General features: G+C 58.7%; 375 protein-coding genes, 7 pseudogenes and 3 riboswitches (2 of these 385 only partly in view). Of the genes and pseudogenes, 185 read left to right on the top strand and 197 right to left on the bottom strand.

The window, feature by feature from the left end:
• The 8 genes and pseudogenes from ACP7BE_RS02885 to ACP7BE_RS02920 form a co-directional block, all read left to right on the top strand.
• On the top strand, positions 1–612 hold the 3' portion of the coding sequence (locus ACP7BE_RS02885) for an HpcH/HpaI aldolase family protein (RefSeq protein ID WP_426104649.1). The gene continues 99 nt to the left of window position 1, outside the view; only the last 612 of its 711 coding nucleotides appear in the window; the start codon falls outside the window, past its left edge; it ends in the stop codon at positions 610–612.
• 17 nt (positions 613–629) lie between these two features.
• Positions 630–2,717 carry a TonB-dependent receptor family protein gene (locus tag ACP7BE_RS02890; protein ID WP_426104651.1) on the top strand — a complete coding sequence of 696 codons (2,088 nt, stop codon included), beginning with the start codon at positions 630–632 and terminating at the stop codon, positions 2,715–2,717.
• Positions 2,718–2,791: 74 nt separating this feature from the next.
• Positions 2,792–3,991, top strand: coding sequence for an ATP-grasp domain-containing protein (locus tag ACP7BE_RS02895; protein WP_095000462.1), 1,200 nt, complete (start codon positions 2,792–2,794; stop codon positions 3,989–3,991).
• Entirely contained in the window at positions 3,988–5,769 is a 1,782-nt protein-coding gene (locus tag ACP7BE_RS02900) for an IucA/IucC family protein (RefSeq protein ID WP_426104653.1), read from the top strand. Before ACP7BE_RS02895 ends, ACP7BE_RS02900 begins: the two co-directional genes overlap by 4 nt.
• On the top strand, positions 5,754–6,896 hold the full coding sequence (locus ACP7BE_RS02905) for an MFS transporter (protein ID WP_426104655.1): 1,143 nt from the start codon (positions 5,754–5,756) through the stop codon (positions 6,894–6,896). The genes ACP7BE_RS02900 and ACP7BE_RS02905 overlap by 16 nt, the downstream gene beginning before the upstream one ends.
• On the top strand, positions 6,893–8,653 hold the full coding sequence (locus ACP7BE_RS02910) for an IucA/IucC family protein (RefSeq protein WP_426104657.1): 1,761 nt from the start codon (positions 6,893–6,895) through the stop codon (positions 8,651–8,653). The genes ACP7BE_RS02905 and ACP7BE_RS02910 overlap by 4 nt, the downstream gene beginning before the upstream one ends.
• Positions 8,650–9,834, top strand: a complete 1,185-nt coding sequence (locus tag ACP7BE_RS02915; RefSeq protein WP_426104659.1) for a type III PLP-dependent enzyme — start codon at positions 8,650–8,652, stop codon at positions 9,832–9,834. The genes ACP7BE_RS02910 and ACP7BE_RS02915 overlap by 4 nt, the downstream gene beginning before the upstream one ends.
• A gap of 95 nt (positions 9,835–9,929) precedes the next feature.
• Positions 9,930–10,037 (top strand): annotated as a pseudogene (locus ACP7BE_RS02920) (GNAT family N-acetyltransferase); the annotation flags it as partial.
• Positions 10,038–10,095: 58 nt separating this feature from the next.
• Here the strand turns inward: ACP7BE_RS02920 and ACP7BE_RS02925 are convergent.
• The 3 genes from ACP7BE_RS02925 to aroE all read right to left on the bottom strand — a co-directional run bounded on the left by ACP7BE_RS02925 (position 10,096) and on the right by aroE (position 13,049).
• Entirely contained in the window at positions 10,096–10,473 is a 378-nt protein-coding gene (locus tag ACP7BE_RS02925; protein WP_095000458.1) for a DUF1640 domain-containing protein, read from the bottom strand.
• Between the two features lie 257 nt (positions 10,474–10,730).
• Positions 10,731–12,173, bottom strand: coding sequence for an MFS transporter (locus ACP7BE_RS02930; RefSeq protein ID WP_426104661.1), 1,443 nt, complete (start codon positions 12,171–12,173; stop codon positions 10,731–10,733).
• Between the two features lie 60 nt (positions 12,174–12,233).
• Positions 12,234–13,049, bottom strand: a complete 816-nt coding sequence (gene aroE / locus ACP7BE_RS02935) for a shikimate dehydrogenase (protein WP_095000456.1) — start codon at positions 13,047–13,049, stop codon at positions 12,234–12,236.
• A 204-nt stretch (positions 13,050–13,253) separates the two neighbouring features.
• Here aroE and ACP7BE_RS02940 point away from each other — a divergent pair, with 204 nt between their 5' ends.
• Positions 13,254–13,943, top strand: coding sequence for an HAD-IA family hydrolase (locus ACP7BE_RS02940; protein WP_095000455.1), 690 nt, complete (start codon positions 13,254–13,256; stop codon positions 13,941–13,943).
• 26 nt (positions 13,944–13,969) lie between these two features.
• Here the strand turns inward: ACP7BE_RS02940 and ACP7BE_RS02945 are convergent, their stop codons facing one another.
• The gene (locus ACP7BE_RS02945; protein WP_095000454.1) at positions 13,970–14,440 is read right to left on the bottom strand and encodes an FAD/FMN-containing dehydrogenase; all 471 of its coding nucleotides are present in this window, start codon (positions 14,438–14,440) and stop codon (positions 13,970–13,972) included.
• A gap of 150 nt (positions 14,441–14,590) precedes the next feature.
• On the opposite strand from ACP7BE_RS02945, the gene yghX reads away from it, so the two are divergent.
• Positions 14,591–15,475 carry a YghX family hydrolase gene (gene yghX, locus ACP7BE_RS02950; RefSeq protein WP_095000453.1) on the top strand — a complete coding sequence of 295 codons (885 nt, stop codon included), beginning with the start codon at positions 14,591–14,593 and terminating at the stop codon, positions 15,473–15,475.
• Positions 15,476–15,480: 5 nt separating this feature from the next.
• Here yghX and ACP7BE_RS02955 read toward each other — a convergent pair whose 3' ends face one another.
• Positions 15,481–15,663, bottom strand: coding sequence for a DUF1289 domain-containing protein (locus tag ACP7BE_RS02955; protein ID WP_095018063.1), 183 nt, complete (start codon positions 15,661–15,663; stop codon positions 15,481–15,483).
• A 3-nt stretch (positions 15,664–15,666) separates the two neighbouring features.
• The gene (locus ACP7BE_RS02960; RefSeq protein WP_095000451.1) at positions 15,667–16,038 is read right to left on the bottom strand and encodes a hypothetical protein; all 372 of its coding nucleotides are present in this window, start codon (positions 16,036–16,038) and stop codon (positions 15,667–15,669) included.
• Positions 16,039–16,449: 411 nt separating this feature from the next.
• Between ACP7BE_RS02960 and mqo the strand changes: the two genes are divergently transcribed.
• Complete coding sequence (gene mqo / locus ACP7BE_RS02965; RefSeq protein WP_095000450.1) at positions 16,450–18,096, top strand: malate dehydrogenase (quinone); 1,647 nt, start codon at positions 16,450–16,452, stop codon at positions 18,094–18,096.
• An 80-nt stretch (positions 18,097–18,176) separates the two neighbouring features.
• Here mqo and ACP7BE_RS02970 read toward each other — a convergent pair whose 3' ends face one another.
• From ACP7BE_RS02970 to ACP7BE_RS03000, 7 genes are all read right to left on the bottom strand, one after another.
• Entirely contained in the window at positions 18,177–19,028 is an 852-nt protein-coding gene (locus tag ACP7BE_RS02970) for a CAP domain-containing protein (protein ID WP_153326132.1), read from the bottom strand.
• 49 nt (positions 19,029–19,077) lie between these two features.
• Positions 19,078–19,758, bottom strand: coding sequence for a GNAT family N-acetyltransferase (locus tag ACP7BE_RS02975; RefSeq protein WP_426104666.1), 681 nt, complete (start codon positions 19,756–19,758; stop codon positions 19,078–19,080).
• A gap of 191 nt (positions 19,759–19,949) precedes the next feature.
• On the bottom strand, positions 19,950–20,504 hold the full coding sequence (locus ACP7BE_RS02980) for a UPF0149 family protein (RefSeq protein ID WP_095000447.1): 555 nt from the start codon (positions 20,502–20,504) through the stop codon (positions 19,950–19,952).
• Between the two features lie 47 nt (positions 20,505–20,551).
• Entirely contained in the window at positions 20,552–20,896 is a 345-nt protein-coding gene (locus ACP7BE_RS02985; RefSeq protein ID WP_095000446.1) for a hypothetical protein, read from the bottom strand.
• Between the two features lie 126 nt (positions 20,897–21,022).
• Complete coding sequence (locus tag ACP7BE_RS02990) at positions 21,023–21,424, bottom strand: hypothetical protein (protein ID WP_095000642.1); 402 nt, start codon at positions 21,422–21,424, stop codon at positions 21,023–21,025.
• A 26-nt stretch (positions 21,425–21,450) separates the two neighbouring features.
• Complete coding sequence (locus ACP7BE_RS02995) at positions 21,451–21,906, bottom strand: GNAT family N-acetyltransferase (protein WP_095018058.1); 456 nt, start codon at positions 21,904–21,906, stop codon at positions 21,451–21,453.
• Positions 21,907–21,921: 15 nt separating this feature from the next.
• Positions 21,922–22,887, bottom strand: coding sequence for a threonine dehydratase (locus ACP7BE_RS03000; protein WP_095000444.1), 966 nt, complete (start codon positions 22,885–22,887; stop codon positions 21,922–21,924).
• An 85-nt stretch (positions 22,888–22,972) separates the two neighbouring features.
• Between ACP7BE_RS03000 and ACP7BE_RS03005 the strand changes: the two genes are divergently transcribed.
• Together ACP7BE_RS03005 and ACP7BE_RS03010 are read left to right on the top strand one after the other, a co-directional pair.
• Positions 22,973–24,346: a PLP-dependent aminotransferase family protein gene (locus ACP7BE_RS03005; protein ID WP_426104670.1), complete on the top strand. Its 1,374-nt coding sequence runs from the start codon at positions 22,973–22,975 to the stop codon at positions 24,344–24,346.
• An 80-nt stretch (positions 24,347–24,426) separates the two neighbouring features.
• Positions 24,427–24,651 carry a hypothetical protein gene (locus ACP7BE_RS03010; protein ID WP_133144524.1) on the top strand — a complete coding sequence of 75 codons (225 nt, stop codon included), beginning with the start codon at positions 24,427–24,429 and terminating at the stop codon, positions 24,649–24,651.
• Positions 24,652–24,805: 154 nt separating this feature from the next.
• Here ACP7BE_RS03010 and ACP7BE_RS03015 read toward each other — a convergent pair whose 3' ends face one another.
• Together ACP7BE_RS03015 and ACP7BE_RS03020 are read right to left on the bottom strand one after the other, a co-directional pair.
• Positions 24,806–25,483, bottom strand: a complete 678-nt coding sequence (locus tag ACP7BE_RS03015) for an RES family NAD+ phosphorylase (RefSeq protein WP_323165693.1) — start codon at positions 25,481–25,483, stop codon at positions 24,806–24,808.
• Entirely contained in the window at positions 25,483–25,884 is a 402-nt protein-coding gene (locus ACP7BE_RS03020) for an MbcA/ParS/Xre antitoxin family protein (RefSeq protein WP_095000440.1), read from the bottom strand. The genes ACP7BE_RS03015 and ACP7BE_RS03020 overlap by 1 nt, the downstream gene beginning before the upstream one ends.
• Before the next feature lie 245 nt (positions 25,885–26,129).
• On the opposite strand from ACP7BE_RS03020, the gene ACP7BE_RS03025 reads away from it, so the two are divergent.
• The 4 genes from ACP7BE_RS03025 to ACP7BE_RS03040 all read left to right on the top strand — a co-directional run bounded on the left by ACP7BE_RS03025 (position 26,130) and on the right by ACP7BE_RS03040 (position 31,634).
• The gene (locus ACP7BE_RS03025) at positions 26,130–27,908 is read left to right on the top strand and encodes a type I secretion system permease/ATPase (RefSeq protein WP_095024756.1); all 1,779 of its coding nucleotides are present in this window, start codon (positions 26,130–26,132) and stop codon (positions 27,906–27,908) included.
• Positions 27,877–29,202 (top strand): HlyD family type I secretion periplasmic adaptor subunit, encoded by a 1,326-nt coding sequence (locus ACP7BE_RS03030; RefSeq protein WP_095000438.1) that lies wholly within the window; start codon positions 27,877–27,879, stop codon positions 29,200–29,202. The genes ACP7BE_RS03025 and ACP7BE_RS03030 overlap by 32 nt, the downstream gene beginning before the upstream one ends.
• Before the next feature lie 2 nt (positions 29,203–29,204).
• The gene (locus tag ACP7BE_RS03035; protein WP_426104674.1) at positions 29,205–30,587 is read left to right on the top strand and encodes a TolC family outer membrane protein; all 1,383 of its coding nucleotides are present in this window, start codon (positions 29,205–29,207) and stop codon (positions 30,585–30,587) included.
• A gap of 363 nt (positions 30,588–30,950) precedes the next feature.
• Entirely contained in the window at positions 30,951–31,634 is a 684-nt protein-coding gene (locus ACP7BE_RS03040; RefSeq protein ID WP_426104676.1) for a response regulator transcription factor, read from the top strand.
• A gap of 61 nt (positions 31,635–31,695) precedes the next feature.
• On the opposite strand, the gene ACP7BE_RS03045 is transcribed toward ACP7BE_RS03040, so the two are convergent.
• Positions 31,696–37,338, bottom strand: coding sequence for a beta strand repeat-containing protein (locus ACP7BE_RS03045; RefSeq protein ID WP_426104678.1), 5,643 nt, complete (start codon positions 37,336–37,338; stop codon positions 31,696–31,698).
• 226 nt (positions 37,339–37,564) lie between these two features.
• On the opposite strand from ACP7BE_RS03045, the gene ACP7BE_RS03050 reads away from it, so the two are divergent.
• Together ACP7BE_RS03050 and ACP7BE_RS03055 are read left to right on the top strand one after the other, a co-directional pair.
• Positions 37,565–38,578, top strand: coding sequence for a GlxA family transcriptional regulator (locus ACP7BE_RS03050; protein WP_176465188.1), 1,014 nt, complete (start codon positions 37,565–37,567; stop codon positions 38,576–38,578).
• A gap of 81 nt (positions 38,579–38,659) precedes the next feature.
• The gene (locus tag ACP7BE_RS03055; RefSeq protein ID WP_095000434.1) at positions 38,660–39,334 is read left to right on the top strand and encodes an MgtC/SapB family protein; all 675 of its coding nucleotides are present in this window, start codon (positions 38,660–38,662) and stop codon (positions 39,332–39,334) included.
• Position 39,335: 1 nt separating this feature from the next.
• Here ACP7BE_RS03055 and ACP7BE_RS03060 read toward each other — a convergent pair whose 3' ends face one another.
• Positions 39,336–39,632: an addiction module antidote protein gene (locus ACP7BE_RS03060; RefSeq protein WP_095000433.1), complete on the bottom strand. Its 297-nt coding sequence runs from the start codon at positions 39,630–39,632 to the stop codon at positions 39,336–39,338.
• A 1-nt stretch (position 39,633) separates the two neighbouring features.
• Positions 39,634–39,927: a type II toxin-antitoxin system RelE/ParE family toxin gene (locus ACP7BE_RS03065; protein WP_095000432.1), complete on the bottom strand. Its 294-nt coding sequence runs from the start codon at positions 39,925–39,927 to the stop codon at positions 39,634–39,636.
• Between the two features lie 157 nt (positions 39,928–40,084).
• Here ACP7BE_RS03065 and ACP7BE_RS03070 point away from each other — a divergent pair, with 157 nt between their 5' ends.
• Positions 40,085–40,327 carry a hypothetical protein gene (locus ACP7BE_RS03070; protein ID WP_426104681.1) on the top strand — a complete coding sequence of 81 codons (243 nt, stop codon included), beginning with the start codon at positions 40,085–40,087 and terminating at the stop codon, positions 40,325–40,327.
• Positions 40,328–40,503: 176 nt separating this feature from the next.
• Here ACP7BE_RS03070 and ACP7BE_RS03075 read toward each other — a convergent pair whose 3' ends face one another.
• Both ACP7BE_RS03075 and ACP7BE_RS03080 read right to left on the bottom strand, forming a co-directional pair.
• Positions 40,504–41,160 carry a CoA transferase subunit B gene (locus ACP7BE_RS03075; protein ID WP_095000431.1) on the bottom strand — a complete coding sequence of 219 codons (657 nt, stop codon included), beginning with the start codon at positions 41,158–41,160 and terminating at the stop codon, positions 40,504–40,506.
• Between the two features lie 51 nt (positions 41,161–41,211).
• Entirely contained in the window at positions 41,212–41,910 is a 699-nt protein-coding gene (locus ACP7BE_RS03080; RefSeq protein WP_426104684.1) for a CoA transferase subunit A, read from the bottom strand.
• Between the two features lie 133 nt (positions 41,911–42,043).
• On the opposite strand from ACP7BE_RS03080, the gene ACP7BE_RS03085 reads away from it, so the two are divergent.
• Entirely contained in the window at positions 42,044–42,925 is an 882-nt protein-coding gene (locus ACP7BE_RS03085; protein WP_095000429.1) for a LysR family transcriptional regulator, read from the top strand.
• Between the two features lie 103 nt (positions 42,926–43,028).
• Here ACP7BE_RS03085 and ACP7BE_RS03090 read toward each other — a convergent pair whose 3' ends face one another.
• From ACP7BE_RS03090 to ACP7BE_RS03100, 3 genes are all read right to left on the bottom strand, one after another.
• On the bottom strand, positions 43,029–45,158 hold the full coding sequence (locus ACP7BE_RS03090) for an FAD-dependent oxidoreductase (RefSeq protein WP_426104686.1): 2,130 nt from the start codon (positions 45,156–45,158) through the stop codon (positions 43,029–43,031).
• Between the two features lie 76 nt (positions 45,159–45,234).
• Complete coding sequence (locus ACP7BE_RS03095; RefSeq protein ID WP_426104688.1) at positions 45,235–46,062, bottom strand: alpha/beta fold hydrolase; 828 nt, start codon at positions 46,060–46,062, stop codon at positions 45,235–45,237.
• Between the two features lie 17 nt (positions 46,063–46,079).
• Positions 46,080–47,411, bottom strand: coding sequence for a spinster family MFS transporter (locus ACP7BE_RS03100; protein ID WP_095020041.1), 1,332 nt, complete (start codon positions 47,409–47,411; stop codon positions 46,080–46,082).
• 379 nt (positions 47,412–47,790) lie between these two features.
• Here ACP7BE_RS03100 and ACP7BE_RS03105 point away from each other — a divergent pair, with 379 nt between their 5' ends.
• The 15 genes from ACP7BE_RS03105 to ACP7BE_RS03175 all read left to right on the top strand — a co-directional run bounded on the left by ACP7BE_RS03105 (position 47,791) and on the right by ACP7BE_RS03175 (position 65,922).
• Positions 47,791–48,525, top strand: a complete 735-nt coding sequence (locus ACP7BE_RS03105; RefSeq protein ID WP_095000425.1) for an SDR family NAD(P)-dependent oxidoreductase — start codon at positions 47,791–47,793, stop codon at positions 48,523–48,525.
• A gap of 30 nt (positions 48,526–48,555) precedes the next feature.
• Positions 48,556–49,329 carry an SDR family NAD(P)-dependent oxidoreductase gene (locus ACP7BE_RS03110; protein ID WP_095020040.1) on the top strand — a complete coding sequence of 258 codons (774 nt, stop codon included), beginning with the start codon at positions 48,556–48,558 and terminating at the stop codon, positions 49,327–49,329.
• Positions 49,330–49,339: 10 nt separating this feature from the next.
• Positions 49,340–49,969, top strand: a complete 630-nt coding sequence (locus ACP7BE_RS03115; RefSeq protein WP_095000423.1) for a nuclear transport factor 2 family protein — start codon at positions 49,340–49,342, stop codon at positions 49,967–49,969.
• 9 nt (positions 49,970–49,978) lie between these two features.
• Positions 49,979–51,052 (top strand): alkene reductase, encoded by a 1,074-nt coding sequence (locus ACP7BE_RS03120; RefSeq protein ID WP_426104691.1) that lies wholly within the window; start codon positions 49,979–49,981, stop codon positions 51,050–51,052.
• Entirely contained in the window at positions 51,049–52,911 is a 1,863-nt protein-coding gene (locus tag ACP7BE_RS03125) for a long-chain-acyl-CoA synthetase (RefSeq protein ID WP_426104693.1), read from the top strand. Before ACP7BE_RS03120 ends, ACP7BE_RS03125 begins: the two co-directional genes overlap by 4 nt.
• Positions 52,904–53,989, top strand: a complete 1,086-nt coding sequence (locus ACP7BE_RS03130; RefSeq protein ID WP_426104695.1) for an MBL fold metallo-hydrolase — start codon at positions 52,904–52,906, stop codon at positions 53,987–53,989. Before ACP7BE_RS03125 ends, ACP7BE_RS03130 begins: the two co-directional genes overlap by 8 nt.
• Before the next feature lie 64 nt (positions 53,990–54,053).
• Positions 54,054–55,721, top strand: coding sequence for a DUF1302 domain-containing protein (locus tag ACP7BE_RS03135; RefSeq protein ID WP_095023571.1), 1,668 nt, complete (start codon positions 54,054–54,056; stop codon positions 55,719–55,721).
• A 140-nt stretch (positions 55,722–55,861) separates the two neighbouring features.
• Positions 55,862–57,073 (top strand): thiolase family protein, encoded by a 1,212-nt coding sequence (locus ACP7BE_RS03140; RefSeq protein WP_095000418.1) that lies wholly within the window; start codon positions 55,862–55,864, stop codon positions 57,071–57,073.
• A 5-nt stretch (positions 57,074–57,078) separates the two neighbouring features.
• The gene (locus tag ACP7BE_RS03145; RefSeq protein WP_095020036.1) at positions 57,079–58,017 is read left to right on the top strand and encodes an OB-fold domain-containing protein; all 939 of its coding nucleotides are present in this window, start codon (positions 57,079–57,081) and stop codon (positions 58,015–58,017) included.
• A 202-nt stretch (positions 58,018–58,219) separates the two neighbouring features.
• Positions 58,220–59,110, top strand: a complete 891-nt coding sequence (locus ACP7BE_RS03150; RefSeq protein ID WP_426104698.1) for a VOC family protein — start codon at positions 58,220–58,222, stop codon at positions 59,108–59,110.
• Between the two features lie 10 nt (positions 59,111–59,120).
• Positions 59,121–59,996, top strand: a complete 876-nt coding sequence (locus tag ACP7BE_RS03155) for a CoA transferase subunit A (protein ID WP_095000415.1) — start codon at positions 59,121–59,123, stop codon at positions 59,994–59,996.
• Between the two features lie 11 nt (positions 59,997–60,007).
• On the top strand, positions 60,008–60,805 hold the full coding sequence (locus ACP7BE_RS03160) for a CoA-transferase subunit beta (protein WP_426104700.1): 798 nt from the start codon (positions 60,008–60,010) through the stop codon (positions 60,803–60,805).
• Between the two features lie 15 nt (positions 60,806–60,820).
• Positions 60,821–61,726 (top strand): enoyl-CoA hydratase, encoded by a 906-nt coding sequence (locus ACP7BE_RS03165; protein WP_095000413.1) that lies wholly within the window; start codon positions 60,821–60,823, stop codon positions 61,724–61,726.
• The gene (locus tag ACP7BE_RS03170) at positions 61,723–62,829 is read left to right on the top strand and encodes an NAD(P)H-dependent flavin oxidoreductase (RefSeq protein ID WP_095000412.1); all 1,107 of its coding nucleotides are present in this window, start codon (positions 61,723–61,725) and stop codon (positions 62,827–62,829) included. Before ACP7BE_RS03165 ends, ACP7BE_RS03170 begins: the two co-directional genes overlap by 4 nt.
• 120 nt (positions 62,830–62,949) lie before the next feature.
• A complete protein-coding gene (locus ACP7BE_RS03175) occupies positions 62,950–65,922 on the top strand; it encodes an RHS repeat-associated core domain-containing protein (RefSeq protein ID WP_095000411.1) in 2,973 nt (990 codons plus the stop codon).
• A gap of 140 nt (positions 65,923–66,062) precedes the next feature.
• On the opposite strand, the gene ACP7BE_RS03180 is transcribed toward ACP7BE_RS03175, so the two are convergent.
• The 4 genes from ACP7BE_RS03180 to ACP7BE_RS03195 form a co-directional block, all read right to left on the bottom strand.
• On the bottom strand, positions 66,063–66,830 hold the full coding sequence (locus ACP7BE_RS03180; RefSeq protein WP_095000410.1) for an SDR family oxidoreductase: 768 nt from the start codon (positions 66,828–66,830) through the stop codon (positions 66,063–66,065).
• A gap of 23 nt (positions 66,831–66,853) precedes the next feature.
• The gene (locus tag ACP7BE_RS03185) at positions 66,854–67,921 is read right to left on the bottom strand and encodes a phosphotransferase family protein (RefSeq protein ID WP_426104703.1); all 1,068 of its coding nucleotides are present in this window, start codon (positions 67,919–67,921) and stop codon (positions 66,854–66,856) included.
• A 201-nt stretch (positions 67,922–68,122) separates the two neighbouring features.
• The gene (locus tag ACP7BE_RS03190; RefSeq protein WP_095000408.1) at positions 68,123–68,437 is read right to left on the bottom strand and encodes an SCP2 sterol-binding domain-containing protein; all 315 of its coding nucleotides are present in this window, start codon (positions 68,435–68,437) and stop codon (positions 68,123–68,125) included.
• A gap of 57 nt (positions 68,438–68,494) precedes the next feature.
• Positions 68,495–69,205 carry a histidine phosphatase family protein gene (locus ACP7BE_RS03195; protein ID WP_095000407.1) on the bottom strand — a complete coding sequence of 237 codons (711 nt, stop codon included), beginning with the start codon at positions 69,203–69,205 and terminating at the stop codon, positions 68,495–68,497.
• 207 nt (positions 69,206–69,412) lie between these two features.
• Between ACP7BE_RS03195 and sohB the strand changes: the two genes are divergently transcribed.
• Both sohB and ACP7BE_RS03205 read left to right on the top strand, forming a co-directional pair.
• Positions 69,413–70,432 (top strand): protease SohB, encoded by a 1,020-nt coding sequence (gene sohB, locus ACP7BE_RS03200; RefSeq protein ID WP_095000406.1) that lies wholly within the window; start codon positions 69,413–69,415, stop codon positions 70,430–70,432.
• A 179-nt stretch (positions 70,433–70,611) separates the two neighbouring features.
• Entirely contained in the window at positions 70,612–75,708 is a 5,097-nt protein-coding gene (locus ACP7BE_RS03205; protein WP_426104706.1) for an NEL-type E3 ubiquitin ligase domain-containing protein, read from the top strand.
• Positions 75,709–75,763: 55 nt separating this feature from the next.
• On the opposite strand, the gene ACP7BE_RS03210 is transcribed toward ACP7BE_RS03205, so the two are convergent.
• The 3 genes from ACP7BE_RS03210 to ACP7BE_RS03220 form a co-directional block, all read right to left on the bottom strand.
• The gene (locus tag ACP7BE_RS03210) at positions 75,764–76,258 is read right to left on the bottom strand and encodes a DUF934 domain-containing protein (protein WP_095000404.1); all 495 of its coding nucleotides are present in this window, start codon (positions 76,256–76,258) and stop codon (positions 75,764–75,766) included.
• Positions 76,242–77,900, bottom strand: a complete 1,659-nt coding sequence (locus ACP7BE_RS03215; RefSeq protein ID WP_016781107.1) for a nitrite/sulfite reductase — start codon at positions 77,898–77,900, stop codon at positions 76,242–76,244. The genes ACP7BE_RS03210 and ACP7BE_RS03215 overlap by 17 nt, the downstream gene beginning before the upstream one ends.
• 527 nt (positions 77,901–78,427) lie before the next feature.
• Positions 78,428–78,646 carry a DUF2970 domain-containing protein gene (locus ACP7BE_RS03220; protein ID WP_095000403.1) on the bottom strand — a complete coding sequence of 73 codons (219 nt, stop codon included), beginning with the start codon at positions 78,644–78,646 and terminating at the stop codon, positions 78,428–78,430.
• 145 nt (positions 78,647–78,791) lie between these two features.
• Here ACP7BE_RS03220 and ACP7BE_RS03225 point away from each other — a divergent pair, with 145 nt between their 5' ends.
• On the top strand, positions 78,792–85,313 hold the full coding sequence (locus ACP7BE_RS03225) for an NEL-type E3 ubiquitin ligase domain-containing protein (protein WP_426104710.1): 6,522 nt from the start codon (positions 78,792–78,794) through the stop codon (positions 85,311–85,313).
• A gap of 95 nt (positions 85,314–85,408) precedes the next feature.
• Here the strand turns inward: ACP7BE_RS03225 and metH are convergent, their stop codons facing one another.
• The gene (metH, locus tag ACP7BE_RS03230; RefSeq protein ID WP_095020030.1) at positions 85,409–89,119 is read right to left on the bottom strand and encodes a methionine synthase; all 3,711 of its coding nucleotides are present in this window, start codon (positions 89,117–89,119) and stop codon (positions 85,409–85,411) included.
• 154 nt (positions 89,120–89,273) lie between these two features.
• On the opposite strand from metH, the gene ACP7BE_RS03235 reads away from it, so the two are divergent.
• Entirely contained in the window at positions 89,274–91,571 is a 2,298-nt protein-coding gene (locus tag ACP7BE_RS03235) for a fatty acid cis/trans isomerase (RefSeq protein ID WP_095023580.1), read from the top strand.
• Between the two features lie 112 nt (positions 91,572–91,683).
• The gene (gene nfuA / locus ACP7BE_RS03240) at positions 91,684–92,268 is read left to right on the top strand and encodes a Fe-S biogenesis protein NfuA (RefSeq protein ID WP_016781101.1); all 585 of its coding nucleotides are present in this window, start codon (positions 91,684–91,686) and stop codon (positions 92,266–92,268) included.
• Between the two features lie 86 nt (positions 92,269–92,354).
• Here the strand turns inward: nfuA and cobM are convergent, their stop codons facing one another.
• The 5 genes from cobM to ACP7BE_RS03265 all read right to left on the bottom strand — a co-directional run bounded on the left by cobM (position 92,355) and on the right by ACP7BE_RS03265 (position 95,308).
• Positions 92,355–93,101, bottom strand: a complete 747-nt coding sequence (gene cobM, locus ACP7BE_RS03245; RefSeq protein ID WP_095000399.1) for a precorrin-4 C(11)-methyltransferase — start codon at positions 93,099–93,101, stop codon at positions 92,355–92,357.
• Between the two features lie 76 nt (positions 93,102–93,177).
• Positions 93,178–93,591 (bottom strand): cobalamin biosynthesis protein, encoded by a 414-nt coding sequence (locus tag ACP7BE_RS03250; protein ID WP_095039093.1) that lies wholly within the window; start codon positions 93,589–93,591, stop codon positions 93,178–93,180.
• Entirely contained in the window at positions 93,588–94,289 is a 702-nt protein-coding gene (locus tag ACP7BE_RS03255; RefSeq protein ID WP_150629004.1) for a CbtA family protein, read from the bottom strand. The genes ACP7BE_RS03250 and ACP7BE_RS03255 overlap by 4 nt, the downstream gene beginning before the upstream one ends.
• An 11-nt stretch (positions 94,290–94,300) precedes the next feature.
• Complete coding sequence (locus ACP7BE_RS03260) at positions 94,301–94,489, bottom strand: CbtB domain-containing protein (protein ID WP_095000396.1); 189 nt, start codon at positions 94,487–94,489, stop codon at positions 94,301–94,303.
• A gap of 96 nt (positions 94,490–94,585) precedes the next feature.
• Positions 94,586–94,795, bottom strand: a riboswitch (cobalamin riboswitch).
• A 147-nt stretch (positions 94,796–94,942) separates the two neighbouring features.
• Entirely contained in the window at positions 94,943–95,308 is a 366-nt protein-coding gene (locus tag ACP7BE_RS03265) for a response regulator (RefSeq protein ID WP_095024740.1), read from the bottom strand.
• Between the two features lie 164 nt (positions 95,309–95,472).
• Between ACP7BE_RS03265 and ACP7BE_RS03270 the strand changes: the two genes are divergently transcribed.
• The 5 genes from ACP7BE_RS03270 to ACP7BE_RS03290 all read left to right on the top strand — a co-directional run bounded on the left by ACP7BE_RS03270 (position 95,473) and on the right by ACP7BE_RS03290 (position 102,001).
• Positions 95,473–98,949, top strand: coding sequence for a response regulator (locus ACP7BE_RS03270; protein ID WP_095000640.1), 3,477 nt, complete (start codon positions 95,473–95,475; stop codon positions 98,947–98,949).
• Positions 98,950–99,765, top strand: a complete 816-nt coding sequence (locus tag ACP7BE_RS03275) for a CheR family methyltransferase (RefSeq protein ID WP_095000394.1) — start codon at positions 98,950–98,952, stop codon at positions 99,763–99,765.
• A gap of 17 nt (positions 99,766–99,782) precedes the next feature.
• A complete protein-coding gene (locus ACP7BE_RS03280) occupies positions 99,783–100,370 on the top strand; it encodes a chemotaxis protein CheB (RefSeq protein ID WP_095000639.1) in 588 nt (195 codons plus the stop codon).
• On the top strand, positions 100,364–101,557 hold the full coding sequence (locus ACP7BE_RS03285; protein ID WP_095000638.1) for a hybrid sensor histidine kinase/response regulator: 1,194 nt from the start codon (positions 100,364–100,366) through the stop codon (positions 101,555–101,557). Before ACP7BE_RS03280 ends, ACP7BE_RS03285 begins: the two co-directional genes overlap by 7 nt.
• Before the next feature lie 66 nt (positions 101,558–101,623).
• Positions 101,624–102,001, top strand: coding sequence for a response regulator (locus ACP7BE_RS03290; RefSeq protein ID WP_095000393.1), 378 nt, complete (start codon positions 101,624–101,626; stop codon positions 101,999–102,001).
• A gap of 120 nt (positions 102,002–102,121) precedes the next feature.
• Here ACP7BE_RS03290 and ACP7BE_RS03295 read toward each other — a convergent pair whose 3' ends face one another.
• From ACP7BE_RS03295 to ACP7BE_RS03305, 3 genes are all read right to left on the bottom strand, one after another.
• Positions 102,122–103,177 (bottom strand): tetratricopeptide repeat protein, encoded by a 1,056-nt coding sequence (locus ACP7BE_RS03295; protein ID WP_095023583.1) that lies wholly within the window; start codon positions 103,175–103,177, stop codon positions 102,122–102,124.
• 106 nt (positions 103,178–103,283) lie between these two features.
• Positions 103,284–105,179, bottom strand: a complete 1,896-nt coding sequence (mrdA, locus tag ACP7BE_RS03300; RefSeq protein ID WP_095000391.1) for a penicillin-binding protein 2 — start codon at positions 105,177–105,179, stop codon at positions 103,284–103,286.
• A 274-nt stretch (positions 105,180–105,453) separates the two neighbouring features.
• Positions 105,454–107,385: a M60 family metallopeptidase gene (locus tag ACP7BE_RS03305; RefSeq protein WP_176464262.1), complete on the bottom strand. Its 1,932-nt coding sequence runs from the start codon at positions 107,383–107,385 to the stop codon at positions 105,454–105,456.
• Between the two features lie 250 nt (positions 107,386–107,635).
• Here ACP7BE_RS03305 and ACP7BE_RS03310 point away from each other — a divergent pair, with 250 nt between their 5' ends.
• The gene (locus ACP7BE_RS03310) at positions 107,636–108,559 is read left to right on the top strand and encodes a 1-aminocyclopropane-1-carboxylate deaminase/D-cysteine desulfhydrase (RefSeq protein WP_426104717.1); all 924 of its coding nucleotides are present in this window, start codon (positions 107,636–107,638) and stop codon (positions 108,557–108,559) included.
• Here ACP7BE_RS03310 and ACP7BE_RS03315 read toward each other — a convergent pair.
• Both ACP7BE_RS03315 and ACP7BE_RS03320 read right to left on the bottom strand, forming a co-directional pair.
• Complete coding sequence (locus ACP7BE_RS03315) at positions 108,556–109,104, bottom strand: cytochrome b (RefSeq protein WP_095000388.1); 549 nt, start codon at positions 109,102–109,104, stop codon at positions 108,556–108,558. The genes ACP7BE_RS03310 and ACP7BE_RS03315 overlap by 4 nt on opposite strands.
• Positions 109,105–109,198: 94 nt before the next feature.
• Positions 109,199–110,155, bottom strand: coding sequence for a DUF1853 family protein (locus ACP7BE_RS03320; RefSeq protein ID WP_095000387.1), 957 nt, complete (start codon positions 110,153–110,155; stop codon positions 109,199–109,201).
• 101 nt (positions 110,156–110,256) lie between these two features.
• Here ACP7BE_RS03320 and ACP7BE_RS03325 point away from each other — a divergent pair, with 101 nt between their 5' ends.
• The 6 genes from ACP7BE_RS03325 to pepN all read left to right on the top strand — a co-directional run bounded on the left by ACP7BE_RS03325 (position 110,257) and on the right by pepN (position 116,889).
• Complete coding sequence (locus ACP7BE_RS03325) at positions 110,257–111,147, top strand: NAD(+) kinase (protein WP_095000386.1); 891 nt, start codon at positions 110,257–110,259, stop codon at positions 111,145–111,147.
• Complete coding sequence (locus tag ACP7BE_RS03330; RefSeq protein ID WP_095000385.1) at positions 111,147–112,118, top strand: metallophosphoesterase; 972 nt, start codon at positions 111,147–111,149, stop codon at positions 112,116–112,118. Before ACP7BE_RS03325 ends, ACP7BE_RS03330 begins: the two co-directional genes overlap by 1 nt.
• The gene (locus ACP7BE_RS03335) at positions 112,115–112,987 is read left to right on the top strand and encodes a rhomboid family intramembrane serine protease (protein WP_095018023.1); all 873 of its coding nucleotides are present in this window, start codon (positions 112,115–112,117) and stop codon (positions 112,985–112,987) included. Before ACP7BE_RS03330 ends, ACP7BE_RS03335 begins: the two co-directional genes overlap by 4 nt.
• 144 nt (positions 112,988–113,131) lie before the next feature.
• Positions 113,132–113,392, top strand: coding sequence for a YeaC family protein (locus ACP7BE_RS03340; protein ID WP_016780738.1), 261 nt, complete (start codon positions 113,132–113,134; stop codon positions 113,390–113,392).
• On the top strand, positions 113,389–114,219 hold the full coding sequence (locus tag ACP7BE_RS03345) for a DUF2797 domain-containing protein (RefSeq protein ID WP_095000383.1): 831 nt from the start codon (positions 113,389–113,391) through the stop codon (positions 114,217–114,219). The genes ACP7BE_RS03340 and ACP7BE_RS03345 overlap by 4 nt, the downstream gene beginning before the upstream one ends.
• A gap of 12 nt (positions 114,220–114,231) precedes the next feature.
• Positions 114,232–116,889, top strand: a complete 2,658-nt coding sequence (gene pepN, locus ACP7BE_RS03350) for an aminopeptidase N (RefSeq protein WP_095018021.1) — start codon at positions 114,232–114,234, stop codon at positions 116,887–116,889.
• A 50-nt stretch (positions 116,890–116,939) separates the two neighbouring features.
• Here the strand turns inward: pepN and ACP7BE_RS03355 are convergent, their stop codons facing one another.
• Both ACP7BE_RS03355 and ACP7BE_RS03360 read right to left on the bottom strand, forming a co-directional pair.
• Positions 116,940–118,175, bottom strand: coding sequence for an alkaline phosphatase family protein (locus ACP7BE_RS03355; RefSeq protein ID WP_138738037.1), 1,236 nt, complete (start codon positions 118,173–118,175; stop codon positions 116,940–116,942).
• A gap of 156 nt (positions 118,176–118,331) precedes the next feature.
• Positions 118,332–120,446: a TonB-dependent siderophore receptor gene (locus ACP7BE_RS03360; protein WP_095018019.1), complete on the bottom strand. Its 2,115-nt coding sequence runs from the start codon at positions 120,444–120,446 to the stop codon at positions 118,332–118,334.
• Between the two features lie 290 nt (positions 120,447–120,736).
• Here ACP7BE_RS03360 and ACP7BE_RS03365 point away from each other — a divergent pair, with 290 nt between their 5' ends.
• The gene (locus tag ACP7BE_RS03365; RefSeq protein ID WP_095000379.1) at positions 120,737–121,921 is read left to right on the top strand and encodes a sugar transporter; all 1,185 of its coding nucleotides are present in this window, start codon (positions 120,737–120,739) and stop codon (positions 121,919–121,921) included.
• 235 nt (positions 121,922–122,156) lie between these two features.
• Here ACP7BE_RS03365 and mhpT read toward each other — a convergent pair whose 3' ends face one another.
• Positions 122,157–123,371, bottom strand: coding sequence for a 3-(3-hydroxy-phenyl)propionate transporter MhpT (mhpT, locus tag ACP7BE_RS03370; protein WP_095000378.1), 1,215 nt, complete (start codon positions 123,369–123,371; stop codon positions 122,157–122,159).
• Between the two features lie 297 nt (positions 123,372–123,668).
• Here mhpT and ACP7BE_RS03375 point away from each other — a divergent pair, with 297 nt between their 5' ends.
• Complete coding sequence (locus ACP7BE_RS03375; protein WP_426104723.1) at positions 123,669–124,952, top strand: OprD family porin; 1,284 nt, start codon at positions 123,669–123,671, stop codon at positions 124,950–124,952.
• 245 nt (positions 124,953–125,197) lie between these two features.
• Here the strand turns inward: ACP7BE_RS03375 and ACP7BE_RS03380 are convergent, their stop codons facing one another.
• Positions 125,198–125,686: a MarR family winged helix-turn-helix transcriptional regulator gene (locus ACP7BE_RS03380; protein WP_095000376.1), complete on the bottom strand. Its 489-nt coding sequence runs from the start codon at positions 125,684–125,686 to the stop codon at positions 125,198–125,200.
• 201 nt (positions 125,687–125,887) lie between these two features.
• Here ACP7BE_RS03380 and ACP7BE_RS03385 point away from each other — a divergent pair, with 201 nt between their 5' ends.
• The 8 genes from ACP7BE_RS03385 (at position 125,888) to ACP7BE_RS03420 (ending at position 137,297) form a co-directional block, all read left to right on the top strand.
• Entirely contained in the window at positions 125,888–126,718 is an 831-nt protein-coding gene (locus ACP7BE_RS03385) for a p-hydroxycinnamoyl CoA hydratase/lyase (RefSeq protein ID WP_426104726.1), read from the top strand.
• A 72-nt stretch (positions 126,719–126,790) separates the two neighbouring features.
• On the top strand, positions 126,791–128,239 hold the full coding sequence (locus ACP7BE_RS03390; RefSeq protein ID WP_426104728.1) for an aldehyde dehydrogenase: 1,449 nt from the start codon (positions 126,791–126,793) through the stop codon (positions 128,237–128,239).
• Positions 128,240–128,336: 97 nt separating this feature from the next.
• On the top strand, positions 128,337–130,220 hold the full coding sequence (locus ACP7BE_RS03395) for a feruloyl-CoA synthase (protein ID WP_095000374.1): 1,884 nt from the start codon (positions 128,337–128,339) through the stop codon (positions 130,218–130,220).
• On the top strand, positions 130,217–131,458 hold the full coding sequence (locus tag ACP7BE_RS03400; RefSeq protein WP_095000373.1) for a thiolase family protein: 1,242 nt from the start codon (positions 130,217–130,219) through the stop codon (positions 131,456–131,458). Before ACP7BE_RS03395 ends, ACP7BE_RS03400 begins: the two co-directional genes overlap by 4 nt.
• A 9-nt stretch (positions 131,459–131,467) precedes the next feature.
• On the top strand, positions 131,468–133,225 hold the full coding sequence (locus ACP7BE_RS03405) for an acyl-CoA dehydrogenase (protein WP_095000372.1): 1,758 nt from the start codon (positions 131,468–131,470) through the stop codon (positions 133,223–133,225).
• A gap of 443 nt (positions 133,226–133,668) precedes the next feature.
• A complete protein-coding gene (locus ACP7BE_RS03410; RefSeq protein WP_095000637.1) occupies positions 133,669–135,000 on the top strand; it encodes an MFS transporter in 1,332 nt (443 codons plus the stop codon).
• 119 nt (positions 135,001–135,119) lie between these two features.
• Complete coding sequence (locus tag ACP7BE_RS03415) at positions 135,120–136,346, top strand: OprD family porin (protein WP_426104731.1); 1,227 nt, start codon at positions 135,120–135,122, stop codon at positions 136,344–136,346.
• 237 nt (positions 136,347–136,583) lie between these two features.
• Entirely contained in the window at positions 136,584–137,297 is a 714-nt protein-coding gene (locus ACP7BE_RS03420; protein ID WP_095000370.1) for a GntR family transcriptional regulator, read from the top strand.
• Positions 137,298–137,300: 3 nt separating this feature from the next.
• Here ACP7BE_RS03420 and ACP7BE_RS03425 read toward each other — a convergent pair whose 3' ends face one another.
• The 3 genes from ACP7BE_RS03425 to ACP7BE_RS03435 form a co-directional block, all read right to left on the bottom strand.
• Positions 137,301–138,251 carry a PDR/VanB family oxidoreductase gene (locus ACP7BE_RS03425; protein WP_426104734.1) on the bottom strand — a complete coding sequence of 317 codons (951 nt, stop codon included), beginning with the start codon at positions 138,249–138,251 and terminating at the stop codon, positions 137,301–137,303.
• 64 nt (positions 138,252–138,315) lie between these two features.
• Complete coding sequence (locus ACP7BE_RS03430; protein ID WP_150629359.1) at positions 138,316–139,374, bottom strand: aromatic ring-hydroxylating oxygenase subunit alpha; 1,059 nt, start codon at positions 139,372–139,374, stop codon at positions 138,316–138,318.
• A gap of 378 nt (positions 139,375–139,752) precedes the next feature.
• Positions 139,753–140,190, bottom strand: coding sequence for a hypothetical protein (locus ACP7BE_RS03435; protein WP_095000367.1), 438 nt, complete (start codon positions 140,188–140,190; stop codon positions 139,753–139,755).
• 265 nt (positions 140,191–140,455) lie between these two features.
• On the opposite strand from ACP7BE_RS03435, the gene ACP7BE_RS03440 reads away from it, so the two are divergent.
• The 4 genes from ACP7BE_RS03440 to ACP7BE_RS03455 are packed head-to-tail and all read left to right on the top strand — an operon-like array spanning position 140,456 to position 144,142.
• On the top strand, positions 140,456–141,352 hold the full coding sequence (locus ACP7BE_RS03440) for a TauD/TfdA dioxygenase family protein (protein WP_095000366.1): 897 nt from the start codon (positions 140,456–140,458) through the stop codon (positions 141,350–141,352).
• A gap of 25 nt (positions 141,353–141,377) precedes the next feature.
• Positions 141,378–142,391 carry an ABC transporter substrate-binding protein gene (locus ACP7BE_RS03445; RefSeq protein ID WP_426104737.1) on the top strand — a complete coding sequence of 338 codons (1,014 nt, stop codon included), beginning with the start codon at positions 141,378–141,380 and terminating at the stop codon, positions 142,389–142,391.
• Between the two features lie 5 nt (positions 142,392–142,396).
• Entirely contained in the window at positions 142,397–143,257 is an 861-nt protein-coding gene (locus ACP7BE_RS03450; protein WP_095000364.1) for an ABC transporter ATP-binding protein, read from the top strand.
• Positions 143,258–143,275: 18 nt separating this feature from the next.
• Positions 143,276–144,142: an ABC transporter permease gene (locus ACP7BE_RS03455; protein ID WP_095000363.1), complete on the top strand. Its 867-nt coding sequence runs from the start codon at positions 143,276–143,278 to the stop codon at positions 144,140–144,142.
• Between the two features lie 56 nt (positions 144,143–144,198).
• On the opposite strand, the gene ACP7BE_RS03460 is transcribed toward ACP7BE_RS03455, so the two are convergent.
• The 9 genes from ACP7BE_RS03460 to ACP7BE_RS03500 form a co-directional block, all read right to left on the bottom strand.
• Positions 144,199–144,819, bottom strand: a complete 621-nt coding sequence (locus tag ACP7BE_RS03460) for a TetR/AcrR family transcriptional regulator (RefSeq protein WP_315263281.1) — start codon at positions 144,817–144,819, stop codon at positions 144,199–144,201.
• 55 nt (positions 144,820–144,874) lie between these two features.
• Positions 144,875–145,972 carry an endonuclease/exonuclease/phosphatase family protein gene (locus ACP7BE_RS03465; protein ID WP_426104740.1) on the bottom strand — a complete coding sequence of 366 codons (1,098 nt, stop codon included), beginning with the start codon at positions 145,970–145,972 and terminating at the stop codon, positions 144,875–144,877.
• Between the two features lie 64 nt (positions 145,973–146,036).
• Positions 146,037–147,296, bottom strand: coding sequence for a NupC/NupG family nucleoside CNT transporter (locus tag ACP7BE_RS03470; protein WP_150629218.1), 1,260 nt, complete (start codon positions 147,294–147,296; stop codon positions 146,037–146,039).
• 41 nt (positions 147,297–147,337) lie between these two features.
• The gene (locus tag ACP7BE_RS03475; protein ID WP_426104742.1) at positions 147,338–147,754 is read right to left on the bottom strand and encodes a cytidine deaminase; all 417 of its coding nucleotides are present in this window, start codon (positions 147,752–147,754) and stop codon (positions 147,338–147,340) included.
• Entirely contained in the window at positions 147,751–149,484 is a 1,734-nt protein-coding gene (locus ACP7BE_RS03480) for a bifunctional metallophosphatase/5'-nucleotidase (RefSeq protein ID WP_153400467.1), read from the bottom strand. The genes ACP7BE_RS03475 and ACP7BE_RS03480 overlap by 4 nt, the downstream gene beginning before the upstream one ends.
• 19 nt (positions 149,485–149,503) lie before the next feature.
• Positions 149,504–150,151, bottom strand: a complete 648-nt coding sequence (locus ACP7BE_RS03485) for a MotA/TolQ/ExbB proton channel family protein (protein WP_426104745.1) — start codon at positions 150,149–150,151, stop codon at positions 149,504–149,506.
• Between the two features lie 65 nt (positions 150,152–150,216).
• Complete coding sequence (locus ACP7BE_RS03490; protein WP_426104747.1) at positions 150,217–152,457, bottom strand: TonB-dependent receptor family protein; 2,241 nt, start codon at positions 152,455–152,457, stop codon at positions 150,217–150,219.
• A 44-nt stretch (positions 152,458–152,501) separates the two neighbouring features.
• Complete coding sequence (locus tag ACP7BE_RS03495; RefSeq protein ID WP_426104749.1) at positions 152,502–153,260, bottom strand: energy transducer TonB family protein; 759 nt, start codon at positions 153,258–153,260, stop codon at positions 152,502–152,504.
• Between the two features lie 3 nt (positions 153,261–153,263).
• A complete protein-coding gene (locus ACP7BE_RS03500; protein WP_095000354.1) occupies positions 153,264–153,671 on the bottom strand; it encodes an ExbD/TolR family protein in 408 nt (135 codons plus the stop codon).
• Between the two features lie 480 nt (positions 153,672–154,151).
• Between ACP7BE_RS03500 and ACP7BE_RS03505 the strand changes: the two genes are divergently transcribed.
• Entirely contained in the window at positions 154,152–155,138 is a 987-nt protein-coding gene (locus ACP7BE_RS03505; RefSeq protein WP_095018007.1) for a hypothetical protein, read from the top strand.
• 18 nt (positions 155,139–155,156) lie between these two features.
• On the opposite strand, the gene ACP7BE_RS03510 is transcribed toward ACP7BE_RS03505, so the two are convergent.
• The 5 genes from ACP7BE_RS03510 to ACP7BE_RS03530 all read right to left on the bottom strand — a co-directional run bounded on the left by ACP7BE_RS03510 (position 155,157) and on the right by ACP7BE_RS03530 (position 161,097).
• Positions 155,157–155,594 (bottom strand): YqaA family protein, encoded by a 438-nt coding sequence (locus ACP7BE_RS03510; RefSeq protein ID WP_095031618.1) that lies wholly within the window; start codon positions 155,592–155,594, stop codon positions 155,157–155,159.
• Between the two features lie 147 nt (positions 155,595–155,741).
• Positions 155,742–156,623, bottom strand: a complete 882-nt coding sequence (locus tag ACP7BE_RS03515; RefSeq protein ID WP_150629221.1) for an alpha/beta hydrolase — start codon at positions 156,621–156,623, stop codon at positions 155,742–155,744.
• 19 nt (positions 156,624–156,642) lie between these two features.
• Positions 156,643–158,865, bottom strand: a complete 2,223-nt coding sequence (locus tag ACP7BE_RS03520) for a TonB-dependent siderophore receptor (protein WP_426104752.1) — start codon at positions 158,863–158,865, stop codon at positions 156,643–156,645.
• A gap of 187 nt (positions 158,866–159,052) precedes the next feature.
• Entirely contained in the window at positions 159,053–160,399 is a 1,347-nt protein-coding gene (locus tag ACP7BE_RS03525; protein WP_095000349.1) for a HAMP domain-containing sensor histidine kinase, read from the bottom strand.
• The gene (locus tag ACP7BE_RS03530) at positions 160,399–161,097 is read right to left on the bottom strand and encodes a response regulator transcription factor (protein WP_095000348.1); all 699 of its coding nucleotides are present in this window, start codon (positions 161,095–161,097) and stop codon (positions 160,399–160,401) included. Before ACP7BE_RS03530 ends, ACP7BE_RS03525 begins: the two co-directional genes overlap by 1 nt.
• A 217-nt stretch (positions 161,098–161,314) precedes the next feature.
• Between ACP7BE_RS03530 and ACP7BE_RS03535 the strand changes: the two genes are divergently transcribed.
• Positions 161,315–162,526, top strand: coding sequence for a M24 family metallopeptidase (locus ACP7BE_RS03535; RefSeq protein ID WP_095000347.1), 1,212 nt, complete (start codon positions 161,315–161,317; stop codon positions 162,524–162,526).
• A 362-nt stretch (positions 162,527–162,888) separates the two neighbouring features.
• Positions 162,889–164,130 (top strand): MFS transporter, encoded by a 1,242-nt coding sequence (locus ACP7BE_RS03540; RefSeq protein WP_370688607.1) that lies wholly within the window; start codon positions 162,889–162,891, stop codon positions 164,128–164,130.
• A gap of 61 nt (positions 164,131–164,191) precedes the next feature.
• Here the strand turns inward: ACP7BE_RS03540 and ACP7BE_RS03545 are convergent, their stop codons facing one another.
• Together ACP7BE_RS03545 and tauA are read right to left on the bottom strand one after the other, a co-directional pair.
• A complete protein-coding gene (locus ACP7BE_RS03545) occupies positions 164,192–165,187 on the bottom strand; it encodes a GlxA family transcriptional regulator (protein WP_095000345.1) in 996 nt (331 codons plus the stop codon).
• 144 nt (positions 165,188–165,331) lie between these two features.
• Positions 165,332–166,306 (bottom strand): taurine ABC transporter substrate-binding protein, encoded by a 975-nt coding sequence (gene tauA / locus ACP7BE_RS03550; RefSeq protein WP_095000344.1) that lies wholly within the window; start codon positions 166,304–166,306, stop codon positions 165,332–165,334.
• Positions 166,307–166,574: 268 nt separating this feature from the next.
• Here tauA and ACP7BE_RS03555 point away from each other — a divergent pair, with 268 nt between their 5' ends.
• Positions 166,575–168,617 carry a c-type cytochrome gene (locus tag ACP7BE_RS03555; protein ID WP_095000343.1) on the top strand — a complete coding sequence of 681 codons (2,043 nt, stop codon included), beginning with the start codon at positions 166,575–166,577 and terminating at the stop codon, positions 168,615–168,617.
• Positions 168,618–168,757: 140 nt separating this feature from the next.
• Here the strand turns inward: ACP7BE_RS03555 and ACP7BE_RS03560 are convergent, their stop codons facing one another.
• The 7 genes from ACP7BE_RS03560 to ACP7BE_RS03590 all read right to left on the bottom strand — a co-directional run bounded on the left by ACP7BE_RS03560 (position 168,758) and on the right by ACP7BE_RS03590 (position 189,382).
• Entirely contained in the window at positions 168,758–170,167 is a 1,410-nt protein-coding gene (locus ACP7BE_RS03560) for an efflux transporter outer membrane subunit (protein ID WP_095000342.1), read from the bottom strand.
• Positions 170,164–173,343 (bottom strand): efflux RND transporter permease subunit, encoded by a 3,180-nt coding sequence (locus ACP7BE_RS03565; protein ID WP_095000341.1) that lies wholly within the window; start codon positions 173,341–173,343, stop codon positions 170,164–170,166. The genes ACP7BE_RS03560 and ACP7BE_RS03565 overlap by 4 nt, the downstream gene beginning before the upstream one ends.
• Positions 173,344–173,358: 15 nt before the next feature.
• Positions 173,359–174,603 carry a multidrug efflux RND transporter periplasmic adaptor subunit MexE gene (gene mexE / locus ACP7BE_RS03570; RefSeq protein WP_426104757.1) on the bottom strand — a complete coding sequence of 415 codons (1,245 nt, stop codon included), beginning with the start codon at positions 174,601–174,603 and terminating at the stop codon, positions 173,359–173,361.
• Between the two features lie 542 nt (positions 174,604–175,145).
• Positions 175,146–179,609, bottom strand: a complete 4,464-nt coding sequence (locus tag ACP7BE_RS03575) for a SpvB/TcaC N-terminal domain-containing protein (RefSeq protein WP_426104759.1) — start codon at positions 179,607–179,609, stop codon at positions 175,146–175,148.
• Complete coding sequence (locus ACP7BE_RS03580) at positions 179,606–184,339, bottom strand: neuraminidase-like domain-containing protein (protein WP_095000338.1); 4,734 nt, start codon at positions 184,337–184,339, stop codon at positions 179,606–179,608. Before ACP7BE_RS03580 ends, ACP7BE_RS03575 begins: the two co-directional genes overlap by 4 nt.
• Before the next feature lie 34 nt (positions 184,340–184,373).
• Positions 184,374–186,995, bottom strand: coding sequence for a Tc toxin subunit A (locus tag ACP7BE_RS03585; protein ID WP_426104761.1), 2,622 nt, complete (start codon positions 186,993–186,995; stop codon positions 184,374–184,376).
• Between the two features lie 203 nt (positions 186,996–187,198).
• Entirely contained in the window at positions 187,199–189,382 is a 2,184-nt protein-coding gene (locus ACP7BE_RS03590; RefSeq protein ID WP_426104763.1) for a TonB-dependent siderophore receptor, read from the bottom strand.
• 613 nt (positions 189,383–189,995) lie between these two features.
• On the opposite strand from ACP7BE_RS03590, the gene mtlD reads away from it, so the two are divergent.
• Together mtlD and ACP7BE_RS03600 are read left to right on the top strand one after the other, a co-directional pair.
• The gene (gene mtlD / locus ACP7BE_RS03595) at positions 189,996–192,122 is read left to right on the top strand and encodes a bifunctional mannitol-1-phosphate dehydrogenase/phosphatase (protein WP_095000335.1); all 2,127 of its coding nucleotides are present in this window, start codon (positions 189,996–189,998) and stop codon (positions 192,120–192,122) included.
• Positions 192,123–192,183: 61 nt separating this feature from the next.
• The gene (locus ACP7BE_RS03600; RefSeq protein WP_095000334.1) at positions 192,184–193,194 is read left to right on the top strand and encodes an Ldh family oxidoreductase; all 1,011 of its coding nucleotides are present in this window, start codon (positions 192,184–192,186) and stop codon (positions 193,192–193,194) included.
• A 90-nt stretch (positions 193,195–193,284) separates the two neighbouring features.
• Here the strand turns inward: ACP7BE_RS03600 and ACP7BE_RS03605 are convergent, their stop codons facing one another.
• The 7 genes from ACP7BE_RS03605 to ACP7BE_RS03635 all read right to left on the bottom strand — a co-directional run bounded on the left by ACP7BE_RS03605 (position 193,285) and on the right by ACP7BE_RS03635 (position 200,093).
• Positions 193,285–194,202 carry a dihydrodipicolinate synthase family protein gene (locus ACP7BE_RS03605; protein WP_240881167.1) on the bottom strand — a complete coding sequence of 306 codons (918 nt, stop codon included), beginning with the start codon at positions 194,200–194,202 and terminating at the stop codon, positions 193,285–193,287.
• Between the two features lie 218 nt (positions 194,203–194,420).
• The gene (locus tag ACP7BE_RS03610; protein WP_095000332.1) at positions 194,421–195,452 is read right to left on the bottom strand and encodes a trans-3-hydroxy-L-proline dehydratase; all 1,032 of its coding nucleotides are present in this window, start codon (positions 195,450–195,452) and stop codon (positions 194,421–194,423) included.
• Between the two features lie 9 nt (positions 195,453–195,461).
• Positions 195,462–196,184: an amino acid ABC transporter ATP-binding protein gene (locus ACP7BE_RS03615; RefSeq protein WP_095017989.1), complete on the bottom strand. Its 723-nt coding sequence runs from the start codon at positions 196,182–196,184 to the stop codon at positions 195,462–195,464.
• The gene (locus tag ACP7BE_RS03620; protein WP_095000330.1) at positions 196,177–196,827 is read right to left on the bottom strand and encodes an amino acid ABC transporter permease; all 651 of its coding nucleotides are present in this window, start codon (positions 196,825–196,827) and stop codon (positions 196,177–196,179) included. The genes ACP7BE_RS03615 and ACP7BE_RS03620 overlap by 8 nt, the downstream gene beginning before the upstream one ends.
• Positions 196,828–196,836: 9 nt before the next feature.
• On the bottom strand, positions 196,837–197,502 hold the full coding sequence (locus ACP7BE_RS03625; protein ID WP_095000329.1) for an amino acid ABC transporter permease: 666 nt from the start codon (positions 197,500–197,502) through the stop codon (positions 196,837–196,839).
• Complete coding sequence (locus ACP7BE_RS03630) at positions 197,495–199,264, bottom strand: aconitase family protein (RefSeq protein ID WP_271350634.1); 1,770 nt, start codon at positions 199,262–199,264, stop codon at positions 197,495–197,497. The genes ACP7BE_RS03625 and ACP7BE_RS03630 overlap by 8 nt, the downstream gene beginning before the upstream one ends.
• A 10-nt stretch (positions 199,265–199,274) precedes the next feature.
• Complete coding sequence (locus tag ACP7BE_RS03635; RefSeq protein ID WP_095026449.1) at positions 199,275–200,093, bottom strand: transporter substrate-binding domain-containing protein; 819 nt, start codon at positions 200,091–200,093, stop codon at positions 199,275–199,277.
• 310 nt (positions 200,094–200,403) lie between these two features.
• Here ACP7BE_RS03635 and ACP7BE_RS03640 point away from each other — a divergent pair, with 310 nt between their 5' ends.
• Positions 200,404–200,829, top strand: a complete 426-nt coding sequence (locus ACP7BE_RS03640) for a hypothetical protein (RefSeq protein WP_426104768.1) — start codon at positions 200,404–200,406, stop codon at positions 200,827–200,829.
• Positions 200,830–201,029: 200 nt separating this feature from the next.
• On the opposite strand, the gene ACP7BE_RS03645 is transcribed toward ACP7BE_RS03640, so the two are convergent.
• On the bottom strand, positions 201,030–201,701 hold the full coding sequence (locus ACP7BE_RS03645) for a GntR family transcriptional regulator (RefSeq protein WP_231386332.1): 672 nt from the start codon (positions 201,699–201,701) through the stop codon (positions 201,030–201,032).
• 379 nt (positions 201,702–202,080) lie between these two features.
• Here ACP7BE_RS03645 and ACP7BE_RS03650 point away from each other — a divergent pair, with 379 nt between their 5' ends.
• The 6 genes and pseudogenes from ACP7BE_RS03650 (at position 202,081) to ACP7BE_RS03675 (ending at position 209,495) form a co-directional block, all read left to right on the top strand.
• Complete coding sequence (locus tag ACP7BE_RS03650) at positions 202,081–203,373, top strand: MFS transporter (protein WP_095000326.1); 1,293 nt, start codon at positions 202,081–202,083, stop codon at positions 203,371–203,373.
• 13 nt (positions 203,374–203,386) lie between these two features.
• Entirely contained in the window at positions 203,387–204,862 is a 1,476-nt protein-coding gene (locus ACP7BE_RS03655; protein WP_095000325.1) for a glycoside hydrolase family 32 protein, read from the top strand.
• Positions 204,863–204,962: 100 nt separating this feature from the next.
• Positions 204,963–205,961: a LacI family DNA-binding transcriptional regulator gene (locus ACP7BE_RS03660; protein WP_095000324.1), complete on the top strand. Its 999-nt coding sequence runs from the start codon at positions 204,963–204,965 to the stop codon at positions 205,959–205,961.
• 162 nt (positions 205,962–206,123) lie between these two features.
• Positions 206,124–207,133, top strand: a pseudogene (locus ACP7BE_RS03665) (zinc-binding alcohol dehydrogenase family protein).
• A gap of 29 nt (positions 207,134–207,162) precedes the next feature.
• Entirely contained in the window at positions 207,163–208,692 is a 1,530-nt protein-coding gene (locus ACP7BE_RS03670) for a UxaA family hydrolase (RefSeq protein ID WP_426104770.1), read from the top strand.
• 92 nt (positions 208,693–208,784) lie between these two features.
• The gene (locus tag ACP7BE_RS03675; protein ID WP_150628443.1) at positions 208,785–209,495 is read left to right on the top strand and encodes a FadR/GntR family transcriptional regulator; all 711 of its coding nucleotides are present in this window, start codon (positions 208,785–208,787) and stop codon (positions 209,493–209,495) included.
• An 80-nt stretch (positions 209,496–209,575) separates the two neighbouring features.
• Here ACP7BE_RS03675 and ACP7BE_RS03680 read toward each other — a convergent pair whose 3' ends face one another.
• Positions 209,576–209,731, bottom strand: coding sequence for a hypothetical protein (locus tag ACP7BE_RS03680; RefSeq protein ID WP_153326233.1), 156 nt, complete (start codon positions 209,729–209,731; stop codon positions 209,576–209,578).
• A gap of 234 nt (positions 209,732–209,965) precedes the next feature.
• Between ACP7BE_RS03680 and ACP7BE_RS03685 the strand changes: the two genes are divergently transcribed.
• Positions 209,966–211,330, top strand: coding sequence for an MFS transporter (locus ACP7BE_RS03685; protein ID WP_413051987.1), 1,365 nt, complete (start codon positions 209,966–209,968; stop codon positions 211,328–211,330).
• 65 nt (positions 211,331–211,395) lie between these two features.
• Here ACP7BE_RS03685 and ACP7BE_RS03690 read toward each other — a convergent pair.
• From ACP7BE_RS03690 to ACP7BE_RS03700, 3 genes and pseudogenes are all read right to left on the bottom strand, one after another.
• A pseudogene (locus ACP7BE_RS03690) lies at positions 211,396–211,888 on the bottom strand (GNAT family N-acetyltransferase).
• Between the two features lie 9 nt (positions 211,889–211,897).
• Positions 211,898–212,059, bottom strand: a complete 162-nt coding sequence (locus tag ACP7BE_RS03695; protein ID WP_095031598.1) for a DUF2986 domain-containing protein — start codon at positions 212,057–212,059, stop codon at positions 211,898–211,900.
• A gap of 259 nt (positions 212,060–212,318) precedes the next feature.
• Positions 212,319–212,909 (bottom strand): flavin reductase family protein, encoded by a 591-nt coding sequence (locus ACP7BE_RS03700; RefSeq protein WP_426104774.1) that lies wholly within the window; start codon positions 212,907–212,909, stop codon positions 212,319–212,321.
• A 116-nt stretch (positions 212,910–213,025) separates the two neighbouring features.
• On the opposite strand from ACP7BE_RS03700, the gene ACP7BE_RS03705 reads away from it, so the two are divergent.
• Complete coding sequence (locus ACP7BE_RS03705; RefSeq protein ID WP_133144573.1) at positions 213,026–214,237, top strand: MFS transporter; 1,212 nt, start codon at positions 213,026–213,028, stop codon at positions 214,235–214,237.
• Positions 214,238–214,266: 29 nt separating this feature from the next.
• Here ACP7BE_RS03705 and ACP7BE_RS03710 read toward each other — a convergent pair whose 3' ends face one another.
• On the bottom strand, positions 214,267–215,181 hold the full coding sequence (locus ACP7BE_RS03710) for a LysR family transcriptional regulator (protein ID WP_095000309.1): 915 nt from the start codon (positions 215,179–215,181) through the stop codon (positions 214,267–214,269).
• Between the two features lie 278 nt (positions 215,182–215,459).
• Between ACP7BE_RS03710 and ACP7BE_RS03715 the strand changes: the two genes are divergently transcribed.
• The 4 genes from ACP7BE_RS03715 to ACP7BE_RS03730 all read left to right on the top strand — a co-directional run bounded on the left by ACP7BE_RS03715 (position 215,460) and on the right by ACP7BE_RS03730 (position 222,303).
• The gene (locus ACP7BE_RS03715; protein WP_095017976.1) at positions 215,460–216,482 is read left to right on the top strand and encodes a zinc-dependent alcohol dehydrogenase family protein; all 1,023 of its coding nucleotides are present in this window, start codon (positions 215,460–215,462) and stop codon (positions 216,480–216,482) included.
• A 330-nt stretch (positions 216,483–216,812) separates the two neighbouring features.
• Positions 216,813–218,252, top strand: coding sequence for a hypothetical protein (locus tag ACP7BE_RS03720; protein ID WP_232527587.1), 1,440 nt, complete (start codon positions 216,813–216,815; stop codon positions 218,250–218,252).
• A 152-nt stretch (positions 218,253–218,404) separates the two neighbouring features.
• On the top strand, positions 218,405–220,054 hold the full coding sequence (locus ACP7BE_RS03725) for a VRR-NUC domain-containing protein (RefSeq protein ID WP_095019974.1): 1,650 nt from the start codon (positions 218,405–218,407) through the stop codon (positions 220,052–220,054).
• On the top strand, positions 220,051–222,303 hold the full coding sequence (locus ACP7BE_RS03730) for an ATP-dependent DNA helicase (protein ID WP_426104778.1): 2,253 nt from the start codon (positions 220,051–220,053) through the stop codon (positions 222,301–222,303). Before ACP7BE_RS03725 ends, ACP7BE_RS03730 begins: the two co-directional genes overlap by 4 nt.
• 61 nt (positions 222,304–222,364) lie before the next feature.
• Here ACP7BE_RS03730 and ACP7BE_RS03735 read toward each other — a convergent pair whose 3' ends face one another.
• Both ACP7BE_RS03735 and ACP7BE_RS03740 read right to left on the bottom strand, forming a co-directional pair.
• Positions 222,365–222,640: a peptidylprolyl isomerase gene (locus tag ACP7BE_RS03735; protein WP_083369510.1), complete on the bottom strand. Its 276-nt coding sequence runs from the start codon at positions 222,638–222,640 to the stop codon at positions 222,365–222,367.
• Between the two features lie 72 nt (positions 222,641–222,712).
• Positions 222,713–223,564: pseudogene (locus tag ACP7BE_RS03740) on the bottom strand (sensor histidine kinase); the annotation flags it as partial.
• Positions 223,565–223,846: 282 nt separating this feature from the next.
• On the opposite strand from ACP7BE_RS03740, the gene ACP7BE_RS03745 reads away from it, so the two are divergent.
• On the top strand, positions 223,847–225,148 hold the full coding sequence (locus ACP7BE_RS03745) for an OprD family porin (RefSeq protein ID WP_426104780.1): 1,302 nt from the start codon (positions 223,847–223,849) through the stop codon (positions 225,146–225,148).
• A 118-nt stretch (positions 225,149–225,266) separates the two neighbouring features.
• Here ACP7BE_RS03745 and ACP7BE_RS03750 read toward each other — a convergent pair whose 3' ends face one another.
• The 8 genes from ACP7BE_RS03750 to ACP7BE_RS03785 all read right to left on the bottom strand — a co-directional run bounded on the left by ACP7BE_RS03750 (position 225,267) and on the right by ACP7BE_RS03785 (position 234,722).
• On the bottom strand, positions 225,267–226,205 hold the full coding sequence (locus ACP7BE_RS03750; RefSeq protein WP_426104782.1) for a carbohydrate kinase family protein: 939 nt from the start codon (positions 226,203–226,205) through the stop codon (positions 225,267–225,269).
• Between the two features lie 5 nt (positions 226,206–226,210).
• Entirely contained in the window at positions 226,211–227,704 is a 1,494-nt protein-coding gene (gene xylB / locus ACP7BE_RS03755) for a xylulokinase (protein ID WP_095017970.1), read from the bottom strand.
• 133 nt (positions 227,705–227,837) lie between these two features.
• Positions 227,838–229,313: a mannitol dehydrogenase family protein gene (locus tag ACP7BE_RS03760; protein ID WP_095038829.1), complete on the bottom strand. Its 1,476-nt coding sequence runs from the start codon at positions 229,311–229,313 to the stop codon at positions 227,838–227,840.
• 17 nt (positions 229,314–229,330) lie between these two features.
• Complete coding sequence (locus ACP7BE_RS03765; RefSeq protein ID WP_095000299.1) at positions 229,331–230,434, bottom strand: ABC transporter ATP-binding protein; 1,104 nt, start codon at positions 230,432–230,434, stop codon at positions 229,331–229,333.
• 22 nt (positions 230,435–230,456) lie between these two features.
• Positions 230,457–231,290: a carbohydrate ABC transporter permease gene (locus ACP7BE_RS03770; protein ID WP_426104785.1), complete on the bottom strand. Its 834-nt coding sequence runs from the start codon at positions 231,288–231,290 to the stop codon at positions 230,457–230,459.
• 7 nt (positions 231,291–231,297) lie between these two features.
• Positions 231,298–232,224, bottom strand: coding sequence for a carbohydrate ABC transporter permease (locus ACP7BE_RS03775; RefSeq protein ID WP_095000297.1), 927 nt, complete (start codon positions 232,222–232,224; stop codon positions 231,298–231,300).
• A 111-nt stretch (positions 232,225–232,335) separates the two neighbouring features.
• Positions 232,336–233,646, bottom strand: a complete 1,311-nt coding sequence (locus ACP7BE_RS03780; RefSeq protein ID WP_095019968.1) for an ABC transporter substrate-binding protein — start codon at positions 233,644–233,646, stop codon at positions 232,336–232,338.
• Positions 233,647–233,786: 140 nt separating this feature from the next.
• Positions 233,787–234,722, bottom strand: coding sequence for an AraC family transcriptional regulator (locus tag ACP7BE_RS03785; RefSeq protein ID WP_095000296.1), 936 nt, complete (start codon positions 234,720–234,722; stop codon positions 233,787–233,789).
• Between the two features lie 85 nt (positions 234,723–234,807).
• On the opposite strand from ACP7BE_RS03785, the gene cobF reads away from it, so the two are divergent.
• Complete coding sequence (cobF, locus tag ACP7BE_RS03790; RefSeq protein WP_426104788.1) at positions 234,808–235,569, top strand: precorrin-6A synthase (deacetylating); 762 nt, start codon at positions 234,808–234,810, stop codon at positions 235,567–235,569.
• Positions 235,570–235,761: 192 nt separating this feature from the next.
• On the top strand, positions 235,762–238,023 hold the full coding sequence (locus ACP7BE_RS03795) for a glycoside hydrolase (protein WP_426104790.1): 2,262 nt from the start codon (positions 235,762–235,764) through the stop codon (positions 238,021–238,023).
• On the opposite strand, the gene ACP7BE_RS03800 is transcribed toward ACP7BE_RS03795, so the two are convergent.
• Complete coding sequence (locus tag ACP7BE_RS03800; protein ID WP_095019210.1) at positions 238,024–239,316, bottom strand: glycosyltransferase; 1,293 nt, start codon at positions 239,314–239,316, stop codon at positions 238,024–238,026.
• 219 nt (positions 239,317–239,535) lie between these two features.
• Positions 239,536–239,716: riboswitch (cobalamin riboswitch) on the top strand.
• Positions 239,717–239,810: 94 nt separating this feature from the next.
• Between ACP7BE_RS03800 and cobW the strand changes: the two genes are divergently transcribed.
• The 4 genes from cobW (at position 239,811) to ACP7BE_RS03820 (ending at position 246,484) form a co-directional block, all read left to right on the top strand.
• Positions 239,811–240,881: a cobalamin biosynthesis protein CobW gene (gene cobW, locus ACP7BE_RS03805; RefSeq protein ID WP_426105347.1), complete on the top strand. Its 1,071-nt coding sequence runs from the start codon at positions 239,811–239,813 to the stop codon at positions 240,879–240,881.
• A 3-nt stretch (positions 240,882–240,884) separates the two neighbouring features.
• Complete coding sequence (gene cobN / locus ACP7BE_RS03810; RefSeq protein WP_095000293.1) at positions 240,885–244,655, top strand: cobaltochelatase subunit CobN; 3,771 nt, start codon at positions 240,885–240,887, stop codon at positions 244,653–244,655.
• Between the two features lie 171 nt (positions 244,656–244,826).
• A complete protein-coding gene (locus ACP7BE_RS03815; protein WP_095000292.1) occupies positions 244,827–245,831 on the top strand; it encodes an ATP-binding protein in 1,005 nt (334 codons plus the stop codon).
• A gap of 98 nt (positions 245,832–245,929) precedes the next feature.
• Positions 245,930–246,484 (top strand): vWA domain-containing protein, encoded by a 555-nt coding sequence (locus tag ACP7BE_RS03820; RefSeq protein WP_426104793.1) that lies wholly within the window; start codon positions 245,930–245,932, stop codon positions 246,482–246,484.
• 48 nt (positions 246,485–246,532) lie between these two features.
• On the opposite strand, the gene ACP7BE_RS03825 is transcribed toward ACP7BE_RS03820, so the two are convergent.
• A complete protein-coding gene (locus ACP7BE_RS03825) occupies positions 246,533–246,799 on the bottom strand; it encodes a hypothetical protein (RefSeq protein ID WP_095000290.1) in 267 nt (88 codons plus the stop codon).
• Positions 246,800–247,132: 333 nt separating this feature from the next.
• On the opposite strand from ACP7BE_RS03825, the gene ACP7BE_RS03830 reads away from it, so the two are divergent.
• Complete coding sequence (locus ACP7BE_RS03830; RefSeq protein ID WP_426104796.1) at positions 247,133–248,458, top strand: sigma 54-interacting transcriptional regulator; 1,326 nt, start codon at positions 247,133–247,135, stop codon at positions 248,456–248,458.
• A 48-nt stretch (positions 248,459–248,506) separates the two neighbouring features.
• On the opposite strand, the gene ACP7BE_RS03835 is transcribed toward ACP7BE_RS03830, so the two are convergent.
• The 21 genes from ACP7BE_RS03835 to ACP7BE_RS03935 all read right to left on the bottom strand — a co-directional run bounded on the left by ACP7BE_RS03835 (position 248,507) and on the right by ACP7BE_RS03935 (position 270,023).
• Entirely contained in the window at positions 248,507–249,796 is a 1,290-nt protein-coding gene (locus tag ACP7BE_RS03835) for a transporter (RefSeq protein ID WP_095000288.1), read from the bottom strand.
• A 46-nt stretch (positions 249,797–249,842) separates the two neighbouring features.
• The gene (locus ACP7BE_RS03840) at positions 249,843–250,580 is read right to left on the bottom strand and encodes a hypothetical protein (protein ID WP_095019960.1); all 738 of its coding nucleotides are present in this window, start codon (positions 250,578–250,580) and stop codon (positions 249,843–249,845) included.
• Positions 250,581–250,626: 46 nt separating this feature from the next.
• A complete protein-coding gene (locus ACP7BE_RS03845) occupies positions 250,627–251,307 on the bottom strand; it encodes a C39 family peptidase (protein ID WP_095000286.1) in 681 nt (226 codons plus the stop codon).
• A gap of 62 nt (positions 251,308–251,369) precedes the next feature.
• Positions 251,370–252,170: a hypothetical protein gene (locus tag ACP7BE_RS03850; RefSeq protein WP_095000285.1), complete on the bottom strand. Its 801-nt coding sequence runs from the start codon at positions 252,168–252,170 to the stop codon at positions 251,370–251,372.
• A gap of 70 nt (positions 252,171–252,240) precedes the next feature.
• Positions 252,241–252,816, bottom strand: coding sequence for an adhesin (locus ACP7BE_RS03855; protein WP_170943695.1), 576 nt, complete (start codon positions 252,814–252,816; stop codon positions 252,241–252,243).
• 1 nt (position 252,817) lies between these two features.
• The gene (locus ACP7BE_RS03860) at positions 252,818–253,258 is read right to left on the bottom strand and encodes a hypothetical protein (protein ID WP_426104800.1); all 441 of its coding nucleotides are present in this window, start codon (positions 253,256–253,258) and stop codon (positions 252,818–252,820) included.
• 362 nt (positions 253,259–253,620) lie between these two features.
• On the bottom strand, positions 253,621–254,175 hold the full coding sequence (locus ACP7BE_RS03865; protein ID WP_095019956.1) for an AAA family ATPase: 555 nt from the start codon (positions 254,173–254,175) through the stop codon (positions 253,621–253,623).
• Positions 254,172–254,735 carry a nicotinamide riboside transporter PnuC gene (pnuC, locus tag ACP7BE_RS03870; RefSeq protein WP_095000282.1) on the bottom strand — a complete coding sequence of 188 codons (564 nt, stop codon included), beginning with the start codon at positions 254,733–254,735 and terminating at the stop codon, positions 254,172–254,174. Before pnuC ends, ACP7BE_RS03865 begins: the two co-directional genes overlap by 4 nt.
• Positions 254,736–254,844: 109 nt before the next feature.
• Complete coding sequence (locus tag ACP7BE_RS03875; RefSeq protein ID WP_426104802.1) at positions 254,845–256,452, bottom strand: ArnT family glycosyltransferase; 1,608 nt, start codon at positions 256,450–256,452, stop codon at positions 254,845–254,847.
• A 75-nt stretch (positions 256,453–256,527) separates the two neighbouring features.
• On the bottom strand, positions 256,528–257,886 hold the full coding sequence (locus tag ACP7BE_RS03880) for a UDP-glucose dehydrogenase family protein (RefSeq protein ID WP_095000280.1): 1,359 nt from the start codon (positions 257,884–257,886) through the stop codon (positions 256,528–256,530).
• Positions 257,883–258,284 (bottom strand): 4-amino-4-deoxy-L-arabinose-phosphoundecaprenol flippase subunit ArnF, encoded by a 402-nt coding sequence (gene arnF / locus ACP7BE_RS03885; RefSeq protein WP_095000279.1) that lies wholly within the window; start codon positions 258,282–258,284, stop codon positions 257,883–257,885. Before arnF ends, ACP7BE_RS03880 begins: the two co-directional genes overlap by 4 nt.
• Positions 258,281–258,625 (bottom strand): 4-amino-4-deoxy-L-arabinose-phosphoundecaprenol flippase subunit ArnE, encoded by a 345-nt coding sequence (arnE, locus tag ACP7BE_RS03890; protein WP_095000278.1) that lies wholly within the window; start codon positions 258,623–258,625, stop codon positions 258,281–258,283. The genes arnF and arnE overlap by 4 nt, the downstream gene beginning before the upstream one ends.
• On the bottom strand, positions 258,622–260,271 hold the full coding sequence (gene arnT / locus ACP7BE_RS03895; RefSeq protein ID WP_095000277.1) for a lipid IV(A) 4-amino-4-deoxy-L-arabinosyltransferase: 1,650 nt from the start codon (positions 260,269–260,271) through the stop codon (positions 258,622–258,624). Before arnT ends, arnE begins: the two co-directional genes overlap by 4 nt.
• Positions 260,268–261,152, bottom strand: a complete 885-nt coding sequence (arnD, locus tag ACP7BE_RS03900) for a 4-deoxy-4-formamido-L-arabinose-phosphoundecaprenol deformylase (RefSeq protein WP_095000276.1) — start codon at positions 261,150–261,152, stop codon at positions 260,268–260,270. The genes arnT and arnD overlap by 4 nt, the downstream gene beginning before the upstream one ends.
• The gene (gene arnA / locus ACP7BE_RS03905; RefSeq protein ID WP_095000275.1) at positions 261,152–263,143 is read right to left on the bottom strand and encodes a bifunctional UDP-4-amino-4-deoxy-L-arabinose formyltransferase/UDP-glucuronic acid oxidase ArnA; all 1,992 of its coding nucleotides are present in this window, start codon (positions 263,141–263,143) and stop codon (positions 261,152–261,154) included. Before arnA ends, arnD begins: the two co-directional genes overlap by 1 nt.
• Entirely contained in the window at positions 263,140–264,153 is a 1,014-nt protein-coding gene (gene arnC / locus ACP7BE_RS03910) for an undecaprenyl-phosphate 4-deoxy-4-formamido-L-arabinose transferase (RefSeq protein WP_095000274.1), read from the bottom strand. The genes arnA and arnC overlap by 4 nt, the downstream gene beginning before the upstream one ends.
• A gap of 478 nt (positions 264,154–264,631) precedes the next feature.
• Positions 264,632–265,456: an iron uptake system protein EfeO gene (gene efeO / locus ACP7BE_RS03915; protein ID WP_095000273.1), complete on the bottom strand. Its 825-nt coding sequence runs from the start codon at positions 265,454–265,456 to the stop codon at positions 264,632–264,634.
• Between the two features lie 25 nt (positions 265,457–265,481).
• Positions 265,482–266,792: an iron uptake transporter deferrochelatase/peroxidase subunit gene (efeB, locus tag ACP7BE_RS03920; protein ID WP_323165871.1), complete on the bottom strand. Its 1,311-nt coding sequence runs from the start codon at positions 266,790–266,792 to the stop codon at positions 265,482–265,484.
• Between the two features lie 17 nt (positions 266,793–266,809).
• A complete protein-coding gene (gene efeO, locus ACP7BE_RS03925) occupies positions 266,810–268,003 on the bottom strand; it encodes an iron uptake system protein EfeO (protein ID WP_095019195.1) in 1,194 nt (397 codons plus the stop codon).
• Between the two features lie 8 nt (positions 268,004–268,011).
• Entirely contained in the window at positions 268,012–268,854 is an 843-nt protein-coding gene (gene efeU / locus ACP7BE_RS03930; RefSeq protein ID WP_426104808.1) for an iron uptake transporter permease EfeU, read from the bottom strand.
• A gap of 161 nt (positions 268,855–269,015) precedes the next feature.
• On the bottom strand, positions 269,016–270,023 hold the full coding sequence (locus ACP7BE_RS03935; protein WP_426104810.1) for a DNA-binding protein: 1,008 nt from the start codon (positions 270,021–270,023) through the stop codon (positions 269,016–269,018).
• A gap of 178 nt (positions 270,024–270,201) precedes the next feature.
• On the opposite strand from ACP7BE_RS03935, the gene ACP7BE_RS03940 reads away from it, so the two are divergent.
• The 3 genes from ACP7BE_RS03940 (at position 270,202) to ahpF (ending at position 273,566) form a co-directional block, all read left to right on the top strand.
• Positions 270,202–271,140: a site-specific integrase gene (locus ACP7BE_RS03940; protein WP_095000268.1), complete on the top strand. Its 939-nt coding sequence runs from the start codon at positions 270,202–270,204 to the stop codon at positions 271,138–271,140.
• 172 nt (positions 271,141–271,312) lie between these two features.
• Complete coding sequence (gene ahpC, locus ACP7BE_RS03945) at positions 271,313–271,876, top strand: alkyl hydroperoxide reductase subunit C (RefSeq protein ID WP_016780891.1); 564 nt, start codon at positions 271,313–271,315, stop codon at positions 271,874–271,876.
• Between the two features lie 127 nt (positions 271,877–272,003).
• Positions 272,004–273,566, top strand: a complete 1,563-nt coding sequence (gene ahpF, locus ACP7BE_RS03950) for an alkyl hydroperoxide reductase subunit F (protein ID WP_095032323.1) — start codon at positions 272,004–272,006, stop codon at positions 273,564–273,566.
• A 56-nt stretch (positions 273,567–273,622) separates the two neighbouring features.
• Here the strand turns inward: ahpF and gloA are convergent, their stop codons facing one another.
• From gloA to ACP7BE_RS03965, 3 genes are all read right to left on the bottom strand, one after another.
• Positions 273,623–274,144 carry a lactoylglutathione lyase gene (gene gloA / locus ACP7BE_RS03955; protein ID WP_095019190.1) on the bottom strand — a complete coding sequence of 174 codons (522 nt, stop codon included), beginning with the start codon at positions 274,142–274,144 and terminating at the stop codon, positions 273,623–273,625.
• A gap of 541 nt (positions 274,145–274,685) precedes the next feature.
• Positions 274,686–275,045, bottom strand: a complete 360-nt coding sequence (locus tag ACP7BE_RS03960; RefSeq protein WP_095019215.1) for a histone-like nucleoid-structuring protein, MvaT/MvaU family — start codon at positions 275,043–275,045, stop codon at positions 274,686–274,688.
• Between the two features lie 243 nt (positions 275,046–275,288).
• Entirely contained in the window at positions 275,289–276,836 is a 1,548-nt protein-coding gene (locus ACP7BE_RS03965) for an EAL domain-containing protein (protein WP_095000265.1), read from the bottom strand.
• Between the two features lie 337 nt (positions 276,837–277,173).
• Between ACP7BE_RS03965 and hppD the strand changes: the two genes are divergently transcribed.
• The gene (gene hppD / locus ACP7BE_RS03970) at positions 277,174–278,250 is read left to right on the top strand and encodes a 4-hydroxyphenylpyruvate dioxygenase (protein WP_095000264.1); all 1,077 of its coding nucleotides are present in this window, start codon (positions 277,174–277,176) and stop codon (positions 278,248–278,250) included.
• 57 nt (positions 278,251–278,307) lie between these two features.
• Here the strand turns inward: hppD and ACP7BE_RS03975 are convergent, their stop codons facing one another.
• From ACP7BE_RS03975 to ACP7BE_RS03985, 3 genes are read right to left on the bottom strand one after another with little or no spacing between them, the layout of a single operon-like run.
• The gene (locus ACP7BE_RS03975; protein ID WP_095000263.1) at positions 278,308–278,943 is read right to left on the bottom strand and encodes a DUF1345 domain-containing protein; all 636 of its coding nucleotides are present in this window, start codon (positions 278,941–278,943) and stop codon (positions 278,308–278,310) included.
• Positions 278,944–278,995: 52 nt separating this feature from the next.
• A complete protein-coding gene (locus ACP7BE_RS03980; RefSeq protein WP_095000262.1) occupies positions 278,996–282,097 on the bottom strand; it encodes an efflux RND transporter permease subunit in 3,102 nt (1,033 codons plus the stop codon).
• 2 nt (positions 282,098–282,099) lie between these two features.
• Positions 282,100–283,254: an efflux RND transporter periplasmic adaptor subunit gene (locus ACP7BE_RS03985; protein ID WP_095000261.1), complete on the bottom strand. Its 1,155-nt coding sequence runs from the start codon at positions 283,252–283,254 to the stop codon at positions 282,100–282,102.
• A gap of 170 nt (positions 283,255–283,424) precedes the next feature.
• Here ACP7BE_RS03985 and ACP7BE_RS03990 point away from each other — a divergent pair, with 170 nt between their 5' ends.
• Together ACP7BE_RS03990 and ACP7BE_RS03995 are read left to right on the top strand one after the other, a co-directional pair.
• Positions 283,425–284,126, top strand: coding sequence for a response regulator transcription factor (locus ACP7BE_RS03990; protein ID WP_095000260.1), 702 nt, complete (start codon positions 283,425–283,427; stop codon positions 284,124–284,126).
• A gap of 4 nt (positions 284,127–284,130) precedes the next feature.
• Positions 284,131–285,426 (top strand): ATP-binding protein, encoded by a 1,296-nt coding sequence (locus ACP7BE_RS03995; RefSeq protein WP_095019187.1) that lies wholly within the window; start codon positions 284,131–284,133, stop codon positions 285,424–285,426.
• A 16-nt stretch (positions 285,427–285,442) separates the two neighbouring features.
• Here the strand turns inward: ACP7BE_RS03995 and rarD (ACP7BE_RS04000) are convergent, their stop codons facing one another.
• From rarD (ACP7BE_RS04000) to ACP7BE_RS04010, 3 genes are all read right to left on the bottom strand, one after another.
• Positions 285,443–286,324 (bottom strand): EamA family transporter RarD, encoded by an 882-nt coding sequence (gene rarD, locus ACP7BE_RS04000; protein WP_095019186.1) that lies wholly within the window; start codon positions 286,322–286,324, stop codon positions 285,443–285,445.
• 320 nt (positions 286,325–286,644) lie between these two features.
• Complete coding sequence (gene rarD, locus ACP7BE_RS04005; protein ID WP_095000257.1) at positions 286,645–287,529, bottom strand: EamA family transporter RarD; 885 nt, start codon at positions 287,527–287,529, stop codon at positions 286,645–286,647.
• A gap of 203 nt (positions 287,530–287,732) precedes the next feature.
• Positions 287,733–289,046: an MFS transporter gene (locus ACP7BE_RS04010; protein WP_095000256.1), complete on the bottom strand. Its 1,314-nt coding sequence runs from the start codon at positions 289,044–289,046 to the stop codon at positions 287,733–287,735.
• A gap of 158 nt (positions 289,047–289,204) precedes the next feature.
• On the opposite strand from ACP7BE_RS04010, the gene ACP7BE_RS04015 reads away from it, so the two are divergent.
• The 3 genes from ACP7BE_RS04015 to pssA all read left to right on the top strand — a co-directional run bounded on the left by ACP7BE_RS04015 (position 289,205) and on the right by pssA (position 293,056).
• Entirely contained in the window at positions 289,205–290,302 is a 1,098-nt protein-coding gene (locus ACP7BE_RS04015) for a sugar diacid recognition domain-containing protein (protein ID WP_426104818.1), read from the top strand.
• Positions 290,303–290,410: 108 nt separating this feature from the next.
• Complete coding sequence (locus ACP7BE_RS04020; RefSeq protein ID WP_218723481.1) at positions 290,411–291,547, top strand: glycerate kinase; 1,137 nt, start codon at positions 290,411–290,413, stop codon at positions 291,545–291,547.
• Positions 291,548–291,712: 165 nt separating this feature from the next.
• Entirely contained in the window at positions 291,713–293,056 is a 1,344-nt protein-coding gene (pssA, locus tag ACP7BE_RS04025) for a CDP-diacylglycerol--serine O-phosphatidyltransferase (RefSeq protein WP_426104820.1), read from the top strand.
• A gap of 246 nt (positions 293,057–293,302) precedes the next feature.
• Here the strand turns inward: pssA and ACP7BE_RS04030 are convergent, their stop codons facing one another.
• A complete protein-coding gene (locus ACP7BE_RS04030) occupies positions 293,303–293,962 on the bottom strand; it encodes a helix-turn-helix transcriptional regulator (RefSeq protein ID WP_095023901.1) in 660 nt (219 codons plus the stop codon).
• A gap of 123 nt (positions 293,963–294,085) precedes the next feature.
• On the opposite strand from ACP7BE_RS04030, the gene ACP7BE_RS04035 reads away from it, so the two are divergent.
• From ACP7BE_RS04035 to ACP7BE_RS04045, 3 genes are all read left to right on the top strand, one after another.
• Positions 294,086–295,489: an MFS transporter gene (locus ACP7BE_RS04035; RefSeq protein ID WP_426104823.1), complete on the top strand. Its 1,404-nt coding sequence runs from the start codon at positions 294,086–294,088 to the stop codon at positions 295,487–295,489.
• A gap of 278 nt (positions 295,490–295,767) precedes the next feature.
• Positions 295,768–296,373, top strand: a complete 606-nt coding sequence (locus tag ACP7BE_RS04040) for an SCO family protein (protein ID WP_016780913.1) — start codon at positions 295,768–295,770, stop codon at positions 296,371–296,373.
• A gap of 29 nt (positions 296,374–296,402) precedes the next feature.
• Entirely contained in the window at positions 296,403–296,867 is a 465-nt protein-coding gene (locus tag ACP7BE_RS04045; RefSeq protein WP_095019180.1) for a copper chaperone PCu(A)C, read from the top strand.
• A 61-nt stretch (positions 296,868–296,928) separates the two neighbouring features.
• Here the strand turns inward: ACP7BE_RS04045 and ACP7BE_RS04050 are convergent, their stop codons facing one another.
• The 8 genes from ACP7BE_RS04050 to ACP7BE_RS04085 form a co-directional block, all read right to left on the bottom strand.
• A complete protein-coding gene (locus tag ACP7BE_RS04050) occupies positions 296,929–298,272 on the bottom strand; it encodes an OprD family porin (protein ID WP_095000248.1) in 1,344 nt (447 codons plus the stop codon).
• Positions 298,269–298,709 (bottom strand): pseudoazurin, encoded by a 441-nt coding sequence (locus ACP7BE_RS04055; RefSeq protein ID WP_095038811.1) that lies wholly within the window; start codon positions 298,707–298,709, stop codon positions 298,269–298,271. Before ACP7BE_RS04055 ends, ACP7BE_RS04050 begins: the two co-directional genes overlap by 4 nt.
• A 22-nt stretch (positions 298,710–298,731) precedes the next feature.
• Positions 298,732–299,493 (bottom strand): ABC transporter ATP-binding protein, encoded by a 762-nt coding sequence (locus ACP7BE_RS04060; protein ID WP_095000246.1) that lies wholly within the window; start codon positions 299,491–299,493, stop codon positions 298,732–298,734.
• Entirely contained in the window at positions 299,490–300,506 is a 1,017-nt protein-coding gene (locus tag ACP7BE_RS04065; protein ID WP_095019937.1) for a FecCD family ABC transporter permease, read from the bottom strand. Before ACP7BE_RS04065 ends, ACP7BE_RS04060 begins: the two co-directional genes overlap by 4 nt.
• Positions 300,503–301,516 carry an ABC transporter substrate-binding protein gene (locus ACP7BE_RS04070; protein WP_095024681.1) on the bottom strand — a complete coding sequence of 338 codons (1,014 nt, stop codon included), beginning with the start codon at positions 301,514–301,516 and terminating at the stop codon, positions 300,503–300,505. Before ACP7BE_RS04070 ends, ACP7BE_RS04065 begins: the two co-directional genes overlap by 4 nt.
• Before the next feature lie 116 nt (positions 301,517–301,632).
• Positions 301,633–301,830: riboswitch (cobalamin riboswitch) on the bottom strand.
• A gap of 33 nt (positions 301,831–301,863) precedes the next feature.
• Positions 301,864–303,021: a DUF1624 domain-containing protein gene (locus ACP7BE_RS04075; RefSeq protein WP_426104827.1), complete on the bottom strand. Its 1,158-nt coding sequence runs from the start codon at positions 303,019–303,021 to the stop codon at positions 301,864–301,866.
• A 102-nt stretch (positions 303,022–303,123) separates the two neighbouring features.
• Positions 303,124–304,422: an MFS transporter gene (locus ACP7BE_RS04080; protein WP_426104829.1), complete on the bottom strand. Its 1,299-nt coding sequence runs from the start codon at positions 304,420–304,422 to the stop codon at positions 303,124–303,126.
• Between the two features lie 34 nt (positions 304,423–304,456).
• Positions 304,457–305,230, bottom strand: coding sequence for an SDR family NAD(P)-dependent oxidoreductase (locus ACP7BE_RS04085; RefSeq protein WP_426104831.1), 774 nt, complete (start codon positions 305,228–305,230; stop codon positions 304,457–304,459).
• 182 nt (positions 305,231–305,412) lie between these two features.
• On the opposite strand from ACP7BE_RS04085, the gene ACP7BE_RS04090 reads away from it, so the two are divergent.
• Positions 305,413–305,748, top strand: coding sequence for an RcnB family protein (locus ACP7BE_RS04090; protein ID WP_095000240.1), 336 nt, complete (start codon positions 305,413–305,415; stop codon positions 305,746–305,748).
• A 95-nt stretch (positions 305,749–305,843) separates the two neighbouring features.
• Here ACP7BE_RS04090 and ACP7BE_RS04095 read toward each other — a convergent pair whose 3' ends face one another.
• From ACP7BE_RS04095 to ACP7BE_RS04125, 7 genes are all read right to left on the bottom strand, one after another.
• A complete protein-coding gene (locus tag ACP7BE_RS04095; RefSeq protein ID WP_426104833.1) occupies positions 305,844–306,347 on the bottom strand; it encodes a PaaI family thioesterase in 504 nt (167 codons plus the stop codon).
• A 77-nt stretch (positions 306,348–306,424) separates the two neighbouring features.
• Entirely contained in the window at positions 306,425–306,871 is a 447-nt protein-coding gene (locus tag ACP7BE_RS04100) for a MaoC family dehydratase (protein ID WP_095023906.1), read from the bottom strand.
• Complete coding sequence (locus tag ACP7BE_RS04105) at positions 306,868–308,505, bottom strand: AMP-binding protein (protein ID WP_426104836.1); 1,638 nt, start codon at positions 308,503–308,505, stop codon at positions 306,868–306,870. Before ACP7BE_RS04105 ends, ACP7BE_RS04100 begins: the two co-directional genes overlap by 4 nt.
• 29 nt (positions 308,506–308,534) lie before the next feature.
• The gene (locus ACP7BE_RS04110) at positions 308,535–309,920 is read right to left on the bottom strand and encodes a GntP family permease (protein ID WP_095000237.1); all 1,386 of its coding nucleotides are present in this window, start codon (positions 309,918–309,920) and stop codon (positions 308,535–308,537) included.
• Between the two features lie 105 nt (positions 309,921–310,025).
• Complete coding sequence (locus ACP7BE_RS04115) at positions 310,026–313,085, bottom strand: efflux RND transporter permease subunit (RefSeq protein WP_426104838.1); 3,060 nt, start codon at positions 313,083–313,085, stop codon at positions 310,026–310,028.
• 9 nt (positions 313,086–313,094) lie between these two features.
• Positions 313,095–314,207 (bottom strand): efflux RND transporter periplasmic adaptor subunit, encoded by a 1,113-nt coding sequence (locus ACP7BE_RS04120; protein WP_179292895.1) that lies wholly within the window; start codon positions 314,205–314,207, stop codon positions 313,095–313,097.
• An 89-nt stretch (positions 314,208–314,296) separates the two neighbouring features.
• Positions 314,297–315,844, bottom strand: a complete 1,548-nt coding sequence (locus ACP7BE_RS04125) for an efflux transporter outer membrane subunit (protein ID WP_426104840.1) — start codon at positions 315,842–315,844, stop codon at positions 314,297–314,299.
• Positions 315,845–316,085: 241 nt separating this feature from the next.
• Here ACP7BE_RS04125 and ACP7BE_RS04130 point away from each other — a divergent pair, with 241 nt between their 5' ends.
• From ACP7BE_RS04130 to ACP7BE_RS04160, 7 genes and pseudogenes are all read left to right on the top strand, one after another.
• Positions 316,086–317,522, top strand: coding sequence for a coniferyl aldehyde dehydrogenase (locus ACP7BE_RS04130; protein WP_426104842.1), 1,437 nt, complete (start codon positions 316,086–316,088; stop codon positions 317,520–317,522).
• Positions 317,523–317,634: 112 nt separating this feature from the next.
• A complete protein-coding gene (locus ACP7BE_RS04135) occupies positions 317,635–318,804 on the top strand; it encodes an acyl-CoA dehydrogenase family protein (protein ID WP_426104844.1) in 1,170 nt (389 codons plus the stop codon).
• A 32-nt stretch (positions 318,805–318,836) separates the two neighbouring features.
• Complete coding sequence (locus tag ACP7BE_RS04140) at positions 318,837–320,699, top strand: long-chain-acyl-CoA synthetase (protein ID WP_426104846.1); 1,863 nt, start codon at positions 318,837–318,839, stop codon at positions 320,697–320,699.
• 136 nt (positions 320,700–320,835) lie between these two features.
• Positions 320,836–322,077, top strand: a pseudogene (locus ACP7BE_RS04145) (helix-turn-helix transcriptional regulator).
• Positions 322,078–322,178: 101 nt separating this feature from the next.
• The gene (locus ACP7BE_RS04150) at positions 322,179–323,216 is read left to right on the top strand and encodes a Rieske 2Fe-2S domain-containing protein (protein ID WP_095000229.1); all 1,038 of its coding nucleotides are present in this window, start codon (positions 322,179–322,181) and stop codon (positions 323,214–323,216) included.
• Between the two features lie 23 nt (positions 323,217–323,239).
• Positions 323,240–324,430 carry an MFS transporter gene (locus ACP7BE_RS04155; RefSeq protein ID WP_095000228.1) on the top strand — a complete coding sequence of 397 codons (1,191 nt, stop codon included), beginning with the start codon at positions 323,240–323,242 and terminating at the stop codon, positions 324,428–324,430.
• A 119-nt stretch (positions 324,431–324,549) separates the two neighbouring features.
• Entirely contained in the window at positions 324,550–325,161 is a 612-nt protein-coding gene (locus ACP7BE_RS04160) for a dTMP kinase (protein WP_095000227.1), read from the top strand.
• Positions 325,162–325,182: 21 nt separating this feature from the next.
• On the opposite strand, the gene ACP7BE_RS04165 is transcribed toward ACP7BE_RS04160, so the two are convergent.
• Both ACP7BE_RS04165 and ACP7BE_RS04170 read right to left on the bottom strand, forming a co-directional pair.
• Positions 325,183–326,148, bottom strand: a complete 966-nt coding sequence (locus ACP7BE_RS04165; RefSeq protein WP_426104849.1) for an endonuclease — start codon at positions 326,146–326,148, stop codon at positions 325,183–325,185.
• 118 nt (positions 326,149–326,266) lie between these two features.
• On the bottom strand, positions 326,267–328,090 hold the full coding sequence (locus tag ACP7BE_RS04170) for an NAD(P)/FAD-dependent oxidoreductase (protein ID WP_133144619.1): 1,824 nt from the start codon (positions 328,088–328,090) through the stop codon (positions 326,267–326,269).
• A 243-nt stretch (positions 328,091–328,333) separates the two neighbouring features.
• On the opposite strand from ACP7BE_RS04170, the gene ACP7BE_RS04175 reads away from it, so the two are divergent.
• The 3 genes from ACP7BE_RS04175 to ACP7BE_RS04185 all read left to right on the top strand — a co-directional run bounded on the left by ACP7BE_RS04175 (position 328,334) and on the right by ACP7BE_RS04185 (position 332,521).
• Positions 328,334–330,229 (top strand): sigma-54-dependent Fis family transcriptional regulator, encoded by a 1,896-nt coding sequence (locus ACP7BE_RS04175; protein WP_426104851.1) that lies wholly within the window; start codon positions 328,334–328,336, stop codon positions 330,227–330,229.
• 146 nt (positions 330,230–330,375) lie between these two features.
• Entirely contained in the window at positions 330,376–331,863 is a 1,488-nt protein-coding gene (locus tag ACP7BE_RS04180; RefSeq protein ID WP_426104853.1) for an amidohydrolase family protein, read from the top strand.
• Positions 331,864–331,891: 28 nt separating this feature from the next.
• Complete coding sequence (locus ACP7BE_RS04185) at positions 331,892–332,521, top strand: glutathione S-transferase family protein (RefSeq protein ID WP_095000222.1); 630 nt, start codon at positions 331,892–331,894, stop codon at positions 332,519–332,521.
• 135 nt (positions 332,522–332,656) lie between these two features.
• Here ACP7BE_RS04185 and ACP7BE_RS04190 read toward each other — a convergent pair whose 3' ends face one another.
• Genes ACP7BE_RS04190 through ACP7BE_RS04200 form a run of 3 tightly spaced genes read right to left on the bottom strand, consistent with a single transcriptional unit; the run spans position 332,657 to position 336,584 of the window.
• Positions 332,657–334,240 carry an aldehyde dehydrogenase (NADP(+)) gene (locus ACP7BE_RS04190; RefSeq protein WP_426104855.1) on the bottom strand — a complete coding sequence of 528 codons (1,584 nt, stop codon included), beginning with the start codon at positions 334,238–334,240 and terminating at the stop codon, positions 332,657–332,659.
• A 12-nt stretch (positions 334,241–334,252) separates the two neighbouring features.
• Positions 334,253–335,245 (bottom strand): AraD1 family protein, encoded by a 993-nt coding sequence (gene araD1, locus ACP7BE_RS04195; RefSeq protein WP_095038797.1) that lies wholly within the window; start codon positions 335,243–335,245, stop codon positions 334,253–334,255.
• A gap of 16 nt (positions 335,246–335,261) precedes the next feature.
• The gene (locus ACP7BE_RS04200) at positions 335,262–336,584 is read right to left on the bottom strand and encodes an MFS transporter (protein ID WP_095019922.1); all 1,323 of its coding nucleotides are present in this window, start codon (positions 336,582–336,584) and stop codon (positions 335,262–335,264) included.
• Between the two features lie 190 nt (positions 336,585–336,774).
• On the opposite strand from ACP7BE_RS04200, the gene ACP7BE_RS04205 reads away from it, so the two are divergent.
• The 3 genes from ACP7BE_RS04205 to ACP7BE_RS04215 all read left to right on the top strand — a co-directional run bounded on the left by ACP7BE_RS04205 (position 336,775) and on the right by ACP7BE_RS04215 (position 341,239).
• On the top strand, positions 336,775–338,511 hold the full coding sequence (locus ACP7BE_RS04205; RefSeq protein ID WP_426104858.1) for an IlvD/Edd family dehydratase: 1,737 nt from the start codon (positions 336,775–336,777) through the stop codon (positions 338,509–338,511).
• Positions 338,512–338,617: 106 nt separating this feature from the next.
• Entirely contained in the window at positions 338,618–339,331 is a 714-nt protein-coding gene (locus ACP7BE_RS04210) for a FadR/GntR family transcriptional regulator (RefSeq protein ID WP_095019920.1), read from the top strand.
• A 420-nt stretch (positions 339,332–339,751) separates the two neighbouring features.
• Positions 339,752–341,239, top strand: coding sequence for an MFS transporter (locus tag ACP7BE_RS04215; protein WP_426104860.1), 1,488 nt, complete (start codon positions 339,752–339,754; stop codon positions 341,237–341,239).
• 263 nt (positions 341,240–341,502) lie between these two features.
• On the opposite strand, the pseudogene ACP7BE_RS04220 reads toward ACP7BE_RS04215, so the two are convergent.
• A pseudogene (locus ACP7BE_RS04220) lies at positions 341,503–341,616 on the bottom strand (helix-turn-helix domain-containing protein); the annotation flags it as partial.
• A 610-nt stretch (positions 341,617–342,226) separates the two neighbouring features.
• Between ACP7BE_RS04220 and ACP7BE_RS04225 the strand changes: the two are divergent.
• The 7 genes from ACP7BE_RS04225 to ACP7BE_RS04255 all read left to right on the top strand — a co-directional run bounded on the left by ACP7BE_RS04225 (position 342,227) and on the right by ACP7BE_RS04255 (position 347,342).
• Positions 342,227–342,373: a hypothetical protein gene (locus ACP7BE_RS04225; RefSeq protein WP_426104862.1), complete on the top strand. Its 147-nt coding sequence runs from the start codon at positions 342,227–342,229 to the stop codon at positions 342,371–342,373.
• 163 nt (positions 342,374–342,536) lie between these two features.
• The gene (locus ACP7BE_RS04230; RefSeq protein ID WP_426104864.1) at positions 342,537–343,925 is read left to right on the top strand and encodes a radical SAM protein; all 1,389 of its coding nucleotides are present in this window, start codon (positions 342,537–342,539) and stop codon (positions 343,923–343,925) included.
• 13 nt (positions 343,926–343,938) lie between these two features.
• Positions 343,939–344,685, top strand: coding sequence for a 2OG-Fe dioxygenase family protein (locus tag ACP7BE_RS04235; RefSeq protein WP_426104866.1), 747 nt, complete (start codon positions 343,939–343,941; stop codon positions 344,683–344,685).
• The gene (locus tag ACP7BE_RS04240; RefSeq protein WP_426104868.1) at positions 344,682–345,398 is read left to right on the top strand and encodes an AzlC family ABC transporter permease; all 717 of its coding nucleotides are present in this window, start codon (positions 344,682–344,684) and stop codon (positions 345,396–345,398) included. Before ACP7BE_RS04235 ends, ACP7BE_RS04240 begins: the two co-directional genes overlap by 4 nt.
• On the top strand, positions 345,388–345,696 hold the full coding sequence (locus ACP7BE_RS04245) for a hypothetical protein (RefSeq protein ID WP_095000217.1): 309 nt from the start codon (positions 345,388–345,390) through the stop codon (positions 345,694–345,696). Before ACP7BE_RS04240 ends, ACP7BE_RS04245 begins: the two co-directional genes overlap by 11 nt.
• Before the next feature lie 16 nt (positions 345,697–345,712).
• Positions 345,713–346,654 carry a TauD/TfdA family dioxygenase gene (locus ACP7BE_RS04250; protein ID WP_095000216.1) on the top strand — a complete coding sequence of 314 codons (942 nt, stop codon included), beginning with the start codon at positions 345,713–345,715 and terminating at the stop codon, positions 346,652–346,654.
• Positions 346,655–347,066: 412 nt separating this feature from the next.
• Positions 347,067–347,342 carry a hypothetical protein gene (locus ACP7BE_RS04255; protein ID WP_170943692.1) on the top strand — a complete coding sequence of 92 codons (276 nt, stop codon included), beginning with the start codon at positions 347,067–347,069 and terminating at the stop codon, positions 347,340–347,342.
• A gap of 399 nt (positions 347,343–347,741) precedes the next feature.
• Here the strand turns inward: ACP7BE_RS04255 and ACP7BE_RS04260 are convergent, their stop codons facing one another.
• Entirely contained in the window at positions 347,742–347,984 is a 243-nt protein-coding gene (locus tag ACP7BE_RS04260; protein ID WP_426104871.1) for a hypothetical protein, read from the bottom strand.
• A 20-nt stretch (positions 347,985–348,004) separates the two neighbouring features.
• Here ACP7BE_RS04260 and ACP7BE_RS04265 point away from each other — a divergent pair, with 20 nt between their 5' ends.
• Both ACP7BE_RS04265 and ACP7BE_RS04270 read left to right on the top strand, forming a co-directional pair.
• Complete coding sequence (locus tag ACP7BE_RS04265; protein ID WP_095000214.1) at positions 348,005–348,208, top strand: hypothetical protein; 204 nt, start codon at positions 348,005–348,007, stop codon at positions 348,206–348,208.
• 6 nt (positions 348,209–348,214) lie between these two features.
• Positions 348,215–348,496, top strand: coding sequence for an XRE family transcriptional regulator (locus ACP7BE_RS04270; RefSeq protein WP_095000213.1), 282 nt, complete (start codon positions 348,215–348,217; stop codon positions 348,494–348,496).
• Positions 348,497–348,828: 332 nt separating this feature from the next.
• On the opposite strand, the gene ACP7BE_RS04275 is transcribed toward ACP7BE_RS04270, so the two are convergent.
• A complete protein-coding gene (locus ACP7BE_RS04275; protein ID WP_426104874.1) occupies positions 348,829–350,394 on the bottom strand; it encodes an alkaline phosphatase D family protein in 1,566 nt (521 codons plus the stop codon).
• A gap of 182 nt (positions 350,395–350,576) precedes the next feature.
• On the opposite strand from ACP7BE_RS04275, the gene ACP7BE_RS04280 reads away from it, so the two are divergent.
• The gene (locus ACP7BE_RS04280; RefSeq protein WP_426104876.1) at positions 350,577–351,059 is read left to right on the top strand and encodes a cupin domain-containing protein; all 483 of its coding nucleotides are present in this window, start codon (positions 350,577–350,579) and stop codon (positions 351,057–351,059) included.
• A 276-nt stretch (positions 351,060–351,335) separates the two neighbouring features.
• Positions 351,336–353,756 carry a glucose/quinate/shikimate family membrane-bound PQQ-dependent dehydrogenase gene (locus tag ACP7BE_RS04285; protein WP_426104878.1) on the top strand — a complete coding sequence of 807 codons (2,421 nt, stop codon included), beginning with the start codon at positions 351,336–351,338 and terminating at the stop codon, positions 353,754–353,756.
• Positions 353,757–354,303: 547 nt separating this feature from the next.
• On the opposite strand, the gene ACP7BE_RS04290 is transcribed toward ACP7BE_RS04285, so the two are convergent.
• Positions 354,304–355,869, bottom strand: a complete 1,566-nt coding sequence (locus ACP7BE_RS04290) for a TerC family protein (RefSeq protein WP_095019147.1) — start codon at positions 355,867–355,869, stop codon at positions 354,304–354,306.
• A gap of 261 nt (positions 355,870–356,130) precedes the next feature.
• Positions 356,131–357,027 carry a LysR substrate-binding domain-containing protein gene (locus ACP7BE_RS04295; RefSeq protein ID WP_095019914.1) on the bottom strand — a complete coding sequence of 299 codons (897 nt, stop codon included), beginning with the start codon at positions 357,025–357,027 and terminating at the stop codon, positions 356,131–356,133.
• A gap of 156 nt (positions 357,028–357,183) precedes the next feature.
• Here ACP7BE_RS04295 and ACP7BE_RS04300 point away from each other — a divergent pair, with 156 nt between their 5' ends.
• Both ACP7BE_RS04300 and ACP7BE_RS04305 read left to right on the top strand, forming a co-directional pair.
• Positions 357,184–358,485: an NAD(P)/FAD-dependent oxidoreductase gene (locus ACP7BE_RS04300; RefSeq protein ID WP_426104881.1), complete on the top strand. Its 1,302-nt coding sequence runs from the start codon at positions 357,184–357,186 to the stop codon at positions 358,483–358,485.
• A 50-nt stretch (positions 358,486–358,535) separates the two neighbouring features.
• The gene (locus ACP7BE_RS04305; protein ID WP_426104883.1) at positions 358,536–359,624 is read left to right on the top strand and encodes a polyamine ABC transporter substrate-binding protein; all 1,089 of its coding nucleotides are present in this window, start codon (positions 358,536–358,538) and stop codon (positions 359,622–359,624) included.
• 3 nt (positions 359,625–359,627) lie between these two features.
• Here ACP7BE_RS04305 and ACP7BE_RS04310 read toward each other — a convergent pair whose 3' ends face one another.
• Positions 359,628–359,825 (bottom strand): PLDc N-terminal domain-containing protein, encoded by a 198-nt coding sequence (locus ACP7BE_RS04310; protein ID WP_095000205.1) that lies wholly within the window; start codon positions 359,823–359,825, stop codon positions 359,628–359,630.
• Positions 359,826–359,908: 83 nt separating this feature from the next.
• On the bottom strand, positions 359,909–360,754 hold the full coding sequence (locus ACP7BE_RS04315) for a site-specific integrase (protein WP_426105350.1): 846 nt from the start codon (positions 360,752–360,754) through the stop codon (positions 359,909–359,911).
• A gap of 392 nt (positions 360,755–361,146) precedes the next feature.
• On the opposite strand from ACP7BE_RS04315, the gene ACP7BE_RS04320 reads away from it, so the two are divergent.
• Positions 361,147–361,623 (top strand): hemerythrin domain-containing protein, encoded by a 477-nt coding sequence (locus tag ACP7BE_RS04320; RefSeq protein ID WP_086797162.1) that lies wholly within the window; start codon positions 361,147–361,149, stop codon positions 361,621–361,623.
• A gap of 21 nt (positions 361,624–361,644) precedes the next feature.
• Here ACP7BE_RS04320 and ACP7BE_RS04325 read toward each other — a convergent pair whose 3' ends face one another.
• On the bottom strand, positions 361,645–362,283 hold the full coding sequence (locus ACP7BE_RS04325) for a LysE family translocator (protein ID WP_095000204.1): 639 nt from the start codon (positions 362,281–362,283) through the stop codon (positions 361,645–361,647).
• A 129-nt stretch (positions 362,284–362,412) separates the two neighbouring features.
• On the opposite strand from ACP7BE_RS04325, the gene ACP7BE_RS04330 reads away from it, so the two are divergent.
• A complete protein-coding gene (locus ACP7BE_RS04330) occupies positions 362,413–363,816 on the top strand; it encodes a PLP-dependent aminotransferase family protein (RefSeq protein WP_426104886.1) in 1,404 nt (467 codons plus the stop codon).
• Here ACP7BE_RS04330 and ACP7BE_RS04335 read toward each other — a convergent pair.
• Both ACP7BE_RS04335 and ACP7BE_RS04340 read right to left on the bottom strand, forming a co-directional pair.
• Positions 363,803–364,438, bottom strand: coding sequence for a response regulator transcription factor (locus ACP7BE_RS04335; RefSeq protein WP_095000202.1), 636 nt, complete (start codon positions 364,436–364,438; stop codon positions 363,803–363,805). The two genes, ACP7BE_RS04330 and ACP7BE_RS04335, sit on opposite strands and share 14 nt — an antisense overlap.
• Positions 364,439–364,440: 2 nt before the next feature.
• Complete coding sequence (locus tag ACP7BE_RS04340; protein WP_426104888.1) at positions 364,441–366,246, bottom strand: PAS domain-containing sensor histidine kinase; 1,806 nt, start codon at positions 366,244–366,246, stop codon at positions 364,441–364,443.
• 180 nt (positions 366,247–366,426) lie between these two features.
• Here ACP7BE_RS04340 and ACP7BE_RS04345 point away from each other — a divergent pair, with 180 nt between their 5' ends.
• Together ACP7BE_RS04345 and ACP7BE_RS04350 are read left to right on the top strand one after the other, a co-directional pair.
• A complete protein-coding gene (locus ACP7BE_RS04345) occupies positions 366,427–368,049 on the top strand; it encodes an acyl-CoA synthetase (protein WP_095000200.1) in 1,623 nt (540 codons plus the stop codon).
• A 139-nt stretch (positions 368,050–368,188) separates the two neighbouring features.
• The gene (locus ACP7BE_RS04350) at positions 368,189–369,961 is read left to right on the top strand and encodes an acyl-CoA dehydrogenase C-terminal domain-containing protein (RefSeq protein ID WP_426104890.1); all 1,773 of its coding nucleotides are present in this window, start codon (positions 368,189–368,191) and stop codon (positions 369,959–369,961) included.
• A 66-nt stretch (positions 369,962–370,027) separates the two neighbouring features.
• On the opposite strand, the gene ACP7BE_RS04355 is transcribed toward ACP7BE_RS04350, so the two are convergent.
• Both ACP7BE_RS04355 and ACP7BE_RS04360 read right to left on the bottom strand, forming a co-directional pair.
• Positions 370,028–370,324 carry a putative quinol monooxygenase gene (locus ACP7BE_RS04355; protein WP_095000198.1) on the bottom strand — a complete coding sequence of 99 codons (297 nt, stop codon included), beginning with the start codon at positions 370,322–370,324 and terminating at the stop codon, positions 370,028–370,030.
• 26 nt (positions 370,325–370,350) lie between these two features.
• Positions 370,351–370,587 carry a YdcH family protein gene (locus ACP7BE_RS04360; RefSeq protein ID WP_095000197.1) on the bottom strand — a complete coding sequence of 79 codons (237 nt, stop codon included), beginning with the start codon at positions 370,585–370,587 and terminating at the stop codon, positions 370,351–370,353.
• Between the two features lie 517 nt (positions 370,588–371,104).
• On the opposite strand from ACP7BE_RS04360, the gene bcsE reads away from it, so the two are divergent.
• From bcsE to bcsC, 9 genes are read left to right on the top strand one after another with little or no spacing between them, the layout of a single operon-like run.
• On the top strand, positions 371,105–372,652 hold the full coding sequence (gene bcsE, locus ACP7BE_RS04365; protein WP_095019137.1) for a cellulose biosynthesis protein BcsE: 1,548 nt from the start codon (positions 371,105–371,107) through the stop codon (positions 372,650–372,652).
• Positions 372,649–372,849: a cellulose biosynthesis protein BcsF gene (gene bcsF, locus ACP7BE_RS04370; protein WP_095000196.1), complete on the top strand. Its 201-nt coding sequence runs from the start codon at positions 372,649–372,651 to the stop codon at positions 372,847–372,849. Before bcsE ends, bcsF begins: the two co-directional genes overlap by 4 nt.
• The gene (gene bcsG, locus ACP7BE_RS04375) at positions 372,836–374,482 is read left to right on the top strand and encodes a cellulose biosynthesis protein BcsG (protein WP_095023378.1); all 1,647 of its coding nucleotides are present in this window, start codon (positions 372,836–372,838) and stop codon (positions 374,480–374,482) included. The genes bcsF and bcsG overlap by 14 nt, the downstream gene beginning before the upstream one ends.
• The gene (gene bcsR, locus ACP7BE_RS04380; protein ID WP_095000194.1) at positions 374,452–374,688 is read left to right on the top strand and encodes a cellulose biosynthesis protein BcsR; all 237 of its coding nucleotides are present in this window, start codon (positions 374,452–374,454) and stop codon (positions 374,686–374,688) included. The genes bcsG and bcsR overlap by 31 nt, the downstream gene beginning before the upstream one ends.
• Complete coding sequence (bcsQ, locus tag ACP7BE_RS04385; RefSeq protein ID WP_095000193.1) at positions 374,685–375,407, top strand: cellulose biosynthesis protein BcsQ; 723 nt, start codon at positions 374,685–374,687, stop codon at positions 375,405–375,407. Before bcsR ends, bcsQ begins: the two co-directional genes overlap by 4 nt.
• Positions 375,404–378,004: a UDP-forming cellulose synthase catalytic subunit gene (gene bcsA, locus ACP7BE_RS04390; RefSeq protein ID WP_095000192.1), complete on the top strand. Its 2,601-nt coding sequence runs from the start codon at positions 375,404–375,406 to the stop codon at positions 378,002–378,004. The genes bcsQ and bcsA overlap by 4 nt, the downstream gene beginning before the upstream one ends.
• A complete protein-coding gene (gene bcsB, locus ACP7BE_RS04395) occupies positions 378,001–380,328 on the top strand; it encodes a cellulose biosynthesis cyclic di-GMP-binding regulatory protein BcsB (protein WP_426104895.1) in 2,328 nt (775 codons plus the stop codon). The genes bcsA and bcsB overlap by 4 nt, the downstream gene beginning before the upstream one ends.
• A 4-nt stretch (positions 380,329–380,332) precedes the next feature.
• On the top strand, positions 380,333–381,445 hold the full coding sequence (gene bcsZ / locus ACP7BE_RS04400) for a cellulose synthase complex periplasmic endoglucanase BcsZ (RefSeq protein WP_426105352.1): 1,113 nt from the start codon (positions 380,333–380,335) through the stop codon (positions 381,443–381,445).
• Positions 381,433–384,963: a cellulose synthase complex outer membrane protein BcsC gene (gene bcsC / locus ACP7BE_RS04405; RefSeq protein ID WP_426104897.1), complete on the top strand. Its 3,531-nt coding sequence runs from the start codon at positions 381,433–381,435 to the stop codon at positions 384,961–384,963. Before bcsZ ends, bcsC begins: the two co-directional genes overlap by 13 nt.
• Before the next feature lie 106 nt (positions 384,964–385,069).
• Here the strand turns inward: bcsC and gorA are convergent, their stop codons facing one another.
• Positions 385,070–386,428, bottom strand: a complete 1,359-nt coding sequence (gene gorA, locus ACP7BE_RS04410) for a glutathione-disulfide reductase (RefSeq protein WP_095000188.1) — start codon at positions 386,426–386,428, stop codon at positions 385,070–385,072.
• A gap of 134 nt (positions 386,429–386,562) precedes the next feature.
• A complete protein-coding gene (gene galU, locus ACP7BE_RS04415; protein WP_016780941.1) occupies positions 386,563–387,402 on the bottom strand; it encodes a UTP--glucose-1-phosphate uridylyltransferase GalU in 840 nt (279 codons plus the stop codon).
• Positions 387,403–387,627: 225 nt separating this feature from the next.
• Here galU and ACP7BE_RS04420 point away from each other — a divergent pair, with 225 nt between their 5' ends.
• Together ACP7BE_RS04420 and ACP7BE_RS04425 are read left to right on the top strand one after the other, a co-directional pair.
• Positions 387,628–387,810 (top strand): hypothetical protein, encoded by a 183-nt coding sequence (locus tag ACP7BE_RS04420; protein ID WP_095000187.1) that lies wholly within the window; start codon positions 387,628–387,630, stop codon positions 387,808–387,810.
• A gap of 31 nt (positions 387,811–387,841) precedes the next feature.
• The gene (locus ACP7BE_RS04425) at positions 387,842–388,123 is read left to right on the top strand and encodes a hypothetical protein (protein WP_095000186.1); all 282 of its coding nucleotides are present in this window, start codon (positions 387,842–387,844) and stop codon (positions 388,121–388,123) included.
• 40 nt (positions 388,124–388,163) lie between these two features.
• Here ACP7BE_RS04425 and ACP7BE_RS04430 read toward each other — a convergent pair whose 3' ends face one another.
• The 3 genes from ACP7BE_RS04430 to ACP7BE_RS04440 all read right to left on the bottom strand — a co-directional run bounded on the left by ACP7BE_RS04430 (position 388,164) and on the right by ACP7BE_RS04440 (position 390,270).
• Complete coding sequence (locus ACP7BE_RS04430) at positions 388,164–389,087, bottom strand: c-type cytochrome (protein ID WP_095000185.1); 924 nt, start codon at positions 389,085–389,087, stop codon at positions 388,164–388,166.
• Positions 389,084–389,734 (bottom strand): c-type cytochrome, encoded by a 651-nt coding sequence (locus ACP7BE_RS04435; protein ID WP_426104901.1) that lies wholly within the window; start codon positions 389,732–389,734, stop codon positions 389,084–389,086. The genes ACP7BE_RS04430 and ACP7BE_RS04435 overlap by 4 nt, the downstream gene beginning before the upstream one ends.
• A gap of 182 nt (positions 389,735–389,916) precedes the next feature.
• Positions 389,917–390,270: a hypothetical protein gene (locus tag ACP7BE_RS04440; protein ID WP_426104903.1), complete on the bottom strand. Its 354-nt coding sequence runs from the start codon at positions 390,268–390,270 to the stop codon at positions 389,917–389,919.
• 209 nt (positions 390,271–390,479) lie between these two features.
• Between ACP7BE_RS04440 and ACP7BE_RS04445 the strand changes: the two genes are divergently transcribed.
• From ACP7BE_RS04445 to modC, 6 genes are all read left to right on the top strand, one after another.
• A complete protein-coding gene (locus tag ACP7BE_RS04445) occupies positions 390,480–390,782 on the top strand; it encodes a DUF1883 domain-containing protein (protein WP_048379727.1) in 303 nt (100 codons plus the stop codon).
• A 19-nt stretch (positions 390,783–390,801) separates the two neighbouring features.
• On the top strand, positions 390,802–390,969 hold the full coding sequence (locus ACP7BE_RS04450) for a hypothetical protein (protein WP_095000182.1): 168 nt from the start codon (positions 390,802–390,804) through the stop codon (positions 390,967–390,969).
• Positions 390,970–390,972: 3 nt separating this feature from the next.
• A complete protein-coding gene (gene alkB / locus ACP7BE_RS04455; RefSeq protein WP_426104906.1) occupies positions 390,973–391,623 on the top strand; it encodes a DNA oxidative demethylase AlkB in 651 nt (216 codons plus the stop codon).
• 124 nt (positions 391,624–391,747) lie between these two features.
• Complete coding sequence (gene modA, locus ACP7BE_RS04460) at positions 391,748–392,515, top strand: molybdate ABC transporter substrate-binding protein (RefSeq protein ID WP_095000180.1); 768 nt, start codon at positions 391,748–391,750, stop codon at positions 392,513–392,515.
• A complete protein-coding gene (modB, locus tag ACP7BE_RS04465) occupies positions 392,516–393,196 on the top strand; it encodes a molybdate ABC transporter permease subunit (protein WP_095000179.1) in 681 nt (226 codons plus the stop codon).
• A gap of 2 nt (positions 393,197–393,198) precedes the next feature.
• Entirely contained in the window at positions 393,199–394,287 is a 1,089-nt protein-coding gene (gene modC, locus ACP7BE_RS04470) for a molybdenum ABC transporter ATP-binding protein (RefSeq protein WP_150628334.1), read from the top strand.
• Here modC and ACP7BE_RS04475 read toward each other — a convergent pair.
• A complete protein-coding gene (locus tag ACP7BE_RS04475) occupies positions 394,262–395,560 on the bottom strand; it encodes a GNVR domain-containing protein (RefSeq protein WP_426104909.1) in 1,299 nt (432 codons plus the stop codon). The genes modC and ACP7BE_RS04475 overlap by 26 nt on opposite strands.
• 349 nt (positions 395,561–395,909) lie before the next feature.
• Here ACP7BE_RS04475 and ACP7BE_RS04480 point away from each other — a divergent pair, with 349 nt between their 5' ends.
• Positions 395,910–396,845 carry a LysR family transcriptional regulator gene (locus ACP7BE_RS04480; RefSeq protein ID WP_095000176.1) on the top strand — a complete coding sequence of 312 codons (936 nt, stop codon included), beginning with the start codon at positions 395,910–395,912 and terminating at the stop codon, positions 396,843–396,845.
• Here the strand turns inward: ACP7BE_RS04480 and surE are convergent.
• Together surE and hemB are read right to left on the bottom strand one after the other, a co-directional pair.
• Positions 396,842–397,618, bottom strand: a complete 777-nt coding sequence (surE, locus tag ACP7BE_RS04485) for a 5'/3'-nucleotidase SurE (protein WP_426104911.1) — start codon at positions 397,616–397,618, stop codon at positions 396,842–396,844. The genes ACP7BE_RS04480 and surE overlap by 4 nt on opposite strands.
• 81 nt (positions 397,619–397,699) lie before the next feature.
• Positions 397,700–398,674: a porphobilinogen synthase gene (gene hemB, locus ACP7BE_RS04490; protein WP_095000174.1), complete on the bottom strand. Its 975-nt coding sequence runs from the start codon at positions 398,672–398,674 to the stop codon at positions 397,700–397,702.
• Between the two features lie 250 nt (positions 398,675–398,924).
• On the opposite strand from hemB, the gene ACP7BE_RS04495 reads away from it, so the two are divergent.
• The 4 genes from ACP7BE_RS04495 to ACP7BE_RS04510 all read left to right on the top strand — a co-directional run bounded on the left by ACP7BE_RS04495 (position 398,925) and on the right by ACP7BE_RS04510 (position 402,885).
• On the top strand, positions 398,925–399,221 hold the full coding sequence (locus ACP7BE_RS04495; RefSeq protein WP_019822791.1) for an ArsR/SmtB family transcription factor: 297 nt from the start codon (positions 398,925–398,927) through the stop codon (positions 399,219–399,221).
• A 54-nt stretch (positions 399,222–399,275) separates the two neighbouring features.
• Positions 399,276–400,286: a zinc-dependent alcohol dehydrogenase family protein gene (locus ACP7BE_RS04500; protein ID WP_095032132.1), complete on the top strand. Its 1,011-nt coding sequence runs from the start codon at positions 399,276–399,278 to the stop codon at positions 400,284–400,286.
• Positions 400,287–400,366: 80 nt separating this feature from the next.
• Positions 400,367–400,840, top strand: a complete 474-nt coding sequence (locus ACP7BE_RS04505) for a YbaK/EbsC family protein (RefSeq protein WP_095000172.1) — start codon at positions 400,367–400,369, stop codon at positions 400,838–400,840.
• A 173-nt stretch (positions 400,841–401,013) separates the two neighbouring features.
• Positions 401,014–402,885: a DUF3857 domain-containing transglutaminase family protein gene (locus tag ACP7BE_RS04510; protein ID WP_095000171.1), complete on the top strand. Its 1,872-nt coding sequence runs from the start codon at positions 401,014–401,016 to the stop codon at positions 402,883–402,885.
• A gap of 61 nt (positions 402,886–402,946) precedes the next feature.
• On the opposite strand, the gene pgm is transcribed toward ACP7BE_RS04510, so the two are convergent.
• Positions 402,947–404,587: a phosphoglucomutase (alpha-D-glucose-1,6-bisphosphate-dependent) gene (gene pgm / locus ACP7BE_RS04515; RefSeq protein WP_095000170.1), complete on the bottom strand. Its 1,641-nt coding sequence runs from the start codon at positions 404,585–404,587 to the stop codon at positions 402,947–402,949.
• A gap of 197 nt (positions 404,588–404,784) precedes the next feature.
• Here pgm and eco point away from each other — a divergent pair, with 197 nt between their 5' ends.
• Positions 404,785–405,267, top strand: a complete 483-nt coding sequence (gene eco / locus ACP7BE_RS04520) for a serine protease inhibitor ecotin (RefSeq protein ID WP_095000169.1) — start codon at positions 404,785–404,787, stop codon at positions 405,265–405,267.
• Between the two features lie 114 nt (positions 405,268–405,381).
• On the opposite strand, the gene ACP7BE_RS04525 is transcribed toward eco, so the two are convergent.
• The 6 genes from ACP7BE_RS04525 to ACP7BE_RS04550 all read right to left on the bottom strand — a co-directional run bounded on the left by ACP7BE_RS04525 (position 405,382) and on the right by ACP7BE_RS04550 (position 409,540).
• On the bottom strand, positions 405,382–406,479 hold the full coding sequence (locus ACP7BE_RS04525) for a PQQ-dependent sugar dehydrogenase (RefSeq protein ID WP_370688636.1): 1,098 nt from the start codon (positions 406,477–406,479) through the stop codon (positions 405,382–405,384).
• 69 nt (positions 406,480–406,548) lie between these two features.
• Positions 406,549–406,902: a hypothetical protein gene (locus ACP7BE_RS04530; RefSeq protein ID WP_426104915.1), complete on the bottom strand. Its 354-nt coding sequence runs from the start codon at positions 406,900–406,902 to the stop codon at positions 406,549–406,551.
• 81 nt (positions 406,903–406,983) lie between these two features.
• Positions 406,984–407,442 (bottom strand): hypothetical protein, encoded by a 459-nt coding sequence (locus tag ACP7BE_RS04535; RefSeq protein ID WP_232527584.1) that lies wholly within the window; start codon positions 407,440–407,442, stop codon positions 406,984–406,986.
• Positions 407,443–407,688: 246 nt separating this feature from the next.
• Positions 407,689–408,003, bottom strand: a complete 315-nt coding sequence (gene hdeA / locus ACP7BE_RS04540) for an acid-activated periplasmic chaperone HdeA (protein WP_095000165.1) — start codon at positions 408,001–408,003, stop codon at positions 407,689–407,691.
• Between the two features lie 78 nt (positions 408,004–408,081).
• Complete coding sequence (locus ACP7BE_RS04545; protein WP_095000164.1) at positions 408,082–409,122, bottom strand: zinc-dependent alcohol dehydrogenase family protein; 1,041 nt, start codon at positions 409,120–409,122, stop codon at positions 408,082–408,084.
• Positions 409,123–409,264: 142 nt separating this feature from the next.
• Positions 409,265–409,540, bottom strand: coding sequence for a DUF2798 domain-containing protein (locus ACP7BE_RS04550; protein WP_095000163.1), 276 nt, complete (start codon positions 409,538–409,540; stop codon positions 409,265–409,267).
• Between the two features lie 126 nt (positions 409,541–409,666).
• Between ACP7BE_RS04550 and ACP7BE_RS04555 the strand changes: the two genes are divergently transcribed.
• The 6 genes and pseudogenes from ACP7BE_RS04555 to ACP7BE_RS04580 all read left to right on the top strand — a co-directional run bounded on the left by ACP7BE_RS04555 (position 409,667) and on the right by ACP7BE_RS04580 (position 415,236).
• On the top strand, positions 409,667–410,638 hold the full coding sequence (locus ACP7BE_RS04555) for a LysR family transcriptional regulator (RefSeq protein ID WP_095000162.1): 972 nt from the start codon (positions 409,667–409,669) through the stop codon (positions 410,636–410,638).
• 178 nt (positions 410,639–410,816) lie between these two features.
• The gene (locus ACP7BE_RS04560; protein WP_170943691.1) at positions 410,817–410,984 is read left to right on the top strand and encodes a hypothetical protein; all 168 of its coding nucleotides are present in this window, start codon (positions 410,817–410,819) and stop codon (positions 410,982–410,984) included.
• 470 nt (positions 410,985–411,454) lie between these two features.
• Positions 411,455–411,673: pseudogene (locus ACP7BE_RS04565) on the top strand (hypothetical protein); the annotation flags it as partial.
• Positions 411,674–411,693: 20 nt separating this feature from the next.
• Entirely contained in the window at positions 411,694–413,280 is a 1,587-nt protein-coding gene (locus ACP7BE_RS04570) for an ABC-F family ATPase (protein WP_029611422.1), read from the top strand.
• A gap of 231 nt (positions 413,281–413,511) precedes the next feature.
• Complete coding sequence (locus ACP7BE_RS04575) at positions 413,512–414,699, top strand: MFS transporter (protein WP_095000161.1); 1,188 nt, start codon at positions 413,512–413,514, stop codon at positions 414,697–414,699.
• A gap of 147 nt (positions 414,700–414,846) precedes the next feature.
• Entirely contained in the window at positions 414,847–415,236 is a 390-nt protein-coding gene (locus ACP7BE_RS04580) for a tail fiber domain-containing protein (RefSeq protein WP_095000160.1), read from the top strand.
• 2 nt (positions 415,237–415,238) lie between these two features.
• Here the strand turns inward: ACP7BE_RS04580 and ACP7BE_RS04585 are convergent, their stop codons facing one another.
• Entirely contained in the window at positions 415,239–416,309 is a 1,071-nt protein-coding gene (locus tag ACP7BE_RS04585) for an alpha/beta hydrolase family protein (RefSeq protein ID WP_426104920.1), read from the bottom strand.
• 138 nt (positions 416,310–416,447) lie between these two features.
• Positions 416,448–417,059: an FMN-dependent NADH-azoreductase gene (locus ACP7BE_RS04590; RefSeq protein ID WP_095000158.1), complete on the bottom strand. Its 612-nt coding sequence runs from the start codon at positions 417,057–417,059 to the stop codon at positions 416,448–416,450.
• A gap of 126 nt (positions 417,060–417,185) precedes the next feature.
• Between ACP7BE_RS04590 and ACP7BE_RS04595 the strand changes: the two genes are divergently transcribed.
• Positions 417,186–418,094: a LysR substrate-binding domain-containing protein gene (locus ACP7BE_RS04595; protein ID WP_095000157.1), complete on the top strand. Its 909-nt coding sequence runs from the start codon at positions 417,186–417,188 to the stop codon at positions 418,092–418,094.
• A 5-nt stretch (positions 418,095–418,099) separates the two neighbouring features.
• Positions 418,100–418,444, top strand: a complete 345-nt coding sequence (locus tag ACP7BE_RS04600; protein WP_095018561.1) for an MmcQ/YjbR family DNA-binding protein — start codon at positions 418,100–418,102, stop codon at positions 418,442–418,444.
• Here ACP7BE_RS04600 and ACP7BE_RS04605 read toward each other — a convergent pair.
• Positions 418,433–418,849 carry a DUF1294 domain-containing protein gene (locus ACP7BE_RS04605; RefSeq protein WP_095000156.1) on the bottom strand — a complete coding sequence of 139 codons (417 nt, stop codon included), beginning with the start codon at positions 418,847–418,849 and terminating at the stop codon, positions 418,433–418,435. The two genes, ACP7BE_RS04600 and ACP7BE_RS04605, sit on opposite strands and share 12 nt — an antisense overlap.
• Positions 418,846–419,676: an undecaprenyl-diphosphate phosphatase gene (locus ACP7BE_RS04610; protein ID WP_095000155.1), complete on the bottom strand. Its 831-nt coding sequence runs from the start codon at positions 419,674–419,676 to the stop codon at positions 418,846–418,848. Before ACP7BE_RS04610 ends, ACP7BE_RS04605 begins: the two co-directional genes overlap by 4 nt.
• Positions 419,677–419,959: 283 nt before the next feature.
• On the opposite strand from ACP7BE_RS04610, the gene ACP7BE_RS04615 reads away from it, so the two are divergent.
• Complete coding sequence (locus ACP7BE_RS04615; protein WP_095000154.1) at positions 419,960–421,594, top strand: methyl-accepting chemotaxis protein; 1,635 nt, start codon at positions 419,960–419,962, stop codon at positions 421,592–421,594.
• Between the two features lie 62 nt (positions 421,595–421,656).
• On the opposite strand, the gene ACP7BE_RS04620 is transcribed toward ACP7BE_RS04615, so the two are convergent.
• The 6 genes from ACP7BE_RS04620 to ACP7BE_RS04645 form a co-directional block, all read right to left on the bottom strand.
• Positions 421,657–423,507, bottom strand: coding sequence for a polyurethane esterase (locus ACP7BE_RS04620; RefSeq protein ID WP_426105356.1), 1,851 nt, complete (start codon positions 423,505–423,507; stop codon positions 421,657–421,659).
• 25 nt (positions 423,508–423,532) lie between these two features.
• Entirely contained in the window at positions 423,533–424,888 is a 1,356-nt protein-coding gene (locus tag ACP7BE_RS04625) for a TolC family outer membrane protein (RefSeq protein WP_426104924.1), read from the bottom strand.
• Between the two features lie 13 nt (positions 424,889–424,901).
• Entirely contained in the window at positions 424,902–426,212 is a 1,311-nt protein-coding gene (locus tag ACP7BE_RS04630; RefSeq protein WP_222931184.1) for an HlyD family type I secretion periplasmic adaptor subunit, read from the bottom strand.
• Between the two features lie 17 nt (positions 426,213–426,229).
• Entirely contained in the window at positions 426,230–427,972 is a 1,743-nt protein-coding gene (locus ACP7BE_RS04635; RefSeq protein WP_138737961.1) for a type I secretion system permease/ATPase, read from the bottom strand.
• A gap of 121 nt (positions 427,973–428,093) precedes the next feature.
• Positions 428,094–428,483, bottom strand: a complete 390-nt coding sequence (locus ACP7BE_RS04640; RefSeq protein ID WP_095000151.1) for an AprI/Inh family metalloprotease inhibitor — start codon at positions 428,481–428,483, stop codon at positions 428,094–428,096.
• Between the two features lie 57 nt (positions 428,484–428,540).
• The gene (locus ACP7BE_RS04645) at positions 428,541–429,983 is read right to left on the bottom strand and encodes a serralysin family metalloprotease (RefSeq protein ID WP_426104927.1); all 1,443 of its coding nucleotides are present in this window, start codon (positions 429,981–429,983) and stop codon (positions 428,541–428,543) included.
• Between the two features lie 658 nt (positions 429,984–430,641).
• On the opposite strand from ACP7BE_RS04645, the gene ACP7BE_RS04650 reads away from it, so the two are divergent.
• The 5 genes from ACP7BE_RS04650 (at position 430,642) to ACP7BE_RS04670 (ending at position 435,839) form a co-directional block, all read left to right on the top strand.
• A complete protein-coding gene (locus ACP7BE_RS04650) occupies positions 430,642–431,670 on the top strand; it encodes a LacI family DNA-binding transcriptional regulator (protein WP_095018558.1) in 1,029 nt (342 codons plus the stop codon).
• A gap of 83 nt (positions 431,671–431,753) precedes the next feature.
• On the top strand, positions 431,754–432,536 hold the full coding sequence (locus ACP7BE_RS04655) for a sugar phosphate isomerase/epimerase family protein (RefSeq protein ID WP_095000149.1): 783 nt from the start codon (positions 431,754–431,756) through the stop codon (positions 432,534–432,536).
• Complete coding sequence (locus tag ACP7BE_RS04660) at positions 432,529–433,500, top strand: sugar kinase (protein ID WP_095026224.1); 972 nt, start codon at positions 432,529–432,531, stop codon at positions 433,498–433,500. The genes ACP7BE_RS04655 and ACP7BE_RS04660 overlap by 8 nt, the downstream gene beginning before the upstream one ends.
• Positions 433,501–433,548: 48 nt before the next feature.
• Positions 433,549–434,844: an MFS transporter gene (locus ACP7BE_RS04665; RefSeq protein ID WP_426104930.1), complete on the top strand. Its 1,296-nt coding sequence runs from the start codon at positions 433,549–433,551 to the stop codon at positions 434,842–434,844.
• Between the two features lie 20 nt (positions 434,845–434,864).
• Positions 434,865–435,839, top strand: coding sequence for a 2-hydroxyacid dehydrogenase (locus ACP7BE_RS04670; protein ID WP_426104932.1), 975 nt, complete (start codon positions 434,865–434,867; stop codon positions 435,837–435,839).
• On the opposite strand, the gene ACP7BE_RS04675 is transcribed toward ACP7BE_RS04670, so the two are convergent.
• The 4 genes from ACP7BE_RS04675 to ACP7BE_RS04690 are packed head-to-tail and all read right to left on the bottom strand — an operon-like array spanning position 435,840 to position 439,620.
• The gene (locus ACP7BE_RS04675; protein ID WP_095000146.1) at positions 435,840–436,919 is read right to left on the bottom strand and encodes a polyamine ABC transporter substrate-binding protein; all 1,080 of its coding nucleotides are present in this window, start codon (positions 436,917–436,919) and stop codon (positions 435,840–435,842) included.
• A 54-nt stretch (positions 436,920–436,973) separates the two neighbouring features.
• Entirely contained in the window at positions 436,974–437,315 is a 342-nt protein-coding gene (locus tag ACP7BE_RS04680; protein WP_095000145.1) for a cupin domain-containing protein, read from the bottom strand.
• Positions 437,316–437,346: 31 nt separating this feature from the next.
• Positions 437,347–438,753, bottom strand: coding sequence for an NAD(P)/FAD-dependent oxidoreductase (locus ACP7BE_RS04685; protein WP_426104935.1), 1,407 nt, complete (start codon positions 438,751–438,753; stop codon positions 437,347–437,349).
• Positions 438,754–438,801: 48 nt separating this feature from the next.
• Positions 438,802–439,620, bottom strand: a complete 819-nt coding sequence (locus ACP7BE_RS04690) for a helix-turn-helix domain-containing protein (RefSeq protein ID WP_095000619.1) — start codon at positions 439,618–439,620, stop codon at positions 438,802–438,804.
• Between the two features lie 241 nt (positions 439,621–439,861).
• Here ACP7BE_RS04690 and ACP7BE_RS04695 point away from each other — a divergent pair, with 241 nt between their 5' ends.
• On the top strand, positions 439,862–440,140 hold the full coding sequence (locus ACP7BE_RS04695) for a DUF1652 domain-containing protein (protein ID WP_176464278.1): 279 nt from the start codon (positions 439,862–439,864) through the stop codon (positions 440,138–440,140).
• An 86-nt stretch (positions 440,141–440,226) separates the two neighbouring features.
• On the opposite strand, the gene ggt is transcribed toward ACP7BE_RS04695, so the two are convergent.
• Together ggt and ACP7BE_RS04705 are read right to left on the bottom strand one after the other, a co-directional pair.
• On the bottom strand, positions 440,227–442,002 hold the full coding sequence (gene ggt / locus ACP7BE_RS04700; RefSeq protein WP_426105358.1) for a gamma-glutamyltransferase: 1,776 nt from the start codon (positions 442,000–442,002) through the stop codon (positions 440,227–440,229).
• A 68-nt stretch (positions 442,003–442,070) separates the two neighbouring features.
• Complete coding sequence (locus tag ACP7BE_RS04705) at positions 442,071–444,542, bottom strand: UvrD-helicase domain-containing protein (protein ID WP_301448757.1); 2,472 nt, start codon at positions 444,540–444,542, stop codon at positions 442,071–442,073.
• Between the two features lie 257 nt (positions 444,543–444,799).
• On the opposite strand from ACP7BE_RS04705, the gene ACP7BE_RS04710 reads away from it, so the two are divergent.
• The 4 genes from ACP7BE_RS04710 to ACP7BE_RS04725 all read left to right on the top strand — a co-directional run bounded on the left by ACP7BE_RS04710 (position 444,800) and on the right by ACP7BE_RS04725 (position 447,986).
• Positions 444,800–445,495, top strand: coding sequence for a pirin family protein (locus ACP7BE_RS04710; protein ID WP_426104938.1), 696 nt, complete (start codon positions 444,800–444,802; stop codon positions 445,493–445,495).
• 464 nt (positions 445,496–445,959) lie between these two features.
• Complete coding sequence (locus tag ACP7BE_RS04715) at positions 445,960–446,307, top strand: DUF6124 family protein (RefSeq protein ID WP_095023364.1); 348 nt, start codon at positions 445,960–445,962, stop codon at positions 446,305–446,307.
• A 272-nt stretch (positions 446,308–446,579) separates the two neighbouring features.
• Positions 446,580–447,326, top strand: coding sequence for an outer membrane beta-barrel protein (locus ACP7BE_RS04720; protein ID WP_095000140.1), 747 nt, complete (start codon positions 446,580–446,582; stop codon positions 447,324–447,326).
• 243 nt (positions 447,327–447,569) lie between these two features.
• The gene (locus ACP7BE_RS04725; protein WP_095000139.1) at positions 447,570–447,986 is read left to right on the top strand and encodes a hypothetical protein; all 417 of its coding nucleotides are present in this window, start codon (positions 447,570–447,572) and stop codon (positions 447,984–447,986) included.
• Positions 447,987–448,058: 72 nt separating this feature from the next.
• Here the strand turns inward: ACP7BE_RS04725 and ACP7BE_RS04730 are convergent, their stop codons facing one another.
• The 7 genes from ACP7BE_RS04730 to ACP7BE_RS04760 all read right to left on the bottom strand — a co-directional run bounded on the left by ACP7BE_RS04730 (position 448,059) and on the right by ACP7BE_RS04760 (position 457,584).
• Entirely contained in the window at positions 448,059–450,272 is a 2,214-nt protein-coding gene (locus tag ACP7BE_RS04730) for a TonB-dependent receptor (protein WP_426104941.1), read from the bottom strand.
• 114 nt (positions 450,273–450,386) lie between these two features.
• A complete protein-coding gene (locus ACP7BE_RS04735) occupies positions 450,387–451,382 on the bottom strand; it encodes a siderophore ABC transporter substrate-binding protein (RefSeq protein WP_426104943.1) in 996 nt (331 codons plus the stop codon).
• Complete coding sequence (locus ACP7BE_RS04740) at positions 451,379–452,158, bottom strand: ABC transporter ATP-binding protein (protein ID WP_095018525.1); 780 nt, start codon at positions 452,156–452,158, stop codon at positions 451,379–451,381. Before ACP7BE_RS04740 ends, ACP7BE_RS04735 begins: the two co-directional genes overlap by 4 nt.
• Positions 452,155–453,105 carry an iron chelate uptake ABC transporter family permease subunit gene (locus tag ACP7BE_RS04745; RefSeq protein ID WP_426104946.1) on the bottom strand — a complete coding sequence of 317 codons (951 nt, stop codon included), beginning with the start codon at positions 453,103–453,105 and terminating at the stop codon, positions 452,155–452,157. The genes ACP7BE_RS04740 and ACP7BE_RS04745 overlap by 4 nt, the downstream gene beginning before the upstream one ends.
• Complete coding sequence (locus tag ACP7BE_RS04750; protein ID WP_095032134.1) at positions 453,102–454,043, bottom strand: ABC transporter permease; 942 nt, start codon at positions 454,041–454,043, stop codon at positions 453,102–453,104. The genes ACP7BE_RS04745 and ACP7BE_RS04750 overlap by 4 nt, the downstream gene beginning before the upstream one ends.
• Complete coding sequence (locus ACP7BE_RS04755; RefSeq protein ID WP_426104948.1) at positions 454,043–455,803, bottom strand: ABC transporter ATP-binding protein; 1,761 nt, start codon at positions 455,801–455,803, stop codon at positions 454,043–454,045. The genes ACP7BE_RS04750 and ACP7BE_RS04755 overlap by 1 nt, the downstream gene beginning before the upstream one ends.
• Complete coding sequence (locus tag ACP7BE_RS04760; RefSeq protein WP_095000133.1) at positions 455,797–457,584, bottom strand: ABC transporter ATP-binding protein; 1,788 nt, start codon at positions 457,582–457,584, stop codon at positions 455,797–455,799. Before ACP7BE_RS04760 ends, ACP7BE_RS04755 begins: the two co-directional genes overlap by 7 nt.
• Positions 457,585–457,777: 193 nt before the next feature.
• Here ACP7BE_RS04760 and ACP7BE_RS04765 point away from each other — a divergent pair, with 193 nt between their 5' ends.
• The 6 genes from ACP7BE_RS04765 to glcE form a co-directional block, all read left to right on the top strand.
• Positions 457,778–458,401, top strand: coding sequence for a TetR/AcrR family transcriptional regulator (locus ACP7BE_RS04765; RefSeq protein WP_095023357.1), 624 nt, complete (start codon positions 457,778–457,780; stop codon positions 458,399–458,401).
• Between the two features lie 151 nt (positions 458,402–458,552).
• Entirely contained in the window at positions 458,553–458,720 is a 168-nt protein-coding gene (locus ACP7BE_RS04770) for a hypothetical protein (protein WP_165446467.1), read from the top strand.
• A 33-nt stretch (positions 458,721–458,753) separates the two neighbouring features.
• Positions 458,754–458,963, top strand: coding sequence for a hypothetical protein (locus tag ACP7BE_RS04775; RefSeq protein WP_095000131.1), 210 nt, complete (start codon positions 458,754–458,756; stop codon positions 458,961–458,963).
• A gap of 90 nt (positions 458,964–459,053) precedes the next feature.
• Complete coding sequence (locus ACP7BE_RS04780) at positions 459,054–459,599, top strand: DUF4410 domain-containing protein (protein ID WP_095000130.1); 546 nt, start codon at positions 459,054–459,056, stop codon at positions 459,597–459,599.
• Between the two features lie 181 nt (positions 459,600–459,780).
• Positions 459,781–461,280, top strand: coding sequence for a glycolate oxidase subunit GlcD (glcD, locus tag ACP7BE_RS04785; protein WP_095026212.1), 1,500 nt, complete (start codon positions 459,781–459,783; stop codon positions 461,278–461,280).
• A protein-coding gene (gene glcE, locus ACP7BE_RS04790) for a glycolate oxidase subunit GlcE (protein ID WP_150628853.1) crosses the window boundary here: on the top strand, positions 461,280–461,373 show its 5' end (the start). The gene runs 968 nt beyond the window's last position; the window shows 94 of its 1,062 coding nt (coding positions 1–94); its start codon is at positions 461,280–461,282; its stop codon lies beyond the right edge, outside the window. Before glcD ends, glcE begins: the two co-directional genes overlap by 1 nt.

A 461,373-nucleotide genomic window follows, 5' to 3' on the forward strand; every position in this document is an offset into this window, starting at 1 on the left:
GAAGACATCATGCATTGCGTTCGGGCGTGTGAGGCCGCAGGTATTTCGCCCTGGCTGCGCATGGCGCAAGTGGACGAGAAACTGATCGGCAGGGCGCTGGACGCCGGTATCGAAGCCATCGTGCTGTCACGCACTGAAAGCGTCGCCCAGGTCCGGCGCGCCATTGAGGCGGCCTTTTTTCCGCCCCTGGGCAAGCGCGGCATGACCGGTGGGCGCATCACCGGCTTCGGTCGCCTGCCACTGCCCGAATACATCGATCTGGCCAACCGCCAGACCCCCATTATTCCCATGATCGAAAGCCGCGCCGGTGTTGACGCGCTGGGCGACATCCTGCAACTGGACGGGGTCGGCATGATCATGGAAGGCGCCCTGGACCTGGCCCTCGATCTTGGCCTGGGGCCTGATCCTCTCAATCCTCGGGTCTGGCAAACCCTGCAAGGCATGGCCGACGCCTGTCTTGGCGACGGCGTCGCTTTTTGCGCCAACCCCCGCACCGTCGAACAGAACGCGCTATGGCGCGCCCGCGGCGTGCGCAGTTTTCTGGCCGGTGAAGACCGTGGCTTGCTGCATAACGCACTCAAAGCCCGCCTGCATTCTCTCCAACAGCAATAATGAGTCGACGTAGTCCAATGAAAACAATATCCCTACACTTTTCACTGAGCCTCATGACACTGGGTATTTGCCAGGCTGCCATGGCCGCCGATCAACAAACCCCCGGCCACAGCGTTGAGCTGGCGCCCATGACGATTGAGGGCGATGTACTGGGTGCCGCCAGCGATCAGGAAGTGCGTACCTATGCCGGGAGTCGCAGCGTCATCGATTCCAGCGACCTGAAAAAAGCCAGCACCCGTGGCCTGGATGATGCGCTGCAACGGGTTCCGGGTATCAAGATTTTCGACGAGACCGGCACCGGTGCGCTGCCCCAGATTTCGGTACGCGGCCTGTACGAGAGCCGCAGCGGACGCATCCAGGCCTTGTCGGATGGCATCCCGCTCGCGTTGGCACCCTACGGCCAGACCGGCCTGTCGCTGTTCCCAATGACCATGGCCACGGTCGACCGGGTTGATATCGTGCGCGGGGGCGCAGCGGTGCAATACGGACCAAACAACGTCGGCGGGGTGATCAACTTCATCAGCAAGCCGATTCCCCGCGAATGGGAAACCACCCTGCAGGAGAAAACCACGTTCAATGCTGGCGGGCGCCAGTTGTGGGATACCTATCTGGGCACCGGCGGTTACCTGACCGACAACTTCGGGCTGCAACTGGACATCAATACCCTGAGCGGCGAATACGGGCGCGAACACTCTGATACCGATGTGCAGAACTACCGCCTGCGCGGCCAATGGAACATCGATGATGACCGGGATCTGAGTTTCGGCGTTCAGCATTACAAGGCCGACATGGACCTGGCCGGAGCCCTCAGCGTCAAGGACTACAAGGACGACCCGCGCCAGTCAACGCGCCCGCTGGACCGCTTCGAGGGTGACACGGATCGTGTGTGGGGCACTTACACCCAGCGTCTTGGCGCCATGGGGCCGTTCGATTCGGTGGAGTTCAGCTGGACCAACTTTGCCCACAACAGCTACCGCAATTTCGTCGTAGGCCTGCCGTTCACTCCGGACGGTACGGCCGTGACCAAGCAGGACGGCCCGCGTGACTTCAAGGTTTGGGGTTCGGAGCCGCGCATCAGCGCCACCATCGATGGCGACACCGTCGGCCAGACCTGGCTACTCGGTGCCCGCTATGTCAGCGAAGACATCAGTTACAAGGTCAACCGGCAGAGTCTGGCTACGGGTGTGACTGCACCGTTTCGCGACTGGAAATTCGATGACAGCGCCCGTGCCTTCTACATCAGCAACGCCATCAGCCTGCTTGATCATCGCCTGACCATCACCCCCGGCGCGCGCTATGAAAACGCGCGCATGAACTACAGCGATGGCATCACCGGGTTCGAGCGCGAGAACAAGTCTGAAGAATGGCTGCCGGGCCTGACCGTGGGTTACCAGGCCAACGACGCCTGGTATGTCTATGCCAACGCGCAGAAGTCCCTGCGTCCACCTCAGGTTACGCAGATCGTCAAGGAAGGCGCGGTCGGTGCCGAGCTGGCCTGGAACTACGAGACCGGTGTGCGTTACACCCCGTGGGAGGGCATGCGTGTCGACTTCAACCTGTACCGCATCGACTTTGATGACCAGATTGTCTACAACGCTACCACCGACCGTTTCGACAACCTTGGCAGCACACGTCATCAGGGTTTCGAGACCGATATTTTCTGGACCCCGCAGGCCATGCGTGATCTGGACCTGCATGCCGGTTATGCCTACCTCGATGCCAAACAACGCAACGGCACTTACAAAGACAACGAAGTGCCGTACTCCTCGCGAAACCAGTTTATGGTGGATGCCCGCTACCGTTTTGCCGAGCACTGGACCTACAACCTCGACGGTCTTTACATCAGCAAGGCCTACACCGACGCTGCCAATACCCGCGAAGAAAACGCCTCTGCCAGCGTGGGTGAACTGCCTTCTTACTGGGTGTGGAACACGGCTATCGAACGTGAGTTCCCGCTGGCCGACAAGAGCATTCTGACCGCCTCGGCGGGCATCAGTAACCTGTTCAACCGCGAATACTATTTCCGAGGTATCGACACCAGCCCTTGGGGTCGTCAACCCGCGCCAGAGCGTTCGCTCACCTTAGGCGTCAATTACCGCTTCTAAACCGCGCACACGCGCTTTTGTAAATCAGTTGCCCATCCTGCGGGACGGGCAACTGTTGCCCCCAGGAAAGTGCCATGCAACGTCCATTCGTCATCCTTGCTCACGTCGCACACCCAGCCATTCTCGAGGGCTTTATGCCAGCCGCGCAGCAGCGCGGGCTGCCAATTGTGCTGATCACCGATCATGCTCAGGAACATCGTCGCCTGCTTGCCGGCTCGTCTCTTTCGCCGGACCGGCTGCAGGTGATCGAATGTGATGTATTCAACCCGCTGGCGGTCATCGAAACCCTCAATGGCCAGGGTTTGCGCCCGGTTGCCGTATTTTCCAACAGCGATCACCTGCAAACCGCGACAGCAGTCGTGGCGGAGGCGTTCGAGTGCCCCGGCAAGAACTGGCGGTTGTGCCATGCCGCCAAGAACAAGGCCGCCATGCGTGAGCGCATGCAGCGTCTGGGTCTGCCCGGGCCGTGGTTCCAGGTGCTTGCCTCGGGCTGCGCGTTGCCTGCTGATGCGCCATGGCCAGTGGTGGCCAAGCCCCGTGAAGGGGTGGCCAGCCTGGACGTGCGCTTGTGTCACAACGCCGCTGAACTGAGTGCTTACTGTGAACGGTTCTGGGAGCAGCAACCGGACCGTGCACTGCTGCTGGAGGCTTACCTGGAAGGGCCACTGTTCACCCTTGAGACCCTCGGTGACGGTCGTAGCCTGCAAGCCATTGGCGGCTTTGACGTAAGCCTTTCTGCGCCGCCCCATTTTGTCGAACTCGCTGCCCGCTGGAATGGCCCGCTAAGCAGCGCACAGCGTACCGCGGCGCTGGCGCAAGTGGCGGCATTCGGGGTCAATTTTGGCGTTTGTCACAGCGAATTCATCCTCACCGCACAAGGCCCGGTGCTGGTCGAGATCAACTATCGCAGTATCGGTGACGGCCGCGAGTTTTTGCTGGACCGGCTGCTGCCACAGGGCTGGTTTGACCGAATCGTTGCCCTGCATCTGGGGCAGGCGCTGGTCGACGCACAACCGGCTCGGGCCCAGGCAACCGTGCACTATCTGGTGGCCGAGCGTTCGGGGCGGCTGGATCAGGCCAGTGCCAGTTTCAATGTCGAATCCGCAGACCACTGGTGCGATTACCGGGCGCTGCAACATCCCGGCGACACGGTGACCATCAGCCACTCCAACAAGGACTACGTCGGTGTATTGCGCCTGATTGCCCCGGATGACGTGAGCCTGGATGCGCAATTGCATTCGACCCTCAACGACCTGAAATGGGTGGTGGCATGAACCTGCAACCAGAAGCTGCCGATCAGGCCTACATCACCCGCCGCATCATCGATTGCTGCCTGCGTGAAGATATCCGCGGAGTTGTCAGTCAGGGCCGGATCTGTCCGCTGCCCGAGGCGTTGCATCAGCTGCTTGCGCATCAATCCAGCGGCATCTGGCTGCGGATCACCGATCTGGCGGCTGACGAGTTGTGGCTGCCAGTGGTCAAGGCGTATCCGTTGCAGGATTGGAGTGTTACCGGCGATGCCTGGATCCGGGTATCGCGACAGCACCCGCCTGAGGTCCAGCGTGGCTACTCGCTCTGGCTTGGCCACCTGAGCCAGGGGCTCGACGCTGAAAGCCTGGGGTTGTTCGAGGCGTATCTGAAAGAGGCCGATTGCGCCACGCAACACCGGACCCTGTGCAAGCAGGCCGGTCAACGCAATGCCGCCGCGCTCGGCGATGTGATCGGGCTCCAGCACTGGTCGCAGCGCCTGTTGAAGATTGATCAGCTGGCCAGCTATCTGGACCACCCGTACTACCCGACTGCACGGGCCAAAAGCGGCTTCGATGACGCAGCCCTTGAACGCTATGCGCCGGAGTTTGCACCGCGTTTCAAACTCAACTGGCTGGCGATCCCCAAGCAGGCCATGACCCTCACCAGTGTGCAGCCGCCGCACTGGCCGGGTTTCGAGGAGGTAGGCTTGCCAGGCACTTTGCACAACAGCCACTCACTGCTGCCGGTGCATCCGTTGACCTGGGCTGTGCTTGAACAGTATGGCTTGCCTGAGGGCGCACTCAAGGCGCCACACACGGCCATGCAGGTTGAGCCGACGCTGTCCGTGCGTACGGTGGTGTGCATTGATCAGCCCCATTGGCATATCAAATTACCGTTGCTGGTCACTACCCTGGGGGCGCGCAATCTGCGTCTGATCAAACCGACCACCCTGTACGACGGCCACTGGTTTGAAACCACCTTGCAGGCGCTCGCCAGGCGAGATCCGGAGTTGGGATCACGCTATTTGCACGTAGATGAACAACACGGCGGTCATGTCGCCCAAAGCCGTCATCTGGCCTATATCGTGCGCCGCTATCCGGCGGGGCTGGAGCACACCACACTGGTGCCGGTGGCTGCACTGGCCAGCCCTCTTGCGGGTGGGCGCCTGTTCCTCGAACAGCTGGTCGAGGGTTTTTATGCCGGCTCCCTGCAACACTGGCTCGACGACTACCTTGACCTGTTACTGCAGGTTCATCTACGGCTGTGGCTGCGATACGGCATCGCGCTTGAGGCCAACCAGCAGAACGCCGTGCTGATATTCGAACACGGCCGGCCAATGCGCCTGTTGATGAAGGACAACGACGCCGCGCGCCTTTGGCCGCAACGTTTCGCTGCAGCTTGTGCGGATCTGGCCGGGCTGCCAGCCGCCTTGCAGGATGAGCGCATTCGTGTCAACAGCAGTCAGCCTTTGGCCGAGATGTTCTGCACCATCACCCTGCAACTGAATATCGTCGCTATTTTGCAGGCCATTGCGGCAGCGGGGCTGGCGCCTCAAGCCAGCCTGTACGACACACTGCGCCGGGGCTTGAGCGGTTGTCTGCAGCAACTCGAAGCCGAAGGCATCAACTGTGACGACGCACGCCGCTGGTTGCTCGACAGCCCAAGGTTGCCGGTCAAGTACCTGCTCAGCGCCGGCAGCCTGTTCAGCAAGGCGCATTCCGGTGCCAGTGATATCAACAAGTTCTATGGCTACAGCGCGGCGAATTTCCTGCTGGAGGAGGTGCCATGCAGCGCCGTTTAATCGCCAGCGTCTTGTTGGGGCATTACCTGTCGGCCTTTACGGCGCTGGGGATTCCGCTCTATCTACCGCGCATCCTGGGCGACCTCGCGCCCGGCACGCCGGGATGGGCCATCGGCGTGCTGTTTGTCCTGCCAACCCTGTGCACCGCCCTGGCCGCGCCAGTATGGGGGCGCTGGGCCGATCGCAACGGTTGTCGTCTGTCGTTGCTGCGCGCCCATGCCGGGTTGTTCGCGGGTTTTCTGCTGGCAGGCTTGAGCCCCAATCTGACCGTGTTCGTGCTGGCATTGGTTATCCAGGGCACCTTCGGCGGAGCAATGGCGGCCTCCAACGCCTACCTGTCGACCCAGCTCAAGGGCTCCGGGCTGTCCCGCGCCCTGAACTGGACTCAGTATTCGGCACGGCTGGCAATGATCAGCGGCCCGATCCTGCTGGGGCTGCTGACCTCCCGGGGCTTGGGCATCAACCTTTACAGCTGGCTGGCGTGGTTGCCGCTGCTGGCTTTTGTTCTGGTGTTGGCACTGCCCAACGACAAGCCCGGGCATGCCCTGGACAGCAAACAAAAACCGCCGCCAGGCCAACTGCCAGCCGACATGGCGCGCCTGCTGGCGGTGCAGTTTCTGTTCAGCTTCGCCATGGTGGTCACCTTTCCCTACTTCATGCCATACGGTGAACAATTGGGGATAGGTAACGACACCTTGATCGGTGTGCTCTACAGCCTGCCGCATTTGGTTTATCTGCTGGCCTTGCCCTGGGTCCACAAGTATCAGGGCAACGTCCTGTTGCCGGGGCTGGCGCTGCTGGCGATCAGCAATGCGCTGCAATTCTGGAGCGTGCAGGCAGAGCCGTTGTTCGCCCTGCGTCTGCTCAGTGGCGCGGGCATGCTGCTCAGCTTTGTCGGGCTGCACCGCTGCCTTAGTCAGCGCAGCCGGCAAGGCAGTGCAGGGCGCCTGTTCGGCTGGTTTGACTCCAGCGGCAAATGGGCCGGTACCGCTGCCGGTGTTACGGCTGCTCTGGTCACTCAGACCTGCGGTATTGCATCCCCCTTTCTGGTTGCCTGCCTGGCTGCCATGGCCGCCATGATGATGGCGCGCCCTCTAATGATCACTTCCCGGGAGATTCCGGCATGACGTTCGTTCCCAATACCTTGTCCCTGAATGACCATGCCCTTGATGGTGAAGCCCAGCGCCATGCCATCGAGTGCCTGCTCAATTGCTATTTGCGCGAATATGCATTGCCGCGCAACGAAGCCGATCTGAACTACCAGGCACAGGATGTGCCGATGAGCCTGCGTCAGGCCGGCGCTCGTTGCATCAGCATCAGCCTGCCGGGCGGCCGTTTGGTGGTGCGCATCGACAGCGCCAGCCTGCTGGGCCGCTGTCATTACATCGGCGCGCCTTATTTCAAGGGCAACCAGCAGGGCTGGCGGCCACTGGAGGCCCGGGAACTGGCCAGCCTTCTGTGTACGCCACTGAGCGGTGCCGGGCGTGTCGGCGAGATGCTGCAACAGTTCGCCAACAGCCTGCAGATCACCCGGGCCTTCCTGCGTCATTCTCGTCCGGCCAACGAAGCTGCCGACAGCCTGCTGGCATCCGAGCAGCATCAGCTCTGGGGGCATGCCCTGCACCCGACACCGAAAAGCCGCGAGGGTATTTCCCAGAACGATTTGCTGGCCTGCTCGCCTGAGGTCGGGGCGTGTTTTCAGTTGCACTGGTTCAAGATCGACCCGGCGCTGTTTCGCCATCAGGGTGAGGACCCGCGCAGTACCCTGCAGCAACTGTCGGGGCGCGACGACGCCTATCCGTGTCACCCCTGGGAAGTCGCCCGCATACTGGCCGATCCGCTGGTGCAGCGGGCGCAACAGCAGGGTCTGATCGAATACCTCGGCCCTCTGGGTCAGGCCATGTTCCCGACCTCGTCGGTGCGCACGCTCTACCACCCGCAACTGGCTTATTTCATGAAGTTCTCGATGCATGTGCGGCTGACCAACTGCGTACGCAAGAATGCCTGGTATGAGCTGGACAGTGCCGTGGCCCTGACTCATCTGCTCCGGCCGGTCATGAGCGAGCTGGCAATCCGGCAGCCGGGCTTTTTGCTGATGCCCGAGCCCGCAGCCTCCAGCCTTGATCTCGGTGCTTTGGGTACGCTGGAGCAGGCCCGCGAAGTCACCGAATGCTTCGGTATCGTTTACCGGGAAAACCTGTCCATGGCCGATCGCGGGGCGTATCAGCCGCAGGTGGCAATGGCGCTGTTTACCTGGGACTTGCAAGGTCGCAGTGTCTGTCGTCACCAGGTTCGACGTTATGCCGACATCACCGGCCTGGGCATTGAGCAGGCCACGCTCAACTGGCTGGATGCCTATGCCGCGAAAATGCTCGGCGGCGTGCTGCACTGCCTGTTCCGTCAGGGGGTGGCGCTGGAGCCGCATTTACAAAACACGGTTGTCGGCTTTGCTCAGGACGGCTTGCCGAACCGGGTGTGGATCCGCGATCTGGAGGGCACCAAGCTGGTTCCTGAAATCTGGCCGGCAGAGCGCTTGAGCGCGCTCGACGAGCGTACCCGCAACTCGGTGTACTACAGCGCGCAAAAGGCCTGGCAGCGGGTGGCTTACTGTGCGCTGGTGAATAATCTGGGCGAGGCGATTTTTCATCTGGCCAATGGTAGCGATGCTCTGGAACAACAGTTGTGGACGCGCACCGGCGAGCTGTTGCACGAACAGTGCGCGCTTCTTGGCCATCCGCAGCAGCTGCGCGAGTTGTGCGCCGGTGCGCCATTCCCCGGCAAGGAAAACTTTATGACCCGTCTGATGATGCGCGCCGATCGCGAAGCAGGTTACACCCAGCTGCCCAGCCCGTTGGCGTTTATTGCAAAGAGTAAGTGCGCATGACTCTTCCTGTCGCTGTCACCCGCTGTATCGATCAGCTCAAGGCTGAGCACGAGGGGCCATTGTGTGCCTATGTCTACGACTTGCCTGCCCTTGAACAGCATATAAAGGTAATGCGCGAGGTGCTGCCCGATAACTGCGAATTGTTCTATGCCGCCAAGGCCAACCCGGAGGCGCGGGTGTTGAAAACCCTTGCACCGTGGGTAGACGGTTTCGAAGCGGCCTCGGGCGGGGAGCTGACCTGGCTGCATGAGCAGTGCCCCGACGAGCCACTGATCTTTGGCGGCCCGGGCAAGCTTGATCGTGAACTGGATATCGCCATGCAGTACAGCATCTCGGCGTTTCATGTAGAGAGCGTGACCGAGCTTCGCAGTCTGGCGCGCATCGCTCGCCAGCGTGGCGTGAGGGCTGCGCTGATGTTGCGCTTGAACCTCAAGCTGACGCAGGCACCGCAGAGCAGGCTGGTCATGGGCGGCAAGCCCACGCCGTTCGGGCTGGACGAGCAGGGGCTGGCAAGTGCACTGCAATTGTTGCGCGAAGAGCCGTCTCTGGAGCTCAAGGGGCTGCACTTTCATATGCTGTCACACCAGCTGGATGTCGATGCGCACCTTGAGTTGATACGCAGCTACTTCCTGACTTTCCGCCAGTTGTGTGTCGACCACGACCTGCAACTGCCCGTGCTGAATGTCGGAGGCGGCATGGGCATCAACTACCAGAACCCGGCGCAGTCGTTCGACTGGCCAAGGTTTTGTCAGGGGCTCAAGGGGCTGGTTGATGAGTTCGGCATGGGCGCGACCCGAATCCGCTTCGAAATTGGTCGCTTTATCAGCGCAGCCTGCGGCTATTACGTCATGCAGGTGCTGGATATCAAAAGCAGCCACGGCGAGTTTTTTGCCATTGGTCGAGGCGGCACTCATCATTTCCGCACGCCTGCAGCGCAAGACCATAACCATCCGTTCACGGTTATGCGGGGCACAAATCCCCCGCAGATAAGCGGTCAGGACGTCACCTTGGTAGGCCAGTTGTGCACGCCCAAGGATGTGCTGGCCAGGCAGCAGCCTGTTGCGCAACTGGCGATTGGTGACCTGCTGGTGTTTAGCCTGGCGGGTGCCTATGCCTGGAATATCTCGCACCAGAACTTCCTGATGCACGAACCGCCTCTGAAGGTGTTTATCGACGGGTGATGCCATGGAGTTGCCAGCCAGGGTGCCGGCAACTCCATCCTTGGCAATCAGCCATCCACGCTGGATGCTGGCTGACACGCTGATTCCTGGTATGCATCGAACTCTATAAAGAGCTCGGTTATCAGGAAACCCACAGGGCCACGCAATACGGCTTTGCCCGGGTTTTCATGCGCAAGCTGCTTCAAGCCCAAGCCGGATACTGAACAGCCCATAATGATGCAGGCTGTTCAGTTGAAGTCATCACCCAGGTCGGCCAGGGCTTTACTCCCCCAGTAAAGCCCTGTTGAGAAAGTCATATCCCAATTTGATCGATGGCACGCTGATGCAAATGAAGATGATGCCGAACTGCCAGTGAACAATCTTGCCCTGGGCCTCCAGCGCAGTAATTGACGAGCGCAGTTCGAGGCCTTGTTCCTTGACGGATGACCTGAGCTCTACACCTTGCTCCCTTATCAGAACGCGCAGTTCAGCGCCCAATTCTGAAATGGAGGCTTTCAGGTGCCGTTCGGTTTGCCCCAGGTCTGATTTGGAGGCGAGATCTTTCACTTCATTCTCCCAGGCTTCGACAACGGCTTTAGTTTTACCTGAAGGCATACTGATGGATGTCAGCGCGTCGTAAAGGGTAATGGATGATTTCATATTGTCTCCTGCGATTGGCAAGTGACGTCGGGCCGCCATCTGACGCCTGACTCCTGTCACTGTGAGGGCGATTCACTCCTTGCCTGAGATTCTACTTTTATCCCGAATCAATACAGTCAGACCTTTCTTAGCGTTGCGTCAGTCGCGGTGGTATTTCTGGTGACCGATTATGATTACGAGTAGAGCAGCATCGTGCTGGCGCAAAAAAGCCTGCAGTCAGCAGGCTCTTTGCATGAGTCAGGTTGCAGCACGCAGCATCAGCGTGGCGTCGGTTGCACCACCGGCTGTGGCGTCATCTGCGGAGCGTTGTGAGCAGGCAGCATTTCCCAGGCATCACGGGGCTCGTCCAGATCTCGGTTGAGGGTTTCCGGGGTCTTGAAGGTGGTGTACAGGGTGATCAGCGTCAGCAGCGACAGGTAGCAGGCAATCGGCAACCAGGCGCCGATACCGGCGCTGGCATCGCCATCGTGGCTGGCCACGACCAGAGCGATCAGCCCGGCGCCAATCAAGGGCGCAATACCGGCAGCAATCACCGCCGAGGCTTCCCGGGCAATGGATACGCCCATATAGCGGTGGCGCGAGCCGAACAGTTCAGGCATCAGCGCCGCCTGGGTGCCGAACATGCCCCAGGTGCCGATGCCCAGCGCGATAGAGATAGCAATAATGCTCGCGATCACATTGCCCTGGCTCAGTATCCACCATACCGGGAACGCCAGTGCCAGTTGCAGCAACGCAAAGGCCCGGTACACCACTACACGGCCAAAACGGTCGCTGAGTTTACCGGCAATCGGCACGGTCAGAGCACCCAGGCTGGCGGCGCAGATCAAGGTGAGCACGCCCACCGGCCCTTGCAGGCCGACCACACCAACGATGTAACTCACCGCCAGGGCCTGATAAATCGAAGACCCGCCGTTTTCTCCCAGGCGTAGGCCAATGCCCAGCAGCAGCGTCGGTTTTGAGTGTTTCATCGCACTTTTTAGCGGATTGTCGCAGACCCGCTTGAGGGCCTTGAGGCGGATAAAGGTCGGCGACTCCTTGAGCGACAGGCGCATGTAAAGGCCCAGGGCGACGATCACCACGCTGCTGAAGAACGGTATGCGCCACAACCCGCTTTCGAGCACGTTGTCACTGCTGCTGATAACCATGAAGTACACCAGAGCGGCAAGGATGGTGCCCAGTTGAATGCCAAGGAAGGGCAGGGCAGCGTAAAAACCGCGTCGACCCGGGGGTGCATACTCGGTCATCATCACTGCCGCGCCGGCCTGTTCGGCACCTGCACCGAGGCCCTGGAGCAAACGCAGCACCACCAGCAGCACCGGGGCCAGGTAGCCGACTTGATCAAACGTGGGCAGGGCACCGATCAGGGTGCTGGAAATACCCATCAGCAACACCGTGGACGTGAGCACGAACTTGCGTCCCACGCGGTCGCCGATCATGCCGAACAGCACACCACCCAATGGCCTTATCGCGAAGCCCAGGAAGTAGGTGCCGAAGCTGGCAATCAGGCTCATGGTGCGGGTTTGTTCAGGAAAGAACAGCGGCCCGAAAATCAGCGCCGCTGCCAGGGTGTAGAGGGCAAAGTCGTAGTATTCCAGCGCGCTGCCTAGGGAGCAGGCCCAGGCAGCGCGGTGCAGGTCTTTTTTGTGTTCCGGGCTTTCGGGGACCAATTCAATATCAGATGAAGCATGATCGTGAGTCATGTTGGTACCTTCTGGTAGGCGCCTTTACGGCATCTTGTTATCGATAGGCAGCAGGATTTCTTACAATTTCAACCTCTGGATTTCGTCGAGCATGGCCTGCTCCATGATGTCGATGGGGGCCTCCATGCCGGTGTACAACTCGATTTGCCGGCAGGCCTGCTGCACCAGCATGCGTGTGCCGGACACGGTGCGGCAGCCCAGCGCGGCGGCTTGCAGAAGCAAGGCGGTACGCACGGGCATAAAGGCTACATCCATGACGATCAGATGGCTGGCAAGCAGCCCGTCCAGCGGGTTGCTGTCGGGCTGCTTGAAGCCCACGCTGGTGGCATTGATCACGATGTCGAAATCCCGGGCTGCGAAGGCCCCGACACTGCCGCCCCAGTGCGCGCCCAGGTCTGTGCTCAGGGCCTTACCCCGTTCGCTGCTGCGGTTAAACACCGTGACCTGGGCTGCTGCTTGCAGGCAGCCAAAGACCACGGCCCGCGCTGCGCCTCCGGCGCCAATTACAGCAATGCGCTGGTTGTTGAGTTCGCAGACTTCCTGCAGGGCGCGTACTGCACCGAGGTAGTCGGTGTTGTAGCCGGTGAGAACGCCGTCGATGTTATTGATGGTGTTGACCGCGCCAATGACCAGCGCGGATTCATCGATCGCGTCCAGATGCTCCATCACGACGGTTTTGTAGGGCATGGACACGTTCATGCCGCGCACACCCAATGTGCGGATGGCCGCGACGCCCGCCACCGGGTCCTCGATGCCGAAGCAGACGAAGGTGTAGTCCAGGCCCAGGGCCGCGTAGGCCGCATTGTGGATTTTCGCAGAGAGAGAAAAGGGCGAGCCCATGATCGAACCGCACAGGGTTGGCAGGGACTGGGGCATGCGTGCCTCCTAGTATTGGATTTATGAGTGGGGCAATAAGCCCACTTTCAACCCCTGCAGCGCAGTGTGCCAATCGTATATGGTGATGCCGTGATCACGGATGCTGATCACCAGCTGAGACTTGATGATTGGCGATGACTGCAGCACATTGTGCTTCTCCCGGTGTTATGGTGCTGAATCCTTCCTGCCAACGGATTTGTTGTGATGACTACACCGCGTGCTGCTGTCGGCCCGATCAAGGCCGTGATTTTCGATATGGACGGGTTATTGCTGGATACTGAGGGTATTTACACCGAAGTCACGCAGATCATCGCCGAACGCTACGGTCGCACCTATGACTGGAGCATCAAGCAGCACATCATCGGCCGTGGCGCCCTGGACCTGGCAGAATTTCTGGTCAAGGCGCTGGAATTGCCGATCACCGCGCAGGAATTTCTGGTTGTCCGCGAGCCGTTGCTAAAAGAACGCTTCCCCAAAGCCACGGGCATGCCGGGTGCCGAGGCGCTGGTGCGCCATCTCAAGGCCCACAAGGTGCCAATTGCCGTGGGCACCAGTTCATCGCAACATTCCTTTGCCCACAAAACCACCTTGCATGGTGAGTGGTTTGAGCTGTTCGACACCATTGTCACCGCTGACGACCCTGAAGTGGGGGCAGCCAAGCCTGCACCGGATATCTTCCTGACGGCGGCACGGCGCCTGGGTGTTGCGCCCGAGCACTGCCTGGTATTCGAAGATTCGCCTTTCGGAGTAACGGCTGCCAAAGCCGCCAACATGACTGCGATTGCCGTACCTGATGTAGCCATGGCCGACAGCAAGTACACGCATGCCGACCTGATCATCCGCCAGCTGGCCGACTTTGATCTGGCGGCTTATGGTTTGCCGCCGATGCGATAAGTGCTAGCCAGATCCCTTACACGCGATTATTGCACCGGCAGTTTTTCCAGTGCCGCACGCAATTCGTCGGCGCTGGAAAACTCTTGCTGTGACATTAGTTTGCCACTCTCCAGTTGCAGCCACAGTACCTTGTCTTCGGCACCGGGGTACTGGGCGGCAACAGTCCCGTCGCGGTCAAGCACAACACGGTAGCTGTAGTCACGCATGGCCGGGATGGCGATAAATTTGCCGATCAGCGAGGGCATGCGCTGCACATCGGCGAGAAACACCACATTGCGTGCTTCCAGGTAGCCCTTGGCCTGGTTTTCCAGCGCAGCCTTGACCAGCTTGGAGCCGTCCATGTTGCGCGCTACCAGCAGCACCTGGGTTTTTTCGTCCAGCGTGTAGGGTTGGTCATGCTGGTCGTTCAGGGTCCATGGCGTCAGGCGCTCACCGATATTCGCGGCCTGGGCCAGCATGGAAAACGCGCTCAACAACAGCACAAGTGCAATTCTCACCGTTTGATACCCCTTCAGTTAATGGTTCTGGCCTGACAGGTTTCAGGCATGGCCGGTATGGTATCCCACAGCACAAGGTAAAAGGTCTGAGACGCATTTAGCTACAAATTGCTCTATGGTTAAGCGCTACCGGCCCAAGGAAACGCCAAGATGACGCGTCTGACAGCGAAAGACTTTGCCCCTGAATTGCTTGAGCTTTATGACTACTACGCCCACGGCAAGATCAACCGTCGCGAGTTTCTTGACCGTGCTGCTGTATTCGCCCTGGGCACCACTGCGTTATCGGTGCTGACGGCGTTGAGCCCAGACTACGCACTCGCCGAGCAGGTCTCCTTTACCGACCCGGATATTATTGCCGAGTACATCATGTACCCATCGCCCAGGGGCAACGGCCAGGTGCGCGGTTATCTGGTGCGGCCAGCCAAGGCAGCGGGCAAGCTGCCGGCCGTGGTGGTGGTGCATGAGAACCGCGGGCTGAATCCTTACATCGAAGATGTTGCCCGGCGCCTGGGCAAGGCGGGATATATCGCTCTGGCACCCGATGGCCTGACGTCAGTGGGCGGATATCCCGGCAATGATGAGCAAGGCCTGGCGTTGCAGCAAAAAGTCGACCCTGCCAGGCTGATGAATGACTTCTTCGCGGCGGTGGAGTGGTTGATGCAGCATGATGCCAGTACCGGCAAAGTTGGGATTACCGGGTTCTGCTATGGCGGCGGGGTGGCCAATGCGGCGGCAGTGGCCTACCCGGAGCTGGGAGCTGCAGTGTCGTTTTACGGGCGCCAGCCCGGTGCAGACGAGGTCGCCCGTATCCAGGCACCGTTGATGCTGCACTACGCCGGGCTGGATACACGGATCAATGACGGCTGGCCAGCTTTTGAGCAGGCGTTGAACAGCAACGGTAAAGTCCATGAAGCGCATATCTACCCGGGAGTGAATCACGGCTTTCATAACGACTCGACGCCTCGCTACGATGAAACCGCGGCTACTCTGGCCTGGAACAGGACCCTGGGCTGGTTCGGCAAGTATCTGGCGTAGCGGGCTTAGCCGTTCTTCTTGCGCAGGCTCTTGAGGCGAGCGCTGGCGCGCTGCACGGCGGCCATTTTTTCCGGGCGCTTCATGCCCCGCCACTTGCGGATATCTTCCCGGGTTCGACCGCAGCTCACGCATAGCTCACCACTTAACTGGCAAACTGCAATGCACGGGTTTTCAATGTCTTTTGCCACGGTTCAACTGCGTCCGGTCTGTTTTTGCGCCAGGCGCTTGGGCCAGTTGCCGCCACAACTGCGCTGGCACTCTTCTTCTGAATCGAAGAATACATGGGCCGAGCCGTTACGCACCTTTACGCCGGCATCCGCCAGCGCCTGGGCCGTCAGCTCACCCATATAGCGCGCCTCGCCATCGGCCAGGGCGAAGTCTTTGCTGGCTTGCGTATCGAACACCCAGACCACCTTCAGGCTGGCCGGGAAGGCCTCGTAGTCAACAACATGGGTCAACCAGGCAAACCCCGGGATCTGTGATTTGGCCGTTTCACAGGCCTCGGTCAGGGAGGTGATCAGGCGACGTTCGATCTGTGCCTGGGTGCGTTTGCTTAAAGACATGGGTGAATCCTGTTGATAGGCGGGGCAAAGACACGATTATACCTGAGCGCGGGGCTTGGCTACTGCTGCTTCGCCCAGAGTGCCACCTGAGGTAGAATGTCGCGGTAAGTCGGCTGGCCGCCCTGGAGCGTCATGCCCACGCAGGTTCCCCGGAAGGAGCCGCGAGCAGGCCGGACATCAAGGGAGTCACATCCGCTGTACCCAAAATGTTACCCAAGTAGCTGAAGCCAAGACCAACAAGAGATCAGCGCCCAAGGTACATGAAGTGAGGTCTGTAACGTGCACAGGCCTTATATGTCTGCCCGTTCGGGGCTTGAAGCTGGCTCGATTGCAGGTGACCGTCTGTAGTGGGTCAGGCAAATTCAGGCACTGAGTGCCGGGCAGATGGCGTTTTATCTTAGGTACTACAACATGTTAAAAAAAATGAACAAGGGGCTACTGGGCCTGGCGCTGACCATGGGGATTACCTCCGTGCATGCGGCAGAACCTAAACACGTGGATGTACTGCTGATCGGCGGCGGCATCATGAGCGCTACTCTGGGTGTATGGCTCAACGAGCTGGAACCCGGCATGTCCATGGAGATGATTGAACGTCTCGATGGCGTTGCCCTGGAAAGCTCCAACGGCTGGAACAACGCAGGTACCGGTCACTCCGCCCTGGCTGAGCTGAACTACACGCCGGAAGACAAGAACGGCAACGTTGAAATCCCGAAGGCCATTGAAATCAATGAGGCTTTCCAGGTATCGCGTCAGTTCTGGTCGTGGCAGGTCAAGAACGGCGTACTGAAAGATCCGCGCTCGTTTATCAACTCCACGCCGCACATGAGTTTTGTGTGGGGCGATGACAACATCAAGTTCTTGAAAAAGCGCTATGAAGCCCTGCAGGCCAGCCCTCTGTTCGCGGGCATGCAGTACTCCGAAGACCCGGTGCAGATCAAGAAGTGGGTTCCGCTGATGATGGAAGGGCGCGATCCCAACCAGAAAGTCGCGGCCACCTGGTCTCCGATCGGTACTGACGTGAACTTCGGCGAAATCACACGCCAGTTCGCGGCTTACCTGCAAACCAAGCCTAACTTCTCGCTGAAACTGTCGAGCGAAGTTGAAGACATCAAGCGCAATGAAGATGGTTCGTGGCGCGTGGTGTACAAAAACCTGAAAGATGGCAGCAAAACCGAAACTGACGCCAAGTTCGTCTTTATCGGCGCTGGCGGCGGTGCCCTGCACCTGCTGCAGAAGTCCGGCATTCCTGAAGCCAAGGAATACGCAGGCTTCCCGGTTGGCGGCTCGTTCCTGGTAACCGATAACCCGACTGTTGCCGAGCAGCATCTGGCCAAGGCCTACGGCAAGGCTTCGGTTGGTGCGCCACCGATGTCGGTTCCGCACCTGGACACCCGCGTGCTGGATGGCAAGCGCGTTATCCTGTTTGGCCCGTTCGCGACTTTCTCGACCAAGTTCCTGAAAGAAGGTTCGTACTTCGACCTGCTGACCAGCACCACCCCGCACAACATCTGGCCAATGACCAAAGTGGGTATCGAACAGTACCCACTGGTTGAATACCTGGCCGGCCAGCTGATGCTGTCGGACGAAGACCGCTTCAATGCGTTGAAAGAGTACTTCCCGAACGCCAAGTCCGAAGACTGGCGCCTGTGGCAGGCCGGTCAGCGCGTGCAGATCATCAAGCGTGACGAAGAGAAGGGCGGCGTGCTGAAACTCGGTACCGAGATTGTCAGCGCCAAAGATGGCAGCATCGCCGGTCTGCTGGGCGCATCCCCGGGTGCCTCCACGGCTGCACCGATCATGCTGACCGTGCTTGAAACCGTGTTCAAGGACAAGGTTGCAACACCGGAGTGGCAAGCGAAGCTGCACCAGATCGTGCCGAGCTATGGCACCAAGCTGAACGGCGATCCTGATCGCGTTGCCCAAGAGTGGGCCTACACGGCTGAAGTCCTGCAATTGACTCCACCACCGGCAATCCCGGCGGCAACTCACACTGCAACGCCTGCTACGGAGCCGGCAAAGCCTGCTCCAAGCAACCCAGCGGCTGACATGGCGCTGTAAAAAAACGGCCCCACCCGACGCTGCTCGGGTGGGGCTGCTTTATCTCGCGTTACCGCCTCGCTCAACCCCTTCGCTATACCTCACTGCGTCCCGAACAGGGCCGTCCAGTAAATCCCTGCATCACTTTTTGGGTCTACCGCGTAGGCTGCGCCCAGCTCGCGAAACCCGGGATTCATCACGTTGGCGCAATGACCAGGGCTGGCCAGCCAGCCGTCGACCAGCTTGCGCGTGGTGTCCTGCCCGGCGGCGATATTTTCACCGATCTGCTGCGCGATATAGCCCGCCAGTTCAGCGCGATCCCCCGGGGTGCTGCCATCGCGGCCCTTGTGATCGAAGTAGTTATTGTTGGCCATGTCCCGTGAATGACTCTCGGCAGCGCTAGCCAGGGTGGTGTTCCAGGTCAGGGGCGCGGCAGGGCCGAAGGCCTGGGTGCCGCATTGGCGGGGTTGGTTACGGGCGCTGTTGAGCATCTCGAGGACTTTCTGGCCTTCGGCCTGCCAGTCTCCCAGGCGTGCCGCCAGCAGCGGACGGGCCAGAACGATGCGCCAGTCACGCTGGTCGTGGCTGACGCCGATATCGACAAATTGCGGGTCCAGCACCACGCGGCAAAAGCTTTCCTGCACGGCTTTCATGGCGGCCTGGGCGTCACGGGGGCCGGACAGGTTGATCGCCTGTACGTTGACCATCGGGTATGCCGCCTGTGCCAGGGCTTGCTGCAAATCGCCAAAACTGCTGGCCGGCAGCACCAGGCGGGTGTCGGCCGACAGTGGCGGCAACTCTTGCGAGGCCTGCCCTGCGCACAATTGAATCTGGCTGCGGTAAGCATTGATCGAGTCGATCAGTTGCGATTCTTCGCTGGCCACGGTGCCAGCGCTGAACACCAGACTCAGTGTCAAGGCGCCGAGACGGGGCAGGGTGAAGTGAGCGCGCATACGGGTTCCCTCTTAACGGAGTGCAACCATGATGCGTTATTTCGCCCCTTTAGTCTTTTGCCAGGGCCACAAAGGCTTTGGCCCGGGCGGTCAGTTGATCGATCTGGCGATCACGTTTCTTCTCGGCGTCGAGCATGGCCTTTTTGCCGTTGCGTTGCAGCAGGTAGGTATGGATCTGGCGCACTTCGGTGGACTGGTAGATCGCGGCGACGTCGAGCACGGCCATCAGGCCGTCGCTGCTATGGTCACGGGTGTTCATCAGCACTTGCGGGCCGCGGGTACCGATGACTTGCAGCCCCATTGCCTCGAATTCCGCAACCTTGGTCACACTGCAAGTCAGCTCGGTGTGAGGGTAGCGGCGCACGACTTCCTCGAGCATCGAACGGCTCACCCCCAGATGGCGGTGGCTGGCCAGCTCGGCCATATAGGCAATGCCGCAGGCCTGGGGGTCGTCCTTGAAAGGCAGGTACAAGGCGAAGCCCGTTACTTTTCCCGGGTCCTGGGCATCTGTGGCGATAATCAGCTCGACCGCAATGCCTTTGGTGCCGTCGAGTGCCTGCAGGTACAGATGCACTTCAAAGCCGATGGCGTACTGATAAATGCTGTACAGCAGATTGCTCGGGGCGATTTCCATCGCACTGATATCGCTCAGGTGATCGACCACGAGCTGCAGGATCTGGCTGTTGATCGGTTCGCTGACCGGGGAATCGAAATGGCTGAGGGTGGTCATGGGGATGGTTTCTATAGTGTGCCGCAGCACAATTCGTAGCAGCTGCCGAAGGCTGCGTCCGATTGCGAAGCGATCGTAAATGCGCAGTGCAAGGTTTATCTGGATAATCGCGGTGGCTGATTTTACGACGGCTTCGCCGCCGGACGCAGCCTTCGGCAGCTGCTACAAAATCAAAATCAGCTTCGCCGAGCTCAGCGCTGGCTCAACCAGAAGTCATGCAGCGCCCGGGCCGCAGGGGCAATGGCGGCAACGCTTTGCTGGTGGGCGGCAACGTCGAGGTCGTCGGGCAGTTCGAAGTTGTCCTGCTCGGCGCAGTCGGCGATGGCCTGGAGCAAGCGTGCTTGCGGCGCCGGAAGTGCTGGCCAGTTGCTGATGGCCACCGCACGGGTGTAACCAAAACACCATTCTTCCGCCAGGGTTACATCCTGGCCCAGATGTTCGGTCTGCTCGAAACGCGGAACAAATGCGCTGCTGTCCTCAGCCAGTTGCCGGGCCAGGGTATTGATATGGCGAACGCTCAGTTCGATGAACTGTTTGGCTTCCTCAGGGTTTTCCCAGGCCGGGTTCTGACCGCCCCAGATTGCCGGGAACCAGTCGGCGATATCGACCTGAGTCGGGCTTGAAACCAGTGCGGTGAAATAACCGTCGAGCTCCGAAGGGTTGAGCACGGAGTGATCGTCGCCGTATTTGAGCAGCGTGTTTTCGATCACGTCAAAGTCGCTGGCGTTCAGGGGTTGCGATTGCATGTTCGGGCTCCTTGGTGTGGCGGCAAAACGGGTGGTCTGCGGCAGACTCAGTCCACCGAAACAATAGACTCGAGTTCAAAGTATTTAAAGCCAGCCTTGGCCAGGGCTTTTTTCGCCTCTTGCTCGGCGTTGAATCGGCTCAAATCCTTGGAGTCATGGACAAACAGGCTTTCATCGCCGTCAAACACCTTGGTCACCCGCATGGTGACGCGCAGGACAGGCCCGCTGCGCTTTTTCGGCACAGGTGATGGCGCTTTGGCAGGTGCCGCAGCTTTTTTCGGAGCAGGGATGGTTTTGGCAGGAGCCGGTTCAACTTCAGGTTGAACCGGGGCAGCAGGCAGATCAAGGCCGAGCGCTCTGCGCATGTCGTCCTCGGTGAATCCGGCACTCATTGGTATGACTCAGTTAATTTAAAAGACGCGCTTATAGGGCAGAGATTCGGGTTATGGCAAGCGAATTTGTTCATATGCCGCAAAATATGACCTTTTCCGGGGTTAAAGCCCTTGTTCAGAGCCGATTCAGGGGTCGCTAAACAAGCCGTGACCATCCAGCAGTTTCCAGGCAATTTCAGGTCGTTTCTCCAGCGCCCGGCGGATGGCGGCCGGGATTGCCTGTCGGGTTTTTCGGCACAGGCCCGGTTGCTCGGCGAGGTGTATCGCAATGCCTCGCATGGTACGCACTTCTGTGACGCCGGGGTCGATCAGCACTTCAATGCCCAGTTGCTCGTGCATGCGGCGCTGCATATGTTCAAGATCGTCGAAGCTTTTCAGGTTTTCCAGCCGCTCGATCAGCACTTTCTCGGCCTGACGCGTGAGGTTGAGGATGCGCAGGTCGGTGCCAGGTGTCGCCAACAGTTGCTCCCGCTCGCAGATGCAGGCGCCGGGTGGGCAGGGTGAGCGCAGCGACGCAGAAGAAGTCATCAGGCTCAGCATAGCTGCCCCGGGATTTAGTCGTCCAGACGCAGGGCCATGATCACGGTGCGCTCGTCCCCATGGAACTCGTCGCGTACTTTCGCAAAGCCCAGTTGCGCGTAGAAGGACTCGGCCGTAAGCGAGGAGGGTACCCGCAGCTCTTGAATCTGCGCAACAATGGCCGCCTCCTTGATGCGTGCCATCAATTGCTGGCCTATGCCTCGGCCCTGATGGCCCGGATTGACGAACACACTGCGCACCACCGCGTGATCCAGGCTGGCAGTTCCCACTACATGGTGTTCGTGTACGGCCACGTACATCTGGCGCTGCTGCATCAACTTCAGAATCGAGGCCGGGCAGAAGTTCTGCCCGATCCGGGTGATCACCTCGGGGGAATAGTCCCGGGCATTGGATTCGCGCAAGGCGGCAATCACCACCTTGCTGATGGCCTGGGCATCGCCCGGTGTGGCGCGGCGAATCAGGTACTGCATACACACTCCTTTAGGTCATGCGTCAGCGCTGTTGGCCAGAATGGCGGCATACAGCAGGCGGTCAATGTTGGCGCCGCTCAGGATCAGTGCAACCCGGCGCCCTTTTTGCCTTGAGCGCTCGCTGATCAGGCCGGCCAGCGCGGCGGCGCCTGCGCCTTCAGCGGTGTTATGGGTGGTTTCATGGTAGACCCGAATCGCATGGGCGATCTGCTGGTCGGACACCCGAATCACCCGCGCCGCGCCCTTGGCAATAATTTCCAGCGCCTCGGGCAGCGGTTGGCGACAAGCCAGCCCGTCAGCAAACGTGTGGGCCGACTCGGTGCAGACCACACGGCCCTGCTCGACACTTTGCGCATAAGCATCGGCGTGCGCAGACACCACACCGACAATCTCGGTCTTCAGGCCCAGCAAGTCGCGGGCCTGGATCAGCCCGCAAATGCCCGAGCCCATGCCGATGGGGACATACACTGTGTCCAGTTCTTCCACTGCTTCTAGCAACTCCAGCGCATAAGTGGCCACGCCGCGAATCAGGTCGGGATGGAAGGCGGGGACCAGGTGCAATTTATAAGTGTGCGCCAGCACCGCCGCATGGGTGCGGGCCTCGTCAAAATCCTTGCCGCATTCAATCACGGTAGCGCCGAGGGCACGCATGGCGGCATTCTTTTCCACCGAGTTGCCTTCCGGCACCACGATCCGGATTGGAAGGCCTACGCTGCGCGCTGCCAGTGCGAGGCTCTGGCCGTGATTGCCGCGTGTGGCTGTGACCAGGCCTTTGGTGCCCGGTTCGCGTGCCAGCAAACCCTGCACATACAACAGGCCGCCGCGCACTTTGAAGGCACCGGTGGGCGTGTGGTTTTCATGCTTGACCCATACCGTGCAACCCATGCGTTCGGTCAGCAAAGGCCAGGCCAGTTGCGGTGTGGGCGCCAGGGTCTGGTGCACGGTATGGGCTGCAAGGCGAAGGGCATTCAAATCAAACATGGCACACCGTCATCGAGGGATTTGACTCGATTCTAGGCACGACGCATTGTATGGGCCGACCCTTATATTGCATGGCCAACAATAAATGTGGATGCCAACCCTCAATGACACAGACCAGCCGCGCTATCTTGCACTGGTCGATGCAATCACCCGGGCCATCGCCTGCGGCGAACTGCAACCCGGTGCACGTTTGCCACCCCAGCGGCGTCTGGCCTGGGCGCTGGGCTGGAACCCCAGTACCACGATGCAGGCTTATCGCGAGGCGGCCAGGCGGCATCTGGTTTCGGGTGAGGTAGGGCGTGGTACCTATGTACTGGCCAGCAGCCAGGAGGCGACGCTGTTCAGGCTGCAACTCGCCGATGAGCAGACACCCCGTATCGACCTGCGAACCAACCTGCCCGCCATTGACCATCTTGGCGAAGAGGATGGGTTGGCCTTGTCCTGGTTGCTCGACAGTAACCAGGCGATCCGCTTGCAGGGTTATTTGAGCGCTGCGGATCTGTTGCAGGCACGGGCACAGGGCGCGGCCTGGCTCAAGGGCCGCGGGCTGGACTTGAGCGTGGACAACATCATGCTCTGCACCGGCGCCCAGCAAGGGCTGTTTACGGTGCTGCTGTCGTTATGCCAGGCAGGCGATGCGGTACTGGTTGAAGCCTTTACTGCGCCGGGAATCAAGGCTGCCTGCGCACAGTTGCGTTTGCCCATGCATGGCGTCGCGATGGATCGGGAAGGGATCCTGGCGCAGGACTTTGACCGGATGATCCGCGCCACGGGTGCGCGGGTTGCCATACTGACCCCGACCCTGCAAAACCCGACTTCGGCGGTGATGAGCGTTGAGCGCAGGCTGGCGATTGCCGATATTGCCCGACGCCATGGTGTGCAGGTGATTGAAGACGATGTCTATGGTGCGCTGACCGACAGCCCGCCGTTGTACCGTTTTTTGCCCGAGCTCGCTGTGCTGGTCACCAGTTTGTCCAAGACCGTTGCGGCGGGAGTGCGCCTGGGCTGGATTGTTGCTAACCCACAGCTGCTGGCGCGTATTGATCCCTATGCGCAGTCGGCGCACTGGGGGGTATCGCCGCTGTGCCAGGCCATCGCCTGCCAATGGATCAGTGATGGCACAGCACAAGCGCGGCTGGAGTGGCAAACCCTGGAAGTGAGCCGGCGCTGGCGCCTGGCAAAAAAGTTTTTGGGGGCTGCGATGTATCAGACAGACACGCCATCACCGCATATCTGGGTGACTGTGGAAGACGGCGCCGAGGCCTGTCGCGCCGTTGGCGTTGAGGTGGTGCCGGCGGATGTATTTGCGGTGAAGTCCAGCGCTGGCCATGCGGTGCGCATCAGCCTGACGGCGGCTGCCAGTGTCCAGGCTTTGAAAGTGGCGCTGGAAAGGATTGCGGGTTTGCAGCCCTCTGCAGGAGGGAGAGGGAACAGGCCGCAACCAGAAAACAAACTTTAGCGTCTCCCAATCAAGTCCCCTCTCCCTGCCGCAGCGCGTTAGGGTGAGGGGCATTTCATCTGGCTAACCAAGGAACCCCTATGCGCAGAGAAATCGGCTACTGGCACCGCGAAGGTCGCGAATTGTTCTACTACCTGGAATTCAAACCTGAAACCGCCGAGTTCTACCTGACCTGCGAACACACGCCCGGCGAAGGCGAGGGCAGTGTGCGCTCGGTATTGCTCAGTGAGGCTCGCGGCGAGCGCTACTACGAAGATGCGCTGTTGATCATCAAAGAGGAACTGTTCAAGCAATACACCCTCTGAAGGTTGCTGGCAAAACCTGCCACGCGCTGGTCACGCCGAGCATGGGCTTGTGCAAAGCACGGTTTTCCCTGCGGTTCACAGCCTGAAGTCCAGGGACTTCAAAGGCTGGGCTGAAGAAATCGATCAGGTGACCCGTTCGCCGGAATCCCTGGCCTTATCTTGGCACTTCGCTGAGCTGCAGGACCCATGTAATCGCCTGCGCCTTGTCATCCCATACATATCTCAAATGCTGGCCCTGAACCGGTAGTGAAAGTGCTGGAGGGCGAAACGCAGCCACGCATTCGTGGCCGGTCAGGCGCACGCTGTTGTACAGCAGGCCCCAGGCGCCATCTGCCCGCAATGGCCGGGCGAAGGCCTGGGGCAGGCCATATCGGGCAGGTGAAGGATCGTGCAGTCGGGCAACGCCACGTATATCGATCATCGGCTTTACCACGCGATTGATATAGGTGCGCAGGGTGATTTCAATACTGGCTTCCCGGGTGGCCCGCCAGAATTGTTCCTGATGAAAGCAGGTCTCAGCAATGGCGGCCTCGAGGCTGTTGGCACAGTAGTACACACCATAAGTGCCATCGGTAAAACGACTGGCCCGGCCAATATGGGTAAAGGCGGCCATTATCGGCGTCGAGCCTTCGCCGCACAGACGGTCTTCTGGCGTTACCCGTTGCAGCACGCCTGCCTGGTCACGCAGGCGGTCATTGGTCAGGCTTTCGAGGGCGAAGGCGATTTCAAGATCTGCTGGATCCAGGGTGTCTTCAAATACCGAGATGGGCGGGAAGGCGCTATTGATGATGCGGTAAGCCTTGATCCATTCAGGCAGCACTGCATCTGGCATCAGCCGCGTACTCCATCCAGATAACGACGCACGTCTGCCAGATCGACCACCTGACCGGCGAGCATGTAGCCCAGGGCGCTCTGGCCATTAAAGGGCGCTGCGGTGTTGGGTTTGTGTACCCATTCGTAGGCCCGCTCAGGCTTGTTGCTGAACAGGATGCGCAGAGCTTTGTGTACGCCCATCAAGTACGAAATGCGTTCCAGAGTGTCGTGGGGCAAGCGCACGTTTGGCAGTTTTTTGTATTTGAAGTAGGTGGTATTACCAATGGCGCCGAGCAGGGTGCACTGTTGATCCTTGGTGCAACCCCAGTGCTCCATCAGGCTGAAGAAAAAGGTCAGGGCAACACGACCTGCATCGCCGCTGGTGATGTCGGGCTCAGGATTTTGGGCGACTAGATGCATGACTGCCTCCGATACAGGTATAAATCCAGCCTACTCCGGATATGAATAAATTCAAGACGACTGTTCGTAACTGAATGTTTGCCCCAGTGGCCCGGCAGTGAGTTTTTGCCCCGTGGGGGATTGCCTGTGTGTTGGTCTGTCAGACTTTGTCTGTCAGTGAAGTTTTCGTGCCGCGCCACGCTAAGCACACCGCCCGGGCATGATCTACGCTTTACTAATGAAGGCTTTCAAAGCTGGAATTTTCAATGCGTAGCCCATCTGAAAACAGCCTGCACACTGCGTTGAAAGCCTGCCGGGAAAGCTTTCTCTCCGTTGGTTTTTTCAGCTTCTTTATCAATGCGTTAATGCTGGTTCCCACGTTCTATATGTTGCAGGTCTATGGGCGCGTGATCACCAGCGGCAGCCTGACCACCCTCAGCATGTTGACGCTGATCATGACCGGTCTGGTGATCACCCTCGGCTGCCTTGAGTGGACCCGATCACGGATCATGGTCCGGGTCAGCAACCGCCTGGACATGCTGCTCAGCCGCCAGGTCTACAAGGCCAGTTTCAAGCGGGCCCTGGAAAGCGGCGGGATGGACGCCTCGGCCCAACCGCTGAATGACTTGACCGGCTTGCGTCAGTTTCTCTCCGGTAACGGCTTGTTTGCCTTTTTTGATGCCCCCTGGCTACCCATCTATATCGCCGTGATGTTTATGTTTCACCCCTGGTTTGGCTGGGTGGCGACGGGCAGTGCGCTGTTGTTGCTGTTGCTTGCGTTTGTTAATGAAAGATTGACCGGGCCGACGCTGGCCCAGGCCAACAAGGAGCATATTGGCGCTTCGCTCTACACCACGAAAAACCTGCGCAATGCCGAAGTCATCGAATCCATGGGCATGCTTGAAACCTTGATGGACCGTTGGTGGACCCGGCAAAAAAATGTGCTGTTGCTGCAATCCCGGGCCAGCGATAAAGGGGCCATGATCAGCACCCTGTCCAGGTCGTTCCGGATTCTGGTGCAATCGCTGATTCTCGGACTGGGGGCCTATCTGGCCGTTGATCATCAGGTGGGGGCAGGGCTGGTGTTTGCCGGGTCGGTGCTGCTGGGCCGGGCACTAGCACCCATTGATCTGATTATCGGCAGCTGGAAAGGCTTTATTGCGGCGCGCTCGCAGTACGCCCGGCTTAACGCGATCCTGGCCAGCCAACAGGCTCAGCCCGAGCGCATGTCATTACCGGCGCCCAAGGGGGACGTGCAGGTTGAGAACCTGACCGTTGCGGCTCCCGGCTCGAATATTGCCATCATCAAGAACATCAGTTTCAGTGTGCCGGCCGGTTGCGTGGTCGGCATTATCGGCCCCAGTGCGGCGGGCAAGTCTACCCTCGCCAGGGCGCTGCTGGGCATCTGGGCGCCGCTGCAAGGTGTGGTGCGCCTGGATGGCGCGGATATCAGCGCCTGGGATAAACATGAACTGGGGCCCCATATCGGCTACTTGCCCCAGGACATCGAGCTGTTCGAAGGCAGCGTCAGCGACAACATTGCCCGTTTTACCCGGGTCGATTCCGAGAAAGTCATTCTTGCGGCCACCACGGCCGGTGTTCACGACATGATCCTGTTGTTGCCCGATGGCTACGACACCGTGATTGGTGGTGACGGCGTGGTACTTTCCGGCGGGCAGCGCCAGCGCATAGGGCTGGCTCGCGCCCTGTACGGCAGCCCGCGGCTGATCATCCTCGATGAGCCCAATTCCAATCTCGACGAAGTCGGTGACCGAGCCCTGATAGCTGCCCTTCACAGGATCAGGCTGTCAGGTGCCACCCTGTTTGTGATTACCCATCGCACCAATATTGTGTCCCAGCTTGACCGGCTCATGGTGATGAGCAACGGCGGCCTCAGTCTGTTCGGGCCGCGTGAGCTCGTGCTGACGGAGCTCAACGCACAGCAGGCGCCAAAACAGACCATGCAGGCTGAAACCGCCATGGCTGCGGTGGCTAACGGCAAGGACGGTTCCGATGAACCCCATGATCCCAATTCCATCAACTGACAACTTTGCCGAACTGACCACTAGCGATCGAAAAATCCGACGCCTGGGTTTTGTCATTGTGGTGCTGACTTTCGGCGTGTTCGGCACCTGGGCTGCGTTCGCGCCGCTTGATGGCGCGGCCTATGCACCGGGTGTGGTGACCGTGCAGGCGTATCGCAAAACGGTACAGCACCTTGAAGGCGGCATCGTCAAAGAGGTGCTGGTACATGACGGTGATACCGTCAAACAGGATGACCCGCTGATCATTCTCGACGATACGCCGCTGCGCTTCGAATACCAGATGACCCGTGGGCAACTGATTGCCGCCAAAGCCATGGAAGCCCGGCTTGTGGCAGAGCGCGACAATCTGCCCGAGATTGCTTTTGCTCCGCTGGCCACAGCCGACATCCAGCGGGGCGGCGAAGCGCGCCAGGGCGAAATCCGGGTATTCAACGCCCAGCGAGGCTCGCGCCTGGGGCAGATTGCCGTGCTGCAAGAGCGCATTGACCAGTTGAATGAACAGATCAATGGCACCCAGGCGATTATCGGCGCCAAGGGGCATCTGGACAGGTCCTACAGTGGTGAAATTGTCGAATTGACCGACCTGCTGGCCCAGGGCTTTGTCGACAAACAGCGTCTGCTCGAGCAGGAACGCAAGCGCCAACTGCTCAGGTCGGAAGTGATCGAGCACCGTTCCGCAATCACCACCAGCCGCTTGCAGATCAATGAAACCCGGCTGCAGATCCTGCAGATCGACAAGGACTTCAATGCCGAAGTGGTCAAGCAACTGGCAGAGGTCCAGAGCAAAATTTACGACCTGCAGGAGCGCGCCAGCGCCCTGGAAGACCGCCTGGGCCATATCGTGATTCGCGCCCCCGAAGCGGGCATGGTGATCGGCATGACCGTGCATACGATTGGCGGCGTGGTGCGCCCGGCGACCCCGTTGCTGGACATCGTACCGTCAGTGTCGGGGCTGGTTATAGAGGCCCAGGTGGCGCCGGTGGACATTGATCGTGTTGCCATCGGCAGGCGTGCCGATATTCGTTTTGGCGCGTTCAACAGCGCCACCACACCGGTGATCGAAGGCGAGGTCAGCAGTGTTTCGGCAGACCGGCTGATCAATGAAAAAACCGGGGCCGGTTATTACCTCGCCCGGGTCAAGGTGACCAAAGCCGGTGAGCACACCCTGGGGGAACGCAAGTTGCTGCCGGGCATGCCGGCGGACGTGTTGATCATCACCGGGCAGCGCACTCTGCTGCACTACCTGATGCAACCGGCGCGCAATGCCCTCTCACAATCGATGATTGAGGAGTGATCATGCAAGTGACTGCACGCGTGCTGGGTGGTTTGTTCGGGCTTGCCGCGGGGGTTGCCCTTGCGCAAGGCGCAGTGCCGGCGGCGCAAGGGGTCAGCGCATCGACATTCACCACTGACCTGATGCAGTTGTATCGCGAGGCCCGTTTGCAGGACCCGCGAAAATTGGCCTCCCGTGCGCGGGCGCAAGCAGGGCTGGAGTACCAGCGTGAAGCCATGGGCACCCTGTTGCCGCAGGTATCGCTCAACGCCGGGGTCAACCGGATTCACCAGGAAAACGAGCTGGTGCAGCAGAGTTTCGACAGTGAAGTCTACAGTCTGGTATTGCGTCAGTATCTGTACAACAAGTCCACCTGGGAGAATTACCAGAAGTTCAAAAGCATGGCCAAACAGTCCGATTCCGAAGCCCTGGAGGCTCAGTCCGAGGCCACGGTGGAGCTGGCCCGGCGGTACTTCACGGTATTGGCCGCCGAAGATGAACTCGAACTGATTCAGGCCGAGCTGCGTACCACGCAAAAAAGCCTGGACCGGGTCAACGCGCTGTACGCCAAACAGCTGGCCTTGATTACCGATCAGCTGGACCTCAAGGCCCGTGTCGACGGCCTGGCAGCGCAGGTCCTGGATGCCCGTAACCAGATCAGCGTCAGTCGCGCAGCGCTGGCCGAGATCGTCGGACGGCCGGTCAAGGAGAAGCTCAGTCGCGTGCGCGACGATGTGCAGTTACGGGTTTCGACGCAGAACCTGGAAAGCTGGGTGCGCGAAGGGGTTGCGCAAAACCCGGCACTCAAAGCCAATGAAAGCGGGGTAGAGGTGGCTGGCGCGGCCTTGCGTAGCGGCAAGGGCGGGCACTATCCGACTCTGAGCCTGACCCTCAGCGCGCAGCAGTCCAACGAAGGCTATAACAATGCCCTGGTGCCGCGCACCGACAGTTATGTGGCCGGGATCGGCCTGCAGGTACCGATATACAGCGGCGGCTCGACCTCGGCACGGGTGCGCGGGCTGTATCAGGATCAGATCGCGGCCGAGCAACAGCTGGAGTCGGTACAGCGGCGAGTGGTCAAGGAAATCACCAGCGCCTACCTGACGGCCGATACCAGCGCAGAGAAGATCAGCGCCAGTCGCCATGCCCTGGCTTCGGCACAGCTGTCCAGAGCCGCCGCAGAAAAAGCGTTCGGTTACGGGATGGTGAATGCCGTCGATGTGCTGACCAGTGTGCGTAACGAATACCGGGCTCATCGGGATTTGCTCAAGACCCAGTACGACTTCGTCACCAATGTCATTACGCTCAATCGCTGGGCGGGCAAGCCACCTGGTGAAAGTGTCGCAAGCGTGAATCTGTGGCTGAATCCGGGCAGTCCGGCGGCGGACATTGCGGATCCACGATAACGCCATTTAATTGACTTTGTGCTTATCTGTTAACCTGGCGTTACACCATCTGTCTGTTTTTTTGACACGCATGATGCCTGTCATACATGTCGCGTCCCCCCTGCAGCACGCCTAAGGCCTTGATTTGCGTGGTCTGCTGGCCGCATGCAGGAATAAACACGAGGTGTCTGATAAAAAAACTCATTGCCCGATTGCCGTTCTGGCAGGCGGGGCAGCACGCAGGTCTGTCCTAGACTTACCTGACAGCCCGAGGAAGAACATCAACAGGCGCAAGCTATTGATAAGTACTCCTGATTGTTTTTGCTTCTACTCGAACGGGCAGCGGGTAGAGGTGATTGATGGTTCAAGGGAGTCAGGAAGGTAATGCCCCCCCTCAGAAAACCCATACGTGTGATGCTGATCGACTGTCGCCCGCTTGTTCTCAGAGGTCTTCACGACTTGATCAATGCCAGGAAGCCTCAAATGGAAGTGAGTGGCCAGGCCACCACCTATACCCATGCGCTTGACCTTGCCGATCAGTTACGACCCCATGTCATATTTTTTAGCTTCTTTCCGGACGCGCTGAACCCGCTGGCGGTCATCACCCAACTCACCCGCGGTACCGGGATTAAAGTGCTGGTGCTCAAAGGGCTGTACGAGGTCATACCCGCAACCCAGGCAATGGAAGCGGGTGCTCGTGGCATCGTACTGGCGGAAGACCCGACCGAGTCGATCATCCTTGCCATCATCAAGGTCCACCATCGAGACACCGGGCTCAACAGGGCCTGGACCGGCGGCCTGTGCGACTATGCTGCGAGCGGGCATACGGCCTTGAAACACAATCTGGAACTGGAGAAACAATCGCGTCTGACCTTGCGCGAGCGAGAGCTTATTCGCGCCATCGTGGGTGAGCCCTCGGCCAAGTACATGAGCATCGCCGGAAGCCTGGGCATCAGCGAGCACACCGTGCATAACCATCTGAGCAACATTTACCAGAAGCTTGACCTGATCAACCGTACGGACTTGCTGATGTACGCAATCAAGCACGGGTTGTTTGACAGCAAATAAAGGCCCGACAAAAAAGGCCTGGCTCCTTGTGGGAGCCAGGCCTTTTTACCTGCTGCGACATTTACACAATGTCAGTCGGGGCGATATCCGTCACACCCACCAACTTGATAATGCCGGTGATCCCCGTGCCGTCACCGTCGTATGCCAGATAGCCGTCGCCTCCAACGACGCCAAAGTAGTAGTTGGTGGTGCCATTGAGCGCCGTATCGGCGGCGGTGATAAAGGCTGCCACGTTGGCCGCGGGGGCCGCCACTTCCATATAGTTCGCCCCTGTGCCTGCGGTCGGGAAGTTCAGCGTGTCCACCCCGGAAGTGAAGCCGGAGGAGATCACTGTCGTTGCCGCAGTCAGTGAGCTATCGGTATCCAGGCCGCTGAAGTTGAAGGTGTCGGCCCCCACACCACCGGTGAAGGTTTTGTCCCCTTCGATGGTCACATTCAGGGTCTGGGCTGCGGTTGAATCGGCATCCGCATCCGTCACCACGACGTTGAAGGCCAGATGGGCATCCGGGGTGGTCGAGGTGACAAAACCCAGGTCAGTGATCTTGATCACATCGCCATCCCAGGTTCCCGCTTCACCGGCTTCTACAGGGTTGCTTTTACTGCCCTCGCCGGACTCGTTGCTGAAGGTCAAGGTGTTGCCAGTACTGGCCCCGCTGACGCCCACATTGCCATTGAGGTTGTAGCCGCTACCGCTGACACCCTCGGTGGAATCCAGCACCTGCAGGCCCTGGATCAGGTAGTTCTCGCTGCCGAAGTTGTAGTCGTTGCTCTCGATAATCACCGCACCGTCGTTCTGATCCAGGGTGATCCCGTAGGCTGCGGGGTTGGCAATCGGATGGAAGTTATTGGGTGAAGTCGAGGCGTTTTTTATGATGATGTCTTCGCTGTCGACAATGATCGCCCGGGTGATCTGGCTGTTGTCGTCAGGATCGATAAGCTTGAGCACCAGTACCAGGTCCTCGCTGCCGATGCCGTCGAACTTGACGTAGATCCCTTTGCTGGTGGCTGTGGGCGCTGCGGCTGTATCACCGAACGGGCTGGCGGTGAAGAAGTCCAGGTCCATTACCTCGCCTTGCTGGATGGTGTCACCGGCCACGCCGGCGGCGGTCCCGGAAACACTGACCCAGGAGGTTGCGGCAGAGAACAGCTCACCGGGGACGAAGGCGCTGTTGCCACCGGCCATGATGTTATTGGCACCGGTGCCTGAACCCTGTTCAGCGAAACCGCTGAACTGCACAAAGAAGTCGTCGGCCAGCTTGGCCACCGACACCGGCGGTTGCTGGTTGATTGGCGTTGTGCCGCCAATGTTGTAGCCGGTGAAGCCTTGTGCTGCGGAGGTTTTCAGGATGCTGAAGCTGTCGATATCGTCCGTCAGGCTCAGCGTGTAGGTGTCTGCCACCTTGTCAAAGGTCATGGTGCCGGTTGCGTTGGTCAGCGCGCCCAGCGTCGGGTTGTTGGAAACATAGGTGAAGGAGAGGTTGAACACCGCACTGGTGTCTGACTCCGAGGCCCATGTCACCACTTTGTTGCTGATGGCGGTGATGCCCACCGTGCTGTCTCCCATGCTCACGGACAGGTCGCTGTTTGCAGAGCTGTAGACCGTTCCCAGGCGCTCATCCGCGCCGATGTCATAGGCAAATACGCCAGTGCCGCCAGGAGTCGGGTTGCTGGCGTTGGCATAGACCACATTGGACTTGGCGGTGACCACGGGCGAGTCGTCATCCACGGTAATCAGCAGGCCGTTGGCGGCGGCCGTGATGCTGTCGCCGTCATAGTCCGTGGCATTGATTGCAGTGCCCAGAGCGATGTTCAGATCGTTCTCGTTCAGGCCGGCGGCATGGTCGAGTTGATCGAGCAGCATAAAGGCATAGGCCCCTGTCGCCGCTTGCACGCTGAAGGTGAACACCGAATTGCCGGCCCCGGCAGAAGCGGTCAGCAACCAGGTGTTACTGCCCGCGTCATAGGCAGTGGCATAGGTCACCGTGACCCCGCCGCTTTTCAGGCCCAGGGCTGACAGGCCATTGGTGGTCAGGGAGTAACTCAGCGGCTCGTCCGCACCGGACTGGAACAGGGCGCTGACATTGCCGCTGGCCAATACGATTTCCCCGGCCACGTCCCCGGTACCGCCCGGGATACCATCACCGGGGCCAGAGTCGGCCGCGCCTTCAAGTACACCGTCTTCGTCCACCGTGCCGGTGAGCAGATTGATCGATGCGAGTGGCGTGTCGTCATCCACCGTGATCACCAGGCCATCGGCCGCTGCCGTCACGCTGTCGCCGTCAAAGTCGGTGGCGTTGAGGGTCGTGCCGAGGGCGATGGTCAGATCATTCTCGTTCAGGCCGGCGGCATGGTCGAGTTGATCCACCAGAGTAAAGGCATAAGCGCCGGTTGCAGCGTGCAGGCTGAAGGTGAACACCGTATTGCCTGCTCCGGCCGAGGCCGTGAGCAGCCAGGTGCTGCTGCCTGCGTCAAAGGCGACCGCGTAAGTGACGGCCACGCCGCCGCTCATCAGGCCCAGTGCTGCCATGCCGGTGGTGGTCAGCGAATAGCTCAGGGCTTCGTCTGCACCCGACTGGAACAGGGTACTGACATTGCCGCTGGCCAATACGATTTCCCCGGCCACATCCCCGCTACCACCGGCGATGCCATCGCCGGGGCCGGCGTTAGCCGTGCCTTCCACCACACCGTCTTCGTCCACCGTACCGGTGAGCTGATTGATGGAAGCGATCGGTGAATCGTCGTTCACCGTAATCACCAGGCCATTGGCCGCTGCGGTCACGCTGTCACCGTCAAAATCAGTGGCGTTGAGGGTCGTGCCGAGGGCGATGGTCAGATCATTCTCGTTCAGGCCGGCGGCATGATCGAGTTGATCCACCAGGGTAAAGGCATAGGCGCCGGTTGCGGCGTGCAGGCTGAACGTGAACACCGTATTGCCTGCTCCGGCCGAGGCCGTGAGCTGCCAGGTGTTGCTGCCTGCGTCAAAGGCGACCGCATAGCTGACAGCCACGCCGCCGCTTTGCAGACCCAGGGCCGCCATGCCATTGGTGGTCAGCGAGTAGCTCAGCGCTTCGTCCGCGCCGGACTGGAACAGGGTGCTGACGTTGCCGCTGGCCAATACGATTTCCCCGGCCACATCCCCGGTACCACCGGCGATACCATCGCCGGGGCCGGCGTTAGCCGTGCCTTCCACCACACCGTCCTCGTCCACGCTGCCGGTGAGCTGATTGACCGTGGCGACAGGGGTATCATCGTTCACCGTGATCACCAGGCCGTTGGCGGCTGCCGTTACCGTGTCGCCATCAAAGTCGGTAGCGTTGATGGCGGTGCCAAGGGCGATGGTCAGATCGTTCTCGTTCAGGCCGGCGGCATGATCGAGTTGATCCACCAGGGTAAAGGCATAGGCGCCAGTGCTTGTGTGCAGACTGAAAGTGAACACCGTATTGCCTGCTCCGGCTGATGCAGTGAGCAGCCAGGTGCTGCTGATGGCATCAAAGGCGACCGCATAGGTCACGGTAACCCCGGCGCTTTTCAGCCCCAGGGCTGACAGGCCATTGGTGGTCAGCGAATAGCTCAGTGGCTCGTCCGCACCGGAGGCAAACAGGGTACTGACATTGCCGCTGGCAAGCACGATTTCCCCGGCCACATCACCTGTGCCGCCTGCGATACCATCACCGGGACCAGCGTTAGCCGCACCTTCGAGCACACCGTCTTCGTCCACCGTCCCCGTGAGCGGGTTCAGTGTGGCGATCGGGGTGTCGTCATCCACGGTGATTACCAGTTTTTGCGCCGTAGCGGTGACCGAGTCACCATCCTTGTCGGTGACCTTGAACACCGAACCCAACTGCAGCAGCAGTTCGTTTTCGCTGTTGTCGCCACCCACCGTATCCGGGTGGTCGAGTTGATCGAGAAGGGTGAAGGTATAGCTGCCGTCAGAGGTATTGGTCAGCTCCAGCTTGAACACCGCGCGGTCAGTGGCGGCGACGTATTCAGCAGCGGCACCGACATAGCCCCACAGGGTGTTGCCGATCACGTCATATTTAACCGCCTCGCCCTTGGAGGCCAGCGCCACCGCAGTCGCGGCGCTGTCAACTACTTGCACGGCGGAAGTGTCGTTGGACAAGGAGTAGCTTGCCGGCGCATCAGTACCGGATGTGAATACAGTGGCCACAGTGCCTGAGGCCGATGCCGGAACCAGCAGGCCCGCGTCGCCGACACCGCCGTCGATACCACCGGCCAGGCTGTCTTCATCCACCAGTGCCGTTACCGGCAGCCCCGCGGCGGCAGGGCCGTCGTCTTCAAAGTTAAACAGGCTGCCGACTTCCTGAGGCACGGCCACCACATTGGGCAGATGGAAACCGCCGATATCGAACGTGGAGTTGCCGGTGCCGCTGTTTTCAATTACCACGCGATTGTGGGTGCCATCAACGGTGTATTGCAGGGAGAAGTTGGCTTCGAAGCCGACAATCGTTGCGGTGCGGTCAAGGCCGCCATTGCTTGTGTTGAAGGTCACACTGATGCTGCCGAGCGTGGTGTTGGTCGTGACCCCGGTCAGACCGGCGATGGCAACACCATTGGCACCGATCACCGTGATACTGGCGATATAGCCAAGATTGTCTGCCCCGTTTACCGCATGGCCATTACCGTCAAGCAGGCCGTCATAGTAAGCCGATCCGACCTCCAGGCCGGTGGTGAAGGCGCTGATAGTGGCCGCACAGGTTTTCGGGGGGGTGGCCTGGGCGATGACAATGGTTGCGCCGCTTGCCGCGAAGAGCCCGCCAAACAGGATGTTGCTTTCGTTGGTCGCCTCACCATGGGTCAGGTCTGGCACGGTGTAACGCGCGTCCGGGTTGCTCACAAAACTGAAGATCATGCCTTCGCCAGCCTTGATCCCCTGGCTGTTGGTGCCGATGGTGGTAGGGCCGGCACCCTGACTGGTATTGACTGTGTCAGCCTGATTGGCGGGTACCTGATCCGGATCCATGCCGGTAACGATCAGGCCTGTGGTGCTGCCACCTGCCTTGAACATCAGAAAGCCGTTTTGCCCGGAGGGCAAACCGGCGAAATCAAAAGCCAGGTCCTGGCTGGCGGTTACCCAGAGGTGGTTGGTCATGTCGACCACATCATCGGGGTTGGCGGTGTCCGGGTGCAGCAGCGGTTCTTGCTGCACCATCCAGACCTTGGCCCCGGTTGCGGTTTCCTCCAGATAGGCAGCAAAAATAAGGGTACCGCCCGGATCTGCCAGGTCGTCCTCGGGTGCGGGTGTCGCCCCTTCAGTGCCAGCACGGCCCAGCACGATATTGTTGGCCGTGTCCGTATAAAGAAAGATTCTGGTGCCATCGAGGGTATACAGGCCGCTCCAGTCCGAGCCGCTGTTGGCGTTGGTCGGGTCGCCCAGCGCCTTGCCCTGGGCATCGGTAAAGGCCAGGTCCGCGTAGGTGCCGGTGATGGTGATCAGGTCGGCACCGCTGTTGCCGGCGGCGCCGGTATAGCCACTCAGCGCCGCATTCTTGACCGGTGTGGCGCCCAGCAGAGTGAACAGGCGGGACTCGAATGCGAAGGGCAGGTCGCCGGTATCATCGGTACCATTGATGGCCGCGACGGTAATGTCGTTATCGTTGATATCTTCGATATCGGTGGAGGTGGCGGCGTTCTGCAAACCGCTCGTTTCATCGACCGTGATACTGCTGTTCAAGATGATAGCCATGACGCTCTCCTGGCTGATTCCGGTCACAGAGCTGACCGCTGGGGATTTATTGCGACAGATCTCAACTATGGGTTTGTGCGTCAGGTTGCGCATCGGCCGATACTCCCAGGCGGTCTGGGAGTATCGGCCTATCAGGGAGGGGAAGCAGGAGAGCTGAGGCAGGAGCTTTTTCACCTGCCTACGGTTAGCATTGCGCCTTATAAATACACAAGAAACGGATCGAATCTTGACCGAACGACGTCAATTCAGCACCGGCATGAAGGGCAAGAACCTTCGCTACCTCAAAGACAGTGCCATAGAGCCAGGGCCCATGGTGCGTACCGGTTTTGTGTTGCTGGAGCATTTTTCGCTGCCGGCCTTCACCCAGGCGCTGGACACCATCATTACTGCCAACCTGCTGCGTGCCGGTTTGTTTTCTTCGCGCACCTATGGCTTGAGCGACGGTGAGGTGGTCAGCGATCTGGGCCTGGTGATCCGTCCCGATGCCTGTATTGATCCGGCGATGATCCATGAACTGGACCTGCTGGTGATTTGCGGGGGTTACCGGACCGAGTTGAAGCTCAACGATGAGTTGAGCAGCCTGCTCAGGACGGCTGCGCGTGCGGGTATCACGCTGGGCGGGTTATGGAACGGCGCCTGGTTTCTCGCCAGTGCCGGGGTGCTGGACGGTTATCGTTGCGCAATCCACCCAGAGCATCGCCCGGCACTGACCGAAGTGGCCAAAGCAGCGCAAGTCACCAGTGAACCCTATGTTATCGATCGTGACCGGATGACCGCCTCCAGTCCTGCCGGAGCCTTCCAGATGGCTCTGGGCTGGATCAAGAGCCTGCATGACAAGGCACTGGTGGAAGGCATCGAGGATATTCTGGCGTTCGAGGAGTCACGCTACCGACGGATCAAGCCGGCGGAAAATATCTGCGTCAGTGCGCCTTTGCGCGAAGTGGTCAAGCTGATGGACGCCAACCTCGAGGATCCCCTGGAGCTTGAGCAACTTGCGATTTATGTCGGCCGTTCCCGACGTCAGCTCGAGCGCCTGTTCAAGGAGCAACTGGGTACCACACCGCAACGCTATTACCTGGAATTGCGCATCACCGAAGCGCGGCGGTTGCTGCAGCACACCGAGCTGTCTCAAGTCGATGTCCTGGTGGCCTGCGGTTTTGTCTCGCCGAGCCATTTCAGCAAGTGCTACAGCGCCTATTTCGGCTATCGACCATCCAAGGAAGTGCGCCTGGTCAAATAACTCAGCCCGGCACAGTGCCGATCCTTGACTATGCTGTGGGCACTGACTGCGCAGGCAGATGCTCTGGTTCGAGGGGTTGGGATGATTTCAGAATGGGAAATGATTGGCCGTTTGCTGCTGGCAGCGGTGCTCGGCAGCTTGATTGGCTTGCAGCGCGAGCATCAATTCTGGACAGCAGGTTTGCGGACGCACATGTTGGTGGCGACCGGAGCATGCTTGTTTATGACCGTGTCGGCATTTGGTTTCCAACAGGCGCTGACCCAGCCGGGCACGCAACTGGATCCTTCGCGGATTGCTGCGCAAATTGTCACCGGCATCGGCTTTCTCGGGGCCGGGTCGATCATGATGCGCGGCGAAGTAATCAAGGGGCTGAACACGGCGGCTAGCCTGTGGGCAGTGGCGGCCATCGGCATGTCCATTGGCGGCGGCATGTATGTGCTGGGCGTAGCTGCGACCGTGTTGATTCTGGCCATTTTGATTGCCATCGGGCCTATCGAGCACCGCTATCGCGATTATATAAAGGTCCATGTGATCAAGCTGGTGGCCCCTCTTGGGGTGGTGAATCGCCAGAGCCTTGAGGAGTTTCTCGGTGAGGATGCTGCGCGACTCAAGCAGGTGGTGGTTGAGCAGGGGCCGGACATGGGGACCGAGAGCATCACGGTGGAGTTCAAAAGAACCAGCCGGGTTGAGACGGCAGAGCTGTTGAAGCGAATTCTGACCATTCCGGATGTCAGGGAAGAGCAGGCGCCGCATTAATTCAAGGCCTGTTGCCCTGGGTTGTAGCCTGCAGATCAATACCCAGGGAGTGCATCACTTTGATCACGGTTTCAAAGCGGGGCTTGGCACCCGCAGCGAAAGCCTTGTACAAACTGGCACGACCAAGCCCGGTGGCATTGGCTATTTGCCCCATGCCACGAGCTTTTGCAACGTAGCCAACGGCACGGATCAGTTCGTCAGTGTCACCGTCGGCAAGCACTTGAGTCAGGTATTCGCTGATGGCCTCATCGCTGTTCAGCAGCTGTGCCATGTCGAAGGGCAGTAGCGTAGTGGTCATGTTAAATCTCCTTTGCCATTTTATGCGCCTGGCGGATATCGCCAGGCTGTGTGGACTTGTCACCCCCAGCCAGCAAAATCACGATCGAGACCTCGCGCAGGGTGAAATACACCCGATAGCCTGCGCCGATATCAATGCGCAGCTCAGATACGCCATTGCCCACGGATTTGAAGTCACCCAAGTTGCCGGTTGATACCCGGTCAATTCTTCGGGCGATGGCGATCCGTGCACGCATGTCTCTTAAATTCAGCAGCCAATCAGCAAAAATTATGGTTTGCCGTATCTCGTGATTCATCAATGATTGTCTCCATTTGGAGACGATTTGCAAGCCTTGTTGTATGTCAGCATGATTTGCTCCGATGAGTGGTTGCGGCTTGGGTGGTGGTCTTGAAAAAGACTAGCCACCGGCCTTCATCACAGCAGGACAAATATGTGAGCGGCCATGACAAATCATGCCCTTGATGCAGGTGACTACGCGGGCAGGGCCATGGCTGGTGTTTGACGCACCGTCACAGCCCACGCAGTTGGTGGACACCGCCACCGATCAGCCGCTGGCCTTGATGCAACCGGTGGCTGCGGATGGTCGGGTGATTGGGCCCGGGCAAATCCGGGTAAAAAAATCGAGGTGTGAAGTCTTGAGTCCTGCAGCCGCTGCGGCTTCAGAGTTCACACTCGGATCACGCTTGCACCTGTAGATACTCTGTTGCAGGTAAAGTCCTATTGTGGGAGCGAGCCTGCTCGCGAACGACCTTCGCGAGCAGGCTCGCTCCCACAGTTGCAGTGTTTCTGTAGTCGCTGCTGAGGAACGAAGGCCGCGAGTCAGCTGTTACAGAGCCCTTGACCGGTAACAGAGTAGCTACAGGAATTTCGGTTAAAACTGCATCTCGGGCACATGCTCGGGGACGATCAGTTTGCCGGCGGTTTTGCTGACGATTTCTTCAACACTGACACCCGGGGCGCGCTCCTTGAGGATGAAGGCGCCGTTGTCGATTTCCAGATAGGCCAGGTCGGTCAGCACGCGCTTGATGCATCCGGCGCCGGTCAGTGGCAGGCTGCAACGCGCCAGCAGTTTGGACTCGCCGTCCTTGGACGCATGGGTCATGGTGACGATGATGTTCTCGGCACCGGCTACCAGGTCCATCGCTCCGCCCATGCCCTTGACCAGTTTACCGGGGATCATCCAGGAGGCGATATTGCCCTGTACATCGACTTCAAATGCGCCGAGCACGGTCAGATCAATATGGCCACCCCGGATCATTGCGAAGGATTCTGCCGAGGAAAAAATCGACGCCCCGGTGCGCGCAGTCACAGTCTGCTTGCCGGCGTTGATCATGTCGGCGTCGGCTTCACCGACGCGGGGGAAGGCACCCATGCCGAGCAGGCCGTTTTCCGATTGCAGCATGACTTCCATGCCTTCGGGGATGTAGTTGGCAACCAGGGTCGGAATACCGATACCCAGGTTGACGTAGAAACCGTCCTGCATTTCACGGGCGACGCGCTGTGCCATTTGTTCGCGGGTAAGAGCCATTTTTGTTCTCCGTGCTCAGGTTCAAAAGCTTGGGGCAGGGTGGGCAGAGGATCAGTCGCGCTCGGTGAGCTGTTCGATGCGTTTTTCAAACGTGCCGCAAATGATCCGGTCGACGTAGATGCCCGGGGTGTGGATCTGCGTCGGATCCAGCTCGCCGGGTTCGACGATTTCTTCGACTTCAACCACGGTGATCCTGCCCGCCGTAGCGGCCAGCGGGTTGAAATTCTGCGCGGTGTGGCGATAAATCACATTGCCGAAGTGATCGGCTTTCCAGCCTTTGACAATGGCAAAATCGCCGGTGATGGACTCTTCCATCAGGTAGGCACGGCCCTTGAATTCACGTGTTTCCTTGCCGTCTGCCACGGGTGTACCCACTCCGGTCGCGGTGAAAAACGCCGGGATACCGGCACCGCCGGCACGCATTTTTTCCGCGAGCGTACCTTGCGGGGTTAGCTCCACTTCAATTTCGCCGCTGAGCAACTGTTTTTCGAACAGGGCGTTTTCACCGACGTACGAGGCAATGACCTTGCGGATCTGACGGTCTTGCAGCAGTACGCCAAGGCCGAAACCGTCGACTCCGCAGTTGTTGGATACCACGGTCAGGTCACGGATGCCCTGGCGCTTGATCTGGTTGATCAGGTTCTCCGGGATGCCGCACAGGCCAAAGCCGCCAGAGATCACGGTCATGCCATCCTTGAGCCCGGCCAGGGCTTCTTCATAGGACGCCACACGCTTGTCGAAACCTGCCATATGCACCTCTTTTATTGTTCGCCGGCTGTGCTCAGCCATTGGTGATGAGTGTTACTGCGTATCATTGATTTGATAAGTTGATTTTTGCGTCGGATTAATAGATAAAACAAATCAATAAGCCTGAGGCCTGGCCATGACCGTAAAACAAATCCGTGCCTTTCTTGCGGTGGCCCAAAGCCTGAGTTTTGCCGTGGCCTGCGAACGTCTGCATTTGTCGCAGTCGGCCCTGAGCCTGACCATCAAGGCGCTGGAACAGGGCCTGGGCGGGCGATTGTTCAGTCGCACCACGCGCAATGTCGCCCTGACCCCGGAGGGCGAGTCGCTGTTGCCGCTGGCCCGGCGTTTGATTGCTGACTGGGACAATGTCGAAGACCAAATGCGCCAGCGCTTCACCCTGCAGCGCGGGCGCGTCACCCTGGCCGCCATCCCGTCGTTTTCGGGCAACTTGCTGCCGGCCATTGTGAAAAATTTTCGCGCGCGGCATCCCAAGGTCAACGTCACGGTCAACGATGTGATCAACGAGCAGGTACTGGAGATGGTGCGTGACCGGGAGGTGGAGCTGGGTGTGGCCTTCGAGCCGGCAGGCGCTTCGTCGCTGACGTTCACCCCGCTGTATCTGGACCGTTTTGTCGCCGTGGTGCCCCGTGACTCGGCACTGGCCGGGCTTGACTTGATCGACTGGCAGACCCTGCTGGAACAGCCCTTTATCACTCTGCAACGACCGTCTGCGGTGAGGGTGCTGCTGGAAGAACACTTGCAGGCGCGGCAGATGAAATTGCCGGTTGAATTTGAAAGCCATCAGTTGGCCACGGTGGGCCGCATGGTCGCCAGCGGGCTGGGCGTGAGCGTGGTGCCGGCCCTATGTGCCGAACAGATGCGTGAGCTGGGAGCCTGCTGCATCACCTTGCATGAGCCGGTGGTGGAGCGGGCCATTGGCGTTTTGACCAAGCCAGGCCATGAGCTTTCGTCGGCGGCCCAGGCGATGTTCGACAGCTTGTTGGAAAGAACCTGGTAATCGCGGTTGTGGGAGCGGGCTTGCTCGCGATGGCATCGACGCGGTTCAACCGCTATACCGCGCCGCCTGCATCGCGAGCAAGCCCGCTCCCACAGATGAACCGCTAGGCCTCGCGTCCGGCTTTGTGCCCGGCGCTGATTGCGCCTTCGATATAGCCGATACTGTGGCAGTCGCCGATGCTGCTGGCGCTCAACCCCGCTCGGGTCAGTTCGTCGAGCAGTCCGGTATCGGGCTGGGCGCCGATGGCAAGTACCACGGAGTCGGCGTCACTCTGCGCCGAAGTGCCATCGGCCAGTTGATAGCGCACGCTGTGGCCGTCGATCGCCGTAACGCTGGCCCCGGTGATCAACTCGCCGCCATGCACACGAATTTCATGCAGCACCCGCCAGCGCCGCACAATGGCCAGCTCCCGGCCCAGGTGAGTACCGCTTTCCAGCACGGTGACCTGACGTCCGCGGGCAATCAAAAATTCCGCCAGCTCCAGGCCTACCAGGCCGCCACCGATAATGGTCACGCGCTTGCCCAGCGGCATCCACACCCGCGACAGTTTTTCCATGGCTTCACGGCTGTCAGTAACGCCAGTCAGGCTGCCGGCCTTCATCAGTGCACGCTGGGTGAAGGACAGTTTGCGTTTGGCTATTTCTTCAGCACGGTCACCCGTCATCAAACGGCGCAGTTCGTCGCCACTCCAGACATGGTCCTGATCGGCGCCGGGGATGGCCGGTGCCGCACGTTCGGCACCTACGGCCACCAGCACCTGATCGGCACCCAGGTCGCGCAGCAGGGCAGGGCTGGCCAGGGTGTTGAGGCGGATATCAATCGCCGACTGCTGCACCTGCACCTTGAGATTTTCCAGCAGGCGGGCGTTTTCGGCATAGGCGAGGCCGGCGAAAAACAACGTGCCACCGAGGCGGTCGCTGCGCTCGAGCAGGGTCACGCGATGGCCGCGTAACGCGGCGATGCGTGCGGCTTCCATCCCGGCAGGCCCGGCTCCCACCACCACCAGATGCTTGGGTGTGGCAGTGGGGCCGATGACGTATTCGAACTCATGGCCGGTCATGGGGTTGACCGCGCATTTGACCCGCTCGTTGATAAAAATCTGGCTCACGCACACGTAGCAGTAAATGCACGGGCGGATACTCGCTTCCTGGTCGTTGAGCAATTTGTTGGGCAGGTCCGGATCGGCGAGGAACTTGCGGGCCATGGCAATGAAGTCGCAGTCGCCGCGCTTGAGGGCGGCTTCACCGACCTCCGGCTCGATCCGCCCCACGGCAATCACCGGGACTTGCACGCTACGCTTGAGCGCAGCGGTCCATTCCAGATACCCCCCGGGCTTGTGCACCAGTGGTGCCTCGGTAAACACCACGCCGCTGGTGATGCGCGCAGTGGCCGATACGCTGACCGCATCTACACCTGCCGCCTCGGCCATGCGTGCCACGGCGATGGCATCTTCAAGATTGATGCCGCCGGGGGTGTGCAGTTCTTCAGCATCCAGGCGCAGCCATACGGCAAATTCATGGCCGACTTTGGCCCGTATTGCAGCGATGATTTGCAGCAGCAGCCGGGCACGGTTCTCCAGCGAACCGCCGTACTCGTCTTCACGCTGGTTGTAATAGCCGGAGAGGAAACCGGCGATGATGTAGCCGTGGGCCGCATGGATTTCCACACCGTCGAAACCCGCTCGCCTGGCGCGGTCGGCGGCACTGGCAAACCACTCGATCATCTGCGCGATATCGGCGCTGTCCATTACACGGATCGGTGAGCCTTCGGCGCGACGCTTCATGGAGCTGACAAAGTTGGCCAGTTCTTCGGGCGTCAGCGCGGCCATCATGTCGCTTTGCAGCACCGGCGGCACCGAGGGCACCCATAGTTGCCGGCCTTCGGCCATGTCGCGCACTGCCGTCTTGCCGGCGTGCTGCAACTGCATGGCAATTTTTGCGCCGTGCTGGTGGACGCGCTCGGCGAGTCGGCTCAAACCGGGGATAAACTCATCGCTGGAAACGCCGACCTGGAATGGCTCGGCGGTCCCGGCCGGAAACGCCACCGAGCACACCCCCATGATCAATAGCCCGGCGCCGCCACGGGCGCGGGCTTCGTAATAGGCCTGAATGCGCTCGCCACACTGGCCATTGGCCTCGGCGAAGTTGGAGCCCATGGGCGCCATGATGATGCGGTTGCGCAGTTCAAGAGAACCTATGCGACCGGATGCCAGTAACTGAGGGTATTTTGTCATTGTTATTTCAGCCCGAGCGGGTGTCTGGAAGGGCTACGGCCGCCCGCAGGCAGCCGCAGGTCATGCAGGTATACGGTTAGCCGCGCAGGAACTCCAGGCACGCCTTGTTGAACATGTCGCGGTGTTCGACCTGTACCCAGTGGCCGCACTGATTGAGCATGATAAAACGCGCATTGGGAGCGTGGGTCAGCACTTTAAGCGCGCCGGATGCGGGGTTGAAATTGTCGTCGGTGCCCCAGAACCCGAGGATCGGTGCCTGCAGCTCTTCAAGGCGCTCGGTCATGTTGGGCACCATCATGGTGCTGAACAGATTGCGCGGCTGATGCACGGCCACGGCCACGCGCTCGGCCAGCAGGTTGTCGTCCAGTAGCGCGGTGTCGAACAGTTGCAGGCTCATGATCCGGCGCATTTGCTCGATGCCCAGCGGGCCTGCGTTATAGAGCTCGACCATGCGCTGGATGCCGATCATCTTGAAGTAGGTTTCGCGCTCTTCAACACCGCCGGGCGCCATGAGAATCAGTTTTTCGACGCGCTCCGGCTCAGCCAGCGCCAGGCCCAGGGCAATCGCACCGCCCAGGGAATTGCCGAGCAAGGTGGCGCGCTTGACCCCCACTGCCTTGAGAAAGCCCGACATGGCGCTAACGAAGAACGCCAGGTCATAGTTCACATCTTCCGGCTTGTCGGAGCGGCCGAAGCCCGGCAAATCCACCACCAGATTGCGAAAGCCGTTAGCCACAAACTGCGGATAGTTGCCCTTGAAGTTGCTGTAGCCACTGGCGCCCGGGCCACTGCCGTGCAACCACAATACGACCGGGCCGCTGCCCTCGTCGAGAAAGTGCAGGCGCAGGCCGCTGTCCAGTGTCACAAAGTGGCCGATGGGCAGGGGAAGGTCTTGTTCGATCATCACTCAATCTCCAGTTGTCAGGCAGTGGCCGCGTCAGCCAGCGGTGCTGGGGTCGGGGTCTTGTTCATCAGGTGGTTGCGGTAGCGCGGCAAGGCCATGGCCAGAAACACCGAGGCCAGAACCAGCAGCGAGATACAGGAAGCCAGGGCATAGCGCAGGCCTTCGTTGCCCAGGGTATGGGCAAAGCCGTCACTGAGCATGCCGATCAGCAGCGGCCCGACACCGACCCCGAGCAGGGTCATGGCCATTACAAAAATTGCAGTGGCCTGGGCCAGGCGGGTGGCTGGAAACAGATGGGAGATGGCGCCCAGGCAGGGCGTTGCCCACCAGGTGCCAAAAAAGCTGAATACGCAATAAAACAGAAACGCGGTCGGCATGGGTGTGCTGCCCATATAAAATGCAGTGCCCACTGGCCAGAGGAAATACGCCAGACCGAACGGGATGCTGATCAGCGTGCCCAGCAGCGGCACCCCGATTTGCCAGCCCTTGTCGCGACGCACCAGGCGATCACACAAAATGCCGCAGGTCAGGGTGCCGATGGTTGCCCCGGCACCGCCTGCGACCCCGGCCAGCAGGCCCGCGTCCTGCAGGCTCAGGCCGTGGGAGCGGATCAGGAAGCTCGGGCTCCAGGTACCGATTGCATAACCGGCAATGGCAGCCGAGCCGCCGGTGCACACCAGCCAGAGAAAGGACGGTGTCTGGAACAATTCGCGAACCGTGACCAGCCAGTGGTCTTGCGCGACCAGATTGGGGCTGACCAGCATCGCCGGCTTGGGTGCCCGCACGGTAAACAGCAGGATCAACCCGAGCAAAATCCCCGGTGCGCCGATCACCACAAAAGCGAAACGCCAGCCGTAATGCTGGGCAATCCAGCCGCCCAGACCGAGGCCGAAAATCGCCCCCAGACTTGAGCCCAGCATCAATACCGACAGGGCGGTCGAGCGGCGGTCGGGCGGGTAGAGGTCCGAGACCATGGCCATTGACGGCGCGGTGCCCCCGGCTTCGCCGATAGCGACCCCGATCCGGGCGATCACCAGCATGGTGAAGCTGGCGGCAAAGCCGCAGAAAATGGTCATGACGCTCCAGGCAATACAGCTGAAGGCGATGACTTTTTTGCGCCCGATCCGATCGGACAGGCGCCCCAGCGGAAAGCCGAAAAGGGTGTAGAACACGGCAAAGGTCACACCTGAAAGCAGACCTATACCGGTATCGGAAATGCCGAACTCGGCCTTTACCGGTTCGATCAAAATGGCCATCAGCAGCCGGTCTATGTAGTTGAAGATATAGATGGCTGCCAATACGCCCAGTGCGTAATGGGTTCGCCAGGTGGGGCGCAAGGGTATGGACACGACGGGTCTCCCGGTTTTTGTTCTAGTGAGTGAGTTATTCCACGAACCGGCTGGAGGAACATCGTCCATTTAGACCAGCCGGTCATGCACAGAATCTCTCTGGGGATGAAAGCTGTAGATACTCTGTTGCAGGTCAAGCCCTATTGTGGGAGCGAGCCTGCTCGCGAACGACCTTCGCGAGCAGGCTCGCTCCCACAGTTGCAGTGTTTCTGCAGCTGCCGTAGGAACGAGGCTGCTCGTCAGCTGCTACGGTCGTCATCCGCTCTTGAGCTGCTTAGTCCCATCGGACGATGTTCAGCTTTTGGCCGCAGTCAATGATTGCTCCCATACACCGTCCGGGCTTACCGGCGGGCCGACTTCGGGCAGGTGGGAGAACAGGATGAAATTGCTTAACAAAGTGGCGTTTGTAACCGGTGCAGGCCAGGGCATGGGACGAGCGATTGTTCGTCACTTTGCCGAGCAGGGGGCCAAGGTTGTCGCCGCCGACATCAACCTCGATGCCGCGCGTCAAAGCATTGAAGGGCTGGGCGAAAAGGCCCTGGCAGTGTCCTGCAACGTCGCTGACAGCGACTCGGTCGCCACCGCGATGGCTGCCGTGCATGCACATTTCGGCAGCCTCGATGTGCTGGTCAATAATGCCGGTATCGGCTCCATCGATGCCTTCGCACAAACCCCGGACGAACACTGGCAACGAGTGATCGGGGTCAACCTGACCGGGCCGTTTTTCTGCAGTCGTGAAGCGGTAAAACTGATGCTCGCCGCTGCCACGCCCGGCGTGATTATCAATATCTCCAGCACCGCCGCCCTGACCGGCGAAGGTCCGAGCCATTACTGTGCAGCCAAGGCCGGGGTAATGGGCCTGACCCGCAGTATGGCGCGCGAACTTGCAGGCAACGGCATACGGGTCAACACCATCGTTCCCGGCCCGACCAACACGCCGATGATGGCTGACATCCCGGACGACTGGATGCAAAGCATGCTCAAGGCCATCCCCCTGGGTCGCATGGGTGAAACCGATGAAATCGCTCGCGTCGCGGCCTTTCTGGCCAGTGATGACGCAGCGTTCATCACCGGTCAGAACCTCGCGGTCAACGGCGGCATGGCGTTTATCTGAGTGCCGCGCACAGCAATGGGAGAGCAGATCATGGGTACTCGTTTACAAGACAAAATTGCCTTTATCAGCGGCGCCGGTTCAGGCATCGGCGCGGCCACGGCGTTGCGCTTTGCCGAAGAAGGCGCGCTGGTGGTGTTGTGCGGGCGACGCATCGAGCCGCTGCAAGCCGTAGCGGCACAGATCCGTGACAGCGGCGGCCGCGCCGAATGCGCGGTGGCCGATGTCAGCAATGAAGCCGCTTATGTCGGCGCCATCAGCGAGGCGGCACAGCGCCACGGCCGTCTGGATATTCTGGTCAACAACGCCATGGCCTACAGCTGGGGCGCGATTGACAGCACCTCGACCGCTGACTGGCATTCGAACTTCGCCACCACGGTGGACGGCACCTTTTGGGGCACACGCACGGCCATGGGCCTGATGCGCGCCCAGGGCAGCGGTTCGATCATCAACCTGGCCTCGATCTGCGGGCAGTTCGGTACGCCGTGGATGGCCGGTTACTCGGCGGCCAAGGCCGCGGTGATCAACTTCAGCCGCGCTGCGGCCAGTGAAGGTGCCAGCCACAACATCCGTTGCAACGTGGTCAGCCCGGGTGTGGTCGAGACACCGGCCACGGCAGGCATGCTCACCGATGACAAGACGCGCACCAATACCGAAAAACTGATCCCGCTCAAGCGCGTCGGCCAGCCGGTGGAAGTGGCCAACGCCATTCTGTTCCTGGCCAGTGACGAAGCTTCATACATCACCGGTGCTTGCCTGCCGGTGGATGGCGGACGCAGCAGTGAGCTGTACACGGTATTGGAATAAGGACCCTTTTATGGAACAGAGCGCTTTGTTAGCCCGTCTCGATCGGCTGGAATCGATTGATGAGATCCGCCAGCTGGCTGGTAAATATTCGTTGTCGCTGGACATGCGTGACCTCGATGCCCACGTCAATCTGTTTGCCGAAGACATTCGCGTAGGCCGCGAAAAAACCGGGCGTGCGCACCTCAAGGCCTGGGTCGACGACACGTTACGCGACCAGTTTCATGGCACTTCCCATCACCTGGGCCAGCACCTGATCGAGTTCACCGACCCGGACCATGCCGTGGGCGTGGTGTATTCCAAGAACGAGCACGAGACCGGCCCCGAGTGGGTGACCATGCAAATGCTCTATTGGGATGACTATGAGCGCATGCAGGGGCGCTGGTATTTCCGCCGTCGCCTGCCGTGCTACTGGTACGCCAGTGACCTCAACAAACCGCCGATCGGCACGCAAAAAATGCGCTGGCCGGGGCGCGAACCCTACGCCGGTACGTTCCACGATCTGTTCCCGTCGTGGACCGAGTTCTGGGCCAGCCGCCCGGACAAGGAGCAACTGCCGCAAGTGGCGACAGCGGCTCCGCTCGAGCACTTTCTTGCCACCCTGCGCCGTGGGGCTGGCGCACCGAAAATCCGCGTGCGCTGAGGAAATACCATGAGCATTCTGTTTGAACCCGTGCGCCTGGGTGAGCTTGAACTGGCCAACCGTATCGTCATGGCGCCCATGACCCGCAGCCGCGCCGATCAACACGGGGTGCCGACGGCCGAGATGGTGGAGTATTACCGTCAGCGCGCTTCTGCCGGGTTGATTGTCGCCGAAGGCACGGCGCCCTCGGCCAGTGGCCTGGGCTACTGTCGCACCCCGGCGATTTACTCCCCGGCACAAATTGCCGCCTGGAAAGCCGTGACCGATGCAGTGCATGCCGAAGGTGGCCTGATTGTGCTGCAACTGATGCATGTGGGGCGTGCAGCCAGCGCCCACAACAAACCGGCAGGCGCCGCCACGGTAGCGCCGTCGGCCTTGCGCGCCCGCACCCAGCTGTTTACCGACACTGCCGGGATGGTCGATACCGACGAGCCGCAGGCCTTGTCGCCGCACGACATCGAACAGGTCATCGAAGATTACCGCCAGGCCGCACTCAATGCACGCCAGGCCGGTTTTGATGGCGTCGAGCTGCACTGCACCAGCGGTTATCTGCCGATGCAATTCATGGCCTCGGGCAGCAACCGGCGTGAAGACCAGTACGGTGGCAGTGTTGAAAATCGCGTGCGCTTCCCGCAGCAGGTGCTGGAAGCGATGGCTTCGGCTATTGGCCCCGGGCGTGTCGCCTTGCGCCTGTGCCCGGGCAATCCGTTCAACGATATCGATGACGAAGACCCGCTGGCCACCGCAGTTGCCCTGTGCAAGGCCGCCGAGCCGATGGGCCTGGCTTATGTGCATATCATGCGCTCACCGCTGGCGGAACTGGATGCCTTTGCCCTGGCCCAGCGTCATTGCAGCAACGGCCTGATCCTCAATGACGGTTTTGACGGCGAATCGGCACAAGCCGCGCTGCAGGCCGGGCAGGGCGATGCGGTGTCGTTTGCCCGGCACTTTATTGCCAACCCGGACCTGGTCGAGCGCTTGCGCAAGGGCTTGCCCCTTGCCCGCTTCGACCGCAAGACCCTGTACTCACCTGGCCCGGAAGGCTACAGCGATTACCCGCTGGCCGAGGCGGTGGCGCCATGAACGACATGTCCCGCATCAGCACCCTGACGGCAGTCAGACAACAGCCCGTGCCCCGTGATCAGACCCAGGCACTGCTGGATTTGCGTTCTGCGGCCAGCGGCCAGATCAAACCGGCGGACCTGTATACCCTGGCCGACCGTCTTGAAGGGCAGGCCCGTGCATTCCCCGATCGGCCTTTTTTGATCGACGGCGAGCAGCGTGTCACCTACGCCGCCGTGGAAGCCCAGGCCAATCGCATGGCCCATGTGTTTTACGCCAAGGGCCTGCGCCCCGGGGATGTTTGCGCGATTGCCATGGAGAACCGTCCGCAGTTCTTCTACAGCTGGTTCGGACTGGTCAAGCTCGGTGTGGTGGTGGCGTTTATCAACACCCAGGTCAGTGGCAAGCCACTGGTGCATGCCTTGCAATCCACGGCGGCCAGGGCGGTGGTGGTGGGCGAAGAATGCCTGGCCAATCTGCTGGGCACTCAAGGTTTGCCCGATGTGCCGCTGTGGCTGGTCAACGATGCACTGAACCCCTTTGACGGCGAGCTGCCGGCCTTTGTCGATAATGACTTTGAACAGCACGTTACCGCTGCCCCGGCCACGGTTTTCGCCCGTGACGTGCGTGCGGCGATTACGGCCGAAACCACCACGCTGCTGATTTTCACCTCGGGCACTACCGGCCTGCCCAAGGCGGCACGCTATAGCCATATGCGCTGGTTGTCCTCGGGTGACGTGATGGAAGTCACCCTGGGGGCCACCTGTGACGACGTATTTTACTGCTGCCTGCCGCTGTACCACGGCGCGGCGGCCACTTCGGTGACGTCCACGGCACTGTGCGCGGGCGCAAGCATTGTGCTGCGGCGCAAGTTCAGCGTGCGCGAGTTCTGGCCGGATGTGCGCCGCAACCGCATCACCGTGTTTCAGTACATTGGAGAAATCTGTCGCTACCTGCTCAACCAGCCAGTGGTGACCGGTGAGCGCGAGCACAGTTTGCGCCATATGCTCGGTGCCGGGCTCACGCCTGAATCCTGGCAGCGCTGGCTGGAGCGTTTTGGCCCGATCCAGGTGTTCGAGGGCTGGGGTGCCACCGAAGCCAACGCCAACCTGATCAATGTCGACAACTATGTGGGCTCCTGTGGTCGCGTGCCGGACTGGAGCCGCACCAATCTGCGCCTGGTGCGTTACGACGTGGAAAGCGACAGCCATCCGCGGGATGCAAACGGTTTTTACCAGTTGTGCCAACCGGGAGAAATCGGCGAGGCAATGGGCTTTATCGTTGATCACCCGCAGATAGGCGGTGGGCGTTTCGAGGGGTACACCAGTACTGCGGCCAGCGAGAGCAAGATCCGCCGCGATGTGTTTCAACGTGGTGATGCCTACTGGAGTTCGGGCGATCTGCTGCGTTATGACGACGACGGCTATTTCTATTTTGTCGACCGCATCGGCGACACCTTCCGCTGGAAAAGCGAGAACGTCTCGACCCTGGAAGTGGCCGACACCCTGAGTGATATGCCGGGGCTTGAACTGATCAACGTGTACGGCGTGCAGGTACCTGAACACGAAGGCCGTGCGGGGATGGCGGCGATCTTGATGCAGCCCGGGCATAGCTTTGACCCGCAGGCTTTTTATGAGCTGACGCAAACCCGTTTGCCGCGTTATGCCGCGCCGGTGTTTGTACGGGTAACACTGGCGGCGGACCTGACCAGCACCTTCAAGCTGCGCAAGGTTGATTTGCAGCGTCAGGGTTACGCGCCGCAGTTGTTTGCCGATCCGCTGTTTGTGCGCGATGAAAGTAGCCGCACCTATCAGCCGTACTCCCTGCAAGTGCTGGCCCGTAACGGTCTGCTGCCGTTTGCAGGTGCCGGCCATGAGTGAACTCGACGCTCAAGGCCATCAATGGCGTGACGGCCTGCGCTACCCCTGGCCACAGGCCCCGGCCAGCGGCCAGGTGCAGGAAGTGGCCGACGGCGTGCTCTGGCTGCGCATGCCGCTGCCGTTTGGCCTCGATCACATCAACCTGTATCTGCTGCGTCACGGTGACGGCTGGGTGGCGGTGGATACCGGGCTGAACAGCGATCAATGTCGCGCCGTGTGGGAGCAGGTGTTTGTCGAAGCCATGGCTGGCTTGCCCCTCAAAGCGGTCATTTGCACCCATTTTCACAGTGACCACACCGGTGTGGTGGGCTGGCTGGCCGAGCGATTTCGTTGCCCGGTGCTGATGACCCATGGCGAGTTCGAAGCGCTGCACCATGGCCCGCCGCGAGCGACGGCACCGGACTGGGCGTTTCTGGATTTTTATCAAAAGGCCGGCTTCAGCGCCGAGCGCGCGACGGCGTTGCTGCCGCTGATCCAGGGCGAGCACTTTCGCCCGCAACTGGTGGCGGGGTTTACCCGGTTGAACCAGGGCAGCCAGTTGACCATCGGCGGGCGGCGCTGGGAGGTGGTGATCGGGAACGGTCATTCACCGGAACACGCCTGTCTGTATGCGCCGGACGATGGTTTGCTGATCTCCGGCGACCAGGTGTTGCCGCGCATCACTTCCACCATTGCCGTGTATGTCAGCGAGCCTCAGGCCAACCCTTTGCGGGACTGGCTGGACTCGATCGAACGGTTGCGCACGATCCCCGACCACGTACTGGTGCTGCCGGCCCATGAACGGCCGTTTTACAACCTGCATCTGCGCCTGGACCAGTTGCGCGACCACCATCGCCAGCACTTGCAGCAGTTGCTGGCAGCGTGCGAACAACCGCGCACCGGGCTGGAAATGATGGCGGTGCTGTTCAAGAAACTGTCAGGCCGTTTCGACGAGCTGATGGCGCTAGGCGAGACGTTGGCGCATGCCAATTACCTTATGGCCGAGGGGGCGCTCGTTCGTGAGGAAGAAGGAGGGCTGCATCGTTATCGACAGGCCCCGACAGGAGTCGTGAAGTTCGACCCGCTTGAGTTGCTTTGAACACAACGCAATGACGCTTGAACCCATCGAAGCGGCCACCGAGTCGCTAATCAGGAGAGGCAGAGTGATCAATAAAAATAACAATAATTGTTCAGGGCAGCGCCCGCACAACTTCCAGGCCAGTGGCCTGGCCGTTGCCGTGGCGCTGGTCTGCAGCCCGCTGTGGGCAGGGGACACCATCGAGTTCGATGACGGCACCACGATTGATTGGTCGGTCACCACCAGCTATGGCATCGGTACGCGGCTGGGCAATCCCAGCGGCCGGTTGATGGGGGTCAACGTCGATGATCCGAACCGCAACTTTGATCAGCACAGCCTCACCACCAACCGGGTGGGCGCGCTGGGCGAAATGATCCTGCGCAAAGACAACTACGGTGCGGTGGTGCGCGCCAGTACCTTTTACGACGATGTGTATCACCGCAAGAATGACAACGATTCACCGGCCACCGTCAACAAATACGGCGACAACGACGAGTTCACCAGTGACACCCGCTACTACAGCGGTGGCCGCACGCGCCTGCTCGACGCTTATGTGTTTGGCGGCTGGCGTTTTGAAAACGACACCATGCTCGACGTAAAAGCGGGTCGGCATATCGAGTCATGGGGCGAGAGCCTTTACTACCCTGGCGTCAACGGCGTGCAGAACCCGTCCGATGCGGTCAAGGCCGCGCAGCCGGGGGTTGAGGTCAAAGAGGTGCTGCTGCCGGTGGGGCAGTTCTCGGCGTCTTACCGGATCAACCCGCAAATTACCCTGGGCGGTTATGTGCAGTACGAGTGGAAGGGCACCGAACTGCCGCCGGTGGGCAGCTTTTTGTCGACTTCCGATGTGATCGGCCCGGGCCGCGAATTTTTGTACATGGGCGCCAACAAGGTGCCTTACCTGGGCACCGACGAGCCGCGCGACAGCGGCCAGTGGGGTGCTCAGGTCCGCTACCGGCCGATTACCGACCTGGAAGTTTCACTCTTCCATGTCGTGTACCACGACAAAAACCCGGCCACTGCGCTGGTGGGCTGGGACCCGATACCGGCAGGCCCCGGTGGCCTGGCTTACAAGGCCAACGGCTACCGGGTCAAATATTTTGAAGACATCAAACTCACCGGTATCAGTGCCACCACCAAGCTTGGCGAGTACCAGCTTGGTGCGGAGTGGTCGTACCGCGACGGTGCTCCGGTGATGGTCAATACCGGTCTGGGCCCGGTGCCGGCCAAGGGTAAGGGCCAACAGTTCCAGTTGTCGGCCATGCGCATCCTGGGGGACCGCCCCTGGGCCAGCCAGACCACCCTGACCGGTGAGTTTGTCACGGTGCGTGCCGACCACGCCGACGAAACCTCTGCCGCGCCGAACCTTGAAGGTGTGGGCCTGTTGCCGTCGCTGGTGCCGTCCGTGCAACCGTCCGATCAGTACACCTACAAAACGGCCACGGCCTGGCGTACCCGCTCTTCGAGCGCTTACACCGTGGGCGCCTCGTTCAGTTACCCGGGCGTATTCCAGGGCTGGGACCTTGAAGTGCCGTTCACCTTCTCCAACGTATTCAGCGGTGCGGCACCGATGTCGGGAACCATTGCCGGGGTGGCGGGGGACAGGCGCCTGAGTGCGGGTACCACCTTCAAATACCTGGGCAACCTGGAAGTATCCCTCAGGTATATCGGGTACCTGGGCTCCCCCGACCCGATCTACCGCCCGCTGGCAGACCGTGACTACGCCACGTTCTCGATGAAATACACGTTCTGACGACTTGCCTGCCCCTGTGTGGGAGCGGGCTTGCTCGCGATACAGGCACTGAGGTTTTGCAGCAGAACCGCGTCGGTGCCAGCGCGAGCAAGCCCGCTCCCACGGAACGGCCTGATTTGCACTTTTAAAGAGAGAAAACCATGGGTCTTAAAGGTCATGCCGCCATTGTTGGCAGCGCTCAGTACAAACCGGAGAAATACGCCACGGCCCCGCGCATGTTCCATCTGGAACAAGTGGCTGACCTGGCGGCCCGGGCGTTACAGGATGCCGGCTTGCAGGCATCGGATCTCGACGGGCTGGTGATCAATGGCCCGCATTTTCATGAAGCCTCAGTGTTCGTCCCGGCCATGGCCGCCGAGTACCTGGGCTTGCGCCTGAATTTTGCCGAAGTGGTCGACCTTGGCGGCTGTACCTCGGTGGGCATGGTCTGGCGCGCTGCCGCTGCGATTGAGCTGGGTTTGTGCCAGGCGGTGCTGTGTGTGCTGCCCGCACGCATGGCGCCCATGGGCCCGGATGAAGACGCCAGCTGGATGGCCCGGGCCATGCGCTTTGGCGGCCACAGCACGGCATTCGGTGCACCTGAAGCCGAGTTCGACTTGCCGTATGGGCATATGGGCCAGAACACCGGCTACGCGATGATCGCCCAGCGCTATGCCGCGCAATATGGTTATGACCCGCGGGCACTGGCAAAAATCGCGGTCGATCAGCGCACCAATGCGCAGTACAACCCCGAAGCGATGTTTTACGGCCAGCCGCTGACCATCGAGCAAGTGCTGGCCAGTAAAAAAGTTGCCGACCCGCTGCATGTACTGGAAATCGTCATGCCGGTGGCCGGTGGCGCCGCGATGATTATCGCCTCCAAAGAGGTGGCAGCACGGGCGCGCAAGCGGCCGTCGTGGATCACCGGCTTCGGCGAGCACCTGGCGTTCAAGTCGCCGTCCTATGCCCAGGACATGCTGCACACACCTATCGGGCCTGCCTCGCAGCGCGCATTCGCAATGGCCGGGCTCAAACCGGCCGATGTGGATGCGGCACAAATTTACGACTGCTACACCATCACCGCCTTGCTGACCCTGGAAGACGCCGGTTTTTGCGCCAAGGGCGAAGGCATGAACTTTGTCCGTGAACACGACCTGACCTGGCGCGGCGATTTCCCGATGAACACCCACGGCGGCCAGCTCAGCTTTGGCCAGGCCGGCGCGGCGGGGGGGATGAGTCAGGTGATCGAGGCGGTGACGCAAATTGCCGGTGAAGCGGGCGAGCGCCAGCTCAAACGCTGCGACACGGTATATGTCTCAGGCACCGGTGGGGTGATGAGTGAGCAGGGCGCATTGATACTTCAGGGAGCATAAATCCGATGTCGAACAACAAACCAATGCCGGTTCCGACCGAGATTTCTGCACCGTTCTGGGAAGGCCTGAAGGCCGAGCGCCTGCTGATTCAGCAATGTGAACGATGCAGCCACTGGGTGTTTTACCCGCGCAGGCACTGCCCGGCGTGCTTTACCCATGCCCTGACCTGGCGTGAAGTCAGTGGTGGCGCGACGCTGTACAGCTTTACCGTGACCCGCATCGCGACCCTGCCGGACTTTGCTGATGAAATGCCGCAGATACTGGCGGTGGTCGAGCTGGATCAGGGTGTGCGCATCAATACCAATCTGGTCGGGCTGGACGAGTCTGAAGTGAAAGTGGGCATGCGCCTGCAACCGGTATTTGCCGAGGTCGATGCCAAGGGCAACCGGCTGCTGCGTTTTACCGGGCTGGACAAGGATGCCGAGGCGTTGAAGACGCTGCGTACGGTTGAGCAACCGGTGCCAGAAACCGCAGTGCCAGTGCGCCAGATTGCCCTGGATGACGAAGAGGGCCTGCAGGCGCTGGTCAGCGACGAGTTCAGCCCGTGGAGCAACCAGGTGGTGGTCGATCAGGGCCTGATTGACAGCTTTGCCCAGTTATCCGGGGATGATTACTGGATCCACACCGACCCGGAACGTGCGCGCAAGCAAAGCCCGTTTGGCGGCACCATCGCCCACGGTGCGCTGGTGCAGATCCTGCAGTCACGGATGAAACTCAACCTGGGTTACGAGATCACCGGGTTCACCAATATGGTCAACTATGGTTCGGATCGCCTGCGCTTCCCGGCACCGGTGCCGGCGGGCTCGACCATCCATGCGCGGGCCCGGGTCAAGCGGGTAGAGCGGGTCAGAAGCGGTACTCAGCTGACCCTGGAACTCAATACCCATGTGCTGGGCAGCGAGCGGCCGTCGGTGATCAATGAGCTGGTGATTTTGTATATGTGATGCCCTGTGGGGGCGGGCGTGCCCGCGATGCTATCGATGCGGTTTTAATGACACGCCGCGCCGCCTGCATCGCCGGCAAGCCCGCTCCCACCGGTTTAAGGCGCCCCACCTGAGCGCTTTAGTCTCAACGGACGATGAACCCCACCCCCATCCTTCCCATACTCCTCCAAGCCAATAAATACAGGCATTGAGGAGCAGGCACATGATCGACATTCGTGGTTTGAGCTACTTCGTTGCAGAGTCTGCAGATCCCGTTAAATGGCAGCGTTACGCCGAAGACGTGCTCGGGATGATGGTCAGCGAAGCACCCGCCGGCGGCTTGTACGTGAAGATGGATGAGCGTCCGTATCGCATGCTTATCGTGCCGGGCGGTGAGTCGCGGTATCTGGCTTCCGGTTGGGAGCTGGCCGGCGAAAAGGCTTTCAACGCCGCGATCGAAGTGCTGGATCAGGCCGACGTCAACTGGCGTCTGGGCAGCGCCGAACAGTGCGATCAGCGCGGTGTGCAAGCACTGCTGCACGTTACCGACCCTTCAGGTAACCGCCATGAATTGAGCTGGGGCCATCGCTCCGATTGCCAGCCCTTTGTCTCGCCCCAGGGAGTGCCGGGTTTTGTCACCGGTGATATGGGCCTGGGCCACACCGTACTGCCCGCGCCAAATTTCGATGCCACCCTGGCGTTTGCCAAGGATGTGCTGGGCTTTGAACTGTCGGATATTTTCAACTTCCGTCCCGACCCTTCGGCACCACCGATCCGCATCCATTTTCTGCATTGCAAAAACAGCCGTCACCACAGCCTGGCCCTGGCCGAGTACCCGGTGCCGTCCGGCTGCGTGCATGTGATGGTCGAGGTCGAGTCGATGACTGAAGTGGGCCGCGCCCATGACCGGCGCATCGCGCATGACGTACAGCTGTCGGCCACCCTCGGCCAGCATCTGAATGACCGCATGACCTCTTTCTATATGAAAACCCCTTCAGGTTTTGACCTGGAGTATGGCTATGGCGGCTTGCTGGTGGATTGGCAGGACCACAGCGCTTTTGAATTCACCCGGGTAAGCCTGTGGGGCCATGACTTCTCTGCAGGACAGTCGTAAGGAGCACTACATGAACAAGCAAATGACAGCGGCAGACGTGGTCGGCCAACTGCGCGACGGCATGACCATCGGCTTCGGCGGCTGGGGCCCGCGGCGCAAGCCCATGGCGATCGTGCGCGAGATCCTGCGTTCTGACGTCAAGGATCTCACCGTGGTCGCCTATGGCGGTCCCGAGGTCGGCATGCTCTGCGCTGCCGGCAAGGTCAAAAAACTGATTTTCGGCTTTGCCACCCTCGATGCCATCCCGCTCGAAGCCTACTTTCGCAAGGCTCGCGAGGCCGGAGAACTGGAGCTGATGGAACTGGACGAGGGCATGCTGCAATGGGGCCTGCGGGCCGCCGGCATGCGTCTGCCGTTCTTGCCGACCCGTTGTGGCCTGGCCACCGATGTCAGCCGCCTGAACCCCGGGATCAAGCAGGTGCAGTCGCCCTATGCGGATGGCGAGGTGTTGCTGGCCATGCCGGCGCTGAATCTGGATATCGCCTTTTTGCACGTCAACGTTGCCGACCGCCTGGGCAATACCCTGGTAACGGGCCCCGATCCTTATTTCGATCATTTGTATGCCCGTGCCGCCAAACAGTGCTTTGTCTCCTGTGAGCGGATCGAGGAGCGCTTGAACCTGGATGCCGCCCAGGCCCGCTTCAACACCTTCGAACGTTATCTGGTCAGCGGCGTGGTGCATGCACCCTTTGGTGCGCATCCGACAGCCTGCCCCTCCGATTACGGCTGGGACCTTAGCCACTTGAAACGCTACAGCGCCAGCGCTGCCGAAGAAGGTGGCTGGGAAGGTTATGTAGCCGAGTTTGTGACCCCGGGCGAAAGCGCCTACCAGGCCAGCAATGGCGGGGTCGATCGATTGAGCGCTTTGCCGCTGCCCGTGTTTTGAGGAGTGTGGACATGACTGCTACTAGCGAATTTACCCTGGCTGAACTGTTGATCGTGGCCGCCTGTGAAGCCTGGCGCGGTAACGGCGAAGTGATTGCTTCGGGCCTGGGGGTAATCCCGCGCCTGGGCGCGAGCCTGGCCAAACTGACCCATAGCCCGGAACTGTTGATGACCGACAGCGAGGCATTTCTGGTGGAAGAGCCTATACCCCTGGGGCCGCGTGGAGATTTTGTACCGCGTTATTCGGGCTATCTGTCGTTCGAGCGGGTGTTCGAGTGCGTGTGGGGCGGGCGTCGCCACGCCATGATCGGTCCGACCCAGATCGACCGCTGGGGCCAGACCAACCTGTCGTGCATTGGCGACTACCAAAAGCCCAAGGTGGCAATGCTCGGGGTGCGCGGTTTGCCGGGCAACAGCATCAACCATATCAACTCGTTCTTCGTGCCGTCGCACAACACCCGGGCGTTTGTCGCCGGGGAAGTGGACATGGTCTCGGGTGTCGGCTTCAAGCCCGAGGGCTGGGAAGAGGGCATGCGCAGCGACCTGATGGACATCCGCCTGATCGTCACCGACCTGTGTGTGATGGACTTCGGCGGACCGGACCGGGCCGTGCAGGTGCGTTCCCTGCATCCGGGCGTGAGCTTTGAAGAGGTACAGGAGAAAACCGGTTTCCCGCTGCTCAAGGCCGCCGACCTCAAGCAGACCGTGGCGCCGACGCCGGAGCAACTGGCGCTGATCCGCCGCCTCGATCCCCATGACTATCGCGCCTCTGCGCTCAAGGGCAACCCGCCCGGCATTCGTCAGGCCTGATGGCCAGGAGTTCATATGAGCAGCGACAGCGAATTTGTGCAGCGGGCTGACACCGCTGTGTATGAAACCGAGGACCCGGTGCTTTATGGGGTGGCCGATGGTATCGCCACGCTGACCATGAACCGGCCGACCGTCAATAACGCGCAAAACTCACAGATGACCTACGCCCTGGACGACGCCTTGCGCCGTGCCGTCAATGACGATGCGGTGAAGGTCATTGTGCTGCGCGGCAATGGCAAGCATTTTTCCGCAGGGCACGATATCGGTACGCCGGGGCGCGATATCAACAAGGAATTTGAGCGCGCCAGCCTGTGGTGGGACCACACCAACAAGCCGGGCGGCGAGTACCTCTATGCCCGCGAGCAAGAGGTGTACCTGGGCATGTGCCGGCGCTGGCGCGAACTGCCCAAGCCGACCATTGCCATGGTGCAGGGGGCGTGCATTGCCGGCGGGCTGATGCTGGCCTGGGTCTGTGATTTGATCGTGGCCAGTGACGATGCTTTTTTTCAGGATCCGGTGGTACGCATGGGCATTCCGGGGGTTGAGTATTTTGCCCACCCCTATGAACTGAACCCGCGCATTGCCAAGGAGTTTCTGTTTACTGGCGATCGCATGAGCGCCGAACGCGCCTACCAGATGGGCATGGTCAATCGCCTGTTTACCCGCGAAGGGCTGGAGGCCGGTACCTATGCGCTGGCAGCGGCCATCGCCAAACAGCCGCGCATGGGCCTGGCCCTGACCAAGCAGGCGATCAATCACGTCGAGGACTTGCAGGGCAAGCGTACGGCGATGGACGCGGTGTTTGCCTGGCATCACTTCGCCCATAGCCATAACGAGCTGCTGTCCGGGGACAAGCTGGGCGGCTATGACGCCAAGGCCATGATTGAAGCGAACAAGAGTGCTGCGGGAGAGCGTGGATGAGTGACTATCTGCAAACGGCATTGACCGATGCCCTGGGCTGCCGTTACCCCATAGTGCAAACCGCGATGGGCTGGGTAGCGGACGCCAATCTGGTGATCGCCAGTACCCGTGCGGGGGCCTTCGGTTTTCTGGCCGGAGCGACCATTGCGGCGGATCAGCTGGAGGGCCAAATCCTGCGGGTGATCGAGGCCACGGGGGGGAGTAATTTCGGCCTCAATTTCCATATGTTCCAGGAAAACGCCGCGCAGTGCGTGGACCTGGCCATCAAGTACCGCCTGCGAGCCGTCAGCTATGGCCGCGGCCCCGACCGCCAGACCATCGGGCGTTTCAAAAAGGCCGGGGTGTTGTGCATTCCCACCGTGGGTGCGCTTAAACACGCACTCAAGGCCGTGGAACTGGGCGCAGACATGGTCACCGTACAGGGCGGCGAGGGTGGCGGGCATACCGGGGGCGTGCCGAGCACCATTTTACTGCCGCAGGTGCTGGATGCGGTGCGGGTGCCGGTGATTGCCGCGGGGGGCTATTCCACCGGGCGCGGGCTGGCCGGGGCGCTGGCCACAGGTGCGGCCGGGGTGGCCATGGGCACGCGGTTCCTGATGACCCAGGAGTCGCCAACACCGATCGCGACGCTGGAGCGCTACGTGAAAGTGACCGACCCACAGCAGATTCGCGTGACGACGGCAGTGGATGGCATGCGCCACCGCATGATCGAAAACGCTTTTATCAATCGCCTGGAAAAAGCCGGTGCCTTTGGCCGTCTGCGCATTGCCCTGGGCAGCGCTTGGCACTGGAAGCAACACACCGGCATGAGCCTTGGGCATATGCTCGGTGTATTTGCCAAATCAATAAAAGAAGACCCTGCTGCGTTGTCGCAGACGGTGATGGCGGCCAATCAGCCGGTGCTGTTGCAGCGCTCGATGGTAGATGGCGTGCCGGATGAGGGGATTTTGTCCAGCGGGCAGGTGGCCGCTGCCATTGGCGAACTGAAAAGTTGCCAGAGCCTGATCGACGAGATGGTGCAAGAGGCCGAGCGCTGCCTGATAGCGGTGAATGCACGTCATCAGGCAGCGCGCTGTAAGGCGGGGGAAGCGGCAGCCATCTGAAACGGCTGGCTCTGCTGTAATTTAACTTATCTGGATACAAAGCCTGTCCGCTCTGGCCCGTGGGGCAAGCATTCTGATCACTACACTTTTTAATTATTGTGCAGTTCAGGAAGCTGATTTATGCCCCAAGCCTTGCATCGCCATACTCCCTTGCTAACCGCTTATGACCCTCGCGGGCTGGCCATCTGCACGGTGGCCTGTCATCGGCGCACTGCGGCGCAGGAACCTGAAGCGCGGATCAGCCGCCAGGTGTTTGGCCCCAGCGGTTTTTTGACCGAACAGTGGGATCCGCGTCTGGTGGCATTGCGCCGTAAAAATCCGACTACGGTGCCCAATCAGCGCAATCGATCTTCGCTGTCGGGGCGCCTGCTGCGCAGCGACAGTGTTGACCGCGGCGTGCGTATCAGCCTGGCAGGGGCGGGCGGGCAACTGCGCTTTAGTTGGGATGCCCGGGGTACCCGCAGCATCTGGGAATACGATGAACTGCTGCGCTTGAACGCCGTATTCGAACAGGGCGCCGGAACTGAGGGTGCGCATTGTGTCGAGCGTCTGACCTATGCCGACAACAGCGCTGTGCATGCGCGCCAAAATGGCTGCGCCCGGCTGATCCGTCATGACGACCCTGCCGGCACGCTGTGGTTTGAGGGCTATGACCTGCTGGGGCAGGTGACGAGTCAGTCACGGCGATTCGTACGTGACGCATCCCAAGCGCCCAACTGGTCGCCGCAGGCCGGGTTGCGTGATCAGCACCTTGAATCCCGAAGCTGGCGCACTCAATGGCGCCGTGATGCTGTGGGCCAGTTGGTTGAGCAAATCGATGCTCAGGGCAATCGGCAGCGTATGCGCCATGATGTGGACGGTCTGCTGGCTGCGGTGATGGTCAATCTCGGCAGCGGTCGCCAGCACAGTGTGGTGCAGCAAAGATCCTATAACGCGAGCGGCCAGATAGAAGTTGAACGGTCGGGCAACGGGGTAGTGAGTGCCCTGGCCTACAGCCCGTTGGATGACCGCCTGCAGCAACTGAAAACATGGCGCACCCGTAATCCGGGTGAAGCCTTGCAGGACTTGAACTATGTCTATGACCGGGTTGGCAATGTGCTGAATATCCGTGATGCAGCGCAACCTGTGCTGTGGTCTGATAATACCCGGCTGCAAGCATTGAGCACTTATACCTACGACTCGCTCTACCAGCTGATAGAAGCCACGGGTCGTGAAAACGCCAGCAATCTCAATGGCCCGCAGCTGCCCGTTGCTGCGGGCCTGGGTGCGGCCAACGGTCAGCGTATGCGTAACTACCGACAGTCGTATACCTACGATGCAGGCGGCAATCTTGCCCGGCTGCAACACATGCCCAGCCACGGTTCTGGCTATACGCGGCAGATGAACGTGGCTGACCACAGCAATCACGGCCTTGAACAAAAGTCGGGGCTGCCCGCCCGCCCCGGGCTGGCAAGCGGCTTTGACGCGAATGGCAACCAGCAGGTACTAGAACCGGGGCAGTGGCTGAGCTGGACCCTGCGCAATCAATTGCAGCGAGTTACCCGTGTCACACGCCAGGACGGTGCCAACGATGATGAGGCCTATGTCTACGACAGCAGCGGGGCAAGGGCGCTTAAAATCAGACAGTCCCATGGCCATCGTCAGCCCCGTCGTGAAGAGGTGTATTACTTGCCCGGTCTCGAAGTCCGGCGCAACAGCGCCACGGGCGAATGGTTGAATGTGCTGACGGTGGCCGGTGATCTCAATAGCGCGAGCATATTGCAGTGGGAGAAGGGGCGCCCCGAAAGCATCGATAACGAGCACATGCGTTTGAGCCTCTCGGACCATCTGGGCTGCAGCATGCTGGAGCTGGATGGCTCTGGGCGGTTACTCAGTCAGGAAAGCTACTACCCCTATGGAGCCACTGCCTGGTGGGCGACGAAAAATACCCTTGAAGCCCGTTATAAATTTATTCGCTATTCGGGCAAGGAGCGCGATGCCAGCGGGCTTTACTATTACGGCATGCGGTATTACGCACCGTGGCTGGCGCGCTGGATCAGCGCCGATCCGGGCGATGATATTGATGGCATGAACCTGTACGCGATGGCGCTGGGCAATCCCGTCGGCAGGGTCGATGAACAGGGCCTGCTGAGTTCGGAGGCGGCTATTGGCCGGTTTGCCGGATTGCACTCGGCCATCTCCGGGCTGTCCAGGCAGATCAGGTCGCGGTGGCAGGCTTCGAGTGCCGCCGCGATTCGTGATGGGCTGGCAACCTGGATCAGTAATGTTGTCGGGGTGGGGGTCGACCTGGCCCTGTTTGAGGGTCGTCAACCGACTCACAGGCTCAATGTTGCCTTGCGAAGTACGGTAAATGCCATTGATGCACTGGCCGTCATGCACATGGGGACCGGGCTTTTTGCAAACTTGACTCACTGGAGCCCCTTTATCGGATTTATTGCCGCAAACGTTACGCACAGGGGCTTTGAAATGCGAGGTGCCAGCGAGGGGGCGGGTTCTGATGAGGTGTGGGATCCAGTGGCTCGAGTGAGGCTGGCGGGGCATGTGCGCTCACTTACACGTGAAGTCCTGCAGCAGGCCTTGAGAGGTTACGGTGACAGCGTGTCCTGGGGGCAGACCCCGGTAAGTTCCAGAATCATGCGAACGATGATGAGTGCAGGTGCCTATGGCCTGGCTACTGTTCCCAACGCGGTCTATGGTCAGTTTGTGCCAGGGCCACTGCAGCCGAATATAGCGCCTGTGATCGAGGCTTATGACGGGGCGGCGGGGACGTACATTCGCGCGGGCCATCAATCTGCTCAGCTGGATCGTCACGTGAATACGCTGCAGATCCCGCCAGGGATGGCCACGTTTCATGGAGGCATGAGCAGGATGTTCAATCAGACGTGGGTTTACTGGGCCGGGGTCGGGATCGAGGCCATCGCCGCGTATGTCACAGGTTCGCCGATAGCGCAGCAAAGTTCACGGGCCAGGGCCTGGGTGGGGGCTGCCAAAGGGGCGGTATCGGCACTGACCGAGGTGCGTGGGCTTTTGCTGCAAACGGCCAGAAGTGGTTACAACAGTCTGTTCAAACGTTGGAGACCGGTCAAGCACTGATGATGGATAACCTGCGGCGGCGGGCCTGTTCGCGATGATAGTGCTCCGGTTTGGTGTGATACGCCACGCTGCCTGCACCGCAGGCATTGTGCTGCCCACGCTGTCTGAGGCTTGCCAGATCATCGTGGCAGCGCTTGGCATCAGGACAGAAATCCGCCATCTACATTCAGCGAGATACCCGTGGTGTAGCTCGATGCATCGCTTGCCAGATACAGCACAGCCCCGGCCATCTCGCCGGGGGCGGCGACGCGTTTGAGCGGGATGTGTTGCAGGGCGGTCTTGAGAATGGCGTCGTTGCTGACCAGCGCCGAGGCAAACTTGGTGTCGGTCAGCCCCGGTAGTAACGCATTGCAACGAATGCCGAACCCTGCACATTCCTTGGCAAACACCTTGGTCATATTGATCACCGCTGCCTTGGTCATCGAATACACACCCTGGAACACTCCCGGCGATACGCCGTTGATCGAGGCTACGTTAATGATGCTGCCGCCGCCGTGCTCACGCATCAGCTTCCCTGCCTCCACGGACATAAAGAAATAGCCGCGAATATTTACATCGACGGTTTTCTGGAAAGCGCCAAGGTCGGTGTCCAGTACGTTGCAGAACTGCGGATTGGTCGCGGCGTTGTTGACCAGAATATCGATGCGCCCAAAGTCTGCGCGTATGCGCGCAAAGGTCTTAGTGATCTGTTCCATTTCGCCAATATGGCAGGCGATGGCAGTGGCCTTGCCGCCCTCGGCGATGATTGCATCGGCCACTGGCTGGCAGCCTTCGAGTTTGCGGCTGGAGACAATGACGTGGGCACCTTGTTGGGCCAGCAGCCTGGCAATGGCTTCACCGATGCCGCGGCTGGCACCGGAAACAAAAGCGATTTTGCCATCAAGGTCGAACAGTTGAGTCCTGGACATGTTGATTCCCTGTTATCTGGGGCTTAGAGGCTGGAGCGGCGAATGACGTTGAGGCTAATCTGCTCCAGCAGCGCGTTCATTTGTATGAACTGGGCAAAACGTTTGTCTGCGGTCTGGCCGTGGTAGTAGCGGTAGTAGATCTGTTGAACGATACCCGCCAGACGAAACAGGCCGTAGGTGTAGTAGAAATCGTAGTTGTCTATCTGAATCCCGGAACGCTCTGCGTAGTAATCCACAAATTCGCGGCGGGTCAACATACCCGGAGCGTTGCTCGGCTGGCGCCGCATCAGTTGCACCGGTGCTGGGTCATCCGCCTCGATCCAGTAGGCGAGGGTGTTGCCCAGGTCCATCAGCGGATCACCCAGCGTAGTCAGCTCCCAGTCCAGCACGCCGATGATCTGCATCGGGTTGGCGGGATCTAGGATCACATTATCAAAGCGGTAGTCGTTGTGAACGATAGCCGGGGTCGGGTAGTCGGCTGGCATTTTGGCGTGCAGCCAGTCTTTTACTGCGTGCCAATGGGGTGCATCCGGGGTCAGGGCCTTTTCGTAGCGCTCGCTCCAGCCGCTGATCTGGCGCTGCACGTAGCCTTGCGGCTTACCCAGATCGGCCAGGCCGCAAGCGTTGTAGTCAACGCGATGCAACTCGACCAGTTTGTCGATAAAGCTCTTGCACAGGGTTCTGCTGGCGTCGGCGCCCAATGCCAGTTCCTGCGGCAGATCCGAGCGCAGGATGATGCCCCTGACCCGTTCCATGACATAGAACTCGGAGCCGATCAGACTTTCGTCGGAGCAGTGGGCGTAGGCCCTGGGGCAGTAGGGGAAGGCGTCCTTGAGCTGATTGAGGATGCGAAACTCGCGGCCCATGTCGTGCGCCGATTTGGCCTTTTGGCCAAAAGGCGGGCGGCGCAGCACCAGCTCTCGACCCGGGTATTCAATCAGGTAGGTCAGGTTCGAGGCGCCGCCGGGGAACTGGCTGATCGCAGGTTCCCCCACAAGGCCAGGAATATTTGCCTTGAGGTAAGGGTCAATGCGGCTGGCGTCGAGTTCTTCGCCGGTGCGGATGCGGGTGGACGAGTCGGTAAGCGCCATGTTTATCTCTTCTGTTTATAGTTGAGGCCTGACAACATTCGCTAATCTAATGGGCGGCCCGGGTCTCGACAAGTCGGCTGCTGCCTTAATAGGCAGGGCTGTTAGCAGGGGATCAGCGTCTTTGATGGCCACTGCCTCAATAAACCGCAGGGCAAAAAAAACCGAAGCGCGTGGGCTTCGGTTTTCGGTGCTGCGTGTGGCTTAGGCCGGGAACAGTTCGCTCAGCTTCATGGCCAGCATCATGTCGCCTTCAGCGCGCAGTTTGCCGCCCATAAATGCCTGCATGCCATCGGTTTCGCCGCTAACGATGCCTTCCAGGGTCTCGCCGTCCATCACCAGGGTGACCTGGGCGTCAGGGTTTTCACCTTCTTTGAGTTCACAAGTGCTGTCTTTGACGATCAGCGAGAAGTGTTTGTCTTCATCGATGCGGAAACCAAAAACCAGGTCCAGGCCTGCAGCAGCGGCTGGGTTGAATTTGGCTTTCATTGCTTGAACGGCATCAGCTACAGAAGTCATGGTTCGATCCTTATATAGGGTGGAGTACGGCGGCCCGAAGGCCACGGTTGCCGACGCTCAACGATAGGTGATGAGTGACGGCGTCTTCAACAGTTGCAAATGCACATGACTGTTGAAGGAAGCCAGGGTGACCTCGCGGCCATGAAACTTGAGCTGGCTGAGCGAGGTATTGACGATTTGCCAGCCGAGCTTGAAGGCATCGGTGGCCGGAATTCGGGTCAATAGGTGGACCAGGGCCGTAATGGTGCCTGCAGAAGTGAACACGACAATGTTCTGCTGGCCCTTGGCAAGGTCGAGCAGGCGGTTCAGTCCGCCCTGCACCCGTTCGACAAAGCCCAGCCAGGTTTCCAGGCCGGGGGTGTCCCAGGTGCCACTGAGCCAGCGCTCGATGATCAGTTCGAAAATGCGCTGGAACTCGGCCGGATTGTGGGCGGCATTGTTCATCGCCGTCAGGGCCTCTGGCTCGTCCGGCAGCAAGCCGGGAAGCAGGGCATCAAGGATGGCGTAAGCATCGAATTCGTTGAAGGCAGCGTCTGTTTCCAGTGTAGGGGCGGGCAGCCCGGCGGCGTGCAGTTGTGCCAGGGCATGGCGTGCGGTGTCTTGCTGACGTGTCAGATCACCAGCCAGGCAACGGTCAAAGCGCAAATCCAGTTCGGCCAGATGCTTACCGGCAATTTGCGCCTGGTGCACGCCCAGTGGTGACAACTTGTCGTAGTCATCTGCACCAAAGGAGGCCTGGCCATGTCTGATCAAATAGATGCTGCCCACGTGCGCGTCATTCCTGAGCACTGAAAGTCAGGCGAGGTTAGGAGGATGGCAAGTGGCTGTCAATGAAAAAACATACGCTTGTTTGAATTGCTGCCAATGCCCCTGATCAAGGTGTTTCACGGCTGGCAGGCCCCGGTTGGCGTCGGTATGCTGGTTGTCATTGCGCGGCCCTGACCCTCGGGCTGCAATCGTTTTCAAGGAGAGGCTGTGGAATTTCTTGCCGAGTACGCCAGTTTTCTGGCTAAAACCGTGACTCTGGTGGTCGCCATTGTGGTGGTGCTGGTGACTGTTGCTGCATTGCGTGGCAAAGGGCGCCGTTCTACCGGGCAATTGCAGGTCACCAAGCTCAATGATTTCTACAAGGGCCTGCGTGAACGCCTGGAGCAATCGCTGCTGTCCAAAGACCAGTTCAAGGCACTGCGCAAGCAGACTGCCAAGGCCGACAAAAAACTGAAAAAACAGCCAGAAACCAAGGCAAATGTCTTCGTGCTGGATTTTCACGGTGATATCAAGGCCTCGGCGACAGAAAGCCTGCGCCATGAAATTACTGCCTTGCTGACCCTGGCCAGACCGACTGACGAAGTGGTGCTGCGTCTGGAAAGTGGTGGTGGCATGGTGCACAGCTATGGCCTTGCGTCGTCGCAATTGGCACGTATCCGTCAGGCAGGCATTCCGCTGACCATCTGCATCGATAAAGTTGCTGCCAGCGGTGGCTACATGATGGCTTGTATCGGCCAGAAGATTATCAGTGCACCGTTTGCAATTCTGGGTTCCATCGGTGTGGTGGCGCAGTTGCCCAACGTCAATCGCCTGCTCAAAAAGCACGACATTGATTATGAAGTGCTGACGGCGGGCGAGTACAAGCGAACGCTTACGGTATTTGGCGAAAACACTGAAAAAGGTCGTGAAAAGTTCCAGCAGGACCTGGATATCACCCATCAGCTGTTCAAGAACTTCGTGTCCAAGTACCGCCCGCAGCTGGCGATTGATGAAGTGGCGACCGGCGAAGTGTGGCTGGGCGTTGCTGCGGTCGATAAACAGCTGGTCGACGAATTGAAAACCAGCGATGAGTATTTGTCCGAGCGGGCCGCGAATGCACAGCTGTATCACCTGCACTATGCCCAGCGCAAAAGTTTGCAGGAGCGTGTGGGTCTGGCTGCCAGCAGTTCGGCGGAACATGTTGTTGACTCATTGTGGAGTCGTTTGACCCAATCACGTTTCTGGTGATTAGTCAGGCGCTGTTGTAAGTGTTACAACAGCGCCTGCGTCTGTGTCTGGTGCGGTAGTTAATTATCGTTTAAAGCATGTTTTTTAATAAATAACCTGATTCTTTATCAAGTATTCAGCCGACTATTTTTTAGTGTTGTCTATAAGCTGAAGGCACGAATCCCTATCGAGCCTTTACCATGACCGATGCTATTAGTTATTCGTTATCAGAGTCTGAACGATCCGTTGTCGACTATGCCCGTCGATTGGCGAATGTGCCGGTTGAAAACCAGCATGAAACCTATATTGCGGGGTTGCTTGCACCCTGGTTTAAATATGCGTCGCCGACGTTGCGCGAAAGATTACTTAACAGTTTCAAATTAGGGCAAATGGCTCAGCGCGAGGTCGCGCGCGTGCTGGCCCAAATCAAGCCGATAGAGTCGTTCGCCGAGCCGTTGCTCAAGGAGGCGCTGAAGGCACGTGGCTGGACAGATGCTGACCCCAAGAGGTATGGCATAAAACAGGTTCGCTTGTTGAGTAATCTGTTGCTGTTTTTTGCTCGGCAACAATTCAGGCTAGTTGATTCTCTGATCCAGCTTGCCTTGCCCGAGAAGTTCACACCTGAGTCATTGGAGCTGAACCTGGTATCGAGCGTCAGTCATCACAGCCTGCTGCAAGCTGCGTTGCAGAACTATGAGGCTTTTGAGGCTGTTGAAGGCGGCTTCGACCAGGGGTCGTGCATTTATGCACTCAGAGGTACGCAGCAGATTGAACAGGCCGAATTAAAGCCCGAAGGTTTTGCGCAGATCTGCCGCGACCTGAACCTGGGTATGCAATATCAATGGCATTTGACGCGTGTGTTTGAACCGGCGGATGATAATTGGCCTGCCGACAATGCCAATTCAAAGGCGTATAAGTTGCAAGCTGTATTTGTGCAGAATCTGCGCCAGGAATTTGCCTGCGCCTTGCATGTGGCCTATATGAAGGCGGAGGTCACGACACAATCATATAACTATATATTGAATTTTTTGATTCCGCCTGGTGCTCTCTTTTCGTATATTCACTCAGGTCATAGCACGCTTCAAATCATGGGCTTTGAAGTTCCCGGAGTTATTGTTTTTTGGCCGCAGAGAAAACCGGCCGAAGAGGCGCAGCCCTGCGTGCTGTATTTGCCGAACAGTTCCGGCACGGCGTTTCACGAATTCGAGTCGTTTGATTTATTAAAGGCGACGCTGCGCGAGTGGTTAAAAAATAGCGTCTTTGCCACGTATTTCTTTCACTTGGTTCCCTTGCGTTACCGCGCCGAGTTTATGCGGCGCACGGACTTGAAAAATATAACCTGGGATTCGTTGTTGTTACGCCGCCCACCGATCATCAATGAGCCTGCATTGATGTCCGAAACCCGGCATCTGCCCAAGTTTGACGATCCATTTTTGATTGCCTGGGGGCTGCAGCTGGCCAAGATTAAAGATGATGCCAGGTTGCTGATCGTCCCCACGGAAGATGAAGACTCTAAAAGTCGTTTGGCACGTCAGGCCTCTTTCTTGAATCTGGGGGTGAGCTTGTTGATGGTTGCGTTGGGTTTTGTCCCGGTTCTGGGTGAGATCTTGCTGGTAACCAGTGTCATGCAACTGGGGGTTGAGGTGTATGACGGTATCAAGGCGTGGCAGCGGGGAGACCGGGCAGCCGCGCTGGAGTACTTGTTCGATGTTGCCGAGAATTTTGCGCTGGCTGCCAGCAGCACTGCAGCGGCAAAAGCACTCAGGCCATCGCCGGTCGTGGATGCACTGGTTGCAGTCACGTCAGTTAAAGGTCAAAAACGATTGTGGCGGCCGGATCTCAGGCCCTACCAATACCCAAACCTTGCGCTGGGTGATGCCGAGCCCGATGCGCGAGGGCTCTATAGCATGGGTAACAAGCAGTTTATCAAGCTGGAAGACAAGGTGTATCAGGTCAAAATCGATACTGCGACACAAAGGTGTCATATCCAGCACCCAACCGAGCCGTACACCTACACACCACGCGTCAGGCATAACGGCAGCGGTGCGTGGGTGCATGAACTCGATGATCCGATGCAAATGTCGCGTATGCAGTTGTTCCGTCGGTTGGGCCCTGCGGCCCAAGGGTTATCGGACGCTATGGTCGAGCGTGTGCTGGCTGCATCCAATACCAGTGATGATGCGTTGCGCAGGCTGCACATGGATAACCTGCCGCCACCTCCTGCGTTGGCAGACAGCATGAGGCGCGTGCAGTTGAGTCAAATGATCGAACGTTTCATCGTACTAATGCAGCAGGGGGGCAAAGTGTCTACCGATACTGCGCAATTGCAACTGGAGCTGTTGACTCGTCTTGATGGTTGGCCTGCGGACAGAGTTTTACGCGTGGTGAACATGCGCGGGTCCATGGTCATGGAGTACGGGCCTGAAGTGGAGTCTTTGCATCCCCGCCTGCAAGTTACCGAAGCCCAGATCAAGAACGCTGAATTGCTCAAGACCACGCTGGAGTCTTTCTCCTCGGCGCAAATCGAGGTTTTGTTGGGGCAATCTGTCGATGGCCTTGAGCAACAGGAACAGGCATTGGCGCGCCAGTTGGGTCGCTTTGCCCAGGCTACAAAGTCTGATTTGTTCTCGCATCTTTATAAACGGGGCGAGGTGGTGACAGCCCGGATGGAACTGTTGCAAAAACAGTTTCCGAGTTTGCCGGCAAGTGTGATGGGCGAGTTAATGAATCAACTGGCCCCGGCCGAAATGGCAACAGTGCAGAGCACCGGGCGCCTGCCGCTGCATATCCTGGAAGAGGCGCGCAGCTACACGCAGGTATTGCGTTTGAACCGGGCACTGGAGGGACTCTATTTCGAGGCTCTAAGTAACGTTGATAGCAATACATTGGCATGGCAAACCCTTACCCACTTGCCTGATTGGCCACCCAGTCAGCGCTTGCTATTGCGCGACAGAGCCACAGGTCAAGTACTGAGCTCCGTAGGTAATCCGTTGTCCAGATACAGCCAGGAGATTTTTAAAAGCGCGGGTGAGTACCATTTTTTGGGCCTCGCGACAGATGATATATACAGCAGCCCCTATCTTTGCAGATGTGTGGCCAAAGCCTTGCCGTCTTCCGCGCGTATGTCGCTTGGGCTTCCCGACACTGACCCGGGGGTGTTTTTAAGCTGGAAAATTGCATCCCATGCGGCCAGTCATCGCGCGCAAAGTGCCAATGCGCTGGGGATGCAGCAGGTTAAACCCTGGTTCAAATCGCCCATGCGCCTGGCCGATGGGCGGGCAGGCTACAGGCTCAGCGGTCGCTCAGGCCATGCCGCGCAAGCGAGCAGGCCATTGGTGATAAAGGATCTTGTGATGGATCTTTTTCCGTTAATGAGTGAGGAAACGGTCAGCCAGTTTTTATACCATCTTGAACTTTCACCTGCGTCGACCACCCGGGTACTGGCCAGGTTCAAGGCCGAACTTCAAACCTTGCGTAGCGATCTTGAGCGCTGGGTGGACTCGCCGGTCTGGAGTCAGCGGCGCAATGGCCCGCGGGTACTGGTGACGACCCAGGACAAGCGTGCAATCAGCCAGGCTTTGCTCCATGTCTGGCGCCGACAGACCGCAACCGTGAGCGTGGGTGAGCACACCGGATATGTGCTGAACCTCAATAGTTGGCCAGTTGATTGCTTGCCTGAGATATCGGCAGATTTTTCCCATGTCAGTGCACTGCACTTGAGCAACTCACCCAATGGAAAGTTTCCCGGTTCATTTTTGGAAAAGTTTCCTAACTTACGCATCCTGTCCCTGAAAAGTAACCAGCTCAGTGAGTTGCCCGTGGAAATTGCCGGTATGTCCGAATTGGTGAACTTGAACTTGCAGGACAATCATATTGTATTGAGCGGGCGAACCGCTTCGGCTCTGGCGGGACTGACCCGGTTGAAATCTTTGAATTTAACGGGAAATCCCTTGGGCAGGCGTATTTCGGTGACTCGCATGGTTGACCTTGAGCGTTTGTATCTACGCTACAGTGGTCTGCTGACTTGGCCTGAAGGGGTTGAGTCGCTCAGCCACCTGCAGACCCTGGATATGCGTGACAACAATATTAGTCGCATTCCACTGGAGGTTTTGTCACCTGGCAGAACAGCGATCAATAGTGTTACTCACCTGCATGACAATCCTTTGAGTGCCGACTCGTTACGCCGCCTTGATAATTATCGGCGAGAGTACGGCATCAGTTTTGGTATTGCTCCGCGACGTCGGCATGTTGACCAGGTACGCGGCATCTTTCACTGGGCGTCCCGGCCAACGTTCTCAGAGACGCGTGTATGGAACAGCTTGAGGGATATCGCCGGGTCGAGTGATTTTTTTCGCGTGCTGGAAGACCTCAGTGCGTCCTCCCAGTATTTGCATGGACGTGAAAGTTTAAGCCAACGGGTCTGGCAAGTTCTCAATGCCATGCACGATTTCAGCGAATTACGTAACCAGCTGTTTGAGGTTTCAGCCAATCCCAATACCTGCGCCGATGGGATTCCGATGATTTTTTCGGATCTTGAACTTCGTTACCGGATCTTTATTGCGCAAAGCTCGGTCAATGCCGAAGCAGAGCTGCTGCAACTGGCACAAGGACTTCTGCGGATCGAACTGCTGGATAAACATGTACAGGGGGTTGTTGAGGCGCGAATTGCTGCAGTCCATGCCGAGCAATCAGAGTACGTGCGCCAATTGCAGGGCTTGATCGATGAGGTCAGCCCGGATTTTGCATCTGAGCCCTTGGCGAACATGACGGCGGAGGAACAGCAGGGAGTGGCTTATCGTTTGGGTTCGGCACAAGCGCTACGTCTGGCGCAGAGGCTCAGCCCGGCTGATTTGCAGGCGCGAATTGCAAAGGTTGATCCGCTGGAGATACAGATGTTTTATCAGGTCAAACTGGCTGCTGACCTTGGCTTGCCGGCGCGGCCCAAGAGCATGATTTTTGAAAGAGTCGCCAATGTCACGCTCGAGCAGCTTGAAGCCGCCAAGCTGTATGTTTTGACTGAGGATACAGCGCAAGCGAGGATTGCTTACATTGAAAAGCAGGGGTTCTGGGAGCGCTTTCTGGAGAAGAAATACCCCGAGCATTTTCAGTCGGTTGACTCACCGCTGCATGAACGCATGCAGGGGCTTTACCTGGCTAGGGAGAGGCTGTCCAGTCAGGAGTATGTGTCGAAAACCCAAGCTGTAGGGGAAAGTCGTTTGCTGGCCAGGCAAGAACTGATCAGCCAGTTGACCCGTGAAGAAGTTGAAAAACACCCTTTCGAGCAGGAGCAATCTTGACCCTGCGCAGGGTTATGCAGGCGCTGGCCCTGGGTAACCAGGGCCAGCCACAGCATCAGCGACGACGGAACAGCGGCATCGGCTCGTCGGTTGAAGACTGGTAGGTCACCGAGAAGTCCTTGAGGCCTTCCAGCGCTTCGTAAGGGTCTTTATCGGCACGGATGGCGAATGCGTCAAAGCCACAGCGATGCAGATAGAACAACTGGTCGCGCAGAACATCGCCAATGGCGCGAAGTTCGCCTTTATAACCATAGCGGTCACGCAGCAAACGGGCGTTGGAATAACTGCGGCCATCAGTGAAAGCCGGGAAGTTCAGGGCAATAACCTGAAAGTTCGCCACGTCCTCGCCCAGCTCTTCAGCTTCTTCGTCGCTGTCCAGCCACACGCCCAGGCCGCCGTCGCGGGCCTTGAGTGCGTGGCCGTGTTCGCGCCACATCACCAAAGGCACGATCAGGTCGTCGCAATTGGAGATTTCGTCAAAGCTGGTTTCCTTGGGCAGCAAGTGCCAGGTTTCATCGATGACCTGGTTGTTCTTAATTATTCGCTGCATAGACGCGCTCCTTGAAAGGGTCAATGCCGATACGCTGGTAGGTATCGATAAAACGTTCGTCTTCGGTACGTTTTTCAACATAGACGTCGATCAGCTTTTCAATCACATCCGGCATGGCGTCCTGGGCAAAGGACGGGCCCAGAATCTTGCCGAGACTGGCATCACGGCTGGCACTGCCACCCAGGGATACCTGATAGAACTCGGCGCCTTTTTTATCTACGCCGAGAATCCCGATATGCCCGACGTGGTGGTGACCACAGGCGTTCATGCAACCGGAAATGTTCAGGTCCAGTTCGCCAATGTCGAACAGGTAGTCCAGGTTTTCAAAGCGGCGCTGGATCGATTCGGCAATCGGGATCGACTTGGCGTTGGCCAGGGAGCAGAAGTCACCACCAGGGCAGCAGATCATGTCGGTCAGCAAACCGATGTTGGGCGTGGCGAACCCATTTTCGCGCAACTCGCCCCACATGGTGAACAGCTGGCTCTCTTCGACATCGGCCAGGATAATGTTCTGCTCGTGGGAAGTACGCAGTTGGCCAAAGCTGTAACGGTCGGCCATGTCGGCGATGGCATCCCACTGCTTGTCGGTCACATCGCCCGGGGCTACACCTGTAGGTTTGAGCGACAAAGTAACGGCGACATAGCCCGGTTTTTTGTGGGCCAACGTGTTGCGTACGCGCCAACGGGCAAAACCCGGGTGCTGCTTGTCGAGTTCGGCCAGTTCGGCGCCGAAGTCGGGCAGGGCTTTGTAGTCAGGATCGACGAAGTGCTTGGCGATACGCTGCACTTCGGCTTCGGTCAGGGTGTTCGAACCGCCGCGCAAGTGAACCATTTCGGCCTCAACACGCTCGGCGAACACTTCAGGCGTCAGCGCCTTGACCAGAATCTTGATCCGCGCCTTGTACTTGTTGTCACGACGGCCATAGCGGTTGTAGACACGCAGGATGGCCTCGAGGTAGCTCAACAGGTCTTGCCACGGCAAGAACTCATTGATGAAGGCACCGATTACCGGGGTACGGCCCAGGCCGCCACCTACCAGTACACGGAAGCCCACTTCGCCGGCGTCGTTGAGTACCGGCTCCAGGCCGATGTCATGCACTTCAATGGCTGCACGGTCAGATGTCGAACCGTTGATTGCAATTTTGAATTTGCGTGGCAGGTAGGCGAATTCCGGGTGGAAAGTCGTCCACTGACGCACGATTTCGCACCAAGGGCGCGAATCGATCAGCTCATCCGCAGCAACACCGGCGAACTGGTCGGTGGTGACGTTGCGCAGGCAGTTGCCGCTGGTCTGAATGGCGTGCATCTGCACGGTGGCCAGTTCTTCCAGGATGTCCGGGATGTCTTCCAGCGCAGGCCAGTTGAATTGCACGTTCTGGCGGGTACTGATGTGGGCATAGCCCTTGTCATAGTCACGAGCGATTTTGGCCATCATTCGCGCCTGACGCGAAGTCAACTGGCCATAAGGCACAGCGACCCGCAGCATTGGGGCAAAGCGTTGAACATAAAGGCCATTTTGCAGGCGCAGGGGGCGGAACTCTTCTTCGCTCAGCTCACCTGCCAGATAGCGTCGGGTCTGATCCCGGAACTGCTTGACGCGGTCCTCGATGATCTGCTGATCGTACTCGTCATATACGTACATATAGGTCCTGTTCTCAGGCTGCTAACAGCTTATCTGCGCGCACGGCCGCGCACTCCCCAAGGAGCGGGGCACGATACCAGTTTGTAGTTATGCGCAAAAGTGATGTTTAAGCATATGCAAAGAACCAAAACGACTATAAGCGTTTGATTCTCAATCCCTTACTTGTGGGAAGGGCATTGCTGGACTTAACTGTTTTAAGGACTTCAAGCAATCACCCATAAAACCGAAAAAAGGCGATGCGATGAGTACTCCAGTCAAAGCGCGTAAAAGCGACAGCAAGGTCGATGCATGGGCCATTTTCTTTCTGATCATTCTGGTGGTTTCTACTGCCGTGTACTGGGTCAGCCACCAGTAGCAAGCGTGCAAGGTCGAGGCTGATCAGGCGGATGTAGCCGCTAAAGAGCTTGTCGACATTACCTGGTGCCGCCCTCGCTGCCGTTGGCATGCTCAACAATGCCAACGTTGTGCATGGCCCCCCCAGGCCTTTGCGTGCCCGGCACTCAGGTACGCGCTGCCAATTTGCGTCCCTAAACCCCCGCCAGATGAACCACCAGCGTGACGATCCCGTACAGGGTCAAGGCAAACACCAAGGTAAATAGCAGCCCCATGATAAGGAAGTGGGAGGCTTTTCCGTGGGAAAAATCCCGAGTCCTGTTTTTTCCGCTTTGCACGCCAAAGGCAGCGGCCATGACGCTGTGCAGCATTTGCCAGAAGCTCGGCGGCTTGTTGTCGGCAGGATCGTTCATAGATGCCTCGGCTGTCTGAGGTTGGAACGGTTACATCCCATAGCGTAGTCAACTTCAAGGCCCATTAACTATCTACCACCCATGCCCGGGCACTGTCGGTTGTACTGAGGCGCTCATTCACACGCGTTTCAGGAAGAAGCCGGTCATGGAAAGTTCGTACATTGTCTCGGGGCCGGGGCCCCACGCAGCCTTCATAAAATCCAGAATACCCGCCTGGGTCAAACACAGCGCTGTGGCAGATATCAAACGCCTCAAGCCGGGATTGTTTCCGGCGCATGCTTCAGAGGCTGGAGCAGCCGATGGGCTCGGCCGCGCACCACGGTGGCTGCGTCAGGCCCTGCTCGACAGCCAGGCTCGCAGCCGGGCTGCCAATCAGGCCTTGGCCAGGGCACTGAAAGGCCTGCAGGGGATCACCCAGTTTGCCGAGCCCCGCTTGCAGGAGGCATTGCACAGTCACCTTGGCCAAGGCCGGGCAATGGACGTCAACACGGACCGGCTGTTTTACCTGCGCCGCAATCAGCCCGTGCGCCAACACAGCCTGTTACAGGCTGCCTTGCTCAACTTTGACGCCAGTGAAGATTTTTCCCAAAGGGTCGCAGGACAACTTAGCGCGTTGGCGCCGCAGGGCGCTTTACCTGTCGAACGGTTCCAGCCAGACAAGGGCCCTGATCAACTGGCCATTGTGTCGGACACCCTGGTGCATGGTTCTGGGGTTGTGGCACACAGATTCCGACAGGAGTGGGAAAGTCTTCGGCCGGTTCCCGGTTTTGCTTACCGCGAAACATTACCCATGTCACCCGAAGTGTTCTCACAGCTGTGCAGATCCCTGGATTTGGGGCAGCAGTACCAGGCCCATCTGCAGGCGGTTTTTGCCCCGCCAGCGGTGCGCGCCCTGATGATCCGGGCGCAAAAAGCACTGCTGGCCGTACGCTTGCATCGGGCACTGCTGCAACGGCATATCACTGACTCTGGTTTTGCCATGATCAGTGCGTTGCTGGAGGAGCAACCGCGCGTGTCGTTATATGCAAAACCTGTAGTGTTCAGCCAGCTCCAGCTCTATGGCCAGGTCTTGGACGAGGTGTTGATTATCGGCCCCGATCGTTCCAGGTGGCCGGTTCTGGAATGGGAGCGCACCGGATTGAGCGGTGTGCCGCTGATGAAAAAACCTGAGGTTGAACCCGTGGTGGTCTATATCCCGGGGGCACCGTTCTCGGCACTCAAAGAATACCCCTCGCTGGAAGCATTTCAGTATGAGCTGGGTCTGAATTTGCGTCTGCCTGCGTATCAGCAGCTGTTTGCCAGTCTGGTCCCCCAAGGGAACGCCGCACTTTTTATGCAGCGATTGAATCATCAGTTGTACAAGACCATGCCTGATCCGAGAGGTATCGAGCCAGCAGATTATGTTGATGAGGTGGACCTGAAGCTGGAGCTGGTAAGCATCGAAACGTCATCAGCAGGGCTGTTCACGGCCCTCAATACCCTTCATCTGGACAGGCTCAAAGCCAATGCCCGGGCACTTGCAGTGCCCACAGCCGATGCCGACAGCAAGCGCTTGCAGCAGCGTCTTGATGACTACCTTGGCCTTGGTCTTGATGTGTTGAACGTGGCAGCGTTTTTAATCCCCGGTGCAGGGGAGGTCATGATGGCAGTGATGGCTCTACAGATGAGTATGGACATCTACCAAGGCATTGAGTCGTGGCAGGCAGGCGATGTCGAGGATGCCTGGTCGCATGTGGAGTCCGTTGCGCTGAATATCGTGCTGAGTGGTGCAACTGGGGTTGCAGGCCACGTAGCCAGTGGCAGGTTGGCGACTGACCCCGCCGGGATCGACAGGTTCAGGCAAATCGTCCTGCCCAACGGTGAAACCCGTCTGTGGCGGCCCGAAATCGAGGCCTATCAATGCCAGTTGCCGCTCAATACCCGGCTTGAGCCCAATGCTCTGGGCCAGTATCGGGCAGACGGCAAAACCTGGGTCCAGGTGGGCCGACAGTTCTACGAGCAGGCCTTCGATCAGCAGCTTAATGCCTGGAGGATAAAGCATCCGAGCGACGAAAATGCTTATCAGCCAATCCTCATGCATAACCATGAAGGAGCCTGGCGTCTCGAGCATGAACAGCCCTTGCAATGGGAGCGCCCGACCTTGCTGCGTCGACTGGGGCACGTGACCCGCATGTTCGATGATGAAGAACTGGGGCAGATCGGCGACATCAGTGGGGTCAGTGACGAAACCTTGCGCAGGGTGCATGTGGACTGCCTGCCCGTGCCTGCTTTGTTGAGGGACACATTGCAACAATGGCGGGTTGAGCGGGAGCTGGGCATGCTGGTCGATGGCACAAGAGCGGGCAAGCACGCACTGCTTGCCCGTCTGACCGGCACAGGCCGGACGGCTCAAGCGAATGTCGAATTAGTACGTCGACGATTTCCCATGCTGTCTGAGTCTGCGGCTCAGGAAGTGCTTGAGCTTGCCGGTGAGAATGATGTGGCACGCCTGCGCCGGACAGGTCGGGGGTCGAGGCGGCTGGACCGGCTGGCGCGTGAGTACGCGCAACAGGGCCGTTTGAACCGGGCGCTGGCCGGCCTGTATGTGCCGGGGCTGGCGAATCTCGACAGTGAGCGTCTGGCCATTGAGGCAATGTTGCACCTGAGCGCCAGTCAAAACGTCGTCAGCCCGGCTGCAGTGGCTCGCTACGCCACTTCGCATCGCAGGGAAATGGCCCGCATGCTGAAATTGCATCCTGTGGCTGCAAGACCCGCCTTGCAGAGAATCAATGGTCGGATCGGCTATGCCTTGTCTGGCAAAGGGGCAGCTTTTGACGTGAGTCCGTCGTTGATAAGCCGTGTACGCGATATTTGCCCGCAAATCAGCGACGAACAGGCCGAGGCCTATGTGCGCAAGCGCATCGACGATGGAGAGTCTGCCCAGCATATCTTCGATTTTCTAGCCCGTCGCCAACGTGAGCTGGACACATTGCGTAGCACACTGGAACTGTGGTCGAGCACAGCCAGCGGGCCCTTTAACCAACGGATGCGGCGCTTGACGGCTGACCGGCTGGTAGGTTGTTGGCGGGAGGGTGTACTGAGTCGTATTGAACCTTTTGCTTATCTGGATCTTGAATTTGACCTTAGCTGGGCGAGTGAATTTCCTGTACTGGACGCTGACTTTTCCCATGTGCGGACATTGCGGCTGAGCGCCGACCTGATGGTGAGCGAGCCCGATGCCGGATTTGTCAAGCGCTTCCCCAGCGTGGAGCGCCTGGAAATAAGCCTTCAGCGATCACAGATGATGCCCGTTGCCGATGCATTGGCGCAGTTGCCCACGGTCAGCGAGCTGTCACTGGAAGCCGACTGGCAGGGCTTGACCCGTGAGTTCATGGACCGGCTGACAACCCTTGGGCAGATCGAATGCCTGTCTGTGCAGGGGGCACTGGAAACGCTGGATGTCAGTGGCTGGCCGCGGCTGCGGCAATTGCAGGTCAAAGGACGACTTGTTCAGTGGCCAGCAGGCCTGTTCGATCTTACTGATCTTGAAACCCTGGACCTGTTTGGAACCTCGATAACAACGTTGCCCGATGAGCTGTTCACCGGACATCAGCAGTTATGGGCGGGCTTGCTTCTGGATTGGTCAGGCATTGAGCCGTCAACGGCCATAAGAGCCTACGAGCGCCTGCGTACCCATCCTGTGCGAACGGTGGATCTGGAGAGATGGACAATCGCTTACTGCACAGGTTGCCTGACCCGTTTCATGCCCCATGACCGACTGTTTGCCAGTACGGTAATTACGCGGTGGTCCCTTGGCGAACAAGCCGTGGCTGAGCTGATGCGGCGCGTTAACGGCTTGCATGAAGAGCACTACAGGTTTGCCGAGGCTCTGGAGGCCTGGGTGTCTCAGGATCCTGAGACGACGCAAACGCTGTTGCGCAGGCAAGCGGCTGACAAGATTCAGCGCTGCTGGCGTGCTGGAATTTCACCCCGACTGGGGTTGGAGGATGCTGGCGCCGGGCCTTCCTGGCGGGTCAGTACTGTAAATCAGGAGCTGGATCTGGCAGACGAAATAATCAGTTCTCTGCCACCTGTGCCGGGGGGGCAGGCGTTTGCCCATGTCCATCGTCTTAACTTGAGCGAGCTGGAGGTGGCTGTCGAGGAAATGGATCGGTTTCTGCAGGCGTTCGGCCAGCTCCGGGAGTTGGACCTGAGCCGCAACGGCCTGGATTTGCTGCCGAATGCTCTGGGTAATTTGCGCCAGCTTACAGACCTCAACCTGGCGCACAACGAGTTGGTGATGAGCCCCTCGTTGCAGATGCAGTTGAGTGGCCTGCGTGGGCTCGTGCGCTTGAATCTGCAGGGCAACCGGGTGACAGCGCTGGATATCGGGGCGCTGACCAAGCTGGAGTCGCTTGATCTCAGTCATACAGCCATTCGCAGCTGGCCTGCCGGGGTTTTTGATCTACCCAGGTTGCGGTTTCTGGATATGAGCAACAGCGCAATCAGGACGGTCCCTGCGACGGCTCTCGTGGGTCATGAGGCACTGATGCAGGGGGTGAAGTTAAATGGTTGCCAGCTGGATGCGCAAAGCTGTGCCGATTTGCTGGCTTATGCCCAGCGTTCGGGACGCGACACGGCAGCCAATATAGCGATCGGATTACTGGCAGCACGCAGGACCGGGGGAACGCCCGAGTTTTTCCCTGCCATTGTCGCTGACAGGCCTGACCTGTTGTTGGCGGCCGCTCCAGTATTGAAGACGGATGAAGTCTTGTTGAGCCCCGCACCGATATTTCAGCCCGGTGCCCCGGAATTGAACCGCACCACCCTGCTGCAAAGGATCCATCCCGATCTGAGCCTGCATGATGCAGTGCAATACCTTGAACAGATGCAGGCCCGTGGCATGGGTGTGCTGGAAATCGACGCCCGGCTTGCCGAGTGGAATCACCAATACGACGCTCTGGTCCAGCGCCTGAATGGCTGGATCAATATTCCGGGCCACAGGGAAAGCGGACGCTGGGTCAGTGCCGTCGATCGCAGGCGTGCGGCTGACAGGATCATGCAGGCCTGGCGCGATGGGCTGGAGACCGTCACAACGGCGCAGCCCGAGTCTGTGCATACCCTGGACTTCTCGGACCTGTGCCTGGGGGATATACCGCCGCTGAATGTGTTCCAGACGCATATCACCACACTGAACCTCAGCGGTGTACGCATTACTGCCGGGGGCTCGCAAGGGTTTATCCGCGAATTTCCCGGCTTGCGTACCTTGCACCTCAATAATAATGAGCTGACCCGTTTGCCGGAGGGAATCGGCTCGCTTGAAAACCTCACCCGGCTGGAGGCTGCCCACAACCGCTTGCAGGACGAGGAGGGCTTGAGTCGTCAGTTGCAATCACTGGCGCACCTGGAATGGCTGGATCTGAGCTACAACAGGCTCGACACATTTGACCTTACTGGCATGAGCGAATTGCAAACCCTGAACCTGAGGGGGAACAGGCTGATGCGCTGGCCGACCCGGGTACTCACAACCCCGACCCTCAGAACCCTCAACCTGAGCAACAACCAGATCGATACGATCCCTGTTGAGCTGTTTGAGGGCGATAACGACGCATTGATGGCTCATACTGATTTGTCCCATAACCTGCTCTCCACATCAGGCTATGCAACCTTAAGAGACTACAGGAGCTTTTCGGGCAATGACCTCGGATGCTCCCTTGAGGACATTGAAGACGGCCTGGCCTTCTCCGATAACGCTTCGCTCAGCAGTGATGAGCCTGAGTACGGGGCCGCTGGTGTCGACGAAAACCTCGATCATCTGGAGCACCTGACACCCGAGCAACTGGCCGAGCAAAAGGCCCGCTGGTGTGTGGGGGAGCCGCAAGGCTCGCCGAGGCCAGTGATCTGGGACGACCTGCTGGCGCAAAAGGAGAGCAGGGGGCTGTTCTATTTGCTGGATCAGCTGCAATTCACCCAGGACTATATCCAGGACAGACCGGGCCTGACCCGGCGGGTCTGGAATGTACTGCAGGCAGCTGCATCCGATAGCCAGTTACGCGACGAGCTATTTATCATCGGTCATTCCGATGTGACCTGTGGCGATGGTCGAATCCTGCTGTTCAGCGATCTGGAAGTGAAGGTGTTTGAGTTCAATGCCCTGCGCTCAGTGGTGGCTGGCCAGGAAGGGCCTGCGTTGCTCGGGCTGGGCCGGCGCCTGTTTCGCTTGGGGCAAGTGGAGGAGGTCGCGCAATTTGCCTATCAATCACGCCGTGGAGCGGACGCTGCGGAGGTTCGACTGGCCTATCGCATTAGCCTGAGCGAGCGCCTCGACCTGCCTGCGCAGCCCAGGGGCATGCAATACAGCCATGCGGCGAAAGTCACTGAGCAAGAGATTGAAAGTGCTTATTTGAAAATAAAGGCAGCCGAAAATTCGCCGGCCTTTATGGAGCAGTTGATCCTGCAGGGCTACTGGATCAATTACCTCAAGCGCCAGTATCCAGAGGAATTCCTGGCCCTGGAGGAACGTTTTGAAGTGGAGCATAAAGCGCTGGAAGACCGACATGCCGATCTCGGGGAGGTGTATCAACAGGAGCTTGGCGCTCTGGATGAGCGCAAGCGCAGCGAAGAGCAACTTTTGCGTGAACGTCTCTCGGGAGAGGTTCTCGCAACGCTGTCCACGCAGCCTGATTAACCCATAGTGACTGTCGTCGTTGCCGGACATTGCGATCGATTGGTCATCGATCGCATCCGGCAGCGACTGCAGGGTGTCGGGAGCGTTGCTACCTGTTAGTTGTCATACCCCAGGTTTGGCGCCAGCCAGCGCTCGGTCACGCTCAAATCTTGCCCTTTGCGCGCCGTGTAGCTTTCGATCTGGTCCTTGTCGACCTTGCCCACCGCAAAGTACTGCGCTTGCGGATGTGCGAAGTACCAGCCGCTAACCGCTGCCGCCGGGAACATGGCGTAGTGCTCGGTCAGGAACACGCCGCTTTTGCCCGCACGCATCTCTTCGGCCTCCGGATCCAGCAGCTTGAACAGGGTGGCTTTCTCGGTGTGGTCCGGGCAAGCCGGGTAGCCGGGAGCAGGGCGGATACCGCTGTATTGCTCCTTGATCAGCTCTTCATTGGCCAACTGCTCATCCTTGGCGTAGCCCCAGTAGTGGGTCCGCACCTGCTGGTGCAGCCACTCTGCGCAGGCCTCGGCGAGACGATCGGCCAGGGCCTTGACCATGATCGAGTTGTAGTCGTCCCCCGCGTCCTGATACGCCTTGGCCACTTCTTCGGCACCGATGCCTGCGGTAGTGATAAAACCGCCCACGTAGTCGGTCACGCCGCTGTCCTTGGGCGCGACAAAGTCGGCCAGGGAGAAGTTCGGCTTGCCGTCGGTCTTGATGATCTGCTGGCGCAAGTGATGCAGTTTGGCCAATGGCTGGCCATCGTCACCGTACAGTTCCAGGTCGTCATCGTTAACCTGATTGGCCGGCCAGAAACCGAACACTGCCCGGGCGCTGATCAGCTTCTCGTCGATCAGTTTTTTGAGCATTTCCTGGGCATCGGCATACAGCGCCGTGGCCGCTTCGCCGACGACTTCGTCGGTGAGGATGCGCGGGAATTTTCCAGCCAGGTCCCAGGAAATAAAGAACGGCGTCCAGTCGATGTACTCGGCCAGTACCTTGAGGTCGATATTGTCCAGTACCTTGGCGCCGGTGAAGGTCGGTTTGACCGGCTGGTAGCCGGCCCAGTCGAACTGCGGTTTTTTGGCGATCGATGCCGGGTAGCTCAGGCGCTCGGTGCGGGCACTACGATTGGCGGTGCGTTCGCGGACCTCAACGTACTCTTCGCGGGTTTTCTGAACAAAGGCCGGTTTCAGTTCCTTGGACAGCAATTGCGTGGCCACGCCCACGGCGCGAGAAGCGTCGGTGACATAGATCACGGCATCGTTCTGATACTTGGGTTCGATCTTGACTGCGGTGTGCGCCTTGGATGTAGTCGCACCGCCGATCATCAGTGGCAGGTGGAAGTTCTGACGCTGCATCTCGCGGGCAACATGCACCATTTCATCCAGCGACGGCGTGATCAGGCCGGAAAGGCCGATAATGTCGCACTTCTGCTCTTTGGCTACCTGCAGGATTTTCTCTGCCGGCACCATCACGCCCAGGTCAACGATGTCGTAGCCGTTACAGCCAAGCACCACGCCGACAATGTTCTTGCCGATGTCATGCACGTCGCCCTTGACCGTGGCCATCAGGATCTTGCCCTTGGCTTCCGGTTTGTCGCCTTTTTCCAGTTCGATAAACGGGATCAAGTGGGCCACGGCCTGTTTCATCACGCGGGCAGACTTGACCACCTGGGGCAGGAACATTTTGCCCGCACCGAACAGGTCGCCGACAATGTTCATGCCCGACATCAGCGGGCCTTCGATCACTTCGATCGGGCGCTTGAACGACAGGCGCGACTCTTCGGTGTCTTCAACGATATGGGTAGTAATGCCCTTGACCAGTGCATGTTCCAGACGCTTGTTGACGTCCCAGCTGCGCCACTCTTCGGTTTCGGCTTCCTTGACGCTGCCATCGCCCTTGTACTTGTCGGCAATTGCCAGCAGGTTGTCGGTGGCATCGGGGGTGCGGTTGAGCACCACGTCTTCCACGGCATCGCGCAACTCGGCCGGGATCTGGTCATAGATTTCCAGCTGGCCGGCGTTGACGATACCCATGGTCAGGCCGTTGCGGATCGCATACAGCAGGAACACCGAGTGGATCGCCTCACGAACCGGGTTGTTGCCACGGAACGAGAACGACACGTTGGATACACCGCCCGAGGTCAGGGCATAGGGCAGTTCGTCGCGGATATAGGCACAGGCATTGATGAAGTCCACAGCGTAGTTGTTGTGTTCTTCAATGCCGGTGGCCACGGCAAAGATGTTCGGGTCGAAAATGATGTCTTCCGGCGGGAAGCCCACTTCGTTGACCAGAATGTCGTAGGAGCGTTTGCAGATTTCTTTTTTGCGCGCCTCGGTGTCGGCCTGGCCGGCTTCGTCGAAAGCCATCACCACCACGGCGGCACCATAGCGCTTGCACAGTTTGGCGTGATGAATGAACTGCTCGACGCCTTCTTTCATGCTGATCGAGTTGACGATGCCCTTGCCCTGGATGCACTTGAGGCCCGCTTCGATCACTTCCCACTTGGAGGAGTCGATCATGATCGGTACGCGGCTGATATCCGGCTCGCCGGCGATCAGGTTGAGGAAGGTCACCATGGCCTTCTTCGAGTCCAGCATGCCCTCGTCCATGTTGATGTCGATGATCTGCGCACCGGCTTCAACCTGTTGCAGGGCCACTTCCAGGGCTTCGGTGTAGTTGTCTTCGCGAATCAGCCGGGCGAAGCGGGCAGAACCGGTGATGTTGGTTCGCTCGCCGACGTTGACGAACAACGAGCTGCGATCGATGGTGAACGGTTCAAGCCCGGAGAGACGGCAGGCCTTTGGAATGTCCGGGATCGGGCGCGGAGCATAACCGGCTACGGCGTTGGCGATGGCCTGGATATGCCCCGGCGTGGTGCCGCAGCAACCGCCGACAATGTTGAGGAAACCGCTCTGGGCGAACTCTTCAATGACCTTGGCGGTTTCCGCCGGCAGTTCGTCGTACTCGCCGAATTCGTTGGGCAGGCCGGCGTTGGGGTGCGCCGAGACGTAGGTGCTGGCCTTGTTCGACAGCTCTTCGAGGTACGGACGCAGTTCGCTGGCACCCAGGGCGCAGTTCAAACCCACGGAAATCGGTTTGGCGTGGGCCACCGAGTTCCAGAATGCTTCGGTGGTCTGGCCCGACAGGGTACGCCCGGAGGCGTCGGTAATGGTGCCGGAAATCATGATCGGCAACTCGACACCCAGCTCTTCGAAAACGCCCTGTACGGCGAAAATCGCGGCCTTGGCATTGAGGGTGTCGAAGATGGTCTCGATCAGGATCAGGTCGGCGCCGCCTTCGATCAGGCCTTTGGTGGCTTCGGTGTAGTTCTCCACCAGTTCATCGAAAGTCACGTTGCGGTAGCCGGGGTTGTTTACGTCCGGGGACAGCGAGCAGGTGCGGCTGGTCGGGCCCAGTACACCGGCAACAAAGCGTGGTTTGTCCGGGGTTTCCAGCGTTTTGGCATCAGCCACCTTGCGCGCCAGGCGGGCGCCTTCTACGTTTAGCTCGTAGGCCAGTGCCTGCATGCCGTAGTCGGCCTGGGAAACCTGGGTAGCATTGAAGGTGTTGGTTTCGAGAATATCGGCACCGGCATCCAGATAGGCCTTTTCAATCGAGCCGATCACGTCGGGGCGGGTGAGCACCAGAAGGTCGTTGTTACCCTTGACGTCGCTCGGCCAGTCGGCGAAGCGTGTGCCACGATAGTCGTGTTCCTCTAGACGGTAGCTTTGGATCATAGTGCCCATGCCGCCATCGAGAATCAGAATGCGCTCTTTGAGGGCTTGCTGAAGTGCTTGGAGACGAGCGCTGCGGTCAGACATAGGACTACCTGTTAGAGCCATGCAAAAGATGCGAAATCATAACAAACCTGCGTGGGATTTGAGCGTCTGCTGTTTTACATGAATTTGATTCATGTTCCGACGTTTGTTCGACAGGTAGAATCGCGACATATTTTTGATATCAGGACAATGGCACATGTTTTTTCGCCTACTCACCAGCGCCGTGACGCTGGTGGTGTGCAGTACAGCGTTGGCACAGGCCCCGTTGGTCAGCCCGGCTATTTCCTATACGCGGGATATCCAGCCGATCCTCACCGAAAAATGCGTTGCCTGCCACGCTTGCAATGATGCGGCCTGCCAGCTCAACCTCGGCAGTGCAGAGGGCGCGACCCGCGGTGCGAGCAAGGTACCGGTCTACAAGGGCGACCGGGTGGATGCCGTGGCACCAACGCGGATTTTCTACGATGCCAGCGGCCCCAATGAATGGCGCAACAAGGGCTTTTACTCGGTACTCGACGCCCAGGGCGCTCAAGCAGCCCTGATGGCCCGCATGCTGGAGCTGGGGCATAGCACGCCGTTGACCCCGAATGCCAAATTGCCCGAAGACATCGTCCTGGGCCTGAACCGCGAAAACGTCTGCCCCGCGCCCGGTGAGTTCAATGCCTATGCCCAGAGCCATCCCAGGGAGGGTATGCCGCTGGCCGTTACCGGCCTGACCGACCAGCAATACAGCACCGTGCAGACCTGGCTGGCGCAGGGCGCTAAAGTTGATCAGCAGGCCATCAAGCCCACAGCGGTCGAGGCTGCGCAAATTGCCGAGTGGGAAGAGCTGTTCAACCGTCCGGGTTCCACCGAAGCACTGGTGGCGCGCTGGTTGTACGAGCATCTGTTTCTTGCCCATACCTATTTTGACAACGGTGTGCCGGGGCATTATTTCCAATGGGTGCGCTCGCGCACGCCCAGCGGGCAACCTGTCGACCTGATCGCCACCCGTCGCCCCAACGATGACCCGGGCACGGCGTTTTACTATCGCTTGCAGCCGGTGCAGGGCGTGATCGTGCACAAGACCCATATCACCTACCCGATGGGGGCGCATAAGCTGGCGCGGGTCAAGCAGCTGTTCTACAGCGGCGACTGGCATGCCACCAAACTGCCGGGTTACGGGCCACGCGGGCGTGCCAATCCGTTTGAAACTTTTGAGGCTATCCCGGCAGTCGCGCGCTATCAATTTATGCTCGATAACGCTGAATACTTTGTGCGCACCTTTATCCGCGGGCCGGTATGCCGTGGTCAAATTGCCACCGATGTAATCCGCGACAACTTCTGGACCGTGTTTCAGGAGCCTGCCCGCGACCGTTATGTCACCGACGCGGTGTATCGCGGTCTGGCAACGCCCTTGCTGGCAATGCCCGGGCAGATCGACGACGTTGGCAGCGTTATTTCGCTGTGGCACAACTACCGCGACAAGCGTAACGACTATGAAAAGCTGCGGCAAAAGGCCTATGCCGATATGCCGCCTCCAAGCTGGTCGACCCTGTGGGCGGGCAACGACAACGCTTTGCTGACGGTATTCCGCCACTTTGACAGCGCCAGTGTCAGCAAGGGCCTGATCGGCGAGATCCCGCAAACCATGTGGCTGTTCGACTACCCGTTGCTGGAGCGCACCTACTACCAGTTGGCAGTCAACTTCGACGTATTCGGCAATGTCTCGCACCAGGCTCAGACCCGTCTGTACTTTGACTTGATCCGCAACGGTGCCGAAGTCAACTTCCTGCGCCTGATGCCCGCCGATTCCAGAGCGTCGATCCTCAGCGACTGGTATCAGAACAGCGGCAAGCTGAAGATGTGGATGGACTACCAGAAAATTGACACAGACACCCCGACCGGCATGAAGCTCGACCCGGCCGACCCCAAGCGTGACTTCGCCCTCAAGCTGATTGAGCGCACCGGCACCCTGAATGCGCGCCCCGACCCGATCAACCGCTGCTCGGGTGCATACTGCTCACGGCCCAATATTGCGCAGGAATTCAAATACGCCGAGCAAGCGCTCAGCCGTTTGACCTCGCGGCCTGCTGCCGGGCTGGACGTGATCAATCAATTGCCTGAAGCCACCATGCTGCGTATCGAAGCTGCAGACGGCAAGCGCGAGATGTACAGCATGTTGCGCAACCGTGCTCACACCAACGTGGCCTTTATGCTGGGCGAGGAATACCGCCTGGAGCCGGGGCTGGACACCTTGACCATCTACCCGGGAGTGCTGAGCAGCTACCCCAATTTCATGTTCAACATCCCTGCGGATCAGGTCGAAGCCTTTGTCGAGGCCATGGAGCAATGCAAGGATCAGGCAACGTTCGACACCATCGTCGAGCGTTGGGGCATCCGCCGCAGCCACCCGCAGTTTTGGCAGTACTTCCATGATATAGGCCAGTACATCAATGAAACCGACCCGGTTGAAGCGGGCGTACTGGACATGAACCGCTACGAAAACCTGTAAAGGGGCGGTTGAAATTGAACGAATGGGACGCAGCTTTCCTGACAAAAATACTAGGACTTTGTCAGGCGCGCCGATTGGCGTAAACTGCGTCCCATGTCTGCGAGGAGATTCCATGAGCGCCATAACGATTACCGACGCTGCCCACGATTACCTGGCTGATCTGCTGTCCAAGCAGAACACCCCGGGTATCGGTATCCGCGTTTTTATCACCCAACCCGGTACTCAGTACGCTGAAACCTGCATTGCCTACTGCAAGCCGGCTGAAGTCAAACCTGAAGACACCGCCATTGGCCTGAAAAGCTTCACGGCCTGGATCGATTCTTTCAGTGAACCGTTCCTGGACGATGCCGTGGTGGACTACGCAACGGACCGTATGGGTGGTCAGCTGACCATCAAGGCGCCAAACGCCAAAGTGCCGATGGTCAACGCCGACAGCCCGATCAACGAGCGTATCAACTACTACCTGCAAACCGAGATCAATCCCGGTTTGGCCAGCCACGGTGGTCAGGTCAGCCTGATCGAAGTGGTTGAAGACGGTATCGCGGTGCTCAAGTTCGGTGGCGGTTGCCAGGGCTGCGGCCAGGCGGACGTGACCTTGCGTGAAGGCATCGAGCGCACCTTGCTGGAGCGTGTGCCGGAGCTCAAAGGCGTACGTGACGTGACCGACCACTCGCAGAAAGAAAACGCCTACTACTAACAGGGCGTTCGCTGCGAAGCTGAAGAAAAAACGGTGCCCCGTGAGCACCGTTTTTTTATGGTTGTTTAAAAGCCCTCAGGCTGCACTCAAGGTCGATACAAGTGTGCATGCCCCGCCCGGTACAGCGACGACTCGGCGAAACTGTCATTGGCCAGCACCCGGCCCACCAGAATCAGCGCGGTACGCCGGAAGCCCTTGGCCTGAACCTTGGCCGCAATATCCGCCAGCGTACCTTGCACCCAGTCCTGATCTGGCCAACTGGCACGGTGAATCACGGCAATAGGGCAGTCGCTACCGTAGTGCGGGATCAGCTCGGCAACGATTTTGTCCAGATTCTTGACCCCCAGATGAATCGCCATGGTTGCCTTGTGCTGTGCCAGGCTGGCCAGTTCTTCGCCGGCGGGCATCACGGTTTTCTCCGCATAGCGGGTCAGGATCACGGTCTGGGAAATATCAGGCAGGGTCAGTTCCGCTCCCAAAATGGCTGCGCAGGCCGCCGTGGCTGTCACTCCCGGAATGATTTCAAAAGCGATGCCCAGCTCGCGCAGGCAGCGTATCTGTTCACCAATCGCGCCATACAGGCTCGGGTCGCCGGAGTGTACGCGGGCCACATCCTGGCCTTTGGCGTCGGCCACCTTGATCAGCTCGATGATCTGTTCAAGGTGCAGCTCGGCGCTATTGATCACTTGCTCGGCCTGGTGGCCTGTCAGGACCGCTTGCGGCACCAGTGAACCTGCATAAATGATCAGCGGGCAGCTGCGAATCAGGCGCTGGCCCTTGACAGTAATCAGCTCTGGATCGCCGGGCCCGGCGCCGATGAAATAAACGGTCATGGCAGTCTCTTGAAAAGGTCGAGATAGAGCTGTTCGTGAACAACGCTCATAGTGAGGCGGGCGATTATCGCGGGTTTTACCGGGCGCAGGCTAACGCAAAGGTCGCCATGGAGGTTTTTTTACGTGTGATCAACAAAGCCGCCGGTGCCCCGGCCAGCTGTGTGGCCAGGGCCAGGGCAGCACTTTCGGCAATGCCAAAACAACCGGTTTGTGCGAACGCGGTAGCCGAGCGATGGCTGAGCCGGGGTGAAAACTCGGCCATTTGCGCGGCGCTGAACAGTTCCAGCTCGAGGTTTAGCTCTGTTGCCAGTTGCAGCAGCCCGGGCTCGTGGCGCTTGAGGTCAATACTGGCCAAGGCACGGATCGCACTCAGTGCAATGCCGGCCTGGCTCAGGCTGTCTTCGATCAACGCCAAAAGCGCTTGTGCGCTGCAACCCCGGCGACAACCCAGGCCAATCACCAGGCTTGGCGCTGCGCCGGTCGCTGTCATGCCGAGTACTGACCTGCAGGATTGCGCCGGAACAGCCAGGCGCTGATCACGCCCAGTGCCAGCCAGAAAGCCAGGTTGGTCAGTTGTGCGGCAAGCTTGAACTGCGACTCCAGTGCCTCAGGTGCCAGGCTTGAATGCACCAGCGGCTGCGGCGCGCCAAAGAGATGCGGCACCAGCACAATCGCCACCCCCAGCACTTTGAGTGCCCAATGCTTGCCAAATACCAGCAGGGCAATGGCCACGGCCGTCGAGGCTGCAGTGCTGACCCACCAGAGCTGGCGTTGCAACAGATCCGCCGCGGCAGTGCCCGGCAGTTCAGGCGGCAAGCCCATGGTCGGCGCCAGGCAGAACACGGCATAGCCGGCCAGGCCCCAGAGCAGGCCCTGGGATGTGCGGGCGGGTGCGCGCAGGGTGTACAGGCCCGCCAGCATCAGGGCAAAACCCACCGCGACCACCAGGTTGCCACCGGTGGTGGACAGCACGCGCTGCCAGCCATCTTCCGGCTCCCAGGCCTCGGCGTCATGCTCATGTGCAGGCATGGCCATGTCGGCATGTTCGTGCACTTCGCTAGCAGCGGGTTTTTCGTAGGTTTCGGCCTGCAGAATCAGCGGGGCAACCCAAAAGCTTTGCAGCAGGGTCAGCAGCAGGGCGGCCAGCAGGCCGGTAAAGCCTGCCGTTCGAGCGATACGCGTGATCATGGCAGGCAGTCTCAATGGCACGGAAAGGCGGAGCTGTGACGGGTGTCATGAGCTGCGTTGTGCACGGCATCGATATGCGAAAAACCGGCGAAGTAAACCAGGAAAGCGCCCAGTACGGCAGCGCCGACAGCGGCCACGATACGTTGGCTTTGGGTGGTGCTACTCGCAGCGGAGTGGGTACGGCTGGTGCTGATGGACATGGCGCTTGCCTCGGGTCGGACGACGGGCAGCAAAGCGCAAGAAAACCCCGCGAACGAAGCTCGCAGGGTTTAACAGCGCCCGCCCACCGCGGGTTTGTTATTCGAAATAATCAGGCCGGTCTCCGGGCTTGCGAGGGGCTCATGGGCTGAACCTGCAAACATCTCCTTCCCATGCCAGTGGCACAGTGGACGTGATGTTTCTCTCGCTTACCGTTGCGGGGGCAGCGCCGGACTTGTCAGGCAAAAGCCTGACGCACCGGTTTCCCGTTTCACCCTGTGAAGGGCACCTGATACAAGATGTGTAGGAAACCACAGCGCTGTGGGGCCGTCAATTGCAGAGGTATGCCTGGCTTTTGATTTTCATGTGTGTGGCTTGCCTGCGATGCGGGTAACGCGGTCTTTCAGGGGCACCGCAGTGACGCGATCGCGAGCAAGCCCGCTCCCACAGACTTCTCATGCATTGATCAGCATGCTTTTGACTTTTGCGCGCAGTTGGTCAATGGAGAAAGGCTTGCCGATCACCGCCATGCCTTCTGCAATCTCCAGGGTCTCGGCGTAGCCGCTGGCAAACAGCACTGGCAATGTCTGGCGCAGTTCGCGGGCCTTGGCAGCCAGTGTGCGGCCGTCCATTCCCGGCAGGCCAACGTCGGTCATCAGCAGGTCAATGTTACGGGCTGTGTCCTCAAGCAGTTCCAGAGCGCGCTCGCTGCCATCGGCTTCAAGCACGCTGAACTCCAGTTCTTGCAGTACATCAACGATCAGCATGCGAACAATGGCGTCGTCTTCGACCACAAGGATGGTGGAGGGTGTTGCGGACATAATCATGATCTCGATAAAAATTTAAGCGCAGTTGCCACAGCGAGTAAGCATAGCCTTCACCTGCCTCCCTATGTGTGTAAAAACGTATTTAAAGGTAAGAAATTAGAACTATTGCTCGATAATCCGGCAAACTCCAGTTTTTTATGACTGTCACGGGCCTGAAAATGAACGCACCTGCATCAATCGACGAGCGAAGCTTTCGCAAGCTCCTGAGTCGCAACGTCGGTTTGCCTTTGGCCGTCGGTGTGCTCAGTGCTGCATTGTTTGTGGTTATGGTCAGCTATTTGCTGTCGGTGATCAGGTGGGTCGAGCACAGTGATCGGGTCATCAGCAATGCCAATGACGCGGTGCGCCTGACGGTCGACCTCGAAACCGGCATGCGCGGTTTTCTCATCACCGGTGATGAGCATTTCCTCGACCCCTATGCCGTCGCCAAGCCGCAAATCAATGTGCAATTAAAAGGTTTGCAGGAGCTGGTCAGCGATAACCCCCAGCAGATTGACCGCCTCAAGCGTCTTGAAGCGTTGCAGGATGAGTGGAATGTCTACGCACAGTCGATGGTCGACCTGCGCCGCCAGGACGGTGACTACCGTTCGGCAGTGCAGGCCGGACGCGGCAAGCGCCTGAGTGATGAAATCCGTAAGGAATATGACGATTTTATTCAAATGGAGCAGCAGCTGCGCATGGCGCGCAGTGAAGACGTCAGCCGTACCACGATTATCTGTATCGCCCTGTACCTGTGTTTTGTACTGGGCTTGAGCGGCTTTCTGGCCTATGTAGGACGTCGAGATTTAATAGAGCTTTCAAATAGTTATAACAATGTCTTCGAGTCGCAGATCAAGACTGCGCAGCGCCTGGAGCAGCAGGCGTGGTTACGCAACGGTCAGACTGAACTGGCCGAACAGGTGCTGGGGCGTCTGACCCTGAATATGCTGGGGCGCAATATCCTGCAATTCTGCGCCCAGTATCTGGGGTCGGTGGTGGCGGCGGTTTACGTGCGTGAAGATCATGGCGGCCTGAAGCGTGTAGCCAGCTACGGTTTTTCCCGTGAGCAAGAGGTACAGGACCAGCTGATTCACAACGACGAAGGCATCGTCGGGCAGGCCGCGCAGCAGGACAAGCTGATTCGTCTGGACAATGTGCCTGCCGACTACAGCCTCAAAGTAACCTCCGGGCTGGGCCAGGGCAGCCCGCACAGTGTGCTGGTGGTACCGACCAGTGATGATGACCGGGTCAACGGGGTGATTGAGCTGGGGTTTCTGCGCCCGCTGAGCGCGCGCGATATCGAGCTGTTCGAACTGATTGCCGACAATATCGGCACTTCGATCGAAGCTGCCCGCTATCGTCAGCGCCTGCAGGAAGTGCTGGCCGAAACCCAGCAGCTCAACGAGGAGCTGCAAGTCCAGCAGGAAGAATTGAAAACCGCCAACGAAGAACTCGAAGAGCAGTCGCGCATCCTCAAAGAGTCGCAAACCAGCCTCGAAACCCAGCAGGCCGAACTTGAGCAGACCAACGAAGAGCTGGCTGGCCAGCGTGACGCGATGGATCGCAAGAACACCGAGCTGAATCGGGTCCAGATCCAGCTTGAAGACCGCGCGGATGAGTTGCAGCGCTCCAGCAAGTACAAGTCGGAGTTCCTCGCCAACATGTCCCATGAGCTGCGCACGCCGTTGAACAGCTCGCTGATTCTGGCCAAGCTGCTGTCCGAGAACCCGCAGCAAAACCTTAGCGCAGAGCAGGTGAAGTTTGCCGAGTCGATTTACTCGGCGGGCAATGACCTGCTCAACCTGATCAACGACATTCTGGATATTTCCAAGGTCGAAGCCGGCAAGCTTGAAGTGCGCCCCGAGAACACCAGCGTCGGGCGTGTGGTTGAAGGCTTGCGCGGGATGTTTCAGCCACTGGCAGGTGAAAAATCCCTGGGCTTTGACGTGCAAGTTCAACCCGGCACGCCGCCGATGATCTACACCGACAGTCAGCGTCTGGAGCAAATCCTGAAAAACCTGCTGTCCAATGCGGTCAAATTCACCGAGAAAGGCCAGGTCAGCCTGGTCGTGTCCCGTGAGCCGGGAGAAGGAGTGGCCTTTGCTGTGACCGATTCGGGCATAGGCATCGCCGCGGATCAGCAGGAAAGCATTTTCGAAGCCTTCCGCCAGGCTGATGGCACCAGCAACCGCCGCTACGGCGGAACTGGCCTGGGCCTGTCGATCTCCCGCGACCTGGCGACCTTGCTCGGTGGTTCGATCACGGTCAGCAGCGAGCCGGGGCAGGGCAGCACCTTTACCCTGGTGCTGCCGGAGCAATATGTGGAGTCGGCCGAGGAGTTGGCGCAACTGTCCGCCACTGCCGCGCCACGGCCAGCACCCGCGGCCCTCAGGTCTCAGCCGTTACCCGTCGTTGTGCCACCGGTAGAGATTGCGCGCTTTATGGATGATCGCGAGCAGGCGCCGTTTGCCACGCGTTGCATCCTGGTGATTGAAGATGAGCCCAACTTTGCGCATATCCTCTTCGATCTTGCTCATGAACTCGGCTATCGTTGCCTGGTCGCCCACGGTGCCGACGAAGGTTTCAGCCTGGCCGCACAGTTTATTCCCGATGCCATCCTGCTGGACATGCGCCTGCCGGACCACTCGGGGCTCACCGTGTTGCAGCGCCTCAAGGCCCTTGCGCCGACCCGGCATATACCGGTGCATGTGATTTCCGTCGAGGATCGGGTCGAGGCCGCGATGCATATGGGCGCGGTGGGCTACGCGGTCAAGCCGACCACCCGTGAAGAGCTGAAAAACGTCTTCGCCCGCCTGGAAGCCAAGCTGACCCAGAAGGTCAAGCGCGTGCTGCTGGTAGAGGACGACGATCTGCAGCGTGACAGCATTGCCCGCCTGATCGGCGACGATGACATTGAAATCACCGCCGTAGGTTTTGCCCAGGAGGCACTGGACCTGCTGCGCGACACGATCTACGACTGCATGATCATCGACCTCAAACTGCCGGACATGCTCGGCAACGACTTGCTCAAGCGCATGTCCACCGAGGAAATCTGCTCGTTCCCGCCGGTTATTGTTTATACGGGGCGTAACCTGACCCGCGATGAAGAGGCTGAACTGCGCAAGTATTCGCGCTCGATCATCATCAAGGGCGCCCGCTCACCGGAGCGCTTGCTCGATGAAGTGACATTATTTCTGCACAAAGTTGAATCTCAGTTGTCCCATGAGCGGCAAACAATGCTCAAGACCGCCCGCAGTCGCGACAAGGTGTTCGAAGGGCGCAAGATTCTGTTGGTGGATGACGATGTACGCAATATCTTTGCCCTGACCAGTGCACTGGAACAAAAAGGCGCCATTGTGGTGATCGGCCGTAATGGCCGCGAAGCCATCGAACGCCTGGATGAAGTTGAAGACATCGACCTGGTGTTGATGGACGTGATGATGCCGGAAATGGATGGCTACGAGGCCACCGTCGAAATTCGCAAGAACCCGCGCTGGCGCAAGCTGCCAATCATTGCGGTGACGGCCAAGGCGATGAAGGACGATCAGGAGCGTTGCCTGCAGGCAGGCGCCAATGATTACCTGGCCAAACCTATCGATCTGGATCGACTGTTTTCGTTGATCCGGGTCTGGCTACCGAAAATGGAACGACTCTAAGTGCAACGAAACACCGATATCGAGTTACGGTTGCTGATTGAAGCGATCTATCTCAAATACAGTTACGACTTTCGCGATTACTCCGGCGCTTCGATCAAGCGCCGGGTCAATCATGCATTGCGTCAGTTCGATTGCCAGACCATTTCGGCCTTGCAGGAGCGCATCCTGCATGACCCTACGGCCTTTATGCAGTTATTGCAGTTCCTGACCATTCCAGTGAGCGAGATGTTTCGCGATCCGGAACACTTCCTGGCCATTCGCCAGGAGGTGGTGCCCATCCTCAAGACCTACCCGTCGCTGAAAATCTGGATTGCGGGGTGCAGCACCGGTGAGGAGGTTTACTCCATGGCCATCCTGTTGCGCGAAGAAGGCTTGCTGGATCGCACTATCATTTACGCCACTGATATCAACCCGCGGTCTCTGGAAAAAGCCAAGCAGGGGATTTTTTCCCTGGAGAACATTCGCGCCTATACCCACAACTACCAGAAGGCCGGTGGTCAGCGTTCGTTTGCCGATTACTACACCGCCGCCTACGACTACGCGATTTTTGACAAGACGTTGCGTGAGAACGTGACCTTTGCCGACCACAGTCTGGCAACGGACAGCGTGTTTTCAGAAACCAATTTAATTTCATGCCGTAACGTATTGATTTACTTCAATAAAGATTTACAAAACAGAGCCTTTGGCCTGTTTCATGAATCGCTCTGCCACCGTGGCTTTCTGATGCTGGGCAGCAAGGAAACCCTGGATTTTTCGAACTACAGCAAACAGTTCACCCCGGTGCTCAAGCAAGAACGGATCTACCGCAAGCTATGACAGCCCGGCACAGCCTGATGGCTGCACACAGACCAGTAGAAGCCGTGGTGATCGGTGCCTCGGCGGGCGGGGTCGAAGCCTTGCTGGCCCTGCTGGGCGATTTGCGACCTGGCTATTGTCTGCCGATCATCGTGGTGTTGCACTTGCCCGACGAGCGCCGCAGCCAGCTGGCGGAAGTGTTTGCCAAGCGCGTGGCCCTGCCGGTGCGGGAGGTTCAGGACAAGCAGCCGATCGAGCCGGGTACCTTGTATTTTGCCGCGCCCGGCTACCATGTCTCGGTGGAGCAGGATCAGAGTTTTTCCCTGAGCCAGGAGGAGAGGGTGCATTTTTCGCGACCTGCGATTGATTACCTTTTTGAGTCTGCGGCCGACGTGTATCAACAACGCCTGGCCGCGATATTGCTCACAGGTGCCAATCGCGATGGTGCGCTGGGGCTGAGCCAGGTCAAGCAGGCGGGCGGCCTGACCATTATCCAGGACCCGGACGAAGCCCATGTATCGACCATGCCCCGCGCAGCCCTGGAGCTTTTTCAACCGGACTGCATCCTTCCCTTGCGCGGCATTGGCCGTCTGCTTGTCGAGCTGGAACATATCCAATGCTGCTAAATGATATTCAAGCCAAACTGCTGATCGTCGATGATCTGCCGGAAAACCTGCTGGCCCTTGAAGCGCTGATCAAGCGTGAGGATCGCCTCGTCTACAAGGCCCTGTCTGCCGACGAGGCGTTGTCGCTGCTGTTGCAGCACGAGTTCGCAATGGCCATTCTGGATGTGCAGATGCCCGGGATGAACGGTTTTGAACTGGCCGAGATGATGCGTGGTACGGCCAAGACCAAAAACATCCCCATCGTGTTTGTCAGTGCCGCCGGCCGTGAGATGAACTATGCCTTCAAGGGCTACGAAAGCGGTGCGGTAGACTTTCTGCACAAGCCGCTGGATATCCATGCGGTCAAAAGCAAGGTCAGCGTGTTCGTTGAGCTGTATCGTCAGAGCAAGGCCATGAAGCAGCAGGTCGAAGCGCTGGAGCAGAGCCGCCGCGAGCAGGAGACCCTGCTGGCGCAGCTCCAGTTGACCCAGGTGGAGCTGGAGCATGCTGTGCGAATGCGTGATGACTTTATGTCGATCGTCTCCCATGAGGTGCGAACGCCGCTCAACGGGCTGATTCTCGAGACCCAGCTGCGCAAGATGCACCTGGCCCGCGACAACGCCGCGGCATTTACCCTGGACAAAATGCAGGCCATGGTCGAGCGTGACGAACGCCAGATCCAGAGCCTGATTCGCTTGATTGAAGACATGCTCGATGTGTCGCGTATTCGCACCGGCAAGCTGTCTATCCGCCCTGCGCCGGTTGATTTGGCCCAGGTCGTTGCACAGTTGCTGGAGAGCTTCTCCGCACAGATCAGCGCAGCGCAATCAAGCGTCAACTTCACGGCGGTGCAGCCGGTGGTGGGGCAGTGGGATGAGTTCCGGATCGAGCAGGTAATCAGCAACCTGCTAACTAATGCCCTACGTTATGGTGCGAAAAAGCCCATTGAGGTATCTGTTTACATTGACGACGATCAAGCCGTGGTCGATGTGCGCGATCAGGGCATCGGTATCAGCGAAGCAAACCAGCAGCGGGTTTTTCAGCAATTCGAACGGGTTTCAGCCAGCCATGTCACTGCAGGTCTAGGCCTGGGGCTGTTTATCTCGGAGCAGATTGTGGCTGCGCACAGCGGCACCATCAGCGTGCAGAGTACATTGGGTGAGGGGGCATTATTCAGGGTTTGCCTGCCGTTGGTACAAAAGACATAAATTGGGCGCAACCTATGACCGCGCCTGGGGTCATACTGGCAGCGATGGCATGAATTAAGGTTTCCTATGAGTGAAGATGCGCAAGATGTTGTTTTGATTGTCGAAGACGATCCTTCAATCCTGATGGTCCTGAGCGCCTATCTGTCGGGCGAGGGCTACAGGGTCTTGCAGGCCGAAAACGGCGAACAGGCGTTCGAGATCCTGGCGAGCAAGCCGCATCTGGACCTTATGGTTACCGACTTCCGTTTGCCGGGGGGGATTTCCGGGGTACAGATCGCCGAGCCTGCGCTCAAGCTGCGCCCGGACCTGAAAGTCATTTTTATCAGCGGTTACCCGGCCGAGATCCGCGACACGGGCAGCCCCATTACCCTGACGGCGCCGATCCTGGCCAAGCCGTTCGACCTCGATACCTTGCAGGCGCAGATCCAGAAGCTGCTGGCCTGAGCATCTGATTCATGCCGAAACCTGTGGGAGCGGGCTTGCTCGCGATGGCATCACCCGCGCCCCTCAGACAGGCCGGCTTGCCTGCATTGCGAGCAAGCCCGCCACTGCAGGTTCAGTGCTTCACAAGCCCTGCTGCAACGCCGGGTCATCCGGGTTTTGCTGCTCCAGTTGCGCGAGCAGCACCTGCACATTCTGCAATTGCCCGGCCTCCTTCCAGTAGCGAATCAACAACACGCGTGCCTTGCGATTGGCAGGCTGGCGTTGCAGCAGCTCTTCGAGCTGACGTTGCGCGGCTTCCAGTTGGTCGAGGTCGTGCAGGGCTGTGGCCAGTTTGTAACGGTAATCACTGTTGTCGGGCTCCAGCTCCACGGCCCTGGCAAGGCCAAGCAGGGCGTACTCGGTCTGGCCGTGATTGAGCAGCCAGATGCCCAGGGCATGCTGCAGATAGGCTGAGTCAGGATGGGCTTGAAGTTGTCTGGCCAGCAATTGCCGGGCCTGGTCGGCTTTGCCGCGCTTGTCCAGCAGTTCGATTTGCGCGACGACAGCCTTGAGGTTGTCGGGGTCCAGGCGGGTGACTTGTTCCAGTGCAGCCTGGGCGTCGTCCAGCTGGCCTTCATGCAGGTACAGCCGGGCAAGTTGGCCTTGAGCCTGCGGATCATCGGGGCGGGTCTTGAGATCGCGTTCGAATTCGTCGACCACTTGCTGCAAGGGGCCGAAGTACAGCCCCTGTTCATCTGGCGACAGACCAAGCAGGGCATTGGCAGCCGCAAAACGCACACTCTGTTCGCTGTCATCGAGCAATGGTCCCAGCAATAGCGTGCGCTGGGCGTTGGGCACCAGCCCGACTATGCTCTGGATCGCGGCTTTGCGTACCAGGGGTGAAGGATTATGCAAATCGGCGTCGGCCAGCTTGAGCGCTTGCGGGCTCGGGTAGTTGGGCAGTTCGGCATGCAGGCCCGCGCGGCGGGTATCGGTCAAGTCGGTGCGAGCCAGTTGCTGGTAAAGCACGCGGGCTGCACCGGGTTTGCCGTTATGGGCCATATCCAGTGCGATGGAGTAGCGCTGGTTTACCGAAGGAGTAGGGGCGGCAGGATCAGGGCGCATCGAATACCAGAGGCCGCCGGCAACAAGTGCTGACACAAGGCTGATTACGAGGTAACGGCGGGGCTGGGTCATCCAATATCCAGAAACAGGCATGCATATGGGGTGCAAGAGTGGGTGACTCGCGAGCTTGAGTCAAATCGCCATGGCCACCCTCACCCTGAGGGCGAGGGTGCGGCTTTCAAACATGCGGCGTGGCATGGCCCTTGACCTGCGGGCTGGCGTACTGCGGCTTGAGCAGGCCCTGGTTGTCCAGCAACCAGGCATCCATCACCTTGCGCACCACCGGGCCGGCCACCCGGCCACCGGCTTCGCCGTTCTCGATCATCACCGAAATCACGATCTGCGGATCTTCCGCCGGGGCAAAGCCAACAAACAGGGCGTTGTCCCGATTGCGCTCGGCGGTCTTGAGGCGGTTGTAACGCTCGCCCTGCTTGATTGCCACCACCTGCGCCGTACCGCTTTTGCCGGCAATCCGGTATTGCACGCCCTGGGCTGCTGCCCGGGCAATACCGCGCGGGTCGTGCATCACCAACTGCATGGCGTGATTGACCTGATCCCAGTCCCGCGGATCACGCAGCACCAGATTGGGGATCGGGTGTTCATCCACCGGCGGCGTACCGTCCACGGTCCTGGCCAGGTGCGGACGGTTCCATACGCCCTTGTTGGCAATCAGCGCGGTGGCCTGGGCCAGTTGCAGCGGGGTAACCTGCATATAACCCTGGCCGATGCCCAGGATCACTGTTTCGCCAGGGAACCATGCTTGACGGCGGGTGCTGCGCTTCCACTCGCGGGACGGCATCAGGCCAGATGACTCTTCAAACATGTCCAGCGAGACTTTTTGCCCCAGCCCGAATTCGGCCATGTAATCGTGCATGCGGTCAATGCCCAGCTTGGATGCCAGGTCGTAAAAGTAGGTGTCGTTGGAGCGCATGATCGCCGCGTTCAAATCCACCCAGCCGTCACCACTGTGGTTCCAGTTGCGGTATTTGTGGTCGACATTGGGCAACTGGAAATAGCCGGGGTCAAACACCCGGGTCGAGGCGGAAATTACGCCGCTGTCCAGCCCTGCAATCGCCACCTCGGGCTTGATGGTCGATCCCGGTGCATACAGCCCGCGCAGGGCCCGGTTGAACAGCGGTTTGTCGATGGAATCGCGCAAGCCCGAGTAGTCCCTGGAGCTGATACCGGTCACGAACAGGTTGGGGTCGAAACTCGGTTTGCTGACCATCGCCAGCACCTCGCCGGTTTTCGGGTCCAGGGCAATGATCGAGCCACGGCGGTCGCCCAGGGCATCCTCAGCGGCTTCCTGCAATTTGATATCCAGGCTCAGCACGATGTTCTTGCCCGCCACCGCATCGGTGTGGCGCAGCACGCGCATGACCCGGCCCTGTGCATTGGTTTCGACTTCTTCAAAACCGACCTGACCGTGCAGTTCGTTCTCATAGAAGCGTTCGATGCCGGTTTTGCCGATCGATTGGGTGCCACGGTATTGAGTGGCATTCAGCTGCTTGGCTTCTTTCTCGTTGATGCGCCCGACATAACCGACTGAGTGGGCAAAGTGATCGCCCTGCGGATAGTGGCGTACAAATTGCGCCTCGACATCGATACCCGGCAGGCGGAACTGGTTGACGGCCAGCAGGGCGATCTGATCTTCCGTCAGCTCGTACAGCAGGGTTGAAGGGTCAAACGGATGGCGCGCCTGTTTCATCGCCTTGGCAAATACGGCGCGATCTTCTTCGGGCAAGTGCAGGATGCTGATCACCGAATCCAGCACCTTGGCGGTATCGCCAGCCCGCTCGCGGGTGATGGTCATATTGAAGCTGGGCTGGTTATCGGCCAGCAGCACGCCGTTGCGGTCATAGATAAAACCGCGCTCCGGGGGGATGGGCAACACGTGCACCCGGTTGTTCTCGGAGACCGTGGAGTTGTAGTCGAACTCGGTGACTTGCAGAAAATACATGCGACCGATCAGGGCGCAGCTGATAGCCAGCACCAGCGCCGCACAGGCGATCAGTCTTTTATTGACCAGCCGTTTTTCGGAATCGTGATCTTTAAGAGGGATCGGCTCAGGCATATCCGGGGTGTCTCGCGTCAGAAAACAGATAGCAGCAGCCAGCAGGTCGTTAGCTGGCTACGAAATTCGGCGCACACCTTACCAAGAAGCCTGTGCTTGAGTCAGTTTATTGGCCGAAATGTGGATGAAAGCCGACGGGCAGTGGGCCTGCTGAGTGGCTTTGGACTCCGACCAAGAAAGCGTGTAGTCCTCTCCTCCCTTCGAGCGAAAAGGACTACAGTCAAGCCACGCTTAAGCTGGCAGGGATACACGTGCCCGCAGACTGTTAATACATTTATTGAAATGTATCAGCCACTGTAAACGGGATATCCAGTTGGGCACCCCAGGCAGGTAACTTCCAATCCCTTGCAGCGAGTTGAATACGGCCTCTTAGGTTGCCTTTAAGCCCAGGATTGTCTTGAGGGTGGTATTCGATGTTCCAATAGCTGTAACCCGGTTGAGCACAGCCAGTCGCGGAGTTTAAAGAGCGTTTTGCACAGCCCCCGTTGCTGCGTGTGCCCCGGAAGGTGAGGTAACTGATTTTATTTGATTGATCCCAGGCAGGCACGATCAGTTTCGTGTAGTTGGAGTCTGCCCATGTCAAGTCCACAGGGCCTTCATTGATGTTGTATGCGACGTATGCAATATTTTTTGCACTACCATCCTGCATCTGACCATGTGTTGAACTTGCACTGTTTGCCGCGATAGCCCAGTTATTGCGGGTGTCAGCTCCTACAGGTTGTAAAGGTTGTGCCAGTTCCATGTTTGCGATGGTCTTGCTGGCTTCGGCTGAGTAAGCCACCCCCCATTTGTCGAAAAAGCTTCTTAGGTCACGGCCGGAAAAACGACTGGCATTGACAACGAACCAATCTTTTTTCTTGGCGTTGGTATTGAAAGCAGTCGCGTTGTCTGCATAGTTGAACTCTTTACGAAAAGCTTTTCCAAGTTGGGGGTAAAGGTTCTCATAGGAGGCCGCCAATTGGTTGAACATGACCGAGCGATTAAAGTCTCCTCCTTCAATTGCGCCGTCAAAGTTATAAGCCTTGCCTGATTTTAAATAGTTGCCCACGGATTCCCGATCCCAGGTTTTGTCCGAGTAGGCAGCGCCCGGATGACAGTCCTTCAATTCATACGACCCTTGAAGGCGACGGCAAGCGGCGACTGAGTAAAGGTTGACCGTAACTTCCGAGAGCCCCCCCCACGTCCATCCGACCTGATTCATGTGGCCGTATTCATGCCAGTAACCCCATGAGGTGGGAACGGCAGCTCCGCCAAAGTTGATCTTGATGAGTCCCTGGCCACCTGATGCACTGCAACATGCAGCATAAGAAGCATTGATCAAGCCTGGCGTGGGCAAGTCGAGCGGGGCCGCTATCGACTGACTGTCAAATCCATTGAGCCGGTCGTTTACCAGTGTCATGAGCAGGTGCTCGCGCATTAACCGCATAATGTCAATGTTCTTGTTGCGGTTAGCGACTTTAGCTGGCATGTAGAAGCGGGTCCGCCCGTCGAATAACAGCACCTCTCCTGATGGATTGGGCTGTTGGCTGAGGGTTGTTTTCCATTCTTCTTTTGTTGTTATGCCAAAAATAAACATCGGTACATGTTGTGCATTGCCCTTGTTGACGTGTAGGGGAATCATTTTTCCGGCGTTCTGCATGTCGCGTGTCGGGTCTTGGCACGAAAGCAGCAGAGTCCCATTTCTGGAGGCTGTGTAAGTGACCGTGTACTCGGTCGGGGCAGCAGGGAGCCTGAGCTCATCATGTAAACTTGAAGGCACATTGAAGTCTGGGATGGTCCAGGCACTGCAAGTTATATTGCTGTCGGATGGGGTTCTTGTGATTTCTACAGACTGTGAGGTGCTCAAAAATACAGGGGTAGTAAAAAAACCATGCCTGCCATGCATGCTTGTCCTGTTTCGTCCATTAGTATGACCTTCGGTTACAGGGACTTTGTAATTTCCTGAGGTGTCGCCAGTATATTGCTCTAGTGTTTTGCGGATCCAGTAGAGGGGTGTCAGAGGATCATTGCTGTCTGTGAGGGCCTTGTCGGGATCGCTGTTCAATAATTGTGGTGAAAGGTTGAATTCTGCCAGGGCTTCGACGAATCCGGGCTTTGACTCGTGACTTCTCCACCACAGTGTTTGCTCCTGCGCTAGAGCAGGGGTGAATGCACTCAAGGAACATAGGCTGCCAAGTAACATTGCGCTAATACAGTTGATGTTCATATCTTTCGGTCTTTTCATAGTTGTTTGTAGGGAAAGATACCGGCGTAGTCTGCCAGCTCCCTCAGATTGCATGAGCTTGGTCTTGGGGAATAGAGTTTTTTTCTTGTGATTTAGTAGGCATTTTAATGTTGTAGTCGTAAGTTGTAGGTAAAGTTAGCCAGGCTTGATATGTAAGCGGCCTGTATCAAAAAGCATGTTGAATACGGGGCAATGAAGTAAAATCCCTGTTTTTAGAGGAAATCGACCCTTAATGCTGTCTCTGATCGACTCCTACCCTCATGCACCTTTGCAGCCTTTAAACGTAGAGTGGCTGCAGCAGGCCGGGATCGAAGCAGCCGTATTGCGGCTGGACCTTATCGACCCGCTGATCAGCGGCAACAAGTGGTTCAAGCTCACTGACCATTTACGCAGGGCACGGGCAGCAGGGGCTGACGGGCTGATCAGCCTGGGCGGCGCCCATTCCAATCATTTGCATGCCCTGGCAGCTGCCGGCAAGCGTTTTGGCTTTGCCACCGTGGGGCTGTTGCGCGGTCACCCTCAACAAACCCCCACCACGCTCGACCTTGAGCGCTTTGGCATGCAACTGCACTGGCTGGGATTTGCCGGGTATCGGGCGCGGCATGAACCGGACTTTTGGCAACCGTGGCAGGCCCTGTACCCGAACCTGCATCAGGTGCCCGAGGGTGGCGGCGGGCTGGCGGGGGCCCTGGGTTGCATGCCGTTGGTAAGCAGGGTGCGCGAGCAATTGGCGACTATAGGTTGGCAAGATTACGACGCTTGGTGGCTGGCCGCGGGGACCGGCACCACCCTGGCCGGGCTGGTGCTGGGCGAGGAGGGTAGGCGTCGGGTATATGGCGCGCTGGCGGTTCCCGAGGACCACGGCGTGGCCCCGCAGGTTGAGGCCATTTTGCAGGCTGGCGGGTTGCAGGAGCGAAATTTTGAGCTGGTCGATGCCAGTCGTGGCGGTTTTGCCAAGGTGGACGACGCCTTGCTGGCGTTTATGCGGGCCAATGAAGTGGCCAGTGGCATGCCACTGGAGCCGCTTTACACGGCCAAGGCTTTGATGGCACTGGCCCAGGCGGTTGAAAAGGGGGTCATTACACGGGGAATGCGTGTGGTGTTTGTTCACACCGGCGGCCTGCAAGGCCGCCGGGGGTTTGACCTGGGGCTTTAAGAACGCCCGGGCAACATGCGCAGCAAAGTGTTGTCCTTGATCAGATAGTGATGCCCCAGACCGGCCACGGCATGCAGGCCGATCAGCCAGTAACCGATGGTACCGCCCAGTTCATGCCAGCTCTTGATCTGCTTGGCGAAGTCCGGGTCCTTGGCGGTCAGGGGCAGGATATCGAAACCATAAAAGTACACCGGCTTGTCGTTGTAGCTCAGCACCAGGTAACCCAGCACCGGCATGGCGATCATGAACAGGTACAACGCCCAGTGCATCAAAGTGGCCAGAGCGGTCTGCCAGGCGGGTGGTGTCGGGGTGATTTTCGGCGCAACGCCCAGGGTTCGGGCCAGCAGCCTTAGCCAGACCAGTGCAAACACCGTCAACCCGAGCATGAAGTGCGCATCCTTCATCAGGTTGCGCCCGTCGCTGTCCTTGGGGAAGATCCCGCGAAACTCGATCGAGGCGTAGATCAATATAAACAGCAGCACCATCAGCCAGTGCAGGGCGATGGACATCCGGCTGTAGTGATGGGCGGTGCTTTTCCAGGTCATGGTGGTTCCTCACGGTTCAGGTCTAAAGTCCCCGTTCTTGTTGACGGAGTTCCTTTACTCTAAGTGGCTTGAGCAATCTTGCACTTGAGATGTGTCAGTTTTCAGGGCTTCCCGGCACATTAGGCCAAAGATCGGAAACCAGAAACAGGCGTTCAGCCTCTTCCCAGTCGCCCTCATCGTTTTCAGTCAGGCGAACCAGCAGCTGCGCCGGTGCTTGCGGGTGCAGTTCTGCCAGCCAGATATCCAGCTGTTGTGCCGCCCATATCCCCTCAGGACCATAGCGCGCCGGAGCCAGCCAGGCATGCCGGGGCAGGGGTTGCCAGCAACCGGTGGCGCTCTGGCGGATAAACGCCGGCCAGTCGCGCTGATGCAACCAGCGCCCGCGTAGGTGTTGCGGGTTGGCACCGGCTGGTGGTCGGGCCTGTCCTGGCCACGGATACAGCAGGTAGCCGCCAAGCCACAAATGGGCGCTGAACGCCTGCACATCCAGCCCGGCCAGCACTTCACGGCTTTCCGGGCGGCTGGACATGGGTAGCTGGTGCTGGCAGAAATGCTTGAGCTTGCGGTCCAGGCGGTCATTGCTGCCGGGGCCTAGCCATTGCGCAGGGTCTGCGCCATCACCGTCCTGGGGGCCGAGGTAGAGTTTGATCGCCAGTTCCAGATGATGCACGCCGTCGCGGTCTCGCAGCACTAAATCGAGCTCACCCAGGGTATGCCCGCCCAGGCGGATCGGCAGGTTCGCGGCAATCAGCTCGACGCCCGGGGCATGCTGCACTGCAAACTGCCACAAGCGCTCGTAATAGCGCCCCAGGCGTCGGGTGGTGGCCAGTTCGAGCCAGTGCAGGAGTGGTTGGCAGTTGCGGTCCAGCTCGCGCAGCCAGTGCTCCAGTTGCTCCGGCGCCTGGACCCAGTCGCTGCCTGCCAATGGATGGCGTTGGGGCCAGGGGGTATGGGTCAGCATCGGTGGTGCGAGGATCACCCACGCCAGATCGCGCACCTCGGGGTGGCGCAATTGATGGGGCAGGTTGAGCAAGTCGGGGAAGAGGGTCATTGTGCGAGCATAGCCGTTCACGGGGCTGAAAGGGTTTTGTCTATCGTCGTCTTTCGCCCATAATCGTTATTTTCGCACGCATAGAATCCCGCAGGAGCCCCATGGAGCAATTTCGTAATATCGGCATCATAGGTCGTCTGGGCAGCTCGCAAGTGCTCGATACGGTTCGCCGACTGAAAAAATTCCTGCTCGAGCGGCATATGCACGTGATCCTTGAAGACACGATCGCCGAGGTGTTGCCCGGTCACGGCCTGCAAACTTCGTCACGCAAAATGCTTGGCGAAGTCTGCGACATGGTGATTGTGGTCGGCGGCGATGGCAGTTTGCTGGGCGCCGCCCGCGCGCTGGCCCGGCACAATGTACCGGTGCTGGGTATCAACCGTGGCAGTCTGGGCTTTCTGACTGATATCCGTCCCGATGAACTGGAAGTCAAAGTTGCTGAGGTGCTTGACGGCCACTACCTGGTTGAAAACCGTTTTCTGCTGCAGGCCGAAGTGCGCCGTCACGGCGAAGCCATCGGCCAGGGCGATGCCCTCAATGATGTGGTGCTGCACCCGGGCAAGTCCACGCGCATGATCGAGTTCGAACTGCATATCGATGGCCAGTTCGTCTGCAGCCAGAAGGCCGACGGCCTGATCGTGGCCACGCCCACGGGCTCAACGGCCTATGCCATGTCAGCGGGCGGCCCGATCATGCACCCCAAGCTCGACGCGATCGTGATTGTGCCCATGTACCCGCATACCCTGAGCAGCCGCCCGATCGTGGTCGATGGCAACAGTGAGTTGAAAATAGTGGTGGCCAAGGACATGCAGATCTACCCGCAGGTTTCGTGTGATGGTCAGAACCACTTCACCTGTGCGCCGGGCGATACCATCAACGTCAGCAAAAAAGCGCAAAAACTGCGCCTGATTCATCCTTTGGACCACAACTACTACGAAGTGTGTCGGACCAAGCTTGGCTGGGGTAGCCGACTGGGCGGCAGGGCTGACTGATGCTCGATCCAGCGCGCAGTTACGATCTGATCGGTGACGTGCATGGCTGTGCTCATACCCTTGAGCACCTGCTGGAGCGTCTGGGCTATCGAAAACTCGCCGGTATCTGGCGACACCCGCAACGGATGGCGGTGTTTCTGGGTGACATTATTGATCGCGGCCCGCGCATTCGCGAGTCGCTGCATATTGTCTACGACATGGTACGCAGCGGTCAGGCCCTGTGCCTGATGGGTAACCATGAATTCAACGCGCTGGGCTGGTGCACACCCGCGCCAGCCGGAAGTGGCAAGCAGTTTGTGCGCGAGCACACGCCGCGCCATGCCCGGCTGATCCACGAAACCCTCGAACAGTTCGACAAGTATCCCGCTGAATGGCGCGAGTTTGTGCAGTGGTTTTACGACATGCCGCTGTTTGTCGATGCCGGGCGCTTCCGGGTGGTACATGCCTGCTGGGACAGCGAAGTGATCGCCACCCTGCGTGCGCAATACCCCGACGGCTGCATTGACGAGGCCTTCTTGCAGGCCGCGGCGGTGTCGGACAGCTTTGCCAGCCTGAGCTTCAACCGCCTGTTGCGTGGCACTGACATGCGCCTGCCGGGGGGCATGACCCTGACCGGTGGCGACGGCCTGACGCGGGCATTCTTTCGCACCAAGTTCTGGGAAGACGACCCCAAGACCTACGGCGATATCGTTTTCCAGCCGGATGCGCTGCCTGAACGGGTGGCACAGCAGCCGCTGTCCTCCACTGAAAAAAGTGCCCTGTTACGTTACGGCATTGATGAACCGCTGTTGTTTGTCGGGCACTACTGGCGCAGCGGCCGGCCCGCGCCGATCCGTCCGAACCTGGCGTGCCTGGATTACAGCGCGGTGTTGTACGGCAAACTGGTGGCTTATCGCCTTGACCAGGAAACCCGGCTCGATCCGGACAAATTTGTATGGGTGAATGTAGATCGCCCTGAGGCCATTCAATGAGTGTTGTAGCGGTATTGCGTTTGCCGTTGTCTGTGGACCTGAGCGGTTTTGTTGCTTTGCTGCGGCGCATGCAGGTGCCCCATCGGGTCAGTGAAGAGGCAGGCGAGCAGGTGCTGTGGGCACCTGAATCCATTGCCGACGACGTGCGCAGCCTGTACCAGCGTTTTCCGCTGGGTGACCCCGATCACGCCTTACCCGTTGTCGAACGGCCGCAGGCCATGGCCCGCCCGGGTTTTGCGCAGCAGCTGCGCGATAGCCCGGCCACAGCCATCGTGTTGCTGCTGTGCGTAATCGTGGCCGCGGTGACGCAACTGGGTGACAATTTGTCGGCCCTGAGGTTTTTCACGTTTCTGGACTTCAGCATTTATGGCCAGTACATCGACTTTGTCCCCTTGTCTGACAGCCTGGCGTCCGGGCAGTGGTGGCGACTGTTTACGCCGATGTTGATTCACTTCGGTTTCCTGCATATCGCCATGAACGGCATGTGGTACTGGGAGCTGGGGCGGCGCATTGAAATGCGCCAGGGCAGCGTCAACCTGATCGGCCTGAGCCTGTTGTTCAGCCTGGTGTCCAACTTCGCCCAGTACCTGGTGGGCGGCCCGAGCCTGTTTGGCGGGTTGTCGGGGGTGTTGTACGGGCTGTTGGGGCATGTCTGGATCTATCAGTTGATGGCGCCAAACCCCCTGTATAACCTGCCGCGCGGTGTGCTGGTGATGATGCTGGTGTGGCTGGCATTGTGCATGTCGGGGCTGGTGTCGATGATCGGCTTTGGCCAGATCGCCAATGCCGCCCATGTGGGCGGACTGGTCATCGGTTGCCTGACCGGCTTGCTGGGCGGGCTTTGGGCGCGGCGCAGGCAGGCTGTATAAAGTTTCGAATTGTCGCGTGGGAGCGGGCTTGCTCGCGATGGGTTCAACCCGTTGATTCAGATGCACCGAGTTGCCTGAATCGCGAGCAAGCCCGCTCCCACAGATAGAAATGCCATCTGATTTTTAAAGAGCGGAAACAGAACCATGTCCTCTTTCAACGAAATGATTCAAAACATCACCCCCGAGATCTACCAGAGCCTGAAACTGGCCGTGGAAATCGGTAAATGGGCGGACGGCAACAAACTCACTGCCGAACAGCGCGAGCTGTCGTTGCAGGCGATGATTGCCTGGGAAGTGCAGAACCTGCCTGAAGACCAGCGCACCGGTTATATGGGCCCGCAGGAATGCAGCTCGAAATCGGCGCCGGTGCCCAACATCCTGTTCAAGTCGGATGCCATCCATTGATTGAGATTGGTCGCGGTGCAATCAGCAAGATGTCGGCAAGCCTGGAAACGCCGACCGTTCAATATGCGTTCCGTTTGGGCGATACCGAGGTGCCGGTCAATCCCTTGATTGGCACTAAACTGCGTCTGGAATACCTGGGGGAGATCAACTGCTCTCACTGCGGGCGTAAAACCAAGAAGAGCTTCAGCCAGGGCTACTGCTACCCGTGCATGACCAAGCTGGCACAATGTGATGTGTGCATCATGAGCCCGGAGCGTTGCCATTATGACGCGGGCACTTGCCGTGATCCGTTGTGGGGCGAGCAGTTCTGCATGACCGATCATGTGGTGTATCTGGCCAACTCCTCCGGGGTCAAGGTGGGCATTACCCGTGCCACCCAGTTGCCGACCCGCTGGCTCGACCAGGGTGCCAGCCAGGCATTGCCGATCGTGCGCGTGGCGACCCGTCAGCAATCGGGGTTTGTCGAAGACCTGTTCCGCTCGCAAGTGGCTGACCGGACCAACTGGCGTGCACTGCTCAAGGGCGACGCAGCGCCGGTAGACCTCGCCGCAGTGCGTGCGCAACTGTTCGAGAGTTGCGCCGAAGGCCTGCACACCCTGCAGGAACGTTTCGGCCTGCAAGCGGTACAGCCTTTGCATAGCGTCGAGCCCATCGAGATTTGCTACCCGGTCGAGCAGTATCCGACCAAGATTGTCAGCTTCAATCTGGATAAAGATCCGATCGTCGAAGGCACGCTGATGGGGATCAAGGGCCAATACCTGATCTTTGACACCGGCGTTATCAATATCCGCAAATACACGGCCTACCAGCTGGCCGTGCATCAGTAAAAGGACTCCAGCATGCGCACCGAACAACCGCAAATGATCTACCTGAAGGACTACCAGGCGCCCGATTACCTGATCGACGAGACGCACCTGACCTTCGAGTTGTTCGAGGATCACACCCTGGTTCATGCGCAACTGCTGATGCGCCGCAACCCGGCCCGTGGCGCCGGCCTGCCGGCCCTGGCGCTGGATGGCCAGCAGCTGGAGCTGCTATCGGTCAGCCTCGACGATATCGAATTGACCGCCGAGGATTATCAGCTCAGCGACAGCCACCTGATCCTGCACCCGACCAGCGAACAGTTCGTGGTCGATACCAGCGTGCGCATCCACCCCGAATCCAACACCGCGCTGGAAGGCCTGTACAAGTCCGGCGGGATGTTCTGCACCCAGTGCGAGGCCGAAGGCTTTCGCAAGATTACCTATTACCTCGACCGCCCGGACGTGATGAGCAAGTTCACCACCACCGTGGTGGCCGAGCAGCACAGTTACCCGATTCTGCTGTCCAACGGTAACCCGATCGCCAGCGGCCCCGACGAAGACGGCCGGCACTGGGCAACCTGGGAAGACCCGTTCATGAAACCGGCGTACCTGTTTGCACTGGTGGCCGGTGACCTGTGGTGCGTCGAAGACACCTTCACCACCATGAGCGAGCGCAGCGTGGCGCTGCGCATTTATGTCGAGCCGGAAAACATCGACAAGTGCCAGCACGCCATGACCAGCCTGAAAAAATCCATGCGCTGGGACGAAGAGACCTACGGTCGTGAATACGATCTGGACATCTTTATGATCGTGGCCGTCAACGACTTCAATATGGGCGCCATGGAGAACAAGGGTCTCAATATCTTCAACTCCAGCGCCGTACTGGCCCGCGCCGAAACCGCCACCGATGCCGCGCACCAGCGGGTCGAAGCCATCGTCGCCCACGAGTACTTCCACAACTGGTCGGGTAACCGCGTGACCTGTCGCGACTGGTTCCAGCTGTCGCTCAAGGAAGGCTTCACGGTGTTCCGTGATTCCGAGTTCTCGGCCGACATGAATTCGCGCACCGTCAAGCGCATCCAGGACGTGGCCTACCTGCGCACTCACCAGTTCGCCGAAGACGCCGGCCCCATGGCCCATGCCGTGCGCCCGGAGAGCTTTATCGAGATCTCCAACTTCTACACCCTGACCGTTTACGAGAAGGGTTCTGAGGTGGTGCGCATGATCCACACCCTGCTGGGCGCCGAGGGTTTTCGCAAAGGCAGTGACCTGTACTTCGAGCGTCATGATGGCCAGGCGGTGACCTGCGACGACTTTATCAAGGCCATGGAAGATGCCAATGGCGCCGACCTGAGCCAGTTCAAGCGCTGGTACAGCCAGGCAGGTACACCGCGGCTGGCCGTCAGCGAGCACTACGATGCGCAACAACACACCTATAGCCTGACTTTTGCGCAAAGCTGCCCGGCAACTCCGGACAAGATCGAAAAACTGCCGTTCGTCATTCCGGTCGAACTGGGCCTGCTGGACGCCGGGGGTAGTGAAATTGCCCTGCAACTGGCGGGCGAAGCTGCGGCCTCGGGCACCAGCCGCGTGCTGTCAGTGACTGAAGCCGAACAGACCTTCACCTTTGTCGGCATCAACGAAAAACCGCTGCCGTCCCTGTTGCGCGGGTTCTCGGCACCGGTGAAGCTGAGCTTCGATTACAGCCGTGACCAGTTGATGTTCCTGATGCAGCACGACAGCGACGGGTTCAACCGTTGGGATGCTGGTCAGCAACTGGCGGTGCAGGTGCTGCAAGAGTTGATTGCACAGCATCAGCGCGGTGAAGCACTGGTCATGGATCAGCGTCTGGTCGAGGCGTTGCGCACGGTGCTGGGCAATGAGCAACTGGATCAGGCAATGGTGGCAGAGATGCTCTCGCTGCCGGGCGAAGCCTATCTGACCGAAATCAGTGACGTGGCCGATGTCGAAGCCATCCACGTTGCCCGCGAGTTCGCTCGCAAGCAACTGGCAGACAGCCTGTTCGACGCCCTGTGGACGCGTTACCAGGCCAACCGCGAAGTGTCCAAAGCCACGCCTTATGTGGCTGAAGCCGAGCACTTTGCCCGTCGCGCACTGCAAAATATCGCGCTGTCCTACCTGATGCTCAGCGGCAAGCCGCAAGTGTTGGCAGCGGCGCTGGAGCAGTTCGAGCACAGCGACAACATGACCGAACGCCTGACGGCGCTGGCCGTGCTGGTCAACTCGCCCTACGAGGCGGAAAAAGCTGCGGCGTTGGCCAGTTTTGCCGAGCAATTCAAGGACAACCCGCTGGTCATGGATCAATGGTTCAGCGTGCAGGCGGGCAGCACCTTGCCCGGCGGTTTGCAGCGCGTGCGCGAGCTGATGCAACATCCGGCGTTCACCATCAAGAACCCGAACAAAGTGCGGGCCCTGGTGGGTGCCTTTGCCGGGCAAAACCTGATCAACTTCCATGCTGCGGACGGTTCGGGCTATCGTTTCCTGGCGGACCTGGTGATCGAACTGAATGGTTTCAACCCGCAGATTGCCTCTCGGCAACTGGCGCCGCTGACCCGCTGGCGCAAGTACGACGCTGCGCGACAGGCGCTGATGAAGGCAGAGCTTGAGCGCATCCGCAGCTCGGGCGAACTGTCCAGCGATGTGTTTGAAGTGGTCAGCAAAAGTCTGGCGTAACGCCTGGACGTAAAAAAGGCGCTGTCCGAGTGATCGGGCAGCGCTTTTTTTTATGGTTTTTTGTCGCCCAGAGTGATCAAGCGTGACACAGGCACTTTATCAATCACTGCCGTGTAATTGACTGGCCCTTTGAGTTCCTTGATGTCGTTGTCGATATAACCACGCCGGGAGTAGTCGACAGAGGCGATTTGCTTGCCATTGCGATAAATGTGCACGGGCTTGTCTGCGCTCCCATCGCCATTCCAGGTCAGATTCACCTGTGCTGCGTCAGGCGCTAACCGGGCAGAGAATAGCCTTGCACCCAGAGGCCCGGTCAGGGGCAGACCGTCCATGGCATGCCGGGCAGGTACGGGCTCGATGCCAAAATGGGCCAACAGGGTCGGAGTAATATCCGCCTGGCTGGCAAAACCGTAGAGGTTGTCGTGGCCCGGATTGTCCGGATTGGTGATGGGGCGGGTAAGTTGCTCGTTGGCGGGTTTGTTGAGTGCGATAAACGTGGTTTTCTCGCTCAGGGTTTGGGCGCCATGATTACGCCCATCGGGCAGGCGCCGGCCATGATCAGTTGTCACCAGTACTAGCCAGTCTTCATCGGGGTTGCTTTGTTTACGGCGCTTGAGTGCCGACAGTAACTGGCCGACCTTGTCGTCGACGCCCTGGATTGCGGTCTGATAGCGGGTTGAAAAACCGTATCGATGGCCGACATTATCAGGCTCGTCGAAGTGCGCGAAAACCAGGTCCGAGCGACCATATTCAAGCTCATAGCTGGCCTTGTCGGCGACGCATTGATCGACGTCGGAGCATTTGATGGCAAGGTCGATAAAGCCTTGGGCAATATCATCGGCGAAGTTGTTGTTGATGGTATTCCAGCTGACAATGCTGCTCGTCTTGCGTTCAGGATCCGCCTGCTTGAGTTGCTTGAACAGGCTGGGCGCTTTGTTGCGCCATGCGTTGTTGTTGGAGGGGACTTTATGTCGGTCTACCCAGGTGCCGGTCAGTATTGTCGTCCAGCCCGGGCCGCTACCGGTAGTTTGCTCTGTCGCAGTTCCGTCAATCCCTCCGATGTAACTTTTGGCGGGGTTCAGGCCGGCAATATGGGGGGCCATATTATTTTGAATGGCTTGCTGAAGTTTTTCGTATTGCATGCCGTCGACACCAATCAACAAGGCCTTGTGGCTTTTGTAGTTTTGGGCGTCGGAGGTATCAGGGGGCGCGGCATGGGACAACATGACGGTGAATGTCAAACCCAGGCCGGTAGCGATAGATAAAGCAATATGGGTATGGCTCATGGCAGATCTCACTCAGTGAGTTGAACACGAGACGAATATGTAAGGGCTGTATGTCACTGACATTACGTTATTGCCAGCTTTAAATGCAGGATATTTCAGTACCCCGCACGTTCATACGCAGTTCATGTCGGGCCAGGGAACTGGCCCGGCACTTCATCAGAACTTCCAGCTCACCGATGCCGTGACGTTGCGCGGGGAGCCGTAGTTGCTTTGCCCGTAACGTACGCTTTGCAGGTATTTCTCGTTGGTCAGGTTGTCGAGGTTGAGCTGGGTGCTCCAGTGCGGGTCGATATCATAGCTGGCCATCAGGCCCACCAGCATATAGGCAGCCTGGTTTGCTGCCGGGGTGTCGTCGTTCTCGACCTTGCTTTGCCACTTGAGGCTGCCGCCCACTTTTACCTGCGGTGCCATCGGCAGCTTGTAGGCCATGGAGGTGGTCAGGGCATTGCGCGGTATAAACTTGCGCCCGCGGTTGTTGTCGGCATCGGTGATATAGACGTAGGTATAGCCCCCGCTGATTTGCAGGCCCGGCGCCAGTTCGCCCGAAGCTTCCAGTTCTACACCGCTGCTCTTATACGACATGCCGTCATACAGGTAACCGCCCAGGGAAGGGTTGAAACCTGAGTAGGTGGCAACGTTATCCTGCTTGGTATGAAATACCGCTGCCGAAACGTCCAGTTTCTTGTCCAGCAGATGCCCCTTGATCCCGGCCTCGTAGCTCTTGCCTTCCAGCGGGTCGAGCACCTGGCCCTGGGTATTGAGGTAGTACTGCGGGTTGAAAATCTTGGTGTAGCTGGCATACAGCGAGTACTGCGGCGTCAGGTCATAGACTACGCCAGCGTACGGGGTGACTTTGCCATGAATGCTCACGTCCCGCCCCGAACCGTAGTTTTCACCGTCGCTGTCGGCACTGAGCATGCGCGCACCGACGATCAGGTGCAGGTCGTCGGTAAGGCTCAACCGTGTACCGGCGTAGAGACTCTTCTGGCGGTCGGTGTAATTGGAGGTCGCGTCGGCATTGGCCATGTTGTAAGCAGGCTTGGGGATGACGCCGTTGAGGGCATCTTCCAGCGACACCGGGGTGTAGTACGAGGAGGTGCCGTACAGCGAGGTTTCCTGGGTACGGGAACGGGCCACGTTGGCGCCGAAGGTCAACTGGTGCTCGCGGCCGCCCAGGCTGAAAGGCCCGCTGAACGAGAGGTCGCCATCCAGCTCGCGGGTCTTGCCTTTGTAGTTGGAGGCCAGCCCGGTATAGCCGGTGCTAGAGGCGCTGTTGGCATAGATGTAGAACATGTCGGTGTCTTCGCGATGCTCCATGGCGGTTACGGTCAGCGTGGACTTCCAGTCATTGGCGAAGTGGTGCTGCCACTCGGCGAAGGCGCGACTGGTGCGTACATCCCAGTACACCCAGGGCTGGGCAATGTTGGCACTGGTGCTGCTGTAGTGCAGGGCGTTGCCGCTGCTGTCGGTTAGCGGCAGGGAGCCCCAGCTGGCACCGTTGGCATTGCTTTTCTGGTCTTCATAACCGACGGTCAGCGTGTCGTCGTCACTCAGGTCGAAGGCGAGCATGCCACTGAAGATGTTCTTTTCCCGGGAATAACGATCCAGATAAGAGTTGCCCACTTCGTTGGCATAGATCACTCGCCCGCGCACATTGCCCGAATCGGTCAGCGGCCCGGAGACGTCGAGATCGACCCGGCGCTTGTCCCAGGAGCCGGCGCTGACGCTGACCTTGGCCTCAGGCTCATAGGTGGGGCGTTTGCGGATAAAGTTAACCGTGGCCGACGGGTTGCCAGTGCCGGTCATCAGGCCGTTGGCGCCGTGCAAGACATCAACCTGCTCGTAGGGTGCGGTGTCGATATCACCCACCAGCACGCCGCCGGTGAGCCCCATGCCCATGCCGTCGTACTGGAAGTTGGTGATGTCGAAACCGCGGGCAGTGAAGTAAGTCCGGTCGGTCTCGACCTTTTGCACGTTGACTCCGGGGGTACTGTCCAGCACATCGCGAATACTGTTGAGCTTGAAGTCGTCAAGTTGCTCGCGCTTGATGCTGGTGATGCCCTGGGGTGTTTGCCCGGCGGTGAGGTTCAATCGCGTCGTAGTGGCGGCGGGTTTGGCTTGATAGCCCGGTGGTGCATCTTCACTGTCGGCGGTGCCGGTGACGCTGGTGGAAGGCAGGTTCAAGGTGTATTCGTCGGCTGATGCCGAATTGAGCATGCCCAGTGCGACAAGTGTAAGGGCGGACGTCGGAAGGCTGAACAGTGAGCGCATGATCTGCGGATACTCCGGGCTGGAACTGCGTAAACGAGAATTAGTTACAAAGTTTTACATTTGTGCAAATGATAATCAATGCTCTTAACTATTCTTTACGCATTGTTGCAAAATCCTTGCTGCGGTCTTTTTATCGGGCACCTCGGCGCCTCGACCAAACGCCGCCTGCCGAGTATCTGCAAAATCTCGCCAACGGCTCTGCGTGAAGGCTATAAACTGTCAGCCTGTGTGGTTCCGGCTTGAAGCGTCGGAGCCGGTTCATCATCGATAGCGAGTAGTGCATTCATTAAATGAGCAACCCCACCTCTACCTCTAAAGCCAACTGGCAGCCTGTAATCGCGCTGGCGCTGGCCGCTTTTGTGTTCAATACCACCGAGTTTGTGCCGGTGGGGCTGCTGAGTGCGATTGGCGCAAGTTTTGACATGGCCACGGCCCGGGTCGGGCTGATGCTCACCATCTATGCCTGGGTGGTGTCACTGGCTTCCTTGCCGATCATGCTGGTGACGCGCAACGTTGAGCGGCGCAAGTTACTGCTGGTGCTGTTCGGGTTGTTTATCGCCAGTCATGTACTGTCGAGTCTGGCGACCAGCTTCGGCATTTTGTTGCTTAGCCGGATCGGCGTGGCGCTGTCCCATGCGCTGTTCTGGTCGATAACAGCCTCTCTGGCGGTGCGTCTGGCGCCTGAGGGCAAGCAGGTGCAAGCGCTGGGGTTGCTGGCCACCGGTACTTCGCTGGCGATGGTGATGGGGGTGCCCCTGGGCCGTTTGCTGGGCGAGGCCATGGGCTGGCGTACCACTTTTCTGGTGATCGCAGCGCTGGCGGTGTTGCTGGTGCTGTGGTTGGCGCGCACTTTGCCGTTGCTGCCAAGCCAGAATTCCGGCTCGCTCAGAAGCTTGCCGGTGCTGTTCAAGCGCCCTGCGCTGGTGGCGGTGTATCTGTTGACGGCGGTGGTGATCACGGCGCAATTTACCGCGTACAGCTATATCGAACCCTTTGTGCAGAACGTGGCGGGTATGAGCGGCGCTACCGTGACCCTGATCCTGCTGCTCTTCGGCGGTGCGGGGATTTTCGGTTCGCTGTGTTTTAGCTGGTTCCACAAATACAGCCCACTGGGCTTCCTGCTGACCGCTGTGGGCCTGATCGCGCTGAGCCTGCTGTTGCTGTTGCCGGCCAGCAACTGGATTGAATCCCTGGGGGTGTTGAGCATCATTTGGGGGATGGCGATCATGGGCTTTGGCCTGGCGATGCAGTCCAAAGTACTGACCCTGGCGCCGGACGCGACGGATGTGGCGATGGCGATGTTTTCCGGTATCTACAATATCGGCATTGGCGGCGGGGCATTGCTGGGCAGTTCGGTGGGCAGCCATTTCGGTTTTGCCTGGATCGGGCTGGCAGGTGGTTCGCTGGCGGGGCTGGCGTTGGTGTTCTACGCCTGGACCATGTACCGGCTAAACCGCAGCGCCGCACAGGCCTGACATACCGGGGCTTTGGCGCAAGGCCAGAGCCCCGGCAGGTTTACACGATGATCAGCACCCTCCCGATCGCAGCCTCGTTCCACTCGTCAACGACTACAACATGGAGTAGGTGGCGAGGCAGAAGAGACAACCCCTGATCTCAGGATTCAAACCTTTGAATCCTGAGATCGGCAGAACCTGAACAAACACGCTGTCGAGATGCTCCAGGCCATAGAGTGCAGCCTGGAGTTACTTGTCAGCGGCCACAAAGTCCCGGTTTCAGGCTTGCACTTTGATTGGCACGGGTAATCACCGTGATGACCGCCAATGCCGCAATGACCAGCCCCGGTGAAGTCGCCAGCAGCACCCCGGTCGTTCCGGCCCCGGCGGCGAGGATCTGACCTGCTGCCAAGGGACCTGCAACCGAACCCAGGCGCCCGATAGCGACTGCAGCGCCGACGCCAGTTGCCCGTACGGCTGTCGGATACAGCGGCGGAGCCATTGCATAGAGCACTAACTGCGCCGCCATTACAAACAGGCCCACAGCAAAGCCTGCAGTGGCCACGGGCACAATCCCTACCGAAAAGCCGATCCCGGCCAGTGATGCGAGTAGCCCGGCATAGACGCCCAGAACCACCTTGATCGGGTTGCAGCGGTCCAGCAGCAGGCCGCCGAGCAAGGAGCCCAAAGCACCGCCTATGTTGAACAGCATTTGCACCATGCCCGCCTGCGGCTTGGTGAAACCCTGGGCGAGCAGCAGTGTGGGCAGCCAGTTCAGCAACATGTACATCACGGTCAGGGTAAAGAAGTAACTGAGCCACAACGCCAGGGTCGAACGGCCACGACCTTCACCAAACAGTGCCTGGCCCGTAGACACGCGCAAAGCCTGGCTGGCGTCCTGGCGGAAAACCCGGGACTCGGGCAGCAGGATGATCATCAGCGGCACGACAAGCAACGGGGCTAGCCCGCCGATGATAAAGGTGGTTTGCCAGTGGTCATGGGAGAACATCGCCACTACCGCTGCCATTGCGCCACCCAGTGGCACGCCGCAATACATGATGCTGATCGCTGTGCCACGACGGCGTTCGTCTACCGCTTCAGCACATAGGGCGATCAGGTTGGGCAGGGCAGCTCCCAGACCAAGGCCCGTCATGAATCGCACCAGCAGCAAGTGGTAGTAGCTGTCTACATAGGCGGTCAGCAGGGAGAAGACGCCAAACAGGATGACCGCGCCGATGAGGATCTTTTTACGGCCGACTCGATCGGCAATCCAGCCGCCGAAGAATGCACCGGGCAGCAGGCCGATGATCCCGACACTGAACACCCAGCCCATCATTTTCGGGTCCAGGTCAAAGGTTTGACGCAGGCCGGCGGCGGCAGTGCCCGCGGCTTGCAGGTCAAACCCTTCGATAAGCGCAACGATAAAGCACAAAGCGATTGTCAGCGTCGAACGATGCTGTGGAGTGTTCATGGACGAACCTCGTTATTGTTTTTGTAGGGGGGCTTTCAGCGAGCCAAATAAAGATTAACAAAGATAACTAAAAAAAGAAGCTGCGAAGGTATTTGCTAAAAAATCAGCTTAAACGTGTTTAAAACAGGCTTTTAGCCAGTGCGTGCCTGTAATTATCAAAAATAGATAAGAAACATAATGTTCGATTATCGATCATTTAAGATTGACGTTGCTTTGACTTGTTTCCATTCTCTGGCCCAGGAAACGCCATGAGAGCGTTCTGGTTCTGTCAAAAACAACAATAAATGGACATTCAATATGCATACGCTCAACCAAGGCGCCCTGCGCTTGTTCCCGCTTTCGTGCACTGCCCTGTGCCTGCTCAGTACCCCTGTTTGGGCCCAGGGATTTATCGAAGACAGTCACGCCACCCTGACCTTGCGCAACTACTACATGGACCGTGATTACAAGGACGATGGCGCCAAGACCGCAGCGCGGGAATGGGCCCAGGGCTTCATTGCCAACATGGAGTCGGGCTTTACCGAGGGCACGGTCGGTTTCGGGCTGGATGTGCGTGGTCTGCTGGGGGTGAAGCTGGACTCTTCGCCTGACCGCAGCGGCACCGAACTGCTGCCGGTCAATAGCGACAAACAGGCTGCGGATGAGTACTCGCGACTGGCCTTCACCGGCAAGCTGCGTTATAGCCAGACCACGCTCAGGACCGGTGATGTGTCGATTTTTCTGCCGTTTGCCTTTGCCAGCCCGTCGCGGCTTTTGCCCCAGACCTTTCGCGGGACCACCGTCAGCTCCAAAGAAATTGACGGCCTGACCTTCAACACCGGATATATCGACGCGATCAACAAACGTGACTCCACCAACTACCAGGCCATGACTATCGCGTCGCCCAATGGCCGATTCAAGGGCTCGGCTGAAACCTCGCACCTGGCTTACGGCGGTGGTGATTATCAGGTCAACAAGAACCTGAGCGTGCGCGCCTACCATGTCGAGGTGGCGGATTTGTACAAGCAAAGCACCCTGGCATTGCTGCACGATCTGCCCCTGGGTGATGGCGTGCTGACCACCGCCCTGCGCAGTTTTTTCAGTGATGAGGCGGGCAGCGCCAAAGCAGGCAAGGTCGACAACATCAACGCATCGGCGCTGTTGGGTTATCGGCTGGGAGGGCATCGTTTAAGTGTGGGCTACATGCATTCCAGCGGTGATACGGCGACGCCTTACATCTCGGGTACAGAGTTGATGGGCATGAGCGAAATGACCATGAGTTCGGATTTTCTCAATGCCAAGGAGCGCACCTGGCAGGCTATTTACGACTACGACTTCACGGCGGTGGGGGTAGTGGGATTGAAAGGGCGGTTGCGTTATGTGCGCGGTGACAATATCGAACTGGCGTCCTTGAATGCGGATGATCGCAAGGAGCGCGAGTTTCAGATGGAGCTGGGGTACGTGATTCAGAGCGGGCCGCTGAAAAACCTGGGCCTTTTGGCGAGGAAGTCTATTTACCGCAATGACTTCCCGGCAGGTGCGGCCTTTCGCGACGAAAACCAGACCCGCTTCCTGGCCATCTATACCTTGCCGATTTGGTAGGGCCAATTGTCTAGTTGCTGGAGAGCCGTGCGAGGCCCTGCGCGTGTTGCGGTTTTGCGACCGCTTCACGCTCGAACGTAGCCTCGTTCTACTCGTCAACTGCTACGCAGTGGCATGAGTTGTGAAATACGTAGCAGCTGACGAGCCGTGCGAGGCTGCGTTCGGCTGCGCAGAAGTCGTGAAATCAGCTTTCACTATTGATCAGGCACTGCGCATGTTGCGGATTTGGTAGCTACAGCGCTGGGCTATTCCTGATACACCTTTTTCAGCAGGCGCAGCAGTTCTTCACGCTCGGCGCTATCCAGCGCCGAGGTCGCGTCGATGTCGCTTTGCGCAGCAATAGCCTTGAGCTCTTTGAGCAGGGCTTCGCCGGTCTTGCTCAGGAATATGCCGTAGGAGCGCTTGTCGGGTTTGCAACGAACCCGTACCGCCAACGCCCGACTCTCCAGCTTGTTCAACAATGGCACCACTTGCGGGGGCTCAATCGCCAGCGCCCGGGCCAGGTCCGCCTGCATCAGCCCGGGATGCTGGTCAATGATCGCCATTGCCGAAAACTGCGCCGGACGCAGGTCGTGGGTCGACAGCCGGCTGATCAGGTTCTGGAAAAGCTTGAGCTGGGCGCGGCGCATGGCATAGCCGATCAGTTCGTCCAGCGCGGTGTCCAGAGGAGCCTGTACGTCCGGGCTTTCAGGCATGGCCTCTTGGGCGACGACAGGGGTGGCTGGCTTGGCCATAAATAGAGGGGTCCTTGCTCGAATGAAGTTAATAAACGTATCTAGTTTGCCGCGGTTGCTGGTTGATAGCCATCGCTGCGTTATTTTACGAGCGTTTGCCGCAAAAAAATTTGGTTAATTTAATTAATGGTTAATTGACATAACTAATTATGCCGGTTAGTTTTCACTCATCTTCAAGCGAACAACAAGAGAGCAATCGCTATGAGCCAATACGAAGGCCGCTGGAAAACCGTCAAAGTCGAAATCGAAGACAGCATCGCCTGGGTGATACTCAATCGTCCGGAAAAACGCAATGCCATGAGCCCGACCCTGAACCGTGAAATGATCGACGTGCTGGAAACCCTCGAGCAGGACCCGCATGCGGGTGTTTTGGTGTTGACCGGCGCGGGCGATGCCTGGACGGCGGGCATGGACTTGAAGGAGTACTTTCGCGAAGTGGACGCCGGCCCCGAGATTCTTCAGGAGAAAATCCGCCGTGAAGCGTCGCAGTGGCAATGGAAGTTGCTGCGCATGTACGCCAAGCCAACGATTGCCATGGTCAATGGCTGGTGCTTTGGTGGTGGTTTCAGCCCTCTGGTGGCGTGCGACCTGGCCATCTGCGCTGACGAGGCAACGTTCGGCCTGTCGGAAATCAACTGGGGCATTCCACCGGGCAACCTGGTCAGCAAGGCTATGGCAGACACCGTAGGCCATCGCCAGTCGCTGTACTACATCATGACCGGCAAGACCTTCGACGGGCGTAAAGCCGCCGAGATGGGCCTGGTCAATGAGAGCGTACCGCTGGCGCAGTTGCGTGAAGTCACCATTGAGCTGGCGCGCAATCTGCTGGAGAAAAACCCGGTTGTACTGCGTGCGGCCAAGCATGGCTTCAAGCGTTGCCGCGAACTGACCTGGGAGCAGAACGAAGATTATCTGTACGCCAAGCTCGACCAGTCGCGACTGCTGGATACCGAAGGCGGGCGTGAGCAGGGCATGAAGCAGTTCCTCGATGACAAGAGCATCAAGCCAGGCCTGCAAGCCTACAAGCGCTAATCTCGCTGTTCAGGGTGCGCCGGGCGCACCCTGTAAATGAATTCCCGATAACGACAATAAAGAGGAATCACCATGTTGGACGTGCCCCTGCTCATTGGCGGAAAGTCGTGCCCGGCCCGTGATGGTCGAACGTTCGAACGCTGCAACCCGGTGACGGGTGAGGTGGTGTCACGCGTGGCCGCCGCCACCCTGGAAGATGCCGATGCCGCAGTTGCCGCGGCTCAGGCTGCTTTTCCCGTGTGGGCCGCGTTGGCGCCCAATGAACGGCGTACCCGGTTGCTCGCTGCTGCCGAGTTGATGCAGGCACGGGCGAGCGAGTTTATCGAGGCAGCGGGTGAAACCGGGGCTATGGCCAACTGGTACGGGTTCAACGTCAAGCTGGCGGCCGGCATGCTTCGTGAAGCCGCCTCCATGACCACCCAGATCAACGGCGAAGTAATCCCCTCCGATGTGCCCGGCAGTTTTGCGATGGCCTTGCGCCAACCCTGTGGCGTCATCCTGGGCATCGCGCCCTGGAATGCCCCGGTGATTCTGGCAACCCGTGCTCTGGCCATGCCGCTGGCGTGCGGCAACACCGTGGTGCTCAAGGCTTCCGAGCTGAGTCCGGCCGTTCACCGGCTGATTGGCCAGGTATTGCAGGATGCGGGACTGGGCGATGGCGTGGTCAACGTGATCAGCAATGCTCCGGTAGATGCGCCGGCGATTGTAGAGCGACTGATCGCCAATCCGGCGGTGCGCCGGGTCAATTTTACCGGCTCAACCCACGTGGGGCGCATTGTTGCCGAGCTGGCAGCCCGTCACCTCAAGCCGGCCCTTCTTGAGCTGGGGGGCAAGGCGCCGTTTCTGGTACTGGATGACGCTGACCTTGACGCCGCAGTCGACGCCGCAGCCTTTGGCGCTTACTTCAATCAGGGCCAGATCTGCATGTCCACCGAGAGGCTGATCGTGGACAGCAAGGTGGCGGATGCCTTTATCGACAAGCTGGCAGCCAAGGTTGCCACCTTGCGCGCCGGTCATCCCCAGGCGGACGACTCGGTACTCGGATCGCTGGTGGACGCCAGCGCCGGTGTGCGGATCAAGGCGCTGATCGACGATGCGGTCGGTAAAGGCGCGCGGCTGGTGGTGGGTGGTCAGGTCGATGGCAGCATCATGCAACCAACGTTGCTCGATGGTGTGACCCCGAGTATGCGCCTGTACCGCGAAGAGTCTTTTGGCTCGGTTGCCGTGCTACTGCGCGGGGACGGCGATGAGGCCTTGCTGAGTCTGGCCAACGATTCGGAGTTCGGTTTGTCGGCGGCGATTTTCAGTCGGGACACCGGGCGTGCCCTGGCACTGGCCCAGCGGGTCGAATCGGGCATTTGCCATATCAACGGCCCTACGGTCCACGATGAAGCGCAAATGCCCTTTGGTGGGGTCAAGTCCAGCGGTTACGGCAGTTTTGGCGGCAAGGCGTCGATCGAGCAATTCACCCAGTTGCGCTGGATCACCTTGCAGAACGGGCCGCGCCACTACCCGATCTGATTGTCTGCACAAGGCATAACAATAATAAGGAGTCATGCCTGCGCCATGCCGCTTAAGTGTCGGACGGGCCGCGCATGCCTTGTTGGAGGAGCATGACGTGAGTTTCGAATTCAAATCCCCGGCCAAGTCCCCTACGTCCCCGGCACGTTATCGCGAGGTGGCTATCGGTCACCCGGCGGTCGAAGTGCTTGAGGTCGGCGGCATCTTGCACATGCGCTCCCTGGAAACCCTGGAGCCGATGCCCGAACGCTTGCTTGATCGCCTGGTGCACTGGGCGCAGGTCCGGCCCGAGCACACCTTTATCGCTGCACGGGACAGTGATGGCGAGTGGCGTCGCATCAGCTATGCCCAAATGCTGGAAGACGTTCGCGCCATTGCGCAAAGCCTGCTGGTGTATGGTCTGGGGGCAGAGCGTCCGCTGGCAATCCTGTCAGGCAACGATATTGAGCATTTGCAGATGGCGTTGGGGGCGATGTACGCCGGTATTCCTTACTGCCCGGTTTCACCTGCCTATTCGTTGCTGTCCCAGGATTTTGCCAAGTTGCGCCATGTCTGCGACCTGTTGCAGCCAGGCCTGATCTTTGTCAGTGATGCGGCGGTCTATCAACGTGCCGTGCACGCAGTATTGCCCGCAGGGACGCCATTGGTAGCGGTACGTGGCGAGATGGCTGGGCGGCCCCAGGTGAGCTTTGCCAGCTTGCTGGAGCAGGCGGGCGGCGCCGAGGCCCAGGCTGCGTTCATGGCGTCAGGCCCGGACACCATCGCCAAATTCCTCTTCACTTCAGGCTCTACCAAACTGCCCAAAGCGGTGATTACCACCCAACGCATGCTCTGTGCCAATCAGCAAATGCTGTTGCAGACCTTTCCGGTATTTGCCGAAGAGCCCCCGGTGCTGGTGGACTGGCTGCCCTGGAACCATACGTTTGGCGGCAGTCATAACCTCGGTATCGTTCTGTACAACGGCGGTACGCTGTACCTGGATGGCGGTAAACCAACGGCTCAGGGCTTTGCCGAAACCCTGCGCAATCTCAAGGAAATCTCGCCGACTGCCTACCTCACCGTGCCTAAGGGCTGGGAAGAGCTGGTCACTGCGCTGGAAACTGACAGCGACTTGCGGGCACGATTTTTTGCCCGCATCAAACTGTTCTTTTTCGCCGCAGCGGGCCTTTCGCAAAGTATCTGGGACCGGCTCGACCGGGTTGCCGAGCAACACTGTGGCGAGCGCATCCGCATGATGGCCGGGCTGGGCATGACCGAGGCTTCGCCTTCATGCACCTTCACCACCGGGCCGTTGTCGATGGCCGGTTATATCGGTCTGCCGGCGCCGGGCTGTGAGGTCCGGCTGGTGCCGGTGGACGGCAAGCTGGAGGGGCGCTTTCGCGGCCCGCACATCATGCCCGGTTACTGGCGCGCCCCCGAGCAGAGTGCCGAGGCGTTTGACGATGAAGGCTTTTACCGCTCAGGTGATGCCATCAAGCTGGCCGATCCTTGCAACCCGCAATGGGGGTTGATGTTCGATGGACGACTGGCCGAGGACTTCAAATTGTCCTCGGGAGTATTTGTCAGCGTGGGGCCGCTGCGAAACCGGGCCGTGCTCGAGGGTTCGCCCTATGTTCAGGATCTGGTGATCGCAGCGCCGGATCGCGAGTGTCTTGGTGCGTTGGTATTTGCCCGTCTGTACGAGTGCCGACAGTTGTCGGGCTTGCCTGCGGACGCCAGCGATGCGCAGGTGTTGGCCAGTGAACCGGTACGCCAGTGGTTTGCTGACTGGCTGCAGCGGCTCAATCTCCAGGCCAGTGGCAATGCCAGTCGCCTGGAATGGATCGCGCTGCAGGATGAGGCCGCGTCGATCGATCGCGGTGAAATCACCGACAAGGGTTCGATCAATCAGCGTGCAGTGCTGCAATGGCGAGCGGCGCATGTGGAAGCACTTTATCGCGGGCAGGCGCCTTCGATCCTGCGTGCAGGCAAGCCGTCGTGAGCCCTGGAGGGCAGTACTCGGCATTCACCGATGTCGCCATTCTTGAGGCGGTTCGTACACCATGGGTCGACCTGGGTGGGGCATTGGCCCAGGTTTCACCGATCGATATGGGAATCAAGGTCGCCCGTGAAGTGCTGGCCCGTGCCGGGCTGGGCGGGCAGGCAGTGGACTCGGTACTGGCGGGTTCAATGGCTCAGGCCAGTTTTGATGCGTACATGTTGCCGCGTCATATCGGCCTCTACAGCGGTGTGGCACAACAGGTGCCTGCCCTGGCGGTGCAGCGTATTTGCGCCACAGGGTTTGAACTGTTGCGCCAGGCTGCCGGGCAGTTGCATGACGGCATGGAACTGGCGCTGTGTGTGGGCACCGAGTCCATGTCCCGCAACCCGATTGCCGCCTACACCCATCGTGGTGGATTCCGCCTGGGGGCGCCGGTCGAGTTCAAGGATTTTCTCTGGGAAGCGCTGTACGACCCGGCTCCCGGCGTGGACATGATCGCCACGGCGGAAAACCTGGCCAAGGATTATGGCCTGAGCCGTGAGGCAGTGGACGGCTATGCCCTCAATAGTCACCAGCAGGCACTTCGCGCCCAGGCCAGCGGCTGGCTGGGGGATGAAATCGTCACCCTGCGCAATGAAGTGTTTGAGCTGGAGGGCTGTCAGCAGCGTGGTATCAGCCTGCCGCGTCGATGTGAATCTGTCAGCCTCGACAGTCATCCGCGTGCCACCGACGCCGTGGCCCTTGCCAGGCTGGGAGCCATTCACCCTGATGGTGTGCAAACGGCGGGTAACAGTTGCGCAGTGGTGGATGGCGCCGCTGCCGCGCTGGTCGCCCGTGCATCGGCGGGGCAGCCGGGCCTGGCAAATTTGCTGGCGACGGCGGTGGTCGGTGTTGCGCCACAACGGATGGGTATCGGCCCGGTACCTGCGATCCAGTTGCTGCTCAAGCGCAGCGGTTTGGCGCTGGACGCGATTGATCTGTTTGAAATCAACGAGGCGCAGGGCGCACAGATTCTGGCAGTGGCACAGGCACTGGAACTGGACCGGCAAAAACTCAACTGCCGTGGCGGCTCCATTGCTCTGGGGCATCCCCTGGCTGCCACCGGCCTGCGCCTGGTGCTGACCCTGGCGCGGCAGCTGCGCGAGCAGAATCTGCGTTATGGCATTGCCGCTGCGTGTGTCGGGGGTGGGCAGGGCATGGCGGTACTGATCGAGAATCCGCATTTTTCCAAGATTTGAGGTTTTCCCATGTGGCAATACCAGGCACCGCTGCGCGACATGCAATTTGTCATTGAACACTGGCTCGAGGCCCCGCAGGCCTGGGCACAAACAGAGCGATTCCAGGATCTCGATCTGGCGCTGGCCCGCCAGGTGCTTGAAGAAGCCGGGCGGTTCAGCTCCCAGGTGCTTGCGCCGATCAACAGCAGTGGCGACCGCCAGGGGTGCAGCTTCGAAGCGGGCCGGGTGACAACGCCAGCTGGCTTTGTCGAGGCGTATGTTGCCTACACCGAAGGCGGGTGGTCAGCCCTGGCCTGCGATGAGGCCTACGGCGGTCAGGGCTTGCCACAGCTACTCGACGCGGCGCTGCAGGAGATGCTCTATGCCAGCAACCATGGCTGGGCCATGTACACCGGCATCGCCCACGGTGCCTATCTGTGCCTCAAGGCCCATGCCCCGCAGTGGATCAAGGCGCGTTATTTGCCGCAGATTGTCAGCGGTGAAGTCTTGCCCACCATGTGCCTGACCGAACCGCAGGCAGGCAGCGACGTCGGCCTGCTGCGCTGTCGTGCCGAACCGCAAGACGACGGCAGTTATCGGGTAAGCGGCAGCAAGCTGTTTATCTCTGGTGGCGATCATGACCTGAGCGCAAATATCCTGCATCTGGTGCTGGCACGATTGCCCGGTGCGCCTGCTGGCAGTCGGGGCATTTCGCTGTTTCTGGTGCCCAAGCTGCTGGACCACCATCAGGTCAACAGCGTGCGTTGCGACGGTATCGAACACAAGATGGGGATCAAGGGCAGCGCGACCTGTTCGCTGGTGTTCGAGCAGGCACAAGGCTGGCTGATTGGTGAGGCCAACCGAGGCTTGGCGGCGATGTTCGTGATGATGAACTCGGCGCGGCTGCATGTGGGGCTGCAGGGGTTGGGGCACGCCGAAGCGGCGTGGCAGAACGCTCGCGACTATGCCCTGGAGCGCAAGCAGATGCGTGCGCCGGTTCGGCCTGCCGGGATCAGTGCTGACGCCGCCGACCCGATCCATTTTCACCCGGCCATGCGTCGTACCTTGCTGGAGTTGCGCGCCTGTACCGAGGGCATGCGGGCCGTGGGCTATTGGGTGGCGCATCTGCTCGATGAGGCAGAGCACCAAGGGAGCCAGGCTGACCGTCAGCACGCCCTGCAGCTGGCAGAAATGCTGACGCCAGTGATCAAGGCGTTTTTCACGGATCAGGGGTTTCGCCAGGCCAGCAACGCTTTGCAGGTGTTCGGCGGCTACGGCTATGTCAGCGAATTCGCTATCGAGCAAACCCTGCGCGACAGCCGTATTGCGATGATTTATGAGGGCAGCAACGAGATCCAGGCCAATGACTTGCTGTTGCGCAAAGTGCTGGGCGATGACGGTCGGGCGTTTGCCGCGTTGCTGGCGGTGATGCGCCAGGAGTCCGCGCTGGCCCTGGACGCCTCGGAGTGTGCCGGTTTTGCCGCTGAGCTGGAGCGACTGTGCGACAAGCTTGAAGCGGTGGTGGCTGCAGTTCGTGAGCGCGCTGGCGAGGACGTCGAGTATCCCTATCGGGTTGCCGGGGACTTTCTGCGGTTGTGCGGGGTGGCCCTGCTGGGGTTTGCCTGGGTACGAGGGGCGCGTGTGTCCCGTTTGCTGCCCGACAGCGACCCGGTACGGGCCAGTAAACTACAGACTGCGCAGTTCTTTTTTGCCTATGTATTGCCAGAAGCCGACTACCGCATTGCCTCCATCCGTGGCGCAATGGCGAGGCTGGCGTTTGTCGAGTGATACCCGGAACGCATGGCCTCAGTGGATCCAATAAGCGGTTTTTAGAGTGAGTAATAATGGGTTTCTGGCCAGAGAAGATCTCTGGCCACGAGATTGGTCGATAATCGCACCCTAAAGTTTAGCTGGTCCTGATGCGCTAACACATTGAATTCAAAAGATAAAAACAATTTATATGTGTTGGTTTCTGTATCTGATGGGCCGAATTATTGAGATTCTGACAAACCCTCATATTGCCTGTGGATCCATTAACGGGTTGACTAGCGCCCTGGCGTTGGCTGGATTTCTTCCTGACCGTCGCCCATAAAAATTACAAAAAAGGGTCTCGTCATGAAAGGCTTATCCAGAGCACAGAACTGTCACAGTTCTGTCCGCTTTATGTCTGCGCGTACTGCCGTGTTTTGCGCTTGCCTTGCCCGGGTTGCTTGCGACAGGCAGGTGCAATGATGGATATCAATCTGAAAGCTCGCGTTGATAACGGTCCGATGGTGCGATTTCAATGGCTCGCCATCGGGATCTGCATTGTTTTGAACATGATCGATGGCTTTGATGTGCTGGTGATGGCGTTCACGGCGGCTTCGGTGTCGGCCGAGTGGGGCCTGAGTGGAGCGCAGATCGGCATGTTGCTCAGTGCCGGGTTGTTTGGCATGGCGGCGGGTTCACTGTTTCTCGCCCCCTGGGCGGATCGCATTGGTCGACGCCCATTGATCCTGTTGTGCCTGGCGGTCAGCGGCACGGGCATGCTGCTTTCGGCATTGAGCCAGACACCGGTGCAGTTGGCGTTTCTGCGCGGGCTTACGGGGCTGGGGATTGGCGGGATTCTGGCCAGCAGCAACGTGATTGCCAGCGAGTATGCCAGCAAGCGCTGGCGTGGCCTGGCAGTGAGTCTGCAATCCACCGGCTATGCCCTGGGCGCAACGCTGGGGGGGTTGCTGGCAGTCTGGTTGTTGACCCATTGGGGCTGGCGTTCGGTGTTTGTTTTCGGCGGGGTTGTGACCTTTGCGGTGATCCCGCTGGTGCTGTTGTGGCTGCCCGAGTCGCTGGACTTTTTGCTTGCGCGCCGCCCGGCCACGGCCTTGCAGCGTATCAATAGCCTGGCCCGGCGCCTGGGGCAGCCAGTCTTGAGCCAGATGCCTGCTGCAGTGGTGAATCCGGCGGGTCACAGTACCGGCCTGAGCAAACTTCTGGCGCCTGCCTTGCGCCGCACTACGCTGCTGATCTGGCTGTTGTTCTTCCTGGTAATGTTCGGCTTTTACTTTGTGATGAGCTGGACGCCAAAACTGCTGGTCTCGGCCGGGCTTTCGGCGCAACAGGGCATTACCGGTGGCGTGCTGTTGAGCGTTGGGGGGATCTTTGGCGCGGCGCTGATCGGCGGCTTGTCATCGCGCTGGCCGCTGACCCGGGTACTGTCGCTGTTCATGCTGATTACCGCGGGCTTGCTGGTGCTGTTTGTCGGCTCGGGGTCTTCGGTCATGGCCGCGTTGGGGCTTGGGTTGCTGATCGGGCTGTTTTCCAACGGCTGCGTTGCCGGGCTCTATGCATTGTCGCCAGTAGTGTATGACGCATCCGTACGAGCGACGGGCGTGGGCTGGGGGATCGGCATTGGTCGTATCGGCGCTATCCTGTCGCCCATTGTGGCCGGTTTTCTGCTGGATGCCGGCTGGCAGCCCCTGCACCTGTATGGCGTGTTTGCAATCGTCTTCGTGATCGCGGCCGGTTGCTTGCTGCTGCTCAAGCCGTCTACTTCGCAGGCCCAACCGGCGCTGGCGCAGGCCTGATTCAACCTTCTGATCAAAGCCCGGCCTGGCCGGGCGCATTCCCATGTCTATCTATCTGTCTGGGCGGGCTGTGTCCGCTGCGGGGAGCGGCTGCGCCCAAAATTCGGAGAACAATAATAATGAAGATGCTTACAGGTTTGCTGTCGTTGTCTGTTTGTGCCTCGGCAATGGCCGAGGGTGAAGGTTTTTTTGACGGTGCGAAAGCAGATTTGATGTTGCGCAACTACTACTTCAATCGAGATTTTCGTGACCACAGCGCAGGCAAAAGCAAGGTGGATGAATGGGCGCAGGGCTTTATCCTGAAATTCAGCTCCGGTTACACCCCAGGGCCTGTGGGTTTTGGCCTGGAAGGGATTGCCATGCTTGGGATCAAGCTCGACAGCAGTCGCGTGGCCAGCGGTTCAGAACTGCTGCCGGTGAACAGCGATGGTCGCGCGGCCGATAACTTTGGCCGGGCAGGGCTGGCGGCCAAGGCGCGTTTTTCGCAAACGGAAATGAAGGTTGGTGAACTGCTGCCGGATGTTCCGGTGTTGCGTTACGACGATGGGCGACTGCTGCCGCAGACCTTCCGTGGCGCCATGCTGGTGTCCAGGGAGATTGAAGGCCTGGGGCTGCAGGCAGGGCAATACCGGGCCGTGAGTTTGCGCAATTCTTCGGACATGCAGGATCTCGCGGCGTGGGCTGCGCCGGGTGTGACCTCGGACCGATTCAACTACGCGGGGGCTGAGTACCGTTTCAATGAACAGCGTACCCAGGTGGGGGCGTGGCATTCGCAGTTGGCGGATATTTATCAGCAGAGCTATTTCAATCTGCTGCACAAACAGCCGGTGGGTGACTGGATGCTGGGCGCCAATCTGGGTTACTTCATTGATAAGGACGATGGCAGCGAGCGTATCGGTCGGGTCAGCAGTCGCACAGCGTACGGATTGTTCTCGGCGGCTACGGGCGGACACACGTTGTACCTGGGGTTGCAGAGGGTCAGCGGGGATAGCGGCTGGATGTCGGTGTACGGCAGTAGCGGGCGCACGCTGGGCAACGACATGTTCAACGGCAACTTCAGCAATGCCGACGAGCGCTCCTGGCAAGCGCGTTACGACTACAACTTTGCCGCGCTCGGGGTGCCCGGGTTGCTGGCGATGGTTCGCTATGGTCATGGCGACAACGCCACCACCAAACAGGGGGCTAACGGCAAGGAGTGGGAGCGTGATACCGAGGTTGGCTATACAGTCCAGAGCGGCACGCTGAAGAACCTCAGCTTGCGCGTCAACAACGCCACCAACCGTCGCAGCTTCAACAGCGACTTCGACCAGACCCGTGTGATCGTGAGTTATCCGTTGTCGATGTAGGGGGGGGCTGCGATGCAGGCAGCTCGGAATGTCTGCCGAATTGCGTCGATGCCCTCGCGAGCAAGCCCGCTCCCACAATGAGGTGTGCCAGGCAGTAGGTTTTGAGAGCGGCGCACTGCCTGTGGGAGCGGGCTTGCCTGCGATGGCGTGCTCGCCAGGGCCGATTTGTGCGCCGCTCAATCTCTATAGCTGATCATGCGTTACTATGGCCGCTCATGTTTTCTGGATGCTGCCTGGATGAGCAAACCCGGTCAATTGGTGCTGATTGCACTGCGCAAGATGATTGCCTCAGGCGAGCTTGCCGCTGGCGAACGCCTCATGGAAATTCCCACTGCCGAGTTGTTCGGCGTCTCCCGCATGCCGGTACGCATGGCCTTTCGCACGCTTGAGCAGGAAGGCTTGCTGGTGCGTTTCGGCGGGCGCGGTTTTCAGGTGCGTTCGGTCAGTGCCAATGATATCGCCGGTGCGGTGGAGGTACGCGGGGTGCTTGAAGGCCTGGCGGCACGTTTGACGGCTGAGCGCGGGCTGTCGGGAGATGCGCGGGCCGCCCTGGAGTTGTGCCTGCTGCAGGGGGATGAGCTGTTCGATAAAGGCTTCGTCACCGAGGACGATCTTGAGATCTATCACGACCTCAATATGCGTTTTCATCAGGTTATCGTTGAGGGCAGTCACAACCCGGCCATAGCCGATGCCCTGGCACGCAATGATCATTTGCCGTTTGCATCAGTGACGGCGCTGGCGGTTGATCGCAAAGACATGGTCCGTGAATACCGTCGCTTCAACTATGCCCATATGCAGCATCATTCGGTGTTCGATGCGCTGGTCAGTCGTCAGGGCGCTCGCGCCGAAGCCATCATGCGCGAGCACGCCAACGCGACGTTGCGTTATGCCGAAATCTTCGGTTCGGCCACCGCCAATGAGCGGATGAAAGTGATCCACCGCTCCGATTGAAGCTTAGATATCCAGCACCAGCAGAGGCGATTTCGAGCGCGAACAGCACGGAGTGAACTGATCGTTGCAGGCTTGCTCATCTTCGGTAAGGTACATGTCGCGATGATCCGGAACGCCTTCCAGCACGCGGGTCAGGCACGTGCCGCACACCCCTTGCTCGCACGACATGGGTATATCGATGCCATGACTTTCCAGGACCTGGACCACGGTTTTGTCCGCCGGTATATCGAAGACCTGACCGGTGCTGCCCACCTTGACCGAAAAGCTGCCATCGTTGCTGCTGTCAACCGGGGCGGCGGCGAAGTACTCCCGGTGCAGGGCGTGCTCCTGCCAATCCTGGGCGCGCGCACTGTCGAGAACATGTTGCATGAAACCACCGGGGCCGCACACGTACAAATGGGTGTCGGGCTGCGGGTTGGCCAGTACCTGGGCTGCATTCATGGCGGTCTCTGGCTGCTCGTCGAAGTGCATGAGCACCCGGTCAGCAAAAGACGAGTTGCGCAGACGTTCGACAAAGGCCGCTCGCTCGCCGGACCGTGCGCAGTAATGCAGTTCGAAATCTGCGCCGTTGTGGGCCAGACGCTCCGCCATGCACAAAATCGGGGTGATCCCTATGCCCCCTGCAAACAGCAAACTGCGCCGGGCTTCGTGGTCCAGCGGAAACAGGTTGCGCGGTTCACTGATGCGCAGGCAATCGCCACTATTGATCTGTTCATGCAGGCTTTGCGAGCCGCCCCGTGAGGCTGGATCCTTGAGCACGCCGATCAGGTAGCGATGCTGTTCGTCAGGATGGTTACACAGGGAGTATTGGCGAATCAGTCCGCCGGGCAGGTGCACATCAATGTGCGAGCCTGCACTGAAAGCGGGCAGGGCGCTGCCATCGGTGCTGGCCAATTCATAGCTGCAAATGCCCTGCGCTTCGTTGTTGCGAGATACCACCACCACATCAATCATGCTGCTTCCTCAAAGCGTTGCCATTGAGGGGGCTGGCCCAAGTGTGCTCGCCCCCGTGCGGAAATTACTGCGCAGTGGCGATCAATTGTGATTCGGGCGTGCGTTCGCTGGCGATGATGCGGTCCAGGACGCGGCGTGACTGCACGCCACCCGAGTCGATATTGAGCTTGAGCAGTGCGCGTTGCGGGTGGTCCAGCAGGTTTTGTTGCTGTTGTTCGAGCATCTCCAGGTCTTCGCTGAAGATTTTGCCCTGGCCCTCGCGGATGGTCGCGGTAAGCGCATGATCCTGCGGGTTGAAGTTGCGTGCCATCCCCCAGAAGTACCAGATCGAGGTGTCTGTTTCCGGGGTGATGAAGTCGACCACGATGCTCGATGCCTTGAACTCGGGGGCAGCGTGATAGCCGCCTTTGCCCGCGTGAGCGACCCCGACTTCGATCAGGACGTGGCTGGGTGGCGAGAAGCGGCATATCTGCCAGCGGTCTACCGGCACATCGTCGGCCAGATTATTGCCGCGCAATGCCATGCGCCAGAACGGCGGAGCCATGATGTTTTCCATGTGCCGCGCCGTGACGACTTCGTTGCCTTCAACCGTGGTGTTCGGTGCGACTTCGTCGATTTCCTTCTGGCCAATGCTGGAGGCGTGTACGTAGGTTTCGTGGGTCAGGTCCATCAGGTTGTCGATCATCAGGCGATAGTCGCAGCCGATATGAAACAAGCCGCCGCCATAGGCCCATTCATCGCTCACCGCCCACTCCAGGTGGTGGATCAATGCAGGATCGGCTTGATCCTGATCACCGGGCCATACCCAGATAAAGCCGTAGCGTTCGACCGCGGCATAGGTTTTGTTGCACGGGAAACCGCGTACCCGTTGCCCGGGCATCTCGACGGTTTTGCCGTCGCAGCCCATGACCAGGCCGTGATAGCCGCACACCAGGTTGCCGTTTTCGACATAGCCCAATGACAGAGGGGCGCCGCGGTGCGGACAAAAGTTCTCGACAGCGGCGACCTTGTTTTCATGGCCGCGATAAAAAACCATTTTCTCGCCGCAAATCTGCCGGCCTAAAGGCTTGTCGGTGATTTCATCGGGGGTGCATGCGACGTACCAGGTGTTTTTTGGGTACATGACCAATCTCCAGATCAGGTGTTATTGCTCTTATGGATCCATTAGGCGGTATAGGGATCTTTCAAGTCAATTTTGCTCTGGAGTAATATCGGGTTTTAATAGGGTTTGTGGCGATTACCGAACACAAAATGCAAAGGTGGTTGCTGATAGTGGATCCATTAAAGGTTTTGATGGCGTGCATGATGCCTGCGGCGCTATATGGGTGACCGCCAGAATTCAGAAGGAGTGTTGTGAGGGCTTGTCTTCAAGTTTGTCTTCATCGGGCTTCACCCCGTTGTAGATCATGGACAGGCCCAGGTCCAACAGGTGCAGGAAAGGTAAAAGGGTATATTTTTCACTGCTGGTTCGTACCCCTTCGGCAGCAGCTACGGGGGATTGTCAGGCCGATGTGCTGACCATCGACCCCGAACTGCCACTGCCCTGGGCCGTCAATGCTTGCAGCAAGGCTGCCGTCGCCGCCTGCAGCGCTGCTGCTGTCGCAGTCACCTGGGCCTGGGCTCCGGCCACGGCGGCGGCTTTACTGGCTTCGTTCTGGTCGCTGGCCTGGATGCTTTGCAGGGCCTGCATCTGCTGCTGAAGCTGCTTTTGCAGCTGCGCGATCTGTTTTTTCAGCTGCTTGACCGTGTCCGAACTGTCGTCATCACTGTCAGCCGCAGGCGCCGCATTAGCGTCTCGGGCCGCCCGTGGCTTGACCTGCTCGGTGGCCGTCGCGCCGGCATCACTCACGGCTGTGCTGTCCGTGGCCTTGCTGGCCGTGGCGGCGGGGGTGCTCTGAATATTCAGGCTCGATGCCAGGGGATTGATGCTGCCAACCATGTCGATGCGTCCTTTAGACTCGTTGTCCTACAGGACATCGGCAGGTTGCGCTGGCTCTTTAATAGCGCGGCGGAAAAAAGCCGGGCAAGCGCTCATATGCTTATGCAATAAAAGTATTTAAATTTAATTTCTTATATCTATAAAGTCATACCCCTGCGTACAGGTCGACCAATCGACGCGCCGCACGAAATGAACCAGCACGGGGCCACCGTGAGTTTCTGATCGATCTGCGCGCCATTGGGCGTGCCCTGCGTGGGAGTGATTTATGTCTGTACCGTCTGCCTCTGCGATTGCCGCGAGCATCGTGCCTCAAGCCTTTGAAATCCGTCCTTTCAGCGGCGCCGTGGGTGCCGAAATCATGGGTCTGGATCTGGCTTTGCCGGTCAATGACCAGGACTTTGCGCGTATCCATCGTGCTCATCTGCAGCATCACGTGGTGGTGTTTCGTGATCAGCGCATTACCCCGCAGCAACAGATCGACTTCAGCCGTCGCTTCGGCATCTTGCAGATCCATGTGCTCAAGCAATTTCTGCTGACCGGTCACCCGGAAATCCTTATCGTCTCCAACATCATCGAAAACGGCCAGTCCATTGGTCTGGGCGATGCAGGCAAGTTCTGGCATTCGGACCTGTCCTATAAAGAGCTGCCAAGCCTGGGCTCGATGCTGCATGCCCAGGAGCTGCCTGCCGAGGGCGGCGACACTCTGTTCGCCGATATGCACAAGGCCTGGGATGGCCTGCCTCAGGCCTTGCGCAAGGCGGTTGAAGGGCGTTCGGCTGCACATTCCTATACGGCGCGCTACAGCGAAAGCAAATTCGAGGGTAACTGGCGTCCGACCCTGACCCCGGAGCAACTGGCACAGGTGAACGAGGTGGTGCATCCAGTGGTGCGTACCCATCCGGAAAACGGCCGCAAGGCGCTGTTTGTCAGTGAAGGCTTTACCACTCGCATTGTCGGCCTGCCCGAGGACGAGAGCAGGCAGTTACTGGCCGAGCTTTACGCCCATAGCGTGCAGGAGCAGAACATCTATCGCCATCAGTGGCAGCCCCATGACCTGGTGTTCTGGGACAACCGTTCGCTGATCCATCTCGCCGCCGGATGCCCAAGCCATCTGCGCCGCAAGCTGTATCGCACCACCATCCAGGGCAACGCGCCTTTCTGATTGACTCATTTCAAGGAGCATTGCCATGCCCGCATCCATCAAAACCGTGGCCGCAAGTCTGGGCCTTAGTCTGCTTGCCGGCAGCCTTGTGGCACCGAAGGTCGCCCATGCCGAAGGCGAAATCCGTATCGCCGAGCAGTTCGGCATTGTTTACCTGTTGCTCAACGTGGTGCGCGATCAAAACCTGATCGAGAAGCACGGTAAGGAGGAGGGCATCGATATCAAGGTCGACTGGACTCAGTTGTCAGGTGGCGCGGCAGTCAATGATGCCTTGTTGTCCGGCTCCATCGATATTGCCGGGGCCGGAGTTGGCCCGCTGTTGACCATCTGGGACCGTACTCATGGCAGGCAGAACGTCAAGGCCGTGGCCTCGCTGGGCAACTTCCCGTACTACCTGCTGAGCAATAACCCGCAGGTCAAAACCATCGCCGACTTCACCGAAAAAGACCGTATCGCGGTACCGGCCGTGGGCGTTTCAGTGCAGTCGCGCTTCCTGCAATACGCCGCTGCCAAACAGTGGGGCGACAAGGACTTCAACCGGCTGGACAAGTACACCATCGCCGTCCCGCATCCGGATGCCACCGCTGCGCTGATCGCCGGTGGTACGGAGCTGAGCGGGCATTTTTCCAACCCGCCGTTCCAGGATCAGGCGCTGAAAAATCCAAATGTGCATGTGGTGCTCAACACCTACGACTTGCTCGGTCCCAATTCCCCAACGGTGCTGTTTGCCACCGAGAAGTTCCGTAGCGACAACCCGAAAACCTACAAGGCCTTTATCGAGGCCCTGGCTGAAGCCGCCGAGTTTGCCCAGAACGACAAGGGCGCGGCCGCTGACACTTATATCCGCGTGACCAAGGCCAATATCGACCGCGCCGAGTTGCTTAAAATCATCGACAACCCGCAGTACGAGTTCAGCGTAACGCCGAAAAATACCTATCCGCTGGCCGAGTTCTTGTACCGCGTGGGTGCGATCAAAAATAAACCTGACTCCTGGAAGGATTACTTCTTCCAGGACGCAAAACCGTTGCAGGGGAGCTGACAATAATGAATGCCTCGGTGCAAGGCCACACGGCCAGCCACTTGAATGCAACAGGGCCAGCCCTGTTGTCGGTCGACCAGGTCAGTCTTGAATACCGCACGCCGCAGCGTGTGGTGCGGGCGACTCATCAGGTCAGCTTTGAAATCGATCCGGCCGACCGTTTCATCCTGCTTGGACCTTCGGGATGCGGCAAGTCGACCTTGCTCAAGGCTGTGGCCGGTTTTCATGCCCCCTGTGAAGGGCAGATCCGCCTGCAGGGCCAACCCGTCACCGCCCCGGGGCCAGACCGCATGGTGGTGTTCCAGGAGTTCGACCAGTTGCCACCCTGGAAAACGCTCAAGCAAAACGTGATGTTCCCGTTGCTGGCGTCGAAAACCTTGCCTCGGCGCGAGGCCGAGGAGCGGGCTCTGCATTATCTGGACAAGGTCGGTCTGGCGGCATTTGCCGATGCTTACCCGCACACCTTGTCCGGTGGCATGAAGGCCCGGGTGGCGATTGCCCGTGCCCTGGCCATGCAGCCGAAAATCCTGTTGATGGACGAACCCTTTGCAGCTCTCGACGCCCTGACCCGACGCAAGATGCAGGAAGAATTGCTGCTGCTCTGGGAGGAGGTGCGCTTTACCTTGCTGTTTGTCACCCACTCGATCGAAGAGGCGCTGGTGGTCGGCAACCGTATCCTGCTGCTGTCGCCGCATCCGGGGCGGGTGCGGGCCGAGATCAACAGCCATCAGTACAACCTGCACAGCCTTGGCGGTGCGCAATTTCAGCACACGGCACAGCGCATCCATCGGCTGCTGTTTGATGAAGCGCACGCCGGCACCGACGAACAACCGCTGAATTTCGCCGATATCCGTATCGCTTATTGAGCTGTGGAGGATTGTCCGATGAATCAATCATCATCTGTACGCCAGGAATATGAAGTGGTCCTGGAACCGCTGCTAAGTGTGCCGCTGGAGCGCCAATTGCCGTTGAGCCAGCGTCTGTGGCAGCAGGGCTGGTTACGTAAAAGTCTGATCCTGATCGTGCTGGCTGTGCTTTGGCAACTGGTGGCGCGCTATCAGGACAACGACCTGCTGCTGCCGACGTTTTTGCAAACAGCCAGTGCGCTGTATGACGGCCTGATCAGCGGCGAGTTGCTGAGCAAGGTGGGTATTTCCCTGGTGGTACTGCTCAAGGGCTATCTGATCGGCATCGTGCTGGCGTTTGCCCTGACCACGCTGGCGGTTTCCACCCAATTGGGCCGTGATCTGCTGAGTACCCTGACTTCGATGTTCAACCCGCTGCCGGCGATTGCCCTGTTGCCGCTGGCGCTGCTGTGGTTCGGCCTGGGGCAGAACAGCCTGATTTTCGTGCTGGTGCATTCGGTGCTCTGGGCCCTGGCCCTGAACACCTATGCCGGGTTTCTCGGGGTGTCGGAGACCCTGCGCATGGCCGGGCGCAATTACGGGCTGAAGGGAATTCGCTTTGTGCTGTTTATTCTTATTCCGGCGGCGCTGCCTTCGATCCTTGCCGGTCTGAAAATCGGCTGGGCCTTTGCCTGGCGCACGCTGATCGCCGCCGAGCTGGTGTTTGGTGCCACCAGCGGCAAGGGAGGCCTGGGCTGGTATATCTTCCAGAACCGCAACGAGCTGTACACCGACAAGGTGTTCGCCGGGCTGGCGGTGGTGATTCTGATCGGCCTGCTGGTGGAGAACCTGGTGTTCGATACCCTGGAGCGGGTCACGGTCAAACGCTGGGGCATGCAACGCTGACCAGCAAAACCGAGCAGGCTCGCTCCCACAGGAGGGCCTGATCGTCAACCGAGTTTCTACAGGCTCAGCCCCACCCCGCGCAATATTACCGAGGTGATGGTCTGTACCGCCTGATGGTATTGCTGGTCGGACAGCGGCTGATGGCCGTTGAGTGCGCAGACCTGATAGTCGAAGTCGGCATAGTGCTGGGTCGAGGCCCAGATCATGTACAACAACGCTGAAGGCTCCACCGGGTTGATGCGTTTTTCGTCCACCCACTGGCGTATTTTCTGCTCCATGAGTTTGGCACCCTTGGCCATATGCTCATCGAGCATGTCCTGGAACATCGGTGCACCACGCATGATTTCGTTGGCCCACAGTTTGGAGCCGTGGGGACGGGTGCGTGAATGGTTCATCTTTTCCATGATGTAGCTGGTGAGCACTACCCGCGGGTCGTCGAAATTTTCGAAACAGGCACCTTCCAGCCCCCAGGTGTCCAGCAGGTTGATCAGAACTTCGCGGTACAGCTCGTCCTTGGTGGAAAAGTAGTAGTGCAGGTTGGAGCGCGGCAGTGCGGCTTGCTTGGCAATATCGGCCATCTTGGTCCCGGCATAGCCTTGTTCGGCGAAGACTTTCTCTGCGGCCAAAAGGATTTTTTCGACGTTTTTGCGGCGGATCTTTACTTTCGGGTTGCTCATCGAGTACCTGATTTATCACGACAGGAGAGGGCTGCGGCTGACGACACAGCATAGGTCAATTGCCAGGGGGCGCTGTGCGGAAAATCTCGGCGTACAACGGCCAGTGATCCGATACGCCCTGGGCATGACGGGCGCCATCGAAGCGTGCCGGGGTGCCCCAGCGGTTGACCTGATAAGGGCTGCTGTGCACCAGGCGAATGCTCTGCGGATCAACCTGCCAGCCATTGAAACCGCTGGCAGCGGTCATCTGTGGCGGGAACAGAAGCATGTCGAAGAACGACCACTCGCGTTTGCTGTGGTAGTAGTAACTGCCTTTGCAGCCCTCGCAGCCGATGAACTGGGACACCGCCCAGGTGCTGGCCAGGTCTTTGGCGATATAGCCGTGCTGCTGTTCTTCGCCGGCATTGATATTGAAGTCGCCGCCGACAATGGGCAGTACATCGTCCGGTAGTTCGCGCTTGAGCCGGGCCAGGTAGGCGACGGCCTGCTGGCGCAGGTAGCCCGGAGCACCGCCTGAGGGCAGGTGCAGGGAGAAAATCGCCGCTTTCTGGCCATCAGGCAACAACAGGCGAACTTCGAGAATGCCCCGGGTTTTGCTCACCCGTGCCGGGTCATCATTCCCCAGCGCCTGGTAGGGCACTGGATGCAGGCGGGCGGTGTCCCATTGAGGCAAACGGCTGAGTACTGCGGTGTCGATACCGCGCTCGTCCCAGCCCTCGATCAGTACGCGGGTCTGGTAGCCGGACGTGTTCAGGCGGGCATTGAGTTGCTCGACAACCTTGATGTTCTCAACTTCGTTGAGCATCAGGATATCCGGCCCGCGGCCTTGATTGATCTGTTTGATCACGGCGCTGAGGCGCTTGAGTTTTTCATCGAGCAAAGTCGGGGTCCAGTCGTTTTCTTCACACTCCTTGCGCCACGCCGGGACCTGGATTTTTGCGCAGCTGGCCAGGTACTCCGGGTGCGCGCGCTTGACGCTCAGGGGCAGGTAGGCGAAGTCGTCCTTGCCGTTGTCGTGCTCGGTGTCGAACAGGTTTTCGACGTTCCAGGTCATTAGCGAGACCCGGCCAGCTTCAGGCTCGACATGATTGGCGCAGGCGGTCAGCAGCAGGGTGCAGACGACGATCAGTAAAAGGGTACGCAGCAGTTTCATTGGCAGTCTATCCAGGCATAAAGGTCTGTGAGGGGGGATGCAGGCTTGTTTATGGGGGCGGGCTTCACAGGGAAATAAACACCCCCGCCAACGCAGCACTCATCAGATTGGACAGGGTGCCGGCAATTACTGCGCGCAGGCCCAGGCGGGCAATATCCTGACGTCGCGAGGGCGCCATGACGCCCAGGCTGCCGAGCAGGATGCCAATCGACGACAGGTTGGCAAAACCGCACAGGGCAAAGGTGACGATCACCTGGGTGGGCCCCGACAGTATCTGGATGCCTTTGGCAGCGGCTTGGACCGGGTCAAGATAGGCCGCGAAATCGACATAGGCGACGAACTCGTTGAGCACCAGTTTTTCGCCGATAAAACTGCCTGCCGTCATGGCCTCGCTCCACGGTACGCCGAGGACAAAAGCCAGTGGCGCAAACACATGGCCAAGAATCAGTTGCAGGCTCAGGTGGGCAAAACCGAACCAGTTGCCCACCCAGCCCAGGATGCCGTTGAGCATGGCTATCAGGGCAATAAAGGCCAGCAGCATCGCGCCCACATTAAGGGCCAGTTGCAGGCCGTTACTGACTCCCAGTGCGGCGGCGTCGATGACATTCGCCGGTTTATCGTCGGGGTATACCTCGATGTCACTGAAGTTGTCGCGCGGTTCAGCGGTTTGCGGCTCCATCAGCTTGGCCATCAGCAAACCGCCGGGGGCAGCCATAAAACTGGCAGCAATCAGGTATTTAAGCTCCACGCCCAGGCTGGCATAGCCGATCAGCACCGAACCTGCGACCGAAGCCATGCCGCCGACCATCACCGCAAACAGTTCAGAGCGGGTCATACCGTCCAGAAACGGGCGCACCACAATGGGCGCTTCGGACTGGCTGACAAAAATATTCGCCGTGGCTGACATCGACTCGGTACGGCTGGTGCCCAGCACCCGCTGCAAGCCGCCGCCAATCACGCGGATCACCACACTCATGATGCCCAGGTAGTAAAGGATGGCGATAAAGCTGCTGAAAAACACAATCAGCGGCAGCACCTTGATCGCAAAAACAAAGCCCTGGCTGCCAAACACTTCGCTCATTTTGCTACCTGCCAGAGGGCCGAAGACAAAGCTGATGCCTTCATTACCATAGTCTTGCAAGCGGGCTACCGATTCGCTGATTGCCGCCAGCGTTGCCTGGCCCCATGGCACATAGAGGGCGAAGGCACCCAGGCCTGCCTGCAATACAAATGCCCCGACTACGGTCTGCAACTTGATTGCCCGGCGGTTGCTGGACAGCAGCACCGCCAGGAGAATCAATACCACCACTCCAACGAAACTCATTGACCAGATTCCCGTATGTCACGCATCAAGGTCGCACCGGTTCAGAAACCGAAGGCACCGGGCAGCAATTGCTCGACCGTCCACTCGCGTGCCGCCGCCGCTTCGTGGCCGACGCAATACACCACGCAGTGAGGGCTCATCAGATCGTGCATGACCTGACGGCAGGCGCCGCACGGGGAGATCAGCGCCACGTTCGGGGCATACACCAGCATCGCCTTGAAACTGGCAGGTGCATGGCCCTGGGCAATGGCGCTGAACAGGGCGCCGCGTTCGGCACAGTTGGTCAGGCCGTATGAGGCGTTCTCGACGTTGCAGCCGCGAATGATCCGGTCATCGGCGGTGAGCAGCGCCGCACCCACCGGGAAGTTCGAGTGCGGGCACCAGGCTGCCCGGGCTGCGGCGATCGCTTCAGGTAACAGGCGCTCGTACTGCGCCTGAGCTTCGGAGCTGCGGTTCATGGGGCGTTGCTCGCGGTGACGTCAGCCAGGGTCTGGGCAACTTTTTCAATCCGTTGTTGTGGCGTGCTTGCTCCCGCTGGCTGCCCGGCGCGGTCCTGGGCTTGCAGATAATCGACCAGTGCCTGGAGATCGTTGAGGCCGGTATCCACCCGCTGGCTGGCTTGGTTGAGTACGCTGAAGTTGTCACCGCCCCCGGCCATAAACGAGTTGACCGTGATCCGGTAGGTCTGCTCGGGTAGCACCGGTTTGCCATCGATTTTCAGGCTGTCGGCGATGATCCGCTGGCCCTGGGGCCTGCTGGCATCCCAGCGATAGCTGAGGGTGGCCGATGGCTGCAGGGGATAAAAACCGAAGCCGTTGTTCTGCCATTGCTGCTCCAGCAATTGCTTGAGCTGGGCACCGCTGAGGGTAAGGATGTTCAGGGTGTTGTTGAACGGTTGTACGGAGGCTACCTGGCCATAGGTCAGGTGCTGCTGGCCGGGTTCGAGCATCAGGTCGGTGCGGATGCCGCCCAGGTTGGTCAGTGCCACCTGTGCACCCAGGGCGCGGGTGGCGTGCAGTTGTGCATCGGCGATCAGGTCGCCCATGGCCGATTCTCCAGCGTCGTTGAGGGTGCGGTTGATTTCGCGGGTGGCGATACGGGCCACGGGTTTGTTCAGGTGTTCGTTGCTGCGCGCTTCAATATCGGCCTGCAGCGCGGCAATTTCTGGCAGCGGCGTGTAGCGCGCGGGGTCGACCACGATGTTTTGTGCCTTTGCATCGAGCAGTTGGTGGTTGACCGGGTCCACGGTGAGGGTGATATGGGTCAGCAGGCGGCCGAACGAGCTGCCCTGGGTGATCAGCTTGTCGCCCAGGCGGCACAGGTAGCCCTGGTGGGTGTGAGCGGTGACCACCACTTTGATTTGCGGGTCCAGACGCCTGGCCACATCGACGATATCGCCCTTGAGCTGGCTGCAATCCTGCTGGTCGAAGCGTTCGGTGGTTTCACCGCCTTGGTGGATCACCGCGACCACGGCATCCACCCCTTGTTTGCGCAGTTCGGGCAGTTGCGCGTTGATCGCCTCGGCCTCGTCAATGGTGTACAGACCGTCCATGCTCTGCTGGCTTACATAGGCCGGGAGGTCGCGCAACACCGCGCCGACAAAGGCGATTTTGGCGCCGTTGGCCTGCTCGATACGGTAAGCAGGCAGCAGTGGTTTGCCGGTTTGCGCGTCGATCAGGTTGGCCGCCATATAGGGGAAGCGCGTGCCGCTGTAGTTGTTGTCAAACTGGCAGGCCTTGTCCGGGCGCGGCGACACGCAGCCGCCATTGATCTGGCGTTGCAACTCCAGTTTGCCCAGATCCAGTTCATGGTTGCCAACCACACTGAACTTGAGCCCCAGTTCGCCGAGGGCTTCGAGCGTCGGCTCATCGGCCCACATCGAAGACATCGGCGGGCTGCCGCCGATCATGTCGCCCGCGCCAATCAGCAGCAGTTGCGGGTCGCTGTTGCGCAGTTCGCCAACCACGCCGCTCAGGGCGTTGATGCCCCCGGCCTTGAGTGACACCTTGCCAGTCGGCGCCGTGGCATCGGCATAGGTGAACGGGGTGGCGGCCAGATTGCCGTGAAAATCGTTGATCGCGGCAATATTGATAGCGACCGGCTTGACCGGTTGCTGGCAGGCGCCCAGCACCAATGCTGCCGGGATGACCAGGCTGGCACTGCGCAGACGCGAGAGAAGATTCGACATGCAAGCTCCTTGGTGCCGGTCAGGCGGTACGTGGCTGGCCAGCAGTGGCGACGGCAGGTGCTGACGAGGTGACGTATTGCGTGCCCAGGCCTGCGCGCAGCAAAAGCATCTTGAGGTGGTCATTGATCAGTTCAAGGCGATCTTGCAGATGGCTATTGAAGACCATGCCCACCAGCGCGATGGAGATCCCCAGTGCGGTGGCATACAGGGCTGTACCGATGCCACGGGACACTTCGCCCGGATCGGAAACACCGGCCTCGGCCAGTGCCTTGAAGGTGTCGATGATGCCCATGATGGTGCCGAGCAGGCCCAGCAGCGGCGCACCGGCGACCACGGCTTCGAGGATCCACAGGCTGTGGGACAGCTTGCCGCGCATGGAGATGTAAATGGCCTGGCCGAGGTCTTCAAGCTCCTGGTGCGAATGCAGTTGGCGACGGCCGTCGTAGATCTGCGAGAGCAGTTGCAGGGGCAGGCTGTCGCGCGCGGTCAGCCCGGCAGGCAGGTCGGCGATGCTGCGGACTTTGCCATTGACCGCAGGCACCAGCTGACGCGCCTTGCGCAGCGAGTAGCTGAAGAAGATGCAGCGTTCGACGACCACAAAAGCGGCCAGGGCAGCGGCGCCGTACATGACGTAGAAGGTGATGTCGTGGAGCAGATTCATGTTCATGCGAGTAATCCTCCAGATGCGTTTATGGTCCGGGCCTGCCGTGCAGGCAGGCCCGGGGAGCAAGGTCAGAAGCTGGCTTCGAAAGAGACCATGGCAGTGCGTTCTTCACCGACGTTGTAGTAAGGCGTGGCGGCGCTGACGCCGTTGACCGGTGCAGCGTTGAGCACCACGGTGCGCGCCGATGACAGGTACTCCTTGTCAAACACGTTGAGCATCGAAACGCGAATGGCCGCCGACTTGAGGATCTTCTTGTCCACCGGCAGGCGCACCCCGGCGTTGATATCGAAGGTGGTACGCCCGGAGATTTCCTGGTCGTTGGTCAGGTCGCCGTAGTAGCTGCCCACATACTTGGCGGCCACGTTGCCGTAGTAGCGCTTGTTGTCGTAACCCAGGCTGGCGTTGAGCATGTTTTTCGGCACGTTGGCCAGTTGCTTGCCGGAGGTGGGCAGTTCCTTGTTGCGTGTGGTCACGTCATCCTGCTGCTCGGCGCTGGTATAGGTGTAAGAGGTGTAGTAGTTGAAGTTGTAGGGCAGCAGGCCGCTCCACTCCAGTTCCAGACCCTTGTTGACCACGCTGCCGACGTTGAGCATTTCGTAGTCACCGTCGGCATTGGTGGTCGACAGCTGACGATCCTTGTACGAGATATGGAACAGGGTGGCGCTCAGCAGCATGTCGTCCTGGGTGAAACGCCAACCCAGTTCCTGGTTCCAGCTCAGTTCCGGGGCCAGGCTGATGGAGTCGCCGGCGTTGTAGAGCACATAGTTGGGCGGCGTACGCATATTGCGGGTGACGTTGTAGAACGCCTGGTTCTGCTCGTTGATCTGGTAGCGCGCACTGAAGTTGGGCAAAAACTCGTGGTACCTGGCGTCACGCTTTTCGGGAGCGCTGTACAGGCTGCCGAGGTTGTTGCCGTCGCGTTCGACGTACTGGTAGGCAATGCCGCCGGTGAGGGTCAGGTCAGGGGTGACCGTCCACACGTCCTGGGCCCAGATTTTCTGTGCCGGGGTGACGGTGTACTGGTGACGGCCCTGTACCGTGGCGCCATTTTTGTCGGTGAGCTGGTTGCCACTGTTGTAGTCGCCCCAGATATCATCCGGCGTACCGTTTTCGGTGATGCTGATAAAAGGCTGGGTCTGGCGCTGGCGGGCACGTTCATACCAGTAACCGACATCGATGCTGTGGGCTTCGTTGAAGTCCCATTTCAGTTTAGTGGTCACGCCAGGGCGCCAGCTCTCGGTCCATGATGGGCGGTAGTAGGTGTCATAGGCCAGTCCGCTGAGGTCAAAGTTGCCGGCCTTGTCGCTGGTCGAAGACAGCCCGGTCGCCGATTGGCCGCTGAAGCTGCCGCCATTGGACCAGAAGTAGTAGGGTGCGATGGTCAGCGCCAGGTCGTCACGCAACTGAAAGCGCTGGGTCAGGGTGGCCGAGGCGTTTTCAAACGGGTTGCGGTTGATCTTGTAGTACTGGGTCAACTTGCCGCTGCTGTTGTAGATCGGGATTTCGGCATAGTCCAGGCCACGGCCCGACTTCTGGAACTGTGCCTTGCTCAGGGTGTTGTAGTTGTAGTTTTCCTGGGTGCTGTATTTGAAGATGGCATTGGTCGAGTTGCCGTTGCCATCTTCGAACAAGGTGTTCCACTCAACTCTGTCGGCGCGTACGGTGCCTTTGCCGCGCCACTTTTCGCCTTCTGTATGGGACGCCGAGACAAAGGTTTTAAAACCATTCAAATCGCCGGTGTTAATCCGCGCGAATGATTTGTTCAAACTGTTGGAACCGACCGACTGTTTGACAAAGACGCCGAAGTCCTTGGTCGGGCGCATGGTCACCAGGCCAATGTTGCCGCCACTGGAGCCGATATGCGGGCCGTCGATTTCCGAAGAACCCTGGGTGACAAAGACTTCGCCGAGGTTTTCCGGGTCGCCGAGCAGGTTGGCATACACCGCATAGTCCCCGGAATCGTTGATCGGGATACCGTCCGAGGAGACGCCGACCTGGTCGGAGTTCATCCCGCGCATGGTGAAACTGGTGCCGCTTACCCCTGATGCGTCGGTGCTGGAAACGTTGATGCCGGGGGTGTACTTGAGCTTGTCGATGGCGTTGGCAGTCGGTGCCATTTCGTCCATCGCTTCCTTGGTTACGGTCGAGCGGCCCTTGGCGCTGTCTTCTTCGACCATAAGCCCATTACCCAGACTCTGTCCGGTGACATTGACCTTGCCTATATCAACGGTATCTTCTGCGAGCGTTGATAACGTCCAGCCGCCAACCCCAACGGCCAGTAGCGTTGCGAATAAAGTATTGAGTTTCAAAACAGTTTCCCCTAAGCGTAAGTGTCAGAGCTGACGTGCTTTAGTTATGGCTCTGTGTTGTATACAAGCGTGGCGCTGAAACGGTATTTATCCTTGCCCGAGAAACTTTCTTCGGGGAAGGGCACAACTTTATCGAGGCGTTGCAAGCTGGTTTGTGCGGCACGATTGAGCAGCATATTGGTCGCCTTCTTTTCAATGCCCGAGTCGAGCACCTTGCCGCTACGGTCAACCAGCAACCACACCACCACATTGCCTTGCGGGCGTTGCAGTGAAGCCTCGCGACCTCGCGGGTATTGCTTGTATTTCTCCAGCTCCGCCAGCAGCCGGGCGATATAGCGGCTCTCCAGGTCTGCCGGGTTGGCGCGCGGGGCCTGGGCAATCGATCTGGCTGGCGCTACAGGGGGGGCCGTAGCGGGTGCAGGCGTGGGCGCTTGCAGCACAGGCAGAGGTTGAGGCCTGGGTGGTGTTGGTACGGCCTTGACCACCTGCGGTTTGGGCTTGGGTGGCGGCGGCCTGGGAGCTGGCGGTTTGGGTTTGGGTGGTGGGGGAGGCGCGATTTCCACGGCTTCGACCACTTCCTCCTCCGGTGGTGGCAACTCGGCGACCTGCTCGGGCTCCGGTTCAGGCTCGGGAGGGGGAGGCAGCAGTTCATCCAGATCTATCAGGGCCACTTCGACGCTGCTGTCGTCGTATTTGGGCGTGATTTTCAGGTCCGTGTCCATGCTGCTATGGACGGCCACCGCCAGCAGGCAGATGGCCGGCAAACAGGCGATGGCTTTGCGTGATTTGAAAAAAACCGACATGGCCTACAGCTTCCGCGTCGCAATGGAGACAGACGAGAAGCCGCTGCCCTTGAGCACATCCATCACGCTGACCAGACGCGCCACCTCAACACCTGCATCGCTGTTGAGGATGATCACCATCTTTTCGTCAGGGTTTTCCATGGCCTTGAGTTGAGCCACCAGATCGCTCTGGTTCAGATCCTTGCCATCCAGTTGCAGGCGCTCGTCCAGGCCCAGGGTGATGACCGCCTTGTTTTGCGGCTTGAGCTGCTGCGCATGAGCGGCACCTGGCAACTGGGTCTTGATGCCGAGTGCGGGTATCACGTTGAGACTGATCAATACAAAAAACACCAGCAGGAACATCATCACGTCGATCATCGGGATGATTTCGATATGCAGACGCTTTTTCTTGGGTTCTTCCCAGCTTCGCATTGCGTGTACTCCAATCCACAGAGGGGATCAAAAAGCTGAACATCCGTTCAGGTTTTCACTTGCGGTTTGCCAGGACGCAGAAGAAATGCCCAGAACCTGTCTCAAGTGACAGGTTGCAAAGGTAGAGGGGGGCTGTTTCATTTTGATTTCAGATTTTGTGTATTTTTTTGTTTTTTTTAATATCGAAACTAAACTGATTTTTGTGGTTAAAAGCGCCGTCTTTTCAGGATTTTGCAGGCATTTACTTGAAAGAGTACTTCGTTGCAGGGTGGCCAGGATAAATTTTTATAAACTTGACAGGCCTGTCAGCTTATAGATTTGGCATCAGGAATCATTCGCCATAACGCTGTTTTTCCACGGTTTTGGCTGTGAAGATGTCAAAGTGCTACTAATCTATTGTTGTTATGCAAAGGCATTGGCATGATGATATTAATCTGAAGTGCCGGCTGTTGAGATCAAGGGTTTAGCGGAGCGAACGCCATGCAGTTATTCAAAAAGCTGTTGAATATTTTGGGGCAGGCTGAGCGCAGCCGTGCTCACGTGGATAACCCTTTTCTGGTACCGCTTGAATTTGAAAGCCTCAAGCGTGAGCTGAATATCGTCGAGCAAGCCCGGCGCCATGGCGAGCAAGGCTATCCCCCTGTGGAAGCCACCCGGCTGACGGCCATTGAAGAACAGATCCGCACGACCCTTGAGTCAGAACGGCACAAGGTGCTGGCCTGGGCCGAGGCGCGCATCGCCCTGGTGCAAACCCGCCTGACAGCACTGGATATTGTTGGCACGGTAAAACGTTGCGGCGAATTTGATCAGGCGTTCGAGCGGGCGGCACAGGACCTGCTGAACAATTACGCCGTACGCCTGCAACGTCTGGAATACCGCGCACGGGAGCGCGAGGCTGAATTGTGCGCCTTGCGTGCGCAAAATCACGCCGGGTATGGCAAACAGCAGAAGCGTCGCAACGAAGCACTGGGTGTGTACCAGGACGAAATTGCAGATGTACGCAACGAACTGATGGCACTCAAGCATGAGTTCCTTGAACAGTTGGAGTCCGATGTGCTGGCCTGCAATGAGCAACTGGTGAGGTATCAGTCAGTTCTGGACGAAAAACGCAATCTGAAACCGCGCCTGGCCAGTGGCCTGAACAAGGCCGAAATGGTCATGGCGGGGCTTGTGCAATGCTATCGCGCCGAAAACCAGCTGCACCGTAATGGTCGGCGGGTGCCGGCTTACTTCAGTGACAGTATTGTGTTGCAGTCGCTGGCACTGCCCGACAGCAATACGGCCGAGGATGAAGTGAACCTGGCTTTGCAACAGCAGGCACTGACGCAGCTGATTGAGCAGCTTGAGCCGATTCGCGGGCGGATCCAGTCCTCGTTCTTTCAAAAGTACAATCAGCTGATGCCCCTGTCCTGGCTGCCTGAATACCCTCCGGCCATGGAAAACCGCATCGCCGCAGAGCCGGTTTGACACCCCGCAGGCTGGTTGCTAGGACCAGCCCAGGGTTGCCGCGGTCAGTAGCAGGTACCGGGTACCTTTGGCCAGGGTGACGATCAGCACGAAACTCCACAGCGGTTCGCGCATGACCCCGGCGATCATGGTCAGCGGATCGCCGATAATCGGCATCCAACTCAGCAGCAGTGACCAGCGCCCGTAACGCAGATAGAACTGCTGGGCCCTGTCGAGCTTTTGCTCGCTGACCGGAAACCAGCGCTTGTGCCGAAAGCGTTCCACCGAGCGGCCCAACAGCCAATTCAGTACCGAGCCCAGCACATTGCCCAGGGTGGCGACAGCCAGCAGGGTCAGGGCTGCATATTTGCCTGACAGCAGCATGCCGACCAACACGGCTTCCGACTGCATGGGCAGCAGCGATGCTGCGCCAAAGGCGGCGAGGAACAGACCCAGATAGCTGGTTAATTCAAACACGTAAACTTCCAGGGGAGATGGACACCGCCGCATACCTTGTGGGAGCGGGCTTGCTCGCGATACAGGCGCTGCAGTCTGCCAGACCAACCGAGGCGCTGCCATCGCGAGCAAGCCCGCTCCCGCAAAAGTTGGCTGGGCTGGCAGCGGCTAAAAGTTTTGCAATACCCGCCGCAGCGAAGCCGGCAGGGTTTCGCCGTGGCTCATGCCGTCGAATGTCTGATAGTCAACCGCCAGTCCCGGGATATCACTCAGTTCACCCGCCAGTTGGCGGATCAGTCTGTCTGGCTCGCCGTCGCTCGGGCCGCGCGGGTTAGCGGGTTCGGCCGTGCCGCGCATCAACAGCAAATCGGCCTTGTGCCCGTTCATGCGTTGCTTGAAGTCCGCGCCGGGGTGGATGTCGGCCCACCACAGCGACGGGCTGGCCGCTGCGTAACGGGCAAATTCGCCGGGGCGGGTGAGCAGGGCGTGCAGCACCAGCAGGCCGCCATAGGAATGGCCCCACAAGGTTTGCTCCTGCAGGTTGATCGGTGCCTTGGCCGCCACCGCCGGGCGCATGCGCTCGCGCAACAGGTCCAGGAAGACATCCGCACCGCCACTGGGCAACCCGCTCAGCGGGTCGGTTTGCACGGTCAGGCCAGGCCTGTTCGGGGTGTAGTCGTAAGTGCGGGCAGTGCGCTCGATGCGCAGTGGTGTCTGGTAGCCGATGGCGACCAGTAATGGTGCCTTGCCACGGGCAAGATCCCGCAGCAGGTCGGCATCCAGTGCGCCGATGGCGGCATTGCCGTCGAGCATCCACAGCACCGGGAAACCTTTTTTCGGCGGCGCGGCATTGGGTCGACCGATCCATAGCTGATAATGGCGCTGGCCATCGGCGGAGTCGATCAGCAAGCGGCTGAAGCGGTAGTCCATATCTGTGCGCTGCAGCAGGCGGGTGTCCATCAGCTGGTCAGGCGCGGGCCGGGCCTGGGCGGCTTGCCCGGGGAGGGCCAGGGCAAGCAGCAGCGTCAATGGCAGGGTCAGGTTTCTCATCAGGCAATCTCGTTATGCTTTAAAACGACGCGGTCAGGCTGGTGTAGAGCGTACGCCCCGGCTCGTTGTAAGTCGCCGCCCCGGCCCCGGCGATATTGGTCACACCCTGGGCGTTGCCCTCACGGAACAGGCGCTTGTCGAACAGGTTATCGATACCCGTGGTCAGGCTCAGGTTGGCCGTAATGGCGTAGGTACCGCTGATGCCGGCAATGGCATAAGGCGAAAGCTGGTTGTTGGCGGTGCCGGTGACGCGGTCGCCGTGGTAGTCGAATTTTTTCGGTGTCTGTTTGCCGTACCAGGCCACGCTCGCTTGCAGCGACAGGTCATCGGTTGCCTGCCAGTCCAGCATGGAGTTAAGGGTGTAGCGCGGGGTGACAGACAGGGCGTCACCGGTCTGCTTGTTTTTCGATTGCAGCATATAGGTGAAGTTGTTGGTCCAGGTCAGTTGCGGCGCCAGGGGCAGGGTAAGGGTGCCTTCAAGGCCTTCGACCAGTGCCTTGGGTACGTTTTCCCACTGGTAGATCGCGGCATTGGCATAGGTGCCAGTTCCGCCCACGGCATTGCCGATGGGGCTCATGCCGGATTCGATCTTGTTTTTGTAATCGTTGCGAAAGTAAGTCAGGCCAGCGACGACGCCGTTCTCCTTGTACTCGATGCCCAGTTCCTTGTTGACGCTGGTTTCGGCTTTCAGGTCGGCGTTGCCTTGCAGGTAGCAACTGGTGCTCTGGCCATAGCAACCCTGGCCGCGGCTGTAGAGCAGGTAATCGGGGTTGAGCTGGTACAGGTTAGGCGCTTTATAGGCGCGGGCGATGCCGGCCTTGAGGGTGACTGTTTCGGTCAGGGCATGGGACAGGTTAAGCGACGGGCTCCAGTTGTTGCCGACCACGCTGTGGTGGTCCAGACGCAGGCCGGGGGTGAGCATGGTGCCGGGTAGCAGCTCGATATTGTCGGCGGCAAACAACGAGAAAATCTGCGCCGAGGAGGTGGTGCTGCGATTGCTGCTGCTCAGGCCGCTGACCGAACCGCCTTCGCTGGTGGACTGGGTGTTGGCGCTGGGGTCGTCGAGCTTTTGCTGGGTCCATTCGCTGCCCAGGGTCAGGGTCTGGTCGAAACCTGCGTGCAGCGGCAGATTGACCTCGCCGTGGGCGGTCAGGTCGCGCAATACCGCAGTATAGAAATCACCACTGCTGAAAATGCCTTCGGTGCCGCCTGCCAGGCCTTCGTTGATCCGCGTATTGCGGGTTTTTTCGTATTGCAGGTAGGCCATGCAGTTACCAAAGTCCCATTCACCACGGTGGGTCAGGGCATAGGTTTCGCGGTAGGTACGGTTGGTCTCGTGGCCCAGCAGGCTTTTGACGTAGGCGTTGCTGTTGGTGTTTTGCGTATCGCCGGTATAGAGGTTGCCCTGACGGCTGTAACCAGCCTCGAAGTCGAGGGTCTGCTGCGGGGTCATGCGCCAGCTGAGCAGGCCGTTGACATCCTTGTTGCGCACGCCTTCGCGGCCAGCGGGCAGGGTGCCGGCCTGGTTGCCGGTGCGCTCTGATTCATGGCCTGAGTTGATGTCCCAGTCATCCGGGTCGGTCTTGGCGATATTGCCGTATACGCGATAGCTCAGGTTGTCGGTGAGCGGGCCGTTGAGGCCGAAACTCACGCGCTTGCTGGCGCCTTCGTCCTTGTGGGTCGGGAAGTTGGAATAGACCGTGACGTCGCCGTGGGTTTCGGCCCCGGCCTGCTTGGTGATGATATTCACCACGCCGCCAGCCGCGCCGTTGCCGTAGAGGGCGGCGGCCGGACCGCGCAGCACTTCGATGCTCTCTACCTGATCGGCAGGTACCCAGTTGGTATCGCCACGGCTGTCACGCTCGCCGCGCCAGCCGTAGCGCACCGAATTGCGGCTGTTGACCGGTTTGCCGTCAACCAGGATCAGGGTGTTTTCCGGGCCCATGCCGCGGATGTCGATCTGACGGTTGTTGCCGCGCTGGCCGCTGGTGGAGTTGCCCGTGAGATTGACCCCGGGCATGGTGCGGATGATCTGCGACAGATCGTTGGACGGTGGGCGTTTCTTGATGTCCTCTGCGGTGATCACCGAGACCCCGGGTGCCTGTTTGGTTTCTTCCAGGGCGGTGGCAACCACGTTGGTGTTTTCCAGCTCCAGCGCGGCAGCGGCATGCACGGAGCTGGCCAGCAAGCAGCAGCCGGACAGAACGAAGGGAGCGATAGGGCGCAGCGCATGTTGCAACATCGGGTGATCTCCGGGACAGCCTGATACAGGAAGATCACGAATGATAATGACTGCTAATTGAGAGTAAAGCGCATTAACTTTCTAAACACTTCACTGTGGGAGCGGGCTTACCCGCGATGGGATCGCCGCTGTTTGTCTGTTGAACCGAGTTGGCGGCATCGCGGGCAAGCCCACAGGGTTTTCTGTTTCAGTCAGGAGGACGCGCCACCGGCAACAGCACATGCATGCACAGCCCCGGCTGGCCATTGCTGGCCCACAACCGGCCCTGTTGCAGTTCAATGGCACGTTGGGCGATGGCCAGGCCCAGGCCGAAGCCTTCGCCTAGCGAACCCTTGAGGCGCTGGTAGGGCACGAACAGGCTGGCCAGGTCCTGCGGATCAACGCCGGGGCCTTGGTCGCTCAGGCAGAGGTGCCAGGCATCACCTTCACGCCAGCCGCTCAAAGTCACTTTGCCTGCAGGCGGTGAATAACGTATTGCATTGCGCAGCAGGTTTTCCAGGGCCTGGGCCAGGCTGTCGAGATGCACTTGCACGTAACAGTCTTCGCCCAGCAGACAGGGCAGTCGCTCGACCGGCCAACCGCTTTCAAAGCAGGCGTCTTCACACAGGGCTTCCCATACGGACAGTACCAGCACCGGCTCGCTTGCCAGTTGCGGGCGCTCGGTGTCCATCCAGGCGAGGTTGAGGGTGTCTTCCAGCAGGCGCTGCATATCGTCGATCTCGCGATCGAGTCGCTGGCGCATGTGCTCAGCCGGTAAATGGCTGTCGTGGGCGATGCGCAATCGTGCCAGGGGGGTACGCAGTTCATGGGACAGGGTGCGCAATAACAGGCGTTGCTGGTTGAGGCTCTGGCGCAGGCGGCTGGCCATGTGTTCGAAGGCCTGGGCCAGTTCCCCCAGTTCATCCCTGCGTTTGATCAGCGGCAGCGGTGCTTCACTGTCCAGGTCATCGGCACGCAAGGCGTCGGCGCGGTCACGCAAACGGTTGAGTGGCAGCACCAGGTGGCGGTAGATCAGCAGCCCGAGGAGCGCGGCCAGCAGCGTTGGCATCACGCCGTGACTGAGCACATGGGTCCAGGGTGTCAGGCCTCCGGGCAACAACCGCTCGGGAAGCTGGATCACCAGCTGGCCTTGTTGCGGCTGCCCGGGAAAGGGGATGCTGACATAGGGCAGCTCGTCCTGCAGACGTCGGCTCATGGGCCAGTTCAGTTGGCGCATAAAGGTCAACTGGCGATAGTTGTGGGCGGTGAGAGGGGTATTGCTCAGGCTTTGCAGGTTTGGCCCCAGTACCGTTACCCAGGTGTCCTCCCTCGCCATCAGCTCTTCGCTAAAACGTGCCAACCCGGCCGGGCCCTGGTTGTGCCAGATGCCTTCAGCCTGCTGTGCGTAGTCGGCCAGGTACTGCTGGTCGGCGGCCGAAAGAAAATAGGTGCGACGTTCGGCCGACACTCCCCAGATCCAGATGATCCAGGTCAGCAGCAGGCAGAAAGCGATTTGCAGCAGGGCCAGTTTCCATAGCAAGGGATGGCGGCGCATCAGGGGTTATCCATGCTGACCAGGATATAACCCTGGCCACGCACGGCCTGGATCTGCACATGCCGCACGCCAATGGCCGCCAGCTTGCGCCGCACATTGCACACATGCACATCCAGGCCGCGGTCCAGCCGGGTGTAGACGCGGTGAAGCACCTGCTGGTAGAGAAACGCCTTGCTCAAGGCCTCGCCATCATGTTCGTGCAGGATGCTCAGCAGGCGGAATTCGGAGTGGGTCAGGCCTGCACTCTGGCCGTTGTGCACCACGTCCAGAGCCTCTTCATCAAAGCTCAGCCGCGGGTGGTGCGGCAGCCCCGGCGGGCGCTGGAACATGGCCATGCGCCGCAGCAGGGCATCGGTGCGGGCGTCCAGCTCGGCGAGGCTGAAGGGTTTGGGCAGATAGTCGTCGGCACCTCGGGTAAACCCGGTGATTCGGTCTTGCTCGTTGCCCAAGGCCGACATCAGCATCACCGGGACGTTTTGTTGCAGGCGCAGGGCTTCCAGCAGCGCCAGACCGTCCATGCCGGGCAGCATGATATCGAGCAGCACCAGGTCGAAACACTGCGACTGCAAAGCGCTCAGGCCCTGGATGCCGTCGATGCAGGATGTCACGGCAAAGCCGCGTTGCAGCAGATGTCGCTCCAGATCGTGGCGCAGCCTGAAGTCGTCTTCTACCAGAAGTAGCCGGGGGGATGTGTGCATAGGGGTTCTAATGAGAATATTTCACATTTGCGAATATCCCATCATTGGCCATGCTGCGCAAATGCTATCAAGGATAGAGGGCAAGATTGCACAGCGGATCTGATCAACTACAGGTCGGATTCGCGCAAAAAAGCCGTGCCTGTATCTGTTCGAATGTTCCTCAACGACCCGCCTGCCGGCGGCTCCTGACGCTCGATCAATGACAGGGACATATGCCATGCAAATGCCGAAAACCATCCAGATAAAGAACGGCGAAAAGGTCACTCCGACGTTCTCGGCCCAGGAGTACGCCAACCGCCAGGGAAAACTGCGGGCCTATATGGCGCAGCACAATATCGATGCTGCTGTGTTCACCTCGTACCACAACCTCAACTACTACAGCGATTTCCTGTATTGCTCATTTGGCCGCAACTACGCGCTGGTGGTGACCCAGGACAGCGCGGTGACCATCAGCGCCAATATTGACGGCGGGCAGCCGTGGCGCCGGACCATGGGCACCGACAACATCGTGTATACCGACTGGCAGCGCGACAACTACTTTGTGGCGATCCAGCAGGCGCTGCCCAAGGCGGGGCGCATCGGTATCGAGTTCGACCACATGAACCTGCTCAATCGCGACAAGCTCGCCAGCCGCTATCCCCAGGCCGAGCTGGTGGACATCGCCGCGCCGTGCATGCGTATGCGCATGATCAAGTCGGCGGAAGAACACGCCATCATTCGCCACGGCGCACGGATTGCCGATATTGGTGGCGCGGCCATCGTCGAGGCCTTGCGCGATCAGGTGCCGGAATATGAAGTGGCGCTGCATGCCACCCAGGCGATGGTGCGTGAAATTGCCCGTACCTTTCCCGATTCGGAGTTGATGGATACCTGGACCTGGTTCCAGTCGGGGATCAACACCGACGGCGCCCATAACCCGGTCACCAGCCGCAAGGTGAACAAGGGCGATATCCTCAGCCTCAACTGCTTCCCGATGATTGCCGGTTACTACACGGCGCTGGAACGCACCCTGTTTCTGGACCATTGCTCCGACGAGCACCTGCGCCTGTGGGAGGTCAACGTCAAGGTACACGAGGCCGGCCTGAAGCTGATCAGGCCCGGCATGAAGTGTTCGGACATTGCTCTGCAGCTCAATGAAATTTTCATGGAACACGATCTGCTGCAATACCGCACCTTCGGGTATGGTCACTCCTTTGGCACCCTCAGTCATTACTATGGCCGCGAGGCCGGGCTGGAGTTGCGTGAAGATATCGACACGGTGCTGGAGCCGGGCATGGTGGTGTCGATCGAGCCAATGATCATGATCCCTGAAGGTCGTCCGGGAGCAGGTGGGTATCGCGAGCACGATATCCTGATCGTCAACGAAAAGGGCGGCGAGAACATCACCCACTTCCCGTATGGCCCGCAGCACAACATCATCAAAAAATAGTCATTGCGCGGCATTGTGGGAGCGGGCCTGCCCGCGAAGGTATCACCGCGGCGCCTCGTCATCCGGGGTGATACCTTCGCGAGCAGGCTCGCTCCCACTCCGAGCTCGATACCAACGTATGCGCACACAGATTGCGCAGCGTTTTCTGACCTGTTTACCCCTGCCAAAAAGAACACAATGAGGGTATCTGTCATGTCCCATGTCGCGACGTTGCTTGCCATTTTTCCATCACGCATCTCTTTCTCAGGAGGTGCTCAATGAGTATCCCCAGCGCAACTATCGCTTTGCCCCTGACCCCCGAACAGCAGGTCGAGCGCCTCAGTGAGCGCAAGGCATTGCGCCGTGCCGCCACAGCCAGCTTTATGGGCAACTTTGTCGAGTGGTTTGACTACGCTGCCTATGGTTACCTGGCGACGGTCATCGCCCTGACGTTCTTCCCGCAAACCGATACCACCACCGGGCTGCTGGCCACTTTCGCGGTGTTCGCCCTGTCGTTTATCGTGCGCCCGTTCGGTGGTCTGGTCTGGGGGCATTTTGGCGACAAGTACGGGCGGCGCAGCGCCTTGTCCTGGTCGATCCTGATTATGACCGTGGCGACTTTTTGCATCGGCATGCTGCCCACCTATAACCAGATCGGTCTCTGGGCACCGGTGTTGCTGTTGTTGATTCGTCTGGTACAGGGCTTTTCGGCCTCAGGGGAATACGCGGGTGCTTCGGCGTTTCTGGCCGAGTATGCACCTGAGGGCAAGCGCGGTTTTTATACCAGCATCGTACCGGCGAGCACGGCGGCCGGCCTGTTGTTTGGCGCGATATTTGTCGCGGGCATGCATGCCTTGATGACGGTTGAAAACCTGCACGACTGGGGCTGGCGCCTGCCGTTTCTGCTGGCGGCACCCTTTGGCCTGGTGGGGCGCTATATCCGTGTGCATTTGCAGGACTCACCCAAGTTCCTGGAGATGGAAAAGCGTCTGGAAGCCAAGGAGTGTGCGACCCATGCCCCGGTTCGCGAGTTGCTCACGGTGCATCGTCGACCAGTGTTGATCGGCATTGGCGTGACCTGTCTGAATGCGGTGGCCTTCTACCTGTTGCTCAGTTACATGCCGACCTACCTGTCGACGGAAATGGGCATGAGCGAGAGTGATTCCTTTATCGCTTCCACGGTGTCGCTGGCGACTTACATCGGCCTGATTTTTTTGATGGGCAAGCTGTCTGACCGTTATGGCCGCAAGACCATGCTGGTCAGTGCCTCGGTGATGTTCCTGCTGCTGACCTTTCCGCTGTTCGGGATGCTGGGCAACCCGTCACTGCTGGTGATTCTGATGATCCAGATTGCCTTCGGTGCCATCCTGGCAATGAACGACGGCACCTTGCCGTGCTTTCTGGCCGAGATCTTCCCGACCCGGGTGCGCTTCAGCGGTTTTGCCTTCAGCTTTAACGTGGCCAACGCCGTGTTTGGCGGGACTGCGCCGTTTATTGCCACCTGGCTGATTCAGATGACCGGCAACAAAATGGCCCCGGCCTGGTACCTGCTGGCCGCCGCGGCAGTGGCACTGGTGGCGATGCTGGCCAGCCGCGAGACCGCGCACAAGGCGTTGCAGGATTAACCTGCCGCCTCCTGCCTCCGTAGCAGCCTCGCTCCGCTCGGCAGCTGCTACGGGTGATGTTTTAGTGCAACGCCACCTGCTTGCGCTCACCAATGGGCGATACACCAAACAGGCGGCTATAGCACTTGGAAAAATGCGCCGCCGAGACAAAGCCACAGGCCAGGGCGATATCCCGCACTTGTGATTCGCTGCGCAGCAACAGGCTCCGGGCCCTGGCCAGGCGTAACTCCAGGTAGTACTGGCTGGGTGTGCGTTGCAGGTGTTTGTGGAACAGGCGTTCCAGCTGACGTACCGACACTTCGTTCAACCGCGCCAGGTCTTCCAGGCTGACCGGCTCTTCCAGATTGGCCTCCATGATTGCCACCACCTGACTCAGTTTGGGCTGCGATGTACCCAGCTTCTGGCGCAGCGGTACGCGCTGTTGCTCTTGCGGCCCGCGGGCTCGGTCACACAGCAGCAACTCGGCAGCGTGGGCCGCAATCTCGCGGCCACCCGGTTCGCGGGCAATCAATTGCAAGGTCATGTCCATCGACGCCACGCCACCCGAGCAGGTATAGCGATCGCGATCCAGTTCGAATAACTGATTGGAAATAATGATCCCCGGGAAATGGTCCTTGAGGGTTTCGATATCTTCCCAGTGGATGGTGCAGCGATAACCCTTGAGCAGCCCGGCGCGGGCCAGCCAGTAGCTGCCGGTGCAGATCCCGCCCAGCGCCACTTGTTCGTGGGCCAGTTTGCGCAGCCAGTTGAGCACCGGGCGGCTGCTGAGGTGGGAGACGATCGGGTTTGAACCCACCACCAGCAAAATGTCCAGTTTTGGTGCATCGCCGATCACATAGTCGGGCAGGATACGCATGCCGTTGCTGGCCATGACCGGATCGAGGGTGGGGGCAATGATAACGCTGCGAAACATTTCACAGCGCGCTGCCATATTGGCCATGCGCAAGGTTTCGATGGCCGAGGCAAAACCGATGGTGGTGAAGTTTGGTATCACCAGAAAGCCCACGGTCTTCACGGCAGGCATATTTATCGGTGACGCTGTAACAGGCGTTGCCATCCTTACGCTCCTTATTATGATCCGGGACGCGTCTGGCGTCGGGGTTCACCCAGGTTGTTGCAGCGCCAGAGCGGAGCCGGCGGTGCAAGGCACTGTGTTGTAGGGCGTAACGAAGCATTTGTTGTGCCAGTGGCTAACAGCTTGTTATTGCGGCAAAAATTTATCGCTGACAAAGGCTGAATAGTCGGGCAGAACGGTTTCGATCTTGCCCTGCTCTCTGAGGAACAGGGCCGTCCCGGCGATATCTTTGGCCGTGCCACCCCCCAGCAACTGCGCCGACTTTTGCTCGGCTGCCGAAGGGAAGTGCGCGCCGTGCAGCAATTCGGGGATGTCTTCGGGGCTGGCGCCGGTCAGCCGGGCGATTGTCTGCACCTGCGGCGAATCGGTAGTCCAGGCGGTCTGGTGGGCGTTGTAGTCGGCGATGGCATCGAGGCTGACTTTGGCGAATTTAGCGACGATTTCCGGATGTTTGTCCGCGAAATCCTTGCGGGCTACCCAGACTTCAAAAGTCGGTGCGCCCCATTCGCTGACCTGGCCGGCGTCGGTGAGGATTTTCCCGGTCTTGCGAATTTCCCCCAGGGCGGGTGACCAGGTGAACGCGCCGTCGATATCGCCACGCTTCCAGGCTGCGGTGATTTGCGCAGGGCTGAGGTTGACCACCTTGACCTGCTGCGGGGTCAGGTTCCAGTGTTTCAGCGCGCCCAGCAGGCTGTAGTGCGACGTCGAAACAAAGGGCGTGGCGATGGTCTTGCCGATCAGGTCCTGCGGGCCGTTGATACCGCTGCCGTCACGCACCACCAGGGCTTCGGAACCCTTGATCTGCGCGGTGACGATAAAAGTCACCAGCTGCACATTGCGCGAGGCCGCGGCAGCCAGCGGGCTTGAGCCCAGATTGCCGATCTGCAGGTCTCCGGAGGCCAGGGCCGACACCACCGCCGGACCCGAATCAAAGCGGCGCCAGTCAATCTTTTCACCGATGGCTTTCTCGTAACTGCCCTCGGCCTGGGCCAGTTTGGTGGGGTCGATGCCGGTGATATAGCCGATGGTCAAATCAGCTGCCTGCGCGCCGAAGCTGAGGCCTGCGAGGGAAAGAGCAATCAGGAGTGTGCGCACGGACATGGCTTGGACCTTGTTGTAAGAAGATAAGAAGGGGCTGTCCGGCGGTCCGGTGCAGCGAATCTAAGTGCTTTAAATCAAAGGGGAAAATACCGTTTTGGAACTAGCTTAGAGCACCCGGCCACACACCCTGGTTGCGGCGTGCATGATCCGGGTCAAACGTCGTGGCGATAAAAGCCGGTACAAGCGTCCTGTGAGGAGTCCATAACAAAACCAGCACGGCCCGTTTCGAGGGGACCACCCCAGATCGACGCCTTAAAGGAATAACGCGATGCTTTCTACCTTTCCACGTCTGGCATTAGCCGGCCTGACGTTGCTGTGTACCCTTGAGGTGCAGGCCAGCGAGCCGACCCCGGTAGCCAACCCCGAGAAAAACCTGATTGAACGCGGCCACTATGTGGCCCGGCTCGGTGACTGCATTGCCTGCCATACCGCCATGGGCGGGGCCGAGATGGCGGGCGGGCTCGAGCTGAAAACGCCAATGGGCACGATTTACTCGAGCAATATCACCCCGGATCCCGAGACAGGTATCGGCCAGTACAGCTTTGAACAGTTCGACAAGGCCATGCGCCAGGGTGTGACACCTGCGGGGAAAAACCTCTATCCGGCGATGCCGTATCCGTCTTACGCGAAGATGAGCGAAGACGATATGCGCGCCCTGTATGCCTACCTGATGCACGACGTGGCCCCGGTAAAAATGGCTAATCTGGAAGCCGATATGGGCTTCCCGTTCAACCAACGCTGGGGGCTGGCGCTGTGGAACTGGGCGTTTGTCGATAATCAGCCGTTTGTCCCCGACCCGGACAAAAGCGTCGAACTGAACCGTGGCGCCTATCTGGTGCAGGGCCTGGGGCATTGCGGCTCGTGCCATACGCCGCGTGGTATCGCCTTTCAGGAAAAGGCCATGAGCGATGACGGCAGTGCCGGCAAGCACTATCTGGCGGGGGAAACCGTCGAGCACTGGCGCGCCTTGAGCCTGCGCAATCTGTGGACGGTGGAGGACACCGTGCAGTTGCTCAAGACCGGACAAAACCGTTTCGCTACGGTGTCGGGCAATATGGCTGATGTGATCCACCACAGTACCCAGCACTTTACCGATGCAGACTTGACTGCCATCGCCAGCTATTTGAAATCGCTACCTGCAGGCAAGGATGATTTACCGATGCCAGCCGTGGCGATCACACCCGCCAAGGCACCGGATACGCTGTACAGCAGCCGTGGCGGGTTGGGTTACACGCAGTTCTGCGCTGATTGCCATCGCCCGGATGGCGGCGGGGTCAAAGGCATGTTCCCGCCGTTGAACGGCAACCCGGGGATCGTTGCGGCCAACCCGACGACACTCCTGCATATCACCCTGACCGGCTGGAAAACCCCGCAAACAGCAACGCACCCGCGGGTGTACACCATGCCTGGCTTCGCCCGGCTGGGCGATGATGAAATTGCCGAGATCCTCAGCTTTGTGCGCAGCAGCTGGGGCAACGCGGCTCCAGCGATCAAGCCAGGGCAAGTCGCGCAGATGCGCAAGCAGTTGAACCCCGAGACTGTCGACGAGACCACCTTTGTCACCCCGCGCCTGGCCAATCTGCTCAGTGCCGCCAATGCCGATCAGGTGGTGCGCGGCATGCGCCTGCATCTGCAAACCAAGGCGCTGTTGCCGGATAACGTTGGCAATGCCCTGAACTGCACCAGTTGCCACTTGAACGCAGGCACCGTGGCCGATGGCTCGCCTTTTGTCGGGGTCTCGGCGTTCTTCCCCGGCTATGCGCCACGGGCGGGCAAGGAAGTGACACTGGAGGAGCGGATCAATGGTTGTTTCCGTCGCTCGATGAATGGCCAACCCTTGCCCGTAGCCTCGCCGGATATGCAGGCGATGGTGGCGTATTTTGACTGGATGAAAATGAACACGGTAGCGGGCGACAAGGTCGCGGGCCGTGGCGTGGGCAAGGTCGATCCGAAAATCGTCCCCGATCCGGAAAACGGCAAACTGATCTATGCGCAGCAATGTGCGGTGTGCCACGGTGACGACGGCCAGGGCCTGAAACAGGCCGATGGCAGCTTTGTGTACCCGCCGTTGTGGGGTAACGAGTCGTTCAATATCGGCGCGGGCATGGCGCGCACTTACACGGCGGCGGCGTTTGTGAAACGCAATATGCCGATCGGCTTCCACGAGAAATTCCCGTTAGGGCAGGGTGGATTATCGGATCAGGAGGCAGTGGATGTGGCTGAGTACTTCTCCCATCAGCCACGACCTGATTTTGTCGACAAGGCCAAGGACTGGCCCAAGGGTGGCAAACCGGTGGATGCGCGGTATTAAGGGCAAGCACTCCTTACCTCAAGACAGCGTTCGTGATTGTGTGTTTGCCGGGCTTCAGCGAAGCAAAAAAAAGCCCCGCGACCGAATGTACGCGGGGCCAAAAAATGGTTGGTTGCGGCCAACCAAAGGAGCTCGTTGAATCAGTGCGCGCTGGCGACAGTCTCGGCTTGCCAGCCGCCGCCCAATGCTTTGTAAATAGCCACTACGCCGCGATACAGCTCAACCTCGGCCTGGGCTTGGCTGTCTTCTGCCGCAAGACGCTCGCGCTGGGCATCGAGCAGCACCAGAAAGTCCACCGTGCCTTCGCGATAGCGAATGGCTGCGAGGTCAGCTGCTGTACGACTTGACTCACTTTGACGTATTAACGACAGCAAGCGCTGTTGGCGTTTGCCGTAGTCACTGAAGGCGTTTTCCGACTCTTCCAGCGCCAGCAGTACTTGCTGCTCGTAACTGGCCAGGGCGCCATCGGCCTCTGCATCGGCACCGCGCAGTCGTGCCCGCACGCTGCCCAGGTCAAATGCAGGCCAGGTAATGCGTGGGCCCAGTGCCCAGGCATTGGCTGCTGCTGAACCAATTTGCGAGCCACGTCCGGCAGTAAAACCGAGGAAACCGCTGAGGCTGACCCGCGGGAACAGGTCGGCCTTGGCCACGCCGATACGGGCCGTCGCCGCTGCCAGTTTGCGCTCGGCACTCATGATGTCCGGGCGTCGTTGCAGCAGGTCGCCGGGATTGCCGATATTCAGCGCCTTGGCAATGGCCGGTAGCTGTTTGGGGCTCAGATCCACGCTCAACTGCTCAGGTCGCTGGCCCAGCAAGGTGGCGATACGATTGCGCTCGCGCACCTGCTCGGCCTGCAATTGCGGCACGCTGGCTTCAACCGAGGCAAGGCGGGCGTCAGCGCGCACCACGTCCAGCTGATCGCCAACTCCGGCGTCACGCAGGCTTTCAGTGATGGCCTTGGAGTCCTGCTGGTTTTTCAGGTTGTCCAGGGCGATGCGCTCGCGCAGCTGTGCACCCCGTAGTTCACCATAGGCATCCACCAGTTCGGCAATCATGGTCACTTGCAGTTGATACAGATCGGCCGCAGCCGCCTGTTCATCGGCATCGCTGGCCTCCAGCTCGCGCTGGATACGGCCAAACAAGTCGATTTCCCAGGCCATGTCCAGGCCCAGGTCATAGCGCTCGCTGTTGACGCGCTTCTCGGTGGTGCCCGGGATCTGGCCCTTGCCCACATCGCTGCTGGCGCGGCTGGTGATGGTCGGCATGATGTCGTTGCTGACATCATCGCGAATCGCCCGGGCCGCCCGCAGGCGGGCAAATGCCACGCGCAGCTCGCGGTTGCCGGCCAGAGACTGGGTCACCAGCTGGTTGAGGGTCGGATCGTCAAACTGTTGCCACCAGATCCCTTCAAAATGTGCCCGATCAAAGCCCTTGAGGTTGTCGGCACTGATCTGTGCCGGGGCCGTGGCCGGGGTCGTGTAGTCCGGGCCCACGGCGCAAGCGCTCAGGGCCAGCACCAACAGGCTCGGCAGAAAAACTTTCACGCTCATTGTTGCGACTCCAACGTGAGGTGCTTGGCCGCTTTGCGCGCTTCACTGCGCTCTACATAGCGGCGAATCAATACATAGAACACCGGCGTCAGCAGCAGGCCGAAGAAGGTCACCCCGAGCATCCCGGAGAACACCGCAACACCCATCGCATGGCGCATCTCTGCACCGGCACCGCTGGACAGCACCAGAGGCACCACACCCATGATGAAGGCGAAGGAGGTCATCAGAATCGGCCGCAGACGCAGACGGCAGGCTTCCAGCACCGCTGCCAGCGGGTCGAGGCCTTCTTCCTGTTTGTCCTTGGCAAACTCGACGATCAGAATCGCGTTCTTGCACGCCAGCCCCACCAGTACGATCAGGCCGATCTGGGTGAAGATGTTGTTGTCACCCCCCGAGATAATCACCCCGGTAATGGCTGAAAGCAGGGTCATGGGCACGATCAGGATCACGGCCAATGGCAGGCTCCAGCTTTCGTATTGAGCGGCCAGTACCAGGAACGCCAGCAGTACGCAGAGCGGGAACACAAACAGCGCGGTATTACCCGAGAGGATTTGCTGATAGGTCAGCTCAGTCCATTCGTAGGTCATGCCGTTGGGCAGCTCTTCCTTGAGCAGTTTTTCCATCGCCGCCTCGGCCTGGCCCGAGCTGTAACCCGGTGCTGCGCCGCCGTTGATTTCAGCGGTGACAAAGCCGTTGTAGTGCATCACGCGGTCAGGACCTGCGGTGTCGCTGACCTTGATAAAGGTCGCCAGCGGGATCATTTCTCCCTTGTTGTTACGCACCTTCAGCTGGCCGATCTGCTCGGGTTCGAGACGGAACTGCTGCTCGGCCTGCACATTCACCTGATAAGTCCGACCGAAGCGGTTGAAATCGTTGGCATACAGCGAACCCAGGTAGATCTGCAGGGTATCGAAGATGTCGCTGATGGCAACGCCGTGGGTCTTGGCCTTTTCGCGGTCGATAGCGGCATCGACTTGCGGCACGTTGACCTGATAGCTGGTGAACAACCCGGCCAGTTCCGGCACGTTATGGCTCTTGGCGATCACGTTCTGCACTTCTTTGTACAGCTCGTCATAGCCCAGACCACTACGGTCTTCGACTTGCAGGCGGAAACCGCCAATGGTGCCCAGCCCCTGTACCGGCGGCGGCGGGAAGATGGCGATATAGGCGTCCTGAATGTCGGCAAACTGCGCGTTCAACGCGGCGGCAATCGCCGCTGCCGACTGACTTGGGTCCTTGCGTTCATCAAACGGCTTGAGCGGGGTGAACACGATGCCGCTGTTCGGGCTGTTGGTAAAACCGTTGATCGACAGGCCGGGGAAGGCCACCGAGTTGGCAACGCCAGGTTGCTTGAGAGCAATTTCGGACATGCGTTTTATCACCGCTTCTGTGCGGTCCAGGCTCGCGGCGTCCGGCAGTTGGGCGAAGGCCACCAGGTATTGCTTGTCTTGCGGTGGTACAAAGCCGGTGGGCGTGTGGGCAAAGCCAGCCCAGGTCAGCACCATCAAACCTGCGTAAACCAGCATGGCGATGCCGCTGCCACGGATGATCCGTCGCACGGTACCGACATAGCCGTTACTGGCCTTGACGAAGAAGCGGTTGAACGGGCCGAACAACCAGCCACCGAACATACGGTCCAGCAGACGAGTGAAGCGGTCTTTCGGCGCATGATGGCCTTTAAGCAATACTGCTGCCAGTGCAGGGGACAGGGTCAGCGAGTTGAAAGCCGAGATCACCGTCGAAATGGCAATGGTCAGGGCAAATTGCTTGTAAAACTGGCCGGTCAGGCCCGAAATAAATGCGGCCGGGATAAACACCGCACACAGTACCAGCGCGGTGGCAATGATCGGTCCGGTTACTTCGCGCATGGCCCGCTTGGTTGCATCGACGGGGTTAAGCCCCAGCTCGATATTTCGCTCGACGTTCTCCACCACCACAATCGCATCGTCCACCACGATACCGATGGCCAGCACCAGTCCGAATAGGGACAAAGCGTTGAGCGAGAAGCCAAACATATGCATCACTGCAAACGTACCGATCAGCGATACGGGCACAGCGACCAGCGGGATAATCGAAGCGCGCCAGGTTTGCAGGAACAGGATTACAACCAGTACTACCAGGATCAGGGCTTCAAACAGGGTGTGGACTACCGCTTCGATCGAACCACGAACAAAGATGGTCGGGTCGTAAACGATGTCGAAATCCATGCCTTCCGGGAAGTTCTTTTTCAGCTCGGCCATCTTGGCGCGAACGTCATTGGAGATCTGGATGGCGTTGGAACCCGGACGCTGGAAGATCGGGATCGCCACCGCCGGCTGGTTGTTCAGCAAGGAACGCAAGGCGTACTGGCTGGAGCCCAGCTCAACCCGGGCAATGTCCTTGAGGCGGGTGATCTGGCCATCATCACCGGAGCGGATGATGATGTTCTCGAACTCCTCCTCAGTGACCAGGCGGCCCTGGGTGTTGACCGACAGCTGGAAGCTGGTGGCATTGGGGGCGGGCGGGGCACCGAGGGCACCGGCAGCCACCTGGCGGTTTTGCTCGCGAATGGCGGTCACTACATCAGTGGCTGTCAGGTTGCGCGAGGCAGTTTTGTTTGGATCGAGCCATACCCGCAGCGAGTAATCGCCCATGCCGAACATCTGCACATCGCCAATACCGTTGAGGCGCGCCAGCTCATCCTTGATATTGAGGATGGCGTAGTTGGACAGGTAGAGCATGTCGTAGCGCTTGTCCGGCGAGGTCAAGTGCACAACCATGGTCAGGTCTGGCGAGGCTTTGTCCACCGTGATGCCGATGCGCGTTACTTCTTCCGGCAGTTTGGGCTGGGTGCGGGTCACCCGGTTTTGCACCTGCACCTGGGCGTTGTCCAGGTCCGTGCCCAGGGCAAAGGTGATGGTCAGGGTGATCTTGCCGTCAGCGGTGGACTGCGAAGACATATACAGCATGTTCTCGACACCGGTGATGGCCTGCTCCAGTGGTGCGGCCACGGTGTCACCGATCACCTTGGGGTTGGCACCGGGGAAGTTGGCGCGCACCACTACGGTAGGCGGAACCACTTCAGGGTATTCGCTGATCGGTAACTGGAACAGCGAAATGCCGCCCGCAATCAGGATAAGCAAGGAAAGCACAGCGGCGAAAATCGGCCGCTGAATAAAGAACTGGGAAAAATTCATCGGAGTTATCGTCCCTTAACCGCGAGGAGTCGCGACGCTGGCCAACTTCGGCGCGCCAGTGGCGGGCTTGATTTGTGGCAGGTTGCTGGCTTCCAGGGCTTGTCGTTGTTGTGCCAGGGCGGCGAGGGTCTGTTCGTTGGCCATCGGGATCACTTCAGGCGTTACCGGCGAGCCGGGGCGCACTTTCTGCAGGCCCTTGACGATAATGGTGTCGCCCTTGTTCAGACCGCTGCGAACAATGCGCAGGCCTTCGATTTTCGGGCCCAGGTCCACGGCGCGGTAGGTCGACTTGTTGTCGGCGTCCATCACCAGCACGAATTTCTTGCCCAGGTCGGTGCCCACGGCTTCTTCATTGATCAACACGGCGGAGTAGGTGGCGCTACCGACCAGTTTCAGACGTGCATACAGGCCGGGGGTAAAGCTGCCGTCGGCGTTGTCGAACACGGCGCGGCCACGGATGGTGCCGGTTTGCGGGTTGACCCGGTTGTCGACGAAGTTCATCTGGCCCAGATGCGGGTTGCCGTCTTCGTTGGACAGGCCCAGGTTCACCGGTGTGGTCTGGCCGCGTTGACCCTGACGGGCAAGCTGGTTGTACTTGAGGAATACGCGTTCGTCGGCATCGAAGTAGGCGTACACCTTGTCAGTGGACACCAGGCTGGTCAGCGGCGTGACATCGGCGGTGACGATGTTGCCCGCAGTGATTTCGGCACGGCTGACGCGGCCACTGATCGGTGCAGTGACGCGGGTAAAGCTCAGGTTGAGTTTGGCTAGGTCCAGTTCTGCCTGGATGGCCGCGACGCCGGCACGGGCTTGCTGGGCAGCGGTGGTGCGCGAGTCGGCAAGCTCTGCCGAAATGGCATTGCTCTGGCGCAGACGTTCGCCGCGCTGGGCTTCGTTGTCGGTACGGCTGGCATTGGCGCGGGCCTGTTGCACCTGGGCTTCAAGCTGACGCACGGTGGCCTGAAAAGGGCGCGGGTCGATCTGGAACAGCAAGTCGCCCTTTTTCACCAGGGCGCCCTCGGTAAAGGCGACCTGATCAATCTGGCCCGACACGCGTGGACGAATTTCTACAGTCTCTGGAGCTTCCAGGCGACCGGTGAATTCATCCCATTCGTTGACCGGCTGTTCAAGCACCTTGGCCACACTGACTTTTGCAGCAGGAGCCGGAGCAGTCGCTTGGGGAGTTTTGCCGCATGCGCTCATCACCACAATGGCCAGGGCCGCAAGTGGGAAGCGCAAATGTTTAAGTGACTGTTCCATGAGGGGGAGTCCGCCGATCTATTGAGATGGGCGGATAATGCTGGCGCGAGTGCTGGCGCACGAATCGAACCCAGCGAAGATCAATATCATCCGGAATGATACAAAGCGTTACCAAGCTCTCTAGCCTGCGCTTTTTGTTAGGAAACTATCAATTAAATTCTGTGTTATTGCCAGCGTAGGGTGTGTTGCACGACGGGTAATAATAACCAATATGTACCACCTGCCACGCTGATTGCTTGCCTAGGCTGCGTGCGTCTTTGTGTCAGTCAGGTCACGCATCCATGTCTTCCCTTCATCGATTCACACCTTTACTCACGGCCTTCGATTCCCGGGGCTCAACTGTGCGCACGGTGGCATACCACCGGCAGCGTGCTGGGGACGAACCCCAGGCGCGGCTCCATGCGGTTGATGTTTCGCCACCTTGGCGGGCCGCGCTATCTGGTGGTCGGGGTGCGTAACCCGCACTGATGATGCCCTCGCGTGCAAGCCTGCAGGATGACTATTGTGCTCCGGGCCCGGGCTTGCATCGCGATGTGGTTTGTTCAGCTTGAACCAGGCTCCCAGGTGTCGTTTTCATCTTCGCTGATGCTGTACCAGGTGCAATGGGTCTGGCGGCTTAGATGCCCCCTGGCGTTGAGCTTGCTCGTCATACGGCCCAACGGGTCATAGAACAGCTGATCGCAGTAGCCATCCTTGCGCCGGGCTTCATCATCGATAAAGCGATAGTGATCGGCGAAGTAAGGCCGATAGTTTCGAATGGCCAGGCCCTTGTTGTTGTATTCGACCCTGCCGCTGACCCGCCAGCGATGTTCGCTGAACGCACGCAGGGGCTTGCCGTCACTGTCAAGGCTCAGTCGCCCCGACGGGGCAACCACATACGCTTCACCCGCCGAGGTTTTCTGCTTGGTTTGCAGCTCACGTCCAAAGCCATCGGTGAACGTCAGGCTGATCCGGATTTGCCGGTTAACGCTGTCGTCGCTCGTCGGGTAGTTATCGGCTTGCAGCACAGCGGCATAGACCGGTTCGCGGCGTGCCTGGAGGATCTGTTCGTTCAGTTGGCGATTCGCCGTGATGCTCATGTCCAGTGTTGCCAGGCGCACGCGGCCGCTGGCACGTATATATCCGTCCGGAGTCAGATATCCCTGCGCTACCCATTGTGTGCCCGGGGGGGCTGCCGCGATGTGGCCCATCCAGTTGAAAGGGGCGTGGAAGCAGGCGCTGGCAGCATCGAGCAGCGCTGTTTGAGGGTTGTCGATGGCAAAAGCGGGGCTGTCATTGGCTGGGCGCCTGTAGTCCGTCAGCGGGGCGAATCCTGTTGGTTTGCCATTTTCCTGGCCGTAAACGCTGGTAACGTGCAACTGGCCGAATGCATCGTAGCGCGCTTGCCGAACAGTCCCCTGGGGGTCGGTGATTTCGATGGGCAACATTAATCGGTAGTCATAGACGGCTTGGGTGCTGCAACCGTCCACGGCCGTTACTGCGGCGATATGGCAACTGTAACGGTCATGGGTGAGTGTGGTCGCTGAGTGGCTTTCAGAGGCTCGCAACTGATTGGCCCGGTAGAAACCATGCACGTCGGTGTAACGGGTAAAGCCCTGTTTGAGTGACCACAGGGCTGGCGCTGCGCGGGTGTCTGTTGGCTCAGGCAGGAACAGGCTCATGGGATGGTAATGCTCCTGGACGAGGGTGCTGGCCAGGTCGAACGGGGTTCCTCCGGGCAGTGCAGGTACATCGTCGTAGGCGGCAAGTGCCTGGTCGTCGAGTTCGGCCGACTCTTTGAAGGCCGTCAGCGCCTGAAAGCTGGCCTGGCCCGCCGGTAACGGGGCGTCACTCTGCGCCAGGCAGTAATACTGCACGGACACCCCCCCCAGAGTGCGCTGTGCCTGCGGTCGCACAGGGTTGTCAGCGGTGTTGCCGATTAACAGTTCATAGCTGGTATGCGCGCTGTTGAGGGCTTCTTTTTCAAGCACCAGCGCATTTCTGCGTTGCCGGTAAGGCAGTTGTAGACGCCAGCGTTGAGGATTGTCCAGATGAATGAACTGCGCCCGGATTTCACTGATGTAGTGCATCTGCTGGGCCGGATCGTGGGTATCGCGCCACCAGGTCTGTTGATGGGGCTCATCGAATGGCGGCAGGTCGGATGCGCGCTTGCGCCGGGCGTAATTTATGGTTACCCCGTGTGTCAGGCTGCCATAACGATCCCGGCGCAGATTGATGATGTGCTGGCAGGCGGGGTCGGTTGCCTCGCGTTCGTAGCGGTAGACCCGTGACTCCAGGGCAAGTACCAGCAGGGATTCGGGCGTCTGCAATTGACGCAGCATATAGCGGTACTGGCTGACGGTAAAAGGCACTCGTGACGATTCCGGGTCGTCGGCCGCAAACACTTCTTCACGCAGTACCAGCCCGCTCAGTGCGAGAGCCATCCTGCGCCCGGAAGCAGGCGGTGGTAGTACGCTGTCTTGCTCCTTATCGGCTTCCAGGCGGGTCAGCAGTGTGTTGCCTGGCGCAAGGGCCAACCTGTCGCCCGCCCAGTATTGTTCCTGCGGCATATCAAGGGCTTTTCCGGTGTGAAACCAGGTCTTGCGCAGCAAGGGTGCGGTTGCTGCCTTGTCGAGTTTCTGGCCGGCAGGGCCCTCGGTGTCGGTTGCCATCAGCAAACCGAAGCCCTGGAACTTGCGTTCGAGACTGTCGTAGAAACCTTCCTTGTAAGTGAAGCGTTGGGTCAGCTGATTGCCGCTGATCTGATCCAGCTGTTGCTGCTCGCTGACCAGATGCAGCGCAAATGGCAGGCCACCGGTGCGCTGTGTCCGTTGCTGCTTTTCGTCCAGCCACTCCTGGGCACTGCTGCGGTAGGTAACCCGGCCTGATGCCCCCATGTTGTTGTCGGTACCGATCAACAAATAGGGTTTTTGCCGGACAAAGTCGTATCGCCAGTGACGGGCTGAAGGGAGAAGGACGGAGAGGATCAGGCTGGTACAGCCCAGCCCTTGCAGGTCGGCCACACTGACCTGGCAAAAGCGGTCATGCCTGACCCCCTCGGGCCAGGGCAGCGGTGTGGGCACGGCTTGCAGGCCGTTGCCGCAGAGGTTCATGAAAATCAGTGCCCGATCGGGCTGAAGGTAGATCAGGTCACTGGCGCCGGAGCCATCCAGATCGGCCAGCAGTACTCGCGAGGCCTCGAATTCGGCGTAGGTGAAGGGCAGGGTGGCGAATACGAACCCTTTGCCAAATCGGCCCCGGCCCAGATTTGGCCAGCACTTGATTTCATCATGACGAATGCGTACCAGATGTTGCTGGCCACTGCCCAGCAGATCGCTGAACGCCATCAGTTCAGTTTCGCTATTGCCGGGCAGTGGCAGATCGTTATCGGGATGCGGCATGTCCGCGGCAGGGGCAAAACCCTGCGAGCCCTTGTTGCGATAGAGCCGCACACTGTTGCGGCCAATCAGCGCCAGGTCGTCAATACCGTTGCCCATCAGGTCGGCGAGCTGGGCTGTCGGCTGGAAGAACTCCTGCGGCAATGCTGCAAAAGGCGCGAAGTTTGCCCAGCTCCGGTCGTTTTCCAGGGTGAAAAAACCGCTCATGCCCGGCTGGGCGATGATCCACTCCAGTTGGCCGTCGCCATTGAGGTCCGCCAGGGACTGGTACAGCGCACCGGTCTGCTGCGCCACCGGGATACGCTCCAGCATTTGCAGCGGGCCATAGGCGACGTCATCAGGCTCGACCGGGTTGGCAGCCCGGACGGGTTCGCGGTAGTACCAGCTTTTGTCAGAGCGCCAGAGCACTCCCGGCAAGCCGTCGTTGTAGAGGTCAACCAGTTGATAGCGCTGGTTGTCGTTGATACCGTCCAAAGCGTCAAAGCGTTGATAGCCTGAAGGCATGCCAGTTAACTGGAAGTCGCTGTAAGTCAGCTCCAGGGGCGGCCAGTGGCAGATCTTTGCGCTGGCATCGCAGGCCTGGCTGTGCAGGGCCTGCAACAGGCTGCCTGCGGTTGCGGTGGTCATGTACTCCAGCAGCAGCCGGCGGGTCAACACCGGTTCGCGGCCCATTGCTGGCTCTTCAGGAAAGTAGTGGAACATCAGGACTTGCCGGCAAAGACGCCGGCTCGCCAGTTCAAAGCCATAGGCATAGTGACACAACGGATCACTGCGTTCCGGCCATGGTTGTTGCACCCCATAGGAAGGGAGGCGTGTCAGATCAGTTGTGCGTTCGCCGTAGTCAAAGAGCAATTCAAAATGCCATTGTTTTTGCGCCGGTGTTTCTACCGTCCACAATTCCAGATGCTCCCTGGGCACGATATTGGTGTAGCCGATACGGGCAAGGTAGCGCTGGGCGCTGTAGTCTCGAGGGCCACTGCCCCGGGTGTCAGCCTTGTACTGATAGTAGATCTGCTCGCCGTGGGGGTTGAGGCTTTCCTCAAGCAGCCATTGGGCAACATGGGCAGGCGCCTGCGGATCGGCGATGCGGGCCGCGTGCGTTTTGCCAAACAGGTGCAAGTTGCCGTCTGCGCCCTGGACCAGCCAGAACCCTGCGGGATCTGATGTCGATGACCAGTGCTCAATGCGATCGAAAGTGCTTTCGTGGCGTGGCAGGTAGCGCACCACAGTGTAGGTGGTGTTCAGTTGAAGCCCGTTGAAACGGCTGCTGGAACGGGTTTGCAGCATGCCTTGGGCTGTCCGTTCGGGGAGCAGTTCCGTACCTGACGGACCGATAAATACATCCTCACTGTCATAGGCGGGTACGCCCTTGAGCGTGCTGCGTGCAATCGAGCCAGCAAAGGCTGCCCAACCGGTTCCGAACGGGCCATTACCCAGGGCACTGTTGTAAGTCAGGCTAATGGCCGGGTCGAAACCCCGGCCCGGCGACAGTGGCAGGGGAACCTCGAACGAGGCCGCACCGGTCATACCGACGGCTCCCCATGTGGTGCCGATACTTTGTATTGCGCCTCCGCCCTTGGGCAAGGACGGTGTTTGCACCTCGCCTGTGCCGTGTTGTTGGGTCGTCATCCCTGACCTCCTGCGCTTCTCGCGGTGTAGCGCACATGCACGATGATGTCGCTGAGGGAATTGAGCATGGATGACTGGGCTGCAGGGTTGGGAAACGCCAGTCGCCATTTGGACACTGCCCCGGTGTACTCGAAGGGCAGATAGCGTTCGTCATTGTCGAAGTTGAGGGTGAACAGGCCGCTGTCATTGAGCCCTGTGGACAGTGCGACCTGCTCCCTGACCCGCATGTTGTCGAGCATATCGTCGTCTTTTGCAGACAGGTGGGTTCGGTTCCAGGTCTGGGTCAGGGTCGCGCAAATGTCTTCATAAGGTCCGAGCGTGGCAGGCAGCGAGACGCTGACGCTTTTTATCCGGCGCAGGTAATGACCGGGGTAGTCGTCGTCGAACAGCGCCTTGCTCAACTCAAAATCCACGGTGCCATTGACGATCATTTCGTGCTTCAGCGACGCCCAGTCCTTGTTCAGCGTGGGCACCCGATCCTTGCCATGCAACAGGCGCAAGGACAGGGTTTTGCTGATTTCCAGTTCACGCTGGTTACGTTGCATATAGGCAGTATTCATGTTCTGCAGGTCGAGCTTGAGCGACTCGCCTGCGGTCAGCCCCTTGAATTGATTGTGCCAGTGGCTGCTTTGGATAAAACGGGTGTTCCAGTCCGCACGTTCAAATTGCCAGCATGCCTGTGCGCTCAAGCACAACGAATGGGCTGCGTCGTAGGCCTGATAGTAGAAAGAAGCCAGATGACTATTGAGCCACTGATACAACTGTGCGCTGGAAAAATGCTTGCTGAGCACCTCGTAGGTGAATCTGGCCTGCTCCATAGCTGTTTCCGTGTGTCTGAGTTGCAAGCGCAGCACCGTGTTCTGCTGTTCGTGGGCCTGCAGTTGCAAGTCGGCTTGAATAAGCTCCTGACGGCATTGCTCCAGGGCCTGGGACCACTCCTGGACGCGGCGGTTGAACAGCGCTGTACGATCCAGATGACCGGCATTGGCGCGTTTCTCATTAGCCATATTTCGGGCCGCAGCCTGAATCGCATAAAAGGCGCCTTCATAGCGCATCCCGCCGTTGGAAGTGCCGAAAATATTGGGTGCCAGCATCGCCAGCCCTGCAGCAGCCTCGGCTACGGATGCTTTGGTTTCCCACTGTGCGCTTTCAAGATATTGCTGGCTGGCCTGTGCTTCGGCTGGAGAGATACCTTCATTGAGCAGTTTTTCGAAATACTGCTGGCGGCTTACCAGTACCTGGCGACCGGCCAGCAGCGCCTCGCGGTTGGCTTCGTCAGCCCGCATGCCCTGACGTTGTTGATCGACGGCGATTCTGGCGAGGTCCCAGGCATGTTGTTGCTGTAACTGAAGGTGCTCGTTCTGCTCTTTGCGCTCGAACAGCACAAGCAGGGTATTACCAAGCTGGATGACATTCTCGACCAGGGTCGCGGCATGGGCATGGACAACCTGGTAGCGATAATGGCCGATTTCCCTGGTTTGTTGGCGGGTCGCAGACAATGGGTCAGAGCTGGCATTGTGGGCGTAGTGGCTCAACAGCAGGTGCGGAACCAGCGCGGGTGCGAACAGTGCCTGTTGCAAGGGTTTTGCGCTGATACTGAGGTGATGTCGAAGGTTGTAGAGACGACTTTCAAGTTTGTCCCAGCGTGACACCAGGTCCGGATTCAGGGGCAGGTACAGGGTGCTCTGGCTTGATGCGCCCAGATCCTGCAGGGTTATGGGTTGCCAGGGATCGGCTCGGCTGATTTGCGGCCTTGGCCCCAGCAGGCTACTGGCCCGAACGTACCAGAGCTTGGCCTCTGCCAGGCTATCGGCACTGGCTTGACGATAAGCGGCATCACCGCGATTGAGCAGGATGTCCAGGTACAACATATACAACGCTTGGCGGAAACAGGACGGGCTACTGAGGGCTATCTGGTGCGGATCGTCCGGGTTGTCCTGCTGGTAACCCGGCTCTGATTTGTCCTGGGTCAGGGCGGGCACTTTCCAATATCTTGAGTGTTGCTGCGGTTCAGTTGCCCTGCTTTCTGGATCGAAGACGTATTTGAGCCAGGATTGGGCCTCGGCATAACGCTGCTCCATGTTCAATCGGCAGGCCACCAGCCAAGGAAGGAAGAGGAACAACTCCCGGAAATACTTGCCATGGGCGCCATGAAAATCCAGGGAGTGGGGCTTGGCATTGCTGGTAAGCGCCGGTTCGTGCGATTGATTTGTGGCTATCGTAAACAGCCGGTCGAGACTGACATTGGCGGCGGCGCTCAGGTGTCTGCCAATAGTGGTGTTCATGTGGATCGGCGCACGAAGGGTTCTCGGTGAAGCCACATCGCTGTACTTGAGAAGGGAGCCGCTGAAGTCGATAAACTCGGCTGTTCCTTCAAGCTGCGCCGGGCTGCGTGAGATTCTGGGCGCCAGAGGTGTAATGGGGGTGGCGTTATTGGGATCCAGTTTCAGTCTCAGTGACTTCAGTGCATAACCTCGCAGGCTGCGGCTGTTATGGCGTGTGTCCGTGTCGTAAATCAATACTCCGTGAAGGATCGTGATTGGCCGGGTACCCGTGCTTGCAATGCTGCTCACTTCCTCTTCAGGCCGGAGCGTTTCAGGATTGAGTTGAATATGGGCGCTGAACAGATGGGCCGGGGTCAGGCTTGTAAATACGCCGTTGAGTGCGCGGCGGGAGGTATTGGGTTCACCGACGATATAGCTGTTGTTGCGATGGATGTTGTAAGGGTGCGGTGTGTTTTCGTCCCGTGGAGTCATGATCACGGGCTTGTAGTGGCGGGTATATAACGTGGCAATGACACTATCAAATAACCAGTCGTTCTGACTGTTCACTTGCTCATTGAGTGTGGCGTAAAAATGAAGAGTAATGCGGTGGTCGGAATGAGCGTTTTCAAACAAGGTATTGAAAGCGTCGTATTCGATGTATCTGCCTTCCAGCGAAACGTTCCAGTCTTTGCGTACGGCACTTAACCTTTGCGGTTTTACGACGCTGAGGGCGTCGTCGGGAAATTCATATATCAGGCTGGAATAGGTAACGCCGGTTTTGTGACTGGTCATTGAGACCGATACCCAGCTGCAGGGTGGGATCAGTTCGGTCTTGAGAGTCAGCAGCGAGCTATGTTCCAGCTTGAGTTTGCCGCTGCTACCGGGAAGCGGCCGCAGAAGGGCAAGATGAAGAGTAAGTTCGGCCCGGTTGGTACTCGCCCTGAAGGTTACCGACTGGTGTTCGGGGAATGCTTTTTCAAGCCTGGCGTTGACTTCCAGCGCACAGGATGTGGTGTTGAAGACAATATCGCTGTGGTAGTGCTGGTCACTTATATAAGCCTGTTTGTTCTCGAAGTTCCATCCTGTAAATGCCGGGGTCGGGGTACTGCTGACGATGTCTGTTATTGCGACGGTTTCGCTGGTCGGGGCGTGGAAATTGAAATTTCGCGAATTGTTGTAGATGAACAGGGATAAATAACGTTTCGCCAATTTTTCGTGTTCAGCGTTGGGTTTAAGGTCTGCCACCGTGCCCCTTGAGAATAACCGCTCACTGCTGAAGTCCTGGTCGAGTCTCACGGCCTGGAAAAAGTCGCTGCGGGTGTGATCCCTGCCGGCGACGGGCTTTTGCGGAGCATGGGCGTTCAGCCCTAAAAACAAGGATGCCGGGCTAGTACTGGTGTCCAGCACTGCCACTGTTTCAGTCGCCTGCATCAAGGCGTTCTGGTCCAGTTTGTTAAGCTCTTTCATCACGCAGTATTCATCACTGCACACCCGTGGCACGCTCCAGCTGCCATCGTATTTCATGTAGCAAAAGTAAAGGCGGAACTGAATGAAACGACTTTTCAGGTAGTTTTCCAGGCGTGCTTTATAGTTTTTTTCCGATTCGTCAGGCTCTGACCAGAAATAATCAGCGCTGTAACTGGCCGCTGCCGGGGATATGCATTGAGCCCAGACAACAAACAGGCGGTTGTTAAAGCAAATCGGACGGACGCTGTGCTCCGGGATGTTTTCCGAGGCAGGCAGAGGTATTTTTTTCCAGTCAGACCAGGCGCCGGGCTGTGGTGCGTCCTGCTTGAGGGCAGGGGCACTCCCTGTGGCGGGATGCAAGTAGCGCCTGGACATATCCAGCGAGCGCCAGTAGTAAGTGTTCTCGACAGTTGATCGGGCAACAAAGTAGTAAGTGCTCTCGGCGAACCTGTCTTTTTCACCATCAATGTAACCATTCAGGGTCTTGAGGCTGCAGATCTCTTCAAATCGGGCCAAGTAGCGTTGAATGGCAGGCAGTATATTGTCCGAGTTAATTCGACATTGATTTATGTCGTTTTCAAGCTGCTGGAAGCTTTCGGTTTTATCACGGCGTAACATCGGGTTCAGATAGTTGGCCGGAAAGCTGCGCAACTGTTGAATCGCACGCCAAACCGAATAGGCATGCAGATTGTTGCGCCAGGTGTTTTGTTGTTTGGTTGTCATGCCAAGTTTTTCGTAGCCAGGCTCCAGCCCCACTGAAATGGCGTTGATATATTGCTGCAGGCTGGCAATGGCGCTGGCCACACGACTGGTAGGCACTGCCTGACTGACTTGCACATCCAGCAGCCAGTAGGTGTACAGGTCGTTGGCGTTGTTGATTGTGTGCTTGCGAGCCGGTGTTTGCAGGGTGGTGTCTTCAGGCAGCACGTAGGTGAGGTAGAACGCGAGCAAGGCATCGCGCAGCTGCTCATTGAGTTGCCGGTGGCGTTGGTCAGACATGGACATTCCTCGGAAAGATGTATGAGCGTTGCGCTCATGGGGCGGTGGCGAAGACGGCGCTGCCGACCTGCTGCCAGTCATCGGAACTGAAGGTGGCGGTCAAGCCTGTCGCCATCAGCAACATGCTTGCCGAAAGACCTGTCTGCCTGGCGGTCTCATGGCAGCGCATCAGCCAGTCCAGTTCAGTCATCGAGCGCACGCGTTTTTCCAGCAGGGGCTTTATCAATACCTCTATCTCGCTGGCGTTCCACCCCAGCATCTGGGCCAGCAATTCGCTGGTTTGCGAGTTCAGACCGGTTTGTTCGCCGTTCTGGTTTTGAGGGTTGGCCTGGTTCAGATAATTGAGCAGTGTGGCGTGGTTAATCCCGTAAACGTCGCTGAAATGACTGAACCTCTGGAACAGATACAGGGTGCTCAGGGTTAACTTGAGGGTTGAATGTGCCGATTGCTCGGACTCCAGCCAACCGGGGTCAAGCAGAAAAGCCTGCAGGGCTTCACGGCTGATGGGCAGTTGCAGTTCGGTTTCTGCATGGGGAAAGAACAGCAGCAGGTGTTTGAGGGACTCATTGGGTTTATCACTGCCAAGGGCACTGGCGAAAATACGCGAAGCTTGCCTGAAGGCCTGTTTCATCAGCTCGGGGGCCTCGCTGGCCAGGGAGGTATCCTTGAGTAATTGATCTATTTCTTTCTTGAAAGGATGCAATTGTGAGTAGGCTGCGGACAGCTGCGTATTGAGTGTCTGCTTGACCCGGGCCTTGAGTGCCTGGTTGCGCACCGCATCGGGGCTCAGGTTGACGTATTTGTCGACCATGTAGGCCACGCCTTTTTCCAGGCTGTCCGCTTTCGGTTGCGCGGGCAGCATGGACTGGGCCCGGAGCAGTCCTTTGGCCAGCAGCACATTCCAGGGGTAGGCAAGGGGTTTGCTACCGGCTTCCGGTTGCGGCAAGTCCAGCTCATCGAGTGTGGATTGCGCCAGCAGATATTGGGGCATGCGTTGCAACACCGCCTCGACCTGCGTGAGCCGCTGCTGTACGGAGGAGGGCAGCAACGTGGTCTCGAGTAACAACTGCTGGCGTAACTGTTGAACGCTTTTACCGCTGTCATTGAGCCAGCTAACCGCCCAGTCCAGTTGCATCAATACATCGAGAAAGTCCGCTGGCGAGTTGCTGCCTGACTGACGCAAGCCCGGCTTGACCAGTTGCTGGTGGTAGGTTTTGCCCCCCAGCAACTGGCATAGATGATCGCAGTCCATGACTGACAGTCCGAACATTGCGGGTAATGTGGCCTGTCGGTAAAAGCTGGAAAACGTCTCGATATTCCGGCGAGGCGTGGCGAAATATTGCCTGGTACGGGTTTTCAGCAACCCCAGGGACTGTGGTGTGTCTTCGAGGCCCAGAGCGCCACAGGCCCGATACAGAACCCCTTGTGTCGTACCGAGATCCAGCGGCTGGTTGTCGAGAGTCAGGGGGGCGTTGAGCCAGTGCGGCGGGTTGAACACCTGATCGAATAGCGATGGGTGTTGCCCGACCCCATGAACGGGCATGTGATAAAGCCATGCCGAAAATGTTCCGGGTGTCAGGCCATAGCGTTGGTTCAGGTAGCGAAAGACACCCATTGCACGCAGGCTGTTGTCGTTGATGGCAAGGTGTTCAGGGCTGCTGCCTTCACAACCGGCGATGCTATAGAGCAAGGTATCCAGATCTGCGAAAGGCATATCGAGCCAGCGTTGCAGGCGGATCATCCGTTGCAAACGGTCATGACGCTGTGGAGTTGTATTTTGCAGGTGGTTTTTTTTTGATGAGTCGATGCTCAGGCCCAGTTTCTTTTGCCCTGTTCTGTAGGGGCCATTGATAAAGCGAGCGCCTGCAGTGTGATCCCGGGCAATCTGATCTGCCGTCTGCACGACGTTGCCAGACAAGCGCGGCTGATAGCTGGCGTGGGCAAGCAGTTCATGGAACTGCTCGGCGCTCAGGCCGGTGTGCTGCATGAACCGTTGTTGGTCAGTGATGGGCTGGCTGTGGCCATAGTGTTTTTTGTAAAAGGTGTCTGTGCCCTGTTCTTCAAAGTCCTCGGTCAACAGGTTTTGCTGTGCAGGGCTGAGCAGAGTGAGCAGACGCTGCGCCTCATAGGCTTGCTGCTGCACCGTGCCGTACTTGTTCTCCGGCTGCTGGTCATAGGGCAGTTTCAGGCTGATGCGATAATTCAATGCACCAAGCCCCGGCTTGTTGCCCTCAAGCCCCAGCACGCATTGCTGATGGGCCAGGTCGAAAGGCAATTCAAGGGGGTAGCGTAATTCGGCCAGCACCTGATGCACCGTGCGGCCGCCATGAATGTCGCGATGCGTGTCCAGGTAGGTTTTGACCGGTGCGTTCAGGGCCTCGTTGACCAGCGTCAGCAGTGGCAACTGACGGGAGGTGTTTTCAGCATTGATCACCAGTTCCTTGAGCGCAGGTACACGTTGAGCGAGGGTGATTTTGTCTTGAGTGCCTTTGCCGGTTTGCTCCACTTCCAGGGCAAAACGGTAGAGCGCCTGCAGATACGCCGCGGGCGAGTCGACTGCGGCGAGGGAAGTCGGTGAGCAAAAGGTATCCCAGTCGTCTTTGAACAGGGCTGACCAGGTGGGGCCCGAGTCGGGAGAGGCGGTGTCCGTTGGCATGGTAAATCTCCTGTGCACGCAGTGGGTGATCCACGGCGCGTGCAGAAAATTAGCATTGCCATACCTGGCTTCTCGGCCAGCTGAAAGCACTGAAAAGCTTGGGAATTGTCGCGGAATGACAAGCGTTCGTGTGTTCCGGACGCAGGCCTTTTATGCAAGAGGGTGAAGGCAGGAGGCTACATGCCCCCTGCAATGCAGCATGATCAGAAGTTGATCGAGGCACTCAACCTTGCCGTCAGCGGCGCCCCCTGGAAGACATAGTTATCGCCCATGTATTCGCCCACATCGCGCCAGTAGCGCTTGTCGAACAGGTTATCGACGGTCAGGCGAAACACGGTGTCGTAACCTTCGATACGGGTGCTGTAGCGGCTGCCGATGTTGAAGATGGCGTAGGCGTCGGCCTGTACCGTACCCACCTGGCTGGCGTATTTCTTGCCGCTGTACTGCACGCCGCCCAGCAGGGCCAGGCCGTCGATCCAGGGCAGGGCGTAGTCGCCGTAGAGGCTGGCGCGCAGGGTGGGTACGTTGATGGTCTGGTGGCCTTCATATTCGGGCGTGCCGCTACCGCTGACCCGGGAGCGGATCGCCGCGACGCTGGCCGCAATCTGCAGGCGCTCGGTGGCCCGACCGTTGGCCGCCAGCTCAATGCCGGTGTTTTTCTGCTGGCCCTGTTGGACGTAAGTGAACTCGCCATTTTCGGGGCGAGCATACTGGTACGCCTGGCGGATCTGGAACAGTGTGGCGCTCAGGCGCATGCGCTGCCAGTCGTATTTGATCCCGGCCTCTATTTGCCGCGACACGGTGGGCGGCAGGATGTCAAAGGCATTGCTGGCAAACCACGGCGCTGTGCCACCCAGGGACAGGCCCTTGCTGTAGCGCGTATACAACGTCATGTTTTGCACCGGTTTGTAGATCAGCGCGGCCTGGGGCAGGAATTCATAGCGTTGGGTGTGGCGGGTGGTGTCGCCCTGATCGTCGAAGGTCTTTTCATCCAGACGCACTTCGCGCCCGCCGATCATGGTCTGCCATTGCTCGTTGAAGCTGATCAGGTCATTGAAAAACACCCCGTACTGGCGGCTGTCCAGGCGGCGATGGCTGTCGTTGAGGGCGCCGTTGTAGCGCTCGAGGTTTTCAGGCTCGCTGTCGATATTGCCACTGCCGAGCCAATGGTTGATGGCTTCACGATTATTCACCACGCGCCGGAATGCACTGCTGCCCACGGTCAGCTCATGACCGATTGCGCCGGTATGGAAGCGACCGCTGAGGGCTGCCTGTACCTCATCATTGCGCCGGGTATCGTCAGGGCTGCGGAAGTCATAGATATCGTAGCCGCCCTCGGGGGTGAAGTAGTTGCCGACATTGGGTGTAACGCAGCCGACAGTACAACCGCCCCAGGCAAACGAGCTGTAGTCGTCGATCACCACCTTGCTGCGTGAGGCGCTCAGACTGCCTTTCCAGCTGTCGTTGAAGCGGTATTCGAAGTTGCCGTTGATATTCAGAGAATCAATGGTCACAGGTTTCGAGCCGCTCTGGTGCGCCAGCAGCTTTTTCGGCGAGGCGTGATGCGGCAGTTCGCTGCCGCCGAGCAACTGATAGCCCGGCACCGAGCGCTGCTCCTTGTTCTGATACTCCACGTCCAGTTGCAGCAGGGCATCGGGGTTGATGTTCCAGTCGAACGCCACAGAGGCGAAGTCACGCTGGCCGTTGGCGTGTTCGACATAAGAGTGAATATCTTCATGGGCAACGTTTGCACGCAGGCCGAACTGCTGTTCGCTGCCGAACCAGCCCCCCACATCGGTGGCGATGTAACCGCTGCCGCGATCGTCGGTAGACACCGTTACAGAGCGCACATCGGCTGCCCGCTTGGTCACATAGTTGACCGCACCACCGGGCTCGGAAACGCCGCTTTGCAGGCCTGAAAGCCCCTTGAGCAGCTCTACCTGCTGCTTGTTTTCCAGCCCGACATTTTGCTCGCCGGTGATGGTGCGGCCATTGATCTTGTAGCTGCTGGCCGAGTTCAGCGAAAAGCCGCGCACTACAAAATTCTCGTAGTAGCCGACGGGCGCGTAGCTTTCGCCGACCGATGCGTCGTTTTTCAGCACATCGCTGAGCAGGCGGGCTTGCTGGTCTTCAATCAGGGCATCGGTAAACACCGCAATGGCGGCCGGCGTATCGAGCAAGGGCGCCGCCTCGAAACCACCGACCCAGGCGTTGTCGGCCTGATAATCGCCGTTGTCCGTGGCCGTCACGGACGTCGCCGGCAGTTCGGTCCCGGCTGCATGTGCCGCAGGCATGGCGCTGCCCAGCAGCAGGCCGAGGCTAAGCAAACTGAGAGAGAATCGCGGGGCGGACTCTCCCTGGCTGAAAGTCCGGTAAAGCATGTTCATGCACAGCTCCTGAACGGTGGGCAGGCTTGAGACCCGAGCCTGTTTCTCAAGCGCGCCATCATACAGTCGCAAGCCGGGTTGCGCTTGGCGCTTCGCCATCAGGGAGCCTGCCATGACGGCCTGTCAGGGCCTGGCCCGACGGGTTTTTGCGCAGTCGTTACAGCCTGTTGCTCAAGGCAATCCTTGATTTAGACGTGTTGCATGGGTTATAGCTAAAAAGGTCAGTCGTAGTATTACAGGAAATTAAAACGCCCTTATGGATGGAATCACACGTATCAATCGCCAGTTGGGCTCACACTTCGCATCCCTGATTGCAAGCTGTGGGCCTCACGTCAAATGCTGCATCAGTGCAGTCACAGGGTTTGTTTCCCGCTTTCTCGCAAACTTCGCTATCCCCCACCTGAGACCCTGCTTCTCGGGCAGCTGCGCCAACTGGCGCCATTGTTACGTCCCTCCGCCTGATTATTTCTGACCGCCAGCCGTTCCGGTGCACTCACGCCCCGCTGTCAATGGTGCGTTCTGCTGCCCGGGATTTGTATTTGAAACCACGTTTTTGATCCAAAGCGTTTCCGCGGGCAGCCAATAATTGCTCGCGCTACAAGGAGCTGTGTTGATGATTTATTTTCAGGGTAAAAGAATTTTCAGTGCCATCTTCGATATGGACGGCACCATGTTCGACACCGAGCGCCTACGCTTCAAGACGCTCAAGCAGGCCGCCGAGGAGATTTACGGCACGCCACTGAGTGAAGAAACGCTGATCGGTTCATTGGGCCTGAGTGCCAAAAAAGCCGAGGCCCTGGCCAGGGCCAACCACGGCGAAGACTTCCCCTATGCCCAGGTTCGCCAGCGTGCCGACGAGCTGGAGCTGGCCCATGTGCGTGACCACGGCGTGCCGATCAAGGATGGCCTGCTGGAAGTGCTGGAGCGCTTGCGCAAATACGGCCTGACCATGGCGGTGGCTACGTCGAGCCGTCGCGCCATCGCCGAGGAATACCTGATCAATGCCAATGTGCTGAAGTATTTCGACGTTACCGTGTGCGGTGATGAGGTGACCCAGGGCAAGCCCCACCCGGAGATTTTCCTCAAGGCGGCCAGCGCGCTCAATTGTCTGCCAGAGCATTGCCTTATGCTGGAGGACTCGCAAAACGGTCTGTTGTCGGCCATTCGTGCCGACGGCCAGCCGATCCTGATTGAGGATATCAAGCCGCCAGCGCCTGAAGTCGCGGACTGCGCCCTCAAGGCCTACACCAGCATGCACGGTTTTTTGGGTGACCTGAACGAGTGCATGCCCGATCTCGGTCCTCCCGCGCTGACCGACAGTTTCCCGCCCACCCTCAATCAGTTCAGCGCCGGTATTCATGGTTTTGGCGCAATGGGCGGCGGTTACCTGACGCAGATTTTCTCGCACTGGGACGGCTACACCCGACCCTGCGAGATCATCGCCGCCACCCGCTCACGCATGCTGCGCGAGACCATCCAGGCGTTTGGCCGCTTCAGTGTGCGCTACAGCGCCACGTCCTTCGATCAGACCATCGATAACCTGCGCATGATCGACATGGACGACGCCGAAGCAGTGATCCGCATGTATGACGTGGCGGAAATCATCGGCCTGAGCCTGCCTGAAACGGCAATTCGCAAGCAGGCCGGGGTGATTGCCCGGGGCCTGGTGCGCCGCTACGAGCGCCGGGGGCGTGAGCTGACCATTTTGATTGTGCTGAACAAGGTCGGCGGTGCGGACTTTGTGCGTCGCCATGTACAGGCGCAACTGGAGTTGCTGGTGTCTGCCGAGCTGTGCCGCAAGATTCTGGACAACACCCACTTTGTAGAAACGGTGGTCAGCCGCATCGTCTCAAAGTTGTCCAACGAAGCGCTGGTGCGCCAGTTGCGGATCAAGTCGAAGATGTTCCAGAACAGCCTCGATGACGAGCCTGACGCACCTCGCGCCGCACCGCGCACTCCGGTGCCCGAGTACGAGCGGCTGATCAGCCGCTTTCGACCTTTTACCCAGTCCAGCAACGCCTTGAGCCAATTGCATCTGATCCTGTTCAACAGCGAGCCGGACATGCCCCTGTACGCCCAGCGCTGCAGCAATCTGCTTGAGCGCTTGCGCCAGGTGAAGACGGTCGACGACATCACCCAGCCACAAGTCATCAAGAACCTGCTGTGGAATGGCCCGCACGCGATCATTGCCTGGTATGCGAGCCTGCTGGGGTACTCCTGGCTGGGGCAGGGCATGGGCGACCCGCGCGTCAGTGAGCTGGCGCAGCGCTTGATCGGTGAGGCAGTCGGCCCTGCACTGGTGGCCGAAAACCCGCAGATGGAAGATGCCGTGGCAGCATTTTCAGCCACCTTTCTGGAGCGCTGCAATACCTCCTTCAAGGACCCCTGTGCCCGTGTCGGACGTGATCCACTACGCAAACTGCAACGTAACGAACGGATCTTTCGCAGTATCGATCTGGCCAGAAAGCACGGGATTGACAGCAGTGCCCTGCAGTTCGGCGCGGCGCTGGCGTTGCACTATGCGCTGCGCAGCACTGACAGCAAGGATCTGGAGTGCCAGCAGATGCGTAGTCTGTATCAGGACAATGGCAGCATCGAGGCGGTCCTGACGTTTACCGGCAGCTATAACGGCCAGCCGTATCCGGGGTTGGACCCGGTCACGGATGCGGCGTTGATTGAGGCAATTGCCGGGTATTTTCATGGCCCGCTCTGTGCTGAATTCGTCATGCCCACGGCCTGAACCGATCAAGCCGTGAGCCTGAGGATGGTCCAGTCTGAAAGGTCTGTTCAAGGAGCTGACCATGAAACGACTGACCCTGGCCCAGGCTTACGAGCTTGCCGAATCGATCCTGTTGCATAACGGTTTCAACCAGGCCCATGCCCGCGCGGTGAGCGCCACGGTGCTGGCCGGGGAGCGCGATGGTTGCGCGTCCCACGGTCTGTACCGGGTATTGGGCTGTGTCAATTCACTGCGCGCGGGCAAGGTCTCGGCCGATGCCGCGCCGCGGGTGATCGACCAGGCGCCGTCGATAGTGCGGGTGGATGCAGCCGGCGGGTTTTCCCAGTTGGCGTTCCAGGCGGGTTTGCCGCTGTTACAGGAAAAAACCCGGGCCAACGGCATTGCAGCCCTGGCGATCAATCGTTGTGTGCATTTTTCCGCACTCTGGGTGGAAATCGAGCAGTTGACCGCGGCGGGGCTGGTAGCGCTGGCCTGTAACCCGAGCCATGCCTGGGTGGCCCCGGCGGGGGGCTGCCAGCCGGTGTTCGGTACCAACCCCATTGCTTTTGGCTGGCCAAGGGCGGGGCGTGACCCGTTTGTCTTTGACTTTGCCACCAGTGCCATTGCCCGTGGCGACATCGAGTTGCATCGTCGGGCTGGCAAGGCTATTCCTGAGGGCTGGGGGGTTGACGCTCAAGGACTGCCGAGCACCGATGCCAATGTGGTGCTTGATACCGGCGCGATGCTGACCTTTGGCGGGCATAAAGGCTCGGCACTGGCGGCAATGGTGGAGTTGATTGCCGGGCCCCTGATTGGCGATTTGACCAGCGCCGAGTCCCTGGCTTACGACGCGGGGAGCAAGTCATCGCCTTATCATGGCGAGTTGATTATCGCGTTTGATCCGCAGCGCTTTCTGGGTGCGGCAACCGAAGAGCATCTGGCCCGGGCCGAGGGTTTGTTTGCCGGGATCGAAGGGCAGGGCGCGCGCTTGCCGTCGCAACGCCGGTATGAGGCGCGGGCGCGCAGCGAGGCGGAGGGGGTGCAAATTCCGTTAGCCTTGTTCAATGACCTGCAGGCGCTGCTGAAGGGATAGATTTGCCGGGGTGGCGCTTGTTGTGGGAGCGGGCAAGCCCGCTCCCACAAGGGGGGAGGCGGCAACAGAGTATCTACAGTAAGCCGTTGATCAAAGACCGACATCAGGTAAGTGCGGGCGGTTTGCCAGAGCTTTGGCCATGATTCGTTCGACAAATTCCCGATCTTCCCGTGGCAGGGCCAGGCGCGGGGGACGGGTCAAGGCGCTGCCACGACCGGCAATGGCTTCGCACAGCTTGATGCACTGCACCAGGTCGGCACGGGCGTCCAGATGCAGGATCGGCATCAACCACTCATAGATCGGCATGGCTTCGGCGAAACGCCCGGCCCTGGCCAGGCGGAAGATGGTTTCGCCTTCCCTGGGGAACACATTGGACATGCCCGAAACCCAGCCTTCGGCACCCACGGCAAGGCTCTCCAGCACCACGTCGTCGAGGCCGGCAAACAGCACGAAACGGTCGCCTACTTCATTGCGGATATCGATAAAGCGGCGGGTGTCGCCCGAGGAGTCCTTGAAGCACACCACGTTGTCGCAATCGGCCAGAGAAATCAGGATGTCGGGGGTGACATCGTTTTTGTAGATGGGCGGGTTGTTGTAGACCATCAGTGGCACGTCGGCGTGCCTGGCTACATAGCGGTAGTGTTCGGCGGTTTCGAAAGGCTTGGAACCGTAGACCAGCGCGGGCATCAGCATCACCCCATCGACGCCGACCTTGCGCACGGCATTGGCCACCTTGGCGGCTTGCACGCTGGTGAACTCGGCCACGCCGCAGATGACCGGCACCCGGCCGCCGGAGGCTGCCACAGCGACTTCGGTCACGGCGATTTTTTCTTCGGCGGTCAGGGAGGTGTTTTCCCCCACCGAGCCACAGACCACCAGGCCCGACACGCCGTCACGGATGACGTTGGAAATCACCTGGTGGGTCTTGTCCAGGTTGATGCTGAAGTCATCGTTGAATTGAGTGGTCACCGCAGGGAAGACGCCACTCCAGTTGATGCGCTTGCTCATGTTTGTTGCCTCCGGTCGCTAAAATAGTATTTCGTATACGTTTAGTCACGGTTTTATGTAGATACTCTGTTGCAGGTCAAGCCCTATTGTGGGAGCGAGCCTGCTCGCGAACGACCTTCGCGAGCAGGCTCTCTCCCACAGTTGCAGTGTTCCTGTAGATGACGAACGCAGCCTCGCTGCGCTCGTCAGCTGCTACGGGTATTGCGTAAATGCTCTGGTCAGTTGGCACCCGGCCAGGTATCGGACAGGCGATAGCCCTGTGGCCATGGGTCGCTCGGGTCGAGCAGGTGTTGATGGGTACCGGTAATCCACGCCCGTCCGGAGATGCACGGGTAGATCGCGACGCGGCCGGCCACTTCGGTCATGGAGTCGATGCGGCAATGAAATTCAGAGCCGATGATCGAACGGCCGATAAAGCGCTCGCCCACCTTGAGCAGCCCCTTGGCCTGCAACACCGCCATGCGCGCCGAGCAACCGGTGCCGCAGGGCGAGCGGTCGATCTTGCCCGGGCGGATCACGACCGCGTTGGCGCCGCTGGCAATACCGTTCTCATACACCACAGGCGCAGCGATCTGGCAAAACGAGATATGCGACCAGTCCGGGTTCAACGGGTGGGTGAAGCCCAGTTGCTCGTTGGCGGCGTGAGTGATTTTCAAACCGGTCTCAACGATGTCCCTGGCTTCATCCGGGCTGATGGCAAAGCCCAGTTCCTTGGCATCGGCGAGTACGAAGCTGTCGCCGCCATAGGCGGTGTCGACCTTGAGCGATCCCAGGCCCTCGACTTCGATCCAGGCATCCAGGCGATCTGCGAAGGAGGGCACGTTTTTGATCTCGACCCGTTGTACCTTGCCGTCTCGACAGTCGGCTACGGCCTCGATCAGGCCACCGGGAGCTTCGAGCACCAGTCGGGTTTGCGGTTCGGTCATCGGCAGGATGCCGCTATCGAGCAAGACCGTGGACACGCAGATCGAGTTGGAACCCGACATGGGCGGAGTGTCGGCCGGTTCCATAATGATCCAGGCCATTTGCGCCCGTGGATCCTTGGCCGGCACCAGCAGGTTGACGTGCCGGAACACCCCGCCGCGAGGCTCGTTGAGCACAAAATTGCGCAGGGTCTCGTCCCGGGCGATCCAGCGCGACTGCTCCCATACGGTAGCCCCGGGCGGCGGCGCCACACCGCCGACGATCACGTCACCGACTTCGCCCTCGGCGTGACAGCTGACCACATGAATGACTTTCGATGAACGCATGTTCTGCTCCTATTTGACCGACTTGAGGAAGGCCGCGGTTTCCGCGTGCACAGGGTTGCCGATGACTTGATCGGGGGTACCGATTTCGTGCACCAGGCCATTGCGAAAGAACGCCACGCGGTCGGATACATCCCGCGCAAAGCGGATTTCGTGGGTGACCAGCACCATGGTCATGCCGTCTTCGGCGAGCATGCGCATGGTGTCGAGCACCTCGCCCACCAATTGCGGGTCGAGGGCCGAGGTGGCTTCGTCGAACAACATGTAGTCCGGTGACATGGCCAGGGCGCGGGCAATGGCCATGCGCTGTTGCTGGCCGCCGGAAAGCTTGCCGGGGAAGGCCTTGAGCTTGTCGCCCAGGCCCACATGGGTCAGTTGCTGCACCGCCAGGGCCTCGGCTTCGGCCTTGCTTTTGCCCAGCACCTTGCGCGGCGCCAGCATCACGTTTTCCAGCACGGTGAGGTGTGGAAAGGCGTTCCATTGCTGGAACACGATGCCGATTTTCTGGCGCAGGTGGTTAAGGTTGGTGGCGCGGTCGTGGACTGCAATGCCGTCGACGCGGATATGGCCTTTCTGGATCGGTTCCAGGCCGTTGATGCACATCAGCAGGGTCGACTTGCCGGAGCCGGAGCCGCCGATAATCGAGACCACCTCACCCTTGTTCACGGTCAGGCTGACGCCCTTGACCACTTCGAGGTCGCCGAAGGATTTGTAGACGTTGTCGATCTCAATCATTTTCTTGCCACCTTTTTTCCAGGCGAGCACCAAGGCGCGCAACCACCAGGCTCATGACGTAATAGATAAGGCCCGCGATGCACAGCACCAGCATCGGTTCCTGGATGCGGGTGACGATGGTTTGCGAGGCGCGCAGCAGTTCGACGATGCCGATCCACATCACCAGTGCGGTATCTTTCATCACGCTGAGCACCAGGTTGAGCCAACCGGGGAAGGCCACGCGCATGGCAATGGGCAATACGATGTAGCGCAGGTCCTGCAGGTAGCTCAGGCCCAGCGAACGGCTGGCCCGGCGCACGGTAAACGGCACTGCCAGCACGCCGCTGCGCACGATCTCGGTGAAGTACGCGGCAGCGTAGACCCCCAGCACGATGCAGCCGACGCTGAAAGCGCTGATGTTCAGGCCGACGATGCTCTTGAGCGAGTTGAACAGCACGAACTGAATGAGCAAAGGCACGCTGCGAAACACATCCAGCACCCAGGCCAGCGGCAGGCTGGCCCGTGGCAGCAAGGCACGCATCAGGCCGAACAGCAGGCCGGCAACGGTGCCGAGCAAAATCGCCCAGCTGGTCAGTTGCAGGGTGACCCATGCCCCCTGCAGCAAAAACAGAAAATCGTTCCAGGTAAAGCTGGTGGAAAACATGGGCAGTCCTCAGTAACGGAACAGTCGCCAGGCCATGAGCCGGGCTGCTGCAACGATCGCCTTGGCAATCAGGTAATACAGCACCGCGGCAATGGCGAAGTATTCAAAGGTGCGGAACGTTTTGACGTTGTAGTCCTGGGTTACACCGGTGAGGTCGTTGTTCAGGCCCACGATCACCCCCAGCGAGGTCATCAGCACCGCCCAGACCATCTGGTTGGTCAGCGGGTAAAACACGATGCGCAGCAGCTGCGGTACGACGATCATGCGGTAGGTCTGGAAGGCGCTCATACCCAGCGAGCGAGCTGCGCGTACCTGGGTTTCGGGTACGGCCTTGAGCCCGCCGCGAAAGTTCTCGGCCAGGTAACCTGCGTTGTTGAAGGTGATCCCGGCCAGCAGGGCGACCCATGAACTGACATGCAGGCCCAGGGAGCCGAGCCCGAAGTACAGGACATAAATCTGGAACAACGAGGGCGTGTTACGGGCAATGGACACCCAGGCATTACCGGCGCCGCGCAGCAGCGGGTTTTTGCTTTCGCGCATCACCGTCAGGGCCAGGGCGATCAGTACACCGAAGATCATCGACAGGGCAGCGGTCTCGAAGGTCACCAGGGCACCGGCGAGCATGTCCGGCAAGGCGCGCAGGGCAGAGCGCCATTGGAAGGTATAGTCAAACATGGGGTGCGTTCTCCAGTGAGGCAGCGGCTTGCAGCCACTGCGGCAAGCGCCCGCTGGCCGTGGCGCTGCACGCCGCATCCACACACTCGGCAAGGCTGGCGAAGTGAACCTTGCGGCCCACCAGGCCGGGGGCGTAATGGGCGTATTTGCCCGAGTTGGTCATCAGGTTTCTGGCGGCTGGCGGGATCACCGGTTCACCGAGCATGCACCAGCAGGTATCGCTGACAATCACCGCACCAAAGGCTTCGATTACGGCGATATACCCGGCGACGCGGGCCTGCTCCAGCACGGTGCGACCACAGGTGATCGCCAGTACCACGTCGGGATGACGGTGGCGGCCCTGGCACAGGCTTGCCAAACGGGCGAACTCGCTGAGGGAAAAGTGCGGGTTGCCCAATGACACCACATCCACCCTGGCATCGCGGGCGCTGTTGAGCTCCTGCCAACTGAGCCGCAATTCCTCCAGGCTGAGTTTGAACACCGGCAGCGGCCCATCGATCACCCGTGTCGGGTCGAGAGCTTCGGGGGTAACCCCGGCGATATGAAACAGCGCAGCGGCGCTGGTGGTGGCGAAGGCCGCACCGAATGCCTTGAGATCGTCCAGGTTCGGATGCTGCTGCTGGAGCCCGGAAACCAGCGGGATCCGGCTGCCGGCCAGGGCACCGATGTGGTAGCCGAGCAGCGGGTAGAAAGAGTCGTCAAGGTTGGACAGGGGCGGCACTTCTATGTGCAAACGGGCCTTGCGCTGATCTTCCAGATGACAGCCAATCAGCGGTGCCCGGCCGGTGAGGGCGATACAGATATCCAGATAGTCGGGGTACTTGAGGGTGCGTGCGCCGAGCACGCTGTTGGCGTAAACCACCGCGTTGGATTCGGCCCAGACAATCTGCTCGCCGGCCTTGGGCGCACTGTCGAGCAGATAAGGCGCGCAGGTGAAACTCAATTGTGCGCCCATGGCCATATAAGCATCGCCCAGCGCGCTGGCGGGTACACCGAGCGCCGGGTCGATACCCAGTTCGCGCCAACGGCGCTGATCCACGGAAATCGAATTGAGGGTGGTGGGTACCCGCACCTTGGCACCCCATGCCACCAGTTGTTGCGCAAAGCGCAAACTCGCCGGCCCGGTATAGATGCAGCCGTCGATATGGGCCTGGGTGATGTCCACCAGATATTTGGCGCCCTGGATATGCGCCATGCGCAAAACGATCTGCATGGCCACCTGAGCGGCCTTGCCTTGGCTGCCGTCGAGCAGTGCACGGTCGTGTGCGGTCAGCTCGATCGAGCTGTGTGCATCTTCGGTTGGCCTGTCGTTGCGTGGTGCCGGAGTATCGTCAGGCGTTGAATCGTAAAGGCTCAAACCGGTGCCATCGACCCTGGCGAACGCCTTGCCGCGCAATTGGCCAAAGGCTTCCTTGCCGATGCACAGCACCGGCAGGGAACGTTGGAACAGGGTCTGTGCCACCAGCACGCCAAGGGTCAGGATCTCGTCGGCCTCGGCCAGCACCAGCGCAGCAGGAGCATGGCCATTGCTGATCAGTTCCATCAGCACACTGCTGCCGGTACAGGAGCCGCGCCCGCTGGGGATTGCCAGCACACGGCCGGCCAGGCATTCGCCGCTGAGCGGGTGATGGCGGTCGATCACCTCGCCGCTGAACGGGTCGACGCCGCCCCAGAAACTCAGGCCGACCTCGGCGTACAGCAGCGGGGCGGATGCACAACCATCAACCAGGCTGCGGCCTTCAAGAGAACTTATCCCGGACATGCTGGATACCTCAGTAATAAACGTGAGGTACGGTCAGATCAGCCGGTGGAATCTCGGTCCCGACCCATTTGGTCCACAGCTCCTTGTAGCGTCCGGTGCGTACTTGCTGGTTGACGAACAGGTTCAGGTAGTTGAGCAGGCCGTACTCGTTGCGCTTGGCGCCCAGGGACACGTAATCGACCACATAAGGCGCGTTACCGGCGACCTTGAGGTTTTTGTACTTGCCTGATTTAAGGGTAGCCGCAGCCACGGTGTTGGTGACCACGGTGGCCTCGATATGGCCCTGGGCAACGGCCAGCAGGGTGTCGTTCTGCGACTGATAGGCGCGGAATGAACCGCTGCCCCAGTTTTTCACGTCTTTTTCCAGGGCGATGGCTTCATAGGTGCCGCTGGTGTTGCCCAGGGCCTTGCCCTTGAGATCTTCAAAGCTGTTGATACCGGTGTTGTCGCGGGTCAGCACCACCATCTGGAAGGCAAAGTAAGGAATGCTCAGGCCAACGGTCTTGGCCCGTTCCAGGGTGTCGGAAGTGGAGGCCACAATGACATCGGCGCGCCCGGAGACCAACGCCGGAATCCGGTCAGGGAAGGGGGTTTCAACGATTTCGGCATCGACACCGAGCACTTTTGCCAGATCGTTGCAGTAGTCCACATCAAAGCCGACGGGCTTGTTGGCCTCGTCACGGGAGCCCATGGGCGGGAAGTCCAGGGTGACAGCGCAGCGCAACTTGCCCGAACCGATAATATCGTCGAGCTTGTCGGCCTGCGCCGTGGCAATAAAGGAGGTACTGAGAACAGCGCTGAGAGCTACGGCAAGTACGGGGTTTTTCATGGAAGCCTCGGAGTCGTTGAAGGGCTGTTGATTAACGGTCTTTGGATTTCGTATACGATATTTGTTTTGCAAGGCGTGTGCCGATTTTTGCCGCAGGCCGCAATAAGTGAGCGAGCGCGGTATTTGCAGGCTTGCGTGATGGCACTCTGGTACTGGAGGGGTTGAGCGGTAGCAGGGGGGTGTTACAGAAGGGAGCATTACTGTGGGAAATGCCCCACAAAGGAACACTTGCTGGCTTTTTGGCGGTATTGGCTATTTTTTGCCCTGCGGGCAGTATGGGCGAGGTACTTTTCCCGGGAGTGTGAAGCCTATGCCTATCGATGATGACATCGGGGTGTACTACCTCAATACAGACCTGATGCTCACGGCTCCTGTTGACCTGGCACCATTGGCAGACTCAATGGCGCCTGGAGATCTGCCTGAGGTATCAATCAGTTGCCTGCATGACAGTCAGGCTGACGGCGACCTCTATCGTTCTGTTTTCGAAGCCTTTGGCCCGCAAGGCAGTTACCCCATCCCTGATGAAAGCATCAGGGCCTTGCTCGATGCCATTGAGCAATTGCCGCAAGCACTGCAGCCGTTATGGCAAGCCTGTACAAAAAAGACCCTGGATATTGGCTACAACAGCGGAGTTACACCAGGTTCTGTCAGCCACCCGATCCCGATCGATACCTTGCTGCGCATGCAGTCATTGGGGATCGACCTGTGTATTACGGTGTACTCGGTGGGGGAGTGAAGAACACGAAATCTTGTAGCCGCTGAGGAGCGCAGCGAGGCTGCGATCGATTGCGAAGCGGTCGTAAACCCTGAGCCCCGGATGTACTTGGCCCAACGCATTAACCGATTTTACGACTGCTGTGTCGCGGTGGCGCACCAAACCGATCGCAGCCTCGCTGCGCTCCTCAGCGACTACAAGCTAAAGCGTTGCGTACAGGCTCAATGGCTTTGCGGCAAATGCTCGAACAGGGTTTTGCACACGCCGGCAATATGCTCATCCAGCAACTTGACGGCCAGCTCAACATCGCCAGCGCGGCAGGCGTCAAGGATCTCCCGGTGTTCGTGATCGGCACGGTGTTTACCTGCCGACAAACTCATTTGCATACGCAGGTAGCGTTCCAGTTTGTCATTGACTGAGCGGATCAGGCTGATCATGAACGGTCGCTGCGCCGGCTCGTACAGGCAGGCGTGCAGTTCCCAGTTAAGCTCGGCCCAGCGGCCCACGTCATCTTCCCCGACAAACTCCTGGCAAATGCGTTCGGCACGGGCAAAGGTGTCTGCGGTCATGTTGGGAATGGCCAGGCGCAGCAGTTTGTCTTCAAGGAGCATGCGCACTTCGAACATCTGCGCCAGTTCGGCCTCGGAAATGCGCGTGACCATGGCGCCGCGGTTGCGCTGGAACATCACCAGCCCTTCAGCTTCAAGTCGCTTGAGGGCTTCGCGCACGGGGATTTTGCTGACATTGAACTGGCGGGCGATATCATCCTGGCGAATCGGTTCATCTTCAGCGAAATGCCCGGCGACAATCGCATCGCGCAAATGCAGGGTGATGATTTCCGATGTGGAAGGCGAATTGCCGAGGTCGGGTGCATTGAGTTTTGGATGGGCCACGGTGGTCATCATTCGCTTGTAAAAGATATATGGTATACGAAACTCAGCGGGTAAGCCTTGTACCAGTCGCCCTGCGGCCTGTTACCTGGCACGGGTCAGCCTGCAAATGCCAGCACATTCCAGGCTAGCCTGAGCCCGACTGAAGGCTGGCGACGTAGTCGGGTTAATCCTTAACCTGCTTGATGTCCTTGCGCAGGGGTTCCCCTGCAAGGTGTCAAAAAAACACCTTATCAGGCACCGGGTCATCGCGACCTGATATGCGCTTCCAGGCCCTGTCCATTGCTGCTTTCCTGAGCCATGAGCTTGACAGCGAAGCTGTAGGCATCCGTAATAGGAGAAAATGTTAACGTTAACTTAAATAAGAACAAGAGGGACACCCATGCAACGGACGGTCAAGCGTGATTACTGGCTTATCAGCGGTTTGCTGTTTTTTTTCTTTTTTTCATGGTCTTCCAGTTACTCGCTTTTTTCCATCTGGTTGCATCAGGTCATCGGCCTCAATGGCGCGCAGACCGGCTATGTATTTGCCGCGAATGCAATCGCAGCACTGCTGATCCAGCCGTTCTACGGGGCATTGCAGGACAAGCTCGGCCTGTCCCGCAAGCTGCTGGTATGGATTGGCCTGCTGCTGTGCACCGCCGCACCCTTCGCGATTTATGTCTATAGCCACTTGCTGGCTCAGAACGTAGTGCTCGGCGCAGTGGTGGGGGCGGTTTTCCTGGCCTTTGCCATGCTGGCCGGGGTTGGCGTGATCGAAAGTTATACCGAACGGTTGTCACGGCACGTGGGTTTCGAGTTCGGCACCAGCAGGATGTGGGGTTCCCTGGGCTGGGCTGCGGCCACCTGCATTGTGGGTGTGGTGTTCAACATCAACCCCAATATTGCCTTCTACATGAGCAGTGCTGCCGGCGTGGCGTTTTTGCTCATTCTGTTTCGACTGGACCTGAGCCGGTTCAACCAACCCGGCTGCGCCAGCGGCGCAAGTGGCGCTGCACCCGTATCTGTCGGTGATCTATGGCAATTGCTCAAGTTGCCGCGGTTCTGGGCCTTCAGTGTCTATCTGACCGGGGTGTGCGGGATTTACATGATCTACGAGCAGCAGTTTCCGGTGTATTTCTCGTCGTTTTTTGCGACCCCGGAACAGGGCATTCAGGCCTATGGTTACCTGAACTCATCCCAGGTCCTGCTGGAGGCCGGCTTGCTCCTGGTTGCCCCTTGGGTGGTTGGCCGTACCGGTGCGAAATACGGGCTGATCCTGGCGGGCAGCATCATGTTTTTTCGCATTCTGGGTTCCGGCCTGGCTACAGAAACCTGGGCCATCGCCGTGTTCAAGATGCTGCATGCGGTTGAGGTGCCGATCCTGCTGGTCTCGGTGTTCAAATATATTGCGTTCAATTTCGACCCGCGCCTGTCTGCCTCGATCTATCTGGTGGGCTTTCACTTCGCCCAGCAACTCACCGCCATGCTGCTGTCGCCCTTGGTTGGCTACGGTTATGACCAATACGGATTTGCCGATGTTTACCTGGCCATGTCCGCTCTGGCTGGCGCCTGCCTGCTGCTGTCCTGGACCCTGCTGCGCAACGATCCACGGCAACCACCGGGCAAAAACGCTGTTGCCGAAGCGCTGGCATTACCCGCCATCACTCAATCAGTTACCCGTTATGAACCCTGACAAGGACCACCCCATGCACGCTGCACGGCTGGACATGGCCCATCGCGCCATTGAACAAACACTGCCCGAACGCGGCAACGACTATCGCCTCGCCTATCACCTGGCCCCGGCAGCCGGGTGGATGAACGACCCTAACGGCCTGGTGTTCTTTCGCGGCCAATACCACATGTTTTATCAGCATCATCCTTTTTCTGCACAATGGGGCCCCATGCACTGGGGGCACGCCAGCAGCGACGACCTGGTGCATTGGCAGCATTTGCCCATCGCCCTGGCACCGGGTGACAGTTATGACCGTGATGGCTGCTTCTCAGGCTCTGCAGTGGTACTCGATGACACCCTGTACCTGATCTATACCGGTCACATCTGGTTGCAAGAGCCGGGTGATGACCAGCACATCCGTCAGGTCCAGTGCCTGGCCAGCAGCACCGATGGCATTACCTTTATCAAGCACGGGCCGGTCATCGACACACCGCCTGACCCGGCCATCATGCATGTTCGTGACCCAAAGGTGTGGCAGCGCCACGGGGCCTGGTGGATGGCGCTGGGGGCACGCCTTGGGGATGACCCGCAGTTGCTGCTCTATCGTTCAGATGACCTGTTGCACTGGGACTTTCTGGGCTGTGCGCTGCAGGGGCAACGTGAACTTGATGGGTATATGTGGGAGTGCCCGGATATTTTCGAGCTGGAGGGGCGCGATGTGTTGCTGTACTCGCCCCAGGGCTTGAAGCCCTGCGGATATGACAATTGGAACCTGTATCAGAACAGCTACCGCATGGGGCAACTGGACGACAAGGGTGTGTTCAAACCCGGTGGCCCGCTCCATGAACTCGATCATGGCCACGATTTCTATGCTGCCCAGACCTTGCTCGCACCAGATGGCCGTCGCTTGTTATGGGCCTGGATGGACATGTGGGAAAGCCCGATGCCCAGCCAGGCCGAGCACTGGTGCGGGGCGCTGACATTGCCCCGTGAAGTCAGTCGCGACGGTGATCGACTGCTGATGCGTCCGGCCCGCGAGCTGATTGCATTGAGGCAGGCGGGGCAGGTGCTGCAGATAGGTGCGCTGAAGTCTGCCAATCAGTTGCTGGATACCTGGGGGGCGCTGCTGGAGATTGAACTTGAGCTGGATATTGCCGCCAGCAGCGCTGAACATTTTGGTCTGGCATTGCGCTGCAGCAATGACCAGCAGGAGCGCACCTTGCTGTATTTTGATGCCATGGCCCGGCGCCTGGTGCTCGACAGGCAACATTCCGGCGCCGGGGTGAGCGGAGTTCGCAGTGTACCGATCGCGGCAGGGCAGACACGCATTGCCCTGCGAATTTTTCTCGATCGTTCATCCATCGAAGTGTTCGTCGACGATGGCGCCTGGAGCCTGAGCAGCCGAATTTACCCAAAGGCCGACAGCCTTGCGCTGCGGGCTTATGCCGTCAATGGCACAGGCCATTTTGGCAAGGCCCTGGTGTGGGGGCTGGCGGATCTGAAGCTATGAAGTCAGGCCTTTTGGCGCAGGGCGCGCCGTCCTTGCTCATGCTGTTCTGACGCTATCAGGCATGACATCATGCCCGGTCAGACACGTATGGCGCGTACCCATGGCTTCAGTAAAAGATGTTGCACGGCTGGCGGGGGTTTCCCTGATGACCGTTTCCAGGGCCCTCAACACCCCGGGAAAGTTGAATCAGGAGACCCTGGCCAAAGTGCTGCAGGCCGTCGAGACCCTGGGTTATGTGCCCAGTCTTTCTGCGCGCAAGACCCGCGGCGGCCACTCCAGTGGCAAGACCATCGGCATCTTTGCCCTAGATACGGCCACCACTCCTTTTGCCGTTGAAATGCTGCTCTCGATGGAGCGTACGTCCCGCGAGCATGGCTGGAACGTGTTTATCCTCAACGTGTTTGAAGCCCCGCCCTGCCAGAAGGCCATCGAGTTGATGCTCTCCCATCAACCGGACGGCATCATCTTCAGCGCCATGCAGCTTCGCCGGGTGGACATTCCTCAGGTACTGCGCAGCGTGCCGCTGGTTCTGGGCAATTGCGTCAGCACCGAAACCGGCATTGCTTGTTATATATCAGACGATGAAGACGGGCAGTATCAGGCGGTACGCCAAGCGCTGCGACAGGGCTACCGCCGTCCGCTCTGCATAAACCTGCCGCAAAGCAGTATGGCCTGGGGGTTGCGCCAACGCGGACTGGCCCGCGCTCTGGACGAGGCCGGGATCAGTGCCGCGCAACTGCCTCAGTTCGACCTGCCCGACGATGACGGCTATCAGCACACCCTTGTGGTGCTGGAGCAACAGCTGCTAGCGGGTAATGGAACTCCGCCCTTTGACCTGCTGATTTGCGGCAACGACCGGATTGCCCTGGTGGCGTATCAGTATCTGCTCAGTCGCGGCTTGCGTATTCCGCACGATGTGGCGGTACTGGGGTTTGACAATATGGTGGGGGTTGCCGAGCTGTTTTACCCACCCTTGAGCACCGTGCAGTTGCCGTATTACGAAATGGGTCGCCGCGCGGCACTGCATCTGATCGAAGGCCGGGACGACTGCGCCATCCACAAGATTGCCTGCCCGCTGGTTGAGCGCGACTCCTGCTGACCCGTTCGGGGGGTAAATCCAGGTATGGAATCTGGTAAGGCCAATTCATTAAAAAAATAATTGGTCTTGCCAATATTTTTTCCTCCGTGTAGTTTTCGAGCCGCACCCATTGTGGTCTCGCCAATACCCGGTAGCCCTTGCGCTATCGACGGAGAATAAAAAATGCTGACTGTGATCTGTAACGAACCCGCTTGCTCACCACCCTCGAAAGCCCTATTCCAGAGCGTCGCCCCGGTGAAACCCTGATCAGGATCAAACGCGTGGGTGTGTGCGGTACCGACTTGCACATCTTTACCGGTAACCAGCCGTATCTGGAGTACCCGCGGGTGATGGGCCACGAATTTTCCGGCATCGTCGAGGCCAGCGAAGAGGGCAGCGCCCTGGTGCCGGGCGATGTGGTCTACGTGATGCCTTACATTTCGTGTGGTACGTGCATCGCCTGTCGGCAGGGCAAGACCAACTGCTGCTCGCGCATCCAGGTGCTGGGTGTGCACTGTGACGGTGCCTTTACCGAGTACCTGAGTGTCGCCCATCAGTTCATCCACAAGGCCGTCGGGGTGACCCTGGACCAGGCCGCAATGATCGAATTCCTGTCCATTGGCGCCCATGCGGTGCGCCGTTCGAACCTTCAGGCCGGGCAACGCACGCTGGTAGTCGGTACCGGTCCGATCGGCATGGCCGCGGCGATTTTTGCCGGCTTGCGCGGAGCGCAGGTCACGGTGCTGGATACCCGTGACGACCGTCTGGATTTTTGCCGCAAACATCTGAATATTCACGCCGCGGTGAAGATTGGCGACGGCGATAAAGATGCGCTCGCCGACCTTACCGATGGCGATTTTTATGATGTGGTTTTCGATGCTACCGGCAACGCCCGGGCCATGGAGCGTGGCTTTGAATTTATCGCCCACGGTGGCACCTACGTGATGATCTCGGTGGTGCGTGACACGATCACCTTCTCCGATCCCGAGTTCCACAAGCGCGAAGCCACCCTGATGGGCAGCCGCAATGCCACCGTCGAAGATTTCCGCTATGTGGAGCAATGCCTGCGCGACGGCCTGATCCCCGATCAGGCGCTCAACACCCACCGTATTCCCCTCAACGAAGTGGCCAGCCGTTTCTCCACGCTGCTGGATCCGCAGCAGGGCGTGGTCAAGGCCATTATCGAGTGCTAGCAGCGCACCCTAACCGTTGAGGAACCAGCATGAAAATGAGCAACCCTGGATTACTTGTACTGACTGGCGGTGATGATGTGGCGGTGGCGCGCGGCGACATTGCCAAGGGTCAGCAACTGTTTGCCGATGGCCTGAGCGTGACTGCGCTGGCCGATATCCCTGCGGGGCACAAAATCGCCCTGCGTGCCGTTGCCCAAGGGCAGTTGGTGCGCAAATACGGGCAGTCCATCGGCCAGGCGAGTGCAGCCCTGCACCCTGGTGATCATGTTCACGTGCACAACCTGCAGATGCCGCAGAACAGCACGAACCACACGCTGGCCAACGTGTACCAACCCACCGTCCAGGATGGCGGCGGTGCCCGCTTTGCCGGGTATGTCCGTGCAGACGGGCGTGTCGGTACGCGCAACTACATCGGGGTGATTTCCAGCGTCAACTGCTCGGCAACCGTATGCAAGCAGATTGCCGCGGCATTTGATGCGGGCTACCTGCGCGACTATCCCAATGTGGACGGCGTAGTGGCAATCACCCATGACAGCGGCTGCGGTATGGGCGCCAAGGGCGAGGGCATCGAGATTCTCAAGCGCACCCTGCGTGGCTATGCCGATCATGTCAATTTCGCCGGTGTACTGGTGATCGGCCTGGGCTGTGAAGTCAATCAACTGGCCCCGCTCATGGAACAATTGGCCGAGCGCAACGCGGTGCTCAAAGCAGGCCTGGTGATCCAGGACGCCGGCGGTACCCGCGAAACGGTGCAACGCGGCAAAGAGCTGGTCAACGCCATGCTCGATCAGGTCAACCGCCAGCAACGCAGCAGCGTGTCGGCCAGCCACCTCACCGTAGGCCTGCAATGCGGTGGCTCGGACGGTTATTCGGGGATTACCGCCAACCCGGCGCTGGGTGCGGCGGTCGACCTGTTGGTGCGCCACGGCGGTACCGCCATTCTCTCCGAAACACCGGAGATCTATGGGGCAGAACATCTGCTGACGGCCCGCGCAGCGTCAGCGCAGATTGCCGACAAACTGATGGGCCGTATCCACTGGTGGGAGGCCTATGTACGCCAGCATGACGGCGACATGAACAACAACCCTTCGCCGGGCAACAAGGCCGGAGGCATAACCACCATCCTCGAGAAGTCCCTGGGTGCAGTGGCCAAGGCGGGGTCTACCGGCTTGATGGCGGTCTATGAATATGGCGAGACAGTCCAGCATAAAGGTCTGGTGTTTATGGACACGCCCGGCTATGACCCGGTGTCTGCCACTGGCCAGGTGGCGGGTGGTGCGAATCTGATCTGCTTTACCACTGGTCGTGGTTCTACCTATGGCTGTAAACCGACGCCATCGCTGAAAGTTGCCACTAATACCCGCCTGTTTGAGCGCATGGCGCTGGACATGGATTTCAATGCCGGAACGATTGTCGATGGCGAGGAATCGGTGATCGAGGCGGGCGCACGCCTGTTCGCACTGATGCTCACAACCGCGTCAGGCGGCAAAACCTGCAGCGAGGAAAACGGCCTTGGCGACAACGAATTTGTGCCCTGGCAAATTGGCGCGGTGATGTAACACCCACACGTCCAAGGGCTGGCTCCAAGCTTTGTGCAGCGCACCCGGGCCTGTGTGGTAGCCTTTGGCATCATTTTTTGGACGCTGCCTCGATGGTCTCCACCTTTGCTCCTTCAGAGCGCAAGCTCTATCAGAAAATCGCCGACCGATTGCGCGACTACATCGTCCAGGGTGACTTCAAGGTGGGCTCGCGCCTGCCTCCCGAGCGCGATTTGACCCAGTTGCTGGGCGTCTCGCGCCCGTCGTTGCGCGAGGCCCTGATTGCCCTGGAAATCGAAGGCAGCATCGAGATCAGAATGGGCTCGGGGGTCTATGTGGCTGCCCGACCGAGCGAAGGCGGCGCCCGTACCGGCACTCATGGCGAGAGCCCGACTGAACTGATGCAGGCCCGCGCGCTGATCGAGGGCGAAGCGGTGGTGCTGGCCTGCATGCACGGGAAAAAGAGCGACTACCGTTACCTGAAGGAGTGCATTGATGCCATGCGCGCGAGCATCGAAGCGAACCGTCCGCCGCTGGAAGACGACCGAAAGTTTCATCATCGCCTGGCAAAGATGACCGGCAATGGTGCGTTGGTGCGCATCATTACTGCGCTGTTCGATGAGCGTCACAGCCCGATTTCTGCGCAGTTGAGCGAGCGTTCCGAAAACCATGGCACCTGGGATGCCGCGGTGGTCGAGCACGAGGCCATTTTGCAGGCTCTGGAAGGCAAGGATGTGATTGCTGCCCAGACTGCCATGCGCCAGCATTTGCTGTGCTCTCAGGCGCGCTGGCTGGGGACGCTGGAAGCCCGGACAGGGGATTAGAGACAGACCGCAAAGCCGTGTAGAACCCTGGCGCGCAGTTTTACTGAAACACCGCAAAGCTCTTCAGCGTCTACAACGTCTTAGTCCGGTAATGCATAGGCAATGATGTAGTCACCCACATCAGGCGAGTGGCTCATGCCGCCCGCCGAGATAAGCACATATTGCTTGCCCGTGGCCGGCGACTTGTAGATCAACGGCGCTGCAACCGCACCCACCGGCAAACGTGCCTTCCACACTTGCTCACCAGTTTCTGCGTATTGAGATCAATCGCACTCATGCTGCCGAACGTTCGGATGTTTTTTGGGATAAATCCACAGGCCTGAGAAACATTGTTGGTAAAGCGGCAATAATCCGGTGTGGCTACAAGGGTATCGACGAACATGAAATTTCGTCCGAGTGCGCAATCGGCCACAGAAAATATCCTCTGCAGGCCTTAATCTTGACGTTTTTGTCGTATACGCGGATTGCCCATGTCTTCAGTTGTCGATGGTTTGCCCAGTAACAAACGCCTGCCTGCCGTGATCGCGATCTCCCTGGGGATTGGCATGGCGACCCTCGATACCGCCATCATCAACACCGCCTTGCCAACCCTGGCCGAAGGCATCGGCACTGACTCCGCCTCGGTAATCTGGGTAGTCAACGCTTACCAACTGGCGACCATTGCCGCAGTGTTGCCGTTTGCTTCCCTCAGCGACGTGTTGGGCCATCGCCGGGTGTTTCTCGGCGGCCTGCTGGTGTTTATCCTGGCCTCCCTGTTCTGCGGCCTGGCGTGGTCGCTGCCCACGCTGACTGCCGCGCGGGTGGTGCAAGGGCTGGGCGCTGCGGCGATCATGAGTGTGAATATCGCGCTGTTGCGCCACATCTATCCCGCCAAAATTCTGGGCAGGGGGCTGGGCTATAACTCGCTGGTGGTGGGGCTGGCCTTCACTCTGGGGCCAACGGCTGCATCGGCCATCCTGTCGGTGACGACCTGGCATTGGCTGTACCTGATCAATGTACCGTTGGGACTGCTGGCCGTTGTACTGGGCTTGCGCTCGCTGCCGGAAATTCCCAGAAGCGGACACGCGTTTGACCGGCTGGCCGCGATTTTGTGTGCCGGGCTGTTTGCCTTGCTGGTGCTGGGGCTGGGTTCGGCGGTACATGGCGCCGAGGGCGATTTAAGCCTGGGGCTGATCGGCGTGGCGCTGGTGTGCGGGGTATGGCTGATGCGCCGTCAGGCTGCGCATCCGGCACCGATGCTGGCGATTGATCTGTTCAAGCGGCCACTGTTTGCCTTGTCCTCTCTGACCGCGATCTGTGCGTTCAGCGCCCAGGGGCTGGCGTTTGTTTCGCTGCCTTTTCTGTTGCAGACGGCGCTTGGCCACAGCCAGGTGGCTACCGGTTTTTTGATGACGCCGTGGCCCGCGGTGGTGGCGATCATGGCGCTGATTGCCGGGCGTCTGGCGGACCGCGTATCGCTGGCACTGCTGTGCGGCATCGGCCTGTTGATGTTGAGCGCAGGCATGGCAGCGCTGGCGTTATTGAACGAAGGCGCTTCGACCTTTGATATTGGCTGGCGCATGGCGTTGTGTGGCGCCGGTTTCGGGTTTTTCCAGTCGCCCAACCTCAAGGCGATCATGACCAGTGCGCCGCTGGCCCGCAGTGGTGGAGCCAGCGGCATTGTCGCCACGTCGCGGTTGCTGGGGCAGACACTGGGCGCGTCACTGGTGGCGCTGTGCTTTCACTTGTCTGCGGTCAGCGGCCCGTACCATGCATTGTGGCTGGGCTGCGCTTTTGCCCTGGCGGGTGCGTTGGCCAGTGGCCTGCGTTTGATGCAGCAGCCCGGACAGGCTTGAGGTGCGGGAGAGTCAAAAGTAGGACTCTCGCGGTGGGCTATTGATCCGGCAAGCTTTCTCAGCCGTCAGAGCGCCATGACCATTTCATGCCAGGCCATGCCGCCATGCCCGGAGGGCGATGGCTGGACGTACTGATAGTCCATGCGGGTATAGAGAGGCACATGCTGTTCTTTGCACATCAGATGGATCGAGTGCTTGCCCTGGTTGCTCATCTGCCTGACAAACTCATTCATGAGCAGCCTGGCAAAGCCCTTGCCCTGGTGTGCGGGGGGCAACCACTACGGACATGATTACCACATTGGGTGCAACAGGGTCGTGGCCGATCAGCTCCTTGAAAGCCTCATCCGACATCACGACGTTGTAGGCACAGCCGCTATTGATAAACCCGACGATTTCCCCAGCCTGCTCAAGCACAAGAAACCCTTGGGGATACTGGGCGATTCGCGTTCGGATCTTCTCCAGGGTGGCGGCTTCATCGCCTTCATAGGCCGAAACCTCGATCTGATAGCAGGATTCGGCATCCTGGGGCGTTGCCTGCCTGAAGAGGGGCTCGGGCATGACCATGGCTTAATCCCCGGTGGTTGTTGTGGTGTCCTGCTCCGATTGCTCGGCCAGCTTCAGGCGGTCAGCCTTGCTGATGTACGGGTTCTTGTTCTTCGGGGCCAGCTTGGCGTTGGCCTTCTTGGCATTGGCCTTCAATATCTGGTTGATTTTTTTACGACGGTTCATGGTTGTTACCCGGTTTGTAAGTTGTTGAACGGTGTCAGCTTGAAAAAATAGCCAGGCTCATGCTGTTGCAGAGAGTGGAGCGGTCTGCGGCTTCCCATGCGGGAGCCGTGATGGGCTGGCTGGAGTAGGTGAATGTTACACGGTTAGTTGTGGCATTGAATTGATGATTGGCAGCGTTGCTAGCACACGCTTGCCTTGTTCTTCTGTGTGCAGGGCAAAGAGGACTGCAGAATATTGCCCGCAACGATAGGAAGCGCCTCTACAGATTGCTCTCATCCACATCCACATCCAGCGCCTGGCCGATAGCGTAGTAATGTCCTCCGGCGATGTAATGCAGGCTGCGCAAGGTCGGGTCGGCCGTTTCAAAGTGCCAGTGACCTTCGCTGAAAACGCGAGTGTCGGCCCAGGCCCCAACCACTTCCCCGATAAACAGGTCGTAAGTTTGTTGGTTGTGCGGCTCGGGGATCAACTTGCAGGCCAGCCAGGCTGAGCAACCTTCAACAAATGGCAGATCATGGCCAGGCATCTCGAACAGTTGCACCGCGCAATGCTCGAGTTTGTCCGGGTCATCGACCAGGCTGACGCTGCCCACCAGGCTGGTCAGCCTGATTTGGGCTACGGTAGGTACCTGGATCACAAAGACCCCGCTGTTTTCCACCAAGGCGCGGGTTTTCACGTTTTTATCCAGTACCACGGTCAGCTTGGGCGGGTCGAAGTCCAGGGCGCATGCCCAGGCTGCTGCCATGACATTCTGCACCCCTGCATGGCGGGACGAGACTAGAATCGTCGGGCCGTGATTAAGCAGTCGGTAGGCTTTGTCCAGAGGGACGGCTGCAATATGTTCGTGCATTGTGGCTCCGCAATCGGGCAGTTTTAAAGTGCGGTCAAGGCCGCCGGCTTTGACTTATCGCCAGAAGGATACGACGCTGGATTCTTTATCTGAAGCGTCTTTGAACAGGAATAACCATGGCCAACCCTTACCGCGAACTTCTGGCAATACCTGGCGTCATGGGGTTGGTGGTGGCAAGTTCGATTGCCCGTTTGCCGCAGGCAATGATCGGCATCGGCATCATCACCATGCTGGTGCAGCAAACAGGGCTTTACTGGCTGGCCGGGGCGGTGGCCGGAACCTTTACCCTGGCCAATGCCCTGGTGGGGCCGCAGATATCAAAACGCGTCGACCGGTTGGGCCAGCGCCGGGTGCTGCCGGTGTTTACCGCATTCAGCATCGCCATGCTGCTGGCGTTGATCACCGCAGCACATCTGCGTGCCGACGCACCGTTGCTGTTTGTCCTGGCGGCACTGGCAGGCACCATGCCAAGCATGCCGGCCATGACCAGGGCGCGCTGGACCCAGCTTTTTCGCGGCAAGTCGCTGCTGCATACCGCGTTCTCCCTGGATACCGTGCTAACTGAAATGGCCTTTATCCTGGGGCCGCCCCTGGCGATTGGCCTGAGCACCGGGCTGTTTGCCGAAGCCGGGCCCCTGGCGGTGGCCGTATTGCTGGCGGTGGGCGTTACGGCGTTTGTGATGCAGCGCCAGACTGAGCCACAGATCATCAAATCGGCCAGCACTCATACAGGCTCGACCTGGCGTCTTGCGGGCCTGCCTACCATTGTCCTGGCCTTGCTGGGCATGGGCGTTATCGGCGGCTCCGTCGATGTGGCCGTGGTTGCCTTTGCCAACGCCCATGACTGGCCGGCATCTGCCAGTTTTATCCTTGCCGCCTATGCTCTGGGGTCATTGATTGCCGGTCTGGCCTTTGGTGCTTTCAGAATTGCCATGCCCATGGCACAGCAATTTTTTATCGGGATTCTGGTCACGGCCATCACTGCGGTATTGCCGATTTTTTCATCCGGTGTCTATGTCCTGGCCCTGTTGCTGTTTGTTTCCGGGGTGTCTTTCGCACCAACCATGGTGATTGTCATGAACCTGGGCACGCTTATATTGCCACCGCAGCGGGTCACTGAGGGTCTGACCTGGATGTCCACCGGCATCAGCATCGGCGTGGCATTCGGCGGGGTGGTGGCAGGCCTGGTGATCGACGCCTGGGGCGCCCGCGCCGGTTTTGCCGTTCCTATTGTCGCCGGAGCGGTGATGGTGCTGATTGTATTGCTTGGCCTGCGCACGCTGAATGTTGCAGCACAGGCTCAGTCACAGCAGGATTTTGCCAGGTGAGTGGTAATTGCTCCTGCGCCTTGCAGGTGTCAAAGGCTGTCCGGATCTCCGAAAAACATCTGAATCCGTGATCGCAACCAGCGCTCCCCGGGATCGTTGTCCTGGGCGCCGCGCCAGGCCATATGCAGCTCGAAGCTTTGGGTGTCCAGCGGCGGGTCTTCGGCGCGCACGCCACCCGCCGCGGTAAGGGCTTCGGCCGTATAGTCGGGCACGGTGGCGATGATATCGGTTCCTGCCAGCAGGGTGCTCAGGCCATTGAACTGCGGTACGGCGAGCACCACATGACGCTTGCGGCCCATTTTTTCCAGTTCGGTATCGATAAACCCGCTCAGGTCACCGGCGAACGACACCAGTGCGTGGGGGCGTTCGCAGAAGTCGTCCAGGCTCAGGGGGCCGGGCATGGTGTCGGCACGTAACAGTTTGGGACGGCTACGGCGCAGTACTTTGCGCTTGGCGTTGGCAGGCAGGTCGCTGGTGTAGCTGACGCCCACCGAAATCTCGCCCGAGGCCAGCAGTGGCGGCATCAGTATGTAGTTGACGCGGCGGACAACCAGGACGATACCCGGTGCTTCTGCACGCAAGCGCTTGAGCAGCAGCGGCAGCAGGGCGAATTCGACATCGTCCGACAAGCCGATGCGAAACACTGAGGTGCTGGTCGCCGGGTTGAACTCTGATGCGCGGCTCACCGCCGTGGAAATCGAGTCAAGGGCAGGCGAGAGCAGGGCAAAGATCTCGATCGCCCGGGCAGTCGGCTCCATGCTGCGCCCGGTACGGACAAAAAGCGGATCGTCGAACAGATTGCGCAAGCGTGACAGCGCCGCACTGATGGCCGGCTGGCCCAGAAACAGCTTCTCGGCTGCACGGGTCACACTGCGTTCATGCATCAGGGTTTCAAAGACGATCAGCAGATTCAGATCGACGCGACGCAAGTCGTTACGGTTCATCGGGCAGGCTTCGCAGTCGGTTCAACAGGTAGTGAGGTAACGGATCTTACTGGCAAAACTGTTTTTTCGTCACTCGGTAGATTTTCTTTCTTGCTGGACTGTAGGAGGTTTAACTCCTGTTTATGGTGGTTTCCCCGGTTTTTCAGGGCTTCTGCTCGCTGCAAACCTGTCGGCGGATCAATGCCAGGCATGTCGACTATTAATGCTGTCTGTTAGTCTTGCGCACAAAGCCCGGATAAAGTCCCGTGGTATTAGCGATTAATTAGGCGAGGTTGGTAATGTCGCGCACGATCCGTTTTCACAAGTTTGGTCCGGCCGAGGTGCTCAAGTGCGAAGAGCACGAAGTCGCCGCGCCTGCTCCCGGCGAAGTGCAGGTCCGTGTTCAAGCCATTGGCATCAGCTGGTATGACGTGCTCTGGCGGCAGAACCTGGCCCCCAGCCACGCCCGTTTGCCTGCGGGTATCGGCCATGAAATGGCAGGTATCGTCACCGCCGTCGGTGCCGGGGTTGATGATCTGGCGATTGGTGACAAGGTCGCCAGCTTTCCGGGCCAGAGCGCCAATGACTACCCGACCTATGGCGAGCTGATTTTGATGCCACGCTCCACGCTGACCCGCTACCCGGACGTATTGTCTGCGGTAGAGGCCAGCGTACATTACACACCGCTGTTGATCGCCTATTTCGCTTATGTCGATCTGGCCCAGGTCAAGCCCGGGCAGACTGTACTGATCACCGATGCCAGCCATTGCGCCGGTCCTTCGTTCGTGCAGTTGGGCAAGGCGATGGGCCTGAAGGTGATTGCTGCGACCAAGGACGCCAGTGAGCGCGAGTGCCTGCTGGCACTGGGTGCCGACAAGGTGATTGTCACCGAAGAGCAGGACTTGCTGATGCAGATCAACAAGATCACCGACAACAAGGGCGTGGATGTGGTGCTCGATGGTCTGGGTGGCCCGCAAATGTCAGTGCTGGGTGATGTCCTGGCGCCTCGTGGCAGCCTTGTTCTGTATGGTTTGCAAGGCGGTAACCAGACAGGGTTTCCGGGCTGTGCGTGCTTTCAGAAGAACATCAAGTTCTTCGTGCACTGCATCGGTAACTTCACTGGCAAGCCCGAGCTGGGTATCGCACAGGACGAAGAGGCGATGAAACGTGCCTTGCGTGATATCAACCAGCTAACTGCTGACCGGGTGCTCACACCGTTGGAGATCAAGGTGTTCCCTTTTGAGGACTTTGTAGAAGCCCATCGTTATATGGATGGTTGTCCGTGCCGGGGGCGAGTTGCTTTGCAAGTGTCAGCGACCTGAAGCCTGACAAGGCTGCGCAAAACTTCCCGTCTCATAAACGCGGCCCTGAACATAGTGTTCAGGGCCGCGTTTTTTATTGCCTGATCCCAGCGGACTTTTGGATTGCTTTATCCAGAAAGAAAGTGCGACTGAAGAACATGTCATAAGAGTGCAGCATAAGAAAGTATGTATTCTATTGAGTGGTTTTGTAGGTTTGTTCCTGTGCGTATGTGCGTCTCGTCTCTTCCGGGTCCAAGAGTTGCAGTAAATCTGGGCGCGTCTAATTGGGCGTGCTGATAATAAGAAGCTCGATCCGGAGGATAATCCATGAACAACTTTCATGAACAGGCCATGGGCTTTGTGTATCAACAAGTTCTGCATCGGCTTCTGGGGTGTTTCAGTCGTCCCGAGCGCATTGCATTGCAGTTGTTGATTCAACGTTTATTAGTGGCGGCCGGTGGCGTGGAGCGCATAGGGAATTACCGGGTAATGGTGGTTCATGAGGGCGGCAAGGAGTGTGCCTATACATTGGCTTTTTTACGCGCCGCACAACTGAGTATTGCCGGGCGCTCGCCAGAGACGTTCAAGTTGCGCATTGCGATACTGCGCCAGCCACGCATGACCGCCAATGTGATGGAGCGAATTCAGACCCAGTGCAACGAGTTGTTTATCTATGAAGATATGCGTGTCGAGTTGTTGATTGTCGATGAGCAGAGTACAACCAGGCTGCATAAACAGACGGTTTTCGAGAGCCTGCCTTCGGTGATGAATCGTACTCAGGTGCTGATGTCAGGACACCTGACCCAAGGCGACGCCAGAGCGACATTCTTTTATTCCGACCTGCTGGCCCGGGCCAAGCTGTACCGTCAGGCTTGCAGATGGGGTGCCAGGGTGGACGCCCTGATTGACCGGCGCCCGCCCAGCCATCTGGGGCAATACGTGACGTGGATCCAGCAGGTTGCAGAGCAGCACGGGCATGCACCGCCGGGTGATGACCATGAAAGCTTTGAAAACGCAGTCAAGTTGTGCAGCAAACTGGATGATGACTATAAAGAGTTCTTGAAATTGCCTCCCGCGTATCGGGGTGAGTTTTCTGCAATCAGTGGCGGCAGCAATGATATTGACGTGATCAATATTTTTGATTGTTTATGCCACGAAGCGGACGTGTTGAGTTCTCAGGTGCTGATGTTTGTGGAGGGGCCATGGAATATAAAAATGCTGGACATTGAGGAGCCGCAAGCGGCGGTCGTGTTAGTGGCTGCCCACCTCCAGGGTTTGCGTGGCACTTACCAGTACGGGGTGGAATACAGTGTCGGTGCGGATGCTTACTTGCGCCGTGCATCGCTGGAAAATCAGTGCAATGAACGGTTTAAAGGTCAATTGATAAAGAGGCTCGGCGCTTCGTTCAATACACCGAAACGAATTAGAAAGTTGCACGGTGTCGCCACTCAGTACCTGGGTGAACTGCACGGTGTCAACAATGAACAGTTGGGCTGCTTTATATGTTCGCCTTTTGTTAATAAAGCCGATGACCTGGAGTCCTTTCTACAAAACTGCTACCCCGAAAAATTGCAATACATCCACGAGTTTCGACGGGTACTGATGGACCCGGACAGCTCTTCGCAGGTCGATATCGCCTGGCTGGAGTCTGTAAGCGGACTGCCCCTAGCATCGTTGCAAGCGCTTTATCACATGGAAAAAACAGACGTGAGAACAAGCAACACCCTGATTGCCACATTGTGCGCTCACGACCCAAGCAAAAAACCCTGGCACCCAGTACTTGCGGGCTAAGGCAGGTGGTTTGGGGGCGGGTGAGTACCACCCCGGCCTGCTGGCGGGGACCCGGCGAACGCACCGCTCATCCAATAGCATTTGCCAGAGCCTCGGGCAAACTGATATCTGTACGCATATCCAGTATTCATGCTCAGTGGTTAGTTCTGCCTGTGATTTCCAATCCCCTCGAAGACCCGTTTTACTACCTGAAAAACTTCCGGCATGTGCTTGACTGGATCGCTGCCCGTTATGAAGACGTGCTGACTGTCGACGAGCAACGGTTTATCGCAGGTTTTGCCCAATTACCCGGCCCCTCGCAAGCGCTGTGGGTGCGCATGATCATGCGCAAGGGCGATCACTTCCGGGCCGGCAGGCTCAATTACCCGGAAATCGGTGATACCGCGCTGGCGGCGGCCCCCTTGCTGGCCCTTGGCTGGCTGGATAATCAGGCGCCCTTGGCCTTGGCCGACGTGTTTGATGTACTGCAAAAAGCGGAAATCCTGGCCTGTTTCAGTGCCCGTATCACGCAACCCAAGGGTAAAAAAACGGACTGGTTCGAGCAACTGGCTGCCGACTTTACCCAGCGCCAACCCCTTTCCCAATGGCATCCCGGCCTTACCGAGCCGCTTTACACCCTCAACCACCGAGCGCTGTGTGACCGCCTGCGGCTGATGTTTTTTGGCAACCTGGGGCAGAGCTGGTCCGATCTGGTACTGGCCGACCTCGGCCTGTTTACCTATGAGAAGGTCGATTTCAGCCACGAGTCCCGTGCTCTGGGGTGCCGGGCCGATATAGAGGGCTATTTGCAGCTCCATGCCTGTCGCGAGCAATTTGAGCTCAGTGGCGATGCCGCTGCCGTGCTGCAACAGGTGCTCGACTACCAGGCAGGCAACCGCTGGCTGCAACGGCGCCGCGGGCGCTTGTTGTTTCAGCTGGGTCAGCATCTGGAGCGGGCAGGGGATCTGACGCGGGCACTGGAGGTCTATCAGCACAGCCTGCACCCCGAGGCACGCCAGCGCAGCATTCGCGTGCTCGAACGTCAGGCGCACTATGCACCGGCATTGCAGCTGGCCGAAGACGCGCAACAGGCCCCACTGACTGATGCCGAGCTTCAGCATCTGCGACGAATCATCCCGCGCTTGCGCCGCAAGCTGGGCTTGGCGCCATTGCCCGTGGCCCAGGCAATGGCACCCGACCGGCTCGACCTGAGCCTGCCACGGGACGAAGCGGCCAGTGTCGAGCTAATGGCTGCCGCGCACTTGCACAGCGCTGCAGCGCCTGTGCATTACGTGGAAAACACCCTGGTTAACGGGCTCTTCGGTCTGCTGTGTTGGCCGGCGATTTTCGCACCCTTGCCGGGCGCCTTTTTTCACCCGTATCAGAGTGGTCCGGCAGACATGCTGGAAGATGATTTCTATCAGCAGCGTGCCGACAGGTTCGAGGCTTGCCTGGCGCAGCTCGATGATGGCCGTTACCTGACCACTATCCGCGACACCTATGCTGCCAAATTTGGCGTGCAGTCTAACTTCGTGGCCTGGAATCACCTGAATCAGAACCTGCTGGAAGAGGCATTACGGTGTTTGCCCCCTGCGCACTTGAAACTTTGGTTTCGGCGTCTGTTGCTGGATATCAGGGCCAATCGCAGCGGTATGCCCGACCTGATCCAGTTTTTTACGGCGCAACACACCTATCGCATGATTGAGGTCAAAGGCCCGGGTGACCGTCTGCAGGACAACCAACTGCGCTGGCTGGCCTTTTGTGAAGAGCACGGGATGCCGGTGACCGTGTGTTATGTGCAATGGCAGGAGCTGCAAGGGTGAATTATCGCGTTGCAGTGCGTGCCTTGTGTGAATTCACCGCCAAGACTGGCGATCTGGACTTGCGATTTACCCCTTCGCCCACGGCGCAGCAGGGCATAGCCGGGCATCGCACGGTTGCATCGCGGCGCAGCCCGGAGTATCAGGCGGAGCTGAGCCTGGAAGGACAGTTCGGCGCCTTGAGCGTACGCGGTCGTGCAGACGGTTATGACCCCGCGGCCAATGTCCTGGAAGAAGTGAAAACCTTTCGCGGCGAATTCACTGCAATACCGGCCAACCACCGTCAACTGCATTGGGCTCAGGCCCGGGTCTATGGCTGGTTATTGTGCCAGAGCCTGCAGTTGCCACAGGTTGACCTGGCGCTGGTGTATTTTGACATTATCAGTGAAAAGGAAACCCGCCTGCAGGAAACCTGGTCAGCATCGGACCTGCAGCAATTTTTCGATCTGCAATGCGGGTTGTTCCTGGCCTGGGCCGAGCAGGAAATGGCCCATCGTGCGGCCAGGAATGCTGCCGCCCGTGCCCTGGCCTTTCCCCATAAGCAGTTTCGAACCGGGCAGCGGACTTTGGCAGAGGCGGTATACAAGACCGTCAGCACCGGGCGCTGCCTGATGGCCCAGGCACCTACCGGGATCGGCAAAACCATCGGTACCCTGTTTCCGTTGCTCAAGGCCATGCCCGGCCAGCAGCTCGACAAGCTGCTGTTTCTGACGGCCAAGACGCCGGGGCGCAAACTCGCCCTCGATGCGATGCAGGTGCTTTTTCCCGAAGGGCAGGACGCTCCGTTGCGGGTGCTGGAGCTGGTGGCGCGAGACAAGGCCTGTGAATACCCGCAAAACGCCTGCAATGGTGACTCTTGCCCTTTGGCCAGAGGCTTCTACGATCGTTTACCCGCTGCGCGAAGGGCTGCGATTGGCCAAACCCCCCTCGATCAGAAGAGCCTGCGCAATGTCGCGTTGGAGCACGAGGTCTGTCCTTATTACCTGAGTCAGGAAATGGCGCGCTGGGCTGATCTGGTGATTGCCGATTACAACTATTACTTCGACTTCAGTGCCTTGCTTTATGGTCTGGCCCAGGCCAACCAATGGCGGGTCGGGACCCTGGTGGATGAAGCCCATAACCTGGTCGAGCGGGCGCGCGGGATGTACAGCGCAAGCCTCGATCAGCAGACCCTCAACAGCGTACGGCACACGGCTCCGGCACCGCTGGACAAACCCTTCAAACGCCTTGACCGCGAATGGAGTGCCCTGCACAAGGCGCAGGCGGGCCCCTATCAGGCATACCCGCAACTGCCAGCCAAATGGCTGAATGCCTTGTCTTCCTGCATCACCGCCATAGGCGATTACCTCAACGATCACCCCCATGGGCTGGCGGGAAACCTGCAGGCGTTCTACTTCGAAGCCTTGCAGTTCAATCGGGTGGCGGAGTTGTTCGATGACAATTTCCTGTTCGACGTCAGCCTGGTTGAAGGCGGCAAGCGGCGCCTCTCGCAACTCAATCTGCGCAACATTGTGCCTGCCGGTTTTATCGGCCCGCGTCTGGCGAGTGCTCACAGCAATGTGCTGTTTTCCGCCACCCTCAGCCCGCAAACCTATTACGCCAATCTGTTGGGCTTGCCGGAGGATGCGCTGTGGATGGATGTCGAATCGCCATTTGGCGCCGAGCAACTGGACGTGCAGGTGGTGAGCCGCATATCCACCCGTTTTGTCCATCGTCAGGCTTCGCTGGAGCCGATTGTGGAGCTGATTGCCAGGCAGTTCGGCCAGCGTCCGGGCAACTATCTGGCGTTTTTCAGCAGTTTTGATTATATGCAACAGGTTGCCGAACTACTGGCCGAGCGCCATCCGTCGATATCACGATGGCTGCAGGCACGACGAATGGACGAAGCAGCACGTCAGGACTTTCTCGACCAGTTCACCCTGACCAGTCAGGGCGTCGGTTTTGCCGTGCTGGGCGGGGCATTCGGTGAAGGCATTGATTTGCCTGGCGCGCGGCTGATTGGTGCTTTTGTCGCCACCCTCGGTCTGGCCCAGTTGAATCCGGTCAATGAACAGATCAAACAGCGCATGGCGGCACGGTTTGGCGCCGGTTATGACTACACCTACCTTTATCCGGGTGTGCAGAAAGTGGTGCAGGCCGCCGGCCGGGTAATTCGCACCCAGAACGATCAGGGCACGCTGTTTCTGATTGATGACCGTTTTGCCGAGCCGAAGGTGCAGCAACTGCTGCCGCGCTGGTGGCGACTGCAGTGACCGAAATCTCGAGTACCCCAAACCCTGTCTTCGAGGGTGCCGTCAGAGGGCAGGGGGCTGTTCAGTCGCGGTAAAAGACTTGCACCAAGTGATAGCCGAACTTGCTCTTGACCGGGCCATGCACCACCCGCAGCGGTTTTTTGAAGATGATCTGGTCAATGATGCCAACCATCTGCCCGGGCCTCACTTCGCCCAGATCGCCGCCGCGTTTGCCTGACGGGCAGGTGGAGAATTTTTTCGCCAGCACATCGAAGGCTTCGCCTTTGGCGATGCGTTGTTTGAGCGATTCGGCCTCTTCGGCTGTTTTCACCAAAATATGGCGGGCTTGAGCTTTCATGTGATCTGTACCTTGGAACAGTGGGGCATAGTGCGCGGTCGCGGATTATGCCTGAGTTTTCGCCTCCGGGTGATGATGGCGCGGCAGGTACAAGCACACACGGGTGCCGCATCCGCTCAGGCTGTTGATGCTGACATGCCCGCCGGACTGCTGGGCAAAGCCGTAAATCATCGATAGCCCAAGCCCGGTTCCCTGGCCCACGGGCTTGGTGGTGAAAAACGGGTCAAAGGCCCTGGCGAGGACCCGCGGGCTCATACCGGTGCCGTTGTCACTGACCTCGAGCATGACGTAATCCCCGGAGCTGACTGATTCCAGAGTGCCGAGATCGCTGGCATTGAGGTAATGATTGGCGGTTTTGACTACCAGGGTGCCACCGTCGGGCATCGCATCCCGGGCATTGATCATCAGATTGAGCAGGGCACTTTCGAGCTGGCCGCTGTCAGTATTGACCGGCCAGATGTTTTGCCCCAGTTCCAGGATCAGGTCGATATTCGCGCCTTTGCTGCTGCTGAACAATTCCTGCAGTGATTTCACCAGCTGATTGGGGTCCAGCGGCTTGCGATCCAGCGACTGGCGACGGGAGAACGTCAGCAAGCGGTTGGTCAGCGCGGCGGCGCGCTGCGCAGAGTTGACGGCGGCATCGGCAAAACGCTCGACCTCGTCAATACGGCCTGCCGCGATGTAGCGTTTCATCAGATCCAGGCTGGCGATAATGCCAGTGAGCATATTGTTGAAATCATGGGCGATGCCGCCCGTCAATTGCCCTACCGCCTCCATTTTTTGCCCGTGGCGCAGGGCTTCCTCGGCACGGGCCCGCTCCTGTATCTCGAGCTGCAATTGCATATTGGCCTCGGCCAATGCCCGGGTACGCTCGGCCACACGCTCCTCAAGGGTTTCGTTAAGCTCAAGCAAAGCTTGTTCGGTGGCGCTGGCCTGCAAGCGTTGGTGGCGCCTTGAACTCTTGATTGGCATGGTAGGTCCTGAATTTGAATCTGTAAGTCGGTCTGTTTAAGGCCGCATACCGGTACAAGGCTGTCAGCCTTGCTGCAAAGCCCGGTCTTGACCGTGCGACTAAGGTCGAATGAGGCTCCAGCTTAGCCTTTCGTACAATTGCGCCCCTTTTTTTGATTGAGGACGCTCACTTTGTATCCGAGCGTGTCTTCGGTCGTTTTCACCCTGCCAATGATTGGCTGCTGGAGCTTGTACATGGTTCATCCTTTTTCATTGTTGGCGCATCGCCGGGTAGCACACTTGGGCGCGCTGGCAGTGTGTGCCGGCTTTGCCGCACCGTCACAGGCCGGCGGCTTTTTTGAAGACAGCAGCGCCAGACTGGAAGCACGTACGGTGTACTTCAATCGCGATTTTCGCGATGGTAGCAGCTCAAACCCCCAGGGCGCCTCCAAGCGCGATGAAACGGCGCAAGGGTTTATCCTCAATCTGCAATCGGGCTATACCGAGGGCACCGTCGGTTTTGGCCTGGATGCACTGGGCATGCTGGGCCTGAAGCTGGATTCCAGCCCGGCCGACAGCAATAGTGGCCTGCTGCCTTCGACCGGCAGCGACCCGCGTCGTTCCAAGGATCAGTACGCCAAATTTGGCCTGACAGCAAAAATGCGCGTATCCGACACCGTGCTCAAATACGGCGCGCTGCTGCCTGATCTGCCGTTGCTCAAATACAATGATGGCCGTTTACTGCCAAACATGTTCAATGGCGCCATGCTGGTATCCCAGGAAATCAGGGATCTCAAGTTCATGGCCTCGCGCCTTGACCGTTATACCGCCCGGGACTCCACCGACTCCCAGGACCTGCGCCTGAACTGCAAAAACAAGCGTTATGGCTGCAATATCACCGCTGATCACTTCAGCATGTACGGTCTGGACTACAAGGTTAACGAGCATCTGACTGCGCAATACCACTACGGTGAATTGCAGGATATCTATCGCCAGCAGTTTGTCGGTTTGCAGGCCAATCAACCGGTCGGTCCTGGTGTGTTGTCCGCCGATGTGCGCTTGTTGAAAAGTGATGACTCGGGTTCGGCCAAAGCTGGCACTATCGACAACCGCGCATTGGGCGCCATGCTCGGCTATGCACTGGGCGGGCACAAGATCAGTGCTGGCTGGCAGCGCATGAACGGCGATACTTCAATGCCGTACCTGGATGGCAGCAACCCGTATCTGGTCAACTACCTGCAGGTCAACGACTTTGCCAACGCTCAGGAGCGTTCCTGGCAACTGCGTTACGACTACGACTTCAAAGCCATCGGCATCGACGGCCTGTCGTTCCTGACCCGCTATGTCAATGGCGACCATATCAAGGTGGTGGGCAGCAGCGAAGGGGGCAAGGAGTGGGAGCGTGACAGCGAGCTGAAATACATCGTGCAAAGCGGTACGTTCAAGGACGTCAGCCTGCGCTTGCGTAATGCCACCTACCGCACCAACTACTCCCAGTTTGCCCGTGACGTGGATGAGACCCGTTTGATCGTCAGCTATAACCTGTCGATCTGGTAAGTGCTGTAGCCGCTGAGGAGCGCAGCGAGGCGGCGATGGGTTGCGCAGCGACCCTGAAATATTGAAGGTCCTGCGGCCCTTATCGCAGCCTCGTTGTGCTCCTCAGCGGCTACAAGGGTTACAGCAGCTGTTCGCGGTAGGGCAGGTCCGGGCCGGTTTTACTGCAGGTCAGGGCTGCGGCACGGCTGGCGAAGTCGAGCAGGGCGTCCAGTTGCACCGCACTCAGGCCCTGTATGCCTTCGATCGAGTCCAGCCCATGCCCGGTCAACCATGCAATCACTGCGGCCTGGAAGGTATCCCCCGCGCCCACGGTATCGGCTACATCCACCAGGCTGGCGGGCACCGAACGCTGCCCATGTTCGCGACTGAACACACTGGCGCCCTGACTGCCCCGGGTCAAAAACACCAGTTGGCAACGATGGTTGAGCCATGACCGGGCAATCTCCTGCGCGTCCTGCCCGGGGTACAGCAGCTCCAGGTCTTCATCACTGACCTTGATCACATCGGCATAGGGGATCAGTTCCTTGATCCGCTGGCGCCAGCGTTCGATATCCGGCTCGGGATTAAGGCGCACATTGGGGTCAAGGCTGATCAGCCGTTGCCCGCTCTCGCGCTTGACCAGTGCCAGCAACGTATCGCCCACCGGCTGCACCACCAACGAAAAAGACCCCACATGCACACCCCGCACCTCGGGCCCCAGCAGCGGCAGGTGATGGGCGTGCAATTGCCGGTCGGCGCAGCCTTCACCGCGAAAGCTGTAGGCGGGCGAGCCGTTGGCATCCAGCGCGACCATGGCCAGCGTGGTGGGCGCGTCCAGATCATGCAGGTATCGCGTGCTGACACCTTCATTGACCAGCACCTTTTTCAGCCGCTGGCCCAGGTAGTCGGTCGACAGCCCGGCAAACAGTGCGGTGTCGACGCCCAGGCGACGCAGGCCCACCGCCACGTTGAAGGGTGAGCCGCCAGCAATGGCCTTGAAGTCCACCTGGCCCGTCGGCGTACTCTCAGGCGACCGGGCAAAAAAATCGAATAAGGCTTCTCCGCATACCAGATACATAACATTTACTCGGTTAAGGCTGCGACCTGTAGTCGGTAGCGTTGATAGAAGTGTTCGTAGGCCCGGACGTTATCGGCCTCGGGCCGGGTTTCACCCGCAGGATCCAGGCGCACGCAACGCCGGCACAGATCAGCCAGTGTCGGTGAGTCAGCAGCCACACACCAGGCAGCCTGAATTGCAGCCCCCAGTGCGGCGGCTTCGCTCTGCTCAGGGCAGACTACCGGGGTGGCCATGATATCGGCCACTAACTGGCGCCACAGGGGGCTTTTTGAACCGCCGCCTACCAAGCGGATGACGTGGCTTTGCAGGCCGTTGCGGCGCAGCAGATCGAGGCCGTAGCGCAAGCCATAGGTGGTACCTTCAATGGCTGCGCGGCACAGATTGGCCTGGGTCATGTTGGTCAGTGTAAGGCCCTGAAAATTGCCGGTGGCATCGGGCAGGGCAGGCACCCGCTCGCCGTTGAGAAAGGGCAGCAGACTGACACCGTCTGCGCCTGCGGGTGCCTGCCTGGCCATCTGGTTGAAACCCTCCACAGACAAGCCGAACAGCTCGCGCACGGCACCGGTGACATTGGTCAGGTTCAGGGTGCAGATCAGCGGCAGCCAGCCGCCGGTGCTCGAGCAGAAGCTGGCCACTGAGGCCTCGGGACGGGCCTGTGGCTGCGGGTCAAAGGCATACACCGTACCCGACGAGCCCAGGCTCATGGTGATGATTCCGGGTTCGATATTGCCGGTGCCGATGGCTGCCATCATATTGTCGCCGCCCCCGCTGGATACCACGGCATCGGGGTTCAGTCCCAGCAACTGCGCGATAAGCGGGCGGATACGCCCGACCGGTTGGCGGGGCTCGATCAGCTCGGGCAGCGCCTGCTCCAGATGGCCGTCGGGATCGATATGATGCAACAGTTCGCGATCCCACTGGCGAGTGCGCACGTTGAAATAACCGGTGCCGGACGCATCACCGTATTCGCTGCAGCAGCGTCCGGTCAGCCAGAAATTCAGGTAGTCATGGGGTAACAGGATATGGGCAGTGCGTGCCAAAATCTGAGGATGATGGTGTTTTGTCCAGAGCAGCTTGGAGACCGTGTAGCCAGGCGCGATCACCAGGCCCAGCCGCTCCAGGGAGCCGGTTTCGCCGCCCAGCCATTCTAACAGTTGGTTGTTTTCGCCAGTTGACTCGGTGTCACACCACAGTTTGGCCGGGCGCAATACATCGCCTTGGCTATCGAGCAGCACCAGCCCGTGTTGTTGTGCGGACACGCCTATGCCCTGAATCTGCTGGCCGCTGATGCCGGCTTGGGTCAGGGCCTGGCGGGTGGCGTGTTGCAATGCATCCAGCCATTGCCCGGGATCCTGCTCGCGCCGCCCCTGTGCGCCCTGGATTAACGTGTGTGGGGCGCTGCCCAGCCCGAGCACCTGGCCGGACTCGCTGTCGAGGATCAGGGCCTTGGTGCCCTGGGTGCCGCAATCGATGCCCAGGTATAAGTGGGTTGTGCTCATGGGAACCTGCTCTTAGCCAGATCAAAAGCCTCTAACAGACCCTTTCCGCAGGGATAAGGGACTGATCGGGGATAACGGTGCACTTGCGACTGCTCAATTCAGCACCCTCTGCCAGAGAGGGCTGGGGTGGGCTTCAAAGATGAAGCAGATTTTCCAGGGTTTTGCTCACCCCGACATCACGCAAGCTGTTCAGGCACCACTCGAACGCAGCTACAAACTCGGCAGACCGGGGAATGGCGCCGCCAAAGATCTCTTCAACGCTCAATAATCGCTGCACGATCAACTCATCATCCGCCACCAGGGCCTGACAAAACTCCGCTCGCGGGTCGGGAATGGCATAGTGCAGCCCATTTTCATCAACTCCCTTGAGATACATCGCCCAGGCTGCAACCACCAGTGCCGCACGTTTCAACTCGCCACCATCGCTGATCAGCCGGTTGATGGCAGGCACGGTGAACTTGGGAAGCTTCGACGAGCCATCCGAGCACACGCGCTCCAACTGGTCGGCAATGGCCTGATTGGAAAAGCGTTCCACCAGGGTGTTCTTGTAGGCCGTCAGGTCAATGCCGGGCACCGGCGCCAGTTGCGGCGTTACGTCCTGATCCATATAGGCACGCATATACGTCACGAACAGGGGATCGCCCATGGTTTCGTGAACAAACCGATAGCCCTTGAGGAACCCCAGGTACGTCAATGCCAGATGACTGCCATTGAGCAGTTTGATTTTCATCTCTTCATAAGGCGTGACGTCGTCGGTGAGTTGTACGCCCACGGTTTCCCATGCCGGGCGGCCGCAGGCAAATTTGTCTTCGAGTACCCACTGGATAAACGGCTCGCAGACCACCGGCCAGGCGTCGTCTATACCCAGTTGGTCATGCAGTTGCAAACGATGGGCGTTACTGGTCATGGGCGTGATGCGATCCACCATGGCATTTGGAAAGCTGACATTGGCAGCGATCCAATCATGTAGTTCAGCACCGCGCAGCGCGGCAAAAGCCAGCAGGGCCTTGCGCGCGACAGCGCCGTTGTGGGGCAGGTTATCGCAGGACATCAGGGTAAAGCCCCGGATACCGCTGGCCTGGCGTCGGGCCAGGGCGGCGCATAGCACACCAAACACGGTTGTCGGTGCTTCGGGGTGGGTGAGGTCGTGCTGGATCTGTGGCAGTGCAGACATAAATTCGCCGCTGCTGTCATCGATGCAATAGCCGCCCTCGGTGATGGTCAGCGAAACGATGCGAATGGCCGGGCTGGCCAGCTTGTCGATCAGTGCATTGATGCCGTCTTCGGCCAGCAGCATGCCGCTGATAGAGCCGATGATGCGGCTTTGGGTGTCGTCGCTGTCGCCCAGTTCGAACAGGGTATAGAGGTAGTCCTGACCGGCCAGAGCGTCGCGCACCTTGCGGTCTTCGCCCCGCAGACCGATGCCGCAGATGCTCCAGTCCAGATCCTGGCCCCGGTTCATCAGGGCATCGGTGTAATACGCCTGGTGGGCGCGATGAAATCCGCCCACGCCGATGTGGGCGATGCCCTGCCGGGTATCGCTGCCAAGGTAGGTGGGTTTGGCCACCAGGTTGGTAAGGGTGTCGAGGTTTCGGCGATTGAGTTTCATGGGGCAATCTCGTGGGTTCAGGCAGCTGCGCGCAATGGACGGGTCAGGGCCAGGCCCCCGGCATCGAATAAATGGCAATGTTCACTGTCCAGGTGCAACTGCAACTGCTCGCCATAGCGGCTGGCCATATCACCGCGCACGCGCATGGTCAGTGGCTCGCCGCAGGCGGTATTGACGTGGCAGTAAGTGTCGCTGCCCAGGCGCTCGCCCACATCGGCGGTGACGGTGAGGGTGCATTCGCCAGGTTTGGCAAGGTTTAAGTGTTCGGGTCGAATGCCCAGTGTTACCGGGCTGCCAAGGCTTAGCGATGCGCCGCACAGAGGCAGTTGGATGCGGGTGCCAGCGTCCAGTTCGACTTCGCAGCCCTGGCGCTCGAGGCGACTGATCTTGCCTTGCAAAAAGCCCATTTTGGGCGTGCCCAGAAACCCCGCGACAAATAGGTTGGCTGGCTGGTGATACAGCTCTAGCGGCGAGCCGACTTGCTCGATTTTGCCGCCATTGAGCACCACCACCTTGTCGGCCAGGGTCATGGCTTCGACCTGATCGTGGGTCACGTAGATCATGGTTGCTTGCAGTTCCTGATGCAGGCGTGCCAGTTCCAGACGCATTTGCACCCGCAGCGCGGCATCGAGGTTGGACAACGGCTCATCAAACAGGAAGATCTTGGGGTTGCGAACAATCGCCCGGCCAATGGCCACGCGCTGACGCTGACCACCGGACAGGTGTTTGGGCTTGCGCTCAAGTAAGGGTGCCAGTTCCAGAATGCGGGCGGCTTCGTTGACCTTTTTTGCCACTTCGGCCTTGGGCACGCCTGCCAGGTCGAGGGCAAACGACATATTTTTGCGCACGCTCATATGCGGGTACAGAGCGTAGGTCTGAAATACCATGGCCAGATCGCGCTTGGCCGGGCTGACTTGAGTGATATCGCGCCCGTCCAGCTCGATGGTGCCGTCCGTCACTTCCTCAAGCCCGGCAATCAGGCGCAGCAGTGTGGATTTACCGCAGCCCGACGGCCCGACAAATACCACGAACTCACGGTCGTTGACCTCAAGATCAATGCCTTTGATGATCGAGAAACCTTCAAAGCCCTTGTGCAGATTGTTGATTCTCAGGTTGGCCATAGTGGGCCTCCAATCAGTATTTTTATTTGACTGCGCCGAAGGACAAACCGCGCACCAGTTGCTTCTGGCTGATCCAGCCAAAAATCAGGATCGGTGCGCAGGCCAGGGTCGAAACGGCCGACAACTTGGCCCAGAACAGGCCCTCGGGGCTGGAGTAGGACGCGATCAGAGCAGTCAGAGGCGCGGCGCTGGAAGAGGTCAGGTTCAGTGACCAGAACGCTTCGTTCCAGCACAGGATCAGCGACAGCAGCAGGGTTGAAGCCAGGCCGCCCTTTCTGATCGGCAGCAATACGCGCACCACCTCCTGCCACAGCGTGGCGCCGTCCAGCCGTGCGGCTTCGAGGATGTCTTTGGGAATATCCTTGAAGTAGGTGTAAATCATCCACACCACGATCGGCAGGTTGATCAGGGTATAGATGATGATCAGTGCCGCTCGTGTATCCAGCAGGCCAAAGCTCTTGGCCAGCAGGTAGATGGGCATCAGTACACCCACTGGCGGCAGCATCTTGGTGGAGAGCATCCACAGCAGCGTGCCCTTGGTGCGCTTGGTTTCGTAGAACGCCATCGAGTAGGCCGCCGGGATAGCGATCAGCATGCACAGGGCCGTGGCAGTGAACGAGATCACCACCGAGTTCCAGGCGAAGTGAAAGTAACCGCTGCGCTGTTCGATATGCAGGTAGTTCTCCAGCGTGGGCGTGAAAATGAACTGGGGCGGCGTGGCAAAGGCGTCGAGTTCGGTTTTAAAACTGGTCAGGAGCATCCAGAAGATCGGGAAAAAGATCAAGATGGCGATGGCCCAGGCCAGGGTGCCCAGCAGCAGGCTTTGCAGGCGGCGCGATTGTTGTAGTGTCATCACTGAGCCCTCACGGCTTGTCTGTCAGGTTTTTGCCGAGCATGCGCACCAGAATGATGGCGGCAATATTGGCGATGACCACGGCGATCAAACCGCCGGCCGAGGCCATGCCCACATCGAACTGCACCAGCGCCTGGTTATAGATCAGGTACGCGAGGTTGGTGGATGCATAGCCCGGGCCGCCGTTGGTGGTGGTAAAGATTTCGGCGAACACCGACAACAGAAAGATGGTCTCGATCATCACTACGACGGCAATGGGGCGCGCCAGATGGGGCAAGGTCAGGTGCCAGAAAATCGCGATGGGGCCGGCACCGTCCAGGCGCGCGGCTTCTTTTTGTTCCTGGTCCAGAGACTGCATGGCGGTCATCAGAATCAGGATCGCAAAGGGCAGCCATTGCCACGACACAATGATGATGATCGACAGCAGCGGGTAGTGCGCCAGCCAGTCCACCGGCTGGGCGCCAAACAACTTCCACACGGCGGCCAGGACGCCGGATACCGGATGGAAAATCAGATTTTTCCAGATCAGCGCGCCCACGGTCGGCATGATGAAAAACGGCGAGATCAACAGCACCCTTACGATGCCGCGGCCCATGAATTCGCTGGCTTCGAGCAGGGCGCTGATCAGTACGCCGAGCACCACGCTGATCAGCAGCACACTGCCAACCAGCAGCAAAGTGTTGGTTGCGCCGGGCAGGAAGCCCGAATCGGTGAGGAAGTAGGTGAAGTTCTCCAGCCCCACGAACTGGTTTTCGCCGGGATAAAGCAGGTTGTAGCGGATCAGTGAAAAGTACAAGGTCATGCCCAGTGGCACGATCATCCACAGCAACAGAAGCGCCACAGAGGGCGTTACCAGAAACCAGCCGGGATTGAACAGGCGCGGACGCCGCCCCGTTGGCGGGGCGTCGAGCGCGGCAATAACAGTCGAAGTCGTCATCGTCAATACATCTGAATTGCTTTGCGTGGGAGCGAGCCTCCTCGCGAAGGAGTCGACGCGGTATTCGCGAGCAGGCTCGCTCCCACAGACCAGAGTTTGGTGTTGGCAGTGCTACTTGGGATAACCCGCCCGCTTCATTTCACGCTCGGTGCTCTGCTGGGCCGCGGCCAGAGCCTGGTCCACGGTGGTCTGGCCAATCAGCGCGGCACTGAACAGCTTGCCAACCTGGGTGCCCACCGCCTGGAACTCCGGGATGGTGACCAACTGGATACCTACATAAGGCACGGGCTTGAGGGTCGGGTCCTGAGGGTTGGCAACTTTCAAGGACTCGAGGGTGACCCTGGCAAAGGGTGCAGCTTTCAGGTACGCCTCGGTATAGGTCGAGGCCCGGGTGCCCGGGGGGACATTGGCAATGCCGTCTTTTTCCGCTACCAGTGCACCGTATTCTTTGGACGTGGCCCAGGTGCTGAATGTCCTGGCGGCGTCCTTGGCTTTGGAACTGGTGGGTATGGCCAGTGCCCAGGAGTACAGCCAGGCACTGCCTTTATCGGTCACAGCATGGGGTGCGAAGGTAAAGCCGACATGCTCGGCGACCTTGCTCTGGCTACTGTCGGTGACAAACGAGCCAGCAACACTGGCATCGACCCAGATCGCACATTTGCCGCTGTTGAACAGCGCCAGGTTTTCGTTGAAACCATTGCTGGTCGCACCCGGCGGGCCTGAGGCTTTCAGTGTGCCGACATAAAAATTCAAGGCATTTTGCCACTCGGCCCCGTTGAACTCCGGTTGCCATTGCTCATTGAACCAGCGCGCGCCGTAGGCGTTGGCGATGGTGCTGATCAGCGCCATGTTTTCACCCCAGCCCGCCTTACCGCGCAGGCAGATGCCGTATTGTTCCTGGTCAGGTTTGTTGAGGGTGCGGGCAAAGCCGGCGATCTGCTCCCAGGTCGGATGCTCGGGCATGCTCAGCCCGGCATCCTTGAACAGGTCGGTACGGTAATAGGTCATCGAGCTTTCGGCATAAAACGGCAGGGCATAGAGCGTGCCCTTGACGGACAGGCCGTCGCGAACCGCCGGGAACACATCGTCGATGGCATAGGTGGCGGGCAGGTCGGTCATGGGCTCGAGCCAGCCCTTGGCACCCCAGAGTGCGGCTTCGTACATGCCGATGGTCAGCACGTCAAATTGTCCGCCCTGGGTGGCAATGTCCGTGGTCAGGCGCTGGCGCAATACGTTTTCTTCCAGCACCACCCAGTTGAGCTTGATCTCGGGGTGCTCGCTCTCGAAGGTTTTCGCCAGCTTTTGCATGCGGATCATGTCGCTGTTGTTGACCGTGGCGATGGTCAGGGTTTGCGCGCCTGAACTGATGCCGCTCAGGGTCATGCACGTGGCGACACATAACGCTTTGACAGGGATATTCATTGAGCACTCCACTTCAGCGGCCTGGCGGCTTTTGAAGGACGGTTATTGTTTTTATAGCGGCTCGCACGGGGCAAGCGCCTGGGCCGATTACAGCCCTCAATCACCGGCGTGACAAATCACTGGAAGCACATCAATCGATACTATTTTGCACTGCGCAGGCGTTCACCCGGCGCACGCTGGTTTTGCTCGGTCAAACGCTGCACCGCCAGGCGACGATAGTGTGACGGGGTCATTCCTTTGAGTTGCTGAAAGCGACGGTTGAAGTTGGAAATATTGTTGAAACCTGACTCGAAACACACATCTGTGACGGGCTTTTGACCATCGGCCAGTAACTCGCAGGACTTGCTGATGCGCAGTCGATTGACGAACTCGATGAAGCAGCGCCCTGTGGCTTGCTTGAATACGCGGGAAAAATAGGTGGGCTTCATGCCCATGTAGTCGGCGACTTCTTCTAGCGGCAGCTCGCGGGTGTAGTGGCTGAAGATATAGTCGACAGCCCGGTTGGTGCGGTCGATGGTTTGCTCGTCGGCCAGATTTCCGGCGGTGACCCCAGACAGCAGTTGGTAGTCATCACAGCCGGCCAGCAGTTCCAGCAGGATCAGGAAATGGCCAAGCCGGGTGATGCCGCTGGAGCCGGCAATTGCCTGCATCAGGTCCATAGCCTTGCGGATCGTGGCTTTACAGCGGAACTCGATCCCGTGGCGCGCCCGTTCAAGCATTGGCGTGAGGGACTTGAGTTCGGTGAGTACCGAGGCGGCGCCCTCAAGCAGTTCATCGGTGAAGTTGACCAGCATGTCGCGGGTGGGCACCACCTCGTCACCGGCCACCTGGCTGATCCAGTTATGAGGCAGGTTGGGCCCGGTGAGGAATAATGTTTCAGGGTGGAAATTACCGATATAGTCGCCCACAAACACCTTGCCGCTGCTGGCAACGATCAGATGCAACTCGTATTCCTTATGGAAGTGCCAGCGCACCAGCGGACAGGGAAAGCCATGCTGGCGATAGATGATCGACAGGCCATTGTGGTCGTCCATCAGTTCGTAGGACGGGTCTGTGGCGCGGGCGGGGCGGGTCATGGGCTGGGCCGTCGTCAGTCTTGTTATGGCGTGGATCATGCCGGTTCCTGCGGTTAAGTCCAGTCAGATTTGAGGGTATTACAGGATGAAAACACTGTTGTTGATCGGTATCGGCGCCGGAGACCCGGAGCACATCACCGTCCAGGGGATCAACGCGCTGAATCGCGCCAATGTGCTGTTTGTGCTCGACAAGGGCCAGGCCACCGAAGACCTGGTGCGCATGCGCCTGCAGATCTGCCAGCGCTATATCCGTGAGCCGGGCTACCGTGTGGTGCAGGTCAACGACCCGCAGCGTGACAGCTCAACGGCGTGCTACACCGATGGCGTCGAGGATTGGCACCAACAGCGGGCCGAAGTGTTTACCCACTTGATCGAAGACCAACTGGCCGATGGCGAATGCGGGGCTTTTCTGTTGTGGGGCGACCCGGGGCTGTATGACAGCACCTTGCGTATTCTCGACCGTGTCCGGGCCGGGGGCTGCAGCGACTTCGAGCATGAGGTGATCCCCGGTATCAGCAGTGTGCAGGCCCTGGCCGCGCGCCATCGCATTGCGCTCAACACTATCGGCCAGCCGATCCGCATCACCACCGGACGCAAGCTGGTGGCCGAGGATCTGGATAATGTCGTGGTCATGCTCGACGCACATTGTGCCTTTGAAGCCTTTGTCGATGAAAATGTCGATATCTATTGGGGCGCCTATATCGGCACTGCGGACGAGATTCTGATCGCGGGCAAACTGAGCGAAGTGTGCGAGCAGATCAACCAGGCCCGCAGTACTGCCCGAGCAAGAAAGGGCTGGATAATGGACACGTATCTGCTGCGCAGGCGCGCCCGCCTGAGTGAATAGGCAGTTGCGTCGAAGTCTTTTTCGTACATGTTTTGTAGAATTAGATTATGGCGTCAAGTTGATACAACTGCCTACAGTTCGGCTCCTGTATTGCGTCGTTTACATGAGTCAGCTATGAAAGCCCATCTTGCCTGTTTGCGTTGTTACCGTGGGTTCTTGTGTGTCCTGCTTTTTGCAGCATGGGGGCTTGTGATGCCGGGCCCTGCCAATGCCACTGGCAGAGCCAGTTTTGCTGTCGCTCAGGGTACCTTCGATGTGAACCGGGCAACCCTTGAGGTGTTCTTGGTACGGCCCGGCAAAGCGCCCTTGTTGCTCAGTGGCGGTGCATTCAGGCAGGACAGCGAGGTCACTGAACTGGCTTCCGACAGCTGGACGATTAGCCAGGAGGGGAATCAATACCGGGTCGACATCAAGGTTGAGGACGACAGGTTGCGCGTTTCGATACAGGCGTCCCGCCCTGCAAGCTTGCGTTGGCCGCGCCTGCAAACCGACATTCGTGCCTACGCCATTCCTTTTGGCGAGGGTAGCTATATACCGGCCAATGACCCCGGCTGGCTTAGCTGGCTGGTCAAGCGCTACTCCGGCGGGCAGTTGCTGGGTGAGTTGAGCATGCCGTTCTGGACTCAATTGCACGAGGATCTGTCGGTCACCTGGATAGTAGAAACGCCCTTCGACACCCTGTTTAGTATCAAGCGAGTCAAAAACACTGCGGTGCCGCAATTGCAGCATGACTTCAACCGGCTTGCACCTGATGCGCCCTTTGTGATCAGCATCGCCCCCGGCCCTGCACAACCGTTATATGGCGCAGGGCTATATCGCAAATGGCTCAAGAGCAGTGGCCAGTTCGTTTCACTGACAGATAAAATTCGTGCGGTGCCGCAAACTGCCCTGCTCGGCGGTGCACCCCATATTTATGTTTGGGACGCAGGGCCGCTGAAAACCGCAGACGTCCTCAACTGGGCAAGCTTTATCACGGCTTTTGACCGGGCGCGCCGTACTCCCGGGCATCTGGCTGCCAGTTTATGGTCAAGCTTTGATCCGCAAACCCGCAGCGTATTTGACATGAGTTTGTCGAGTACGCGCTCACGGCTACGAATGGTTTCACCGTTCAATCAACTGCAACTGGTTCGTGCCATCAACCAGGGAATGCGGCAGGTTGTAGCGGTACCCGCCAAGGAACCTCTGGACGGGGGGCATGATCCGGCTGGCGAGGTGTTGTGGGGGCAGGCAGCCAGAACTCAGCTGGTCGAGGCTTTCGGGCCTTACCTGTTACCGGCCGAGCGCTGGGGAGGAGGGCTGTCTGTGGATACGGTCAATGCGCTCAAACAAGCCGGGCTCACCCGTGCCTGGCTGGGAGCCAAGGACTGGCTTGATGCATTCTGGCACCCGCAGGCTGTGGCATTGGCCAAGCAAGCCGGGTTTCTGGTGGCGGTGTACGACAACTACGCAGACGCTCATGCACCCGCCGAACCGGAAACCTGGGCCGCTGCGCAAATGGGCGCGAACCTGGCCAGTGCAGGGCAGCATGACGCGAGCGGTACTACGAGCAAGGGGTTTAATGGCATTGGCGTCTTTGCCAATCCCCGGGAGGCCCAGGACTATGCGCGCCAGCGCATCAAGGCTGTGGCAGGTGCTGCCGGGCTCAACAGCTATTTTCTCGATGTCGATGCTGCGGTCACTGCACAGGCGGACTACACCCCCGGCCGGGAAACCAGTGAAAGTGAAAATGCCCGGGTGATTGCCCGGCGCCTGGATTACCCGGGCGAGTCGTTGGGGCTGGTCACGGGCAGCGAGGGGGCGGTTTCTACGTTTGCAGCCAATATTGCCTACAGCCACGGCATTGCCACACAACCATTCGACTGGACCGACCCTGACATGTCCGGTAATCAACAGTCACCTTTCTTTGTAGGGCAGTACTGGCCCCCGGAGACGCCAACACTGTTTTTCAAGACTGTTCCGATCAAACGGCAACTGGCAACCTATGTCCGCTCCTGGAAGTACCGCTTGCCGCTTTACCAAATGGTGCTTCACGACAGTCTGGTCAGCACGCATCACTGGGCCTACCCATCGTTGAAATTTTCCAATGAGCAGCAGAGCACGGCACTGCTGCAGCTGTTGTACATGACGCCGCCCATGTACCACCTCAATGCCGCCGTGCTGGAGCGCGACTTGCCCTTTATCGCGGCCTACAACGAGGTTTTTTCGCCCTTGCATCAACGGCTTTTTACCCAGGCACTGGTTGATTTTCAGGTGCTCAGTGCAGACCGGAGCCTGCAGCGCACGGTGTTTGATGATGGAACCCGAATTACGGTCAATTTCAATCCAGACAAGGCGCAAAGTGCCGACGCCATGCAATTTGCGCCAATGTCGGCAAGCGTCCAGATACCGGGCGAAAAAGACCGCATCATCATGATTGCCGAGATGTTCAAGGCGACGCGACTGGCACAGCCCTAGTCAAACCGTTCGATTCTTTGCCTCGATCCACTGCGACATGTACTGGGTACTTTTATGCTGGTGATGGCGCAGCATGGCACCGGTGAAGTTGTTGCGCCGATGCTGTTGCAGGCCGGCGCGGCAGGCTTCGATGCACTCGACCAGTGCCGGGCCGTGGGTACTTTGCAAATAGCGCTGCGCCAGTAGTGCCGTTCCGTGCTGCTGGGCCTGATGCCAGGCGTCAGGGCTCTGATACAGCTGCACCGCAGCGGCAGCAATCGCACTGGCACTCTGTTCGATGGCACCTGCCCACGGCAGGTCGCCATGCATGCCTTCGGCGCCTACGGGAGTTGTGACGTTGGGCGTGCCGCAGAGCATGGCATCGGCGATTTTGCCCTTGATTCCTGCACCAAAGCGCAGGGGGGCCATGCAGATCCGCGCATTGCTCATCACCTCAAGCGCATCTTCGGCCCAGTTGAGCACGTGAAAACCCTGTGCCGGGTTGTGCAGCGCAGTGGCCTTGGGCGGGGTGTAAGCACCATAGACATGCAATTGCGCCGTGGGCAGTTGCTGACGGATCAATGGCCAGATCGCGGTTTTCATCCAGAGCACGGCATCCCAGTTGGGGGCATGACGGAAATTGCCGATGCTCAGGAAATGCTGACGCTGGTCAAAGGGTACGAACTGCGCAGGTACGCTGTCGACCATCAACGGGCACCAGTGCAGCAGGGCTCGGGGCACCTTGAAGTGCTCTACGAGCAGATCGATTTCGTATTCGGAAATCATCAGGTTCAAGTCGCATCGATAAATCGCCGCGATCTCCCGTTGCGCCAGATCGGTAACGGCCATCTGCTCGAAGGTCTCCCGTTGTGCCGGGGCGAACAGGCTGCTGAAATCATCAGTGTCGGCGTCGAGTTTGAGGCGCGCCTTGAGCTGTTGCTGGCGGGCGTCGCGCAGGCTTTGCAGGTCGGAGGTTTCCAGCACGCGCAGGGCCTGCGGGCAATGCTTCTCCACGCGCCAGCCGAACTGCTCTTCCATCATGAAGCGGTCGAACAGCACGATATCCGGGGCCAGCTCGGTGATGAAGGTATCGAAGCTGCTGTTATTGAGCGCGATACTGACTTCATCAATGCCCAATGTCGCCAGATCAGCCTTGTGTTCGCCAATGCCTGCCGGGCTGCTGAAGGTGATGTGCCAGCCTTGCTGCAAGAAACTTTCGATGATCTGCATCATGTGTCCGCCCGCCGCCGAAGAGCGGGGCTCGGGCCACACGTAGCCAATAATCAGGACGCGGGTTGGGCGAGTGGACGGCATGGGCAGATCCTTGAAGCGCTGTGGCTGATAAAAGGCGGCAATTAGAACACAAGTTGCCTACAACACCTGTGGTCGCTGCCTCTTACCTTGTGAGCGGCTACAGGAATACTGCACCTGTGGGAGCGAGCCTGCTCGCGAAGGTCGTTCGCGAGCAGGCTCGCTCCCACAATAGGTCAGAGTATCTAAACGTATCTGTGTTGACCTGTTACAAAGCACTGCGTAGCCTTGCGCGTTCGAGGTTCTTCGCAGCGCGAAGCTAAGAAGGGAACGCGGTATGCCGCGGCTGCCCCCGCAACTGTAAACGGTCGTTGATCTTGCAATGCCACTGCTTCACAGGCGGGAAGGCGCAAGGTAGGTATCAGCCGTAAGCCAGGAGACCTGCCTCGTAACAGATTCTTACTTCAACCGGGCGGGGTGATCCGGTGGCGAAGACTGACCGCGCACTGCTTGCGGCCGTCGTCCCGTATGCCCGCCGTTTTGCCAAAGGGCATCCGATGAAAACACTGGCCAAAACCCCCGTCACTATCGTTACCGGCTTTCTCGGTTCGGGCAAGACTACCTTGCTGCGTCATATGCTGGACAACGCCAACGGCCGTCGCATTGCAGTGATCGTCAACGAATTCGGCGAACTGGGTATCGATGGCGAAATCCTCAAGCAATGCACTATTGGCTGCACCGAAGAAGAGGCCAAGGGACGCGTCTATGAACTGGCCAATGGCTGCCTGTGCTGCACGGTACAGGAAGAATTCTTCCCGGTGATGCGTGAGCTGGTGGCGCGCCGTGGCGATATCGACCATATCCTTATCGAAACCTCGGGCCTGGCCCTGCCAAAGCCGTTGGTTCAAGCCTTCCAGTGGCCGGAAATCCGCAGTGCCTGCACGGTTGACGCGGTGATTACCGTGGTCGACAGCCCGGCGGTGGCGGCTGGCACTTTCGCGGCCTTCCCGGATCAGGTAGATGCCCAGCGCAAGCTCGACCCTAACCTGGACCACGAGTCGCCGCTGCACGAGCTGTTTGCTGACCAACTGGCCAGTGCCGATCTGGTGATTCTCAACAAGGTTGACTTGATCAGCCCTGAAGACCTTGCCCGTGTACGTGCCGAAGTGGCTGAAGAACTGCCACCGGCGGTCAAGGTCATCGAAGCCAGCAGCGGTCGCTTGCCGCTGGACGTGCTGCTGGGCCTGGAGACGGGTTCGGAAGACCATATCGATGGCCGCCACAGCCATCACGACCATCATCACGATGGCGATGATGACCACGACGACCACGATCACGATGCCTTCGACTCGATCTCTATCGAGCTGCCTCAGGCAGAGGAGCGCGCGCTGATGGATGCTCTGAGCCAACTGGTGGTCAAGCACGGCATTCTGCGGGTCAAGGGCTTTGCCGCGATTCCGGGCAAACCGATGCGCTTGCTGATCCAGGGCGTGGGCACGCGCTTTGACAAGCACTTTGATCGCGCCTGGGGCAGTGACGAAGCGCGCACCACCAAACTGGTGCTGATCGGCCAGGACCTGGACGCGGCCCTGCTCGAGTCCACCCTGCGTACAGCATTGAGCGCCTAAACCATGCATTTGCTCAGGACCCAGCCCGGCGGCTTTGTAGCGGACGACAATATTGCCGACCTCGGCCAGACCCCCGCCGAACTGGTGATCCTGTGCAGCGGTGACTCAAGCCTGGCCCTGCTGGCCGAAGCGGCGCAGCAGTTGCCTGACGATTATCCAAGCCTGCGTCTGGCCAACCCGATGCAGGTGCAAAACCACGGCTCGGTCGACCTGTATGTCGATGAGGTTCTGCAACACGCCAAGGTGATTTTGTTGTCGCTGCACGGTGGCATCGGCTACTGGCGCTACGGCATTGAACGGCTGGTGCAACTGGCTGAACGCGGTGTGACCCTGATTCTGGTGCCGGGCGATGACCGCCCCGACCCGGAACTCAGCGCCCTGAGCACAGTGCCCGTCGAGCAGGCCGAACGGCTCTGGCACTTTTTGCGCCAGGGCGGGCGGCATAACGCCCTGCAGCTTTATCGTTGCCTGGCCAGCCAATGGCTGGGCCGCGACTATGCCTGGGACGAACCGCACACCTTGCCCCGTACTGCCATTTATCATCCGGCCCATTCCAGCCCTGCACTGCAGGACTGGCAAGGCGACTGGCAGCCGGGCCAACCGGTGGCGGCGCTCTTGTTCTATCGCTCGCATTTGCAGGCGGCCAATACGGCATTTGTCGATGTGTTCTGCCAGCGTCTGCAGGCGGCAGGGCTAAATCCGCTGCCGATTGCGGTCGCCAGCCTGAAGGAGCCAGGCTGCCTGGCGGTGGTACAGGACTTGCTCGATGAAGTCGGCGCAGGGGTCATTCTCAATACCACCGGGTTTGCCCAGTCCAGCCCGGAAGCTCCGCATTTGCGCCCGTTTCGCCGCAATATCCCGGTGATCCAGGCCATTTGTGCCCAGGACAACCAGCCCGGCTGGCAAGCCAGCGAGCAGGGTCTGGGCCCGCGGGACCTGGCCATGCACATTGCCTTGCCGGAACTGGACGGGCGGATCATCAGCCGGCCGATCAGCTTCAAGGACCTGGCGTGGCGCAGTGAGCGCAGTCAGTCGGATGTGGTGTGTTACAGAGCGCATCCGGAACGGATGGATTTTGTCGCAGAACTGGCACGGCGCTGGGTGGAGCTGGCACGTGTGCCGAACCCGCAAAAACGTATCGCCCTGATCCTGGCCAACTACCCGACCCGCGATGGCCGTATCGGCAATGGCGTAGGGCTGGATACCCCGGCTGCGGCGCTGAATATTTTGCGCGCCTTGCAGGGCGAAGGCTACCCGGTGGCTGCTGAGCTCCCGGATACCGGCACCGCGTTGATTCAAGCCCTGTTGGGCGGTGTCAGCAACGACCTCGACAGCCTCGACCTGCGCCCGTGCCATCAAAGCCTTGGGCTGGATGAATACCAGGCGATGTTTAATCGTCTTCCAGAAGCCAATCGCCAGGCGGTGATTGAGCGTTGGGGCGAGCCACAGCACGACCCGATGTTTCGCAGCGGTCGCCTGATGATTGCCGGGCTGCGTTTTGGCCTGACCTTTGTCGGCATTCAACCGGCGCGGGGATATCAGGTCGATGCCAGTGCGGTCTACCATGACCCGGACCTGGTACCGCCCCATGCTTATCTGGCGTTTTATTTCTGGCTGCGCAACACCTACGGCGCCCATGCGGTGGTGCATGTGGGCAAGCATGGCAATCTGGAATGGTTGCCGGGCAAGGGCGTCGGGCTGTCTGAACACTGCTGGCCGGATGCTATTTTGGGCCCCATGCCCAACGTCTATCCGTTTATCGTCAATGATCCGGGTGAGGGCGCACAGGCCAAGCGCCGGACCCAGGCGGTCATTATTGACCACTTGATGCCGCCGCTGACCCGGGCCGAAACCTATGGCCCTCTGCGTGACCTGGAGCTGCTGGCCGACGAGTATTACGAAGCGCAACTGCTTGATCCGCGCCGGGCGCGGGAGTTGCAACGGGATATTCTCAAGCTGGTGCGCGATACCCATATCGACCGCGAGCTGCAACTGGACGCACACCTCGACAGCGACAGCGATGCCGCAATCTGGCTGCCACGGCTGGATACCTACCTGTGCGACCTCAAGGAATCGCAAATCCGCGACGGCCTGCATATTTTTGGTGAATCGCCTGCCGGGCGTCTGCGCATCGACACCTTGCTGGCATTGCTGCGCATCCCCCGCGGTGATGGACGCGGGGCGCAATCAAGCGTGCTGCGGGCGTTGGCCAAAGCCTTCGGGCTGAGTTTTGATCCGCTGGACTGTGCGCTGGCCGAGCCCTGGACGGCACGTCGCCCCGCGCCTTTGCAAGCAGTCAGCGAGGCGCTGTGGCGCACCGCAGGCGATACCCGCGAACGTCTGGAACTGTATGCTGCGCAGCTGATCGAGCAGGCGTTGGCGGGCACGCTGCAATTGCCCGACACCGAGCAATGGAGCGAAGTGCGGGGGATTTTTGAGGCGCTGCTTGGGGTTGTTGCTCCGCGTCTGGATGCTTGCGGCCCGGCCGAGATGCAGGGTCTGCTCGATGCTCTGGCGGGGCGTTTTGTCCCTGCCGGCCCCAGTGGTGCACCGAGCCGCGGGCGCCTGGACGTACTGCCTACCGGGCGTAATTTCTTTTCCGTGGATGTACGCAACTTGCCCACCACCACGGCCTGGCGTATCGGTTTTCAGTCGGCCAACCTGATTCTTGAGCGTCATTTGCAGGACCACGGCGATCACCTGCGTCAGCTCGGCCTGTCGGTATGGGGCACTGCGACCATGCGCACCGGCGGTGATGATATCGCCCAGGCCATGGCGCTGATGGGCGTGCGCCCGGTGTGGGCCACGGGTAGCCAGCGGGTGGATGACTTTGAAATCCTCCCGGTGAGCCTGCTGGACCGGCCGCGGGTGGACGTGACCTTGCGTGTGTCCGGGTTCTTCCGTGATGCCTTTGCCAATCTTATTCGCCTGTTCGATGCCGCTGTTCAGGCGGTGGCGGCGCTGGACGAACCTGATGACCTGAATCCGCTCGCGGCAAAAGTGCGCAGCGAGCGTGAACAGCTGGAGCGCGAAGGGCTGGCCCCGGAACTGGCGGCCCGTCAGGCGGGTTGGCGGGTGTTTGGTGCCAAACCCGGGGCTTACGGTGCCGGGGTACAGAACGCAATCGATGGGCGTTTGTGGCAAAGCCGCGACGACCTGGCCGAGGTGTATCTGAACTGGGGCGGTTATGCCTATGGCGGCGCCGATGAAGGCACGGCGGCCCGCGGTCAGTTTGCCCAGCGATTGGGGCAGATGCAGGCGGTGGTACAAAATCAGGACAACCGTGAACATGACCTGCTCGATTCCAATGACTACTACCAGTTTCAGGGTGGCATGCTGGCGGCGGTAGAGAGCTTGCGTGGGGAGGCCGCAGCCAGCTACCACGGCGACCACAGCCAGCCGGATCTGCCGAAGATCCGTACGCTCAAGGAAGAGTTGAACCGGGTCATCCGTTCCCGTGCGGCCAACCCGAAATGGATAGAAGGGGTCAAACGCCATGGTTACAAAGGCGCATTTGAGATGGCCGCTACCCTGGACAACCTGTTTGCCTTTGATGCAACCACGCACCTGATCGATGATCATCAATATGCATTGCTGGCGGATGCCTATTTGCTGGACCCGGATACCCGTGAGTTTGTGCGTGAGCACAACCCGCATGCCCTGCGCGACATGACCGAACGCATGCTCGAAGCGCAGCAGCGCGGGCTGTGGAGTGAACCGGGGGAGTATCAAGCGGCGCTGGAGAATCTGTTGCTGGATATAGAGGAAGAGTAACCAGGCAACCCTCACCCTCACCCTAACCCTCTCCCGGAGGGAGAGGGGACTGATAGGGGGATGTTCAGGATTTATACCTCACCAAAAATCGGCCCCCTCTCCCTTTGGGAGAGGGCTGGGGTGAGGGGCTTTTGAGGCCGATCAATATTCTAAAATCTGGAGCCCGAAAACATGACTGACACCCCACATTTCCCGTTATCGGCGGTGGTCGGCGCGGACTCATTGAAACTGGCGCTGTGCCTGACCGCCATTGACCCGAAAATTGGCGGCGTACTCATCGAAGGCCCGCGCGGCATGGCCAAGTCGACGCTGGCACGCGGTCTGGCCGACCTGCTTGCCAGCGGCCAGTTTGTCACCTTGCCGTTGGGCGCAACCGAAGAGCGTCTGGTTGGTACCCTCGACCTGGATGCCGCACTGGGCCAGGGCAAGGCGCAGTTCTCCCCGGGGGTGCTGGCCAAGGCCGACGGCGGCGTGCTCTACGTCGATGAAGTCAACCTGCTTGCCGATCATCTGGTGGACGTGCTGCTGGATGTGGCAGCGAGCGGCACCAATGTGGTCGAGCGTGATGGCATCTCCCATCGGCATGCTGCGCGTTTCGTGCTGATTGGTACCATGAATCCGGAAGAAGGCGAGTTGCGCCCGCAGTTGCTCGACCGCTTCGGCCTGAATGTAATGCTCAGCGGCCAGCCGCAACCGGAAGAACGCAGCGAAATCATCCGCCGGCGCCTGGCCTTTGACGCTGATCCGCAGAAGTTTTGCGCGCAATGGGATGAGGCGCAAACGACCTTGCGCGAGCGCTGCCAGCAGGCCCGTGAACGGCTGGGCAGCATCGCTCTGGATGATCAGTCTCTGGCTGTTGTAACTGAGCGCTGTTTTGCCGCCGCGGTGGATGGCATGCGTGCCGACCTGGTCTGGCTGCGCGCAGCGCGGGCCCATGCCGCCTGGCGCGGGGCCACGGCCATCAGCCTGGACGATATTGATGCCGTGGCCGAGTTTGCCTTGCGTCATCGCCGCCGAGAACCTAAAGGCCAGGCGTCAACACCACCACCGCAGTCACCCCCTCAGGCCAGCAATGCTTCGCCTCAATCGGGGCAGGGCCAGTGGGGCGAACTGCCTGCACAGGTGCAACCCATGGGCGCGCGCCGTGAAGTGCCGAGCTGGCCAAAAAAGCCCTAGGCATCCGCCCCCGTTCTGCAGTGGGGGCGGATGCCAGGCCCCGGTCAGGTCAGCTCTCTGCGGGCAGGCAAGGCGCAAGCCGCAGCGCCGGCAGCGGGATGATCGACTGGGTGCAAACCCTGCTCGGCGGTCGTCCCCGGCTGCACGCTGATCTGGCCTGGAAAACCCGGCAAAGTGCAGCGCCGGAACTCTGGCTGGTGGTGGTGGATGCGTCTGCTTCAACCCGTCGCCATCAGGCGCTGAGTGACGCCAAGGGGCTGCTGGCCCAACTGTTTGAAGATGCGTATCGCCAGCGTGTGCGGGTGGCGGTGATGACGGTCAGCGCAAAGGCGCCGCAGTGGCAGGTCATCGGCTCCAAGGCGTCTGCTGCCTTGAATGACTGGTTGCAGGGCTTGGGTGCTGGAGGCGGGACGCCTTTGCTGGAGGCCTTGCAGGAAGTCGCTGACTGGCTTGAAAGGCGCCGCAAACAGTGTCCAGAGGAACAACAGCGCTTTTTACTGTTGACCGATGGCCGACTGAAAGAGTGGTCAACGCTGCCGGCCATTGACTGCCCGGGACTGTTGATCGATATCGAGCGTGGCCCGATTCGTTTGGGCCGCTCGCGTCAAATGGCCGCCGGGTTGAATGCAGAGTATGTACACATTGATGGCTGATTATTTGTGGGAGCTGGTCAACCAGCTCCCAAATCAGTCAGCCGCTTCTCAAGCAGGCATGACCCAAGGCTGCAGGGTGTAGCCTTCGCTGCTGATCTCGGCGCGGGCTTGTGCCAGCAGGCTTTCCAGCTGAGCGGCGTCAGCGCAGGCGCTGCGCGGGATCTGTTTGCGGCCGATACGGGTATTGGTGCGATCGATAACAGTCAGGCTCAACTCGCCATGACCATCCTGTGCAGCCCAGGCAACGCATTGAAAAGGTTCAAAAGCGTGGCCGGCAATCAAAAGAGCTTCGTTGAAACGGAGCGGGGCGTTCATAGGGTGTTCTCTCAAGTATGCCCATCAAGTGATTAACCGTCGGCTGGGCTTACCGTTCGGTTGGTTACTTGTACTGATGACCTTAGAGGGGCATCAGGTCACACACTTTCGTCATATTTTTAAAAGTTTTTTTATATGACTGATCCAGATCAATTTTCAGTGAGTGTATCTATCGCCCCTGCTCATGAAACGAGGCTGTACAGTTTGATTGGCTATTAGGGTTATAAACAAACGATCCAGAAAGCGCCCAATGGCTTGCTAAGGTTACGCGTAAGTTGAACAAGGGACTGTTTTTAATGCTGTTTTATGTTTTTCTGGCGCCAAGGAACAGTCATGCTTGCAATGTCCTCTCCCCGACGTCTGCTGGTGGTCGATCCCTGTGCGGATTGTCATGAATTGCTCCCCGGTCTGCGAACCATAGGCTGGGCGGTCGACAGCTGCACTCTGGCAACCGTTGTTGACCGCTCTTGCGATGTTGGCCTGTTCAGGCTGCAACCTTTTCATCTGGAACGTCCCGAAGCGGTAAAAGACATGATCAGTCGCAGTGGTACCGAGTGGATTGCGGCGCTCACCCCTGACGTACTGAAAATGAACAATGTGGGGGATTTTGTCTGCGAATGGTTTTTTGACTTTCACACCTTGCCCTTTGATGTCTCCCGGGTCCAGGTCACACTCGGCCGGGCCTTTGGCATGGCGTGCCTGCGAGGGCAAACTTCAACCCCGTCCGATTTACAGGAAGATGAACTGCTGGGTGACAGCCGATTGATGCGGGACCTGCGCATGACGGTGAGCAAATTTGCACCCACCCAGTCGCCCATCCTGATTCGCGGCGAGAGCGGTACGGGCAAGGAGCTGGTCGCCCGCACACTGCACCGTCAATCCCAGCGCAACGGCAAGCCCTTTATCGCAATCAATTGCGGCTCCATTCCCGACCACTTGATCCAGTCTGAGCTGTTCGGCCATGAAAAGGGCTCCTTCACCGGCGCCCATCAGCGCAGGGTTGGACGCATTGAGGCCGCGAATGGCGGTACGCTTTTTCTGGATGAAATTGGCGATCTGCCGTTGGAATTGCAAGCCAGCCTGTTGCGCTTTTTGCAGGAAAAACACATCGAGAGAGTCGGCGGCAACCAGCCGATCCCCATCGATGTTCGTATTCTGGCAGCGACCCATGTTGATCTCGAGGCGGCAGTCGCCAACGGTCAATTTCGTGAAGACCTGTATTACCGCCTCAACGTGTTGCAATTAACCACCGCCCCCTTGCGAGAGCGACATGGTGACCTGGCCATGCTGGCCAGTCACTTTGCCCGTTTCTACAGTCTGGAAACAGGCCGTCGCCCGCGTACGTTCAGTGACGAGGCGTTGATTGCCATGGGCAATCATGGCTGGCCGGGAAATGTCCGCGAGCTGGCCAACCGCGTGCGTCGTGGCCTGGTATTGGCCGAAGGGCGGCAGATCGAAGCTCATGATCTGGGCCTGGAGTTGCGCCCGTTGTTGGTCGGCACGATGAACACCCTTGAACAATACAAGGACCGCGCCGAACGCCAGGCACTGTGTGAGGTGCTGGACCGGCACAGCGACAATTTGAGCATGGCCGCCAAGGTGCTTGGGGTTTCGCGGCCGACGTTTTATCGGTTACTGCACAAGCATCACATTCGTTAAAAACAGCAAAAGGCCCCCAGCGCTCAAGCGCGGAGGGCCTTTTGCTGTTTAGAAGTAGTAAGGGAATTTCAGGCTGAAGGTGAAGTCTGGCGCATCGTCGGTCAAGCCTATGGACAGGTTGGGCACGATGGTCAGGTTATCGGTCGCTGCTACGGTCATGCCGATATTGAAGTAACCGGCGTTGGCATCACTGGTGGTAACTGTTTGCCAGTCACCGCCATCCTGCTTGAGTTTGCTCTTTTTCTGAATCAGGTCGGACACGGAAAACGACATACTCATTTTTTCGTTGAGGGCAAAAGCAACCCCTGCGCCAATCTGGAAGCTGTCACCCAGTTTGACCTTGCCGGGCTGCTTCAGGTTTTGCGTGGAACTGATGTCGTCAAATGACTCTTCAAGGTTATGGGTATACGAGAGAGAGCCGAATAGCACAGCTGGGTCGAAGGTCTTGACCAGGGAAATGGCAGGGCTGATCGACCACACACCATTGCCGGTGGGCAGGTCTTCAGGGACAAACAAGTTGGTGTTTTCAGAGGCTTTGACCAGTTTGATGCCAAACGGGTCCTTGCCGGTGGGGGCCTTGACCCGCACGCTGAAGACTGCATCCGGGGTATTGACCGACTCGTCGAGGAACTTGTACGCGACTCCGAAGTTGACGTCGCCAATGGTCGGGTCGCGGGTAACCGTTTGCTCTGAAGTGGCTTGCGCATCACCGCCGTTGGCCCCGCCGGACTGGTAAGTACTCTCGCGGTAAATCACTGGAACGTTAACGTCAAACTGCCAGCGGTTATCCAGGTTATAGCGTCCGGTGAGGTCAAGGGTCCAGTTGTCGGCCTTGATCCGGTCGAGGTTGAGGTTGCCCAGGAAAATTGAATCCAGGGCCAGAAAACCATTGAGAATCAGCTGGCGTGTGTCATAACGCGAATAGGTAATACCCGTTTCGAGGCTGAACTTGCCGCCGCCGAAAAAACCGCTGGCTTCATCGTAGAGGTTGACCACACTCTGGGCGGGGGCGGAGTCATCCTTGAGCGCGGCGCCATAAGAGCTGCCTTGTGCAGCGGTACTGGTGCCACTGGCAGCCGTAACGTTCTGGTTGCCCTTCATGTCGGCCGGTGATTTGGCCAGGCGCCTGGGTTGCGGCGTCGCAGGCTGATCCTCAACTTCACGCACCCGTTGCTCAAGCACTGCCAGGGCTTTTTGCTGTTGTTCGTAACGTTGGCGAAGCTCCATAAGTTCTTGTTTTAGTAGCGCTAGATCGGCATCAGCCGCTGCATATAACAGGGGTGACGGGAATATAGTGCTCATACATACAACTGCGCGAAAGGTTATCGATCGATGCATGAAATAAGCCGTCCAGATAAGCCAAGTTGTAGAGCCTGAGCCTAGTTCAATAACCCATATTGCGAAGGCCTTTTAATTGATTGAGGTTGCAATCGAGCGCGCCGGGGCTGGGCAGGTTGTTACCCAGTACCACGTTAAGTTGTGCCATGTTATTGACCCTATTACCGCCGCCCAGCAAAGTAGTGCTTTGCAATACGCCACCCTGGGCGATTTGCTGCAGTGAGTTGCCTTGATTGTTGTTGGCCTGGATGGCCAGCTGAACGCCCCCAGCCGTGGCCGAGACGGTCACATTGCCCGCACCAGCAGCCTGGGTGATGGACGTATGGGTCGTGAGTAAAACCCCTTGCTGGTTGACCACGGGGGCCTGGTCGGCCTCGCTGACATTGATGTCGACGTTGTTATAGGCGCTGTTGTTGTCACCCGCAGCCCGAACGCTCTGGGTGACGCCCTGGGCTGTGGTCAGGCCCGCACCACCGGTAACCGAACCAGTGCCGTTTGAGCCAGGGGCACCGTTACCGGCAGAACTGTAAGTGGACACGTAAAACTTGGGTTCAATGGTGTTTTGCACATACATGGAAGTACTGGCGCCGACTACGCCACCATTGCTGCTGGTCCAGGTACTGTTCATCACGATGCCGAAACTGATGATCCGCCCGGGCATCACATAGCGGCCGCGCAACTCGGCCATTTCAGTGTCTCTCAATTCAACCGGTTTAAAGGACGCCGCCTGGGCGTGCAGGCTGGTCGCAAGGCATGCGGCAATCAGCCAAATGGAAGTTTTCATGTACGGCTCCTGGAGCGTCGGGCCCCGTAGTCATGATTGACGCACCTTAAAAAAAGTCGCTTTGGATAAAACCGAAGTCCATGAGTTCTGCGTCTTTAACCGGGTTAAACCCGTCGAGCTGGTTTTTTGCGGTCAGCGGGGCAGGCGGGGTCAATAACGCATTGGTCTTGTCGTAACCGGGGCCGATGATGGCAAACACAATGCCATTCCAGCCTTTGAGGAAATCTGCGTGGGAGTAGCGCTTGTGCCCCAGGACAGGGTCGCCGATATACACCCAGTCTTTTTGCGCGCGTTGCAGCACCACAAAGTGCTTGTAGCCACGGATATCCAGTAGCACCACAACGGGTATGTTCACGCTTTCAAGGCTCTGCGCCGGAATTCGGTAACCCCTGGCGCGCATGCCGATGCTCTCAACGTAGCGCTTCATGTCGAGCATTGAGAAGCCCTGGGTGCGAACCAGATCCTGATCAGCGTTTTGCAGCATCCCCTTGATGATCTGGTCTTCGTTGACGTCCAGCCAATAGGCCTGACGCAGCACGGTGGCGAGCGCCGCAGCGCCGCAACTGAAATCGGTTTTTTGTTCAACGATATCCGCAAAGCGCCTTTCACGAATGCTCTGCACCTGCTTGAACACCAGGTTGCCGCCAGGCAGGGCAGCGATTGGCATCTGTGCGGCATGGGCCATTGCGCTCAGGCCGAGGAAGAGGGTGAGGGCGACAATACGCATGATTGATACGCCTGAATAAGGAAAAAGGGTCTCATAAACGAGACCCTTCTTTAGCGTCGCGACTACATGCAGACCTTGCAGCCGGCAGCGATGGACAGCGAGTTGCTTTGTTGGTTGCCGGTACCTGCCGCAATATTGGCACCGCCATTACCCGAGTAGCCATTGAACGAATGGTCCATGGTGGCGTTGTTGACGACAGGGGTTTTGTTGTTCCAGCCCGACCCTTGATTCCAGGTATTCACATTGCTCAGGTAAGACGCACCGGCTTCGTTGATCACCGACAGGTTGTTCGAGGTTTGCGAGGCGGTTGCCCCGGCGCTGGCGATACGACCATTGGATACGGCGATGGCCAGGTTGTTTTTCTGTTGGTTGAACTCGCCCGAAGCAACGTTTATGCCGACGTTACCCGAACTGCCATTGGCCGAGCTTTTGATCGAGGCGTTGTTTTGCGCGCCATAGTTGTGCGAGTTGTTGTGGCTGTTGGTCTGGGTGGCGCTGGTCAGGGACGCAGCGGTACCAAACACAAAGCTCTCGTCTGAAGTGGCGATCGCTACGGCGTTGTCTTGCTGGTTGCCGGAGCCGGAAGCGGCGTTCGCGCCCATGTTGCCTTCAGACCCTTTGATCGAGTCCTTGATGGTTGCATTGTTTTCGACCGCCTTGTTGGTCACTTTGTTGTTGTGACTGTTTTGCACGTCAATCACGACTGCAGCGGCGGCGGCATTAGGGTCAAGGGTGTATGCAGGCGGTGTCGATGGAGGCGGCGGATTGTTGTTGCCGTTGCCGTTACCGTTGGCTTGAGCAGATACGGCCACCAGTGTTGCCAGAGCGAAAGCCAGTGGCTTCAGAGCGATTGACGGTTTCATGGTGTTTCTCCGTGCATCATTAGTTGGGTTAAGTGTTGGTACTTTCCAATTGCACTGCGTTGTTGCCGGGTCAGTCAGCAACCCGGATATTCAGGGTGTTAGCCATGCGGTTCCCCACCCCTGCACTCTGGTTCAACTGCACCACCCCTCGGCTGCCGGTGAAGGCCTGATCGCTGGTAACGATCTGGCGACTGCCGCTGGCGGGGGATGCGGTACCCGAGTCTGGAAGCAGCGCCACGTTCTGCTGGGACAAGGCGCTGTCGTCGATACCTTGCGGCTGGGCACTGATGCTGACCCGCACGGCATTGACCATCTGGTTATTGGCTCCGGCTGACTGGTTGATACCGATCACGCCGCTGCCATTACTGAAGGAATTGCCACCGATAGTTGCCCGGGCATTGAGCGAGGTGTCGGCGGGGGTATTGAGTTTCTGGGTCACTGCAGTCGTAGCGCGTGCCTCGGTGCCGATGGCAATTGCACGGATATTGACTTGCTGTTGCTGATCACCAGAGGCCTGGTTAAGCGAGACATTGCCATGGTAGTTGGCCCCCGAATCCTTGATCGTGGCGTTGTTATCGGAAGCCGCCACAGCGAAGGAGGTGACCAGCAGCGCGGCAATCAGTGCAGGCAGGCGGCAGGCAATCATGTTATTTCCCCTGGCCCAGGGCAGAGAGCGGGCGCATCCCTTGGCTAATGCTGTTGCCAATCGTGCCGGAAATGCTGTTTGCGCTGCCGCCAGCATGACCATTGCTTATGCCTGGCAGGCCGTTGCTGGTGGTGAGGCCGGGCAGTGTGTTACCACTGGGCGTAATGGACCGGGTGATCGCAGCTCCGCTGCTGACGCTGGCAAAATCACCATCGCTCAGTTCACGGGTTGCACCCATGACTTGAACCAAGGGGCTGGCATTGACGGTTAGCGGGTCAGGATCGGGATGCATGGGCGGATTGCCCACCGCATGGGGTTGCACGGTACGGGTAAGCACTATCTCGCCATTACTGGCGCCATGAACAACGGCGCACCAGCCCAGCAAGGCGCTCAGGCTGCAAGCCATCAGCAGGTGACCATTACCACAACATGCGTGCCCCATGACTGTGCTCCCTTATCGACGCTAGCCCTGGCAAGCGTGATAGGAAGAGAGCATGAGCTGTGCCATTTCCAATTTAATGTTTGAAAACAACAGCACACAGCACGATGACTGTTCCGGGCGGGATCAGGTGTAACGAACATGAGATGTCAGTGTGCAGCCCCGGCCCTTGTACAATAAGGGCCGGGCTGGACATTACGTGGGGCAGGGGGGGGTCTCGTTAGCCTTACAATTTCGCAAAGTCGTGCCTCAAACCAATGTTTTAGAGGCTTCACGAAATTTTCATGTAACAGCAACGGACATTGGCAAGAAGCTGAAAGCATTAAGTAACTCGCTTGCCAGTTGTTTGTTGTAAACAACCTAACTTATGGACTAATACTGTCTGAGCAAGTTTCCCGACTACCCATTAATTGTTCGACTGCGGCGCAGGCATGCTGTTGCCGGGCCTGCCAGTCGCCGGTTATCACTTGTACGGTTTGTTGATGATCGGTGAGCCAGTCAAGACTGGCCGCAAAAAACGCCTGGCGTTCCGCCAGTGAGGGTTGGCAGCGTTGACCGTCAGCGGTCCACTCCACATCGTCGGGGGACAGCAGCAAATGCAGGTCGTAGTGGCGCTTGAGCAGTTCAGTTTCAAGCCACTGTGGGCAGTCACCAAACAGGGTCTGGCTCCAGAGGATATTGCTGAGTAAATGGGTATCCAGAATCAGCAGCGCGGGTTGTTGGGCGCGCGCTTCGTCTTCCCAGCGAAGCTGCCCGAGAGCGATGTCCGGAATATCGGCCAGGCAGGTCTCGCGAGGGTTTTGCTCGATAAAGTAGCGCACATACTCGCCCACCATGGTGCCGCCAAAGCGCTGCTGCAATAACGCAGCGAGCCAGCTCTTGCCACTCGACTCCGGCCCCGCCAGAACGACCACCTTCATGTGCGCAGCGCCGGGTCGCGGCGCCAGTCACGCCAGCCTTGAATGGCTATCAGGGTAAACAACGCGTACAGGCCGGCGGTGAAGTACAGGTCCTGCCAGGCAAAAAAGCCGATATAAAGCACATCGATGACACACCACAATGCCCAACACTGCAGGCGTTTTTGCGCCATCCATAATTGGGCAACCAGACTGAAGGCTGTCAGCGTGGCATCTGACCAGGGGAAAGTGGAATCGGTCCAATGGGCCATTGAGGCGCCGAGAACCACGCTGCCGATGGCGCCTGCAATCACCCCGCCCAGCACTTGCAATGGGCTTAACCGGCTGACGACACGGCCTTCATGCTGTGCCCCTGCGCGTGTCCACTGCCACCAGCCATAGACTTGCAACAGGGCAAAAAATACCTGCAAGAGCATGCCTGAATACAGTTTGATCTCGAAGAAGATCCAGCTGTAGAGCAGCACCATCACCAGACCGATGGGCCAGCACCAGGGGTTCTGTTTGACTGTCAACCAGACAGCAATGACGCCGAGTGCGGCGGCAAACAGTTCAAGCCCTGACATTGGGATTCCTTGGGGAGAGAGAAGGGCGGGGATTGTACCTGCAGGCGCACTGTTTGTGCTCTGGCGTTTTGCCGTAGTTGTGGGAGCGGGCTTGCCCGCTCCCACAGGATCAAGGCCGATGCAGCAACACATAGTCGTTCTTGTCGAAACGACCGCTCAGCGTCGGGGCAATATTACCCAGGTCACTGCCTTGCAAGGCCTCATAGTCCTTGCGATCCATGATGATCCAGGCCGGAGCCGGCAATGCTGCCAGTTCAGCGGATGACTGGGTAAACAGCGGTAGCAGATCACGATCCACGTTAACCATGAACTTGATCGCCTTGGCGTCCTTGCCCATGCCATGCAGTACTACTGGGGCCGGAGCCTGGTCGATCAGTTGCATGGCCTTGAGGGTAAAGGTACGCGTATCGTAAAGGCTGCGCTCTGCAGGTTCGAAGACCATGATGTAGCTGCTCCACATCGCCAGCACCGCACAGCTTGCCAGCCCCGCAACACGCCATTGGGCTTTGAACAGTACGCCAACGGCCAGAACCTGAAGCACGGCCAGGGCCACGAATATGACGGTCAAGGGTGGCAACTCTTCACCAAAACGCTTGCGTACAACCAGCAGACCGATAATCAGTAAACCCGGCAGCAGCAGGAACAACCCCTGAATCAAGCCGCGCAGGCCAGCAAATACCCGCCCGTGCATGACCTGGAACGGGTAGGCCGCAATAATCGCGGCCATCGGTAACATGGGCAGCAGGTAACGGGCCTTTTTGGCCTGGGGAATCGACAGGCCGATCATCACGATCAGGGCTGCACCAACGCAGTACTTGACCAGTTGCAAGGCTGGCCCCGACGGCTTGCGCCCGGTAATCAGGATCGCCAGCAGCACCAAAACGGCCAGCGGATAAGCCAGCGCGTAATTGCCCATGGAACTGGTGAAGTAATACAGCACGCCGCTGGCGCCTTCGGTTCCATCCATGCGTCCTGTCACTTGCATGCGGATGACTTCATGTACAAAAGCCTCACCGCCACTGATCCAGGCCAGCATCAATAACGTGCCAATACACAGGATCAGCAAGACCAGCGCTTGCAGGCCAAAGCTGATCAGGCGCCGCCACTGGCCATTAAGCAGGTAATAGCTGCACAGGATACCGCTGGGAATGACCAGGCCGATCGGCCCGCGCACGGCAAAACCCAGTACCAGCAGGGCCAACAGCCAGAAATGACGGCGTGGTGCCGCAAAGTGATCGTGGGCGTAAGCCAGGTAGAAGGCACTGAAACTGAGCGCTGCCAGCATCTGGTCAAGCGATACCGCACGTGTTTCGGTGATAAAAGTCATGCTCAGCAACAGCAGTGCCACGCTGACCAGCGCCCAGGTGCGCGATTGCGCCGCTACCAGGCGATACATCAAGGTCACAATGCTTGCACTGGCAATGGCCGTAGGTAGCCAAGCTGTCAGGCTGGTGACTTTGCCAAAGGGCAGGGACAGCAGCCAGGTAAGCAGGGTCGAGGTTGCGCTGTAGTCCGCGTAAGGCTGGCCGTAGGTGGTCGGGAAAAAACCGGGGCCGTGACGCAGCATTTCATTGGCGAACATGACAAAGCGCGAATCAAAGCCGATCGCGGCCTCTTGATGGTTGCCCAGGATAAACAGCAGCAAGGCGAGCGCGCCCAGAATCAGCGATTGCCTGCGCAAGGTGAGCAGGGCAGGGGAGGTGAAATCGGCACGCATGTCGAGTTTCCTTGTCTCATCGGGACGCACAAAAAAAACGCCGCCATTGTTGCCAATGGCGGCGCTGCTGAATCATCAAAGGGTTGTTGACCCGACCGGCAAGTTGCACGACTCGCCACGCCCCATCGGGAAGTACTGCAAGCCGGCCTTGGCCAGGCGCTCACCGTCATACAGGTTGCGCCCGTCAAAAATCACCGGCGCGCTCAGGCGTTGCTTGATCAGGTCGAAGTCCGGCGCCTTGAATTGCTGCCACTCGGTGCAGACGATCAATGCGTCGGCGCCATTAAGGGTAGATTCCGGTGTGCCCATCAGGCTCAGGCGCGGTTCATCGCCGTAAAGGCGCTGGGTTTCCTGCATGGCTTCGGGGTCGAAAGCGCGCACATTGGCACCGGCAGCCCACAGGGCCTCCATCAATACGCGGCTGGGTGCGTCGCGCATGTCATCGGTGTTGGGTTTAAATGCCAGGCCCCACAACGCAAAGGTCTTGCCTTCAAGGTTGCCCTTGAAAAACGCGTTGATGCGTTCGAACAGCTTGTGCTTCTGCCGCTCGTTGATCGCTTCGACCGCTTGCAGCAGATCGCTGGAGCAATTGACCTGCTGGGCACTGTGGATCAGCGCGCGCATGTCTTTGGGGAAGCACGAACCGCCATAGCCGCAGCCAGGGTAGATGAAGTGATAGCCAATGCGCTGGTCGGCGCCAATGCCCAGGCGCACGGCTTCGATGTCGGCCCCAAGGTGCTCGGCCAGTTCGGCGATCTGGTTGATAAAGCTGATCTTGGTCGCCAGCATGCAGTTGGCGGCGTACTTGGTCAGCTCGGCGCTGCGCAGGTCCATGAAAATGATCCGGTCATGGTTGCGGTTGAACGGCGCGTACAGGTCGCGCATGACTTCACGCACTTCTTCACGGGCACAGCCAATGATGATGCGGTCCGGGCGGCGGCAATCAGTGACGGCCGAGCCTTCCTTGAGGAATTCCGGGTTGGACACCACGTCAAATTGCAGCGAGCGTCCGGCCTGCTCCAGGGCCTTGTTGATATGGGCGGTCAGCGCGTCGCCAGTGCCTACGGGCACGGTGGATTTCTCGACCAGGATCAGCGGCTCCTTGCGGTGGCGGGCAACGGCGTCACCCACGGAGAACACCTGGCCAAGATCAGCCGAGCCGTCCTCGCTTGGAGGCGTGCCCACGGCGATAAACAGTACCTCGCCGTGCTCGACAGCGGTTTTTTCATCGCTGGTAAAACGCAGGCGCTTGCTCTCGAGGTTTTCACGCACCAGGGCTGAAAGCCCGGGCTCGAAAATGCTGACGTGACCTTGTTGCAGCGATTCGACCTTTTTCTGGTCAATGTCCATGCAGATGACGTCATGGCCGACTTCCGCCAGAACCGTCGCCTGCACCAGGCCTACATAACCACTACCAAATACACTGATTTTCATGCGCTGTTTCCGGAAGTACGTCGAGAATTGATCACAAGCACCCCAAGAATGACCAGCGTCACACCGAGGGTTTTTGAAAGGGTGAAGCTTTCATGGAAAATCGGCAGGCTGGCAGCCAGCAGGTAGACCAATGCATAGCTGACACTTAGCAGCGAATAGGCGCGGCCCAAGGGCAAATCGCGCAGGGCCAGCAACCAGCAGAGCATCGACAGTGCATACGCGACAATGGCGGCAACTACCATGGCCAACGCCGGGAGCGAGACACTGCCCTGGCTGAATGCTTCAAGCCATTGGGCGGGCTGCGGCAACCGCGTCATGCTCCAGCGCATGCCCAGTTGGGCGCCGCTGACCAGTAATACACTGCCTGAGGCAAAGGCAAAGCCACGGTACAGGCTCATGCGTGTTGCCCCAGCAAAACCACCCCGGCTATTACCAGCCCAACGCCCAGCCAATGGCGCAGGTCGATGGTTTCTTTAAACAGATAGCGGGCCACCAGGGTGATCAGTACAAAATTTAGGCTGAGCATCGGGTAAGCAACCCCGACCTCGAGCCGTTGCAGTACCAGCAACCACACCAGCAAACCCAGGCCGAGGCATAGCAGTGCCAGCCATAACCAGGGGGAGCGCAGTTTTTGCGCCACCCCGGTGTCAACCCCGCGCCAACCTTCGACCGCGTATTTCTGGGCGATCTGGCCAGCACAGGTCAACAGACAGGCCAACAGCAATAGCGTCAGGGTCATGGAGCAATCTGCGGGTAAATCAGAATCACCATATTGCCTTCGTCATAGCGCTTGGCGTCTTTGGGCAACTCGTCCATTTCATGGCTTTCATCGCTGTCCTTGACGCGCATTACCACACCTACCGGGCCTTTGCGGCGAGCTTCAGCCATCCACGGGCCAACTTCGGCCAGGCTAATGCTTTTACCTTTGGCATCGTCGTAGGTCAGGCCGTACTTGACCTCACCCTGGGTGTTGTAGAGTGTCACGTCAGGTCGGCGCAGACGCCAGGCCAAAGCAGACGCTGCGCCCAGGTCGTTACTCAGAAATGTCTTGGCCCGGGACAGCTCATCCATATGTTCCAGGATAAACTGGTCAGGCATTTTGTTGTGAACCACGCTGCTCGGCATGGCGGCTGGCAGTACCAGTACCAGAACACCCATGGCCAGTGCCGGCGCAGCCCACATTTTCAGAGGTTTGGTCAGTGTCAGCAGGCCGGTAATGATCCACGTCAGCAGCACCACGACCAGCAGGGCCATATGCAGCGGTTCGTTGTCATAGAAGGGCTGTTTGACCTGGAAATACACCAGGGCCAGCAATGCCGCGCTGCCGCCGATCAGGTTGACCGCGCCATTGAAGCGCAGGGCGCAGGTTTTGGCCTGTTCAACCCGTTGCATCATTGCGTGGCCCAGCAGCAGTGCCAACGGCAACATGCACGGCATGATGTAGGTTGGCAGTTTGCCCTTGCTCAGGCTGAACAGCCCCAGTGGCAGCAGCAGCCATAGCAGCACGAACACAATGCTTGCATGGCGTTTGTTGCTCCAGGCGTCCTTGAAGGCCACCGGCAACAACGCTGCCCAAGGCAGGCTGGAAACCACCAGCAGCGGCAGGTAGAACCACCATGGGCGACCGTGCTGGGCATCGTCACCGGCAAAACGGCGGATATGCTCGTGCCAGAAGAAGAAGCGCCAGTAATCAGGCTCCTGGGCGTGTACTGCCAACACCCACGGCAGCGAGACAATGGCCGCCACCAGCATGGCCACCAGGCCGTACTTGACCAGTTCCAGAAAGCGCTTTTGCCAGAGCATGTAGGGCAGGGCGATCAGTACCGGCAGCAGCAGAGCCAGAAAACCCTTGGTCATAAAGCCCATGCCGCAGGCAAAACCCAGTACCGCCCAACTGATCAGGCGATCACGATTGGAGCTGCTGTCGACGGCAAACCACAGCGCCACCAGGCTCAGGTTGACCCACAGGGTAAACTGCGGATCAAGGTTGGAATAACCGGCCTGGCCTGCAATCAGGCCAAAGGTCATGTACACCAGGGCGCAGGCAAAGCTCTTGCGCGGATCGTTCCACAGGCGACGGGCCACGGCATAGGCCAGGAACACGCTCAAACCGGTGGCGATGGCCGAGGCAATGCGCACGCCAAACAGGTTTTCGCCAAAAATGGCCTGGCCGATGGCAATCATCCAGTAGCCGGCAATCGGCTTCTCGAAGTAACGCAAATCCATAAAGTGCGGGGTGACCCAGTTACCGTCGATCAGGATTTGCTGGCCGATCTGTGCGTAGCGCGTTTCGTCCGGGATCCACAAGCCGTGGGTGCCCAATGGCAACAGGTAAAAGGCGATAAAGGCCAGAACCAGCAGCGGTATTGTCCAGCGTGAAGTCATGGCTTCTGCACTCCCAACCAGCCTTCACGGCCTTCCAGCACGCCACGGCTCAATTGCCCGGCGGGCAGGCTCTCGAGGTCGGCGGGCAGCAACTCCCGCAGGGGTTGGAAATGAATGTCACGGGCACGGGCCTGCGCCAGTAATTGACGGAAGTCATTGGCCATAAGAATCCCTTCTACTTCAGCATGGATGGTGTACGCATTCAGCTTTTGCGGGCTGAAGCGGTCAAGAATGAATGAGTTGAAATCGGCGGCACTGAGCTCGGGCCCGACCACTTCATCGAATGTGGGTAAGTCCACAGGGATTTGCGGCGCCCCCAGCCTGCCTTCGGCCAACCTTGGCCGAAACAGGCTGTGCCCGCGGCAATCACTGTTGTAGCGAAAACCAAAGGTTTCCTTGGCCCGGACCACGCGCTCGTCGGCACGCCAGCCGGCAGCCGCCGAGCATTCGACGGCCTGCCCGGTGATATCGCTCAGGGTGTCGACACCCCGGCGGATCTGCTCGATCAGCTGCGCCTCGCTCCAGCGCGCAGTATTGGCCTGCCAACCGTGGTGATCCCAGGCGTGCAGGCCGACCTCATGCCCGGCGGCAAGGGTCTGGCGCATCAGGTGCCCCAGATCCTTGCCGATCGGTTTGCCAGGCCAGGCGGTGCCAGCCAGCAAAATATCCCAGCCATAAAGGCTGGCCGCCTTGGAGCGCATCATTTTCCAGAAGAACCGGGGCTTGATCAGCCGCCATAAATGGCGGCCCATGTTGTCCGGCCCCACGCTGAAAAAAAACGTCGCCTTGATCTGAGCTTCGTCGAGCAGTTCGAGTAACCGCGGCACCCCCTCTCGGGTGCCGCGGTACGTGTCGACATCGATACGCAGTCCAGCTTGCATCAGCGTTTTTCCGCGATTTCTACCATGGCTTCACGCAGGAAGAAGTCCAGGGTCTTGCCTATGGTTTCGCTCAGCTCGGTGGTGGGTGTCCAGTCAATCAGGCGGCGGGCGTTTTCCACGCTTGGCTTGCGATGGCTGACGTCCTGGTAACCGGTACCGTAGAACGACTGGCTTTCAACATCACGGAAACCGGCAAACGGCGGGAAGTTGTCACGCAGCGGATGCGCCTCGAACTGACGCAGTAACTCTTCGCCCAGTTGACGAATACTGGCTTCGTTGTCCGGGTTGCCGATGTTGATGATCTGGCCGTCGCACTTGCCATCCTTGTTGTCGATGATGCGCGCCAGGGCTTCGATACCATCGGCCACGTCAGTGAAGCAGCGCTTTTGTTCGCCGCCGTCAACCAGACGGATCGGGGTACCTTCCACCAGGTGCAGGATCAGTTGGGTGATGGCGCGTGAGCTGCCAACCCGTGCCGAGTCCAGGCGGTCAAGGCGTGGGCCCATCCAGTTGAACGGACGGAACAGGGTGAATTTCAGGCCCTTGGTACCGTAAGCCCAGATAACACGATCCAGCAGTTGCTTGGAGACCGAGTAGATCCAGCGCTGTTTGTTGATCGGGCCAACAATCAGGTTGGAGGTGTCTTCGTCGAAGTTCTTGTCCTGGCACATGCCATACACTTCGGACGTGGACGGGAAAATCACGCGCTTGTTGTACTTGACGCAGTAGCGCACCAGCTTGAGGTTCTCTTCGAAGTCCAGTTCGAACACGCGCAACGGGTTGCGGGTGTATTCGATTGGCGTCGCGATGGCCACCAGCGGCAGGACCACGTCGCACTTCTTGATGTGGTATTCGATCCATTCAGTGTGGATGCTGATATCGCCTTCCACAAAGTGGAAGTTGGGGTGGCTGCGCAGGCGATCGATAGCATCGGAGCCGATATCGAGGCCGTAGACTTCGTAGCGGTCGTCCTGCAGCAGGCGCTCGGACAAATGGTTGCCGATAAAGCCGTTAACCCCAAGGATAAGCACTCGGGTGCGGCGTGCCGGGCGACCGGACTCGCTGCCTCGCAGGCGCGAACCTTCTACCAGGCCCAGCTCGCGGGCCAGTTGCGGGCCGCTCAGGTACAGGCCGTTGTCGTTGCGCTGGCCTGCGGTGATGACCAGCGAGTCTGTGCCGCAGGCAATACGCAGCGGCTCGCAGCTGATGACTTGGCCAGGTGCATGGCCCTGGTTGCCGGCAACCACTTCGGCGCCCCACACAATCAGCTTGTGCTCACCCACGGCACAGAAGGCGCCCGGATAAGGTTGGGTCACGGCACGTACCAGGTTGAACAGTTCTTCAGCCGGGCGGTTCCATTGCAGCAAGCCGTCAGCCGGGGTGCGGCGACCAAAATAAGTGGCTTTGGATTCGTCTTGCGGGGTTTCGGTGAGCTTGCCTTGTGGCAGCAGTGGCAGGGCTTCGGCCAGCAGTTGGGCGGCGGTTTCGCGAAGCTTGGCGTGCAGGGTCAGGGCCGTGTCCGAACGCTCGATGCTGATACGATGCTGGGCCAGGATATCGCCTGCGTCAGCGCGTTTGACCATGCGGTGCAAGGTTACGCCGGTTTCGGTTTCGCCGTTTACCAGTACCCAGTTGGCCGGTGCGCGTCCACGGTAGCGTGGCAGCAGGGAACCATGCAGGTTGAAGGCGCCCTTGCTGACGCTTGCCAGCAACTCTTCGCCCAGCAGGTGGCGATAATAGAACGAGAAGATGTAGTCGGCGTTCAGTTTGCGAATGCGCTCGATCCACAATGGGTGGTTGGCGTCTTCAGGAGCGTGAACCGGAATGCCTTTGCGTGCACACAGCTGGGCAACCGAACCGTAGAAGTTGTTTTCTTTGGGGTCGTCAGCATGGGTGAATACAGCAGCAATTTCGTAGCCTGCATTGAGCAAGGCTTCGATGCCTGTGCAGCCAATATCGTGATAGGCGAAAACAACGGCTTTCAAACTCATGATTGAACCTGTGTCGAAGTAGAGGAAGTCGGGGTGCTGGTTGTAACGGAAGGCGTTGCAGAGTCGGCGCGTACGATTTTTTCAATGAAGAATCGTGGCCGTGCCCTTACATCGCTGTACATGCGGCCCAGGTATTCACCCAGAAGGCCCATGCCGATAAATTGGCCGCCGGTAAACACGAAGAGCACCGCAAACAATACGAAAGTACCGTCGCCGGCCCAGCTTGCACCGAAGATCAGGCGCAACATGATCAGGGCAATGGCGAAGACCGCGCCCAGTGCTGCCATGCTGAAACCGATGATGCTCAGCAGGCGCAGGGGCGTGGTCGTCATGCAGGTGATCAGGTCGAACATCAGGTTGATCAGGCGCATGGCGCTGTACTTGGAGTCACCGTGCTCGCGCTCGGCGTGCTCGACCAGTACCTCGGTGGTGTGGCGGGCAAAGCTGTTGGCCAGGATCGGGATAAAGGTGCTGCGTTCGCGGCAGGCGAGCATGGCGTCGACGATGCTGCGACGGTAGGCGCGCAGCATGCAACCGTAGTCGCTCATGGCAACCCCGGTGGAGCGTTGTACGGCCAGGTTGATCAGCCGTGAAGGCCAGCGGCGCCAGGCGGAGTCCTGACGGTTGTTGCGTACCGTACCGACTACGTCGTACCCAAGAGCAGCCTGTGCCACCAGGCGCGGAATTTCTTCCGGCGGGTTTTGCAGGTCGGCATCCAGCGTGATCACCACATCGCCCTTGGAGTGCTCAAAGCCGGCCATGATTGCAGCATGCTGGCCGTAGTTGCGGTTGAGAATAACCGCAACGACGGGGCTGCCTTCACGTGCGGCAGCGTCTTCGAGAATTTGCGCCGATTTGTCCCGGCTGCCGTCGTCGACCAGTACGATTTCATAGGCCTGGCTCAGTTGTGCGCAGGCGGCTTCTGTGCGACGCAAGAGCTCGGGCAGACTTTCTTCTTCGTTGTAGACCGGAATGACGATCGACACACACTGGATTGGGTAGGGTTTCAAAGTATTCGTTCCAGTCAGTTTCAATGGCACAAGACGACATGTCTTTGTCGACCAAACTCAGGGCGCGTTAAAGATCCGGGCCCTTTACGAGTAAAGCCTGTTTCTAACAAAGGTAAAGTCGTTCTAAAGCGTTATCTACATGATTTTGTTGCAAAGTCTTGGGGCATTGCTTTCGTTGCTGTTGCATACGTTAAACGCGTCCTTGTGAAAAACCTATAAAAGTTGGGTCAACAGTGCATCCTATCTAAACGCTAGACAGGTGCTATTCAGGAAAGTATTTACAGCGCCCAAGCATTGTCTGACTTGACAGTAGTACTTTTCTTAAACAGGAAGATTCTTACATTGACTGAACGATTTTGAACAGTGATTCAGCACAGCTTTTATGACTAATGAGTAACAAGTGCGCAGGCAAAGCCCAGCGCCAACCTGCGGATATGTGACGTGAGTCACATCGGTTGGCGCTGCGAGAAATCTTGAATCAGTTCAAACCCAGCTTGCCGCGCAGGGTCGACAGGTCTTCGGCCAGGGTGTTGACTGGCCCGATGAGGGCCTTGCGGTCGTTTTCCCTGACCTTGTCATAGGTCTCAAAGCCGCCGTCAGCAGTTTTGTACTTGGCCAGGATGCTGTTCACCGTGGCGAAGTTCTTGTCGACCTTGGCAGCAAAGGCCTTGTCGCTCTGTTCTATTTGCGCACGGAACAGATCGAAGATCTTTTTCGCGCCGTCCACGTTGCCCTGGAAGTCATACAGGTCGGTGTGGCTATAGCGGTCTTCTTCGCCGGAAATTTTGGTGGCGGCCACTTCTTCCATCAATGCTGCAGCACCGCCGACGACTTTTTCCGGCGGGAAGGTCAGCCCGGCAACGCGGGTCTGCAGGTCCTTGACGTCGTTATTCAGGCCGTCTGCGAGCGTGTCGAGCCCCTGGGTACTGTTCTCGGCAAACAGGCTGTACTCGATGCGGTGAAAACCGGTGAAGTCAGGCGCAGTGACGCCTTTTTCGTGATCATCTACGCGTGAATCGATCGAGGCGTCCAGGTCGCTGAACAGTTCGGCAATCGGCTCAATCGACTCGTAGTAAACGCGGGTCGGGGCGTAGAGTTTTTTGGCCGTGACCAGGTCACCCTTTTTCACGGCATCGGTGAATTTTTGCGTGTTGCTGGCCAGCTCATCCAGCTGCTCGGTGACGTAGATCTTGTAGTCGGACACGGGTTGCACCAAATCCAGTGGCGCGGTTGCAGCGAGCGCCGACAGAGGGGTGTGGAGCAAGCCCAGGGCCAGGAACAGTGCGAGCGGGGTCTTCTTCATGGGACTTTTTCCGGTGGGTTGAGGTTCAGGTGCGTGTAGCAGCATCGAGCAGCGAGCGGCCGATAAAATCCTGTTCGTCGCGCACGCCCGGCAGGGTGAAGAAGTATCCGCCGCCCACAGGCTTGAGGTACTCCTCCAGGGGTTCACCGTTGAGCCGGGTTTGCACAGCGATAAAGCCCTGTTCCAGGTCGCGCTGGTAGCAGATGAACAGCAAGCCCATGTCCAGCTGGCCGTTCTTGTTGACGCCATTGGAGTAGTTGAAAGGCCGGCGCAAAATCAGGCTGTTGCGTGTCTGCGCAGTACGCGGATTGGCCAGACGGATGTGGGCGTCAAGTTTGGTGATCTTGCCGTGGGGGTCCTTGCTGTAATCCGGCACATCGGTCTCCCGGGCACCGTCCATGGGCGCGCCGCTGGCCTTGTTGCGGCCGAAAATGCTTTCCTGCTCCTGCAGGGGGGTACGGTCCCAGCGTTCGACGAAATTGCGGATGATGCGCACTGCCTGATAGCTGCCGTTGACCGCCCACTGCGGCTCGCCACTGTCGGGCTGGACCCAGACAATCTGGTTCATCGCTGTGTTGTCGTTGGAGTCGGGGTTGGCCGAGCCATCACGAAAGCCCAGGAAGTTGCGCGCACTTTGCGCCGGCTCGCCGGGCTTGGCCGGTGCTTGCGGCGGCACGGTGCCTTCCTGCTTCCAGCGCACCAGCAGCAAGTCGGGCAGGTTTTTCACAATGTCACGCAGGGCGTGGATATTGGTGTCGGCGGTATTGGCGCAAAACTGCAGGCTCAAGTCGCCGTGGCACTGGGCCGGGTCCAGGGCATCGTTGGGGAAGCCCTGCATGCGGCTCAGGTGTTTGGGTTTGATCTTGGCCAGGGCAAAACGCTCATCGAACAGGGAGTCGCCCACGGACACGGTAATGGTCAGGTTATCGGGGCTGACCACCGGGCCGAGAATGCCCGAGTCCACTGGCGGCAGCTTGGGATCGACCTGGGCGACCGGGCCGCCTTTCATCAGGAAGGCGATGCGCTCATTCAGGGTGCGCAGCAGGCGTTCGAGACCTTCGCGGTCCGTGGCCAGTACATCAAAGGCCACCAGCATACCGGCGGCCGGGCGCGGGGTGACAATGCCATTTTGGTGCTGGCCGTGAAAGTCGTGATGATCCTGGGTCTTGTCGCTGCTCGGCGCCTGGGTGACTTGAGCATTGGCCGGGTTGGCGGCGGCCATGGCCGGGCAGCTCAGGGCGCCGCCAGCCAGTGCCGCCCCGGCGACCCCCATGCCCATCAGGATGCGCCGGCGTTGCAGGTTGAACTCGTTCGGGGTGTGTGGTGAATCGCTCATGTACGTCTCGTCTGCAATTACAGGCCGCTAAGGCCGAGGGCGGGATCGATTCCATCGAGTGCATCGGCCATAACCTTGGCCTTGTTGCTGATTTGTTGGCGCTGCGGGGCGCTGACGGTGTCGTAGGTGCGGTAGCCCTGCGGGGTTTTCAGGCCATTGAGTTCGGCATCCAGCGCGCTGCTGGCACCGTCTATGGTGTGCAGCAGGTCGGCATTTTTCTTGAGCAGCAAAGGGCGCAGCAGATCAACCACTTTGTGCGCAGCCTCAAGGTTGGCGGCAAAGCCATTGAGGTCAATATGGCTGTAGCGCTCCTCTTCGCCGCTGTTGGCGCGGTTATCCGCCAGGTTGTGCAGGGTGCGGGCAACGATGCTGACCAGTTGTTCGGGGGGCAACGATTGGGCAAGCAACTGTTGCTTGAGCAGCAGGCTATTGGCTTGCAGCTGCTGGACAATCGGCGCCAGGCCTTGAGTGCTGCGCTGGTCAAACAGGCCGTATTCCAGGCGGTGGAAACCGGTAAACCCCGGATCCTGCTCGCGCTTTTCGAAATAGTCGGCGCGAGCATTGATGGCGTTGTCCAGCTCGGCAAGGCGTTGCGCTGCAGGCGCCAGGCGTTGATAGGCCTCGCGTGCGGGGGTGTACAGAGCCTGCGCCTGTTCCAGATCACCGGCGCTAATGGCTTGCGACAGGGCATCGACAGCCCTGGTCAGGGCGCTGCCCTGTTGGCTCAGGTAAACCCGAAACTCTGACAACGGCCCAACAAAGGCCACCATCGTAGGCCTGGCATTGGCGCTGGCTTCGGACGCTGCAGTGGGCGTCACATGCAGGGTGCCGCGGGGGTTGCTGAGCAGGCCGCAGGTGATGGCGTAATCGCCAGGAGCGAGTGTCGCGTTGATCACCTGGCTCAGGCCCGGGGCAATGTTTTCCCGCTCTTCGACCACCAGCACACCGTCGAGAATTTCCCACTCCACCGCGCGCTCGGAGGCATTGACGATGCGAAAGCTGTTGAAGCCGGCGGGTACAGTCAGGGCGTCGGGTTCACAGCTATGCGGGTGGATGGTCACGGTTATTTCAGTGCCGTGAGCCTTGCGCTTGGCCGCGGCCAGTTGCGAGGCGTAGTAGAACAACCCGCCGGCTGCGATCATCACGATCACCGAGCCGGCCACCGCCCAGCGCAGAGCGCGTGGGGGTGTACCGCTTGCAGGGGTTGGCATGCTTGACCTTATGGGTTTGTTACTGAAGAAGGGTGTGCGGTTTTGGCCGGTGCCGGCGGGCGAAAGAACATCACCAGCGTGACGACCAGATAAATCACATACGCACCGAGCACGCTGACGGTGGGGGCGTCCTGATAGCCGAACATGCCAGCCAGTACGGAGCCTAGCGGGCCATCCATCGGCAAGTGGGCGCTGATATCAAAGACCACGTCTTGCCAGTGGTTCCACAGGCCTGCCTCGTGCAGGGCTTGTGCCGAGTTGGCCAGGATGCCCGCAGCGACCACCAGAATAAACAGGCCGGTCCAGCGGAAAAACAGCCCCAGGTTCAGGCGCATGCTGCCGCTGTAAATGGCAAAGCCGACGCCGATGGCCAGCAGCAGGCCGAGCAGGGCGCCCAGGGGTGCGGCGGGGCCTTCGCTTTGCTGGAAGACGGCTAACAGGAAAAATACGGTTTCAAGCCCTTCCCGGGCGACGGCAAAAAAGACCATGGCAATCAGTGCCGTGACTTGATGCCGGGAGCCGGCGAGGGCGTGATCGAGGGAGGTGTGCAGCGAATGCTTGATCGAGCGCGCGACCTTGCGCATCCAGAATACCATTGAGCTGAGAATGCCCACGGCAATGAGGCCGACGATGCCTTCGAACAGTTCTTGCTGTTTTTGCGGGAACTCGGCGCTCATCAACTCCAGCCCGCCGCCCACCAGCAAAGACAGGGCGGCGGCCAGAAACACCCCGACCCATACGGCGGGCATCCACTGCCCGCGGCCTGTTTGCTTGAGATAACTGGCAATGATGCCGACGATAAGTGCGGCTTCAATCCCTTCGCGCAGCATGATCAGAAATGGAACCAGCATGGTGGGCTACCGCGTCACAAATTAGTTAGGGTGCTAATTTGTAACATACTGATACGTATTGCCAAACAAGAATCGATTGCATTTGCTGAACGGTTGCTGAACGAAGATGGGGGTGTCTATTCAGCTTCTGCGGGAGCGGGCCTGGATCGTGTCAGGTAGTCCTACTGGTCTTTGGTGAGCACGCTTTGTTCAGCATCCTTCTTTAGCTCCTGCAGGCTTTCCAGCGCGGTTTCAGCCTTTATGGCGCGCAAGGAAAGGGCTGCGTGGCTTTCCTGGATCTGTGCGTGGGCCTGTTTCAAGCCTTCACTTTCCTGCGTGGCTACGCGCAGGCGCTCTTGAAGCAGGGTGCGTTCACTTTGCAGCTGACTGAGTTGGGTGTTGAGCTGCGTATTCTGGTTGCCCAGCTTGTGCTGCAAGTCATTGGCCTGGTTCAGTTCCTTGCCCAGTGCGCGGCTCTCGCTCAGTACGCGCTCATTGTCGCGATGCAGCTGGGTGATTTCATCCTGGCGTACCAATGCACTTTGCTGGGCCTGACGCAGTTCCATTTGCACCTGCTGCAACTGGCCTTCATGACGGCGCTGATCCTGCTCGCGCTGTTCCTTGGTCGCGCTGCGATAGTGCTCCAGCGCATCGCGGGCATGCAGGTGCTTCTCTTCCAGCGAGCGGATCTGCTCGTCACGGTCTTTCAGGCGCAGGTCAAAGTCGCTGCACGCCTGGTTCAGGGCGGCATTGCGGGTCTGCTCGGTTTGCAGCATGGAGCGGGTGGCGTCGAGACTGGCGCTTTCCTGCTGCAGTGCTGTGCCCTGAATCTCCAGCTGCTGCTCAAGCTGTGCCCGAGCGTCCTGTGCTTCGTTCAACTGCGCCTGCAGTTGCGCTTTGAGCTGTTCGTAATGCGCCTGAGCCCGGTCAATAGGCTCTTGTGCCTGCTCCTGCAGGCGCTGGGCGAGGCGGGCAACCAGCTCAGTCAGCTCATCATCGATTTGCTCACGAGGCACGCCACGGCGCGAGTCAACTTCGTCCAGTTCCTTTAGATAGCGATGGATCGTGGTTTTCGACCCGGTATTGCCCATCTCGATACGTACCGCATCAATGCTCGGGTGTTCGCCTCGAGCCAGGATCGCGGTGCGTGCAATTTGCACCACTGCCTTGTTTACGCCGCCACGGGCCATGGCCATCTCCTACGATTATGTACTGTGGTATGTATCATGTAATTACATACTAGATTAGCACATTTTATTGATGTTATTTAATGAAAAATAAGGCGGGATATACTGGTATTATCCCGTGCCAGAGCCTTGAAACTGCTTTTAAGGCCTGTTTTCGGTACGCCACACAAGAGAACTGCCCATGAGCGAGCTGGATCGCTACCTGAACGCCGCGACCCGCGACAACACCCGCCGCAGTTATCGGGCGGCCATTGAGCACTTCGAAGTGACCTGGGGCGGGTTTCTGCCGGCCACCAGCGATAGCGTGGCGCGTTATCTGGTGGCTCATGCCGGGCAATTGTCGATCAACACCCTCAAGCTGCGCCTGTCAGCGATTGCCCAGTGGCACAACAGTCAGGGGTTTGCCGACCCGACCAAGGCGCCGATGGTGCGCAAGGTATTCAAGGGCATTCGGGCACTGCATCCCGTGCAGGAGAAGCAGGCGGCACCGCTGCAATTGCAGCATCTTGAACAGGTGGTCGAGTGGTTGGAGGCTGAGGCCCTGGCGGCGCAAGCCAGTGGTGATCAGCCGGGGCTGCTGCGCGCAAGGCGTGACGCCGCCCTGATCCTGCTCGGTTTCTGGCGCGGATTCCGCAGTGATGAGTTGTGCCGCCTGCAAGTCGAGCATGTGCAGGCTGTAGAGGGGGCTGGTATTACCTTGTATCTGCCACGCAGCAAAAGTGACCGCGACAACCTCGGCAAAACCTTTCAGACCCCGGCCCTGCTGCGACTGTGCCCGGTGCGCGCCTATATCGAATGGCTCAATACCGCAGCGTTGGTCCGCGGCCCGGTGTTCCGCGGAATCGATCGCTGGGGCAACCTGGGGGAGGAGGGCTTGCACGCCAACAGTGTGATCCCGTTGCTGCGCCAGGCGCTGGAGCGTGCGGGCATTGCGGCCGAGCAATACACCAGTCACTCCCTGCGTCGCGGTTTTGCGACATGGGCCCATCAAAGTGGCTGGGACTTGAAGTCACTGATGAATTACGTCGGCTGGAAAGACATAAAGTCAGCCATGCGCTATGTTGAAGCCACCCCGTTTACCGGGATGAGCATCACCGCGCAAAAAAACATCGGCAACTGATCGACATCAAGTTGAAACCTGTTCAGGTGGATCATATTTAGTTTTCGGCTATTTATAGGTACGCCTAATAGCTAAAACCAATCGTCAGCATCAGCTTTGCCAATGAGCCAGATACGAAATCTGTTGTTAGGATTCACCCCATCAACTTTTCAACCCTGACGGAGAGTCAACGATGCCTATCATCAACAGCCAAGTTAAACCATTCAAAGCAACTGCCTACAAAAACGGCAGCTTCGTGGAAGTGTCGGACGCTGACCTGAAAGGCAAGTGGTCTGTCGTGTTCTTCTACCCAGCCGACTTCACCTTCGTTTGCCCAACCGAACTGGAAGACCTGGCTGACAACTACGAAGAGTTCAAGAAGCTCGGCGTGGAAATCTACAGCGTGTCGACTGACACCCACTTTGCCCACGCTGCCTGGCACAACACTTCGCCAGCCATCGGCAAAATCCAGTACACCATGATCGGCGACCCTACGCTGACCATCTCCCGCAACTTCGACGTACTGATCGAAGAAGCAGGCCTGGCTGACCGCGGCACTTTCGTGATCAACCCTGAAGGTCAGATCAAGATCGTCGAGCTGAACGATGGCGGTGTTGGCCGTGACGCTTCCGAGCTGCTGCGCAAAATCAAGGCCGCTCAGTACGTTGCTGCTCACCCGGGCGAAGTGTGCCCTGCCAAATGGAAAGAAGGTGAGTCCACCTTGGCTCCATCGCTGGACCTGGTCGGCAAGATCTAAGGCCGTGAACCAGCCAAGGGCGGTGATCCGCACCTGAGTTGTAAGCCGCATCGCCCTCAAAACGCCCGGGCGAGATTCGCTCGGGCGTTTTTTTGTAAAAAATTCATGTTCAAAGGAGATCGCCCGTATGTTGGACGCCAATCTAAAAGCTCAGTTGAAGTCATACCTGGAGCGGGTCACGCAGCCGATCGAGATTGTTGCCTCTCTCGACGACGGTGCGAAATCCCGTGAAATGCATGACCTGTTAAAAGAAATCGCCAGCCTTTCCAGCATGATCACCCTGCTGGATAACGGTAACGATGTGCGCAAGCCTTCGTTCTCGTTGAACCGCCCGGGCGGCGATATCAGCCTGCGTTTTGCAGGCATTCCGATGGGCCACGAATTTACTTCGCTGGTGTTGGCCTTGCTGCAAGTAGGCGGCCACCCATCGAAAGCCAGTGCCGAAGTAATTGAACAGATTCGCTCCCTTAAAGGCGAGTTCAACTTCGAGACCTATTTCTCGCTGTCCTGCCAGAACTGCCCTGACGTTGTGCAGGCGCTGAACCTGATGGCAGTGCTTAACCCGAACATTCACCATGTGGCGATTGACGGTGCCCTGTTCCAGGACGAAGTGACCGAGCGTCAAGTGATGGCGGTACCCAGCGTTTACCTTAACGGTGTCAACTTTGGTCAGGGCCGCATGGGCCTGGAAGAGATTCTGGGCAAGCTGGACACCAGTGCAATTGAGCGTCAGGCCGAAAAAATCAGCGCCAAGGATGCTTTTGACGTGCTGGTGATCGGCGGCGGCCCGGCCGGTGCTGCCGCGGCGATCTATGCTGCCCGCAAAGGCATCCGTACTGGTGTGGCTGCCGAGCGCTTCGGCGGTCAGGTGCTGGACACCATGGCCATCGAGAACTTTATCTCGGTTCAGGAAACTGAAGGGCCAAAGCTCGCCACTGCACTTGAGGAGCACGTCAAGCAATACGACGTCGATATCATGAACCTGCAGCGTGCCGACAAGCTGATTGCCGGCAAGGCAGGTGAGTTGCACGAGGTGAAGTTTGCCAGCGGCGCTTCGCTCAAGGCCAAGACCGTAATTCTGGCCACCGGTGCGCGCTGGCGTGAAATGAACGTGCCCGGCGAGCAGGAATACCGTAGCCGTGGCGTGGCTTACTGCCCGCACTGCGACGGTCCGCTGTTCAAGGGCAAGCGCGTCGCGGTAATCGGCGGCGGCAACTCTGGCGTCGAAGCAGCCATTGACCTGGCGGGTATTGTGGCGCATGTCACCCTGCTCGAGTTCGATACCAAGCTGCGTGCCGATGCCGTGTTGCAACGCAAGCTGCACAGTTTGCCTAACGTGAAGGTCATCACCAATGCACAGACCACCGAGGTCACCGGTGACGGCCAGAAAGTGAACGGCCTGCGCTACAAGGATCGTCAGTCCGGTGAAGTTCATACGGTCGAACTGGAAGGGATCTTTGTACAGATCGGCCTGTTGCCAAACACTGACTGGCTCAAGGGTACTGTCGAGCTTTCGCCTCGCGGCGAGATCGTTGTCGATGCCCGCGGTGAAACCTCGATCCCCGGCATTTTTGCCGCCGGTGACGTGACCACCGTGCCATACAAGCAGATCGTGATTGCAGTGGGCGAGGGCGCCAAAGCCTCACTGAGTGCCTTTGATCACTTGATCCGTTCTTCAGCGCCGGAATAACCGGGCGCAAACAAAAAACCCCATGAGCAGTCATGGGGTTTTTTTTCGTTCGATTTTTACATCGGTTGTGGCTGGATGATTTCGACCCAGTAACCGTCCGGGTCCTTGACGAATGCCAGGGATTTCATGCGCCCATCGTTCAGGCGCTTCTGGAAGTCCACATTCAGAGCTTCAAAGCGCTCGCAGGCAGCACGAATATCCGGTACCGAAATGCAGATATGGCCAAAGCCGCGCGGGTCGGTGTTGCCGTTGTGGTAGACCACGCTGTCATCGGTTTCTGAACCGTGGTTATGGGTCAGCTCCAGGATGCCGGGGATGGACTTCATCCACAGTGTACGGGCTGCGTCGTCTGCCGGGATCTGCGCCTTGTCCACCAGGGCCAGAAAGTACAGGCTGAACTCGGCTTCAGGGAAGTCGCGCTTCTCAACCAGCGAGAAACCCAGGACGCGGGTATAGAAATCCAGGGATTTCTCGATGTTTTTGACGCGCAGCATGGTGTGGTTGAAAACGAAGTTGTGCGTAGCGCTATCCGGGGAAGCAGTGACGCCGGGAATGTTGTTCAGGTCTTGCAGGCTCATGAACCCTCCGAAAATAAGGCATAGGTGATCGGTCGCTACGTTGAGCGTGATGGGCGAATGATACGGAATGTGACGTCTGGCGCCAAACCCGTTTTCAGGGCGCAAGCGGTCTGCGGCAGGGAGGCAGTTGGGTTGCGGGGCAAATCACGGGCAAAAAGAAGCCCGCCGAAGCGGGCATGGGGCGCTAGTCCTTTAGCAGCCTCTATCCTGTGACCCGCGATGTGAAAAAATTGTGAAGCGCCGGCGTGTTCACGGTCTTTTGGACGCATGGATGTCACAACAGGATATTTCCTACTCGGTATTACTGTTTTAGCCGTAGTCAGTTGAGTGTTGGCGCACGGGCGGGGCAGTTATTGATGCAGGCATATTCAACGACGGAAGCGGGCAGTGCCTTTTCTGGCTGGCACCTTCATGTGGTGCATTAAACATCCGCCCAAGATTAAGCAAAGTTGAATCAAGTTGAACCTTTTAGTTAAACAGCTTTAAAAGTTGTGCGGATAAAAAAGCCCTGCACAGGCAGGGCTTAGAGTGTGCACGGGCTTTACGCACGAAGCCAGGTATCCACGGTGGCTGCGCCGTATTCTTCTTTCCAGGCTTTCAAACCGCGGTGGTTGCCGCCTTTGGTTTCTATCAGCTCGCCGGTGTGCGGATTCTGATAGACCTTAAGCACCCGCGCCTTGCGCTGCTTGGGCGCAGATGCCCCTTTTGACGCCGCAGGGTTGGGGTCAAGGATGGCGATGATGTCCCGAAGATTTTTACCGTAGGTTTTCATCAAGGCTTGAAGTTTTTCTTCGAACTCGATTTCTTTTTTAAGTCCGGCATCATTTTTCAAGGCTTCCAATTGAGCCAGCTGTTCTTGTAGCGCTTTTTCAGCAGCGCGAAACTCAGCAAGTCTAGACAAAGTCATTACTCCATTCACAGCTTCGGTGGTACGTGACCGAGGCGAATTAATGATGTTTGGTTTGGAATGCACAAGATTTACAGTGCGTGCGTCCAAGGGGGTTGCTCCTGGTCGGCACGCCTGTTGATGCAATCATTTAAAGTTCGTGTCGCGACAAAAAAATTGTAGTTGTTAATTCTTGTGCTGCCAAGTCCCGCGCGGGGCAGTTTGAAAAAAGTTTTTAAACTGCACGGCTGTTTATTATTAAGTGGTCGTTAACTGCGCCTGCAAAGCCCGGATAAAGTCGACCGGTTGCATTGGCCGGGCAAATAAATAGCCCTGCAAAAAATCAACCCCATGGTCGGCCAGGTACTGGCTTTGCTCTTGTGTTTCTACGCCTTCGGCGACAATGCCCAGGTCCAGCTTGGCGCTTAGTTCAATAATGCTCTCCAGAATATGCCCGGACAATGCATCGGCGCCGATCATGGCGACAAAGCTCTGATCGATTTTCAAGTAATCAACGTTGAACTCGCGCAAGTAACTCAAGCTGGAATGGCCGGTGCCAAAATCATCAATGGCAATCATGACCCCCAGTGCGTGCAACTGGCTAAACAATTGATGGGTTGTGGTGCTCGGTACGATCAACTCGCGCTCGGTAAGTTCCAGTACAAGATTGATATGCCCTGGCGGGAACGCTTCGAGAAAGCGCCGGCAGTCCTCTACCAACTCGAGATTCTGGCAATGATGAGCGGTAATATTGAATGCCAGGTGAAACCCGCGCTCCATGCTATTGGCATGAGGGGCCAGCAAGAGTGCGGTTTGTTCCATCAGCGAGCGCGTCATCGGCACAATCAATCCCGAATGTTCTGCGAACGGGATAAACAGATCGGGACGAACCAGCCCTTCTTTGGGGTGTTGCCAGCGCATCAATACTTCGGCGCCGGCCCATTGTTTGGTGTCGCCCCTTACAACCGGCTGCAAGTAAGGAATAAATTCGGCAGCGTCCAGGGCTCGCTGCAGTTCATGGGTGGGGGAGGTGGCGCGTTTTTTGAGTTGATGAACTGTCGCCGCAGAAATAACCCCGAGGAACATAAATAAAGCCATCAAGCCCGGGTATTGCGAGGCGACATAGCGCCAGACTTCACCCTCATTAAACCCGGCGACTACGCGGTAGGGGTAATCAGTTGAAGGTACTGTTGCTTGAGCAACGGGCAGATGAGGTGACGGTGTGTTGCGCACCAGGCCATAGCGATCAATCCATACATCGCCAACTTCTATCAATAATTGGGTTTTCTGATTGATCAGCCCTAAAACGTTAACCAGATGAAAACCGTACAGACTGATCAGCACGCCGCGCTTTTCCTGGTTTTGCCGATAAACCAGGACGGGGTCATTGGGTGTCACCAGCGTGCCTGGCATCAGCCACAACACACCACCCGCATAGTTTTCGGGGGTTACGGCTTCTTTGAAATTGCCAAATAAAGAAGTGCAGTAAATCTGGTTGTCCCACACCAGGTTAACCGAGCGCACGAAGGGTCGGCGCGTGACCTGATCGCGCAAGGCCAGTTCAACGTGCTCGCAGTCCTGGCCTGCCAGCGGCAGGACGACATCGGCAGCAAGCTTTGCATTGTCCAGCATCAAGTCAAACTGACGCACTGCCTCTTGGGCGGTTTGTGTGGTCTCCTGTTTGAGTGACCGGTTGGCCTGCCAGACAATGATCAGAACCCCCAGTACTACTGGCAACAAGCCGCTAAGTACAATCAGGGCGTAGCGATCAGTCCATTTTCGGCTCAGCTTCAGAGTGAGTGGCATGCAGGATCCTGGTAACGCGTGGAGATGGCTTGGGTGCAAACTGACAGAACAATAGTAAAGGCATGCGCCGCACACAGGGCAATTTCATATGGCGTAGGACAAATATGATTACGCCATGTAGAATCGGCTTACGCATACAAGAATAACGACTTCTGCGAGCAGAAGCCCTACCGCGTAAGAGATGGATCGAAATGAAGCGATTCGGGTTGCAATTGATCTACGGTGATTTTCTCGCGCGCAGTGTACGCGGGATCTCCTGTGCGCCTCCTGCCAGCATCCGCATTCTTAGCAAATAACCTCTGTTAATTCTAAAAATGACCATGATGAGGCGCCAAAAATGGCTGATCTATACGAAAACCCGATGGGCCTGATGGGCTTTGAATTCATCGAATTCGCGTCCCCTGTACCCAATACCCTTGAGCCTGTATTTGAAATCATGGGCTTCACCAAGGTAGCAACCCATCGCTCCAAGGACGTGCACTTGTATCGCCAGGGCGATATCAATCTGATCCTCAACAATGAGCCACACAGTGTCGCCTCCTACTTTGCGGCGGAACACGGCCCTTCGGTTTGTGGCATGGCTTTTCGCGTGCGCAATGCGCAACAAGCCTACAACCGCGCGCTGGAACTTGGCGCACAACCAGTGCATATCCCTACAGGGCCAATGGAGCTGAACCTGCCAGCCATTAAAGGCATTGGCGGCGCGCCGCTGTATCTGATTGATCGCTACGGTGAAGGCAGTTCGATTTACGATATCGACTTTGTCTTTATCGAAGGTGTAGACCGCCACCCGGTAGGTGCCGGGCTCAAGATCATCGATCACCTGACCCATAACGTGTATCGCGGGCGTATGGCTTACTGGGCCAACTTCTATGAGAAGCTGTTCAACTTCCGTGAAATTCGTTATTTCGACATCAAGGGCGAATACACCGGCCTGACCTCCAAGGCCATGACCGCTCCGGACGGCATGATCCGCATTCCCTTGAACGAAGAGTCGTCCAAGGGCGCAGGCCAGATCGAAGAATTCCTGATGCAGTTCAATGGCGAAGGCATTCAGCACGTGGCTTTCCTCAGCGATGACTTGATCAAGACCTGGGACGCCCTGAAAAAAATCGGCATGCGCTTTATGACGGCACCGCCTGAGACCTACTACGAAATGCTGGAAGGGCGTCTGCCGAATCACGGCGAGCCGGTTGAAGCCCTGCAATCGCGTGGCATATTGCTGGACGGTTCCTCTGACTCGGATGACAAGCGTCTGCTGCTGCAGATCTTCTCGGAAACCCTGATGGGGCCGGTGTTCTTTGAGTTTATTCAGCGTAAGGGTGATGACGGTTTTGGTGAGGGCAACTTTAAAGCGTTGTTCGAATCCATCGAGCGCGACCAGGTACGTCGTGGCGTATTGAGCGCTGACTAACAGAGTTGCTGACTAAAAGCCCCTCTCCCAAAGGGAGAGGGGCTTTGAACTGCCCGGTTAAAACAATCCCGCCGCAATATTGATCGAAAACCCCAGCACGGCCGTGTTGAACAAAAACCCCAGCAGTGAATGCCCCAGCACCGCCTTGCGCATTTCTCGGGTAGCGATACTCACATCAGCTGTTTGTACCGCAACACTGAGGGTGAAAGAGAAGTACATAAAGTCCCAGTAGTCCGGGTTCAGTTCCCCTTCAGGGAAGCGCAACGCCGGCTCGGTTCCTTCGTTGTTATAGAACAGTCTCGCGTAATGCAGGCTGAAAATCACCCCGATCATCAACCACGAACCCACCACCGTCAGCCCGGTAAAACCGTAATGCATCAGGCGATCGTCATCGCTGAGCTTGCTGCCTGACAGTTCAAGGGTAACGGCAGCCAGACTGGCAATCGAAGCAATGCACACGGTGATCAACACCATACTGGCGTTTTCATCTTCCACTTCGGCTGTACTTTTCACGTCACTGGCTTTGGAACGGATCACCAGCCAGAGCGTCATTGCCAGATACAGCCAGACACCGGCATTCCAGCCCAGCAGGAATTTGCTGGTCAGAGTGGAGGCTGGAGCAAAGATGCCTACTGCCACCCCGATCAGGGTGGCGACAGTAAGGCGAGGATGGGTGCGGGCAAGGTGCGGCATAAACAATCCCTGTTACCAGTTAATACAGCACCTTAGCACGCAGCGCGCTGGCTTAACGCTGACGAGGTTTACTTCTTGTCAGTTTCATTACAACAACGAAGAACACTGGCACAAATACCACTGCCAGGGTGGCGACGATCATGCCGCCAATCACCCCCGTACCGATGGCCTGCTGGCTGGCCGAGCTGGCCCCCGTGGCAATGGCCAGTGGCACTACACCGAGGATAAACGCCAGCGATGTCATGACAATCGGCCGTAGACGAAGGCGGGCGGCTTGCACGGTAGCGTCCACCAGATCATGGCCTTCGTCGTACAGCGTCTTGGCAAACTCGATGATCAAGATGGCGTTCTTCGCGGACAAACCAATAATCGTAATCAGGCCTACTTTGAAGAATACGTCATTGGGCATCCCGCGCAGCGTGACTGCCAGCACGGCGCCCAGGACGCCCAGTGGCACTACGAGCAACACCGCAGTCGGTATCGACCAGCTCTCGTACAACGCTGCCAGGCACAGGAACACGATCAGCAGCGACAAGGCCAGCAGAACCGGTGCCTGCGCCCCGGAAACCTGCTCCTGCAAGGACAGGCCGGTCCATTCCAGACCCAGACCTGCAGGCAACTGGTCGACCAGACGCTGCACTTCTACCATCGCCTCGCCGGTGCTGTGGCCGGCAGCCGACTCGCCGGAGATGCTGATCGCCGGGTAACCATTGTAGCGGGTCAACTGCGATGGCCCCTGGATCCAGCGGGCCTCGACAAAGGCCGAGAGCGGTACCATCTTGCCCTGGTCGTTGCGCACATTGATTTTCAGCAAGTCTTCGACCTGGCTGCGCTGGTCGCCTTCAGCCTGCACCACGACCCGCTGCATGCGCCCCTGGTTCGGAAAGTCGTTGATATAGGCCGACCCTACGGCGGTAGACAGCACTGCGCCGATGTCTGCGAAGGAGATGCCCAGCGCATTGGCGCGCTTGCGATCGACCTCCAGCTGCACTTGCGGGCTCTCTGCCAGTGCTTCTTCGCGGACATTGGCCAGCACCGGGCTTTTTTCCGCCAGTGCCAGCAGTTCGCTGCGGGCTTGCATCAAGGCGTCATAACCGACCCCGCCGCGGTCTTGCAGGCGGAACTCAAAACCACTGGACGTACCCAGGCCGCTGACCGGGGGTGGCAAGATGGCAAAGGCAATCGCGTCCTTGATTTCACTGAAAGCAGCGTTGGCCCGATCGGCGATGGCAGACGCCGAGTCCTTGGCGCCGCGTTGCGACCAGTCCTTCAGGGTGGTGAAGGCCAGTGCCGCGTTTTGCCCGCTGCCTGAGAAGCTGAAACCCAGAATCATCGTGGTGTTGCCCACGCCGGTCTCGCTGGCGTTATGGGCCTCGATCTGCTCGACCACGTTGATCGTGCGGTTCTGGCTGGCACCGGGTGGCAACTGGATATCGGTGATGATGTAACCCTGATCCTCGACCGGTAAAAAAGACGAGGGCAGGCGCGCAAAGCACAACACCAGAACCACCAGCAAAGCACCATATAGCAGCAGATAGCGGCCGCTGCGCTTGATCAGATGCACCACCCAGTTTTCATAACCTGCGCTCAGGTGCTCGAACTTGCGGTTGAACCAGCCAAAAAACCCGCCCTTGGCGTGATGCTCGCCCTTGGCGATCGGCTTGAGCAGGGTTGCGCACAGCGCCGGGGTCAATGACAGGGCCAGAAATGCCGAGAACAGAATCGAGGTCGCCATCGACAGCGAGAACTGCTGGTAAATAACCCCCACCGAGCCCGGCATGAATGCCATCGGAATAAACACCGCCACCAGCACCAGGGTGATGCCGACAATCGCGCCGCTGATCTGGGTCATCGCCTTGCGTGTGGCCTCGCGGGGCGACAACCCCTCGCTGACCATGATCCGCTCGACGTTCTCCACCACTACAATGGCATCGTCCACCAGAATACCGATGGCCAGCACCATGCCGAACATGGTCAGGACGTTGATCGAGAACCCCAGCACCAGCATCGTGGCGAACGTGCCCATCAGCGCCACCGGCACCACCAGGGTCGGGATCAGGGTGTAGCGGATGTTCTGCAAGAACAGGTACATCACCAGAAACACCAGCACCATGGCTTCGACCAGGGTGTAGATGACCTTGGTAATCGAGACTTTGACAAAGGGTGTGGTGTCATAGGGGATGGTGTACTCGACACCGGCCGGGAAGTAGCGGCTGAGCTCGTCCATCTTGGCGCGAATCAGGTTGCCGGTATTCAGCGCGTTGGCTTCCGGGGCGAGCTTGACGCTGAAGGCGCTGGCCGACTTGCCGTTCAAGCGGGTGCCGTACTGGTATTCCTGGCTGCCGATCTCAACCCGGGCCACATCGCTGACGCGCACGGTTGAACCGTCCGGGTTGGCACGCAGGACAATATCGGCAAACTCTTGCGGGGTTGAGAGCTGGCCCTTGACCAGTACCGTGGCGGTGATTTCCTGGGTGGAACGCCCCGGCAAGTCGCCGATGCTGCCTGCCGATACCTGGGCGTTCTGGCTGGCAATGGCCTGGTTGACATCCGCCGGGGTCAGGTTGAAACCGATCAGCTTCTGCGGGTCGATCCAGATGCGCATGGCCCGCTCGGCACCATACAGCTGGGCCTTGCCGACGCCGTCGATACGCTTGACCTCGTTCATCACGTTGCGCGCCAGGTAGTCGCTTAGCGCGACCTCGTCCAGCGTGCTGGTGCTGTCGGCGGTCAGGGTCACCAGCATAAGAAAGCCCGAGGAGATCTTCTCCACCTGCAAGCCTTGCTGGATAACCGCCTGGGGCAGGCGTGACTCCACCGCTTTAAGGCGGTTCTGGACATCCACCTGGGCCATTTCCGGGTCAGTGCCGGGCTTGAACGTCGCGGTAATGCTGGCACTGCCCAGGCTGCTTTGGGATTCGAAATAGAGCAGGCCGTCGGTACCGTTGAGCTCCTGCTCGATCAGGCTGACTACGCTTTCGTCCAGGGTTTGTGCCGAGGCGCCGGGATAAATCGCGTACACCTCGACCTGCGGCGGTGCCACATCGGGGTATTTGGCGACGGGCAGCTGCGGGATGGCCAAAGCCCCCGCCAGCATAATGAACAACGCAACGACCCAGGCAAAGACCGGGCGGTCGATAAAGAACTGCGGCATGCTCACCGATCCGTGGAGTGTGCGAGAGGAAGTGTCGGGTCATCTATTTGTACTTGTTCGCCCGGGCGGGCGTGTTGCAAGCCTTCAGTGACAATCCGGTCACCGGCCTTGAGCCCCGACGTTACGGCCCAGCGATCATTCTGCGCGCCGCCCAGTTGTACCGGTTGCAGCTGCACGCGGTTGTCGGCATCGATCAGCAGCACCTGGGCGATGCCGGCGCTGTCGCGCAGGATTGCCCGTTGCGGCACGCTGATGCCTTCCTTGTTGACGGCCTGCTCCAGACGTACCCGCACAAAGCTGCCGGGCAACAGGTCGTAGTCCGGGTTGGGGAACTCGCTGCGCAGAATGATCTGCCCGGTGCTCGGGTCCACGGTGACGTCGGTGAACAGCAGCTTGCCCGGCAACGGGTAGAGACTGCCATTGTCACGAATCAGGGTGGCCCTGGCCTGTTGCTTGCCAACTTGTTGCAATTCGCCAGCGCGGAAAGCTTCACGCAGGTTGTCCAGGTCGCGGGTGGACTGGGTGAGGTCGACATGGATTGGGTTCAGTTGCTGGATGCGCGCCATTGGCGTGACCTCGCCCTGGCCAACCAGTGCACCTTCGGTAACCAGCGCCCGGCCAATGCGCCCGGAAATCGGCGCGGTCACAGTGGCATAGCCCAGGTTCAGCTTTGCCCGCTGGACCGCGGCCTTGTTGGCAGCCACATCGGCGTTGGCCTGTTGGGCCGCTGCCCGCGCGTTGTCATGATCCTGGCGGCTGATGGCATTGATGCCGATCAGCTCGGCATACCGCTGGTCCTGCAGTTTTGCCTGCAGGGCCACTGCCTCGGATTTGCGCAATGCTGCCTGAGCACTGTCCAGATCGGCCTGAAACGGTGCAGGGTCGATCAAAAACAGCACGTCGCCCTGTTTGACTTCACTGCCTTCGATGTACACGCGCTTGAGCACCACGCCTGCAACACGGGCACTGACTTGCGCCACGCGCGGGGCGACCACGCGCCCGCTCAATTCGTTATTGACCGACAGCGGCGCCGTTGCGATGACTTCGCTGCGCACTTTGGCCAAAGGAGGTCGGGTTTCAGCGACCGGACTTTTGTCACAGGCACTGATGGCCAGGGCCAGGGCCGTGAGAAATAGAGGGGCGAAGAGCTTTTTCAACGATCGTGCCTTCTGAAATATGCGGGATGTTTCTGTTTGGCATGCTAAGCGCAGCACGCAAGGGGCGTTGTGAAGCTATGTAGAGGGAGTGTGAAAAAGTGTGAAGGTTATGCGGCTATCCCTGCCAGGTTGTATATCCTTCGGGTTTCCCCCGGTTGTAAGCAGTTATTATGCCCACTATTTTGCTGGTCGAAGACGATGCCGCACTTTCGGAGCTGATTGCCAGCTATCTGGAGCGCAATGGCTATCAAGTCAGCGTGATTGCCCGAGGTGATCAAGTCTGTGACAGGGCGAGAAGCAACCCGCCTGACCTGGTCATTCTTGACCTGATGTTGCCAGGCCTTGATGGCCTGCAAGTCTGCCGTTTGCTCCGTACCGAGTCAGCAAGCCTGCCGATCCTGATGTTGACAGCCCGCGACGATAGCCATGATCAGGTGCTGGGGCTAGAGATGGGGGCCGACGATTATGTGACAAAACCTTGCGAGCCACGGGTGTTGTTGGCCCGGGTACGCACTCTTTTGCGTCGCAGCAGCCTGGCCGAGCCGCAAGTAGCCAGTGACCGTATCGTTATCGGCAACCTGTGCATCGACCTGTCGGAACGCACCGTCAGTTGGCGCGGGCAGATGATCGAGTTGTCCAGCGGCGAGTACAACCTGCTGGTGGTGCTGGCCCGGCATGCCGGCGAAGTGCTGAGCCGTGACCAGATTCTGCAGCGTCTGCGTGGCATTGAGTTCAACGGTACTGATCGCTCGGTCGATGTGGCCATTTCCAAGCTGCGGCGCAAGTTCGATGACTGCGCCGGCGAAGCGCGCAAGATCAAGACCGTATGGGGCAAGGGCTACCTGTTCAGTCGCTCGGAATGGGAATGCTGAATCCATGCTCAAGATTCTGATACGCCTGTATCTGGTGACCATCGTGACGTTTGCCACGGCCAGTTACCTGATCCCCGGGGTGATCGTGTCGCTGTTTCATGAGCGCTTCATGAACTACAACATCGACATGTCGCGGGGCATGCAGGCCTTGCTGGTCAAACAGTTCCATCATCTGCCCCCTGAGCAATGGCCCGAACTCGCCCGAGAAATCGACACGCAGTTCCAGCCGATACGGGTCAATCTGCTGCCCATTAGCGATGCCAAGTTCACTGCCGACGAGCAACAGCAGTTGAAGCAGGGGCAGGGCGTCTTGCGCATTGGCGAGTGGGGGTGGCGTACGCTGGTGGTTTCACCGCTGGACGATCAAGTTGCAATCGAATGGGTCATGCCGCCTGACCCCTTTGACATGAATGTGCTGTATTGGAGCATCAACGTACTGATCGGTGCCGCCATGCTCGGTGGCTTGCTGCTTTGGTTGCGACCGCACTGGCGCGACCTGGAGCGACTCAAACTGACCGCGGCACGTATCGGTCAGGGGCAACTGAGCGAGCGTACGCAGATCTCCCAACGTTCCAATATTCACGGCCTGGCCACGGTGTTCGACGCCATGGCGCAGGATGTCGAGCACCTGCTCAACCAGCAGCGGGACCTGCTCAATGCGGTATCCCACGAGTTGCGTACGCCATTGACGCGCCTGGACTTCGGCCTGGCCCTGGTTTTGTGCGACGACTTGCCCCGGGCTAGCCGTGAGCGCCTGCAAGTGCTGGTGGGGCATATTCGCGAACTGGATGGGCTGGTGCTTGAGCTGCTGTCATTCAGCCGCCTGCAAAACCCGGCTTTGATGCCGGAAAGGGTAGAGGTCTCGCTGGACGAGTTTATCGACAGCATCCTCGGCAGTTTCGATGAGGAGCTCGAAGCGCCCGAAATCGTGCTGGATGTGTTGTTACACGGTGCTCAAGAGCGTTTTGCCCTTGATCCGCACCTGACTGCCCGGGCGCTGCAAAACCTGTTGCGCAATGCCATGCGTTACTGCGACCGACGAATTCAGGTGGGTGTAAGCGTCACTGCGCAAGGCTGTGAGATGTGGGTAGATGACGATGGCATCGGCATTCCCGAACAGGAACGCGAGCGAATTTTTGAGCCGTTCTACCGCCTGGATCGCAGTCGCGACCGGGCAACCGGGGGCTTCGGCCTGGGCCTGGCTATCAGTCGTCGCGCCCTGCAAGCGCAGGGCGGGACGCTGAATGTCGAACAATCGCCTCTGGGCGGCGCCCGCTTCAAGCTCTGGTTGCCGGCCTGAAGAAGGAGACTGCGTCCTAGATGGAACGTCGCTGGCGACTCACATGCTTCAAGCCTTCAATAATCAGCACGACCACCGCGAGCCAGATAGGGCCATAGGTCAGCCATTGGCCCTCTTCCAGGCTGTCGCCCAGCAACAGGGCGACAGCGACCAGCAGCACCGGCTCGACATAGCTGAGCAAGCCAAACAAGCTGAAGGGCAGCAGGCGGCTGGCCAGGATGTACGAGAAGCCTGCCGCAGCACTGATAATGCCCATCAGCGGCACCAGCGCATACAGTGCCTGGCGTTGCTCGCCAAGGTCGATATGCGGCCCTGCCAGCACAAACCACAGGGACGCCGGAACCATCAGCAACATGTCCAGCCAGAGGCCACCCAGGTTGTCGATGCCGATCTTCTTGCGCAGCACGAAGTACATCGGGTAGCCGATGGCCACCACCAGGGTCGTCCAGGAGAAGCCGCCGGTGCGATACAGCTCATTGGCCACGCCGACCACGGCCAGGGCCGTGGCGATTTTCTGCAGGTGCGACAGGTGCTCGCCGTACACAATGCGGCCGGTGAGGATCATTGTCAGGGGCAACAGGAAATAACCCAGCGACACATCCAGACCGTGTCCATTGAGCGGCCCCCACATAAACATCCACAGCTGTAGACCGACCAGGAAACTGGTAAGCAGCACGCAAGGAATCAGTAGAGGTTTATCGCGTAAGCGTTTGAAAATTATAGGAACCCATTTCCAGTCGCCAGAGAGGCAGATAAACAGGGTCATGAAGGGCAGCGAGATCAGTATTCGCCAGCCGAAGATTTCCTGGCCATCGAGGGGCCAGAGAAGGGAAGTGAACCAGTACAGAACGCCAAACAGACAGGAAGCCAAAATCGATAGAACAATGCCTTTAGACACAACAACCTCAATGGATCTACAACGTTACTCGTGTGAGTGGGCGCATAGCTTGAGGCTGTTGGCGGTCATTGGCAAACGCCTTTTAAACCAGTTACTTGGGAGTGATTCTTGTTGAGAATGTTGAACTTGCAAAAGCCTAAGCAATTACTGGGCCAAAGTCGTTTTAAACGAGCGTTCGTGTTATGAAAAAAACTGATTAACGGTGGGCTGTTACGGTGCAAAAGGGCAGATTGTGGGAGCGAGCCTGCTCGCGAAGCAGGCAACGCGAGCATTGCAGGAAATCGCAGTGATGCCTTCGCGAGCAGGCTCGCTCCCACTGCTTACACAGACCGGCGCTGGCGTACCAGATGCTTGAAGCCTTCAAAAATCAACACCAGCACGGCCAGCCAGATCGGCAGGTAGGTCAGCCATTGCCCGGCGCTGATGCTTTCACCCAGCAGTAACGCCACCAGCACCAGCAATACCGGTTCGACATAACTGAGCAGGCCAAACAGGCTGAATGCGAGCATGCGGCTGGCGAGGATATAGCTGATCAGGGCCAGGGCACTGATGCCTCCCAAAACCGGAATCAGCGCGTACAGTGCCGGGCGATGGCTGGCCACATCAAAGCCTTGTTCGCCGCTTTGCACAAACCACCAGGCCACCGGCATCAACAGCAACATGTCGACCCACAGGCCGCCGAGGTTGTCGGTGCCTGAGCGCTTGCGCAGCACGAAGTACAAGGGGTACCCGATGGCCACCACCAATGTGGTCCAGGAGAACCCGCCCACGCGATACACCTCGTTGGCAACCCCCAGGGTTGCCAGCGCAGCCGCGATTTTTTGCAGATGGGACAACTGCTCGCCATACACCAGGCGCCCGGTGAGCAGCATGGTCAGCGGCAACAGGAAGTAACCCAGCGAAACGTCAAGGCTGTGGCCGTTGAGCGGGGCCCACAGAAACAACCAGAGTTGCACGCCCACCAGGGCACTGGACGCCAACAGCACGGCAAGGAATTTCGGTTGTTGGCGCAGCCGCGAGAAAATCACCGGCACTAGCCGCCAATCGCCGGAAAAACACATGAACAGGGTCATGCAGGGCAGGGTCAGGAGCATCCGCCAGCCGAAGATCTCGGCGCCGCTCAAGGGCCAGAGCAGTGATGTGAAGTAATACATGACACCGAACAGGCTCGATGCCAGAACAGACAGAACAATACCTTTGGACACAACAGCCTCGTTGAAACACGCATTTTGATTATTAGAAGTGCGTAGCTTGAGGCTCTGCGAGCTGCAGGGCAAATTCTTGATTGATTGTGGGCGCCAGATAATCAGTGGGAGCTGGTTTGCCTGCGATGCAGACGCCGCGGTCTGTCTGTCAGACCGCGGTGTTGCCATCGCGGGCAAGCCCGGCGCCCAAAGGTTGTGCTTGATTATGCGTTTTTGATTCCGCGGGTCATGCGCAGGGCCAGCAGGCTGCCGCCCACGATCACCGCTGCCAGCAAGTACAGCGCCACGTCAGTGGAACCGGTGGCGTCTTTGACAAAACCCACCAGATACGGGCTGAGGAAACCGGCCATTTGCCCCATTGAGTTGATCAGTGCCAGGCCGCCTGCGGCCGCCCCTGCGCTGAGCATCGCCGTCGGTACCGGCCAGAACATCGGCAAACCGGTCAGTGCGCCCATGGTGGCAATGGTCAGGCCCAGAATCGCTATGGCCGGTTGGGTGGCGAAATTCACCGCAATCACCAGCCCCAGCGCACCCATCAGCATCGGCACCACCAGGTGCCAGCGCCGCTCTTTGTGCAGGTCTGCCGAGCGCCCGACCAGCAGCATAAATACCGCTGCCAGCAGGTAGGGAATGGCGCTGATCCAGCCAATCACCAGGGTGTCGCTGAAACCCAGGTTCTTGATGATCGACGGCAACCAGAAGTTGATCGCGTACACGCCACTCTGGATGCAGAAGTAAATCAGGCCAAAGGCCCAGATGGCCGGGTTCTTGAACACCGCCAGCAGCGAATCGGTGGAAGAGGCCGGCTTGCTGTCCGCGTCCAGGCGATGGTCGGCTTCCAGTACCGCCCGCTCGTGGGCACCCAGCCATTTGGCGTTGGCAAAACTGTCACTGAGCAGGTAGATCGCCAGGCCGCCCAGCAACACTGTAGGCACGCCTTGCAGCAGGAACATCCACTGCCAGCCGGCAAGGCCGCCCTGGCCTGCAGCGAAGTGGCTGAGGATCCAGCCGGAGAACGGCCCACCGATCAAGCCCGAAACAGGAATGGCACACATGAACAGCGCCATGATCCGGCCACGACGAAAGGTCGGGAACCACTGCGACAGATACAGCACCACGCCCGGGAAAAAGCCCGCTTCAGCCGCGCCGGTCAGCAGGCGCAGGGTATAGAAGCCAGTAGGCGTGGTGACAAACATCAGGCAGGTCGACAGCGTGCCCCAGCTGATCATCATCACCGCAATCCAGCGCCTTGGGCCGAATCGGGTCAGGGCCAGATTGCTCGGTACGCCACACAAGACGTAGCCGATAAAGAAGATCCCGGCACCCAGGCCGTAGACCGTTTCGCTGAACTTGAGGGCGTCAAGCATCTGTAATTTGGCAAAGCCAACGTTTACCCGGTCGAGGTAATTGAACAGATAGCAGATAAAAATAAACGGAATCAAGCGCAGGGTGATGCGTTTGTAGATGGCGTTTTTATCGTCATCGCTGATCAGCGATGCGGTGGCGCTCTGTGACATCTTATGTCTCTCTTTATTATGTTTTTTCACGATCCAGGGGTAACGTTGACCGCAGCTTGAGTCTCGGTCACCACAACGCTGCTGTCTTTGTGCTGTCGCACAGCATTTCGCCAAGCGCTCTGTGCCCGTGAACAAATGTACCCAAGGATAGTCACCCCATGTTTGAACTGGACCACGATTTGGCGCAGGACATCGTTGACCGTGCGATGGCCATTTTGCCTTACAACGTAAACGTTATGGACAGCCAGGGCCTGATCCTGGGCAGTGGCGAGCCCGAGCGTATCAATACCCGGCACGAAGGGGCGCAATTGGTGCTGGCCAACGGACGGGTGGTGGAAATCGACGCACAAACGGCCAAATGCCTTAAGGGCGTGCAGCCGGGTATCAACTTGCCACTGCTGCTCGACCAGCGACTGATCGGGGTGCTGGGCCTGACTGGCGAGCCCGAACTGCTGCGCACCTATGCCGAACTGGTGCGCATGACTGCTGAAATGCTGGTGGGCCAGCGCTTTCAGCAGGCCGAGCAACAATGGCGACGCCAGCGTTGTGATGACTTGGTGGCTTTGCTGCTCAGCGAGGGCGGTGACTCCCCGCGCCTGATTGATGAGGCCCAGCAGCTGGGGCTCAAGCCGCAGCTGTCTCGCATCCCCTATCTGTTCGAGCTGGGCAAGGGACAAAGTGCCGAGGCTTTGAGTGCCTGGTTGCAATCACGCTACCCGGACAGCTGGTGTGTGTGCCCGGCAACCGGGTCCCTGCTGTGGTGCCGCCCTGCAACCGCTGCACTGGATGATCTGCGTTTGCTGGAGAGGCTCGACGGCCAGGGCTGGCAGGTATTGCGCATTGCTGCGGGCGGGCAGGCCGATGCGCTCAAGGGGTTGCGCCGCTGTTACCGCCGGGTGGGGGACTTGCTGGCCTATGGCCGTGATGTGCTGCCGCACACCCGGTTGTTAACCCTTGATCGCTATCGCTTGCCGGTAATGTTGTGGCGCCATCGCAATGATGATGCATTGGAAGAACTGCTCGGCCCGCTGCACAAAGTAGTGGCCAAGGACGCCAATGGCCAATTGATTGCCACACTGCGCAGTTGGTGCGAGCACGACGGCCAGAGCCAGGCCTGCGCCGATGCGCTGGGGATTCATCGCAACAGCCTGCGTTATCGGATGGAGTGCATCGCGGAATTGAGCGGCGTCGACCCCTTGAGCCTCAATGGCATGCTGGCCCTTTATCTGGGGGTGCAGTTACTGCCCCAGAGCTGAGCATTGTCCAAATGAACAACAAAGCCCGTGATTGCTTGTGCGCCCGACTGGCGTGTTTATGCCCGGTTACTGGCAGCATGGATGGCATAAGAACTGGAGATGCGCCCCATGAAAATCGTGATTGCCCCCGACTCGTTCAAAGACAGTCTGAGTGCCGAAAAAGTCGCCGATGCGATCGCTGCCGGTCTGGCTGATGTCATGCCCCACGCGCAGTTGGTCAAATGCCCGATGGCCGATGGTGGTGAAGGCACGGTCGAAGCGATTGTCGCCGCCGGTAATGGCCAGTTGCGCCGCAATCATGTGCAAGGCCCTCTGGGCGCGCCGGTCGAGGCCCATTGGGGCTGGCTGCCGGACAGCCACACAGCCATCATCGAAATGGCCGAAGCCAGCGGCTTGCAACTGCTCAAGCCGGAGCAGCGCAATGCCTGCATCACCAGCACCTTCGGTACTGGCGAACTGATCAAGGCTGCCCTGGACGCCGGTGCCCGCAGGGTGATCCTGGCTATCGGCGGCAGTGCAACCAACGACGCCGGGGCCGGCGCGTTGCAGGCCCTGGGTCTGGGCTTGTTCGATGCCCAGGGCAACCACCTGCCGCGTGGCGGCCTGGCGCTGGCCCATGTGGCGCGTATCGAACTGTCAGACCTGGACCCGCGCCTGGCCGAAGTACGCTTTGAAATTGCCGCCGACGTCAACAACCCGCTGTGTGGCGAACACGGTGCTTCGGCAATCTTCGGCCCGCAAAAAGGCGCATCCGCCGAACAGGTGCGCTTGCTGGATCAGGCGCTGGGGCACTTTGCCGATCACTGTGCAAACGTGCTGCCCAAGGATGTGCGACACGAGCCGGGCTCGGGCGCTGCCGGCGGGCTGGGGTTTGCTGCCAAGGCGTTCTTCGGCGCGCAGTTTCGCGCCGGGGTTGAAGTAGTGGCCGAGCTTGTAGGGTTGGCAGAAGCGGTGAAGGGCGCAGACCTGGTGATCACCGGTGAAGGCCGTTTCGATGCCCAGACCCTGCGCGGCAAAACCCCCTTTGGCGTGGCGAGCATCGCCCGCGCTGAAGGGGTTCCGGTGGTGGTATTGGCCGGCACGTTGGGCGAGGGGTATCAGGCGCTGTATGAGCACGGCATCAACGCGGCATTTGCAATTGCCAGCGGCCCGATGACCCTGCAGGACGCCTGCGCCCGGGCAGCACCATTGCTCACCGACCGGGCGCGGGATATTGCGCGGTTGCTGATCCTGGCCCGGGGTTAAATCCCCCCCCCTGTGGGAGCGGGCTTGCTCGCGAAAGCATCGCTGTGGTTTGCCAGACCGACCGCGTCGTTTGCATCGCAGGCAAGCCAGCTCCCGCATTGAGGCTACACATCACAGAATCGTGTAAGCTTTGCGGCTCTTCGCATTCGACCCTTAGCGAGCCCTATGCCGTCGCTCTTCAAACGCTCCTTGCTGCCTAAACTGCGCAGCTTTCCGTTGTCCGCCGATGCGCTGAGCATCTTGCCCAGCCCTGCGGATTTTCGCCGCTGCCTGCTGGAGCAGATTGCAGGTGCACGCCATCGCATCACGCTGGTGGCCTTGTACCTGCAACAGGACGAAGCCGGGCAGGAGATCCTCGATGCCCTGCACGCCGCCAAGGCAGCGCGCCCCGAGCTGGAAATTGCCGTGGTGGTTGACTGGCTGCGCGCCCAGCGCGGGTTGATCGGTGCAGGCAAACAGCCCGGCAACGCGGCCTGGTATCAGGCACAAACCGCAGCCCACGACACCCAAGTGCCGATTTATGGCGTGCCGGTGCAGACCCGCGAACTGTTCGGGGTGCTGCATCTCAAGGGCTTTATCGTGGATGACTGCGTGATCTACAGCGGTGCAAGCCTGAACAACGTGTACCTGCACAAGCTCGAAAAGTATCGCTTCGACCGTTACCACCTGCTGCACAACAAGCCGCTGGCTGACAGCATGCAGCACTTTGTCCAGCATGATCTGATCGAGAGCAAGGCCGTGCATCGCCTCGACCTGCCCACGTTGCCTACCACTCGCAGCCTGCGCAGCGCTATCGGGGATTTTCGCAGCCACCTGAAAAAAGCCAGCTACGATACCAGCGCCGGGACTGTCAGCCACTTTGGCCTGTCGGTCAGCCCGCTACTGGGGGTGGGTAAAAACAATCAGCTGAGCCGGGTTATTTGTGAACTGATCGCCAGCAGCCAGCAACAGCTGACCATCTGCACCCCGTACTTCAACCTGCCATTGCCGGTGACTCGTGAAATCAACCGGGCTCTGGAACGTGGAGTGCGGATTGATATCGTGGTGGGCGACAAGACCGCCAACGACTTCTATATCCCGCCGAGCGAGCCGTTTCGGGTTATCGCAGCGCTGCCGTATCTGTATGAGCTGAGCCTGCGCCGCTTCGCCAAGAGCCATCAGCGCATGATCGACAACGGTTTGTTGAACCTGCATCTGTGGCGCGAAGGTGACAACACCTACCACCTTAAAGGCATGTGGGTGGATGACCGCTACACCTTGCTGACCGGCAATAACCTCAATCCACGGGCATTCCGCCTGGATCTGGAAAACGGCCTGTTGATCGACGACCCGCGCCGTGAATTGCTGGAGCCGCGCAGCAAGGAGCTGGAGGCTATCTTTGCCCATACGCAACGTATCGACAACTTCAAGGACCTGGAAACCCTGGCTGATTATCCGCCAGCGGTGGCCAAGTTCCTGCGTCGCGTAAGCCGGGTACGGATCGAACGCCTGCTCTACCGAATTCTCTGAATACCTGTGGGAGCGGGCTTGCTCGCGATAGAAGCGACGCGGTGTACCTGTCACGGCGCGTCGATGCAATCGCGAGCAAGCCCGCTACCAAAGGGTATGGTCAGGGTAATTGCGGGATATACACCACGCTGCCACCTTCGCGTGTGTGCAACAACCGGTCGCCATTGTCCGGCTGGCTGGTTATGCCCGGCACGTTAATCGGGAGGAGGTGGCTGGGAGGTGAAGCCGCTGTGAAAAAAATGCGCGTCAAGCAGGGGTTACCCGATACACGCAACGGCGACTGCCTGTGATCATGTGTTCTGTTCGCTCAACCTGCCCCGAGTCCCCGATGGCCGCCTGAAACACTTGCAACTCTGCCCGGCAAAAGCCCTGGCATTGCTGCGCTGCAACACAGATCGGGCAGTGATTTTCGATGATCAACCAGTTCTCGCCTTCAGCTTCCATGCTCGCCATATACCCGGCGCTGTCGCGTATGGCCACCAGCACCTGAACTTTCTCTTGCAGGTTTCGCCCTTGCTCACAGGCTGCAACGTATTCGCGGGTATTGGCCAGTTCCATGCTCTCGACCACTTTGTCGATCCCTTCATTGCCGTAGATCAGCTTGATTGAATCAATCAACTGCGCCGTGAGCTGCGCATGGGTATTGGGGAATCTGGCTTGAGCGGCATCGGTCAACACCCATTTTTGCGAAGGGCGCCCGGCCCCAACCGGCGGCATCAGGCAGCCAACGATCATGGCGCCGTCTACCAGCTTCTGGACCTGCTGGCGCGCAGCTTCCGGGGTGATATCGAGCATTGCCCCAAGATCCGCGGTTTTCAATGGCCCACGGGTTTTAAGCAGAAACAGGATCCGCTCGGCAGTGGCCCCGGTGTTGCGTGCAATATCAGGAGAGTCGGTCACGGGCATCGTACAAAGTCATCAGGTAATGAGGTTTATGGGGGAATCATACCGCCTGGAGGATAAATAATTACCAAAGCATTTGCTTTTATAATAGGCTGATTGCATCGAAATGGAACTCAAGGAAGGGAAATGACAACGGCATCGGGATGGTCGGCATTGCTATGGGGCCGCAACGGGCTGCGATCGGTGGCACTGGCAGGCGGAGTGGCGTTGCATGCCATCAACGTGTATCTGGTGACAACCATTTTGCCCTCGGTGGTCAAGGATATCGGCGGGCTGGATTACTACGCCTGGAACACCACACTGTTTGTGGTGGCCTCGATCATTGGCTCGGTAGTATCGGCCAAATGCCTGTCGGCCCTTGGCCCCAGGCTCGCGTATAGCCTCGCCGGGCTGGTCTTTGCGCTGGGTTGCGGGGTGTGCAGCAGCGCCCCTGACATGGCCGTGCTGGTGTTGGGGCGCACCATTCAAGGCCTTGGCGGCGGACTGTTGTTTGCCCTGCCATATTCAATGATCCGACTGGTGTTCAACCAAACCCTGTGGCCAAGGGCAATGGCCCTGATTTCAGGAATGTGGGGCGCCGCGACCTTGATTGGCCCGGCCGTTGGCGGGGTGTTTGCGCAGTACGATGCCTGGCGTGCAGCATTCTGGGCACTGATCCCGGTGACCCTGCTGTTTATGCTGCTGGCCTGGGCCATGCTGCCCGGGAAAAGCGCCGAGGCATCACCTCGTCTGGTCTTGCCCTGGCTGCAACTGTTGCTGTTGACTGGTGTGGTGATGGCGATTGCCCTGGGCAGCATCAAGCCATCGCCGCTGTATAACGCGCTTGGACTGGTGATCGGGCTGGTACTGCTGTATGCCGTGTACCGTGTTGAAAGCAGCGACAGGCACCGCATGTTGCCCAAGCACAGCCTGAGCCCTGGCAGTGCGCTGTTGCCGATCTATCTGTCGATGAGCCTGATGGTCATTGGCATGACCAGCGAAGTGTTTGTACCGTACTTCTTGCAGGTTTTGCATCTGCAAACCCCGCTGGTGGCGGGCTATATTGCAGCGCTGATGGCGGCCGGCTGGACCCTTGGTGCGCTTTACAGCAGCGGCCTGGCGCTGGCATCTGCCAACCGGGCAATCTGCTGCGGCCCCGTATTTGTGGTGTCGGGGCTGGCACTGGCGGCTGTCTGTGTGCCGCAAAGCGGCAGTTCATTGATCAGCCTGACCGGTGTTTCCCTGGCAATGATCGGCGTCGGTACAGGGATCGGGCTGGCGTGGCCGCATCTGCTTACCCGAGTACTGGCCAATGTGCCTGACAGCGAAAAGGACATTGCCGGTGCGTCCATTACCACCGTGCAACTGATTGCCACGGCGATTGGCGCGGCACTGGCGGGGATGATTGCGAATATGGCCGGTTTATCCGCTCCGGGTGGCGTGGAGGGTGCCTCCAATGCTGCGGCCTGGCTCTTTGGCCTGTATGCCGTGTTGTCTGCGTTGCTGTTTATAACGGTGCGACAAGTGATTGCCCATAGTGCAAAGCGCTGAATCCGCCAGAAATCATGCCTGTGTCGATTTGTCGCAGGCGTTGCTGCATCCCCCGGTTTTACAGGCTGCTGGCGCTGTAGTGCACCATTGAGGGGCGTGACTGCCGTGCGACAGCCTAGCGACAGTGGTAAATTCTGCGCCCATGCAACACGTCTACCCCACAGCAATCGTGCGCGCCAAGCCGGTCACTCCTGGCATCGGGCAGCGTACACACCTGCCTGATAATACGCAGGTTAAAGGCCTTTTCCGTTGGAAAAGGCCGCTTAAAGGAACCTGACATGAATGATTTACTGACTCGCCGCCGCGTAGTCACCGGTCTTGGCTTGCTCAGCCTGGGCTTGATCGCAGGTTGCGACCCTGGCAGCGGTTTGTCATACAAGTACGGCAAAGACCTCAGCAATGAAATCCTCGGGCGCAAGTTCAAGCTCAGGGATGCTCAAGGCAACGAGATGATGCTGGGTAGTTTTCGCGGGATGATGCCGATGATTTTCTTCGGCTTTACCCAGTGCCCGGCCGTGTGCCCGACCGCGCTGGCCCGTGCCGCCCAGGCGAAGAAAATGATGGGCCCCGACGGCGACCGCTTGCAGGTGGTGTTTATCACCCTGGACCCGGAGCGCGACAAGCCGGCGATGCTTGATGCCTATGTAAAAGCCTTTGACCCGAGCTTTATTGCCTTGTCCGGCACCCTGGAAGAAACCGCGGCTACGGCCAAGGAATTCAAGGTGTTTTACGAGAAGATCCCTACCGGTGACTCTTACACCCTGTCTCACACCGCAACCAGTTTCGTTTTCGATTCCCGTGGTGTGTTGCGTCTTGGCCTGTCGCCTTCACTGTCAGCCAAGCAGTGTGCCGAAGACCTGCTCACCGTGATGTCAGTCTGCTAATCCTGTGCACTTTGGAATGAGCCAACCCTATGAAGCCTGTTAAGTATCTACTGTTGTCACTGCTGGGCATGAGCCTGCACGTTTCTGCGCAAACCGTTGTTGATGATGCCTGGGTGCGCGCCACCGTGGCCGGTCAGCCTTCGACCGGTGCCTTTATGCACATTACTTCGAGCACCGACAGCAAGCTGGTTGAAGTCCGTTCTGCGGTAGCCAAGACCGTACAGATCCACGAATCGAAGATGCAAAACGACGTGATGAGCATGCAGCCAGTGACATCGGTAGCGTTACCGGCGGGCAAGAGCGTGGCCATCGAACCTGAGGGCTACCATGTGATGCTGATTGACCTGGTCAATCAGGTCAAAGCCGGTGACCAGGTACCTTTGACCCTGATTGTTGAAGACAGCAAAGGGGTCAAGGAACAGATTGAGGTGAAGGCCGAGGCGCGTGCACTTAATAGCATGCCGATGCACCACGATCATGGTTCGATGCACTGATTCGCAGTTAAACGCCGTAGCAGCAGCCTCGTTCCTTCGGCAACTGCTACGGTTGGTTTACCTAAAACCGGCCCGTCAGCGGGTATTCGACCGCCAGGCGTATCTGGTCCGCATCCAGTTCGGCCTGTGCGGTATTGCCGCGATGGACATTATGTCGCAATGACATGATGGTGCCCTTGGCTGCACCGCTCTGCACCACATAGCGCGCTTCGAGATCCCGTTCCCAGTGCTTCCCGCCTTTGCCATAGCCCAGGTACGCATAGCCGCCCCGCGGATCCACATGGCTGCCGTCAATCTGGCTACCTCGCACATACGCTGCGCTGAACACCAGCCCCGGCATACCCCAGGGTGTCATCGCCAGGTCGTAACGCGCTTGCCATGATTGTTCGTTGGGTGCGTTGAAGTCAGATAGCTGGACCGCATTGGTCAGGAAAATCGCGCCCCGTGTCACATAATCAAATGGCGTGTTGCCATGCACTTTCTGATAGCCCACGCTGAAACTGTGCGGGCCCTGGGCATAGGTGCTCAGCAAACTCCAGGTGGTGTTATCGATATTGCCCGACAGCGCCTTGCCTTCATCGGTTGTGCGGTACAGGTTGAGGTTCAGCGACAGCGAGCGGTTTTCATCCAGCGCGTGGCTGAAGACGGCGCCCAGGTAATGCTGGTTCCAGGTGTCTTCGTAGCGCGAGGTGTAAAGGCTGGCGCTGAGGTTTTTGCTCGGGGTATACACCAGCCCGGCCAGGTCGAATGCATTGCCTTTGGGGCCATTGGAATAATTGACCACAAAGCCTTGATTGTGGCTGCTGGCATTGCGGTCGGTGCTTTCGGTGAAATGCCCACCGACCATTTTAAGGGCATTGAACTCGTTGCTGGTGAGGAACACCCCCGTGGCCGTTTCCGGCAGCAAGCGGCTGTCGGATGAGCTGAACACCGGGGTCTTGACCCGCTGCTCGCCCCAGGACAGCACCGTGTTTGACATACGCAGCTTGAGCGCCGCGCCACCCCGGCCGTAGTTGTCCTTGGGGTAGCCGTCGTTGTCCAGCCCAAGCAGGCGGGCCTTGCCGGCGCGACCGCCGCCACTGTCCAGCTTGAGGCCCATATAGGCGTGGGCATCCACCCCGACACCGATCAGGCCCTGGGTAAAGCCTGATTGCAGGGTGCCCATCAAGCCGTAGGCCCACTCTTCGGCATAGCCATTGCGATCGGAGCGCGATTTATAGGCATTGCGTGCGCCACTGTTGCTGGCTCCGTGGCGATACTCACGGCTGTCGTAGACCGTACGGTTGACCACACTCCAGGTGCTGTCTTCAATAAAGCCCTTGGCTTGCTCCTGGGCCGACTCCGCCACGGCCAGGGGGCTGGCGAGGGCGATCAGGATCGCGGAGCGCGTACCCACGGCACTCATTTCGCCACCTGCTGCTGTTGCAGTGCAGCAGTCAAACGGTCCAACGCGCGTTTGGGTAACGTGGCGGGCAGCACCGGGGGCTCGGTAGAAGGTTCGCCCACCTGAATCAGCATGACCATGCCCATGGCCAGGTGCGGGGTGCATTGAATGCCGTAGAGGCCGGGCACGCTGAAGGTTTGCTCTACCTCCTGGTTGATCTTGCCCTTGAACGGTTGCGCACCTTCAGGCAGCAGTCCGGGCAGTGTGGCCGCATTGTGGCCGCTTTGTGTGGGGATGAACCTGACCGTGTCGCCGGGGGCGATCTGCAGGTAATCCGGTTCATAGACCATACCGGCCGTGGCACTGCGGGTGAGCATTTTCACTTCGTGGGTTTGTGCCAGTGCCGAAGTACAGAGCAGGGCAGTGGTCAGCAGCAGAGTCAGGGATGAAATACGCATGGGTGGCTCTCTTAAATAGTATTCAAACGCACATACGCAGGATCTGCGCGCCGTCAAAAGGGTCAGTCAGGTAATGCGCCTGTACCCCGAATGTGCTCTGCAGCCGTTGCGGGGTCAGGACTTCAAGGGGTTTACCAAGCGCCATCAAACGGCCACGTTCAAGAATCGCCAGGCGATCACAGCTCAGGGCCTGATTGAGGTCGTGCATGGCGATCAGGGTGGTCACGGGCAGGGCATGTATGGTTTTTAATATGGCCAGCTGATGCTGGATATCCAGATGATTGGCGGGCTCATCCAGCAACAGGATTTGCGGGCGCTGGGCCAGGGCCCGGGCGATATGCACGCGTTGTCGCTCACCACCCGAGAGCCCGCGCCAGGTACGGTTGCGCAGATGCGTAGCATCCACATCGGCCAGTGCCTGCTCGACAATGGCCGTGTCCCCGGCTGACCACGGGCTTAGCGCCGACAGCCAGGGTGTACGGCCCAGCGCGACGGCATCAAAAACGCCAATGCTGTCGTGGGTGTCGGCATGCTGCTCGACCACCGCCAGGGTTTGCGCAATGTTGCGCTGGCTCATTTTGCGCAGCGCTTGCCCGTGCAGTAAAACCTGGCCCTGGCCGGGCACCCGCAGGTTGGCCAGCAGCTTGAGCAATGTGGACTTGCCGGAGCCGTTGGGCCCGACTATCCCCAGGGTTTCGCCGCGCTGCACACTGAGGGTGATGCCCTGCAACAGCTGGGCATCACCCACGCGGTAACTCAGGTTGCTACAACTCAGTACCGTCATCGTGCATGTCTCCGGCCGATCAGGATCAGCGCAAATACGGGCGCGCCCACCAGGGCAGTGACCACGCCGACGGGAATCACCTGGCCTTTTATCAAGGTGCGTGACAGCACATCGGCGGCAATCAGGAACAAGGCCCCGCCCAGGGCGCTGACGGGCAGCAGGCGGCCATGCCCGGTACCGGCCAGCAAGCGCACGGCGTGGGGAATGACCAGCCCGACAAAACCGATGGAGCCTACAATCGACACCATCACCGCCGTCACCAGCGCCGCACAACTGATCAGCAATAGCTGCACCCGGCGCACCGGGATACCCAATGAGGCCGCAGAGTCAGCACCAAAGGTGAATGCATCCAGCGCCCGTCGATGCCACAGGCACACCGCCAGCCCCAGCACCGCTACAGGCACTGCCAGCCATACCGAAGGCCAGCGCACGCCACTGAGGTTGCCCAGCAACCAGAACATGATCCCGCGAGCCTGTTCGGAACTGGCCGATTTGGTGATCAGGAAGGCAGTGATTGCGTTGAACAACTGAGAACCGGCAATGCCTGCCAGGATGATCTGGGCACTTACACCGGAGGGCCCGCTGGCCCGTGCCAGCAGAATAACCAGGGCAAAGGCGCAAATCGCCCCGGCAAAGGCCCCGGCCGACAGTGAAATGGCCCCGGCGCCCAGGCCAAGCACCGCGACCACAACGGCACCTGTGGACGCTCCGGCCGAAATGCCCAGCAGGTAGGGGTCGGCCAGCGGGTTGCGCAGCAAGGACTGCAATACCACGCCGCAGATGGCCAGCCCCGCACCGCAGGCCGCGGCCACCAGAGCTCGGGTCAGGCGATAGTTCCAGACAATGCCTTCGTCGATCGGGTCCAGTGCATGCCCGGCGCCCCACAGTTTGTTGGCCAGTACCTGCAGCACCACATCGGGTGCGATCGGAGTTTCACCGATAGCGACCCCGGCGAGTACAGCCAGCAGCAGTGCTGTACAGGCGGCGAAGGCAGTGATCAACCGTGCAGTCATTTAGGCAGGTCGTGGCGGCTGATCGCAGTTGCGAGTGTTTCGATGCCGTCGAACAGGCGCAGGCTGGCCTGCATCCCGTGGGCATCGAGGACAATGATGCGGTTGTTTTTCACGGCATCCATATTGCGGGTTACCGGGTCGGTACGCAGGAATTCAAGTTTTTTCTCGACGTCATCCGCCGGGAAGCGTCGGCGATCCATGCGCGCGATGACCAAAAATGTCGGGTTGGCCTTGGCCAGGGTTTCCCAGCCGACAGTTGGCCATTCTTCATCGGACTCCACCACATTGCGCACGCCCAGGGTGTTGAGCATAAAGTCGGGGATACCCTTGCGCCCGGCAACATATGGGTCGATATCCATGTCCGCACTGGAGAACCAGAACAGCGCACTGGTGGCGCTCAGGTCCTTGCCCTTGAGCGAGGCAATGGATTTTTCCAGGCTCGCCTTGAGCTGGTTGTTCAGTTGTTCACCGCGCGCCTGCACATCGAAGATCTCTGCCAGCTGGCTGATGCTCTTGTAGACAGTGTCGATACTGAATGGCTGCATGCGCGTGCCGTCGGCGCCAACCAGGTTGTCTTTGCCCTCGCAGTCAGAAGGCATCAGGTAAGTCGGTATCTTCAGTTCGTGAAACTGCTCGCGGGTGCCCACCACACCCTGCGGCCCCACCATCCACTCCAGCTGCACGACCACCAGCTCCGGGCGTTTCCCAATGACGGCTTCAAAGCTCGGGTCATTGTCGGCCAGGCGCTCAACCTTGTCGTTCTGTGCCTGGTATTGCACGGGGACATCGTTGAACCACAAAGAAGTACCCACCAGCCTGTCACCAAGGCCCAGGGCATAGAGCATTTCGGTGCCGGCCTGGCCAATGGTTACCGCGCTTTTGGGGGCATGCTCAAACGTCAGCGGGGTGGCGCAGTTCTGCAGGGTCAGGGGGTATTGCGTGGGGGTCGCATGGGCCAGGGCCGGCAAGGCCAGCGTGACCATGAGCGTAACAACGCGGTGCAACAGCATGATGCAATCTCCATTTGATCGTACACGGGGCACAGGTGCACGGACGGGAATGCATCATCGGGTACTGCTGCAGCAACAGTACAAAGCAGGATGCCTCCCCGGACACCCCGCCGGTTAGTTTGTGGACTTTGCCGGCAGGTCTCCTGACTGATGGGTCATCGCTTGCTCCAGCCTTCCCGGGGGGTATCCCAGTGGCAATCTTGGAGCAGGCTCGTCATCTACAGTTGCGGGGGCAGTTCCGTTGGGTGCTGAAAAAGCACTGCGGATTCCCTTTTAACCCCCCGTTAGGGGGGACCGGCGGCGGGATGATAATCGATCCTGTTTGCTAAAGGGGGCCGCCGTCAGAATCAGAAATACTTGAGCCAGGTGATATCCCGCCGGCGGGCTTTCAAGTTGGCGAACCAGCGCACCGGCAAATACAACGAAATGGCCAGCAGCACGGCCGTTAACCACACCGCCCCGATACTGTCGAAACCGAAATAGTTGCCCTGATTCAAGCCAAACAGGGCAACACTGGCCAGGTACAGCACTTTGAGTGCATACAGATGCAACAGATAGAAAAACATCGGGGCTGCGCCAAACACGGCCAGGGTGCTGATCCACTGGCGTTGTTGTGCCCGCTCAAACGTCAGCATCAGCAACAGGCCCACACCCAGGGTCAAGGCGAGAAACAACAGCGAAGGCGGGTATTTAGTGATATTGAAAAAACTCATCACGCTGTGCATGGCGGAGTCATGGCTTGCCCAGGGGGCTTCGCCATAGCCATTGAACAAACGCAGCAGCATAAAGCCGAGCAGGGCGCCACTGCCTGCCAGCAACAGATAGCGCTGGCGCAGGGCTGGCGGGGTGGAGCGGGTGAACCAGGGGCCCAGGCAATAACCCAGAGCAATCACGCCGATCCACGGCAACACCGGATAGGACGTGCGCATGCGCAAGCTGTCGCCCACTTCAATCCAGCCGCGATCATGCAAAATCGCCCAGGGCACATGCATCATCGAGCCCGCCGCAAAATGCAGGTTATCCAGCAGATTGTGCCCGGCGATGATTCCCAGGCCAAGTATCAGCAAGACCGGGCGTGGCAGCCACACCAGGGCGGCAAGGGCGATCATGCTGACGCCAATGGCCCAGATGACCTGCATGTAGATCACCGACGGCGGCAACTGGAAAGTCCAGGCGAAGTTGACCAGAGTGAACTCCAGCAGCACCAGAAACAGCCCGCGCTTGAACAGGAACGCCGAAACATCGCGTTTGCCCTGATACTTTTCGCCATACAGATACGCCGACAGACCGGTCAGCAAGACAAACACCGGCGCACACAGATGGGCCAGGGTACGGCTGAAGAACAGTGCAGGGTCGGTGATCTCGATATTCATCGGGTCGGCTACTTGCCGGTGCAGGAAGAACGTCTCGCGCACGTGGTCCAGCAGCATAAAGAGGATAACCAGGCCCCGCAGGGCATCGATGGACAGCAGGCGCTGATTCAAGGGGGGAGTAGGGAGGGTCATTGAAGGGTCGCTGGCAAGGGAATGTTATAAAGTACTGATACTGTATAACATTCCCTGTTTCGCTGTCACCCCTTTGAGAAACACTCTCAAAGCTGGATATGTCTAGCGCAGCACTTTCACCCAGGCCATCAGCAATGCCGAAGACAGCACCCCGGCCGTCATAAAGATATACGCCGCCCCCGGATTGCCGGTAAGGCCGATCAGGTAGCCCACGATCCAGGAGCCGACAAAGGCCCCCAGGGCGCCACAGGCATTGATCAGGCCAATGGCTCCGCCGAACACGTTCGAAGGAATAATCTCCGGTATCAGTGCGAAAAAAGGCCCATAAGGTGCGTAAAGTGCAGCACCGGCAATAGTCAGCAAAGCAAACGACAACCAGAAATGTGAAGACCCGAGCAGGAACGAGCAGAAGAAGGCCATCGCCCCCAGGGCCAGCAGCGGCCAGATGAAGGGTTTGCGCTGCTGGGTTTTGTCCGAAGCCCAGGACACAGCCAGCATCGTCGCTACCGCTGCGACATAAGGAACTGCGCTTAGCCAGCCAACTGTCACGATGTCCGCCGCCGCTGCCTGTTTGATAATGCTCGGCAGCCACATGATAAAACCGTACACGCCAATGCTCCACAGCGCATGCACACAGCACAACTGGATCACCACAGGGCTGGTAAACGCCTGACGGTAATTGCGCACTTGTTGCATGCCTTTCTGTTCATCAGCCAGGGTCGCGGCCAGTCGGGCTTTTTCCTGTGGCGTCAACCAGTTCACCTGTTCAGGCCTGTCTCGCGCCATGCGCCACCAGACGAAGGCCCAGAGCACCGCTGGCGCGCCTTCAATGATGAACATTTCGCGCCAGCCCCAGGCCTGGATCAGGTAGCCAGACAGCACCGACATCCACAATACGGTCACCGGGTTGCCCAGCACCAGGAAGGTATTGGCCCGCGAGCGCTCTTTGCGGGTGAACCAGTTGCTGATGAAAATCAGCATGGCCGGCATCACGGCCGCTTCGACAATGCCCAGGGAAACCCGAATAAACATCAGCATCGGGATATTGGTCACCAACCCCGTGGCCATGGCGCAAAAGCCCCACAGGATCAGGCTCCAGAACACCAGTTTGCGCACGCTGTACTTCTGCGCGTAAATCGCCCCCGGTACCTGGAAGAAAAAGTAACCGAGAAAAAACAGCGCACCGATCAGCGAGGACATGCCCTTGGTGATGCCCAGGTCCTGCTCGATGCCCGCCGCACTGGCGAAGCCGTAGTTGGCCCGGTCCAGGTAGGCCAGGCTGTAAGTAATGAATATCAGCGGGATCAGATACAGCCAGCGTTTGGTCGCGAAGCCCTGGGTCTTGACCTGCGCACTGCCGATCTCGCTCAAGGGCAGTGCTGGTTCTTTAAGCGTGCTCATGGGGTGTTCCTTGTTATTGTTTTTCAGGTGCGGGTCAAACAACGCTGGTCAGGCCCCCGTCCACAAACAGGGTTTGCCCGTTGATAAAGTCCGAAGCCGGCGAAGCCAGGAACACCGCGGCTCCGCACAGCTCATCAACCCGGCCCCAGCGGCCAGCCGGGGTGCGCTTGCACAGCCACTCGGAAAACTCCTGGTTATCGACCAGGGCGCGATTCATTTCGGTGGCAAAATAGCCCGGGGCCAGGCCATTGGCCTGGATGCCATGCCGTGCCCACTCGGCGCACATGCCTTTGGTGAGCATCTTCACTGCGCCTTTGGAGGCGGCATAAGGGGCGATGGTCGGGCGTGCCAGCTGGCTTTGCACCGAGCAGATATTGATGATCTTGCCGCGACCGCGGGCGATCATGTGCCGCGCAACAGCTTGGGAAACATGGAACACACCGTCCAGGTTGGTGCGCATCACGTCGTGCCAGTCGCTGGCGCTGAAGTCCTCCAGTGGCGCACGACGCTGGATGCCGGCGTTGTTGACCAGAATATCGATGGCCCCGACATCGCTCTCAAAGGTGTTGATCGCGGCTAGCAATTGCTCGCGGTCGGTCACATCGAAGGCCACGGATTCAGCCTTCAGCCCCTCGTTGCGCAGTTGAGCGGCCACGGCACGAGATTTATCGATATTGCGAGTGTTGATCACCACCGTTGCGCCAGCTGCGCCCAGGCCGCGGGCCAGTTCAAGCCCGATACCCTGGCCTGATCCGGTGATCAGGGCCCGACGTCCCTCAAGCTTGAAGCTGTTGATATTGAATGACATGCTGTTCTCCACAAATGGCCGTTTATTATTTTCAGCGGCCTTGTGGTTACTTCACCTCAAGCTATAAATGCAGTCCAATCGTCATTGCTGATCTCGTGATCAATATTCTTGATTAAGATATTGGAACGTACTGCAGTGAGGGCTTGTCCATAAAGCCTGTACTCCCATACGTTGAGGTGAACATGCGCAGCTTGATTTCTGCATCAATAATGGCCGGTCTTTTGTGCGCCATGCCTTACGCAGCACAGGCTGATGACGACAAACCCGGGGACTGCAAGCCGGGGCAGATACTGGCTGAGTCCATGGACCTGAGCAGTTGCTATGGCAACGGCGACAAGGCGCCTGATCAATTCATCCGGGACGCGGAGGCGATCAAGGACTGGCACGCCCGGGGCCTGCCAAAACCTGATGAACATGAACAGTGGGTGCAAATCAGCGGCCACTATGTGCTGGTCAATCGCGTCAATGCGGTGATCAAGGAGATCCGCACCAAAGACGCCAGAGTCCTGAGTAAATAACGGCTGGATCCCGGACCAGTCAGCTCCCACCGATTGCGCTGCTGGCAATCAGGGTGGGAGCGAGCTTGCTCGCGATGATGTCATGCCGATCAGCTTTAACCCGCAGCGCGGCCATGGGCTGCCGTGGCCAGTTGCCCGGTGTCGACCCGTACGAAAATCGAATCGCCCACCGCCGTCAGCACATCCCCGGCATAGACCTCGCATATAATCCGCGTTTTACGCCCCACGTCGCCTTCCACCCGGGCCCGCAAGGTCAGCGGCACGCCCATGGGCGTCGGTTTGATAAATTTGATTCCCAGGTTGCCCGTGACGCAATTGATCCGCGGCAGGCTGGCCGCATCGCGCTGCTCCATGCGGTAGTGATAAGCCATGGCTGTCCAGTTCGAATGGCAGTCCACCAGCATGGCGATCATGCCGCCGTATACCAGTTCGGGCCAACCGCAATATTTGGGGTCCGGCAGGTGTTCGGCAATCACATGCTCACCGTCTGCGTGCCAGTAACTCTTGATATGCAAGCCGTGAGGGTTGTGGCTGCCGCAGCCATAACAGACTCCATCGGGGGCGGCGCTGTCTTGCAGAGAGGTCGTTAGCCGGGACATATCATATTCATCCTCAAGGACCCGCCGACTTGTCGTGGCGGGCAATGTTCACAGCCAGCCGGGCTGTTGGAAAAGGTCTAAACCGGCGTCCGATTGCTGAGCAAAATCTTGCCGCTGGCCTCGGCAATCTGCTCGCCGCGCTGGTTGCTGCAATAGCCGCTGAGTACCGCAATACCGCCATTGCTGCGGGGTTTGTCGAGGGTTTCGGTAATGGTCCATTCGACACTCAGGGTGTCGCCTGCAAACACCGGGGCGATAAACCGGCAGTTATGCTCAAGGTAGGCCACGGCGGTGCCGTAGAAGTACATGCCGATGGAAGCAGACATGAAGGCGCTGGTCATTGGCCCATGCAGGATCGGTCGACCGAAACGGCTGCTGGCACAAAATTGGGCATCGCTGTGCAACGGGTTGAAGTCACCAAACATGCCGCAGGCACGGCTGATGTGTGACGCATCGATGGTCAGCGACTGGCCAAACGTTTCGCCCCGGGTAATTTCGTCGAAAGCCTTTCCTAGAAAATTCATGCTTGCAGCTCCATCGCAGTACGTTGCTCTTCCAGTTCACGCAGGGCCTTGCGAATGATTTTGCCCGTCGTGGTCATGGGCAGTTCGTCGAGGAATTCAATTTCACGGGGGTACTCATGGGCCGCCAGTTGTGCACGAACATGCGCCTGCAGCTCGCATATGGTGTTGTCGCTGGCGGCGTAGCCGTGGTTGAGGACGACAAACGCCTTGACCACCTCGGTACGAATCGGATCTTTCTTGCCAATAGCCGCCGCCATTTTCACCGCCGGATGCTTGATCAGGCAGTCTTCGATGGGGGTCGGTCCGATGCGATAGCCTGCGCTGGTGATGACGTCATCGTTGCGTCCAAGGAAGAAGATATAGCCATCCTCATCTATCGAGCCCTTGTCGCCCGTCACCAGCCAGCCGTTGAGGTATTTCTCGGCAGTGGCCTGGCTGTTTTCCCAATAGCGCAGCATCTGGCTGCCGTTGGGCGTGGCCACGGCAATATGCCCTGAACCACCTGTGGGCACGGGCACGCCATAGTCGTCGACGATGGCCACGTCAAACCCCTCGACCGCGCGGCCAATGGCATGGGGGCGGTAGATCCCCTGGCTGGCGCAGGAGGACACCACCAGATTGCATTCGGTCTGGCCATAAAATTCATTGATGCGCACACCCAGCGCCTGGTCGCCCCAGGCCAGCAGTTCATCACCCAGTGACTCGCCACCACTGGCAACCGACCGCAGCGCGAGATGCCAGCGCTGTTGCGGGTTTTCGACAGGGCGTAACAGCTTGAGAGCGGTGGGCGGGAAGAAGACATTTTTAATCTGCAATGCTTCAATCAGGGCAAATACGTCTTCAGGCACAAACTTGTCAGCGCGGTGGGCCACCACCGGCACGCCGTGATACCAGGCAGGTAGCAGCACATCGAGCAACCCGCCAATCCATGCCCAGTCTGCCGGGGTCCACATCCGGTCACCGGGCTGGGGGAAGTCGTCGTGTGAACTGCGCACGCCGGGCAAATGCCCGAGCAACACGCGATGGGCATGCAAAGCGCCTTTAGGATGGCCGGTGGTGCCGGAGGTGTAGATGATCAGTGCCGGATCCTCGGCCGCCGTATCGAGGGTCTCGAACTGGTCACTGTGGCACTGCAGTTGCTCATGGTAATCAAGCACGTCATTACGATGCGCGGGTGCATCGATAACGTAGCACAGATGTAAGTGGGCAAGGCCGGCACGAATTCCGTCGATCTTCTGCAGGCCGCTGGCGTCGGTGATCAGCGCACGCATTGAACAGTTCGAAGCGCGATGTTCGATGGCGTCCGCACCGAACAGCTTGAACAGCGGAACCGCAATGGCGCCCAGCTTGTACAGCGCGATATGGGCGGTGCCGGCCTCCAGGCCTTGAGGGAGCATGATCCCGACCCTGTCACCTGCGTTGATACCTTGTGTGCGCAAACTGTTGGCCAGGCGGTTGGCCTGTTGTTGCAAGGCCAAAAAGCTGTGGTATTGAACCGTGCCATCGGCATTTTTCTGGATGATCGCAATGCGTTCAGGGTCGTCAGCCCAGCGGTCACAGCAAGCCCGGGCAATATTGAAACGCTGCGAAGCATCCCGTTGCGGGTCGCTGGGAGAGAGAGGTGCCGTGTTCATGGTCGAGTCCTTGTTGTTATGCGCCATGGTCAGAAGCTGCCGAACGTTGAACCCAGCACCATGACCACCAGCAAGGCGGTCATGGGCACAACGGTCGTCATCATGAAAATTTGCGGGTAGGACTGGCGGTGCGTAAGGTTACAAATTGCCAGTAAGGTGATCACCGCGCCCGAGTGGGGCAGGGTGTCCAGGCCGCCGGCAGCAATGGTAGCGACCCGGTGAAACAGGTCGGGGCTGATGCCCGCGGCTTCGATCATGCGCAGATAGTCCGCGCCCAGGGTGCGGAAGGCGATGCTCAGGCCTCCGGACGAGGAGCCGGTAATGCCTGCCAGCACGTTCATGCTGAGCACGGCCGAAATCAGCGGATGCTCCGGCGAGACATTGAGGATGGTGTCCTTGATCAGCGCAAATCCGGCCATACCGGCGATCACCGCGCCATAGGCCACTTCCGAAGCTGTGTTGAAGATCGGCAGCAGGGCGCCGATGGTGCCCTTGTTGAGGGTGACCGTCAGGTTGTCCCAGCGGCGCCAGTTGAGCAGGATCACAAATACGATTGCGCACATCAGGGCCAACAGCACGGACCACAGCCCTATGACGCTCACCGGGTCGATGTTGCCAAAGCGCTCTTCACGCAAAACGCTGAGGTCCAGGGCAGGCAGGATCCAGTAGCTGAACGCCGCGTTCAGGCCGATCACCACGATTATCGGCAGCAGGGCTACGAGCAGTCCGGGTTTTTTTATGCTGGCATTCGACGCTATTTCGTCGTCATGGGGGCCGTAGCCTTCACCCTTGGCCATGGCCTTGCGGGCTCGCGATTGCAACATCCAACTGCCCATCCACAGCATGACGATCGACGCGATGATGCCCAGGCCCGGGGCGGCGAAGGTGGTGGTGCCCAGATAAGCCGTGGGAATCGAGTTCTGTATCGACGGTGCGCCAGGCAGCGCGGTCATGGTGAAGGTAAAGGCCCCCAGCGCGATGGCCGCTGGCATATAGCGTTTTGGCGTGCCGGACTCACGAAAAATTGCCGCCCCGATCGGGTATACGGCAAAGGCCACCACAAACAGCGATACGCCACCGTAGGTCAACAGCGCACAGGCCAGCACTACGGTGAGAATTGCATGGCGATGGCCGAGTTTGCGCATAAACCAGTCAGCGATGGTATGCGCTGCTCCGGAGTCGGCGACCAGCTTGCCGAACAGGGCACCGAGTATGAACAGGGGGAAAAACTTGATCACATAGAGCCCCAGCTCCTTCATGAACAGCTGGGTAAAGGTGGGCATGATATCTGCGGCTGCCCCGCTGAGAAGAACGGCCAGCGCGGCCATCAACGGCGCCAGGATCAAAACCGTCACGCCCCGGTAGGCGAAAAACATCAACAACAGAAGGGATATCAGTATCGCCATCGTGCTCATGGGTGGCTCTCTTATAATTATTGTTTTGGCTTGTTTTTGTGCTTACGTTTACGTTTGCGTCAACCTAGAGCACGTATGCGACCCTGTCAACCTTGCCCCCTGTATTCATCCGCCGCGCGGATCTGTCGAGGGTCGTGCAGCCTGGAGGTGATGGCTGGAACCGATAAACATATACATCGCCGGCACCATGAACAGCGTCAGCAGGGTGCCGATAGACAGCCCGGCGAAGATCACCAGCCCCATGTCATGGCGCCCTGCAGCCCCGGCACCGGAAGCCCAGACCAGCGGCACCACGCCCAGTACCATCGCGGCCGTGGTCATCAGGATCGGGCGCAGACGCACGCCGGCGGCTTCCTCAATGGCCTCACGCTTGCTGCGGCCTGCGCGTTGCAGTTCATTGGCAAATTGCACGATCAGGATCCCGTGCTTGGTGATCAGCCCCAGCAGCGTCACCAGGCCCACCTGGGTGTACACATTGATCGAGGCAAAGCCCATGGTAATAAAGGCCAGCGCACCAAACAGTGCCGGCGGCACCGAGAACAGAATGACCACCGGATCGCGGAAGCTTTCGAACTGGAAGGCCAGGGCCAGGTAGACGATTAATATCGAGAACAGCAGCAAGCCGACAAAGCCGCCGGACTCTTGCATGAACTGACGCGACTCGCCGGAAAAGTCCGAGGTGTAACCCGAGGGCGCAATATCGTTCAGGATAGTGTTGAGCCTGGCCAGCAACTCGCCCTGGGCCACACCGCTGACGCCCGAGAGGGTCGCCGAGTTCAACTGCTGGAAGTGATTGATCGACTCGGGTTGTGTCGAGGTCTCGATATGCGCCACCGTGCGCGCCGGGATCATCACACCGGCGGGCGTACGGATGTTGTAATCGAGAATCTGCTCGGGGTTGAGCCGGTCAACCTGCAGTACTTGCGGGATGACTTTGTATGAGCGCCCGGCGGTCGAGAAGTAATTGACGTAGTTGCCACCCAATGCAGCTGACAGGGCTGCGCCGACATCTGCCTGGGTCATGCCCAGTGCGGCAATTTTTTCCCGGTCGACCACCAGTCTGGCCTGCGGTTTGTCCAGTTTCAGGTCCATGTCGGCAAACCAGAACAAATGTTGCTTCTGGGCTTCGGCCATCACGGCCTGAGCCACTTCATTGAGGTTTTCTACCGAGTCGGTGGTGGTGATCACAAACTGCACCGGCAATCCCTGGGCGCCCGGTAACGAAGGCAATGGGAAGGCAGCGACGGTGGCCCCCGGCACCTGATTCCATTTTTGCTGAAGATCGAAGATCAGCTCGGCCTGGGAGCGTGTGCGTTCGCTCCAGGGCTTGAGCAAGACCCCGCCCAGGCCCTGATTGAGGGCGGGCAGCCCGGTCAGCTGGAACATCTGCGCGTATTCAGGCTCCTTGCTGGCGATCTGAAACGCCTGGTCGGCAATGCGCTCCATCTGTTGCGGTGCAGCTGTGGGCGGGCCTTTGATCATCATGAACACCAGCCCCTGGTCTTCGGTCGGTGACAGTTCGCTTTTGGCGGTCATGCCACTGGCGGCGACCAGTACAAACAGGACAAAGCCAAAGGTCACCAGCACCGGCCAGATATCCAGACCGGCTGACAAAACGCGATGGTAACGCCCGCGCAGCCAGTCAAAACACTGATCGAGCCGGCGCGCGAAGCGACCTTCATCCTGCCCGGGTTGCAACAGCCGGGAGGTCATCATCGGTGACAGCGTCAAGGCCACCACTGCCGATACCGTTACCGCACCGGCCAGGGAAAAACAGAACTCCTTGAACAGTGCCCCCGTCAAGCCGCTGCGCAGCCCGATCGGCACATAGGCGGCAATCAGCACCACCGTCATCGCGATGATCGGGCCGCCCAGTTCACGCGCCGCCATCAACGCGGCTTCAAATACACTTTTGCCTTGTTCCTTGATATGCCGGTCGACGTTTTCCACCACGATAATCGCGTCGTCCACCACCAGACCAATGGCCAGAACCAATGCAAGCAAGGTCAGCAGGTTGATCGAGTAACCCAGCAGATACATGACAAAGAAGGTGCCGACCAGCGACAGCGGTATCGCCACCAGTGGCACTATCACCGCGCGGAATGAGCCGAGGAACAGGTAGATGACCACCGACACTATGACCATTGCTTCCACCAGGGTCTTGACCACCTCGACAATCGAAGTATTGATGAACGCTGTGGAGTCATAAACGATTTCGCCGCGCACGCCTGCAGGCAATTGCGCTTGCAGTTCGGGGAAGGCGTCGCGCACGCTGCTGGCAACGCTGAGGATATTGGCATTGGGCGCGGCTTTGATACCGACAAACACCGAACGTTTGCCGGAAAACGCCACGCTGCTGTCGTAGCTTTCTGCACCCAGGGTCACAGTGGCGACATCTTCCAGGTACACCAGGGCATCGTCGTTGTTCTTGATCACCAGCCGCTTGAATTCATCCACCGTGTGCAAGTCGGTTCCGGCCGTCAGGTCTACCGTGACCATTTGCCCGCGGGTTGAACCCACGGCAGACAGGTAGTTGTTGTTGGCCAGCGCCGCGACTACGTCCTGGGCGGTGACGTTATGGGCCGCCAGTTTGTCCGGGTCCAGCCAGGCACGCAGGGCGAACTGGCGCCCACCGAGGATTTCTGCGGTTTGCACGCCCTGGATCGAGTCGAGCTTGGGTTTGACCACCCGCACCAGATAATCGGTGATGTTATTGGTGGGCAGGGTGTCGCTGTAGAACCCCAGGTACATGGCATCCGTGGTTTGCCCCACCGCAACCGACAGCACCGGTTCCTGGGCCTGGGCCGGTAGCTGGTTCTTGACCGAGTTGACCTGGGTGTTGATCTCGGTCAGGGCCTTGCTGGCGTCGAAGTTCAGCCGCAGCGTGGCGGTAATGGTCGAGACCCCGGTAATACTCGACGAAGACAGATAATCGATGCCCTGGGCCTGGGCGATCGCCGACTCCAGTGGCTGGGTGATAAACCCGGCAACTGTGGCTGCATCGGCGCCGTAGTAGGCGGTAGTAATAGTGACCACCGCATTTTCGGTTCGCGGCCATTGGTTGACCGGCAATTCGAAGATCGAACGTAGCCCCAGGATCAGGATAAACAGCGAAACCACTACGGCCCAGACCGGGCGCTGGATAAAGGTATCGGTGAGCTTCATGGGTCACCTTTAATGTTCTTGAGGCGTTGGCGCCGCATCGTTGAGCGGCGCAGCACTGTTGTCGATCTGCACCGGTGAGCCATTTTTGAGTTTCATCTGACCACTGGTGATCAACAGGTCGCCTTCCTTCACACCGGACAGGATGGCGACCTGATCGCCACGGGTCGGTCCGGTCTTGATAAAGGTCTGTTGTGCCGTGAGAACGTCTTCACCCTTGTCGTTCTTGCTCGACAGCGCGATAAAAACGGTGGTGCCGTAGGGGTTATAGGTGACGGCTGTCTGTGGCACGGTCAGGTAGCGCAGCACCGCCCCCGAGTCGACAACTGCGCGGGCAAACATGCCGGGCACCAGGTTCTTCCCGGGGTTGGCAACGCTGGCTTCGACCGTGACGTTACGCGTGGTCGGGTCGAAGCGGGTGTCTATGGTGCTGACGCGCCCCGTGAATGTCTGGTTGGAGAGGCCGTCGGCGGTCACCGATACTTTTTGGCCGACGGCAATGGCTTCCAGTTGGGTCTGGGGCACGTTGAAGTCGATATAGATGGGGTCGAAGGTTTGCAACGTGGCGATTTTGTCACCGGGGTTGAGGTATTGCCCGGGGTTGACAGCGGTAATGCCTATACGCCCGGCAAAGGGCGCACGAATGGTTTTTTGCGCCACCAGCGCCCGCTGCTGTTCTGCGGCGGCCAGTTTGGCTTTGAGGTCTGCGTTGTCGGTGTCCACTTGCGCCTGGGACACGGCGTTGACCGCCAGTTGTGCGCGGTCACGCTTGAGGACGATGGCGGCCAGGTCCGCCGTGGCTTCCAGCGAATGGAGCAGGGCGATGTCCGAATCAGCATTCAATTGAACCAGCAGCGCCTGTGCTGCCACTTCCTGGCCCGGTGTAAAACCGATGCTGCGCACAATGCCGCCCGCTTCGGTGGTCACATCGACCCCGCGCACGGCTTTTATCGAGCCCACGGCGGTCACCGTCGGCTGCCAGTCGTCGAACGGTACTTGCATGGCGGTGACGACGGCGGCGGGCAAGGGCTGCTTTGCCTGGTTAATCATGGCTGAGATCTGCGCGAACTTGACCCCGGCGATGATCGCGACAATCACCAGCACCACCCCGATCATGATAAGCATCGGCCGCCACAGCCTGCGCCTTGCAGTGGGTTGCGCGAGTGAGTCGTTGTTGACGTCAGCCATGGTTGTTCTCGCTGTTTCAATGGTATTCAGTCGAGCCGCGTGGGTTTGGCGGGCGCGGTCTTGTTGTGACTCGGCATGAGTTCTTGCCAGGTCGGCAAGCCGAATCGGTCAGGGCGGCCCTGGGGGTCAGGGTCGCTGCGGTTCCACCAGCCGCCGCCCAGAGCCTGGAACAGCGCTGCGGTATCGCTGTAGCGCACGGCCTGGGCCTGGACCCGGCTGAGCACGGTGTTCTGGTAGGTTTGCTGCGCCGTGAGCAGGTTGATATAAGCCACCGCTCCCAGGCGGTACTGCGCCTGCACCAGGGCAAGGCTGGCCTGGGCGGACTGCTCCGCAGCCACTTGCTGCTTGAGCGCCTCGGCATCGGCCTCCAGCGCCCTGAGCGCGTTGGCCACATCCTGGAATGCGGCAAGCACCGTACCGCGGTACTGCGCCGCCGACTGGTCATACGCCGCGACCGCCGCCCGTTTTCGGTGTTCAAGCGCACCGGCATCGAACAGCGGTTGGGCAATTGCCCCGGCCAGGCTCCATACACCCGAGCCTGCGGAAAACAGCGTGCTGCCGCTGGCTACCGTGGAACCCAATGAACCGGTAATGCTGAACTGTGGCAACTGATTGGCCACCGCCACGCCAATATTGGCACTGGCCTCATGCAGTTGCGCCTGAGCGGAGCGCACATCCGGACGCTGTTCGACGATTGCCGAGGGCAGACTCACCGGCAATTCTTGCGGCAGATGCAGGGAAGCCAGGTTGAAACGCTCGCCCTTGTCCTGATTGGGGAACCTGCCCAGGTAGGCCATCAACTGGTTCCGGGTTTGCGCCAACTGCTTTTGCAAGGGCGCCAGAGTAGCGCGGGTTTGCGCCAGGGCAGTTTGCTGGGTCAATACATCGGTATCGGCAATGGCACCGAGGCGCCGCTGCGCCTGCAGCAGGTCGAGCTGGTCGCTCTGTAGCTGGATGATTTGCCCGGTCGCCGCAATCTGATCGCGCAGGGACGCCAGGCTGACGGCGGTATTGACCACATTGGTGGATAGCGTGAGGTAGGTGGCCTCAAGCTGAAAACGCTGGTACTCGGCTTGCGCCGTGGACGACTCGATCTGCCGGCGCGTACCGCCGAAGACATCCGGCGCATAGGACACGCTCAGTGACGCGGAGCTGAGTGTGAGAATCGGCGACGACGCCGTACCGGATGTGGTCCCGGAGACTTTCTGGCGGGTTTTCGACAAATTGCCGTTCAGGACGGGAAACAAGGAAGCCTGATCGACATACACCTGCTCATTGGCCTGGCGCAATGCTGCTTGCGCGGCGCTGATATCGGGGTTGGCGCGCAAGGCCTCTTCCACCAGAGCGTTCAATTCCGGCGAGCGGAACAATGTCCACCATTGCCCGGGTATATCCATGCCGGCAATCAGGCGTTGCGCAGCGCCGCCAGCGTCGATATCGGACCGGGCGGTGGCCGTAAGGTTGTGCGTGGAGTAACCGGCATCCGCAGCGACTTCGGGACGAACAAAGTCAGGCCCCAGGGTACAACCTGCGAGGGCAATGAACAGCAGACTCAGCGGCAAGCACCGTTGCATCCGACAGCCCTCCTGAAAGGGCAGGTAGTGACGGGATTCAAGTCACGTTGGCAGTTGGACTGAACGTTAATCCAAGCGCGGGACAACCGCAACCAGAGGAAACCTTCGCCCTCGGCGGGGTGTACAGGTTACGGGGCCACTCTGGCTTACTCGTCCACTTGGACGAGGCGCTTGCACGCAGGATCGGGCTAGCTTTCGCTCAGGGTGTTGTGCGGGCCCTTGTTCAGTTGAGGAGGCATCAATGAGTTGTGCAATTTCTTGCGCTGATGGTCTGGCAGCCCTGTTGCTTGAGCAGAAAGCCGCGTTCAACGCTCAGGGCGCAGTCAGCGCTGCGCAGCGCCGGGCGCGAATCCAGCGGGTAATCGACATACTGGTGGACCACCACCTGGCGCTGGCCGAGGCGATGGATGCCGACTTTGGCGGTCGCCCCCGGGGGTTCTCATTGATGAACGATGTGCTGGGGGCACTGGGCTCGCTCAAGCACGCCCGGGACCACCTCGAAAGCTGGATGCAGGATGAACCGCGACAGGTCTTCAGCCCCTATGACCAGCTCGGTGCCCAGGCATGGGTGATGTACCAGCCCAAGGGCACCGTGGGCATTCTGGGGACCTGGAACGCGCCGCTGTACACACTGCTCAGCCCGCTGGCTTCGGCGCTGGCGGCAGGTAACCGGGCGATCCTCAAGCCCTCGGAGGTGGTACCGCGCACTGCCGCGCTGGTTGCCAGGCTGTTTGCCGAACTGTTCGACCCGCTGGAAGTGGGGGTGGTCACCGGCGGCGCCGACCTGGCCCAGGCTTTTACTGCGCAACCCTTTGATCACCTGGTGTTTACCGGCAGTACCGCCGTGGCCCGCTCGGTGATGGGTAATGCAGCGCAAAACCTGGTGCCGGTGACACTGGAACTAGGCGGTAAATCGCCAGTGATCGTTGCCCGCAGCGCGGATCTGGCCACGGCGGCCTTTCGCATTGCTCTGTCCAAGACCACCAACAGCGGTCAGGTCTGCATCAACCCGGACCTGGTCTACGTTGCCCGTGAGCAGCTTGAGGCGTTTATCAATGCCTTTGCTGGCGCTTACCGCGGGTTCATCCCCGAGGTAAGCGACAACCCGGATGTAGTTGCCGTGGTCAACCCACAACATCTGGCCCGGGTGGAAAATCTGGTTGACCAGGCCCGTCAAGCCGGTGCCCGGGTGATAAGCCTGCCCTATGCGCAAGCGGTCGATATGCAAAACCGTCGGCGCCCGCTGCAACTGGTTATCGACCCGCCTCAAGACAGCCTGATCATGCACGAAGAGATCTTCGGCCCGGCCATGGTCGTGCTGCCCTACGACGAGGTCAACCAGGTGATTGCGCATATCAATGACCGACCACGGCCACTGGCCCTCTACTACTTTGGCAACGATGCCCTTGAACAGCGTCATGTGCTGGAGCACACCCTGTCCGGTGGCGTCACCCTCAATGACGTGATGATGCATGCCGCCCTGCATGATGCTCCGTTCGGCGGTATCGGCGGCTCGGGCATGGGCCATTACCACGGCCGTGAAGGGTTCCTTGAATTCAGCCACCTGCGCACCGTACTCAAGGCACCCGACCACGACCCGCGCGGCGAATGGGGCTTGCTGCCGCCTTATAGCGAGCATTTCGAGGCGGCAATGCTGGCGCAGATCACTCGGGATTGATCCTGGCTGACGGTTGTTTTGTTCGTCCATACAGACGAAGCGGCGGGGCGCAGACAGCCTTAGAGTGAGCCGCACACAAGCACGTTTTCTAACAGTCTGGAGGCGCGTCCCCATGTTTGTCGATCTCACCCCTGAACAGCATGCATTGCGACTCAAGGTCCGGGACTATTTCCAGAACCTGATGACCCCCGAGCTGCGCCAGCAGATGCGCGGTACCGAAGGTGGCGAGCTGTTTCGCCGCACCATCGCGCAAATCGGTCGCGATGGCTGGCTGGCGGTAGGCTGGCCCAAGGCCTATGGCGGGCAGGGTTATGGCCCGACCGAGCAATTGATTTTCTTTGAAGAAGCCAATATCGCCGGTGCGCCACTGCCATTCGTGACCATCAGTACCGTAGGCCCGGCGCTGATGGCCCACGGCTCGGCGTTGCAAAAGGATAAATTCCTGCCAGGGATCGCCGCCGGGGAAATCAACTTCGCCATCGGTTACTCAGAAGCCAGTGCTGGCAGCGATCTGGCGGTATTGAAAACCACCGCCCGTGAAGATGCCGACGGTTTTGTGGTCAATGGCAGCAAGCTCTGGACCTCGGGCGCCGATGCGGCCGACTTCATCTGGCTGGCGGCCCGTACCGACCCCGAGCAGGCGCGTCACAAGGGCATTTCGATCCTGATTCTCGACACCCGTGCCCAAGGGTTTTCCAGCACCCTGATCCCGACCTCCGGCAACCCTACGGCGGCCACCTATTACGACAATGTGCGGGTGCCACGCAACATGCTGGTGGGTGAGCTGCATGGCGGCTGGAAACTGATCACGGCGCAGCTCAACCACGAACGCCTGGGCCTGGGGGCCTGGTCCGACAAAGTGGTCAGCCTGTTCAACCGCGTCTATCTGTGGGCACGTTGCGCCGATGAGCAGGGCCACCGCGCCACTGATGTGGCCTGGGTCAAGCGCGATCTGGCCGAGTGTTATGCCCGGCTTGAAGCCATGCGCCTGATCAATTTCCGGATTGCCGCCGACCTTGAACGTGACCGTGTGGACGTCGCACTGGCCTCGACCACCAAGGTCTACGGCTCGGAGTCGGCGATCGAGATCCTGCGCAAGCTGTCAGCCATCCTGGGTGCCAGTGGCCTGACCCGGGCCGGTTCGGCAGCGGCTTATCTGCTTGGCGAGCTGGAATATGAGGTGCGGGCATCGGTCAACCTGACCTTTGGCGGTGGCACCAATGAGATCCAGCGCGAGCTGATTGCCCAGTTCGGCCTGGGCATGCCGCGCACACAACGCTGAGTTACGCAGTGGCCCCAATATCGGAGATAAGGATGAACGATTTCAACAACGCAACCCTGCTGTCCAGTGCCGAACGCGCAGTTGTGCCACGGGAGCAGACGCAGGCAATTCTCGATTTGCGGGCCGCCGCCAGTGCCCGGATCAAACCGGCCGATCGCTACACCCTTGCCGATCGCCTCGAAGAGCAGGCGCAGCGTCACGGCGAACGGCCCTTTATCATTTATGGCGAACAGCGTCTCAGTTTCGCCCTGATCAATGCCCGCGCCGACCGTTTGGCCCATGTCCTGTATGCCCGCGGTCTGCGTCCGGGTGATGTCTGCGCCCTGGCGATGGAGAACCGCCCGGAGTTTTTCTGTTGCTGGTTCGCCCTGGCCAAGCTCGGCGTGGTGGCGGGTTTCGTCAATACCCAGGTCAGCGGCCGGCCACTGGTGCACGCGCTGCAGGCGATCGATGCCAAGGCCATGCTGGTCGGCGAAGAGGTGCTGGGCAATGTGCTTGCCACTCAAGGCTTGCCACCGCTGCCCTTATGGCTGGTAGCGGATGCCGAGCAGCCATGGACCGGGGCCATGCCGTCACAGGTCGATACCGGACTGGCTCAAGCACTGGCCACAGCCCCCGCCATGCCATTCCCTCGTGATGTGCGCGCCGATCTGAGGGCCGAGAGCCCGTGCCTGCTGATCTTTACCTCGGGCACCACCGGCCTGCCGAAAGCGGCGCGCTATAGCCATATGCGCTGGATGTCGACCGGAGACATCATGGAAATCACCCTGCAAACCACCGCCCATGACGTGTTCTATTGCTGCTTGCCGCTGTATCACGGTGCAGCCGCCACGTCAGTGACGTCCACCGCGCTGAAAACCGGTGCAGCCATTGTGGTACGGCGCAAATTCAGTGTCCGTGAGTTCTGGAACGATGTACGCAAGCATCATGTGAGCGTGTTCCAGTACATCGGTGAAATCTGCCGCTATCTGCTCAACCAGCCCGAGGTGGCCGATGAACGTGACCACGGTCTGCGCTGCATGCTCGGCGCCGGGTTGACCCGCGAAAGCTGGCAGAACTGGCTGCGCCGTTTCGGGCCGATCCAAGTGTTTGAAGGCTGGGGCTCCACCGAGTCCAACACCAATGTGGTCAATGTCGACAATTATCTGGGGGCTTGCGGCCGTGTGCCGTACTGGGAAAAGAGCAACTTGCGCCTGGTGCGCTACGACGTTGAAACCGACAGCCACCCACGGGACGAAAATGGCTTCTACCAGCTGTGCGAGGAGGGCGAGGTGGGTGAGGCCCTGGGTTTTATCATCAACCATCCCGACATCGGCGGCGGGCGTTTCGAGGGTTATACCTCAGCCGAGGCGACTGCCAGCAAGATTCGTCGCAATGTGTTCAGCCAGGGCGATGCCTACTGGAGTTCAGGTGACCTGCTGCGTTTTGACAAGGACGGCTACCTGTATTTTATCGACCGCATTGGCGACACTTTCCGCTGGAAAAGTGAAAACGTTTCCACCCTTGAGGTGGCGGCTGCGCTGGGCGACTTCGAAGGCCTTGAGCTGATCAACATTTATGGCGTGCAAGTACCCGGGCAGGAGGGGCGCGCCGGTATGGCGGCGGTGTTGATGCAGCCGGGCCGCCGCTTCGACCCGCAGGCGTTCTATGCATTGACCGAAACGCGCTTGCCGCGTTACGCCGCCCCGGTGTTCGTACGGGTATCGGCAGCGGCTGACCTGACCAGTACCTTCAAGTTGCGCAAGGTCGACCTGCAACGTCAGGGCTATGCCCCTGCAGCATTCAGCGACCCGCTGTTTATCCGTGATGACAGCAGCCGCAGCTATGTGCCGTACAGCGCACAGGTGCTGGAGCGCATTGGCCTGGCCGCTTTTGTCGGGGACACCAGCCAGTGACCGGTCGGCCTGCGGGGCAGGTCTTCTGGACGATGCCCCGTATACCGTTTACAGCGACTGTCGGTAAACCTCAGTCAGGCACGACATAACAATAACAACGGGCAGGGCCCAGGCGGTGTCCCGTGAGGAGAGGGCGATGGATAATAGCGGCTTGAGTGTTCAGACCCTGGCAGACATGGGCTTGAACCTGACCGAGTATGACAGCCTAATCGGCGAGTTTTACGACGGCTCGCTGGAGCCCAGGCTGATGGCCAAGACCCTGCGCCATGTGCGCAATCTGTACCAGGCCAACTATGTCATCCTGATCTTGCGCGTCCCCGAGCAACCTGACCTGGGCCTGATGATCGTAGTGGGTGACATTGACCGCGAAGGCGAGGTGAGTTACTGGGCCTATCCACAAGCGCTCACGCCATTCAACAACCCGCCAATGGACCGGGTGTTCACTGTCGACGACCTGATGAGTGAGGAACAGTGGACCCGCTCGGCTTACTTCAAGACCTATGGCACCGTGCACGACACCTACCACATCATGGCTGCCGATATTTCCACGCCTGATGGCGGCAAGCTGCGCTTTCGCATTACCCGGCCAAAATCCGCGCCCAACTTCAGTGCCAGCGAACGCAGCCTGTGTGGCATGTTCATACCGCATTTGCGCCGTGCCATGCATGTGCACAACCTGATCGACCGCAGCGAGTCGATGACCGAGCTGTACTCGCAGGCGATCAGTCGCCTGTCGGTGGCCACCATTGTGCTGGATCAACAGGGCAAGGTCCTGAGCCTGAACCCGATGGCCAGCGAACTGCTGGAGCAGGCAGACGGCCTCAAACTGGTTGGCGGACACCTTGAGGCGACTTACCCCAGCGACAATCGCGAACTGCAGCGCCTGGTCCGCAACGCCTTTACCCGTGACACCGGCAATGTGTAGGAAGGCACGCAGGCTGAAGCCATGTCAGTCTCCAGGCCCTCGGGGCAGATCAACCTGGGGGTGGTGGTCGAGGCCATTGCGACTCAGGACTGGGCCGAGGGCAAAGGCACCCCAGGGTTGGTGGTATACATCCGCGACGCTGCAGGACGGTCCATGGCCAGCGAAACCCTGACCAAGCAGCTGTTCAACCTGACCCGGGCTGAAACCGCCCTGGCGATGGAACTGGCCAATGGCCTGTCCCTGGAAGAAGCTGCCGAGGCGTTGAATGTGCGTCGTAATACTGCAAGGGCACACCTGCGCTCGATTTTCTCGAAGACCGGTGTGCGCCGCCAGACTGAACTGGTGCGCATCATCCTCAACAGTGTGGTTGCCCTGGGCAAGCCAGGGCTGGCGTTATTGCCCGGCGCCAAGGCCAGCAGAAAAAAAACCGGATTGACGCAAAACAGTGCCTGAAAGCAGGCATTGTTAGTCCATGCGGAGGATGAGGACGGCAGCGGGTTCGGTGAAAATCCAGCGGGCATAGGACCGGGGATTTTCACACGAGGACAATAACAATGACCAAACTCGCAGCAATCAACGTTGACAGTATTCTGGCACCTCGCTTTGGCCGGGGCTGGCATTGCCTGGGTGATGCGGCCGACTACCGTGATGGCCAGCTCCATACACTGAATATTTTCGGCACACGCTTGCTGGCGTTTGCCACGGCCAGTGGCGAGATCAGCGTGATCGATGCCCATTGCCCGCACATGGGCGCCGACCTGTCACAAGGCACCCTGGAAAACGACCGGGTTGTGTGCCCCTTTCACCATTGGCAATACGACGCCAGTGGCAAGTGCGTCGAGATTCCATATTGCAAGCGCATCCCGCCCAAGGCCAAAACCCGCCGCTGGTTGACCTGTGAAGAAAACAACCTGCTGTTCGTGTGGAACAACCCTGAGGGCAAGGCCCCGGCAGACAATGTGGTGATCCCGCATTTGCCGGAGCAGGACAGCGACGAATGGCTGCATGACTGGCACATGGACAAACTGGTCATTGAGACCAACCCCCGGGAACTGGTCGACAACCTCGCGGACGCCCAGCACTTCGGCCCGGTGCATGGCACGCCGACCAAGTACTTTGCGAATATTTTCGAAGGCCATATTGCCCAGCAGATTTTCCACGGCGACTCGGACCGGCTGGGCGGAGACCTGGTTGCCGAGTCTGCCTATTACGGCCCGGCGACGCATTTTACCCGCATGCGCGCAGTGTTCGAGGGCATGGAAATTCACTCGATCCTGCTCAACTGCCACGTCCCGATCGACGCCAACAGTTTCGAGCTGCGTTTTGGTTGCATGGTGAAAAAGATCCCGGGCTGGAGCGAAGAGCAGAGCAGGGCGCTGGCCCAGGATTATGTGCTGCGTAATCGCGATGCTTTCTATCAGGACGTGGTGATCTGGCAACACAAGATCCGGGTCGACAAACCGGTGCTGGCTGAAGGTGATGGTCCGGTCTATCAACTGCGCGACTGGTACGCCCAGTTCTTTATGGACGAAGACAGCGTGCCGGCATCGACTGCCGGGCGCAGTGAAATCATCACCGTCGACCATCGCTGATCAACTCCGGGCAGGAACGCGCAATGAACATGAGTGGCCGCAAGACAATGGCGATCATGCTGGCCGCCAGCTTCGCCTCGACCATTGGCGGCTTGCCGTTCAATACCTTGCCGATCCTGCTTGGCTCGATGGTTGACAGCCTGGGCTTCAGTGTCGAACGGGTCGGCCTGCTGGGTGCTGTTTGTTTTGCCGGCTACCTGCTGGGCACCCTGATGGCCGTCGTGCTGATCGACCGTTTGAACTGGCGCTGGCTGACGCTGGGCTGCGCCACTGGCGCGGCTGCAGCGTACTGGATGACGTCATGGCTGCCCGCCACGGCGCAGTTGCCGTTGTGGGCGCTGATTGGCTTTTTTGCCGCACTCATGACCTGCCTGGGCATGCGTATCATGGGCGAAATGGCCAACAAAGAGCGCGCCCTGGGCTTGCGCCTGGGCATTGAATTGGGGTTGGTGGCAGCCGTGTTATTCGCGCTGCCTTCGCTGGTCATCGCGTATTTCCACTACACCGGTGCCGTAGTAATGCTCGCAGCGATCATCCTGCTGCTGAGCCTCAGTGCCCTGGCATTGCCCAGGCGCGAGGACTTTATCGGTAGAGACACACCACCGCGGGATGGTTCGGTGTTGTCACGTTTTCAATTACCGCCAGCGGCTTATGCCGCGCTGGGGTTTTTCTTCCTGTTCGGCGCCGGGCAAATCGGCCTGTGGGCTTTCCTGGAGCGACTGGGCCATGGCCTGGCACTGCAACCGGGCGAACTGGGTATCGTTTTTGCCGTATTGAAACTGCTGGGAGGGGCCGCAGCACTAACTCTGGCCGCGGTCGGTGACCGCCTGGGCGTACGCGTGCCGCATCTCATCGTCATGCTGGTGCTGGGCACCGGGCTGTTGTTGCTGGGCAATGCCGAAGGCTTTGTGATGTATGCCGCGGGCGCATGGATCTGGGAAGTAGGTTTCACCTGGGGCTGCGTTTATCAGACAGCAGCAATTGCACGGCTGGACCGTAGTGGCCGCTCGATCATGCTGATCCCCGGCGCGTTTGCCTTGAGCTCCATGGCCGGGCCGGCACTGGCCGGGCAACTGGTGGGTCAGGGTTACACGATGCTGTTGTGGATAGCCGCTGCCTGTGCCGTGATTCCGGTACTGGCGTTCACCTGTTTGCTGGCCCGACGCTTGGATGGGGAGGGTGTTGCGGTCGAGCGGGTGGTGGTGGCGGTGTGAAACGCGATGATTGCTGGTTGGCGGCTTTGGCTGCAGCGGCTGTAAGCCTGTAATTTTCAGGCCCGTTGGTACCTATTCAGGTTAGAGTGCTCATCAATGAATCAATTGTTAAGTGAAGAATGAACCGTGCGCTGTTTGTTTCTCTGGATGGGCCCAAGGGCGCTGGAAAAACCACACTGCTGGAGGCCGTCACCAAAGCTCTGAGGGCAGACAACAAAAAGGTGATCCGGCTTTGCGAGAAAAAAAGCGATCCCTATCGAGGTGAAACAATGGCCCTCGTCAACAAACTCGTCAGAAATCCCGGCCGGGAATTAGAGTTGCGGGTTTGTGAACGCCTTGCTGACAGCCGTACCTGGATATCCCGGCACGTATTGGCTAAGCAGCCACCCGACAGCATCATCCTGATTGATCGCTGGTACCCCTCTGATGCCGCATTTCGCCGGATAATCCCGTTTGCAGAGATTCTGCAGTTGAACATTGAGCGAAACGTGCAAGTCCCGGACCTGCATGTCGGGGTTGTCACCGACCCTGATATTTCATGGGCGAGGGCAGCGGCCCGCTCGCGAGGGCTGAACAGTACGGTGATCCATAAGCTGGAAGAACATATTGCCTGTACCCAGGCGTTCGAGCGGGCGATTGCAGATCACGGCTGGGTTTTATGCCGTAATGAAGGAACCATCGAAGACGCAACGATGCAGGTGATTTCGCAGATCCATAGAGTGCTTCGATAGCCCGGTATTCACCGAAAGCAACTATTTGCAGTTGCCTGCCTTTCGATATCCTGCTGCCTGAGCCTCAGATTCGGAGTCAAAGGTTACTTGGTTTTTCGCTGACACCTGGCCATAACCAGGGCACCCCATCGAGAGGTGGTAAAGCTGGCTTTTGCGGTTACCGATGATCGAACTCACGCCACTCGCGCTCGCCAGGATCGGCTGTGCGGGTACACGAGTAGGTTGAACAGGAATGGCACCGACTACCCCCTCACCGACGGTCTTGTACCCTTGCGTCCAGCGACGATCACCGGTTACGAAAGGATTGGAGTGCCCCATGATTGCTGCAATGCGGCGATCTCGCTCTTTCTCCCAGGGCGAAACCGGATATTGCTTGTCCCAGGCCATCAGTAGCTGTTGCTGCTGACGAGACATGTTCAGTTTATATCTGTCGAACATGTAAAAAGTTGTCCTCGCGACCAGGCCTTTGACCTCGTCACGCGGCTCCGCAGCACGTTGATTGAAATCAACCCGCGTCTTGCATTGCCCATATTGCGGCGCTACCCCGGTGGCCATGCCGTAGTTGAAATTACTTCGGTCGCCGTTCACCTCGCCAACAGAGGGGTAGAGGTTGAACAGATCGGCTTCCATCACCCGGAATACGGGATCGTCATCCACACAATGTTCTCGACCACCGTTCTTCCAGCATTGACGTTGGTTACCGAATGTCCAGGCAGGAACGATGTGTTCCCATTCAGTGCGTTGCGCGCGACTCTGTTGTTTCCTGGTTTGAAGGCCGCAAGACTCCGCATCAATACGGCCCCCCGACTTGCCTACCCATGTCCATTTGCAGCCGCAATACAGCTCGCCCATGGCACTGTTCGCCTGGTCGAGGTAGATCTTCTGCTTTGCGATGACCTTTGCTTCGGAAAATGTCGATGGAGGGCTTGAAAAGGCGGGGGTAATTACCGAGAGGGTCAGCGCTACTACAGAAAGCAGTTTTTTCATTGGACAGCTTAAGCGATTGAAAGGAAACACATTGTACTCGAATGCCTGCAGCTTTTAGCCCGGAATGTATCCGGGGTATTGTGTAAAGGCGCCCAACCACGGCTGGGCGCCATTTGAATCAGCCAGTGTGGTGACTCTTTGCAAGGCCGTAGACGGAGGTATTGATCCCTTCGAAGCGCGCTTTTAGCTGCAGCGCCAGATACAGCGAATAATGCCGCGACTGATGCAGGTTGCCACCGTGGAACCAGAGGTTTTCCTGCTGTGTCGGCTTCCACATGTTGCGCAGCTCACCCTCGTAGGGGCCAGGATCATTCGTGGTGCCAGAACCCAGACCCCAGCAGCGCCCGACTTTGTCAGCTACTTCCTGGGAAATCAGCTTTGCCGCCCAACCATTCATTGAGCCATAGCCTGTGGCGTAGACGATCAGATCTGCCGGTAGGCGGCTGCCATCGTTGAGTACGACGGCATCGGCTTCGATACATTCGACACCAAGGCCAGGTGCGCTCTTGAGCTTGATCGTGCCGTTAGCGATCAGTTCGCTGGCGCCGACATCGATGTAGTAACCCGAACCACGGCGTACATACTTCATGAAGAGGCCAGACTCGTCGTCACCGAAATCGAGCATGAAGCCAGCCTTGGCCAGGCGCTCGTAGAAGTCCTTGTCACGCTCCTTGATCGCCGCAAAGATGGGTTGATGAAAGCCTGGCATCACCTTGTACGGGATCGAGGCGAACAGCATGTCGGCCTTGTCCGTGGTCAAACCCGTCTCCAGGGCGTCTTCCGAGTAGAGCCCGCCGAAGACCAGCTCCATCAGACTGTCGGAACGCACGATGTGGGTGCTGGAGCGCTGCACCATGGTCACCTCGGCGCCGTTCTCCACCAGGTCGGCGCAGATGTCGTGAGCCGAATTGTTCGCACCGATGACCACCGCGCGCTTGCCGCTCCAGGCGTCGCCACCGAGATGGCGGCTGGAATGATACTGCTGGCCATTGAAAACCTCGGCACCCGGATAACGTGGCACATTGGGTACGCCAGACATGCCGGTGGCGAGAATCAACTGGGTCGGTTGTAGCGTCACAGGTTCGCCATCACGCTGTACTTCAACCTTCCAGGTGCCACTTTGCTCGTCAAAGCTGGCGCTCACGCATTCCGTACGCGGCCAGTAATTGAGCTCCATGACTTTGCTGTACATTTCCAGCCAGTCGCCAATCTGGTCTTTTGGGGTGAAAACCGGCCAATGATCGGGGAAGGGCAGGTAAGGCATATGGTCGTACCAGACAGGGTCGTGCAGACACAGCGACTTGTAGCGACCACGCCACTGATCGCCGGGTCGGTCAGCCTTGTCGATGATCAGGGTAGGCACGCCCATTCGCTTGAGCCGCGCAGCGAGCCCCAACCCCCCCTGACCGCCGCCCACGATCAGGCAATAGGGTTGAGTGGTGATCCCCAGCGATGCTTCTTCATCGCGGCGGCGCTCCAGCCAGTTGCGCTTGTCAGCGTGGGCGTGACCATGACTGGCACCCATCGGACGACGGCGACCACTGGGTTCTTCAAAACCTTTGAGCTCGCGCATGGCCGTCAGCAGCGTCCAGCACAAACCATCCTTCAGCCGCACATAGCCTTTACCTCGCGCCGCTTGTGTTTCCAGGCTGATCCAGCCTTCGAGCACACCGTTATTCAGCGCCGCTTCACCTTCCACTTTCCACCGCTCGGGGCGAGTCTGGTCGAGGCGTGTTTCAAGCAGGTCGCGAATGGCAGGTTTGCCTTCCAAGGTCACCAGGTTCCAACTGAAAAGCAGCAGGTCGCGCCAGTGACACTCGCTGGCAAACAATGCCAGCGTGCCGTCCAGATCACGCTGGGCGAGACGTTCGTTGAGGCTCTCGACCCAAGCGGCAAGCTGAGCCGTAGGCGTGTGCAGGGGGGTTTCGACAGCGATGTTCATGGGGCTTCTCCCGATCTTGTTGTTTTAGTAACAACTTACCCAGAGCAAGGCCCGGGCCATCTCTATCAAAACCCCGTTGCAGAGCCGTTGCGGCAATACGGCTCAGATCTTGATCCGGATCTCTGTCACGTTTCTGGAAATGCTGATGACAGAGTGTCACCCGGTGCAAAAAGCGCTCGTTGCAATCTTTTCATATAAGCTGCCAACAGACCCGTGTCCTGACCGTAACGGAGAACAAGAATAATGAAGCCGGCCTTGATCAACGCCCATGCACAACAAGTGCTACAAGCCGTGCAGGGCACTGTCGCCAGCCACAGCCCTGGTGCTGACCTGGCCATTACACGCTCCTGGCGCCGCTGCCTGGACCAGTATCAGCTCGACCCTGCCAGTCGCCGCGCACCTAACGTGGTTGAGCATCCACGCTTGCAGGATCACCGCGCGCCACTGGAGCACATCATCGCCGTGGCGCATTGGCAGATGAGCAACTTGCACCAACAACTCGGGCGTGACGGCCATGTGGTACTACTCACCGATGCACGGGGTGTGGCCATCGACAGCGTGTTCAACGAATCCGAGCGAGCAGAGGTTCAGCGTTCCGGGTTGTGGCTCGGCTCGGTATGGAGTGAAGATTGTGAGGGCACCAACGGTGTCGGTACCTGCCTGGTCGAGCGACAGCACGTCACCATCCGCCGTGATGAGCATTTCCGTGGCAAGCACGTCGGACTTACCTGTTCGGCGAGCCCGATATTCGATGCGAGTGGAGAGCTGCTAGCCGTACTCAACCTTTCATCCGTGAGGGATGACCACAGCCTTCAGCAACACTTCCAGGCCATGGCATTGACCAGCTTGTCAGCCAGGCTGATCGAGAGCTCGTTTTTCCTGGGGCATGACCCGCATCGCTACTTGCTGCGCTTGCACCCTGAGGCTGGTTTCGTCGGGCTGCTGGGTGAAGGTCTGCTCAGTTTCGACGAGAGTGCCCGTATCTGTTCAATCAATCATGCTGCGCTGGATCTGCTGGGCCTCAGCCGTGACCAGGCGGTTGGGCAGCCTCTGACAATGCTGCTGGAAACACCTGTGGATCAGATAATGAGTCAGGCCAGCGCTCAGACGAGTGTCTGTTGGCCAATGCGGCTGGTGGACGGGCGCCTGATCTACGGACAGTTGCGGGAACCCGTGCACCGGCCGCCTTTGCTAACGCCGCCAGCGCCCATCATCAACGACGTGCATGTATGCCTGGAAGACCCGCGTCTGCAACGCGGCTTTGCCCGCGCATTACGGGTTTTGGAGCGAGACGTTCCCGTATTTTTACAGGGCGAAACCGGTACCGGCAAAGAAGCTTTTGCGGCAGCGCTGCATCGTGCCAGCTCCAGAGCGGGCCAGCCGTTTGTGGCGATCAATTGCGCGGCCATTCCGGAAACGCTGATCGAAAGCGAGCTGTTCGGCTATCGTGGTGGCAGCTTCACCGGCGCACGCAAGGACGGGATGGTCGGTAAACTTGAGCAGGCCCATGGCGGCATTCTATTTCTCGATGAAATCGCCGATATGCCCCTGGCGCTTCAGACCCGACTGCTGCGAGTGCTGGAGGAGCGTCAGGTGATGCCGCTAGGTGGCGCGACAGCACGTCCGCTCGACGTACGCCTTATCAGTGCCAGTCACCAGGATCTGAACGCCGGTGTGGTCGGGGGGCGCTTTCGCGAAGATCTGTTTTATCGCATTGCCGGGTTCACCGTGCAGCTCCCACCGTTGCGTGAACGATCAGACAAGGGCAGTGTGCTCGACCTTCTGCTGCTCGAAGAGACAAAAGGTACAAGAATCCGGCTGGAGGCCGGCGTCAGAGAGCGCTTGCTGAAGCAACCCTGGCCGGGCAATGTCCGGCAGCTGCGTACGTGCCTGCGCACGCTGGTAGCGTTGTCATTGGAGGGGCGTGTCACTCTGGACGATTTGGCGGAGTTGCTGCCGGCAGTAGCAGTGCCAGTCGCGTTGGCCGAAGATCCACTTGGCGTATCCGAACGGCAGACGCTACTGGCATTGATCGAGGCAGAACATTGGCATATCGCCCATGTTGCAGCCCGCCTGGGGATTAGCCGAAATACGCTCTATCGCAAATTGCGACACCACGGTATTTCACGGCCTGGTTGAAAGGAAAGCGACAGTGCCGCGCTTCCTGTCACTGTGTACCTGCACCGGGGATAGAAACGATAAATGTTCTCGAGCTTTCCCCTCGATCAGCGTTTTTAATTCGATCTATAGTCTCTGTTCCTGAAAATGCTTACGGAACGTTCGATATGAGGCTTAAATCTGCCAGGTCCAATACGCGTTTTACACCCAGTCATCATGTTGAACGTGAAGTACATGACCTGTGCACCTGTAGCTCGCCGGATATACAGGACTTTCACGCGAGAATGATGCTTGATCTGTCTCGGCGTGACGTCTATAGCGGTATCAAACCCAAAGGTGCACAACTTTCTGCAGTGCGCGCATCGAGTGCCTCAGGACAAGGTACAAACGCTGAATCCAGCGCGAGCACGCTGTTGCTCAAGAATCTTCGCTTATTCAACGGTAGCGCTGTGCTTGACGATAACGTCTGCATCCTGATCAAGGGTGGCGTGATCGACTCACTGCTACCCGCCAATACAGAGGTTGAAGGCGCCGTGGTTATCGATTGCGGGCGAAGAGTGGTGATGCCGGGATTGATTGATGCCCACTGGCACACTACGTTAGCGGGCATCACACAACTTGACGCGATGAGCGCAGACCCGGGCTATATCCATTTAGTCGCCGCCCGCGAAGCAGAAAGCACCTTGATGCGCGGCTTTACGACGGTTCGCGATCCTGGAGGACCTTCGTTCGCATTGAAGCGTGCCATTGATGAGGGTGTTATTGCAGGGCCTCGTATTTATCCTTCCGGCGCAATGATTTCACAGACCTCTGGCCACGGTGATTTCAGGATGCGATCAGAGATTCCCCGCAGCTCACTCAGACCACTGAGCGTGACTGAGCAACTGGGTGCTGCAGCCATAGCTGATGGCGATGCCGAAGTGCTCCGACGGGCCAGAGAACAGCTTATGCTTGGGGCATCACAGCTAAAATTAATGGCCGGTGGCGGCGTTGCGTCTACGTATGACCATCTCGATAGCACCCAGTTTATGGAGTCAGAATTAAGAATGGCGGTTGAAGCCGCTGCCGATTGGGGCACCTATGTGATGGTGCATGCGTACACGCCCAGAAGTATCCAGCGTGCCATTCGCGCCGGTGTGAAATCGATCGAGCATGGCCAACTGGCGGATGAAGAAACCGCGCGCATGATGGCAGACAACGATATCTGGTGGAGTCTTCAGCCTTTTCTGCAAGATGAAGATGCCAATGTTTATCCTGATCCTGTACGGCGTGAGCGCCAGCGCGTGGTGGCTGAGGGCACCGCGAGGGCTTATGAATTTGCTCAGCGTTTCAATATAAAAACGGCCTGGGGGACTGATGTTTTATTTAATCCGCAAAAGACATCCACTCAGGGAAGACAGCTTGCAAAGTTGACCCGGTTTTACGCTGCACACGACGTCGTGAACATGGCGACAAAGATGAATGGGGAACTGTTGGGGCTGTCGGGAGCCCGCAATCCATATCCCGGTAAAATTGGCCGGATAGAAGCAGGTGCATTGGCCGATCTGTTGGTTGTCGAGGGAGATCCCACGGTGAGCCTGGGGTTTCTGGAGGCCCCGGATGCAACTCTCAGCATGATTATGAAAGGCGGGAAAATATATAAGAAGAACTTCTAATCATCCATCATAAACAGAGAGAGTCTTCATGATCACACTTCACCACCTCAACGCGTCCCGATCACTGCGTATTCTTTGGCTGCTTGAAGAAATGGGAGAGCCTTACACCCTGATTCGCTATCAGCGTGATCCTGCCACTCATCTCGCCCCTGCCTCACTGAAAGATATTCACCCGCTGGGCAAGTCACCGGTGATTGAGCTCGACGGACAAGTGCTGGTTGAATCCGGCGCCATCGTCGAATACTTGATTCGCCGCTTTGCGCCCCGGCTGGAGCCCGCGTTCAGCTCACCGGATTATCTTCAGTACCTGCAATGGATTCATTTTGCAGAAAGCTCGGCGATGGTGCCGGTGCTACTCAAGCTGTTCACCCAGTTTGAAATCAATGCAGGGACTCAGCTCAAGTTCCTGGACGGCTATACCCGGACTGAGTTCGATAAAGTACTGGGGTTTCTGGACAGTACGCTTGCGAACAGAACCTTCATTGTGGGGGACACTTTGTCAGGGGCTGACTTCATGCTGGCTTTTGTTGCCATCACGGTGGTCGAGCAGATGAAGTGCGGGGCGCAGTACCCACATCTGCAGGCTTACCTGCAACGTCTGGCAGCACTGGACAGCTGGAAGCGAGCATTGAAGCTTGAGCATGAACTCGACGAATAGTTGAGAGGCGGCTGGTCATAGGGGGGACGGAGAAGAGACTCTGGCCCCAGGTAGGCACGCAGATGTAACGCAGACACCTTGGTATCTGCGCATATCATCGCGTAGTTTCGGGAATTTCCCTCTATGACGGCAGGATCAACCCAGCGAGCGGTCTGACAACTGACCATCCACCAGGCGGTGAAGGCCCAGAGGGTTGGCGTTTTTCAATGCGTCAGGCAACAGGTTGTCAGGGTAGTTCTGGAAACACACCGGGCGCAGGAAACGATCGATCGCCAAGGTGCCCACTGAAGTGCCCCTGGCATCGGAGGTGGCGGGGTACGGACCGCCATGGACCATCGAGTCGCAGACTTCCACGCCGGTCGGGTAACCATTGAGCAGGATGCGTCCGACTTTCTGCTCCAGCAGCGCAGTCAATTCGCCAAACTGATCAATGTCAGACACTTCGCCGATCAAGGTGGCCGTCAGTTGGCCATGCAAGCTGTTTATCGCGGCGCTGAGCTGAGCCTGATCCTCAACTTCAACCACCACAGTGCTTGGGCCGAAGACTTCATCCTGTAACACCTCATCCCCTTCGAGCAATAGGCTGACATCAGCCTTGAACAGCTGCGGCCATGCCTGATTGCCCTGCTGCGCTTGCCCGGCCAGGCGCTGGATAGCGTCATGGGCAAGCAGCTTATCCAGGCCTTGGCCGTAGCTGCGTAATGTGCCGGGGTTAAGCATGGTCTGCGCGGGTTGCTCGCTGATCTGCCCGGCCAGCTGTTCAATAAAAGTCGTGAACGCAGCCGAGCGCAGGCCAATGACCAGCCCAGGATTGGTACAGAACTGCCCGCAACCCTGCACAACCGAGGCGGAAAGTTCGCGGGCGATAGTGGCGCCGCGTACGACAAGGGCCTGGGGCAGGACGATCACCGGGTTGATGCTGGACATCTCGGCAAACACAGGGATAGGCCGCGGGCGTGCCGCCGCCATGTCACACAACGCGCGGCCGCCCTTGAGCGAGCCGGTAAAACCTACGGCATGAATCGCCGGATGCTTGACCAGTGCCTCACCAACGCCGGCGCCGTAGATCATGTTAAAGACTCCGGCAGGCATGCCGGTGCGTTCGGCGGCACGCATCAAGGCATCGGCGACCCATTCTGCAGTAGCCATGTGCCCGCTATGGGCCTTGAACACTACCGGGCAGCCGGCTGCCAACGCCGAGGCGGTGTCACCACCCGCTGTGGAGAACGCCAAAGGAAAGTTGCTGGCGCCAAACACCGCCACTGGCCCCAGGCCAATGCGGTACTGGCGCAAGTCGGGACGAGGCAGCGGAGTGCGATCCGGTAGTGCCTGATCGATGCGTGCGCCATAAAAATTACCACGGCGCAGCACCTTGGCGAACAAGCGCATTTGTCCGCTGGTGCGTCCACGCTCACCCAGAATACGACCCGCAGGCAATGCAGTTTCCCGGCAGACAACCGCCACGAAGTCATCACCCAAGGCATCCAGCTCATCGGCAATCGCGTCCAGGAACCTGGCGCGGCGTTCCGCACTCAACGCGCGGTAGGCCGGGTATGCCGACGCGGCAGCTGTGGCTGCGTGGTCAACTTCCTCGGGGGTGGCCTGGTGAAAGTCGTAGGCGAGGGCCTCGCCGGTACTGGCGTCGACACTCTTGACGATGACGCTGCCCAGGGCGCTGCGTTGGCCACCGATGTAGTTGTGACCGAGAATCTGAGTCATTGAGGGTCTCCTTTAAAGTGTGCTCATGCCGCCGGGCGCGAACACCCCATCGACCGGGGTGATACCGTTGATCAATGGCGCGCCGAAATCGGCCTGGCTGATCTCGAAACGGTCACCCGGCTGTGTGCGAATGCCGTCGGCGAACGACAAGGTCGCCGTGCCGAAAAAGTGGATGTGCACATCACCTGGACGCAGAAATTGGCTGTACTTGAAGTGATGATATTCAAGGTTTTCCAGACTGTGGCACATGTTGGCTTCGCCACTCAAAAACTCGTTTTCCCACAGCACCTCGTCATCGCGCAGGATGCGGCTGCAGCCCGACAAATGCTGGGGCAATGCACCGACCCGCAGTTCAGGGCCAAAAGAGCAGCTGCGCAATTTGGAATGAGCCAGGTACAGGTAGTTTTTGCGTTCCATGACGTGATCGGAGAATTCATTACCCACCGCAAACCCCAGTCGATAGGGTTTTGCGTCATGGCCGATGACATACAGGCCGCCGATTTCCGGCTCCTCGCCTGCATCTTCGGCATACGGTGGCAGTGGGAATGCAGCTCCAGGCCGTACGACGATGCTGCCATCGCCCTTGTAGAACCATTCCGGTTGCACGCCCGCCTGACCGGCGGCGGGCTTTCCGCCTTCCACACCCCATTTGAAAATTTTCATGGTGTCGGTCAAAGCCGCCTCGTCACCAGCCTGCTGGTGCATTTTATCTCGCGCAGAGGCACTACCCAGGTGGGTCAGGCCCGTACCGCTAATCAGCATATGGGCCGGGTCCGGATGATCCAGAGGAGGCAGGATGCGCAACTCGGCCAATAACGCCGGGTAGTCATGGGCAATGCCCAGACCGCGTTGGTCGACCTGCTGTGCCAGGCTCACACCCGCTTCGATGGCGGCGAGAGCCAAATCACGCACGCTGTTGGCACCCAGCACTTCACGTACCAGATCACCGTCTACCAGGCCGACGCGGCGCTCACCGGTGTTGAGTTCAAATTGTACTAATCGCATATGAGGTGTCCCTTGATTAAAGATGAGTCGCCGCACGGGCGCTGGCGGCAAATTCGCTCGACTGCAGCACGTGTTTACGTTCGAGGGTGCGATACACCACGAGCGTCAGGAGTAGCCCGAACAGCATCACCCCGGACAGAAAGTACAAGCCCGAGGCCAGGTTGCCGGTGTATTCCTTGAGCGCACCGATCACAAACGGTCCGATGTAGCCACCCAGGTTGCCCACCGAGTTGATCAGGGCAATGCCAGCGGCGGCACTGGCACCGGCGAAGAAGCGTCCCGGCAATGTCCAGAAGATGGCGGTACAGGAAAACAACGAAAACGCCACCAGGCTCAAGGCCGCCAGTTGCAGCATCGGAGCCGTCAGCCAGGCGCTGAAGAACAGGCCAGTGGCGCCCAGCACATAGAGCACTGCCAAGTGTCCATAGCGATCATTGAGGCGGTCGGAACTGCGAGGAATGATAAGCAAGCCGATAATGCCGAATACATAGGGCACTGAAGACACGAACCCGGTGCTCAGGTCACTGCCGCCAAACTGTTTTATCAACGTAGGCAGCCACAACCCCAGTCCGTAAATACTCAGGGTGACGGGCAGATAGAACAGGGCAAGCAGCAACACGCGCTTGTCTTTCAACGCATGCAACGGGTTGCCATGGCGGGTTTGGCCGTAAGCCTGCAAGTCCTTTTCCAGCTCGCCTTGCAGCCAGTCCTTCTCACCCTGATCCATCCACTTGACCTGCTGTGGACCGTCCGGCAAGTAACGCAGTACGGGCCAGGTCAACAGAATGGCGGGCATGCCGATCACAATGAACAGCCATTGCCAGCCATGCAGACCTAGAATGCCATCCATGCCAAGCAAGCCGCCGGACACGGGCCCGGTGATCATCATTGCGATAGGTTGCGACAGGATAAACAGGCCCAGGATCTTGCCGCGATGACGGACCGGGAACCATTGGGTGATGTAGTACAGCACGCCAGGAAAGAATCCCGCTTCGGCGACCCCCAACAGGAAGCGCATGACATAGAAGCTGTGCGGTCCCTGTACAAAGGCCATGCCAATGGTGATGGCGCCCCAGGTGACCATGATCCGCGCAAACCAGCGCCGGGCGCCGAAACGCTCGAGCATCAGGTTGCTGGGGATTTCCATCAGGAAATAACCAATGAAAAACAGCCCGGCGCCAAGGCCATAGGCTGCATCGCCAATGCCGATATCAGCGCCCATGTGCAGCTTGGCAAAGCCCACTGCCGAACGATCTACGTAAGCAATCAGGTACAGCAGGATCAGGAACGGAATGAGTTTAAGCGTAATGCGACGAATAAGCCGGAGTTCCTGGCTCATGAGACGGTCTCCCATTGTTTTTGTTATGGCACCTCTGGAGTGGCCTCAAGCGGGTTTTCGCCAGGATCAACTCTCAGTGAAAACGACTATATAGTATTACTATTTAACCAACAACTCTTCCACAATGGCTTTTTTACGGCTAATTTAGCGGCACGGAAAATAATTAGTCATACAATAAGAGCCCTCCATCATGTCAGACAAATTTCCTCCCCTGCGTTCTGCCCAATGGTTTGGCAGCGCTGATAAAAACGGTTTCATGTACCGCAGCTGGATGAAGAACCAGGGCATTGCCGATCATCAGTTCCAGGGCAAGCCCATCATCGGTATCTGCAACACCTGGTCGGAACTGACGCCTTGCAATGCTCACTTTCGGACCATCGCCGAGCACGTCAAACGCGGTGTCATTGAGGCCGGTGGCTTTCCGGTCGAGTTCCCGGTGTTTTCCAACGGCGAATCCAATCTGCGACCTACCGCCATGCTGACGCGCAATCTGGCGAGCATGGATGTGGAAGAAGCCATTCGCGGTAACCCGATCGATGGAGTGGTGCTATTGACCGGCTGCGACAAAACTACCCCGGCGCTGTTGATGGGCGCTGCCAGCTGTGACGTCCCGGCCATTGTGGTTACCGGTGGACCGATGCTGAACGGCAAGCACAAAGGCAAGGACATCGGCGCCGGCACCATCGTCTGGCAGATGCACGAGTCCTACAAAGCCGGCACCATCAGCCTCGACGAATTCCTCTCGGCCGAGGCCGGGATGTCGCGCTCGGCGGGCACCTGCAACACCATGGGCACGGCCTCGACTATGGCCTGCATGGCTGAAGCCCTGGGCACCTCGCTGCCTCATAACGCGGCCATCCCGGCGGTGGATTCGCGCCGCTACGTGCTGGCCCATATGTCGGGCATGCGTGCCGTCGAGATGGTCCGCGAGGATTTGCGCCTGTCCAAGGTGTTGACCCGGGAAGCCTTTGAAAATGCCATCAGGGTCAATGCCGCTATTGGCGGTTCGACCAACGCCGTGATTCACCTAAAGGCCATCGCCGGGCGGATAGGCGTGGATCTGGAGCTGGATGATTGGACCCGCATAGGGCAGGGCACCCCGACCCTGGTGGACTTGCAGCCTTCGGGACGCTTCCTGATGGAAGAGTTCTACTATGCCGGGGGCCTGCCGGCCGTGCTGCGGCGCCTGGGTGAGAACGGCCTGATTCCGAATCCGCAAGCGTTGACCGTCAACGGCAAAAGTTTGTGGGAGAACGTTAAAAACTCACCGATCTATGGTGACGACGAAGTCATCCGGGCCATCGATAACCCGCTGGTCGCCGACGGCGGGATCTGTGTATTGCGGGGCAACCTGGCGCCTCTGGGTGCGGTACTCAAGCCATCCGCTGCGACCCCGGCCCTGATGAAGCATCGCGGACAGGCCGTGGTATTCGAGAACTTCGACATGTACAAGGCCCGCATCAATGACCCTGAGCTGGCGGTCACTGCCGACTCGATTCTGGTGATGAAGAACTGTGGTCCAAAGGGTTACCCGGGCATGGCCGAAGTCGGCAACATGGGTCTACCCGCCAAGCTGCTGGCTCAGGGCGTGACCGATATGGTGCGCATTTCCGATGCCCGCATGAGCGGAACGGCGTACGGCACAGTGGTGCTGCACGTTGCTCCGGAAGCCGCAGCCGGCGGGCCACTGGCGGCCGTGCAGGAAGGTGACTGGATTGAACTGGATTGTGTCAGTGGACGCTTGCACCTGGATATCTCCGATGCCGAACTGACCGCCCGCCTGGCCGATATCGAACCGCCAACAAACCTGTTGATTGGCGGCTATCGCCAACTCTACATCGACCATGTCATGCAGGCCGACCAAGGCTGCGATTTCGATTTTTTGGTGGGCTGCCGAGGATCGGAAGTGCCTCGTCACTCCCACTAAGTTTCGACACCCGCAAAGCGAGCCCGCATGACAATCAGAGCAGGCGCAATTCAACCCGCGCCTGCTATGATCCGCGCTTTCAACCGAAAGGATCGACCAGCGCCCCATGGATTATCGTCAGCCCTCCGACCGCAAAAGCATGCATACGCGCATCGTTCAGGAACTCGGCCTACAGATTGTCTCCGGGCGCTTCAAATCCGACGACAAACTGCCGGCCGAAGCATTGCTCTGTACAGAATATGCGGTCAGCCGTCCGGTATTGCGCGAAGCCACCCGGGTCCTGGTTGCCAAAGGCCTGGTGTACTCCAAGCCGCGCGTGGGTACCGTGGTCAAACCGCGCCGCGAGTGGCACATGCTCGACCCTGATGTGTTGCACTGGTTGCTGCAGGCCTCACCCCAAAATGAATTTTTTGGCTTGCTGACCACTGTGCGCAGCATTATTGAGCCCGCGGTGGCAGCTCTCGCAGCCCAGCATGCAACTGCAGAAGATGTGGCATCGATTCATGAAGCCTACCAACGCATGGAAAGCGCTTCCAGCCCTGAAGAGCTACTGCAACCCGACCTGGACTTTCACAGCCGGATTGCCGACGCAACCCATAACGACTTACTGGCCAACTTGTGCAACATGCTGTCATTGGCCTTGCGCGAAGCCATGAAGCACTCCAACCGGCGACCCAACCTGCACGAGCTTGCACTGCCACGGCACAAGGCAATTTTGACCGCGATCGAAAGTCGCGACGCTTTGGGCGCGCGTCAGGCCACACTGGTACAGCTCGAAGACGCGCGCATGGCGCTGGATGTGGTGTTGAGCCAGGGGTGAGGGCGGTAGATACCAGCGAGCCTGGTTCGACCTGGAACGGCGCCCAACCAAGGGCCATGCGCTGTACTTGACTGCGCAAACTCGTAGCGTTGAGTGTTTTTACCCCGACAGCATTTGACCGAACCGATAGAGGTCGAGCAGGGCGCTGCCTGGGTGCCGATAGTGTCTTTTCATCAGGCCAGATTACAGTTTCCAGGGCAGGGCTGGATCGTCCTGGTTCAAACCCTGGACTTCACAAAGCTTCACATTTGCACGGCGGGAAAGCCGGGGGATATGGGTTAGCATCGCGGCGCAGCCTTGGGGCGCAAGCGTGGTAACAACAACGGCTTAAAACGGCTCACAACCGTTTGAAGACCGGGATCCCGGTAAAAAGGTCTCTTTATTGTGTCTAATGGCAACTCAAACCGTTGGTTAGTCCTCATGTCGGTCATTCTGGCTTTTATGCCGATTGTCCTGGATTACACCATTCTTCATGTCGCGGTTCCGTCACTGACCCTTGCGTTGCAAGCAACGGGCACCGAGATTCTGTGGATCATCGACATCTACCCGTTGTTGATGGCCAGCCTGCTGATTCCCATGGGCACGCTTGCGGACAGGGTCGGCCATCGCCGAATGCTGCTGGCCGGGCTGGGTATCTTCTGCGCAGGTTCGGTATTGGCCGCCTTTTCTCCCAATGTCGGATCGTTGATCGGCGCACGGGCGTTCATGGCCTTCGGCGGCGCCATGGTCATGCCCAGCGTCCTCGCGATTATTCGACAAACCTTTGAAGATCAGAGCGATCAAGCAGTAGCGCTGGGTATCTGGGGCGCTGTTGCCTCCACCGGAGCCGCCATCGGGCCCTTGGTCGGTGGTGCATTGCTTGAGCATTTCTGGTGGGGGTCGGTGTTCCTGATCAATGTGCCCGTGATGCTGCTGGTCATACCCTTAGTGATCGCCTACATCCCGCGACGAAGTGTGGTCGGCGATGGAAACTGGACCATCGGACAGTCCTTGATTCTGATCCTGGGTGTCATGGCAAGTGTTTACGCCCTCAAATCGGGCTTCAAAACCAACAGCTCTGTTTTCGTAACAGGTGCCTGTTTTGTCTTCGGAGCACTGATGCTTGTCTGGTTTGTACGCAAGCAGCTTCACACCACGACCCCGATGCTGGATCTGAGCCTTTTTTCCATTCCGGCGGTCAGCACGGGTATCGTCATGGCACTGGTAACCATGGGTGCGCTTGCCGGATTCGAATTGCTGCTGGCTCAAGAACTGCAGTTCGTCATGGAGCGTACGCCCCTGGAGGCCGGTATTTTCATGATGCCGCTGATGATTGCGGCTGCAATCGGTGGGCCTCTTGCCGGGGTCATCCTGAAGGCGATTGGCCTGCGGTGGGTTGCGAGTTGCTCGTTGCTGGTGTCCGCGGTAAGTCTGGTCGGGTTGGCCCAGATACACCTGGGCAGCGGCGGGGTAGCCGTTATTGTGATGCTGGTGGCTCTGGGGCTTTCCCTGAGCATTGGTTTGACCGCCTCGTCAGTGGCGATCATGAACAGTATTTCAATGGAAAAAGCGGGCTCTGCCGGAGCCCTTGAGGCCACGAGTTACGACCTTGGCACCGGATTGGGCATAACCGTTTTCGGTATTCTTCTCGTATCCACCTATGAAAAATCCATACAGCTGCCTGACGGCATTCCATCTGCCATGGCCGAGACAGCCGTCCGGTCTATTGGTGAAACGATGATTGCGGCCAAAACACTTGGAGGCATTCAAGGCCAGCAGCTTGCTGCAGCGGGGCAAAAAGCTTTTAGTGCCTCCCACAGCATGGTTTTACTGACGGCGGCTGCACTGGTCGGCGCATTGAGCCTGTTGGTCTGGTTTGTGTTGAAGCACCACAAAAACAGGTCGGCACATTCCCGTGCAGCCAATTGAAAAAGTCGTCTGCACGGGAACAAAAGCTTTCCTGTTTACGCTTAATGGCCAGGACAAGCCACTACGGCGGATTCTAGGGGGGAGATGGATTCACCGCTGGTCGTTGCGCCTGGCGCGGATCGCCGCGTGTTGAAAGAGCCAGCGACGTTTCCATTCTCTTCTGAGGCTACTGGCAGTCATCGCAGCGAAGTAATAATCCGGGAAAACCCGCCCATATAGAGCCAGGTCTCGCCTTCAATCAAGGGAGTCAGGGCCTGTAAAAATCACGCCAATATTTCGATCCCATGCTTCTGCACAATGGTCAGCAGCTTCAGTGCCATTCCGCCGGGTCGCTTATCACCCGATTCCTACTGTTTGACGGTCGAAGCGCTGGTGTTCTGTTTCGTCTCGCTTTTTAGTGAAGCGCGCTTTATAACAGAGAAAATCACCGCGCCAGAACAGGGTATATATTTATAAGTGTTTGTTTTTAAATGATAAAAAACCAAACTTTCAAAGTTGATGTTTATGAAAAATACCAGCCCATTATAGGTTGACATCAACAAATAGTGAGCTTTATGATTGGCGCTGGATGTAAATAATTCAACGGACGAAGCCTGATGCCCTATCAAGACCTATATAGCGTAACGTCTGGCTTTTTGACTTGCCCCTGTCTCACCTCTCCCTCAAGAAACCCCAAAAGATATTTCGATTATCCGGCAAAATTTTCTTACTGTTTATCACTTGTCAGTAGTGACATTCTCTCTCAGGGTATTGTTGCTTAGTGCTTAAAGGATTTTCACGACCTGAGCAATGCTGACTCACAATGTCAGATGCTCAAAGTAGCGCACAAGGACAATGTTCGATCACCCCTCGAACATGTGCGAACGCCTCTACCCTCGCTGCGTTCGATTGGCTACCAACTTCGTGACCAGAGTTTGCATGATCGATATCGAGAGTGCATTCAACGGGTCAAGTTCGGCCCATTATCAGCGTAAAGAGGAATTACCAATGAAAAACTCCATTAGCATTTCCACTATTGGTGGGACTGTTGGCGGGACTGTCGGTGGTACTGTCGGTGGTACTGTCGGTGGCACCGTTGGCGGTACGCTCACCACCAGCCAACACAGCCGCCTCAAAGACTGCTTGAGCAAGTAAGGTTTTGCACGTCGCGCCCAGCGCGACGTGCTTTCCAAGTTTAAGGGAATAAATCAGGGCCTGACTGATGGAAAAAAATAAATATACCCTTTCTAGAGATGTAGTTCTAAGACGAATGGATGACCGTACTTCGGTCTACCATCGGCAAAGGGGCGGGCTATGTATGCTGGATAAAGCAGCAGTCGACGTTCTGGAGAGCTTCAAGAATGGACGCGTGATCCCTAACTCATGGATTGAACTAGAAGCCCCCACAAGGGAGGCTGAGCTGATTCAGCAGCTCGCCGCTCGTGGATTCTTGATCAATGAAGAAGCACTCAACTTATCTCAGAGCAAGCCAGTTGAGAAAAAAGTTAATATTATTCAGTTGATTCTTGCGAATGCTTGCAACTTTGGGTGCACCTATTGTTTTGAAGGTATTCAAGGCAAGGAGATGTCTATTGAAGAAGAGGTGGCAAAAATAGAGCTGATCCGCGTTGTTGCTCAAGACGAAATCAAAGTCGACATCAATAACTCGATGTATGCCTCCAAGGAAAGGTTCGAACATCAATTTGACAAAAAAAATCGGCATATGAAACCTCAAGATGCCGTACATTATGTAGAAAAGGCACTGGCTGCCTCCCGAGCAGGTGGCATGTATAGCGTAATGGTTCAGTTTTTCGGTGGCGAGCCATTATTAAATTGGAAAGCAATTGATGCAGTTCTGGATCGTTTCGGTGACGGCTCCAAAGATGGAATGCATATTTCTTATTCCACTGTGACTAATGGGTCGCTCATAACTGAAGAAGTAGCGGATAAATTTGCCCGCCATCAGGTAGCAGTCTGCGTAAGTTTCGATTCACCTACTAGTCCAAGCAGGCCGCTGAAAAGTGGCGAGGACAGCACGCCAGTTGTCATGCAAGGCCTGCGCCTACTTCAAGCTAAAGGAAACCGCATCGCGATCAATGCAGCGCTGACATCTGCAACGTGGGATGACTTTAATGAGTCTATCGTTGACTTGGCGGTCGATGTTGGGGCTGGTGAGATTGGCGTTGTTGTAGATTTCGATCCGACTTTCTATAGCTCCTTTGGAACAGGTAATATCGTAGATCGCCTCTGGAAGGTTGTTGAGTATGGACGCCAAAAGGGCGTGGTCTTAACTGGTTATTGGCATCAGATATTCCAAGTTCTCTTGGGACATGATGCTGTGGCCGAGCGAGGCTTCAAGAACTGCTCAGCAAAAGGTGCACAATTTAGTATTGAGCCGAATGGATCCGTGTTCGCCTGCAAAGCCGGGTCTACATTGTTAGGTTCAATTGAGTTAGGCCCAGCGCTTTTGGACGCTCCTGCCTATTTAGAGCATGCACAGTTACGCCATGAGAACCCTGAATTTTGCAGGGGCTGTGAGATCGAAGGTTTCTGCGCTGGTCTTTGCCTAGGCCCCTTAGAGAAGAAGTACGCGGCCATTGACGTAGTAGAACCAGCAGCGTGCGATTTCTATCGAGGAATTACTCGAAAGCACATTGATGCTCTTCAGCCTTTTGAAATAGCTACTTTCGATCTCCAACCTGCATAAATTGAGAGAAATCATGGGTATCGCATCTGAAGCCAAAGTTTTTGCTAGCGACAGCCAATTTTCTAAATATGGCTATGACATCATCAACACACCAGAGATGTCTGCACAAGTGATTGAGTCTTTCAACTCTATGCCACGCGACGGCCACAGTTTGAAAAGGCTGCGAAACATCCGGTTGAACCAATACTTCGCCTACTGGGAGGAAGGCCAGTGGATTTACGCACTGCTTCCAAAAAGGAAATACATCCAATCGGCTGAATTTATACGCCTTGCCGAGGCCGGAGGTGTCTTACGCCACAGAGAACAGCTAGAGTGCGACCCCACTCCCCTGGTAACCGCAGTTCTCGATAGCTTGCCTGTTGATTTTTCAGAAAGTTATCACATCAACGTGAACCAAATCAGGGTCATTGTGAACTCCGAGTTTAATGGGGTCACGGTTCCCGAGGGCCCGCATCGTGATGGTCACCTATTCAGCGTTATTGTTGTAGCGAAGCGCCATAATGTTGAAGGGGGAGAAACACAAGTTATTGATCCTGCGTCCAATGAAATTGTTCATCGCGCCGTGCTTGAAGAAAATCAGGCTGTGCTGATTGATGATGAGCGTTACATTCATTATGCCTCAAATATTACACCCGTCGAAGGCAATGATGGTTACAGAGATATTTGGGTGATCGAAATCAGTCCGTGGCATAAACGCTCCTATGGGCCAACTCACGAACGCCTAGCCTTAGCCACAAGTTCATTACTGAAAAAACCATGACCATTCAAGTCCAATCGTCACCAACGCTATATGCCTGGATGGCATTTCGTAGAGCCCTGCCAACCGCCTTAGCTGTTGCTCCTACAGGCATGTTGTTCGGGGTTCTGGCATCCCAATCCGACTGGACTCCATTCGAAGTCTTGTTGCTCAGTGCTATGGGCTACTCAGGCAGTGGGCAGTTCGCCTTGCTGCCCCTTGCCGAGCAAGGAATAGGATTTCTTACAATGCTTATCGTTGCGATATCTATTAACTGCCGATACATACCAATAGTTATCACAACGCTAACGCGCCTTCCAAAACGGCCCATACCCCGTGCATTTATGGCACATTTAGTTGGTGACGAAGCCTACGCACTGGAACGTGAGCGCGATCAATTCGCGGCAATTTTCAGCACGCGGCTAACAATTTATCTCGCGTGGGTATCGTCTACCTTTGCAGGTGCATTGTTTGCCACGCTAATTCCCGCAAACTGGTTCAGCCCTGAAATGAATCTAGGTTTTCCGGCAAGCATAGTTCTTTTAGTGCTTTCGTTCGAGCAGCTAAAAAGTCGCATACCCCGTATATCTGCGCCCTGGGAATGGCGCCTCATTGAGCTAACACTTTGTGTTGCGGCGGCCCTGGTCTTTATTGCACTACTAGGTAAATCTTGGTTCTGGCTACCAAGTATTGCGTTCAGTACCTGGAGACTTGGCAGGTTGACCTATGAACCTTAATGATCATGTTTTAGTGATTGCCGCACTCATCACAACGAGCCTGCTGGTTCGAGTAGCGCCGGCCTTTATTAATCTGAAACTATCACCATCAGGAAGAAAAACCACCGAACAGGCGCTTCCAATGGCCGTATTTATAAACTTCGCTGTATATCTGATATGGGTCGAGGTAAATATTGTGGCGACGGCGGCAATAGCAAGCATTTTGGTCGCTGCCTTTGCCACCTTTTTTACACGCGCCGGGTTGATGCTCACTGCCTGTAGCTCAACATTAATATACGCAGCCATTGTGACATATTGACCGTTAAGGGACTGACATGGACACCACTGACATTGTAATTTCTACAATTAGCGGCACTGTTCGCGACGAATTGAGAGCGGAACTCTCATCTGCGCTAAAGTCCGGTTTTGACAGACGTGACAAACGTTATGCAGAGATTGTTCTGCGCTCCGGCGTCCCGGTTGATTTATTATATGAGCGAATTTTCAAGTCGCGCCGCCCTTTAGCAGTTTTAAAGAATCTGCCAGTCAATATCTTGGCTGATGGATGGGAGGTCGGAAGCGCTGAACTGACTGATGCGGTTCTAGTAGGCATCACTCATGCAATGGGTCTCCGGCACTTCGGTTATCCTGAGGAAAAGGAGGGTGCCATTCTACAAGACGTTCACCCTATCGCAGGTTGGGAAAAGACCCTGTCTAATGCAGGTAGGGTTAAATTCAATCTACATGTAGAAAGCCCTTTTCTTCCTCGGCAGGCGCGGCCAGAGGCAGCGGCACTTATTGCACTTAATAACGAAGCAGGAGCAACTACTCGCATCGCGGTAGTCGACGAGGTAAATAAACTTCTGCCAGATGAAATTATCAGCACTCTGCGGCGCCCACTGTTCACTTATAAACACGATGATTCATTTGCTCTGAACGGATATACGCTTCATACGCCGCCTTCTCCATTCTTGAAACAGATAGATGGATACGAAGAGTCTCGTTGTGCAATCTACACCCTGGCAGAAAATCATGAAGCAGAAAAAGCTGTGTCAGCTTGGATAGAGGCTGCTGAAGCAGTTGCAATAGACATCGTCTTGGAGCCGGGAGATCTTCTCGTATTCAACAACTATCGGTGCGTACATGGTCGTGGCGCTGTTGAAGGACGGCGTTGGCTGAAACGAGTCTATGGCTCGCGGCATTGTGACCTTACAGATGAACATGACATGGTTAGTGTTTGGCGTGCTGTAGGAGCCATTGGCGACCATTCTTTCTAGTAATAAATGCACCTGTGCTAAACAGGTGCAGTTTCTTGATAGTCGAGCGACGAAAAATCTGAAACTCTCTATATGGCAGCCCCTTCGGTCGCGGTAGGTACGGCAGTGATGATCGCGGCTACTCAGGGCGCCATTGTAGATATCCTCTACGTCAAGCAGCTCAGAGGACACTTCCAAGCGCTCCGCAAGCAGGCCAGACGCTACAGCAAGAAAGGCATGGTGGGAGAGGGAATACGCTGGTAGCGAGCAGCACGGTACAAAAGTTATCTCCACCGCATAATCCGGCGGCTTGGTTCACGACAGCCGTGCCGGAGGCCACGCCCAAACGATCCGGCACTTAATGCTTTAACCTAGCAAGAGCTGATTATCGATGGGGCAGGGCGCAAGCCTTGAGTCCACAGAAGTGAGGTGTATGGGAATTCTAGATAAATTATTCGTTGGCCGCTTCACCCAGCCACCTCCTGATCAACCGCCATTGAGTAACGCCGCGATCATGCAAGAGCTTCATCCCTTTCGTAGTGAGCTGAAGGTTTTCACACATGACCTGCTGGCACGCCTTCCTGAAAAGAAACAAGCATGTCTCATCCGACGCGTCATGCGTTTCTACGGTCAGGGAGAAGATCCATCCAGCGCACTGACAGAAGGGTTGATGGATTCAGTTGATGATCATCGGCAGCGCTGCGAATGACATTGATGAGTTCAACGACCCTCGTGGGGCATCGGCGGTTTACGGTTTTTTCGGGGATAGCCCAGTCATTGGGAATAGCCCGCTCCAGGTGTTCTTTCCCATCGTTGTAAATTCGTTGCATGGTGTCGCCCTGAAGCCCCAGGCAAAACCGTGAAGGGATAAACTATTGAGCGGTCAGAAACGCGTCCATGAGCGCGCCATTGGTATCTTACGGTTTTTCCATTTAAATCTTTGAATGTAAAAACCGTTTGGGATGTCCACTCAAATCGCGATTGGCGCAAATGCCATTTGGATGCTCAAGAGTATTTATAAGACCATCCAGAATTTAACATAATATACATTATGCGAAACTGCGTATTGGGATGTCAGGGCCAGTGGAGGCTGCTTTTCAACAGGCACTCAGTCGTCCAAGTCCAGATCCTTCCTTACGTCCGCCGCTGAATGCACAGCTTCTTGACCTTGGCGGACACGCTGCAAAATCTCCAGTGCTTCAATGCGCATTTTTGCGCGTGCAACAACGGCCATCGCTTCGGCAATATAAGCCGCGTCGCCAGTGTCGTTAGCATCAGCTAAAAAGATGTTTATGGTGTCAGTATCAACCAGCGAGTCTGCCGGATCGTAATCAGGAATTGGCTCTGTCATTTGAATACCTGGGGAAAAATATGAACCCAACACATGACCTCAAAAGTAAACGTTGGACAGTCACATGCCAAGACGCTGCCGATGGCACTGGCGACATGATCGTGCCGTTGCCCGATGATCTGCTCAGCCAAATGGGCCTTGTCATTGGTGACACGTTGACCGTAGAAAAACAGCCTGACGGTTCGTTAACGCTGACCAATATTTCTCAAGCCACTCAAGGTTAATCAGCCATGAAAATAGAGAAAAGCTCTGGCAATGTTTACGCAGATATCGGCGTGGCCAACCCTGAACAGATGCTCAGGAAAGCCCTAATTGTTGCGCAAATCAGCCAGGTGATTACCTACTCAGAAGACCGAATCTCAAGGGCTGTGGGCATCTTGGGGCTCAGTGAATCAGATCTGAAAGAGCTTCTACACGGGCACTTTCATGCCTATCGGGAGGCGGATCTGATGGAATACCTTGAGAAACTCCACCAGGACAAGAGTTTCGCGGGCGCGAAACTGGGTAAATGAGAGGTCAATCCTGCTACTATCGCTCTTTTAAGATGATCCAGTTATAACTCTACTAAATGGTTGTTTAGTTTAGTTATAATAGGAGTTTTTGAATCTCAGAATAAAACGCCCGTCCCGCCCGGAAAGTATCCCTCTGAAAGCTGGCTGGCGAATCGACCTGATGCCCAGACCGAACAACGGCGAATCCAGCCGGTTCGAGCATTTATCCTCCCCATGCTTACCCCTCCGGACTGCTACTGGCGCATGGTGAAATGCCCGCTCCGGCAGGCTCAGCGGATCAGGACTACCCTCCACTCGCCCGGATTTACGACTGGCTCCACTCTTAATCCTGCCTAGACCTCATGCCCGAAAGGCTTCAACTGCTGCTCAAACACCGCTACACCGTCCAGGTCGCGAAGGGTTACCGTGAGACTCTTGTCACGAGCATCAATGTTGACCTCGCCGAAGAACTGCAGCCCTGCCAGGGGCGAGATGTTCGGTTCAGTCGGTGCCTTCTCGAAGACCACCTGCGGGCCAAACGTCATGTCCAGAGCACAAGACGGAAAACTGCCCGCATTTAAAGGTCCGGCGACAAATTCCCAGAACGGCTCAAATTGCTGGAACGCTGCTCGATCAGGATGATAGTGGTGAGCTGCACAGTAGTGCACATCGGCAGTTAGCCACACAACATCACGGACCTGTCGTTGGCGCAGGAAATCCAGTAACTCGGCAATCTCCATTTCTCGTCCCAACGGTTTGCCATTGTCGCCGTTGGCTATTGCCTCCCAGCGCGGCACTCCGGGCGACATTTCGCCATCCGCCACGGCCAGGCTAAGCGGCATATCGGCAGCGATGACTTTCCACTGGGCCGTTGAATGTGCCAGCGCCTGCTTGAGCCAGTCGAGTTGCGTACGCCCGAGAAACGCCGTCTGTGGGCCCGGGACAGCGGACAAGTTGGCGTCATTGCTCCCTCGGTAACTGCGCATGTCCAGCACAAAGAGCTCCAGTAAAGGTCCATAAGGGAGGCTCCGGTAGATGCGACCGCCCTTATCGCCAGGCTGAGGACGCATCGGGGAGTACTCGAGCCAGGCTTGCCGTGCCGGACCGAGCAGATCCCTGATGGCGGCACCGCCATAGCGTGAGTCAAGCTGTTTGCCTGACGACCAGTTGTTGGTCGTTTCATGGTCGTCCCACTGCCATATCTGCGGCACCTCGGCATTAAACCGCCGCACGTTCTCGTCCATCAGGTTGTATCGGTAGTTACCCCGAAAGTCGTCGACAGTCACCGCGACATGGCTTTTGGCTTCGGTGGTCAGGTTGCGCCAGACGCGACCATTTTCCACGACCTGTTGGGCCGGAACCGGGCCGTCTGCGTAGATAGTGTCGCCACTGTGCAAGAAAAAATCCGGCAAGCGTCGACGCATGGCGTCGTAGATGCGCATGCCGCCTATGTCAGGGTTGATGCCGAACCCTTGACCGACCGTATCACCACTCCATACAAAACGAATGTCCCGCGGCAGCCCTGGCACACTACGCAGGTGCCCGAACCACGGTTCGCCCGCTGTTCCGGTGCGGGCGTCCTCGAACCAGGCGCGATAAAAGATAGATTGATCGGCGGGCAGCCCTCTGAGTTCCACCCGGGCGGTGTAGTCAGTGCCTGCATGTGCCTGCGCCGAAGCGGCGCGCCGGGGCTGAGCAAAAGTGCTGGTGGTGTCCCACTCAACCACCAGTTTGGCTGGTCTGTCACTACGGCTCCAGACCATCGCGCGGTCACCCAGTAGATCCCCGGATTGCACGCCGTCTGTCATCTGGGGCCTGTCCTGGACATTCGCCAGGATAGCCGGCGCGAGGCTGGGCAACACAAGTCCCGCAGAAAGCGTTTGGATCAGGCTGCGACGGCGGACTGGAAACTGTGACATGGATGATCTTCTCAAGTGGAAGGAGTCACTATTTAAGCCCCTGCCAATGACAGCCATGTTTCAGAGCAGCACAGCCATGTGCCGGCTATGCTGGATGTCTGATGGCACTTTCAGGCAGTGCAGATTGCCAAGGCGGTTGCACTGCCCCTCTGTGTTTGTCTGTTGATCTTGAGGGACGCACCATGATCAGCCCCACTGAGCAAGGCCCGATCAATGCTTGCGATGCAGCGCAGAGAACCCGCCCCAGCAACTACCCCGAGCCTTTCGCGTCCCTGATGCAGGGCCGCACCAAACGGCCTCTGGGTGATCTGTTCAACTTGAAGAATTTTGGCGTCAACCTTGTACACCTGCCGCCAGGCAGTCTCTCCGCCCTTCATCACTCGCACTCATTACAGGACGAATTTATCTATGTCCTGGAGGGTCATCCGACCTTGTTCAGAGGTGATGAAACCGTGCAACTGGCTCCGGGGATGATTGCGGGCTTCCCCGCCAAAGGGCTTGCCCACCATCTGGAGAATAGAACTGACACCCTCTGCGTGGTTCTTGAAGTAGGCGACCGTAGTGTCGGAGACAGCGTGACTTACCCGTCTGACGATATACAGGCGGTGACGGCAGTCGACGGCACATGGCACTTCGTCCATAAAGATGGCAGCCCCTATGGCTGAAGGGCATCTGCGCGCCCTTTGCCCTCCCCCTGACATCCCCTCTTATCGGACTCTCGACACTGACAATTTGTCGCAGGCCCGGGTTTTTGTTAAAGTTATAAAACTAACCGTTTAGTACATAACTGTTTCGGACGTTTCCCGGTCTGTCGACCTGGCCTGTTCAAGGCCTCGACGACGTGCAGAAACGCCGACATGTCTGCGCCTGCCTTGCAAGCCGCTACAGTTAAAAGCTATGCCCTCCTCCCAACCGTTCATGCATCAATAGGGTCATGCACAATGAATAACGCTCAACCTTCGGCAGCCGCAAGCCGTTGGCCCATCTGGGTCGCCGCTTTAGGCGTGCTGGTTTTCGGTTTGCTCTATGTCGCCGGTGGCGGCTACCTGGCCACGCTCGGTGGCAGCCTGTACTTCCTGCTTGCAGGCCTGGGCATGGTCGCTTCGTCCGTGTTGCTGTTCAAGCGACGCCTGGCAGGTGCCTGGCTGTTTGCTGCCATCATGGGCGCCAGTGTTATCTGGGCCCTGGCTGATGCCGGGCTGGTGTTCTGGCCGCTGGTTTCACGTCTGTTTGCCCTGGCTGTGCTCAGCCTGGTCGTGGCGCTGGCTTACCCTTCGCTGCGCAAGGCCAATGGCCTGAGCGGCAACGCCGGTTATGCGCTGGGTGCAGTGCTGGCCGTGGCCATCGCCGCCGGCTTCTGGGGGATGTTCCAGCCTCACGCCTCGATCGCACCGACCGGTGACGGCCCGGGCCTGACCAAGGTTGACCCGGCCAAAGCCCAGAAAGACTGGGCACACTACGGCAATGACGAAGGTGGCAGCCGCTTTGCTGCTCTGGATCAGATCAACCGTAGCAACGTGTCCAAGCTGGTACCGGCCTGGACCTACCAGACCGGCGATGTGGCCATCAGTGATGGCAATGGCGCAGAAGACCAGATGACCCCGCTGCAAGTGGGCGACAAAGTGTTTATCTGTACGCCACACAACAACCTGATCGCGCTGGACGCCGATACCGGTAAAGAGTTGTGGAAGAACAACATCAATGCCAAGGCCGCCGTCTGGCAGCGTTGCCGTGGCCTGGCGTACTTTGATGCCAGCGCCCCAGTCGCAGCACCCACCGATGGCAGCACCCCGGCCGCAGCTGTCACCGTTGCCCCGGGCGCGGCGTGCCAGCGTCGCCTGCTGACCAATACCATCGATGCACGCCTGATCGCGGTAGATGCCGACACCGGCCAGTTCTGCCCGGATTTCGGCAGCAATGGCCAGGTTGATCTGAAGGCCGGCCTGGGCAATGTGCCCGATTCCTACTACCAGTTGTCGTCGGCACCGTTGATGGCAGGTACCACGGTGGTGGTTGGCGGTCGCGTGGCTGACAACGTCCAGACCGATATGCCAGGTGGCGTGATCCGTGGTTTCGACGTAGTGACCGGCGCCATGCGCTGGGCCTTCGACCCGGGCAACCCGCAGGACAAGCAAGCACCGGCAGAAGGCAAGACCTACGTTCGCAGCACGCCGAACAGCTGGGCACCGATGTCCTATGACCCGCTGATGAACACCGTATTCTTGCCGATGGGCAGCTCGTCCACCGACATCTATGGTGTCGAACGTACCGAGCTGAACCACAAGTACGGCGCATCGGTACTGGCACTGAACGCCACCACTGGCGAAGAAAAATGGGTGTACCAGACCGTCCACAATGACTTGTGGGACTTCGATCTGCCGATGCAACCAAGCCTGATCGACTTCGCCAAAGCGGACGGCAGCAAGGTCCCGGCGGTAGTGATCGGCACCAAGGCCGGGCAGATTTTTGTCCTCGATCGCCACACCGGCCAGCCGCTGACCAAGGTTGAAGAAGTACCGGTCAAGACCTCGAACATTCCGGACGAGCCCTACTCGCTGACCCAGCCAAAATCCGTGGGCATGCCACAGATTGGTGCGCAGACCCTGACTGAATCGGACATGTGGGGTGCAACCCCGTTTGATCAGATGCTGTGCCGTATTTCCTTCAAGAAGATGCGTTACGAAGGTCTGTACGCCGCGCCGGGCACTGATGTGTCGTTGAGCTTCCCGGGTTCGCTGGGTGGCATGAACTGGGGCAGCCTGTCGACTGACCCGGTTCACGGCTTTATTTTCGTCAACGACATGCGCCTGGGCTTGTGGGTGCAGATGGTTCCGCAGCAAAAAGACGCCAAGGCCTCTTCTGGCGGTGAAGCCTTGAACACCGGCATGGGTGCCGTACCGCTCAAGGGCACGCCTTATGCGGTGAACAAAAACCGCTTCCTGTCGGTAGCCGGTATTCCGTGCCAGGCCCCGCCTTTCGGTACGCTGACCGCCATTGACATGAAGACTCAGAAGGTCGCCTGGCAAGTACCGGTCGGTACCGTGCAGGACACCGGCCCGATGGGGATCAAGATGGGTCTGCAACTGCCGATCGGCATGCCGACACTGGGCGGTACCCTGTCGACACAAGGTGGCCTGGTATTCATCGCTGGCACTCAAGACTTCTACCTGCGCGCTTTTAACTCGGCCAACGGTGAAGAAGCCTGGAAAGCCCGTTTGCCTGTTGGCAGCCAGGGCGGTCCGATGACCTTTGTTTCGCCTAAAACCGGCAAGCAATACATCGTGATCACCGCTGGTGGTGCCCGTCAGTCGCCGGATCGCGGTGACTACGTGATCGCTTACGCACTGCCTGACAGCAACTAAGCACTGCCCTCCCCTGTGGGATCGGGCTTGCTCGCGATGGCAGCGCCTCGGTTCTTCAGACAAACCGGGTTGCCTGCATCGCGGGCAAGCCCGGCTCCCACAATGACCGCGCTAACCTTTTACTGTGGGAGCGGGCTTGCTCGCGATAGCAGCGCCTATGTCCTTCAGACAAACCGGGTTGCCTGCATCGCGGGCAAGCCCGACTCCCACACTGACCGCGCTAACTTTTTACTGTGGGAGCGGGCTTGCTCGCGATGGCAGCGCCTCGATCCTTCAGACAGACCGGTTTACCTGCATCGCGGGCAAGCCCGGTTCCCACAATGACCGCGCTAACTTTTTACTGTGGGAGCGGGCTTGCTCGCGATAGCAGCGCCTCGATCCTTCAGACAGACCGGGCTGCCTTCATCGCGGGCAAGCCCGACTCCCACAATGACCGCGCTAACTTTTTACTGTGGGAGCGGGCTTGCTCGCGATGGCAGCGCCTCGATCCTTCAGACAGACCGGGTCGCCTGCATCGCGGGCAAGCCCGGTTCCCACAATGACCGCGCTAACTTTTTACTGTGGGAGCGGATTTGCTCAGCAACACCCGCGTCACCCTCCGCTCTTCTACCTCGACTACGGTCAAGGTCCAGCCTTCCCACGTCAGCTTGTCGCCAATCATCGGCAGACGATCCAGTAAACTCATGACCATACCTGCAAGTGTCTGATAGTCATCCGTGGCCTTGGCTGCAAAGCCGATGTGCTGGCGAATCTGGCTCAGGTTCAAGGCGCCGCTGACCAGATAACCCTCTTCCTGGGCAACGATATTGGGCCCCTCTATCTCGCTGGCATCCGGCAGTTCACCAGCGATCGACTCGAGAATGTCAGTCATGGTCAGCAGGCCGATGAAGTCACCGAACTCGTTGATGACAAACGCAATGTGCGTCGACTCTTTACGCATCTGCTCCAGAGCATTGAGAATCGTGAAGCTGTCCAGCAGATTGATAGCCTTGCGCGCCATCGCCTCCAGATCCGGTTCATGCCCCGCCAACAGCTCCTTGAGCAGTTCCTTTTTATGCACAAAGCCCAAGGGTTCATCTACCCGGCCATCCCGGATCAGGGGCAGTCGGGAATACGATGAATGCATCAGCTTTGTACGAATGATCTCTGCCGAATCAGCCAGATCGATATGATCGATCTCGGCACGGGGCGTCATCACCGTGCGAATCGACCGTTCCGCCAGTTGCAATACGCCACTGATCATCACGCGCTCGCGTCGATGGAAGACGTTCTGATGACTGCCACCGTCAAGCATGTCGGCAATCTCTTCGCCCACTTCATCAGCACTCAGGGTACGCCCGCCAAGCAAGCGCATCACCGCATGGGCGGTGCGCTCGCGCATGGGCCGCAGGCCCTGCACGCTTTTCTTGCGGCGCGCACGGGCAATCTGGTTGAGTACTTCGATCAGGATCGAGAAGCCGATGGCGGCGTACAGATAACCTTTCGGGATATGAAAGCCCAGGCCCTCGGCAGTCAGGCTGAAGCCGATCATCATCAAGAAGCCCAGGCACAGCATGATCACCGTAGGGTGACTGTTGACGAAGTGGGTCAACGGTTTGCTGGCGATGATCATCAGGCCGATCGAGAACACCACGGCAATCATCATCACCGACAGATGTTCAACCATGCCTACCGCGGTAATCACCGCGTCCAGGGAAAACACCGCGTCGAGCACGACAATCTGCGCCACAATCGGCCAGAACATGGCATAGCCCAGCGCCGATGAGCGCTCGGCCACATGCCCTTCCAGGCGCTCATGCAACTCCATCGTGGCCTTGAACAACAGGAACAAGCCGCCGAACAGCATGATCAGGTCGCGCCCCGAGAACGCTTTGTCGAAGACTTCGAACAAAGGCTGCGTCAGCGTGACCATCCACGAGATGCTGGCCAGCAGGCCCAGGCGCATGACCAGGGCCAGCGTCAGGCCGATGACCCGGGCACGGTCGCGCTGCTCCGGCGGCAGTTTGTCGGCGAGGATGGCGATAAACACCAGGTTATCAATACCCAGTACCAGTTCCAGCACAATCAGGGTCAACAGGCCGAGCCAGGCCGTGGGATCTGCAATCCATTCCATAGGTATCAGTCAATCTCACGAAGGTGCTGGGTTAACGGCGAGCGCGCACAGACAAGCGCAGCAGCAGAGGTGCTGGCGCTAAACAGAGGGCGGGGAATGGGTAACGCGTGCTCGATTGCGAGGATCAAGCCTGGGGCAAGCGCAGATTCAAAACTGCGACTGGGTGGTTCCTGAAGGGTGTTCATACAAGCCTTTAGTGAATTGGGGATGCAATCCTACAGCGATTAAACTCATTTCCTGCTAGCGGACTTATTACAAAATTTAACAAGTTCTCCCTCCTCCGCCTTGCTCGACCTGACTGGCGAACCATTGCAGCACCGCCGGACACGCCGAGTGCAAGTCTGCAGCAGGTTGCAGGCACAACGAATAGTTACCACCGGTTTTCAACGGCTCACCAAACGGAATCACCAGTGCCCCGCGTTGAATGGACTCCGCCGCCAGGGTCATGTCCGTGACCGCCACCCCCAAGCCACGCGCGGCAGCATCGAGGGCCAGCTCATCGAGATTGAACGGGATATGCCGATAGCTGTGCAGCGGCTTGCCGTCATTGGCGGCTAGCCAGTCGTGCCAGGCTTGCTGGTCGGCCGAGCGATGCAACAGCGCAAAGCGCAGCAGATCTTCCATCGACGCCAGCGGCCCCAGGCTGGGTGCACACACTGGCACCAGAGCCTCATCGAATAAAGCCATGCAGGCCGGGTCAGTAGAGGGTCGGGGCAAGTACAGGATGTAGGCATCGCTGTCGCTGGCCGGTTCGACAACCTCGGTGGCGACCGTTTCAATCGACAAGGCTATGTCCGGGTGCTGCAAGTAAAAGTCACTGAGTTTGGGCAGTAACCAGCGCACGGCCAGCGATACATGCATGCGGATACGGAACGGTCGCGTTTGCGGCGACAAACGATCTTCCAGCAGCTTTAACTGTTCAAGAATGCCGCGGGCACTGGCCAGCACCTGTTCGCCTTCGACGGTCATGCGCACGCTGCGACTGGTTCTGACAAACAACGTCACACCAAAGTGAGCTTCCAGTTGCTGGATTTTCCGGCTGATAGCGCTTTGGGTCAGACACAGCGTCTGCGCCGCCTGTGTGAAGCTGCCCGATTCAGCCACCTCTACCAGTGCCTGCAAACCCTGCAACGAGGGTACGTGACGAACCTTATCCATGTGTTTTTTGCATCAATCAATGAATTAATAGCGTTGGTTATATCACTTGGTACCGCCTAAATTCCATCCATAACCAGCGCCAGAAACGGCCAGCCATGCAATTAGCGCATGTATTCAAAGGCCGGGCAGCCCCCTGACCGGCAAATGAGGTGAAACGTGAAGAATGAATGTGGCTGGATTGCCCTGGCAGGAAGCTCCCCCCTCCGTGATCACCTCAAAGGCATCGAGAAAGCCGACTGGTTGATTATCGGTGCGGGCATTACCGGCCTCAGTGCGGCCCATTCCCTGGCGCAATTGCACCCGCAAGCTCGCATTCTGATTGTCGACAGGCAACGTGCAGCCCAAGGTGCATCGGCACGCAACTCCGGTTACGCGGTGGCCCATGAAAACCCGGCGGATGACGATCTGATCGGCAAGGGTGGATTTGCCGGCTATGCCGTGGACTCGACAATCGGCCAGGCGGCCGGTGATGAAGTACGCATGCGCATTGCGCGCCACGGCATCGACTGCGAGTACCGGGATTCGGGTTACTACTTCGCCGTCAACGACCCGGGCAAATTGACCCAGGTTGAGGCCAAGCTCAAGACCCTGCATGCAGTCGGCGCATCTGCACACTTTCTGGAAGGCGCGCAACTGGCGCAGACACTCGGCACCCGCCATTACCAGGCGGCCATCTGGTGCGGCAATGGCAATGCGTTGTTGCAGCCGGCGAAATACGTCAAGGGTCTGCTGGATGCCTTGCCGGCCAATGTCAGCCTTTTTGAAAACACCGACATCATCGGGCTTGAACGCCTGAGTGGCGGACGCATTCGGGCCAAGGGTATCCAGGGCAGCATTGAAGCCGCACAGGTACTGGTATGCCTGAATGCCTTTATCCCCCGCGCCGGGATCGACAACAGCGCAACCTTCCCGATGGAGCTCAGCGCCAGCCTCACCCGCCCCCTGAGCGACAAGGAGTATCAGGCCATCGGCAGTGTCGAGCCCTGGGGCGTGCTGTCGACGAGGCCGCTGGGCGCGACGGTGCGACTGACTCCGGATCGGCGGGTAATGATCCGCAATACCGCGGAATACCGTACGCGCGATTTGTCCGGCAGTGACTTGTCACTGCGTCGAAAACACCATGCACTGGGCCTGCAACGTCGCTTCCCCGGGCTCGGTGAGCAAGACATCCGCTACACCTGGACCGGCCATCTGAGCGCTACCCGCAGTGGCCAGCCGTACTTTGCCAAGGTCGAGGAAGGCATCTATGCCGTGGCGGGCTGCAATGGCTCCGGGGTTGCCCGCGGCACGCTGTGGGGCCGTCTGCTCGCAGAGCTGGCCTGTGGCGCCAGCTCGCCCCTGCTGCAGTCGGTCATGGACAGAGCGCAGCCGGGCTGGTTGCCGCCACGGCCATTTTTTAACGTCGGTGCAGCGCTGCGCATGCGCATGGAAGCCCTCAGAGCCAAAACAGAAATCTGAACACCCTCACACCACAAAAGAATAAAAGCTCCTTGAAAAGGTGATTGAACATGAACATCAGCCCGGTCTCCCTTGCGGTCATGCTCGCCGCGTTTTCGGCCGTCAGCCAAGCCGACGAGAGCGTGAATATTTCCAACTGGAACGGCTATATTGCCGACGACACCCTGACCACCTTCACCAAGGAAACAGGGATCAAGGCGACCTACGATATTCACGACAGCAACGAAGTGCTGGAATCCAAGTTGATGACCGGTAATACCGGCTATGACGTGGTCAGCCCTTCGAACCACTTTATGTCCCGCCTGATCAAGGCCGGTGCCATCCAGAAACTGGACAGGAGCCAGTTGCCAAACTGGAAGAACCTGGATCCGGTGTTAATGAACAAACTGGAAGCCAACGATCCCGGCAATCAGTACGGCTACCCCTACATGTGGGGCACGGCGGGGATCGGCTACAACGTCGAGAAGATCAAGGCGATTTTTGGTACCACGGATGTCACCCGCTCCTGGAGCCTGTTTTTCGATGAAAACAACATCAAAAAACTGAGCCAGTGCGGTGTGGCGATTATCGACAATCCGACGCAAGTGTTGCCGATCACTCTCAACTACCTGGGCTTGCCGCACCATAGTCATGAGCCTGAGGACTACAAGAAAGCCGAAGCGGCGCTGCTGAAAATACGACCTTATGTTCAGTATTTTCATGCATCGAAATACATCAGTGATCTGGCCAACGGCAATATCTGTGCGGTCATCGGCTTCAACGGTGATGTGGTACAGGCTGCGGCAAGTGCGCGGGAAGCCGGGAACGGGATCGACATTGCGTATTCGATCCCAAAGGAAGGTTCGACGTTATGGCTGGACATGGTGGTCATGCCCAAGAGCGCGCCCCATGAAAAAAATGCCTACACCTACATGAACTACCTGCTGACCCCGCAAGTGATTGCCACTATCAGCAACCATATCCACTACGCCAACCCCAACCAGGCGGCAGACCCGTACCTGGCGCCGGACGTGAAACAGGACCCGGCGATCTACCCGTCCAGTGAAGTGATCGACACCCTGTTCACCGTGGAAGACCTGCCGGCCAAAATCGCCCGTCTGAGCACCCGTTTGTGGACCAAGCTCAAGACCATTACGTGATATTCAATGGTGTGTGCTCGGCTGCCTTGGCCCGGCAACCAGCCACGCCAGCATGCCCAGCAACGGCGCGAAGATGATAATGGCAATCCACATCAGCCGGCTGCTTGACCGTGCCCCGCTTTTCATCACCCCGCGGATTGCCCAGAGCTCCAGCAGCACCAGAATAATTGCCAGTACCACCCATATGGTTTCGATTTGCATGCGCGACCTCCTGTGGTTGTTAAACGTTAGGCGGGGAGATGGCGCGAGGGTTCATTAATTCTTAAAACCGCCAACCCTTGCGCTTACAACAGGAAGCGGTCGGTCACATTGCGCCGCTCGTTGTCATCGCGCACGTCATAGCTGACGGTGGTGGCAATGTTGGCGTGGTGCGCCAGCTTCTGTGCGATCGACACGTCGTACTCTTCAATCACCCGGGTAATGAACGAGCGACGAAAATCATGGGGCATGATGTCGACCCCTGCCTGCCTGCCCCGCTGCTTGGCGATGTAATAGATCGCATGTTTGGTCAGGCGATCACGAGTGATGTGGTTGCCGCGGCGGATGCGATTGAACAAAAAGGTGTCATCACTGACCCCGTCCGGCAGGTTCGCCCGGCGGAATGCCAGCCACTCTTCCAGTTTTTCGAAAGCCCAGGCCGGTGCAAACTTGATCAGTTCCTTGTTGCCCTTGCCCAGCACCTGCAAGCTGCGCTGTTCTACATCGACCTGCCACAGGTCCATATTCACCGACTCGGACTTGCGCATCCCCGAGCCATACAGAATTGCGATGATCGCCGCGTCCCTGAGCCCTTGCGGACGGGGGTCTGCGGCACATACATCCATCAGCTCGCGAATCAGATTGCGCCGCAGATTACGCCCCTTGACCAGCCGCGAACCGCCTCCCGCCTTGACCGCGCGTATCTTGAGCAAATGATCCTGAGTGATCAGGTTTTGTTGCCAGGCCTGATTCATCACGCCGCGAATGGCGTTGACGTGCAGCGATGAGGTATTGGGCGCGTAACCGTCTTCACGCAACGCCGCCACCAGTGCGGTGATATGCCCCGGTTGCAGTTGATGCCAGGGGAATTCATCAATCGCCACGTCTTCAGCGCCCAGGCGGTCTGCCGCTTCCTGCAAGACATAACGCATGGTCTGGCGGCTGGACGGCGCCAGCCGCTGAAGATAAAGCGCCACAGGCGTTTGCACCGGGTTTAACACCAAGGAAGAAAGCGGCGATAGCGGGGAGTCAATCGTAGACAAAACCAATCTCATTACAGGCAGAAACGGTTCGCAATATACCCCATGCGGCGGGGATTTCCGCGTTTAGCGCATTAACACCAACCCACTCGCGAATTGCATGACCTGGTCGCGGCATGCGTGCATTCTGCACGAATAGAAACGTCAGCTTTAAAACTTAACTAATTGATTTTTATTAATTTTATATCGTCCGTTCAAGTTGGTACAGCTAATGCAATATTCACCCCTGAGGGTCGCATGCATAAAGGCCCATCCCTATCCGTGAAAGAGACAGGTGAGTGAATATGAATGCCATCGATTTGCTGCTGGAAGATCACAAACGAGTCAAGGCCATCTTGAACCAGCTCAGCGATTCCACCGAGCGCGCTGTGAAAAAACGCACTGAACTGCTCAACAAACTGGAAATGGAAATTACTATCCACACCCGCCTTGAAGAGGAAATCCTCTACCCGGTCTTCAAGAAAGCCGGTGGTAAAGAGCAAGCCGTCATGTACCACGAAGCGAAGGAAGAACACCGCACTGTGGACTCCCTGGTATTGCCTGACCTTAAGAAAACTGCCCCCGATTCTCTGGAATTCTCCGGTCGTGCAAAGGTGGTCAAGGAACTCCTCGAGCACCATATCGAAGAGGAAGAAACCGAGATGTTTCCCCAGGCCCGCAAGTTGCTCGGTAAAGCGGTGCTCGATGAGCTGGGAAAACAGATGGAAGCGATGAAAGCCGAATACAAAAAGTCCCTGAACAGCAAGCCCCTGGCGGCGTGATGGCGCCAGCGCCCGGCAGGCTCAGCCCTGGGTAAAACCTCGCGCCAGCATCACTGCAACCCCCAGCAACATGCAGGCTGTAGCCCGTTGCAACAACACTTGTCGCGACGGGCTTTGCAGCACCCGGCGAATACGTTGACCGAAGTAACAATACAGGCAACCACTGGCAAACTGCAGCAGCAAAAAAGCCAGCCCCAGTACCGCCAGATCCAGCATTCGGGAATCACTGCCCTGCCCGGCGAACTGCGGGAATACGGCGCTGAACATGACGATGGTTTTCGGGTTGGAGAAACCGGTGAGCAGGCCCTTGCCAAAGCGCCCTGTAAAATCGTTGTGCAGTGTGTCAGGACTGTCCAGTTTCAACCCGGTGCTGGTCCACTGCCGGTACGCCAGGTACAGCAAGTACGTAACCCCCACATACTGGATCCCGCGACTGATTAACGGGTTGCCCTTGATCAGTTCGGCGAAGCCTACGGCAAATACAAGAATCGACACCAGATACGCTGCGCTGGCTCCCAGTTGTACCGGCATGGAACGCTTGAGCCCCTGCTGCATGCCGAACCCCATCAAGAGCAGGGTCATGGGCCCGGGGCTGAAGGTCATGGTGGCGCAAAACATCAGAAAATACAGAAATGAAGCGAGTGTCAGTTGCGTGGCCATGACGGTGGTTGAATCCAGAAGTTACGGTCGCGCAGTCTAGGCAGGCCCTGCCGGCTATTGGCAGATCAAGCGCTGACAAACTTTACCGACCTTTACTGGTAGCATGACCGGTAAAGTACGAGGCCCTGCATGCACTTACCTACCGTTGCGTTTCAACCCGGCCTGTCCAAGGTCCAGCAGATTGTTGATGCCTTGAGCCAGGCCATTGATCAGGGTCTGCTCAACCCCGGCAGCAAACTGCCTTCGGCGCGCGAGATGACTGCTCACTGGGGCGTCAGCAAATTCACCCTGATCGAAGCCCTGGATCGCTTGCGCGGGCAGGACAGAATCACATCCAGTCAGGGCCTGGGCTACTTTGTTGCGACGAAAACGCTGCAAAGCGGACGCGCCACTGCCCTTGACCTGCTGCCGCAAGACTTGCACAGCGTCTTGCGCCGCTCCCTGACCGGTGCCAGCGGTGCCCTGCGCCCCGGCAGCGGGCATTTACCGGAAAGCTGGCTGGAAGCCAGCGCCCTGCGTGGCAACATGCGCCAGCTCAGTCGCTCGCCAGCCCTGCGACTGACCGGTTATGGTGACCCGGCGGGCTATTTGCCGCTGCGTCAGGCCTTGCAGCAGAAACTGTTGAGCCAGGGCCTGAATGTGGGGGTCGAGCAGATTATCACCACGGCCAATACCGTGCTGGGGCTCGACATGCTGCTGCGCTTGCGCGTGCGCCCCGGCGATACCGTGCTGTTGGACATGCCCTGTTATTTCAATTTTCACGCCAACCTGGCCTTGCATGGCGTGCGCGTGATCACTGTGGAGCGCACCGCCCAAGGGCTGGACCTGCAAGCGCTGCAAACCCTGTTCAGCCAGCACCGGCCAACGCTTTACCTCACCACCGGGCTGCTGCATAACCCCACCGGGCACTCCTTCACACCCGGGCAGGCCTACGGACTGCTCGAGCTGGCCAAGCGTTATGAGTGCGCCATTATCGAAGATGATCTTTATGGCGACCTGCACCCAGAACCGCCCCCCCGACTGGTGGCGCTGGCAGGCGTGGAGCAAGTGACCTACCTGAGCGGTTTTTCGAAAACCCTCAGTGCCAACCTGCGGGTGAGCTTTGTCGTGGCCTCTGCGCAGATGGCCGCCGAGCTGACCCAGATGAAACTGATGTGCGGCGGGATTACTTCGGAAATGCTTGAGCAACTGGTGTGCTCGATGCTCAATGACGGCACTTATCACAAACACCGCAAGCGCGTGGTGCAAGGCCTGCAGGCCAGTGGTGTACGGGTTTCGGGCTGGTTGCAGGGCCTGGGCTTCAGGTTGAGCGTGCCCTATGCCGGCGGCATGTTTATCTGGGCCACATTGCCTGCCGGGCTGGATGGCGAAACCCTCGCCCAGCAGGCGCTTGCCCGTGGCCTGGTGCTCGCGCCCGGGATCCTGTTCGGTTTTGATCCGCAACTGCGCCGCTGCATGCGCTTCAACGTCGCCCACACCGACACGCCTGCCGTCATGGCTGGCGTCGAGGCATTACTGACTAACCCAACCTGAGCGGATCAACCAGCCCGGCAGCAATGGCCATGCCCACCAGATCGGGCAAATGCCGGGCCTGCATGCGCTTCATCACCCGGGAGCGATACAGGTCGATAGTCTTGGCACTCACCCCCAGCAGCGCGGCAATCTCACGGGTGGTGCAGCCCTTGACCAAAGGCATGAATACATCTTGCTCACGCGGTGTCAGGCTTTGCAGACGGGCCTCAAGTTCGGTCTGTTCCTGGCTGGCGCTTTGCTGCGCGGTATCGCCACTCAGGGCCTGCTGTACGCTGTCGAGCAACAACTGCTGGTTATAGGGCTTCTCGATAAAATCATGGGCACCGGCCTTGAAAGCCCGTACCACAATGGGCACATCAGCATGCCCGCTGACAAAGATCACCGGCATCCTGATCCCTCGTTCACGCAATGCCTGCTGAACATTCAGGCCGCCCATGGCCGGCATGCGGATATCCAGTACCACACAGGCACACAGGGTCGGGTCGCAAGCGTCAAGAAAGGCCTGCCCGCTTGTAAACGCCAGCGCATTGAGGCCAACGGACTCGAGCAACCAGACCGTCGAGTCGAGCATGCCCTGATCGTCATCCACCACATACACCACAGGCCGGGTTTGGGTTGTCATCGTTACTCTCTTGTCGTGTTGAGTGAAGCCATCAATGGCAGGCAGCAGCACATCAGCAAGCCGCTGGTTTGTGGTCGGGCATTGAGTTCACCGCCAAAGCCTTCGACGATGCTGCGGCTCATCGACAAACCCAGCCCGAGACCTTCTGCCTTGCTGGTGTAAAACGGTGTGAACAACTGCTCAAGCTCCCCGGTGCTTACCCCCGGGCCCTGATCCTGCACGCTGATTTGCAGAGTGGCGCCATCAAGGATTTGAGCCTGCAGGATGATCCGCGAAAGCTGACCCGGTAATTGCTCGTTGTTGGCATCTATGGCATTGCGCAACAGGTTGAGCAGCACCTGCTCCAGCAACACCCGGTCGGCGTACACCCATGGCAGGGACTCCGGCAACTGCAGCTCGATAGTGACATTTCGTTCCCCGGCCTCCCAGGCACACAGGCTGACGGCCTGGCGCGCCACCTCACTGATATCCAGCGCTTGCAGGTTACGCCGCCCCTTGCGCAAAAAACCGCGCAGGCGCTTGATCACTTGCGCGGCGTGATTGGCATGCAGGTTGATCCGCTCCAGTCCCTGGGCCACACGCTCGACTGCGGCAGGATTACTGTCCAGGCTTTGCAGGTAACGTTGGCTGGCATTGGCGTAATTGACCACTGCCGCCAGCGGTTGATTGATTTCGTGGGCAATCCCCGATGCCAGTTCGCCCAGTGTGATCAGGCGCGCGGTATGGGCCATTTCATCCTGATGATGGCGCTGCTGGGCTTCGCGCAGTTCACGCTCGCGCATATCCCGTGCCACCAGCGAGAAAAACCGCTCTCCGGCAGTCGAGCGATGAGCCAGCAGCAGTAACGACACCGGCACCGAAGGCTCGCCATTCAAGGGCAACAAACGGGTCTCGTGACTCCACAAACCCTGCGCCTCTGCACTGTGCCAACCGTTGCTCTCCAGGGTAGCCAAGACTTGCGCGGTCAAAAAATCAGCCAATGCGGGCATGCCTTCTGCGGGCAGCAGACCCAGCAGACGCCGTGCTGCCGGGTTGAGATACGACACCCCGCCAGCCGGGTCGATAAACAGCACCGGATCAGGGTTGGCTTCCACCACTTCAGCCAGTCGCCGCTTGTTCTCTTCAGCCTGGACGCGGGCCGTGATATCCCGCGACACACTGACCACTTCGACGACCGCCCCGGTGTAGGTTTCACGAATTGCCCGGCTGGCTGTTTCAAACCACAGGTAATGCCCTGCCTGATGGCGAATGCGGTAGGTCATGGTGTGATAGCCGTCGAGTTGCAGGGCATCACGGGCCTGACGCAGCGCCAGCTTCAGGTCGTGAGCATGAAACAGGCGCTGGGCCAGGGTCCCGCGCAGCGTTTCGGGCCAGTAGCCAAGCAGGGTCCAGGACGCCGGCGAGGCATCCAGAAAACGCCCATCAGGCGTATGGCGCGAGATAAGGTCCGTGGTGTTTTCGGTAATCAGCCGGTACAGGCGTCGGGCTTTGGCCGCCTCTCGCCCGGCCAGCAGTTCTGTACTCGCTTCACGCCCGCGGGCCAGCACACACTGGCTGTCGGGGTCGGGAATAAGCGTCCAGAGCCAGACCTGCTGAGCACTTTGCGCCTCTACCTGCTCGATGGCTCTGCCCTGCTTGAGGCAGGCGCGTACCAGCTCCGGCAGATTGCCCGGCAACAGAGCGCGCGCCTGGCTCAACGCCTTGCCCGCCAGCAGGCGGATCAGTGCGTCGTTGGCTGCCAGCGCCAAGCCGTCTCTATCAAGCACTACAGAGGGTTGAGGGTCATGGGGAAGCAGCGCGATCGGCATTGGGCATCCAGGACTTGAGCGAATTTTTCTTTATATAGTACAACTACTATATTGCTTAGGTATTACTTCCATATCAAACCCGGAGTGAGCTATAAGTCAGACCGGACATAAAACTGACCCGCTCGCCATCGGCAGAGCAGGCAGCCATAGAGCTAACAATCAGCCACCGGAATGACCTTCATGTCGATTTTTGAGCACGGCCTTGAGCCGACTGCCGTAAACCATATTGCCCTGTCTCCGCTGAGTTTTATCGAACGTACAGCCAGCGTCTACCCCGATTACCCTGCCGTGATTCACGGCGCCATCCGCCGCACCTGGGCGCAGACCTACAGTCGTTGCCGCCGCCTGGCTTGTGCCCTGGCCGGGCGCGGGATTGGCCAGGGCGATACGGTAGCGGTGATGCTGCCCAATATCCCGGCGATGCTTGAAGCGCACTTTGCCGTGCCCATGATCGGCGCGGTGCTCAATGCCCTCAATGTTCGCCTCGATGCTGAAGCCATCGCCTTTATGCTCGCCCACGGCGAAGCCAAGGTACTGATTGCCGATCGCGAGTTCCATGACGTAGTGCATGCGGCCGTGGCCATGCTCGATCACCCCCCGCTGATCATTGATGTGGATGACCCCGAATACGGTGAAGGCCAGCCGGTCAGCCAGTTGGACTATGAAGCGCTGCTGGCCGAAGGCGATCCCGAGTTTGATTGGCAATGGCCCGCAGATGAATGGCAGGCCATTGCCCTCAATTACACCTCCGGCACCACCGGCAACCCCAAGGGCGTGGTGTATCACCATCGCGGTGCTTACCTCAATTCCCTGGGCAACCAGATGGTCTGGGCCATCGGCAATCACCCGGTGTATTTGTGGACCTTGCCGATGTTCCACTGTAACGGCTGGTGCTACCCATGGATCATCACCGCGCTGGCTGGCGTGCATGTGTTCCTGCGCCGGGTTGACCCGCAAAAGATCCTCACGTTGATTCGCGAGCATCAGGTCACCCATCTGTGTGGTGCACCGATTGTGCTCAACGCCCTGGTCAATATGCCCGAGTCCGCCAAGGCTGCCATCGACCACCCGGTGCATGCGATGGTCGCAGGCGCTGCGCCACCGGCCAAGGTGATTGGTGCCGTGGAAGAAATGGGCATCAAGGTCACCCACGTCTATGGCCTGACCGAGGTGTATGGTCCGGTGACGATTTGTGCCTGGCATGAAAAGTGGGATGCGCAGCCTCTGGCCGAACGCGCACAGATCAAGTCCCGCCAGGGCGTGCGCTACCCGACGCTGGAAGGCGTGATGGTGGCCGACCCGAAAACCCTGGTACCGACGCCCCGTGACGGCGAGACCATGGGCGAGATTTTCATGCGCGGCAATACGGTAATGAAGGGCTATCTGAAGAACCCCAGCGCCACGGCCGAAGCCTTCGAAGGCGGCTGGTTCCACACCGGTGACCTTGCCGTGTGCCACCCGGACGGCTACGTCGAAATTCGCGACCGGCTCAAGGACATTATCATTTCAGGTGGCGAGAACATTTCCACCATCGAGGTCGAGGGTGTGCTCTACCGACACCCGGGCGTCATGGAGGCGGCCGTGGTGGCGCGGCCCTGTGAAAAGTGGGGTGAAACGCCTTGCGCCTTTATCACTCTCAAGGCCGATCATCAGCAGGTGCGCGAGGCCGAGATCATTGCCTTTTGCCGCGATCACCTGGCCGGGTTCAAAGTGCCCCGTACGGTGGTGTTCACCCTGCTGCCCAAGACCTCCACGGGCAAGATCCAGAAGTTCGTGCTGCGTGATATGGCCAAAGCACTGTAACTGCCCCCTATAGACCCACTGTGGGAGCGAGCTTGCTCGCGAAGGTGTCGCTTCGGTTACCCAGACAGGCCGCGGCGCCCAAATCGCGAGCAAGCCCGCTCCCACAGAATGCCTTCAGCTGCAAAAAACGAGGTTTTTCATGCCTGAATTCAACGCCCCCCTGCGCGATATGCGCTTTGTCCTGCACGAAGTCTTCGAAGCCCCCGCACTCTGGGCCAGGCTGCCAGCCCTGGCCGACCACGTCGACGCCGATACCGCCGACGCCATACTTGAGGAAGCCGCCAAGGTCACCGGCCAACTGATCGCCCCGCTCAACCGCAGTGGCGACGAAGAAGGCGCACACTGGCTGGCGGGCCAGGTCACCACACCTGAAGGCTTCAAGTCAGCCTACAACACCTACATCGAAGGCGGCTGGGTAGGCCTGTCGGGCAATCCTGAATTTGGTGGCCTGGGCATGCCGAAAATGCTCGCCGTGCAATTTGAAGAAATGCTCTACGGCGCAAACTCCAGTTTTGCCCTTTATTCGGCGCTCACCAGCGGTGCTTGCCTTGCCATCGATGCCCACGCCAGCGAACCCCTCAAAAGCCGTTACCTGTCACCGATGTACGAAGGCCGCTGGGCCGGTTCCATGTGCCTGACCGAGGCCCATTCCGGCACCGATCTGGGGATTATCCGCACCCGCGCCGAACCGCAGTCTGACGGCAGTTTCAGCCTCACCGGCAGCAAGATATTCATCACCGGCGGCGATCAGGACCTGACCGCAAACATCATCCATCTGGTGCTGGCCAAGCTGCCGGATGCGCCAGCAGGACCCAGGGGCATTTCGTTGTTTCTGGTTCCCAAGGTGCTGGTAAATGACGATGGCTCACTCGGACAAGGCAATGCGGTGAGCTGCGGCTCCATCGAGCACAAGATGGGGATCAAGGCTTCGGCAACCTGCGTGATCAACTTTGACGGCGCACAGGGCTGGTTGATCGGTGAAGCCAACAAGGGCCTGGCCGCGATGTTTACCATGATGAACTACGAACGTCTGTCGATCGGCATCCAGGGCATTGGCTGCGCAGAGGCCTCCTACCAGAATGCCCGCACCTATGCCCGCGAGCGCCTGCAAAGTCGTGCCCCGACCGGAGCCGTGGCACCGGAGAAGATTGCCGACCCGATTATCGTCCACCCCGATGTGCGACGCATGTTGCTGAGCATGAAGGCCATGACCGAAGGTGGACGGGCATTTGCCAGCTATGTGGGCCAACAACTGGATCTGGCCAAGTTCTCTACCGAGCCGCAGGAGCAGCAGCAAGCCACTGCGCTGGTAGCCTTGCTGACCCCAGTGGCCAAGGCCTTCTTTACCGATACCGGTTTCGACAGTTGCGTGCTGGGCCAGCAAGTCTTTGGTGGTCATGGCTATATCCGCGAATGGGGCCAGGAACAGCTGGTTCGCGATGTGCGCATTGCGCAGATTTATGAAGGCACCAACGGCATCCAGGCGCTGGATTTGCTGGGCCGAAAAGTGATCGCCAATGGCGGTGCAAGCCTGCGCCTGTTTACCGCACACATCCGTGACTTCGCGACCCGGCCCGGCAAGCCTTATGCCAGCGAACTGCTGGACGCAGTGCAGCGTCTTGAGGATGTCAGTGACTGGCTGCAGGCACGGGCCAGGGCCAACCCCAATGAAACAGGCGCCGCCTGCGTCGAATATCTGCACCTGTTCGGTTATGTGGCGTATGCCTGGCTATGGGCACGCATGGCCGATGTGGCGCAGCGCTCGCGCAGTACCGACCCCGGGTTTTATGACACCAAGCTGGCGACCGCACAGTTCTATTTCTCCCGCTTGTTGCCTCGCACACTGAGCCTGGAGCAAGGAATACGAGCTGGCAGCGAATCACTGTTCGAGATCGATGCCGCACATTTTTAAACGCCAGCCAATAAAAACGGCGGCCTGTTCAGGGCCGCCGCAGGCTGTTGCGCACTTGAACCGGGCCTAAACGCTCAGTTCGTCCAGCAACAACACTTCGCGATGCGCCAATAGATCGCCCACGGCCTGGGCCATCGCCTGGTAGTGCGGGGTGGTTTTATGATGCTCGATCGCCTCCATGTCCGCCCAACCTTCAATAAAGACAAAACGCTCGGGGTCGGTACGATCCACGTGCAAGTCATAGAAACGGCAGCCCGGTTCGGCCCGTGAGCCTTCGACACAGGCGCGCAGTGCCTGCTCGACAGTTTTGCCATGACCAGGCTTGGCACGCAATGTGGCAACAATTTTGATGATTCGGGACATATCTACTTCCTGCAGCTTGCGGTGACTTAAGCGCTGAGGATCTGCGCGATTTTATCCTTGATCTGCAAGCGCTGCTCCTTGAGCGTGCGCAGTACATCATCAGGGACGCCTATGGCGTCGTTGGCTTCAGCTTCAACGACCTCGGCATCTTTTTCGCCGTACTGTACAAACAGCTGATTCAGATGCGGGTTTTCGCTGCGAAACTTGCTGACGGCCTCTTTAGTGAGCCCCAAGTCCTGTAACAAGTCGTGCTTGACTGGCATATCTGCACCTCATGGCTATTTCAGTGGCAGGTTCAGGTTCAGAGGGCGAACCTGATCACAATGGCTCTGTTCACAATGAACCCGCGTAAGCAATAGCACGCAATGGGACTCTCAGAAAGCCGGGCGCGTACTTTCCTCTCCCTTTAGCCGGTTTTCTCGCGAGCGTTACCTACAAATACCTTGGCCTAAGGTGCGGAGCCCTCGAATATCAGCCTTTCCAGGCGAGTAGCCAATTTAATGACTACAATCATATTGCCGTTATTTTTTTGACGATCCTCAGTCTCAAGCCACTCAACCAGATGTTTCAGATGATAAAGTACGCGCTTTCTTACACTCATTCGAGTGTAGTACTACGCTTGTCATAAATGATGCACAGCACACAGTACAAGAAGAAACAACTGAGACGTAACGGGTTAAATGTTGACAGTCATTCTATTGACACCTAAAGAAATAGACAGGTGATGGCTGGCAGTACCCGAACGCCTTAACACCTGTTCATCCTTGGGGGACGTTACGCTTGGTTCATATCAGTTTGGCCATAGGCGGATTGCCGGATCAACACATTGTGTTGCGCGCAGGCGGCTTGTATTGGGTCACGGTCGATCACTCCGCTGACGCAAAACTGCTTGCTCGGCAATTTCTTGAAAACATACCCGAAAGCGTGCCGGCAACCTTGATTGCCAGCACCGGCTACGCACAAGGCCTGGTCAACGACATGGCGCCCGATCGCGGGCCGGAAAAACTCAAGCTGTTCGAGATCGCACCAAGAGTCATCGTGCCTGGGCTGGCCACGTTGAACCGCGACCTTGCGCGTGCCGGTACCGCCCCTTCAAGCCAGATCCTGCTGGTGCTGCCTGCCAACAGTTGGGCTGAGACCACCACAGCGGTCCAATTGCAACGCTGGTTCGAGCGCATGCGTTCCTGGCTGCTGGAGCGCAACGCCACATTGCTGGTGATTACCCATGGCGAGGCAGCGCTGCTGCATGCGCAGTTGCTGCAACTCAATCAAACCCTCTCCGGTTTAAGTCGCTTGTACCGCTACAACGGCGACCTGCGCTATCAGTTGCACTTTTGGCACAGCGATCTGGGCGTTAGCGCCGGGCAGGAGTTCAAGTTGTCGGACCAGGACGCGACCTTGCGCCTGATCCCGCAAACCGAGGTCGATACCCAGCCCCGGGTAGCGGACGATCAGCACGTTTATCTTGCCGAGCGCTCCGTGCTGGAGGGTGCGCCGTCAATGTCCAAGCACTGGTACCTGTTCGAAAACCGTGATGCATTGCTCGAAGCAGCCCAGTCAGCCAGCGCCGCGACCGTAATTGTCGGCATCGACAACAGCTACCAGTTACTTGAGCTTGCACAGCAGTTGCACGACTTGCGCGAACATTGCGGGCCGCAGTTGAAGATCGTTGTGCGCGAAATGGAACCGTCGGTGCGCTACCGCGATGAACGTCTGTTGCTGGCCTGCGGGGCCAACCTGATCGTTCCCGACGGCACCCTGCTCTCACGTTTTCTGAGCATGATTGAAAGCATTCAGGGGCAGCGCTGGCAGTACACGCAGAACATTGATTTCAAGACCCTTCTGGAACGTCAGCGCCCGCCGCAAATTCGCGGGCTGGTGAGCCCCCGTGATTTTTTCGAAGCCGTTGCGCAGATCTACCAGGACAGTTCGGGTGAGGTAACCCACCAGTTGATGAAGTTCGAACCGGTGCCCGGCATTGGTGAGGAACTGTTCCTCAATCAGATGTGCCTGCGTCGATTCGGCGACTTTGCCTGCCTGCTGGATGGCGAGCTTTACCTCTTTCTGTTTGCCTGCCGCGCTGACGGACTGGAACCGGCACTGGGCAATGTTTGCCGCCTGCCCTGGCGCGACATGTTCAGCCAGCGCCGCATGCTCAGCGGGTTGTCCGATCTGCCGGCTGACGCCTTTATGAAAGCTGGCGCCGTGCCTGCACACTTGCATATCCCCGTCGAGACCCATGCGACGCAAGCGGTATCTGCTACGGGTGAACGTGCTCCGTTAAATCCGCAAAGATTCACCCTGCCTATCAGTGAGCCACAGTCATGACGTTCCTTGAGCTAATCGATGTCATTGCATTGACCTGTGTGGTGACCGTACTGCTGACGCTGTTCTGGCAGCGCATGCGGATGTACTTGAAAAGTCATTTCGAGCAGTACCTCTCTCCCCGCTATTTGAAATCGTGCGGCGTTCGCCGTCGCATGCCAGCCAGCCCTGCTCAGAGAACGCCTGATGAGTCTGTTTAAGTCTGACGCACCGGCGCACAAAATTGCCGGATCCTGGAGCGGCCTGGGCGCCTGGAACCTGTATTTCCTGGCCAAGTTCCTGCTGGCCTGGACGGGGCATCTGAACATCCAGATTTTGCCCAACCTGATCTTTGCTGCCGTTTTGCTGATTCCGATCGCCAACCCGGCGCTACGCCGTTTGCGCACCCTGATTGCCATTCCGGTGGCCGTGGCCCTTCTGTACCAGGACACCTGGTTCCCGCCCTTCAGCCGCCTGCTGGCACAACCCGGGGTGTTGAACTTTTCGTTCGACTATATCGTCGAGCTGCTGGGGCGCTTTATCGACTGGCAAGTGTGCGCCCTGTTACTGTTGCTGTTTGTCGGCTACCTGTTCCTGAACCAGTGGCTGCGCCTGACCACCCTCACCCTGCTGGGCTTTGCCTGGTTGGGCATGGGCAATCTGCAGTGGCTGTTGCCACCTTCCGTGCAACCGCAAATGGCCGGCGCACAGACTGCCACGGGCGCGCCGACCGTCAGCGCAGGCGAGCCCGACGACGCGACGCTCAATGGCTACCTGGAGAAGTTCTATCTCAACGAATCCACGCGCAAGGTCGAGTTCAAGGAACCGGCAGTCAAGCCGCCCCCGTTCGATCTGCTGGTGATCAATATTTGTTCCATGGCCTGGGACGACCTGGATGCCGTGGGCTTGCGTGACAACCCGTTGTTCAGCCAGATGGACGTGATATTCGACAACTTCAACTCGGCCACCGCCTACAGCGGCCCCGCAGCCATTCGCTTGCTGCGCGCCAGTTGCGGCCAGACCTCCCATGCGCAGCTGTACAAACAACCGGCGGATCAGTGCCTGTTGTTCGATGACCTGCGCAAGCTGGGCTTTTCCAATGAGCTGATGCTTAACCACACCGGTGAATTCGACGGTTTCCTGCAGGAAGTGCGTGAACAGGGCCAGTTGCCTCCTCCGGCTCTGGGTGTTGTACCCGCAGGCCTGCCGCGTACCTATGTCGGTTTTGACGGCTCGCCGATCTGGCGCGACCGTGATGTGCTGAGCAAGTGGTGGCAGCACCGCATGACTGAAGACTCACCCAATATGGCGCTGTTCTACAACACCACCAGCCTGCACGACGGTAACCGCCAGGTGCAGTCCGATGGCGGCACCCAGGCCGCTGACTACCGCAGCCGGGCGCAGATCCTTCTCGACGATCTTAATGCCTTCCTTAAAGAGCTGGAAAAAAGTGGCCGTCGCGTCGTGGTAGCCATCGTCCCTGAGCATGGCGCAGCGCTGCACGGTGACCGCATGCAGATAGCCGGCATGCGCGAAATCCCCAGTGACTCCATCACCCATGTACCGGTGGGTATCAAGCTGATCAATATGGGCGACAACGCGCAAACCCAGCCTATCCACGTCAGTGAACCCAGCAGCTACCTGGCCGTGGCAGAAATCATAGCTCGCCTGTACGCCGATCCGGCGCTGAGCAATGGCCAGACCGTGGACTGGTCCAGGCTGCTCACCGATCTGCCGAAAACCGCGAAAGTATCGGAAAACTCAGGGACCGTAGTACTCGACTACAACGGCAAACCTTATGTGCGAATCAAGGAGAACGGCGGATGGCTGCCTTACCCACAGCGGTTCAAATAAGCGCCGATATCCTTTCGCGCAAAGAACGGGCCGATGATATTGCCCGGCTTAAATCCATGATGGAGCTGCATGCCCTGGAATATGTCGATGTGTCGGCACATATGGAGCTGTTGCAGGCCTTTGAGCGCTGGCCGTTGCTGGCCTATCTAGAGGCGCAGTACAAGCAGCCCCCGTTGCTGGCCAAGGACACGGAGCAAACCCCATGATCAGCATGAGTTTGCGTGGCGTGCGGGGTGGCGTGGGCACCAGCTCAACCCTGGCGGCCCTGGGCCATGCGCTGCATGAGCTGGGGCAGAAAGTGCTGCTGGTGGACATGTGCCCGGAGAACTCCCTGGGCCTGCACTTCAATATGGACCTTGCCCCGCGTGAAGGCTGGGCGCGGGCGACCCTTGACCGGCAACCCTGGCACGAACACGCCTGGGTGGTAGAGCCAGGCCTGTGCGTGCTGCCCTATGGCCAATTGAAGCCGAGCGAGCTTTTTGCCCTCGATGCCCTGCTGATTGAACAGCCAAAGCTCTGGAGCCAGCGCCAGGCTGCGCTGGCGAACGCGTTTGACTGGATACTCTTCGACCTGCCGCAACGCTTGCCTGGGCATATGACCAACCCGCACTGCGCACTCTCGATGATGGTTACCAACGCCGATGCTGCCTGCCATGTGCTGTTGCAACCGCAGCTGACGCAGACCCCGCTGTTTCTGGTCAATCGCTTCGATGCCGCCAGCCAGTTGCAGCGCGATCTGCTGCTGATCTGGCAACAGCGTTATGCCCATGCACTGGTGCCAGTCAACCTGCATGCCGATGAAGCCATGGCCGAGGCCCTGGCCAGAAGCGAGCCTGCCGGGCGCTATGCGCCTTCCAGCCTGATTGCCCTGGACATTATCAGCCTGGCCAGTTGGTGCCTGCTGCGTGGCAGGAGGCTTGAATGATCAGGCGTTGGTTCCCCTATACACGATTGCGGCGGGAGCAGAACTGCACCCGTTTTACCGCCTTCACCCTGGCGCTGATTCAAGCGCTGGGCTGGATCTTCCTGCGCCTTGAATCACCCCGCTGGCAAGCCTTGCGCGAACAGCACCGGCGCCTGTATCCGCACCTGGCGGACAAGCCCTCGACCATCGGTGACCCGCTGCGCTACACGGTGCAAACCCTGTGGCTACTGCTGGTGCGAACGCCCAACCAGGACCAGATCGGCCGGCAACGCTTCCGCCAGCGCACGGCCAGCTTTTTCTCGGCCTTGCTGATGATCGTGCAACGGCCATGGAACCTGCTGTCCAATGCCTTTGCCCGCTTGCCCACCACCCTCAGCCCGCAAGTCACCAAAGGCTCGCACTGGTGGGACAACATTCAATGGCCGCTGCGCAAGGGCCTGTATATCGCCATGGGCGTACTGGCCCTTGCGTTGATTGTGCTGTGCATTACCGAACCGTTCGGTTTCCTTGCGCAACTGGTGTTTGTCGTCTTGCTGTGGATGCTGGCCATGCTGGTCCGGCGCATGCCGGGGCGCTTCCCTACATTATTGCTGATCGTGCTCTCGGTCATCGTGTCGTGCCGTTATCTGTGGTGGCGCTATACCTCGACCCTGAACTGGAACGACACCTTCGATCTGGTCTGCGGCCTGACCTTGCTGGTGGCCGAAACCTATACCTGGCTGATCCTGTTGCTGGGTTATGTGCAAACCTCATGGCCGCTCAATCGCAAACCGGCACAGCTGCCGGCAGACACCGATCAGTGGCCGGTAGTGGATCTGCTGATTCCCACCTACAACGAAGAATTGTCGGTTACCCGTGGCACGGTGTATGCGGCGCTGGGTATCGACTGGCCGAAAGACAAGCTGCGCATCCATTTGCTCGATGACGGTAACCGCCCAAGTTTCAAGACCTTCGCCGAGGAAGTGGGTATCAACTACATCGCCCGCACCGACAACCGTCACGCCAAGGCGGGTAACCTCAACCATGCCCTGAAATTGCTCGACGGCGATCTGGTGGCGATTTTCGACTGCGACCACATGCCTGCCCGCTCCTTCCTGCAATTGACGGTTGGCTGGTTTCTGCGCGATCCGAAACTGGCGCTGGTGCAAACCCCGCACCACTTCCTCTCGCCGGATCCGTTCGAGCGCAACCTGGGTACTTTCCGTAACCGCCCCAACGAAGGCGAACTGTTCTACGGCCTGATCCAGGACGGCAACGACATGTGGAACGCCGCGTTCTTCTGCGGCTCCTGCGCCATACTGCGGCGTACCGCAATTGACTCCATCGGCGGTTTTGCTGTCGAAACCGTGACCGAAGATGCCCATACCGCCTTGCGCCTGCACCGCAATGGCTGGACCTCGGCCTATCTGCGTATTCCGCAGGCGGCGGGGCTGGCGACCGAAAGCCTGTCGGCGCATATCGGCCAGCGCATCCGTTGGGCGCGGGGCATGGTGCAGATTTTCCGCACTGACAACCCGCTGTTGGGCAAGGGCCTGACGATCTTCCAGCGCATCTGCTACACCAACGCCATGATGCACTTTCTGGTGGGGCTGCCGCGGCTGGTGTTCCTCACTGCGCCCCTGGCATTCCTGTTCTTCCACGCTTACATCATCTACGCCCCGGCGGCGATGATCCTGTTGTACGTGCTGCCGCACATGATCCACGCCAGCCTGACCAACTCGCGGATGCAAGGCGCCTACCGCCAGACATTCTGGGGCGAGGTGTATGAAACCGTGCTGGCCTGGTACATCGCACGGCCCACCACGGTGGCCTTGTTCAGCCCGTCACGGGGCAAATTCAACGTCACGGCCAAGGGCGGCATGATGGAGGAAAACCAGTTCGACTGGCAGACCGCCAAGCCCTATCTGATTTTGTCGGTGTTGAACATCCTCGGCCTGGGCTTTGCCGTCTGGCGCCTGTTCTATGGCCCCAGGGATGAAATCTTCACCGTGATCGTCAGCGTCCTGTGGGTGATCTACAACCTGCTGATCATCGGGGCTGCGGTTGCAGTTGCCGCGGAAGTACGCCAGGTGCGCAACACCCACCGGGTACTCGCGCGCTTGCCGGGGGCGGTGAAACTGGCTGACGGGCACAGCTACCCTTGTGAGCTGGTGGACTACTCCGACGGTGGCGTCGGCCTGCAACTGAGCCAGGCTCTGCAATTGCCCGTCGGCACGCCGGTGTCACTGATTCTGCAACGCGGCAACCGCGAGTTTGTATTCACCGGCACCCTGACCCGTTCCAGCGAACGTTTTATTGGTCTCAGCTTTGCCCGGTTACCGGCCGAAGAAAAAATTGCCTTCGTGCAATGCACCTTTGGCCGCGCCGATGCCTGGCTTGATCACAACAGCGGTTTTGAAGCCGACAAGCCGATCCAGAGTCTCAAGGAGATCCTGGCCCTGGGCATCAAGGGTTATTACCGCCTGTATGAATACCTGCCGGCGTGGGTCCGCGTGTTGGCAAAACCTTTCCTGCACATCTTTCAGTGGCTGGGCAGCTTTTTGCCGCGCATGCCCACCTCCACCCCTCTTATTTCCCGGCCAGTGAGCAGATCATGAGTCGTATAACCAAAAAAACCATTTTCGCCAGCCTAGCGCTGATGACCTTCGCCTCACAGCTGATGTCGGCCCCCCTGCCTTTGCCGGGGAGCTCACCAGTGGCCGAAACGCTGCCAAAACCTGCATTTGCACAAACCGATCAGGTACTGCCAAGCTGGCCGGTGACCTATACCTTTGAGCAACTGGGGCGTCCCGGTGACTCCCTGCTGCTGGGTATCAACAGCGCCGACCAGGTGGAATTCGGCATGCGCCGGGACCGCATTGCCAGCGACGCCAGCCTGCAGCTGGAATACACGCCCTCGCCTTCGCTGATCCCGACGGTTTCCCATATCCGGGTTTACCTCAACGATGTGCTGATGGGCGTGCTGCCGATCGAGAAAGACCAGTTGGGGCGTAAAACCACGCAAAAGATGGCCCTTGATCCGCGACTGATTTCGGACTTCAACCGCGTACGCCTGGAGTTTGTCGGCCATTATACCGAATTCTGCGAAGACCCGGCCAACAGCACCCTGTGGGTCAATATCAGCCGTGGCAGCAGCATTACCCTGCAGGAACAGGCGCTGAGCCTGCAAAACGATCTGGCGTTTTTCCCGCTACCGTTTTTCGACCCGCGCAACAGCGGCAAGCTGGAACTGCCGTTTGTCTTCGCGGCCAACCCGACCCTGGGCGAACAGAAAGCTGCCGCGATTCTGGCTTCCTACTTCGGTAGCCAGTCCAACTGGCGCGGGGCCAATTTCCCGGTCGTGTTCGATACCCTGCCAGGCGTGCAAGACAAGGATGCCGTCCAGCCCACCGTGGTGTTTGCCACCAACGATCACCGCCCTGCTTTTATGAGCGATCTGGAGAAATTCCCGGCCGTGACCGCGCCTGTGGTCGAAATGATCAATCACCCGGATGCGCCCTACAGCAAAATCCTGCTGGTCATGGGTCGCAACGAAGAAGACCTGGCTACAGCCGCCAAGGCCCTGGCCCTGGGCGGCAACCTGATGCGCGGTTCGCGCGTGACCATCGACAAGGTCCAGGAACTGCAACCGCGCAAACCCTACGATGCTCCGGCGTGGATGCGTACCGACCGCCCTGTGCGTTTTGCCGAACTGGTCAGTTACCCGCAACAACTGCAAGTCAGCGGGCTGGTGCCTCGCGCCATTACCCTGGACGTCAACCTGCCGCCTGACCTGTTTGTCTGGCGCAACCAGGGTATCCCGCTACGCACCCAGTACCGCTACACCGCGCCGTCGGCCAATGATGATTCGCGTTTGAATATCAGCCTCAATGACCAGTTCCTCACCAGCCTGCCATTGCTGCGCAAAGACACCAGCAACCTCGAAGAACTGCGCCTGTCGGTGCTGTCCAACGACTCAGCCAACGTCAATGACAAGCTGATCGTGCCTTCGCTGAAAATTGGCGACCGTAACCGTCTGCGTTTCGACTTCAACTTTGCCAGCACCATGGGCAGTTCACAGAAAGATCGCTGCCAGACCATCCTGCCGGCCAACACCCAGGCAATTATCGATGAGGACTCCACCATCGATATGTCCGGCTACTACCACTACATCAGTATGCCGGACCTCAAGGCCTTTGCCCGCAGTGGTTTCCCGTTCAGCCGCATGGCCGACATGTCCGAATCCATCGTTGTCGTACCCAAAGACACCACACCGACACAAATCAGCACCCTGCTTGAAACTGTGGCCAGCATTTCTGCGCGTTCCGGCTACCCGGCGTTCGGCTTGCGCCTGACCGATGACTGGCAATCCGCCTCCAAGGAAGATGCCGACCTGCTGGTACTGGGACAAATGGCACCAGACCTGCGCGATAACCCGGACTTGAGCGTATTGCTGCAACGCCAGCGTGACATGCTGGTTCAGCCACATGGCACCACCGGTATTGATGCCAACATTCGTCGCACGCCGTCGACCGACGCACGCAACGTGCCAGCCAACAAAGTGGAAGTCACAGCGCAGGCCCCGATTGCAGCTATCCTGGGCATGCAGTCTCCGACCCATAACCAGCGCAGTGTCGTGGCACTCTTGGCCAATGACGATGCAGACTACAACTTGTTGCGCGAAGTCCTCGGTGACAGCGGCAAGCTGGACGCAGTAGCGGGCTCCGCGGCACTGATCCGCAGCAGCGGTGTTTACAGCCAACTGGTGGGGGACCAGTACTTTGTTGGCAACCTGCCATGGTACCTGTTGCTGTGGTACCAGCTCTCCGAGCACCCGGTGCTACTGACCGTGCTGGCCGTGATCAGCGTTCTGCTCAGCGCCTTCCTGCTGTGGCGTGCCTTGAGCTGGGCGGCCAACCGTCGCCTGAACAAGCATGACTAACGCCATGAAGCGACTGGCGGCACTTACCCTGAGCTCGACCCTGGGGCTATTGCCTCAGGTGGCGAGTGCGCAATCCTGTGACTGGCCCGCCTGGGACAGTTACAAGAAGGCCATGATGAGCAGCGACGGGCGCATTATCGATGGCTCGTCGGCGCAAATGATCACCACCTCGGAAGGTCAGAGCTACGGGTTGTTTTTTGCCTTGCTGGGCAACGACAAAAAGAGTTTTGCGAGGATTCTCGAGTGGACCCGCAATAACCTCGCCGGTGGCAGCCTTGAGGCTCATTTACCAGCCTGGCAATGGGGTCTGGCAAAAAACGGCAAGTGGCAGATCCTGGACAGCAACAATGCCAGCGATGCCGACCTGTGGATCGCCTACAGCCTGCTCGAAGCCGGCAGGCTGTGGCAGTGGCCCGAGTATGTCGCGCTTGGGCAGAACATGCTCTGGCGCAGCGCTGCGCAAAGCCTGCGCAAGCTGCCCGGGCTGGGCCTGATGCTATTGCCCGGGGATGTGGGTTTTGACAGCGCCAAGGGATGGCGCCTGAACCCCAGCTATTTGCCACCGCAACTGTTGGCCCGTTTTGCGCGTATATCACCGATCTGGGCCGAACTGGCGAGCAACCAGCAACGCATGCTGATAGAGACTTCGCCCAAAGGCTTTGCCCCGGACTGGCTGCAGTGGAAAGCCGGTGGCGGTTGGGCACCGGACAGCAAGGAGGGTTCGCTGGGGGACTACGATGCCATTCGCGTCTACCTGTGGGTTGGCATGCTGGCCCGGGACGCGGCCGGTCGCCAGCCACTGCAACAACATTTTGCGCCCATGGCCAACCTCACCCAAACCCTGAGCTATGTGCCAGAAAGCGTCAATGCCGTTACCGGCAAATACACCGGCACGGGGCCGGTAGGGTTTTCCGCCGCCATGCTGCCGTTACTGTCCAGCCTGGACTCCCCCGCGCTGGCGGTTCAACAGGAACGGATCAAGCAACAGCCGCCTGCGGCCGATGCCTATTACAACCAGTCACTGCTGCTGTTCGGCCAGGGCTGGGATGAACAACGCTATCGCTTTGACAAGGATGGGCAGCTTTTACCTTCGTGGATCAAAACATGCCAAAAATAACAACGTGGGCGTTCCTGCTCGGTGGGTTGTCCACTGCAGCCATTGCACAGCCGAGCACGGTGCAGGAGCAGCAACAATGGCTGCTGGAGCAGGTTCGGATCGGCGAAGCCATGTACCGCGAAGACCTGGTGCGTGACTCTCTGGCACGGCTGCAATTGATCTCACCCAACAACCCGCAAGCGTTGGTGGCGTCGATACGCCAGGCATTGCTGGAGAAAAACCCGGAGCTGGCCAGGCAGCGTCTGGCCCAGTTGCAAAATGTTGCCCCTGATTCAGCGGCACTGCGTCAGGCCCAGAGCCTGATGAAGCTGCAAGACCCACAAAGCCAGAAAGACCTGCAACAGGCGCGCCTGTTTGCTGCGGCCGGTCGTCCTGAAGAAGCCGTGGCGATTTTCGAGCGACTGTTTGGCAATGCCCCGCCGGATTTTGCCACGGCACTGGAATACCTGCGCATCCGCAGCAATATCCAGGGCCAGCGTGCACAGGTCATCGAGCAACTGCGCAGCCTGGACAAACAGTACCCGGGCAACCCCGGCCTGCGTCAAACCCTGGCCGACCTGTTGTTCCGCGAAGACCGTGCGCCAGAAGCCCTGATCGTCCTGCAGCAACTGGCCAAAGACCCGGTCGCCAGTAATGCTGCGGCTGAGCGTGAATACACCTACCTCAGCACATTGCCGGTGGATCGCACATCGGCACAGGCCTGGCAGGGCTTTATTGCGCGCTATCCAAATTCGCCGCTGATTGGCGAGGCCAATAAAAACCTGCAAAAGCAGCAAAGCCTGCTGAATGACCCGGCATGGACCGCCGGCGCCCAGGGCAAGCAAATGATCGACCAGTCGCGCAACCCGGCAGCCGCCGAAGGCCTGCTGCGCCGCGCTCTCAAACAATACCCGGACGACCCGACCCTTTACGGTGCCCTGGGCATGGCGCAGTTTCGCCAGGGCCGCTATGCCGAAGCCAACAGCAACTTTGCCACCGCTCGCAGCAAAGAACAGGACACATCCAATATCAGCAAGTGGCAAGACCTGATGGACGCCAGCCGCTACCGCATGCTGCTCAGTCAGGGCGACAAGGCCCTTGAACAAAATAACCCGGCAGCGGCGCGCACGGCCTTTACCCAGGCACGCAAGGCCAAGCCCGGCGATGCCGACCCACTCATAGGCCTGGCCAGCGTGGCCCAGGCCGAGCACGACGATATCCAGGCCGAAGCCTTGCTGTTGCAGGCCCGTCGTCTTGAGCCCGGCAATGGCAGTGCGGTGCGTGGGCTGATGCGTCTGTACAGCGCGCAAGACCCGCAAAAGGCCAAGGCTTTCCTTGATCGCCTGCCGCCTGCCAGCCAGAAGGAATTTGCCAGCCTGCGCCAGAGCATCGAACTTGACGAACTGAACCGTCAGGCCGATGCCGCTACCGAGCGCAAGGACTGGCCGCAAGTGGTCGCCTTGCTCAGCAAAATCCGTAACCTCAGCCCCGATGAGCCTTGGGTCACTTATCGTCTGGCCAACGCCCAGCGCGAAATCAACCAGCCGGGCGCCGCTGATGACAGCTTCAAACAGCTGATGACTCGTCAGGGTCGCAACCCTGAAGCGCTTTATGCCTACGCGTTGTACCTATCAAGTACCGAGCGCGATGCCAGTGCCTTGAGCGTTCTGGAACAACTGCCCAAGGCGCAATGGAGCGACTCCATGCGTGAGCTTGATACGCGGCTGCAACGCAATGTACTGGTGGCCCGGGCTGAAAGTCTGCGCGCCGCCGGGCAAGAGCCGCAAGCGATTGCCCTGTTGATGCAGAACTCGGACAACGACGATCTGATGACCATCGCTGGCTGGGCCCAGGAGCGTGGTGACTATGAACAGGCGCAAAACCTCTACAGCCAGGTGCTGAAAAAAGAACCGGGCAACACTGATGCGCGCCTGGGCCAGATCGAAACCCTGATTGCCAGCAAACAGCTGCCTTCGGCTCGTCAGCAACTGACACAGTTTACCCCTGCCCCCGGCACGCCATTGACCCCTTCACAGCAACGTCGGGTAGCCAATGCCTGGGCCGCCGTGGGTGAGCCTGAAAAGGCCCAGGCCATCTATGCCCAATTGTTGCAATCACCGCAGGCTGACCCGCTGATGTATCGCGACGCGGCGCGGCTGATGTCGGCCAGGGAGCCGCAAAAGGCACTGGACTACTATGCCAAAAGCATGGCCGCCGCAGGGCTGATTACCCCTGAGCAAGGCAACCCCCGGGACAATCGCGCCATGACCATGGCCAGTCGTGAAAAGGACGATGACGAGTGGCTGGCCCGTAGCTTGCGCAGTGATGTGGACGAACTCTACCAGCGGCAAAATCCGACAGTTCATCTGTATACCGACTACGGCTGGCGTTCGGACGATGCTTCCGCCGGCACTTCGGACACCGACACCCGAACCACCATCCTGCAACTGGACCTGCCGGTGGCCGATGGCAGCGGTTTTCTGCGCGCAGAACAGTTGAATATGGATGCAGGAAAATTCGATGCCGACCCGGACGGACTCGTGCGCGAGAACTACGGCACCTGTGCTGTGGAGGTCAATCGCAAGGGTACCAATGGCCCTGACTTCTCTGGCTGCGATGACCGCTCGCAATCGGTCAACGGCACGATGATGGCGGCGGGCTGGAAAAACGAGGTGTGGAACATCGATATCGGTCGTACACCGGATAACTTCAAGGTACCCAACTGGCTGGGCGGCGTGGCCTACAGCAGCAAGATCGGCTCACTGGGCTGGACCCTGACCGGTTCACGTCGCCCCCTGAGCAACTCGATCCTGTCCTATGCCGGGGCTACCGATCCCAACACCGGTGTGACCTGGGGCGGCGTCACGTCCAACGGTGTGACCTTGAGCCTGAGCCACGACGAAGGGGGCGTAGACGGTGTATGGGCCAGTTTCGGCCAGCACTGGTTGCGCGGCAAAAACGTCGAAGACAACCACAAGAGCACGGCCATGGCCGGTTATTACTACCGTCTGGTGGAGCGCGCCGACGAACGTTTACGCACCGGTCTGACACTGATGTATTGGGGGTATGACAAGGACTCGAGTGAATACACTCTCGGCCAGGGCGGTTACTACAGCCCGCAGAAGTACTATTCGATTGGTGTGCCGCTGAACTACGCCTTCCGTACCGCCAACTGGTCGGTGGCATTGGAAAGCTCGGTGAGCTGGTCGTATGCGAAAACCGATGCCAATGACCTTTACCCGCTGGACGGACTGAACAGCAAACTGCTGCAGCGGCTCGATGATGCTGGCTACCAGCTTGCCGACGGTCTGGGGCAGACCTCGGGCGGCAGCAGCACTGGCATCGGTTACCGCGTACAGGGGCTGGTAGAGCGCAGGCTGTCGGATCATCTGGTACTGGGCGGCGGAGTGCTCTATCAACACAGCGATGACTATGCCCCGAGCCGGGCGATGCTCTACCTGCGTTATACCTTCGACGTGTGGCAGGGCAACTTGCCGATGCCGGTGCAACCGTTGATTCCGTATGCCGATTTCAGGTAATTGGCAAATCAGTGTGGGAGCGGGCTTGCTCGCGATCGGAGCGACGCGGTTTAACAGATAGACCGCGCCGCCTGCATCGCGAGCAAGACCGCTCCCACAGTGAAAATCAGCGTTTTACCGGCGTGCGCATGGTCACAAACTCTTCAGCAGCCGTCGGGTGTACGCCGATGGTTTCGTCAAAGTGCTGTTTGGTCGCTCCGGCTTTCAAGGCAATCGCCAGTCCCTGCACGATCTCCCCCGCCTCCGGCCCGACCATATGGCAACCGAGCACCTTGTCGGTGTCGGCATCCACCACCAGCTTCATCAACGTACGCTCCTGGCACTCGGTGAGTGTCAGTTTCATCGGGCGAAAGCTGCTTTCGAAAATCTGCACCTTGTGTCCCGCCTCAATGGCCTGTTCTTCACTCAAACCCACCGTGCCGATGTTAGGCAGGCTGAACACAGCCGTCGGGATCATTTGGTAATCCACCGGCCGATATTGCTCGGGCTTGAACAGGCGGCGCGCCACGGCCATGCCTTCGGCCAGCGCCACGGGCGTCAACTGCACGCGACCGATCACATCGCCAATGGCCAGGATCGATGGCTCGGCACTCTGGTACAGATCATCCACTTCGACAAAACCGCGCTTGTCGAGTTTGACCCCGGTGTTCTCCAGGCCCAGGTTATCGAGCATCGGCCGACGGCCCGTGGCGTAGAACACACAATCGGCGATCAGCTCGCGACCGTCCTTGAGTGTGGCTTTGAGGCTGCCATCGGCCTGCTTGTCGATCCGCTCGATATCGGCATTGAACTGTACGTCCATGCCGCGCTTGATCAGTTCTTCGTGCAAGTGCTTGCGCACTGCACCATCAAAACCGCGCAGGAACATCTCGCCACGATAGAGTAAGGACGTTTTCGCACCCAAACCGTGGAAAATCCCCGCAAACTCGACGGCGATATAGCCACCGCCCACCACCAGCACACGCTTGGGCAGCTCTTTGAGGAAGAATGCCTCGTTGGAACTGATTGCATGTTCATGGCCCGGGATGTCGGGAATCTGCGGCCAGCCGCCGGTGGCGATCAGAATATGTTTGGCGGTATGACGCTGACCGTTGATTTCAACTTCATTGGGGCCGGTTATTTTCGCGTGACCTTCGATCAGGGTCACACCGCTGTTGACCAGCAAGTTGCGATAAATACCGTTGAGACGATTGATCTCGCGGTCTTTGTTGGCGATCAGGGTCGCCCAGTCAAAGTCTGCCTCACCCAGGCTCCAGCCAAACCCCGAGGCTTGCTCGAAATCTTCAGCAAAGTGCGCGCCGTACACCAGCAGCTTTTTCGGCACACAGCCAACGTTCACGCAGGTACCGCCCAGATAGCGGCTTTCTGCTACAGCCACTTTTGCGCCAAAACCTGCGGCAAAACGTGCAGCACGCACGCCACCAGAACCCGCACCAATGACAAATAGATCAAATTCGTAGGCCATTTCTCTCTCCTAGGCAGGCCATCAGCATAATCGCTCCTGCGCGATTGACCAGCGCTGGAAGTTGCCGACAGCAAAAAAACGAAAAAGCCACCCGAGGGTGGCTTTCTCTTGAAGCGATCTACAACGGGCCGCTATCAGTAAGCTTTGCCGGTTTTGTAGAAGTTTTCAAAGCAGAAGTTGGTTGCTTCGATGTAGCCTTCGGCGCCACCGCAGTCAAAGCGCTTGCCCTTGAACTTGTAAGCAATCACGCAACCGTTTTGCGCCTGCTTCATCAGCGCGTCGGTGATCTGGATTTCACCGCCTTTGCCCGGTTCGGTCTGTTTGATCAGATCGAAGATATCCGGAGTCAGGATGTAACGGCCGATGATGGCCAGGTTGGAAGGTGCATCTTCCGGAGCTGGTTTTTCAACCATGTTGCGCACGCGGTAGAGGTCGTCACCAATCAGGTCGCCAGCGATCACGCCGTACTTGTTGGTTTCTGCCGGATCAACTTCCTGGATCGCGATAATGGTGCAGCGGTACTGATTGTACAGCTTGACCATTTGTGTCAGGACGCCGTCGCCTTCCAGGTTGACGCACAGGTCGTCTGCCAGAACCACGGCAAAGGGTTCGTCGCCGATCAGCGGGCGGCCAGTCAGAATTGCGTGGCCCAGGCCCTTCATTTCGGTTTGACGGGTGTACGAGAACGAGCATTCGCTCAGCAGGCGGCGGATACCGACCAGGTACTTCTCTTTATCAGTACCCTTGATCTGGTTTTCCAGCTCGTAGCTGATGTCAAAGTGGTCTTCCAGGGCGCGCTTGCCGCGGCCCGTCACGATGGAAATTTCAGTCAAGCCAGCGTCCAGTGCTTCTTCAACCCCGTACTGGATCAGTGGCTTGTTCACCACCGGCAGCATTTCTTTTGGCATGGCCTTGGTCGCTGGCAAAAAGCGAGTGCCGTAACCGGCTGCTGGGAACAAGCATTTCTTGATCATATGAGTCCTTTAAAGGGCTGTACGTTCCAAATTTGGCGCAGTCTAATCAGGCAGCATCGACGTTACAATGCTTCTCGATAGCAAACTGATGCCAACCTAGATAAATATTTAGCCCGTTAGTTCCTTTGCGATTGAATTTGATTGGCACCCATCGTGTTTACCACTACCCGTGATGCCCTTGCGCTATTATCACGCCATTAATCCAGCCAATCAGGCAGCTTTTCGATGTCAGCAACAATCAGCGTTAACGGTTATGAGATCAAACCCGATGAATCGGGCCAATGGTGCGTGTTTGCTGCCTCGGGTGAAAACGTTGCCGGACCATTCAGCTCGCAACAGGCCGCAGCAGAAGTCGCCTCGGTATTTCAGGACCAACCTGAGCCAGCAGCCCGCCGCAGCAAAAAATAACAGCAACTCCACTTATGTGATGGTTACCCGGATGAAGAAAGTTCTGACACTGCTCGCATTGGTGACTCTGGGTGGGTGCGCGACGGCATCCAGCACTTACCTGGCCGATGGCAAACAAGGGTTGAGCATAGACTGTTCTGGCGAGGCCATGTCCTGGGCCAAGTGCTATGAGAAAGCCGAGGCCTCATGTGCCGGTACTGGCTATACCATCATTGCCACGGATGGTTCGCCTGCGCTTGCGCAAAGCGAGAAAACCCTGGGCGCAGATGTAGGTAATTTTAAAAGTCGCACTGTCGTAGTGGCCTGCAAGTAAGGGATACCGCTAAAGCGCATGACTTTAGCGGTAACTGCAATTACCGGGTGCCCTGGCCGACCAAAACGCCATTCACGGTTTGCCCATAAACGTTGACGCCGTCATTGGCATGGAACTTCAACCGGGTTTTTTCCACTGAACCTTCGACCAGTCGAGGGTCCTGTGGCCGTTCGTGGGTGTTGATGTACGCCGCCACATCCCAGGCCTGCTCGTCGCTCAAGCTGTTGGCCTTGCCCAGTGGCATGTTGTGCTTGATAAACGATGCCGCGGTATTGATCCGGTGCATGCCGGCTCCCCAGTTGTAGGAATCCTTGCCCCACAATGGCGGCATCACATAGTCCTCCCCCACCTTTTGCCCCTGCCCGTTGTCACCATGACAAACGGCACATTGGTCCTTGTACAGCGCAGCACCACGGCTCAGGTTGTACCCAGCCTTGGGCTCGGGCACATCGGGATAGCCCCGTCCCGGCAACTCAACCCCCGTAGGAGCCTTGGTCGACAACCAATAGGCATAGGTTGAGAGCGCCGTGATCTCGCGGCTATCGGCAGCCGGTGGCGTACCGCCATTCATGCTGAACTGAAAGCAGCCCTGCAGGCGTTCGGCAAAGGTATTGACCTTGTCGTTTTTCTTGCGGTACGCCGGGTACATGGGGTACGCCCCCCACAGCGGGGCTGAGTTGGCCAGACGCCCCTGATCAAGATGGCAGTTCGTACAGTTAAGGCCATTGCCGACAAACTTCGGGGCCTGGCGTTTGGTGTCAACAAACAGGGCATAGCCGTCCATCACCATTTTGCCGTAGGCGTTGTCGGGCAAATCGCTTTGTTGCGGCGGCTGAAAGTAGGTGATGTTATCGGCAGGTGCAGGCACCTTGATCTGCGACTGGTCTTCCATCGCAATGGGCGCTGCATGGACCGCGCTGCCAAGGAGGAAGGATGCCGCACAGGTTGATATCAGACGCTTCATGGTTTGACCTCCTTGTGCCCTACAGTGCTGAAATAGTCGGCAACCGCCTTGATTTCGTCTTCGCTCATGGCCTTGGCGATATGACCCATCAGGTCATTGGGATCGTTGCGCCGGGTGCCATCGCGCCAGGCATTGAGCTGCGCCGTCAGGTACAGCGCCGGTTGATTGGCCAGGGGCGGGAAGGCACTTCCCACCCCCGCCCCACCCGGGCCATGACAGCTGACGCACTCGGGTATCTGACGCTCCCAGGCGCCGCGCAAGGCCAACTTTTCTCCAGGGCCTGAAGGCATGGTGCTGCGGTTGATGGCAGGCACCGCAGGGGCCGGCATGGCGGCAATGCTGGCGGTGACCGCGGCAATTTCCTGGTCGCTCAGGGCCTTGGCCAGGGGTTGCATCACCGGGCTGACCCGTTTGCCACTTTGAAAGTCGTGCAGTTGCTTGCTCAGGTAATCGGCAGAAAGACCGGCTAATCGCGGAAACCCGGCAGGTGCCAGCCCCATGCCATCCGCACCGTGGCACGCCACGCAGGCCGTGGCACCCGGTTGGGCACCGCCCTGCAGGTAGATGTTGGGGGTCGGTTGTGCCTGGGTATTGCTCACGGCGAGCAGCATGAGGCTGCTCAATAGCGTTCGCTTGAGTGGAATCATGACCAGCTCCATTATTGTTATATGCTTAGGCCTATAAAATATAAGCCTGCAGATCCTAGGAGAATTCTTACCTGGTCACAACACTGCTTCGGATCCAATGGTAAAGCAGGACAAAAAAAACCTGACGTGCGCAAGGCAAACGTCAGGTTGGGGTCTTGCCGCCGGTTGACTGAGATAAGGCGTCAGTCACCGGAAATACAGTGAGTGGCGGCTTTGCGAATATCGCCCGGGCGCACCGGCACATTGGACATGCTTTCGTACACCTTGATACTGCTGCCGCCGGAGCGCTCTTCAATATCAATGACCGCCGTTGGATTGGAGGTCAGCTTTTGCAGGACGATAATCCGAAAACCGTCTTTATGCGGTTCAATCTGAGGTGCCCTGCGTGTGCTGGACAGTTGTTGCACCACACATTGAGCATAGGCGTCGGGCTTCTTGCCCGAAATCACACTCATGGTGGGCAGCGTCTGCTCAATATCGGTAACGGATGCACAGCCACCCAAGGCCAGCAACACCGCTAATACGCCCCACTTCATAGACATTCTCCGTTAAAGACACTACGACAATGGATATGCGGAATTTCTCCCGGGCCATAGTGAATAAATACTCAATAGTGGCGGATTATCCACGTTTTACGTCAAACTCACCCGCATCACGGCATAATACTCGGCTTTAGCCCCCTGATAGGGCTGAAGCACATGCTATCGTGCTGATTATTCAGCAGATTCACGTTTTTGGAGACACCATGAAATTTATTCACCAGCGCGAGCACCTCAACGAAGACGACATCGTCGTCATTGAGTGCTCCCAGCCTTGCAACATCCGCCTGATGAGCGATGCGCACTTCCGCAGTTTTAAAAATGGTGGCCGCCACTCCTACCATGGCGGCGCCTTCAAGGACTTCCCGGCCCGCATCACCGCGCCGAGCACCGGTTTCTGGAACATCACCATCGATACCGTGACCAGCCGTGCCATCAGCGTAACCCGCAAGCCAAGCTTCAAGCCGACCATTAAAATCGTGCGTCGCTCAAGCTCCAAACTTCGCTAAACCCAAAGCAGGAATTACCGTGCAAACCACCAAGTACGTGATCAAGTACAAGCTCAACGGCGAGCGTCGTTTCGAGTTTGCCCAGCTCCAGTCGGGATCGGAACAAGAAGCTCGCGCAGCACTTGAAAAGATCCATGGCGATGCTGACGAAGTAATTACCGACATCAAGGCAAGCAAGGCACTTTAAGCCGTGGACTTGTTTGCCGAGCAGGACCTGCAGCAGCCCGCCCGTGTCGAGCGTATCAGCGACCAGGCGTTTGCGCTTCGCGGGTTTGCCTTGCCCAAGGCCAAGGAGCTGCTGGCAGCCCTTGATAGCGTTCTGCTGCAGGCACCCTTGCGCCAGATGCAGACGCCCGGTGGCTACACCATGTCCGCCCGACTGAGCAGTTGCGGTGCTCTGGGCTGGACCACTGACCGCGATGGTTACCATTACAGTCCGCTCGATCCGCTAAGTGCCCGACCCTGGCCAGCCATGCCCGGCGTCTTCCTGGCGCTGGCTGCAGCGGCGGCCAGCAGCGCAGGCTTTAGCGGTTTTGTCCCTGATTCCTGCTTGATCAATGCCTATGCGCCAGGCGCAAAAATGTCGCTGCATCAGGATAAAAACGAGCGCTCCCATACCGCACCGATTGTTTCCATTTCTCTGGGGCTGCCGGCGATTTTTCAGTTTGGCGGTTTCGAACGAAGTGACCCGACTCAACGAATAGCATTGTTTCACGGCGACATCATGGTCTGGGGCGGCGTTGACCGCCTGCGGTTTCACGGAGTAATGCCCATCAAGCCCGGGCATCACTCACTGTTGGGCGAACAGCGGATCAATATCACCCTGCGTCAGGCAGGCTGAACCGCAGTTACCTGCTTCACTTCCCCCTTTCCTCGCACGCACGCTGACAAAGCGCTGTAAATATTTCTATATAGCGGATATCTTGCCAACGCCTGACACGGCCTAATAAAAACGGAGTTTTGCCATGAATGTTCGTGCCCGCCCCTTTATCCCTGCCGCGCTGGCTGTTCTGATCGGATGTACCGCATTCACTTCGGTCCAGGCCGATGAAGTGCAGGTTGCCGTGGCAGCCAACTTCACGGCGCCAATCCAGGCCATTGCCAGCGACTTTGAAAAAGACACCGGGCACAAGTTGATAGCGGCCTATGGCGCAACAGGCCAGTTCTATACCCAGATCAAGAACGGTGCACCATTCGAAGTGTTTCTGGCCGCAGATGACACCACCCCCGAGAGACTTGAAACAGAAGGCGATACCGTGCCCGGTTCACGCTTCACCTACGCCATTGGCACCCTGGCGCTGTGGTCAGCCAAAGAGGGTTATATCGACGGCACCGACAAAGCGCTGCTGGCCAATCAGTACACGCATCTGTCGATCGCCAACCCCAAAGCCGCGCCCTACGGCCTGGCAGCAACGCAAGTGCTGGCCAAACTGGACCTGACTGACAAGGTCAAGAACAAGATCGTTGAAGGCCAGAACATTACCCAGGCCTACCAGTTCGTTTCCACGGGCAATGCCGAGCTGGGCTTTGTCGCCCTGTCGCAGATCTACAAAAACGGCAAAGTCAGCGACGGCTCGGCCTGGATTGTGCCCGAGGCGATGCACGACCCGATCCGGCAAGATGCCGTTATCCTCAAAAAAGGCGAAAACAACCCTGCTGCCAAGGCCCTTGCCGACTACCTTAAAGGTCCTAAGGCCACCGCCATTATCAAATCCTATGGTTACCACCTGTAAATGCCGCTCACGAGTGCTGACTTCGCAGCCATCTGGCTGACTCTGCAACTGGCGTCGCTGACCACCCTCATTTTGTTGCTGGTCGGCACTCCCATCGCCCTGTGGTTAGCGCACACCCGCTCGCGGTTGCGCGGCCCCATCGGGGCGATTGTGGCCCTGCCACTGGTTTTACCGCCCACTGTCATAGGTTTCTATCTGCTGCTGGCGATGGGGCCCAATGGTTATGTTGGCCAGCTCACCCAGTACCTGGGTCTGGGCACACTGACTTTCAGTTTCGCCGGGCTGGTGATCGGTTCGGTGATCTACTCCATGCCCTTTGTCGTGCAGCCTTTGCAGAATGCATTTACGGCCATTGGCCCTAGACCGCTTGAAGTCGCCGCGACTCTGCGGGCCAACCCGTGGGATACCTTCTTCAGCGTCATTGTGCCTCTGGCCCGACCCGGCTTTATAACGGCCTCTATTTTAGGGTTTGCCCATACGGTCGGTGAGTTTGGCGTGGTACTGATGATCGGCGGCAATATCCCGGAAAAAACCCGTGTGGTGTCGGTGCAGATCTACGACCATGTCGAGGCTCTGGAGTATGCTCAAGCACACTGGCTGGCAGGGGCGATGGTGGTGTTTTCCTTTCTGGTGCTGCTGGCGTTGTATTCAAGCCGCAAATCCCAAACCGGCTGGAGCTGAAGATGACGTCGCAGATCAACCTTCGGTTGCAGCACCGCTACCCCGGTTTTGCTCTCGACCTGGACCTGCAACTGCCGGGCAAGGGGGTCACCGCCCTCTACGGTCACTCCGGCTCGGGCAAGACCACCTGTCTGCGCTGTATCGCCGGTCTCGAACGGGCCAGCCAGGCCTATGTACAGGTCAATGATCACATCTGGCAAGACAGCCAGCGCAATCACTTCGTACCGGTGCACCAGCGGGCGCTGGGCTATATCTTTCAAGAAGCGAGCCTGTTCCCCCACCTGTCGGTGCGGGCCAATCTTGAATTCGGCCTCAAGCGCATTGCCCATCAGGAACGTCGAGTGGATCTTGCCCATGCCACCGAACTACTGGGCATCACCCACCTGTTGACGCGGGCGCCGCACAACTTGTCCGGCGGCGAACGCCAGCGGGTCGGTATCGCCCGGGCCTTGCTCACCAGCCCGCAACTGCTGTTGATGGACGAGCCCCTGGCCGCACTGGACAACCAGCGCAAAGGCGAAATACTGCCCTACCTTGAGCGCCTGCACGCCGAACTGGATATCCCCGTGCTCTACGTCAGTCATTCTCTGGACGAAGTTGCGCGCCTGGCCGATCATATTGTGTTGCTCAGCGAGGGCAAGGTATTGGCCAGCGGCCCTGTCAGTGAAACCCTTGCCAGGCTCGACCTGCCACTGGCGCGCGGGAATGATGCCGCAGTGGTGATTGAGGGCCGGGTCAGCGATTACAACCTAAACTACCAGCTGTTGACTCTGCACCTGCCCTGCAGCGCCCAGCAGCTGAGGGTTGCCCATGCCTCAATGGCCATCGGCCAGCCGTTGCGCGTCAAAGTGCAAGCCCGGGATATCAGCCTGACCCTGGCCCCGTCGGAGCACAGCAGCATCCTTAATAGCTTGCATGCAAGGGTGGTCAGCGAAACGGCCGCCGACAACCAGGCTCATGTGCTGATACGCCTGGATGCCGACGGCACTCCCCTGCTCGCCCGGATAACCCGTTACTCCCGGGACCAATTGGGCCTGCACCCCGGGCAATTACTATGGGCGCAGATCAAATCGGTGGCTGTTCTGGCCTGATGCCTTGCTTGCGCCGCTGGAGCAGGAAGCGCACGGTCGCAATCGTCAGCCCCGCCAACAGGCCCAGAACCAGTGCCAGAGCGACTATCAGGGCCTTTTTCGGCTTGATCGGATCAGTCGGCATCTGTGCCTTGCGATCAATACTGACCAACCCAAGCTGGCTCATATCCGTATTCAGGCGGCCAAGGCGCACGGCTTCGGCACGCAAGGGCTCGATGTCATTGAGGAATACATCCTCATTTGAGCGTTTACCAAGCATTTCGACCTGGCGATTGACCTCAAGCAATTGAATCTTTTTGCGGATCTGCGAGATACGGTTATCGGTAAAATCGTCCGTGGTTCGCTTGAGCAAGGCTGCACGCTCGGCCTCCAAGGCCTGGGACCCCATAAAGTACAAGGGGATACTTTGCGAAGTGATTTCGGTGCGCACCAGCCTGGCCGATGAGCCCTGCGCCGCATCAGCCATCGCCGACGGTGTGGTCGGACGGGTAATACCCAGGGATTTGGCAATGGCGATAGCTTCGTCAAGCTGCTGTATGCGCGCTTCCCGCTCGATTTTCAGCTGCAGGCGCAAGGCCTTCAGCTCATCCTCCAACTGCGCCTTTTGGAGGCTGTCAGTTTCAAGGAATGTGGCAATTTTTTCTTCTTTATCAGATGTATAGCTTGAGCGTGCGGCATTTATCTGGGCGTCCAGCTCTCTGAGCCGGTTACCAATAATAACCTTGAGATCGGCACTGATTTGCTCGCGCTGCTTGGTGATCGCGTAGTCAACAAAACCATTGAGAATCGCAACCCCATCAAGGGAGGCCGGGTATGTTAGCTCCAGCTTGAGATAAGGATTATCTGAACTGGCCTTATTGGGCGCAGGCTGAACCAGATTGAATGCATCCCGGTTAAACACTTCGAAGCTTTGCTCGAGACTTCTGCCAGGCTGTACCAAAGGTTTGAACAAGTCCTGGTGGTCGCGAAAAAAACTCAACCGGTTTTCATAAGACTCAAGTGCCAGGCCAACTTTAAGCAAGGCATCAGCAGCAGGCAGGGTATAAACCTGGGAGCGGTTAAGGGCATCAAGCTCATTGATAGCTGCAGGGCGCAGCAGGCTGCTGGTTTGATAGACCTGTTGCGCAAACGACACATAGCCAAGTGCCATCAATCCGGCAATGACTACGGTGCTGCCAATCAGTTTTTTTTGTCGCCAAAAAGAATGGATCAAGTCAAAAAAATCGATCTCAGCGTCGACTTTACGTCCTTGTGGGTACTGATGAATAGTCAAATGAATGCACCTTGTAAATAAAGCTTAGTCAAGCTGGCTACTGAGGGCGTATCGATCACATGATGACGCAATGTGTTTGACAGGCAATTCCTAGAAAAATTCGCATCTTTATAAATCAAGCACATAGAACAACAAAAGCAAGTAATTAGAAAATGATATCCAACATCTTTATTAAAAATAGGATGCACCCTAGTTTCTAATGAGAATTGCCTCACAAAAAATAAAGGCAAAATAACAATGTGTCTGTGCCGTTTTCATCGAATCTCCACGCCAGGACGGCACAGCTTCCTGGACTGTGTAATTATTGCCGCCACAAGAAAGCACGCTTACGTGTGGGGTAATAATCAGAATGGATATTTTTCAGGCGATGCGGGTGTTTGTCCGCGTAGTCGAAACCGGCAGCTTTACCGCTGCGGCGCAGGCTCTGGGTTATTCAACGGCGCAAACCTCACGGTTGCTGTCAGAGCTTGAGTCCTCGCTGCAAGCACGGTTGCTGCAGCGCAGCACACGGCGCCTGGCCTTGACCGAAGTGGGTGCGCGTTACCTGGAACGCTGCCGGTTGATACTGGGCGAGATTGAAGATGCAAATGCTGAAGCAGCGGGGGCGCACTTGATCCCCCGTGGCCATTTGCGTGTGCAATCAACTACAGGCCTGGGGATCCAGCTACTGGCACCGCTGGTAGCCCGTTACACGGAGCTGTATCCGCAAGTCCATGTCGATCTCACACTGTCACAACGCCAGCCCGATCTGCTTGAGGAGGGCCATGATCTGGTGATTACCCTGTCGGCCCACCTGCCGGACTCGGAATTGATCGGCCAACCGCTGGGCAGCATCTTCAGTGTCATCAGTGCTGCGCCTTCCTACCTCGAGGGTCGGAACATCCCGAAGGTTCCTGAGGATCTGCACCAACACCGCTGCCTGCATCTGGTTGACCCATTGTTTACCGACAGCTGGACCTTTCGTGATGATGAGGGCGAGCAAGTCATCCGCCCTGGTAACGTATTTCAGGTCAACGTGGCCGAGGCCATGGCGAAGGCCGCCGAGGCCGGGCTTGGAATCTGCCTGCTGCCTGATTATGTGGCGGTGGGTTCTTACCAGCGCGGCTCACTGGTGCGCCTGCTGCCGCATTATCGGCTGCATGAAAAAAACATCTATGCACTCTACCCTTCCCGGCGATTTCTGGATGCCAAGGTCAAGACCTGGGTCGAGTTTTTGAAAGAGGAGATACCCAAAGTGCTTGAAAGACACCAGGCCATCGTCGATGACCCGGCGCACTGGGCTTAGACGACTTGAACCGCCGTGCGCAGATGCTCGCGCAAGGCGATGGCGGTGCGATCAAACTCCAGTGGTGTCACTGAAATACCACCCTGGGTGACCACGCAGGTTTCGGTATCCAGCGCTTCCGGGTGCTGGTGGCGAGTGATGCTGAGCCAGTAATACTTGGCTTCGCGAAAGTCGGTACGCTCGATGGCTTCCACCCCGTCCATGCGACCGGCGCCCTGGCGGGTGATCTGGATCGGGCCGGCCTCATCGGCAGGCACGTCAGGGAAGTTGATGTTCAGGCACGCCGACTGCTCCCAGCCCTTGCCCAATAGTTGCCGGATAACACCAGGAGCCAGTGCACGGGCCGTTTCCCAGCGTACCGAGCTGCGGCGGGTAAAGTACTGGCTCAAGGCGATGGATGGAACGCCCATCAACAAGCCCGTCATGGCAGCACCCACGGTTCCTGAAAACAGGGTTTCAACCCCAAGGTTGGCACCTTTGTTGATGCCGGAGAGCAACAGCTGCGGGGGTTTATCCAACAACTGCTGCAAGGCCATCGCGACACAGTCTGCCGGTGTTCCTGAAACCGAAAAACGCCGCTCGCCACGTTTTGTGACGCGCAAGGGGTGGTGAATACTGATTGCCGTGGATATACCGCTCTGGTCATGGTCAGGCGCCACGACCCACACTTCGTCCGCCAACTCACGGGCCACCGCTTCCAGCACTGCAAGGCCTGGTGCGTCGATCCCGTCGTCGTTGGTGATCAAGATTCGTTCGAGTCGAGCGTCTGGCATGAGGGGGCTCCTTGTGTGGGATGAAGCAGCTGCAAGCTATCAGATAAAACTAGCTTGATGCTTGCAGCTTGCAACTATCCCTTAAATTCCCTGCAGGGCCAGATCCATCGCGAAATAAGTCAGGATCATGTCGGCACCGGCACGCTTGATCGACCCAAGGCTCTCGCGAACGACGCGGGCCTCGTCGATGGCCCCGGCCTGGGCGCCAAACTTGATCATCGCGTATTCGCCGCTCACCTGGTAAGCCGCCAATGGCAGATGCGAGGCCTGGCGGATATCGCGAATAATGTCCAGATAGGCACCGGCAGGCTTGACCATCAGCACATCTGCGCCTTCCTGCTCGTCCAGCAATGACTCACGGATTGCTTCACGGCGGTTCATCGGGTTCATCTGATAAGACTTGCGGTCGCCCTTGAGCGCGCTGCCCCCAGCTTCACGGAACGGGCCATAGAGGGCCGAGGCAAACTTGGTGGAGTACGCCATGATCGAGGTGTCGGTAAACCCTGCACCGTCCAGGGCGCTGCGGATGGCCTGCACCTGGCCGTCCATGGCCGCTGATGGCGAGATAAAGTCGGCACCGGCCGCTGCGGCGGCAACTGCCTGCTTGCCCAGGTTGATCAGGGTCGCGTCATTGTCGACGCCGTGGTCATGCATCACGCCGCAATGGCCGTGGGAGGTGTATTCACAAAAGCAGGTGTCGCTCATCACCACCATGTCCGGCGCGGCATCCTTGCTGATACGCACCATGCGCGACACCAGGCCATCTTCACGCATGGCATCGCTGCCGGTTGCGTCCAGATGATGGGAAACACCGAACAGCATCACCGACTTGATACCCGCACGGGCGTAACGCTCGATTTCACCGGCCAGTTTTGACTCGGGAATACGCATTACACCGGGCATGCTGGTGATCGGCACAAAATCGTCGATTTCTTCTTCGACAAAAATCGGCAGCACCAGATCATTCAGGCTGAATTCGGTTTCCTGAAACATGTCGCGAAGGGTCTGGGAGCGGCGCAGGCGGCGCGGACGTACAGCGGGGAACTGGTTAGGCATCATGGTTCCTGATGGGCAGATTCAAAAAACAGACGAGCCTTGGCTCAATGGCGCAACAAATACAGGATTGATCCTGCAATTGCAAAACATCCGCCCGGCCTGCGGCCGGTGGTCGCGGGGTGTTTCTTGAGGGAAATGCCGGGGCTGACAGCTACACCTCATTACCTGTATCGCGAGCAAGCCCGCGCACAGGCCAGGGCAATCGGTCATATGCTTGAACATTTCGTTAAAAAGCGTAACATTGCCGACCATGATACTCGAACAGCTCAAAGCCCTGGGCAATGACACTCGCATGCAAATGATGGAGTGGCTCAAAGACCCGCTCAGCAATTTCCCGCCTCAGGATCACGGTGATCCTGCCATCGGCGTGTGCGTGACCCATCTGCAGCACAAGGCCGGGTTGTCGCCTTCTACTGCTTCGGCGCATTTGGCTATCTTGCAGCGCGCCGGCTTCGTCCTGACCACCCGCATCGGCAAGTGGACCTACTACCGACGCAATGAACAGGCGATCGATGACTTTGCGGCTAGGCTGAAAATCGAGTTGTAATTTTTAATTATACATTTCGTTATTTCGCGCAATGTAAAAATATGAGGAAGCCCCATGAGCACCAAAGCAATTTTCGTCCAACCTGGCGGCGGTTATGACAATGTAGTGGTTGGCAGCAGTGAAGCGCGCGCCCCCCGGAACGGCGAAATCACTGTACGTTTGCACGCCAACTCACTGAACTACCATGATTTTGCTGTCGTAAGCGGCATGTGGGGTCCGAGCGAAAATCGCATCCCCATGGCCGATGGCGCTGGCGAAGTAATTGCCGTTGGCGCCGATGTCAGCGAATTCAAGGTGGGAGATTCGGTGGTCAGCACCTTCTTCCCGGACTGGATCGACGGCACCCCTCTGGTTGAAGGTTTTGTTACCGTACCCGGTGATGGCATCGACGGTTATGCCCGCGAGCAGGTAACCGCCAAAGCCACGTCCTTCACCCTGGCACCCACCCGCTGGAGCCATGCCGAAGCGTCAACCCTGACTACAGCCGGCCTGACCGCATGGCGCGCATTGATGGCCGACGATTCGCTCAAGCCGGGCGACACGGTATTGGTGCAAGGCACCGGCGGTGTTTCGATTTTCGCCCTGCAGTTCGCCAAGATGGCCGGTGCAACGGTCATTGCCACCTCCTCCAGCGATGAAAAACTGGAGCGCCTCAAAGCGCTGGGCGCAGACCACGTGATCAACTACCGCAAGGACACCCACTGGGGTGAAACCGCCCTGGCCCTCACCGGCGGGCGCGGTGTTGACCACATTATTGAAGTCGGCGGCCCTGCGACACTTGAACAGTCGATGATTGCCATCCGTGTGGCCGGGCATATCTCGATCATCGGCATCCTCAGCGGCGTTAGCGGCGCAATGAACTTTGTCCCGATGCTGGTCAAGCAAGCCCGCCTGCAAGGCGTGCTGGTCGGTAGCCGCAGCCAGCAGCAAGACATGATTCGCGCCATCAATGCCAACGGCATGCGCCCTGTAATAGATCGCCACTTCCCCCTGACGGACATTGTCGAGGCTTTCAAGTACCAGGAAACCAACCAGCATTTCGGCAAGATCATTCTGGACATCTAACCGCGACATCGCCGATGGCGCATTGACAGTGCGTCATCGGCTTCTCTAGATTCAGGCTTTTGCCCAGAGAGCCGAGCCTGATGAGCCTTGAATCCGTACGCGCATTTTTTCACGCCAACGCCCCTGACCTGCACATTATCGAATTGGCCACCAGCACCGCGACGGTTGCTCTGGCGGCCGAGGCCCATGGGGTGGAACCTGGTCAAATCGCCAAAACCCTGGCCTTTCGCGTCGGCGAACGCAACGTTCTGCTGGTGGCCCGCGGCGATGCACGTATCGATAACAAAAAAATCAAGGATGCCCTGGGCAGCAAAGCCAAAATGCTCGATGCCGAAACCGTCGTTGCCTTGACCAGCCATCCGGTGGGGGGTGTTTGCCCATTCGGCTTGGCCACCGATCTTGCCGTGTACTGCGATATTTCCCTGCAAAGCTTTAGCGAAGTCATGCCTGCAGCCGGGGCCACGCATACGGCGGTGAAAATTTGCCCGACACGCATGGCGGATCTGGTTAACGCGCAATGGGTCGATGTGTGTCAGCCCCTACCTGCCGCCTGAATTCCAGGAAAAGGCTCTGGAACGGGCATCTGCGCGAGGTTGATTGTCTGACAATGTAGAAAATACAGTTGCGATCGATTATCATCCGCTGTTCGCGCAGCATCCTGCAACCGTCTATCAACATAACTAAAACGTCGCAGGGTGCTGTTTCAAGGGAACGACCTGAGGCGCTCATGCACCGCTTTACTTTCAGCAAATCATTGATTTGCGCAACACTGGGGATCGTCAGCCTGCCGTCTTACGCGGCATTGCAACCGGCGTCAGAGGCTGCTCTGGCTGGCGAAACAGCAAAAAACTGCCATTTCAACAAAGACACCAGCACCGACTGCACTACCACGTACCGCTATACCATCCTGACCAACAATGGCCGCGAGATGCTGTCGCGCATCGACTTCAGCTTCCCCGAAACGGATCGGCTGGAGATCATTGACGCCCAGTCGACACAACCCGGTGGCAAACCGGTCGCGCTGGCCCCCTCGCAAATCGATACGCGCATGGCCCCCAACCCCGACCAGGGTTTTCAGCGAGCGCGGCAAACATCGATCGCTTTCCCCAACCTGCGCATCGGCACCCGTATCATGTACACCGTGCGTGAGCATACGGTGGCGAAACCGCTGATGGAGCACTTCCACTACCCGATGATGTTCGGCCCTGCCCCCGTGCGCTCGGATGCCTTCAAAAGCACGTTCACCGCTGAGCAGCCGATGGTCTGGCGCAGTGAGTTGATGGAGGACTTTACCTTCAACCCCTCTTCCGACAACAAGACCCTGGTGATCGAGCAGCAAAAACCGCGCTTCGTGAACTACATCAACGAAGCCGGCAACGCCTATATCCGCCAGATGCCACGGGTTGAAATCGCCAGTTCCAGCCAGGTGCAGGATCACTTCGGCAACCTCGCCGCGCGGTATCAGCAAATCCTCGGCGCCAGCCTGCCTGCGGGCGCCGCCAAGGTTGTTTCGGGCCTCAAGGGTTTGCCTGCCGCCGGGCGAGTGTCAGGCGTGATGCAGTACATCCACGAGCAATACCGTTATATGGGTGACTGGCGAGCCACAGATCGTGGCTATGTACCCTTTACCTTGAGCGAGATCGAAGAGCGCGGTTACGGCGATTGCAAAGACCTGTCCGTATTGCTGACTGCGATGTTGAAGGCCAGCGACATAAACGCGCAAACCGCCTGGGTCAGCCGTGGCAGCAACCCGCTTGGTCTGTTGCTGCCTGGCACAGGCGCAGCCAATCACGCCATCGTCAAGGCTCAAGTCAACGGTCAGGTCTGGTGGCTGGACCCTACCAACCCGGTGTTTATGCCGGGGCGCAGCATGCCCGATATCCAGAATCGCTGGGCACTGGTCATCGATGCCGAAGGCAAGGTGTACCAGGATCATATTCCGGAAGAACAGCCGAGCCTGAGCATGGGCGTGAAGAAGTTCGAACACTTCAATCGTGATGGCCAGGCCCGCACCACGGCTGAAGTACAGATGGGGCAAATGACGCTGATGCAGCTCAGCTACGCCGACACAGACTCCGGGGTCAGTGCCACCGACCTGAACCTGTGCAACCATTTCGGCAAGGAAATCGGCGACTGCAAGATCAGTCGCGAGAAAACCGGCTTTGTCGTACCCGAGCGTTACAAGGTGCAGGCCACGCTGACCAACCTTCGGCCACTGGAAAACCTCTCCGGGCAGCAGGTATACAAACCCGCCTTTGCGAGCGAGCGCTGGGACAGCCTGATGAACTATCGCCGCACCGGTCAGCTGGCGGATTTGTACATGGCCGATCCGGAGACAGTCACCTACGACATCACCCTGTCAGGGGCCGAGGTTGGCAAGGAGATCAAGACCTGCAAGGTGAACTCGCCGTGGTTTGATATGGAGCTGAGCAGCAAGCGCAGCAAAGAGGAGTACCGTTACCTGTACTCCATGACGCAAAAGCACAGCTGGTTGAGCCATGACGAAATCATGAGCGCGCCATTCGAAGCAATGCTCCAGCAAGCCCGTGCCTGCAACGAAAACATGCAGCAAGTGGTGCAACTGGTCACCCGCAGCTGAGTGCTTTGCGCTGAGCCACAAAAAAGCCCGACCCCATTGCGGGGTCGGGCTTTTTATTGGCTTAGGCGATGGCGGTATCGACCAGTACCTGCGCTTCCTCAACCAGACGGCTGAGGTGCTCGTCGCCGATAAAGCTCTCGGCGTAGATCTTGTAGATATCTTCAGTGCCCGAAGGGCGTGCAGCAAACCAGCCGTTTTCAGTCATGACCTTGAGCCCGCCGATGGCCTGATTGTTGCCCGGTGCATGGCTGAGGATTTGAGTGATCGGCTCACCTGCCAGCGTGGTCGACTTGACCTGCCCGGGCGACAGCTTGCCCAACAGCGCTTTTTGCTGCGGGGTGGCCTTGGCATCGACACGGGTGGAGAATGGCTGGCCCAGCTCTTCGGTCATTTTCTGGTACAGCTGGGAAGGGTCGCGACCGGTACGCGCCGTCATTTCAGCAGCCAGCAACGACGGAATCAGGCCGTCCTTGTCGGTCGACCAGACGCTGCCGTCCAGACGCAAGAACGAGGCGCCGGCACTTTCTTCGCCGCCAAACCCCAGCGAGCCTTCAAACAGACCATCGGCAAACCACTTGAAGCCTACCGGCACTTCATACAGGCGACGATCCAGACGCGCGGCTACCCGGTCAATCAGGCCGCTGCTAACCACGGTTTTGCCCACGGCGGCATCGGCGCGCCATTGCGGCCGGTTGCGGAACAGGTAGTCGATGGACACAGCCAGGTAGTTGTTCGGGGCCAAAAGACCGCCCGATGGCGTAACAATGCCGTGACGGTCGTGATCCGGGTCACAGGCAAACGCCACGTCGAAGCGTTCTTTCAGGCCGATCAGGCCCTGCATGGCGTAGCTGGAAGACGGGTCCATGCGGATCCGGCCATCCCAGTCCACGCACATAAAGCGGAACGTCGGGTCGACCGAGGTGTTCACCACGTCCAGATCAAGGCCGTAGTGTTCGCCGATCGCCGACCAGTAGCGCACACCTGCGCCACCCAGCGGATCTACGCCCAGGCGCAGATTGGCGCCGCGCAGGGTGTCCATGTCGATCACGTTTTTCAGATCGGCAACATAGGTATTCAAGTAATCATGACGATGGGTAGTGCTGGCTTTAAGGGCCTGCTCGTAGCTTATGCGCTTGACCCCGGCCAGCCGGGCCGCGAGCAGTTCATTGGCCTTGGCTTCAATCCACTTGGTGACATCGGTATCAGCCGGGCCGCCATTGGGCGGGTTGTACTTGAAACCGCCGCTTTCTGGCGGATTGTGTGAAGGCGTAATCACCACGCCATCAGCCAGCCCGCTGGTGCGGCCACGGTTGTAGCAAATGATTGCGTGGGAAATCGCTGGCGTCGGGGTGTATTCGTCGTCAGCGGCTATCATGGTTTCGACGCCATTGGCGGCAAATACTTCCAGAGCACTGGCGCCGGCAGGGGTAGACAGCGCATGGGTGTCGATACCGACAAACAGCGGCCCGTTGATTCCCTTCATTTGACGATACAGGCAAATGGCCTGGCTGATAGCAAGTACATGCCACTCATTGAAGCTCAGTTCAAATGAACTGCCGCGGTGCCCTGAAGTACCAAAGGCGACACGCTGGGTCGTAATGGCTGCATCGGGTTGACCGGTGTAATAAGCGGTCACCAGTCGCGGAATATCGACCAGCAACTGAGCCGGGGCCGGCTTGCCCGCAAGAGGACTGAGTGTCATGCAAAACCTCGGTAAATTAATGATTCGCAGGAAAAAAAGCAGTTTACTGGCTGTTCGACCCTGGTGCGAAGTAATCTATCCGTACCCGGTGGCCGAACGGGCACTTTAATCGACTGTTAGTTGTCTGAAGTTGATCCCGGGCAGGTTGTTTAATTCAACTGTAGGTATATTTTTAGCTCTGAAATAAGGAAAGCACCATGAAATCACTGGTGATCAGCGCAGCCGTATTACTGTCTTTGAGTACGCTGTGCAGCGTGGCCAACGCCGCCAAACTGGAAGATGTCGCTCCCTATCCAAAAGCCGAAGCAGGCTTTAGCCGTCAGGTCATTCATTTACCAAAGCAAAAGAATGAAGACGACTACAAGGTACAGATCATCGCGGGCAAGACCCTGCAGGTTGACTGCAACCAGCAGCGTCTTGGCGGTAAGCTGGAAGAAAAAACCCTCAAGGGTTGGGGCTACCCGATGTATCGCCTGAACAAGGTCAGCGGGCCCATGAGCACAATGATGGCCTGCCCTGAAGGCAAGGCGCATCCCGAGTTTGTGCCGGTGGTCGGTGAAGGCTTTATGCTGCGTTACAACAGCAAACTGCCGATCGTGGTGTATGTGCCCAAGGATATTGAAGTGCGCTACCGTATCTGGTCGGCCTCCAAGCAGATCAAGCAGGCTGTGAGCGAGTAAGCGCTTTTATTTTTCATTGTGAGAGCTGGCTTGCCTGCGATGCAGACGACGCGGCTGAACGGTCAGACCGCGTTGATGCCATCGCGGGCAAGCCCGCTCCCACATTGATGAGTGTTATTGCAACCCCACGCGATACAGCACGCCGTCATCCTCATCGGTCAATACATATAAATAGCCATCAGGGCCTTGGCGCACATCGCGGATACGGGCATTGAGATCGCCGAGCATGCGCTCTTCATGCACCACCTTGTCACCGCTCAGTTGCAGGCGTATCAGGTCCTTGTCTGCCAGGGCGCCAATAAACAGACTGTGCTGCCAGGGTTTGAAGCGATCTGAATCATAAAAAGCCATGCCGCTGATACCCGGGGATTTTTCCCATATGTGGTGCGGAACCACAGTGCCTTCCACGATTTTGCCCTGAGCTTCTGGAATCGGCTTGGAAGAGTAGTCAATCCCGTGGGTTGCCAGCGGCCAACCGTAGTTTTTACCGCGCTCGATCAGGTTGATTTCGTCGCCCCCCTTTGGCCCGTGTTCGTGGGTCCACAGGGTCCCGGTCCAGGGATTCAGCGCCGCACCTTGCTGATTGCGATGGCCGTATGACCAGATTTCCGGCCTTACCCCCTGCTGCCCTGTGAAAGGGTTGTCCTTGGGCACACGCCCATCAGGGTAAATGCGCGCAATCTTGCCTTGCAGCTTGTCCAGATCCTGTGAGGTCGGACGCTGGTTGTTTTCCCCAAGGGCGATAAACAAGTAGCCATCGCGATCGAACACCAGCCGTGAGCCGAAGTGGTTACCGGTAGAGAGCTTCGGTTGCTGGCGAAAGATCACTTCAAAATTGCTCAATCGGGTCAAATCATCCGACAAGCGCCCACGCCCCACCGTGGTACCGGCCTTGCCGTCTGCACCACCTTCGGCGTACGACAGATACACCAACCGGTCTTCACCGAAGCTGGGCGACAACACCACATCGAGCAGGCCACCCTGCCCCTTGGCCCACACTTGCGGCACACCTGAAAGCGGTGCGGACAATTTACCGTCAGGGCTCACAACTCGCAGATTGCCCGCCCGCTCGGTAATCAGCATGCCTTGCCTGTCGGGCAAAAAGGCCAGTGCCCAGGGATGATCGAGCCCTTCGACCACCGGCGTGACGGTAACGGCCCCGGACTCGGAAACAAACGTATTCTGCCCATCGGCATGGGCCGTGAACGCCATACCGAGCAGCGAAGTGGCACACATTGTGGCCAGCAGGGTTTTTCTCAACATCAACTATTCCTTGTTCGTTTAAGGTTTGTCCCGCGGCTGCAATGAGGGTGCGGTCGGCTTGATTGTCGGTGGCACTGGCGGGTTACGCGGGTAACCATTGCCTATTTTGCCGCTATCAATGCCCTGGGGCTGCACCGCAGGCGCAATACCCGGGCCACTTGCCCCCGGCACGGAAGCATCGGTGCCCTGTCGGCTGTTGGGGTTGATACGGCGGATGGGGTTGTTAACCGGCGGGGTGTTGGTGATCGGGGTGTTTTGCGCCAGCTGCTGATACTGAGCCGGCAAAGGTTCTGAAAGGGGTTGCGCCTGTAGCTGGGTGGCGAGTACACCTCCCAGCAGCAGGAATGCAAAACTGGTTCTGAACGTGTTCATCACGCCCTCCGTTTTTGATCGGCCTTGAACCTTTGAGGGCCCTGCGCGTAACAGGTTCGATTGCAAGGTGTACAAAACGTGTCAGCTATCGGTTTCAGGGCCGATCACAATCACCGTCGAGTCTCTGGCTTGCGCCAGCAATGCCTCGCGGCAAACCTGATAACAATCTTCGATATGGCCATTGCCCACCAGTTTCATCACACCAAAACTGATGGTTGCCGCCACGGCCTGCCCCACAAAAGGGACAAAGCGAACCACGGATTTGGTCGCAACTTTGGTGCCCATCTTGCGGACCAGGGACATGACCAGCGTACGGCTGATGAATTTACCGATCACTTCACTGCCAATACCACTGACAGCCACCACGATCAGACGCTTGGAACGTGAGTCCATCTGTTCGATCTGATGTGGGGTAAGGCCGAACTTGCTGTTGATGGCCGGCAGCATTTCAACCAGCAACGCGACATCCGTACCGATATCAAGCCCCGGGATGGGGATCGCAGCCGCACCTGCCGAGACGGCCGAGCGCTTGGTGACCATGGAACGGCACTCGTCACGAATACGGTCAAGCTCAGCTAATGACTTGATTAACATAGGGTTCCCCGACAGATAGAGATAAAAAAAGCCTAGTCTACTACGCCCTTTTGACCAGTAAGGCAGGCCTGTCTTTATGTAGAGGGGTTACAGCGCAGGAAATTCACAACGGCGAGGAGGTTATTGGCCGCATACGGGCCAGGATTGCACCGCAGAGGCCTGTACTCGCGTGAAGTACAGGCCGGGTTTGGGTTAAACGTCTTTTTTGACTTTTGCCCACTCAGCCTTGAGCTTGGAGACGAAGGATTCTTTAGGGGTTTCCTTGCAGGCCGTCACCACCAAAGGAGTGATTTTGGCGATACCGTCTACATCCAGCACCGCATCTTCAACTTTGCCCTGTTTGTTGATGGCTTCGCCCAGGCCAACGGCGGTCGGCTGGAAGCTCTCATCCACGGCCAGGAAATCCGCGCACGTCCATTTTGCGACGGGTTGTTTGGTTTCAGCTTGTGCAAGTGTGGAAAGTGCCGCCAAACCCACAACGCCAACTAACAAAATGTGCTTTTTCATATGCCAATATCCCTATTATCAACGATTAAGTAACATTAGTTCTGCCGCAAACAACATAGTAGTGGATGGTGTATCTGTCTATTGTTGCGACAGAATCACCTTCATTGCCTTCTCCTTGGCTGCGTTCCCGAACACCTCGTAAGCCTGGAGGATGTCTGTGAGCGCAAAGCGGTGCGTAATCAGCTTGCCCGCATCGATTTTTCCGGACTGCACGGTTTTCAGGAGCAGAGGGGTGGTATTGGTATTGACCAGCCCGGTTGAAATGGTGACGTTCTGGATCCACAATTTTTCAAGGTGCAACTCGACACTTTTGCCATGTACGCCCACGTTGGCGATGCTGCCGCCCGGGGCTATCACTGATTGGCAGGTGTCAAACGAGGCAGGAATACCCACCGCTTCAATCGCAACATCCACCCCGACGCCATGGGTCAGCTCAAAAATACGTTCAACCGCGTTTTGCGTATTGATATCGATGATATCCGTGGCCCCAAAACGCTTGGCGACCTCAAGCCGGTTTGTATCACCATCCACCATGATCAATTGGGCCGGCGAGTAAAATTGCGCGGTCAACAGCGCTGCCATACCAACCGGCCCTGCCCCCACGATCACTACACTGTCGCCGGGCTTGACCTTGCCCGCGAGCACGCCAATTTCAAAACCGGTGGGCAAGATGTCACTGAGCATCACCAGGGCTTCTTCATCAGCCCCGGCGGGAACCGGGTACAGACTGTTATCTGCGTGGGGAATGCGTACTTTTTCGGCCTGGGTTCCGTTAATCAAGTGCCCCAGAATCCAGCCGCCATCCGCACAGTGGGAATACATCTGACGTCGACAATTGGCGCAGCTGCCACACGAGGTGATGCAGGATATCAATACATGATCGCCGGGCTTGAAATTGCGCACGGCCGAGCCGACCGCTTCAACCACCCCCACACCTTCATGCCCCAAAACCGTGCCGCGGGTCACTTCGGGAACATCGCCCTTGAGAATGTGCAGGTCGGTGCCGCAAATGGTGGTGTGCAGGATGCGCACAATGGCATCGGTCGGCTTGTCGATGACCGGATCGGGGATCTCGGCCCAGGCTTTTTCGCCGGGCCCCTGGTAGGTGAGCGCTTTCATGATGGCCTTCCTTTACCTGATCAAAAATCATCCGTGGCTGCCACTCAGGTACCCCTGTCTGGCAGCCGCCAAAATCACTGATGCAGTTAAGCAGCCTTTTTCTGCTGCGCCCTTGCCACAGGTCACAAAAAGGGTTTTCGGACTAACGGTGCGGGTGCACGGTAAATGACACCAGTTTCACTACAATGGGCCGCACCACCAGGATGCACAGGAACGCAACCGGCATTGCCAGCTGATAAGCATGCAGCGCATTGCTCAGGTAATCTTCCTCAATGCCGGAGTTGGCTGCGGTGATTACCAACGACATCAGAAAGGCCATGATCGTCGACATGTAGAAAGCAAAGACATAAGGCGTAGCCCGCGCGGAGAGCTTCATGCGCTTCGACGAAAGTACGGCGCTGGATGTTTTGGAGGTCATAAAAGGCCTTTTTTGAGCATGTAATAAAGAGATGACGCACCTTAGCAAGATCAAAAACGGTCAACTAGACGTTCTAGGACACTTACTTTATAAAGAAAATCTTACGAATAACCTGTAGAGCCCCTCATGAATCTGCTCGCGGCGATTGCCAGCTTTATTAAAGTGGTCGAAACGGGGTCCATCGTGGGCGCGGCAAAAAATCTGGGGCTCAGTGCCGCCGCCGTCAGCCAGACCATCAACCGCCTGGAGGAGCACCTTGGCGCTCGGTTGCTGCACCGCACCACGCGCAGTATGGCGCTGACAGAAAGCGGTGCGTTGTACTACGCAAGAGTCAGACGCGTCGCTGCAGACCTTGAGTCTGCACAAATGGCCATCAGCGCTGGCGAGACAGAACTGCAAGGGCGTTTGTGCATTGCATCGACCTCCGCGTTCGGCCGCCATGTACTGGCTCCCTTGATTGCCGGTTTTGCGGCACGCCACCCGCGCCTGCGCCTTGAACTGTGCACCACTGACGGCAAAATAAACCATATCCAGGACGGTATTGACCTGAGCCTGCGGATCAAGCCGCAGCTGGAAGAAGGCATTGTTGCGCGAAAGATCGCTTCAGTACCTTTTGTGGTGTGCGCCTCCCCTGCCTATCTGGAGCGGGCCGGTATCCCGCGCAGCCCTGAAGATCTTCAGAGGCATGCCTGCCTGGCCTTTCGCTATCCGCTTGACGGGCGCTTGTTGCGCTGGGGGTTTTTCCGCGAGGGGGAGCATTACTATGTAGCGCTGAACTTCACGGCTATCAGTGACGATATCGACGCACTGACCCAAATGGCCATTTACGGTGCCGGGATTGCCCGCCTGGCAGAGTTCGTGGCTGCCCCCCATGTCGATTCAGGCCGGCTGATTGCACTGCTCAAACACAGTCACGACTCGAGCCAGTCTTGCGTCGAGCCACTGGATATTTATGCCTGCGTACAGGATCGCTCTGCCCTGACGGCCAAGGTCAAAGCGTTCATGGATTATTTGACGGAGAACCTGGACAAGAGATGGCTTAGTGCTACTACCCCAATAACAACCGCCAACTTGCACTCACTATCAGCTGCGCACTAAAAAAGTGCAAAACTCGTTTAGATGACCATCTAAATTTAATACATTCGAAACAATTTAGTGCAGCTAAAACTTGAGCATGGCGACATTCCTTGCCAGAAAAACACCCTCATACGGAGTAGTCCATTTATCCAAAAGTGCTGATACACTCAAAATATAAAATCTTTCAAGGATGAATAAGATGAGTACTGCAACTAAGCGCGGCTGGAAATGGGCTTATCGCAAGATGCGCGACCTGCACTGCACGCGGCCTTCGGCCTTCTACCGAGCGACCTTGTACGTACTGCGCGGCGATACGGGGACCTTTATGTGTGAACTCACCCGTAAAAAAATCCGCATCAGCCGCTGATGCTGCCCACTTTATAAACTTGCAGCATTGCTTACTAACACTGCAATTCAGGGCATGGCTTTTAAATTGTTCACCCCTACAAATCAAAGGCATTGATTGTCTCTTTGAATGATTGACCTCTGCACGAACTTCGCCCGACTACCGGGGCTTGCAGTTCCAAGGTGTGCATAAAGCACCCTATGAGTGACGCTGCCCACCATGATTGAATATGGGCCTTTCGCAAGATGCGCCGCTCATTCACATCGGCTTTCTACAGGGCAACCCTGTAGGCCATACGCGGAAATACCGGCAGATTTGCCTGCAAAAAAACCCTATGCAAATTCGTATTTGCCGCTGACGGCTTCTCATAGCCTCCATTAAAAGCAGGCTTCTCACGGGCCAGGCGAAATCCTTGGGCCGCTTGCGCTTCAAAGAGAGGTACCTGTCATACCAAACCAGGGTTTTGTGCAGTCAGCCAGCAAACACACTGAATCAGATGCCCGGTGCCATACAACTGTAGCCATACCTATGAGACAATACGCTCAATGTCCGGTTTGAATCCCGCCTTCATTTCCCAGCAGCTTGGCCATAGCGTCCAAATGTTGCTGTCAACGTATGCGCATTGGTTCGACTCAAGCTCAGATTGGAGCGAGCTGGAAAAGCTCCAAATTGGTCCCATATGGGTACCGGCTGAAACCAGCGAACTCTAAGCTATTGATAGGTAAAGTAATTGATCTCCACAGCAAATATCACGATGCAGTTCGGCGCAAAGCCGCTATTCGAGAACGTTTCAGTAAAATTTGGCGCCGGTAACCGCTACGGCCTGATCGGTGCCAACGGTTGCGGCAAGTCCACCTTCATGAAGATCCTCGGTGATGACCTTGAGCCGTCCGGCGGCCAGGTCATGCTGGAGCCGAACGTGCGTCTGGGTAAATTGCGCCAGGACCAGTTCGCCTACGAAGAATTCACCGTGATCGATACCGTGATCATGGGTCACGAAGAGCTGTGGAAGGTCAAGGCCGAGCGCGATCGCATTTATTCGCTGCCGGAAATGACTGAAGAAGACGGCATGGCCGTAGCCGAACTCGAAACCGAGTTCGCTGAAATGGACGGTTACACCGCCGAATCCCGTGCCGGCGAGCTGTTGCTGGGTCTGGGTATCGGTATCGAGCAGCATTTCGGCCCGATGAGCGAAGTGTCGCCAGGCTGGAAACTGCGCGTATTGCTGGCTCAGGCGCTGTTCTCCGATCCTGAAGTACTGCTGCTCGACGAACCCACCAACCACCTGGATATCAACACCATCCGCTGGCTGGAAAACATTCTGACCCAGCGCAACAGCCTGATGATCATCATCTCCCACGACCGTCACTTCCTGAACAGCGTGTGCACCCACATGGCTGACCTGGACTACGGCGAGTTGCGTCTGTTCCCGGGCAACTATGATGAGTACATGACCGTCGCGACCCAGTCGCGCGAGCAACTGCTGTCGGAAAACGCCAAGAAGAAAGCGCAGATCAACGAACTGCAAGCGTTCGTCAGCCGCTTCTCGGCCAACGCCTCGAAATCCAAGCAGGCCAGCTCCCGCGCCAAGGCAATCGACAAGATCACCCTGGCCGAGGTCAAGCCTTCGAGCCGTGTCAGCCCGTTCATTCGCTTCGAGCAGAACAAGAAGCTGCACCGTCAGGCTGTGATTGTCGAGCAAATGGCCAAAGGCTTTGATGGCAAGACTCTGTTCAAGGACTTCAGCTTCACCGTTGAAGCCGGCGAGCGCGTTGCGATCATTGGCCCGAACGGTATTGGCAAAACCACCCTGCTGCGCACCCTGGTCAACGAACTGACCCCGGATGCCGGTACGGTGAAGTGGACTGAAGCCGCCGAACTGGGCTACTACGCCCAGGATCACGCTCACGATTTCGAAGACGACATGACCCTGTTCGACTGGATGGGCCAATGGACCCAGGGCGAACAAATGGTGCGCGGTACTTTGGGCCGCATGCTGTTTTCCAACGATGACATCCTCAAGTCGGTCAAGGTTATTTCCGGTGGTGAGCAAGGTCGCATGCTGTTCGGCAAGTTGATCCTGCAAAAGGCCAACGTGCTGGTCATGGACGAACCGACCAACCACTTGGACATGGAATCCATCGAGGCGCTGAACCTGGCACTCGAGAACTACCCGGGCACCCTGGTATTCGTCAGCCATGACCGTGAGTTCGTATCCTCCCTGGCCACTCGTATTATCGAGCTGAGCCCAAGCGGCGTGATCGACTTCAGCGGCACCTACGATGACTACCTGCGCAGCCAGGGCGTTACGTTCTGATTCAGGCACTGCCTGATCAGCTATAACGAAAACCCCGTCCTGGTGACGGGGTTTTTCGTTTCTGGCCTTTAGCCACTCGCGTGAGGCCTGATACAGCGCAGCGCCTTTATCGCGAGCAAGACCGCTCCCACAGGCTGTGTGCGTGGGCCAATATTACCGTTAGCCTGCTTTCTTTTATCCCGGGGCCGCGCCATCATGTCGGTTACCGATCGCCAGCCGGACTCCCCGCTAATGCCCGCGCAACACCCTTCCCCTGCAAGCTCCCTGTCGATCACCCTGCAGATCCTGTCGATCGTGTTCTACACCTTTATTGCCTTTATCTGTATTGGCTTGCCGATAGCCGTTTTGCCGAGCTATGTGCATGACCAACTGGGCTTCAGTGCGATCGTCGCAGGGCTGGCCATTGCGTCGCAGTATCTGGCCACCCTGCTGAGCCGCCCCTCAGCCGGGCGACTGGTCGACAGCATCGGCACCAAGCCCGCCATCGTGTATGGCTTGACCGGCATCGCCATCAGCGGCGTGCTCACGTCCCTGGCCGTAGCGCTGCAAGACTGGCCACTGCTGAGCCTGGGCGTTTTGATTGTCGGCCGGGTATTTCTCGGCATTGCCCAGGGCCTGATCGGTGTCGGCACCATCACCTGGGGCATTGCCCAGGTGGGATCTCAACATACCGCCAGGGCCATCGGCTGGAATGGCATTGCGTCCTATGGCGCGATCGCCATTGGCGCGCCTCTGGGCGTGGTGATGGTCGACCGGCTGGGCTTTGCCATGCTGGGTGTGACCCTGTTGCTGCTGGCGCTGGCAGCCTTGGGGCTGATTCGCAAAAAACCGGCAATCCCGGCGGTCGCTGGCGTGCGCCTGCCCTTTTGGTCAGTGTTTGGCCTGATTGCTCCCTATGGCATCAGCCTGACCCTGGCCTCTATTGGCTATGGCACGCTGACCACCTTTATCACCCTGTTTTATATTGACCAGGGCTGGGACGGGGCTGCGTATTGCCTGTCAGTATTTGGTGTGTGTTTTATCCTGGGCCGCCTGATCTTTACCAACAGCATCAGCCGCTTTGGTGGCTACAACGTGGCGATTGCCTGCATGAGCATCGAAACGCTGGGGCTGGTCATGCTGTGGCTGGCACCCAGCACCGCATTTGCCCTGGCAGGGGCAGGGTTGACCGGCTTTGGCTTGTCCCTGGTGTACCCGGCCCTGGGTGTCGAAGCGGTCAAGCAAGTGCCTGTTTCCAGCCGCGGCGCCGGGCTAAGTGCCTATGCCGTGTTTTTTGACCTGGCTCTGGCCATCGCAGGGCCGATCATGGGGGTTATTGCGCTGAACATGGGGTACCCGTGGATATTCTTCAGTGCAGCGGTGATGTGCATTCTGGGATTACTGTTGAGCGTTTGGTTGTCAAACCGAAAAACGCGTTAAAACTTCTTCTGACATGGCGAACTGATTACGCTCAGTAATAATCGGAAAAAGTTAAATCGTTTAGCCACCATTGTGCGAAGAGCACTTAGGGATATTATTTTCTGCGCTGTAATACCAATTATTTTGGATAACACTGCAGAGTATCATATGAAAAAGTATCTAACGATAATGGCAGTACCTTTTTTGTTCATGGGCCTGCAAGCAACAGCCCACGCGGAGTCCAAAGATTTTTATGACTTCCCGCCGGGATGGCCGTGCTGCCCGTTCAGTGATGCGAACCTTAAAACCAATATTCAGCCAATGAAAAATGCCACTGATACGTTACTGCAAATTCAGGGCGTAACTTTCGACTGGAAGGACGGTGGCCGTAAAGATATCGGCGTTCTTGCCCAAAACGTACAAAAAGTTTATCCGCAGTTGGTGCGCGAGGATAACAATCAGTTACGCGTCGACTACGAGAAACTTGTCGCCCCCCTGATCGAATCAGTGCGCGAAATGGATGCGCGTATCAAACAACTTGAAGCCGCGCAAAAATAGAACTAACAGTGGCGAGCGCCCAACCGGCCAACAGGGCAAGTCTGGTGGTCGGTTGAAGCGGTTCTGCCCTGTGCTGCAGGTTCCAGGACCTTGCTGAAAAACCTCCCCGCCTCATAAATCAGGTCACGATGGATGTCTTCTCGATCAACCCCTTGAGCATCCGTGCATAAACCGGGCATAACCGCCATTTGCTCGTCGCTGCAGGGCGCCATGAAGACGAAGTGCCCGGCACCGGGGATCATCTTGAACTCAGGTTCCACGGGCAGCTTGCGCGCCAGGGCATCGGCATTCTTATCGGGAAACACCAACTGATCGTTGTCACCGCTGTACAGCAGCACAGGCACATTCACATCAGCCAGGGTTTGCCGGCCGAACATCAGGCTCAAAGGCGCCATCAGCAACAGGGCTTTTACGCGAGGGTCCGAGACAGCGACCAAGTCATCACGATCGGCGATCAACTCGCCCTTGGTAGTACAGGCATCACGGTCTTCAGGGCGTTCCTGGCAATAGCGGCGCAGTCGATCCAGGTCAGGCTGGGCGCCGGCCAGGATCAACGCCGTTTCGCCCCCTGCCGAGTAACCGATGACCCCTGCTTGATCGTCTTGCACATAGGGTGACAAATCGTGATCGGCCAGAGTCGCGCTGATCGCAGCAGATATTTGCATCGGCCGCCCATAAAGGTTACTCAGTGTGCCCAGACGGCTGTGATCCTTGTAATTGTCGCCAGGGTGCAGCACGGCGACTACTACAAACCCCTTGCGCGCCAATGAGGTGGCCAGGTCATGCAACGCCAGTGGCGTGCCGGTGTTTCCATGGGACAGCATCAGCAGCGGATAACGGCCCATGGCGATTTTCGCGTCTTCGGTGGCTTGCACTTCGTAGCTGCCCATCTTGCTGACGCCTTCGGGATCCGTGGAAGGATAAAAGGCAATGGCGCGCATGGGCTGATCGTCCAGCGGATCGAGAAAGCTCAGGCGGTGAAAACCCACGCTCCAGTGGTATACGGGCTCAGCTTGCACCATGACAGGGCAACCTGCGATCAACAACACCAGTACCGCACACAGACGCATCATGGAGGCTCACCTTCAACGGTGCATTGCTCGACAGCATCACACTCTGCACAACCCGGGCCAGACGCAAAAAACTCCGTACCCCGATCCTTTTACAAAGACCAGAATACAGAGTTTAGACAGTGCTGCGCCTGAGATTGCTTACGCTGCGCTGAACAGATCCTGCTTGATATGCGCATGTGCATCGCTCATGGCTTTGCTGCGTACCTCGTCGCCATAGGCCAGGCCGTGGGCGCGGACAAATTCGACATCGGTAATGCCCATGAAGCCCAGCATCACTTTCAAGTAATCTTCGTGAGCTACGCCGGTTTCCTGACCCGCATGCAGGCCACCGGAGGTCGATACCACTACTACTTTCTTGTTGCCGCACAGCCCTACAGGGCCGGCTTCGGTATAACGAAAGGTCTGGCCAGCAACTGCGATGCGGTCAATCCAGGCCTTGAGCTGGGTTGGAATGGTGAAATTGTACATCGGCGCTGCAATCACCACCGCGTCAGCCGCGAGAAACTGGGCCAGGGTGTCAGCACTCAACTGGGCTTCGTGTTTTTGTGCCGCATCACGCAGCTCGGCCGGAGTACCGGCAGCCACCAGGGTGGCGGCCGAGAAATGCTCAATGGCTTCAGCGGCCAGGTCGCGGTAGCTGACCTCTACTTGTGGATCAGCAGCCTGCCATGCCTTGACCACTTCGCTGCTCAACTGACGGGATGCCGAGTTGTCGCCCAGAATGCTCGAATCGATATGCAACAGTTTCATGGTGATCTCCAGATGATGACCGCCTCTGGGCGATCTCGATGGAGGGGATACTACCAATGAAAGCAATCGACGATAAGTTGGCCATTATGCGATAGTTCGTCCCACCTGCAGGACAGTGAGCACGCCATGCAAGACCTTAACGACCTTTACTATTTCGCCAAGGTGGTCGAATCCGGTGGCTTCGCTGCTGCCGGACGATTGCTGGGCATCCCCAAGTCACGTCTGTCGCGGCGCGTGGCCGAACTTGAAGAGCGTCTGGGCGCCCGCTTGCTGCAGCGCACCACACGTCAGCTCAAGCTGACCGCTGTGGGCGAGCGTTATCTGCGCCATTGCCAGGCCATGTTGCTGGAAGCCGAAATGGCCGACGAAGCCGTTGCCAGCATGTCCAGCGAGCCACGCGGCCCCTTACGAGTGTCGTGCCCCGTGGGGCTGGCCCATGAGTTTATGCCCGGGGTGATCAGTTCCTTTCTGCAGGCCTATCCCCTGGTGCAGCTGGAGGTCAACCTGCTCAACCGTCGCGTCGATCTGGTCACCGACGGCATCGATGTGGCCTTACGGGTGCGCGAAGAAGGCGATGAAGACCCGTCGCTGGTCACGCGGCGCCTGCGTCAGGCCCGCACCGTGATGGTAGCCACCCCCGAGTTTGCCCGTAATTGGCCGGTTGATAGCCCTGAAGACCTGAAAAAAATCCCGCTGCTGGGAGCGCTCGAGGCCGATCGCATGGTTCACTTGCGCATGCTCGACGAGCACGGCAAGGGTTGCAACCTGGTGCTTGAAGCACGCCTGGGGGTTGACGATTTTATCGTGCGCAAAGCTTGCACCTTGGCCGGCCTGGGTTTCACCGTGTTGCCCATGATGTATTGCGAGCAGGAGCTGCAAGACGGCCAGCTTGTTCAACTATTGCCCAAATGGACCCTGCCGGGTGGCTGGCTGCACGCAGTGTATCCCCACAGACGCGGGGTGATACCGGCCGTGCGGGCCTGGATCGACCACCTGGTTGAGTCATTCGAAAGCTGTGGAGACAAACTGCTATGACCGCAATGACCAAACAGGATGTAGCCGAATTCTGCCGAAACCTGCCGGGCGCTCAGGAAGCAGTGAAATGGGGTGGGGTCGAGGTTTTTTTTATCGACGACAGCAAGATGTTTGCCCTGTTCAACCTCAACAGCAACGGGCTTTCATTCAAGGTCGAGAAAGAACTGTTTCTGGGCTACATCGATCGGCCGGGTATACGCCCGTCGCCTTATCTGGCGCGAGCGTACTGGATCAATATGCAAGCACCTTATCCGATGGGCGCTGAAGAACTGCAGGACCTGTTGCGCCGTTCCCACCAACTGGTGGTGGGAAAACTGGCGAAAAAACGTCAGATCGGTTTACTGCTGTAACCGCAACAACTGGAGAAACGACCTGTTCAGGAACAGGACGTCGATCCATACCACCTGATGCACAGCTACAATCAACCAGAACAACAGCTGATAAGACAATTTGCGGGTTTTGTGGCGAAACATTTGTTGCGCCACCAGTGCCCCTGGCCAACCGCCCAGCAGCTCAACCCCGTGCAAGACTTTCTCCGGCGTGCGCCACTGGCCAGCCGCGGCCTGTTGCTTGTCGTAGCGGTACAGGCCGAACGCCAGCAGGCTGGCCACTGCATAGGCCAGCAACGGCAGCGGGCTGCCCCCGGTGAGCAACACGCTCACCGAGCCACCCATCGGCAAGGCGCACAGCACTAGCAATACCAGCAACTTGAGCTTCAAGCCACGCACCGGTGCGCCGTTATGCCCATTCCTCACGCTGCAGCTGCCGTCCAGTCAATCCAGCCGAACTGCCAGGTGGCCAGGATCAACAGGCCAAAACCAATACGATACCAGGCAAAAGCGGCATAGCTGTGATTGGAAATAAACTTCAGCAAGGCGCGTACTGCGATCATGGCGAAGATAAACGAGGTGACAAAACCGATCGCGAAGACCGGCAGGTCGTCAGGCTGGAACAGATGACGGTACTTGTAGCCGGAGTAAACCGCAGCACCGACCATGGTCGGCATGGCCAGGAAGAATGAGAACTCGGTGGCCGCCTTGCGCGACAGACCAAACAGCAGGCCGCCGATAATGGTCGAACCCGAGCGCGAAGTGCCGGGAATCATCGCCAGACACTGGGCAAAGCCGATTTTCACCGCGTCTTTCCAGGTCATGTCGTCCACGGTTTCAGCGCGAATCACATGCTGGCGGCGCTCGGCCCACAGCATGATCACACCGCCAATCACCAGGGCCGTGGCCACGGTAATCGGGTTGAACAGGTACTCGTGGATCACATCGGCAAAAATCACCCCCAGCACCACCGCCGGCATCACCGCGATAATCAGGTTGGTGGTGAAACGACGTGCCTCGGGCTTGGTGGGCAAACCAACGACAACATCGATGATCTTGCGGCGAAACTCCCAGACCACAGCCAAAATCGCACCCAGCTGGATGATGATGTTGAATGCCATCGCCCGCTCGCCGCCAAAGTTGAGCAAGTCGGCCACAATAATCTGGTGGCCCGTACTCGAGATCGGCAAAAACTCCGTCAAGCCTTCAACGACGCCCAAAATCAACGCCTGAGCGGCAGTCCAAAGATCCATTATTCCCCCATAAAGCCCTGCCTCATGCAGAGCTGATTAGTCTTGATTAAGGTGTTGCAGCCACGGCCCCGGAGCAGGATAAAAGTGCGACATGCGCCCCGACGCGCTGTGAAAAAACTGTCAGAAATCAATAAAGATGAAGCTTTGCCAATTTCGGCCGAGATCCTATCAGACACGTTCCACTTTCGCTGCTATGACATGAGCTCGGTCTCGTCTGACAGGCAAGTCTGAAAAAAGTTGTTCTGTGAATCACCACAAGAAGAAAAACCAGGAGTGAGCCTTTATGAATACCCTGCGCGGGTTATCCATCAGCCGACGTTTATGGCTGATCTTGATTGTGGCCATGGCCATGCTGCTGGCGTTGGGATTGCTGATGCTAAAACAGATACATGACGATTTGTATGAAGGTAAAGCCCAGAAAACCCGGCACGTGGTACAAGCGGCCAGCGGGGTACTCAACTATTACCAGGGCCTGGAAGCTGCCGGCAGCTTGAGCCGTGAAGCCGCGCAACAGCAGGCGCTGACCGTGATCAGCCAGCTGCGCTATGACCACGATGACTATTTCTGGATCAATGACCTGCGCCCTTATATGGTCATGCACCCCACCAACCCCAAACTCGATGGCAAAGACCTGTCGGCCATCAAGGACCCGGACGGCTTTGCGATTTTCAACGAGATGGCCAGCCTGGCCAAAAGCAAAGGTTCAGGCATGGTGGACTACCGCTGGCCAAAACCGGGCGCCGAAGCGCCTGTGCAAAAAACCTCTTATGTACAACTGTTCGAGCCGTGGGGCTGGGTAATAGGCTCGGGCGTGTATATCGACGACATGCAGGCCGAGTTCCGCGCTCAAGCCTGGAAAGCCAGTTGGGCTGGCCTTGGCATCGCGTTGATCATGGCGCTGCTGGTGACCCTGATTGCTCGCAGCATCGTGCGACCGCTGCAAGAGGCCGTGCAGGCCATGGCCAATATCGCCAGTGGTGAAAGCGACCTGACCCGAAGCCTGGATACCCACGGCCGTGATGAGGTCACTTTACTGGCCCATCATTTCAATGCCTTTACCGCCAAGCTGCGCAATGTGATCAGCCATTTACAGGCCACTGCCACGGCACTCGACCAGTCCTCCACGGAACTGGGCAGTGACGCCAGCGCCGCGCAACAGCGCAGCCAGCAGCAAGCCCTGCAAATGGATCAGGTGGCCACGGCGATCAACGAAGTCACCTATGCCGTGCAAGATGTGGCGAAAAACGCCGAGCACGCAGCCAGCGAAATGCGCGGTGCGCAGTCACAAGCCGAGCTTGGACAGCAGAATATCGATACCAGCCTGGAACAGATCGGCCAGCTGTCCGCCACCATCCATCAGGCCGTCGAGGTGATCCGCACCCTGGCCACGCAAAGCAGCGAAATTGGCAGCGTGCTTGAAGTGATCCGCTCGATTGCCGAGCAAACCAACCTGCTGGCCCTCAACGCTGCGATCGAAGCAGCCCGCGCCGGTGAGCAGGGTCGGGGTTTTGCGGTGGTGGCGGACGAGGTTCGACTACTGGCCCAGCGCACGCAAAAATCCACGGCCGAAATCCAGACCATGATCGAAGGCCTGCAAAAACACTCGGAAGCCGCCGTCAACGTGATCGGCAGCAGCAGTCGCGCCTCCCAGCTGACCATCGAACAGGCCACCCAGGCCGGGCAGAGCCTGACCAGCATCGGCCAGGCCCTGAGCAACCTCAACGACCTCAATGCCTCGATAGCCAGCGCCACCCTGCAACAGGCCCATGTCGTGGAAGACATCAACCTGAATGTGACCCAGGCCGCCGAACTGTCCCAAGGCACCGCCCTGGCGGCAGAGCAATCAAGCGCTGCCAGTGCCCACCTCAAGGAGCTCAGCGTGCAGCTCAATGGGCTGTTACGTCAGTTTAAGGTTTAGAGGCAACCGCAAGCGGCAAGTGACAAGCAGCACGCTTGAAGCTTGCCCCTTGCAACTCGCCGTCAGGCGATGACAATGTCCGTGCTCGCCAGGGAGGCCAGCCCTACACCCACCAGGGTCACCGAGTCGCTGCCAAAGCTGAGCACGGTGTCATGCCCCGTCGCGCTGGCATGGACCCGGTAGTCCGCGTTGTAGCCACCATCCACCCCCAGGAATACCAACTTGTCACTGGGCTGGTAGCCCAGCAGCGTGTCGTTGCCAAAATGGCCGCTGAACACAAAGGTGTTATTACCGCCTGCCGACTCCAGCAGGTCATTGCCTGCGCCGCCAACAAACACCGTATTGCCGTGCAAACCGATCAAGTGATCGTTGCCGCCCTGCCCCAGCAGCCAGTCACCCTGCTCACCGGCCGTGAGGGTACTGTCCGCAGCCCCTGCCTTGACCGAGTGAGTGTAATCAGTGCGGTCTTTGCCGGCCCACAGCCCCTGATCATCAACTCGATGGCTGACTTCGCGGTGGGTCAGGCCCAGCCAGGCGGGCTCTTCGGTTATCAGGAAACTGATATCACGGGCAATAGTGATCCCGCCGTGGCTATCGCGCACATACAAGGCGCCCTGCCCGTCATTGACCACATCCACGCGGCTCAACGATTGTTGCAAGTCCAGCGTATTGACGCCTTTGCCACCCAGAATGATGTTGTAGCCGCCACTGTCACGGAAGGTGTCATTGCCGTCGCGACCTTCCAGGAAATCATTGCCGCGTCCCCCCTGAATCAAGTCATTACCGTCGCTGCCTATGATAAAGGTGCTGCCCTTGTGCGGTTCGGCGTTGCGATTGAGGTCCTGCACCCAGGTGTTTTCCCGTGCCGGACTGGACAAGTTGGCGACCACAATGGTCGAGTCCTTTTCGGTCAGGTCATAAAACGCCGAGTCGAAAATCCGCGTCATGCCGCTTTCATAGCCACTGGGCAAGTGGGTGATCCAGGTCGAAATATTGGCAATCGAAAAGGGCATCAGATTCCACGCGGTGGAAGCGTAGTGATCATTGAAACTGACAATATTGTTGGTGGCGGATGGCTGATGCGCGTCATGCACGCCCAGCGACGACAGATTGAAATCCGAACCATTGAGGGCACGGAACACCGGGTCGTTCTCGTAGCCGATATTGAGCACGTTGTCGGTGCTTTCGCTCTGGGTGGGTGAAGCAAAGGCTATGTACTTTGAGTCGCGATAAAACCCCGCCCAATGATCGCCACTCAGGTCTGCCAGGCTGTTGACGGCCAGGCCGCCAAGGCTGTGGCCACTGACCAGTACGTCGCTGCCGCTCAACCCTTGCGCGCTGGCAAAGGTCGCCACTTTGCCCAGGAGCATGTCAAACGCGTTGGCGCTGTAGTTTTTAGCGTAATCGGCAGGCCCGATCGCTGCCAGCAAATCGCTGATGGCATCGCCGATGGAATCGCTGATCAGCGACTCACGCGGTCCGCTGGTGCCGCGAAAACCGATACCGATGGAAGTCAGTTGGCCATCGGCTGCGTACTTGCCGAGGATCTCCACCTGGGCAGTGCCGTAGCCGGCTTTTTCACCAAAAAAAGTCCCGCGCTGATCGACTTTGCCTGTGTAGCCCAACTGTTCTGCACTGATAGGGGTCCACCCGGCTTTTTCGACCGCCTCGCGGGCAAGCTTTTCCGAATCGGGGTTCCAGGGAATCCCCGGCACTACCCCTTGGGCATCGGTACCGCCGAGCAAGGCCTTGACCAGTGTGGCAGGCAGCCCGGTGCCAAGGCCATGTTGCTGGTAACCCACGGCAAAGCCGTTGTCCAGGTTGTGATAGCTGTACAGCATGATTGCCATCGCATCCTTGAACTGTGTTGCCGATACGCTGGAACCCACATCCTTGTAGTCAAACACTGCCATGGTTTTTCTCTCTTCGTTGATCAAATCAATATGCTTGCCCCGGCGCGATAAACGCTTCATCGACCCGTGCCAGGTCCTGCGCGCCCAGGGTGCCTGCGTAAAAATGCAGCTTGGTCCAGGCCAGCAGATAGTCGTAACGGGTTTGCGCAAGGTCACGCCGCGTGCTGTACAGCTGCTGCTCGGCGTTTAGCGCATCGAGGTTGACCCGCTCCCCGCCCAGAATGCTCTGACGGGTCGATACGACCAGCGCCTCGGCTGAAATCAGCGCTTTTTGATAAGCCCGTAGTTTGCTCACGCCCGACTGGCAGGCATTGAACTGGCGTCGCAGTTCGATAAGGGTTTCACGGGTTTTGCCTTCCAGCTCGTACTCCACTTGGGCCAGATTGCTGCTGGCTTGACGCACCGAGGCCGACACCCCGCCCCCTGCATACAGCGGCACACTGATCTCAATGCCGATGGTGTTGGTGTCGTAGCGCTGGTTGTAGGTGTTGCCACTGTCGGATTCCATCTTTCGCACGCTGGCATAGGCATTGAGTTTGGGCAGATGCCCTGCCCGGTTGCGTTCAACTTCGTACCTTGCCACTTCCAGCGCCTCACGCTGCGACGCCAGTAACGGATTACTCTCCAGTGCCATTTCATGCCAGCTCGAGAAACTCCCCGGTTCCAGCGGCAATGAGCTGAAACTGCGGGTCAATGGCGTCAGCTCATCGATATCCAGGGTGGCCACGCCAATCAACGCGCCCAGCTCGCGCAAGGCCGCATCCTGCTCGTCATGGGCCTGGATTTCCTCGGCAGTGGCCAGCTCGTAACGCGACTCGGCCTCCAGAATGTCGGTGCGGGTGCCCTCGCCCTGGCGAAACATATGCTCGTTTTGCCGAAACTGCTGCTCATAGGCTTTTTTCTTGGCCCGGGCATTGTCGATCTGGTCTTGCGCAAACAACGCCTGGGTGTAATGGGTCAGCACCCGCACCAGCAGTTCCTGACTTTTGCTGCGAAATGTCTCATCGGCAAACAGCGACTGGGCCACGCCTTTACGGTAATTGGCGTACGCCTCGTAATCGATCAATGGCTGCTGCAAGGTCAAGGTCGAACCATAACTGTTGTAGTTGCGGTCGTCGTGGGTATTGCCACGCTCATTCAAATAGGTGGCCTGGGAGTTATTGCGGCCTTTGTTGTAGTTGTACGAGAGTTTGGGCAGCAGCCCGGCACGACCAATATTGCGACTCTCCAGGCCCGCGTCCCGCGCCTTGATGGCGGCGAGGAACTCGGGATCATTGCGCAAGGCCTGTTCATATACCTGAAACGGCCCCAGTGCCTGTGCGCTGGCTGCGAGGCCCGCCCACAGCGCGAGGCCCAGGCCCAACATCGAAGCTGTTTTCATAAATGGCAGCATCCTAGCGCTCAGTCAACGCAGACCCTGCGCGATCCAGCAGCGGTTTAAACAGGTAATTGAGCAGCGAGCGCTCGCCCGTGCGTACAAACATCTCGGCCGGCATGCCAGGTTTAATCACCAACCCGTTGAGTTTCTCCAGCGCCTGATCACTCACCGAACTGCGCAGCACGTAGTACGGCATGCCGGTTTTTTCATCGAGCAACTGGTCGGCGGAAACCAGGTTGACCTGCCCCGACACACGCGGTGTGCTGCTTTGATTGAATGCCGTAAACAGAATATCCACTGGCAACTGGCTGCCCACCCTGTCCACCAGATGCACCGGCAGGCGTCCCTCGACCTCAAGGCGGGTGCCCTGCGGCACGATCTCCAGCAGGGTTTCGCCCGCCCGCACCACCGCGCCTTCGGTATGCACGCTGAGGTTGACTGCGATGCCATCAGCTGGCGCAGAGATTTCACTGTGCTGCAGGTCAAACCCGGCCGAAGTCAGTTGCTGCTCCAGGGTCAGGGTTTTGAGCTGGGCATCGGCCAGTTGGCTACGCACTTCCTTCTGATATTCATCGATGTGCTGCGCCAGTTTGAGCCGCGACTCCACAATACCCTGCTCGATACGCCCGCTTTCACCGGCGTTCTGCGCCAAATCCTGCTGCACCTGTGACAGCTGCCGCTCGTATTCCATCAGGCGATTGCGCGGGATATACCCTTTTTCAGCCAGGGGGCGCAGGTTGCTCAACTGCTGGCGCAGGGAGTCGGCCTGCGCTATTTGATCGCTGCGCGCACGACGCATACCGTCCAGTTGCCGGGTTGCGCCTTCGACACTGGCCTTGAGCCCGGCCTGTTCACGGGCAAAGGCTTCGCGCCGGCTACTGAACAACTGCTGCTGCCCCTCCAGTACCAGGGCCAGCCGAGGGTCAGGGTCCAGACTCAATTCCGGCGCAAAACTCACCCGTGCCAGGTTGTCACGCTCGCTTTGCCAGCGCGCCTGGCTGGCCCAGGCCATGCGGTACTGCGCGCGCAAGGATTGCACGTCAGCTTCAACCTGGGTCTGGTCCAGTCGAAACAATACCTCGCCCTGACGTACTGTCTGGCCCTCGCGCACCAGAATCTGGCTCATCACTCCGGCACCCAACGACTGCACTGCCTTGCGCTTGCCCGAGACCACCACCGTACCCTGTACCGGTATGCCTTCGTCCAGCGGTGCAAGGCTGGCCCAGAGAAAAAAGCTGCCCGCTCCGACCAGGGTCAGCACCCAGCCTGCCCGCACGTAAAATCCCGCCCCGCGCTCGCGCACGGGCGGTTGATTGTGGTCATTCATCAATCCAGCGTCCTTGCTCATGCTTCAGCACTCTGACGGTTGATACTGGCCGCCTGCGGCGCGGCGTGTTGCTGCTGGGCCCCGGACAAGGCTTTGAGCACCTCGGCACTTGGCCCGAACACCTGGCAGCGACCTTCATTGAGTACCAGCAGTTTGTCGGCCTGGGCCAGCGACGCCGAACGGTGCGTCACCAGCACCACGGTGCAGCCCTGCGCCTTGAGGTGAGCAATGGCCCGGGTCAGGGCTGCGTCACCGACGGCATCGAGGTTGGAGTTGGGTTCATCCAGCACCACCAGCCGCGGATTGCCATACAAGGCACGCGCCAGAGCGACCCGCTGCTTTTGCCCGCCCGACAGGCCACTGCCCTCGTCCCCCAGAACCGTGTCGTAACCTTGCGCCAAACGCAAAATCATCTCGTGAACCCCGGCCTGCTGCGCCGCAGCGACCACCTGCCGGGGATCTGCCTCACGAAAGCGGGCGATATTCTCGGCAATGCTGCCGCTGAACAGCTCGATGTCCTGGGGCAGGTAGCCGATATGTGGGCCCAATTGATCGCGGTTCCACTGGTGAATGTCCGCGCCATCCAAACGCACCGTGCCCGCCAGCGTCGGCCAGACGCCTACCAGTACCCGCGCCAGGGTCGACTTGCCCGAACCCGACGCACCCAGCACACCGAGCACCTCGCCTGCATTGAGGCTAAAGCTGACCTGATGCAAGGTGGGCAGGCGCTGTCCCGGCGGTGCCGCACTGACCTGTTCAAAGCTCACCTGACCCATGGGGGCTGGCAGCTGCATGTTGTCTTCACTGGGCGGATGCTCGCGCAACAGACTGTCCAGGCGTTGATAGGCCAACTTTGCCGAGCTCCATTGCTTCCAGACAGCGATCAACTGATCGATGGGGCTCAGCACACGGCCCATCAAAATCGAACCGGCAATCATCATGCCCGCGCTCATATCACCGTTGATCACCAGCAAGGCACCCAGGCCGAGCACCAGTGACTGCAGGCACAAGCGCAAGGTTTTGCTCACCGAACCAATCACTGCGCCGGTGTCACTGGCCTTGTTTTGCTCGGCCAGAAATCGCGAATGCAGGTTAAACCAGCGTTGGCGCAACACTCCCAGCATGCCCATGGCCTGAATGGTCTCGGCATTGTGCAGGTGGCTGGTAGCCAATTGGCTGGATTGTTGGGAGTACAGGCTGGCCTGGCTCAGGGGCTTGCGCGTCATCACTTCATTGATGCACGCCAGGGCTATGAGCAGCAGTGCCCCAGCCGTCGCCATAAGACCGAGCCAGGGACTGAACAGAAAGATCACGCACAAATAGACGGGAAACCACGGAGCATCAAAGAAGGCGAACAGCGCCGGACCGGTGACAAACTGGCGGATCAGGGTCAAATCCCCCAATGCCTGCCCGGCGTGGGCCTGGCCGCTGAACAGGTTGCGCTCAAACGCGGCGCGGTACACCTGTTGGTTGAACCTGCGCTCCAGCTGGCTGCCGATGCGGATCACAATAAAACTGCGGACCGTTTCAAGCATCCCGATAAAGATGAAAAAACCCACCACCATGAATGACAGCATGGCCAGCGTTGTTGTGTTCTGTGACGACAGTACCCGGTCATACACCTGGAGCATGTAAATCGATGGCACCAGCATCAATATATTGATCAGGGCAGTAAAGCAGCCCACGCTGACCAGAATGCTCTTATAGTCAGCCAGTGCATGTATCAACGGCGCAACGGTGCTGTTTTTCAATCGCCTCATGAATCGTCCTTGATCGATAAGTACGGCTTTCGCACATAAATAAAACTGACAGGCGCACTTGCGCCGCTCCTAACAGGGGGCGCCCAGCCTCGCGCGATTGAAGTTACAATTTCAGTACAACTTAATGATTGCCACGCACCATCACCAACACTGTTTTGGGTTTGATCTTTGCTTCATAGTGACCGGGCTCAATCCGGTTCATATGCACCAGTGCTGTTCCATCCTCGCCCATCAGAAACAGACCGTCCGGTGTTGGCGACCAACTTTTTGGCACTTCGCCCAACCATGTTTTCAAACACTTCACTTGCGCACTGAAGGTTTTATGTTCGGCAATCAACTGCACCTTGCAGGCCTCTTTTGCATCGCCCTGCAGGTAAAACGTCCAACTGCCCGCCAGTTGTGCGGGGCTCATCAACAGCAAGGAATTGGCCATGGCGCTCTCTGTGGTAAAAGTCAGCAGTGCGGCGATACACCCCACTGCCCTGAATAAACGGTATGCCAAATGACTCATGATTTCAGGCTTCCTGGCAGAGGGCAGCGCTTGCGCGCTGCCCGTGTACCGGCAGGCTTAGACAACGATGTCGTAAGTTGCCACTTGGCCCACAGTGTTCACCAGGAAGTCGGCAACGGCATGACCGCTGAAATCGACCGCAAAGTGGCCCAGGTTGCTGGCCGTGTCATAGCTGACAATCGCTTCACCGGCACGGCCGGTAAAGGCCTCGACAAAGTTAAGCCCGGCCAGCTTGGTGATGGCCGATACATCAATTTTGTCGATACCGGACTGGAAGTCCATGATGATATCGGCTGCACCCGGCGCAGAGTCAGACACCGCGCCAAACACAAACACATCTGAACCCGTACCGCCCCACAAGGTATCAGCACCGCCGCCGCCATAGATAATGTCGTTGCCGGCGCCGCCCTTGAGCACATTGTCAGCGCTGTTGCCGATCAGCAGATCGTTGCCCGAACCGCCAATGGCGTTTTCCACGGTGACGCCCTGGGCAATCGACACGTTGCCGGTCATGCCGCCAACATCGGAGAACGAGCCTGCAGTCAGGTTGATCTTCTGGTTCTGGCTAAAGCCGGAGAAGTCCAGGGTGTCGTTGCCGCCACCGTCCCACACCGAGAAAATCAGCTTGGAACTGGCAGACGTCGCGCTGTAGAAATCACGATCGGCGGTGGAGTTGAAACCATAGACCGTATCGCCAGCGCGGGTTTCGAGGTTGGCGCCATAGAGTTTCTGCACCGCCGCAATATCATCCAGCAATGGCGCAGAGGCGTAAGCACCTTCGCCACTATTGGTGAAATGCTGGCCGGTGTTGCTTTCACTCCAGTAGCTCATAACGCTGTAGGCACGGGTGTCTTCGCCATACACCGCATCCCGGTAGGTCGGGTTGCCATTGCCGGCGTTGTAGTCACCCGGGTGCGACAGGCCCAGTGTATGGCCGATTTCATGGGTCAGGGTCTGGCGACCATAGTTGCCTTCACCCGGGGTCTTGTTGACCTCATAGTCCTTGTTGATCAAGTACCACGACTCACCCTTGCGCGAACTGCTGGGTAGATAGGCAAACGCCGCACCGCCGTTACTTGCACTGAAATTGGCAAAGGTCATGTGGCCATCACCGCCACGGACTGCAGCGCCTTCAGTGAAGGTCACCTTGGCCACATCGGCCCAGGATTCCAGCGACAGCTTGGCCTGGTCTTTCTGCAGCGAGGAAAACTGGCTGAAAGTGCCCAGGCCACGGGTCGCGTAACCCACCGGCGGTGCCGTGAGGAACGTGTAGGTAAGGTTGATCACACCGTCGCCGTTGAGGTCGTGCCAACTGGCGCCGGAACGCGTGAGCTGATCGGCGGCCTGGTCGGTAGTGAGCGAAGGTTTGCCATTGACCAGATGATCACCACGATCATAGAAATGGCTAAAGTTATCAATCTGAGTGAAGGCAGAACTGCTGGCGCTTGCCGCTTGTACCTGGCCAACGGACAGTGCCGCTTTCTCTTTAAGTTTCGACATGTAAACATTTCCTTGTTTAGCAGTAGAAAGTTTATTGACAGACCACGACGACCCCTTGGCGAGATCGTCCTATCACTCGCCGTTTATGGCGGAGCAAAACTGACACAACCTGAAATATTTAGTCCAGTACTTTTTTACGGCTTATTTGCGCAAACGGCGCAAGTTCCCGGAAACATTGAATACTTGACCGGCAGTATTTTTTTATCCGTTATCGGCCACTAACTGACTGCCTGGTCTAATTATAAAAAGTTAAATTAAACGGCTTCCCGCTCGTCTCTAACCTGGGCCGAAAGCAGATTGATATAGCACTCGTCATATAACTTTCTCGCCACGGCAACTTCTCGTTTTTTATATGTGCAACGTCGCTAACTGACAAGTTTGCGTCGCAACTAGCAAGTTGCCTGATCGTTGTAGCCGCTGAGGCGCGAAGCGCTCGTAAAACCGGCAATTTCGGTATGCTTGAGAGGTCGAGCGGCCTGGTTTTACGACTGCTGCGCAGCCGATCGCAGCCTCGCTTCGCTCCTCAGCGGCTACAGGTCCGGGTATCCCTAAAACCATTGTCACTTGACGTCATCAGGGTATTTGGGTTTCCATGAAACCGGTTTCAGCGCCCACCCGCGAAATCGCCTGCGATAACACCAATAAAAGGTTTCAGGCCGTGAACAGTTTTTCCGCAGCTCAACGCTCCCGCGTAACCATGCTCGATGTTGCCCAGCGCGCCGGCGTCTCCAAGGCCAGCGTGTCACGCTTTATCGGCGAAGACCGCGCCTTGCTCTCCGTAGCCATCGCCGAACGGATCGAGCGCGCCATCAATGACCTGGGCTATCGCCCAAATCAAATGGCCCGTGGCCTGAAACGCGGACGCACACGGCTGATCGGCATGCTGGTGGCCGATATCCGCAACCCCTACTCCATTGCCGTCATGCACGGCGTCGAAACCGCCTGCCGCCTGCACGGCTACAACCTGGTGGTGTGCAATACCGACCGTAATGACGAGCAAGAGCGTCAGCATCTGGCAGCGCTACGCTCCTACAATATCGAAGGATTGATCCTTAACACCCTTGGCCATGACCCTGACGCACTGCAAGAACTGCATCAGGAAATGCCCATCGTGCTGATCGACCGCAAAGTCGAGCAACTGCATACCGATCTGGTCGGCCTCGATAACGCTGACGCGGTGCGCATGGCTGTGGAGCATCTTGAGCAGCAGGGCTATCGCGATGTGCTGATGGTCAGTGAGCCGGTCGATGGCACCAGTTCGCGAATCGAGCGCATCGACAGTTTTACCCGCCAGTTGGCCGCGCGCCCTGCCCTGCACGGCGCCGTAGTAAAAACCGGTACAGGCCTTCGTGCTGCCATCCAGTCCTTCATGCAAGCACCCGGCCACGGCCCCAAGGCCATATTTTGTGCCAACGGCCTGGCTGCGCTGGCTTGTACCCAAGTGCTGCGCGACTTGAATTGCCGCTTGTTTGAAGACGTGGGCCTGATTGCCCTGGATGACCTGGAATGGTTCCCGCTGGTGGGTAACGGCATCACTGCCCTGGCCCAGCCTACGCAACAGATCGGTGCCAGCGCTTTTGACTGCCTGCTTAAACGCCTGGGCGGTGACAAATCTGCACCCCTGGCACTGGATTTTGCCCCTCAATTGATTGTTCGCGGCTCAACCCGATCACCCATGACTGCCTGACACATTACCGGCTGACAACCTTGACCCGGTTACCGGCCGTTTGATGCACAACAAAATGAAACCGGTTTCAGAGAATAATGACAATGACTACATTTCCCGTTTCCATCAGTTTGTCGAGCTACGGTGCCGATCTGGTTCGCCAGCGCGGCCAGGCCAGCTTTATTGAAGTGTTGGCCAACGCCGGTGTGTCACGCATCGAACTGCGCGAAGAACTGCTGACCACAGAAGATCCGACCACATTCAGCCAAGCCGTGCAGGATAACGGGCTTGAATGCGTGTTCTCATCGCCACTGGAACTGTGGGAAGCCGGGCAATCGCGGCCCAATACCCAACTGCTGGCCACCTTGCAGCGCGCCCACGCTTTCGGCGCCCAATGGCTGAAAGTGTCACTGGGCTATTTCACCGAACACTGTGACCTGCAAAACCTCGCTGCCCTGCTCAACCAGCAACCTGTACGCCTGCTGGTAGAAAACGACCAGACGTCCTACGGCGGGCGCATTGAGCCCATGCAGCGTTTTTTCGATCAGGTTGAACAACAGCAAGCGCCAATCAGCATGACCTTCGATATAGGCAACTGGCACTGGCAGGATCAGTCGGCCAGTACCGCAGCCCGCCTGCTGGGCCGCTACGTCACCTACCTGCACTGTAAAGGCGTGAGCCGTCGCCCGGACGGCAAACTGGTCGCCACACCGCCAACCGACACCGACCTGCAGCACTGGCAGCACCTGATGACCCATATGCCCCACGGCCTGACCCGGGCCATCGAATATCCGCTGCAGGGCTCGGATCTGGACGGCTTGACCCAGGAACACGTCGCCGTACTGGCGCGCTTGAGCCAAAAACAACAGGAGTTGAGCCATGTCTAAGGTCGATGTGCTGTCGTTTGGCGAAACCATGGCCATGCTGGTGGCTGAAGAAACTGGCGATCTGGCCCTGGTCGAACGGTTCCACAAACGCATCGCCGGGGCGGACAGCAACGTGGCCATTGGCCTTGCGCGACTGGGCTTCAATGTCGCCTGGTTGAGCCGAGTGGGCGCAGACTCCCTGGGGCGCTTTGTACGCCATGCACTGCAAGCCGAAGGGCTGAACTGCCAGTACGTGACCACTGATACGCAACATCCCACGGGCTTTCAGTTCAAATCCCGCGTTGACGACGGCAGCGACCCACAGGTGGAGTACTTCCGCCGGGGCTCGGCCGCCAGCCATATGGACCGCTCCGTGCTCAACCCGCAGTTGTTCGGCGCCCGCCACCTGCACGCCACCGGCATACCGCCTGCGCTGTCGGCCAGCTGCAATGAACTGTCCTTTGAGCTGATGAAGTCGATGCGCGCAGCAGGTAACAGTGTGTCGTTCGATCCGAATCTGCGCCCATCGTTGTGGGCCAGCGAACAACAGATGATTCGCGACATCAATGCGCTTGCTGCCCACGCCGACTGGGTTCTGCCGGGCTTGAGTGAGGGCCGGCTACTGACAGGTTTTGAAGACCCGTCCGATATCGCCGCCTTCTATCTCGATCAGGGTGCTGAAGCCGTGATTATCAAACTGGGGGCCAAAGGCGCGTTTTATCGCACCGCCCAGGTTGAGCAGTTTGTCCCGGCTGTGCCGGTGGCCAACGTTATCGACACCGTGGGTGCCGGTGATGGCTTTGCCGTCGGGGTAGTCAGTGCCTTGCTGGAAAATCTCGGTTTTGCCGAGGCCGTACAGCGCGGCAACTGGATTGGCAGTCGCGCCGTACAGAGCCGCGGCGATATGGAAGGCCTGCCCACCCGCGACGAACTGAACCACTACAACGCGCTGCACGCGCCTCTTGAAACACCGCTATCTGCTTGACCTGTCACCTGCTGCGAAAAAACAAAAACAAGCTCAGGAGCACCCTCTATGCAATCCCTAAAACTCGCCGCCCGTCGTTGGTGGTACATCATGCCGATCGTGTTTATCACCTACAGCCTGGCGTACCTTGACCGTGCCAACTACGGTTTCGCAGCTGCCTCAGGAATGGCCGAAGACCTGAACATCACTCCCGGGCTGTCGTCGTTGCTGGGCGCGCTGTTCTTTCTTGGCTATTTCTTCTTCCAGGTACCCGGGGCGATCTACGCCCAGAGAAACAGTGTGAAAAAGCTGATTTTTGTCAGCCTGATCCTCTGGGGCAGCCTGGCCACATTGACCGGCGTGGTGTCCAACGCCTACTGGCTGATTGTTATCCGTTTTACCCTCGGAGTGGTTGAAGCCGCCGTAATGCCGGCCATGCTGGTGTACCTGTGCCACTGGTTCACCCGTGCCGAACGCTCGCGGGCCAACACCTTCCTGATCCTGGGCAACCCGGTGACCATGTTGTGGATGTCAGTGGTATCGGGTTATCTGGTGCAGCATTACAGCTGGCGCTGGATGTTTATCGTCGAAGGTCTGCCTGCAGTGCTTTGGGCCTTTATCTGGTGGCGCCTGGCCGATGACCGTCCAAGCGAAGCCAAATGGCTGAGCAATCAGGAGAAACAAGACCTGCAAAGCGCACTGGATGCCGAGCAAGTGGGCCTCAAGCCGGTGAAAAACTACGCTGCAGCGTTCCGTACGCCCGCCGTTATCCTGCTGGCCTTGCAGTTTTTCTGCTGGAGCATCGGCGTCTACGGCTTTGTCCTGTGGCTGCCTTCGATTCTCAAGCAAGGCGCGCAGATGGACATGATCGAAGCTGGCTGGCTCTCGGCCCTGCCCTATTTGGCAGCCGTGATTGCGATGCTGGTGGTGTCCTGGGGCTCGGACAAAATGCAAAAGCGCAAACGCTTCGTCTGGCCACCGCTGCTGATCGCGTCTGTGGCGTTCTACGCTTCCTACATGCTGGGCGCTGAACACTTTTGGTGGTCCTACGCGCTCCTGGTCATTGCCGGGGGCTGCATGTACGCCCCTTATGGTCCGTTTTTCGCCATCATTCCGGAAATCCTGCCCTCCAACGTGGCCGGTGGCGCAATGGCGCTGATCAACAGCATGGGCGCACTGGGCTCGTTTGCCGGTTCATACCTGGTGGGTTACCTGAACAGCTCCACCGGCTCGACGGGGCCGTCCTTTCTGCTCATGAGCGGCGCGCTGCTGATCTCGGTACTGCTGACCCTCATGCTCAAACCCGCTGCCAAAGACCCTGCTGCGCCGCAACACAGCACCTCGCAACGTCTGGCCCACTCTTGAATTCAATGTCGGTGAATCCCTTGAAAAAGAATGTAGTGCTCTACAAAGAACTGTCCCCGGAACTGATGCAGCGCCTGCAAGCCCAGGCCGATATCACGCTGATCAAGAAGCTTGACGCCGCAGGCATGGACCAACTGCGTGCCGCCCTGCCCCGGGCGCAAGGCATTCTGGGCGCAAGCCTGAAGCTGGATGCGCAACTGCTGGACCTGGCACCGAACCTTGAAGCAGTCGCCAGTGTGTCGGTGGGTGTCGACAACTACGACATCGACTATATGACCGAGCGCAAGATCCAGCTCACCAACACGCCTGACGTGCTCACCGAAACCACTGCAGACACCGGCTTTGCCCTGGTTCTGGCCAGCGCCCGGCGGGTGGTGGAACTGGCCAATATGGTGCGCAATGGTCAATGGGTGAAAAACGTTGGCCCCGAGCATTTCGGCACCGACGTTCACGGCAAGACCCTGGGTATTATCGGCATGGGCCGCATCGGCGAAGCCCTGGCCCAGCGCGGCCATTTTGGCTTCGGCATGCCGGTGATTTACCACAGCAACTCGCCCAAACCCGCAGTAGAGGCGCGTTTCAATGCGCAGTACCGCAGCCTCGACGAGCTGCTGCAAGAAGCCGACTTTATCTGCCTGACCTTGCCCCTGACCGCACAAACCGAGGGTTTGATCGGCGCCGAGCAATTTGCCCTGATGCGCCGCGAGAGCATTTTTATCAATATCTCCCGAGGCAAAGTGGTGGACGAAGCGGAGCTGATCAACGCCCTGCAACAAGGCCAGATCCGCGCTGCCGGGCTGGATGTGTTCGAGCGCGAACCGCTGGAACTGACCTCGCCCTTGCTGAAGCTGGATAACGTGGTGGCCACGCCACATATCGGTTCGGCCACCTTCGAAACGCGCGAGGCCATGGCCCGTTGCGCGGTCGAAAACCTGCTGGCGGCATTGGCCGGTGAACGCCCGGCCAATCTGGTCAACCCGCAAGCATTGCGCTAGTTACTTGCCGCTTTTGATATTGGTCCAGACACGCGTGCGTACCCGGTCAATATTCAGCGGCATGGCCTCCAGGGCAAACAGCTTGTCCATCATGGCGGGGGTTGGATAGACCTTGGTGTCAGCCTTGATTTCAGGGCTGACCAAGGCATCGGCCTGCTCGTTGCCATTGGCGTAGTGCACGTAGTTGGTGATCCCGGCCATTACATCCGGGCGCAGCAGGTAGTTCATAAAGCTGTAAGCAGCTTTTTCGTCAGGTGCATCGGCGGGCATGGCAACCATGTCAAACCAGATGGCGGCACCTTCCCTGGGAATCGAATAACCGATTTCGACGCCATTTCCGGCCTCTTTAGCGCGGGTTTCGGCCTGCAAGATATCGCCAGAGAAGCCTACGGCCACGCAAATATTGCCGTTGGCCAGGTCGCTGGTGTACTTCGATGAGTGAAAGTAGCTGATATAAGGTCGGACCTTGAGCAGCATCTCTTCAGCTTTCTTGTAGTCAGCCGGGTTTTTGCTGTGATGAGGCAACCCCAGGTAGTTGAGTGCCGCTGGCAAGATCTCCGGGCCATTATCCAGAATCGCCACGCCGCAGGATTTGAGTTTCTCCATATTCTCGGGCTTGAAGATCAGATCCCAGGAATCCACCGGCGCGTCATCCCCCAGCACGGCTTTTACTTTGGCGATGTTATAGCCAATGCCGGTGCTGCCCCACAGGTAAGGAAAACCATGTTCGTTGCCCGGATCATTGACCTGCAGTGCCTTGAGCAGCACCGGGTTGAGATTCTTCCAGTTTGGCAACTGGCTCTTGTCGAGCTTCTTCAGCGCCTTGCCCTGGATCTGCCGCGCCATAAAGTGGTTGGACGGAAACACCACGTCATAACCGGATGAGCCCGTCATCAACTTGCCGTCCAGCGTTTCGTTGCTGTCAAACAGGTCATAGCTGAAAGCAATGCCGGTATCGCGCTGAAAGTTCTTCATCGTGTCAGGGGCAATGTAATCCGACCAGTTATAGACTTTTACGGTTTCACCGGCCTGACACAAGGTAGTGGCCAGCATCAGGGGCAACAGGCTTATACGGATCATGATTCGATTCCTTGCATGTTTTGGGCAGCTGTTTTTATAGGCAGGTTTCGGCGATCAAAGGATCAATACATAGGTCTTGCGCACGGTTTCCTGGATATCCCAGATACCGGTGCTGTTGGCAGGCAACATCAGTGCATCGCCCGCTTCTATGGTCAGGGTTTCACCGTTGTCCGGGGTAAAGGTGCAGCGTCCTTGAATGAAGTGGCAGAACTCCTGCTCCATGATCTGCCGGCGCCATCGGCCCGGGGTGCATTCCCAGATACCGGTTTCGACGCCGTCGTTACGTTCCACGCAGGTCACCGAGGTCACCGCCACCGGTGTACCGAGGGGCGCGGCCACGGGGAAAGACTCCTGCAACGTCACCTGGGCGGTGTTTTTGAACTGGGTAATGCTCATGGCGTGCTTCCTGTTGAACGCAAATGTCGGATTACTTCATAAAGCCTTCCATCACCCCGGCCAGGCGGCGGGCAAATTGCCGACGCCAAGGCGGGCTGTTGGGGTTGGCCAGGGTTTTGTCTTCGTACACAAAGCTGCGAATGATTGCGTTGTAGCCCAGCCAGCGGCACGGCTCTGGCTCCCAGCTCTTCAGCGCACCCAACCCGCCTTCGGTCAAGACCCAGGGCTGGCGGACTTCCAGGGTGTCGCGCTGCAGGATCAGGTCGGCCAGGGTGCGCCCGCCCAGATGGCTGGCCCCCACGCCCTCGCCACCGTAGCCGCCGGCCAGGGCAATGCCCTGCTGCCGATCACACAGCATGTGCGGCTGAAAACGTCGCGACATCCCCAGGTTGCCACCCCATGCATGGCTGATTTCGACGTTTTTCAGTTGCGGGAACAGTTCGCTGAACAAATAGCGACGCAGTTCGATTTCATCGCGGCTGAGGTCAAAGTTCTCACGCAGGCGCCCGCCAAACTGATATCCGCCCCGGGCACCAAATACCAGGCGGTTGTCGGCCGTGCGCTGGCCGTAAGTGACCTGACGGCTGCTCTCACTGAAGGCCTGGCCCTTGCACAGGCCAATCTCGTCCCACGTGGCTTGAGGCAATGGCTCTGTTGCCACGATCAGACTCTGTACCGGCAGTTGATAGCGGCCCAAAGGCGCCAGGGTGTTGGCATAACCTTCCACGGCAGGCACCACCCAGCGGCTGCGCACCTGCGCCCTGGCCGTGCGTAGGAACCCTGCCTGCCACTCGGATACCGGGCTTTGTTCGTAGATCTGTACACCCATGCGCTCAACGGCGCGGGCCAAACCACGCACCAGTTTGGCCGGGTGAAGGGTGGCGATGTGCGGTGTGAAAATCCCGCCATATGGCCGGTTGATACGGATCTGCTGCGCCAGTTCGGCCGGGGTGAGCCAGCGGTAGTCGGATTCGTTCAGGCCTTGGGCATACAGGCTGGCCAGATAACTGCGCAAGCTGGCCTCCTGCTCCGGGTAGCGCGCCGCGCAATACAAGGCGCCCCCTTTACGGTAATCGCAGTCGATACCCTCACGATCGATAACATTCTTCACTTCATCAGGAATACCGTGCAACAAGTCGAAGGATTCCCGGCGCTGCTCCCCAGGCAACCCTGCAAGCAAGCGGTCTTCGCCCAGCAGGTTGCCCATCAGCCAGCCGCCGTTGCGTCCGGAGGCACCAAAGCCCGCTGTTTGTGCCTCGACGATGGCAATGCTCAGTTCAGGCGCATGGCGCTTGAGGTAGTACGCGGTCCACAGCCCGGTATATCCGGCGCCGATGATAGCCACATCGACATCCAGATCGTGCTCAAGGGACGGTCGGGGTGCGAGTTCCTCCCCAAGCTGGTCCATCCATAAACTGATTGAGCACCATGCTGGCATTGCCGACTCCACACCGATCCAGGAATGGCTCGATCCTAGTCGCAGGCATCAGGGCGCGTCTTGCGTGCGTGCCCGCAAAGAAATTTGTTTGGCATAAGCCTTGGGCGATTGCCCGGTGTGCTGGCGAAAACAGCTGTAAAACGCCGAAATCGAGTTGAAGCCTGCCGAAAAGGCCAACTCATCAACCTTGACCGACGTCTCGGCGGCATCCATCGCAGCCAGTACATGGCGTAATCGTGCGTGATTGAGATAGCGGTAAAAGCTTTGCCCCAGCACCTGATTGAACAGATACGACAGCTGATTGCGTGTATAGCCACAGGCTTTGGCCACTTGTTGCAAGTCCAGCTCGGGGTCGAGCCAGGGTTGCTGTCGTTCGAAGTAGGTTTGCAGGTCACGGGCCATAAAGCCCAGCTGCCGCGCCGAAAGCCCCAGGCGGCTGACCGCGGGGCGTGTTGAGCCCTGCCGTGCCGGATTGACGGCTGACTCATGAACCAGCGAGGCGTACTCGTTGACGCGCCAGATCAAACCATCGCGCACGGTAATGGCTTCACTGGCACGAAATGACACCAACCCCTGGCTGCCGCGCAAGGTCATGCGGTACTGAATAAAGGCGGTATTGCCATCCAGACGGATGCGATCACTGTGCTCAAGGGCTTCATCCGGTTCTCTGGGCATGGACGACTGCACATACTCGCGCAGTTCATTGAACACCATGACCCGATTCTGGAAGAAGTCGTTGTAGGTCACATCGGGGTGATACAACGCCATTACCCCGTCCAGATCCCGATGCTTCCAGCACAGGTGGTAACGCAGCACGGTTTCGCCGGTGGCGCGGGTATTTTCGGGACCGTCGTCTGGAGCTGGCATGGGGGGCTCGAAGGTAAAAAAACACAGAGTGCCGAGTTTGCCCATGGGCTTCAATGGGTACTGGCTGCGGATAAATAACCTAAGTGCATGATTCACATCAAAGTACGGGCAAACAACCGGGTTGCGGGAAAAATAAGGCTTAGCAGCAACTCTCCCGGGTGGTAGGTTTGATCACGAAATACTTGAAAACCTATGCGGTCAGAAACAACCGCCCCTTATCTTGAGCTAAAGGAATTGCTCTATGTACCCCATGGACAACATCAACAAAGTCACCTTCCCCAATGCCTGCCAACTGATGCGCTGGCATTTCCACCCGATGGGCTTCGAGGCAACCATGGACGCACCAGGCAGCATGGTCGCCCGCTTGTTTGACCGTGCCAGTGGTGAAACCGTGATTACCGTCGCCGGTATCCCCTGCTCGGCGGTCATGACCCCCGGTCAAGTGGGGCGCCTCATTCAATGCGTAGAAGACGAACTCGAGAGTTTTGTGCCGCCGCTGGCATGGCAGGCACAGGCCTGATTTTGCAGCGCCTGTAGATGCTCTGTGGCAGATCAGTACCCTCTCCGTGCGGGAGAGGGTTGGGCTAAGGGGCTTTTGACTGCGTATCAATCCCCTGATGCTGTACCTTCACGTCGCGGATCGGCACCACCCACCCAGCCGTTGTTGTCACGCACAATAATCTGCGTGCCACTGGTCATTTCGATCAGCGCCACCTTGTGCCCGCGGTCTTGTAACTGTTGCACCAGCGCCGGGCTGAACCGGCCAGCCTCAAGCTCAGTGTCCACATTGCGGCTGCCAAAGTTGGGCAGGCTGATTGCGTCCTGGGGGTTCAGCTTCCAGTCCAGCAGGCCAACCACCGACTTGTTGACGTACTCGATGATTTGCGAGCCACCCGGTGAACCAATAGTTGCGACCAATTCGCCACTTTTGCGTTCGAACACCAGGGTCGGGGCCATTGAAGAGCGCGGGCGCTTGCCCGGCTCGATGCGGTTGGCCACCGGCTTGCCGTTTTCTTCGGGAATAAACGAGAAGTCGGTGAGCTGATTGTTGAGGATAAAACCCTGGGTCATTACGTGCGAACCAAACGCAGCCTCAACCGAAGTGGTCATGGCGATCGCCCCGCCCTGGTCATCGACAGCGGAGATGTGGGAGGTCGAAATGCGCAGTGGCGAGCGATCAGGGGCCAGGGCAAGGTTAATGCCTGCCGGAACACCGGCCTCGGCACGGCCCATGCTCTTGTCACCGATCAGAGCGGCCCGCGTCCTGAAATAGGCTTTATCCGTCAGCCCTTTCACATTGACTGGTACGAAGTCGCTGTCCGCCAGGTACTGTGCCCTGTCAGCGTAAGCCAGGCGCTCGGCTTCTGCGATCAGGTGTACCGCTGAAGGCGAAGGCTCAAGACCTGCACCGGAGCTGCTCGGTACGGGGGGCATGCTGGCGAGATCGAGGGCCGGGGATTTATCTTGCAGGGCCTCAAGAATCCCCAGGGTCTGCAACACCGCGACACCGCCCGAAGACGGTGGTGGCATACCGCAGACTTGCCACTGCTTGTAGTCCGCACACACCGGTGTGCGCTCCCTGGCCTGGTAACCACTGATATCCGCCAGGGACAGGGTCCCGGCACGAGGGTGGGATCGAACGTTGTCGACCATCGCCTGCGCGACGGCCCCCTGGTAAAACCCATCGGCGCCACGGCTGGCAATTTTTTGCAAGGTGCGTGCAAGTTCCGGGTTTTTCAGCAAGGTGCCAACCGGCAACGCTTGCCCTTGAGGTGTAAGGAAATACCGGGCCATTTCCGCCGAGCCGGCGATAAACCTGTCGGCGGCGATTTGCGTATGCAAGCGCTGGGAAACAGGAAAACCTTCGCTGGCCAGTTTGATTGCCGGTAGGAACAGATCACTCCAGGGCAGTTTGCCATGCTGCTGATGGGCCATTTCCAGCGCCCTGAGCACCCCGGGCACGCCGACTGAACGTCCGCCTATCTGGGCCTCGGAGAAAGGCATCGGTTGACCATCTGCCCCCATGAACATCCCCGGGGTGGCACCTGCCGGAGCAGTTTCGCGGCCATCATAGGCCTGCACCCGCTTGCCGTCCCAGTACAGAATAAACGCACCGCCGCCGAGGCCACTGGACTGGGGTTCAACCAGTGCAAGTACGGCTTGCATGGCGATTGCTGCATCGATTGCCGAGCCGCCCTTGCGCAGTATTTGCTGCCCCGCCTCAGTGGCCAGCGGGTTGGCTGCAGCAGCCATATGCCGGGTGGCGTGTACCGGGGCCATATCGGTACGCAAACCCGAGGCTATTTCGGGCGCAGGCGGCAACTCGGAGGGCTTGTGCTGCTCGGACTCCCCGGTACTGCATCCGGCCGTCCACAGGGCCATGGCTGACAAGGCGAATACGCGCAGACTGTTGTTTTTGGCAAACAGGAGATCAATCAAAAGGTATTCCTTCAATTATTGTCAGTGAGTCGCAAGTCCTGAAAGAACGCCTTGCCCTGGGGCACACGGTCCGAGGCCCTGGGGATATTCGGACCCTGGGCATCCTGGTTTTCCACATACCAGTAACAATGCTTCACTGCCCGGGTAATACCGACATAGGCCAGACGCAGGATTTCATCTTTCTGGGCATTGTCATACGGCTCGGGGTCACCCTCCTTACCCAGACCGGCCATGCGGTAAACCTGGTTCTTATAAGGTGAGGTTGTCAGATGCTGACAATCCCCAAGCAGGAAAACAGCATCCGCCTGCAAGCCCTTGGAGCTGTGATAGGTCAGCTGCTTGAGCCTGCGATCTTCCGGCGCCAACCTAGAATCAACATTAACTACTGATTGAATATCCTTTTCTATCAGTAACTTATCGCTGCTTTTTCGAAACAACATCAAGATACTGTCCCCGGCGTTGTAATGCTCGATCAACTGCGCGGCCAACCCCTGGTCATCGCGATGCAACACATTGACCGGGACTGCCACCTTGGGCTCACCGCTGGCCTTGGCCCGCTTGCCGGCAATGGACGGCGCGGCACGCACGATATGTTCGGCGGCATCGATGATGTGTTGATGGCTGCGAAAGTTGTCACTGAGCATCACCCGGGTGGTGGCAGGTGACGGAAATTCCTTGTTGAACTCCATGAAGTATTTGGGCGAACTGCCCCGCCAGCCGTAGATCGATTGCCAGTCATCGCCCACACACAACAACGATGAACGCTGGGCTCCACGGCCTACATGCATGGCCGGGCCACGGCTGCGGATCTCGCGCAAGCTGGCGCGTAGCCAGGACACGATCTGTGGTGAGACATCCTGAAACTCATCAATCATCAAATGCGACAACGGCCGCAGTTGCTCATGGCTGAGCAGCTTGAAGTTCTGCGGGGTGTTCTCGCCAAACAGGGAGAACATGCGGTTATAGGTCATCACCGGCGGGGTCTGTGCCACCAGGTGGTCTTCCAGCGCCCGCCAGAACAGGCTCAAGGCCTCAAAAAAGAAACGGTCCGGATCATCCTTGGCAAAGCGCATATCGCCCACTGCGGCGGCCACGTCCAGCCCCAGGTTTTCAATAAAACTGGCGGCGGCGACAAAACTGTCGAGCAAAGGCGCCGAGCCCAACTCACCTTTGAGCTTGTAATCAAAGCCGGGGCCTGCGCTGGCATCCCCGGCGAGGGCACTGACTACACGCTTCGCAGACTCGTAGTTTTCCAGCCATATCAATGGTTTGCTGCAAAAAGCTTGAAACAGGGTGCGCTTGACTGCCCACTCGGCGCGCACGCTGAGCTTGGCCCCGGGGCGGCAGATCTGCGGGTTTTCACGGGGATCGAAGCCCAGTACCACCCAGGCATCCAGCTCGGCAATATAGCCGTGGCAATGGAACTGCGCGCCATTGATCTCGATGGTTTCGCGGTTGGGCTCAATGCCTTTGATCGGCCAGGCGCCGGCGGCAAACCAGAGGTCTTCCAGGGTGTCGCAGAGTTCTTCGTCGCGCCTGGCGGCCAGTTCGGTCACCGCCATGCGCTTTTGCACATCTGGATGGTCGCGCTCCAGCTCCTTGAGCTGCAAGGCATGCAGTCGCAGTGGTGCCAGGGTCTGACGGAAGCGCTCATCGCGGTTATATAGCCCGTGATAACAGGCATTCAGTTGCTGACGCTGGGCATCGTTGATCCGCAGGTCAAACGGGTTGCTGTCGGTCTCGTCGTCGTTGAGCAGGCTGCGGCTATTCAGGGTCTCGAAGGCCTGTAACTGGCTATAGCCGGGCAAGCTGCGCACCATGGGCAAAATCCGCGAGTGAAAGGTACGCACCACATCCCGGGCTTCCTTGAGCGACAGATTGCGCCCCCACAAGGCGAAGATTTCCTGCAGCTTCTTGATAAAGTCCTTGCGCGACTCCCGGGTAAAGGTCACCACGGTCATCGAATCGAGTTCAAAGCCCAGGTAATGGGTCAGTAGCAGAATGCGCAACACCAGCGAGGTCGACTTGCCGGCTCCGGCGCCTGCAACCACCGAGGTCGACGGGGTATCACTGAAAATCATCTTCCACTGTGCGGCACTGGGCTGGGCATGCTCGGGCAGGTTGGCAGCCACGTCGGCCTTGATCAGCTTTTTCAGTTCCGGGCCCAGCGGCAGGCGCCAGTCATCGAACAGGTTCTCGTCGATCCCGGGAGCACGCAGCTCCTGCGGGCGCATATCGCTGATAAACAGCACCTGGCGACCCTCTTCGAGCCCTTCGGCATGCCCCTCCTTGAAACCGTAATCCACCCCGGCACTGTGCCCGCTGCGGAACCCGTCTGCCTGGCCCTGCAGCCAGGACGGCGCATGTTGCGCGCGCAAACGGCTCAAGCCACTGCCAAACACACGCGCGGCAAGGCGCTTGAGCAAGGGCAATCGGGTAATGGGGGCAAGGTCTTCAGGCAGTTCGGGATTGTGTTGCGGCACGCTGACTCCAGGGTGTGAGGCTGTCCGGGTGGAGGGGCTATGGTCACCCCATTGCGCGCCGATTTCTAGCTAATTGCTTGGGCATCAGCCGTTTAGAGCCTGTTTTAAAGGTAAATAGCGATTGACTGGCTTGCCAATGCATCTATTAAACCGATTGGTTTAACGCATTTTTTCAGCTTTTTATCGATATGTTGCTGATGGAGAATCACCTCATCGCCAACCGGTCAACCCTTGGCACCCTTCTCAGGAGAAGCATCATGCTTGAACTCAGACCTTTCAATACGCTGGGCGGAGCAAACCACGGCTGGCTGGACGCCCATCATCACTTTTCGTTTGCCGAATACTACGACCCGCAGCGGATGAACTGGGGCAACCTGCGGGTCTGGAATGATGACGTGATCGCCCCCGGCACCGGCTTCCCGAAACACCCGCACCGCGACATGGAAATCATCACTTATGTCCGCGAAGGTGCTATCAGCCACGAAGACAATCTGGGCAACAAGGGTCGTACCGAAGCCGGGGATGTACAGGTGATGAGCGCCGGTACCGGGATTGCGCATAGCGAATACAACCTGGAGTCCACACCGACCCGGATCTTCCAGATCTGGATCGTACCCAACCAGCAGGGTGATGCTCCGGCGTGGGGCGCCAAGCCTTTTCCCAAGGGCGGCCGTGAGGGTTTTGTGACCCTGGCCAGCGGCAAGGAGGGTGACCCTGAAAGCCTGCGCATTCGTGCCGATGCGCGACTGGTAGCGGCGAACCTGAAGGCCGGGGAAACCGCCGAGTACCGTCTGGACAGCGGCCGGCGAGCCTACCTGGTGCCTGCCACCGGGGTGATCGAGGTTAATGGTCTTCGGGCCAGCGCACGGGATGGTGTGGCCGTTGTCGATGAGACCCTGCTACGGGTCACCGCGATTGAAGACAGCGAGATTGTGCTGGTGGATGTGGCCTGATTCGCCTGTTGCGGCGGTCGACCAGCCTGTTAGAAGCAAGAGTGCGCTGCGTAATCTCCTGTCGCCGCTGCCGAGGAACGCAGCCTTCGTTGCCGGCAGCGGCGACAGGATCGTGGCAGGCTTTGGGCCTTTAACATCAGCCGTTTCGTACGACGTTTCGCTTTCATTCCAATGAAACATCCTAGAAAATCTTGCTCGCTTGCGCCGCCTAAAATCGGGGAATAGTCTCGTCCCATCGCTGCAAAATCAGCGGTCGGGTTTAGTCGCCCGGTCTTTGTGTTTGGCGCAAGGCGCCACCTCCGTGAGGCGCTTTTTACGGCCTGCGTTTTATGGTGGCCGTGCGCAGGGTGCCCTCGGGCACACCGGTTCCCAAACACGCCGGACGACTAACCTGCGCACGGCTGCCACCCCATTCGTTTAGTCGCGAAAAGTGGCAGCTCCCTTAACGTGTTTGGAGTTAAGCCATGAAAAAGATCACCCCCGACCCACCCGTTTTACCCCTCGATGCTGCTGACGGTAACGACCCGTTGCTGGACCGTGCCGCCACCGACCGTGCGCTCAATTTCTACCTGCAAGGCCATAGGCCCGTTCGCGCTTCGGGCACGGCCCTGTTTGCCATCCCGTCCAGTGTCAATTCAGAAGCGGCCCTGGCCCAGGCGTCAGACTTGTTGCGCTGTGCGGGTGCCTGCGCGAATGAGGCGGGGAATGGCTTGAGCGGCCCTGCGCGCGACCTGGTGTTGTCGACCCTGCACCTGGTGGAGCTGGCCAAGGGGTATGTCGACAAGTCGCTGGACACGCTGGTAACGCACTAAAGCAGCACGCGCCTGATTGGCGACAGGCGCGTTATTTCTTTCATGTGTTTGCTCCTCCGGGATCTATGGCCAGGGGTTTACAGCCCTCAAACCTGCAATAGCGGTGAGCAGCCACAACGGCTCAAGGTCAAAAAAGACCCCGGCGGGCATGGAGCAGCAAAACTTGATTCGGAGCGGGTTTTAGCTTCTTATCGATTCGCTCTGAACTTATCAGAGTCGTTATATCTAAATAGCCGTAAACATTTTTATCTACGTCATGGAGACATTCACGAATGCTTACCGCAAAACTGCTGCGTCACACCTGTGCCCTGGCGCTGTTCGGCGCACCATTGGCAGTGATGGCAGCCCCAAGCACTGACCCGCTCTTCACCGTCGGTTTACTGGGCTCCTACACCAAGTTCAAATTCGAAGGGGGTAGCAAATCCGACAAGGAGGATATGGGTCAGGCCGGTGTGTTCGCCAACTTTGGCAACAAGATGACCGCCGAATCCGGTTTCATCTACCAGATCGGTGGTGAAGCCAAATACAGCAAGAAAAACGACAACAAGCTCAAGGAAGCCCAGGCCGACCTCGACCTTGGCTGGCGCGCAGCGCTGGATGCCCGCAACTTCGTCGACGTTATCGTCGGTGGCGGTTACAGCTGGACCCGTTTCGAACCTGAAATCAACGACCTGGACACAACGTTGACCTTCAAATCGCCGTTTGCCAAGGCCGCACTGGGTTACAACCACCAGTTCGACACCTCGACCCTGCGTGTAGAAGTAGGCGCCCGTCACGCTATGGATGGTCGCGCACGGCTGAAAGTCGACGGCTTCGGCAGCGGCAACGTCGACATGAAAGACCGCACCAACCCCTACGCTGAAGTTTCGCTGCTGATGAACCAGAACGGCGATATGCCGATCAATGCAGGCGTGTACTACACCCGTACGGAGTACAAAATCGACGAAGATTCGCCGATTGCCGACAACACCAAACTCAAGCGTGACGAGTTCGGCGTGAAGGTCGGCCTGGCATTCTAATCGCTTCTGGCAGGCCCCTTCAGCTGTCGGGGCCTGCATCGGCCGCATCACCGCGGCTGCCCCTGCCTGATTCAGGCATCACTCAATGAGCCTTTTGCTGCGGAAAATCTATTTGCTTCCTGCACATAGAGGACGCTATGCCGTTATCGAACTTTATGCCAGGTAAGCCGTCAAATTCTGTACAGGCAGGATTCTTACTCTCCTGCATACATCTCTTGATCACTTTCGATTCAGGTGAATGACATGCGTATTACATTACCCGCCCTGGTGCTGGGCATCGTGATTTCGCAGGGAGCAATGGCTGCCGGGGATGGATCTGCCGCGGTCGGAGGCGGTGTTGGCGGCGCACTGGGCAATATTGTCGGTCAACAGCTGGGCGGCTCTTCAGGAGCGGCCATCGGTGCAGGTGTGGGCGCCGCTGCCGGTAGTGCAGTGGGTGCACCCAGAGGCAGTAAAACCGAAGCCGCCATCGGTGGCGGCGTCGGTGGCGCTGGCGGCTCGCTTATCGGCGGTCAACTGGGCGGTTCCACCGGCTCTACCATTGGTGCCGGGCTGGGTGGCGCAGTAGGTGGTGCAGTGGGCAATAACCTTGGCGACGACGGCGACAGACACAGCTCCGGCGGCAAGGGTAAGCACAAGCACAAACATAAGCACCGTTGACTTTCCAGTGTCCAATGGCCAAGAGCCCGACTTCGTGTCGGGCTTTTTTATTCGATATCTGGCGGCCCGCCTTTAGAAGTCAATGGTCGCGGACAACTCAAAGGTACGCGGCGCACCCAGGCCCAGGCTGGACAACAGCGGCGTCCCCCAATAGGCCTTGTTGGTCACGTTGTTCACACTCCCACGCAACGTCACCGGTTGGCTGGCCACCCGGGTGCTGTAGCGTGTGCCCAGGTCGTAGACCGTGTAGCCCGGTATCGACTGGGTATTATCGGCGCTGATGTATTGCTTGGACACCGAGGTGGTGTTGGCCGTCAGTGTCAGGCCTTCGATGACCGGGGTGTCCCATTCCACACCCAGCTTGCCCTGCAGCCGGGGCTGGCCAATGGCGGTCTTGCCCTCGTTGGTGCCGCCCGGGGCCTTGGTGATTTTCGGGTCGACATGGGCCACACCGCCCATCAGGCGTACGTCGTGCAGCGGCGAGCCGAAAAAGCCCCACTCGACCCCTCGGTTACGCTGCTCGCCACCAAAGGAAAAGATATTGGTATCCGGGTCCAGGTAGCTGCTGGGGCGGGTAATTTCATACAGACTCAGGGTGTGGGTGAAGTCACCGAGGTCTACCTTGAGGCCTACTTCCTTCTGCTTGGACTTGTAGGGGGCGAACACGTCACCGAAGTTTTTCGCCGTCATCGGTGCCGCCGCGCCCTCGCTCAGGCCTTCGATGTAGTTGGCATACACCGACACCTGGTCGGTGATCTTGACCAGCAGTGCCGCTGCCGGGGTGGTGGCGCCTTCGTCATAGCGGTTGGTGCGTGCGCCGGTGGATGTGCTGAAGCTGTCGGTCAGCACTTGCTGGCGACGTACACCCAGGGTCAGTTGCACCCGGTCTTCGAGAACCGACAGTGTATCGGCCAGGCCATAGCTGGTCAGGCGGCTCTTGGTATGGGCAATGTACGGGAAGCTCTTGGCCGCAGCTGGCCCCCACTGTGGGTGGTAGATGTTGGTGACCCAGTCCGCGCCCGGCACCGAGCGGCGCCCGTAGTCCTTTTGAGTGTCGCCGTAGTGTGTGGCATTGAGGGTCCATTGATGCTTGATCGCGCCAGTGTGCAGGTTGCCCTTGAGGCCGACCTCGCCGGAGGTTTTCTCCAGGTCCATTTTCAGCTGGCCCATGGAGGTCTTGAAGTCACCCGCGTCGTTGAACACCGTCGCCATCATGGTGCCGCTGTACTCGTAATGGGTTGTGCTCATGCCATACGCCGCATAAGCCATCAGGTTGTCGCTCAGGTCGAACTCACCGCGCACGATGGCCCCCCGGTCCGTGGTTTGCACATAGGCCCAGTCAGGGTTGAGCAGGGTGTCGGCCTTGGGCGGTTTGGGCACGGCCACGCCGGAAGCCAGGTTGATACCGCGGTTCTGCCCGCGCACACGGTCTTCACTTTGATACAGGTCGGCAGACAGCCGCACGCGTTCACCGCGCCAGTCCAGGCCCAGGGACGTGAGCTCGGCTTTCTGCCGCTGGTGGTTGATTGCGCCGTCACCGTCACGGTACACACCGTTGAAGCGTACGCCGAATTGCTGGTCTTCACCGAAGCGCCGGCCCACATCGAGATGGCCACCGAACTGCGCATCGGACATATAGGTGCCCGTCAGCCGTGTCAGCGGTTCGTCGCCGGCCCGTTTGGGTACCAGGTTGACCGCCCCTCCGACCGAGCCTCCCGGCGGCATGCCATTGAGCAAGGCCGACGGGCCCTTGAGCACTTCGATACGCTCATACATTTCCGGTGAAATCCGGTAATACGGGGCCACCCCAAACAGCCCGCCCATCATCACGTCGCTGATATTGCTGGCGAAGCCACGGATAGAGTAGTTCTCACTGAAGGTCCCGGTCAGGCCGTTGCTGAACACCGAGGGATCGGTCGCGGCAATCACCTGGGTGATGTTCTGTGCCTGACGGTCGGCAATGTACTGCTCCGTATAGCTGATGGTACTGAACGGGGTTTCCATAAAGTCCTTGTTGCCCAGCAGCCCAACCCGGCTGCCATAGGCCACCTGCCCGCCTGCGTAACCGGGCGGCAAGTCGGCCGGGGTGGCCATATGGCCCTCAACCATCGTGGCAGGCAGCGTTGATGCGCCGGGTTCTTTCTCGTCGGGGATGGTCTCGGCATGGGCTGCCAGGCTTGTCATGGCCAGCGTCAGCAACACGGCATGTACCGCCGTGGCGGTACGGTTCAGGGCAAAAACTGCGCGCGGGGGCGCAATGCGGGTAGGAAAATGACAGTGACTCACGTGAAGACTCCGTTGGACTGGCAGGGAATGGTTTTTGTTAATCTGAATCTAAGGAATGGTTTTAATGAGAATCGTTATATGACCAGAAAAATGCCTGGCAGCCGCCTTCAGGCGTTAGCCCTGATAGCCCTTGATCACATCGTCGATTACCAGTTTCAGGGCGGTCGGACTGGCACCTGTGACGTACCAGGCCTGGGGATCGACAACGATCACCCGGCCGTTTTTCCAGGCGTTGGTCTGGCGCAGCAACGGGTTGCCCAGGCTCTCGATAGCCATTGCCGGGCGGTGTTCCATTACCGCCGTACGGTCCACGATGTAGATGATGTCGGGGTTGGCCTGCTGGATAAATTCGCTGGATACCGGTTGCCCATGCAGCCCCGCCTCTGCCGTAGGGCTGGCGGGTTTGACACCCAGGCCGGTGAAAATAAAGCCGTAGCGCGACTGCACGCCGAAGGAGCTGAACGCGCCGTTGTTATGCAGCACCACCAGCGCTTTTTCAGGGCGCCCGCGGGTGATGCCTCTCGCCTCCTCGACTTTCGCGTCCAGTGCCCGGGCTTTTTCCTCCGCGAGCCCCTGTTTGGCGAACATCTGCCCCAGGGTCAGCAGGTGCTGCCTGATCACCTCGATATGGCGGGTCTCGCTGTCACGATAATCGACATCGAAATGAACGGTCGCGGCCATCTCGCTCAAGGCTTGATAGTGGTTGGCCTGCAGTGAGGTGATCAGGATCAGGTCCGGCCTGGCGGCATGTACCCGTTCCAGGTTGGGCTGCACAATCGACCCCAGATCCTCGACACCCGGTGCATCCCGATAGCGGGCGAGAAAGTGCGGGATGAAATCCTTGGGCATGCCCGCCACGGGGACACCCAGTTGATCGAGGAAGTCGACTTCATTCATGTCCAGTGCAACCACCCGCTGCGGTACACGTTCAATGACCGTGGTGCCCAACTGGTGTTGCACCGTAAGCGGCGCAAAAGGCGTCTGCACGGCTTGCACAGCGGTGGCGGCCCGTGGGGGCTCTGCCGGTTTGTCATTGCAGCCCTGCACTGCCACGGCCGCGCCGAGCAGCAGGGCCAACGGCCATAACCGATCTTTGTTGTGGATTATCATTTCGCGTCTCTTTCCAGGGGGTTGAAGTAGTTGCACAGGCGACCGCGCGGGCTGTGGGTGATCTCGAAGTCCAGCCCGTAGAGTTCGCCCAGCCGCGCTTCGGTGATCACCTCGTCAACGCTGCCGGCGCAATGCACCGCGCCCGCCTTCATCGCAACGAAGTGATCGCAGTAGCTGGCGGCAAAGTTGATGTCATGCACCACCAGAATCACCGTGCGCCCCTGTTCGTCGCACAAGCGGCGCAGCGCCCGCATAATCTGTACGGCGTGCTTGATATCGAGGTTGTTCAGCGGCTCATCGAGCAGCAGGCAATCGGTTTGCTGGGCGATGGTCATGGCCAGAAAGGCCATCTGCCGCTGCCCGCCGCTGAGTTCGTCGAGGTAGGCATGGCGCAGCGCTTGCAGCGACAGAAAGGCGATGGCCTCGTCGATGATCCGTTGATCTTCGCCGGTCAACACACCACGGCTGTATGGGAAGCGCCCGAAGGCAACCAGTTCCTCCACCCGAAGGCGCAGGTTGAAGTCCGGTGACTGGCGCAAAGTGGCCACGCGCCTGGCGTAATCGCCAATCGCGATACCCGCGACCCCACGCCCCTCGATGCGTACTTCACCGGCCGTGGGCTCCATCAGCCGCGCTATCATCATCAACAGCGTGGTTTTGCCCGCGCCGTTGGGGCCGATCAGCGCCGTCAGTTGCCGGGGCGGGAAACTCGCGTCGACACCGCGTAGTACGGTCTTGCTGCCATAGGTTTTATGGATGTCGTGAACAGTGATCATGGAGCTCCTCGGGTACGCACCATCAACACCAGGAAATACCCGCCGCAGACCAGGTTGACGAGAATGCCGACGGTGGTTTTGTAGTTGAAGACATGCTCGACCAGCAGTTGCGCAACGATGAAAATGCCGATGGCAATCACGCTGCCCAGCGCCAGCGTGACCCGGTGCCTGAAGGTGCGGGCCAGCGCATAGGTGATGTTCGCCACGAAGATGCCCATAAACGCCGTGGGCCCCAGCAGGCTGGTTGAGACCGCCACCAGTGCCGCAATCAGCGCCAGGTGCAGGCGCACGCTGCGCCGGTAATCGACCCCCAGGGACATGGCCTGGTCGCGCCCCAGCGCCAGCACATCGAGGGTTACCAAGGTTCTGCTGCCCACCAGGCACACAGCGCCCACCAGCAGCCCCGCAATCAGCAACTGCTGCGGCTGGACGCGGTTGAACGAAGCCAGGCTGAAGCCCTGCAAAACCGAAAACTCGCCGGGGCTGACCTTGAGCTGGACAAACTGGGTGAACGTGCCTATCACCATCGTCAGCACCAGCCCGACCAACAGCAGGAAATACACGTTGCTCTTGCCGTTGCGCAGCAGGTAACGATGGATAAGCCACGAGTAGCCAAGCAACAGCAGCACAGACACCATAAAGTTGCCGTTACTGCCCAGTAACACCGCACTGTCGGTGCCCAGCAACAGCACCAGCAAGGCTTGCAAGAGCAGGTAAATGGCCTCGTAGCCCATGATTGCCGGGGTCAGTATCCGGTTGCCGGTGAGGGTCTGGAACGTGATCGACGACCAGGCGATGCACACACCGCCAATCACCATGGCCATAAGCCGGGCGATCCGCTTGGGGATTACATAATCAAAATCCATGCCCGCCCCCAACAACACGAAGGTCAGCGCCAGGGCCGCCACCAGAACCCACACCCCATGCCGGGGTTGCAGACGCCTCATCGGTGCCTCCAGATGATCAGCGCCAGGAACAGCACACCGCCCACGCTGCCTGCCATCAAGCCGATAGGCACTTCAAACGGGTAAATCAGCAGCCGTCCGAGGATGTCGCACACCAGCAGCATTGACGCGCCGCCCAGGGCAACGATGGGCAGCGTACGGCCCAGGTGGTCGCCATAACGCAGCGCCACCAGGTTGGGAATGACCAGCCCGACAAAAGGAATCGCCCCTACCGTGATGACTGTGGCTGATACCGTGACCGCCACCAGCAGCAAGCCCAGGGCAACGTTTGCCGAGTAGTTCAGGCCCAGGCTTGTAGCCATGCCCTCACCCATGCCCAGCACGGTGAAACGGTGGGCATACAGATAGGCCAGGGCAACAATCGGCAAGATCAGGTAGATGATCTCGTAGCTGCCCTGCACCACCCTGGAAAAGTCGCCCAGCAGCCAGCCCTGCATGCTTTGCATGATGTTGTGGTGGTAGGCGTAGAACTCGGCAATGGCGCTCAGCACGCCGCCATACATCAGGCCGATGACCGGCACCAGCACCGTGTTTTTGAATCGGATCCGGCGGATGATCACGACAAATATCAGCCCCGAGGCGAAACAAAACACCAGCGCAAACAGCATGCGCCCTGTCATGCCGGCGCCGGGCATCGCTGCCAGCGATACCAGGATGCCGAGCCTGGCCGCATCCAGCCCGCCCGAAGTGCCTGGCTCGACGAACTTGTTGTGCACGATGTGTTGCAGGATCACCCCGCACACTGCCAGGCCAGCCCCGGTCAGCACCAGCGCCGCCAGGCGCGGCAAGCGGCTGGCCGTGAGCGTCAGCCAGGCATCGCCCGACAAGGACCACAGCTGCGACCACTCCAGTTGCCGGGCCCCCACCAGCAGTGATGTGACGCAGAGCATGGCAAATACCCCTAGCCATCGTGCCCGCATCATTGCAGCTCACTGCCGCTTGCCACCCGCCAACCCTTGGCAGCCCGACGCTGTTCAAGAAACTTCGCGTAACGCCCCTTGGCGGCAAGCAGTGCCGCGGGCGTGCCCTGCTCGACCACCCGGCCGTGATCGAGCACCACGATCCGGTCGGCCATCGACACCGTAGACAGTTGATGCGCAATGACCACCAGCGTGCGCTGCCCGCGCAACCTGGCCAGTGTCCGGGCGATCACGTGCTGATTCTCGGCATCCAGCGCCGCAGTGGCTTCATCCACCAGCAAGATGGCCGCCTCCTTGATCAGTGCGCGTGCAATTGCAATACGCTGGCGCTCACCGCCCGACAGCCGTGCACCACCCTCGCCCACCGGTGTGTCGAGGCCTTGCGGCAAGCGCCCGACAAGTTCGCCAAGCCCGGCCTGCTGCGCCGCTTCGAGGATTTCGTCAGCATTGGCGGTGGGTTTGCCGATGCGGATGTTGTCGGCAATGCTGCCCTGAAACAGGTAACAGTCCTGGAATATCTGACTGATCTGACCCGCCAACTGGCTGTCGGACATGTGCCGCACATCCACACCACCCACGAGCACGCACCCTTCGCGCGCATCGAAAAACCGTGCGATCAGCCGTACCAGCGTGGTCTTGCCCGAGCCCGAAGCACCGATCAACGCTGTCATGCTGCCCGGCTCAATACGCAGGCTGACATCATGCAGCACATCGGCCTGATCGGGCGCGTAAGCCATGCTCACTGCGCGCAACTCTATAGAGCCATCCCGTGGCGGTTGTGGCTGATCCGGCTCCGGCAAGGGCCGGGCGGCAAAGATGGCCTGCACCGCGTCAAGTTGACCGCTGGCACTGCGCAGGATCTCGGCATAACCGGCCACGTCCAGCAACGGCTCGATATAGCGGCTGCTCAACAACAGCGCAACGACTACCGCAATCACCGAAGCGTTATCCCGCGTGTCGCCCATCAGGCCGTTAAGCCACAAGGCGGCTGCGATCAACAGGGCCGCAAAGATCACCTGCACGACCCAGGTATTGAGTACCACCGAAAGCGATGACTGATAGATCAGGCGCAGCCCGGACTGGCGCTGGCGCTCGAGCGCCTGTTCCAGCAACTGCGTCCCGCCCCCTTCGCCATTGAACGCGCGCAGTACCGATTGCGCCTGGGCAAACTCGACCATGCGCTGGCTGGCATCCGCGAAGTGCCGCTGGAAAGCCCGGTCAGTACGCTGCCCCAGGCGCGCGCTCAACAGCAGCGCCCCTGCCAGTACCGCAAGCCCCAGCAGCGCAATCAGCCCCAGTGGCCAATGCACGGCAAACAGTGCGGCGACGATCACCAAAGGCGTCACCGCGCCACTGATCACAGGGGTAAAAACGTGCGCCGGCAACTGCGCCACCGCCATCATGCCCTGGGTAATTACATGCCCCAGATGGCCGGTGTTCTGCGTCGTAAACCAGCCCAGGGGCAATCGCGCCACATGGTCGCCGATGCGCTGGCGCGCCCCCTGCAAAAGGGCCACGCCCACCGCGACACCGGCGCGCTCCACCCGGCGCCGGCAGGCCCAGCACACAGCCATGCCGGCAAGCGTCAACAGCAGCCACAATGCTGCACCTCGTAGATCGTTAGCGAGCAAATGCCCCAGCACCGGTACCAGGGTGGTAAGTGTCAGCCCGCTGAGCAAACCATAAAACACTGCCATCCAGACATAACGATGCAGCACGGGCGCGTCGTCGCCCAACAGTTCTACCAAGGGTTTCAGCATGACGGCACCGCCAGTTCTGCAGAGAATGAGTAGTCGCCCTGCGCCCACAGGCGGGCATAAAGGCCCTTGCGGGCAAGCAGTTCGCCGTGGCTGCCCTGCTCGTGAATCGTGCCGTTGTCGAGCACGATGATCTGGTCGGCATGCATCACGGTGTCGAGCCGGTGCGCGATGACCAGCAAGGTGCGGCCGCCGGCAAAACGCGAGAGTGCATCCTGGATGGCCACTTCACTTTCGGCATCCGCCGCCGCCGTGGCTTCGTCGAGCACCAGCACGGGCGGATCGAGCAACACGGCACGGGCGATGCTCACCCGCTGCAACTCACCGCCGGAAAACTGCGCATCCTCACCCACCACCGAGTCATAGCCACGCGGCAGGGCAACAATGCGCGCATGGATATTGGCCGTGCGCGCAGCATCCTCAATCTGCTGGCGGGTGGCCGTTGGTCTGCCCAGGGCAATGTTGTCGTGCACACTGGCGTGGATCAGCCGCACCTCCTGCAATACAAAACCGATATGCCGGTACAGGGTTGCCGTCTCAATCTGACGCAGATCCACACCCCCCAGGGTGATACGCCCTTGCGTCGGGTCAAAAAAACGCAGCAGCAGGCGCGCCAGGGTTGACTTGCCGGCGCCGGAGCACCCCACCACAGCGGTGGTCGTGCCGGGTTTGAGAACCAGGTTGATGTCCGCCAGCCCCCGGCCCGCGCTTTCATAGCAGTAGCCAACGTGCTCAAAACCAATTTCGCTGCCCCGGGGCATCTGCTGCATGCCCGGTGCCGGTTGCTCCAGCACCGGTGTATCGAGCAGGGCCTGCACACGCCGGGCCGCACCCACTGCATTGTTGAGGTCATGGGTGATGTAGTGCAGCAACAGCAAGGGGCCACACAGGCCCGGAGTCACCAGGGCGAACGGCAGCACATCCAGCGCAGCGATCCAGCCCAATGCCACGAACAGGGTGCCGAACGCCAGTACGCCGCCCAGCACCGCGACCGGCGCGATCATTGCGTTGGCATTGGCCATCGAACCCACCAGCGGGCGAGTGAAACCGACAAAAGCCCGGGCGAAGGCATCGACGGCCTCACGGTAACTGCCGTGTGCCTTGCCGACAGCCCCGAACGACTTCACTACCGGGATGCCATTGACGAACTCGACCACGGCATTGTCGATACGCCCCATGCCCTCGACAAACGCCTGCATGTTGCTCTCGCTGGCTTTCATGGCGCGGGTAAAAAACAGGAAGAACCCCGGGAACGGCAGGATCGAGACAATTGCCATGCGCCAGTCCATTACAAACAGGTAGACCAGCGAGAACACAATGGCGCCGACCGCTCGCCCCACGGTGGTGTAGAAATGCGCCGTCAGACTGTGCAGGGTATTGATGTCATCCTGCATCGCCTGCTTGACCTCACCCGAGCCCCGGCTGGTGAACCAGCCCAAGGGCACGCGGCTCAGGCGCTGCACAATGGCCAGGCGCAGGTGGTGGGTAATACGGTTATCCGCCAGATGGGCCAGCAGCTCCCCGGTGGATATCAACAACATGCCCGCGCACAGACTCGCCACGCCGACACCTACTGCCCGCCACACCTCATGAGCAGTGATTGCGTTGTCACCCAGAACCAGCCCGGCGACATGCGCAATACCTGCCAGCGGTACCAGCGTCAGCATGGCGCCAACGCCCGCAAGCAGGGCGGCAATCAGCAGCCGCCCACGAATCGGGTGAAGCACCTGGCTGACAGGGCCACGCATCTTGGGTGTGGCCGCAGCCGTGTGAGGAGTTTCCATGCCAGTCAAACATCCGCAATGTCATAAGAATGGAAGGCCACTGGCATTCCGGTTAAGCGCAAACAAGGGGGGTGTGTGCGCAACTGATAGTGGCTCGCAAATGAGAACCTTAATTAGTTGCATGACTATAAACTAATTTGCGAAATGCTGACAAGACAGCTACAAGACACTCCTCACCGATCAAGGAACGGCCATGAACGCCTCACAACCACCCGCGACCCGCGGGCGTCCTCGCACCATCACCCGCGAGCGCATCGTCGAAGCAGGCATCGAGATCGGCCTGCCGGGTATCACTTTTGTCGGCGTTGCTGCCGCTTTGGGGGTCAGTCATATGGCGCTTTACAAGCATGTTGCCAATCTGGAGGCGCTGAAGAATCTGATCGCCGAAGAGATCTTCACCCGCTGGCAGATACCGCGGGTCGACGCCGATCAGCGTGGTGAACTCAAGGACTACCTGACGGTGTTTGCCACCTCGGTGCGCCTGTTTGTAAAAGCCCACCCCGGCCTGACGCCCTACGTGATTCGCCGCTTGGCGGCGACCCAACCGATGCTCGCCAAGATCGACGAGCATCAGAGCCATATCGCCCAGGTCTACGGCATTACCAAGGCGCAGGCCCGCTGGCTGCTGGCAACCGTGGCCTTCCACGGAATTGCCGTAGCCGACACGGTGTATTCAGTCACCGGCCAGCCCGTTGAAGAAGCCCAGCGCCTGGCCGAAGAAATCGAGATGGAGGCCGAGCTGGACCGCGGCATGCGTGCACTGATCGTTGGCGCACTGGTGCTCATGGATGAAGAGGAATTCCAGGCAAAGCCATAGGTTTGACATCATGTAAATCAATAACTTGCATATGATTGTTCATGTAAATCATTTTGTTTGCGCCGTCATTGCCAGGGAACTACTGAGCGAAATCGAGTCCAATCAGGTTCATGTCGTTCAGGATCTAGATGATGAAAACGCAGGCACACCGATGAGCAGTAAAACCAACCACGGCTGGGCCTGGGCGTACCACAAGATTCGCGGCCTGCAATGCACACGGGTGACATCGGCCTACAGGGCCACCCTTTATGTGCTGCGTGGCGATACAGGCACCTTCCACAGCGATGCCAGTTGGCAAAAAAACCGCATCCGGCGCTAGTATGCAGCCATTACTTATGGCGCAATTTTTGACATGTCCAAGAAGCAAACCGCAGAAAACCCGGCAGCTACGGCAGCTGGCATAGAACAATCGATCCAGGCCCTCAACAAAATGGCCGAACGCCTGTGGGGTGATGGCCGCGAAGCCGAGGCCAAGGCCCTGATCGACGCGCTTGATGCTCTAAATCGGGCGCTGGACCGGATCCGGATTGGCGAAATCGGCCGGGCGGCGACGCTTCACTGATGCCGATACTGGCTAAGAGCCATTAACCCCGGTGAAAAATCTGAGGCGTTGCGGTATAGATAGCGTTCATCCCCAGAATATGGACATTCAATGAACGCTTCCAAACTCTCGTCTGCGCTGTACTGTGCCGTGGCCATTTCACTGTTGAGCGGCTGCGCGGCCTCGGTTAAAAGCGGTGGCAGCCCCATGCTGCCGATCCAGGCAACGGCCAAGCAAAACCTGCGCGTCAACTTTGAAGGCAACAGCAAGGTTCAACAGAACGAGGACTGGCCCCTGCTGAAGCAAGAATGGAAGGAGGCCTTGCATGCCGAAGCCTCTGCAGAGGGCTACCGCCTTGCTGAGTCCCAACTGCTCAGCCTTGATGGAAAAGACGGTGTGGGCATCAAGATCAATGTAAGCAACTTCCGCTACATCACGCCGGGTGCACGGTATGGCGCAGGCATCATGGTGGGGAATGCCTGGGTCAACTCAAGTGCAGACTTCACCGACCTGAAGACCGGCCAGTTGCTGGGGACCCGGACCTACGATACGTCATCATCGGCCTGGGAAGGCGTCATGTCGGCCATGACCCAGGAGCAGGTCGAAGCCATCGCCCGGCAAATCATTGCCGATATCAAAAGCGCCAAGGCCTATTGACCTTTTGCCCCGCAAGCGGGCCCTTATACCTCAAGGGCCAGTAGCACAGCGCTTTTTATCACCCCCGGTTTCAACACCGGCGCTACCGATATCACCCTGCAAGTGATATAGGGCGCACTTTGCGACTAGGCTGCATACGGAACAGACCTCCAATAAGAACAATCGAGTGTCGTGAGCCGCCATGAACATTCTCTACGATGAACGCGTCGACGGCGTCCTGCCGGACGTCGATAAAGCCGTATTACTGCGCACCTTGCGCACACGCTTGCCAAACCTTGAAGTCCTGCATCAGCGTGAAGAACTCAAGCCCTACGAATGCGACGGGCTTAGCGCCTATCGCACCACGCCCCTGCTGGTAGTGCTGCCACGCCAACTGGACGAGGTACAGGGCGTGTTGCGCATCTGCCATGAGTTGCGCGTGCCGGTGGTCGCACGCGGGGCCGGTACCGGCTTGTCCGCAGGGGCATTGCCCCTGGAAAAAGGCGTGCTGCTGGTAATGGCGCGCTTCAACTCTATCCTTCATATCGACCCCGACGCCCGCACTGCACGGGTTCAGCCCGGTGTGCGCAACCTGGCCATTTCCCAGGCAGCGGCGCCGTATGACCTGTACTACGCGCCGGATCCGTCCTCGCAGATTGCCTGCTCGATCGGTGGCAACGTCGCTGAAAACGCCGGTGGCGTGCATTGCCTCAAGTACGGTTTGACCGTGCACAACCTGCTAAAGATCGAAATACTGACCGTTGACGGCGAGCACCTGACCCTGGGGGCGGATGCCCTCGACTCCCCCGGTTTCGATCTGTTGGCACTGTTTACCGGTTCCGAAGGCATGCTCGGGGTCATTACCGAGGTCACGGTCAAACTGTTGCCCAAACCGCAAACCGCCAAAGTGTTGCTGGCAGCCTTCGACTCGGTTGAAAAAGCCGGTCGCGCCGTGGCTGACATCATCGCCGCCGGCATCATACCCGCAGGGCTGGAGATGATGGACAACCTGGCCATCCGCGCCGCCGAAGATTTTATTCATGCTGGTTACCCGGTCGAGGCCCACGCCATCTTGTTGTGCGAACTCGACGGCGTCGAAGCCGATGTACATGACGATTGCGCGCGCGTGCGCCAGGTGCTTGAACGGGCTGGCGCCAGCTCCGTGCGCCAGGCCAGGGACGAAGCTGAGCGGGTGCGCTTCTGGGCCGGGCGCAAGAACGCTTTTCCCGCCGTAGGTCGCCTTGCGCCGGATTACTACTGCATGGACGGCACCATTCCGCGCCGTGAGTTGCCCGGTGTACTGCAGGCCATTGCCGGATTATCGACCCACTACAACCTGAGAGTGGCCAATGTGTTTCATGCCGGTGACGGCAATATGCACCCGCTTATTCTGTTCGATGCCAATCAGCCCGGGGAACTTGAGCGCGCCGAAGCCCTGGGCGGCCAGATCCTTGAGCTCTGCGTCAAGGTCGGTGGCAGCATTACCGGCGAACACGGCGTAGGCCGCGAGAAGATCAATCAGATGTGCGCGCAGTTCAACAGCGATGAACTGACCCTGTTTCATGCCGTCAAGGCCGCCTTCGACCCCGGCGGCTTGCTCAACCCCGGCAAGAACATCCCCACCCTGCATCGCTGCGCCGAGTTGGGCGCCATGCACGTGCATATGGGGCAACTGCCCTTCCCCGAACTGGAGCGGTTCTGATGCGCAGTGCAGACAATGTCGATACCAGCGCCCTGTTGCTGGAGCAGGTCAGTCAGGCGCTGCAATACGCCACCCCGCTACGTATCCAGGGCG

Source organism: Pseudomonas sp. TWR1-1-3 (assembly GCF_049896805.1).
Classification (GTDB): domain Bacteria; phylum Pseudomonadota; class Gammaproteobacteria; order Pseudomonadales; family Pseudomonadaceae; genus Aquipseudomonas; species Aquipseudomonas bubulae.

Bases quoted from the DNA above. Each gene is read 5' to 3' on its own strand.
- ACP7BE_RS03070 (WP_426104681.1), top strand. From the start codon at position 40,085: ATGCCCTTGATGCAGGTGACTACGCGGGCAGGGCCATGGCTGGTGTTT.
- ACP7BE_RS04675 (WP_095000146.1), bottom strand. From the start codon at position 436,919: ATGATCCGTATAAGCCTGTTGCCCCTGATGCTGGCCACTACCTTGTGT.
- ACP7BE_RS04315 (WP_426105350.1), bottom strand. From the start codon at position 360,754: ATGCGTTATGTCTTGCAGGAAGCGGCAGACCGCCTGGGCGCTGAAGAC.
- ACP7BE_RS03025 (WP_095024756.1), top strand. From the start codon at position 26,130: ATGCGTAGCCCATCTGAAAACAGCCTGCACACTGCGTTGAAAGCCTGC.
- ACP7BE_RS03295 (WP_095023583.1), bottom strand. From the start codon at position 103,177: ATGACCCAGCCCCGCCGTTACCTCGTAATCAGCCTTGTGTCAGCACTT.
- ACP7BE_RS03735 (WP_083369510.1), bottom strand. From the start codon at position 222,640: ATGAAAGCTCAAGCCCGCCATATTTTGGTGAAAACAGCCGAAGAGGCC.
- galU (WP_016780941.1), bottom strand. From the start codon at position 387,402: ATGATCAAGAAATGCTTGTTCCCAGCAGCCGGTTACGGCACTCGCTTT.
- ACP7BE_RS03375 (WP_426104723.1), top strand. From the start codon at position 123,669: ATGCATACGCTCAACCAAGGCGCCCTGCGCTTGTTCCCGCTTTCGTGC.
- ACP7BE_RS03210 (WP_095000404.1), bottom strand. From the start codon at position 76,258: ATGCAGCGAATAATTAAGAACAACCAGGTCATCGATGAAACCTGGCAC.
- ACP7BE_RS04435 (WP_426104901.1), bottom strand. From the start codon at position 389,734: ATGATTCCACTCAAGCGAACGCTATTGAGCAGCCTCATGCTGCTCGCC.
- ACP7BE_RS03265 (WP_095024740.1), bottom strand. From the start codon at position 95,308: ATGTCCGCAACACCCTCCACCATCCTTGTGGTCGAAGACGACGCCATT.
- cobF (WP_426104788.1), top strand. From the start codon at position 234,808: ATGAAAACACTGTTGTTGATCGGTATCGGCGCCGGAGACCCGGAGCAC.
- ACP7BE_RS03455 (WP_095000363.1), top strand. From the start codon at position 143,276: ATGAATCAATCATCATCTGTACGCCAGGAATATGAAGTGGTCCTGGAA.
- ACP7BE_RS03310 (WP_426104717.1), top strand. From the start codon at position 107,636: ATGCTGTCTCTGATCGACTCCTACCCTCATGCACCTTTGCAGCCTTTA.
- ACP7BE_RS04180 (WP_426104853.1), top strand. From the start codon at position 330,376: ATGAGGCTTAAATCTGCCAGGTCCAATACGCGTTTTACACCCAGTCAT.
- nfuA (WP_016781101.1), top strand. From the start codon at position 91,684: ATGAGCGCCATAACGATTACCGACGCTGCCCACGATTACCTGGCTGAT.
- aroE (WP_095000456.1), bottom strand. From the start codon at position 13,049: ATGCCCCAGTCCCTGCCAACCCTGTGCGGTTCGATCATGGGCTCGCCC.
- ACP7BE_RS04035 (WP_426104823.1), top strand. From the start codon at position 294,086: ATGACAACGGCATCGGGATGGTCGGCATTGCTATGGGGCCGCAACGGG.
- ACP7BE_RS02890 (WP_426104651.1), top strand. From the start codon at position 630: ATGAAAACAATATCCCTACACTTTTCACTGAGCCTCATGACACTGGGT.
- ACP7BE_RS03020 (WP_095000440.1), bottom strand. From the start codon at position 25,884: ATGCATCTAGTCGCCCAAAATCCTGAGCCCGACATCACCAGCGGCGAT.
- ACP7BE_RS03615 (WP_095017989.1), bottom strand. From the start codon at position 196,184: ATGATTGAGATCGACAACGTCTACAAATCCTTCGGCGACCTCGAAGTG.
- ACP7BE_RS04250 (WP_095000216.1), top strand. From the start codon at position 345,713: ATGGACACCACTGACATTGTAATTTCTACAATTAGCGGCACTGTTCGC.
- ACP7BE_RS04425 (WP_095000186.1), top strand. From the start codon at position 387,842: ATGAAGAAAGTTCTGACACTGCTCGCATTGGTGACTCTGGGTGGGTGC.
- ACP7BE_RS03385 (WP_426104726.1), top strand. From the start codon at position 125,888: ATGAGCCAATACGAAGGCCGCTGGAAAACCGTCAAAGTCGAAATCGAA.
- ACP7BE_RS03795 (WP_426104790.1), top strand. From the start codon at position 235,762: ATGCCGGGCCCTGCCAATGCCACTGGCAGAGCCAGTTTTGCTGTCGCT.
- ACP7BE_RS02995 (WP_095018058.1), bottom strand. From the start codon at position 21,906: ATGCAGTACCTGATTCGCCGCGCCACACCGGGCGATGCCCAGGCCATC.
- ACP7BE_RS03165 (WP_095000413.1), top strand. From the start codon at position 60,821: ATGAGCAGCGACAGCGAATTTGTGCAGCGGGCTGACACCGCTGTGTAT.
- ACP7BE_RS03315 (WP_095000388.1), bottom strand. From the start codon at position 109,104: ATGACCTGGAAAAGCACCGCCCATCACTACAGCCGGATGTCCATCGCC.
- ACP7BE_RS04265 (WP_095000214.1), top strand. From the start codon at position 348,005: ATGAACCCAACACATGACCTCAAAAGTAAACGTTGGACAGTCACATGC.
- ACP7BE_RS03845 (WP_095000286.1), bottom strand. From the start codon at position 251,307: ATGCGTATTGTCGCCCTCACCCTCTTCCTCGGCCTGAGCGCAATGGCC.
- ACP7BE_RS04055 (WP_095038811.1), bottom strand. From the start codon at position 298,709: ATGCGTATTTCATCCCTGACTCTGCTGCTGACCACTGCCCTGCTCTGT.
- ACP7BE_RS04665 (WP_426104930.1), top strand. From the start codon at position 433,549: ATGCAATCCCTAAAACTCGCCGCCCGTCGTTGGTGGTACATCATGCCG.
- ACP7BE_RS03765 (WP_095000299.1), bottom strand. From the start codon at position 230,434: ATGGCCAACCTGAGAATCAACAATCTGCACAAGGGCTTTGAAGGTTTC.
- ACP7BE_RS03590 (WP_426104763.1), bottom strand. From the start codon at position 189,382: ATGAACATGCTTTACCGGACTTTCAGCCAGGGAGAGTCCGCCCCGCGA.
- ACP7BE_RS03420 (WP_095000370.1), top strand. From the start codon at position 136,584: ATGAGCAAACCCGGTCAATTGGTGCTGATTGCACTGCGCAAGATGATT.
- ACP7BE_RS04610 (WP_095000155.1), bottom strand. From the start codon at position 419,676: ATGGATCTTTGGACTGCCGCTCAGGCGTTGATTTTGGGCGTCGTTGAA.
- ACP7BE_RS03515 (WP_150629221.1), bottom strand. From the start codon at position 156,623: ATGAGAAACCTGACCCTGCCATTGACGCTGCTGCTTGCCCTGGCCCTC.
- ACP7BE_RS03460 (WP_315263281.1), bottom strand. From the start codon at position 144,819: ATGAGCAACCCGAAAGTAAAGATCCGCCGCAAAAACGTCGAAAAAATC.
- ACP7BE_RS04120 (WP_179292895.1), bottom strand. From the start codon at position 314,207: ATGCTTATCATGATCGGGGTGGTGCTGGTGATTGTCGCGATCATCGCC.
- ACP7BE_RS03365 (WP_095000379.1), top strand. From the start codon at position 120,737: ATGAGCAACCCCACCTCTACCTCTAAAGCCAACTGGCAGCCTGTAATC.
- ggt (WP_426105358.1), bottom strand. From the start codon at position 442,002: ATGGCCCTGTGGACGGCCGGATGCAGTACCGGGGAGTCCGAGCAGCAC.
- ACP7BE_RS03575 (WP_426104759.1), bottom strand. From the start codon at position 179,609: ATGACGACCCAACAACACGGCACAGGCGAGGTGCAAACACCGTCCTTG.
- ACP7BE_RS03540 (WP_370688607.1), top strand. From the start codon at position 162,889: ATGGGCAACTTTGTCGAGTGGTTTGACTACGCTGCCTATGGTTACCTG.
- ACP7BE_RS03305 (WP_176464262.1), bottom strand. From the start codon at position 107,385: ATGAACATCAACTGTATTAGCGCAATGTTACTTGGCAGCCTATGTTCC.
- ACP7BE_RS04330 (WP_426104886.1), top strand. From the start codon at position 362,413: ATGCACTTACCTACCGTTGCGTTTCAACCCGGCCTGTCCAAGGTCCAG.
- ACP7BE_RS03390 (WP_426104728.1), top strand. From the start codon at position 126,791: ATGTTGGACGTGCCCCTGCTCATTGGCGGAAAGTCGTGCCCGGCCCGT.
- ACP7BE_RS03835 (WP_095000288.1), bottom strand. From the start codon at position 249,796: ATGCATCGATCGATAACCTTTCGCGCAGTTGTATGTATGAGCACTATA.
- ACP7BE_RS03215 (WP_016781107.1), bottom strand. From the start codon at position 77,900: ATGTACGTATATGACGAGTACGATCAGCAGATCATCGAGGACCGCGTC.
- ACP7BE_RS03505 (WP_095018007.1), top strand. From the start codon at position 154,152: ATGCAGTTATTCAAAAAGCTGTTGAATATTTTGGGGCAGGCTGAGCGC.
- ACP7BE_RS04555 (WP_095000162.1), top strand. From the start codon at position 409,667: ATGAATCTGCTCGCGGCGATTGCCAGCTTTATTAAAGTGGTCGAAACG.
- ACP7BE_RS03340 (WP_016780738.1), top strand. From the start codon at position 113,132: ATGTCCTCTTTCAACGAAATGATTCAAAACATCACCCCCGAGATCTAC.
- ACP7BE_RS04590 (WP_095000158.1), bottom strand. From the start codon at position 417,059: ATGAAACTGTTGCATATCGATTCGAGCATTCTGGGCGACAACTCGGCA.
- bcsG (WP_095023378.1), top strand. From the start codon at position 372,836: ATGAGTCTGTTTAAGTCTGACGCACCGGCGCACAAAATTGCCGGATCC.
- ACP7BE_RS04360 (WP_095000197.1), bottom strand. From the start codon at position 370,587: ATGCCAGTCAAGCACGACTTGTTACAGGACTTGGGGCTCACTAAAGAG.
- ACP7BE_RS03860 (WP_426104800.1), bottom strand. From the start codon at position 253,258: ATGGGGCACGCATGTTGTGGTAATGGTCACCTGCTGATGGCTTGCAGC.
- ACP7BE_RS02975 (WP_426104666.1), bottom strand. From the start codon at position 19,758: ATGACCACCCTCAGCCATTTCGATTCCCCGGTCAGCGAACCGATCAAC.
- ACP7BE_RS03055 (WP_095000434.1), top strand. From the start codon at position 38,660: ATGATTTCAGAATGGGAAATGATTGGCCGTTTGCTGCTGGCAGCGGTG.
- ACP7BE_RS03430 (WP_150629359.1), bottom strand. From the start codon at position 139,374: ATGTACCCAAAAAACACCTGGTACGTCGCATGCACCCCCGATGAAATC.
- ACP7BE_RS03710 (WP_095000309.1), bottom strand. From the start codon at position 215,181: ATGAACCGTAACGACTTGCGTCGCGTCGATCTGAATCTGCTGATCGTC.
- ACP7BE_RS04625 (WP_426104924.1), bottom strand. From the start codon at position 424,888: ATGAAAACAGCTTCGATGTTGGGCCTGGGCCTCGCGCTGTGGGCGGGC.
- ACP7BE_RS04720 (WP_095000140.1), top strand. From the start codon at position 446,580: ATGCTTACCGCAAAACTGCTGCGTCACACCTGTGCCCTGGCGCTGTTC.
- ACP7BE_RS04560 (WP_170943691.1), top strand. From the start codon at position 410,817: ATGAGTACTGCAACTAAGCGCGGCTGGAAATGGGCTTATCGCAAGATG.
- ACP7BE_RS04170 (WP_133144619.1), bottom strand. From the start codon at position 328,090: ATGAACATCGCTGTCGAAACCCCCCTGCACACGCCTACGGCTCAGCTT.
- ACP7BE_RS03355 (WP_138738037.1), bottom strand. From the start codon at position 118,175: ATGAGCCATACCCATATTGCTTTATCTATCGCTACCGGCCTGGGTTTG.
- ACP7BE_RS04775 (WP_095000131.1), top strand. From the start codon at position 458,754: ATGTCCAAGAAGCAAACCGCAGAAAACCCGGCAGCTACGGCAGCTGGC.
- ACP7BE_RS03160 (WP_426104700.1), top strand. From the start codon at position 60,008: ATGACTGCTACTAGCGAATTTACCCTGGCTGAACTGTTGATCGTGGCC.
- pssA (WP_426104820.1), top strand. From the start codon at position 291,713: ATGCCGTCGCTCTTCAAACGCTCCTTGCTGCCTAAACTGCGCAGCTTT.
- ACP7BE_RS04225 (WP_426104862.1), top strand. From the start codon at position 342,227: ATGAAAAACTCCATTAGCATTTCCACTATTGGTGGGACTGTTGGCGGG.
- cobN (WP_095000293.1), top strand. From the start codon at position 240,885: ATGCATTTGCTCAGGACCCAGCCCGGCGGCTTTGTAGCGGACGACAAT.
- bcsZ (WP_426105352.1), top strand. From the start codon at position 380,333: ATGAAGCGACTGGCGGCACTTACCCTGAGCTCGACCCTGGGGCTATTG.
- ACP7BE_RS03990 (WP_095000260.1), top strand. From the start codon at position 283,425: ATGCCCACTATTTTGCTGGTCGAAGACGATGCCGCACTTTCGGAGCTG.
- ahpF (WP_095032323.1), top strand. From the start codon at position 272,004: ATGTTGGACGCCAATCTAAAAGCTCAGTTGAAGTCATACCTGGAGCGG.
- ACP7BE_RS03180 (WP_095000410.1), bottom strand. From the start codon at position 66,830: ATGTCCAGGACTCAACTGTTCGACCTTGATGGCAAAATCGCTTTTGTT.
- efeO (WP_095000273.1), bottom strand. From the start codon at position 265,456: ATGAAGAAGACCCCGCTCGCACTGTTCCTGGCCCTGGGCTTGCTCCAC.
- ACP7BE_RS03150 (WP_426104698.1), top strand. From the start codon at position 58,220: ATGATCGACATTCGTGGTTTGAGCTACTTCGTTGCAGAGTCTGCAGAT.
- efeO (WP_095019195.1), bottom strand. From the start codon at position 268,003: ATGCCAACCCCTGCAAGCGGTACACCCCCACGCGCTCTGCGCTGGGCG.
- ACP7BE_RS04595 (WP_095000157.1), top strand. From the start codon at position 417,186: ATGCAAGACCTTAACGACCTTTACTATTTCGCCAAGGTGGTCGAATCC.
- mhpT (WP_095000378.1), bottom strand. From the start codon at position 123,371: ATGAACACTCCACAGCATCGTTCGACGCTGACAATCGCTTTGTGCTTT.
- ACP7BE_RS04440 (WP_426104903.1), bottom strand. From the start codon at position 390,270: ATGAAGTGGGGCGTATTAGCGGTGTTGCTGGCCTTGGGTGGCTGTGCA.
- ACP7BE_RS04085 (WP_426104831.1), bottom strand. From the start codon at position 305,230: ATGTCATTCAATATCAACAGCTTCAAGCTTGAGGGACGTCGGGCCCTG.
- ACP7BE_RS03650 (WP_095000326.1), top strand. From the start codon at position 202,081: ATGCAACGGACGGTCAAGCGTGATTACTGGCTTATCAGCGGTTTGCTG.
- ACP7BE_RS03470 (WP_150629218.1), bottom strand. From the start codon at position 147,296: ATGAGTTTCGTTGGAGTGGTGGTATTGATTCTCCTGGCGGTGCTGCTG.
- ACP7BE_RS03640 (WP_426104768.1), top strand. From the start codon at position 200,404: ATGCCTATCGATGATGACATCGGGGTGTACTACCTCAATACAGACCTG.
- ACP7BE_RS03005 (WP_426104670.1), top strand. From the start codon at position 22,973: ATGTGGATGCCAACCCTCAATGACACAGACCAGCCGCGCTATCTTGCA.
- ACP7BE_RS03260 (WP_095000396.1), bottom strand. From the start codon at position 94,489: ATGTCCATCAGCACCAGCCGTACCCACTCCGCTGCGAGTAGCACCACC.
- ACP7BE_RS03225 (WP_426104710.1), top strand. From the start codon at position 78,792: ATGGAAAGTTCGTACATTGTCTCGGGGCCGGGGCCCCACGCAGCCTTC.
- ACP7BE_RS03500 (WP_095000354.1), bottom strand. From the start codon at position 153,671: ATGCGAAGCTGGGAAGAACCCAAGAAAAAGCGTCTGCATATCGAAATC.
- ACP7BE_RS03935 (WP_426104810.1), bottom strand. From the start codon at position 270,023: ATGGCCCGTGGCGGCGTAAACAAGGCAGTGGTGCAAATTGCACGCACC.
- ACP7BE_RS03565 (WP_095000341.1), bottom strand. From the start codon at position 173,343: ATGAATTTTTCCCAGTTCTTTATTCAGCGGCCGATTTTCGCCGCTGTG.
- ACP7BE_RS02980 (WP_095000447.1), bottom strand. From the start codon at position 20,504: ATGCAATCGCAACCCCTGAACGCCAGCGACTTTGACGTGATCGAAAAC.
- ACP7BE_RS04765 (WP_095023357.1), top strand. From the start codon at position 457,778: ATGAACGCCTCACAACCACCCGCGACCCGCGGGCGTCCTCGCACCATC.
- ACP7BE_RS04090 (WP_095000240.1), top strand. From the start codon at position 305,413: ATGCGCAGCTTGATTTCTGCATCAATAATGGCCGGTCTTTTGTGCGCC.
- ACP7BE_RS03495 (WP_426104749.1), bottom strand. From the start codon at position 153,260: ATGTCGGTTTTTTTCAAATCACGCAAAGCCATCGCCTGTTTGCCGGCC.
- ACP7BE_RS02970 (WP_153326132.1), bottom strand. From the start codon at position 19,028: ATGCGCGCTCACTTCACCCTGCCCCGTCTCGGCGCCTTGACACTGAGT.
- ACP7BE_RS02940 (WP_095000455.1), top strand. From the start codon at position 13,254: ATGACTACACCGCGTGCTGCTGTCGGCCCGATCAAGGCCGTGATTTTC.
- ACP7BE_RS04655 (WP_095000149.1), top strand. From the start codon at position 431,754: ATGACTACATTTCCCGTTTCCATCAGTTTGTCGAGCTACGGTGCCGAT.
- ACP7BE_RS04050 (WP_095000248.1), bottom strand. From the start codon at position 298,272: ATGAGTGCCGTGGGTACGCGCTCCGCGATCCTGATCGCCCTCGCCAGC.
- ACP7BE_RS04755 (WP_426104948.1), bottom strand. From the start codon at position 455,803: ATGCTGAAACCCTTGGTAGAACTGTTGGGCGACGACGCGCCCGTGCTG.
- ACP7BE_RS03120 (WP_426104691.1), top strand. From the start codon at position 49,979: ATGAGCATTCTGTTTGAACCCGTGCGCCTGGGTGAGCTTGAACTGGCC.
- ACP7BE_RS04210 (WP_095019920.1), top strand. From the start codon at position 338,618: ATGGATTATCGTCAGCCCTCCGACCGCAAAAGCATGCATACGCGCATC.
- ACP7BE_RS03325 (WP_095000386.1), top strand. From the start codon at position 110,257: ATGGAGCAATTTCGTAATATCGGCATCATAGGTCGTCTGGGCAGCTCG.
- ACP7BE_RS02915 (WP_426104659.1), top strand. From the start codon at position 8,650: ATGACTCTTCCTGTCGCTGTCACCCGCTGTATCGATCAGCTCAAGGCT.
- ACP7BE_RS03220 (WP_095000403.1), bottom strand. From the start codon at position 78,646: ATGAACGATCCTGCCGACAACAAGCCGCCGAGCTTCTGGCAAATGCTG.
- metH (WP_095020030.1), bottom strand. From the start codon at position 89,119: ATGTCTGACCGCAGCGCTCGTCTCCAAGCACTTCAGCAAGCCCTCAAA.
- ACP7BE_RS04020 (WP_218723481.1), top strand. From the start codon at position 290,411: ATGAAAATCGTGATTGCCCCCGACTCGTTCAAAGACAGTCTGAGTGCC.
- glcD (WP_095026212.1), top strand. From the start codon at position 459,781: ATGAACATTCTCTACGATGAACGCGTCGACGGCGTCCTGCCGGACGTC.
- mqo (WP_095000450.1), top strand. From the start codon at position 16,450: ATGTTAAAAAAAATGAACAAGGGGCTACTGGGCCTGGCGCTGACCATG.
- ACP7BE_RS04580 (WP_095000160.1), top strand. From the start codon at position 414,847: ATGAAAAAGTATCTAACGATAATGGCAGTACCTTTTTTGTTCATGGGC.
- ACP7BE_RS04535 (WP_232527584.1), bottom strand. From the start codon at position 407,442: ATGGTCACCAAGCGCTCGGCCGTCTCGGCAGGTGCGGCTGCGATCCCC.
- ACP7BE_RS03760 (WP_095038829.1), bottom strand. From the start codon at position 229,313: ATGAAACTCAATCGCCGAAACCTCGACACCCTTACCAACCTGGTGGCC.
- ACP7BE_RS04345 (WP_095000200.1), top strand. From the start codon at position 366,427: ATGTCGATTTTTGAGCACGGCCTTGAGCCGACTGCCGTAAACCATATT.
- ACP7BE_RS03635 (WP_095026449.1), bottom strand. From the start codon at position 200,093: ATGAAAAACCCCGTACTTGCCGTAGCTCTCAGCGCTGTTCTCAGTACC.
- araD1 (WP_095038797.1), bottom strand. From the start codon at position 335,245: ATGCGATTAGTACAATTTGAACTCAACACCGGTGAGCGCCGCGTCGGC.
- modB (WP_095000179.1), top strand. From the start codon at position 392,516: ATGCCGCTCACGAGTGCTGACTTCGCAGCCATCTGGCTGACTCTGCAA.
- bcsC (WP_426104897.1), top strand. From the start codon at position 381,433: ATGCCAAAAATAACAACGTGGGCGTTCCTGCTCGGTGGGTTGTCCACT.
- ACP7BE_RS04150 (WP_095000229.1), top strand. From the start codon at position 322,179: ATGACCAAACTCGCAGCAATCAACGTTGACAGTATTCTGGCACCTCGC.
- ACP7BE_RS02905 (WP_426104655.1), top strand. From the start codon at position 5,754: ATGCAGCGCCGTTTAATCGCCAGCGTCTTGTTGGGGCATTACCTGTCG.
- ACP7BE_RS04745 (WP_426104946.1), bottom strand. From the start codon at position 453,105: ATGAGGCGTCTGCAACCCCGGCATGGGGTGTGGGTTCTGGTGGCGGCC.
- ACP7BE_RS04275 (WP_426104874.1), bottom strand. From the start codon at position 350,394: ATGTCACAGTTTCCAGTCCGCCGTCGCAGCCTGATCCAAACGCTTTCT.
- ACP7BE_RS04230 (WP_426104864.1), top strand. From the start codon at position 342,537: ATGCTGGATAAAGCAGCAGTCGACGTTCTGGAGAGCTTCAAGAATGGA.
- efeU (WP_426104808.1), bottom strand. From the start codon at position 268,854: ATGCTGGTTCCATTTCTGATCATGCTGCGCGAAGGGATTGAAGCCGCA.
- ACP7BE_RS03435 (WP_095000367.1), bottom strand. From the start codon at position 140,190: ATGGTTGGCAGCATCAATCCCCTGGCATCGAGCCTGAATATTCAGAGC.
- hdeA (WP_095000165.1), bottom strand. From the start codon at position 408,003: ATGAAAAAGCACATTTTGTTAGTTGGCGTTGTGGGTTTGGCGGCACTT.
- ACP7BE_RS03095 (WP_426104688.1), bottom strand. From the start codon at position 46,062: ATGATCGAACAAGACCTTCCCCTGCCCATCGGCCACTTTGTGACACTG.
- ACP7BE_RS02910 (WP_426104657.1), top strand. From the start codon at position 6,893: ATGACGTTCGTTCCCAATACCTTGTCCCTGAATGACCATGCCCTTGAT.
- ACP7BE_RS04155 (WP_095000228.1), top strand. From the start codon at position 323,240: ATGAACATGAGTGGCCGCAAGACAATGGCGATCATGCTGGCCGCCAGC.
- ACP7BE_RS03175 (WP_095000411.1), top strand. From the start codon at position 62,950: ATGCCCCAAGCCTTGCATCGCCATACTCCCTTGCTAACCGCTTATGAC.
- ACP7BE_RS04600 (WP_095018561.1), top strand. From the start codon at position 418,100: ATGACCAAACAGGATGTAGCCGAATTCTGCCGAAACCTGCCGGGCGCT.
- ACP7BE_RS03965 (WP_095000265.1), bottom strand. From the start codon at position 276,836: ATGCCACTCACTCTGAAGCTGAGCCGAAAATGGACTGATCGCTACGCC.
- ACP7BE_RS03800 (WP_095019210.1), bottom strand. From the start codon at position 239,316: ATGCCGTCCACTCGCCCAACCCGCGTCCTGATTATTGGCTACGTGTGG.
- ACP7BE_RS04255 (WP_170943692.1), top strand. From the start codon at position 347,067: ATGGGAATTCTAGATAAATTATTCGTTGGCCGCTTCACCCAGCCACCT.
- mexE (WP_426104757.1), bottom strand. From the start codon at position 174,603: ATGGAACAGTCACTTAAACATTTGCGCTTCCCACTTGCGGCCCTGGCC.
- ACP7BE_RS04335 (WP_095000202.1), bottom strand. From the start codon at position 364,438: ATGACAACCCAAACCCGGCCTGTGGTGTATGTGGTGGATGACGATCAG.
- ACP7BE_RS04280 (WP_426104876.1), top strand. From the start codon at position 350,577: ATGATCAGCCCCACTGAGCAAGGCCCGATCAATGCTTGCGATGCAGCG.
- ACP7BE_RS04525 (WP_370688636.1), bottom strand. From the start codon at position 406,479: ATGGCGTTCACGGCCCATGCCGATGGGCAGAATACGTTTGTTTCCGAG.
- ACP7BE_RS03110 (WP_095020040.1), top strand. From the start codon at position 48,556: ATGGGTACTCGTTTACAAGACAAAATTGCCTTTATCAGCGGCGCCGGT.
- ACP7BE_RS04100 (WP_095023906.1), bottom strand. From the start codon at position 306,871: ATGAATTTTCTAGGAAAGGCTTTCGACGAAATTACCCGGGGCGAAACG.
- pnuC (WP_095000282.1), bottom strand. From the start codon at position 254,735: ATGTCAGGGCTTGAACTGTTTGCCGCCGCACTCGGCGTCATTGCTGTC.
- ACP7BE_RS04690 (WP_095000619.1), bottom strand. From the start codon at position 439,620: ATGCCAGCTCCAGACGACGGTCCCGAAAATACCCGCGCCACCGGCGAA.
- ACP7BE_RS03865 (WP_095019956.1), bottom strand. From the start codon at position 254,175: ATGAAGGTGGTCGTTCTGGCGGGGCCGGAGTCGAGTGGCAAGAGCTGG.
- ACP7BE_RS03940 (WP_095000268.1), top strand. From the start codon at position 270,202: ATGAGCGAGCTGGATCGCTACCTGAACGCCGCGACCCGCGACAACACC.
- ACP7BE_RS03875 (WP_426104802.1), bottom strand. From the start codon at position 256,452: ATGCGTGCCGATTTCACCTCCCCTGCCCTGCTCACCTTGCGCAGGCAA.
- ACP7BE_RS03145 (WP_095020036.1), top strand. From the start codon at position 57,079: ATGTCGAACAACAAACCAATGCCGGTTCCGACCGAGATTTCTGCACCG.
- ACP7BE_RS03750 (WP_426104782.1), bottom strand. From the start codon at position 226,205: ATGTATCTGGTATGCGGAGAAGCCTTATTCGATTTTTTTGCCCGGTCG.
- ACP7BE_RS03775 (WP_095000297.1), bottom strand. From the start codon at position 232,224: ATGACGACTTCGACTGTTATTGCCGCGCTCGACGCCCCGCCAACGGGG.
- ACP7BE_RS04290 (WP_095019147.1), bottom strand. From the start codon at position 355,869: ATGGAATGGATTGCAGATCCCACGGCCTGGCTCGGCCTGTTGACCCTG.
- ACP7BE_RS04750 (WP_095032134.1), bottom strand. From the start codon at position 454,043: ATGCGGGCACGATGGCTAGGGGTATTTGCCATGCTCTGCGTCACATCA.
- ACP7BE_RS04495 (WP_019822791.1), top strand. From the start codon at position 398,925: ATGATACTCGAACAGCTCAAAGCCCTGGGCAATGACACTCGCATGCAA.
- ACP7BE_RS04635 (WP_138737961.1), bottom strand. From the start codon at position 427,972: ATGAGGCGATTGAAAAACAGCACCGTTGCGCCGTTGATACATGCACTG.
- ACP7BE_RS04065 (WP_095019937.1), bottom strand. From the start codon at position 300,506: ATGACTGCACGGTTGATCACTGCCTTCGCCGCCTGTACAGCACTGCTG.
- ACP7BE_RS03695 (WP_095031598.1), bottom strand. From the start codon at position 212,059: ATGAACCGTCGTAAAAAAATCAACCAGATATTGAAGGCCAATGCCAAG.
- ACP7BE_RS03560 (WP_095000342.1), bottom strand. From the start codon at position 170,167: ATGAGCGTGAAAGTTTTTCTGCCGAGCCTGTTGGTGCTGGCCCTGAGC.
- ACP7BE_RS04735 (WP_426104943.1), bottom strand. From the start codon at position 451,382: ATGATAATCCACAACAAAGATCGGTTATGGCCGTTGGCCCTGCTGCTC.
- ACP7BE_RS04125 (WP_426104840.1), bottom strand. From the start codon at position 315,844: ATGCAACGGTGCTTGCCGCTGAGTCTGCTGTTCATTGCCCTCGCAGGT.
- ACP7BE_RS02925 (WP_095000458.1), bottom strand. From the start codon at position 10,473: ATGAAATCATCCATTACCCTTTACGACGCGCTGACATCCATCAGTATG.
- ACP7BE_RS03415 (WP_426104731.1), top strand. From the start codon at position 135,120: ATGAAGATGCTTACAGGTTTGCTGTCGTTGTCTGTTTGTGCCTCGGCA.
- ACP7BE_RS04040 (WP_016780913.1), top strand. From the start codon at position 295,768: ATGAATGATTTACTGACTCGCCGCCGCGTAGTCACCGGTCTTGGCTTG.
- ACP7BE_RS04430 (WP_095000185.1), bottom strand. From the start codon at position 389,087: ATGAAGCGTCTGATATCAACCTGTGCGGCATCCTTCCTCCTTGGCAGC.
- ACP7BE_RS03445 (WP_426104737.1), top strand. From the start codon at position 141,378: ATGCCCGCATCCATCAAAACCGTGGCCGCAAGTCTGGGCCTTAGTCTG.
- ACP7BE_RS03745 (WP_426104780.1), top strand. From the start codon at position 223,847: ATGGTTCATCCTTTTTCATTGTTGGCGCATCGCCGGGTAGCACACTTG.
- ACP7BE_RS04245 (WP_095000217.1), top strand. From the start codon at position 345,388: ATGAACCTTAATGATCATGTTTTAGTGATTGCCGCACTCATCACAACG.
- ACP7BE_RS03995 (WP_095019187.1), top strand. From the start codon at position 284,131: ATGCTCAAGATTCTGATACGCCTGTATCTGGTGACCATCGTGACGTTT.
- ACP7BE_RS04075 (WP_426104827.1), bottom strand. From the start codon at position 303,021: ATGACCCTCCCTACTCCCCCCTTGAATCAGCGCCTGCTGTCCATCGAT.
- ACP7BE_RS04015 (WP_426104818.1), top strand. From the start codon at position 289,205: ATGTTTGAACTGGACCACGATTTGGCGCAGGACATCGTTGACCGTGCG.
- ahpC (WP_016780891.1), top strand. From the start codon at position 271,313: ATGCCTATCATCAACAGCCAAGTTAAACCATTCAAAGCAACTGCCTAC.
- ACP7BE_RS04240 (WP_426104868.1), top strand. From the start codon at position 344,682: ATGACCATTCAAGTCCAATCGTCACCAACGCTATATGCCTGGATGGCA.
- ACP7BE_RS03015 (WP_323165693.1), bottom strand. From the start codon at position 25,483: ATGCCAGATGCAGTGCTGCCTGAATGGATCAAGGCTTACCGCATCATC.
- ACP7BE_RS03840 (WP_095019960.1), bottom strand. From the start codon at position 250,580: ATGAAAACTTCCATTTGGCTGATTGCCGCATGCCTTGCGACCAGCCTG.
- ACP7BE_RS04185 (WP_095000222.1), top strand. From the start codon at position 331,892: ATGATCACACTTCACCACCTCAACGCGTCCCGATCACTGCGTATTCTT.
- ACP7BE_RS03465 (WP_426104740.1), bottom strand. From the start codon at position 145,972: ATGAAACTGCTGCGTACCCTTTTACTGATCGTCGTCTGCACCCTGCTG.
- ACP7BE_RS04350 (WP_426104890.1), top strand. From the start codon at position 368,189: ATGCCTGAATTCAACGCCCCCCTGCGCGATATGCGCTTTGTCCTGCAC.
- ACP7BE_RS03115 (WP_095000423.1), top strand. From the start codon at position 49,340: ATGGAACAGAGCGCTTTGTTAGCCCGTCTCGATCGGCTGGAATCGATT.
- ACP7BE_RS03010 (WP_133144524.1), top strand. From the start codon at position 24,427: ATGCGCAGAGAAATCGGCTACTGGCACCGCGAAGGTCGCGAATTGTTC.
- mrdA (WP_095000391.1), bottom strand. From the start codon at position 105,179: ATGCCTGAGCCGATCCCTCTTAAAGATCACGATTCCGAAAAACGGCTG.
- ACP7BE_RS04080 (WP_426104829.1), bottom strand. From the start codon at position 304,422: ATGAGCACGCTTAAAGAACCAGCACTGCCCTTGAGCGAGATCGGCAGT.
- ACP7BE_RS04545 (WP_095000164.1), bottom strand. From the start codon at position 409,122: ATGAAAGCGCTCACCTACCAGGGGCCCGGCGAAAAAGCCTGGGCCGAG.
- ACP7BE_RS03605 (WP_240881167.1), bottom strand. From the start codon at position 194,202: ATGAGCAAGCGCATCAACTGGAGTGGCGTCTTCCCTGCGGTGACCACT.
- ACP7BE_RS04445 (WP_048379727.1), top strand. From the start codon at position 390,480: ATGAAATTTATTCACCAGCGCGAGCACCTCAACGAAGACGACATCGTC.
- ACP7BE_RS04030 (WP_095023901.1), bottom strand. From the start codon at position 293,962: ATGCCCGTGACCGACTCTCCTGATATTGCACGCAACACCGGGGCCACT.
- ACP7BE_RS04355 (WP_095000198.1), bottom strand. From the start codon at position 370,324: ATGTCCCGAATCATCAAAATTGTTGCCACATTGCGTGCCAAGCCTGGT.
- ACP7BE_RS03480 (WP_153400467.1), bottom strand. From the start codon at position 149,484: ATGTCGAATCTTCTCTCGCGTCTGCGCAGTGCCAGCCTGGTCATCCCG.
- ACP7BE_RS02900 (WP_426104653.1), top strand. From the start codon at position 3,988: ATGAACCTGCAACCAGAAGCTGCCGATCAGGCCTACATCACCCGCCGC.
- ACP7BE_RS03675 (WP_150628443.1), top strand. From the start codon at position 208,785: ATGGTCTCCACCTTTGCTCCTTCAGAGCGCAAGCTCTATCAGAAAATC.
- ACP7BE_RS04685 (WP_426104935.1), bottom strand. From the start codon at position 438,753: ATGCCAGCATGGTGCTCAATCAGTTTATGGATGGACCAGCTTGGGGAG.
- ACP7BE_RS03125 (WP_426104693.1), top strand. From the start codon at position 51,049: ATGAACGACATGTCCCGCATCAGCACCCTGACGGCAGTCAGACAACAG.
- ACP7BE_RS03190 (WP_095000408.1), bottom strand. From the start codon at position 68,437: ATGACTTCTGTAGCTGATGCCGTTCAAGCAATGAAAGCCAAATTCAAC.
- ACP7BE_RS04095 (WP_426104833.1), bottom strand. From the start codon at position 306,347: ATGTCCCGGCTAACGACCTCTCTGCAAGACAGCGCCGCCCCCGATGGA.
- ACP7BE_RS03620 (WP_095000330.1), bottom strand. From the start codon at position 196,827: ATGTTTTCCACCAGCTTTACCTGGAACGATTTTCTGTTTTTGCTGCAG.
- ACP7BE_RS03250 (WP_095039093.1), bottom strand. From the start codon at position 93,591: ATGACAGCGACCGGCGCAGCGCCAAGCCTGGTGATTGGCCTGGGTTGT.
- ACP7BE_RS03090 (WP_426104686.1), bottom strand. From the start codon at position 45,158: ATGACAAAATACCCTCAGTTACTGGCATCCGGTCGCATAGGTTCTCTT.
- ACP7BE_RS03715 (WP_095017976.1), top strand. From the start codon at position 215,460: ATGTCGCGCACGATCCGTTTTCACAAGTTTGGTCCGGCCGAGGTGCTC.
- ACP7BE_RS04725 (WP_095000139.1), top strand. From the start codon at position 447,570: ATGCGTATTACATTACCCGCCCTGGTGCTGGGCATCGTGATTTCGCAG.
- ACP7BE_RS04530 (WP_426104915.1), bottom strand. From the start codon at position 406,902: ATGAACACGTTCAGAACCAGTTTTGCATTCCTGCTGCTGGGAGGTGTA.
- ACP7BE_RS04325 (WP_095000204.1), bottom strand. From the start codon at position 362,283: ATGGCCACGCAACTGACACTCGCTTCATTTCTGTATTTTCTGATGTTT.
- arnT (WP_095000277.1), bottom strand. From the start codon at position 260,271: ATGACTTCACGCTGGACAATACCGCTGCTGGTTCTGGCCTTTATCGCC.
- bcsQ (WP_095000193.1), top strand. From the start codon at position 374,685: ATGATCAGCATGAGTTTGCGTGGCGTGCGGGGTGGCGTGGGCACCAGC.
- ACP7BE_RS04110 (WP_095000237.1), bottom strand. From the start codon at position 309,920: ATGAGCACGATGGCGATACTGATATCCCTTCTGTTGTTGATGTTTTTC.
- ACP7BE_RS02930 (WP_426104661.1), bottom strand. From the start codon at position 12,173: ATGACTCACGATCATGCTTCATCTGATATTGAATTGGTCCCCGAAAGC.
- ACP7BE_RS04175 (WP_426104851.1), top strand. From the start codon at position 328,334: ATGAAGCCGGCCTTGATCAACGCCCATGCACAACAAGTGCTACAAGCC.
- ACP7BE_RS04130 (WP_426104842.1), top strand. From the start codon at position 316,086: ATGAGTTGTGCAATTTCTTGCGCTGATGGTCTGGCAGCCCTGTTGCTT.
- ACP7BE_RS03105 (WP_095000425.1), top strand. From the start codon at position 47,791: ATGAAATTGCTTAACAAAGTGGCGTTTGTAACCGGTGCAGGCCAGGGC.
- bcsB (WP_426104895.1), top strand. From the start codon at position 378,001: ATGAGTCGTATAACCAAAAAAACCATTTTCGCCAGCCTAGCGCTGATG.
- ACP7BE_RS04190 (WP_426104855.1), bottom strand. From the start codon at position 334,240: ATGACTCAGATTCTCGGTCACAACTACATCGGTGGCCAACGCAGCGCC.
- ACP7BE_RS03185 (WP_426104703.1), bottom strand. From the start codon at position 67,921: ATGGCGCTTACCGACTCGTCCACCCGCATCCGCACCGGCGAAGAACTC.
- ACP7BE_RS04260 (WP_426104871.1), bottom strand. From the start codon at position 347,984: ATGACAGAGCCAATTCCTGATTACGATCCGGCAGACTCGCTGGTTGAT.
- ACP7BE_RS03545 (WP_095000345.1), bottom strand. From the start codon at position 165,187: ATGGCAACGCCTGTTACAGCGTCACCGATAAATATGCCTGCCGTGAAG.
- ACP7BE_RS04645 (WP_426104927.1), bottom strand. From the start codon at position 429,983: ATGTCGAAACTTAAAGAGAAAGCGGCACTGTCCGTTGGCCAGGTACAA.
- ACP7BE_RS04285 (WP_426104878.1), top strand. From the start codon at position 351,336: ATGAATAACGCTCAACCTTCGGCAGCCGCAAGCCGTTGGCCCATCTGG.
- ACP7BE_RS03360 (WP_095018019.1), bottom strand. From the start codon at position 120,446: ATGCGCTCACTGTTCAGCCTTCCGACGTCCGCCCTTACACTTGTCGCA.
- modA (WP_095000180.1), top strand. From the start codon at position 391,748: ATGAATGTTCGTGCCCGCCCCTTTATCCCTGCCGCGCTGGCTGTTCTG.
- ACP7BE_RS04140 (WP_426104846.1), top strand. From the start codon at position 318,837: ATGAACGATTTCAACAACGCAACCCTGCTGTCCAGTGCCGAACGCGCA.
- hppD (WP_095000264.1), top strand. From the start codon at position 277,174: ATGGCTGATCTATACGAAAACCCGATGGGCCTGATGGGCTTTGAATTC.
- ACP7BE_RS03425 (WP_426104734.1), bottom strand. From the start codon at position 138,251: ATGATTGATGTGGTGGTGGTATCTCGCAACAACGAAGCGCAGGGCATT.
- ACP7BE_RS02895 (WP_095000462.1), top strand. From the start codon at position 2,792: ATGCAACGTCCATTCGTCATCCTTGCTCACGTCGCACACCCAGCCATT.
- ACP7BE_RS04575 (WP_095000161.1), top strand. From the start codon at position 413,512: ATGCCCGCGCAACACCCTTCCCCTGCAAGCTCCCTGTCGATCACCCTG.
- ACP7BE_RS03520 (WP_426104752.1), bottom strand. From the start codon at position 158,865: ATGTTGCAACATGCGCTGCGCCCTATCGCTCCCTTCGTTCTGTCCGGC.
- ACP7BE_RS04710 (WP_426104938.1), top strand. From the start codon at position 444,800: ATGCTTGAACTCAGACCTTTCAATACGCTGGGCGGAGCAAACCACGGC.
- ACP7BE_RS03405 (WP_095000372.1), top strand. From the start codon at position 131,468: ATGTGGCAATACCAGGCACCGCTGCGCGACATGCAATTTGTCATTGAA.
- ACP7BE_RS03660 (WP_095000324.1), top strand. From the start codon at position 204,963: ATGGCTTCAGTAAAAGATGTTGCACGGCTGGCGGGGGTTTCCCTGATG.
- ACP7BE_RS03685 (WP_413051987.1), top strand. From the start codon at position 209,966: ATGTCTTCAGTTGTCGATGGTTTGCCCAGTAACAAACGCCTGCCTGCC.
- ACP7BE_RS03600 (WP_095000334.1), top strand. From the start codon at position 192,184: ATGAAACGACTGACCCTGGCCCAGGCTTACGAGCTTGCCGAATCGATC.
- ACP7BE_RS03825 (WP_095000290.1), bottom strand. From the start codon at position 246,799: ATGAACGCCCCGCTCCGTTTCAACGAAGCTCTTTTGATTGCCGGCCAC.
- ACP7BE_RS02990 (WP_095000642.1), bottom strand. From the start codon at position 21,424: ATGACTTCTTCTGCGTCGCTGCGCTCACCCTGCCCACCCGGCGCCTGC.
- ACP7BE_RS03525 (WP_095000349.1), bottom strand. From the start codon at position 160,399: ATGCGCCGCCATCCCTTGCTATGGAAACTGGCCCTGCTGCAAATCGCT.
- ACP7BE_RS04740 (WP_095018525.1), bottom strand. From the start codon at position 452,158: ATGATCACTGTTCACGACATCCATAAAACCTATGGCAGCAAGACCGTA.
- arnD (WP_095000276.1), bottom strand. From the start codon at position 261,152: ATGCAAGCTGGACTGCGTATCGATGTCGACACGTACCGCGGCACCCGA.
- ACP7BE_RS03235 (WP_095023580.1), top strand. From the start codon at position 89,274: ATGTTTTTTCGCCTACTCACCAGCGCCGTGACGCTGGTGGTGTGCAGT.
- pepN (WP_095018021.1), top strand. From the start codon at position 114,232: ATGCGCACCGAACAACCGCAAATGATCTACCTGAAGGACTACCAGGCG.
- ACP7BE_RS02985 (WP_095000446.1), bottom strand. From the start codon at position 20,896: ATGAGTGCCGGATTCACCGAGGACGACATGCGCAGAGCGCTCGGCCTT.
- ACP7BE_RS04630 (WP_222931184.1), bottom strand. From the start codon at position 426,212: ATGAATGACCACAATCAACCGCCCGTGCGCGAGCGCGGGGCGGGATTT.
- ACP7BE_RS04310 (WP_095000205.1), bottom strand. From the start codon at position 359,825: ATGCAAATCGAAACCATATGGGTGGTACTGGCAATTATTCTGGTGCTG.
- ACP7BE_RS03040 (WP_426104676.1), top strand. From the start codon at position 30,951: ATGCCCCCCCTCAGAAAACCCATACGTGTGATGCTGATCGACTGTCGC.
- ACP7BE_RS03045 (WP_426104678.1), bottom strand. From the start codon at position 37,338: ATGGCTATCATCTTGAACAGCAGTATCACGGTCGATGAAACGAGCGGT.
- ACP7BE_RS04500 (WP_095032132.1), top strand. From the start codon at position 399,276: ATGAGCACCAAAGCAATTTTCGTCCAACCTGGCGGCGGTTATGACAAT.
- ACP7BE_RS04585 (WP_426104920.1), bottom strand. From the start codon at position 416,309: ATGATGCGTCTGTGTGCGGTACTGGTGTTGTTGATCGCAGGTTGCCCT.
- ACP7BE_RS03720 (WP_232527587.1), top strand. From the start codon at position 216,813: ATGGGCTTTGTGTATCAACAAGTTCTGCATCGGCTTCTGGGGTGTTTC.
- ACP7BE_RS03625 (WP_095000329.1), bottom strand. From the start codon at position 197,502: ATGTTTGACTATACCTTCCAATGGCGCTCTGCCCTGCGCGCCTTGCCG.
- ACP7BE_RS04770 (WP_165446467.1), top strand. From the start codon at position 458,553: ATGAGCAGTAAAACCAACCACGGCTGGGCCTGGGCGTACCACAAGATT.
- pgm (WP_095000170.1), bottom strand. From the start codon at position 404,587: ATGACACTCAGTCCTCTTGCGGGCAAGCCGGCCCCGGCTCAGTTGCTG.
- ACP7BE_RS03085 (WP_095000429.1), top strand. From the start codon at position 42,044: ATGACCGTAAAACAAATCCGTGCCTTTCTTGCGGTGGCCCAAAGCCTG.
- ACP7BE_RS04510 (WP_095000171.1), top strand. From the start codon at position 401,014: ATGCACCGCTTTACTTTCAGCAAATCATTGATTTGCGCAACACTGGGG.
- ACP7BE_RS04640 (WP_095000151.1), bottom strand. From the start codon at position 428,483: ATGAGTCATTTGGCATACCGTTTATTCAGGGCAGTGGGGTGTATCGCC.
- ACP7BE_RS03880 (WP_095000280.1), bottom strand. From the start codon at position 257,886: ATGAAAATCAGTGTATTTGGTAGTGGTTATGTAGGCCTGGTGCAGGCG.
- ACP7BE_RS03290 (WP_095000393.1), top strand. From the start codon at position 101,624: ATGAGTGAAGATGCGCAAGATGTTGTTTTGATTGTCGAAGACGATCCT.
- cobM (WP_095000399.1), bottom strand. From the start codon at position 93,101: ATGACCGTTTATTTCATCGGCGCCGGGCCCGGCGATCCAGAGCTGATT.
- ACP7BE_RS04695 (WP_176464278.1), top strand. From the start codon at position 439,862: ATGTACCCCATGGACAACATCAACAAAGTCACCTTCCCCAATGCCTGC.
- gorA (WP_095000188.1), bottom strand. From the start codon at position 386,428: ATGGCCTACGAATTTGATCTATTTGTCATTGGTGCGGGTTCTGGTGGC.
- ACP7BE_RS03780 (WP_095019968.1), bottom strand. From the start codon at position 233,646: ATGAATATCCCTGTCAAAGCGTTATGTGTCGCCACGTGCATGACCCTG.
- ACP7BE_RS04160 (WP_095000227.1), top strand. From the start codon at position 324,550: ATGAACCGTGCGCTGTTTGTTTCTCTGGATGGGCCCAAGGGCGCTGGA.
- ACP7BE_RS03555 (WP_095000343.1), top strand. From the start codon at position 166,575: ATGCTTTCTACCTTTCCACGTCTGGCATTAGCCGGCCTGACGTTGCTG.
- surE (WP_426104911.1), bottom strand. From the start codon at position 397,618: ATGCCAGACGCTCGACTCGAACGAATCTTGATCACCAACGACGACGGG.
- ACP7BE_RS03610 (WP_095000332.1), bottom strand. From the start codon at position 195,452: ATGCGTTCATCGAAAGTCATTCATGTGGTCAGCTGTCACGCCGAGGGC.
- ACP7BE_RS03155 (WP_095000415.1), top strand. From the start codon at position 59,121: ATGAACAAGCAAATGACAGCGGCAGACGTGGTCGGCCAACTGCGCGAC.
- ACP7BE_RS03785 (WP_095000296.1), bottom strand. From the start codon at position 234,722: ATGACCCGCCCCGCCCGCGCCACAGACCCGTCCTACGAACTGATGGAC.
- ACP7BE_RS03580 (WP_095000338.1), bottom strand. From the start codon at position 184,339: ATGTCTGACCAACGCCACCGGCAACTCAATGAGCAGCTGCGCGATGCC.
- ACP7BE_RS03535 (WP_095000347.1), top strand. From the start codon at position 161,315: ATGCAAATGCCGAAAACCATCCAGATAAAGAACGGCGAAAAGGTCACT.
- ACP7BE_RS03075 (WP_095000431.1), bottom strand. From the start codon at position 41,160: ATGGCTCTTACCCGCGAACAAATGGCACAGCGCGTCGCCCGTGAAATG.
- ACP7BE_RS04235 (WP_426104866.1), top strand. From the start codon at position 343,939: ATGGGTATCGCATCTGAAGCCAAAGTTTTTGCTAGCGACAGCCAATTT.
- ACP7BE_RS03655 (WP_095000325.1), top strand. From the start codon at position 203,387: ATGCACGCTGCACGGCTGGACATGGCCCATCGCGCCATTGAACAAACA.
- efeB (WP_323165871.1), bottom strand. From the start codon at position 266,792: ATGAGCGATTCACCACACACCCCGAACGAGTTCAACCTGCAACGCCGG.
- ACP7BE_RS04680 (WP_095000145.1), bottom strand. From the start codon at position 437,315: ATGAGCATTACCCAGTTCAAAAACACCGCCCAGGTGACGTTGCAGGAG.
- arnE (WP_095000278.1), bottom strand. From the start codon at position 258,625: ATGACCCTGACGCTATTGCTGTTGGCCTGTCTGTTGACCTGTGCTGGC.
- ACP7BE_RS04760 (WP_095000133.1), bottom strand. From the start codon at position 457,584: ATGGAAACTCCTCACACGGCTGCGGCCACACCCAAGATGCGTGGCCCT.
- cobW (WP_426105347.1), top strand. From the start codon at position 239,811: ATGAAAACACTGGCCAAAACCCCCGTCACTATCGTTACCGGCTTTCTC.
- gloA (WP_095019190.1), bottom strand. From the start codon at position 274,144: ATGAGCCTGCAAGACCTGAACAACATTCCCGGCGTCACTGCTTCCCCG.
- ACP7BE_RS04320 (WP_086797162.1), top strand. From the start codon at position 361,147: ATGAATGCCATCGATTTGCTGCTGGAAGATCACAAACGAGTCAAGGCC.
- ACP7BE_RS04270 (WP_095000213.1), top strand. From the start codon at position 348,215: ATGAAAATAGAGAAAAGCTCTGGCAATGTTTACGCAGATATCGGCGTG.
- ACP7BE_RS04550 (WP_095000163.1), bottom strand. From the start codon at position 409,540: ATGACCTCCAAAACATCCAGCGCCGTACTTTCGTCGAAGCGCATGAAG.
- ACP7BE_RS04295 (WP_095019914.1), bottom strand. From the start codon at position 357,027: ATGGATAAGGTTCGTCACGTACCCTCGTTGCAGGGTTTGCAGGCACTG.
- yghX (WP_095000453.1), top strand. From the start codon at position 14,591: ATGACGCGTCTGACAGCGAAAGACTTTGCCCCTGAATTGCTTGAGCTT.
- ACP7BE_RS03700 (WP_426104774.1), bottom strand. From the start codon at position 212,909: ATGCACGAACATATTGCAGCCGTCCCTCTGGACAAAGCCTACCGACTG.
- ACP7BE_RS04115 (WP_426104838.1), bottom strand. From the start codon at position 313,085: ATGAAGCTCACCGATACCTTTATCCAGCGCCCGGTCTGGGCCGTAGTG.
- ACP7BE_RS03815 (WP_095000292.1), top strand. From the start codon at position 244,827: ATGACTGACACCCCACATTTCCCGTTATCGGCGGTGGTCGGCGCGGAC.
- eco (WP_095000169.1), top strand. From the start codon at position 404,785: ATGAAATCACTGGTGATCAGCGCAGCCGTATTACTGTCTTTGAGTACG.
- ACP7BE_RS04200 (WP_095019922.1), bottom strand. From the start codon at position 336,584: ATGAGCCAGGAACTCCGGCTTATTCGTCGCATTACGCTTAAACTCATT.
- arnF (WP_095000279.1), bottom strand. From the start codon at position 258,284: ATGAGCCTGTACCGTGGCTTTGCCTTTGCCTCAGGCAGTGTATTACTG.
- ACP7BE_RS04215 (WP_426104860.1), top strand. From the start codon at position 339,752: ATGTCGGTCATTCTGGCTTTTATGCCGATTGTCCTGGATTACACCATT.
- ACP7BE_RS03855 (WP_170943695.1), bottom strand. From the start codon at position 252,816: ATGATTGCCTGCCGCCTGCCTGCACTGATTGCCGCGCTGCTGGTCACC.
- ACP7BE_RS03205 (WP_426104706.1), top strand. From the start codon at position 70,612: ATGACCGATGCTATTAGTTATTCGTTATCAGAGTCTGAACGATCCGTT.
- ACP7BE_RS04305 (WP_426104883.1), top strand. From the start codon at position 358,536: ATGAACATCAGCCCGGTCTCCCTTGCGGTCATGCTCGCCGCGTTTTCG.
- ACP7BE_RS03850 (WP_095000285.1), bottom strand. From the start codon at position 252,170: ATGAAACCGTCAATCGCTCTGAAGCCACTGGCTTTCGCTCTGGCAACA.
- ACP7BE_RS03140 (WP_095000418.1), top strand. From the start codon at position 55,862: ATGGGTCTTAAAGGTCATGCCGCCATTGTTGGCAGCGCTCAGTACAAA.
- ACP7BE_RS03530 (WP_095000348.1), bottom strand. From the start codon at position 161,097: ATGCACACATCCCCCCGGCTACTTCTGGTAGAAGACGACTTCAGGCTG.
- ACP7BE_RS03485 (WP_426104745.1), bottom strand. From the start codon at position 150,151: ATGAACATGAATCTGCTCCACGACATCACCTTCTACGTCATGTACGGC.
- xylB (WP_095017970.1), bottom strand. From the start codon at position 227,704: ATGAGCACAACCCACTTATACCTGGGCATCGATTGCGGCACCCAGGGC.
- ACP7BE_RS03830 (WP_426104796.1), top strand. From the start codon at position 247,133: ATGCTTGCAATGTCCTCTCCCCGACGTCTGCTGGTGGTCGATCCCTGT.
- ACP7BE_RS04660 (WP_095026224.1), top strand. From the start codon at position 432,529: ATGTCTAAGGTCGATGTGCTGTCGTTTGGCGAAACCATGGCCATGCTG.
- ACP7BE_RS03000 (WP_095000444.1), bottom strand. From the start codon at position 22,887: ATGTTTGATTTGAATGCCCTTCGCCTTGCAGCCCATACCGTGCACCAG.
- bcsA (WP_095000192.1), top strand. From the start codon at position 375,404: ATGATCAGGCGTTGGTTCCCCTATACACGATTGCGGCGGGAGCAGAAC.
- ACP7BE_RS03820 (WP_426104793.1), top strand. From the start codon at position 245,930: ATGATCGACTGGGTGCAAACCCTGCTCGGCGGTCGTCCCCGGCTGCAC.
- ACP7BE_RS03585 (WP_426104761.1), bottom strand. From the start codon at position 186,995: ATGCCAACGGACACCGCCTCTCCCGACTCGGGCCCCACCTGGTCAGCC.
- ACP7BE_RS04045 (WP_095019180.1), top strand. From the start codon at position 296,403: ATGAAGCCTGTTAAGTATCTACTGTTGTCACTGCTGGGCATGAGCCTG.
- ACP7BE_RS04620 (WP_426105356.1), bottom strand. From the start codon at position 423,507: ATGGCAGTGTTTGACTACAAGGATGTGGGTTCCAGCGTATCGGCAACA.
- ACP7BE_RS04060 (WP_095000246.1), bottom strand. From the start codon at position 299,493: ATGACGGTACTGAGTTGTAGCAACCTGAGTTACCGCGTGGGTGATGCC.
- ACP7BE_RS04420 (WP_095000187.1), top strand. From the start codon at position 387,628: ATGTCAGCAACAATCAGCGTTAACGGTTATGAGATCAAACCCGATGAA.
- ACP7BE_RS03380 (WP_095000376.1), bottom strand. From the start codon at position 125,686: ATGGCCAAGCCAGCCACCCCTGTCGTCGCCCAAGAGGCCATGCCTGAA.
- ACP7BE_RS03670 (WP_426104770.1), top strand. From the start codon at position 207,163: ATGAAAATGAGCAACCCTGGATTACTTGTACTGACTGGCGGTGATGAT.
- ACP7BE_RS03705 (WP_133144573.1), top strand. From the start codon at position 213,026: ATGGCCAACCCTTACCGCGAACTTCTGGCAATACCTGGCGTCATGGGG.
- ACP7BE_RS03280 (WP_095000639.1), top strand. From the start codon at position 99,783: ATGGCTGCACACAGACCAGTAGAAGCCGTGGTGATCGGTGCCTCGGCG.
- ACP7BE_RS03335 (WP_095018023.1), top strand. From the start codon at position 112,115: ATGAGTGTTGTAGCGGTATTGCGTTTGCCGTTGTCTGTGGACCTGAGC.
- ACP7BE_RS04615 (WP_095000154.1), top strand. From the start codon at position 419,960: ATGAATACCCTGCGCGGGTTATCCATCAGCCGACGTTTATGGCTGATC.
- ACP7BE_RS04480 (WP_095000176.1), top strand. From the start codon at position 395,910: ATGGATATTTTTCAGGCGATGCGGGTGTTTGTCCGCGTAGTCGAAACC.
- ACP7BE_RS03080 (WP_426104684.1), bottom strand. From the start codon at position 41,910: ATGGCAGGTTTCGACAAGCGTGTGGCGTCCTATGAAGAAGCCCTGGCC.
- ACP7BE_RS03065 (WP_095000432.1), bottom strand. From the start codon at position 39,927: ATGAATCACGAGATACGGCAAACCATAATTTTTGCTGATTGGCTGCTG.
- ACP7BE_RS03975 (WP_095000263.1), bottom strand. From the start codon at position 278,943: ATGCCGCACCTTGCCCGCACCCATCCTCGCCTTACTGTCGCCACCCTG.
- bcsF (WP_095000196.1), top strand. From the start codon at position 372,649: ATGACGTTCCTTGAGCTAATCGATGTCATTGCATTGACCTGTGTGGTG.
- ACP7BE_RS03330 (WP_095000385.1), top strand. From the start codon at position 111,147: ATGCTCGATCCAGCGCGCAGTTACGATCTGATCGGTGACGTGCATGGC.
- ACP7BE_RS03450 (WP_095000364.1), top strand. From the start codon at position 142,397: ATGAATGCCTCGGTGCAAGGCCACACGGCCAGCCACTTGAATGCAACA.
- ACP7BE_RS04505 (WP_095000172.1), top strand. From the start codon at position 400,367: ATGAGCCTTGAATCCGTACGCGCATTTTTTCACGCCAACGCCCCTGAC.
- tauA (WP_095000344.1), bottom strand. From the start codon at position 166,306: ATGTCCGTGCGCACACTCCTGATTGCTCTTTCCCTCGCAGGCCTCAGC.
- ACP7BE_RS04780 (WP_095000130.1), top strand. From the start codon at position 459,054: ATGAACGCTTCCAAACTCTCGTCTGCGCTGTACTGTGCCGTGGCCATT.
- mtlD (WP_095000335.1), top strand. From the start codon at position 189,996: ATGATTTATTTTCAGGGTAAAAGAATTTTCAGTGCCATCTTCGATATG.
- ACP7BE_RS04205 (WP_426104858.1), top strand. From the start codon at position 336,775: ATGTCAGACAAATTTCCTCCCCTGCGTTCTGCCCAATGGTTTGGCAGC.
- ACP7BE_RS03410 (WP_095000637.1), top strand. From the start codon at position 133,669: ATGGATATCAATCTGAAAGCTCGCGTTGATAACGGTCCGATGGTGCGA.
- ACP7BE_RS03270 (WP_095000640.1), top strand. From the start codon at position 95,473: ATGAACGCACCTGCATCAATCGACGAGCGAAGCTTTCGCAAGCTCCTG.
- modC (WP_150628334.1), top strand. From the start codon at position 393,199: ATGACGTCGCAGATCAACCTTCGGTTGCAGCACCGCTACCCCGGTTTT.
- ACP7BE_RS02960 (WP_095000451.1), bottom strand. From the start codon at position 16,038: ATGTCTTTAAGCAAACGCACCCAGGCACAGATCGAACGTCGCCTGATC.
- hemB (WP_095000174.1), bottom strand. From the start codon at position 398,674: ATGCCTAACCAGTTCCCCGCTGTACGTCCGCGCCGCCTGCGCCGCTCC.
- ACP7BE_RS04165 (WP_426104849.1), bottom strand. From the start codon at position 326,148: ATGAAAAAACTGCTTTCTGTAGTAGCGCTGACCCTCTCGGTAATTACC.
- ACP7BE_RS04135 (WP_426104844.1), top strand. From the start codon at position 317,635: ATGTTTGTCGATCTCACCCCTGAACAGCATGCATTGCGACTCAAGGTC.
- ACP7BE_RS03035 (WP_426104674.1), top strand. From the start codon at position 29,205: ATGCAAGTGACTGCACGCGTGCTGGGTGGTTTGTTCGGGCTTGCCGCG.
- ACP7BE_RS03440 (WP_095000366.1), top strand. From the start codon at position 140,456: ATGTCTGTACCGTCTGCCTCTGCGATTGCCGCGAGCATCGTGCCTCAA.
- ACP7BE_RS04070 (WP_095024681.1), bottom strand. From the start codon at position 301,516: ATGCTGTTGCACCGCGTTGTTACGCTCATGGTCACGCTGGCCTTGCCG.
- ACP7BE_RS03130 (WP_426104695.1), top strand. From the start codon at position 52,904: ATGAGTGAACTCGACGCTCAAGGCCATCAATGGCGTGACGGCCTGCGC.
- ACP7BE_RS04715 (WP_095023364.1), top strand. From the start codon at position 445,960: ATGAAAAAGATCACCCCCGACCCACCCGTTTTACCCCTCGATGCTGCT.
- arnA (WP_095000275.1), bottom strand. From the start codon at position 263,143: ATGAGTTTGAAAGCCGTTGTTTTCGCCTATCACGATATTGGCTGCACA.
- ACP7BE_RS03060 (WP_095000433.1), bottom strand. From the start codon at position 39,632: ATGACCACTACGCTACTGCCCTTCGACATGGCACAGCTGCTGAACAGC.
- ACP7BE_RS04105 (WP_426104836.1), bottom strand. From the start codon at position 308,505: ATGAACACGGCACCTCTCTCTCCCAGCGACCCGCAACGGGATGCTTCG.
- ACP7BE_RS04340 (WP_426104888.1), bottom strand. From the start codon at position 366,246: ATGCCGATCGCGCTGCTTCCCCATGACCCTCAACCCTCTGTAGTGCTT.
- ACP7BE_RS03475 (WP_426104742.1), bottom strand. From the start codon at position 147,754: ATGAACCGCAGCTCCGAAGCTCAGGCGCAGTACGAGCGCCTGTTACCT.
- ACP7BE_RS03630 (WP_271350634.1), bottom strand. From the start codon at position 199,264: ATGTCCGGGATAAGTTCTCTTGAAGGCCGCAGCCTGGTTGATGGTTGT.
- ACP7BE_RS03980 (WP_095000262.1), bottom strand. From the start codon at position 282,097: ATGCCGCAGTTCTTTATCGACCGCCCGGTCTTTGCCTGGGTCGTTGCG.
- ACP7BE_RS03170 (WP_095000412.1), top strand. From the start codon at position 61,723: ATGAGTGACTATCTGCAAACGGCATTGACCGATGCCCTGGGCTGCCGT.
- bcsR (WP_095000194.1), top strand. From the start codon at position 374,452: ATGGCTGCCTTACCCACAGCGGTTCAAATAAGCGCCGATATCCTTTCG.
- ACP7BE_RS03030 (WP_095000438.1), top strand. From the start codon at position 27,877: ATGAACCCCATGATCCCAATTCCATCAACTGACAACTTTGCCGAACTG.
- ACP7BE_RS04010 (WP_095000256.1), bottom strand. From the start codon at position 289,046: ATGTCACAGAGCGCCACCGCATCGCTGATCAGCGATGACGATAAAAAC.
- ACP7BE_RS03255 (WP_150629004.1), bottom strand. From the start codon at position 94,289: ATGATCACGCGTATCGCTCGAACGGCAGGCTTTACCGGCCTGCTGGCC.
- ACP7BE_RS03320 (WP_095000387.1), bottom strand. From the start codon at position 110,155: ATGACCCTCTTCCCCGACTTGCTCAACCTGCCCCATCAATTGCGCCAC.